Source organism: Roseateles sp. SL47 (genome assembly GCF_026625885.1).
Classification (GTDB): Bacteria; Pseudomonadota; Gammaproteobacteria; order Burkholderiales; family Burkholderiaceae_C; genus Roseateles.
The window spans coordinates 5609090-6070462 of the sequence record NZ_CP113068.1; the positions used below are offsets into that span (position 1 = coordinate 5609090).

Annotated in this window: 379 protein-coding genes, 11 tRNA genes and 3 pseudogenes (2 of these 393 only partly in view); 147 read left to right on the top strand and 246 right to left on the bottom strand. The window is 65.2% G+C overall.

Annotated elements, in window-relative coordinates:
- The 3 genes from OU995_RS24305 to OU995_RS24315 form a co-directional block, all read left to right on the top strand.
- On the top strand, positions 1-615 hold the 3' portion of the coding sequence (locus OU995_RS24305; RefSeq protein WP_267832731.1) for an aromatic ring-hydroxylating oxygenase subunit alpha. It extends 528 nt beyond the left edge of the window; only the last 615 of its 1143 coding nucleotides appear in the window; its start codon lies off the left edge, out of view; its stop codon occupies positions 613-615.
- Between the two features lie 131 nt (positions 616-746).
- The gene (locus OU995_RS24310; protein ID WP_267832732.1) at positions 747-1643 is read left to right on the top strand and encodes a DMT family transporter; all 897 of its coding nucleotides are present in this window, start codon (positions 747-749) and stop codon (positions 1641-1643) included.
- 16 nt (positions 1644-1659) lie between these two features.
- On the top strand, positions 1660-2541 hold the full coding sequence (locus tag OU995_RS24315; RefSeq protein ID WP_267832733.1) for a sulfurtransferase: 882 nt from the start codon (positions 1660-1662) through the stop codon (positions 2539-2541).
- Between the two features lie 39 nt (positions 2542-2580).
- Here the strand turns inward: OU995_RS24315 and OU995_RS24320 are convergent, their stop codons facing one another.
- From OU995_RS24320 to OU995_RS24330, 3 genes are all read right to left on the bottom strand, one after another.
- Positions 2581-3015 carry a universal stress protein gene (locus tag OU995_RS24320; protein WP_267832734.1) on the bottom strand — a complete coding sequence of 145 codons (435 nt, stop codon included), beginning with the start codon at positions 3013-3015 and terminating at the stop codon, positions 2581-2583.
- 102 nt (positions 3016-3117) lie between these two features.
- Positions 3118-3894: a ZIP family metal transporter gene (locus OU995_RS24325; RefSeq protein WP_267832735.1), complete on the bottom strand. Its 777-nt coding sequence runs from the start codon at positions 3892-3894 to the stop codon at positions 3118-3120.
- Positions 3895-4029: 135 nt separating this feature from the next.
- Positions 4030-4899 carry a dienelactone hydrolase family protein gene (locus OU995_RS24330; RefSeq protein ID WP_267832736.1) on the bottom strand — a complete coding sequence of 290 codons (870 nt, stop codon included), beginning with the start codon at positions 4897-4899 and terminating at the stop codon, positions 4030-4032.
- Positions 4900-5146: 247 nt separating this feature from the next.
- On the opposite strand from OU995_RS24330, the gene OU995_RS24335 reads away from it, so the two are divergent.
- Positions 5147-6655, top strand: a complete 1509-nt coding sequence (locus tag OU995_RS24335) for a Ppx/GppA phosphatase family protein (RefSeq protein ID WP_267832737.1) — start codon at positions 5147-5149, stop codon at positions 6653-6655.
- 309 nt (positions 6656-6964) lie between these two features.
- Here OU995_RS24335 and OU995_RS24340 read toward each other — a convergent pair whose 3' ends face one another.
- The 3 genes from OU995_RS24340 to OU995_RS24350 all read right to left on the bottom strand — a co-directional run bounded on the left by OU995_RS24340 (position 6965) and on the right by OU995_RS24350 (position 12006).
- The gene (locus tag OU995_RS24340; protein WP_267831753.1) at positions 6965-8275 is read right to left on the bottom strand and encodes an IS1380 family transposase; all 1311 of its coding nucleotides are present in this window, start codon (positions 8273-8275) and stop codon (positions 6965-6967) included.
- Between the two features lie 670 nt (positions 8276-8945).
- A complete protein-coding gene (gene ppk1, locus OU995_RS24345) occupies positions 8946-11003 on the bottom strand; it encodes a polyphosphate kinase 1 (protein ID WP_267832738.1) in 2058 nt (685 codons plus the stop codon).
- Between the two features lie 139 nt (positions 11004-11142).
- A complete protein-coding gene (locus OU995_RS24350; protein WP_267832739.1) occupies positions 11143-12006 on the bottom strand; it encodes a UDP-2,3-diacylglucosamine diphosphatase in 864 nt (287 codons plus the stop codon).
- Positions 12007-12070: 64 nt separating this feature from the next.
- Here OU995_RS24350 and OU995_RS24355 point away from each other — a divergent pair, with 64 nt between their 5' ends.
- Together OU995_RS24355 and recJ are read left to right on the top strand one after the other, a co-directional pair.
- Positions 12071-13000 (top strand): hypothetical protein, encoded by a 930-nt coding sequence (locus OU995_RS24355; RefSeq protein ID WP_267832740.1) that lies wholly within the window; start codon positions 12071-12073, stop codon positions 12998-13000.
- Positions 12997-14814: a single-stranded-DNA-specific exonuclease RecJ gene (recJ, locus tag OU995_RS24360; RefSeq protein ID WP_267832741.1), complete on the top strand. Its 1818-nt coding sequence runs from the start codon at positions 12997-12999 to the stop codon at positions 14812-14814. Before OU995_RS24355 ends, recJ begins: the two co-directional genes overlap by 4 nt.
- A 19-nt stretch (positions 14815-14833) precedes the next feature.
- On the opposite strand, the gene trxC is transcribed toward recJ, so the two are convergent.
- Complete coding sequence (gene trxC / locus OU995_RS24365; RefSeq protein ID WP_267832742.1) at positions 14834-15292, bottom strand: thioredoxin TrxC; 459 nt, start codon at positions 15290-15292, stop codon at positions 14834-14836.
- A 273-nt stretch (positions 15293-15565) separates the two neighbouring features.
- Between trxC and OU995_RS24370 the strand changes: the two genes are divergently transcribed.
- Genes OU995_RS24370 through OU995_RS24385 form a run of 4 tightly spaced genes read left to right on the top strand, consistent with a single transcriptional unit; the run spans position 15566 to position 19417 of the window.
- Entirely contained in the window at positions 15566-17410 is a 1845-nt protein-coding gene (locus OU995_RS24370) for a bifunctional diguanylate cyclase/phosphodiesterase (RefSeq protein WP_267832743.1), read from the top strand.
- Positions 17407-18291, top strand: coding sequence for a 3',5'-nucleoside bisphosphate phosphatase (locus tag OU995_RS24375; protein WP_267832744.1), 885 nt, complete (start codon positions 17407-17409; stop codon positions 18289-18291). The genes OU995_RS24370 and OU995_RS24375 overlap by 4 nt, the downstream gene beginning before the upstream one ends.
- A 7-nt stretch (positions 18292-18298) precedes the next feature.
- The gene (locus OU995_RS24380) at positions 18299-18946 is read left to right on the top strand and encodes an L-threonylcarbamoyladenylate synthase (protein WP_267832745.1); all 648 of its coding nucleotides are present in this window, start codon (positions 18299-18301) and stop codon (positions 18944-18946) included.
- 57 nt (positions 18947-19003) lie between these two features.
- Positions 19004-19417, top strand: coding sequence for a RidA family protein (locus tag OU995_RS24385; RefSeq protein ID WP_267832746.1), 414 nt, complete (start codon positions 19004-19006; stop codon positions 19415-19417).
- A 92-nt stretch (positions 19418-19509) separates the two neighbouring features.
- Here the strand turns inward: OU995_RS24385 and OU995_RS24390 are convergent, their stop codons facing one another.
- Genes OU995_RS24390 through OU995_RS24400 form a run of 3 tightly spaced genes read right to left on the bottom strand, consistent with a single transcriptional unit; the run spans position 19510 to position 21047 of the window.
- Positions 19510-19860, bottom strand: coding sequence for a RidA family protein (locus tag OU995_RS24390; RefSeq protein ID WP_267832747.1), 351 nt, complete (start codon positions 19858-19860; stop codon positions 19510-19512).
- The gene (gene plsY, locus OU995_RS24395) at positions 19857-20537 is read right to left on the bottom strand and encodes a glycerol-3-phosphate 1-O-acyltransferase PlsY (RefSeq protein ID WP_267832748.1); all 681 of its coding nucleotides are present in this window, start codon (positions 20535-20537) and stop codon (positions 19857-19859) included. Before plsY ends, OU995_RS24390 begins: the two co-directional genes overlap by 4 nt.
- A gap of 6 nt (positions 20538-20543) precedes the next feature.
- Positions 20544-21047 carry an aminoacyl-tRNA deacylase gene (locus OU995_RS24400; RefSeq protein ID WP_267832749.1) on the bottom strand — a complete coding sequence of 168 codons (504 nt, stop codon included), beginning with the start codon at positions 21045-21047 and terminating at the stop codon, positions 20544-20546.
- Between the two features lie 138 nt (positions 21048-21185).
- On the opposite strand from OU995_RS24400, the gene OU995_RS24405 reads away from it, so the two are divergent.
- The 4 genes from OU995_RS24405 to OU995_RS24420 all read left to right on the top strand — a co-directional run bounded on the left by OU995_RS24405 (position 21186) and on the right by OU995_RS24420 (position 24268).
- A complete protein-coding gene (locus tag OU995_RS24405; protein ID WP_267832750.1) occupies positions 21186-22286 on the top strand; it encodes a DNA alkylation repair protein in 1101 nt (366 codons plus the stop codon).
- A gap of 206 nt (positions 22287-22492) precedes the next feature.
- Entirely contained in the window at positions 22493-23047 is a 555-nt protein-coding gene (locus tag OU995_RS24410) for a DUF2975 domain-containing protein (RefSeq protein ID WP_267832751.1), read from the top strand.
- A gap of 109 nt (positions 23048-23156) precedes the next feature.
- Positions 23157-23426, top strand: a complete 270-nt coding sequence (locus OU995_RS24415; protein ID WP_267832752.1) for a helix-turn-helix domain-containing protein — start codon at positions 23157-23159, stop codon at positions 23424-23426.
- 5 nt (positions 23427-23431) lie between these two features.
- Positions 23432-24268 (top strand): hypothetical protein, encoded by an 837-nt coding sequence (locus OU995_RS24420; RefSeq protein WP_267832753.1) that lies wholly within the window; start codon positions 23432-23434, stop codon positions 24266-24268.
- A 134-nt stretch (positions 24269-24402) separates the two neighbouring features.
- On the opposite strand, the gene OU995_RS24425 is transcribed toward OU995_RS24420, so the two are convergent.
- Positions 24403-24627 (bottom strand): hypothetical protein, encoded by a 225-nt coding sequence (locus OU995_RS24425; RefSeq protein WP_267832754.1) that lies wholly within the window; start codon positions 24625-24627, stop codon positions 24403-24405.
- 50 nt (positions 24628-24677) lie between these two features.
- Here OU995_RS24425 and OU995_RS24430 point away from each other — a divergent pair, with 50 nt between their 5' ends.
- Positions 24678-25337: a hypothetical protein gene (locus OU995_RS24430; protein ID WP_267832755.1), complete on the top strand. Its 660-nt coding sequence runs from the start codon at positions 24678-24680 to the stop codon at positions 25335-25337.
- A gap of 42 nt (positions 25338-25379) precedes the next feature.
- On the opposite strand, the gene OU995_RS24435 is transcribed toward OU995_RS24430, so the two are convergent.
- The 7 genes from OU995_RS24435 to OU995_RS24465 all read right to left on the bottom strand — a co-directional run bounded on the left by OU995_RS24435 (position 25380) and on the right by OU995_RS24465 (position 33981).
- Positions 25380-25697, bottom strand: coding sequence for a DMT family transporter (locus OU995_RS24435; protein ID WP_267832756.1), 318 nt, complete (start codon positions 25695-25697; stop codon positions 25380-25382).
- 256 nt (positions 25698-25953) lie between these two features.
- Complete coding sequence (locus OU995_RS24440) at positions 25954-27504, bottom strand: methyl-accepting chemotaxis protein (RefSeq protein WP_324288677.1); 1551 nt, start codon at positions 27502-27504, stop codon at positions 25954-25956.
- 134 nt (positions 27505-27638) lie between these two features.
- Entirely contained in the window at positions 27639-28838 is a 1200-nt protein-coding gene (locus tag OU995_RS24445; RefSeq protein ID WP_267832757.1) for a porin, read from the bottom strand.
- A 316-nt stretch (positions 28839-29154) separates the two neighbouring features.
- Positions 29155-30459, bottom strand: coding sequence for a dicarboxylate/amino acid:cation symporter (locus OU995_RS24450; RefSeq protein ID WP_267832758.1), 1305 nt, complete (start codon positions 30457-30459; stop codon positions 29155-29157).
- Between the two features lie 529 nt (positions 30460-30988).
- Positions 30989-31531, bottom strand: a complete 543-nt coding sequence (locus tag OU995_RS24455; protein WP_267832760.1) for a PilZ domain-containing protein — start codon at positions 31529-31531, stop codon at positions 30989-30991.
- Positions 31532-31613: 82 nt separating this feature from the next.
- Complete coding sequence (locus OU995_RS24460) at positions 31614-33347, bottom strand: acyl-CoA synthetase (protein WP_267832761.1); 1734 nt, start codon at positions 33345-33347, stop codon at positions 31614-31616.
- Between the two features lie 112 nt (positions 33348-33459).
- Positions 33460-33981: a GNAT family N-acetyltransferase gene (locus OU995_RS24465; RefSeq protein WP_267836366.1), complete on the bottom strand. Its 522-nt coding sequence runs from the start codon at positions 33979-33981 to the stop codon at positions 33460-33462.
- Positions 33982-34078: 97 nt separating this feature from the next.
- On the opposite strand from OU995_RS24465, the gene OU995_RS24470 reads away from it, so the two are divergent.
- Complete coding sequence (locus tag OU995_RS24470) at positions 34079-35065, top strand: alpha/beta fold hydrolase (protein ID WP_267832762.1); 987 nt, start codon at positions 34079-34081, stop codon at positions 35063-35065.
- Between the two features lie 4 nt (positions 35066-35069).
- Here OU995_RS24470 and OU995_RS24475 read toward each other — a convergent pair whose 3' ends face one another.
- Entirely contained in the window at positions 35070-35552 is a 483-nt protein-coding gene (locus tag OU995_RS24475; protein WP_267832763.1) for an acyl-CoA thioesterase, read from the bottom strand.
- A 186-nt stretch (positions 35553-35738) separates the two neighbouring features.
- Between OU995_RS24475 and OU995_RS24480 the strand changes: the two genes are divergently transcribed.
- Entirely contained in the window at positions 35739-36650 is a 912-nt protein-coding gene (locus OU995_RS24480; RefSeq protein ID WP_267832764.1) for a plasmid replication/partition related protein, read from the top strand.
- 94 nt (positions 36651-36744) lie between these two features.
- On the opposite strand, the gene OU995_RS24485 is transcribed toward OU995_RS24480, so the two are convergent.
- Positions 36745-37062, bottom strand: coding sequence for a DUF4212 domain-containing protein (locus tag OU995_RS24485; RefSeq protein ID WP_267832765.1), 318 nt, complete (start codon positions 37060-37062; stop codon positions 36745-36747).
- 167 nt (positions 37063-37229) lie between these two features.
- Between OU995_RS24485 and prfB the strand changes: the two genes are divergently transcribed.
- The 3 genes from prfB (at position 37230) to OU995_RS24500 (ending at position 42292) form a co-directional block, all read left to right on the top strand.
- Positions 37230-38334 (top strand): peptide chain release factor 2 gene (gene prfB / locus OU995_RS24490; protein ID WP_116001871.1). Its coding sequence is split into 2 segments (ribosomal slippage): positions 37230-37310 and positions 37312-38334, totalling 1104 coding nucleotides; the frame shifts between segments, so codons are not numbered across the junction.
- Positions 38335-38391: 57 nt separating this feature from the next.
- A complete protein-coding gene (gene pepN / locus OU995_RS24495; protein WP_267832766.1) occupies positions 38392-41211 on the top strand; it encodes an aminopeptidase N in 2820 nt (939 codons plus the stop codon).
- Positions 41212-41275: 64 nt separating this feature from the next.
- Entirely contained in the window at positions 41276-42292 is a 1017-nt protein-coding gene (locus tag OU995_RS24500; RefSeq protein WP_267832767.1) for a class 1 fructose-bisphosphatase, read from the top strand.
- Positions 42293-42741: 449 nt separating this feature from the next.
- Here OU995_RS24500 and OU995_RS24505 read toward each other — a convergent pair.
- A tRNA-Thr gene (locus OU995_RS24505) sits at positions 42742-42817 on the bottom strand.
- Positions 42818-43075: 258 nt separating this feature from the next.
- Between OU995_RS24505 and OU995_RS24510 the strand changes: the two genes are divergently transcribed.
- A complete protein-coding gene (locus OU995_RS24510; RefSeq protein ID WP_267832768.1) occupies positions 43076-43507 on the top strand; it encodes a DUF4826 family protein in 432 nt (143 codons plus the stop codon).
- Positions 43508-43531: 24 nt separating this feature from the next.
- Here OU995_RS24510 and OU995_RS24515 read toward each other — a convergent pair whose 3' ends face one another.
- Both OU995_RS24515 and OU995_RS24520 read right to left on the bottom strand, forming a co-directional pair.
- A complete protein-coding gene (locus OU995_RS24515; protein WP_267832769.1) occupies positions 43532-44638 on the bottom strand; it encodes an alkene reductase in 1107 nt (368 codons plus the stop codon).
- 28 nt (positions 44639-44666) lie between these two features.
- Positions 44667-45338 (bottom strand): SDR family oxidoreductase, encoded by a 672-nt coding sequence (locus OU995_RS24520; protein ID WP_267832770.1) that lies wholly within the window; start codon positions 45336-45338, stop codon positions 44667-44669.
- 149 nt (positions 45339-45487) lie between these two features.
- Between OU995_RS24520 and OU995_RS24525 the strand changes: the two genes are divergently transcribed.
- Positions 45488-46390 (top strand): LysR family transcriptional regulator, encoded by a 903-nt coding sequence (locus OU995_RS24525; RefSeq protein WP_267832771.1) that lies wholly within the window; start codon positions 45488-45490, stop codon positions 46388-46390.
- Positions 46391-46408: 18 nt separating this feature from the next.
- On the opposite strand, the gene OU995_RS24530 is transcribed toward OU995_RS24525, so the two are convergent.
- Positions 46409-46897, bottom strand: a complete 489-nt coding sequence (locus tag OU995_RS24530) for a MarR family winged helix-turn-helix transcriptional regulator (protein ID WP_267832772.1) — start codon at positions 46895-46897, stop codon at positions 46409-46411.
- Between the two features lie 303 nt (positions 46898-47200).
- On the opposite strand from OU995_RS24530, the gene OU995_RS24535 reads away from it, so the two are divergent.
- The gene (locus OU995_RS24535) at positions 47201-47926 is read left to right on the top strand and encodes a siderophore-interacting protein (RefSeq protein ID WP_267836367.1); all 726 of its coding nucleotides are present in this window, start codon (positions 47201-47203) and stop codon (positions 47924-47926) included.
- Positions 47927-48149: 223 nt separating this feature from the next.
- Entirely contained in the window at positions 48150-48692 is a 543-nt protein-coding gene (locus OU995_RS24540) for a VanZ family protein (protein WP_267832773.1), read from the top strand.
- A 74-nt stretch (positions 48693-48766) separates the two neighbouring features.
- Here OU995_RS24540 and OU995_RS24545 read toward each other — a convergent pair whose 3' ends face one another.
- On the bottom strand, positions 48767-49591 hold the full coding sequence (locus tag OU995_RS24545) for a helix-turn-helix transcriptional regulator (protein ID WP_267832774.1): 825 nt from the start codon (positions 49589-49591) through the stop codon (positions 48767-48769).
- 244 nt (positions 49592-49835) lie between these two features.
- Between OU995_RS24545 and egtB the strand changes: the two genes are divergently transcribed.
- Together egtB and egtD are read left to right on the top strand one after the other, a co-directional pair.
- Positions 49836-51125, top strand: a complete 1290-nt coding sequence (egtB, locus tag OU995_RS24550) for an ergothioneine biosynthesis protein EgtB (RefSeq protein WP_267832775.1) — start codon at positions 49836-49838, stop codon at positions 51123-51125.
- Positions 51122-52036: an L-histidine N(alpha)-methyltransferase gene (gene egtD, locus OU995_RS24555; RefSeq protein WP_267832776.1), complete on the top strand. Its 915-nt coding sequence runs from the start codon at positions 51122-51124 to the stop codon at positions 52034-52036. The genes egtB and egtD overlap by 4 nt, the downstream gene beginning before the upstream one ends.
- A gap of 37 nt (positions 52037-52073) precedes the next feature.
- Here the strand turns inward: egtD and OU995_RS24560 are convergent, their stop codons facing one another.
- The 4 genes from OU995_RS24560 to OU995_RS24575 form a co-directional block, all read right to left on the bottom strand.
- A complete protein-coding gene (locus OU995_RS24560; protein WP_267832777.1) occupies positions 52074-52835 on the bottom strand; it encodes an N-acyl amino acid synthase FeeM domain-containing protein in 762 nt (253 codons plus the stop codon).
- 401 nt (positions 52836-53236) lie between these two features.
- On the bottom strand, positions 53237-54616 hold the full coding sequence (locus OU995_RS24565) for a lyase family protein (RefSeq protein WP_267832778.1): 1380 nt from the start codon (positions 54614-54616) through the stop codon (positions 53237-53239).
- A 350-nt stretch (positions 54617-54966) separates the two neighbouring features.
- Positions 54967-55707: a SapC family protein gene (locus OU995_RS24570; protein ID WP_267832779.1), complete on the bottom strand. Its 741-nt coding sequence runs from the start codon at positions 55705-55707 to the stop codon at positions 54967-54969.
- A complete protein-coding gene (locus OU995_RS24575) occupies positions 55704-57005 on the bottom strand; it encodes a hemolysin family protein (protein ID WP_267832780.1) in 1302 nt (433 codons plus the stop codon). Before OU995_RS24575 ends, OU995_RS24570 begins: the two co-directional genes overlap by 4 nt.
- 99 nt (positions 57006-57104) lie before the next feature.
- Between OU995_RS24575 and OU995_RS24580 the strand changes: the two genes are divergently transcribed.
- The 4 genes from OU995_RS24580 to OU995_RS24595 all read left to right on the top strand — a co-directional run bounded on the left by OU995_RS24580 (position 57105) and on the right by OU995_RS24595 (position 59959).
- Positions 57105-57935 (top strand): symmetrical bis(5'-nucleosyl)-tetraphosphatase, encoded by an 831-nt coding sequence (locus OU995_RS24580; RefSeq protein WP_267832781.1) that lies wholly within the window; start codon positions 57105-57107, stop codon positions 57933-57935.
- Between the two features lie 48 nt (positions 57936-57983).
- A tRNA-Ser gene (locus tag OU995_RS24585) sits at positions 57984-58073 on the top strand.
- Positions 58074-58206: 133 nt separating this feature from the next.
- Positions 58207-58647, top strand: a complete 441-nt coding sequence (locus OU995_RS24590; protein ID WP_267832783.1) for a hypothetical protein — start codon at positions 58207-58209, stop codon at positions 58645-58647.
- The gene (locus tag OU995_RS24595; RefSeq protein WP_267832784.1) at positions 58640-59959 is read left to right on the top strand and encodes an ImmA/IrrE family metallo-endopeptidase; all 1320 of its coding nucleotides are present in this window, start codon (positions 58640-58642) and stop codon (positions 59957-59959) included. Before OU995_RS24590 ends, OU995_RS24595 begins: the two co-directional genes overlap by 8 nt.
- Before the next feature lie 1370 nt (positions 59960-61329).
- Here the strand turns inward: OU995_RS24595 and OU995_RS24600 are convergent.
- Genes OU995_RS24600 through OU995_RS24610 form a run of 3 tightly spaced genes read right to left on the bottom strand, consistent with a single transcriptional unit; the run spans position 61330 to position 62937 of the window.
- Entirely contained in the window at positions 61330-62181 is an 852-nt protein-coding gene (locus OU995_RS24600) for a sterol desaturase family protein (RefSeq protein WP_267832786.1), read from the bottom strand.
- Positions 62178-62561: a cysteine rich repeat-containing protein gene (locus OU995_RS24605; protein ID WP_267832788.1), complete on the bottom strand. Its 384-nt coding sequence runs from the start codon at positions 62559-62561 to the stop codon at positions 62178-62180. Before OU995_RS24605 ends, OU995_RS24600 begins: the two co-directional genes overlap by 4 nt.
- A gap of 22 nt (positions 62562-62583) precedes the next feature.
- Positions 62584-62937, bottom strand: a complete 354-nt coding sequence (locus OU995_RS24610; protein WP_267832789.1) for a hypothetical protein — start codon at positions 62935-62937, stop codon at positions 62584-62586.
- A 220-nt stretch (positions 62938-63157) separates the two neighbouring features.
- Here OU995_RS24610 and OU995_RS24615 point away from each other — a divergent pair, with 220 nt between their 5' ends.
- The 3 genes from OU995_RS24615 (at position 63158) to OU995_RS24625 (ending at position 65932) form a co-directional block, all read left to right on the top strand.
- Entirely contained in the window at positions 63158-63850 is a 693-nt protein-coding gene (locus OU995_RS24615; protein ID WP_267832790.1) for a response regulator transcription factor, read from the top strand.
- Positions 63831-65165, top strand: a complete 1335-nt coding sequence (locus OU995_RS24620; protein ID WP_267832792.1) for a sensor histidine kinase — start codon at positions 63831-63833, stop codon at positions 65163-65165. Before OU995_RS24615 ends, OU995_RS24620 begins: the two co-directional genes overlap by 20 nt.
- Before the next feature lie 164 nt (positions 65166-65329).
- Positions 65330-65932, top strand: coding sequence for a 2-hydroxychromene-2-carboxylate isomerase (locus OU995_RS24625; RefSeq protein WP_267832793.1), 603 nt, complete (start codon positions 65330-65332; stop codon positions 65930-65932).
- A gap of 64 nt (positions 65933-65996) precedes the next feature.
- Here OU995_RS24625 and OU995_RS24630 read toward each other — a convergent pair whose 3' ends face one another.
- The 5 genes from OU995_RS24630 to OU995_RS24650 form a co-directional block, all read right to left on the bottom strand.
- Positions 65997-66260 (bottom strand): hypothetical protein, encoded by a 264-nt coding sequence (locus OU995_RS24630; RefSeq protein WP_267832794.1) that lies wholly within the window; start codon positions 66258-66260, stop codon positions 65997-65999.
- Between the two features lie 114 nt (positions 66261-66374).
- The gene (locus tag OU995_RS24635; RefSeq protein ID WP_267832796.1) at positions 66375-68780 is read right to left on the bottom strand and encodes a serine/threonine protein kinase; all 2406 of its coding nucleotides are present in this window, start codon (positions 68778-68780) and stop codon (positions 66375-66377) included.
- A complete protein-coding gene (locus OU995_RS24640) occupies positions 68777-70612 on the bottom strand; it encodes an HDOD domain-containing protein (protein ID WP_267832798.1) in 1836 nt (611 codons plus the stop codon). The genes OU995_RS24635 and OU995_RS24640 overlap by 4 nt, the downstream gene beginning before the upstream one ends.
- Before the next feature lie 108 nt (positions 70613-70720).
- Complete coding sequence (gene hrpA, locus OU995_RS24645) at positions 70721-74773, bottom strand: ATP-dependent RNA helicase HrpA (protein WP_267836368.1); 4053 nt, start codon at positions 74771-74773, stop codon at positions 70721-70723.
- A gap of 336 nt (positions 74774-75109) precedes the next feature.
- Positions 75110-75508 (bottom strand): VOC family protein, encoded by a 399-nt coding sequence (locus OU995_RS24650; RefSeq protein WP_267832799.1) that lies wholly within the window; start codon positions 75506-75508, stop codon positions 75110-75112.
- A 120-nt stretch (positions 75509-75628) separates the two neighbouring features.
- Between OU995_RS24650 and argA the strand changes: the two genes are divergently transcribed.
- The 7 genes from argA (at position 75629) to hemH (ending at position 85073) form a co-directional block, all read left to right on the top strand.
- Complete coding sequence (gene argA, locus OU995_RS24655; RefSeq protein ID WP_267832800.1) at positions 75629-76969, top strand: amino-acid N-acetyltransferase; 1341 nt, start codon at positions 75629-75631, stop codon at positions 76967-76969.
- A gap of 81 nt (positions 76970-77050) precedes the next feature.
- Positions 77051-77323 (top strand): oxidative damage protection protein, encoded by a 273-nt coding sequence (locus tag OU995_RS24660; protein WP_267832802.1) that lies wholly within the window; start codon positions 77051-77053, stop codon positions 77321-77323.
- A 155-nt stretch (positions 77324-77478) separates the two neighbouring features.
- Entirely contained in the window at positions 77479-77781 is a 303-nt protein-coding gene (locus tag OU995_RS24665; protein WP_267832804.1) for an H-NS histone family protein, read from the top strand.
- A 173-nt stretch (positions 77782-77954) separates the two neighbouring features.
- Positions 77955-80090 carry a DNA primase gene (gene dnaG / locus OU995_RS24670; RefSeq protein WP_267832805.1) on the top strand — a complete coding sequence of 712 codons (2136 nt, stop codon included), beginning with the start codon at positions 77955-77957 and terminating at the stop codon, positions 80088-80090.
- 336 nt (positions 80091-80426) lie between these two features.
- Positions 80427-82646: an RNA polymerase sigma factor RpoD gene (gene rpoD / locus OU995_RS24675; RefSeq protein WP_267832806.1), complete on the top strand. Its 2220-nt coding sequence runs from the start codon at positions 80427-80429 to the stop codon at positions 82644-82646.
- 261 nt (positions 82647-82907) lie between these two features.
- Positions 82908-83849: an adenylate/guanylate cyclase domain-containing protein gene (locus tag OU995_RS24680; protein WP_267832807.1), complete on the top strand. Its 942-nt coding sequence runs from the start codon at positions 82908-82910 to the stop codon at positions 83847-83849.
- Positions 83850-83981: 132 nt separating this feature from the next.
- Positions 83982-85073 carry a ferrochelatase gene (gene hemH / locus OU995_RS24685; protein ID WP_267832809.1) on the top strand — a complete coding sequence of 364 codons (1092 nt, stop codon included), beginning with the start codon at positions 83982-83984 and terminating at the stop codon, positions 85071-85073.
- On the opposite strand, the gene OU995_RS24690 is transcribed toward hemH, so the two are convergent.
- The 3 genes from OU995_RS24690 to OU995_RS24700 form a co-directional block, all read right to left on the bottom strand.
- On the bottom strand, positions 85051-86565 hold the full coding sequence (locus OU995_RS24690; protein WP_267832811.1) for a tripartite tricarboxylate transporter permease: 1515 nt from the start codon (positions 86563-86565) through the stop codon (positions 85051-85053). The genes hemH and OU995_RS24690 overlap by 23 nt on opposite strands.
- Positions 86566-86654: 89 nt before the next feature.
- Positions 86655-87203, bottom strand: a complete 549-nt coding sequence (locus OU995_RS24695) for a tripartite tricarboxylate transporter TctB family protein (protein ID WP_267832812.1) — start codon at positions 87201-87203, stop codon at positions 86655-86657.
- Positions 87200-88162, bottom strand: a complete 963-nt coding sequence (locus OU995_RS24700; protein WP_267832814.1) for a Bug family tripartite tricarboxylate transporter substrate binding protein — start codon at positions 88160-88162, stop codon at positions 87200-87202. The genes OU995_RS24695 and OU995_RS24700 overlap by 4 nt, the downstream gene beginning before the upstream one ends.
- Positions 88163-88784: 622 nt before the next feature.
- Here OU995_RS24700 and OU995_RS24705 point away from each other — a divergent pair.
- From OU995_RS24705 to OU995_RS24745, 9 genes are all read left to right on the top strand, one after another.
- Positions 88785-89171 carry an RNA-binding S4 domain-containing protein gene (locus OU995_RS24705; RefSeq protein ID WP_267832815.1) on the top strand — a complete coding sequence of 129 codons (387 nt, stop codon included), beginning with the start codon at positions 88785-88787 and terminating at the stop codon, positions 89169-89171.
- Between the two features lie 118 nt (positions 89172-89289).
- Entirely contained in the window at positions 89290-89802 is a 513-nt protein-coding gene (grpE, locus tag OU995_RS24710; protein WP_267832817.1) for a nucleotide exchange factor GrpE, read from the top strand.
- Positions 89803-89943: 141 nt separating this feature from the next.
- On the top strand, positions 89944-91959 hold the full coding sequence (dnaK, locus tag OU995_RS24715; protein WP_267836369.1) for a molecular chaperone DnaK: 2016 nt from the start codon (positions 89944-89946) through the stop codon (positions 91957-91959).
- Between the two features lie 110 nt (positions 91960-92069).
- Positions 92070-93227, top strand: coding sequence for a molecular chaperone DnaJ (dnaJ, locus tag OU995_RS24720; protein WP_267832818.1), 1158 nt, complete (start codon positions 92070-92072; stop codon positions 93225-93227).
- Between the two features lie 202 nt (positions 93228-93429).
- Positions 93430-95049 carry a response regulator gene (locus tag OU995_RS24725; protein ID WP_267832820.1) on the top strand — a complete coding sequence of 540 codons (1620 nt, stop codon included), beginning with the start codon at positions 93430-93432 and terminating at the stop codon, positions 95047-95049.
- Between the two features lie 153 nt (positions 95050-95202).
- Positions 95203-96873 carry a phosphoethanolamine transferase gene (locus tag OU995_RS24730; protein WP_267832821.1) on the top strand — a complete coding sequence of 557 codons (1671 nt, stop codon included), beginning with the start codon at positions 95203-95205 and terminating at the stop codon, positions 96871-96873.
- Between the two features lie 138 nt (positions 96874-97011).
- On the top strand, positions 97012-97446 hold the full coding sequence (locus OU995_RS24735) for a response regulator (RefSeq protein WP_267832823.1): 435 nt from the start codon (positions 97012-97014) through the stop codon (positions 97444-97446).
- Positions 97447-97478: 32 nt separating this feature from the next.
- Positions 97479-98219, top strand: coding sequence for a GAF domain-containing protein (locus tag OU995_RS24740; protein ID WP_267832825.1), 741 nt, complete (start codon positions 97479-97481; stop codon positions 98217-98219).
- A 273-nt stretch (positions 98220-98492) separates the two neighbouring features.
- Positions 98493-100358: an aspartyl protease family protein gene (locus tag OU995_RS24745; protein WP_267832827.1), complete on the top strand. Its 1866-nt coding sequence runs from the start codon at positions 98493-98495 to the stop codon at positions 100356-100358.
- Positions 100359-100360: 2 nt separating this feature from the next.
- Here OU995_RS24745 and OU995_RS24750 read toward each other — a convergent pair whose 3' ends face one another.
- Positions 100361-101779 (bottom strand): M48 family metalloprotease, encoded by a 1419-nt coding sequence (locus tag OU995_RS24750; RefSeq protein ID WP_267832829.1) that lies wholly within the window; start codon positions 101777-101779, stop codon positions 100361-100363.
- Positions 101780-102105: 326 nt separating this feature from the next.
- Here OU995_RS24750 and OU995_RS24755 point away from each other — a divergent pair, with 326 nt between their 5' ends.
- The 4 genes from OU995_RS24755 (at position 102106) to OU995_RS24770 (ending at position 105095) form a co-directional block, all read left to right on the top strand.
- Positions 102106-102714, top strand: a complete 609-nt coding sequence (locus OU995_RS24755; RefSeq protein ID WP_267832831.1) for a lipocalin family protein — start codon at positions 102106-102108, stop codon at positions 102712-102714.
- A gap of 10 nt (positions 102715-102724) precedes the next feature.
- Positions 102725-102910, top strand: coding sequence for a DUF2256 domain-containing protein (locus OU995_RS27620; protein WP_267832834.1), 186 nt, complete (start codon positions 102725-102727; stop codon positions 102908-102910).
- Positions 102907-104460, top strand: a complete 1554-nt coding sequence (locus OU995_RS24765) for a cryptochrome/photolyase family protein (protein ID WP_267832835.1) — start codon at positions 102907-102909, stop codon at positions 104458-104460. Before OU995_RS27620 ends, OU995_RS24765 begins: the two co-directional genes overlap by 4 nt.
- 65 nt (positions 104461-104525) lie before the next feature.
- Complete coding sequence (locus tag OU995_RS24770; protein WP_267832837.1) at positions 104526-105095, top strand: DUF2878 domain-containing protein; 570 nt, start codon at positions 104526-104528, stop codon at positions 105093-105095.
- 75 nt (positions 105096-105170) lie between these two features.
- Here the strand turns inward: OU995_RS24770 and OU995_RS24775 are convergent, their stop codons facing one another.
- Positions 105171-107078, bottom strand: coding sequence for an amidohydrolase (locus OU995_RS24775; RefSeq protein WP_267836370.1), 1908 nt, complete (start codon positions 107076-107078; stop codon positions 105171-105173).
- Between the two features lie 359 nt (positions 107079-107437).
- On the opposite strand from OU995_RS24775, the pseudogene OU995_RS24780 reads away from it, so the two are divergent.
- The 5 genes and pseudogenes from OU995_RS24780 to OU995_RS24800 all read left to right on the top strand — a co-directional run bounded on the left by OU995_RS24780 (position 107438) and on the right by OU995_RS24800 (position 111874).
- Positions 107438-109048 (top strand): annotated as a pseudogene (locus tag OU995_RS24780) (cbb3-type cytochrome c oxidase subunit I).
- A gap of 18 nt (positions 109049-109066) precedes the next feature.
- Complete coding sequence (locus OU995_RS24785) at positions 109067-109678, top strand: cbb3-type cytochrome c oxidase subunit II (protein WP_267832838.1); 612 nt, start codon at positions 109067-109069, stop codon at positions 109676-109678.
- An 8-nt stretch (positions 109679-109686) separates the two neighbouring features.
- Entirely contained in the window at positions 109687-110274 is a 588-nt protein-coding gene (locus OU995_RS24790) for a c-type cytochrome (RefSeq protein ID WP_267832839.1), read from the top strand.
- A 155-nt stretch (positions 110275-110429) separates the two neighbouring features.
- Positions 110430-111254 carry an SCO family protein gene (locus tag OU995_RS24795; RefSeq protein WP_267832841.1) on the top strand — a complete coding sequence of 275 codons (825 nt, stop codon included), beginning with the start codon at positions 110430-110432 and terminating at the stop codon, positions 111252-111254.
- The gene (locus tag OU995_RS24800; protein WP_267832843.1) at positions 111251-111874 is read left to right on the top strand and encodes a hypothetical protein; all 624 of its coding nucleotides are present in this window, start codon (positions 111251-111253) and stop codon (positions 111872-111874) included. The genes OU995_RS24795 and OU995_RS24800 overlap by 4 nt, the downstream gene beginning before the upstream one ends.
- Here the strand turns inward: OU995_RS24800 and OU995_RS24805 are convergent.
- Positions 111822-112940: a PA0069 family radical SAM protein gene (locus OU995_RS24805; RefSeq protein WP_267832845.1), complete on the bottom strand. Its 1119-nt coding sequence runs from the start codon at positions 112938-112940 to the stop codon at positions 111822-111824. The two genes, OU995_RS24800 and OU995_RS24805, sit on opposite strands and share 53 nt — an antisense overlap.
- Before the next feature lie 302 nt (positions 112941-113242).
- Here OU995_RS24805 and OU995_RS24810 point away from each other — a divergent pair, with 302 nt between their 5' ends.
- A complete protein-coding gene (locus tag OU995_RS24810) occupies positions 113243-113683 on the top strand; it encodes a hypothetical protein (RefSeq protein ID WP_267832847.1) in 441 nt (146 codons plus the stop codon).
- 29 nt (positions 113684-113712) lie between these two features.
- Here OU995_RS24810 and fahA read toward each other — a convergent pair whose 3' ends face one another.
- The 5 genes from fahA to OU995_RS24835 form a co-directional block, all read right to left on the bottom strand.
- Positions 113713-115044: a fumarylacetoacetase gene (gene fahA, locus OU995_RS24815; protein WP_267832849.1), complete on the bottom strand. Its 1332-nt coding sequence runs from the start codon at positions 115042-115044 to the stop codon at positions 113713-113715.
- 11 nt (positions 115045-115055) lie between these two features.
- Positions 115056-116399: a homogentisate 1,2-dioxygenase gene (gene hmgA / locus OU995_RS24820; RefSeq protein ID WP_267832851.1), complete on the bottom strand. Its 1344-nt coding sequence runs from the start codon at positions 116397-116399 to the stop codon at positions 115056-115058.
- Between the two features lie 19 nt (positions 116400-116418).
- Entirely contained in the window at positions 116419-116631 is a 213-nt protein-coding gene (locus OU995_RS24825; protein WP_267832853.1) for a DUF2783 domain-containing protein, read from the bottom strand.
- On the bottom strand, positions 116622-118730 hold the full coding sequence (locus tag OU995_RS27625) for an FAD-dependent oxidoreductase (RefSeq protein WP_420714760.1): 2109 nt from the start codon (positions 118728-118730) through the stop codon (positions 116622-116624). Before OU995_RS27625 ends, OU995_RS24825 begins: the two co-directional genes overlap by 10 nt.
- A 105-nt stretch (positions 118731-118835) precedes the next feature.
- Positions 118836-119789: an MBL fold metallo-hydrolase gene (locus OU995_RS24835; protein WP_267832855.1), complete on the bottom strand. Its 954-nt coding sequence runs from the start codon at positions 119787-119789 to the stop codon at positions 118836-118838.
- 157 nt (positions 119790-119946) lie between these two features.
- Here OU995_RS24835 and OU995_RS24840 point away from each other — a divergent pair, with 157 nt between their 5' ends.
- Both OU995_RS24840 and maiA read left to right on the top strand, forming a co-directional pair.
- Positions 119947-120819, top strand: coding sequence for an IclR family transcriptional regulator (locus OU995_RS24840; RefSeq protein WP_267832856.1), 873 nt, complete (start codon positions 119947-119949; stop codon positions 120817-120819).
- Positions 120813-121454 (top strand): maleylacetoacetate isomerase, encoded by a 642-nt coding sequence (gene maiA, locus OU995_RS24845; RefSeq protein ID WP_267832858.1) that lies wholly within the window; start codon positions 120813-120815, stop codon positions 121452-121454. Before OU995_RS24840 ends, maiA begins: the two co-directional genes overlap by 7 nt.
- On the opposite strand, the gene OU995_RS24850 is transcribed toward maiA, so the two are convergent.
- The 15 genes from OU995_RS24850 to ppsA all read right to left on the bottom strand — a co-directional run bounded on the left by OU995_RS24850 (position 121455) and on the right by ppsA (position 138810).
- Entirely contained in the window at positions 121455-122498 is a 1044-nt protein-coding gene (locus tag OU995_RS24850) for a PfkB family carbohydrate kinase (protein ID WP_267832860.1), read from the bottom strand. It abuts the gene before it with no gap.
- Positions 122499-122571: 73 nt separating this feature from the next.
- The gene (locus OU995_RS24855) at positions 122572-123501 is read right to left on the bottom strand and encodes an AraC family transcriptional regulator (protein WP_267832862.1); all 930 of its coding nucleotides are present in this window, start codon (positions 123499-123501) and stop codon (positions 122572-122574) included.
- A gap of 21 nt (positions 123502-123522) precedes the next feature.
- Positions 123523-124941, bottom strand: coding sequence for a D-arabinitol 4-dehydrogenase (gene dalD / locus OU995_RS24860; protein WP_267832864.1), 1419 nt, complete (start codon positions 124939-124941; stop codon positions 123523-123525).
- 21 nt (positions 124942-124962) lie between these two features.
- On the bottom strand, positions 124963-126006 hold the full coding sequence (locus tag OU995_RS24865) for an ABC transporter ATP-binding protein (protein ID WP_267832865.1): 1044 nt from the start codon (positions 126004-126006) through the stop codon (positions 124963-124965).
- A 47-nt stretch (positions 126007-126053) separates the two neighbouring features.
- Complete coding sequence (locus OU995_RS24870; protein ID WP_267832866.1) at positions 126054-126890, bottom strand: carbohydrate ABC transporter permease; 837 nt, start codon at positions 126888-126890, stop codon at positions 126054-126056.
- A gap of 12 nt (positions 126891-126902) precedes the next feature.
- Positions 126903-127763: a carbohydrate ABC transporter permease gene (locus tag OU995_RS24875; RefSeq protein ID WP_267832867.1), complete on the bottom strand. Its 861-nt coding sequence runs from the start codon at positions 127761-127763 to the stop codon at positions 126903-126905.
- A 230-nt stretch (positions 127764-127993) separates the two neighbouring features.
- On the bottom strand, positions 127994-129328 hold the full coding sequence (locus OU995_RS24880) for an ABC transporter substrate-binding protein (RefSeq protein WP_267832868.1): 1335 nt from the start codon (positions 129326-129328) through the stop codon (positions 127994-127996).
- A 231-nt stretch (positions 129329-129559) separates the two neighbouring features.
- Positions 129560-130762, bottom strand: coding sequence for an NAD(P)/FAD-dependent oxidoreductase (locus tag OU995_RS24885; protein WP_267832869.1), 1203 nt, complete (start codon positions 130760-130762; stop codon positions 129560-129562).
- A gap of 1 nt (position 130763) precedes the next feature.
- Positions 130764-132191: a replicative DNA helicase gene (dnaB, locus tag OU995_RS24890; RefSeq protein WP_058934372.1), complete on the bottom strand. Its 1428-nt coding sequence runs from the start codon at positions 132189-132191 to the stop codon at positions 130764-130766.
- Positions 132192-132359: 168 nt separating this feature from the next.
- The gene (gene rplI / locus OU995_RS24895; protein ID WP_267832870.1) at positions 132360-132812 is read right to left on the bottom strand and encodes a 50S ribosomal protein L9; all 453 of its coding nucleotides are present in this window, start codon (positions 132810-132812) and stop codon (positions 132360-132362) included.
- Positions 132813-132826: 14 nt separating this feature from the next.
- The gene (gene rpsR, locus OU995_RS24900; RefSeq protein ID WP_267832871.1) at positions 132827-133117 is read right to left on the bottom strand and encodes a 30S ribosomal protein S18; all 291 of its coding nucleotides are present in this window, start codon (positions 133115-133117) and stop codon (positions 132827-132829) included.
- 66 nt (positions 133118-133183) lie between these two features.
- Entirely contained in the window at positions 133184-133468 is a 285-nt protein-coding gene (gene priB, locus OU995_RS24905) for a primosomal replication protein N (protein WP_267832872.1), read from the bottom strand.
- 91 nt (positions 133469-133559) lie between these two features.
- Complete coding sequence (gene rpsF / locus OU995_RS24910) at positions 133560-133922, bottom strand: 30S ribosomal protein S6 (protein ID WP_267832873.1); 363 nt, start codon at positions 133920-133922, stop codon at positions 133560-133562.
- Positions 133923-134056: 134 nt separating this feature from the next.
- Complete coding sequence (locus tag OU995_RS24915; RefSeq protein ID WP_267832874.1) at positions 134057-136144, bottom strand: sodium:solute symporter family protein; 2088 nt, start codon at positions 136142-136144, stop codon at positions 134057-134059.
- A 254-nt stretch (positions 136145-136398) separates the two neighbouring features.
- On the bottom strand, positions 136399-138810 hold the full coding sequence (ppsA, locus tag OU995_RS24920) for a phosphoenolpyruvate synthase (protein WP_267832875.1): 2412 nt from the start codon (positions 138808-138810) through the stop codon (positions 136399-136401).
- Between the two features lie 364 nt (positions 138811-139174).
- On the opposite strand from ppsA, the gene ppsR reads away from it, so the two are divergent.
- Positions 139175-139996, top strand: a complete 822-nt coding sequence (ppsR, locus tag OU995_RS24925; protein WP_267832876.1) for a pyruvate, water dikinase regulatory protein — start codon at positions 139175-139177, stop codon at positions 139994-139996.
- A 17-nt stretch (positions 139997-140013) separates the two neighbouring features.
- Here the strand turns inward: ppsR and OU995_RS24930 are convergent, their stop codons facing one another.
- The 16 genes from OU995_RS24930 to rpsB form a co-directional block, all read right to left on the bottom strand.
- Positions 140014-140805: a TrmH family RNA methyltransferase gene (locus tag OU995_RS24930; RefSeq protein WP_267832877.1), complete on the bottom strand. Its 792-nt coding sequence runs from the start codon at positions 140803-140805 to the stop codon at positions 140014-140016.
- Positions 140802-141533: a ribonuclease HII gene (rnhB, locus tag OU995_RS24935; protein WP_267832878.1), complete on the bottom strand. Its 732-nt coding sequence runs from the start codon at positions 141531-141533 to the stop codon at positions 140802-140804. Before rnhB ends, OU995_RS24930 begins: the two co-directional genes overlap by 4 nt.
- Positions 141505-142653: a lipid-A-disaccharide synthase gene (lpxB, locus tag OU995_RS24940; protein ID WP_267832879.1), complete on the bottom strand. Its 1149-nt coding sequence runs from the start codon at positions 142651-142653 to the stop codon at positions 141505-141507. Before lpxB ends, rnhB begins: the two co-directional genes overlap by 29 nt.
- Position 142654: 1 nt before the next feature.
- Positions 142655-143446, bottom strand: coding sequence for an acyl-ACP--UDP-N-acetylglucosamine O-acyltransferase (gene lpxA / locus OU995_RS24945; protein WP_267832880.1), 792 nt, complete (start codon positions 143444-143446; stop codon positions 142655-142657).
- A gap of 13 nt (positions 143447-143459) precedes the next feature.
- Entirely contained in the window at positions 143460-143918 is a 459-nt protein-coding gene (fabZ, locus tag OU995_RS24950) for a 3-hydroxyacyl-ACP dehydratase FabZ (protein WP_267832881.1), read from the bottom strand.
- On the bottom strand, positions 143915-144976 hold the full coding sequence (gene lpxD / locus OU995_RS24955; RefSeq protein WP_267832882.1) for a UDP-3-O-(3-hydroxymyristoyl)glucosamine N-acyltransferase: 1062 nt from the start codon (positions 144974-144976) through the stop codon (positions 143915-143917). Before lpxD ends, fabZ begins: the two co-directional genes overlap by 4 nt.
- 20 nt (positions 144977-144996) lie before the next feature.
- Complete coding sequence (locus OU995_RS24960) at positions 144997-145509, bottom strand: OmpH family outer membrane protein (RefSeq protein ID WP_267832883.1); 513 nt, start codon at positions 145507-145509, stop codon at positions 144997-144999.
- Complete coding sequence (bamA, locus tag OU995_RS24965; RefSeq protein ID WP_420714761.1) at positions 145509-147812, bottom strand: outer membrane protein assembly factor BamA; 2304 nt, start codon at positions 147810-147812, stop codon at positions 145509-145511. The genes OU995_RS24960 and bamA overlap by 1 nt, the downstream gene beginning before the upstream one ends.
- Entirely contained in the window at positions 147773-149188 is a 1416-nt protein-coding gene (gene rseP / locus OU995_RS24970; RefSeq protein WP_267832884.1) for an RIP metalloprotease RseP, read from the bottom strand. The genes bamA and rseP overlap by 40 nt, the downstream gene beginning before the upstream one ends.
- Positions 149188-150396 carry a 1-deoxy-D-xylulose-5-phosphate reductoisomerase gene (gene ispC, locus OU995_RS24975; protein ID WP_267832885.1) on the bottom strand — a complete coding sequence of 403 codons (1209 nt, stop codon included), beginning with the start codon at positions 150394-150396 and terminating at the stop codon, positions 149188-149190. Before ispC ends, rseP begins: the two co-directional genes overlap by 1 nt.
- Positions 150396-151229: a phosphatidate cytidylyltransferase gene (locus OU995_RS24980; protein ID WP_267832886.1), complete on the bottom strand. Its 834-nt coding sequence runs from the start codon at positions 151227-151229 to the stop codon at positions 150396-150398. Before OU995_RS24980 ends, ispC begins: the two co-directional genes overlap by 1 nt.
- Positions 151230-151254: 25 nt before the next feature.
- Positions 151255-151995, bottom strand: a complete 741-nt coding sequence (gene uppS, locus OU995_RS24985; protein ID WP_267832887.1) for a polyprenyl diphosphate synthase — start codon at positions 151993-151995, stop codon at positions 151255-151257.
- Positions 151996-152006: 11 nt separating this feature from the next.
- A complete protein-coding gene (gene frr / locus OU995_RS24990) occupies positions 152007-152567 on the bottom strand; it encodes a ribosome recycling factor (RefSeq protein ID WP_267832888.1) in 561 nt (186 codons plus the stop codon).
- Between the two features lie 72 nt (positions 152568-152639).
- Positions 152640-153350: a UMP kinase gene (pyrH, locus tag OU995_RS24995; protein WP_267832889.1), complete on the bottom strand. Its 711-nt coding sequence runs from the start codon at positions 153348-153350 to the stop codon at positions 152640-152642.
- A 116-nt stretch (positions 153351-153466) separates the two neighbouring features.
- Positions 153467-154366 carry a translation elongation factor Ts gene (gene tsf, locus OU995_RS25000; RefSeq protein ID WP_267832890.1) on the bottom strand — a complete coding sequence of 300 codons (900 nt, stop codon included), beginning with the start codon at positions 154364-154366 and terminating at the stop codon, positions 153467-153469.
- A gap of 134 nt (positions 154367-154500) precedes the next feature.
- Positions 154501-155247 (bottom strand): 30S ribosomal protein S2, encoded by a 747-nt coding sequence (gene rpsB / locus OU995_RS25005; RefSeq protein ID WP_267832891.1) that lies wholly within the window; start codon positions 155245-155247, stop codon positions 154501-154503.
- 687 nt (positions 155248-155934) lie between these two features.
- Here rpsB and OU995_RS25010 point away from each other — a divergent pair.
- The 3 genes from OU995_RS25010 to OU995_RS25020 all read left to right on the top strand — a co-directional run bounded on the left by OU995_RS25010 (position 155935) and on the right by OU995_RS25020 (position 159227).
- Positions 155935-156087: a hypothetical protein gene (locus OU995_RS25010; RefSeq protein WP_267832892.1), complete on the top strand. Its 153-nt coding sequence runs from the start codon at positions 155935-155937 to the stop codon at positions 156085-156087.
- A 203-nt stretch (positions 156088-156290) separates the two neighbouring features.
- On the top strand, positions 156291-157502 hold the full coding sequence (locus OU995_RS25015; RefSeq protein ID WP_267832893.1) for an FAD-dependent oxidoreductase: 1212 nt from the start codon (positions 156291-156293) through the stop codon (positions 157500-157502).
- A 210-nt stretch (positions 157503-157712) separates the two neighbouring features.
- Complete coding sequence (locus tag OU995_RS25020) at positions 157713-159227, top strand: NAD(P)H-hydrate dehydratase (RefSeq protein ID WP_267832894.1); 1515 nt, start codon at positions 157713-157715, stop codon at positions 159225-159227.
- Between the two features lie 73 nt (positions 159228-159300).
- On the opposite strand, the gene rnr is transcribed toward OU995_RS25020, so the two are convergent.
- Positions 159301-161700, bottom strand: coding sequence for a ribonuclease R (rnr, locus tag OU995_RS25025; protein WP_420714762.1), 2400 nt, complete (start codon positions 161698-161700; stop codon positions 159301-159303).
- Positions 161701-162159: 459 nt separating this feature from the next.
- Here rnr and OU995_RS25030 point away from each other — a divergent pair.
- Positions 162160-162244, top strand: a tRNA-Leu gene (locus OU995_RS25030).
- 325 nt (positions 162245-162569) lie between these two features.
- On the opposite strand, the gene OU995_RS25035 is transcribed toward OU995_RS25030, so the two are convergent.
- From OU995_RS25035 to OU995_RS25130, 20 genes are all read right to left on the bottom strand, one after another.
- Complete coding sequence (locus OU995_RS25035; protein WP_058934346.1) at positions 162570-163091, bottom strand: phosphoribosyltransferase; 522 nt, start codon at positions 163089-163091, stop codon at positions 162570-162572.
- Between the two features lie 49 nt (positions 163092-163140).
- Positions 163141-164487 (bottom strand): adenylosuccinate synthase, encoded by a 1347-nt coding sequence (locus OU995_RS25040; RefSeq protein ID WP_420714901.1) that lies wholly within the window; start codon positions 164485-164487, stop codon positions 163141-163143.
- Between the two features lie 32 nt (positions 164488-164519).
- Positions 164520-165683, bottom strand: coding sequence for an ATP phosphoribosyltransferase regulatory subunit (locus tag OU995_RS25045; RefSeq protein WP_267832896.1), 1164 nt, complete (start codon positions 165681-165683; stop codon positions 164520-164522).
- 171 nt (positions 165684-165854) lie between these two features.
- Positions 165855-166043, bottom strand: a complete 189-nt coding sequence (locus OU995_RS25050; RefSeq protein ID WP_267832897.1) for a DUF2065 domain-containing protein — start codon at positions 166041-166043, stop codon at positions 165855-165857.
- 39 nt (positions 166044-166082) lie between these two features.
- Entirely contained in the window at positions 166083-166982 is a 900-nt protein-coding gene (gene hflC, locus OU995_RS25055; RefSeq protein WP_267832898.1) for a protease modulator HflC, read from the bottom strand.
- Positions 166983-167002: 20 nt separating this feature from the next.
- Positions 167003-168199: an FtsH protease activity modulator HflK gene (gene hflK, locus OU995_RS25060; protein ID WP_267836373.1), complete on the bottom strand. Its 1197-nt coding sequence runs from the start codon at positions 168197-168199 to the stop codon at positions 167003-167005.
- Positions 168200-168344: 145 nt separating this feature from the next.
- On the bottom strand, positions 168345-169577 hold the full coding sequence (gene hflX / locus OU995_RS25065; protein WP_267832899.1) for a GTPase HflX: 1233 nt from the start codon (positions 169575-169577) through the stop codon (positions 168345-168347).
- Positions 169578-169770: 193 nt separating this feature from the next.
- Positions 169771-170013, bottom strand: coding sequence for an RNA chaperone Hfq (gene hfq / locus OU995_RS25070; protein ID WP_058934340.1), 243 nt, complete (start codon positions 170011-170013; stop codon positions 169771-169773).
- Between the two features lie 85 nt (positions 170014-170098).
- Positions 170099-171442, bottom strand: coding sequence for a ribosome biogenesis GTPase Der (gene der / locus OU995_RS25075; protein WP_267832900.1), 1344 nt, complete (start codon positions 171440-171442; stop codon positions 170099-170101).
- A 7-nt stretch (positions 171443-171449) separates the two neighbouring features.
- Positions 171450-172625 (bottom strand): outer membrane protein assembly factor BamB, encoded by a 1176-nt coding sequence (bamB, locus tag OU995_RS25080; RefSeq protein WP_267832901.1) that lies wholly within the window; start codon positions 172623-172625, stop codon positions 171450-171452.
- Positions 172622-173287: a YfgM family protein gene (locus OU995_RS25085; protein ID WP_267832902.1), complete on the bottom strand. Its 666-nt coding sequence runs from the start codon at positions 173285-173287 to the stop codon at positions 172622-172624. The genes bamB and OU995_RS25085 overlap by 4 nt, the downstream gene beginning before the upstream one ends.
- 38 nt (positions 173288-173325) lie before the next feature.
- On the bottom strand, positions 173326-174636 hold the full coding sequence (gene hisS, locus OU995_RS25090) for a histidine--tRNA ligase (protein WP_267832903.1): 1311 nt from the start codon (positions 174634-174636) through the stop codon (positions 173326-173328).
- A gap of 13 nt (positions 174637-174649) precedes the next feature.
- Positions 174650-175942 (bottom strand): flavodoxin-dependent (E)-4-hydroxy-3-methylbut-2-enyl-diphosphate synthase, encoded by a 1293-nt coding sequence (ispG, locus tag OU995_RS25095; protein ID WP_267832904.1) that lies wholly within the window; start codon positions 175940-175942, stop codon positions 174650-174652.
- A gap of 55 nt (positions 175943-175997) precedes the next feature.
- Positions 175998-177104 (bottom strand): helix-turn-helix domain-containing protein, encoded by a 1107-nt coding sequence (locus OU995_RS25100; protein WP_267832905.1) that lies wholly within the window; start codon positions 177102-177104, stop codon positions 175998-176000.
- Positions 177105-177114: 10 nt separating this feature from the next.
- Positions 177115-177939: a type IV pilus biogenesis/stability protein PilW gene (gene pilW / locus OU995_RS25105; RefSeq protein ID WP_267832906.1), complete on the bottom strand. Its 825-nt coding sequence runs from the start codon at positions 177937-177939 to the stop codon at positions 177115-177117.
- Entirely contained in the window at positions 177936-179126 is a 1191-nt protein-coding gene (gene rlmN, locus OU995_RS25110; protein ID WP_267832907.1) for a 23S rRNA (adenine(2503)-C(2))-methyltransferase RlmN, read from the bottom strand. The genes pilW and rlmN overlap by 4 nt, the downstream gene beginning before the upstream one ends.
- A gap of 57 nt (positions 179127-179183) precedes the next feature.
- A complete protein-coding gene (gene ndk / locus OU995_RS25115; RefSeq protein ID WP_267832908.1) occupies positions 179184-179609 on the bottom strand; it encodes a nucleoside-diphosphate kinase in 426 nt (141 codons plus the stop codon).
- Positions 179610-179707: 98 nt separating this feature from the next.
- Entirely contained in the window at positions 179708-181996 is a 2289-nt protein-coding gene (locus OU995_RS25120) for a pseudouridine synthase (RefSeq protein ID WP_324288678.1), read from the bottom strand.
- 38 nt (positions 181997-182034) lie between these two features.
- Entirely contained in the window at positions 182035-183462 is a 1428-nt protein-coding gene (gene scpB, locus OU995_RS25125) for an SMC-Scp complex subunit ScpB (protein WP_267832909.1), read from the bottom strand.
- A gap of 278 nt (positions 183463-183740) precedes the next feature.
- The gene (locus OU995_RS25130) at positions 183741-184718 is read right to left on the bottom strand and encodes an RluA family pseudouridine synthase (RefSeq protein WP_267832910.1); all 978 of its coding nucleotides are present in this window, start codon (positions 184716-184718) and stop codon (positions 183741-183743) included.
- A gap of 155 nt (positions 184719-184873) precedes the next feature.
- On the opposite strand from OU995_RS25130, the gene OU995_RS25135 reads away from it, so the two are divergent.
- Complete coding sequence (locus OU995_RS25135) at positions 184874-185698, top strand: outer membrane protein assembly factor BamD (protein ID WP_267836377.1); 825 nt, start codon at positions 184874-184876, stop codon at positions 185696-185698.
- Between the two features lie 217 nt (positions 185699-185915).
- Here OU995_RS25135 and OU995_RS25140 read toward each other — a convergent pair whose 3' ends face one another.
- Both OU995_RS25140 and OU995_RS25145 read right to left on the bottom strand, forming a co-directional pair.
- Positions 185916-187892, bottom strand: a complete 1977-nt coding sequence (locus tag OU995_RS25140; protein WP_420714902.1) for an ATP-dependent DNA helicase — start codon at positions 187890-187892, stop codon at positions 185916-185918.
- Positions 187893-188097: 205 nt separating this feature from the next.
- Positions 188098-188301, bottom strand: a complete 204-nt coding sequence (locus OU995_RS25145) for a YdcH family protein (RefSeq protein ID WP_267832911.1) — start codon at positions 188299-188301, stop codon at positions 188098-188100.
- A gap of 54 nt (positions 188302-188355) precedes the next feature.
- On the opposite strand from OU995_RS25145, the gene OU995_RS25150 reads away from it, so the two are divergent.
- On the top strand, positions 188356-189123 hold the full coding sequence (locus OU995_RS25150) for a PP2C family protein-serine/threonine phosphatase (RefSeq protein ID WP_267832912.1): 768 nt from the start codon (positions 188356-188358) through the stop codon (positions 189121-189123).
- A gap of 24 nt (positions 189124-189147) precedes the next feature.
- Here OU995_RS25150 and OU995_RS25155 read toward each other — a convergent pair whose 3' ends face one another.
- The 5 genes from OU995_RS25155 to OU995_RS25175 all read right to left on the bottom strand — a co-directional run bounded on the left by OU995_RS25155 (position 189148) and on the right by OU995_RS25175 (position 196819).
- On the bottom strand, positions 189148-189870 hold the full coding sequence (locus OU995_RS25155) for a hypothetical protein (protein WP_267832913.1): 723 nt from the start codon (positions 189868-189870) through the stop codon (positions 189148-189150).
- A gap of 15 nt (positions 189871-189885) precedes the next feature.
- Positions 189886-190986, bottom strand: a complete 1101-nt coding sequence (gene zapE, locus OU995_RS25160; RefSeq protein WP_267832914.1) for a cell division protein ZapE — start codon at positions 190984-190986, stop codon at positions 189886-189888.
- A gap of 130 nt (positions 190987-191116) precedes the next feature.
- Positions 191117-192544 (bottom strand): dihydrolipoyl dehydrogenase, encoded by a 1428-nt coding sequence (gene lpdA / locus OU995_RS25165; RefSeq protein ID WP_267832915.1) that lies wholly within the window; start codon positions 192542-192544, stop codon positions 191117-191119.
- Between the two features lie 19 nt (positions 192545-192563).
- Positions 192564-193826 carry a 2-oxoglutarate dehydrogenase complex dihydrolipoyllysine-residue succinyltransferase gene (gene odhB / locus OU995_RS25170; RefSeq protein ID WP_267832916.1) on the bottom strand — a complete coding sequence of 421 codons (1263 nt, stop codon included), beginning with the start codon at positions 193824-193826 and terminating at the stop codon, positions 192564-192566.
- Between the two features lie 140 nt (positions 193827-193966).
- Complete coding sequence (locus OU995_RS25175; protein ID WP_267832917.1) at positions 193967-196819, bottom strand: 2-oxoglutarate dehydrogenase E1 component; 2853 nt, start codon at positions 196817-196819, stop codon at positions 193967-193969.
- A 521-nt stretch (positions 196820-197340) separates the two neighbouring features.
- Here OU995_RS25175 and OU995_RS25180 point away from each other — a divergent pair.
- The 3 genes from OU995_RS25180 to OU995_RS25190 all read left to right on the top strand — a co-directional run bounded on the left by OU995_RS25180 (position 197341) and on the right by OU995_RS25190 (position 200628).
- The gene (locus tag OU995_RS25180) at positions 197341-198183 is read left to right on the top strand and encodes an isopenicillin N synthase family dioxygenase (protein ID WP_267832918.1); all 843 of its coding nucleotides are present in this window, start codon (positions 197341-197343) and stop codon (positions 198181-198183) included.
- A gap of 508 nt (positions 198184-198691) precedes the next feature.
- Positions 198692-198901 (top strand): hypothetical protein, encoded by a 210-nt coding sequence (locus OU995_RS27630; RefSeq protein WP_420714763.1) that lies wholly within the window; start codon positions 198692-198694, stop codon positions 198899-198901.
- Between the two features lie 74 nt (positions 198902-198975).
- Positions 198976-200628: an ABC transporter substrate-binding protein gene (locus OU995_RS25190; RefSeq protein ID WP_267832920.1), complete on the top strand. Its 1653-nt coding sequence runs from the start codon at positions 198976-198978 to the stop codon at positions 200626-200628.
- Positions 200629-200680: 52 nt separating this feature from the next.
- On the opposite strand, the gene OU995_RS25195 is transcribed toward OU995_RS25190, so the two are convergent.
- The 7 genes from OU995_RS25195 to OU995_RS25225 all read right to left on the bottom strand — a co-directional run bounded on the left by OU995_RS25195 (position 200681) and on the right by OU995_RS25225 (position 218963).
- Positions 200681-209062 (bottom strand): hypothetical protein, encoded by an 8382-nt coding sequence (locus OU995_RS25195; protein WP_267832921.1) that lies wholly within the window; start codon positions 209060-209062, stop codon positions 200681-200683.
- Between the two features lie 408 nt (positions 209063-209470).
- Positions 209471-212245: a 2-oxoglutarate dehydrogenase E1 component gene (locus tag OU995_RS25200; RefSeq protein WP_267832922.1), complete on the bottom strand. Its 2775-nt coding sequence runs from the start codon at positions 212243-212245 to the stop codon at positions 209471-209473.
- A gap of 228 nt (positions 212246-212473) precedes the next feature.
- Positions 212474-214015, bottom strand: a complete 1542-nt coding sequence (locus OU995_RS25205) for a methyl-accepting chemotaxis protein (protein ID WP_267832923.1) — start codon at positions 214013-214015, stop codon at positions 212474-212476.
- A 300-nt stretch (positions 214016-214315) separates the two neighbouring features.
- Positions 214316-215272, bottom strand: a complete 957-nt coding sequence (locus OU995_RS25210; RefSeq protein WP_267832924.1) for an NAD(P)H-dependent flavin oxidoreductase — start codon at positions 215270-215272, stop codon at positions 214316-214318.
- 38 nt (positions 215273-215310) lie between these two features.
- Positions 215311-217104 (bottom strand): acyl-CoA dehydrogenase, encoded by a 1794-nt coding sequence (locus OU995_RS25215; RefSeq protein WP_267832925.1) that lies wholly within the window; start codon positions 217102-217104, stop codon positions 215311-215313.
- 142 nt (positions 217105-217246) lie between these two features.
- Positions 217247-218176: an electron transfer flavoprotein subunit alpha/FixB family protein gene (locus OU995_RS25220; protein WP_267832926.1), complete on the bottom strand. Its 930-nt coding sequence runs from the start codon at positions 218174-218176 to the stop codon at positions 217247-217249.
- Between the two features lie 37 nt (positions 218177-218213).
- A complete protein-coding gene (locus OU995_RS25225; RefSeq protein ID WP_267832927.1) occupies positions 218214-218963 on the bottom strand; it encodes an electron transfer flavoprotein subunit beta/FixA family protein in 750 nt (249 codons plus the stop codon).
- Positions 218964-219278: 315 nt separating this feature from the next.
- Between OU995_RS25225 and murI the strand changes: the two genes are divergently transcribed.
- Complete coding sequence (gene murI / locus OU995_RS25230) at positions 219279-220166, top strand: glutamate racemase (protein ID WP_267832928.1); 888 nt, start codon at positions 219279-219281, stop codon at positions 220164-220166.
- A gap of 58 nt (positions 220167-220224) precedes the next feature.
- Here murI and OU995_RS25235 read toward each other — a convergent pair whose 3' ends face one another.
- The 15 genes from OU995_RS25235 to OU995_RS25305 form a co-directional block, all read right to left on the bottom strand.
- On the bottom strand, positions 220225-221511 hold the full coding sequence (locus OU995_RS25235) for an MFS transporter (RefSeq protein WP_267832929.1): 1287 nt from the start codon (positions 221509-221511) through the stop codon (positions 220225-220227).
- Between the two features lie 126 nt (positions 221512-221637).
- The gene (locus OU995_RS25240) at positions 221638-221919 is read right to left on the bottom strand and encodes a Fis family transcriptional regulator (RefSeq protein ID WP_267832930.1); all 282 of its coding nucleotides are present in this window, start codon (positions 221917-221919) and stop codon (positions 221638-221640) included.
- Positions 221912-222277, bottom strand: a complete 366-nt coding sequence (locus OU995_RS25245) for a type II toxin-antitoxin system RelE/ParE family toxin (protein WP_267832931.1) — start codon at positions 222275-222277, stop codon at positions 221912-221914. Before OU995_RS25245 ends, OU995_RS25240 begins: the two co-directional genes overlap by 8 nt.
- Before the next feature lie 284 nt (positions 222278-222561).
- Positions 222562-222648 (bottom strand) — tRNA-Leu (locus OU995_RS25250).
- Between the two features lie 77 nt (positions 222649-222725).
- Positions 222726-222801, bottom strand: a tRNA-Gly gene (locus OU995_RS25255).
- 61 nt (positions 222802-222862) lie between these two features.
- Positions 222863-222938: transfer RNA gene (locus tag OU995_RS25260), tRNA-Gly, on the bottom strand.
- Positions 222939-223021: 83 nt separating this feature from the next.
- Positions 223022-223095: transfer RNA gene (locus OU995_RS25265), tRNA-Cys, on the bottom strand.
- A 75-nt stretch (positions 223096-223170) separates the two neighbouring features.
- Positions 223171-223246: transfer RNA gene (locus OU995_RS25270), tRNA-Gly, on the bottom strand.
- Between the two features lie 392 nt (positions 223247-223638).
- A complete protein-coding gene (gene lon / locus OU995_RS25275; RefSeq protein ID WP_267832932.1) occupies positions 223639-226065 on the bottom strand; it encodes an endopeptidase La in 2427 nt (808 codons plus the stop codon).
- Between the two features lie 141 nt (positions 226066-226206).
- Complete coding sequence (gene clpX / locus OU995_RS25280) at positions 226207-227472, bottom strand: ATP-dependent Clp protease ATP-binding subunit ClpX (RefSeq protein WP_267832933.1); 1266 nt, start codon at positions 227470-227472, stop codon at positions 226207-226209.
- Between the two features lie 238 nt (positions 227473-227710).
- A complete protein-coding gene (clpP, locus tag OU995_RS25285; RefSeq protein WP_324288679.1) occupies positions 227711-228319 on the bottom strand; it encodes an ATP-dependent Clp endopeptidase proteolytic subunit ClpP in 609 nt (202 codons plus the stop codon).
- Positions 228320-228507: 188 nt separating this feature from the next.
- Positions 228508-229818 (bottom strand): trigger factor, encoded by a 1311-nt coding sequence (tig, locus tag OU995_RS25290; protein WP_267832934.1) that lies wholly within the window; start codon positions 229816-229818, stop codon positions 228508-228510.
- Between the two features lie 23 nt (positions 229819-229841).
- Positions 229842-229928 (bottom strand) — tRNA-Leu (locus OU995_RS25295).
- 135 nt (positions 229929-230063) lie between these two features.
- Positions 230064-233192 (bottom strand): efflux RND transporter permease subunit, encoded by a 3129-nt coding sequence (locus OU995_RS25300; protein WP_267832935.1) that lies wholly within the window; start codon positions 233190-233192, stop codon positions 230064-230066.
- Between the two features lie 13 nt (positions 233193-233205).
- Positions 233206-234387: an efflux RND transporter periplasmic adaptor subunit gene (locus OU995_RS25305; RefSeq protein WP_267832936.1), complete on the bottom strand. Its 1182-nt coding sequence runs from the start codon at positions 234385-234387 to the stop codon at positions 233206-233208.
- A gap of 178 nt (positions 234388-234565) precedes the next feature.
- On the opposite strand from OU995_RS25305, the gene hpnC reads away from it, so the two are divergent.
- From hpnC to OU995_RS25325, 4 genes are all read left to right on the top strand, one after another.
- Positions 234566-235435, top strand: coding sequence for a squalene synthase HpnC (gene hpnC, locus OU995_RS25310; RefSeq protein WP_267832937.1), 870 nt, complete (start codon positions 234566-234568; stop codon positions 235433-235435).
- Positions 235432-236301, top strand: coding sequence for a presqualene diphosphate synthase HpnD (gene hpnD, locus OU995_RS25315; protein WP_267832938.1), 870 nt, complete (start codon positions 235432-235434; stop codon positions 236299-236301). The genes hpnC and hpnD overlap by 4 nt, the downstream gene beginning before the upstream one ends.
- On the top strand, positions 236270-237676 hold the full coding sequence (gene hpnE / locus OU995_RS25320) for a hydroxysqualene dehydroxylase HpnE (RefSeq protein ID WP_324288680.1): 1407 nt from the start codon (positions 236270-236272) through the stop codon (positions 237674-237676). Before hpnD ends, hpnE begins: the two co-directional genes overlap by 32 nt.
- 141 nt (positions 237677-237817) lie before the next feature.
- Positions 237818-238585, top strand: coding sequence for an IclR family transcriptional regulator (locus OU995_RS25325; protein ID WP_267832940.1), 768 nt, complete (start codon positions 237818-237820; stop codon positions 238583-238585).
- On the opposite strand, the gene OU995_RS25330 is transcribed toward OU995_RS25325, so the two are convergent.
- The 8 genes from OU995_RS25330 to OU995_RS25365 all read right to left on the bottom strand — a co-directional run bounded on the left by OU995_RS25330 (position 238586) and on the right by OU995_RS25365 (position 248465).
- Complete coding sequence (locus OU995_RS25330) at positions 238586-238804, bottom strand: hypothetical protein (protein ID WP_267832941.1); 219 nt, start codon at positions 238802-238804, stop codon at positions 238586-238588. It lies immediately after the preceding gene.
- Between the two features lie 171 nt (positions 238805-238975).
- Positions 238976-240025, bottom strand: coding sequence for a D-alanyl-D-alanine endopeptidase (gene pbpG / locus OU995_RS25335; RefSeq protein ID WP_420714903.1), 1050 nt, complete (start codon positions 240023-240025; stop codon positions 238976-238978).
- Positions 240026-240171: 146 nt separating this feature from the next.
- Positions 240172-241716 carry a 2-isopropylmalate synthase gene (locus OU995_RS25340; protein WP_267832942.1) on the bottom strand — a complete coding sequence of 515 codons (1545 nt, stop codon included), beginning with the start codon at positions 241714-241716 and terminating at the stop codon, positions 240172-240174.
- 58 nt (positions 241717-241774) lie between these two features.
- Positions 241775-243460, bottom strand: coding sequence for a 2-isopropylmalate synthase (gene leuA / locus OU995_RS25345; protein WP_267832943.1), 1686 nt, complete (start codon positions 243458-243460; stop codon positions 241775-241777).
- A gap of 273 nt (positions 243461-243733) precedes the next feature.
- The gene (pssA, locus tag OU995_RS25350; RefSeq protein WP_267832944.1) at positions 243734-244588 is read right to left on the bottom strand and encodes a CDP-diacylglycerol--serine O-phosphatidyltransferase; all 855 of its coding nucleotides are present in this window, start codon (positions 244586-244588) and stop codon (positions 243734-243736) included.
- A gap of 241 nt (positions 244589-244829) precedes the next feature.
- On the bottom strand, positions 244830-245846 hold the full coding sequence (gene ilvC, locus OU995_RS25355; protein ID WP_267832945.1) for a ketol-acid reductoisomerase: 1017 nt from the start codon (positions 245844-245846) through the stop codon (positions 244830-244832).
- Between the two features lie 94 nt (positions 245847-245940).
- The gene (gene ilvN / locus OU995_RS25360) at positions 245941-246432 is read right to left on the bottom strand and encodes an acetolactate synthase small subunit (protein WP_267832946.1); all 492 of its coding nucleotides are present in this window, start codon (positions 246430-246432) and stop codon (positions 245941-245943) included.
- 224 nt (positions 246433-246656) lie between these two features.
- The gene (locus OU995_RS25365) at positions 246657-248465 is read right to left on the bottom strand and encodes an acetolactate synthase 3 catalytic subunit (protein ID WP_267832947.1); all 1809 of its coding nucleotides are present in this window, start codon (positions 248463-248465) and stop codon (positions 246657-246659) included.
- 336 nt (positions 248466-248801) lie between these two features.
- Here OU995_RS25365 and OU995_RS25370 point away from each other — a divergent pair, with 336 nt between their 5' ends.
- From OU995_RS25370 to OU995_RS25390, 5 genes are read left to right on the top strand one after another with little or no spacing between them, the layout of a single operon-like run.
- Positions 248802-249368: an RNA polymerase sigma factor gene (locus OU995_RS25370; protein ID WP_267832948.1), complete on the top strand. Its 567-nt coding sequence runs from the start codon at positions 248802-248804 to the stop codon at positions 249366-249368.
- Positions 249365-249859 carry a DUF3619 family protein gene (locus OU995_RS25375; RefSeq protein ID WP_267832949.1) on the top strand — a complete coding sequence of 165 codons (495 nt, stop codon included), beginning with the start codon at positions 249365-249367 and terminating at the stop codon, positions 249857-249859. Before OU995_RS25370 ends, OU995_RS25375 begins: the two co-directional genes overlap by 4 nt.
- An 11-nt stretch (positions 249860-249870) precedes the next feature.
- Positions 249871-250839 carry a DUF3106 domain-containing protein gene (locus tag OU995_RS25380; protein WP_267832950.1) on the top strand — a complete coding sequence of 323 codons (969 nt, stop codon included), beginning with the start codon at positions 249871-249873 and terminating at the stop codon, positions 250837-250839.
- Between the two features lie 9 nt (positions 250840-250848).
- Positions 250849-251406 (top strand): RDD family protein, encoded by a 558-nt coding sequence (locus OU995_RS25385; protein WP_267832951.1) that lies wholly within the window; start codon positions 250849-250851, stop codon positions 251404-251406.
- Between the two features lie 17 nt (positions 251407-251423).
- Positions 251424-251810 (top strand): diacylglycerol kinase, encoded by a 387-nt coding sequence (locus tag OU995_RS25390; RefSeq protein ID WP_267832952.1) that lies wholly within the window; start codon positions 251424-251426, stop codon positions 251808-251810.
- A 150-nt stretch (positions 251811-251960) separates the two neighbouring features.
- Here OU995_RS25390 and OU995_RS25395 read toward each other — a convergent pair whose 3' ends face one another.
- Both OU995_RS25395 and OU995_RS25400 read right to left on the bottom strand, forming a co-directional pair.
- Positions 251961-252299 carry a P-II family nitrogen regulator gene (locus tag OU995_RS25395; protein ID WP_058934292.1) on the bottom strand — a complete coding sequence of 113 codons (339 nt, stop codon included), beginning with the start codon at positions 252297-252299 and terminating at the stop codon, positions 251961-251963.
- A 102-nt stretch (positions 252300-252401) separates the two neighbouring features.
- Complete coding sequence (locus OU995_RS25400; protein WP_267832953.1) at positions 252402-254501, bottom strand: NAD(+) synthase; 2100 nt, start codon at positions 254499-254501, stop codon at positions 252402-252404.
- A 72-nt stretch (positions 254502-254573) separates the two neighbouring features.
- Here OU995_RS25400 and OU995_RS25405 point away from each other — a divergent pair, with 72 nt between their 5' ends.
- Entirely contained in the window at positions 254574-255764 is a 1191-nt protein-coding gene (locus OU995_RS25405; protein WP_267832954.1) for a GNAT family N-acetyltransferase, read from the top strand.
- A 2-nt stretch (positions 255765-255766) separates the two neighbouring features.
- Here OU995_RS25405 and OU995_RS25410 read toward each other — a convergent pair whose 3' ends face one another.
- The 3 genes from OU995_RS25410 to ppa all read right to left on the bottom strand — a co-directional run bounded on the left by OU995_RS25410 (position 255767) and on the right by ppa (position 259921).
- A complete protein-coding gene (locus OU995_RS25410) occupies positions 255767-256051 on the bottom strand; it encodes a hypothetical protein (protein WP_267832955.1) in 285 nt (94 codons plus the stop codon).
- Between the two features lie 32 nt (positions 256052-256083).
- Positions 256084-258798 (bottom strand): metallophosphoesterase family protein, encoded by a 2715-nt coding sequence (locus tag OU995_RS25415; protein WP_267832956.1) that lies wholly within the window; start codon positions 258796-258798, stop codon positions 256084-256086.
- A gap of 580 nt (positions 258799-259378) precedes the next feature.
- Positions 259379-259921 (bottom strand): inorganic diphosphatase, encoded by a 543-nt coding sequence (gene ppa, locus OU995_RS25420; protein WP_267832957.1) that lies wholly within the window; start codon positions 259919-259921, stop codon positions 259379-259381.
- Positions 259922-260363: 442 nt separating this feature from the next.
- On the opposite strand from ppa, the gene OU995_RS25425 reads away from it, so the two are divergent.
- Together OU995_RS25425 and OU995_RS25430 are read left to right on the top strand one after the other, a co-directional pair.
- On the top strand, positions 260364-262574 hold the full coding sequence (locus OU995_RS25425; protein ID WP_267832958.1) for a sodium-translocating pyrophosphatase: 2211 nt from the start codon (positions 260364-260366) through the stop codon (positions 262572-262574).
- A 217-nt stretch (positions 262575-262791) separates the two neighbouring features.
- Positions 262792-263649, top strand: a complete 858-nt coding sequence (locus OU995_RS25430) for a hypothetical protein (protein ID WP_267832959.1) — start codon at positions 262792-262794, stop codon at positions 263647-263649.
- Positions 263650-263670: 21 nt separating this feature from the next.
- Here OU995_RS25430 and OU995_RS25435 read toward each other — a convergent pair whose 3' ends face one another.
- From OU995_RS25435 to OU995_RS25545, 25 genes and pseudogenes are all read right to left on the bottom strand, one after another.
- The gene (locus OU995_RS25435) at positions 263671-264345 is read right to left on the bottom strand and encodes an ABC-type transport auxiliary lipoprotein family protein (RefSeq protein ID WP_267832960.1); all 675 of its coding nucleotides are present in this window, start codon (positions 264343-264345) and stop codon (positions 263671-263673) included.
- Between the two features lies 1 nt (position 264346).
- Positions 264347-265312: an MlaD family protein gene (locus OU995_RS25440; protein ID WP_267832961.1), complete on the bottom strand. Its 966-nt coding sequence runs from the start codon at positions 265310-265312 to the stop codon at positions 264347-264349.
- A 35-nt stretch (positions 265313-265347) separates the two neighbouring features.
- On the bottom strand, positions 265348-266196 hold the full coding sequence (locus OU995_RS25445) for an ABC transporter ATP-binding protein (protein ID WP_267832962.1): 849 nt from the start codon (positions 266194-266196) through the stop codon (positions 265348-265350).
- A complete protein-coding gene (locus OU995_RS25450; protein WP_267832963.1) occupies positions 266193-267335 on the bottom strand; it encodes an ABC transporter permease in 1143 nt (380 codons plus the stop codon). The genes OU995_RS25445 and OU995_RS25450 overlap by 4 nt, the downstream gene beginning before the upstream one ends.
- 367 nt (positions 267336-267702) lie before the next feature.
- Positions 267703-267779: transfer RNA gene (locus tag OU995_RS25455), tRNA-Pro, on the bottom strand.
- A 34-nt stretch (positions 267780-267813) separates the two neighbouring features.
- On the bottom strand, positions 267814-268320 hold the full coding sequence (locus tag OU995_RS25460) for a MerR family transcriptional regulator (protein ID WP_267832964.1): 507 nt from the start codon (positions 268318-268320) through the stop codon (positions 267814-267816).
- A gap of 40 nt (positions 268321-268360) precedes the next feature.
- Positions 268361-268726 (bottom strand): integration host factor subunit alpha, encoded by a 366-nt coding sequence (locus tag OU995_RS25465; RefSeq protein ID WP_267832965.1) that lies wholly within the window; start codon positions 268724-268726, stop codon positions 268361-268363.
- A gap of 85 nt (positions 268727-268811) precedes the next feature.
- Entirely contained in the window at positions 268812-271229 is a 2418-nt protein-coding gene (pheT, locus tag OU995_RS25470) for a phenylalanine--tRNA ligase subunit beta (RefSeq protein WP_267832966.1), read from the bottom strand.
- 21 nt (positions 271230-271250) lie between these two features.
- Positions 271251-272288 (bottom strand): phenylalanine--tRNA ligase subunit alpha, encoded by a 1038-nt coding sequence (gene pheS / locus OU995_RS25475; RefSeq protein WP_267832967.1) that lies wholly within the window; start codon positions 272286-272288, stop codon positions 271251-271253.
- A gap of 129 nt (positions 272289-272417) precedes the next feature.
- A complete protein-coding gene (rplT, locus tag OU995_RS25480; protein ID WP_058934277.1) occupies positions 272418-272774 on the bottom strand; it encodes a 50S ribosomal protein L20 in 357 nt (118 codons plus the stop codon).
- 26 nt (positions 272775-272800) lie between these two features.
- Complete coding sequence (gene rpmI / locus OU995_RS25485; protein ID WP_029001830.1) at positions 272801-273004, bottom strand: 50S ribosomal protein L35; 204 nt, start codon at positions 273002-273004, stop codon at positions 272801-272803.
- A 170-nt stretch (positions 273005-273174) separates the two neighbouring features.
- A complete protein-coding gene (gene infC / locus OU995_RS25490) occupies positions 273175-273720 on the bottom strand; it encodes a translation initiation factor IF-3 (RefSeq protein WP_267836381.1) in 546 nt (181 codons plus the stop codon).
- Between the two features lie 66 nt (positions 273721-273786).
- Entirely contained in the window at positions 273787-275706 is a 1920-nt protein-coding gene (gene thrS / locus OU995_RS25495) for a threonine--tRNA ligase (protein ID WP_267832968.1), read from the bottom strand.
- A gap of 420 nt (positions 275707-276126) precedes the next feature.
- A complete protein-coding gene (locus OU995_RS25500; protein ID WP_267832969.1) occupies positions 276127-277209 on the bottom strand; it encodes a patatin-like phospholipase family protein in 1083 nt (360 codons plus the stop codon).
- A gap of 57 nt (positions 277210-277266) precedes the next feature.
- The gene (locus tag OU995_RS25505) at positions 277267-279516 is read right to left on the bottom strand and encodes a TonB-dependent receptor plug domain-containing protein (protein ID WP_267832970.1); all 2250 of its coding nucleotides are present in this window, start codon (positions 279514-279516) and stop codon (positions 277267-277269) included.
- 327 nt (positions 279517-279843) lie between these two features.
- Positions 279844-282204 carry a Tex family protein gene (locus OU995_RS25510; protein WP_267832971.1) on the bottom strand — a complete coding sequence of 787 codons (2361 nt, stop codon included), beginning with the start codon at positions 282202-282204 and terminating at the stop codon, positions 279844-279846.
- A 167-nt stretch (positions 282205-282371) separates the two neighbouring features.
- Entirely contained in the window at positions 282372-282941 is a 570-nt protein-coding gene (locus tag OU995_RS25515; RefSeq protein ID WP_267832972.1) for an ATP-binding cassette domain-containing protein, read from the bottom strand.
- Complete coding sequence (locus OU995_RS27635; RefSeq protein WP_420714904.1) at positions 282917-283051, bottom strand: hypothetical protein; 135 nt, start codon at positions 283049-283051, stop codon at positions 282917-282919. The genes OU995_RS25515 and OU995_RS27635 overlap by 25 nt, the downstream gene beginning before the upstream one ends.
- Before the next feature lie 789 nt (positions 283052-283840).
- Positions 283841-284743, bottom strand: a complete 903-nt coding sequence (locus OU995_RS25520; protein ID WP_267832973.1) for an HlyD family secretion protein — start codon at positions 284741-284743, stop codon at positions 283841-283843.
- 78 nt (positions 284744-284821) lie between these two features.
- Positions 284822-285199: pseudogene (locus OU995_RS27640) on the bottom strand (biotin/lipoyl-binding protein); the annotation flags it as partial.
- A gap of 300 nt (positions 285200-285499) precedes the next feature.
- The gene (locus OU995_RS25525; protein WP_267832974.1) at positions 285500-286831 is read right to left on the bottom strand and encodes an NAD(P)/FAD-dependent oxidoreductase; all 1332 of its coding nucleotides are present in this window, start codon (positions 286829-286831) and stop codon (positions 285500-285502) included.
- An 81-nt stretch (positions 286832-286912) separates the two neighbouring features.
- Positions 286913-287809, bottom strand: coding sequence for an SDR family oxidoreductase (locus OU995_RS25530; RefSeq protein WP_267832975.1), 897 nt, complete (start codon positions 287807-287809; stop codon positions 286913-286915).
- Positions 287806-288741 (bottom strand): glutathione S-transferase family protein, encoded by a 936-nt coding sequence (locus OU995_RS25535; RefSeq protein ID WP_267832976.1) that lies wholly within the window; start codon positions 288739-288741, stop codon positions 287806-287808. The genes OU995_RS25530 and OU995_RS25535 overlap by 4 nt, the downstream gene beginning before the upstream one ends.
- Before the next feature lie 68 nt (positions 288742-288809).
- On the bottom strand, positions 288810-289277 hold the full coding sequence (locus tag OU995_RS25540) for a GNAT family N-acetyltransferase (RefSeq protein ID WP_267832977.1): 468 nt from the start codon (positions 289275-289277) through the stop codon (positions 288810-288812).
- The gene (locus OU995_RS25545) at positions 289277-290296 is read right to left on the bottom strand and encodes an NADP-dependent oxidoreductase (RefSeq protein ID WP_267832978.1); all 1020 of its coding nucleotides are present in this window, start codon (positions 290294-290296) and stop codon (positions 289277-289279) included. Before OU995_RS25545 ends, OU995_RS25540 begins: the two co-directional genes overlap by 1 nt.
- Before the next feature lie 249 nt (positions 290297-290545).
- Between OU995_RS25545 and OU995_RS25550 the strand changes: the two genes are divergently transcribed.
- Positions 290546-292624, top strand: coding sequence for a hypothetical protein (locus OU995_RS25550; RefSeq protein WP_267832979.1), 2079 nt, complete (start codon positions 290546-290548; stop codon positions 292622-292624).
- Between the two features lie 71 nt (positions 292625-292695).
- On the opposite strand, the gene OU995_RS25555 is transcribed toward OU995_RS25550, so the two are convergent.
- The 5 genes from OU995_RS25555 to OU995_RS25575 all read right to left on the bottom strand — a co-directional run bounded on the left by OU995_RS25555 (position 292696) and on the right by OU995_RS25575 (position 299227).
- The gene (locus OU995_RS25555) at positions 292696-293148 is read right to left on the bottom strand and encodes a PaaI family thioesterase (RefSeq protein WP_267832980.1); all 453 of its coding nucleotides are present in this window, start codon (positions 293146-293148) and stop codon (positions 292696-292698) included.
- Positions 293149-293165: 17 nt separating this feature from the next.
- Positions 293166-293957, bottom strand: coding sequence for an SDR family oxidoreductase (locus tag OU995_RS25560; RefSeq protein WP_267832981.1), 792 nt, complete (start codon positions 293955-293957; stop codon positions 293166-293168).
- Positions 293958-293999: 42 nt separating this feature from the next.
- Positions 294000-295817 carry an acyl-CoA dehydrogenase gene (locus tag OU995_RS25565; RefSeq protein WP_420714765.1) on the bottom strand — a complete coding sequence of 606 codons (1818 nt, stop codon included), beginning with the start codon at positions 295815-295817 and terminating at the stop codon, positions 294000-294002.
- Between the two features lie 121 nt (positions 295818-295938).
- On the bottom strand, positions 295939-297114 hold the full coding sequence (locus OU995_RS25570) for an acetyl-CoA C-acyltransferase (RefSeq protein WP_267832982.1): 1176 nt from the start codon (positions 297112-297114) through the stop codon (positions 295939-295941).
- A gap of 16 nt (positions 297115-297130) precedes the next feature.
- Positions 297131-299227 carry a 3-hydroxyacyl-CoA dehydrogenase NAD-binding domain-containing protein gene (locus OU995_RS25575; protein WP_267832983.1) on the bottom strand — a complete coding sequence of 699 codons (2097 nt, stop codon included), beginning with the start codon at positions 299225-299227 and terminating at the stop codon, positions 297131-297133.
- Here OU995_RS25575 and OU995_RS25580 point away from each other — a divergent pair.
- Positions 299226-300713: a hypothetical protein gene (locus OU995_RS25580; RefSeq protein WP_267832984.1), complete on the top strand. Its 1488-nt coding sequence runs from the start codon at positions 299226-299228 to the stop codon at positions 300711-300713. The two genes, OU995_RS25575 and OU995_RS25580, sit on opposite strands and share 2 nt — an antisense overlap.
- 25 nt (positions 300714-300738) lie before the next feature.
- Here OU995_RS25580 and OU995_RS25585 read toward each other — a convergent pair whose 3' ends face one another.
- The 7 genes from OU995_RS25585 to OU995_RS25615 form a co-directional block, all read right to left on the bottom strand.
- Positions 300739-301179: a hypothetical protein gene (locus OU995_RS25585; protein ID WP_267832985.1), complete on the bottom strand. Its 441-nt coding sequence runs from the start codon at positions 301177-301179 to the stop codon at positions 300739-300741.
- A 399-nt stretch (positions 301180-301578) separates the two neighbouring features.
- Positions 301579-302280 carry an ABC transporter ATP-binding protein gene (locus OU995_RS25590; protein ID WP_267836383.1) on the bottom strand — a complete coding sequence of 234 codons (702 nt, stop codon included), beginning with the start codon at positions 302278-302280 and terminating at the stop codon, positions 301579-301581.
- 11 nt (positions 302281-302291) lie between these two features.
- Complete coding sequence (locus OU995_RS25595; RefSeq protein ID WP_267832986.1) at positions 302292-303077, bottom strand: ABC transporter ATP-binding protein; 786 nt, start codon at positions 303075-303077, stop codon at positions 302292-302294.
- 19 nt (positions 303078-303096) lie between these two features.
- Positions 303097-304560, bottom strand: a complete 1464-nt coding sequence (locus OU995_RS25600; RefSeq protein ID WP_267832987.1) for a branched-chain amino acid ABC transporter permease — start codon at positions 304558-304560, stop codon at positions 303097-303099.
- A gap of 2 nt (positions 304561-304562) precedes the next feature.
- On the bottom strand, positions 304563-305555 hold the full coding sequence (locus OU995_RS25605; RefSeq protein WP_267832988.1) for a branched-chain amino acid ABC transporter permease: 993 nt from the start codon (positions 305553-305555) through the stop codon (positions 304563-304565).
- Positions 305556-305741: 186 nt separating this feature from the next.
- The gene (locus OU995_RS25610; RefSeq protein WP_267832989.1) at positions 305742-307004 is read right to left on the bottom strand and encodes a branched-chain amino acid ABC transporter substrate-binding protein; all 1263 of its coding nucleotides are present in this window, start codon (positions 307002-307004) and stop codon (positions 305742-305744) included.
- A 92-nt stretch (positions 307005-307096) separates the two neighbouring features.
- Positions 307097-308758 (bottom strand): 3-(methylthio)propionyl-CoA ligase, encoded by a 1662-nt coding sequence (locus tag OU995_RS25615; RefSeq protein ID WP_267832990.1) that lies wholly within the window; start codon positions 308756-308758, stop codon positions 307097-307099.
- 229 nt (positions 308759-308987) lie between these two features.
- On the opposite strand from OU995_RS25615, the gene OU995_RS25620 reads away from it, so the two are divergent.
- The 6 genes from OU995_RS25620 to OU995_RS25645 all read left to right on the top strand — a co-directional run bounded on the left by OU995_RS25620 (position 308988) and on the right by OU995_RS25645 (position 313514).
- Entirely contained in the window at positions 308988-310523 is a 1536-nt protein-coding gene (locus tag OU995_RS25620) for a protein adenylyltransferase SelO (protein WP_267832991.1), read from the top strand.
- Positions 310520-310957 (top strand): peptide-methionine (R)-S-oxide reductase MsrB, encoded by a 438-nt coding sequence (gene msrB / locus OU995_RS25625; RefSeq protein ID WP_267832992.1) that lies wholly within the window; start codon positions 310520-310522, stop codon positions 310955-310957. Before OU995_RS25620 ends, msrB begins: the two co-directional genes overlap by 4 nt.
- Positions 310958-310987: 30 nt before the next feature.
- Positions 310988-311650: a septation protein A gene (locus tag OU995_RS25630; RefSeq protein WP_267832993.1), complete on the top strand. Its 663-nt coding sequence runs from the start codon at positions 310988-310990 to the stop codon at positions 311648-311650.
- A 17-nt stretch (positions 311651-311667) separates the two neighbouring features.
- Entirely contained in the window at positions 311668-311967 is a 300-nt protein-coding gene (locus OU995_RS25635) for a BolA family protein (RefSeq protein ID WP_267836384.1), read from the top strand.
- A gap of 84 nt (positions 311968-312051) precedes the next feature.
- Positions 312052-312846 (top strand): peptidylprolyl isomerase, encoded by a 795-nt coding sequence (locus OU995_RS25640; protein ID WP_267832994.1) that lies wholly within the window; start codon positions 312052-312054, stop codon positions 312844-312846.
- A 107-nt stretch (positions 312847-312953) separates the two neighbouring features.
- The gene (locus OU995_RS25645) at positions 312954-313514 is read left to right on the top strand and encodes a DUF2062 domain-containing protein (protein ID WP_267832995.1); all 561 of its coding nucleotides are present in this window, start codon (positions 312954-312956) and stop codon (positions 313512-313514) included.
- A gap of 335 nt (positions 313515-313849) precedes the next feature.
- On the opposite strand, the gene OU995_RS25650 is transcribed toward OU995_RS25645, so the two are convergent.
- Positions 313850-314542 carry an ABC transporter ATP-binding protein gene (locus OU995_RS25650; protein WP_267832996.1) on the bottom strand — a complete coding sequence of 231 codons (693 nt, stop codon included), beginning with the start codon at positions 314540-314542 and terminating at the stop codon, positions 313850-313852.
- On the opposite strand from OU995_RS25650, the gene OU995_RS25655 reads away from it, so the two are divergent.
- The 5 genes from OU995_RS25655 (at position 314541) to OU995_RS25675 (ending at position 321212) form a co-directional block, all read left to right on the top strand.
- Positions 314541-315230, top strand: a complete 690-nt coding sequence (locus tag OU995_RS25655) for an arylesterase (RefSeq protein ID WP_267832997.1) — start codon at positions 314541-314543, stop codon at positions 315228-315230. The two genes, OU995_RS25650 and OU995_RS25655, sit on opposite strands and share 2 nt — an antisense overlap.
- Positions 315231-315373: 143 nt before the next feature.
- Entirely contained in the window at positions 315374-316507 is a 1134-nt protein-coding gene (locus tag OU995_RS25660) for an alpha/beta fold hydrolase (RefSeq protein ID WP_267832998.1), read from the top strand.
- Between the two features lie 129 nt (positions 316508-316636).
- The gene (locus OU995_RS25665; RefSeq protein ID WP_267832999.1) at positions 316637-318040 is read left to right on the top strand and encodes an efflux transporter outer membrane subunit; all 1404 of its coding nucleotides are present in this window, start codon (positions 316637-316639) and stop codon (positions 318038-318040) included.
- Between the two features lie 10 nt (positions 318041-318050).
- Entirely contained in the window at positions 318051-319256 is a 1206-nt protein-coding gene (locus OU995_RS25670) for an efflux RND transporter periplasmic adaptor subunit (RefSeq protein ID WP_267833000.1), read from the top strand.
- Entirely contained in the window at positions 319257-321212 is a 1956-nt protein-coding gene (locus tag OU995_RS25675) for a MacB family efflux pump subunit (RefSeq protein ID WP_267833001.1), read from the top strand.
- Positions 321213-321501: 289 nt separating this feature from the next.
- Here OU995_RS25675 and OU995_RS25680 read toward each other — a convergent pair whose 3' ends face one another.
- Both OU995_RS25680 and def read right to left on the bottom strand, forming a co-directional pair.
- Entirely contained in the window at positions 321502-323664 is a 2163-nt protein-coding gene (locus tag OU995_RS25680; RefSeq protein WP_267833002.1) for a DUF6600 domain-containing protein, read from the bottom strand.
- 173 nt (positions 323665-323837) lie between these two features.
- Positions 323838-324374 carry a peptide deformylase gene (gene def, locus OU995_RS25685; RefSeq protein ID WP_267833003.1) on the bottom strand — a complete coding sequence of 179 codons (537 nt, stop codon included), beginning with the start codon at positions 324372-324374 and terminating at the stop codon, positions 323838-323840.
- A 333-nt stretch (positions 324375-324707) separates the two neighbouring features.
- On the opposite strand from def, the gene OU995_RS25690 reads away from it, so the two are divergent.
- Complete coding sequence (locus tag OU995_RS25690; protein WP_267833004.1) at positions 324708-325691, top strand: MBL fold metallo-hydrolase; 984 nt, start codon at positions 324708-324710, stop codon at positions 325689-325691.
- A gap of 39 nt (positions 325692-325730) precedes the next feature.
- On the opposite strand, the gene ntrC is transcribed toward OU995_RS25690, so the two are convergent.
- The 10 genes from ntrC to OU995_RS25740 form a co-directional block, all read right to left on the bottom strand.
- Positions 325731-327209: a nitrogen regulation protein NR(I) gene (gene ntrC, locus OU995_RS25695; protein WP_267833005.1), complete on the bottom strand. Its 1479-nt coding sequence runs from the start codon at positions 327207-327209 to the stop codon at positions 325731-325733.
- 43 nt (positions 327210-327252) lie between these two features.
- Positions 327253-328353 (bottom strand): nitrogen regulation protein NR(II), encoded by a 1101-nt coding sequence (gene glnL / locus OU995_RS25700; protein WP_267833006.1) that lies wholly within the window; start codon positions 328351-328353, stop codon positions 327253-327255.
- An 81-nt stretch (positions 328354-328434) separates the two neighbouring features.
- Positions 328435-328932 carry a hypothetical protein gene (locus tag OU995_RS25705; RefSeq protein ID WP_267833007.1) on the bottom strand — a complete coding sequence of 166 codons (498 nt, stop codon included), beginning with the start codon at positions 328930-328932 and terminating at the stop codon, positions 328435-328437.
- 241 nt (positions 328933-329173) lie between these two features.
- Entirely contained in the window at positions 329174-330592 is a 1419-nt protein-coding gene (gene glnA / locus OU995_RS25710; RefSeq protein WP_267833008.1) for a type I glutamate--ammonia ligase, read from the bottom strand.
- A 335-nt stretch (positions 330593-330927) separates the two neighbouring features.
- Positions 330928-331749: a competence/damage-inducible protein A gene (locus tag OU995_RS25715; protein ID WP_267833009.1), complete on the bottom strand. Its 822-nt coding sequence runs from the start codon at positions 331747-331749 to the stop codon at positions 330928-330930.
- Positions 331750-331825: 76 nt separating this feature from the next.
- Entirely contained in the window at positions 331826-332836 is a 1011-nt protein-coding gene (locus OU995_RS25720; protein WP_267833010.1) for an EI24 domain-containing protein, read from the bottom strand.
- The gene (locus OU995_RS25725) at positions 332836-333909 is read right to left on the bottom strand and encodes a sterol desaturase family protein (RefSeq protein ID WP_267833011.1); all 1074 of its coding nucleotides are present in this window, start codon (positions 333907-333909) and stop codon (positions 332836-332838) included. Before OU995_RS25725 ends, OU995_RS25720 begins: the two co-directional genes overlap by 1 nt.
- 82 nt (positions 333910-333991) lie before the next feature.
- On the bottom strand, positions 333992-334855 hold the full coding sequence (locus OU995_RS25730) for a polysaccharide deacetylase family protein (RefSeq protein WP_420714768.1): 864 nt from the start codon (positions 334853-334855) through the stop codon (positions 333992-333994).
- Between the two features lie 23 nt (positions 334856-334878).
- A complete protein-coding gene (locus OU995_RS25735) occupies positions 334879-335970 on the bottom strand; it encodes a YncE family protein (RefSeq protein ID WP_267833012.1) in 1092 nt (363 codons plus the stop codon).
- Between the two features lie 344 nt (positions 335971-336314).
- Positions 336315-337127, bottom strand: a complete 813-nt coding sequence (locus OU995_RS25740; protein ID WP_267833013.1) for a TIGR00266 family protein — start codon at positions 337125-337127, stop codon at positions 336315-336317.
- A gap of 81 nt (positions 337128-337208) precedes the next feature.
- Here OU995_RS25740 and OU995_RS25745 point away from each other — a divergent pair, with 81 nt between their 5' ends.
- Complete coding sequence (locus tag OU995_RS25745) at positions 337209-338012, top strand: IclR family transcriptional regulator domain-containing protein (protein WP_267833014.1); 804 nt, start codon at positions 337209-337211, stop codon at positions 338010-338012.
- A 95-nt stretch (positions 338013-338107) separates the two neighbouring features.
- Here the strand turns inward: OU995_RS25745 and phbB are convergent, their stop codons facing one another.
- The 5 genes from phbB to pgeF all read right to left on the bottom strand — a co-directional run bounded on the left by phbB (position 338108) and on the right by pgeF (position 343254).
- The gene (phbB, locus tag OU995_RS25750) at positions 338108-338845 is read right to left on the bottom strand and encodes an acetoacetyl-CoA reductase (protein WP_267833015.1); all 738 of its coding nucleotides are present in this window, start codon (positions 338843-338845) and stop codon (positions 338108-338110) included.
- 135 nt (positions 338846-338980) lie between these two features.
- Entirely contained in the window at positions 338981-340168 is a 1188-nt protein-coding gene (locus tag OU995_RS25755) for an acetyl-CoA C-acetyltransferase (RefSeq protein WP_267833016.1), read from the bottom strand.
- A gap of 45 nt (positions 340169-340213) precedes the next feature.
- Entirely contained in the window at positions 340214-341884 is a 1671-nt protein-coding gene (phaC, locus tag OU995_RS25760) for a class I poly(R)-hydroxyalkanoic acid synthase (RefSeq protein WP_420714905.1), read from the bottom strand.
- Between the two features lie 174 nt (positions 341885-342058).
- Positions 342059-342229, bottom strand: coding sequence for a hypothetical protein (locus OU995_RS25765; protein ID WP_267836430.1), 171 nt, complete (start codon positions 342227-342229; stop codon positions 342059-342061).
- 248 nt (positions 342230-342477) lie between these two features.
- Positions 342478-343254, bottom strand: a complete 777-nt coding sequence (gene pgeF, locus OU995_RS25775) for a peptidoglycan editing factor PgeF (protein ID WP_267833017.1) — start codon at positions 343252-343254, stop codon at positions 342478-342480.
- 39 nt (positions 343255-343293) lie between these two features.
- Here pgeF and OU995_RS25780 point away from each other — a divergent pair, with 39 nt between their 5' ends.
- On the top strand, positions 343294-343842 hold the full coding sequence (locus OU995_RS25780; protein WP_267833018.1) for an NUDIX hydrolase: 549 nt from the start codon (positions 343294-343296) through the stop codon (positions 343840-343842).
- A 25-nt stretch (positions 343843-343867) separates the two neighbouring features.
- Here OU995_RS25780 and OU995_RS25785 read toward each other — a convergent pair whose 3' ends face one another.
- Positions 343868-345796: a LapD/MoxY N-terminal periplasmic domain-containing protein gene (locus tag OU995_RS25785; RefSeq protein WP_267833019.1), complete on the bottom strand. Its 1929-nt coding sequence runs from the start codon at positions 345794-345796 to the stop codon at positions 343868-343870.
- A 52-nt stretch (positions 345797-345848) separates the two neighbouring features.
- The gene (locus OU995_RS25790; RefSeq protein WP_267833020.1) at positions 345849-346535 is read right to left on the bottom strand and encodes a transglutaminase-like cysteine peptidase; all 687 of its coding nucleotides are present in this window, start codon (positions 346533-346535) and stop codon (positions 345849-345851) included.
- Between the two features lie 132 nt (positions 346536-346667).
- Between OU995_RS25790 and OU995_RS25795 the strand changes: the two genes are divergently transcribed.
- The gene (locus tag OU995_RS25795; RefSeq protein ID WP_267833021.1) at positions 346668-347537 is read left to right on the top strand and encodes an HDOD domain-containing protein; all 870 of its coding nucleotides are present in this window, start codon (positions 346668-346670) and stop codon (positions 347535-347537) included.
- Between the two features lie 25 nt (positions 347538-347562).
- On the opposite strand, the gene OU995_RS25800 is transcribed toward OU995_RS25795, so the two are convergent.
- From OU995_RS25800 to aceE, 4 genes are all read right to left on the bottom strand, one after another.
- Entirely contained in the window at positions 347563-348474 is a 912-nt protein-coding gene (locus tag OU995_RS25800; protein ID WP_267833022.1) for a delta(1)-pyrroline-2-carboxylate reductase family protein, read from the bottom strand.
- Between the two features lie 196 nt (positions 348475-348670).
- Positions 348671-350491: a dihydrolipoyl dehydrogenase gene (gene lpdA, locus OU995_RS25805; RefSeq protein WP_267833023.1), complete on the bottom strand. Its 1821-nt coding sequence runs from the start codon at positions 350489-350491 to the stop codon at positions 348671-348673.
- Positions 350492-350552: 61 nt separating this feature from the next.
- A complete protein-coding gene (gene aceF / locus OU995_RS25810; RefSeq protein ID WP_267833024.1) occupies positions 350553-352244 on the bottom strand; it encodes a dihydrolipoyllysine-residue acetyltransferase in 1692 nt (563 codons plus the stop codon).
- A 97-nt stretch (positions 352245-352341) separates the two neighbouring features.
- A complete protein-coding gene (gene aceE / locus OU995_RS25815) occupies positions 352342-355047 on the bottom strand; it encodes a pyruvate dehydrogenase (acetyl-transferring), homodimeric type (protein ID WP_267833025.1) in 2706 nt (901 codons plus the stop codon).
- Positions 355048-355376: 329 nt separating this feature from the next.
- Here aceE and OU995_RS25820 point away from each other — a divergent pair, with 329 nt between their 5' ends.
- The 4 genes from OU995_RS25820 to OU995_RS25835 all read left to right on the top strand — a co-directional run bounded on the left by OU995_RS25820 (position 355377) and on the right by OU995_RS25835 (position 361809).
- Positions 355377-357956: a PAS domain-containing sensor histidine kinase gene (locus OU995_RS25820; RefSeq protein WP_267833026.1), complete on the top strand. Its 2580-nt coding sequence runs from the start codon at positions 355377-355379 to the stop codon at positions 357954-357956.
- A complete protein-coding gene (locus OU995_RS25825) occupies positions 357953-358579 on the top strand; it encodes a response regulator transcription factor (protein ID WP_267833027.1) in 627 nt (208 codons plus the stop codon). The genes OU995_RS25820 and OU995_RS25825 overlap by 4 nt, the downstream gene beginning before the upstream one ends.
- Positions 358580-358651: 72 nt before the next feature.
- The gene (gene folD / locus OU995_RS25830) at positions 358652-359512 is read left to right on the top strand and encodes a bifunctional methylenetetrahydrofolate dehydrogenase/methenyltetrahydrofolate cyclohydrolase FolD (protein ID WP_267833028.1); all 861 of its coding nucleotides are present in this window, start codon (positions 358652-358654) and stop codon (positions 359510-359512) included.
- A gap of 206 nt (positions 359513-359718) precedes the next feature.
- Positions 359719-361809, top strand: a complete 2091-nt coding sequence (locus OU995_RS25835; protein WP_267833029.1) for a M3 family metallopeptidase — start codon at positions 359719-359721, stop codon at positions 361807-361809.
- 358 nt (positions 361810-362167) lie between these two features.
- Here the strand turns inward: OU995_RS25835 and OU995_RS25840 are convergent, their stop codons facing one another.
- A complete protein-coding gene (locus OU995_RS25840) occupies positions 362168-364972 on the bottom strand; it encodes a M16 family metallopeptidase (protein ID WP_267836388.1) in 2805 nt (934 codons plus the stop codon).
- 718 nt (positions 364973-365690) lie between these two features.
- Between OU995_RS25840 and OU995_RS25845 the strand changes: the two genes are divergently transcribed.
- Positions 365691-366170, top strand: a complete 480-nt coding sequence (locus OU995_RS25845; RefSeq protein WP_267833030.1) for a hypothetical protein — start codon at positions 365691-365693, stop codon at positions 366168-366170.
- On the opposite strand, the gene OU995_RS25850 is transcribed toward OU995_RS25845, so the two are convergent.
- A complete protein-coding gene (locus tag OU995_RS25850; protein ID WP_267833031.1) occupies positions 366171-366605 on the bottom strand; it encodes an HIT family protein in 435 nt (144 codons plus the stop codon).
- Between the two features lie 68 nt (positions 366606-366673).
- Between OU995_RS25850 and OU995_RS25855 the strand changes: the two genes are divergently transcribed.
- Positions 366674-367741 (top strand): Bug family tripartite tricarboxylate transporter substrate binding protein, encoded by a 1068-nt coding sequence (locus tag OU995_RS25855; protein ID WP_267833032.1) that lies wholly within the window; start codon positions 366674-366676, stop codon positions 367739-367741.
- Between the two features lie 433 nt (positions 367742-368174).
- On the top strand, positions 368175-370031 hold the full coding sequence (locus tag OU995_RS25860; RefSeq protein ID WP_267833033.1) for a methyl-accepting chemotaxis protein: 1857 nt from the start codon (positions 368175-368177) through the stop codon (positions 370029-370031).
- Between the two features lie 24 nt (positions 370032-370055).
- Here OU995_RS25860 and OU995_RS25865 read toward each other — a convergent pair whose 3' ends face one another.
- The 3 genes and pseudogenes from OU995_RS25865 to uraH all read right to left on the bottom strand — a co-directional run bounded on the left by OU995_RS25865 (position 370056) and on the right by uraH (position 372773).
- Entirely contained in the window at positions 370056-371324 is a 1269-nt protein-coding gene (locus OU995_RS25865; RefSeq protein WP_267833034.1) for a urate hydroxylase PuuD, read from the bottom strand.
- Between the two features lie 270 nt (positions 371325-371594).
- Positions 371595-372409, bottom strand: a pseudogene (gene xdhC / locus OU995_RS25870) (xanthine dehydrogenase accessory protein XdhC).
- 7 nt (positions 372410-372416) lie between these two features.
- Positions 372417-372773, bottom strand: coding sequence for a hydroxyisourate hydrolase (gene uraH, locus OU995_RS25875; RefSeq protein WP_267833035.1), 357 nt, complete (start codon positions 372771-372773; stop codon positions 372417-372419).
- A 66-nt stretch (positions 372774-372839) separates the two neighbouring features.
- Here uraH and OU995_RS25880 point away from each other — a divergent pair, with 66 nt between their 5' ends.
- The 7 genes from OU995_RS25880 (at position 372840) to OU995_RS25910 (ending at position 385535) form a co-directional block, all read left to right on the top strand.
- The gene (locus tag OU995_RS25880) at positions 372840-373571 is read left to right on the top strand and encodes a GntR family transcriptional regulator (RefSeq protein WP_267833036.1); all 732 of its coding nucleotides are present in this window, start codon (positions 372840-372842) and stop codon (positions 373569-373571) included.
- 31 nt (positions 373572-373602) lie between these two features.
- On the top strand, positions 373603-374580 hold the full coding sequence (puuE, locus tag OU995_RS25885; protein ID WP_267833037.1) for an allantoinase PuuE: 978 nt from the start codon (positions 373603-373605) through the stop codon (positions 374578-374580).
- Positions 374581-374595: 15 nt separating this feature from the next.
- Positions 374596-376467 (top strand): 2-oxo-4-hydroxy-4-carboxy-5-ureidoimidazoline decarboxylase, encoded by a 1872-nt coding sequence (gene uraD / locus OU995_RS25890; protein WP_267833038.1) that lies wholly within the window; start codon positions 374596-374598, stop codon positions 376465-376467.
- Between the two features lie 4 nt (positions 376468-376471).
- On the top strand, positions 376472-377704 hold the full coding sequence (locus tag OU995_RS25895) for a M20 family metallopeptidase (protein ID WP_267833039.1): 1233 nt from the start codon (positions 376472-376474) through the stop codon (positions 377702-377704).
- A 159-nt stretch (positions 377705-377863) separates the two neighbouring features.
- A complete protein-coding gene (locus OU995_RS25900; protein ID WP_267833040.1) occupies positions 377864-380068 on the top strand; it encodes a prolyl oligopeptidase family serine peptidase in 2205 nt (734 codons plus the stop codon).
- 124 nt (positions 380069-380192) lie between these two features.
- Positions 380193-382346, top strand: a complete 2154-nt coding sequence (locus OU995_RS25905) for a hypothetical protein (RefSeq protein ID WP_267833041.1) — start codon at positions 380193-380195, stop codon at positions 382344-382346.
- Positions 382347-382499: 153 nt separating this feature from the next.
- A complete protein-coding gene (locus OU995_RS25910) occupies positions 382500-385535 on the top strand; it encodes a hypothetical protein (RefSeq protein WP_267833042.1) in 3036 nt (1011 codons plus the stop codon).
- A gap of 32 nt (positions 385536-385567) precedes the next feature.
- On the opposite strand, the gene OU995_RS25915 is transcribed toward OU995_RS25910, so the two are convergent.
- The gene (locus OU995_RS25915) at positions 385568-388267 is read right to left on the bottom strand and encodes a TonB-dependent receptor (RefSeq protein WP_267833043.1); all 2700 of its coding nucleotides are present in this window, start codon (positions 388265-388267) and stop codon (positions 385568-385570) included.
- 188 nt (positions 388268-388455) lie between these two features.
- Positions 388456-389367 (bottom strand): helix-turn-helix transcriptional regulator, encoded by a 912-nt coding sequence (locus OU995_RS25920; RefSeq protein ID WP_267833044.1) that lies wholly within the window; start codon positions 389365-389367, stop codon positions 388456-388458.
- A gap of 870 nt (positions 389368-390237) precedes the next feature.
- Here OU995_RS25920 and OU995_RS25925 point away from each other — a divergent pair.
- Entirely contained in the window at positions 390238-393423 is a 3186-nt protein-coding gene (locus OU995_RS25925) for a hypothetical protein (RefSeq protein ID WP_267833045.1), read from the top strand.
- Positions 393424-393478: 55 nt separating this feature from the next.
- Here OU995_RS25925 and OU995_RS25930 read toward each other — a convergent pair whose 3' ends face one another.
- On the bottom strand, positions 393479-393832 hold the full coding sequence (locus tag OU995_RS25930) for a hypothetical protein (RefSeq protein ID WP_267833046.1): 354 nt from the start codon (positions 393830-393832) through the stop codon (positions 393479-393481).
- A gap of 63 nt (positions 393833-393895) precedes the next feature.
- Complete coding sequence (locus OU995_RS25935) at positions 393896-394243, bottom strand: hypothetical protein (RefSeq protein WP_267833047.1); 348 nt, start codon at positions 394241-394243, stop codon at positions 393896-393898.
- A gap of 57 nt (positions 394244-394300) precedes the next feature.
- Between OU995_RS25935 and OU995_RS25940 the strand changes: the two genes are divergently transcribed.
- Entirely contained in the window at positions 394301-396592 is a 2292-nt protein-coding gene (locus tag OU995_RS25940) for a hypothetical protein (RefSeq protein WP_267833048.1), read from the top strand.
- Positions 396593-396821: 229 nt separating this feature from the next.
- On the opposite strand, the gene OU995_RS25945 is transcribed toward OU995_RS25940, so the two are convergent.
- Positions 396822-398189 (bottom strand): class I SAM-dependent methyltransferase, encoded by a 1368-nt coding sequence (locus OU995_RS25945; RefSeq protein ID WP_267833049.1) that lies wholly within the window; start codon positions 398187-398189, stop codon positions 396822-396824.
- Between the two features lie 139 nt (positions 398190-398328).
- Entirely contained in the window at positions 398329-399282 is a 954-nt protein-coding gene (locus tag OU995_RS25950) for a response regulator (RefSeq protein ID WP_267833050.1), read from the bottom strand.
- 271 nt (positions 399283-399553) lie between these two features.
- Here OU995_RS25950 and OU995_RS25955 point away from each other — a divergent pair, with 271 nt between their 5' ends.
- Positions 399554-401146, top strand: a complete 1593-nt coding sequence (locus tag OU995_RS25955) for a hypothetical protein (protein ID WP_267833051.1) — start codon at positions 399554-399556, stop codon at positions 401144-401146.
- A 15-nt stretch (positions 401147-401161) separates the two neighbouring features.
- Here OU995_RS25955 and argJ read toward each other — a convergent pair whose 3' ends face one another.
- The 4 genes from argJ to secA all read right to left on the bottom strand — a co-directional run bounded on the left by argJ (position 401162) and on the right by secA (position 406908).
- The gene (gene argJ, locus OU995_RS25960; protein WP_267833052.1) at positions 401162-402391 is read right to left on the bottom strand and encodes a bifunctional glutamate N-acetyltransferase/amino-acid acetyltransferase ArgJ; all 1230 of its coding nucleotides are present in this window, start codon (positions 402389-402391) and stop codon (positions 401162-401164) included.
- A gap of 345 nt (positions 402392-402736) precedes the next feature.
- Positions 402737-403309, bottom strand: a complete 573-nt coding sequence (locus tag OU995_RS25965) for an FxDxF family PEP-CTERM protein (protein WP_267833053.1) — start codon at positions 403307-403309, stop codon at positions 402737-402739.
- Positions 403310-403348: 39 nt separating this feature from the next.
- Positions 403349-403903, bottom strand: coding sequence for an FxDxF family PEP-CTERM protein (locus OU995_RS25970; protein WP_267833054.1), 555 nt, complete (start codon positions 403901-403903; stop codon positions 403349-403351).
- 248 nt (positions 403904-404151) lie between these two features.
- Entirely contained in the window at positions 404152-406908 is a 2757-nt protein-coding gene (gene secA / locus OU995_RS25975) for a preprotein translocase subunit SecA (RefSeq protein WP_267833055.1), read from the bottom strand.
- Between the two features lie 200 nt (positions 406909-407108).
- Here secA and OU995_RS25980 point away from each other — a divergent pair, with 200 nt between their 5' ends.
- Positions 407109-407444, top strand: a complete 336-nt coding sequence (locus OU995_RS25980) for a DciA family protein (RefSeq protein WP_267833056.1) — start codon at positions 407109-407111, stop codon at positions 407442-407444.
- 97 nt (positions 407445-407541) lie between these two features.
- On the opposite strand, the gene trhA is transcribed toward OU995_RS25980, so the two are convergent.
- The 7 genes from trhA to petA all read right to left on the bottom strand — a co-directional run bounded on the left by trhA (position 407542) and on the right by petA (position 412804).
- Positions 407542-408216, bottom strand: a complete 675-nt coding sequence (trhA, locus tag OU995_RS25985) for a PAQR family membrane homeostasis protein TrhA (RefSeq protein ID WP_267833057.1) — start codon at positions 408214-408216, stop codon at positions 407542-407544.
- Positions 408217-408505: 289 nt separating this feature from the next.
- Positions 408506-408581 (bottom strand) — tRNA-Thr (locus OU995_RS25990).
- 90 nt (positions 408582-408671) lie between these two features.
- Positions 408672-409229: a ClpXP protease specificity-enhancing factor gene (locus OU995_RS25995; RefSeq protein WP_267833058.1), complete on the bottom strand. Its 558-nt coding sequence runs from the start codon at positions 409227-409229 to the stop codon at positions 408672-408674.
- A 13-nt stretch (positions 409230-409242) separates the two neighbouring features.
- Positions 409243-409860: a glutathione S-transferase N-terminal domain-containing protein gene (locus OU995_RS26000; protein WP_058934185.1), complete on the bottom strand. Its 618-nt coding sequence runs from the start codon at positions 409858-409860 to the stop codon at positions 409243-409245.
- 123 nt (positions 409861-409983) lie between these two features.
- The gene (locus OU995_RS26005) at positions 409984-410766 is read right to left on the bottom strand and encodes a cytochrome c1 (RefSeq protein WP_267833059.1); all 783 of its coding nucleotides are present in this window, start codon (positions 410764-410766) and stop codon (positions 409984-409986) included.
- A gap of 19 nt (positions 410767-410785) precedes the next feature.
- Positions 410786-412186, bottom strand: coding sequence for a cytochrome b (locus OU995_RS26010; RefSeq protein WP_267833060.1), 1401 nt, complete (start codon positions 412184-412186; stop codon positions 410786-410788).
- Between the two features lie 21 nt (positions 412187-412207).
- On the bottom strand, positions 412208-412804 hold the full coding sequence (petA, locus tag OU995_RS26015; protein ID WP_267833061.1) for a ubiquinol-cytochrome c reductase iron-sulfur subunit: 597 nt from the start codon (positions 412802-412804) through the stop codon (positions 412208-412210).
- Positions 412805-412981: 177 nt separating this feature from the next.
- Here petA and mscL point away from each other — a divergent pair, with 177 nt between their 5' ends.
- Positions 412982-413434 (top strand): large conductance mechanosensitive channel protein MscL, encoded by a 453-nt coding sequence (gene mscL, locus OU995_RS26020; protein WP_267836389.1) that lies wholly within the window; start codon positions 412982-412984, stop codon positions 413432-413434.
- A 120-nt stretch (positions 413435-413554) separates the two neighbouring features.
- The gene (locus OU995_RS26025) at positions 413555-416059 is read left to right on the top strand and encodes a DUF1631 family protein (protein WP_267833062.1); all 2505 of its coding nucleotides are present in this window, start codon (positions 413555-413557) and stop codon (positions 416057-416059) included.
- A 38-nt stretch (positions 416060-416097) separates the two neighbouring features.
- Here the strand turns inward: OU995_RS26025 and pdxA are convergent, their stop codons facing one another.
- Positions 416098-417108: a 4-hydroxythreonine-4-phosphate dehydrogenase PdxA gene (gene pdxA, locus OU995_RS26030; protein ID WP_267833063.1), complete on the bottom strand. Its 1011-nt coding sequence runs from the start codon at positions 417106-417108 to the stop codon at positions 416098-416100.
- Positions 417105-417857: a Nif3-like dinuclear metal center hexameric protein gene (locus tag OU995_RS26035; RefSeq protein ID WP_267833064.1), complete on the bottom strand. Its 753-nt coding sequence runs from the start codon at positions 417855-417857 to the stop codon at positions 417105-417107. The genes pdxA and OU995_RS26035 overlap by 4 nt, the downstream gene beginning before the upstream one ends.
- Here OU995_RS26035 and OU995_RS26040 point away from each other — a divergent pair.
- Positions 417856-419028 (top strand): S1C family serine protease, encoded by a 1173-nt coding sequence (locus tag OU995_RS26040; protein ID WP_267833065.1) that lies wholly within the window; start codon positions 417856-417858, stop codon positions 419026-419028. The genes OU995_RS26035 and OU995_RS26040 overlap by 2 nt on opposite strands.
- A 105-nt stretch (positions 419029-419133) precedes the next feature.
- Here the strand turns inward: OU995_RS26040 and tatC are convergent, their stop codons facing one another.
- The 13 genes from tatC to argB all read right to left on the bottom strand — a co-directional run bounded on the left by tatC (position 419134) and on the right by argB (position 427553).
- The gene (gene tatC / locus OU995_RS26045) at positions 419134-419943 is read right to left on the bottom strand and encodes a twin-arginine translocase subunit TatC (RefSeq protein ID WP_267833066.1); all 810 of its coding nucleotides are present in this window, start codon (positions 419941-419943) and stop codon (positions 419134-419136) included.
- Positions 419940-420422: a Sec-independent protein translocase protein TatB gene (gene tatB, locus OU995_RS26050; RefSeq protein WP_267833067.1), complete on the bottom strand. Its 483-nt coding sequence runs from the start codon at positions 420420-420422 to the stop codon at positions 419940-419942. Before tatB ends, tatC begins: the two co-directional genes overlap by 4 nt.
- Positions 420423-420430: 8 nt before the next feature.
- Positions 420431-420667, bottom strand: coding sequence for a Sec-independent protein translocase subunit TatA (tatA, locus tag OU995_RS26055; protein WP_267833068.1), 237 nt, complete (start codon positions 420665-420667; stop codon positions 420431-420433).
- A 135-nt stretch (positions 420668-420802) separates the two neighbouring features.
- Positions 420803-421150, bottom strand: a complete 348-nt coding sequence (locus OU995_RS26060; RefSeq protein ID WP_267833069.1) for a histidine triad nucleotide-binding protein — start codon at positions 421148-421150, stop codon at positions 420803-420805.
- Between the two features lie 7 nt (positions 421151-421157).
- Entirely contained in the window at positions 421158-421514 is a 357-nt protein-coding gene (locus OU995_RS26065; RefSeq protein WP_267833070.1) for a DUF4870 family protein, read from the bottom strand.
- A gap of 46 nt (positions 421515-421560) precedes the next feature.
- Positions 421561-421971, bottom strand: coding sequence for a phosphoribosyl-ATP diphosphatase (locus tag OU995_RS26070; RefSeq protein ID WP_267833071.1), 411 nt, complete (start codon positions 421969-421971; stop codon positions 421561-421563).
- Positions 421972-421974: 3 nt separating this feature from the next.
- A complete protein-coding gene (hisI, locus tag OU995_RS26075) occupies positions 421975-422367 on the bottom strand; it encodes a phosphoribosyl-AMP cyclohydrolase (protein WP_267836390.1) in 393 nt (130 codons plus the stop codon).
- 16 nt (positions 422368-422383) lie between these two features.
- Positions 422384-422881 (bottom strand): NUDIX domain-containing protein, encoded by a 498-nt coding sequence (locus OU995_RS26080; RefSeq protein WP_267833072.1) that lies wholly within the window; start codon positions 422879-422881, stop codon positions 422384-422386.
- On the bottom strand, positions 422874-423908 hold the full coding sequence (locus OU995_RS26085) for an ATP-binding protein (protein WP_267833073.1): 1035 nt from the start codon (positions 423906-423908) through the stop codon (positions 422874-422876). Before OU995_RS26085 ends, OU995_RS26080 begins: the two co-directional genes overlap by 8 nt.
- 10 nt (positions 423909-423918) lie before the next feature.
- Positions 423919-424557, bottom strand: a complete 639-nt coding sequence (slmA, locus tag OU995_RS26090) for a nucleoid occlusion factor SlmA (protein WP_267833074.1) — start codon at positions 424555-424557, stop codon at positions 423919-423921.
- Between the two features lie 77 nt (positions 424558-424634).
- Complete coding sequence (locus OU995_RS26095) at positions 424635-425321, bottom strand: response regulator (protein ID WP_267833075.1); 687 nt, start codon at positions 425319-425321, stop codon at positions 424635-424637.
- A 182-nt stretch (positions 425322-425503) separates the two neighbouring features.
- On the bottom strand, positions 425504-426235 hold the full coding sequence (locus OU995_RS26100) for a pyrimidine 5'-nucleotidase (protein WP_267833076.1): 732 nt from the start codon (positions 426233-426235) through the stop codon (positions 425504-425506).
- Between the two features lie 367 nt (positions 426236-426602).
- Positions 426603-427553, bottom strand: coding sequence for an acetylglutamate kinase (argB, locus tag OU995_RS26105; RefSeq protein WP_267833077.1), 951 nt, complete (start codon positions 427551-427553; stop codon positions 426603-426605).
- Positions 427554-427647: 94 nt separating this feature from the next.
- Here argB and OU995_RS26110 point away from each other — a divergent pair, with 94 nt between their 5' ends.
- Genes OU995_RS26110 through OU995_RS26120 form a run of 3 tightly spaced genes read left to right on the top strand, consistent with a single transcriptional unit; the run spans position 427648 to position 429400 of the window.
- On the top strand, positions 427648-428571 hold the full coding sequence (locus OU995_RS26110; RefSeq protein ID WP_267833078.1) for a cation diffusion facilitator family transporter: 924 nt from the start codon (positions 427648-427650) through the stop codon (positions 428569-428571).
- Positions 428568-429005 carry a D-aminoacyl-tRNA deacylase gene (dtd, locus tag OU995_RS26115; RefSeq protein WP_267833079.1) on the top strand — a complete coding sequence of 146 codons (438 nt, stop codon included), beginning with the start codon at positions 428568-428570 and terminating at the stop codon, positions 429003-429005. Before OU995_RS26110 ends, dtd begins: the two co-directional genes overlap by 4 nt.
- A gap of 11 nt (positions 429006-429016) precedes the next feature.
- Positions 429017-429400, top strand: coding sequence for a VOC family protein (locus OU995_RS26120; RefSeq protein ID WP_267833080.1), 384 nt, complete (start codon positions 429017-429019; stop codon positions 429398-429400).
- 34 nt (positions 429401-429434) lie between these two features.
- Here OU995_RS26120 and OU995_RS26125 read toward each other — a convergent pair whose 3' ends face one another.
- On the bottom strand, positions 429435-430400 hold the full coding sequence (locus tag OU995_RS26125) for a tripartite tricarboxylate transporter substrate-binding protein (protein WP_267833081.1): 966 nt from the start codon (positions 430398-430400) through the stop codon (positions 429435-429437).
- A 152-nt stretch (positions 430401-430552) separates the two neighbouring features.
- Here OU995_RS26125 and OU995_RS26130 point away from each other — a divergent pair, with 152 nt between their 5' ends.
- The gene (locus OU995_RS26130; protein WP_267833082.1) at positions 430553-431389 is read left to right on the top strand and encodes a hypothetical protein; all 837 of its coding nucleotides are present in this window, start codon (positions 430553-430555) and stop codon (positions 431387-431389) included.
- Between the two features lie 33 nt (positions 431390-431422).
- On the opposite strand, the gene OU995_RS26135 is transcribed toward OU995_RS26130, so the two are convergent.
- Entirely contained in the window at positions 431423-431731 is a 309-nt protein-coding gene (locus OU995_RS26135; protein ID WP_267833083.1) for a hypothetical protein, read from the bottom strand.
- Positions 431732-431955: 224 nt separating this feature from the next.
- Between OU995_RS26135 and OU995_RS26140 the strand changes: the two genes are divergently transcribed.
- The gene (locus OU995_RS26140) at positions 431956-432732 is read left to right on the top strand and encodes a Crp/Fnr family transcriptional regulator (protein WP_267833084.1); all 777 of its coding nucleotides are present in this window, start codon (positions 431956-431958) and stop codon (positions 432730-432732) included.
- A gap of 70 nt (positions 432733-432802) precedes the next feature.
- Here the strand turns inward: OU995_RS26140 and OU995_RS26145 are convergent, their stop codons facing one another.
- On the bottom strand, positions 432803-433387 hold the full coding sequence (locus tag OU995_RS26145) for a GNAT family N-acetyltransferase (protein WP_267833085.1): 585 nt from the start codon (positions 433385-433387) through the stop codon (positions 432803-432805).
- Positions 433388-433663: 276 nt separating this feature from the next.
- On the opposite strand from OU995_RS26145, the gene imuA reads away from it, so the two are divergent.
- From imuA to OU995_RS26180, 7 genes are all read left to right on the top strand, one after another.
- Positions 433664-434527 (top strand): translesion DNA synthesis-associated protein ImuA, encoded by an 864-nt coding sequence (imuA, locus tag OU995_RS26150; protein WP_267833086.1) that lies wholly within the window; start codon positions 433664-433666, stop codon positions 434525-434527.
- On the top strand, positions 434487-435827 hold the full coding sequence (locus tag OU995_RS26155; RefSeq protein WP_267833087.1) for a Y-family DNA polymerase: 1341 nt from the start codon (positions 434487-434489) through the stop codon (positions 435825-435827). Before imuA ends, OU995_RS26155 begins: the two co-directional genes overlap by 41 nt.
- A 15-nt stretch (positions 435828-435842) precedes the next feature.
- Positions 435843-439091 carry an error-prone DNA polymerase gene (locus OU995_RS26160; RefSeq protein ID WP_267833088.1) on the top strand — a complete coding sequence of 1083 codons (3249 nt, stop codon included), beginning with the start codon at positions 435843-435845 and terminating at the stop codon, positions 439089-439091.
- 169 nt (positions 439092-439260) lie between these two features.
- A complete protein-coding gene (locus OU995_RS26165) occupies positions 439261-439629 on the top strand; it encodes a hypothetical protein (protein ID WP_267833089.1) in 369 nt (122 codons plus the stop codon).
- A gap of 371 nt (positions 439630-440000) precedes the next feature.
- Positions 440001-441233: a hypothetical protein gene (locus OU995_RS26170; protein WP_267833090.1), complete on the top strand. Its 1233-nt coding sequence runs from the start codon at positions 440001-440003 to the stop codon at positions 441231-441233.
- A gap of 82 nt (positions 441234-441315) precedes the next feature.
- Positions 441316-442236, top strand: coding sequence for a class D beta-lactamase (gene blaOXA / locus OU995_RS26175; protein WP_267833091.1), 921 nt, complete (start codon positions 441316-441318; stop codon positions 442234-442236).
- Between the two features lie 73 nt (positions 442237-442309).
- Positions 442310-442804 carry a copper chaperone PCu(A)C gene (locus tag OU995_RS26180; RefSeq protein ID WP_267833092.1) on the top strand — a complete coding sequence of 165 codons (495 nt, stop codon included), beginning with the start codon at positions 442310-442312 and terminating at the stop codon, positions 442802-442804.
- Here the strand turns inward: OU995_RS26180 and OU995_RS26185 are convergent.
- Positions 442795-443730 (bottom strand): LysR family transcriptional regulator, encoded by a 936-nt coding sequence (locus OU995_RS26185; RefSeq protein WP_267833093.1) that lies wholly within the window; start codon positions 443728-443730, stop codon positions 442795-442797. The two genes, OU995_RS26180 and OU995_RS26185, sit on opposite strands and share 10 nt — an antisense overlap.
- Positions 443731-443829: 99 nt before the next feature.
- Here OU995_RS26185 and OU995_RS26190 point away from each other — a divergent pair, with 99 nt between their 5' ends.
- The 6 genes from OU995_RS26190 to OU995_RS26215 all read left to right on the top strand — a co-directional run bounded on the left by OU995_RS26190 (position 443830) and on the right by OU995_RS26215 (position 451090).
- Positions 443830-444858, top strand: a complete 1029-nt coding sequence (locus tag OU995_RS26190; protein ID WP_267833094.1) for a zinc-binding alcohol dehydrogenase family protein — start codon at positions 443830-443832, stop codon at positions 444856-444858.
- A gap of 141 nt (positions 444859-444999) precedes the next feature.
- The gene (locus OU995_RS26195) at positions 445000-446025 is read left to right on the top strand and encodes an ABC transporter substrate-binding protein (RefSeq protein WP_267833095.1); all 1026 of its coding nucleotides are present in this window, start codon (positions 445000-445002) and stop codon (positions 446023-446025) included.
- 45 nt (positions 446026-446070) lie between these two features.
- Complete coding sequence (locus tag OU995_RS26200) at positions 446071-446535, top strand: DUF2946 family protein (protein WP_267833096.1); 465 nt, start codon at positions 446071-446073, stop codon at positions 446533-446535.
- 115 nt (positions 446536-446650) lie between these two features.
- Positions 446651-449065, top strand: coding sequence for a TonB-dependent receptor (locus OU995_RS26205; protein ID WP_267833097.1), 2415 nt, complete (start codon positions 446651-446653; stop codon positions 449063-449065).
- Positions 449066-449153: 88 nt separating this feature from the next.
- Complete coding sequence (locus tag OU995_RS26210; protein ID WP_267833098.1) at positions 449154-449882, top strand: phasin family protein; 729 nt, start codon at positions 449154-449156, stop codon at positions 449880-449882.
- 596 nt (positions 449883-450478) lie between these two features.
- Positions 450479-451090: a DUF642 domain-containing protein gene (locus OU995_RS26215; protein ID WP_267833099.1), complete on the top strand. Its 612-nt coding sequence runs from the start codon at positions 450479-450481 to the stop codon at positions 451088-451090.
- Positions 451091-451236: 146 nt separating this feature from the next.
- Here OU995_RS26215 and OU995_RS26220 read toward each other — a convergent pair whose 3' ends face one another.
- The gene (locus OU995_RS26220; protein ID WP_267833100.1) at positions 451237-452736 is read right to left on the bottom strand and encodes a carboxypeptidase M32; all 1500 of its coding nucleotides are present in this window, start codon (positions 452734-452736) and stop codon (positions 451237-451239) included.
- A gap of 237 nt (positions 452737-452973) precedes the next feature.
- Positions 452974-453456, bottom strand: a complete 483-nt coding sequence (locus OU995_RS26225) for a YqaA family protein (RefSeq protein WP_267833101.1) — start codon at positions 453454-453456, stop codon at positions 452974-452976.
- Positions 453457-453499: 43 nt separating this feature from the next.
- Here OU995_RS26225 and OU995_RS26230 point away from each other — a divergent pair, with 43 nt between their 5' ends.
- The 7 genes from OU995_RS26230 to OU995_RS26260 form a co-directional block, all read left to right on the top strand.
- A complete protein-coding gene (locus OU995_RS26230) occupies positions 453500-454435 on the top strand; it encodes a substrate-binding periplasmic protein (RefSeq protein ID WP_267833102.1) in 936 nt (311 codons plus the stop codon).
- 152 nt (positions 454436-454587) lie between these two features.
- A complete protein-coding gene (gene dusB / locus OU995_RS26235) occupies positions 454588-455715 on the top strand; it encodes a tRNA dihydrouridine synthase DusB (RefSeq protein WP_267833103.1) in 1128 nt (375 codons plus the stop codon).
- Positions 455712-455945, top strand: a complete 234-nt coding sequence (locus OU995_RS26240) for a helix-turn-helix domain-containing protein (RefSeq protein WP_058934140.1) — start codon at positions 455712-455714, stop codon at positions 455943-455945. The genes dusB and OU995_RS26240 overlap by 4 nt, the downstream gene beginning before the upstream one ends.
- A 56-nt stretch (positions 455946-456001) precedes the next feature.
- Entirely contained in the window at positions 456002-457582 is a 1581-nt protein-coding gene (gene purH, locus OU995_RS26245; RefSeq protein WP_267833104.1) for a bifunctional phosphoribosylaminoimidazolecarboxamide formyltransferase/IMP cyclohydrolase, read from the top strand.
- Between the two features lie 514 nt (positions 457583-458096).
- Positions 458097-458639: a porin family protein gene (locus OU995_RS26250; protein WP_267833105.1), complete on the top strand. Its 543-nt coding sequence runs from the start codon at positions 458097-458099 to the stop codon at positions 458637-458639.
- Positions 458640-459121: 482 nt separating this feature from the next.
- Positions 459122-460507: a group II intron reverse transcriptase/maturase gene (ltrA, locus tag OU995_RS26255; protein ID WP_267833106.1), complete on the top strand. Its 1386-nt coding sequence runs from the start codon at positions 459122-459124 to the stop codon at positions 460505-460507.
- Positions 460508-460684: 177 nt separating this feature from the next.
- A protein-coding gene (locus OU995_RS26260; protein ID WP_267833107.1) for a coniferyl aldehyde dehydrogenase crosses the window boundary here: on the top strand, positions 460685-461373 show its start. 721 nt of this gene lie beyond the right edge of the window; only the first 689 of its 1410 coding nucleotides appear in the window; its start codon is at positions 460685-460687; the stop codon falls past the right edge of the window.

Here is a 461373-nt window from a genome sequence, read left to right on the forward strand (position 1 = left end):
GACCGCATTCAAGTACACGAGTGCGACTACAACTGGAAGACCTTCATCGAGGTCTACCTGGAGGACTACCACGTCGGCCCGTTCCATCCCGGCCTGGGCCAGTTTGTCACCTGTGAAGACCTGGCCTGGGAATTCGGCCGCGACTATTCCGTCCAGACCGTGGGCGTGAACAAGGCGCTGACCAAGCCGGGCTCGGCCGTGTATGAAAAGTGGCACCAGCAGGTGCTGGGCTTTGGCAACGGCCAGGCCCCGCAGCAGGGGGCCATCTGGCTGACGTACTACCCCAACATCATGGTGGAGTGCTACCCCAACGTGCTGGTGATCTCCACGCTGTTCCCGCGCGGGCCGCAAAAGACCACCAACATCGTGGAGTTCTATTACCCCGAGGAAATCGTCGCCTTCGAGCGCGATTTTGTGGAAGCCCAGCAGGCCGCCTACATGGAAACCTGCGTGGAGGACGACGAAATCGCCCTGCGCATGGACGCGGGCCGCAAGGCCCTGATGGAGCGGGGCGACAACGAAGTCGGCCCCTACCAGTCGCCCATGGAAGACGGCATGAAGCATTTCCACGAGTGGTATCGCGGCCTGATGGATCGCGGCCCGATGAAGCGCTGAGCTTTCGAGGACGTCCCCGCCCCTGCGGCCGGCATCACCCGGTACGCAGACCGCCCCGACCAGCCGCCCTGCGACTTTGGCACCACGCCCCGCCTCGCGGGGCGTTTCGTTTTGGGCAGAGAATCAGCGCCATGTCTGCTTCCCTTCTGATGGTGCTGGCGACCCTGCTGTTCGCCACCATGGGCGTGTGCGTCAAACTGGCCTCTGCCCAGTACAACGCCGGCGAAATTGTCATGTACCGCGGTCTCGTGGGCACCTTGTTCCTGTTCTCGCTCACGCGGGTCCAGGGGCTCAGCCTCAAGACCAAAGTCCCGGCCATGCACTTCTGGCGCAGCCTATCCGGCGTCATTGCGCTGTCCTTGTGGTTCTACGCCATCAGCAAGCTGCCGCTGGCCACCGCCATGACGCTGAACTACATGTCGTCCATCTGGATGGCGTTGTTCCTCATCGGCGGCGCCGTGATGATGGGCGGCGCACGGGTGGACCCGCGGCTGATCACCACCGTGCTGATCGGCTTTGCAGGCGTGGCGCTGGTGCTGCGGCCCACCATGGGCGAACAGCAGATCTGGCACGGGCTGGCCGGCCTGGCCTCCGGCATGTTGTCGGCCATGGCCTATTTACAGGTCACCGCGCTGGGTCGCGTCGGCGAGCCGGAATACCGCGTGGTTTTCTATTTTTCGATGGGTGGCGCCGTCGCAGGCGCCCTGGTCAGCTTGAGCACACCCGGCGGCTGGCATTCGCACACCTGGTCGGGCGCGGCCCTGCTGCTGGCCGTGGGGGTGTTGGCCACGGGAGCCCAACTGCTGATGACGCGGGCCTACTCGCTGGGCAAACCGCTGGTGAATGCCTCGCTGCAATACCTCGGCATTGTGTTCTCGGCCTTGTACGGAGTGCTGCTGTTTGGCGACCTGCTGTCCTGGCAGTCCTGGGCCGGGATTGCGCTGATTGTGGTGGCCGGTTTGGGCGCTACATTGCTGCGGGCTCGCAATACGCCCAAGGATGAGCAACACTCGGTGAGTGAATCCTGAACCGCATGCTTCGCCCATGACTGACGCCCCCTTCACCAGCCTGATCGATGTGCAGGCCCTCCGTGCCCTGCTGAATGCCACCCACCCGCCGCTGGTGATCGACGTGCGCTTCGATCTGGCCAACACCAGCCTGGGCCAGGAGCACTACCACAGCGCCCACATCCCGGGCGCCCACTACCTGCATCTGGATCATGACCTGAGCGGTCCCAAGCAGGTGGGTGAGGTGTTCCATGGCCGGCACCCGTTGCCCGACCGCGCGGCCTTTGCCAGCCGGATCCGGCAACTGGGTCTCAAGTCCGGCCAGCAAGTGGTGACCTACGACGGCGCGGACGGCATGTATGCAGCCCGCCTGTGGTGGATGCTGCGCTGGTTGGGGCATGAGCCGGTGGCCGTGCTGGATGGCGGATGGGCGGCCTGGCAGGCGGAAGGCGCGGGCAGCGGTGCCGCAGCTTCCGGCTCTGGCAGCAGCCCGGCGGTGATCCCCGAAGGGGATTTCATTCCCGGCGAAGCGTTGGAACAGCCCTGGACCCAACAGGAACTGCTGGCCGCACTGGGCCGGGTGCGCTTGCTGGATGCCCGCGCGGGCGAGCGCTTCCGTGGCGAAGTGGAGCCGCTGGACAAGCAGGCCGGTCACATCCCGGGCGCCAGCAACCGCTTCTTCAAGTCCAACCTGGGCGCGAATGGACGCTTCCGCCCGGCGGCCGAACTGAAGGCCGAGTTTGAAGCCGTGTTGGGTGGGTTCACGGCGGATCAGACGGTGCACCAATGCGGCTCCGGCGTCACCGCCTGCCACAACCTGTTGGCCATGCACCATGCCGGGTTGCGGGGCAGCCGGCTGTACCCGGGCTCGTGGAGTGAATGGAGCGCGGACCCTCGCCTGCCTCTGGCCCGAGGGTGAACAGGCCAAGCCGGCGCGGATGCTGGCCGGGATGCTGCCTCAGCGCACCACCAGCACCGGGAACTGGCAGTGGGTGATGACCTTCTGGGTTTCGCTGCCCAGCAGCAGTGCCTGGAAACCCTTGCGGCCGTGTGAGGCCATCACCAGCAGGTCGGCATGCACCTGACCGGCATGTTCAATGATGGCTTCCCAGGCATGCAGCGCCTCCACGCTCTGGGTGCTGACCTCCACGCCTGCCGCCTGGGCGGCCGTTGCCACCTGGTGCAGCCGCTCCTGGGCGATCCGCTCCTGGGCGTCAAAGAACTCCTGCGGCGGCGTGGGCTGCATCTCCGACACAGCACTGTAGGGAAACGGTTCTTTCACCGTGATGGCAAACAGCCGAGCGCCATGGTGCCGGGCCAGTTGCACGGCCGTCTCGACCGCCTTGGCGGTGATGTCGGAACCGTCAGTCGGAACGAGGATGCGTTGGAACATGGCAGGACTCCTGTGTCGTGACATTGGCAGTCTGGCGCCTTCATGTTGCGTCAGTGGTGACGAATGTCAATCGCCAAGGACCCTGGCCCGGGCCAGCGGACGTCAGTGACTGTGCTTGCCGCCCACCACGATCAGCACAAAGGCAATTCCCACGCCCAGCCATAGCAATTGTAGCGCGGTGTCCTTGAGCGGCAGCCGCCGTTGCAGCTGAGGAATAAGGTCGGCCACCGACACATAAACAAAGCTGCTGGACGCCGCCACCAGCAGGTAGGGGAACATGGCTTCCCAAGGGCCGACGATGAAGTAGCCCAGCAGTCCGCCCGCGACAGCGGCCAGTCCCGACACCGCATTGAAGAACAGCGCCTTGCGCCGCGAGAAACCGGCGTTCAGCAGCACGATGTAGTCGCCCACCTCCTGCGGAATCTCATGCGCAATGATGGCCATGGCGGTCACCCAGCCCAGGTGGTGGTCGGCCAGGAAGGCGGCGGCAATGATGATGCCGTCACAGAAATTGTGGATGCTGTCGCCCACCAGCACCGACAGCCCGCCCCGCCCGGCCTGCTCCCGGTCGAAATGATGGTGATGGTGGTGCCCGTCCCCTTCATGGTGATGGGTGTGGCGGTAGAGCTCGGCCTTCTCCAGCAGGAAGAAGAACATCAGCCCGCCCAGCAGCACCAGGAACAGGGTGTGGGGGTCCGCGCCGGTCTCGAATGCCTCCGGCAGCACATGCAGGAGGGCGGTGGACAGCAGCACCCCGGTGGACAGGCTCACCAGATGTTTGACGATGCGGCCGAGCAAGCCCACCGTGAGCATGGCAGCAATGCCGACGGAGGCGATGCCGCCGGCCAGGGTGACCAGCAGGATATAGAAGAGGGTCATGGACAAAAAAGGCGCACCACGGAGGGTGCGCCGGTATGGGACTTCAAAATTGTCTCAGACTCGTCAAGCCCCTCCCGCCGGAGGGTGGGGCGAGCACCGCCCATCCGAGCGAGGGCGGATGCAAACAAGCGGAGATCAGACCCCGTGCTGTTTGAACCAGGCCAGGCAGCGGCCCCAGCCATCCTTCGCTGCCTCGGCGCGATAGCTGGGCCGATAGTCGGCATGGAACGCGTGGCCGACGTCTTTGTAGACCACGAATTCACTGGCCTTGGCCGCCGCGCTGCCCTGCTGCAGCGCTTCCTGCATCGCTGCGACGCTGGCCATGGGAATGCCGCCATCCTGGCCACCGTACAGCCCCAACACCGGTGCCTTGAGCTGTCCCACCCGATCGATCGGATGTTTGGGGGTCAGCGGCGTGGAGGCCCCTTGCAGACGTCCATACCAGGCCACCCCGGCCTTCACCGAAGGGTTGTGCGCGGCATACAGCCAGGTGATGCGACCGCCCCAGCAGAAGCCGGTGATGCCCAGGTGGCCGGTATTCCCCCCCTGGGCCTTGGCCCAGGCGACGGTGGCGTCCAGATCGCGCAGCACCTGTTCATCCGGGACCTTGCTGATGATGTCGGCCATCAGCCGGGCGATGTCGGTCACGGCCTTGGCGTCCCCTTGCCGCACAAACAGCTCCGGCGCAATGGCGAAGTAGCCCAGCTTGGCAAAACGTCGGGCGACATCCGCAATGTGCTCATGCACACCAAAGATCTCGCTGATCACCAGAATCACCGGCGCGTTTGTCTTGCCTTTGGGCCGAGCGGCATAGGCTGGCAACTTGAAGTCGCCCACCGGCACGGTCACCGGGCCGGCGTCCAGGCCCTCGGTGTCGGTGGTGATGGTTTGTGCGCTCACGGGCAGCACGGCGGCGGCAAAGCCGCTGCCCACGGCGGTGCCGACAAAATCGCGCCGATTGAATGAACGCTTGGGCACCAGGCTGTCGAAGTCTTCGGTCGTCATGCAAGTCTCCTTGGAACGGTCCCGGCGCACCTCAGTGGCGCGAAGACCTGTGTTGAGCATCGAGGACGGTACGGCGGGGCGATTGTAGGGATGCCCTGCTGGGCGAGCCCCCATGCCCCGCCAATGTCCCCCAATGTCCCCCAATGCCCCCCAATGTCCCCCCGGAATGCCGAGCGGAAGAGGTAGGGGTCATCTCTGAACCACAGGGTCATGAAGAACATCCTGTTTCCCCGCGACAATGCACCGCATGAATCAAGCGCAAGTCCCCCCCATCCTGGCCGCCATCGACATGGGTTCCAACAGCTTCCGGTTGGAGATCGCCCATCTGCAGCATGGCCAGTACCGGCGCCAGGACTATCTCAAGGAAACCGTGCGTCTCGGAGCGGGCCTGGACGCGCAGAGCATGCTGACCGAAGAGGCCGCCGAACGCGGGCTGGCCTGCCTGCGCCGTTTCGCGTTGCGGCTGGAAGGTGTGCCTTCGCGCCAGGTGCGCGCCGTGGCCACCCAGACGCTGCGCGAAGCCCGCAACCGCAATGCCTTCCTGGCGCGTGCCCAAGAGGTACTGGGCCATCCCATCGAAGTGATTTCCGGCCGTGAGGAAGCCCGGTTGATCTATGCCGGCGTGTGCCGGTTGCAGGCCTCGGAAGACCCGCGGCTGGTGATCGACATCGGCGGCCGTTCCACCGAAATGATCCTGGGGCGCGGCACCCAGCCTCTGCGCGCGGAATCGTTCCAGGTGGGCAGTGTCAGCCTGTCGATGCGCTTCTTCCCGGAGGGGCTGTTCACCGCTGAGGCCTTCCGGGCCGCCCAGGTGGCCGCCGGGGCCGAGCTGGAGGAAGCATTGACCGAATTCGCCCGCCACACGGCGCAACCTCGCTGGCGTGCGGCGCTGGGCTCGTCCGGTACCGTGGGGGCCGTGGCGCAGATTCTGGCGGCGAATCAGGTGTCGGACGGCACCATCACGCTGGACGGCCTGCGCTGGTGCATCCAGCAATGCCTGGCCGCCGGGCATGTGGACCAGTTGAAGCTGCCGGGCCTGAAGGACGACCGGCGGGCGGTGGTGGCGGGAGGGCTTTGTATCCTCTACACCCTGCTGACGCATTTTGATATTGACCGCCTGACACCGGCCAAGGGCGCCCTGCGCCAGGGCGTGGTGTTTGATCTGGCCGCACGGCTGGACCCGTCGCTGCTGGGCACGGGCCGCGACATGCGGGAGCAATCGGTGGCCGAGTTGCAGCGCCGGTTTGCCATTGACCGGACACAGGCCACCCGGGTGCAGGATGTGGCGCTCAAGGTCCATCAGGCGTTGCTGCCCAAAACGGATGAGGAGCAGCGGCGGGAGCTGGGGTGGGCAGCAGCCCTGCATGAGATTGGCATGATGGTGTCGCACCACGATTTCCACCGGCACAGCGCCTATCTGCTGTCGCATGTGGATGCGCCGGGGTTCTCGCAGAACCAGCTGCGTCGGCTGGGTGACCTGGCGCTGGGGCAACGCGGCGGGCTGCGCAAGCTGGACGACCAGCTGCGCGATGAAAGCCTGATGTGGCAATTGCTGGCCTTGCGGCTGGCGGCCATCAAGTGCCATGCGCGCGGGCAGGTGGATGCCTCGGCGATGCACATCAGCCGCCAGGGGCTGCAGGTGACGATCCGTATGGCCAAGGGCTGGGCGGATGCCCATCCCCGCGCGCATTACCTGCTGCGCGAAGAACAGGAAGCCTGGGCCAAGCTGGGACGGGTGCAGTTGGTGTTGGAGTAGATGGTAGATGGAGCCCCCGGATGAGGGCGCCTAGGGCGCCCTCATCCCGCCCCCCGAGGGGGCTGCGGGCCGCCTTGGTGAGTGGTTTGCCCCCGGCTGGCTGCGCCTAGCCCGGATCTTTCACGAGTAGCGTACTGGATGGGTTCGCGGCGCTGATTTGCTTGTCCGAACGACGATTTGAGGCGCGTCGTGGCCGTTTGCTGCGTTGAGCTTGGTTGATGACACACACCCAGGCGCGATTACCCCTTCCCCGGCTTGGGTTGCGGGCCGGTTTGGTGTCAACGCGCGGGCCAGGCACTGGATGAGTTGCTAGGGGCTGAGGGCGCCAGCAGCGGCCAGGAAGACATGCTTCATCGGGTGAGCCGATGCCAGCAGGACCCGCACGCGGCGGGTGTTGCGCAGCACGGCCGCGCCAATCTTCAGCAGCCTGGTGCGGATGGTGGCGGTGCAGGCCTGGGCCAGCTCGGTGCCTTGCAGCGCCAGTCGGCGCAGGTTGATCATCAAGGTGTACGCCAGCGCCGCCAGCAGCAGCCGCAGCTGGTTGGCCCGGAAGCGGTGGCAACTCGCACGCCGGCCAAACAGATCGAGTTGCGCTTCCTTGATGCGGTTCTCGGCTTCGCCACGGGCGCAGTACCGGCGCTCGTACAGAGCCTTGGGCGATCCCGGCAGGTCGGTGACGATGAAGCGTGGGTTGACACCTTGCTCGCCATGCTCCAGCCGCGCGATGACGCGACGCTCCTTGTCCCAGGTGTGGGCCGCGTACTGGAACTCGCCGAACATCCGTTGCTTGCTGCGCCTGGCAGAGAACTGCTCGGCCAGCGCCAGTTCTGCCAGTGCTACCTGATCGTTCAGACGCGAGTTCTTCTGCAGCCCGATGATGTAGCTCACGCGCCAGCGCTCCAGGCGCTGCAGCACGCGCGGGCGGCAAAACCCCGAGTCCGCCCGCACGATGATCTTGGTCTTCGGCCACGCGCGGCGCAGCGGCACCAGCAAGCGCTTGATCAGCGCACTGACAACGCTGGCCGGGTCCCGGTCGCTGGGGCGCAGCACGCAGGCCAGCAGGTCCTGCCCGGCGAAGACGTACAGCGGCAAGTAGCAGTAGTTGTCGTAGTAGGCGTGGAAGTGGCCGCGCTCTTGCTGGCCGTGCAGCGGCACATGGGTGGCATCGACATCGAGCACCAGCTCCTTGGGCGCCTTGGCGTGGCTGGCGATGAACTGCTGCATCAGCACGTCGTGCAGCACCGCCGCATGTTCGGCCGTGGCCGCCGTCTCCAGGCGGCTGAGCGTGGGCGCGCTGGCCAGCGGCTCGGCACGACCCACGGCCGTTTGCATCAACAGATCGCTGCGCAACACGTTGTGGTCGCACACGTCCGACCAGCCCAGACACAGACCGTAGATGCGCTGCGCCAGCAGGCTGCGCAGGTCGTGCTGGACACTGGCGAGGCGACGCCCGTCGCCCAGCGCCAGGGCAGCCGCGCGGGTCAGACCAAGGCGCTCATCGACCCGCTTGAGCAACAGCACGCCGCCGTCACTGACGATGTCACCACCATCGAAGGCGGCCTGGACTACACGCCTTCCAACCCGTCCGAATTCAACGGTCGCATCGGTACACTTTGGCATCGGCAGTCCTCGGTTTCCATAGGGGGTGAGATACCTATGAAAACGCGCCTCGGCACGAGGCTGCCGACCTGATGCTCATGAAATATCCGGGCTAGGGCGCACCCAGCCGCCCCCCGAGGGGGCTGCGGGCCGCCTTGGTGAGTGGTTTGCCCCCGGCTGGCTGCGCCTAGGGCGCACCCAGCCGCCCCCCGAGGGGGCTGCGGGCCGCCTTGGGAGCGGCCCGGCGGCGGCCCTCTTCGCTTACAGAGAGCCCCGCTTGGGCGACGCTGCGCTCGCCCAAGCGACTATGTGCCAAGAGGCGCGGTGAATATGATCAGCCAGCCTTGGGGACCACCCGTGGCGGCCCTCTTCTCTCACCGGGAGCACCGCTTGGGCGACGCTGCGCTCGCCCAAGCGACTATGTGCCAAGAGGTGCGGTGAATATGATCAGCCAGCCTTGGGGACCACCCGTGGTGGCCCTCTTCTCTCACCGGGAGCACCGCTTGGGCGACGCTGCGCTCGCCCAAGCGACTATGTGCCAAGAGGCGCGGTGAATATGATCAGTCAGCCTTGGGGACCACCCGTGGTGGCCCTCTTCTCTCACCGGGAGCACCGCCTGGGCGACGCTGCGCTCGCCCAGGCGACTGGGTGCCAACCGGCGCGGTGAACAGGATGGGGCGGTAGGGCGGGACTATTCCTCGTCGGCGTGAAAGAGGCGCATGAGGGCTTGCTGGGCGCTGGTGCCGCCGTTGCCGTTGACCCGTTGCGAGGTGCCGTCGGAACGGAGCTGCCAGGCGTCTCGGGTGTCGTGCAGGTAGGGCACCAAACCCTCATCGATGACGCGTTGGCGCAGCTTGGGGTCAAGCACCGGCCAGGCCACTTCGATGCGGCGCAGCATGTTGCGGCTCATCCAGTCCGCACTGGAGAGATACAGCGATTCCTCCGCTTCGGTCTTGCCCCAGCGGAAGTAAAAGATGCGCGAGTGCTCCAGGAAGCGCCCCACGACCGACCGCACCAGGATGTTGTCGGTTTGTCCAGGCAAGCCCGGCGGCAGCATGCAGGCACCACGCACGATGAGGTCAATGCGCGCACCCGCCTGGCCCGCATTGACCAGCGCCTGGATCAGCTCGGCATCCGTCAGCGCATTGATCTTCAACACCACCCGCGCCGGCTCCCCCCGCCGCGCCGCCGCCTCCACCTGCGCCAGCGTCTCACACATGGTGCGATGCAGATTGAACGGCGCCAGCAGCAGCTTGCGCGGCGCCTTGAATTTGGACAGCGACGCCAACTGTCGGAAGACCAGATCCATGTCCGCCGTGAGGTCCGCGTCCGCCGTGAGGTAACCCAGGTCCGTATAGAACCGCGCCGTCTTCGGGTTGTAGTTGCCAGTGGATAGATGCCCGTAGCGCCTCAGGCGCCCACCCTCCCGTCGCGTGATCAGCATCAGCTTCGCATGCGTCTTGAGCCCGACAATCCCATACACCACCTGCGCACCCACCGCTTCCAGCCGCTCCGCCCAGTTGATGTTGGCCTCTTCGTCAAAGCGAGCCTTCAACTCCACCACGGCCAGCACTTCCTTGCCTCGCCGCGCCGCTTCAATCAGCAGGTCCGCCAGCACCGACTGGCTGCCCGTGCGGTAGATGGTCTGCTTGATGGCCAGCACGTCAGGGTCTTCAACCGCCTCACGCAACATCTGCACCACCGGATCAAAGCTCTCGAACGGATGATGCAGCAGGATGTCACCCTTGCTGCGCAGTTTGTCCAGGATGGATTTGCCCCGCGGCAGACGACGCGTCGGCCAGCTGGGTTCGTAGGGCTGGAAGCGCAGCGTCTCCGCATCCGTCTGGTCAATCAGCTCATTGAGCCGCACCAGATTGACCGGCCCATTCACGCGGTAAAGCGCCGCCTCCGGCAATACAAACTGCTCCAGCAGAAAACGCGACAGCTCTTCCGGGCAGGTGTTCACCACCTCCAGCCGCACCGCCCGCCCAAAATGCCGGGTGGTCAGCCCCGACCGCAACGCATGGCGCAGGTTGGCAATCTCTTCTTCATCCACCTCCAGGTCGGAGTCCCGCGTCACGCGGAACTGCGAGAAGGCTTCAACCTGCCGGCCGGGAAACAATTCGTCGAGATGGGCGCGAATGACGCTGGTGAGCAGCACAAAGCTCTGCTTGCCACCGCTGATCTGCGCCGGCAGCTTGATGACACGCGGCAACACCCGCGGCACCTTGACAATGGCGATGCGGGTGTCCCGGCCCAGGGCGTCCTTGCCGGAGAGTCGCGCCACGAAATGCAGCGACTTGTTGGCCACCTGCGGAAATGGATGCGCCGGGTCCAGGCCCACCGGCACCAGCAGCGGCCGCACTTCGCGCTCAAAGAACCGGGCCACCCACGCCCGCTGCTCATCATTGCGGTCCGCATGGTTGAGGATCTGGATGTCACGCTCTCGCAGCGCGGGCATGACCTGGTCGTTGAAGATGCCGTATTGCTGGTCGATCAGCTCATGCGCCGCCCGCGCTACCCGCTCCACATCGCGGGCCGTCACCAGCCCGCTGCCGTCACGCTGCGCATCCAGCATGTCGGCAAAACGGACCTCGAAAAACTCGTCGAGGTTGGAAGAGACGATGCAGATATAGCGCAACCGTTCCAGCAGGGGAACATCACTGCGCTGGGCCTGGGCCAGGACGCGTCGGTTGAACTCGAGGATGGCTTGTTCGCGGTTGAGCAAGGGAACGGCAGGCAAGGTCATGAACCCATTCTATGAATCTATCGTGACAGTCCAATGACCCAAAATGCCCCGCAAGAACCCCAAGAATGCGACGTGAGGTCTCGCCTTCCCGGCACCGGGTCAGGGGAGTTCTGGCGGGTGCAGGTGGACCTGGTTCAGCTCAGGCCGGCGTACGCAAAGCTTCAACCGCCTGCACAGCGGCGTCCGCACGCGCACGCTGGCGTTCGCTCCAGTCCAGGATCTCCAGGTGGCCATCCGGATGCTCCACCAACGCGGTGAGGCTCTCCACCCAGTCCCCATCATTGGCGTAGAGGATGCCGTCAATGTCCCGCAGCTCGGCATGGTGGATGTGGCCACACACAACACCCTGCACACCACGCCTGCGAGCTTCCTTGGCCAGCGCTTCCTCAAAGTCGTTCAGGTAGGACACCGCCCGCTTGACCTTGAGCTTGAGGTATTTGCTCAGGCTCCAATAAGGAAGCCCCAGCCGCGCACGAAGTGAATTGAGATGGCGGTTGAGCTTGAGTGTGAATTCATATGCGGTGTCCCCGACATGCGCCAACCATTTGGCGCACTGAATCACCCCATCAAACAGATCGCCATGGGTCACCCACAGCTTGCGGCCATCCGCCGTTTCATGAATCCACTCATGCGCGACCTCAATGCCGCCAAAGCTGTGATTCAGATACTTGCGGGCAAATTCATCATGGTTGCCCGGCACATAGATCACCCGGCACCCCTTGCGGGCCTTGCGCAGCAGTTTCTGCACCACGTCGTTGTGCGCCTGCGGCCAGTACCAGCTGCGCCGCAGTTGCCAGCCGTCCACGATGTCCCCCACCAGGAAGAGCTGTTCACACTCCACCTCCCGCAGGAACTCCAGCAGCGCCCGCGCCTGGCAGCCGGGAGTGCCCAGATGCAGGTCGGAAATCCACACCGTCCGTACGCGGATGGAGCCGCCCTCCTCCGCCTCCGCAGTGGGCAGTTCGGTGGACACAGCGGCGGCCAAAAGCGTGTCGGTCAGCATGGCCCTGTAGCTTGCGGATGTCCCGTGAAACCTTGATGACCATCCGCCGCCGATAATCCCCCCCATGCATCTCTTGATTCCCCATGCAAGCGCCCAGGAACCGCACGTTGAGGCGGTGCTGCGCGAACTGGAACTGCCGGCCCTGAGTCAGTTGCTGGGCCTGCTGACCGCCGCCGAGACCTTGGGCGATGACGACCATGCTCCCCTGCCGCCACACGAGCTGGCGCTGGCCCGCTTGCGGGGCGTGACCGACGCCGCTCCGCCCCTGGCGGCCTGGCGCCTGCGCGCCGCCGGCATCGAGCCGGGTGATGCCGTCTGGGCGCTGGTCACCCCCATCCACCTGGCCGTGGGCACCGACCAGGTCACGGCCCTGGCCCCCGCCACGCTGGGCCTGACCGATGACGACTCCCGCGCCTTGCTGGCCGCGCTCACGCCCAGCGTCTTCCCGGCGGAAGAAGGCTGGGCCACCCACTGGTTGGCCGCAGACACCTGGGCCGTGGCCCATCCCTCACTCGACGGGCAGGAAGCCGCCAGCCCGGACCGCATCCTGAACCGCGCGGTGGAGACGTGGATGCCGCGCAGCCGGCGTCTGCGGACCTTGTTGAATGAACTTCAGATGGTGTTACACGGCTTGCCGCTGAACCAGGAACGGGACGCCCGAGGGCTGCGTCTGATCAATGCCGCCTGGGTGAGCGGCTGCGGCCGGGACCGGGGCCATGCCCTGCCCGACGATCTGCTGGTGGACACCCGCCTGCGCGGCCCGATGATCAGCGGGGACCTTCATGCCTGGAGCGAGGCCTGGAAGGCGCTGGATGCCGGGCTGCTGTCCGAGGCGCTGCACCATGTGCGCGGCGGTGGTGCCCTGCAGCTCACCTTGTGTGGTGACCATGCGGCCCGCCGCTGGGAGCGGCGGCCGGCCGGCGGCTGGCAACGGCTGAAGGAACGTTTCACCCCCACCCAGGTGGCGGTGGTGCAAGCGCTGGAGGGCCTATGAGCACCCTGCCGGTTTCTCCCTCGACTGGGCCCGCCACCGTGGCGCCCGGCGCGGCGGCTCCAGTGCAACGCGGCCCGCACAGCCCCCGCATCCTGACCCGCGATGTCCCGCCGGATCAGGTCTTCGCCCTTGAGCAGGCAGGCCTGTCGCCGCTGCTGGCGCGTCTGCTCGCAGCCCGTGGCGTGGTGTCCGCCCATGAGCTGGATGCCGATCTCAAACATCTGCTGCCGCCCGATGGCCTGCTCGGCATCCAGGCTGCCGCGACCCTGCTGGCGGATGCACTGACCGGCGGCGACCGAATCTGCGTCGTGGCCGATTACGACTGCGACGGCGCCACCGCCTGCGCGGTGATGCTGCGGGGCCTGGCGATGCTGGGCGCGCGGCCGGGCAGCGTCTGTTATGTGGTGCCCGACCGGGCCGTACACGGCTACGGCCTCACGCCCACCATCGTGGATCTGGCCATGGAGCACCAGCCCCGGCTGCTGGTCACCGTGGACAACGGCATTGCCAGCCATGCGGGTGTGGCCCATGCCCGCACGCTCGGCTTGAAGGTGCTGGTCACCGACCACCACCTGCCCGCCGTGGATGCCGATGGCGTGGCCACAGTGCCCGAGGCGGATGCCTTGGTGAACCCCAACCAGCCGGGCTGCACCTTCCCCAGCAAGAACATGGCGGGCGTGGGCGTTGCTTTTTATGTGCTGCTGGCCCTGCGCGGCGAAATGCGCCGTCGCGGCGCTTATGCCGATGGCGTCCAGCCTCGCCTCGATGGTCTGTTGGATCTGGTGGCCCTGGGCACGGTGGCGGACGTTGTCCGCCTGGATGCCAACAACCGCCGCCTGGTGGCGCAGGGTCTGCGCCGCATGCGTGCGGGCCGCATGCAGCCCGGAGTGGCAGCCCTGTTCACGGCAGCAGCGCGCGACCCGCTGCGGGCCAACAGTTTTGATCTGGGCTTTGCGCTGGGGCCTCGCATCAACGCGGCGGGCCGCCTGGCCGACATGACCATGGGCATCACCTGCCTCACCACCGAGGACAGCACTCAGGCCCTGGAACTGGCCAAGGAGCTGGACCGCATCAACCGCGAGCGCCGCGAGATTGAAGCGGGCATGCAGGAACAGGCGCTGGCCCTGCTGGAACGGCTGATGGACGACCCGCGGCTCAACGGCTCACCGCCCCCCGCGCTAGCCCTGTTCGACGAGGACTTCCACGAAGGCGTCGTCGGCATCGTGGCCTCGCGCATCAAGGACCGGCTGCACCGGCCGGTGTTTGTGTTTGCCCGCGGCGCGGATGGCCAGCTCAAGGGCTCCGGCCGCTCGATCGCCGGCTTTCATCTGCGGGACGCGCTGGACCTGGTCTCCAAACGCCATCCGGATCTGCTGAAGAAATTCGGGGGCCATGCCATGGCCGCCGGCTGCACACTGGCACCGGGGGGTGTGGAGGCCTTTGCGGGCGCCTTTGAGCAGGTGGCACGGGAGTGGCTGGATGAAGCCGCGCTCACCCGCACCCTGCGCACCGACGGCCCTTTGCCGCCCGAAGCCTTCTGCCCGGAGACGGTGCAGGAGCTGGAGGCGCAGGTCTGGGGCCAGGCCTTTGAAGCCCCGTTGTTCTGCGACCGGGTACAGGTGGTGCATCAGCGCATCGTGGGGGAGCGCCACCTCAAGCTGCGGCTGCGCCAAGGCGCGCTGCTGCGGGATGCGATCTGGTTCGGGCGCACCGAATCCCTGCCGGATCAGGTCACCCTGGCCTATCGGCTCAGCCTGGATGAATACCAGGGTCAGCAACGGGTGCAGATGGTGGTGGAAGCGATGGCGGACTGAGCGGGCGGGCGCGCTCCCTTCAGCCCTGCGCTCCCAGCGAGCGCCGCACCCATTCCACAATCGCCTGCGCGGGCATGGCGCCCGCCTGCCGCGCCACTTCCTGGCCATCCAGGAACAGCAGCAGCGTGGGAATGCTCCGAATCCCATACTGCGCGCTCTGGCGCGGTGCCTGATCGGTATCCAGCTTGATGAAGCGGACCTCCGGCAGCACCTCTGCAGCCTTCTCGAAATGCGGCGCCATGCTGCGGCAGGGCCCGCACCAGGCGGCCCAGCAGTCCACCACCACCGGCAGTTCGGTACCGGCCACAAAGCGGTCAAACACATCGGCCGACACGTCCATCGGCTTGGCGGCCATCAGCGGTGTGCTGCATTTGCCGCAGTCCGGCGCATCGGCCAGCCGCTCGCGCGGAACGCGGTTCTTGGCACCGCAGGCGGGGCACACGATGTGCAGGCTCAGGACTTGAGAGTTCGTATCCATGACAAAGCAGGCGCAATTCAGATGCCGCTCATGATGCCCAACTCTCCGTCCGCACGGCTCCCCCGATTGGAGGCGGTCGTGGGGGGAGGGGGCCCTCACAAGCAAGCCGCTTGCAGACCTTGTCCACCCGCGAGGCCCGGACGACGGACACCCCGGACTGCGGTTTCGCATCGATTCGTGACTTCCTCACGACAAATCGTCACAGGTAACAAGTTGTCAACGGGATGACACAGGAGGCCCTAAAAATCGGGACAGCGCCTTCGTGTCATCACCATGCCATCTACCCACCTGCTGCCGCCCGACCCCCTTGAGGTCGTGCTGTCCTCCATCATCCGCGATGGCCGGCTGGACATTCATTTCCAGCCCTTGGTGGAGGTGGACCGGGCCCAGATCCTGGGCTTTGAGGCCCTGACCCGGGGCCCGGCCGACACGGCGCTGCAGTCCCCGCTGGTGCTGTTTGAAACCGCCGCCCGCTTCGACCGCCTGGTGGAGCTGGAGCGGCTGGTGGTGCGGCGGGCGCTGCGGCGGTTCAAGGAGCTGAACCTGCCCGGGCAGCTCTTCCTGAATCTCACTGCCGACACCCTGCTGGCCACGGGTGAACGTGGCGCCCTGATCGCCCGTGAATTCGCGCAGTTGGACCTGCCGGCCTCCCGGGTCGTCATCGAACTCACAGAAACCCGCCCGATCCTGGAACCGGAACGTCTGCAGGACAGCATGCGCAGCCTGCGCGAGCTGGGGTTTGTGGTCGCCCTGGACGATCTGGGGGAGGGTTTTGCCAGCCTGAAACGCTGGATGGACATCCGCCCGGACTTCGTCAAGATCGACCGGCATTTCATCGACGGTATTGCACAGGACCCGCTGAAACAGCAGTTTGTCCGCTCCATCCTGGAAATGGCGGCCTCCAGTGGCTGCACGGTCGTGGCCGAGGGTCTGGAGCAGCTCAGTGATCTGACGGTGCTGCGCCGCCTGGGGGTGCCGGTCTGCCAGGGCTATTTGCTGGCCCGGCCCTGCGCCACCCCGCGGCCCGCCCTGCGCGCCGAAGTGGACGCCCTGTTGGCGCCCGAGCACCGTCGCCGCAGCGCCGACTGGATGCGACTGCCGCCGGACGCCATCACCACCGCCGCCCAACTGGCCCGTCGCAGCCACACCGTCACGCCGAGATTGTCCTGCCAGGCGGTGGTGGACATGTTCCAGCGCGACGAGCAGCTGTTTTCGATGCCGGTGCTGGATGCGGACAACCGCCCGATCGGCCTGCTGCGCTCGCTGCAGGTGCTCAAGCGCAGTGCAGAGCGCTATTTCATGGACATCCATGAAAAGCGCAGCTGTACCGCGCTGATGGATGCGCAGCCGCTGATCTTCGACGCCAGCACCTCGCTGCGCGACATGAGCGAAGCCATCGCCAGCCTGGATGACCGCTTGATGGTGGATGGCTTCATCGTGACCCGCGAGGGAGAGTATTTCGGGACCGGTCGCAGCACCGACCTGCTCAAGGCCGTGTCCGACCTGCAGGTACACAGCGCGCGCTATGCCAACCCGCTGACCCTGCTGCCGGGCAATGTGCCCACCGACCAGCACTTGGACGCCCTGCTGCATGAAGGCCGCGACTTCGTGGCGGTGGCCTGGGACATCGACCATTTCAAGCCCTTCAACGATGTCTACGGCTATGCGGCGGGCGACGACATCATCAAGCTGTGCGCGCAGATCCTGCTCACGGCCGTCGACCCCGACCTGGACTTTGTGGGCCATATCGGCGGCGACGACTTCGTCATGGTGCTCAGCTCCGATGACTGGACGGCACGGCTGCAGCAGGTCTGCCGGGAGTTCGACCGTCAGGTGCGCCCCTTTTTCTCGGCCGAGCATCTGGCCCTGGGCGGCTACATCACCCTGAACCGGCAGAACCAGGAGTCCTTCAACCCGCTGCCCACCCTGAGCGCCGGGGTGGTCCAGGTGCAGCCGGGCACGTTTGATGGCGTACGGGCCCTTTCTGCCGCGCTGGCCGAGCCCAAGCATGTGGCCAAGTGCGGCACGGGCCCCAGCCGCTATTTTGTGGATCGTCGGCGGGGTTTCCACCACACTGACGACTCGACCCTGGCAGGGCTCCTAGAATCGGTGGGGTGAACACACCTCTGCATGCCTTGTCCAATGTTGATCTGCACTGCCATTCGGTGGTGTCGGACGGTACGCTGACGCCGGAACTCCTGGCCGCCAGGGCCAAGGCCCACGGTGTGGAACTCTGGGCCCTGACCGACCACGACGAGATCGGCGGGCAGCAGCGTGCCCTGGCAGCGGCGCAGGCCCGGGGCTTGCCCTATCTCACCGGTGTGGAGGTCTCGGTGACCTTCGCCGGCAAGGTGGTGCATATCGTGGGCTTGGGGTTCGATCATCAAAACGATCAGCTGCTCAGCGGCCTGCGGGCCACCCGCGGGGGCCGTGGTGCTCGGGCGCAGGAAATGTCCAACGACCTGGCGCGGGTCGGCATTGCGGGTGCCTATGAAGGCGCTCTTCAATACGCGGGCAACCCGGAGCTGATCTCCCGCACCCATTTCGCCCGGTTCCTGGTGGAAGCCGGGCATTGCAGCGATGTGCCCGAAGTGTTCCGCCGCTATCTCACCGAAGGCAAGCCCGGTTATGTGCCCCACAAATGGGCCACCCTGGGCGACACGGTGCGCTGGATCCGCGAAGCCGGCGGCGTGGCGGTGATTGCCCACCCGGGCCGCTACGGCTTCACCCCCACCGAGGAATATGCGCTGATCACCGAATTCATGGGCCACGGCGGCCGTGGCATTGAAGTGGTCACTGGCAGCCACACCGCCGCTGACGTGCTGCAGTACACCGAAACCGCGCTGGAATTCGGGCTGCTGGCCTCACGGGGATCGGACTTCCATAGTCCGACAGAAAGCCGGGTGGATCTGGGCAAGCTGGAAGAGCATCTCTCCGGCCGTCTCACCCCGGTGTGGGACCTTCTTCAAGACCGCATCCACTGGCCAATGGCCCACTGAGGCAAGCATGGCCCAGATCTTTGAAGTTCATCCCGACAACCCGCAGGCCCGGTTCCTCCGGCAGGCGGCGCAGATCCTCGACCAGGGCGGCATCGGCGCCATTCCCACCGACTCCAGTTATGCCCTGGTGTGCAGGCTGGACGACAAGGCCGCCGCTGAAGCGCTGCGGCGCATCCGGGGCGTGGACGACAAGCACCACATGACCCTGCTGTGCCGCGACCTCAGCGAGCTGGGCAGTTATGCACGCGTGGACAACAAGCAGTACCGCTTGCTCAAGAACGCCACGCCGGGACCGTTCACTTTCATCCTGGAAGCCACCAAGGAAGTGCCTCGTCGCTTGTCCCACCCGTCGCGCCGCACCATCGGCCTGCGGGTGCCGGACCATCGGGTCACACAGGAGTTGCTGGCCCTCATCGGCCAGCCGCTGCTGGCCACGACGCTGATCCCGCCGGGCGAACAGGAGCCTCTGAACGACCCGGACGACATCACGCAGCGCTACGACAAGCTGATCCAGGTGATCATCAATGCCGGCGCCTGCACCATGCAGCCGACCACCGTGGTGGACCTCACCGAAGAACCGCCCGTGCTGGTGCGGCGCGGCTGTGGCGATCCGGCCTGTCTGGGCCTGGAATTGCAGGAAGCTGAGGGAAGCTGAGGGAAGATAAGGCCTGAGGCTGATGCGCTGCATCGGTCCACTCAGGGAGTCTTGTTCATGTCCGACCCATCATCCAACGGCCTGCACTTTCACAACCCATCGAGCGTCCATGCGCCGCTGGGGCTTTACAGCCACACCGTCCGCGTGCCTGCGGGCACCGAACTGATCTACTGCTCCGGCCAGCTTGGGGTAAGGCCGGACGGCAGCACACCGGCCACCATGGCCGAACAGGCCGATCAGGTCTTTGCCAACCTCGTGGCGCTGGCGCGGGCCAATGGCTGCGAGGCCACCGACATCGTCAAACTCACCACCTTCATGGTGGCCGGGCAGGATGGTGATGCCGTCCGTGCGGCCCGTCGCAAATATCTGGGGGACCACCGGCCAGCCTCGACGGCTGTGTTCGTGCCGGCCCTGGTCGAGCCGATCTGGCTGGTGGAAGTGGAAGCCGTGCTGGCACGCCGCGTCGGCTGACACGGCGCCCCTCCCCCGGAAACAACAAGAGCCTCGCCGGCATGACGCCCGCGAGGCTCTTTGTTTGGGTGATGGGGGGCTGGGTGCCGGGCTCAGACGGCGGCGGTCACCACGATCTCGATCTTCCACTCCGGCTTGGCCAGATGGGCCTGCACCGTGGCACGTGGCGGCGTGTGGCCAGCGGGCACCCAGGCGTCCCAGGCTTCGTTCATGCCCGGCAGATCGGCCAGATCCTTGATGTAGAGCTGGGCGCGCAGGATACGGGTCTTGTCGGTGCCGGCACGGGCCAGCAGGCGATCGATCATGCCCAGCACCTGGGTGGTCTGGCCCTTGATGTCCTGGGTGGCGTCTTCCGGCACCTGGCCGGCCAGATAAACCACGCCGTTGTGCACGGCCATCTCCGACAGGCGGGCGCCGACGTCAAAGCGTTCGATGTTGCTCATTTGCTGTGATGCTTGTGTGAGGTGGAGTGGCGGGCCTTGCTGCCTTTGGCCGCTTGGGCGCCGGCAGCCTTCTGGCCCAGCTTGCTTTCCGTGCCCGCCATCAGCTTGCGGATGTTGGCCTCATGGCGCCAGATCAGCAGCAGACTCATCACCACGATGGCGATCAGCTCCGGCCCCACGCCCCAGATCAGCATCTGATAGAAGGGCGCAAACAGGGCTGCGGCGATGGAGGCGAGCGACGAATAACGGAAGAAGTAGGCAATGATGATCCAGGTGAGCAACGTCGCCAGGCCCAGCCAGGGATTGATGGCCAGCAGCACACCGGCTGCGGTGGCCACGCCCTTGCCCCCCTGGAAGCGGAAGAACACCGGCCACAGGTGGCCGATGAAGGCCGCCAGGCCCACCAGCGAGGCCACCCCCTCCTCCATGCCGTAGTTGCCGCCAAAGCGCTGCACCAGCAGCACAGGGACGGTGCCCTTGAGGGCATCCAACACCAGCGTCAGGATGGCGGCGGCCTTGTTGCCGGAGCGCAGCACATTGGTCGCGCCCGGGTTGCCCGACCCATAGCTGCGCGGATCCGACAACCCCATCAGGCGGCTGATGATCACCGCAAACGACAGGGAACCAAAGAGATATCCGGCCAGGATGGCCAGAACAGAAAACAGGACGTCTTGCATGGGGCGTTATTCTGCCCCGGACTGCAGCGCACACTCGACCGGCCGCGCGGCGAGCAACTCCGTCAAAACCCTCGGTTCGATGCTCACCAGGTAGCCACGCCGGCCCCCGTTGATCAGGATGCGGGGCAAGATGAGGATGCCGGCCTCCACAAACACCGGCATGTCCTTGCGGGTACCAAACGGCGAGGTGCCCCCCACCAGATAGCCGCTGTGGCGCTGCGCCACATCCGGTTTGCACGGCTCGACCTTCTTGCAGGGAATCTGGCGGGCCAATTCCTTGAGGCTGACGGTGCAGTCGCCGTGCATCAGCACGATCAGCGGCTGTGCTTTTTCGTCCTGCATCACCAGCGTCTTCACCACTTCATGCTCGGGCACCCCGAGCTGGCGTGACGATTCGGCGGTGCCGCCGTGGTCGACATAGTCGTACACATGCTCGCCAAAGGCGACCCGATGCTGCCGCAGCCACTGGGTGGCCGGCGTTTCGCTGACGTGAGAACCCTTTTTGCTCATGGCCCTGGATTGTGAATCAGGCGGTGGGCAGCCGCTTGTACAGGATTGCTGCAGGCAGGCGGCCGGCGCAGGAACTGCGCTGCTGCCATGAACTGGCAGGGGTGAGCGGTTAGGCTGCGACTCTCCAGAAAGATCGTCATGCCGCTCGACACCTCCGCTCCCCTGCTCAAGGACCTGATCAATCCCGCCGCGCTGACCCGTGTGGCCGCGCTGTTCGGCGAACTGTCGCCCGGCTTCGACCGACGCCGCTTCATGGCCGCCGCCTCTGCGGGCCTGGACGATCTCTCCATTCTGCAACGCGTGCATCGCGTGGCGGAAAGCCTGGCGCTGGCCCTGCCGGGACGCTATGCCGACCAATTGGGCCTGGTGGTGGAGGCCGGCCCACGGCTCAGCGGCGCCTTCCTGAACATGGCGCTGGGAGACTTCGTGGCGACCTATGGCCTGGCGGACCCCACCCGGTCGCTCAAGGCTTTGCGCCGGCTGACCCCTTACGGCACCGCCGAGTTTGCCGTCCGTCCGTTCCTGCGCCAGGATCTGGCTGGCACCTTGCGTACGTTGCAAGGCTGGACCGAGGATCGCAATGAGCATGTGCGCCGTCTGGCCAGCGAAGGCTGCCGCCCTCGGCTGCCCTGGTCCTTCCGCCTGGACGCGCTGGTGGCGGACCCGACGCCCCTGGCGCCGCTGCTGCGATCGCTGCGGCAGGACAGCAGCCTCTACGTGCGCCGCTCCGTGGCCAACAGCCTCAACGACGTCACCAAGGACCATGCCGACTGGGTCTTCGACCATGTGGCGGATTGGGAGTTGGACCATGCCCACTGCGCCTGGATCGTCAAACATGCGCTGCGCAGCCAGATCAAGAAGGGCGACCCACGAGCGCTGCGATTGATTGGTGCCAGCGACGGCGCGGAAGTCGCCATTGACGATCTCTCCATCAGCCCCTCGCAGGTGGCGCTGGGGGGTGAGGTGGAGATCGCGTTTGAATTGCGGTCGCTGGCGCCTGTCGACCAGCGCCTGGTGGTGGACTACGTGGTCCATTACGTGAAGAAGAACGGCTCCCCCTCCCCCAAGGTCTTCAAGCTCAAGACGGTGTCGCTGGCAGCGGGTAGCACGCTGCCCATCCGGATTCGCCGGGCCCTGCGCAACTTCAGCACGCGGGTGCATTACGCCGGGGACCATCGGGTGGATGTGATGGTGAACGGGCAACGGATGGCCAGCGGCGGGTTCACGCTGACGGTCTGAGCGGATCTGGCGGGCTGCGGTGCTCGGTGAGGGCCTGGTCGGCGAGTGGCGATCGGCGAGCGGCGAGCGGCGAGCGGTGCTTGGTGCTTGGTGCTTGGTGCTTGGTGCTTGGTGCTGGTCTGGGTGGACCATTGAGTTCGTTGATTCGCTTGCCGCCGAGAAATTATTGTTTTACAGTAATTTCTTACCAAAGCACGGTAAGTGACATGACTCCACCTCCGCTCAGCACCGCGACGCCACGACTGCTGTGGATCTCTCGTGGCGTGCGTGCCCTGGCCCTCATCGGCATGGTCGGGATCGTGGGGTATGGACTGGCCTTCTGGACCGATGCGGACTGGGTGCGCAAGGTCGCCACCGAGCAATGGAAACTCACTGCCGGTTCCGTGCCGATGGACGGCCTGGCGCGGCTGCGCGGTGCCGTGGGCAGCGCGCCGGGCTTTGCATTGGCACTGTGGGCGCTGTGGCAGCTCTGGGCCTTGTTCGGCTGGTATGGCCGGGGGGAGGTCTTCCATCCCGCCGCCATCCACCATCTGCGGCGCTTCGGGCAGGCGGTGATCATCATGGCGCCGGTGATGGCAATCACCGACACGATCACGGTGCTGGCGCTGACGCTGTCCAATCCCCCCGGGCACCGCATCCTGATGCTGCAGATCGGCAGCGAGCACTATGTGCAGTTGCTGCTGGGCCTGGTGCTGCTGGCCATCGGGCAGGTGATGAGCGAGGCGCAACGCATGGCGCAGGAGAACGCGGAGTTCGTCTGAATGCCGTCCGCCCATCCCTGGCTTGAGCCTCCCGCCACCGCCCCACGTTCGCACATATTCGCCCCACGCTCGTCCACAGCCGCCTCACGCTCGCCCTGCACGTCCCACCATGCCCATCATCGTCCGACTCGATGTGATGCTTGCCCAGCGCAAGATGCGCTCCAAGGAATTGGCGGAAGCCATCGGCATCACCGAGGCCAACCTGTCGCTGCTGAAGTCCGGCAAGGTGCGCGGGGTGCGCTTCGACACCTTGTCGCGCATCTGCGAAGTGCTGCAGTGCCAGCCGGGCGATCTGCTGGTGCATGAGGCCGGGGAGCATGGGTCCGCTGAGCACGATGAAGACGACGAAGGTCTGACCATCAGGGGCCCAAGGGAGTGAACCACATGCAGGCCGCTCACATGCTGACGCCGCCACCGGCCGCTGGTTTTCCATCCTCGTTGTCGAGTTCGTTTTCAGATCCGTTGTTGCATCGGGCTCGCTGGCGATGGATGCTCGCCGTGCTGGTGGGGCATGTGCTGTTGCTGATGTGGCTCGCCGCCTCCGCGCCAACATTGAATGAACCGGCTGCACGGACGGCGCCCCATGCGCAGCAGCAGCCGCGCTCGTCGGTGCGCATGGTGACGGTGATGCTGCCGCCCCTGCCCCACGACGCTCGGCGGGTGTCCCGTTCGCAAGCCCAGCTTCAGACTCCGGTTCAGACCCAGCGTCAGGTCCAGTCGCTGGCCACGCGCCGCAGTGCGCACCCCGCGCCAGCGGCCATGACTGCTGACGCTGCGGCGCCCCCCATGGCGCCTTCAGCCCGACACATCACGGCATCGGCGCCAGGTGATCTCGGCGCTCCCTCGACGCCTGCCGCTCCCACTGCGGCAACACTCCCGGCATCGGCGCCCCTTTCACACCTGGCCGCAGCCTCGGCGTCACCTGCCGCTTCTGCACCGCTGGCATCAGCCTCGGGCCCCAGCGGCCGCGACCTGATGCAGGGTGAAGCCACCCGTCTGGCCATCCGCCAGGCCACGCGCGGCACGCCACTGCTCTCCGAGCGGGCCGACCAGGCCAGCCAGGCCCCCGAACGGCTGGACGCGACTGCTCGACTGGGACGTGACATCAAGGAGGCCGGTGCGGGAGACTGCCTGAAAGGCGAATATGCCGGTGCCGGCATGGGCCTGCTGAGTGCGCCCTTCCTGCTCCTGGCCAAGGCGCGTGGACGATGCGCCAAGTAAGCCGCCATCGACGATGCCCCTCCCCCTTCGTGCCCCAACCGCGCCTCGTGCGCTTCTGCTCATGCAAGCTGTGAAGACTTCACCTGCCCTCTTTGCCGTGCGCCCGGACTCACTCTGGCGCATGCCAGCATTGGTCATGGCCACGCTGATGGCGCAAGCCGCTGGAGCGCAGACGGCGCAGCCGCCACGGCTCGCCGCGCCAGCGCCCGTGGCGACATCGGCAGCGCCAGCAGCGACAGCCGCGCCAGCAGCGGCAACAGCAACAGCAACAGCAACAGCAACAGCAACAGCAACAGCAACAGCAACAGTAGCAGCAGCGACAGCACCAGCAGCACCTGCGGCGTCAGAGGGGGCGACATCGGGATCGACCGATGAAGGCCCACAAGCACTTCCCACCGTGCAGACGCGCATGCAAAAGGGCGATCTCATGCCCTACAAGCAGCTCAACGAGGTCTTGCTCGCATTGAAGACCCAGGGCGAGGGACTTTTTGTCAGCCGGCTGCGGCTGCGCCCCTTGGACAAGAACCATCCGCTGCCGACTTCGGCCAAGCTGGTGCTGATGGATGATGAACGGCTCATCAACATCCCGGTCGATGCAGAGGGACGCTTCGAGCTGCCCACCTTCCCGAAGGAAGAGGCGCAGAAGTTGGAGCTGGGCACCAATCTTTCCAAAGGCTCCAGCAGCATCCAGCTGCGCATCGACCTCACCACGCCTCCCGACCGTCTGGACATGGCCACCGTGCGCCGGGTGGTGCGCGTGGGGCAGCACCTGCGCAACGAACTGCTGCCCTGGTATGTGCGCTGGCTGGTGCCGCAGATCGATGGCGTGCTGATCTGCAGCAGCAAGCCGGACTGGCAACTGGCCTGGACCGAATCCGGCCAGGGCTGGGTATTGCCGCTGCAGGCCGATGCCAGTCTGCGCGAACCGGACACGGACAAGGCCCAGACCTCGCGGCCCTGCACCTCGCTGTCGGGTCAGGAGCAGTGGCCGGACAACGCGCGGCTGCAGTCACCGGCAGACCAGCAGCCCAAGCTCTACATCAAGCTGCGGCAGACGAAGCCGTCTTGAGCCGACCGGGCATCACCGTGAGCGGGGTCCCAGCCCCCGGCATCAATGCATGAGCTTGAGCGTCACCACACCAGCCACGATCAGCCCCACACCGATGAAGCGCCCGAGGCTTGCGGGGTCTCCATAGGCCAGCACGCCCACGGCGAAAGCACCCGCCGCGCCGATGCCGGTCCAGACGGCGTAGGCCGTGCCCATGGGAATGGTCTTCTGGGCCAGCCACAACATGAAGCCACTGCCGGAGATGCAGATCGCGGCCAGGAAGAAGCCCAGACCACGATATTGGGAAGTCTGGGCCAACTTGAGTCCGACCGGCCAGCCGATCTCGAGAAGACCGGCCACAAAGAGATAGATCCAGCTCATGGTGCCTGCGCATGTCCAGCGAATGTGTCGCCGCGATGCTAGCGCCATTCGGTCAAGGCGATCGGTCAAGGCAATCGGTCAAGGCAATCGCTCACCACATTCGCTCGGCACGTTCGCTCGGCACGTTCGCTCACCACATTCGCTCAGCGGCCAGCGGACACACGCATTCCGGTCTCGCGAAACACCTGTCGCGCCTGCTCGGGCTCGCATCGGCACTCCCCACAGCCCTTGGACAGATCGATTCATTTTCATCCCCTCACTGCAGCCGGAACTGCCCCACCACCTCGGCCAATTGACGCGCCTGCTCCCGAAGACTCTGCGCTGCGGCGGAGGACTGCTCCACCAGCGCAGCGTTCTGCTGCGTCATCTGGTCCAGCTGGCCCACGGCGACATTGACCTGCACGATGCCCTGGTTCTGCTCCTGGGTGGCGACGGCAATCTCGCCCACGATGTCGGTCACCCGTTGCACTCCCTGCACGATGTCGGTCATGGTGGTCCCTGCCTGCTGCACCAGCTGGGTGCCCGATTCCACCCGTTCCAGCGACGCATGGATCAGCTGCTTGATCTCCCGCGCCGCTTCGGCGCTGCGCTGAGCCAGCGTGCGCACCTCGCTGGCCACGACGGCAAATCCGCGCCCCTGCTCACCCGCTCGCGCCGCTTCCACCGCTGCATTCAAGGCAAGGATGTTGGTCTGGAAAGCAATGCTGTCGATCACACCGATGATGTCGCCGATCTTGCGGGCACTGGTGTGGATGCCCTCCATGGTGGTGATCACGTCGCCCACCACGGTTCCGCCGTCCGAAGCGGCCTGCGACGCCGCACGGGCCAGTTGATCGGCGCTGCGGGCCGCATCGGCCGTCTGGCCCACGGTGCCGGTCAGCTCTTCCATCGCACCGGCCGTCTCTTCCAGATTGGCGGCCGTCTGCTCCGTGCGGGCGGACAGGTCTGCATTGCCACTGGCGATCTGGGTGCTGGCGGTGGAAATGCTGTCCGCCACCCCCCGCACGCGGGACAAGGCCGTTTGCAGCGCCAGCCGCATCGTGTCCAGCGCGCTCAGCAGGCGTCCGGTCTCATCCTGCGAATGCCGGACGTTGGGACTGCCCCGCAGGTCCATGGCGGCAATGGCCTGGGCCACGCGCTGCGCCTCCTCCATCGGACGCACGATGCTGCGCCCCAGTGCCACCGCGAGAAACGCCCCCAGCGCCAGGGAGAGCCCAGCACTGGCCAGCAACAGCCGGCTGGTGCGGGAGCGCAATGCCTGGACCTGCGCGGCACTGTCGTTCAACTGCGCGCGCTGCTCTTCTGCCAGGGCTTGCACGGTTTGAAGATAGACCTTGGCGCCGGGTTCCAGTTGCTGCTGGAACAGCTTCAGAGCGGCGTCCGCCTCCCCCGCCTTTTTCAGGCGAAAGACCTCATCGCGGGCGGCCAGATAGGCCTTGCGCTGCTCGGCCACCGAGGCGAAAAGACGCTTCTCCGCCGGCGTGTCGATGAGCGGCTCCAACTCCTTTTGCAGCTCATTCGTCCGCTTGATGCCTTCAGCGCTGATGGGCGCCAGATAGTCCCCGAGCGTCTGGTCGGCACTGCGCGCGATTGCCGTGGTGCGCTGCACGCCGCCAAAGGTGTGCATGTACCAATCCGACGCCAGGCGCTCGGCACGCAGCTGATCGTCCATCATCACCTCCACATGCCGGCTCAGCGTCTGGATGCGGGCGACCGCGAACAAGCTGCTGGCCAGGCACAGCAGCAGGATCAAACCCAGCACCAGCGCCAGGCGTTTTCGGATGGAGAGGTTGTTGAGCAACACCATGGGGCCTCAGGACCTTTTAGAAATCAAAGACACAGCGCGCCTCGCGCCAGACCGTGGCAGCCATGCCGAAACCGCCAAGACACCTCCACCGTGAACCCCGGCAGCGGCGTCTCCGCGACTTCGCGACTTCACCATCAGAAGGTGTGGCGAATGCCCACCCCGTAGGTATTGCCGCTGTCGTGGCCGGTCAGCTTGTCCCACGAGTACACGGCATAGACGTTGGTGCGCCGGGACAGCGTGTAGTCGTAGCCGGCCGTGACGGTGCTTCGGTCGGTCTGGGCGGCTGCGCCGGCCTGGCTGTCGGTATGGGCCCAGTCGACCAGCACCGCACCCTGCGCGGTCACCGGCACGGAGGCGCCCAGGGACCAGGTGTGATTGGTCAGCTCCGAGCCCTCGCTGTGCACCCGGGCATAAGCGCCATAGAGCTTGGCCCAGTTCAGGTCATACGCGACGCCGCCCAGCCAGGTCGTCTGCTCGGTGGCAGGGGCGACCACAGCGGTGCGGTTGCGCTGCATCGACACGACCGCCGTGAAGCCCTGCTGGTCGTAGACCATGTGCAGGCCCAGGTTGGCGACGCCGTCCTGGCCGGCGACTTCACCCAGCCCGTAGATCACCGACCCGCTGAATCCGCCCACCTTGGGCGACTGGTATTTGATGGTGTTGTCCCAGACCGTGTCGCCGACGATGGCCCCGCCATAGCTGGACACGAAGGTCTGCAGCACCAGGGGCGAGAACACCACCGAGGAGCCATATGGGTTGACCTGTTGCATGGCCAGGTAGGTGGGGTTGGTTTGCCGGCCCAGGGTGACCGCGCCCCACTGGGAATTGCTCAAACCCACATAGGCATTGCGGGCCCAGGCCCCGTCCTTGGTGCTACGCCCCTGGTTGCCGTTGTCCGGCTGGAAAAAGCTTTCGAGCGTAAAGACGGCGGAGGTGCCCTGACCCAGGTCATCCTTTCCACGCACCCCCCAGAAGGACGTGGTGAGCCCGCCGCTGCCCACCTGCTTCAGCGACGAGCTCATGTCGCTGCGCTTGAGGGAATCGGCGTAGATGCCGATCAGGCCATAGAGCTGAATGCTGTTGCTGTCCGAGGTGGCCTTGGAGGACGTGGAGGACGCGGAGGATTGAGAGGCGGTCGCTGTCTGCGCCGGCGCCGGCACCGGCGTCTGCGCTTGAGCCAGCGACGAAGCGACGGACAGCGCAGACAGGCCGGCCACCAGACCGATGCGGCCAGCCTGGGCACCGAGCCGCTGCGACACGGTCCGCTGGCCCAGGCGTTGCCCAGGTTGGTGGTGAATCCGTTGGTGACGGCGCTGGCGAAGGGTGGATGTCATGAGTGTCTCCTGATGCGTGTTGTGGTGGTGTGACGATGTGAGGGCGAGCCCTGCGCGCCAGGCCCTCTCCCCCTGGCGCATGTCGCGGTGGCGCTGGGTGTGCGCCGTCCCGCCCGCGACGCGCGGATCCGTTGTGAGACGCTGTGGTTGGCGGGCGGTCGGGGGGTGGCGGGGTGGCGGTGGGGTGGTTTGGTGAGGGTGTGACGCGCCCCACCCCGGAGCCTGGGGGCACCGTTGCGACATGGAGTACAGCGATGTGCGCTGGACTGGCGGGAGGGCAGCCGGTGATCAGCGACCCGTCATCCGCCGCCGATCATCAGTTGCCGGATAGCGCCGCACGCAGGCGGTCGCGATCCAGTTCCTTTTCCCAGGCGGCGATGACCACGGCGGCCACGCCGTTGCCGATGGTGTTGACGAGCGCCAGGCCCGTGCCCATGAAGCGATGGATACCCAGGATCAACACCATGCCGGACACCGGCACCACCGGGATCACCATCAACGTGGAGGCCAGCATCACGAAGGCCGCCCCGGCCACGCCGCTGGCCCCCTTGGAGCTGAGCATGGCCACCACGATCAGCGTCATCTCCTGCATGAAGGTGAGCTCCACATTAAAGGCCTGCGCGATGAACAGCACCGCCATGGTCAGGTAGACATTGGTGCCGTCCAGATTGAACGAGTAACCGGCAGGCACCACCAGCCCCACCACCGGCCGTGAACAGCCCATGCCTTCGAGCTTCTGCAGCATCTGGGGCAGCGCCGCCTCGGAGGAACTGGTGCCCAGCACGATCAGCAGCTCATCCTTGATGTAGGCCATGAAGCGCAGGATGGAGAAGCCCAGGTAGCGCGCAATCAGGCCCAGCACCACCAGCGTGAAGAACGCCAGCGTCACATAGAACGACACAATCAGCTTGACCAGCGGTCCCAGCGACTCCACCCCGTATTTGCCGATGGTGAACGCAATCGCGCCAAAGGCCCCCAACTGCGCCACCTTCATGATGATGCCCACGATGTTGAAGAACACATGGGAGATCTTGTCGATCAGGTCGTAGACCGGCTTGCCAGAGTCGCCCAGGGCGGAGAGCGCCACGCCGAACAGGATGGACACCAGCAGGATCTGCAGCACATTGCCGGAGGCAAACGCATCGACAAAGGTGTTGGGGATGATGTGCAGGAGGAAGTCCGGCACGCTCTGGTTGTGCGCCTGGGTGGTGAAGCCGGTGAGCGCCTTGGCGTCCAGCTTGCTCGGGTCCAGGTTGAAGCCGGTGCCGGGCTGGAACAGATGGCCCGCCAGCAGGCCGATGACCAGCGCCACGGTGGACACCACCTCAAAGTAGATCAGCGCCTTGCCGCCCACGCGTCCGACCTTGCGGATGTCACCCAGGCCCGCGATGCCGGCCACGACGGTGCAGAAGATGACCGGCCCGATCACCATCTTGATCAGATGGATGAAGCCATCCCCCAGCGGCTTGAGCTGCACACCCACCGAAGGCCAGAAGTGGCCGACCAGCACACCGGCCACCACGGCCACGATGACCTGGAAGTAGAGCGCGCGATAAAAGGGTTTGCGTGGGGCGGGCGTGGCCGCCGGCACGGTCCCTGCGCCGAGCTGGGCTTCTGACATGAGTTGGGTCTCCGCATGGGGCGGCGCAAGCCTGTGAGCGGAGGCGCCTGACCGGGGTCGGCGCCACCCATCCTCGCGCCTGGCGGCGCGACGGACGGTCTGTCTCCTCACAGGCCAACGCAGCTTTGTCTCTGGTTGGCTTCTGTCGCTCTGTGCTCGACCGCCGCCGGGGTCGCCGGGCGGCGATCCTTGCAAGCAGCAGGCACAGGCCTGTTGATGGGCCCGATTCTTGGCAAGGCAGGGATCTGCCAGCAAGGCATGGCGAAGCGCTATCAGCTATGCCATCACGGCATAACAGCCACCCAACCTGGGAATGCGCGCAAGCTGCTCGACCAGATGAAAACCGAAGAGCGACGTTGCGCGAGGTTGTGAGGTTTTTTTAGGGCAGGACCCAGGTCCAACGCCATTCACTTTCACAGAAACGACTGGGCGAAGTGCAACTCAATGTGTGTCGGGGTGCCGCACTTCGCGTGGGTGCGGCGCTTCAAGGCCCTGCCACAGGCCCATGCGCCCACCGCCATCCAGCGCTTCAGTCGAAGGCGTGGTGCAGTTGCTCAATGACGGCCTGCAAACGCACCTGCCCGGCCGTGTCGAGATCCACAAAGCGGCATCCGACATGCACTTGTTCCCCGGCGAGGAAGGACCGGAAGCTGCGACGCGCCCGCACTTCCAGGCTCACCAGCATCACACCATGGTCGCCCAGGCTCAGCCGCACCTGCGGCAGGCGCCGCCCCACCAGCAGACCGCCGGCCTCCGCCTTGCTGGCTCGCAAGGCCACACCGCCCAGCGACAGGTCTTCCAGGCTCAGACTGAGGGAACGGCCCAGAATCACCAGATCGGCATGGAAGGCCGGGCCCAAGGGCATGGGCCGACGCGGCGCACTGCGCCGATCCACCGGTTCCGCCAGGGCGGGATCGCCGCCGACCTCCGCAGCGCGCGCACCGGCATTGCGCCCGACCGCGCCCTGGTCGCCTGGAGGCATCGCCCCCGCCCTCCCACCGGCCAACGGCTGGCCTGCACCGGACGCGCCGTTGTTGTCGGAGGCATCAGGCGGAACAGGTTGCGAATCCATGGGAGGGTCCAGAGGGGTGTAGAACGCGCGCAGCGAAGCTGCCGCCGCCAGGCAGTGTAGCCAGACACGCAGCGGCTTTCTGTCAGCCCTGCGTCCGTGCCGTGGCCCGTTCGAGCTCCAGTTGCTTCAGCACGCGGCGCTGCACTTTGCCGGTGGTCGTCATCGGCAGGCTGTTGATGAACTCGATGTCCTTCGGGTACTCATAGGGCGCCAGTCGCCCTTTCACAAATGCCTGCAGCTCCGCCACCAGGGCGGCCGAACCCTCATGCCCAGGCGCCAGCACCACAAAGGCCTTGACCATGCTGCCCCGGTCCGCATCCGGCTTGGGGACCACCGCCGCATTGGCGACCGACGGATGCTTCACCAGGCAGTTCTCGATCTCCCCGGGGCCGATGCGGTAACCGGCCACCTTGAACTGATCGTCGGAACGCCCTTGGTACCAGAGATACCCCTCGGCATCCATGTGGGCCAGATCCCCGGTGCGGCACCAGCTGTCGGTGGGGTCACCGGTGAACTTGGCCCGTGTGGCGGCCTCGTTGTTCCAATAGCCCAGGAAGAACACCGGGTCGGGCGTGCCATGCACATCGCGGCGATGGACCGCGATCTCCCCAAGCGTGCCCGGCGGGCACACCTGCCCCTCGTCATCAATCACCGCGACGCGGTGGCCCGGATACGCCCGCCCCATGCTGCCGGGCCGCGCCGGCCAGAGCCGCGCGCAGTTGCCCACCACATAGTTGATCTCGGTCTGGCCGAACATCTCGTTCACCGTCAAACCGAGCTCATCCTTCACCCAGTGGAACACGGCATCCCCCACGGCTTCACCCGCACTCATGATGGCCTGCAGGTGCAGCGCATAGCGTTCACGCGGATGCGGGCAGGCCTTCATCATCGCCTTCAAGGCGGTGGGGAAGAGGAAGGTATGGCTGATGCGATACCGCTGCATCAGCTCAAACGCCTGCTCCGGCGAGAAGCGTCCCTGGTAGGCCAGGATCGGCCGGCCAAAGTACAGCGAGGGCAGCAGCGCATCCATCAGGCCTCCGGTCCAGGCCCAGTCGGCCGGGCTCCAGAACACCGCTTCGCTCGCCACGGTGGGATCGCGCGGATCAAACCCGAACCAGTTCTGGCTGGCCACAAACCCGGTCAGGTTGCCGACCAGCGCGCGCTGCGGAATCAACGCCCCCTTGGGCGCGCCGGTGGTGCCGCTGGTATAGATGAGGATGGCCGGGTCGTCCGCCGCATTCCGGCGCGGCTGGAAGCGAGCATCTTCAGCCTGCAGCGCAGCCATCCAATCGGTTTCTCCCTCCTGCAGTGAAGGGGCCCCCACCACCAGCAGGTGCCGCAAGGCTGGGCATTCCGCGCGGATGCTGCGCAGGGTGTCCAGCGCGCCGGCCTCCACAATCGCCAGGCAGGCGCCGCTGTCCTGGAGCCGGTAGGCCAAGGCCTCCGGCCCGAACAACAGCGACAGCGGCATGGCCACCGCCCCCAACTGATTCAGGGCGATGTGCGCAACGGCCGTCTCGAACCGCTGCGGCATCACCAGGGCCACCCGGTCTCCGGCCTGCACGCCCAGACCTTGCAGGGCATTGGAGAGCCGATGGGCGGCGCGCTGCAACTGGCCGTAGCTGTATTGCGCGCGGCAGCCGGTGTCGCTGTCGGAGAGGATGGCCGGCGCCTCCGGCGTGTCTCGGGCCCAGCGACCGCAGCACAGTTCGGCCAGGCTGATGTGTTCAGGCAACTGCCACTGAAACCTGGCGTGCATGTGCGGGTAGATGTCTCCCGCTGCGGACGTATCACTGGCCGGGTGCCTTGCGGTCATCGGCGCTCTCCTCTCGAACAAGAGCGTGGATGCTAGCGACGGCCGCCGGGCCGGTCTTCATGGAAAGCCCGTAGCACGGCGCTGGGGCATGGTGCCGGTTTGTGGTGCCTCGTCAGGGGGCGTAGCGCTGCAAGGCCTCGCCCGAAAGCCGGCACAGGCGCCAATCCGGCAGCAGCGCGGCGCCCATCTTCTCGTAGAAGCCGATGGCGTTTTCGTTCCAGTCCAGCACACACCATTCAAAGCGGCCATAGCCCCGTTGGTTGGCAATGCCGGCCAGCAGCGTGAGCATGCGTCGCCCCAGCCCGGCTCCGCGGTGGGCCGGCTTCACATACAGGTCCTCCAGATACAGGCCGGGTTTGGCAAGGAAGGTGGAGAAATTGATGAAGGTCAGGGCAAACGCCACCACCTCCCCAGACTGGTGCTCCGCCACCCAGGACTCCACCACCGGCTTCTCGCCGAACAGATGCGGCGCCAGCGTTTCCGGGGTGACGGACAGCAGATGGGTGAGGTTTTCAAACTCCGCCAGCTCGGTGATGAGGCCCACCAACGCCGGCACATCGTCGGGGCGCGCCGGACGCAGGGTGTAGAGGTCTGCGCCGGCCGACAGCGCCGGATCAGTGGAAGAAGCCGCCATGGCGGCGGTGTTGACAGGGGTGGAAGGCTGAGCAGTCATGCCCCGATTGTCTCCATGGCGAAAGCGAACTTCCCGCGCCGCCCCTAAAGTCTTCGCCATGAGCACCGACATCCGCCCCCTTGCCGCCACGCCCGATGGCGCCGCTCCTGCCGGCCCTTCCTCCGTTGGCGCCCCGGACCCTGCCCCCTATCTGGCCCGTCGGCCCCACCGCAGCGAATTCGTCCCCCTGCGCGGGCTGCGTCATCACCTGCTGCATTGGGGCCCGCCCCGCACGGCTGCAGACACCCGGCCGCTGCTGGTGATGGTGCATGGCTGGATGGACGTGGGCGCGTCGTTCCAGTTCATGGTGGATGCGTTCCGGGACGAGCGCCGCGTGGTGGCGATGGACTGGCGGGGCTTTGGGCTGACGGACAGCACGCCGGGCGACGCCTACTGGTTCCCCGACTATCTGGGCGACCTGGATGCGCTGCTGGACCATCTCAGCCCCGACGCGCCGGTGGATCTGCTGGGGCACAGCATGGGCGGCAATGTGGCGATGACCTATGCCGGCGTGCGGCCTCAGCGCCTGCGTCGGCTGGTCAATCTGGAAGGCTTTGGCCTGCCGGACACCATCCCGGAGCTGGCCCCCACCCGCCTGGCCGATTGGCTGGATGAACTGAAAACCCCGCAGAGCCTGAAGAGCTACGACTCGTTGGACGGCGTGGCCCAGCGTCTGATGAAGACCAATCCGCGGGTGTCGCCGGCCAAGGCCGCGTGGCTGGCCCCGCACTGGTCCCGCCAGGGCGACGACGGCCGCTGGCACATCCTGGGCGACCCGGCCCACAAGCGCACCAATCCGGTCTTGTATCGACGCGCCGAGGCGCTGGCCTGCTGGTCGCGCATCGAAGCGCCCACGTTGTGGGTGGAAGGCAGCGAGACCGACATGACGGTCTGGTGGGGCAACCGCTATCCACGCGAAGACTTCGAAACGCGGCTGAGCGTGGTGCCGCAGCTGCAGCGCGTGACGCTGCAAAAAGCCGGCCACATGCTGCACCACGATCAGCCGGAAGCGCTGGCGCGTGCGGTGGAAGCGTTCCTGGGCTGAGGCCTCAGCCCGCCACCACCGCCGCCTGGTAGATCTCCACAAATGAGGGCGGCATGCGGCGCGGCCGGCCGGTGCTGATCTCGATGCACACCAGCTCCCAGCGGCCCCGCATCAAGGTCTGCCCGTCGGAGGCCCGACGCAGCTGGAAGCGGCGCTGCATCGCCAGCTTGCCATCTCCGGCGGTCAGCCAGGTGCCCAGCCGCAGGCGCTCGCCTTCCAGCGACGGCAGCAGATAGTCGTACACGCCCTGCCGGATCGCCATGGCGCGGTCGAGCTGGCGATAGTCCTCCAGCGTCAGGCCCAGTTGCTCCGAATGGGACCAGGCCACCCGCTCGCACCACTGCACATACACCGCGTTGTTGGTGTGATTCAGGCCGTCAATGTCAGCCGGCTGCGGGCTCACCTCCAGCACATGAGGGCGCGGATAGTCCCAGCCGGGCTCGCTGGCCCCGGCGCCGCCCGCCTCTGGCTTTTCCACCACCGACATTCAGGTCTCCTGTCACGACTTGGCTGCAGATTAGACGCTCCAGCGACGAGCTGCCGGAGTCCGGTCTGCAAATTGGGCAGAATGCCGCCCCTTGATTCTGTTGCGGCAGCGGCTTGCGCGGCTGTCGCACATGTTCCTACATCGGTTCCTCGTTCGGTTCTCCGTTCGCCTCCTCGCTTCCCGCCCATGAACATCACAGTCCTAGAAGAGCTTCGCATCTACATCGACCCGCTGACCGAGGACGAATACGCCGCCCTGGAACGCAGCATCCTGGCCGAAGGCTGCCGCGACGCGCTGGTGCTGTGGGGCGACGTGCTGGTGGACGGCCACAACCGCTACAGCATCTGCAGCAAGCACGGGCTGCCTTTCCAGACGGTGCAGAACACCCGCTTCAAGACGATGGAGGATGTGCATCTGTGGATGATCGACCAGCATCTGGGCCGCCGCAGCGTGTCGGACTTCCAACGTGGGGTGCTGGCCCTGCGCAAGAAGGAGATTCTGGAAGCGCGCCGCCTGGCCGTGCTGGACAAGCCGGCCGAGGCCCTGGCCGCAGCCACCGACGCGCCCTGGGAGGGTGAAGGTGAACCTGCGGTCACCGCGGGTGCTGCGGCTGCCGCCGAGGCGGCCGTACCGGCAGCCCCGCCGCTCAAGAGCCGGGAAGCGATTGCCAAGGCAGCCCGCATCAGCGCCGCCACGGTGAGCCAGATCGAGAAGATCCAGAAGGCGGCCGCACCGGAACTGGTGGCTGCGGTGAAGGCGGGCGAGGTGTCGATCAGCGCCGCTGCGGTGATTGCCGAACTGACCGCCGAGGAGCAGGCCGCCGCCGCTGCCGGTGGCAAGAAGGAATTGCGCCAGGCTGCCAAGCGTGTGCGCGAGGCCAAAAGCGGCAAGAAGTCGACCGGCGACGCTGTGGCGGATGTGGCGGTGGAGGTGCTGGGCGTGCCCACCACCGAAGACGGTGAGCCGGAATCCGATCCGCGTGTGGCCCTGCTTCGCGCCCAGGTGAGCGCCCTTCAGGACGAAAACACCCAGCTGCGGGCCCAGGTGGCCGACCTGCAAGCGCAGTTGGCGGCGGCTCGCCACGGGGCGACCGGCTGACGGCTCGTCACGAGCGCGCCCTTGGGGACCCAGAGGCCGGCCGTGGCGTTCCCTGGCGCGGCCCCTCGCGAAGCCCGTCGGAATTCGGAGCCCGTCAGAATTCGGAGGGCGTTGGCTCCGCAGGGGCATTGGCCACCGCGGCCTCGTGGCGATTCATCGTCCGCGCGTAGATCCAGACGATCAGGCAATACACCAGCAGCGCGCCCTGGGCACCCACCCAGAAGCTGAACGGCCAGCCAAAAAAGTCGAAGCTCAGATCCCGCGCAAACCAGGCCACACCGAAGGTCACCCCGCCCCAGACGAGCAGCAGCAACAGGGTCAGCAGGCCCACCACACGGGCGGACGCCCGGCGTGGGCGCAGGGCGCCCGGGTCACGGTCGCCGCGTTGGGGGACAGGTCGGGTCGGGTCCATCCCGACATCTTAGGGAGGCTGGCCGTGGCAGCATGAGAAAATACCCGGCTTCACCCGTTGCCCCGGGGGCGAATCTGCCCCTGGTCAGCCCCGGGCCGCTGTGACGCGGCGCGGGTTGCAGGCGGCGGGCCAGTGGTTTGGGGCATGTCCCCGCAGATCCAGACATCATGGACATCGAACACATCAATGCAATCGGCAACACCCTGACCGATCTGCAAGCGCGTACCGACGCGCTAAGGGGGTATCTTTGACTACGACCGCAAAGCGCTGCGGTTGAATGAAGTCAATGCCGCGTTGGAGAACCCCAACGTCTGGAATGAGCCCAAGCGCGCCCAGGAACTGGGCAAGGAAAAGCGCACCCTGGAGCAGGTGGTCGAAACCATCAACCATCTGACGACCAACCTGGCGGACAACCTCGAACTTTTCGAGATGTCCAAGGAAGAAAACGACATCACCGGTCTGGAAACCATCCAGGCCGATGCGGCCCGCCTGGCCGAAAGTGTCGAGGAACTGGAATTCCGCCGGATGTTCAACAACCCGGCCGACCCCAGCAACTGCTTCATCGACATCCAGGCCGGTGCCGGTGGTACCGAGGCCTGCGACTGGGCCGGCATGCTGCTGCGCCAATACCTGAAGTACTGCGAACGCAAGGGCTTCAAGGCGGAAGTGGAAGAAGAAACCCCGGACGAAGTGGCCGGCATCAAGAGCGCCACCATCAAGGTGGAAGGCGAATATGCCTTTGGCCTGCTGCGCACGGAATCCGGCGTGCATCGCCTGGTGCGCAAGAGCCCGTTCGACTCCTCCGGAGGCCGACACACCAGTTTTGCCTCCCTGTTCGTCTACCCGGAAATCGATGACTCGATCGAGATCGACATCAACCCGGCCGACGTGCGGGTGGACACCTATCGCGCCAGCGGTGCGGGTGGCCAGCACATCAACAAGACCGACTCCGCCGTCCGCCTGACCCACCTCCCGACCGGCATCGTGGTGCAGTGCCAGGACAGCCGCAGCCAGCACAGCAACCGTGACGTGGCCTGGCGCCGCCTGCGGTCGCGACTGTACGACCATGAAATGAAGAAGCGCATGGCCGAACAGCAAAAGCTGGAAGACAGCAAGACCGATGTGGGCTGGGGCCATCAGATCCGCAGCTATGTGCTGGACCAGAGCCGCATCAAGGACCTGCGTACCAACGTCGAAATCTCCAACACCCAGAAGGTGCTGGACGGCGACCTGGATGCATTCATCACCGCCTCGCTCAAGCAGGGCGTCTAAGCCCTCAAGAGACTTTGCAGGGTGCCTCGGCACCCGTTTTAATGAAGGATGCCCGCCATGCGTGAAGGCACTGTCACCCTGATCCGCCGCGAAGACTACGTGGCGCCCATCTTCTGGATCCGCACCGTCGACCTGACCTTCGACCTGGACCCGGCCAAGACGCTGGTGACCAGCAAAATGCAACTGGAGCGCAATGCCGCCGTGCCGCACGGCCCGCTGCGCCTGCACGGCGAGGAGCTCAACCTGCTCCGCGTGCTGATCAACGGTGAGAGCGTGTCCTTCCGCCAGGAAGGCCATGAACTGGTGATCGACAACGTGCCGGACGCGGACTTCACGCTGGAAATCCGCAACACCTGCTGCCCGGACAAGAACACCGCCCTCTCCGGCCTCTACACCTCCGGGGGCGGCTTCTTCACCCAGTGCGAGGCCGAGGGCTTCCGCCGCATCACCTACTTCCTGGACCGGCCCGACGTGATGGCGGTCTACACCGTGACGCTGCGGGCGGACAAGGCGCGCTTCCCGGTGCTGCTGTCCAACGGCAATCTGGTGGAAACCGCCGACCTGGACAATGGCCGCCACCTGGCCAAGTGGCACGACCCGTTCCCCAAGCCCAGCTACCTGTTCGCCCTGGTGGCCGCCGACCTGGTGGCCCGCGAGCAGCGCATCCGCACCCGTGCTGGCAAGGACCACCTGCTGCAGGTGTATGTGCGCCGCGGCGACCTGGAGAAGACCGAACATGCGATGAACTCGCTGATCGCTTCGGTGGTGTGGGACGAAGCCCGCTTCCAGCTGCCGCTGGACCTGGAGCGCTTCATGGTGGTCGGTGTGTCCGACTTCAACATGGGCGCCATGGAGAACAAGGGCCTGAACATCTTCAACACCTCGGCCCTGCTGGCGTCTCCCGCCACCGCAACCGATGCGGACTTCCAGCGCATCGAATCGATCGTGGCCCATGAGTACTTCCACAACTGGACCGGCAACCGCGTCACCTGCCGCGACTGGTTCCAGCTGTCGCTCAAGGAAGGCCTGACCGTCTTCCGCGACCAGGAATTCAGCATGGACATGGCCGCCACGCCCAGCGCGCGCGCGGTCTGCCGCATCCAGGACGTGCGGGCGCTGCGCTCCATGCAGTTCCCGGAAGATGCCGGTGCCATGGCCCACCCGGTGCGTCCGGACGTCTACGCCGAGATCAACAACTTCTACACGCCCACCGTCTACGAAAAGGGCTCGGAAGTGGTGCGCATGTACCAGACGCTGGTGGGCCGTGACGGCTTCGGCAAGGGCATGGCGCTGTACTTCGAGCGCCATGACGGCCAGGCTGTGACCTGCGACGACTTCGCCCAGGCGATTGCTGACGCCAACCCCGGCTCCGCCCTCTCCCCCCGCCTGGACGCCTTCAAGCGCTGGTACTCCCAGGCTGGCACGCCGCGTCTGCAAGCCCGTGGCCAGTACAACGCCGAAGCTCGCACCTACACGCTGTCGCTGCAGCAGGTGAACCCGCCCAGCCCCGGCCAGGCCGACAAGCTGCCGCAGGTGATCCCGGTGGCGCTGGGCCTGCTCAGCCGTGACGGCAGCGCCCTGCCCCTGCAACTGCAAGGCGAATCCGCTGCCGTCGGCACCGACCGTGTGCTGGTGCTGGACACCGCCGAGCAGGACTTCGTCTTCATCCACGTCGACACGGCCCCGGTGCCGTCGCTGCTGCGCGGCTTCTCCGCGCCGGTGGTGCTGGACGACGGCCTGGGGGACGACGAACTGCTGGTGCTGCTCAAGCACGACAGCGATGCCTTCAACCGCTGGGAAGCCAGCCAACGCCTGGCGCTGGCCCGTCTGCTGACGGCCGTGCGCACTGGCCAGCCGCTGCGCCTGGACGATGCCTACCTGGACGCCATGCGCGCCGTGCTGCGCCATCCGGACCTGGACCCTCCCTTCAAGGCCCTGGCCCTGCAACTGCCGGACGAGGCCTACATCGCTGAACAGCTCACCGTGGTGGACCCGCAAGCCATCCACGCGGCCGTCATGCAGGCGCAGGAGCAACTGGCCTCGGCACTGCAGGCCGACTGGGCCTGGGCGTTTGAAGTCCATCAGGTGGCCGGTGGTTATCAGCCGGATCCGGTGCAAAGCGGCAAGCGCGCGCTGACCAATCTGGCGCTGGCCATGCTGGTGCTGCAGGCCACCCGCAGCGGTGACGGCGTGTGGCCGGGTCGCGCCTATCAGCGCTTCAAGGACGCCACCAACATGACCGACCGCATGGGCGCGTTGTCAGCCCTGGTCCAGGCGCATGCCGCGCTGGCCGAGCCGGCCCTGGAGCGCTTCCATGCCCTGTTCAAGGGCGAGGCGCTGGTCATCGACAAGTGGTTTGCCCTGCAAGGCCGTGCTGCGGAGCAGGACGGCAAGACCTTTGCGAGGGTCAAGCAACTGCTCAAGCATCCGGACTTCACGCTGAAGAACCCGAACCGGGCCCGCAGCCTGATCTTCTCGCTGTGCATGTTCAACCCGGCGGCCTTCCACCGCAGCGATGCAGCCGGTTATGTGTTCTGGGCCGAGCAGGTGCTGGCGCTGGATGCGATCAACCCGCAGGTGGCCGGCCGACTGGCCCGTGTGATGGACCGCTGGACCACGCTGGCAACGCCCTACCGCAGCGCGGCCCGTGAGGCGATTGCCCGTGTGGCCGCCAAGGCGGAGCTGTCCAACGACGTGCGCGAGATCATCGACCGCCAACTGGCCACGGACCCCGCCTCCGCCGCTGCAGCGCCCACACCGGCCCCCGTGGCCGTGGCTGCTGCTGAGCCGGTGGCCCGCGCGCATCCGGCCACCGACGTACCGACCGCCGCTGTCATCGACGTGACGGCCAGCGATCCGTCGGCGGTCCAGGGCTGACGGCCGCCGTTGGCTGCCCCCGCTTCGGCGGGGGCCACAGATTTGCAACCATCCGGAGAAGTTCATGAGTAGTTCTCGCGTCAGCCTGACCCAATACCTGGTCGAGCAGCAGCGGCTGCATGGTCACATTCCGTCGCAGCTGCGGCTCCTGATCGAGGTGGTGGCACGCGCCTGCAAGCGCATTGCCATCAGCGTGAACAAGGGCGCACTGGGTGACGTGCTGGGCACGGCCGGATCGGAAAACGTGCAGGGCGAGGTCCAGAAGAAGCTGGACATCATTGCCAATGAAGTGCTGATCGAGGCCAACGAGTGGGGCGGCCATCTGGCGGCCATGGCGTCGGAAGAAATGGAAGGCATCTATGTGGTGCCCAACCGTTTCCCGCAAGGCGAATACCTGCTGATGTTCGACCCGCTGGACGGCTCCAGCAACATCGACGTCAACGTCTCCATTGGCACCATCTTCTCGGTGCTGAAGAAGCCCGAGGGCAGCCTGGGTGTGAGCGAAGAGGACTTCCACCAGCCGGGCACCTCTCAGGTGGCCGCTGGTTACTGCGTGTATGGCCCGCAGACTACGCTGGTGCTGACGGTGGGCGATGGTGTGACCATGTTCACCCTGGACCGCGAGCAAGGCTCGTGGGTGCTGACGGCCGACGACGTGCGCGTGCCCGAAGACACCAAGGAATTTGCAATCAACATGTCCAACATGCGCCACTGGGACGAACCGGTGAAGCGCTACATCGACGAATGCCTGGCCGGTGAAGAAGGCCCGCGCGGCAAGAACTTCAACATGCGCTGGATTGCCTCGATGGTGGCGGATGTGCATCGCATCCTGACGCGCGGCGGCATCTTCATGTACCCGTGGGACAAGCGCGAGCCCAACAAGGCCGGCAAGCTGCGACTGATGTATGAGGCCAATCCGATGGCCTTCCTCATCGAACAGGCCGGTGGCGCGGCCACCAACGGGCATGAGCGCATCATGGGCCTGACACCCACCAAGCTGCATGAGCGCGTGGCGGTGGTGCTGGGGTCGAAGAATGAAGTGGAACGCGTGACGCGTTATCACCAGGAAGCCCGGAAGTAAGACGGCTCCAGAGAGACGGCCTCATTTTCCAAGGGGCAGCAGGGGCGGCATGGGTGTTCAAGACACCGATGCCGCCCTTGTTTATTGGCGGACGCGGACAGCGGCGGGGGGCACTGCGAGTGCCCGCGATGATTGCCTCAATGCGCACCGTGCAACACGGGAGTGTTTTGCACCAAGGGGCTGGGTGGCGGACAGGTGTTTGCCGAGCGGTTCGGACTGGCAGGCCTGCAACGGGCGGCTGTGGGCTGAGGCAAAAGAAAAGCCGCGCCAGTGGCCTGGGGCGGCTGATGTGCTTGCGTCAATGTGCTTGCGTCAATGTGACTGTGCCAGCTTGCTCGGGAGCATCAGGCCAGCATTTCGTCTGGGCCTTGCTTCGAGCCAGCGTGCCAAGCTCAGCGTCGTCAAGATCAGATGCATCAACAACGACGTCTGTGACGAACCTTGAATTCTGGTGCCGATGAAGAGAGTCGAACTCCCGACCTTCGCATTACGAATGCGCTGCTCTACCAACTGAGCTACATCGGCCTACCCGTGGGAGTGGTGTGCAGCCCTTGGGAAGACCGCGACTATAGCAGAGGTTTTGGTGCTGCTTCAAGATCTCCGCACGAAGTCACTCAACGGAGGGGGATCGCGGCCCTTGGCCTCCCCGTTGCGGTCCCGGAGCCCCGGCCCCCGAGCGCCCACATACGCCCCCCGAGCGCGCCCCAATACGCCCCTCAGCACCCCCGAAAGACCCCAAAACGCCCCACACCGACGTCGCCACGCCCCCGCTAGACTCCCACCATGACCGAAGACGACGACACCGAATTCGAAGCGGAGTGGCTCGCCGAGCGCCGGGCGGAAATCCTGGCCTATTTGACGGCCGAGGGCATCAACCACAGTTCGGTGGGCGATGAGCCCGCGTGGTGGGTGGCGCCCTATGTCAGCATCTGGGCAGTGGAGCACCAGGGCCACCCGGGCCAGGTGAGCGGGTGGGCCATCTGCGGAGACTTGCCCAGCGACTATGTATCGGCCCAGACCGCCAAAAGCCCGCGCGAGGCGATGAAGGCAATCGCCTCGCTCTGGGCAGACGCTGCTGCGCTCATGGCGCGCGGAGAGCGGCATCCCACCTTCATCATCGGCGACGGCAGCAATGATGCAGAGCTGGCGCCGATGTTGGCTTCACGGGCCGAGCTGCTGCAAGAGTGGGCGGACGATCCGGACATCTGGGACTGACACGCCACGCCTTCACGCAGGACTTCAACGCTCACCCCATGCGGGATAGTCGGTGTAGCCCCGCTCCGTGCCGCCAAACAGCAAGCCACCGTCGAACGGCGCCAACGGCAGGTCTTCCGCCAGACGACGCGGCAGGTCCGGATTGGCGACGAACGGGCGCCCAAAGGCCACCAGGTCCGCATACCCCTGCGCCAGCACCCACTGTGCGCGGGCCTTGTCGTAGTGGCCGGCCACGATGATCGGCCCCTGGAAGCGGGCGCGGATGTCGCGGCGAAAGGCTTCCGTGAACTCGGGAGCGTCATCCCAGTCCGCCTCCACCAGATGCAGGTAGGCAATGCCCAAGCCTTGCAGGTCGCTGGCGGCCTCTAGCAGGGTCGGCAGGATGTCCGGGCAGGCCATGCCCCGGGCCGTGAGGAAAGGCGCCAGACGAATGGCTGCGCGGTCCGGCCCCACCTCGTCCACCACCGCAGCCATCACCTCGCGCAGGAAGCGCAGGCGGTTCTCTCGGGAGCCACCGTACTCGTCGGTGCGCGTGTTGGAGGTGGTACGCAGGAACTGGTCGATCAAATAGCCGTTGGCACCGTGCACCTCCACGCCATCAAAGCCAGCAGCCATGGCATTGCGGGCCGCCCTGCGGAAATCCTGCACGATGGTGTGGATCTCGTCGCACGCCAGGGCGCGGGGTGTGGGGCAGGCGTGCATGCCGCCCTGGCCGGTGGCCGGGTCCACCATCCAGATCGAAGCTTCAAACGGTTCAGCAGACGGCGCCACCGGCAGCGCCCCGTCGTGAAACGCCGGGTGCGACATGCGCCCTACATGCCAAAGCTGCAGGAAGATCCGGCCGCCCGCTTCATGCACCGCCTGAGTGACCTGACGCCAGCCCTCCACCTGCTCCGGGCTGTAGATGCCCGGCGTGAATGAATAACCCTTGCCTTGCGGTGAGATCTGGGTGGCTTCGGTCACGATCAGGCCGGCACTGGCCCGCTGTGCGTAGTAGCGCGCATTCATCGCGTTGGGGATGTCGCCGGGCTGGGTGCTGCGCGAGCGTGTCATGGGCGCCATCACCACACGATGCGGCAACTGCCAGGGACCGACCTGAATCGGGGAGAACAAGGGATGCTGTTGAGACATAAATAATTCCTGAGGAGAGCCAGATCGCTCACTGGATGAGTGCACCGCCGTCGATGTCGATCACGGCGCCGGTCATGAATGGGTTGTCGATGGCCAGCAGATAGCCTTGGGCCAAGTCCGCCGGTTGTCCGAAGCGCCCCACGGGGAGGCTGCTGGCGGCGCGGTCCAGCATGGCGCTACGGGCACTGGGTTCCATGGACGCATAGGCTTCGGTTTCCGTCAGCCCAGGGCTCACCACATTAACGCGCAGCGGGGCCAGCTCTCGGGCCAGGATCTTGGCAACGGCTTCCAGGCCCGCGTTCATCGCCGTTTTGACAAAGCTGCCAGGGACCGTGCGCCGGGCCAGAAAGCCAGAGGTCAGGGTGAGGCTGCCACCGGGACGCAAGTGGCGGGCCGCCGATTGCGCCACGGCCAGGCTGCCCCAGAACTTGACGTCAAAAGCGGCCTTGGCGGCGTCCAGGCCCACATCCACCAGCTTGCCCCCAGGCGCCTGGGAGCCCGCAGTGACAACAACGTGGTCCACAGGCCCAAGGTCGGCGAAAAAGCGTTCCACCGCAGCGGGATCAGCGATGTCCAAGCCATCGCGTCGGCTCGCGACGACCACCCGCCCAGGGCGCTGCTGCAAAGCCTGCGCCACTGCACGGCCAATGCCGGTCTGGCCCCCGACCACCACAGACACCGTTTGATCTGAAAACGTCATGACTCCACTCCTGTAGACCGCCCTAAAGCCACCCGCTGCAGGGAGTGCTTCGAGAACATATGGAATGGACTCTAGATATTCCGGATTGATTTGATAATCCAGCCATCAGACAAAACATATTTCGGTAAATCCGAAATATGCATCCACCGATGCTGGACGCTCTCAAGCTCTTCCTCACCATCATTGAAAAAGGCGGGCTCTCCGCTGCGGGCCGGGAACTGGGGTTGTCGCCGGCCTCGGTGTCCGAACGGCTCGCCGCCCTGGAGGCCCATTACGGCGTTGCTTTGCTCACCCGCACCACACGCTCCCTCCGTCTCACCGAAGAAGGCCGCACCCTGGCAGAAGGCGCTCGCCGCTTGCTGGCGGAATCGGAGGAACTGGAAAGCCGTGTGCGTCTCGGTGCGGAGAAGCTGTCCGGCCCGGTGCGTCTGAGTGCGCCGGTGGACCTGGGTCAGAGCCGCCTGGTGCCCTTGCTGGATCGCTTCATGGAGCAGCATCCGGACGTTTCCATCGACCTGGACCTCACCGATGGGTTTGTGGATCTGGTCAGCCAGGGCATGGACTTCGCCGTGCGTTACGGCAGCCTGGCGGACAGCAGCCTCAAGGCGAAGCTCATCGGTGAGAACCGCCGGGTGGTGTGTGCGGCCCCGAGCTATTTGCAGCGGCGCGGCCGTCCCTCACATCCGGATGATCTGGTTCATCACGACTGCCTCATCATGCGTTTCGGATTAAACAGCGACCGGGTTTGGAACTTCCGGATCCATGGGCAGCCGCACAGCGTCACGGTGAAGGGTCGGCGCACGGCCAACAACGGGGAACTGGTGCGGCGCTGGTGTCTGCAGGGCCATGGCCTGTGCCGCAAGTCGGTGTGGGACGTGCAGGCCGATCTGGATGCCGGGCGTCTGGTGGAACTGCTGCCGGAATTCAACGCGGACCGGTCGGCCCTGCAGATCGTATATGCGCCCACGCGGGTGCAACCACGGCGGGTGCGCAGCCTGATCGAGCTGATCGCAGCGGAGCTGGCTCAGCCGACCACCAGGCGCGACGAGTGAGCCTGTCGGGGCGGGTGATCAGTCCTCGCGCTCCAGATTGGCCTTGACCTTCAACAGCAGCGCCATCAGCTGCTGCTGCTCTTCCTTGCTCAAGCCCTCAACGGCCTGAACCGACAGATGGCTGGACGCCTGCCGGAGTTCGCGGTGCACGGCCAGTCCGGCCTCACTCAGATGCAGGCGCACCTGGCGCCGGTCCAGCTCATCCGCTTCCGCCGTAAGCAGCCCCTGCTCCCGCAAGCCCTTGATGAGACGCGCCAGTTGCGCCTTGTCCCGCCCGCTCTGTTGGGCCAGGTCGCTCTGCGTGGCACCGGGATGCCGATGGAAGAACCCCAGCACCTTGCCGTCCATGTGGGTGATGTCGTGCGGGCCGTCCTTGAGCACGCGGTACTGCAGGGCACGGTATTGATGCATCACCGTGTGGATCAGCTCCAGCACGTCGTCGTCCCGGCCCTTGGAACGGTCTGCGGACTTGCCCATGCCCCTACCGGCGGTGGTGTTGGTTGACATTATCAATTGAATTCGGAATGATTGGTGACATTGTCAACCAATAAACCCACCCTCGCAATGAGCTCCAACGAATCTCCAGCGGGCACCACCGCAGCCCCTTTCACAGTCACGCCGACCCACGCCACATCATCCACCGCAGCACCGGCCAGCGCCAGACAGTCCACCGCCGCGCTGACCAACGAAACACAGTCCACCCCATTAGGCGCAGCAGGCGACACCTTCCCGGCTCACCCGGCATCCGCCCCATCGTCCAGCCAATCGCACGCCCCAGCATCCGCACCGCCGTCCGCACCGCCTTCCGACCTGCCAACCCCCAGCCGCGTGCGTCGTGTCCGTCACGAACTCAAGCGGCGGGAGTTGACGGTGGAGACCGTGGAATCGCCCACCCCCAACATGCGCCGCGTGACCCTGACCGGGGACGCCTTGGAGGACTTCGTCAGCGCGTCCTTCGACGACCACATCAAGCTGTTCTTCCCCACCGACAGCGACACACCGGCCATGCGCGACTACACCCCACGCGCGTACAGCAATGCCGAGCGCCGACTGGTGATCGAGTTCGCCCAGCACGGCGACGGCCCCGCAGCCAGTTGGTCCGCTGCGGCCAAGCCGGGCGAAACGCTCACCGTGGGCGGCCCGCGGGGCTCTTTCATCATCCCCACCGATTACGACTGGCACCTGCTGGCCGGTGATGAAACCGCGCTGCCTGCCATCGCCCGTCGGCTGGAAGAGCTGCCGGCAGACACCCGTGCCATCGTGCTGTTGAACGTGGCCAGCGCCGACCGCCGGGAGCTGCCCAGCCGGGCAGCTGTAGACCTGTGCTGGGTGGACGATGACGCCGCTTTGCTGGACGCCGCACGCGCCCTGACACTGCCGGCCGGTGAGGGATATGCCTGGTGCGCGGGCGAAGCCAACACCATGGCCGCCCTGCGCAAGATTCTGGTGGATGACAAGGGCCATGACCGGCATGCCATCCGCGCCGCTGCGTACTGGAAGCGAGGCGCGGCCAATCATCACGAGAATCTGGAATAGGCCTCCACGACCACCACTGACCCCGTCAGTGCCCTCATCCCCCACCCACTTGCAAGCCTCACGTTTGGATGCCTCGACGCGCCCACGCCCATGGCACACTGCGGACCGCCCGCAGACACTCCGCCCCACGGCATCGTCTGTTGGTGGACAGGCTGGCTGCGGTGGTCGGCTGAAAGGTGCTGAGGAGAAACGGTTGCACTCGGGCAAATCTGAGAGGGTGGAAATGCAGTCGGCAGCGCAGTCGGAAGTACAGTCGGAAGTGCAGTCGGACAAGCCGGGCAACAGCACGCTGAACCAGCAGCCTCAGAGGCAGGCAGAGAAGCCCTCCTCTCAGCGGTCGAGCCAATGCGCCGGGCGCGTCTCCGCCCTGGTGATGGATGTGCTTCACGGCGCCACCTGGCGCCCAGCCTGGCGCCTGTTGACCGCAGTGGCATTGCTCAGCATCAGCTGGTTAGCCTTCACCCCCAACCCACCGCCCGCCGCCGATCTGGGCTGGGACAAGGCCAACCACTTCGCTGCTTTCGGCACCCTGGCCTTTCTCGGCATGCAATGCCTGCGGGCTCGCGCCAGCCGCCCCGGGTGGGTGCTGGCCGCGCTGCTGGCGTTTGGGGTGCTGATCGAGCTCGTGCAGTCCCAGGTCCCCGGCCGGGATGCCGATGCGCAGGACGTGCTCGCCGACATGATCGGCGCGGTCATAGGCTTGCTTGTACACGCCGCCTTCGCCTGGCTGATCGTGCGGCTGATCACCCGAAGATCAGCCGGTTAACGAGCCCACGAACGGCCTGGCAACGTCCCCGGGGGCGATCTGAGCTGGGCTCATCCAGCCCCCACGCCTCGCCTCTATCCTTCGCTGGCCCAGCTTTCACTGAGATCCCGGCGGGCCATCGCAATCGCCACGGCCTGTGCCCGGTTGCTGGCGCCCAGCTTGCGCAGAATCTTGCGCACATGATTCTTCACGGTGAACATGCTGATGCCCAGCTGCACCGCGATCCCCTCATTGCTGAGCCCCGCCCGCAAGCCTTCCACGATCTGCTGCTCCCGTGGCGTCACCAGGGCGCCGCTGCGGGCCGTCACGGCCTGACCCCGTGGGCCCCCGCCGCGAGAACGCCGCCAGGCGCCATGCAGGGTGGGCGTGAGCAACTCAAACTGCTGCACCTGCTCGGTGCTCCAGCCTTCGCCCGCCAGCAGGAACAGGCTGTCCGGCCGATCTCCCTCGGCCCCCACCCCATGCACCAAAACCGTCCGCAGGCCCACATCCAGCAGCGGGAAGAACAGGCCGGATTCATCGGTACCCACCACGAGCGCGCGCCGACCCGGGGCCCAACGGCGCATCAGATGCAGCCACAAGCCATGTTCCGGGCTTTCCATCTGCGCTTGCAAGGTCGGGGGCACGGCCTTCAGATTGAACATCTGCGCAGACAAACGCCCCCCAGGCGGGCTGGCGCTGAGGCACACCAGCAGCTGATGCGGCAGCAACGGCTGCAGCCGACTCTGGCTCCACACAAAGAACTGGGCCGGTGTGCTGGGTTGACGCGCGCTCCAGAGGGACTCCAGCAGACGCTCGACCAGCAGACGGTCCTGCAGCCACTCCGGCGGCATGGCCTCGGACCGATCGTTGGAGGAGCGCTCCGGGGAGATTTCAGCAGACAGCGGAATCAGCGACATGGTGCATGCATGAGCCGTGGTCGGCGCAGCCTGCCTACGCTGAATGACGTGGCGATGAAGCCGCAATGAAACCCCAGCCCGCCGCCGCCCGCCGCAGCGGGAACTTCACTTGCCCATCCTGACACCTAATGGCAGCTTGGCCTGTCAACTGGCCTTCCGAGAGTGGCTCTCGGCAGGCGATTTGCAGCCAAATCAGCTACCGTAGAGAAGCGGCCCGCCCCCACGGACCGCAGGAGTTGCTCGCATGTCGGTTCCCCATACGCCGCTGGCTCAGCGCCATGAACTTGCTCGTCGCTTCGATGCCGTGCGCCGCCACACGCTGGCCCTCGTGGAGACCTTGTCCCCAGAGGATCAGGCCGCCCAGTCCATGCCGGACGCGAGCCCCGCCAAATGGCATCAGGCCCACACCAGCTGGTTCTTCGAAGCCCTGCTGCTCCGCCCGCACCTGCCGGGTTATCAGCCCCTGGACGAGCGCTACCATTACCTCTTCAACTCGTATTACGAAGGCCTCGGGCCCCGGCATCCCCGCCCGCAGCGCGGCCTGTTGACCCGCCCCTCGCTGGCCCAGGTGCGCGACTACCGTCTGCATGTGGAACGCCACATGCACCAGTTGATGAACAGTTGCAGCGACACACTGTGGCCAGATGTAGCCCGTACGCTGGAGCTGGGACTGCAGCATGAGCAGCAGCACCAGGAGCTGATCCTGACGGATGCGCTGCATCTGCTGTCCTGCCATCCCTGGCGGCCGGCGCTGCTGGCTCATCCGCCCAGCCACCGCACCAGCCTGCCAATGCAATGGTGCCGCCATGACGGCGGGTTGGTGGAGATCGGCCATGCGGGCGAGGGCTTCGCCTTCGACAACGAAGGCCCGCGCCATCGGCAATGGCTGGAACCCTTCGAGATCGGCGACCGCCTGGTGAATTGCGGTGAATACCTGCGGTTCATCAACGACGGCGGCTACCGCGACCCCCGCTGGTGGTTGTCCGAAGCTTGGGCCACGGTGCAGGCGCAGCAATGGCAGGCGCCGATGTACTGGCTGAAGGACGAGCACGGCGACGACATCAGCGGCAGCAAGGGATGGTCGGTCTTCGGCCTTCAAGGCGTCAAGCCGATGGCCCCCGCCGAGCCGGTGATGCATCTGAGCTTCTATGAGGCGGCGGCGTATGCGGAATGGGCCGGCGCCCGCCTGCCGTCTGAAGCCGAATGGGAGGCCGCCATCGGCCTGCCCGGCATGCAGCAGCTGTGGGACCACGCCTGGCAGTGGACCCGCTCCGCCTATCACCCCTACCCCGGCTTCCGTCCGCTGGAAGGGGTAGCCTCCGAATACAACGGCAAATTCATGGTGGGCCAGCTGGTGTTGCGAGGCGGCAGCCTGGCCACGCCGCCGGGCCATACCCGGCCCACCTACCGCAACTTCTTCCCCCCGGGCGCACGGTGGCAGTTCAGCGGCCTGCGCCTGGCCCGCGATGCCGGCAGCAGCTCGGGCCACGCACCACTTCCCTCCCCACAACGACGCCCGGAGACAGCCGCATGAGCAGTTTCGCTGACGACCTCCACGCCGCGCTGGCGGGGCCCGATCGCGCCATCTCCCCCAAGTACTTTTACGACACCAAGGGCTCCGCCCTCTTCGAGCAGATTTGCGAGCTGCCCGAGTACTACCCCACCCGCACCGAAGTCGGGCTGCTCAAGCGCCATGCGGCGGAGATCGCCGCCCGCATGGGGCCGCAGGCCCAATTGATCGAATACGGTGCCGGTGCGTTGATCAAGGTGCGTCTGCTGCTGGCGCATCTGCCCACCTGCCACAGCTTTGTGCCGGTGGACATCTCCGGCCCCCACCTGCTGGCGGCCTGCGAGGCGCTTCAGCGCGACTTCCCGTCACTGTCCATCACCCCGGTGGTGGCGGATTTCACGCGCGACCATCAGATGCCCACGGCACCGTCCAACGGGCAGCGGATCGGTTTCTTCCCGGGGTCCAGCATCGGCAATTTCACGCCGGACGAAGCCCTGCGCTTTCTGAGGCTGCTGCGGGAGGAATTGGACGGTGGCGCGCTGCTGATCGGTGCTGACCTGATCAAGGACCCAGCCGTCCTGCACGCCGCCTACAACGACTCGAATGGCATCACCGCCCGCTTCAATCTCAACCTGCTGCACCATGCGCAGCGGGAGCTGGGGCTGGAATTCAATCCGCAGGGGTTTGATCACTACGCGTTTTACGAGCCCCGGCACCATCGCATCGAGATGCATCTGCTGCCGCGTGGTGTGCAGGAACTGCAGCTCCAGGGTCAACGCTACCGTCTGTCACCCGGCGAAAGCCTGCACACCGAAAACTCCCACAAATACAGTGTGGAAGGATTTCAGGCGGTGGCGCGGGAGGCCGGCTTCCAGCCGCAACAATGCTGGACGGACGAGCGCGGGTGGTTCAGCCTGCATTGGCTGGCCGCTTGAGTCGATCCGTCGTCCAGTCGATCCGTCGTTCAGTCGTTCAGTCGTTCAGACCGTAACCGTAGACATCGGCCAGCCGGCGCAGCAACTCCGGCTCGTCGCTCTTGCGGAAGAAATACGGAAACAGCGAGCGGCAGCGGCCGCCCTCATGCAAGGTGCCACCCAGCCGCTTGAGCTGCTGGATGCCGTCCTGCACCTTCAGGCTCATCAGCACGGCCGGCGCCCCCACGCCACGGTGAAGACGCGCGTCGCCGTGCACCTTGAATTCCAGCATGCGCTGGTAAAAGGCTTTGTGACGCGGGTTCACTTCAATCACCAGGTGATTGGCATTCCAGTGATGGAACGCATGCAGGTAGGCAAAGTGAAACAGGCTGGCTAGCACCAACTTGGACGGTGAATCCGGCTCCGCCGCGAGCCGGGTGAATTCACACAGCTGCAGGCCCTGGCGCCGCATGCGGCCCAGCTCATCCGAAAAACTCTGGTCCGCACCAAGAACACCCGCATCACGGCGGATGCCCAGGGTCGACACCAAACGGCCTTCCCAGTAGGCCCCCAGCGTGACATCCGCTGGCCGCGTGAGCTTGTAGCCCCGCGAGGCGTAACGCCGTTTCATCAGATCCAGACCCGCCGCATCATCCATCAGCGCGCGTATTTCCAAGCGCCCTGCTTCCGTATCCCGGAAATGCAGATGGACGGAATCAGAGCGAAGGAACGCGATTTGCCGAGAGATCGGCTGGAAGGCCTGCAATGGACTTGCAGGGGCATCCAGCTCGATGCTCAAACCAGGCGCTTCATCGCTCATTCCCAACTCCAGACTCATCGGTTATGGAGGCAAAGTCTAGGCGCCACCCAAAGTAATAGTTCCGGCCGCTACGATAGTTAACAATTGCGACGAAGGACTTACGCGCCTGTAGCCAGTGAAGGCTTCGGGTCAATCCCTCATTGACGAGCACCCCCGCGAATGAGGGAACTGCGTTACAGAGTGGCCACCAACCCTGAAAGTGGCGCCACGCCTCGCTTTGGGGCGTTCGTGCCTGAAAACGCCGCTGTGCAAAGCCTGCTGCAGAAATGAGCAGGCCTTCTGTTCGGTATCCGGAAATGTGAAAGTGGGCTGCCCAGCGATTGCAGAAAAGACCTGGCTTGTTACTGGGTCTTTCTCCGAGGTTCGAACTGGCGGAGCGTGATTTTTCGCTCAACCGACCGTCAGGTGAACGGGTGAGCGGCCAATTCCTCCAGGCGAACACCGGCTTGTGTCAAAGGCGCTTCGACGCGGCTGTCCGCCCAGGCTGCAATGGTCTGGACATCGAAGAGTCCCGAGAGCTCGGTGGTAGAAATTGCATGTTCGGGCAGCTCCCCCCGCTCCAGCGACTCACGCACCATCTGCATCAGTGAGCCCTGCCCCTGACGGACACGCCGGATCAGGTCCTGCACGATGGCATCCGTGCGTTGTCGGCCCAGGCGCGGCGTGAGCAGCAGTTCCAGCCGCTCGCTGGCGACCAGCCCCAGCTGCGCATCCACATTGGCCCGCATGTTGGCGGTGCGAACATCCGGCGCCGACAGCGCGCGGCGCAGCGCAATCAAAGCGCCGTGGGTGCCGCCCATCAAGCTGCTCCATTCGGCCAGTTCTGCCGGCCATTGGCCCAGCCCGCGCTCGTGAGCCTGGGACATGCATCCCAGCAGCGCCGCCACGCGGTGCGGTGCACGCTGGGTGGCCGCCAGCGCCTGCTGGGCCGCAATCGGGTTGTGCTTGTGGGGCAGCGCGATGCAGCTGCCGCGCCCATCGGTGGGCGCCTCCACGATCTCATCGACTTCCGGCTGCGCCAGCAGGGCCAGATCCTGGGCCAGCTTGCCCATGCTGCCGCACAGCACGCCCAACTCCGTGGCCAGGCGGATCCAGCGGTCGCGTTGGGTGTGCCAGCACATGTCCGAGACCGGCAGGCCGAGGTCTTCGGAAAGAAGGCGGCTGACCTTGTCCGCATCCACCCCCAGACTTTCCAGCGTGCCCACCGGCCCGCCCAGTTGAAGCCGAAGCGCCTCGCGCGCATGGGTGCGCAGCATTTCAGCACTGCGCACCAGCGGCATCAGCCAGTTCATGAACTTGTAGCGCAGGCTGATCACCTGCGCCGGTTGCATCAGCGTGCGGCCCAGCATCGGCACGGCCTCATGGCGACGGGCCAGGTCCAGCAGTTGCGCGCAGAGAGCCTGCAGGTCGTCGTCCATGATGCGCAGCGCCTCGCGGGTGCACAGCACCATTGCGGTGTCGACGATGTCCTGCGCGCAGGCATTGCGGTGCACATACACCGCCGCCGATGGGTCGAACAGCGCGACGGTCTCCCGCAGCCGCTGCACGGTCGGCATGGCCAAGCTGCCCGCAGCGGGTGCTGCGGCCAACAGGGAGGGCACGTCATACAACTCGGCACGGCACAGGCTGCTAATGGCCTGCGCGGCAGCCGGCGGCATCAACCCCGCCTTGCTCTGTGCGCGCACCAGCGCCGCCTCCACGTCCATCATCGACTGCACCACCGCCGCCGGTGAAAACACCGCCTCCATTGCGGGGGTAGATAAAAAGACCTCAAACAGCATTTCCAATGACCTCTTACGGGCCTGATGATGCTAGCCAGCATCGAGAATTGTTGCCCTCATGTAAACCCCGGCTCCCAGGGGAAACGGACTGAGGCTCGCACGTCTTTTGGGGGGGATCGGGTGGGGTTGTCGGACGACAATAGTGCTTGACGAACTCACTCGGACATCGGCCACAGACGAGTGCCGGTTGGTCAATGCATCGAGAGAGGCAGCGAGAGGAAGCTGGAAGAGAAGCAGGGAGCGACCGCCGATTCGGGTCGCTCCCAGCCTGGGCGGATCCACGGATCGCCTCAGGCGGTACTGCAGCGGCATGGCTTCCGCAGAAGCGATGCGCCGGGGTCAGTGCTTGATCAGTTCTGAGCCTGATATTGCGAAGCCAGGCGGGACATATGGCCCAGCGACAGGCGGTGCATGGTGATCAGTTCCAGCAGGCCATTGCGGTGCAGTTCCACCACCTTGGCGTCCGACAGTTCAGCCAGCGCCTTTTCATTGATGGTCATGAAGCCGTCCACATCCAGCTTTTCGCCGTTGGGCAGCGTGGCTTCGAAGCGCATGTCCTGCAGCAGGTTCAGCTCTTGCAGGATTTCGCAGGCCTGGCGGGTGCGATCGGCTTCGCGCTCGAACTCCTCGCAGAAGTTCTTGGCATTGAGCAGCAGCTGTGAGGCTTCACCCTTGTCGTCAAACAGGGGCGCGCCGGTCGTGTCGCTCAGGCCGTCCCAGCCGCTGTCCATGCACAGGACCATGTTTTCGCCATCGTCCATGCGCGCCATGGCGAAGGGATAACGACGCACATAGGCGGGCAGGTAACGGGCGGTCCACTGGCCGTCCTTGACAAACAGGTTGCTGCCCTGCTTCAGGCCGAACACGGCCAGCGGTGCAATCGCCTGACGCTGGCCTTCGGCCGCAGCGCCAACGCGAACGAACACCACCGGGAATTCCTTGCAGGCGTCCGCGAATTCAGCAACAGCCAGGAACAGCGAGTTCAGGCCATTGATGCGATCCAGGGCCGACTTCTCGGTGCTCAGCTTCAGCTTGGCATGCTGAGTGCGGTCCAGCGGGACCAAATTGCCATACATCGGGGGGTTGCTCATTCACTTACTCCATCTTCGGCCAGTCTCGATACCAGCACCTTGTCCACACGTTTGCCGTCGAGGTCGACCACCTCGAACCTCCACGCGTCCCACTCCACCACATCGGTCGTGCGCGGCAACCGGCCCAGCAGCAGCATCACCATGCCGGCCAGGGTGTTGTAGCGCCCACGGTCCTCCTCGGGCAGTTCCTTCAGCGCCAGGCGGTCTTTCAGCTCGGTGACGGGAATCAGGCCATCCATCAGCCAGCTCCCATCCTCACGCTGCACCGCCCAGGCGTCTTCGCCATCCGACGAATTGAATTCACCGGCAATGGCTTCCAGCACATCACGCATGGCGACCACGCCCTGCACTTCGCCGTATTCATCCACCACAAAGGCCAGTGGCGTCTCGGTGCCCCGCATGTGGGCCAGCAGTTCCATGCCGGACAGCGTTTCCGGCACAAACACGGGCGCTTCCAGGCCTTCGGCGAGGTCCATCGATTCACCGGCCAATTGGCGGGCCAGCAGGCTTTGGGCGCTCACCACGCCCAGCACGTCATGCAGGCCGCCCCGGCAGACCGGATAACGGCTGTAGCCGTGGGCCCGCAGAATGGGCAGGATCTGTTCAGGGCGGTCGGTGACATCCAGCCAGGCGATTTCCGCCCGGGGGATCATCATCGAACCGATTTGACGCTCATCCAATCGGAACACATTACGCACCATCTGATGCTCGTGTTCTTCAATGACACCGGCGTCCCGCCCTTCGTCCAGGCTGGCGGCGATTTCTTCTTCCGTCACCAGGCGGTTGGCCCGGCCGGCCAGGCCCAGCACGCGCAGCGCCGTCTCGGTGCAGAAGCTCAGCAATTTGACAAACGGCCGGGCCACCAGCGAGATGATTTCCATCGGCGGCGCCACCAGTCGGGCGACGGTTTCCGGAAACATCTGGCCCAGGCGCTTGGGCACCAGTTCACCAAAGATGATGGTGAGAAAGGTCAGCACCACCACCACCAGGGCGGTGGCGGTGATGTCGGCCACCTTTTCACTCAAGGGAAAATGGCCGCGCAGCACCTCGGCCAGCGGCCCGGAGAAGGCGGCCTCGCCCACGATGCCGTTCAACACGCCGATGGACGTGATGCCGATCTGAACGGTGGAGAGGAATTTGGTGGGGTTTTCATGCAGGTCCATGGCGGCCTGCGCCCCGGACTCGCCACTCTCCACCATCACCTGCAAACGCGCCTTGCGGGAGGCTGTGAGCGCCATCTCCGACATCGCGAACAAACCGTTAAGAAAAATAAGGAAGAGAACTAGGGCGGTATCCATTGATAGCGCGGACCCGGTACAAACCCTGAGTCGCGCCCAAAACACAAGGCCCGCAAGGGTAGCAGAGCCGCATGACAGCCAACACCGCAAAATCCCGCTATGCATTACCTCATCGGTGACCTTCAGGGCTGCTGCGACGCGCTGGCCCGCTTACTGGAGAAGATCGACTTCTCCCCCTCCCGCGACCGCATCTACCTCCTGGGCGACCTGGTGAACCGGGGGCCGGACTCCCTCACCACCTTGCGCCGCCTGCAGTCGCTGGGCGATGCCGCGCAGTGCCTGTTGGGCAATCACGATCTGCATTTGCTGGCAACCGCTGCAGGCGTTCGCGCCCCGCACAAGAGTGACACGCTGGACCCCATCCTGCAGGCGCCGGACCGGGAAGCGCTACTGGAATGGATGCGGCAGCAGCGTCTGGCGATCCGCGCACAAGGCTGGCTGATGGTGCATGCGGGGGTGGTGCCGCAGTGGGATGCGGACCAGACGCTGTCACTGGCGGACGAAGTGCATGCGCTGCTGCGGGGGCCGGAACTGGCGGAGTTTCTTCCGCAGATGTATGGGAACGAGCCGGAGCGGTGGGCGGACGACCTGACGGGCGTGGCGCGGCTGCGGTTCATCATCAATGTGCTCACGCGGATCCGCTTCTGCAATGGCAAGGGGAAGCTGGACTTCAAGACCAAGGAAGGGCTGGGTACGGCGCCGAGCGGCTACATGCCATGGTTTGAGGTGCCGGGCCGGCGGACGGCGGGGCAACCGATCGCCTTTGGTCACTGGTCCACGCTGGGGCTGGTGCAGCGGGACGACCTGCTGGCGTTGGACACCGGCTGCGTATGGGGCGGGCAGCTGACGGCAGCCCGGGTGTCCGAGGGCAAAGCGCAGGAGATCATCCAGGTGGCCTGTGCGCAGGCGAAGAAGCCGGGCGCAGATTGAGCGAAGCGGCCGCGCTTGCCTCTACAATGCGCGGCTGCACCACCCGCTGGAGACGTGGCCGAGTGGTTTAAGGCAGCGGTCTTGAAAACCGCCGAGGGCTTATCCCCTCCGTGAGTTCGAATCTCACCGTCTCCGCCATGTTGGAAGTCTTGTGACTACTGAGTTCGCTGGTGAACCGTTTGCCGATGTCGCGGCAGTGCTTGGGGGTCCTTTCACAGTGCTCCCGGCGCTTGCTTGGCGAGCTCTGGACCAGTAGCGCCAGGCCCACACCATGAAGCGTCGCTACGCCCAGTTCAACCCAAAGCGCAGACTCCTGGCTCCCGAACAGGCGCAGACGCGGGCAAAAGAACTTCAGGACTTGGCCGACCGTGCCCGATATGGCGGGAACCCGGAGCACAAGAAAAATCCTGGTGACTTTGGCCTGACGCCCCCGTCTGATCCAAGGCAAGGGAAGTCGCTGTGCGACGTCGCCAAGGTTTTCAAACGCGCGGAAGCGGAAGCCTTGTTGCGAAACGGACTTCGCCGGGGCCTCGTGAGCGACCGGATGGACGGCGAATGGCCGAAGAACGTCTGGTCTGTCACCAGCGACGGCATCCCAATGGAAGCGCAAATTGAGAATCCGGTCCTGGGTATTTATCACGGCTACCCCATGCCGGAAACTGATCCGCTGACACAGGAAGTGCTCGATCGCTGGCTGCGCTGTCATGACTGAACTCCTCATCAACGCAAAATGGATGGCGGCATCTTCGGGCGAACCCGAGGTGCGGGCGACAGCTGCCCACATCGACATTCATGTGGATCGCGTTTGCTTGACGCGGAACCAGGATATTTGGGCAGAGACGGTTCGCGATAGTGCCTTCCTCTCGGCATATCCCCTTGCGATGTGGTTGGCGAGTTCATGGTGGCGCTTGAACTACGAGCCGCTCCCCGCCCAGCCGCCCGGCTATGACTGGCGCTCGGCTCATGAACTCGGTGCAGCCAATCACGGCTTCGTGTGGCCCCGAGTGATATTCATCCCGGACGGTGAAGCGGTTCAGGTATGGGCTGGAGCGTCGATGGTGCCTGACCAGTCCGTGCAGTATCTGCAAACGCTTGATGTTGCAAAACTGATCCCCTTGCATAACTTCCAACAGAGCATCCAACGCTTCGTGCAGAGTGTGCTCGCCAGGCTGGATGCCAAGCAACTCAGTGAGACCAACCTATCGAAGCTCTGGGCGGCGTTGCAAGAAGATCAGGCAGACCCCCACGCATTCCGACTCAGAAAGTTGGAAGCAGAACTTGGCTTTGATCCTGAGGAATGCCCTGAGGACCAGTTGAACGCGGCGATGCAATGGGAAGCGCGAGTGGGCCCACTGGCACTGTCGGAATTGGCTCCGGCCATTGCATCCTCGGGCGCCAGCCCCGACTTGTCGATACTGGGTCAATTGGCAAACGCCGAAGGAATTGTTGGCACCCCAGACGTCAAACCTGACAGCATTCAACACCTGGACGATGGGGCTCCCTGGGAGCAAGCCGTTCATGATGCGCAGGCCCTGCGTCGAAGGATTGGCAATGTCAGCGATCCCATGACCAGCAAGTGCCTGCACGGCCTGCTTGGCTTGAGCTCGGACGCCCTTGCAAACTGGTCCGTACCGGCATCCCGTCCGCCGGTCGCAGTAGCCGTTCCCACCGTCGGAGATGCTTTGAAGTTCGTGCCCCGTCGACGCAGTCCCATTGGTCAGCGGTTTGAGTTGGCTCGCTTTTTGGGCGAATACCTGCGTGTGTCGTCGGACGAGAGTCAGTGGCTGGCGTCGTCGGACCTGAAAACTTCACGGCAAAAGTACCAGCGTGCCTTCGCTGCAGAGTTGCTGTGCCCCATAGATTCGTTGACTTCGTTCTTGAATGGTGACTTGTCGTCCGATGCCATTGAAGAAGCGGCCCACCACTTCGAGGTCAGCGAGCAGGCCGTTACGAGCTTGCTACTCAATAACGGCTACCTCTCCCGTGATTGGTCGGAGATGCTCCCTTATCGGACGGCAGCTTGAATTCCGGCTAGGCCAAGCCTACTTGCGGCCCCTGCCAATCACCCGCCGTCGCCCGCCAGGCCCGGAGTTGGGCGGAATTCCAGTCCGCAAATCGCTGGCTCGACACTGACTTTCACATGCCATCGTGGTGTCCGGGCACACACCATGAAGCCTGGCTCATCAACCACCTTGTCGGCCAGTTGGAGAATCAGCAAGTCGCTTCAAGACGAACTCCCCCCGCTCAGCCACTGCCGGCGACGGATCAACGGCAAACCTGCGTGCCAATGGTGCGGCCGCCCCTCCGAGACCGCTCATTTCCCTGACAAGCGCCTCCGCTGCGACCCGCCTCACGATGGAAGATCGGTCGGCTGCCGCAGCATTCAAAACCTCGAGAAGCGCTGGCGCGTTACTGAGTGGTCTATCAGCAAGGATGTTGGTTAACCGCCCCTGACAGTATCTGACGTCGGTCCATTGCCAACGACGCCCGTCAACCCATACAGCCTTTCCAAGAAGAAGCGTTCTGTAGGCCTTGGCCCGCACCGCCGGCTGGACAGCCTCCCCGGCGATCTGGGGCAACTGTTGATCGAGCACAGCGGTTCGCAGAGCCTGGGATAGGGCCGCCGCCATCGGTCCAGCGGCTGAGCCCGTCACTCGCTGTCTGAGCGCGGAGGCAACCCCTTCCATTGAGATGAGCTCCGTCATGACCTGCCTGTCCAGCAGCTCTACACGCCCCCAGGAGGTCCATGTCGGCAGCATGGCGCACAACATGTCTACCACCTGCTCGGGGTCCGTGGTTTGCGCGAGCCTGGGGACCGCGTCTCTGGCTGCCGCTCGAACCTGAGGTACCCAGTCGTTGAGCCGCCGTGCAGCCAGCGACAGGAAGAAGCTATTGGGGGCCGGCCCAGCGAGCGTGCGAAGCGTCCTTTCGCGGACGCGGCCATCCCCACTGCTCAGGTCGATCCATGTCAGAACCCGGCTGGACTCAGCCCGCCCGGCCGAACCGCCAAATGGAAATAGCGCTCGCCATCCGCTTCTCTCTGGCGCCGTACCAGTCCGTCGGGCAAGTGCAAACTCGCCGCGAATCAATTGCTCCCAATAGGCCAAATTCTCCAGAGGCAGCGCCGCCGTGACCCGGGCAAGCGCGGACATATCAGCGGCGACCGGCCGACTCGAATGGATCGACGACGCAAAACTGCGAACAGCGGCCCTCAGGTCCTCTTCAAGCTGTGTTTTTCCTTGTGCCAGGTTCAAGCGCCGATCCCCCTCTTTGATGGCGGCCCTGCAATTTCCGGACACGCTGCCCGCATCGCGCGCTAGCGGGCAAGTAGCGCCGACTTGTGCCGCAAGTCTAACGGGCGTTGCGGGCCATCATGCTCCTCGCCCCTTGCCCCTCACCCCGCCGCCCCAGGCGGCCTCACCACCATCTTCACCCGCGCCCCCCACCTCGGCTCATTCCTCAACCTGCGCCACAACTGCACCCAGCCAAACGTCGCAATCCGCAGCGGGTTGTAGCTGGTCACCGGCTCAGTGAGCCCGTACCGGATCGCCACCTCCGAGCGCTCCTCCACAAACGTCCCGAACATCCGGTCGAAGATGATCAGCACCCCGCCGTAATTGCAGTCCAGATATTCCGCATTGGACCCATGGTGCACCCGGTGATGCGAGGGTGTGTTGAAGATCCATTCGAGTGGCCCGAGCTTGGGAATCCACGCCGCGTGCAGCCAGAACTGATACAGCAGATTCGCTGCCAGCGCCGCCAGCACCGCCTGCGGCGGAAACCCCAGCCACACCAAAGGCGCAAAGAACAGCCCGGTACCCGTGAGCTTGCCAGTCCAGCCCAGCCGCAAGGCCGTGCCCAGCGTCAGTTGATTCGGCGAGTGATGCACGCAGTGGGTGGCCCAGAACCAGGCCATGCGGTGCGCCGCGCGGTGGTACCAGTAATAACAGAACTCCTGCCCAATGAAGAGAATGGCAAAGGCCACCGGCGTCGTCAGCGCCAGGTCACCGCGCCGGTGTGCATAGACCCAGGCCAGCGCCGGGATGGTGATCGACAGCCCCAGGGCCTCCACCATCCGCCGCCCCACCACGTCACCCAGGGACGCGGCAAAGGCCTTCCAGTCGTAGCCCTTGCGCAGCAAGGTGATCACCACTCCTTCCAGCGCCGCCAGGCCCATGGCGCCGATCAGGAACCACAACAGCCAGGGCCCAGCTTCCGAGGGCAGGACGAGGTGGCCGAGCGTCATGAGGAGGACTTCGCGCCCTTGCACTGGCTCAGCTCGCTCCCGTGCTCCTTGAGGCACGCGCGGCGCTTGTCCGCATCTCCGCCCTCGGCACCGCAGCGTTCGCGCGCCTGCGCGGCGCAGTCCTTGGCCTGACTCATCGCAGCCTTGCAGTTCTCGCTGAGCTCCGCCTGATGTTCCTTCAGGCAGGCCAGCCCACGGCCCTCACCCGGTTTCACACCGTCGCAGAACTTCTTGAAATCCGTCCGGCACGCCTGTGCGGCCTGTTTGGCCATCGGGCCGCCGGCGGGTGCATCCTTGGCATGGGCGGCCCAAGGCGCCACCAAGGCGGCGGCCGTCAGCGCCAGCGAGGCGAAGGTGCGGAGAGTCAATGTGGGGGTCATGATGGCTCCTTGCGTCTGCCGTTCACGGCTGGTGGGCGGTTGAGTTGGCGGTGGGGGTGGAGGTTGGGGTGGCGGTCGTCGCGGTGGACGTCCTGGATCTCGTCGTGGTGCGCGTCGCCGACTGGCCATTGGGGCCGGTGACCGTGGCGGTGGTCTGGCCGGGCGAGCGGTCCACCACGCGGCTGGTGCTCTTGCCGTTCGGGCCTGTGGTGCTGGAGGAGACGTCGCCGTGGTCCCGCGTCACCTGGCGCGAGGCGCTCTTGCCTTGCGCGCCGGTCACGGTCGTCTGGCGGGTGCGGGCTTCGGCGGCCGGTGTAAGGGCGGCGCCCAGCACTGTCGTGATGGCCATCACGGCCAGGAGCTTGATCGAATTCATGGAGGGGTCCTTGTCAAACGTCTTCAAAAGGGATGGAACACGTGCACGGGATGCCAGCGTTGGACGGCTTGCCTGCCGGCCTGATCGTCCGCACGCTGCGGCTCTGCCCTTGCCTCCATTGAACGCCGTGCGTCGCCTGCCGTTGCCCACGCCACACGACGAATTGCGACAAGATTGAAACGTTCGCGTCATGCCACCGTCGCCCCCCTAGACTTCTGCCATGAGCAAACCCCGCGTGCTGATCGTTGACGATGACACCGAGCTGTCCGACATGTTGGCGGAGCTGCTGGTGCGTGAAGGCTGGGAGGTGCTGACCACCCTCACCGGCGGTGACGGCGAGCGCGCGCTGCGGCAATGGCAGCCGGAAGTCGTGCTGCTGGATGTGATGCTGCCGGATGCCAACGGCTTCGACCTGTGCCGCCGGTGGCGCGCGGATTGGCCAACCCTCGGCCTGATCATGCTCACCGCCCGCGGAGAGCCGATGGACCGGGTGCTCGGCCTGGAGATCGGCGCCGACGACTATCTGGCCAAGCCGTTTGAACCCCGCGAGCTGGTTGCCCGCGTCCGTGCGCTTCTGCGCCGTCAAGCGCCCGGTCGGGCCGAAGGCACCACCCAGTTGCGTTTCGAAGGGCTGACCATCGACCTGCTCAAGCGCGAAGTGCTGGCCGGCACCCAGGCGGTGACACTGACCGGCGTGGAATACAAGCTGCTGGTGACGCTCGCACGCGCACCAGGACAGGCGCTGGACCGGGATGCCCTGAGCGAAGCCGTGCAGAACGGCGGCTACCGGCCGCTGGACCGCACGGTGGATGTGCAGATTGCCCGGCTGCGGCGCAAGCTGGCGGAGGCCGCTCCGGGCCGGGACTGGATCGATACCGTGCGCGGCGAAGGGTATGTCTTTGTGGCCCGCTAGCTGGCGGCGCACCAGCCTGTTTCGGCGTCTGCTGCTGGCTCAGTTGAGCCTGGCGCTGGGGCTGGCAGTGGTGATCGGCCTGCTGTTCTATGTGGAGCGCAACGTCAACGTGGCCACTTTGTTTGCCGATCTGTGGGCACCCCGCCTCGCCCAGGCGGCGGGCCTGCAGACGCCCCCAGACGACGCGCCGATTCCAGTGCTGGTGCAAGACCAGCCCCCCGCGGCGGCCCGCCTCACTTCGATGTTCGCCCCTCGCTTTGTCGCCCTGCGTCAGGTGCTGCGGACCCACGGTGTGCCCACATCGCAGATCCGGCTGGAGCTGGGTCGGCATGAGCCGCGCATCTGGCTGCTGGTGGAGCGGCCCGCAGCATCTCCGGTGTGGCTGGGCGTCTCCGGGCGAATGGTGGCGCCGGAATGGTCACGCCGCGCACTGCTGGCCCTGGTGCTGTGCCTGGCCTTGGTGCTGGGCCTGAGCGGCTACACCGCCAAGCGGCTGGCACAGCCGCTGGTGCAACTGCGTCAGCGTCTGGAAGCGCAGCATCCAGGCACGCCGGAAACCTCGCCGCCGCTGCCGCTGCAACATGCCCCCCCCGAGGTCGCAGCCATCGACGCCGCCTACAGTGAGCTGCTGGCCCGTTGGCGACTGCATGAACGAGAGCGCGCCCTGCTGTTGGCCGGCGTCTCGCATGACCTGCGCAGCCCGCTGGGCCGCATCCGCATGGCGGCCGAACTGCTGCCCGACGATCCCGGCATCAACAAGCGCAAGGCTGTGGTCATTCGTAACGTCGGTGAAGCGGACCGGCTGATCGAGAGCTTTCTGGACTTCGTCCGCTCGGGCGAGCTGCCCTGCAACGAAACGGTGGACGTGGCCGATGCCGCACGCGCGGTGGTGCAGTCCTTCGACCGGCCGGAGGATCAACTGACGCTGGAAGCTCCGGCGCAGTTGCTCCTGCCGCATGCGAACCGGCTGCTGGTGGAACGGCTGGTGGCGAACCTGGTGGACAACGCGCTCAAGCATGGTCGGCCACCGGTGGTGGTTCGTCTGGCAAGCCAAGCTGCTCAACCGGACTCTGCGCACCTCGAAGGGCAAGGGATTTGCCTCTCCGTTGAAGATGCCGGCGACGGCCTGGACCCCCATCAGCTGGAAGCCTTGCAGGAAGCCTTCCGTCGCGGTGACAGTGCCCGCACCCAGGCGGGCAGTGGCCTGGGCCTGGCCATCGTGCGGCAGGTGGTGACACGCCTGAAGGGCCGCCTGCGTTTCGAACGGCACGCGCAACGCCAGCGGGTGGTGGTGACCTGGACCGCATCGACCTGAACTCTGCAAGCTGAAGCCTGCCCCCAGCCCCCTTCAGCCCCCTCCTGTGGAGGATGTGCACACCCAGGTGCTGCGGCATGCTGCTCCTACAATCCGCGCCGCTGATATCGCCGCTCGCCGCCGCAGGGGCTGGCGGATGGAGTCCCCCCCTCACAGGAGCCCGCATGGCCGCCCCGATCGACTTCTATTTCGACTTCGCTTCGCCTTACGGCTACATCGCCTCCCAGACCATCGACGAACTGGCCGAACGCCACCACCGCTCGGTGAATTGGCATGCCATCGTGCTGGACGCCAACTTCCAGTCGCTGGAACGCATCCGCATCCCCAGCAGCGTGATGCGCAGCGATTACATCCGCCGCGATGTGGAGCGCCTGGCTGCCTTCTCCGGCGTGGAATACAAGACCCCGTCTTCCCTGGGCCTGCACACTGAAATGGCCGCCCGGCTATTCCACTGGTTCAACGACCGCGACCCCGAACAAGGCCGCTGCTTTGCGCGTGCCGCCTACCGGGCCTATTTTGTGGAAGACCGCAACATCGCTCAGCTGGAGACGCTGCAGGACCTCTGCGGCGCGCAGAAGATGGATGCGTCGGAGCTGCAGCATCTGGCCAACGACAGCGCCAACCGCGCACGCCTGAAGGCTGAGATCGACCTGGCGGAATCACGCGGGGTGTTTGGCTCGCCCTTCTTCATCGTGGAAGGCGAGCGCTTCTGGGGCAACGACCGCCTGCCGCAACTGGAACGCTGGCTGGCGCAAGGGCCTTATTGAACAGGCTCTGACGCCAGCCGCCCCGGGGCGGCTGGTCTGTCCGCATGGAGGTGGAGCACAAGGCTCAACGGCGCGGCGGCCCCCAGTGGCCGTCCACCCAGGAGCGCTGGCCGCCGCGCCATTCCCAGCAGCCTTCGAACCAGACGTAGCCTGCCACGGGTGGGCCGACCACGGCGGGCTGGTAAGCACCTTCATAACCGCCACGCTCACCCCCGTAGCCATAGCCGCCACCGTGATAGGGGCGCGGTGGCAAGACGATGCAGCCGCTCAGCGCCGACGCCAGCAGTGGCGCGGCGATTGCACCCACAACAATCCGAATCGCTCGCATGTCTGATCTCCAAGGCAGTGGCCTTGTGATCTCCAACGCGCGGGCCGGAGCCCCCGATGACGGCACGGGGCCACCATTACCTGCCCGACAAGCAGTAACCAGGCGTTGCTGGGTTCAGCTCGCCTGCTTAAAGGCCATCACCGCCTGGTTGCGCAGCGTTCTCAGCAGCGACAGTTGCTTTTCATCCAGCACCACACTGCCCGGCTGCGCCTTGTCTGCATAGATCATCGCAAACGGCGCCCCACGCAAGGCCATCGGCAGGATCAGGAAACTGTGGGCCTTGGCGCCGCTCAGGAACCATGGCGGCAGCCGCTCGGCGATCTTGGGTTGTGATGCATCGGAAATCAGCGTGTCCGCGCCCTTGGTGCAGATGGCGGTGAACAGGTCCGGTTGCAGCCCCGGCATCACCCGCAGCGGCACACGGAACAGCGGCACCACCGCTTCCACCCCGTCCCCCAGGCCGAAGCGCCCGGTCAGGGTTTCCGTCTTGGGGTCCCGCAGGCAGAAGATCACCCGCCGGAAGCCCAGGCCGCGATACATGGTCTCCAGGATCATGCGCAGCACTTCATTGAGCTTGAAACTCTCCACCATGGCGTTGGTGATGTCCTGGATGCCGGCGGCCAGCACCGCTGCGGCTTCTTCCGGCGCAATCACCCCCGTGGGCAATTCGCCCTGCACCACGGTGGCCTGCAACTGGTGCGGCGACAACGTGTCCTCCAGCGAGGGCGTCAGCGGCGCCAGCAGCCGCTGGGCGGGGGAGCTCTTGGGCAACTGAATGTCCATGGCCTGCGCCAGTTGCGTCAAACGCTGCCGTGCCTGGTCGGCTGCCTGCTCAAAGGCCTTGGCCTCCACCCCCAGCGCACGTGAATAGCGCTGCGCCATGGCACGCACCTTGGCATGCGCCTCTGTCGGGTCACTGTTGAGGATCACATCCGCCACGTCGTTGCTGGCCCGCGCCAGCCAGCGCATGCGGTCGGGTGAATGCTCCACCAGCCGCATCGGCGCTTCCCCGTCCGGCCGCTGCATCGTGCGCTGCAGGCTGTCCGGGAAGCCCCATTGACGCGCCACCCCCAGCCCCAGTGCTTCATAACTCAGGCCCAGCACCTTGGCCGATGCCGCGCCTTCGCTGACCGGCGGCGCGGCCTGCTCACCCATGCCACGCTCCGGCCGCACCAGCTTGCGCACCTGCTGCGCCTCTTCCGGCAGATAGAACTCCGAGAGCAATCGCCCCAGGCCCTGGAACATCGTCGTCAGGAAGGACTCTTCGTTTTCACGCGGCACCAGGCACAACTCGCGGGCGAGCGAACCCGCCATCAGCGAACGCAGGAATTCTTCCTTGAGACGTTGCGCATGCTGTTTGTTTTCCATGCGCTCCAGCAGCACCAGCGACATGGCCAGATTGCGGATGCCGCCAAACCCCACCAGCGCCACGGCACGAGACACGGTGCTGATATGCCCGCCGCCCGCATGGCTGAACTGCACCGTGTTGACCAGGCGCAGCAGCTTGTTGGTGAGGGCCACGTCCTTCAGGATTTCGTTGGAGAGGGTGGTGAGGCTTTCATTCTCCGACTGCGTCATGCGCTGGATGCGGGCCACCGAATCCGCCATGGCCGGGAAGTCGGACCGATGGCGCATGCGGCGCAGCAGAAACTCCAGCGTGGCATTGCCACCCTCGCTGGCGGCCGAGGCATCCGTGGGCGGATGCAGCCAGGCGGCCAGGGCATCGTGGAAGGCTTTGGCATCCGGCCAGCGCTGGCTGGCATCACGCGCCAGGCCCCGCAGCAGGACGGCACGCAGCGCATCGTCGGTATCGGGGCCGAGATCGGCGGGCGGCTCCAGTTGCTGCTCGGCCACCCGGCGCACGGCGCGCCAAGGGTCGGGGTCGTAGTTCAGACGCTGGCCGCTCAGCATTTCGGTGAGCATCACCGCCGCTGCAAACACGTCCATGCCTGCGGAGGCCGAGGCCCCACGAGCTGCCTCCGGCGAGATATAGCCAGGCGTGCCAACGATGCGGTTGCTGGAGGACGCGATGTTGGCATTGGCCCCGGTCAGCCGGACCGCAATGCCGAAGTCCATCACCCGCGGGCGGCCCTGCGGGTCCAGCATGACGTTGGAAGGTTTGAGGTCGCGGTGTACCACCCCGGCCTGGTGTGCGGCGTGCAGACCGTCCAGCACACCCAGCATCAGCCCGACCGCATCACGCGCCGCCAGACGGCCTCGCTGACGCATGTGCTCGGCCAGCGTGCCTCCCGCCACGTATTCAAAGACCATGTAGGCCTGCCCACCCTCCAGATCCGCCTCGAACACCGGGACGATGTTGGGATGGGTCAGGCGGCTCACCGCCCGTGCCTCATGCAGCCAGGCATCCACACTGGCCCGGTCCGCGGACTGCGTCAGCACCTTCACTGCCACTTCCCGGTCCAGCCTCGGGTCATGGGCCAGCCACACCTGGGATTGGGCTCCGCGCCCCAGGCTGCGCAGCGGCTTGAAGCGCCCGACAGCGGGCGGCATCGGCATCATGGCGCGTCCTTGCGGGGCGCCGGACCCTCCTGCTGGGCGCGTTCACGCAGACGGGAGCGCGGGGCGGCGGTGGCCGCCGCGCCCAGGCTGGGATCCGGCAGATCGGCCGTCGGGTCGCCCTGGGACTGGCCCTGCGACTGGGCCGCCCCCATGGCGTCGTAGACCTCCCGCAGGCCCAGATTGAGGGCCCGGGAATAGCGCCGGGTGGCAAGTTCGATGCCGGTCTGGCGCTTGCGTTCCGGCAGGCCCAGGGCATCGATCAGTTCATTGGCCAGGCTGCAGGTCAGACGCAGCATTTCCAGATCGCCGTCGGCATGGCGCACCGGCATCTCCTGCGGCTGGCGGCGCATCATGTGCTGCAGCTCTTCTCCCAGGCCCCAGTAGCGGGCCACGGCCAGCCCCAGGCTTTCCAGATCACAGCCCAGCACGGCATAAGCCGCACTTTGCTCGGTCATGCCACGCGGGTTGGGATGCTCTTCCGTCGGCTCCGGGGCCACCATCAGCTGGCGGATCTGCTGGGCATCATCCGGGAAGTGGTACTGCACCAGCAGCCGGCCCAGGTTCTGCATCAGGTTGATCAGGTAGACCACCTCACCGTCATAACCGGCCGGCCGCAGCGCCTGGGCCACCTGGCCGGCCCGCTGCACACGGCGGATGAGGCTTTGCATGAAGGTGGCCTGGGTTTCGTTCATCGGGCCCGGCCAGGGCTTGAGCGCGCGGGCGGCTTCTTCCAGCCCGTTCAGCCCCAGCATGGCAATGGCGCGCTGGATGTTCAGTACCGTACCGCCGCTGTTGGGGTGGCCCTGCTGGCGCAGCGCATTGTTGACGCGACGCAGCAATTCGAGGGTCAGCGCCATGTCCTTCAGCGCCAGGGCGGCCAGCTCGCTGGCATGCTGCGACGCCATGGCGGACGACAGCGCGGTGGACACCAGCCGCGTGCTCACGCAGGGCAGATGGCCGAAGCGCTGCATTTTGTCCTTCAGCAGCGCAATCGGGCCGCCATTGTCCAGTTCGGCCGACAGGCGCCAGCCATCCAGCGCCCGCCAGAAGCTGCGGGCCTGGTGATAACGCTGGCGTGCTTGGCGATCGGTGGCGCGGTTGACGATGGCCCGCAGCGGTTCGGGGATCTGATAGGGGGTCTCCCAGCCCATGCGCACCAGTTCCTGCCCTTGCGGTTGCATGCGCTGCAGCACCAGCCGCAGGTCCTGCTCTTCCAGCACCGGCCGGCCGGAGAGCAGGCGGTGCAGCACCAGCCCCATGCCCACCACGTCTTCCTCCGCCGCTTCGCGCATCGCCCGGCGGGTGGCATTGAAGTCGGCATCCGGCGGCAGCGTGGCCTGGGCCACTTCCAGGCCGATCACACGGACATGGTCCGCCGCATCCACCAGCACATGGGCCAGCTGGATGTCGCGGTGGGCATGGCCAGCCTCATGGGCGAAGGCCAGGCCTTCCAGCGCCTGGGCCACCCATTGGGCGGCATCCAGGGGCAGCGGCGCGCCGCGGGCGATGCGCTCTTCCAGCGTCTCGCCGAGGGCGCGGTCGTAGGTCACATAGGGCCAGGGGTCCACCCGGCCGGTTTCCACCACATGGCCCAGGTTGGGATGGTGAATCCGCGACGCGGCGTCCAGCGACTTGAGCCATTGCAGCATGGCCGCCTCGCTGGCCGGCTTTTCTCGCGGCACCATGAGCAGCATCTCCTGGCCATGGCCATGGTGGGTGTCAAACACCAGCCACAGCATGCTGCGCTGGCTTTTGTGAAGCAGCGCACGCAGCTCGAAACGGCCAAAGCGCCGCAGCGGGGCGGCGGAGGAGGATGAGGTTGTCTCAGACACGCGTTAGAGGTGGCGTCCGGCCTGACCCAGGCGCCACTGTCCTTATATGGTTGCGATTGGACAGAAAACCCGACGTCCTCGCAGGTAGAAGTAACGTGGATTTTCCTCTCAGTTTTGTAACTGCGCCCACACCTTTTCCAGGCGTTTGACGCTCACCGGCTGCGGCGTACGCAACTCCTGTGCAAAAAGGCTCACCCGCAGCTCCTCCAACTGCCACCGGAAATCATCCAGGCGGGCATCCGGCGACCCCTTGCGCTCCACCAGCCGGCGCTGCCAGCGCTGCTCCAGCGGTTTGAGCTCGGTCATCAGCTTGGCATCCCGGGCGGCATCCGCCCGCAGCTTGTCCAGGCGCAGGGTGATGGCCTTGAGGTAGCGCGGATAGTGCTGCAGTTGCGTCCACGGGGTCTGCATCACAAAGCGCTTGGGCATCAGGCGCTGGAGTTGCGCCTGGATGTCCTCCACCACCTCCTTGGGCGCGGAGCGGGTGTCCTTGAGCTTGCGCAGGGCCGCCTGGTATTCCAGCAGCACGCCGTAAGCCAGGCGTGCCACTTCCTGGGCAATCAGGTTGAGGCGGGCGCGGCCCTCGTCCAGCCGGGCCTTGAAGCTGAATTCATCCACCGGCAGCGGGTCCCCCAGGAAGGCACGGTCCAGCGCCACGGCGACGATCTGGTCACGCAGTTCCTCGTTGGTGCCCAGGCTCATGAAGGCCACCGCCATCGCTTGAAGGTCGGGGATGTTCTTTTCCAGGTACTTCAGCGGCTCCTTGAGCTGCAGCGCGATCAGCCGGCGCAGGCCCGCCCGATGTTTGGCAGCAGCCAGCTCGGGTTCATCAAAAACCTCGATCTCCACATGCGTGGTCCGGTCGATCAGCGCGGGGAATCCGATCAGGGTCTGCGGGCCTCGCTTGATCTCCATCAGCTCGGGCAGCTCTCCAAAGGTCCATTGGGTGTAGGTCTTGGTCGCGTCGGCAGACGATGGCGGCGGCGGGGCCACGGTGGCGCGGATACCACCATTGCCACCATTGCCACCATTGCCACTGTTGGCGCCGTGGTTGGCGATACCGGCCTTGTGGTCGGCCTTGTGACCGCCACTGCCGTGGGCCGTTTTTCCTGCTTGGCCTGCATCCCCGCCTGCGCGCGAACCGAGGCCCCCCTGGCGACCACCTTGGCGGTCATTCCCGGCGCCGTCGCCTGAGCGATCCAAACGAACCTGCGCAGAGGCGGCGTTGCCCGTGTCGGCCCCCTCCCCGGCGGGCCCGTTGTCCGCGCCTTGCAGCTTGAGCGCTGCCAGGGCCTGGAAGGCCGACCGCGCCTGCCCACCCAGTTCCGCCTTCAGCGCCGCCAGATTGCGCCCCTGGCCCAGTTGCCGCCCATGCTCATCCACCACACGGATGTTCATGAACAGATGGGGCGGCACCTGTTCCAGCTTGAAGTCATTGCGCTGGATGGCCAGTTGGGTGCGTTCCTTCACCGCCTTGAGCAGCACGTCCAGCAGGCCGCCCTGTCCAAACGGATTCAGTTCCACGAACTCGCGCACAAAGTCCGGCAATGGCGTCAGCCGGGCGCGAGGCTTCTGGTGCAGGCTCTTGAGCAGCGCCAGCACCTTGGCTTCCAGCATGCCCGGTACCAGCCATTCCGCCCGGTCGTCCTGCACCTGGTTCAGCGCATAGATGGGCACGGTGACGGTCACGCCATCACGCGCGTCGCCGGGCTGGTGAAGATAGGTGGCACTACAGTCCACCCCGCCCAGGCGCACCGTGCGCGGGAAGGCATTGCTGGTGACACCAGCGGCTTCATGCCGCATCAGTTCCTCGCGGCTGAGATGCAGCAGACGCGGGTTGCCCTTGCTGGCTTCGCGCCACCATTTCTCCAGCGTGGCGCCGGAGCAGACATCGGCCGGCAGATGCTGGTCGTAGTAGGCGTAGATCAGGTCGTCGTCCACCAGCACGTCCTGGCGGCGGGACTTGTGCTCCAGCTCTTCGACCTTGGCGATCTGCTTCTGGTTGTGCGCCAGGAACGGCAGCCGGGTGTCCCACTCGCCGTTGACCAGGGCCTCGCGGATGAAGATCTCCCGCGCCGCCGCCGGGTCTACCCGCCCAAAGTTCACACGCCGGTTGTTGTAGATGACGATGCCATACAGCGTGGCCCGCTCCAGCGCGATGACTTCGGCCGCCTTTTTCTCCCAATGAGGTTCCAGCAGCTGCGTCTTGATCAGATGGCCGGCAATGCCCGGCAGCCATTGCGGCTCGATGGCGGCAATGCCACGGCCAAACAGCCGGGTGGTGTCCACCAGTTCGGCCGCCACAATCCAGCGGCCCGGCTTCTTGCTCAGGTGAGCGCCAGGATGGCGCCAGAACTTGATCCCCCGGGCACCCAGATACCAGTCGTCATCGTCCGCCTTGCAGCCGATGTTGCCCAGCAGGCCGGCCAGCATCGACAGATGGACCTGCTCATAGGTGGCCGCCGCACCGTTCAGCCGCCAGCCCAGTTCCGCCACCACGGTGTGGAGCTGGGAATGGATGTCCCGCCATTCACGCACCCGGCGCGGACTGACGAAGTTGTCCCGCAGCAGTTGTTCGTGGCGGCGGTTGCTCAGCTTGTGCGCCCGCGGCGCCTGGCCGGCCGGTGGAGCTGCCGCGCCCTCGTCCGGCGCCGTGCCGCGCGACTCGCCCAGCCACTTCCAGAGCTTGAGATAGCCCATGAATTCGGAGCGCTCGTCGTCAAACTTCTTGTGCTTTTCATCGGCCGCCTGCTGCTGGTCCATCGGGCGGTCGCGCACGTCCTGACCGGACAAGGCACTGGCGATGATCAACACCTCGGTCAGCGCGTCACGTTGGCGCGCCTCCAGGATCATGCGCCCGACGCGCGGGTCCAGCGGCAGACGGGACAGCTCTTCGCCGATGGGGGTGAGCTCATTGCGTTCATCCACCGCGCCCAGTTCGGCCAGCAGCTGATAACCGTCGGCCACAGCCTTGCGCGGCGGCGGTTCGATGAACGGGAAGTCCTCCACCTGGCCCAGGTGCAGCGCCTTCATCCGCAGGATCACACCGGCCAGGGAACTGCGCAGGATTTCCGGGTCGGTGAAACGCGGCCGCCCAAGGAAGTCCTTCTCGTCATACAGGCGCACGCAGATGCCATTGCTGACCCGTCCGCAGCGGCCGGCACGCTGGTTGGCGGCGGCCTGGCTGATGGCCTCGATCTGCAGCTGCTCCACCTTGTTGCGGTAGCTGTATCGCTTCACCCGCGCCAGGCCCGGGTCCACCACATAGCGGATGCCCGGCACCGTCAGCGACGTCTCGGCCACGTTGGTGGCCAGCACGATGCGGGGCTGGCCATGCGGCTGGAACACGCGGTCCTGCTCCTGCTGGGAGAGGCGGGCGAAGAGCGGCAACACCTCCACACCCGGCGGATGGTGCTTGCGCAGGGCCTCGGCGGCTTCACGAATCTCGCGTTCGCCGGGCAGGAAGACCAGCACATCGCCCGAGCCTTCGCGCCAGAGTTCGTCCACGGCGTCGCAGATGGCGTCGCTCAGGTCGTGCTCCCGGGACTCTTCGAACGGGCGATAACGCTGCTCCACCGGGAACAGTCGGCCGGACACCATGATGGTGGGCGCCGGCCCCTTGGCGGAGGCGAAATGCTGGGCAAAGCGGTCGGCATCGATGGTGGCCGAGGTGACGATGATCTTGAGATCGGGCCGCCGGGGCAGGATCTCGCGCAGGTAACCCAGCAGGAAGTCGATGTTGAGGCTGCGCTCATGCGCCTCGTCGATGATCAGCGTGTCGTAGGCCTTGAGCAGCGGATCGGTCTGTGTCTCGGCCAGCAGGATGCCGTCGGTCATCAGCTTGACCGATGCGCCCGGTGAGAGCCGGTCCTGGAAGCGGATCTTGTAGCCCACCACGTCGCCCAGGGGCGACTTGAGCTCTTCGGCGATGCGCTTGGCCACGCTGGAGGCGGCAATCCGGCGCGGCTGGGTGTGGCCGATCAGGCCCCCGCCATTGCCCCGGCCCCGGCCCATGGCCAGCGCGATCTTGGGCAACTGGGTGGTCTTGCCGGACCCGGTCTCGCCGCAGACGATGACCACCTGATGCTGCGCCAGCGCCGCCATGATCTCTTCGCGGCGGCCGGACACCGGCAGCGCTTCGGGAAACTCGATCGGCGGGATGGGCGTGGCGGGAGTGGCCGCGCGCGGGGCGTCCGACCGCTGGCGCGGTGGACGTGGTGGACGCGAGGTGCCGGGCTTGCCTGGGGCACCTGAAGGATGCCCGGCGGGCGCACCCGAAGGACGCATCGCGACGGTCGACAGGACCGACGGCTGGGCGAGGGCCGGCGTGGCCTGCGCTTGACGGCCCTGCCGTCCATCGGACCGGGTGTCAGGTTCAGTGGCGGCGGTCGGCGAGGCCTTGGAGGCGGGCACGGAGGATGAATTGTTTTGACTCACGGGGCGCGCATTATCCGCCCGCAGGTCGAGCCCGTCGGTTCAATGGGACTTCGGGCAGGCTCAGGAGACCGGCATGCTGTAGGTGATCACGTTCACCACTGCCCCCTGCGGGTCCTGCAGGGTGGCCATGCGGCCGACGGTGGGAATCTCCGTCACCGGCATCAGCACGGTACCGCCCAATTCCTGGGCCCGCGCCACCGTGGCCTCCACGTCGTCCACCGTGACGTAACACGCCCAGTGGGGGGGCATCGGCGCCTCCTTGGGGGTGGTCATCAGGCCGCCCACCGCCGTGTCGCCCACCTTGGCCACCCGGTACACCTCACCATCACCGCCGCCCGGCAGGGGCATGGTGTCGAGCTTCCACCCGAACAGCCCGCCGTAGAACTCGGCCGCCTTGGCCGGATCGGTGGTCATGAGTTCAGACCAGCTGAAGGCACCGTGGGTCTTGAAGACATCCATTTGCAGCTCCGTTGCGTGGGGGTGACGCGGCATGCTCGCGCGCGACAGCCCGCCCGGCAAGTGCCCACAAACCCGCGTAAAGGGGACAGGGGGGGACAGGGTGCGGCACAATTCGCGCCCATGAGCCTGGTCTTCCCTCACACCTTCGTTCCGTGGTTTCGCGCGGTGGCCCCCTATATCCACGCCTACCGTGGCGAGACATTCGTCGTCGGCATGACGGGGGAAATGATTGCGGCCGGCAAGCTCAACAGTTTTGTGCAGGATCTGGCCATCATGCATGCCATGGGCATCAAGATCGTGCTGGTGCATGGTTTCCGGCCGCAGGTGAATGAACAGCTGGCCGCCAAGGGCCATCCCGCGCTCTACAGCCACGGCATGCGCATCACCGATGCCATCACGCTGGATTGCGCCCAGGAGGCCGCCGGGCAGTTGCGATTCGAAATCGAAGCAGCGTTTTCGCAGGGATTACCCAACACCCCGATGGCCAATTCCACCGTGCGGGTGGTTTCCGGCAATTTCCTGACGGCCCGGCCGGTCGGCATTGTGGATGGGGTGGATTTCAAGCACAGCGGCATCGTGCGGCGCGTGGACGCCGCCGCCATCCAACGGGCTATCGATATTGGCGCCATCGTGCTGATGTCTCCGTTTGGTTTCTCGCCCACCGGAGACGCCTTCAATCTCATGATGGAAGACGTGGCCACGGCCACCGCGATTGCCCTGCAGGCCGACAAGCTGCTCTTCATGACCGAAGTGCCGGGCGTGCGCGAAAACCCCGAGGACCCGGACAGCAACATCGACACCGAACTGGCGCTGGCGGATGCCAAACGGCTGATGACCAAGCTGCCCCCGCCCACCCAACCCACCGATGTGGGCTTTTATTTGCAGTACTGCGTCAAAGCCTGCGAAGCTGGCGTGGAACGCAGCCACATCCTGCCTTTTGCGGTGGATGGAGCGCTGCTGCAGGAGGTCTATACCCACGACGGTATCGGCACCATGGTGGTGGACGAAAAACTGGAAAGCCTTCGGGAAGCCACCCATGACGATATTGGCAGCCTGATTGCCCTGATTGAACCGTTCGAGCGCGACGGCACGCTGGTGAAACGGGACCGCAGCGAAATCGAACGGGATGTCGAGGCTTATACCGTCATCGAACACGACGGCGTGATTTTTGGCTGCGCCGCGCTGCATCCCTACCAGGAGGCTCGCACCGCAGAGATGGCGGCACTCACCGTGTCCAGTGCCGTGCAGGGCCAGGGCGACGGCGAGCGGCTGCTCAAGCGCATCGAGCAACGCGCCCGTGCCATGGGCCTGACCAGCATTTTTGTGCTCACCACCCGCACCATGCACTGGTTCATCAAACGCGGCTTCCAGCCGGTGGACCCGAACTGGCTGCCCGAAGAGCGCAAGCGCAAATACAACTGGGATCGTCGGTCTCAGGTGCTGGTCAAGAAACTCGCTTGATCATCTGTTGAACTTTGTTTCATTGGGGTGCTGGTGTTTCACCGGGCCCTTCCCCCACACTCTTAGAGCATCGAGGTTGAAATGGCTCGCACCGTGCAATGCGTTTATCTGAAGAAGGAAGCCGAGGGCATGGACTTCCCCGTCTACCCCGGCGAACTGGGCAAGCGCATCTATGAAAATGTATCCAAGGAAGCCTGGGCGGCCTGGATGAAGCACCAGACCATGCTGGTCAACGAAAACCGCCTGAATTTGGCCGACCAACGCGCCCGCCAATACCTGGCCCGCCAGATGGAACAGTTCTTCTTTGGCGGCGGGGCTGAACAGCCTGCCGGATATGTGCCGCCGACCCCCTGATTTCAATGACTTTCACGGGTTAGGTCACAGTCAAACGTTGTCAAAATCGCCGCCTTCCGCAATTACCCTCTTGCAGAGTTATTCACAAGCCTGCATATAATGCCGAATGCCCCTTTTAGGGCCTTGGCTGTTGAACCTTGTGAGGAATTGCATAAATGGCATCGCTCAAAGACCTGTTGGCCCAGCGGGCCGCTCTTGAACAGCAAATCGCGGAAACCCAGGAGCGGGAACGCGCTGACGCGATCTCCAAAGTGAAGTCGCTGATGTCCGAATATGGGCTGACCGTGGCGGATCTGACGGCACGCAGCACCAAGACTGCTGGCGCCAAGGCGTCGAAGGTGGCCGCCAAGTTCCGTAATCAAGCCACCGGGGAAACCTGGAGCGGTCGTGGCCTGCAGCCGAAATGGCTGAAGGCAGCGATTGCCAACGGCGCCAAGCTGGAAGATTTCGCGCTGTAATTTCAGCGCGGTCTCTCGGACCGCCCCTCCCGGCCCGGTGCGGCCCTGGCTTTGACGCCAGCCCCACCCTGCCGAGATATTCATGCAAAGAGCCACTTGAGGTCACTCGAGTGGCTTTTGTTTTTGGCCCCTCCCCGAAGGCCCGGCTTGACCGCTCACGTAAACTTGCCGAAGTGATCCCGCCAGGCTTTATTCAAGACCTTCTTTCACGCGTCGACATCGTGGACGTGGTGTCCCGTCACGTCGATCTGAAGAAGGCAGGCATCAACCACAAGGGCCTGTGCCCCTTCCACGGCGAGAAGTCACCCAGCTTCATCGTCAGCCCGTCGCGGCAGACCTACCACTGCTTCGGCTGCGGCGTGCATGGCAATGCCGTCGGCTTTCTGATGGAGCATCTGGGCATCGGTTTTGTGGATGCCGTGCGGGACCTGGCCCAGCAGGCCGGCATGCAGGTGCCGGAAGACGATCGCAGCCCGGCCGAGCGGGAGCGGGAAAAACAGGTCAAGCAGCGCCAGGCCACCCTGACCGAAGTGCTGGCCAAGGCCAGCCAGCACTATCGCCAGCAGCTCAAGACCAGCCCCCGGGCCATCGACTATCTCAAGGGCCGTGGGCTTACCGGCCAGATTGCCGCCCAATTCGGGCTGGGATACAGCCCGGAAGGCTGGCGCACCCTGGCCAGCGCCTTCCCCGCCTACGACGACCCGCTGCTGGTGGAAACCGGCCTGGTGATCCTGCAGGACGACCCGGGCAAAAGCGAGGCCGAACAGCGCCGCTACGACCGCTTTCGCGACCGGATCATGTTCCCGATCCGCAATGTGCAGGGCGACGTCATCGGCTTTGGCGGCCGGGTACTGGACAAGGGCGAGCCCAAATATCTGAACTCCCCCGAAACCCCGGTGTTCAGCAAGGGCAAGGAGTTGTACGGTTTGTATGAAGCCCGGCCGGACATGCGCCGCCGTGGTTATGCATTGGTGGTGGAAGGCTACATGGACGTGGTGGCGCTGGCGCAGAGCGGCTTCGGCAATGCCGTGGCCACGCTGGGCACGGCCTGCACACAGGACCATGTCCAGAAGCTGTTCCGCTTCACCGAATCGGTGGTGTTCAGTTTTGACGGCGATGCGGCCGGGCGCCGCGCGGCGGGGCGCGCCATGGAAGCCGCCCTGCCGCACGCCACCGAAACCCGCAGCATCAAGTTCCTGTTCCTGCCGGCCGAACACGACCCGGACTCCTATGTGCGGGAATTGGGTCCGGAGGCCTTTGAGCGCTGTGTGGAACAGGCCATTCCGCTGTCCCGCCAACTGATGGACAGCGCTGCGGAAGGCTGCGACCTGGGCAGCCCGGAAGGCCGCGCCCGCATGCTCACCCATGCGCGCCCGCTCTGGTCCGCCCTGCCGGACGGCCTGCTGAAACGCCAATTGCTGGGCGAACTCGCCCGGCGTGCGCAACTGCCGGATCAGGAATTGCTGGCCCTCTGGCAAGCCAGTGCCGGTGCACCGCGCCTGCGCGGCGAGCGTTCGGATCGCCCCCAGGAGCGGCAGGACCGTCCGCAACGCGCCACCGCGCACCCCGGCGGCGACGACCATGCGCCGCATTTCCCGGACATTCCGGCCTCCGCCTATGCGGATGAGGAGTTTCACGGCGACCCCCATGACATCGCCCCACCGCCGGACGCCTATGGGGCTGGCAGTGGGGCCGGCCTTGGCAGCGGCGGCACGTCCGCGCCCGCCTGGGCGCAAGGCCAGGGCCAGGGCAGCTACGGTGGTGCCGGCCCCCACGGCGGCGGCTTCAAGGGCAAGGGTGAGTTCAAGGGAAAAGGCGACTTCAAGGGCAAGGGCGGCAAGTGGGGCGACTGGAAGCGCCGCGAGCAGGACCCCACCATCGGCATGCCCCGCAAGGCCCCGCCCGCCCCGATGGACCATGCCGTACGCATGCTGCTGCTGCACGGCGAACTCTGGAATGTGCTGAGCGAGCAGGACCTGCAACTGCTGCACGAACTCCCCGGAGAGCACGGTCAACTCATCGCCTGGCTGGAGCGCTTCATGATGGACCACGGCCCCAGCCCCTGGGCGGTGCTGCAGATCGCCCTGGTGGAAGCCGACCAGCTGGAACTGGCCCAACGCGTATGCGGCGGTCCGCTATCCGCACCGCCGGCAGACGAGTCAGCTCAGGACGAATTCCGGCATGTCATGCGCAAGCTTTGGATTGTTCGCCTGGAGCAAGAAGCGTCCTCGATTGCCACCAGTCCAACCCCAGACATCAGCAAATTGAAGCTGATCAGAACTCAAATTGAAGAATTGAAAGCCGTTTAAGCCACGCGTTTTGACCATTGCACTGAATTGGTAGATAATCCAGCCCTTTCGCGCGTCAAGAGTGACGGCAGCACCAACCGGTCCCCGGCCCCCCACTGACCCTGGGCAATTAAAAAGTGGCCAACTTTCACCGCCTGGACTGCAACTCCAAACGATCACGCTAGCCTTCACGCGCAACCTTGAGCCGGTGGGAACACCCCCCACATAAGGCTCAGGGCAGAGATCGAGCCGCCTGGGCTCGTCGCACCGCAACAAGCGGTTGTCGGCGATCCAGGTGGCCGTTTGCGTTGCACGCCCCAAAGAATTCCCGAATCACTCGCCGACCCGAGGAACTGCATGACCGCCAAAAAGACCGCTTCCAAGGCTGCCGCCGCAGAGACTGAAGAAATCAAGAAGCCTGCCAAGGCTGCTGCCAAGACCACCAAGGCTGCCGCCACTGTGACGGACGACGCCAAGCCCAAGCGCGGCCGCAAGCCGAAGGCCGAGACCGAGTCCAAGAAGACCGGCAAAGCCAAGGTGGAAGAGGAAGACGAAGACTTTGGCGACGTGGACGCCGATATCGAGACCGAAGCCGAAGCGGACGTGGAAGCTGAAGTCGAAGTCGATGAAGCGGCTGGCGAGGACAAGCCCAAGGCCAAGCCGCTGCGCATGAAGGTCAGCCGCGCCAAAGAGCGCGCGCTGATGCGTGAATTCGGCCTGGACGAAACCGCCCTGACCGAAGAGGAAGTGGCCAAGCGTCGTCAGGAACTGAAGACGCTGATCAAGATGGGCAAGACCCGTGGTTTCCTGACGCACCAGGAAATCAACGACCACCTGCCCGAAAAGCTGATCAACGAGGAAATCCTCGAGGCCATCGTGTCCATGTTGAACGACATGGGCATCGCCGTGTACGAGCAGGCGCCGGACGCCGCCACGCTGCTGATCCAGGGCAGCACCTCGCCCACCGCCACCGAAGAAGAAGCCGAAGAAGCTGCGGAAGCCGCGCTGTCTACGGTGGACTCGGAATTCGGCCGCACCACCGACCCCGTGCGCATGTACATGCGCGAAATGGGCACGGTGGAACTGCTGACCCGGGAAGGCGAAATCGAAATTGCCAAGCGCATCGAAGGTGGCCTGCAGGCCATGATGCTGGCGATTTCCGCCTCGCCCACCACCATTGCGGAAATCCTGGCCATGGCCGCCAAGATCCGCGCGGGTGAAATGCAGATTTCCGAAGCAGTCGATGGTTTTGTCTCGGATGACGAGGCCGACGACTATGTGGCCGAAGAAGACTTCGACGAATTCGACGAAGAAGACGACGATGACGGCGCCGGTGGTTCCAAGGCCCTGACCAAGAAGCTGGAAGAGCTGAAGAATGCCGCGCTGGTGAAGCTCGACTCGCTGGCCGTCAACTTCGACAAGATGCGCAAGGCCTTCGAGAAGGACGGCTACAAGTCGTCCAACTACAACAAGGCCCAGGCAGCCATCAGCGGCGAGCTGATGACCATCCGCTTCACCGTCAAGACCATCGAGAAGCTGTGCGACATCCTGCGCTCGCAGGTGGATGACGTGCGCCGCTATGAACGCGAGATCCGCAAGATCGTCGTGGACAAGTGCGGCATGCCGCAAGAGCACTTCATCAAGGTGTTCCCGCCCAATGTGCTGAACCTGCAATGGGCTGAAAAGGAAGTCGCGTCGGGCAAGAACTACAGCAATGTGATGTCGCGCAATCTGCCCGCCATCCAGGAGCTGCAGCAAAAGCTGATCGACGTGCAGGCCAAGGCCGTGGTGCCGCTGGACGATCTCAAGGAGATCAACAAGCGGATGAACGAAGGCGAAAAGGCCTCCCGCGACGCGAAGAAGGAAATGATCGAGGCCAACCTGCGCCTGGTCATCTCCATTGCCAAGAAGTACACCAACCGGGGTCTGCAATTCCTGGATCTGATCCAGGAAGGCAACATCGGCCTGATGAAGGCGGTGGACAAGTTCGAATATCGCCGCGGCTACAAGTTCTCGACCTACGCCACCTGGTGGATCCGTCAGGCCATTACCCGCTCGATTGCCGACCAGGCCCGCACCATCCGCATTCCGGTTCACATGATCGAGACGATCAACAAGATGAACCGCATCTCGCGTCAGCATTTGCAGGAATTCGGCTTCGAGCCGGACGCCCCGACGCTGGCCGAGAAGATGGAAATGCCGGAGGACAAGATCCGCAAGATCATGAAGATCGCCAAAGAGCCGATCTCCATGGAAACGCCGATCGGGGACGACGACGACAGCCACCTGGGCGATTTCATCGAGGACACCAACAACACCGCTCCGATCGAAGCCGCCATGCAGGCCGGCCTGCGCGAAGTGGTGAAGGACATCCTCGACAGCCTGACCCCGCGCGAAGCCAAGGTGCTGCGCATGCGCTTCGGTATCGAAATGAGCACGGACCACACGCTGGAAGAAGTCGGCAAGCAGTTCGACGTCACCCGCGAGCGGATTCGCCAGATCGAAGCCAAGGCCATCCGCAAGCTCAAGCACCCGAGCCGCTCGGACAAGCTGCGGACCTATCTGGACAACCTCTGATCCACACCGCCTCCTGCCGACCCCTGTCGGCACCCCAAAAGGGCCGCCTTGTGCGGCCCTTTTTCATGGCCGTAGCCCCCAGCAACACCCCTTCACCGCTTCCAACTTTTGGGGGACATGGGGACGCAGACCGCACTGGCGTGCAGCGTATGTGTGGCGTGGCGGACAACTGGCCCCCAAGCCGAGGGCTATTCACAGGGTGGATGTCGTCAGCCGCCCGCTACACTGAGACATTCGTCACACCTACGAATCAGTCAACCGATGACCCAGATACGCGAGCGCACCGTTTTGTTTGCCGACTTGCGCGGCAGCACGGCGCTGTTCGAGACCCTGGGAAATGCCGAGGCCTCGGGCCTGGTGACCCAGACGGTGGGCCTGCTGGCGCAGGCGGTGGACGAGTGCCGGGGTCACCTCATCAAGACCCTGGGCGATGGCCTGATGGCCGCCTTTGACAATCCCAAGGACGGCATCAAATCCGCCATGCGGATGCAGGAGCTGCTGATCAAGTCGGCCCACCGCATTGAGCGGCTGCGCAACATGCATCTGCAGATCGCATTGGCGCGAGGTGAAGTCGTGGAGATCCACGGCGACTGCTTTGGCGATGCGGTGAACGTGGCCGCCCGCCTGCTGGACCATGCCGGCGACGGCGAAACCGTGGTCACGGCGGAAGTGGTGCATGGCTTGTCCAACACCCAGAAGGCGCGTTTCCGCAGCCTGGACCACATCAGTGTGCGGGGCCGGGTCGAGCCGGTGCATATCCATGTGCTGGACCAGGGCCAGGGCGATGCCGGCGCTACGCAATTCGGCGAAGTGGTGCGCGCGGCGGCCCCCGACGGCATCCGCCTCGTGTGGCAAGACCTGGACCGTGTGTTCGATATCGAACACATGCCGATCGTGCTGGGCCGCAGCACCCAGGCCACCTACTGCATCACCGACGTGCGGGTGTCCCGCTCCCATGCCCGCATTGACTGGCAGGGCAGCAGTTTCAGCCTGACCGATCTCAGCTACAACGGCACCTTTGTCCGCTTCGGCCCTGGCGGCCAGACGCTCAGCCTGCGGCGCGGCGCCTGCACGCTGCATGGCGCCGGTGCCATCGGGCTCGGGGGCCCGCCGTCCGACACCCTGGCGCCGACGGTGCGCTTCGAGGTGCTGCACCATGCCGAAACCGACCGCTCGCCGCTGGTGATGCGGCGCGGGGTCTGATCGGCCAAGCCCTTATCCCCCAGAGTCCCCCTCCGATTTTTGGGGGCCCACTGCGCGAGGGCTGCGCCGGCTCGCTAACATCGCCGTCCGGCCCGGCTGCTCCAGCCAGGCCTTGAGAGGTCCCCTTTGTCCATGAGCTACCAGCCCGAACCCACTTTCGACCACGGCACCCCTGCCCGCACCGGCCTGCTGCTGTGCAATCTGGGCACGCCGGAAGCGCCCACGCCTGCGGCCACGCGGCGTTATCTGGCGCAGTTCCTGTCCGACCCCCGCGTCATCGAGATCCCGAAGCTGGCCTGGTGGCCCATCCTGCACGGCATCATCCTGCGCACGCGTCCGGCGGCATCGGCCAAGAAATACGCCAGCATCTGGATGAAGGAAGGTTCGCCTCTGATGGTCTGGACCCAGCGTCAGGCCACGCTGTTGCAGGGCTATCTGGGGGAACGGGGCCATCAGCTGATCGTGCGCCACGCCATGCGCTACGGGCAGCCCTCGATTGCCAGCCAGTTGGACGCCTTGCGTGCCGCCGGGGCCACCCGGGTGCTGGTGCTGCCGGCCTATCCGCAGTATTGCGCCGCCACCACTGCCAGCGTCGTGGACGATGTCGCCCGCTGGGCCCTCACCCACCGGCATCTGCCGGAGCTGCGCTTCGTCAATCACTACCACGACCATCCCGGCTACATCGCCGCCCTGGCCGACAGCGTGCGCCAGCACTGGCAGCGCGAAGGCCGGGCGGACATGCTGGTGATGAGCTTCCACGGCATGCCGGCACGCTCGCTGGCGCTGGGGGACCCCTACCACTGCGAATGCCTCAAGACCGGCCGGCTGCTGGCCGAGGCGCTGGGCCTGTCCCCCGCGCAGTACAAGGTGACCTTCCAGAGCCGCTTCGGCAAGGCCCGCTGGCTGGAGCCCTACACCGAGCCCACCCTGCGCAGCCTGGCGGCCAATGGCCTGAAGTCGGTGGACCTGATCTGCCCCGGCTTTGCCGCCGACTGCATCGAGACGCTGGAAGAAATCGACATGGAAGCCCGCGAGGCCTTCCTGCACAGCGGGGGCCAGCGCTTCAGCTACATCCCCTGCCTGAACGACAGCCCCGGCCACATCCGCGCGCTGAGCACCGTGGTGGAACAGCATCTGCAGGGCTGGCCCACCCAGGCGGCCCCGGATGCGGCCGCCCTGGCCCGTCAGCGCGACGCCGCGCTCACGCTGGGCGCGGCGCGCTGAGCTGCTGACGGCCGCGCCACCACTTCCACAGGCGCGGCATCAGCAGCACCATCACCACCACGGCCAGCAGCGTGGCCGACAGCGGCCGCTCCAGGAACACGCCCCAGTGGCCCCCGCCGATGGAGATGCCGTTCCGCAGGTGCGCTTCGGCCAGCGGGCCCAGGATCATGCCCACCACCACCGGGGCGGTCGGGAAGTCAAAACGCCGCATCACCACGCCCAGCAGGCCGATGGCCAGCATCACGTAGAGGTCGAAGGCGCTCTGGCGCATGCCGTAAACCCCCACCGTCGCGAAGATCAGGATGCCGGCATACAGCGGCGCCTTCGGGATCTTCAACAGCTTCACCCACAGACCGACCAGCGGCAGGTTCAGCACCAGCAGCATCACGTTGCCGATGTAGAGCGACGCAATCAGCGCCCAGACCAGGGCGGACGAGGTCTGGAACAGCTGCGGCCCTGCCTGGATGCCGTAGTTCTGCAGGGCGGACAGCAGGATGGCGGCGGTGACCGAGGTCGGGATGCCCAGGGTCAGCAGCGGCACCAGCGTGCCGGTGACGGCCGCATTGTTGGCGGCTTCCGGACCGGCCACGCCTTCAATGGCGCCCACCGTCCCGAACTCTTCCTTGTGATTGGACAGCTTGCGTTCAGTGGCATAGCTGAGGAAGGTCGGGATCTCGGTGCCGCCCGCAGGGATCACGCCGAACGGAAAGCCCAGGGCGGTCCCGCGCAGCCAGGCCGGCACCGACCGGCGCCATTCGCCCCGCGACATGTGGACCCGGCCCATGGTGTTGAGCTGCTGGGCGCTGCGGCCTTCATACAGGGCGACATAGAGCGTCTCCCCCACGGCAAACAGGCCCACCGCGACCAGCACGGTTTCGATGCCGTCCATGAATTCCGCGACGCCAGCGGTGTAACGCACCTGGCCGGTGATCTGGTCCAGGCCCACCAGGCCCATGGCCAGGCCGATGAACAGCGAGGTCAGGCCACGCAAGGTGCTTTGGCCGAGCACGGCGCTGACCGTGGTGAAGGCCAGCAGCATCAGGCAGAAGTACTCCGGCGGCCCGAGCGTCACGGCAAAGTCGGCCAGCACCGGCGCAAACAGGGTCACCAGCACGGTGGCGACCGTACCAGCGACAAAGGAGCCGATGGCGGCCGTGGCCAGGGCGGCGCCAGCGCGCCCGCTGCGGGCCATCTTGAAGCCCTCCAGCGCGGTCACCATGGTGCCGGTCTCCCCGGGGGTGTTCAGCAGGATGGAGGTGGTGGAGCCCCCATACATCGCGCCGTAATAAATACCCGCGAAAAAGATCATCGAGGCGGTCGGGTCCACCTGCGCGGTGATGGGCAGCAGCATGGCCACCGTCACCGCCGGGCCCAGGCCCGGCAGCACGCCGATGGCCGTGCCCAGCGCACAGCCGACAAAGGCCCACATCAGATTGACGGGGGTCGCGGCAGTGGCGAAGCCCCCCAGGAGCTGCGTCCAGAGCTCAGTCATGTTGGTTGTCCTCTCCCAGAACGAAGTAGCCGCCATCGAGGGCGGCCGTCAGAGCGGGCGCCCACAGGGGGCGCCCAGCAGCAGGCCGGTCAGATCCAGCCGCCAGGGGTGATGGCGGGCAGGTTCAGCGCCAGCAGCTTGTTGAACAGCCAGAACACCGGCGCTGCAATCAGCACACCGGTGACCAGATCCACGATCAGTTGACGGGCGCCGCCGCCGACCTTGCCTTCCGACCGGCGGATGCCACGCACGGCCAGGGCAAAACACAGGGTGCAGGCCAGCACAAAACCGATGGTGGTGATGAGCAGCGCATTGGCAACCACGGCCCCCACCACCCAGGCGGCAGACAGCCAGTCCGCCTTGGGGGCGCCGGAAGGCGGCTCCATCTGACGGAAGCCACCGGTGCGGGCTTCCCAGATCAGCCAGGCGCCACAGACCAGCAAGGCGGCGGCCACCAGCCACGGCAAGGCATTCGGGCCGATGCCGCCATAACCGGCATCCGCCGGGATGGAAGCAGCGCCCACCGCCATGACGATGCCAATGACCAGCGCACCGCCACCCACCAGGGTCTGGTGGAATGGGGGCGGCACGGTGTCGGGGACGGAAGGGTCCTGCCGATCAGCATGGGGCGTACTCATCCGACCATCCCCGACTTGACCATGATGGCGCGCAAGGCGGCGAACTCGCGATCGACGAAGTCTTCGAACTCCTTGCCGGTGATCACGGCGGGGGTCCAGCCGTTCTTCTCCAGCGCTTCCGCCCAGGCCTTGGACTTGGTGGCCTTGACGACCAGGTCGGCCAGCGCCTGGCGCTGGGCCGGCGCGAGGCCGGGGGGCGCGTAGACGCCACGCCAGTTGCCGATCTCGACGTTGTAGCCCAGCTCCTTCATGGTGGGCGCGTCCAGGCCCTTGAGGCGCTGCGGGGAGGTGACGGCGATGGGGCGCATCTTGCCGCTCTCGATGTACTGCTGGAATTCGCTGAAGCCGCTGCCGCCGACGGTGACGTTGCCGCCCAGGATGGCGGCGATGGCTTCGCCGCCGCCCCGGAAGGCGACGTAGTTGATCTTGGCGGCGTCGACGCCGGTTTCGCGGGCCAGCATGGCAGCGGCGACATGTTCGGTCGAGCCGCGGGAACCGCCGCCCCATTTGACGCTGCCGGGGTCCTTTTTCATCTGCTCGACCACATCCTTCATGGTCTTGAGCGGGGAACTGGCAGGCAGGACAAAGACGTTGTATTCGCTGGTCAGCCGCGCGATGGGCGTGGCCTGGCTGAGGGAGACGGGGGGCTTGCCGGTGATGAGGCCGCCCAGCATGACGGCGCCCATGACCATCAGCGCATTCGGGTCGCCCTTGCTGGCGTTGACGAACTGGGCCAGGCCGATCGCGCCGGCGGCGCCGCCCTTGTTCTCGAAGGTGACGGTGCTGGCGGCACCGGCGTCCTGGAGGGCCTTGCCGAGGGCACGGCCGGTGATGTCCCAGCCGCCGCCCGGGTTGGCCGGCACCATGATCTTGAGGTTGCCAGCGGCACGGGCGGCGGTGGGCAGCAGGCCCAGGGCCGCCAGAGCGGCTGCAGTTTTGAGGAATTGGTCTCTACGCATGCGAGGGGTCTCCGGGTTCTCTCTCTATCTATATCCCCCAATCCTCCCGCGCCTTTTGGACTTTTCTATTCGCGTTGATGCTTACATGGGGCCCCCGGTTTTGTGCGCCTAGGGCGCACAAAACCACCCCCCGGGGGGGTTGGGGCCGCCTTGGGGCGGCCCGGCGGCGGCCCCCCCCTCGATAACCACGAGCCCCGCTTGGACGGCGCTTCGCGCGTCCTCGCGACTGGATGCGGGCAGGGTCCCCCCGAGGGAGGGTGGGGTCCGTCTTGGGGTGACCCGGCGGCGCCCCCCCCTCGATAACCACGAGCCCCGCGCGGACGGCGCTTCGCGCCTCCTCGCGACTGGATGCGGGCAGGGTCCCCCGAGGGAGGGTGGGGGCCGTCTTGGGGTGACCCGGCGGCGCCCCCCCTCGATAACCACGAGGCCCGCTTGGACGGCGCTTCGCGCGTCCTCGCGACTGGATGCGGGCCGGGTGCCCCGGGGGCAGGGGCGGGTGGGATTGAGGAATGCCCTGAGAGGAGGCGCTTTTCTTGGGGCGAAGTGCGTAGGAAAATCAGCCGCGATGTCATCTTCTTCTGCTTCTTCTCGTACCAACCGTCACTCGACCGACGTCGAGGCCATGCGGCTGGACAAGTGGCTTTGGGCCGCGCGCTTTTACAAAACCCGCTCGATTGCCGTCGAAGAGATCGGCAAGGGCCGGGTGACCGTCAACGGGCAGGCCGCCAAGGCCTCGCGCGATGTCCGCGCCGGCGACCTGGTGCGATTCCGCCAAGGTCAGGTCGATCGCGAAGTCCAGGTCGTGGAACTCAGCCCAACCCGCGGCCCCGCCCCAGTGGCACAGACGCTGTACAACGAAACTCCCGAGAGCATCGCCGCGCGTGAACGCGCCGCAGAAGCCCGCCGCCTCGCCCCAGAACCCGCCAGCACCATCGAACAAGGCCGCCCCACCAAACAAGACCGCCGCCGCCTGGCCGAATGGGATCGCTGGTCCGCCTCCATCGATTAAGGCCCCCGGCGTCTAGAATCCGGCCTCTTGAAGTTCGGCAGGCCTGCCCCACATACCGCGCATCGCCCGACAAGGGGGTGCTCGCACGCCTCTCCGGGCTCGTTTTAGGGCCATCAACATGACCACTGAGAACCAAAACACCGATCCGCAGTCGCCAGAAGACGCCCCGCCCCTGGACCTGGAAGCCAAGTTGGCCGACACCGAACACCGCCTGGCGGAAATGTCGGACGCCTATCTGCGCGCCAAGGCCGAAGTGGAAAACATCCGCCGCCGCGCCGACGAAGATGTCTCCAAGGCCCGGAAGTTCGCCGTCGAAGGCTTTGCCGACGCCATGCTCCCAGTCATGGACAGCATGGAAGCCGCCATCGGCCGTCCCGATGCCACCGTGGAACAGGTCCTCGAAGGCGTACACGCCACCCGCCGCCAACTGGCCGCCGCCCTCGAACGCAACAAGGTCGTGGAAATCAACCCCACCGCCGGCACCAAGTTCGACCCCCATCAGCACCAGGCCATCTCCATGGTCCCCGCCGACCAGGAAGCCAATACCGTCGTCACCGTCCTCCAAAAGGGCTACTCGATCTACGACCGTGTGCTGCGCCCCGCCCTGGTGACGGTCGCCGCCCCCAAGTAAACAGGCCGTACCTCCAAAAAACACAAAAACAGCCCGATCGATCCCCGGAAGCCCGGTTTTTGAGCGATTTGAAGCGTCTTTCAGTGGCGCAGCTCTTGAAAACCAAGCGAGTTATCCACAGATCAGAAGCATCCGGATCACATCGATCCCACCGAATTCAGGAGTCCTCACATGGCAAAGAAGAAAATCATCGGCATTGACCTCGGCACCACCAACTCGTGCGTCGCGGTCATGGAAGGCAACACCACCCGCGTGATCGAAAACGCCGAAGGTGCCCGCACCACGCCCTCCATCATTGCCTACCAGGAAGACGGCGAAGTGCTGGTCGGCGCCTCGGCCAAGCGCCAGGCCGTGACCAACCCGCGCAATACGCTGTACGCCGTCAAGCGCCTGATCGGCCGCAAGTTCGGCGAGAAGGAAGTGCAGAAGGACATCGACCTGATGCCCTACACCATCGCCGCCGCCGACAACGGCGACGCCTGGGTGGAAGTGCGTGGCAAGAAGCTGGCCCCCCCGCAGGTGTCCGCCGAAGTGCTGCGCAAGATGAAGAAGACCGCCGAGGACTACCTCGGTGAAGAAGTGACCGAAGCCGTGATCACGGTGCCGGCCTATTTCAACGACGCCCAGCGCCAGGCCACCAAGGACGCCGGCCGCATCGCCGGCCTGGATGTCAAGCGCATCATCAATGAACCCACCGCCGCAGCCCTGGCCTTCGGCCTGGACAAGCACGGCGCTGGCGACCGCAAGATTGCCGTGTTCGACCTGGGCGGCGGTACGTTCGACATCTCCATCATCGAGATCGCCGACGTGGATGGCGAGAAGCAGTTCGAAGTGCTGTCCACCAACGGTGACACCTTCCTGGGCGGTGAAGACTTCGACCAGCGCATCATTGACTACATCATTGGTGAGTTCAAGAAGGAACAAGGCGTTGACCTGACCAAGGACGTGCTGGCCCTGCAGCGCCTGAAGGAAGCCGCAGAAAAGGCCAAGATCGAGCTCTCCAACAGCTCGCAGACCGACGTCAACCTGCCCTACATCACCGCCGACGCCACCGGTCCGAAGCACCTGAACATCAAGCTGACCCGCGCCAAGCTGGAGTCGCTGGTGGATGAGCTGATCGAGCGCACCATCGCCCCCTGCCGCACCGCCATCAAGGATGCCGGCGTGTCGGTGAACGAGATCGACGACGTGATCCTGGTCGGCGGCATGACCCGCATGCCCAAGGTGCAGGAGAAGGTCAAGGAGTTCTTCGGCAAGGAACCGCGCAAGGACGTCAACCCGGACGAAGCCGTCGCCGTGGGCGCTGCCATCCAGGGCCAGGTCCTGGGCGGCGAACGGACCGACGTGCTGCTGCTGGACGTCACCCCGCTGAGCCTGGGCATTGAGACCCTGGGCGGCGTGATGACGAAGATGATCAAGAAGAACACGACCATCCCGACCAAGTTCAGCCAGACCTTCTCGACCGCTGAAGACAGCCAGCCGGCCGTGACCATCAAGGTGTACCAGGGCGAGCGTGAACTGGCGCAGGCCAACAAGAGCCTGGGCGAGTTCAACCTGGAAGGCATCCCGCCGGCACCGCGTGGCATTCCTCAGATCGAGGTGAGCTTCGACATCGACGCCAACGGCATCCTGCACGTTGGCGCCAAGGACAAGGGCACCGGCAAGGAAAACAAGATCACCATCAAGGCGAACTCCGGCCTCTCCGAAGCCGAGATCGAAAAGATGGTGAAGGACGCCGAAGCCAATGCGGCTGAGGACAAGAAGAAGGTGGAACTGGTGACCGCCAAGAACCAGGCCGATGGTCTGGTGCACTCGGTGCGCAAGTCGCTGACCGAGCACGGCGACAAGCTGGATGCTGGCGAGAAGGAGAAGATCGAAGCCGCCGTTCAAGCGCTGGAAGAAGCCATCAAGGGTGAAGACAAGGCCGATATCGACGCCAAGTCTGAAGCCCTGATGACCGCCAGCCAGAAGCTGGGCGAGAAAATCTACGCCGAATCGCAGGCAGCCGCCGGTGCAGCCGGCGCCACAGGTGCAGCCGGTGCCGCTGGCGCAGACTTCGCCGAAGCTGGCCCGGCCGCAGGCCAGCAGGCGTCTTCGAAGCCGGCCGACGACAATGTCGTGGATGCCGAATTCAAGGAAGTCAAGGACACGAAGTAAGCATGCCATGCCGACCCTCACGTCGGCGTGACAGCCCGCCGCGCGAGAGCTGCATGCTTCGCGCGGCGTTTTGGTTTCAAGCTGGATGAGCAGCAGGCCCAGGAATACCCATGGCAAAGCGTGACTATTACGAAGTCTTAGGCGTCGCCAAGAACGCCAGCGACGACGACATCAAAAAGGCTTATCGCAAGCTCGCGATGAAGTACCACCCTGACCGTAATCAGGGGGAAGGTTCCAAGGAAGCCGAAGAGAAGTTCAAGGAAGGCAAGGAAGCCTACGAGATGCTCACGGACGGCCAGAAGCGCGCGGCCTACGACCAGTACGGCCATGCGGGTGTCGATCCCAATGCAGGGGGCTTCCGGGGCGGTCAGGGCGCGGAAGGTTTTGGCGGCTTCGCCGAAGCCTTTGGCGACATCTTTGGTGATCTGTTCGGCGGCGGCGCTGGCGGCGGCGGCAATGGCCGTCGTGGCGGGGGCCAGCAGGTCTACCGTGGCAGCGACCTGAGCTACGCCATGGAGATCACGCTGGAAGAAGCCGCACGCGGCAAGGAAACGCAGATCCGCATCCCGTCCTGGGAAGGCTGCGAAACCTGCAATGGCTCCGGCGCCAAGCCCGGCACCAGCGCCAAGACCTGCGGCGCCTGCGGTGGCTCCGGCACGGTTCACATGCGCCAGGGCTTCTTCAGCATCCAGCAGACCTGCCCGCACTGCCACGGCACCGGCAAGATCATTCCCGAGCCCTGCACCACCTGCAATGGCGCCGGCAAGATCAAGAAGACCAAGACCCTGGAAGTCAAGATTCCGGCCGGCATCAACGAAGGCATGCGCATCCGCTCGGCCGGCAACGGCGAGCCGGGCGTGAACGGCGGGCCGCCGGGCGATCTCTACATCGAGATCCGCATCAAGCAGCACGACATCTTCGAGCGCGACGGCGACGACCTGCACTGCACCATGCCGGTGTCGATGACCTTGGCCGCCCTGGGCGGCACGATCGAAGTGCCCACGCTCGGCGGCAAAGCGGAAATCGAGCTGCCGGAAGGCTCGCAGCACGGCAAGACCTTCCGCCTGCGCGGCAAGGGCATCAAGGGCGTGCGTTCCAGCTACCCGGGCGACCTGTACTGCCACATCAGCGTGGAAACCCCGGTCAAGCTCACCGAGCATCAGCGCAAGCTGCTCAAGGAACTGGACAAGAGCTTCCGCGAGGGCGGCGACCGCCACTCCCCCAACGCCAAGTCGTGGACGGACCGGGTCAAAGATCTCTTCAAGTGAGCCGGATTTCGTCAACACAGCGGAAAACAACCGCTCTGACCTAGCAAACCCGAGCAAACAATCCCGGGGATCAGGCTGACAATGCCGCTGTGAAGTTCAGCCCGCATTCCGGTCAGACCCCTGGCCTTCCAGACCACAGCCCACCCCGTCCACGACCGGACGCGGTGGGCTGTTTGTCTTTTGCCCCCCGGACGCTGGCACCATGAGTTATGCCAACGGCGCGTTTGCCAAGACCCAGGCGCTGGTGATCGACAGCAACGCCACCTCGCGCAGCCTGATGACGGCACAACTGCGCGAGCTGGGTGTGGGCCATGTGCGCCAGGCCACCCGCACGCGGGATGCGCGGGTGATCCTGGAAACGCAGCCGTACGACATCGTCCTGTGCGACTACTACTTTGACGGCTCGGAGCTGTCCGGCCAGGACCTGCTGGATGAACTCCGTCGCGAGCAGTTACTGCCCTACTCCACCGTGTTTGTGATGGTGACGGGGGAGGCCTCCTATGCCAAGGTGGCCGAAGCCGCCGAGGCGGCGCTGGACGCCTACCTGGTCAAGCCCTACACCAGCGCCGCCCTGGCCGAGCGGCTGGCCAGCGCGCGCCACCGCAAGCACGAACTCAAGGACATCTTCGAGTCGATCGACGCCAAGGAATTCGACAAAGCGGCCGACCTCTGCCTGGCCCGCTTCGCAAGCCGGGCCTCCTACTGGCTGTATGCCGCCCGCATTGGCGCCGAATTGCTGCTGCGGCTGGAACGCCATGAGCAGGCCCGTGAGCTGTATGAGGCCATCATCGCCGCGCGGACCGTGCCGTGGGCCCGCCTCGGCGTGGCCCGCACGGAAGTGGCCTCAGGCAACCTCAGCGCGGCCCGCCGGACCCTGCAGACGCTGATCGGTGAAATGCCCGACCAGGCCGATTCCTACGACCTGATGGGCCGGGTGCAGATGGACCAGGGCGAAATCAGCTCCGCCCTTGCCACTTACCGGACTGCCGCCACACTGACCCCGGGCTGCCTGTCCCGCCAGCAGCATTGCGGCACCCTCGCTTTCTATGCAGGCGAACGGGCCGAAGCGCTGAAGATGCTGGAACGCAGCGTGGCACAGGGCCTCAAGTCCAAGCTGTTTGACTTCCACAGCGTGGCCCTGATTGCGCTCATGCGCTTTGATGCCAAGGACAGCAAGGGCTTGAAATACGCCCAGGACGCCTTGATGCAGGGCCTCGACCGCGCCCCTCAAGACCGCCGTCTGCAGCGCTTCGACCTGATGCTGCGGGGGCTGCGCCTGCTGCTGGAACGCCGCCTGGCCGATGCACTCGCCCTGGCGCGTCGCTTTGCCAGCATGCTGCCGGACGAGGATTTCGATCTGGAATCCGCCAGCCTGCTGCTGTCGCTGTGGGTCCGCATGAGCCGCCAGGACATCGCGCTGGCGGAAATGGACGACATGACCCAGCGGCTGGGCCTGCGCTTTTGCAGTTCCAAATCCGCCACGGAGATCATGGTCAGCATGGCCGAAGGCCACGAATCCAGCATCCAGTTGCTGCGTGATGCCCATGCCCGGGTGTTCGCCGTCTCCGAAACAGCCATGCGTCATGCCATGCGCGGCGATGCGCGCCTGGGGGTGATGCTGTTGCTGGACCAGGGCGCACAAACCATGAATGCCAAACTGATCGACATGGCCGCGCTGGTGCTGCGACGCTACCGCGAGCGGATCGCAGACCCCGCCGTGCTGGAACCCCGCATCCAGGAACTTCAGGACCGCTACACCCGTACCAGCAGCCAAGGCCTGAAGGCGGCTCGCGCGGCTGGTGGCATGGCCCTTCGAGGATGAGGCTCAGGATGCAAGCCCCCGCGCCCCGACAGACGCCACCATCGCCGCCATGACTGCCCCTCGCACGAACCGCCCTGCGGCATCTCCCCACTTCAGTGCGCCTTCAGGTGGCTCGATTACAAACTTCAATCGCTCTGAAGCTTTTCTTAGTCAATGGTTGCTGTATTTCTGAAACGCCGCGTGAACGGCGAGCGATCCCCTCTCACGCTGGCCTGGTGCACTGCACTTTGGATCGGGCTTCTGGGCAACTGGCCGCTGTGGCAGCGCATGGCGGGCATGCCCGACTTTGCCGGCGCGGGCGGCCGCCTGTTCATCGTGCTGTTTGCCAGCATGGTGACGCTGGTGCTGGGGGCGCTGTTCAGCCTGATGGCCTGGCGGGTGGCGGTGAAACCGCTGCTGTCGCTGATGCTGATCCTGACGGCGCCGCTGGCCTATTTCATTGGCAGCTACGGCGTGGTGATCGACAGCACGATGATCACCAATGCCCTGCAGACGGATGTGCGGGAAACCCGCGACCTGATGGGCTGGGGCCTGCTGCTGCATGTGCTGGTGCTGGCCGTGGTGCCGATGGTGTGGCTGTGGCGCCAGAAGCTCCGGGACAAGGCCTGGCTCAAGCGGCTGGGCTGGAATCTGCTGTCGGTCGTGCTGGCGCTGGTGCTGGGCACCGGCCTGGGAGCGCTGCGCACGGCCGACCTGGCCTCCACGCTGCGCAACCACAAGGTGCTGACCAAGATGGTCAGCCCGGTGAACGCCATCTGGGCCAGCGTGGCGCTGGCGGTGCAGAAGCAGCGCGCGCCCAAGGGCCCGCCGGAGGTGGTGGGCGCCGATGCCCGGCTGGCACCGCGACCGGAAGGGGCCAAGCCGCCGCTGGTGATGCTGGTGGTGGGAGAAACGGCCCGCTCCGAGAATTTCTCACTGAACGGCTATGCCAAGCCGACCAACCCGGAACTGGCCCGTTTGCCGGTGCTGAGCTATCGACAGGCCTACTCCTGCGGCACCAGCACGGCGGCATCGCTGCCCTGCATGTTCTCCCACCTGGGCCGGGAGGTCTATGTGGACCGTCCCACCCATCAGGAAACCCTGCTGGACGTGCTGCAGCGCGCCGGCCTGGCCGTGCTGTGGCTGGACAACCAGTCCGGCTGCAAGGGCGTGTGCGACCGGGTGCCGAATGCGCAGGCCATCAACCCGGCCCGCGCCGACCATCCGCTGCCCGCCGGGCTATGCGGGGCCGACGGCGAATGCTTCGACGAAGCCATGCTGCACGACCTGGACGCCCGCATCGCCGCCCTGGACCCCCAACGTGTAGCGCGCGGTGTGGTGCTGGTGCTGCACCAGATGGGCAGCCATGGCCCGGCGTATTTCAAGCGCACGCCGGCAGACCGCAAGCCTTTCCTGCCCGAATGCCGAAGCAGTGCATTGCAGCAATGCCCGGTGGAAGACGTCCGCAATGGTTATGACAATTCCATTGCCTATACCGACCATGTGCTGGCACAAGCCATTGGCTGGCTGGGCCGCCAGCAGGACCGATTCGACCCCAGCCTGCTGTATGTGTCCGACCATGGGGAATCGCTGGGCGAGAACAACCTGTTCCTGCACGGCATGCCTTACGCCCTGGCGCCGGACCAGCAAAAGCATGTGCCGCTGATCCTCTGGCTGCCGCCCGCCACCCGCAGCGCCCAGCGCCTGGACAGTGACTGCCTCAGCGCCCGCCGGGACACGCCCATGTCCCATGACGGTCTCTATCACACGGTGCTGAGCCTGTCCGGCGTCCAGACCTCGATCTATCGCAAGGATTGGGACTGGGTGGGGGCCTGCCGCCGCTGAGCGGAGTTCCCGTGAGGTTCGAGCGGGAAAACTGCCCGAATCGTCCACGAAAGACGTAAGCCAGCGCTGAAATCCGCCCGGACGCCTCACGGCATGTCGCTCGCCCGCGCTAGGATTCCCCCTTGAGGAGTGCCGACCATGGTGACAACGATCAAGCGCGAGGATTTCAGCTTTCTGGTGGTGGATGACTTCGCCACCATGCGACGCATCATCTCCGGCCTGCTGCGGGAGCTGGGCTTTCGCAAGATCACCGAGGCGGAGGACGGCAAGGCCGCCTTGCGTGCCCTGGAAGGCGCGGTGGCTGCCGGCGAGCCGGTGCATTTTGTGCTCAGCGACATCAACATGCCGGTGATGAATGGCTTCCAGATGCTGGAAGCCCTGCGCACCAAGCCGGAGTCCGACCCCTTGCACAAGATTCCGGTGCTGCTGGTGACCGCCGAAGGCCGCAAGGAAGACATCCTGCGGGCCGCCCAGCTCGGGGCGACCGGCTATGTGGTGAAACCCTTCAACAAGGACACCATTGGGGACAAGATCCACCTGGCGCTCAAGCACCGCAATATCCTGGTCGAATGAGGCCTGGAAGCCAGACCTGAAAAAAACGATTCATGTTGTTTGAAACTTATTGGGAACGTTGCGGCGTAGCCGCTGAATTTGAAGCGGTGCCCCGCTCCGCCGACTGGGCCAACCATGTGCGTGGGCACCAGGCGGCGCTGGAGCGCCTGACCCAGCCCGAGGCCCTGGCCGAGGTGGCGGTGCAATGGCAGTTCCGCGTGCCGGAGCTGGGGGAAGGCGGGGCCTGCTCGCTGTTTGGCCAACTGGCCGCCGAGCCTTACGACCTGAGCCGCCTCCTGGGCGGCACCACAGCGCAGAACCGTGAGTTGCTGGCAGCGGCCACCGCCGTGACGGCCTACTACCAGCAGCACAGCCGCAGCCACTGGTTCGGCATCTACCAGGCACGCGCCAACACGGCGGGTGAGCCGGTGCTGGTGAAGCTGGCTTACTTTGGTGCGGAAAGCCGCGCGGAATTCCCGCTGACCGAAGCCTTTGCTCAAGGCAGCAACAACAGTGCCGTGGGCCTGAGCGGCCGTGGCCGCGTCATCAACGATGTGGCGGCCTATGTGGCCGAGGGCGGCGGCTACTACACCTGCGACCCCAAGGTCAAAGCCGAAGCCTGCCTGCCGCTCTTCAACGCGTCGGGTGCGGTCATCGGCATTCTGGACTCGGAAGCCTTCGACCCGGGCTTCTTCCAGGGCCACGAACTGGCGCTGGTGGTGGCCGTCGCCGCCCATCTGTCCGGCGACGGACGCCTGGCCACCGGTCGGGCCGGTCTGCAGCGCCCGGGCTGAACTCCGGGGTCTGGGTGCGCCTGCGCCGTGGTCGGCACGCGCGGCGTGATCGGCCAGTTGAGGCCCCATCGGTCTGTGCCCTCCCCCCTCGTGGGGTGGAAGGCGGACATCCACCCATGCGATGCTTGCGCGTTGCTGTGCCTGCGTCGGCTCCACGTCGATCCCACGTCGATCCCACGTCGGTCCGGCACAGCAATCCCGCACAGCCCAAAAAAGCAATCGGCCGAAGGCTGCGCCTCCTAAGCCTTGCATCCAAGAACCAGGGAGTTCATCTTGAAGCCGTTTCTGCCCCCTCAACCGCTGCATACGTTGGCGCATGGCTCACGGTCCCTCGCGCGCCGCTGGACGCTGGCGCTGGGCGCCTGCCTGCTGGCCACCGCCCCCGCCGCCTGGGCCGCCGGGTGCGAGATGCAGCCCATGACGCTGCCGGTCCATCTGGTGGAATGGCGCCCGGTGGCCACGGTCACGGTGAACGGGCAATCGCTGAACATGCTGGTGGACAGCGGTGCTGCCTCCAGCCTGCTGACCCCGTCAGCGGCCACCGAGCTGAAGCTGCCTCTGCAGATGCTGCCCTTCGGTTCCCACGTATATGGGTATACCGGTTCCATGGAAGCCAACCGCACCCGGGTCAAGGCCCTGGGCGTCGGCGCGGCGGAACTGAAGAATGTCGAGTTTCTGGTGGCCGGCAGCGAGTTGGGCAATGGCATCAAGGGGGTACTGGGTCGTGACATCCTCGCCCTGGGTGACACCGAATATGACCTGGCCCACGGGGTGGTCCGGCTGGTGTTCCCCAAGGGCGACTGCGAGAAGGTCAGCATGGCCTACTGGGCGGGTGAGGCACCGGTCATCGTGGCCCCCTTTGCTGCGGACCGGGACCGCAGCAGTGATGCCGCGCTGGTGCAGGTCAGCATCAACGGCACCCGCATGAGTGCCCTGATGGACACGGGCGCGCCCGGCACCACGCTCTCGCTGGCGTCGGCCCGCAAGGCGGGTATCGATCCCGGCCGCATGAAGCCCGCCGGGCGGGCCAGCGGCCTGGGTGAAGACAAGGTGAACCGCTGGCTGGCGGATGTCGACAGCTTCCAGATCGGTGGTGAAAAGATGACTCATCAGCGGCTGATGGTGGACGACGTCGACCACGACCACCACGACATGCTGCTGGGTCTGGACTACTTCCTGGCCCACCGCATCTATGTCTCCCGCTTGCAAGGCAAGGTCTACGCCACCTGGAACGGGACGGACGTCTTTGCTCAGCACCCGGGCGCCGCACGGAACAACTTCGACACGCGTTATGCCTTGAAGCCGGACGACCTGCCTGCCGATGATGCCGACGCCCTGGCGCGTCGCGGCATGGCATTCCAGACCAAGGGCGATCTGCCGCGTGCGCTGGAGGACCTGAATCGCGCCATTGCGCTGAAACCGTCCGAAGCGGCATTTCTGCTGGCCCGTGCGCGTGTGAAGCTCAGCCTGCGTGAGCAGGACGCTGCGATGACCGACCTGGATGAAGTACTGCGACTGGATGCGACCCAGACCGAAGCCCGCCTGCTGCGTGCGGACCTGCGCATCGAGCACCATGACATCGAGGCGGCGCAGGCCGACCTGAGGGCACTGGACGCGGAACTTCCTCCCAGCGCGGCGCAACGGGCCCGCATGGGGGACCTCTATGCCGCCATGGACCAGGTGGCACCCGCCGTGAAGCAGTATGAGCTGTGGCTGGTGCATCACGACAGCGACGGCCAGCAGGCGCAAGTCCTGACCCAGCGCTGCTGGCTGCGCACCCGCCTGGGCGTGGACCTGCAGGCCGCGTTGAAGGACTGCCAGCGTGGCATCAGCAAGGATCCGGACGTGGCCATTTATCGCTCCAATCTCGGCTGGCTGTATCTGCGCCTGGGGGATTCCCAAAGCGCCCTGGCGGCCTTCAACAAGGCCATCGAGATGAATGCCCGCCTCGGCTGGGCCTTCTTTGGCCGCGCGGTCACCGAGTTCGGCCTGAAGGACACCACCAGCGCCGAGCGCGACCTGCAAACCGCGCGGCGCTTGCGGCCCGGCATTGACCAGGCGGTCCGCCAGGCGGGTTTCCGCCTGCCCGAGGACCTCCAAGCGCCTGCGAACGAGGCGGCCGGAGCCGACAAGGGCTGAGCTCACTGACCGCCCATCGCCTCGCGGAACCGCATGGCCGCCAGGATGCGGCTGCGGGTGCTGGGATGGTCGAAGAACCACATCTCTTCCAGCGCGCCCGGGTCGGCCTTGCGGTACTCCACCAGCATCAGTTGCCCCTCGGCAAAGGCCAGCGGCTCGCGCGACAGGGCCAGGCCGAACTGATCAGCTTCGGCTTCCTGAACGCGGATGATGGTGTTGGTGATGGGGCTGGTCAGCGCAAAGAACACCGACAAGGTGCAGGCCAGCAGCGGCAACCAGGCGATGTCGGACACGTCCCCCCCTCCGGAGGCGCCAGCCTTGGCAGACAGCCGGCGCACCACACGCTTGAGCACGCCATCGGCCGTCAGGAACGCCACGACCACCAGGATGCCCATCATGATCAGCATCTTGGGAATGTGATTGAGCACATAGTGGCCAATCTCATGCCCCATCACCGCCCGCACTTCCGCCGGTGACGTGCGCCGCAACAGGTTGTCATTCAGGCGGATCGAGACGGTGCCGCCCAGACCGGCCACATGGGCGCTGACCTTGGTGGTTTGCCGCGAGGCGTCAAACACCAGCACATCATCGGCCGGAACACCGGTGGCATGGGCCATGCGCAGGATGGAATCCTTGAGCGGCCCCGCCTCTACCGGCTTGTAGGTGTTGAACATCGGCGCGAACACCACCGGGTTGATGGCGATCAGCAAGGCCAACATCGCCATCGCCCCCGCTGCACCCCAGGCCCACCAGTAGGACCGGGCGCGGCGCATCAGCACATAGAGCAGCGTGAAGGCCACGGCGCCCAGCAGCAGATTGATGCTGCTGGCGAGCAACCATTCCAGCAGCCAGGCGCCCAGGGTCTGGGTGCCCATGCCATAGGCCCGCTCACGCCACCATTCCTCATACGCGGTCAGCGGCAGGCTGATGAGGGTGGCCACGCCCAGATACACCGAAGAAAAGAGAAAGTCCCGGCGCAAGGCCCCCCGCCCCACGCGGCTGGCCCAGTCCCGCAGGCGGACGGAGCGCCGGCCGGTCAGCCACAGCGCGGCCACCGCCACGCCGAGCAGCAGATGCCACAGCTGCAACCAGTAGCCGCCCTCGAAGTACGCGTCGGAGCGGGCTTTGACTGCCGGCGGCAGCCGATCCAGGTAGGCCTGCGTGGCTGCTTCGGCATTCAGTGGCAACTGACGTTGCCAGGCTTCGTCGGCGGGTTGAATACTGAACCAGGACGAGGGGGAGGATGCCGCTGCGGAGACTGCGGCCACCCTGGGCGCCACGGTGGCCACCGGTTGAGCGGTCGCGGCTGCGGCCGTCGTTTCGGGCGGGCCGGCCTGCGCCCGGGCAGCCATGCTGGACAGCGTCAGCAGGAGGGTCATCAAGAAGCTCAGCACGCAGGTGGACAGCACACCTCTTTTCATCGGAATTCCTTGCAATCAACAATGGTGAGGTCGGCCTCATGAGGCCGCAGGTCAATCAGCACGGCATTGTTCACGGCAGCCCCTGCCCGACGCCTGTGCAATCGACAGACGCAAGATCGGCCAGGACGAAATGCCCGGGCAGCCGATCAACGGCCAGGGGGTGCGCTCCCGCAGGCAGGAGACCAGGCTGGATGCGGGCGGCTCTCCTCAACCCGGGTGATCCAAGGGCGACGGCGCGTCGTACAAGCCCCAAGATCACCAACTTCCGAGCAGACGGCCCGGCGGCGCCCGAGCGCCACGGGGCCGCAGTGCGCCGGCTTCCTGTTATGCCCCAGCTACCTCTTTCAGCCGGTCAACCGGTCGGTCGCGGCCATGGTCGGCTGTGGTCGCTCACCCTGCTGGCGTGCCTGTCGGCCGCCGCGATGACCCTGCTGCCCGCCAGCCCGGTGCGTGCGGAAGACGCCCCGCTGCCCACCGTGGCCTCGGTCGATCTGGCGCGCTACGCCGGCAGTTGGTATGAGATTGCCCGCCTGCCCAACCGTTTCCAGAAGCAGTGTGTGGCCGACACCCAGGCCGAGTACCGGCTGGATGGCGACTCCGTCCGGGTGATCAACCGCTGCCGCACGGACAAGGGCGAGATCGACGACATCCACGGCCGCGCCAAGGTGGTGGCGGGGAGCGGAAACGCCAAGCTGCGTGTGACCTTCTTCTGGCCCTTCTACGGCGACTATTGGGTGCTGGCGCTGGACCCGGACTACCGCGAGGTGCTGGTGGGCGCCCCGAACCGCCAGTACGCCTGGGTCCTGGCCCGACAGCCCGACCTGGCCGAAACCCATGTGCAGGCGCTGCTGGAGCGTGCACAGGCACTGGGCTTTGATGCGTCCGCTTTCATCCGCACACCGCAGACGCAGCCACTGCCCGCCGTCAGTCCGTAAGAGAAGCGCCATGAGCCGCAAGCCAGGCAAGGCCCACGGGTTCCGCGGGAACAAGTCTTTCCTGCCCACCAAGCGCTGCGCCAGCTGCGGACGGCCGATGAGCTGGCGCAAGGCTTGGGCCAGAACCTGGGACGACGTCCGCTGGTGCGCCGACGCCTGCCGTCGGCGTGGCGCCGGCCGAGCGCAGCCATCATGACCGGCGCCGCACGGACCCTGGTGCTGGTGCTGGGCGATCAGCTCGATGCCCAGTCGTCCGCCTTCGACGACTTCGATCCCACGACCGATCGAGTCTGGATGGCGGAGGTGCGGGAGGAATCGACCCATGTGGGGTCCAGCCGTGTGCGGACCGCCTTGTTCCTGTCGGCCATGCGCCACTTTGCCCAGGCGCTGCGTGAGTCCGGCCGTCCGCTGGACTATGTGGCCCTGGATGCCGCAGGCAACACCGGCAGCCTGGGCAGCGAACTGGCCCGTGCGCTGGCGCGTTGGGCACCGCAGCAGGTGGTGATGACCGCGCCGGGTGATTGGCGCGTGCTGAAGATGCTGCGGGCCGTGGTGGCGGCCTCCGGACGGACGCTGGATGTGCGTGATGACCGGCACTTCTTCTGCACGGTCCGTGAGTTCAGCGCCTTTGCCGCCGACCGCAAGAGCCTGCGCATGGAGACCTTCTACCGTGCCATGCGCAAGCAGCACCGGGTGCTGATGGAGGGGGACGAGCCCGCTGGCGACCGGTGGAATTTCGATGCGGAGAACCAGCAGCCGTTCGGCCCCGACGGGCCGGGTTTTCTGCCGGCACGCGTGGGCTTTCCGCCGGATGCCATCACCCGCGACGTGATGGCGCTGGTGGATCGTGAGTTCCCTGAACACCCCGGCTCGCTGAAGGCCTTTGACTGGCCGGTGACACGCGCCCAGGCGCTGGAGGCCCTGGACCGTTTCATCCAGGAACGCCTGTGCGACTTCGGCCAGTTCCAGGACGCGCTATGGCCGGACACGCCATGGCTGTGGCATGCGCAGCTCTCCGCAGCGCTCAACCTCAAGCTGATCCATCCCCGCGAAGTCGTGGCCCGCGCCGAACAGGCCTGGCGGGACGGCCTCGCCCCGCTGGCCAGCGTGGAAGGGTTCATCCGCCAGGTGCTGGGATGGCGGGAGTATGTGCGCGGGGTCTACTGGACCCGGATGCCCGAGCTGGCCCAGGCCAATGCGCTGCAGGCGCAACAGCCGCTGCCCGCGTTCTTCTGGACGGGCGACACGGACATGGCCTGCCTGGCGGATGCGCTCAAGCAGACGCTGCAGCTGGGCTATGCCCATCACATCCAGCGCTTGATGGTCACCGGCCTGTTCTCCTTGCTGCTGGGCGTGCGGCCCGGCGACGTGCACGGCTGGTATCTCGCGGTGTATGTGGATGCCGTGGAATGGGTGGAGCTGCCCAATACGCTCAGCATGAGCCAGTTCGCCGATGGTGGTGCCATCACCAGCAAGCCCTACATCGCCAGCGGCAAGTACATCGAACGCATGAGCAGCGGCCAATACTGCGCCGGCTGCCCCTACCGGCCCGAGCAACGGGTGGGCCCGCAGGCCTGCCCGTACACCACGCTGTATTGGGACTTCCTGATTCAGCACCGCTCGCGCTTTGCGCGTCATCCACGCCTGGGCGCTCAGGTTCGAAACCTGGACCGGCTCTCCAATGACGAGGTGTTCACCATACAGGCACAAGCGAAGGCCTTGCGAGAGCGACTGTCGCCGGCCTGATCGACGTTCAGCCCGTGTTCATCGGGCTTGCTCTCGCCCCCAACCCGCTGTAAGACACTGCCACCATGCTCAATCGCCCCACCCTGATCAAACTCGCCAAAGGTGTTGCCGAGTTCTGCCTGTTCCAGGGCGCCTGGTTCGCCTGTGTCCTGGGGGCTGCACACGGCGAGGTGGGATGGGGCGTGCTGGCCGTGGTGGTCTGGGTTCTGATCAGCTGGAGCCTGAGCGATCAGCGCCGGGTGGATGTGATGCTGGCCTTGCAGGCGGTGACCATGGGGCTGGTGTGGGACACCTGGATGCTGCGAGGCGGCTGGGTGGACTATGCCGCTCCCGGCCCTGCGGCGCTGTGGGCACCGGTGTGGATCCTGGCGCTGTGGGCGTTGTTTGCAACGCTGGTGCGTGGTCCCTTGTCCTGGCTGCATGGTCGGCCCTGGCTGGCTGCGCTGCTGGGTGCCATTGGGGGGCCGATGTCCTATCTGGCGGCCGTGCGGCTGGGGGCGGGACGGTTCCCCGACCCCACCCAATCGCTGCTGGTGCTGGGCATGGGCTGGGCGGTCATGACGCCGATGCTCACAGAGATGGCGCGCTGGCTCCTGACCCGCACTGCGGGCAACAAGGCGGCGTCGCGTGGGTAACGCAATACCGCCTCGCAAGTCGGCATGACCGGTGGCGGGACGGGAGGCGGGACGGGTGGCCTCCACCCGCCACTTTCAGACAAAGCAACTGCAGCCCAACGCGCCCCAGAACGACTTCGGATCACTGGTCGGCGCTGCCGCAGCCCCGGCATAGGCGTGGTCGTGTTGATGGACCCGGCAGGCACTGGTGCAGGCGCACAGGGCCGCGTAGTGGTAACGCTTGTCGTCGCTCGCACCGAGCGACACCTTGCGGGATTGATAGCCCCCGAAGGTCTTCACCGGTGACCAACTGGGCGATGCCGGTGGCAGCGGGGGCGCCAGGGGCTGGTACTTTCCTGCGCCATGCACCACCTTGCCGGCCACGACCGTCAGCACCGACGTGATGTCCTGGATCTGCTCCTCCGGCACAGTGAAGAAGTCCTTCTCCAGCACCGCGAGGTCCGCAAAAGCGCCGGGCTTGAGCACGCCCTTTTTGCCGGTCTCGCGTGAGAACCAACTGCCATCGACCGTCATCAGTCGCAAGGCGGCCAGCCGGTCCAGGCGACGCTCCTCCGGATACAGCACCGTCCCGCCGATGGTGCGGCCGGACACCAGCCAATACAGCGCCTGCCACGGGTTGTAGCTGTTCACCCGCGTCGCGTCCGTGCCCAGGGACACCGGGATGCCCATGTCCAGCATGCGTTTGACGGGCGGTGTCTCCGCCGTGGCCTTGATGCCGTAGCGACGGATGAAGTATTCGCCCTGCATCGACATCCGGTTCTGGATGGCGATGCCGCCGCCCAGCTTCTTGATGCGCTCCAGGTTCTGGGGCGTGACCGTTTCGCAGTGGTCGAAGAACCAACCGAGTTGGTCGATGGGGATCTCTTGATGCACCTTCTCGAAGACATCGAGTGAACGCGCCACCGTCTCGTTGTAGGTGGCATGCATGCGCCACGGCCAGCCGTTGCCCGCCAGGAAACGCACGATGCCCTCCATGTCCGCTTCCATGTTGGCGGGCATGTCCGGTCGCGGCACAACGAAGTCCTCGAAGTCGGCGGCGGAGAAGGCCAGCATTTCCCCGGCGCCGTTCAGGCGGTACATGTCCGTCCCATCTCCGGGCCGGCCCATCTTCGCCCAGCGCTGGAAGTCGGAGAGTTCTTCCTTGGCTTTCTGCGGGAACAGGTTGTAGGCGATGCGGATGGTGAGCCGGTTGTCCTTGGCCAGCTTGTCGATGATGGCGTAGTCGTCGGGATAGTTCTGAAAACCGCCGCCCGCATCACCCACGGACGTCACGCCCAGGCGGTTCTCTTCACGCATGAAGTGCAGCGTGGAATTCAGCTGGTCTTCCGGGCTGAGCTTGGGGCCTTTGGCAAGCGTGTTGTAGAGCACAAAGGCGTTGGGCTCGGCCAGCAGCAGGCCGGTGGGTTCGCCGGAGCTGTCCCGTTCGATGATGGCCCCGGGCGGCTGCGGTGTGTCGCGGTTGTAGCCCGCCGCGCGCAGGGCCGCCTTGTTGAGAAAGGCCTGGTTGTAGAGATTGAGCACAAACACCGGCGTGTCGGGCGCAGCGTCATTCAGCTCCTTGAGGGTGGGCATCCGTTTCTCTTCGAATTGGAATTCGTTCCAGCCGCCGACAACACGCACCCACTGGGGCGGTGGTGTGTTGCGCGCCTGGGTGCGCAGCATCTCGAGTGCGGCGCCGAGGGAACGAACGCCATCCCAACGCAGTTCCATGTTGTAGTTCAGGCCCCCACGGATCACATGCATGTGGGAGTCGGTCAGGCCGGGGATGGTCCGCCGGCCTTCCAGGTCCACCAGCTGGGTGAGCGAATCCCCGAGTTTGCGGATCTCCGCATCCGTGCCCACCGCTTGCACCAGACCGTCCTTCAGCGCGATGGCACTGACCACCTGGCTGCCCACCAGCGTCTGGATGCGGCCGTTGTAGAGGATCACGTCAGCGCCGGGCCGCTTGGCCGTGCCGGTCTGCGCCAGGCTGGGGCCGGCCATGACCGCCATGCCCATGGCGGCGGCCGCCTCCAGGAAGTGACGCCGCGACGCGGCCGTGGCGCCGCCAGTGAGTGCATCGATGTCGTTCATGGCCCCATCAGACCAGCGTCTGCCCCGGCAGGCATCTACCGTTTGGGAGGGACACGGCGCGGATTGCCAGCCTGCGTCCCGTTCGCGCGGATGTCGGTATCACGTTGGCGCCCCATGAAGGCCGCCACGAGGAAAAGTGACGCCCCGTCCAAGGTCCGATACCCATCAGACAGCACACTGACCGCACGATCGGCAGAAGGTGCAACACCCACAGTCCGACGATGACCTCGCCATGAGCGAGGCGCGGTTGTTCTTGAGGGAGGGTAGTTGTGAACACGGTAGCAATCCTGGCGTCGGCCTTCACCTTGTCGGTGGTCGCGCTGCTGTTTTTCATCTGGAGCCAGCGCAAGTCGCTGCTGGACCCGTCGGCCGCTGGCGCCGAAGTCATCTTCATGCCGGGCGAAGTGGGTCTTGTGGAAGACCCTGCCGCCACGCCCAGGGCCAAGGCGGCACTTCAGGACGTCACCGGGCCAAAGCAGACGCCGGACGCAGAGGACCTCCTGGATCGCGTGCGTGCGGATGCCTCGACCGGGCCGCTGGTGTTCTTCTTGCTGGGCTGGGCCTTCTTCTGGCTGTTGGTGGCCTCGGCAGCCGGCCTCACCGCGTCCATCAAGCTGCATGAACCCGACTGGCTGACGCAGCAGGCGTGGCTGACCTTCGGACGCATCAGAACCATCCATCTCAATGCGGTGGCCTACGGCTGGGCGCCCAACGGGGGGCTGGCGTGCGCCGTGTTCATCATTCCCCGGCTGTTGAAGACGGAGCTGGTGGGCGCACGTTATGCCTTCCTTGGCGTCGGGCTCTGGAATGCAGCACTGATTGCCGGGCTGGGCGCCATTGCTGCCGGCATCAACGACGGGCTGGAATGGCTGGAGATTCCCTGGCAGGTGGACATCCTGTTCGTGATCGGTGGTGCGCTGATTGGCCTGCCGCTGGTGCTCACCCTGCTGAACCGCCGGGTGCGCCATCTCTACGTGTCGGTCTGGTACATGGGCTGCGCCCTCTTCTGGTTCCCGGTGCTGTTTCTTGTGGCCAATATTCCCGGCCTGCACAAGGGGGTCCAGCAGGGGGCGATGAACTGGTGGTTCGGCCACAACGTGCTGGGCCTGTTCTACACACCGCTGGCGCTGGCGTCCATCTACTACTTCCTGCCGAAAGTGATCGGTCGGCCCATCCAGAGCTACAACCTGTCGCTGCTGGGCTTCTGGGGGCTGGCCTTCTTTTATGGGCAGGTCGGTTGCCATCATCTGATCGGCGGACCGGTGCCGGGTTAGCTGATCACCTTGTCCATCGTGCAGAGCATGATGATGGTGATCCCGGTGATGGCCTTCACCGTGAACATGTATGGCACCCTCAAGGGCCATGTGGCGGCACTCCGGTTTTCTCCCACGCTGCGCTTCATCGGCTTCGGCGGCTTGATGTATGCGGCCAGTTCGGTGCAGGGGTCGATCGAAGCGCTTCGCAGCGTCAATGCGGTCACGCACTTCACCCACTACACCGTCGCCCATGCCCACCTGGGACTCTATGGCTTTGTCTCCATGGTGTTCTTTGGCGGCATTTATTTCATGGTCCCTCGTGTGCTGGGGCGTGAGTGGCCCTCGCCCTGGCTCATTGCGGCCCACTTCTGGCTGTCGGCCATTGGCATCTCCGTCTACTTCATCAGCTTGACGTGGGGGGGGTGGCTGCAGGGCAAGGCCATGCTGGACAGCTCCGTTCCGTTCATGGAGTCGGTCGCTATCACGCTCCCTTACCTGAAGGCGAGAACGGTTGGTGGTGCGCTGATGGCGGCGGGACACCTCGCATTCGCGGTGCATTACGTACTCATGCTGCGCAGCCACTACATCACCCGCAGTGGACCGACCCTGCTCAAGGCCATCTGATTCCAGAGGGAGAACGCTGTGCAAGACGAAACACGGCTTTTGGGTGGAGGCATGGCCATGCTGGGCATTGCGACCGCCGCGCTGGTGGTGCTGCCTTATATGACGGTGCACGATGCCCCGGCACCCGCAGGCTTGAAGCCCTACACCGCCGCAGAACTGCGCGGCCGCCAGCAATACATCTCGCAAGGCTGCGTGTACTGCCATTCTCAACAGCCACGCGCCAAGTCATTCGCGCCGGACTTTGATCGCGGCTGGGGACGTGCCAGCGTGGCGGGCGACTATGCCTACGATGCGCCGCATCTTCTGGGCACGATGCGCACCGGTCCCGATCTTCTCAACATCGGCGCGCGCCAGCCCAGCGAGCAGTGGCATCTGGGGCATCTCTATCAACCCCGGACCTACATGCCGGGCAGCGTGATGCCCAGTTATCCCTTCCTGTTCGATCTCAAGGACAAGCTGGAGACCGGCGATGTCGAGGTGGTCCTGCCGAAGGGCACAGGACCTGTCGGCAAGGTGGTGGTGGCCAGGGCGGAGGCGCTGGACCTGGTGCGTTATCTGAAGTCCTTGAACCGCATCTACCCGGTGCTGCCGCCCCCGTCCGTTCACAGTGCCTCTGAGGCCAACCCATAGGAGGCGGCATGGAACCCGACATTCTTCCGCAGCAGCGTCGTGAGAACCCCGACCCACAGGAGAACTACCACCGGGTGCCACGGGCGCTGCTGGTGGCAGTGGCTGCCATGGTGGTCTTTGGGCTGGCCTACATCTTTTCGGCGGATATCAACCAGCCCGATCAATGGGGAGATGGCCGAACGGCGGCCGAGTTGCAGGGCAAGGCGCCGGCCGCCGGGGCTGCCATCAACGGCGGGGCGCTGTTCACCTCGCTGTGTGCGGCGTGCCATCAGGCGACCGGCATGGGCTTGCCGGGGGTGTTCCCTCCATTGGCGGCTTCCGAGTGGGTGAATGGCAATGCGACGACCGTGTCCAGCATCGTTCTCTACGGCGTGTCCGGTCCCTTGACCGTCGCAGGCAAGGACTTCAACGGTGCCATGCCGGCGTTCAAGGACCAACTGACGGACGACCAGTTGGCCGCTTTGCTGACCTACGTTCGCACGCAGTGGGGCAATGCCTCGCCAGCGGTCAGCGCAGCGGAGGTGGAGCAGGCCCGCGAGCAGCACAAGGACCGCACCGGCCCGTTTGCGGGGGGCAAGGAACTTCCCCCTCATTGACCGAAGCCTTTCATGAAGCAAGCGCTGGAAACTCTGGGGGATGCCGCGCTCTGCGTGGTTCTGGGGGCGTCGCTGTACCTCACCGCGTATCTGGTGTTTGGGGCACCGGGATGAACGCGGTGCCACAGGCCGAGCGTTGCGTGCGGAGACTCCTTGTGACCAAGACCGTCACCTTGTTCTTCTGCCTGTTCTGGCTCGGTCTGTTCGCGGCGGCAGGGGCTCATTTCACACACGGCTTCACGCTGTGGACCTTTGAGGAGGTGCGGCGGGAGGATGCAAAAGCCCTTCGGCTGGTGGCGCCTTCGGTGACCCTCGAGACGGTCGGGGGAGAGAAGAGGGCTGTATTCGCAATGCCCGCAACCAGCGATCGCTATGGTGCCGGTGCCGGGGCGGGTTCAGGTGCGGGTGCGGGTGCGGGTTCGGGCTCGGGTTCGGGTGCGGGTTGGGGCTCGGGTGCAGGTTGGGGCTCGGGTGCAGGTTCGAGTTCTGTCTATGGTCCCGGTCCAGGTCCCGGCTCCAGTTCCGTGTCTGATGCCAGTCTTGGGCCAGGCTCCAACGCTGACACCGTCTACCTCGTGGATTTCATCTACACGCGATGTGACTCTGTGTGCCGCTCACTCGGTGTGGAATTTCATCAGATGCAGGAAGAGATTCGGCGGTCTCGCGCCAAGGTCCAACTGCTCTCCATCTCGATTGATCCAGTGCGTGATGATCCGTCCGCCTTGCGCGAGTACGCGCGACAGCACGGCGCTGATGCAGCCCGATGGACCTTGGCCAGGCCGGACTCCGCCGCAACGGCGTCTGCACTACAGAATGCGCTTCGTGTCATCGTGATTCCAGATGGCTTCGGCGGCTATGTTCACAACGGCGCCATCCATCTCATCGACAGCCGAGGGCGGCTGCACGGCGTCTTTGATTATTCAGACTGGGTGGGTGCCCTGGCGGCTGCCGAGGCGCTCGCCGGGAACGAGCCGCCATGATGAATCCTGTCCTCCGCCGCATTGCGCTCTTGGTGGGTGCCGCGTCGCTGCTTCCCTGGATGCGACGCCCGCTGGAAGCGCACATGGCGGTACACATGCTGCTGCACCTGCCCTGCGTGGCGCTGCTGGGTGCGTGGTCGGTCAGTGAATGGCCTGCGCTTGCTCGCCGCTGGTATGCCGCGCTGGACTGGCTGGGCGCGGCGTCCTTCACCTTCGCCGTGCTGGTCTTCAGCCTGTGGATGATCCCCGTGGCTCTGGATGCGAGTTTGCTGGCCGGGTGGGTGGGACTGTCCAAGTACCTGTCGGTCTTTGCGGCCGGGGCGGTGCTGCGGTCAGCCTGGTCTCGCTCACCGCCGGTCCTGAGCCTGTTCATGCTGGGCAACCTGGCCTGGATGCTGGCCACTGCGGGGATGCTGTTCCAGCAGGCGGAGAGCCGCCTGTGCGTGAGCTACCTGGTGGATCAGCAGAGCATCACCGGCACCGGGCTGATCGTCTGGGCGGTGGTGGTGGGTATCGTGGCGTTGACACGCTGGATGGCGTCGGAGCCGACGGAGGGGGACCTTGCCCTCAAAACAACGACTGCTGCCCCGCCTGCACCCCGGGCGCACGAAACTGGCTGAAATCCAGTTCATGCCGTTGCCGGCCGAGCCCAAAGCGCTCACACGCCTTGCGCATGCGTTGATGCATCAGGTCCGCCCAGATGCCCTCGCCTTTCATGCGGGTGCCGAAACGGGCGTCGTTGTCCTTGCCGCCCCGCATGTCCCGCACCCGCGCCATGATCCGCGCTGCCTTGGCCGGCTGATGCTGCTGCAGCCAGTCCTGGAACAGCGGGTTCACCTCCCATGGCAGCCGAAGCGGAATACTGAAGGCGCGCTGCGCACCCGCCTCCGCAGCCGCTTCGAGAATACGCTCCAGCTCGGGTTCATTCAAAAACGGGATCAGTGGAGACACGCTCACCCCCACCGGCACCCCTGCCTGCGCCAGTGCCCGAATGGTCTGCAGCCGCCGGTGAGGTGCAGCCGCACGGGGCTCCAGCGTGCGCGCCAGCTCGGAATCCAGCGTCGTGACCGACACATAGACGGACACCTGATGACGCTGCGCCATCGGTGCCAGCAGGTCCAGGTCCCGCTCCACCCCGCTGGATTTGGTGACCAGCGAAAACGGATGCCGGGCCTCGGCCAGCACCTCCACCAGCTGCCGGGTGATGCCCAGCTTGCGCTCCACCGGCTGGTATGCATCCGTCGCGGTGCCGATGCACAGATATGACGGTTGATAGCTGGGAGACGACAAGGTCTCCCGCAACCGCTCCGCCGCGTTGACCTTGGCCACAATGCGCGTCTCGAAGTCCAGGCCCGGAGACAGGTTCAGGTAGCTGTGGGTGGGCCGGGCAAAGCAGTAGATGCAGCCATGCTCGCAGCCCCGGTACGGGTTGATGGAATAGTCAAAGCCGATGTCCGGCGACTGGTTGGCGCTGAGGATGCGCCGCGCATGCTCTTCAATGATCTCGGTGCGTGGGGGCAGGTGTTCTTCTCGCGCCTCCTGGTCCAGCGTGCCCCAGCCGTCGTCGAACTGGTCCCGATCACTGCGCTCAAAGCGGTGTGGGATGGCCCAGGCACTGCCCCGCCCCTTCAGGGCTTCAGGCTGCAGGTACAACTCCGGGGCGGCGATGTTGGGTGGGCGTGGCATACTGTTAATCTATCCAGTATTTCCGGAAATTTCCAGTGGCTTCCACTGCCTCATCAGGGGGATGACCGACCGCCACTGCGCACCATGCGTTGGCGCCCTGACCCAAACCGGTGCCGGGCCACAACACCGATGAATGCGGGGCGTTGCAATTTCACGCCGTCGCCCGGCGCTGACACAATTTAGAGGTCTATCCCGCTAGCCGTCCGGTCCTCGCCCAGCTACATTGCCGTCGCTTACACCGTAAGCGGATGGCCGATGGCCTTTCAACAAAAACGCACACGGTCGTTCTGGGAGGGTGGGTGATGAGTCAGGTGCAACCATGGATCGCCGTCGCTGGCCTTCTGGTCGGCGTCGGCCTGGGCGTGGCCGGCGCAAGCTGGCATTGGGCCAGGCGGCTCGCCGTGGTCCAGCGCACGGCCGACCAGCTCGGCGCTTCCCGCAATCTGCTGGACCAGCAGAACACCCAGGCCCGCCGTCAGGTGGAACAACTGCAGTCGGAACTCGGTGACCTCCGCATCTTTGCGGAGCGGGCCCGGCGCAGGCTCGCCATGCTCAGCGATGGTCCGACCGCACACGTGGCCGCGCCGCCTCCGCCACCTGCCGCACCACCGCGTCCCAGCGCGCAGGAGGTGGCTCAGATGCTCAACCGCAACGACCAGCGCCGCGAACCCGCCTTAGCCGAAGCGGAGCAGGACGATGCCGGGTTTGAACCCACCCAGGTCGATCCGCCTGAGAACCTCTGATCGCTGCGTGCGCTGAGCCGCAGTTCGGTTCAGCCGGTGATGGCAGGCAGCACCGTTCCCACACAAGGCCCGAAGCCGATACGCCGATGCCCCGGCGCCTCGCAAAAGCCCACCAGCGTCACGCTGTCCCCATCTTGCAGAAAAGTGCGCTGCTCTCCATTGGGCAGCGTCAACGGCTGCTTGCCGCCTTGTGTCAACTCCAGCAGCGACCCGCCCTGGTCCGGCTGAGCGCCGGACTGCGTGCCAGACCCCAGCAGGTCGCCAGGTTGCAGGTTGCAGCCATTGCTGGCGTGATGCGTGAGCATCTGTGCAAAGGTCCAATAACAGTCCGCGAAGTCCGACCGCATCAGCCGATGCGGGGGGACCTGCGCAGCGCACATGGCTGCCGTCTGCAAATGCACTTCGAGCTGGATGGACACTGCCCCCTGTTCACGATTCACGGCACCGTCCAGATAAGGCAGCGGCTGCGGGTGATCGCCCGTGCGGCTGAAGCTGCGGCGAAATGGCGCCAGCGCCTCCATCGTCACCACCCAGGGCGAAAGGGTGGTGGCAAAGCTCTTGGAAAGGAACGGCCCGAGCGGCTGATATTCCCAAGCCTGAATGTCCCGCGCAGACCAGTCATTGAGCAGCACCAGCCCGAAGAGATGATCTTCCGCTTGATCGATCGACACGGGCTGCCCTTGCGGATTGCCCTGGCCCACAAGCGCCCCCACCTCCAGCTCATAGTCCAGACGCTTGCAAGGGCCGAAGCTGGGCGGTTCGGCGTCCGGGGCCTTCATCTGGCCGAGCGGGCGGCGGAATTGCTGACCACTGACGCCCAGCGAGGACACCCGCCCGTGATACCCGATGGGCACCCACTTGTAGTTGGGCAGCAGCGGGTTGTCCGGTCGGAACAGCTTGCCCACCGTGGTGGCATGGTGGATGCCGGCATAGAAGTCGGTGTAGTCGCCGATGCGGCAGGGCAGCGTGAACTCCAAGGTGCTTTGCGGCACCAGCGCGGCGGAGAGCCGAGCCGGGCCGCCGCCCTCGCTCCCCTCCACCAGCGCAGCGACCAGCGCATGGCGGCAGCGACGCCGCAGTGTCGGCCCGGCCGCCATCAGCGGATTCAGCCCCTGCCCCACACAAGCGCGCAGCACATCGGCCACCTCGGCCGGCAGCGCCCCAAGATCCGCTGCGGCCACCAGGTCCAGGGCCTGGTCACCGATGGCGGTGAAGGGTCGGAACGGCTCGCTGCTGCCTGCGGCCCGCGCCATGGCCAGCGGCAGATTCTGGATCGGGAAATCCGTGTCGTTGGTGTTGGAAGAAGCCACCCAGCTGCGCAGGGACGGGTCGTGGGTATGGTCGAGAGAAAGCGAACTCATGGAAGTCATCATCAGCCTTTGAATTGATCCTGGAGGCCTGCCCAGCAGGCGGCATAGTGAGTGTCCAGCGCACCGCCCTGCATGGCGTAAGCCGTGGGGCGGAAGCGCCAGCGGCTTTCAAACATGAAGGCCAGGGTGTGGTCGAGTTTTTGCGGTGTCAGCGTGCGTGTGCTGGCAGCGCTGAAGGCATCGGTATCCGGGCCATGCGGCACCAGGCAGTTGTGCAGGCTCGCGCCGCCAGGGCGGAAACCTTCCGGCTTGGCGTCATACTGACCGTAGATGAGGCCCATGAATTCACTCATCACATTGCGGTGGTACCAGGGCGGACGGAAGGTGTCTTCCTGCACCAGCCAGCGCGGCGGGAAGATGACGAAGTCGCAATTGGCGGTGCCGGCCGTGTCGCTCGGTGAGGTGAGCACGGTGAAGATGGACGGGTCCGGATGGTCGAAGCTGATGGAGCCAATGGTCATGAAGTGCGCGGTGTCGTACTTCAGCGGCGTGAGGTTGCCGTGCCACGCCACCACGTTGAACGGCGTCACCGCCTGCTCGTTGTGCCAGAACTCGCCGCCCATCTTGCGGATCACTTCATACGGCTGCTGCGCTTCGTGCGCCGCCACCGGTGCGAGGAAGTCGCGTGGATTGGCCAGGCCATTGCTGCCGATCGGCCCTAGTTCAGGCAAGCGAAAGGCCGCGCCGTAGTTTTCGCAGACGTACCCACGCGCCTGCGCCTCATGCAGTTCCACACGGAAGGTGATGCCCCGGGGAATCAGCGCAATCTCTCCGGGCACCACGTCCAGCAGCCCCATCTCGGTCACCAGGCGCAAGCCGCCTTGCTGGGGCACGATGAGCATTTCGCCGTCGGCATTCATCAGCGCCCGCTGCTGCATCGAGCGGTTGCAGAGGTAGACCAGCGCCGCCATGCCGGTCTGGGCATCCGGGTCCCCATTGGCCACCAGCGTGCGCATGCCTTCCACAAAGTCCCAGGACTCCTCTCCTTGCGGCAGGGCGAAGGGATGCCAGCGCAATGGGTCCGGGGGCACGGGGACACCCCCGGCCGCACCAGTCGTCCAGTGGGGCGCTGAAAAGGGTTGGAAGGGGCTGGTGACCACGGACGGCTGCCGGCGATACAGCCAGGTGCGGCGGTTCTCCACACGCGGCGCGGTGAAGGCGGAGCCAGAGAGGAGTTCGGGATAGAGGTCCAGGGGGGCGCGCTGCGGGCTGTTGCGGCCCTTGGGCAAGGCGCCCGGCACCGCTTCGGTTTCGAACTGATTGCCGAAGCCGCTCTGGTAGCGCAGGGGCGATGAAGCCGCAGGCGTGACGGCACTCAGGGTGGCGGAGGATTGCGGAGCGTTCATGGGCGTCCTTTGGGAGGATTCATGCGGAAGGAGGAACATTCGGGCGTGGGGCGCCGGCAGCCGCCAGCGCTTCTTTCAACACGTCCAGGTGGCCGATGTGATTGGCCAGCAGCAGGATCAACCTTGCATTGAAGGCATGACTGTCGTCTGGCGAGAGGTCTTGATGCGCGCGCAGCAAGGCCTCGTAGAAGTCGTCTGGTGATTCCAGATGTGGGGCGGTGATCAGTGGCATGCCAACGCCTCTGGCACGGTGGCGGTTTGAGGGGAAGCCACGGCGCGGAGCACGGCGGCGCGCAAGCGCCGAGCGTCCGGCTCACGCCAGCGGGCGCATAGATGCTGGTCCGGGCGCAGCAGCAGGACGGTGCCGGGCTGTCCGTCGTAGCGGGCGTGCGCCAGGCCGTGGGGATCGTGCAGCAGGCGGATATCCACGGATGGGTTGAAGGACTGGTCGCTGGACTGGGCAAAGGGCTGAGCAAAGGGCTGAGCAAATGATTGAGCAAGGGGCTGCCCTTTGGGCCGATCGACCAACACATCGGGGCGTAGAGGGGAGGCCAGGCGGACGCTTCGTCCGCTGGCAGAGGGCCGGGTCAGCACCAGCAGGAGAGGTCGCGGCAGGCCGACAAATGCCTGGAGAACGGCGGCAATGATCGGATGCAGCGCGTCTGATGGGGCGGCGGCGTCGGTGAACATCATCACCGTAAAGCGCCCAGACACGGTGTGGCGCAGCAGCCAATACGGCGCTTCTGCGTCTGCGTCTGCGCCAATGTCAGCACGAGCACGAGCACGAGCATCAGCATCAGCATCAGCATCAGCATCAGCATCAGCACCAGCACCAGCACCAGCACCAGCACCAGCACCAGCGGCAGCGGCAGCAGCAAGTCCATCACCAGCTGCAGGAGTGCAGGCATCAAGACCAAGCCCCGTTGTCACTTCTGAGCGCGCCACCCGCATCACCGGTGCATCCGCCAACGGCGCCCCCAGCGCGATGCTCCCCGCAAAGGCCTCTTCGTCCGCCGTGCTCAACACCGAGCCCACCAGCGTCGTTGCCGTGGAGAGTCGCCCGCTATTGACCAGCTTGCGTGCGAAGTCGAAGTCCCGCGCGAGGTCCAGCACGGCTGTGCGGAACACCCGGCTGATGTCGCTCTTGGGCGTGATGAAGTCCGTCGAGCGGCTGGAGTGGCGGATGTTGTCGTCCGCCGCCTGTTCGCGCTCCCGTGCATAGGTCTCCAGCAATGCATCCGGTGCCCGCCCCTGGATCACCCATGCCAGTTTCCACGCCAGGTTGTCAGCGTCCTGGATGCCGGAGTTGGCCCCCCGCGCGCCAAAGGGTGAGACGCCATGCGCAGCGTCGCCTGCAAACAGTACACGCCCATGACGGAAGCGCTGCATGCGCGTGCAGGCAAAGGTGTACACCGAGGCCCACACCAGTTCCATCTCCGGCACGTCGCCAGGGCCCCCGGCCGCACGCGAGGCCTCGGCCATCAGCGTGCGCACACGCGGCAGGATGTGCTCCGGGCGCTTCTCCCGCTCGGGGTCCGCCTCCCAGCCCAGCTGAAAATCAATGCGCCACACGCCCTCCGGTTGGCGATGCAGCAGCACACTCTGGCCTGGGTGGAACGGGGGATCAAACCAGAACCAGCGCTCCGCAGGAAACGGCGCCTGCATGCGGACATCCGCAATCAGGAAACGGTCCCGGAAACTGCGGCCCTGTGTGTCCAGGCCCATCAGGTGGCGCACGGGGGAGCGGGCACCGTCGCAGGCCACCACATGGTCGGCCTGCAGACAGTAGTCCCCGTCCGGCGTCCGGATGGTGAGCATCACCGAAGGATCTTGTGGGCCCGACTGCACTGCCACCACCTCGTGATGCCACCGCAGGTCCAGCAGCGGCAATTGCTGCGCACGGGCCACCAGACCGGCCTCGACATGGTATTGCTGCAGGTTGATGAAGGCGGGGCGCTGATGGCCAGGCTCCGGCTGCAGATCGAATTGATAGACCTGCTGGTCCCGGAAGAACACACGGCCCACATGCCAGGACACGCCCTGCTCCACCAGACGCTGGCCGCAACCGAGACGGTCGAAGATCTCCAGGGTACGTTGGGCAAAGCACAAGGCCCGAGAGCCGACCGAGAGCCGGCCGTCCTTGTTGAGCAGCACCACCGGCACCTGCTGCTGCGCCAGGTCGATGGCCAAGGACAGGCCCACCGGCCCTGCGCCCACCACCACCACCGGGTGACGCACCGGCGCCATCCCGGGCGCGCCCTGGTCCGCATGGCGACGGTAGGGAAACACCACCGTCTGAGGGTCCACCATGGGCCCTGGTTCTTGTGTCATGCCTTGTCTCCTGCCCCGCCTCTACCGCCTCTACCGCCTCCGCCGCCACCATCGGCTCTGCCGCCACCTTGCAGGCAACGTATTGCAACGACCCAGCGGTGCTTGTCAGCCCTCCAGAGCCTTCCACATCTCGATGTCGCGCTGGGCGGTCCAGATGCGGGGATGCGGATGGGCGGTCACCTCATCAAAGCAGCGGGTGACGTCGAAGGGCATGCAGTGGTCGAAGATGACCCAGTGGCCATAGGCTGGCTTCATGGCGGCGTAGGTGTCCTTGTAGACCGATGTCAGGTCCTTGCCGGCCGCCACGCCAGCCTTCACCGACGCGTGCAGGTCGGCAATAAAGGCGCGGGTGCCGGCCAGGCCCTGGGCCACCGCGTCCGGCGTCGTCAAAGCGGCGCCCCGCCCCGGCACCAGTGCCACCGGATGCAGCGCGGCCAGCCGGTCCAGCGTCTGCGGCCACTCGCCAAAATAGGCATCGCCCGCATAGGGCGTGGCATCGAATTCCACCAGGTCGCCGGAAAACAGGATCTTCTGCTGAGGTAGCCAGACGACGGTGTCCCCCTTGGTGTGACCGCGCCCCAACTGCAGCAATTGCACTTCCAGCTTGCCCAGCCACAGGCTCATCGCCCCCTGAAAGGTGAGGGTCGGCCAAGTGAGGCCCGGGGGCACCGAATCGACATTGCGAAAGAGCCGCGGGAAGCGGCCGATTTCACTGGCCTTGTCCTGCTCGCCGCGCTCCACGATCAGGTCGTAGGTGTCACGGCTGGCAATGATGTGACGGGGCTGATAAGCAGAGGCGCCCAGCACCCGCACCGCGTGATAGTGGCTCAGCACGACGTACTCGATGGGCTTGTTGGTCACCTCCCGGATGCGACGGATGACATCCTGCGCCATGGACGGGGTGGCCTGGGTGTCGATCACCATCACCGAATCGTCGCCAATGATGACGCCCGTGTTGGGGTCCCCTTCCGCCGTATAGGCATAGGCATTGGCGCTGAGCTTGACGAAGGAGACCCGCTTTTCTTCCAGGTCGGCGTGGCTGGCGAACTGCTTGCTCATGACAGGGTCTCCATTCATCCAAAGAGAATGCATTACATAATGGCAAATATAGCCGACGGCGTTGAATTTATTCAACAATGCTGAAAGTGGGGCCTTGCGCCCGAGACCTTGCAGCGTGAGGCCGCAGCGAATGAGGCTGTCAGACGTCAGACCAGCGATGAGCATCGAAGACCAGACCGAAGACCGGAGTGACCGTGGTGACCGGGGTGACAGTGCCGAGCGGGGGGATGACCGGCGGGGCATCCAGAGCATTGAAGTTGGCGGCCGGCTGCTGAAGGCGGCTGCCGCGCAGGGGCATCCGTTACCGCTGAAAACCCTGTCGCAGGCGGCGGAAATGAGCGCCGCGAAGGCCCATCCGTATCTGGTGAGCTTTTGCAAACTGGGGTTGATGAGCCAGGACCCGACCACGGGCTATTACGGCCTGGGGCCGCTGGCCATGGAAATGGGGCTGATCGGCATCCAGCAGGTGGACCCGATCCGCTTGGCCTCTGCGGCGCTGGACACCCTGGCCACCGAGTTGGGCCACACCGTGGCCATTGCCGTGTGGGGTTCGCATGGAGCCACCATCGTGCGGACGGCGGCCTCACCGGCCCCCATCCATGTGACGATGCGCCATGGCACGGTGGTGTCGTTGTGGAACACCGCCTCCGGGCCGCTGTTTGCCGCCTACCGCCCGCTCGATGAGGTGAAGGCTTTATGGGCCGACTTCCAGCGCCTGGGCGACATGGACCTCACCCGCCGCCCCGGCAGCCGTGCGCCGGAAACGCCTGCGCCCACCTGGGATCAGTTTGTCGGCCTGCTGGCCGAAGTTCGGGGCCGGGGCATGCACCGGTCGGTGGACAGCATCGTGGAAGGCGTGAGTGCGCTGGCGGTGCCAGTGTTTGATAGCGAGACGCAACTGGCCCTGTCGCTCACGGCCATCGGCCCCTCCGGCGCTTTTGATGCCAGTTGGGAGGGATGGATCGCCACGCGGCTGCAGGCAGCAGCCCAGGACCTGATGCGCCAAATGGGTGGGAGAGCACCATGCTGACCTTGCACACTTACTTCCGCAGTTCAGCGGCCTTCCGGGTGCGGATTGCGCTCAAGCTCAAGGGGCTGGCCTACGAGAGCATCCCGGTGCATCTGGTGCGCGGGGGTGGGGAGCATCATCAGGCCACCTTCAAGGCGCTGAACCCGTCGGAACTGCTCCCGGTGCTGCAGACGGAAGGACGGGTGCTGACGCAGTCGCTGAGCATCCTGGAGTTTCTGGAGGAGCGATATCCGCAGCCCCCCTTGCTGCCGGGCTCCGCAGAAGACCGGGCCTTCATCCGCAGCCTGGCACTGGATGTCGCCTGCGAAATCCACCCGGTGAACAACCTGCGGGTGCTGCAGCATCTGACGGCCAGTTTCGGCGCCAGCGATGACCAGCGGCGCGCGTGGGTGCAGCATTGGATTCAGCTGGGCTTTGCCTCGATCGAGCAACGGTTGCCGCAGAACGCCAGCGGCTTTTGCGTTGGGGATCAAGCCACGATGGCGGATGTGGTGCTGGTGCCGCAGGTGTTTAATGCACTGCGGTTCGGCGTTGCGCTGGATGCGTATCCCCGTATTGAACGGGTGTGGACGCATTGCATGGCGCTCCCGGCCTTTGAGGCCGCATCGCCGGGGCGGCAAGGGGATGCGGAGTAGCTACACCACCCGCCCCTGCGCCCGATGCTCCACCGCCCAAGCGCTGGCCACGTCCCAGCTCGGTGGCACGCAACCCTGCTCTTGCACGCACAAACTCGCGCTGGCCAGCGCGTGTCGCAGCGCGCGCTGGCAGGTCTCGGCGGACAGACCCGCCAGTTCCCGCGCAAAGTGCGTCGCCGCCGATGCCTGCGCCTGCCGCAGCAGGAAGGCCAGCAAACCCGCCAGGAAGCTGTCCCCCGCCCCCACCGTGTCCACCACCCTCAGCGGCGCCGCTTCCTTGGCAAAGCACCCGGCGCCCGAGCGCTGCAGCAGCCACGCGCCCTCCGCCCCCAGCGTCAGCGCCAGCAATTCACAGGCCGGGTTGTCTTCCAGCAGCCAGCGGGCACGGTCCAGCACATCCTTGCCGGGCACATCCAGGTGGTGCAGGTCTTCATCGCTGACCTTGATGATGTGGGCATGCGCCAGCGCCGCATGCACCGCCACCCGGTAGGTCTGCAGGTCCGGCATGACCGAGGGCCGGAGATTGGCATCCACCACCACACAGCGGCCCGCCGCGCGTTGTGCCTGCAGCCAGGGCAGATACAGCGCCGTATCCCGTGCATCCAGCGCCAGCGCGCCGCTGCAGACCACCTGCAGCCCGGGCAGCGCCTGGCAGGCGGCGTTGAGCCCGGCGGCGGTAATGGCCCGGTCCGCCACGCCCTCACGGTAGAAGGCGTAGTCCGGGTGCCCCTGGGCATCGAGGTTCACCACCGCCAGCGAGGTGACCTGCGGCACCGCTTCCGGCACCGCCAGTTGCACACCATCAGCCTTCAGTTGGGCTGTGAGCTCGCGGCCAAACCGGTCGCGGGACAAGGGGTTGAGATAGTGCGTGCCCACCCCTTGACGCGACAGCGCCCGGCTCAGGTTGTAGAGCGCACCGCCCAGGCAAGGCAGATAGCTGCCGTCCTCACGCCGGATGAGGTCGATCAGCGCCTCTCCGGCCACCGCCACCTGAAGGGTGGAAGGGTCGTGCGACGACGGTTGGGGGGAAGGATCTTGAGTCATGGAGTGACGGCCCTCGGAGGCCAACTGAAACTGGAATGCGGAAGCTGGGACGCGGAAGCTGGGAGCCGCGGGCCTATCGAGCCCCGAAGCGACCCGCCGCCTGCTTGCGGTATTCACTGGGCGTCATGCCCTTGATGTCCAGAAAGCGGCGATTGAAATTGGCCATGTTGTTGAAGCCCACTTCGTAGGCGATGTGGGTGATGTAGCGCTCCGATTCCTGCAGCAGTTGGCAGGCCCGGTTGACGCGGATGAGATTCACGAAGTCGGTGAAGGTGTTGCCGGTGGCCCGCCGGAAGAAGCGGGAGAAGCGGCTTTCTGTCATGCCCAGTTCGCGGGCCAGGTCAGCCGCCGAGACGGGGGCTGCCAGGTTGTCGGTGATGCGGCTCACCACGGCATTGATCTGCGCCAGTTGCGTGTCGCTGTCTTCGCTTTGCAATTGGGCGCTGGAGAGCAGCCGGAAGTCGGTGCAGCGCGCCAGCTCGCTCATCCAGTTGCAGAACGCCGCAAAACGGGCGAGCCCCTGGCTGGACTTGATGCGCTGCCAATGCTCCGTCGCCTGCGCCTGCAGCCCGAAGAATTCGATGCCGTGCCGCGCCCGCTCCAGCAGCGGCAGCACCTCGCGCAGCTCGGCAATCCCTTCGCAGGCGGCGGCCAACGGCTCATGCGGAAATTGCACCACCAGGTCGCGCTGCGGGTAACCCGCCTCCGGCACGTCCATGCTGATCCAGTTGTGGGGCAGCCGCGGGCCGGTGAGCACCAGTTGGCCAGGCTGGAACTGGCCGATCCAATCACCGACGAACACCTTGCCCGATGACGCGGTGATCAGGTGCAGCTCGTATTCGTCGTGGTAGTGCCAGCGGGCCAGCGGCGTGGGAAAACCGTGCGAGAGGCAGCGGATGAACCCGGCCGTTTCAGGCGGCTCATAACCCAGCTCGGGCGAACGCGAGAAAGCATGCTCAAGCTCGGGCTTGGTCTGGCGCGGCAAGGCATGAAGCGAAGACATGAACACTCCCAGGGTTTGAGATCAGGGCTTGGCAGCACCGCTGTGGTCGGCGACAAACTGACTGACCTTCGCCGATGCGTCACGCAGTGCCTGCACCAGCCGCGGATCACCGGCCAATTCTCCCCACAACACCTGGTCCGCCGCAAAGGCCGCGACCGGATCGGCCGCTTCACAGAGGGCATGTGCCGCAGCGGGGTCCATGGCCTGATCCTGGTAAGTGTAGGGAATCCGGCCTTCATGCCAGCGCTTCAGATAGGCCAGGAACAAGGCCGGCAGCACCGCCACGCTTTGAATGCCCTGCCCGCGCGCCAGCCGCTCACGGAGGGTGGGTGCAATGAAGCCGGGAATCTTGCTGAAACCGTCCATCGCCACACGCTGGTTGGTGTCGGCGATGGCAGGATTGCCAAAGCGTTCCAGCACCACGTCGCGATAGGCCGCCAGATCGATCGGGCTGGGCTGCAGCACCGGGATGGCGTCGTCGGTGGCGTAGTTGTAGGCCAGCCGAAGAATGGCCGGGTCATGCGTGCCTTCATGGATAAAGCGGTAGCCCACCAGGGTGCCGGCCCAGGCGATGCAGCTGTGAGTGGCATTGAGCAGGCGGATCTTGGCTTCCTCATAGGGGGCCACCGAATCCACCAGTTCCACGCCCACACGCTCCCAGGCCGGGCGGCCGTTGATGAAGCGGTCTTCAATCACCCACTGGATGAAGCTTTCGCCCATCAGCGCGGCGCCATCCTGGCGGCCGGTGGCAGCTTGCACCCGTTGAGCCACTTCCGCCGTGGGGCGCGGAGTGATGCGGTCCACCATGGCATTGGGGCTGGTGGTGTGCGCTTCAATCCACTGCGCCAGCGCGTCGTCGCCCAACGCCCGCACGAATTGCAGCAGACCGCTGCGCGAGCGCTCGCCGTTGTGGCGCAGGTTGTCGCAGTTCAGCAGCGTCACATCCCCGGCGCCGGCCTTCATGCGGGCTCGCAGCAAGGTCGTCAGCGCCCCATACAAGGTGCTGCCGGCGCGGCCTTGCTGCAGGGCGGCCAGATCGGCCTTGAGATCCGGGGCGCTGTCCCAGTCGAGCTGATGGCGGCTGTCCAGGTAATAACCGGCTTCGGTGACGGTGAAGGAAATGATGCGGGTGCCCGGCTCGGCGGCAATGGCCACCAGGCCCGCCAGATCTTCCGTCCAGGGCACCACAGTGCGGATGGATTCGATCCAGGTGTAGATGCGCTCGCTCTGGGCCGTGACCGTTTCGAGCGTGTAGGCGCCGCCCTGCGCTTGAAGGGCGGCGATGGTTTCGGGCATGTCCGGCCGCAGATTGCCGCCGGCCAGCACCCACTGGGTGTCGCCCAGCTGATGCAGCTCATGCAGATAGACCGCCTGATGGGCCCGGTGGAAGGAACCCAGGCCCAGATGCAGGATGGTGAGCGTGTCTTGAACAGTGGTCATGGCAGTGAGGGGTGGGGGGGGTCAGTGCGCGGCGCTTTGCACCACGCGGCCAGCGCTGTCGAACCAATGGGCCTGGTCGGTGGCGACGTTGACGGAGACGTCGTCGCCCGCCTGCAGCCGGGTGCGTTCGCTCTGGCGCGCTACCAGTTGAGCGCCCTCAGCGGTGCGCACATACAGCAGGGTTTCGGCGCCGAGTGCTTCCACCAGCTCCACCCGCCCCGCCACGGCGCCCTGCCCCTTGGGCAGCACGCTCACCGCCTCGGGACGCAAGCCGATGGCGCCCTCCGCAGTCGACAGCGGGCCTTGCTGCCGCATGCTGGCCGGCAATTGCCCGGCCGGCACCACATTCATCTGCGGCGTGCCGATGAACTGGGCCACGAATTGATTGGCGGGACGGTCGTACAGCTCCAGCGGCGTGCCGACCTGTTCGATCAGACCGTCACGCAACACCACCACGCGGTCGGCCAGGGTCATCGCCTCGACCTGGTCATGGGTCACATAGATGGTGGTGGCGCCCAGCTCGCGATGCAGCTTGGCGATCTCCACCCGGGTCTGGCCGCGCAGGGCGGCATCCAGGTTGGACAGTGGCTCGTCAAACAGGAAGACCTTGGGCGCCCGCACAATGGCGCGGCCGATGGCCACACGCTGGCGCTGGCCGCCGGACAGCTCCTTGGGGGTGCGTTCCAGATAGGCGGTGAGGTTGAGCGTGGTGGCGGCGCGCTCCACCTTCTCGCGGATGACGGCCGGGTCCACCTTGGCCAGCTTGAGCGCAAAGCTCATGTTCTCGTACACGCTCATGTGGGGATAGAGCGCATAGCTCTGGAACACCATCGCGAGGTCGCGTTTGCTGGAGGGAAGGTCGGTGATGTCCCGACCATCCAGCGCCAGCGTGCCGCCGTCGATGCCTTCCAGGCCGGCGATCAGCCGCAGCAGTGTGGACTTGCCGCAGCCCGAAGGCCCGACGAAGACGATGAACTCGCCCTTGTTGATGGTGAGGTCGATGCCCTTGATGGCGCGATGGCGGCCAAAGAATTTTTCGACGCCGCGCAGTTGAAGGTAGGCCATGACAGTGGTTCCTGAAATCTGGACTGCAAAAAGTCGGAGGGGGCGGCTTACTTGACAGCGCCGAAGGTGAGGCCTTGCACCAGCTGCTTCTGGCTGAACCAGCCAAACACAACGATGGGTGCAATGGCCATCAGCGAGGCCGCGGACAGCTTGGCCCAGAACAGGCCTTCGGGGCTGGAGTAGGAGGCGATCAGCGTGGCCAGCGTGCCGGCCTTGGCGGCGCTGAGGTTGAGGCTCCAGAAGGCTTCATTCCACGACAGCACCAGGCACAGCAGCCCGGTGGAGGCAATGCCGCCCATGCCCAGCGGCAGCAGCACCAGCCGCACTTCCTGCCACAGGGTGGTGCCGTCCATGCGGGCGGCCTCCAGGATCTCCGGCGGGATGTCCTTGAAGTGGGAATACAGCATCCACACCATGATGGGCAGGTTGGACAGCGCAAAGACGATGATCAACGCCAGTTGCGTATCCAGCAGATGGCTCTTCTGCGCCAGCACGTAGATGGGGACCAGTGCACCGACGGCCGGCATCATCTTGGTGGAGAGCATCCACATCAGGATGTCGCGGGTGTATTTGCTGCGGAAGAAGGCCATGGCGTAGGCGGCTGGTGCGGCCAGCAGCAGGCCGAGCAAGGTGGAGCACACGCTGGTGATCACCGAGTTCTTCGCATAGAGCAGGTAATCGCTGCGGGCCTGCACCTCATGGAAGTTCTCCAGGGTGGGGGAGAACAGCAGCAGCGGGGGCACGGCAATGGCCTGCAACTCCGACTTGAAGGCGGTGAGGAACAGCCATCCGAGCGGAAAGAACAGCAGCAGGGCGACGGCCCAGGCCGTGGCGGCACGCAGGGCCTGGGCCACGGGGAAGGCGGAACGACGACGGGAGGTCATGCGGGGCGCTCCTTATTTGTCCAGGTTCTTGCCGACCAGGCGGATCAGGAACACGGCGGCGACGTTGGCCAGCAGCACGGCGAACAGGGCGCCGGCGGAAGCCACGCCGGCATCGAAGTTCAGCAGGGCCTGCTTGAAGATGAGGAAGGTGACATTGGTGCTGGCGTCGCCGGGTCCGCCGCCGGTGGTGGTGTAGATCTCGGCGAAGACGCTCAGCAGGAAGATCAGCTCGATCATCACCACCACGGCGATGGAGCGGCCGAGGTGCGGCAGGTAGAGGTGGCGCAGTTGCTGGAGGTAGGTGGCGCCGTCCATGCGGGCGGCTTCGAGCTGTTCATGGTCCATGCTTTGCAGCGCGGTCATGAAGATGAGGGCGGCGAAGGGCAGCCACTGCCAGGACACCATCACGATGACGGAGAACAGCGGGTGGTCGGTGAGCCAGTCGACGGGTTGGGCGCCGAAGAACATCCACACCTGGGCGAGTACGCCGTAGATGGGGTTCATCATCATGTTCTTCCACAACAGGGCGTTGACGGTGGGCATGACGAAGAACGGGGAGATCAGCAGCACGCGCACGATGCCGCGTCCTGGGAAGGGGTTGTTGACCAGCAGCGCGATGAGCACACCCAGCACCACGGTGGCCAGGATCACGCTGCCCAGCAGCAGGCCGGTATTGACCACGGCGGTGCCGAAAGACGGGTCGGTGATGAAGAACTCGAAGTTCTCGAATCCTGCAAAGCCCGACTGATCGGGCTGCATGAGGTTGTAGCGGATGAACGAGAAATAGATCGTCATCCCCAGCGGCACGATCATCCAGAGGAAGAGCGTGGTCATGGCCGGGGCCAACAACAGACGGGGGAGCAGGCGTTTCATCGGAATCCTGGACTCAACAACAGGGGGTCGAGGGGGCCACGAGGCGAGTTCGCGAGACAGCGAGGCGGTGAGGCGGTGAGGCGTCGAGACGATGTAGCCACTGAGGGAACAAGTGGCTGGCAGGCGTAGCGAGCGGTCCGAGGTGCCGGTGCTGTACCGGAGCCGTACTCCTGTACGGCGAGGAACACCACCGGCAGATCGGACCGCGCAGTAGCCTGACGGCTACTTGTTCATTTGTAGTAGCCGGCTTTGCGCATCTCGCGGTCGGCCGTGACCTGGCTGGCTTTCAGAGCATCGTCCACCGATGTGCGGCCTGCCAGTGCGGCGCTCATCTGCTGCCCCACGGCAATACCAATGGCCTGGAACTCGGGAATCGCGGCGAACTGCACGCCCACATACGGGCTCTTCGGCAGCGTTGCATCGGTCGGATTGGCCGAATCAATCGCTGTCTTCTCAGCCGCAGCAAACCGGGCCGCCTTCTGGAACTCCGGGCTCGCATAGGTGCTCTTGCGAGTGCCGGTTGGCACATTCGCCCAGCCATTGGTCTTGGCCACCAACTGGATGTACTCCTTGCTGGTCGACCAGGTGATGAAGGTCTGCGCGGCGGCAACCTTCTTCGACCCGGCCGGAATCGCCAGGTTCCACGACCACAGCCAGTTCGCGCCCTTGGGCGTGTTCATCGTCGGCGCCTGGGCAAACGCCATCTGCGCCGCCACCTTCGACTGCTTCGGATCCGACACGAACGAGGCCGCGATCGTCGCGTCCACCCACATGCCGCACTTGCCGGAACTGGTCAGCGCCAGGATTTCATTGAAGCTGTTGGCCGCCGATCCGGGAGGGCCGTAGTTCTTCAGCAGGTCCACATAGAAGTTGACCGCGTCCTTCCACGGCCTGGACTCCAGTTGCGGCTTCCATTGCATGTCAAACCACTGGCCCCCAAACGTGTTGGCCATGGTGGTGATCAGGGCGATGTTGTCACCCCAGCCCGGCTTGCCACGCAGGCAGATGCCATACACCCCATTTTTCGGATCATGGATCTTGGCCGCCAGATCCCTGATTTGTGGCCAGGTGGGACGCTCCGGCAGCTGCACACCGGCCTTGTCGGCCAGGTCCTTGCGGTACATCAGCATCGAGCTTTCGGCGTAGAACGGCGCAGCGAACAGCTTGCCGTCCACCGACAGCCCGCTGCGCACGGCGGGCAGCAGATCGTCCACGTCATAGAACGCATCCGGCTTGAGCTCTTGCAGCCAGCCCTTCTTGCCCCAGATCGGCGCTTCGTACAGGCCAATGGTCATCACATCGAACTGGCCGCCTTTGGTGGCGATGTCGGTTGTGACGCGCTGGCGCAGCACACCCTCTTCCAGGGTGACCCATTTGAGCTTGATGTCGGGATGGGCCTGCTCGAAATGCTTGCTGAGCTTTTGCATTTCGATCATGTGGCCGTTGTTGACCGTGGCGATGACCAGTTCGGTCTGAGCGCGTGCGGCGCCGGCGAACGACAACACCGCAGCCGCAGCGGCCACCGCCACACGGGCGGCGCGCGCGACTCGAAAGGAAGCGTGCATCTGGGAGTCTCCTGTTTGTTGGTTTTCATGTTCAACGCGGTAGAACCAGCGCCGACGCCATGAACGATACCGATCCGGAAATGCCAGATTGGTACCCAGGAGACCATCAGAAGATACTGCCTTGCATCAATGGGTTAGCGTTACTACCTAGATAGCGAAAGCGAGTACAGAGATCGCCCAAGTTGGGCGAGAGGATGAAACACGGGATGTGTGGAGCCCGAGCGGCGGAAGTCAGACGAACTGAGCCGCTGCGTTCCCCGAGGCCCAGGCCCACTGGAAGTTGAAGCCGCCCAGGTGGCCGGTCACGTCCAGCACCTCGCCGATGAAGTAGAGGCCGGGGGACTTGAGCGATTCCATCGTCTTGGACGACACCTCGCGGGTGTCCACCCCGCCCAGCGTCACTTCGGCCGTGCGGTAGCCCTCGGTGCCGGCGGGCACCACCTGCCAGGCGGCGAGCTTGTCGGCGATCGCTGCCAGCTCGGCATGGGTGTACTGCTTGATGGGTTTGGAGCTGAACCACTGCTCGCAGAGCAATTGCGCCATCTTCTTGGTGAAGACCTCTCCCAGCAGCGTTTTGAGTTCGGCATTGGGTCGGTCCAGGCGCTGCTGCTGCAGCCAGTCCGGGACAGACCGGTCCGGCAGGAGATTGATCTCGACCGCCTGCCCGGGCAGCCAGTAGGACGAGATCTGCAGAATGGCCGGGCCACTGAGGCCGCGGTGGGTGAAGAGGATGTTCTCGCGGAAGCTCTTGCCATTGCAGCTCACCAGGCAATCGACCGAGGTCCCGGACAGTTCCGTGCAGAGCTCCTTGAGCTGGTCGGTGATGGTGAACGGCACAAGACCGGCACGCGTGGGCAGCACCTGATGGCCGAATTGACGGGCAACGTCATAACCGAAGCCGGTGGCACCCATGGTGGGAATCGACAGGCCGCCGGTGGCGATCACCAGTGAGCTGCAACGCACCGGGCCTGACGTGGTGTGCAGCAGGTAGCCGGTCACGTGTTCAAGCCGCTCAATCTTTTCAATGGTGGTGTTGAGCTGCACCTGCGCCGACACCGCCTCGCATTCGGCCAGCAGCATCTTCAGGATGTCGATGGACTTCCCATCACAGAAAAGCTGCCCCAGCTTTTTCTCATGGTGTGGCACCCCATGCTTGTGGACCAGGGCAATGAAATCCCACTGCGTGTAGCGGGCCAGCGCCGATTTGCAGAAGTGCGGGTTCTGCGAAAGGAAATTCGCAGGCTCGGTGTAGAGATTGGTGAAGTTGCAATGCCCGCCGCCGGACATCAAGATCTTCTTGCCGGCCTTGTTGGCATGGTCCAGCACCAGCACCCGCCGCCCGCGTGCGCCCGCTTTGGCGGCACACATCAGGCCGGCGGCGCCTGCGCCGATGACAACGACATCGGTTTCCAATACGGCTGCTTCTCCGCCCATCTCAATACTCGTCGCCGCCCGGGCTGACATACCCCGGTGCCAGGTTTTCAAACTTGGTGTTCTGCCGCTGGAAGGCCAGCTTCACCGTACCCACCGGGCCGTTACGCTGCTTGGCGATGATGATCTCGGCCACGCCCGGTTCCTTGCACTCGTCCTTGGTGTAGTACTCGTCGCGGTAGATGAACATGATGATGTCCGCATCCTGTTCAATGGCGCCGGATTCGCGCAGGTCGGACATCATGGGGCGCTTGTCCGGGCGCGTTTCCACCGAACGGTTGAGCTGGGACAAGGCAATCACCGGGCAGCGCAGTTCCTTGGCCAGGGCCTTCAGGCCCCGCGAGATTTCGCCCACCACGGTGGCCCGGTTTTCTTCACTGCCGCCACCATTGCCGCTCATCAGCTGCAGGTAGTCGATGATGATGAGGCCCAGTTGGCCGCAGATACGCGCCTGGCGTCGGGCTCGGGCACGGACTTCACTGGGCGAGAGGCCCGGGCTTTCATCGATGAAGATCGGCGCGTTGCCCAGCTTGTCGACGGCTTCGGCCAGGCGGCCCCACTCGTCGTCCTGCAGGCGGCCGGTTCGCAGGTGGCTCTGGTCGATGCGGCCGATGGAGCCCACCATCCGCAGCGCCAGCTGGGCGGCGCCCATTTCCATGGAGTAGATAACGACCGGCAGCCCTTCGTTGATGGCCACCGATTCGCCGATGTTGATGGCAAATGCCGTCTTGCCCATGGAAGGACGGGCTGCCAGGATGATCAGGTCGCCTTTTTGCAGGCCGGCCGTCATGCGGTCCAGGTCGAAGAAGCCGGTGCGCACGCCGGTGACGTCTTCGGCGCCCTGCTCGGCCAGTTCATTGACCCGGTCCATCAGCTCGACCATCAGCCGGTCCATGCTCTGGAAACCCTGGCCGCCGCGCGAGCCTTCTTCGTTGATGCGGAAGATCTTGCCTTCGGCCTCGTCCAGAATCTCGTTGACCGGACGGCCTTGCGGGTTCAGCGCTGCGGTGGCGATCTCATCGGAGGTGGCCACCAGCTTGCGCAGGATGGCGCGCTCACGGACGATTTCCGCATAACGCCGCAGGTTGGCAGCGCTCGGCACGCCCTGCGCCAAGGCATTGAGATAGGCCAGGCCGCCGCACTCTTCCGCCTTGCCCAGCGAGGTGAGTTCCTCGAACACGGTCACCACGTCCGCCGGTTTGCCAGCGTTGACCAGTTTGCCGATGGCCGCGTAGATCTGTTTGTGCTCGAAGCGATAGAAGTCGGTGTCGCTGAGCGTGTCTGCGGCCTTGTCCCAGGCCGTGTTGTCGATCAGCAAGCCTCCCAGCACGCTTTGTTCAGCCTCCACGGAGTTGGGCGGCACACGCAGGCGGGCGACATCGTCGTCGCGGGCGCCGGAACCGGGCGGGTTGGCGGAGAAGATCGCGGACATGTGGACAACTCTGTGTAAAAGCGTTGGGAAAGCTCTGGAGAGCCGAGGACATCCGGTGGACAACCTCGACCCCAAAAAGCCGAAAGCCGACGGCTCTTCAGCTGTCGGCTTTCGTTCACCCTATGGTGGCAGCCCCGGACGGAGCCGCCAACCCTGGGTATGTGCCAATTACTCGGCTTCGGCGACGATCTGCACCGTCACTTCGGACACCACGTCGGTGTGCGGAGCCACGGTGACCGTGAATTCGCCGACGGTCTTCAGAGGACCGTTGGGCAGACGCACTTGCGACTTGGTCACGGCGATGCCGGACTTGGTCAGTGCTTCAGCGATGTCAGCGTTGGTGACGGAGCCGAACAGACGGCCGTCCACGCCAGCCTTCTGGCTGATGGTGACGGTCTTGCCGTTCAGTTGCTCACCGACGGACTGGGCAGCAGCCAGCTTTTCAGCAGCAGCCTTTTCCAGTTCAGCGCGCTTGGCTTCGAATTCCTTGATCGCGGACTCGGTGGCGCGACGAGCGCGGCGGGTCGGGATCAGGAAGTTACGAGCGTAGCCGTCCTTGACCTTAACGACGTCACCCAGGTTGCCGAGGTTGGCCACCTTTTCAAGCAGGATCACTTGCATGGTTCTACTCCTCTTCAGACCTTGTGCTGGTCGCTGTAGGGCAGCAGAGCCAGGAAGCGGGCGCGCTTGATGGCGACCGACAGCTGACGCTGGTAGAAAGCGCGCGTACCGGTCAGGCGAGCGGGCACGATCTTGCCGTTTTCGCTGACGAAGTCGCGCAGCGTGTCGACATCCTTGTAGTCGATCTGTTCAACACCGGCGACGGTGAAGCGGCAGAAACGCTTGCGGCGGAACAGCAGCGATTGTTGGTTGCGCTTGGGCTTGCGGTCCTTCGAGAACCGACCTTTACCACGTGGCGGGGGCATATTGACCTCTTGAGAATCTATCCAGATAAAACGATGCGCGAACCTTGTGTGAAGTGCTCTGCCGGCTCAGTGCTCCAGGCCGGTGATATGAAACACCGTCCCTCGGCCTTGTCGCTGCGCTGACAGAAACCCGGTAAACACCGCGTGGTCCGTCAGGCCCAGCGCCTGCACCCGTTTCACAATCTCGCCCACGGCCACCGCCTTGATCTCCAGGGCCACCTTGCGGCGGGCCCCGGCTTCTTCGACCTGGGATTCATGCGTGAGCATCACATCCAGGGCCGGGAGACCGGCGGGGGTGTAGCGGACTGCGGCGAGCTCCAGAATCCTTGCGTGTAAAACCAGGTGGTTCATCCCAGATGGTTCATGCAACAAAGTTCAGAAACCTGCGTTCAACGAGCGGCTGAGTCAGATACAGAAAACTTCAGGAATCGCGCTGGCCAGTTCAGGCGGACGCTTCTTGGGGAGCCTTGCGGGCTTCTTCGCGCTCAACAGCCTTCATCATCACCGAGGGGGCGGTTTCAGCCTTGTCCTTGGCAACGGTCAGGTGACGCAGCACGGCGTCGTTGAAGCGGAAACCGGTTTCGAGTTCACCCAGGATTTCCTTGGAGGCCTCGATGTTCAGGCACAGGTAATGTGCCTTCGCCAGCTTCTGGATCATGTAGGCCAGTTGACGGCGGCCCCAGTCTTCCACGCGATGCACCTTGCCACCACCGTTGATGACCAGGCCCTTGTAGCGCTCCAGCATGGCCGGAACTTGTTCGCTTTGATCCGGATGGATCAGCAGAACGATCTCGTAATGACGCATAAATACTCCTTGTGGGTTTCAGAGCGTCTGAAAGCCGAACCCCAGCGTCAAGTCCTGGGTCCGGCAAGGGAAGCCCGCGATTCTAATGCAAGTGTGGGGGTGGCGTCCACCGGCGTGGTGGTGCGTGGGGGGAATCAAGCGGACACTTCGTGCAGGCGGCGCTGGACGGCCTGGGCCGAGGCGGGGGGCACAGGCGTGAGCAAACTGACCACAATGAGGGCAGCGACACCCGCCGGGAGGCCGAAAAGAGCAGCCGCCACCGGCTGGATGCCCCACCAGAGCTGCGGGTCACCCGGGACGCCCAGGGCCTGGCGCAGGCCGGCATGGGCACTGATCATGTAATACAGCGTGACGCCCAGGCCCACCAGCATGGCGGCGGCGGCCCCCTGCTTGTTGGCCCGGCGCCAGAAGATCCCGCCCACCAGCACGGGGACCAGGGTCGCCCCGGCCAGGGAGAAGGCGGCGGAAACCAGCAGCAGGATGTCGGCCGGTTTTTGCGTGGCAACGGCAGCGGCTGCGAGCGCGGTGGCCAGCAGCAGTGCTTTGGACACCGTGACGCGCTGGGTGGCGGACGCGGTGGGGTGCAGCACGCGGTAGTAGATGTCGTGAGAAAGTGCGCTGGAGATGGTCAGCAGCAGGCCATCCGCAGTGGAGAGTGCAGCAGCCAGGGCACCAGCGGCCACCATGGAGGCCAGTACGTAGGGAAGCCCAGCCAGTTCAGGGGTGATCAGCATGATGACATCGCCCCCCAGGCGCAGTTCAGCCAGCTGCAGAATCCCATCCTGGTTGACGTCCTGGATGCTGAGCAAGGCGGGGTCGATCCGCATCCATTGCCGCACCCAGGAGGGCAGTTCGGCGATCGGCATCCCCACGAGGTGGGTAAAGACCTCATGCTTGAGAAGGACCGCCAGAGCCGGCGCACTCAGGTAGAGCAGCGCGATGAAAAACAGCGACCAGGCCACGGAGGTTCGGGCCTCAGCGACGCTGGGGGTCGTGTAGTAGCGGGTCAAGATGTGCGGCAGGCCGGCCGTGCCCACCATCAGCACCAGCACCAGCGCCAGGAAGTTGCGGCGGGAGAGGTCGAATGCTTCGCGCTCCTGCGGTGTGCCGTCCGGGTTGCCGGCAAACGGCTCGGCATGCGGCGGCATGCCCGCCAGTGGCTGGGCCCGCTGGTGCTGCTGGCGCGCCGCCCAGCTCCATTGCTCCCGGGCCTGCGCTTCGGTACGGGGCAACGCGGCCCGCTGCTTTTCCGCCGCCTGGATCTGCGCCAGCGGCGCATCCTCCCCCTTGAGTCGCGCAATCCGCTGAGACGCCGCCTGCCGCTCCAGGTCCAGCGACTGCGGCAGCTCCGCCACCATGCGCTCATAGTCCCGTGCGCTGCGTTCATACAGGGCGCGCACTTCCAGCTCTTTGGCATCCCTCAGCAAGGTCTCTTCCCGCGCCGTGATGTGCTGCAGCTGCTGCCCCGCCGTGAGTTGCGGCAAGGGCCACCCCGTCTGCTGCACCGACAACCACATGACCGGCAGCACATACGCCAGGATCATGATGATGTACTGCGCCACCTGCGTCCACGTCACCGCCCGCATGCCCCCCAGGAAGCTGCACACCAGCACTCCCCCCAAGCCAACAAACACGCCAATCTCAAAGGTCAGACCCGTCAGCCGCGTGGTGATCAACCCCACGGCGTAGATCTGCGCCACCAAATAAATGAACGAGACCAGCACCGCAGCCGCGGCCCCCATCACCCGTAAGCCACGGCTGTCAAAACGCTCCGCCAGGAAGTCAGGAACCGTGAAACGCGCAAACCGGCGCAGGTAAGGCGCCAGCAGCAAGGCGACCAGACAGAAACCGCCCGTCCAGCCCAGAACAAACGCCAATCCGCCATAGCCAGAGAGGTACAAACTCCCCGCCATGCCAAGAAACGACGCCGCACTCATCCAGTCCGCGCCGGCCGCCATGCCGTTGTAGAACGCAGGGACGCGACGGCCCGCCACGTAGTACTCCTCCGGGTCGGTGGTGCGGCTCAAAATTCCAATGCCGGCGTAGACCATCACCGTCAGCAGCAGGAAACTGAATCCCAACCATTGCTTGGGGAGGCCCCAGCGCTCCAAAACACCCAGCACAACAACAAGCAGAACCACGCCCAGGGTGTACGCGGCATAGTTGCGGTTCAGTTGCCGACGGAAGCTGGTGCGGGAGGCGGAAGATTCGGGGAGAGGCATCGTGGGAGGGATCTTCCTCTTCATCGAGGATGCCTGGCATCGGTTGTTTCCTGCACCAGGGAGCGCGTCCCGGGATGGCCTCCGTATCCGCTCTCCCCCACACAGAGGCCATCCCACTCAGACCTGTCGTCCAGACCATCATCCAAATGCCCAATACCCCCCCTGAGGCGCGTAGCGCGGCACCAATAGAAAAGGGCAGCTGAGCTGCCCTTGGGGGGGGAGGTGCGGGCCCCCTGGGGGGGCACCCGTCCGGCTTATTTCTTGGCCAGACGCGTCCAGGTTTCAATGACGGTGTCAGGGTTCAGAGAGATCGACACAATCCCTTCCTCCGCCAGCCAGTCGGCAAAGTCAGGATGGTCGCTGGGGCCCTGGCCGCAGATGCCCACGTACTTGCCAGTCGCGCGGCAGGCCGCAATGGCGCGCGAGATCAAGGCCTTCACCGCCGGGTCCCGTTCATCGAAGTCGCCCGAGAGCAATTCCAGGCCGGAGTCGCGGTCCAGGCCCAGCGTGAGCTGCGTCAGGTCGTTGGAACCGATGGACATGCCGTCGAAATGCTCCAGGAACTTCTCCGCCAGGATGGCATTGCTCGGCACTTCGCACATCATGATGACGCGCAGGTCGTCCTTGCCACCATTGGCCGCCCGCTTGAGGCCGCGCTCGGCCAGCATCGCCACCACTTTTTCGGCCTGGGTGACTGTCCGCACAAAGGGCACCATGATCTCGATGTTGGTCAGCCCCATGTCATTGCGCACCCGCTTGAGCGCCTCACATTCCATGGCAAACGCATCCGAGAATTCGCCGCTGATGTAGCGCGATGCCCCCCGGAACCCCAGCATCGGGTTCTCTTCGTCCGGCTCGTAACGCGATCCGCCAATGAGTTTGCGGTATTCGTTGCTCTTGAAGTCGGAGAGCCGCACGATCACCGGCTGCGGCCAGAATGCCGCCGCAATGGTGGCAATGCCTTCGGCCAGCTTGTCCACATAGAAGGCGCGCGGAGAAGCGTGGCCACGAGCCACCGATTCCACCGCCTTCTTGAGGTCGGTGTCGACATTCGGATAGTCGAGGATGGCTTTCGGGTGGACGCCGATGTTGTTGTTGATGATGAACTCAAGACGTGCCAGGCCCACACCGTTGTTGGGCATCTGCGCAAAGTTGAAAGCCAGCTGCGGGTTGCCCACGTTCATCATGATCTTCACCTGGCAGTAAGGCAGCTCGCCGCGGTGGACTTCGCTGACTTCCGTTTCCAGCAGACCGTCGTAGATGTAGCCGGTGTCACCTTCCGAGCAAGCCACCGTGACCAGTTGGCCGTCCTTGAGCTTGTCGGTGGCATCGCCGCACCCCACCACGGCCGGAATGCCCAGTTCGCGGGCAATGATGGCCGCGTGGCAGGTGCGGCCGCCGCGATTGGTGATGATGGCGCTGGCGCGCTTCATGACCGGCTCCCAGTTCGGGTCGGTCATGTCCGTGACCAGCACGTCACCCGGCTGCACACGCTCCATTTCGGCGACGCTTTCAACCAGGCGCACCGGGCCCGTGCCGATCTTCTGGCCAATGGCCCGGCCTTCCACCAGCACCGTCCCCTGGCCCTTGAGCTTGTAGCGCTGCTCCACCTGGCCTTCGGCCTGGCTCTTCACCGTCTCCGGGCGCGCCTGCAGGATGTAGAGCTGGCCGTCCTGGCCGTCCTTGCCCCATTCAATGTCCATCGGGCGGCCATAGTGCTGCTCGATGATCAGCGCGTAGCGCGAGAGCTGGATCACATCGTCATCGGTGAGCGAGTAGCGGTTGCGCTGCTCCACTTCCACATCCACCGTCTTCACCAGCTTGCCGCTCGCCGCCTTTTCCTCCGGCGTGGAGAAGGTCATCTGGATCAGCTTGGAGCCCAGGTTGCGGCGGATGATGGGGAACTTGCCGCGGGTCAGCGCCGGCTTGTGGACATAGAACTCGTCCGGGTTCACCGCCCCCTGCACCACCGTTTCGCCCAGACCATAGCTGGAGGTGATGAACACCACATCCTTGAAGCCGGATTCGGTGTCGATGGTGAACATCACACCCGCTGCGCCCAGGTCGGAACGCACCATGCGCTGCACCCCCGCCGACAGGGCCACGTCGCTGTGGGCAAAGCCCTTGTGGACGCGGTAGCTGATGGCACGGTCGTTGTAGAGGGAGGCAAACACCTCCTTCATCTTGTGCAGCACGTCTTCAATGCCGACGACGTTCAGGAAGGTTTCCTGCTGCCCGGCGAAGGACGCGTCCGGCAGGTCTTCGGCCGTGGCCGAAGAACGCACGGCAAACGAAGCTTCCGGCTGATCCGTCGTCACACGGGCGAATTCCGCCCGGATGGCCGCTTCCAGGTCCTTGGGGAAGGGCTGCGCCTCCACCCAGCCGCGAATCTGCGCACCCGCCTCCGCCAGCGCACGCACGTCATCGGTGTTGAGGTCGGCCAGACGCTGCTGGATGCGGGCATCCAGGCCTTCGTATTTCAGGAATTCGCGAAAGGCGTGAGCGGAGGTGGCAAAACCGCCAGGCACGCGCACCCCGGCATCCGCCAGTTGGGAAATCATTTCGCCGAGCGAGGCGTTCTTGCCGCCCACCGACTCGACGTCGGTCATCCTCAGTTTCTCGAAGGGTACAACCAGGGCGGTCGCCTCGAAGCGTGCATCAGACATGGGAAAACTCCGTGATGTTGAGAAACCGGGGCCCCAGCGCCTGCAGACTTTGCATGCCGGACGGCATCACCCCAAGAAGCGCGCAAGCGGGCGCGCGGCAGGGCAGAAAAGCATGCGGACAGAACGGCGCGCGCGACAGGTGTTGTCGATTCTTGTGGGCGTCGCAGCGGGGCGTTCATGATGGGCAGGGGCAAGTTGCGGACGATTCTACGGGTTCGCGCCTCTATGATGTAAACCCTGGTTCGGGGACTGCGCGGAACCGTTCCGGGCAGATTGGGCATGCATCGTGCCCGCCCCAGGTCCCCCGACCTCACCCGCCCTCACCCGGCCCACCCAGTTTTCACCCTCGCGCCACAGGCACGCCATGACCCAGCACACCGTGTACTTCGTCTCGGATGGCACCGGCATCACTGCCGAAACCTTCGGTAACTCCATCCTGGCCCAGTTTTCGGTCAAGGCCCGACATGTCCGCCGTCCTTTTGTGGACAACGCGGACAAGGCCCACCAGTTGATCAAGGAGATCAACGAGACCGGCATCCGGGAAGGGCAACGCCCCGTCGTGTTTGCCACCCTGGTGAACCGCGAGGTGCTCAATGTGGTGCGCCAGCACTGCGAAGGGCTGGTGCTGGACATGTTCGGCACCTTCATCGCGCCGCTGGAAGACGAGTTCCGGGTGAAGTCCAACCACCGCGTGGGCCGCTTTTCCGATGTGGCCAAAAGCCAGGAATATCACGACCGGATCGAAGCGATCAATTTCTCGCTGGCCCACGATGACGGGCAATCCGCTCGCAATCTGGATTCGGCCGACGTGATCCTGGTGGGCGTGAGCCGCTGCGGCAAGACCCCCACGTCGCTGTATCTGGCCATGCAGCACGGCATCAAGGCGGCCAACTATCCCCTGATCCCGGAAGACTTTGACCGGGGTGCCCTGCCCTCCCTGCTGGTGCCCCACCGGAAGAAGTGCTTCGGCCTGACCATTGATCCGGAACGCCTGGCCCAGGTGCGTAATGAGCGCCGCCCCGGCAGCAAATACGCCGACCTGATGAACTGCCACTATGAAGTGCGCGAGGCCGAGACGATGATGAAAAAGGCCGGTATTTCGTGGCTGTCGTCCACGCACAAGTCGATCGAAGAGATCGCCACCACCATCCTGCGGGACATCCGCCCGGATCGTCTGATGTACTGAAGCTCCGGCGCCCGGCCTCAGGCTTGGGTCAGGCGCCTGCGAGCGGATTCGTACAGGCAGATCGACGCCGCGCTGGCCACGTTCAGCGATTCCTCACCGCCCGGCTGCGGAATGCCGATGCGCAACGCGCAGCGGGCCATGAGGGCGTCCTCCACCCCCTGCCCTTCATGCCCCATCACCCAGGCGCAGGGCGAAGGCAGATCCGCCTCGTGCAGCAGCGCATCGGTGTGGGAACTGGTGGCCAGCAGGGGCACGCGCAGCGCGTCGAGGTCGGCCACGCTCAGCCCTTCCACCAGCCGCAGCCCGAAGTGCGCCCCCATGCCGGCGCGCAGCACCTTGGGCGACCACAGCGCTGCCGTACCCTTGAGCGCCAGCACCTGGCGAAAGCCCAGCGCCGCTGCACTGCGCAGGATGGTGCCGACGTTGCCGGCATCCTGAAGCCGGTCCAGCACCACCGAGTCGGCCTGCGGGTCGATGCGCCAGGGCGGCGGCAGTTGCAGGTCAAAGCCAATCTGCGCCGGGGACTCCAGGCCGGACACGGTCTTGAACAGTGCCGGGGACACCACCAGCACCTTCAGCGCCTGATCGGCCAGGGCCCGCAGAGATTCCTGCTGAGCAGCCACATCGGTGATGAGCGCCAGCGCTGGCCGCATGCCCCGCTGCAGCGCGGCACGTGCGAGATGGTCGCCTTCCAGCCAGACGCCCCCCATCTTGCGATAGGCGCTTGCGTCCTGTGCCAGCTTGCGCAGGCGCTGGAGTTGCGGGTTGTCCCGCGCGGTGATCGGCAACCAGGGGGGTCCGCTGCTCATTCAATCTCTACCGTGGTGGGCCGTGGGGTGCTGACACTGGCGGTGCCCGTGATGATCGTGGTCGTGACGGTGGTGGAGGCCGTCGCGGGGGCGCCGGGGCGGTCCAGCACACCTTCCATGCACATGCGCACCGGAGCAAAGCTCGTACGGTGCCAGGCGCTGGCGCCGTGCAGACGCAAAGCTTCCAGGTGCTCCGGCGTGCCGTAGCCCTTGTGGCTGTCGAAGCCGTAGTGCGGATGCTCCTGATGCATGCGCATGCACAGCCGGTCGCGGTGCACCTTGGCCAGGATGCTGGCCGCCGAGATGGCCGGCACCAGCGCATCGCCCTTGACGATGGCTTCGGCCGGAATGCGCAGCACCGGCAGCCGGTTGCCATCCACCTTCACCTGGGCCGGCGTCAGCCGCAGGCCTTCCACCGCCCGGCGCATGGCCAGCAGCGTGGCCTGCAGGATGTTGATGCGATCGATCTCCTCGACCGTGGCCTCGGCAATGCAGAAGCACAGCGCCTTGGCGCGGATCTCGTCATACAGCTGCTCGCGTTTTTTTTCGCTGAGCACCTTGGAGTCGTTGAGGCCCTTGATCGGCTGCAGGTCGTCCAGGATGACGGCCGCCGCCACCACCGGTCCGGCCAGCGGGCCTCGCCCGGCTTCGTCCACACCCGCCAGCAGGCCTTCGCGCTGCCAGTCCAGGCCGAGTTGTTCAGGCGCCAAGGATTTTCGCGATCGCATCGCCCGCCCTTTGCGCGGTATTGCAGCGCAGCGTCTCGTGGATCTGGATAAAGCGCTCGCGCAGCCGTTCACGACGCGGGGCGTCGTCCAGCCAGGCCAGGCCTTCCCGAGCGATCCTCTCACCGGTGCAGTCGTCCTGCAGGCATTCCGGCACCAGCGTCTCACGGGCCAGCACATTGGGCAGGCCGACCCAGGGCAGCAGGGCCTTGCCTTTCATGCGCCAGGCATTGAACCAGTGCAGCTTGTAGGCAATCACCATGGGCCGCTTGAACAGCGCTGCCTCCAGCGTGGCCGTGCCGCTGGCCACCAGGGTGAGATCACAGGCCGCCAGGGCTTCATGCGCCTGGCCGTCCAGCAGTGTCAGCGGCAGGCCGTGGCCATGCGCACGCACCAGCGCCTCGGCCAGTTCGCGCTGGCCGGGGGCCACCGGCACCACCAGCCGCAGGCCGGGCCGCTCCGCCAGCATGCGGCGGGCCGCATCCAGCACGGGCGGGAAGATGTAGTGGAGCTCGCTGCGGCGACTGCCCGGCAGCAGCGCCACCACCGTGGCATCCGCTGGCAGATCCAGCTGCTGACGGGCCGCCTCGCGCGGCGGCTCCATCGGGATCTTGTCGGCCAACGGATGGCCCACGTAGGTGGCCTCGATGCCGTGGCGCTGCAGCAGTTCGGGCTCGAAGGGGAACAGGCACAGCACATGGTCGGCACTGCGCTGGATGGTGTGGACCCGCTCCGCCCGCCAGGCCCAGATGGACGGGCAGACAAAGTGGACCGTCTTGATGCCGGCCTCGCGCAGGCGCTGCTCCAGGCCAAAATTGAAGTCCGGCGCATCCACGCCGACAAAGGCCGACGGACGCTCCTGGATCAACCGGTCACCAAGTTGCCGACGGATGGACAGCAGCTCGCGGATGTTCTTGAGCGCATCCCAATAACCGAAGATCGACAGTTTGTGGCTGGGCCACCAGGCCTGGAAACCCAGCGCCTGCATCCTCGGGCCACCAATGCCGGCACTGGTGAGGCCGGGCCAACGCGACTGCAGCGCCTGCAGCAGCAGGCTGGCCAGCAGGTCCCCGGAGGCCTCGCCGGCCACCAGGCCCAGTCGAGGGTCCGTGGGAGTGGCCATGTCAGCGAACGAGCCCGCGCTTGGCAGCGGCAAGGAAGTCCAGCATCAGCTGCACATCTGCCACCGTCTCGGTGTCCTGCCCCGCCTTCAGGGCTTCGATCTGCTGCACCGACTGCTCCAGCGTCAGTCCGTCCCGGAACAGCAATTTGTGCATCTGGCGGATGCTGCCGATGCGCTCGTTGCTGAAGCCGCGACGGCGCAATCCGGTGAGGTTGACCGCCCGCACGGTGAGCGGGTTGCCATCCACCGTCATGTAGGGCGCGACATCCTGCGCCACATGGCCCTGGAAGCCGATCATGGCGTGGGCACCGATGTGCACGAACTGATGCACGCCCGTCAGGCCGCCGATGGTGGCCCAATCGCCCACATGCACGTGGCCGGCCAGCGTGGCATTGTTGGCCAGCACGCAGTGGTCACCCAGCACCACATCATGGGCCAGATGCACATAGGCCATGATCCAGTTGTCCGAGCCCACCCGCGTGACGCCCTGCTCCTTGAAGGTGCCGGTGTTGAAGGTGCAGAACTCACGGATGGTGTTGCGGTCACCAATCACCAGCTCGGTCACTTCGCCGCCGTGGCTCATGTCCTGCGGCATGGCGCCAATGGAGGCGAACTGATAGATACGGTTGTCGCGGCCGATGGTGGTGCGGCCCTCCACCACCGTGTGCGGGCCGATCCGCGTGCCGGCGCCGATGCGGACGTCCGGGCCGATGACCGCATACGGGCCGATCTCGACATCCGCGTCGATCTGGGCTTTCGGGTCCACAAGGGCGGTGGCGTGAATCTTGGCCATGATGGTCAGACGCTCAGCAGTCCAGACGGCGCATGGTGCACATCAGGCCGGCTTCGGCCACGATGTCGGTGCCCACCAGAGCCTTGGCGCCAAACTTGTAGATGCCGGCCTTGGCACGCTCCAACGTGACATCCAGGATCAACTGATCACCCGGCTCCACCGGTCGCTTGAAACGCGCGCCGTCGATGCCGGCAAAGTACACCACATGGTTCTCATCCAGCGAGAAGTCGTAGCTCTGCACCGCCAGCAGCGTGGCGGCCTGGGCCAGCGCCTCAAGGATGAGCACACCCGGCATCACCGGGTGATGCGGGAAGTGCCCCTGGAAGAATGGCTCGTTGATGCTGACGTTCTTCAGCGCGCGGATGCGCACGCCCTTCTCCACTTCCAGCACACGGTCCACCAGCAGGATGGGATAGCGGTGCGGCAGCTTCGCCAGGATGCCGTGAATGTCGATTTTGCTGCTCTCGTTCATGTCGTCTTCTTTTCCAGGGCACGCACGCGCTGGCGCAGCTCATAGAGCCCACGCAAGGCGGCGGCATTCTTCTGCCAGGATGCGGCTTCCTCAAAAGGCCACATGCCGGCGTAGGCACCGGGCTTGTCGATGCTGTTGCTGATGTTGGCCGTGGGGCCGATCTGCACACCGTCGGTGATCTTGATGTGACCGTTGATGCGGGCGGCACCCGCGATGATGCAATTGGCGCCGATCTCGGCGCTGCCGGCAATGGCCACCGCGCCAGCGACGGCGGTGCCCTTGCCGATCTTCACGTTGTGAGCGATTTGAACCAGGTTGTCGATGATGGCGCCGTCATCGATGACGGTGTCGCCCAGCGCGCCGCGGTCCACGCAGGTGTTGGCGCCGATCTCGACGTCATCGCCGATGCGCACCGCACCCAGTTGCTCGATCTTGACCCACTTCATGCCGTTGTCGCCCTTGGTGGGTGCGAAGCCGAAGCCGTCAGCGCCGATGACCACGCCGCTGTGGATCAGCGAACGAGCGCCCACCACGCAGTCATAACCCAGCACCACGCGCGGCGCCAGACGGGTGCCTTCACCCACCACCGCATGATGTTCCACCACCGTGTGGGCACCGATGCGGGCACCCGCGCCGATGCGGGCGCCGGATTCAATCACCGCAAAAGGGCCCACGTCCACACCGGCGCCCAGCTGCGCATCCGGTGCGACGCTGGCGGTGGGATGAACCGTTGCCGCCGGACGCGCCGGCCGCATGTGCTGCACCCACCATTGGGTCAGCCGGGCAAAGTAGAGATAGGGGTCGGGCGTGACGATGCAGCTGGCCAGCTGGCCATCGCCACGGCGGGCCGCTGCAGCCTCCTGCATGGCAGGCGCCACAATGACACAAGCGGCCTGCGTGGTGGCCAGTTGCGAGGCGTATTTGGGGTTGGAAAGAAATGCGATGGCGTCCGCACCGGCTTCCTCCAGCGGCGCGATGCGCTGCAAGGCCGTCTGCGACGCACCAACAGAAACGCCGCCCAAGGCGGCGATCAGGTCTGCAACCGTTACCTGTTTCATGCTGCGAGCCTCATCAACGATCAGGGCTTTTGAGCATTCAGGGCGTCGATCACCTTCTTGGTGATGTCCACACGCGCGCTGGCGTGGACGGCGTCCTGCACGATCAGGTCGTACTTGTCCTGTTCAAAGATCTGCTTGATCACCTTGTTGGCCTTTTCAATCACGGCGGCCAGCTCTTCGTTCTTGCGCTGAGCCACGTCTTCGTTGAATTCGCGACGCTTGCGCTGCAGGTCACGGTCCTGCTCGATGAGTTCTCTTTGGCGCCGGGCCCGTTCGGTTTCCGTCAGTGCCGGACCTTCCTTGTCCAGCTTCTCAGCCGCAGAGCGCAGCTTGCCTTCCTGCTCCAGCAAGGTCTTTTCACGACGGCTGAATTCCGCCTGCAGCTTGGCTTCCGACGCCTTGGCCAGATTGGTTTCGCGCAGGATCCGCTCGCTGTTGACGTAGCCGATCTTGAGGTCCTGGGCCTGGGCAGCCAAAGCCGTGGCTGCTGTCAGGGCGACAGCGGCCACCATCTTCAACAGCGTGCTCTTCATCAGAATGACGTCCCGATCTGGAATTGGAATCTCTCGATTCTATCCGTCCGTTGCTTCCTGATTGGCGTACCGTAACTGAGGCGCAGCGGACCCATCGGCGACAGCCAGCTGATACCGATACCACCTGCGGCTCGGGTCTCGTCGAGCTTCAGCTTTTCGTCCGTCCCCCAGACGTTGCCAACGTCGAAGAACGCGAACAGGCGGAAGCTCTTGTCGTTGCCCGCGCCCGGCACCGGCACATACAGCTCGGTGTTCAGGTTGAACTTGCGGTTGCCGCCGGTGTAGGAGCCGGTGACGTCCACCGGACCCAGCGTGCCGGATTCGAACACCCGCACCGACCCCAGGCCGCCGCCGTAGAAGTTCTTGAAGATCGGGTAGGGGCGGCCCATCAGGCCCTCACCCCAGGCGACTTCACCGTTGACCATCAGCGAGAACTTGCGGCCCAGCGGAATGAACTGCTGGTACTGCAGGTTGGCGATGGCGTAGCGGGAGTCCCCCACCACGCTGGTTTCCAGGTTCACCCGCTTCATCGTGCCCGCTGACGGGGTGATGACGCTGTCGCGGTTGTCGGCCTTCCAGCCGATGGTCAGCGGGATGGACACGGCCGAGCCGCCAAAAGCATTTTCAAACAGCAGGTAGCTGTTGGGGAGGCCCTTGGAGGTGGTGATACGGGTCTGTTCGGCGCCAATACCAAAGAACACAGTGTCAACTTCGGAGAACGGCACACCGAACTTGACCGAACCACCGTAGGACGCCAGTTCGTACTGTTCACCCAGGTTGTTGATCGGCTTTGTGGTGCGGTAGAACACGTCCACCGCGCGTGAGATGCCGTCCACCGTGAAATACGGGTCCACCGTGGACACGCCCAGCGAGCGGCCGGTGCTGGCCGTGTTCAGCTGGATCCCCAGATAGTTGCCGGAACCGAAGACGTTTTCCTGGGAGATCGACCCGGACAGCGACAGCTTGCTGGCGCTGGAATAACCGGCGCCGATCTGGATGTTGCCGGTGGGGCGCTCGGTGACGGTCAGGGTCACATCCACCTGGTCGGGCGAGCCCGGCACTTCGGTGGTGTCGACGGTGACGTCCTTGAAGTAGCCCAGACGCTCGACGCGATCCCGCGAGGCCTTGATACGGGCACCGTCATACCAGGCGGATTCGAACTGACGGAATTCGCGGCGGATGACTTCGTCACGGGTGCGCGTGTTGCCGGAGACCAGCACTCGGCGCACATACACCCGGCGCTGCGGCTCGCCCACGAAAGTCACCACCACCTGGCCGGTGGCACGGTCGATCTCCGGACGGCTTTCCACACGGGCAAACGCATAACCGAAGGTGCCGTACAGGTCCTGGAAGTTGCGCGTCGTCTGAGCCACGGCTTCACCCTGGTAGGGCTGGCCGGCCTTGAGGGCGATCAGGCGCTTGAATTCTTCCTCCCGGCCCAGGAACTCACCTTCCATCTTGATGGCGCTGACCGTGTAGGGCTGGCCTTCGCTGACGGTGACGGCAATGCTGATGCTTTGCTTGTCCGGCGAGATGGTCACCTGCGTGGAATCGACGTTGAATTCGAGATAACCACGGTTCAGGTAGTACGAGCGGATGGTTTCCAGGTCCGCATTCAGCTTGGCGCGGGAATAGCGGTCGGTCTTGGTGTACCAGGTGAGCCAGCCGCTGGTGGTCTGCTCCAGCAGGCCCAGCAGGGTGCTTTCGCTGAAGACCTTGCTGCCCAGGATGCGGATCTCCGCAATCTTGGCCGGCTCGCCTTCCGTGACCTGGAAGCTCACGTTGACGCGATTGCGCTCGATCGGGGTGATGGTCGTGGTCACCTCCGCGCCATACAGGCTGCGGGTGAGGTATTGACGCTTGAGTTCCTGCTCGGCGCGGTCGGCCAGGGCCTTGTCGAACGGCTTGCCTTCGCCGATGCCGACGTCCTTGAGGGACTTGCTCAGTGCTTCGGTGTCGAATTCCTTCAGGCCGACGAAGCTGACATTGGCAATGATCGGACGTTCCTCGATCACCACCACCACCGCATCGGTGTCGATGTTGATGCGGACGTCCTTGAACAGGCCGGTGGCGAACAGGGCCCGCAGTGCAGCCGCGCCCTTTTCGTCGTTGTAGGTGTCGCCGATGCGGAACGGCAGGGCCGCGAACACCGTGCCGGGGTCGGTCCGTTGCAGGCCTTCGACGCGGATGTCCTTGAGGACGAAGGGCTCAACGGCCCAGGCGGCACCGGTGTGCATCGCGGCGGCCAGCACCGCCAGTTGGATCACTTGGGGGCGCATTGGCTCAGGCAGGAATCGGGACATGCGGAAGTTTCAGTGCGGACCCGCTGGCGGGTCAGATCGTTGAAAAGGGCCAGACTCATCATCAGCAGCAGGACGGCGATACCAGCACGTTCCAGCTGCCTGCGCCACCGCTCGGAGACTGGGCGGCCACTCAGACCCTCGAAAAGATAATACATCAGGTGTCCGCCATCGAGCATCGGCACTGGCAGCAGGTTGAGCACCCCGAGGCTGACACTGACGCTGGCCAGAAAACCCAGGAATGCTGCGGCTCCCAGACGAGCGGACTGACCCGCATAGTCTGCGATGGTGATGAAGCTGCTGAGATTCTTTACCGAGGATTCACCCGTCAGCATGTGCCAGAGGGTCTTGAGGGAGTGGGTGCTGAACTGCCAGGTGCGGGTCAGGCCTTGCACCACCGCCTCCACCGGACCGTAGTGCACCGTGACCATCTCCGGTGTTCCGCCGAACCCCACCCCGATGCGCGGGATGAACTGTCCACCCGCCCCCTCCAGACGAGGGGTGAGTGTGCGCTCCAGGGGCTCCCCGCCCCGCAGAAGCACCAGGCGCATCGGCTGCACGCAGCCCTCCACCAGCGAAGCGCGGACAGCTTGCTGGAAGGCGGCCAAATCCGTGATGGGCTTGTCATTGACAGACAGCACCCGGTCACCGGGATGCAGACCCGCCGCTTCGGCCGGGCTGCCGTTGACGATGCTCCCCAGCACCGGCTCCATCCAGACGCCGCCCAGGCCGATGCGGCGCAGGTTGGCGGCATCCAGATCGCGGCTGCCCAGGCTTTGGGTATCGAGTTGGATCTGTCGGCGGCTGTGGCCTTCGCCATGGCTCACGCTAAGGTAAAGCGGGCGCCGATCCCCCACCGCACGCGCCAGTTGCCAGGTGACATCGGACATGCCGCGGATGTCCTGCCAGTCCTGGCCATCCTCCGACCAGGCCTGCACCCAGTCACCCGGACGCAGCCCCGCCTGTTCCGCCAGGCTGCCCGGCTGGGGGGATCCCAGCACTGCCTTGGGCTCGTCCTGCCCCACCATGCCGGCCGCAGCAAACAGCAGCACCGCCAGCACCAGATTGGCCACCGGGCCGGCCAGCACAATGGCCGAGCGCTGCCACAGCGACTTGCGGTTGAGCGAGGTGTGCAACTGGTCCGGCGGCACCGCATCAAAGCGGTCGTCCAGCAGGCGGACATATCCGCCCAGCGGCAACAGGCTCAACACGAATTCGGTCCCGTCCGGCCCCTTTTGCCAGCGGCCCAGCACTGGACCAAAGCCCAACGAAAAACGCAGCACCTTGACCCCACAAGCGCGGGCCATGCGGTAGTGCCCCCATTCGTGGAAAATGATCAGCACCCCGAGGGTGACCACGAAAGCAAGCGCGGTATACATCAGGTGGTGCTCGACAGTCGCTGGATCAGCGCTTGGGCATGGCGCCGGGCGCGGGTGTCCAGGGTCAGCAGCCCCTCGACACTCTCCACCTCACCCGCCTGCGGCTGCACCGCGTCCAGGGCATCACGGTTGACCTGGCAGATCTGGTCAAAACGCAGACCCCGATTCAGGAATGCGGCCACCGCTTCTTCGTTCGCGGCATTCAGCACCGCCGTGCTGCCTTCCGCCGACCGCAGCGCCCGCCAGGACAGATGCAAGCCCGGGAAGCGCCGTTCATCGGCTTCTTCGAAGCTCAGGCCTGGCGTGGCCAGCAGGTCGAGACGGCTGGCGCCGGAGGTGATGCGTTCCGGGAAGGACAGCCCATAGGCGATGGGCACCCGCATGTCGGGCGTCCCCAATTGGGCCAGCACCGAGTTGTCGCGGCAGACCACCATCGAATGGATGATGCTCTGCGGATGGATCAGCACCTTCACCTGCTCCGGCTGCAGGTTGAACAGCCACCGGGCCTCGATGACCTCCAGGGCCTTGTTCATCATGGTGGCGGAATCCACCGAGATCTTGCGTCCCATCACCCAATTGGGATGGGCGCAGGCCTGGTCCGGCGTGACGTCGGCCAGGGTGGCGGGATCACGCTGGCGGAAGGGGCCGCCCGAGGCGGTCAGCACGATGTGGTCGATGCGCTGGTGCCAGGTGGCACGGTCTTCCGGCAGGCACTGGAAGATGGCGGAATGTTCGGAGTCGATCGGCAGCAGCGTGGCACCGCCCTGCTCCACCGCACGCATGAAGAGCGCGCCGCCCAGCACGATGGCTTCCTTGTTGGCCAGCAGCAGCCGCTTGCCGGCGCGTGCGGCGGCCATGGCCGGCGCGAGGCCAGCAGCGCCGACGATGGCTGCCATCACCGCATCCACGTCGGGATGGGCGGCGATGTCGGACAGTGCCTGAAGCCCGTCCAGCACCTCGGTCTTGCTGCCGGCATCGGCCAGGCGCTGACGGAGCGTGGCCGCCAGCGTGGCGTCCGGCAGCACCGCAAACCGCGGTTGATGGGCCAGGCACTGGGCCAGCAGCTCATCCACCCGGCTCATGGCCGACAGCGCAAACACGCGATAACGGTCCGGATGGCGCGCGATGACGTCCAGCGTGTTGGTGCCGATGGAGCCGGTGGAACCCAGCACACACACCTGCTGCGGAGAACGGAGGGAAGCAGTCATCACAGGGAACTCAAAGCCATGGCCAGCGGCAGGACCGGCAGCAGCGCATCAACACGGTCCAGCACGCCGCCATGCCCCGGCAGCAGCTGACTGCTGTCCTTGGCGCCGGCGGCACGTTTGACCAGGGATTCAAACAGATCACCGACCACGCTCATGGCGGTCAAAAAGACAATGGCCAGCAAGGAGAGCCAGCCCAGCCGTTTCACCAAAATCTGGTAGAGGCTGGGACCATCCACCGGCAGGTGCACGTCGATCACATGCACCCACACCATGGCCATCACCACCACCCCCAGCAGACCGCCGAGCGCGCCTTCCCAGCTCTTGCCCGGGCTGATGGCCGGGGCGAGTTTACGGCGCCCCAGGAGCTTACCGAAGATGTAGGCGGCGATGTCGGCCATCCACACCAGGCACATGGCCGACAGCAGGAAGTTGATGCCGCGCGCCCGCGCACTGATCAGGGCCAGCCAGGCGGCCCACAGCAGCACCGCGCCCAGCGTCAGACGCAGCCCCACCGACAGCTGCGGCCAGCCCGCCACGCCGGTCTTGAGCGCTTGCGCACCGCCCAGCACCCACAGGCCGCCGGCGATCCACCAGCACCAGGCTGGCAGCGCAAAACCCAGGGCATACAGGCACAGCCCGCAGACCACGGCCAGCCCGGCACCAAACGCCAGCGCGGCAGCGCCGGGACGACCATTGAGGCGGGACCATTCCCAGCCGCCCGCAGCGATCATCACCAGGGTCAGCAGGGCAAAAGGCAGCGGCGTGGGCGCGAACAGCGCCGGCAGCAGCAGGGCAAGCAGCACGAGGGCTGTGATGATGCGGGGCAACAGCATGGGCTCAGACCTTTCCGGAGGGAATTCAGGCTTCCTGGGTGACGCCAGCGACACCCGGCACATTGACCCCACCGAAGCGACGATCACGCGCCTGGAAGGCCGCGATCGCCTCGTCAAGCTGGGCCTCGCCAAATTCCGGCCAGAGGCAGTCGGAGAACACAAACTCGGTATAGGCGGTCTGCCACAGCATGAAGTTGCTGATGCGCAGTTCCCCGCCCGTGCGGATGAACAGGTCCGGGTCCGGTGCATAGCTCATCGCCATGAACTCGGACAGCTTCGCTTCGGTCAGCTCCTGGGCCGACACGCCCGCTTCAATCGCCTGGCGGCAGGCCTGGACGATGTCCCAGCGGCCGCCATAGTTGAAAGCGACATTCAGCGTCAGCTTGCTGTTGTGGGCCGTGGTGGTCTCGGCTTCCGCCCAGGCCGCCCGCAGCTTGTCGGACACGGCTTCCCGGTCCCCCACGATGCGGATGCGCACGCCCATCGCGCCCATGCGGGCCAAATAGCGGGAGACCGCCGCCAGCACCAGCCCCATCAGGCCGGAGACTTCGTCGCTGGGGCGCTTCCAGTTCTCGCTGGAGAAGGCGAAGACGGTCAGGTACTCGATCTCACGATCGATGCAGGCCTGCACCACGCGCACCAGCGCATCCACCCCCTGCTTGTGGCCGAAAAAGCGCGGAAGAAAGCGCTTCTTGGCCCAGCGTCCGTTGCCATCCATGACGATGGCCACATGGCGGGGCACTCCCGCCTTTTTTTCTGCGCTCACGTCGTGTGTGCTCAGACCGCCATGATCTCGGCTTCCTTTGCCGAAACCAGTTTGTCGATCTCGGCCACCACGCGGTCGGTCAGCTTCTGGACTTCGTCCTGGCTGCGGCGCTCGTCGTCTTCGGTGATCTGCTTGTCCTTGGTCAGCTTCTTGGCCTGCTCGTTCGCATCGCGGCGCAGGTTGCGCACGGCGACCTTGGCGTCCTCGGCTGCACCCTTGACCACCTTGGTGAGGTCACGGCGGCGCTCTTCGGACAGTGGCGGCATCGGCACGCGGATCAGATCGCCCTGGCTGGAGGGGTTCAGGCCCAGGTCCGACTCACGGATGGCCTTTTCGATCTTCTGGCCCATGCCCTTTTCCCAGGGCTGCACGCTCAGGGTGCGGGCATCCAGCAGGCTGACATTGGCCACCTGGGAGATGGGAACCGGCGAACCGTAGTAGTCCACATGCACCTGGTCCAGGATGCCCGGATGGGCCCGGCCCGTACGGATCTTCTGCAGTTCGTTCTTGAACGCCTCGATGGACTTGGCCATCTTGGCTTCGGCGTTCTTCTTGATGTCGGCGATGCTCATGTTCTTTTCCTCGATCAATGGGGACGGCGTGGCGCCCGCAGGCGCCGTGAATCACTTAACGCGTCGACCCGCTCAGACGTGCACCAGCGTGCCTTCGTCCTCCCCCAACACCACGCGCTTGAGTGCGCCCGGCTTGAAGATGGAGAACACCCGGATGGGGAGCTTCTGGTCACGGCACAGGGCAAACGCGGTCGCATCCAGCACCTGCAGATTCTTGCTGATGGCCTCATCAAAGCTGATGCGGCTGTAGCGGGTGGCGGTCGGATCCTTCTTGGGGTCCGCCGTGTAGACGCCATCCACCTTGGTGGCCTTCAGCACGATCTCGGCCCCGACTTCGGCGCCGCGCAAGGCAGCGGCGGTGTCCGTGGTGAAGAAGGGGTTGCCGGTACCGGCGGCAAAGATCACCACCTTGCCCTCTTCCAGATATTGCAGCGCCTTCGGGCGCACGTAGGGTTCCACCACCTGCTCGATGGCAATGGCGGACATCACCCGGGCGGTCATGCCTTCCTGGCGCATGGTGTCCGCCAGAGCCAGGGCGTTCATCACCGTGGCCAGCATGCCCATGTAGTCGGCCGTGGCGCGATCCATGCCCACCGAGCCTCCCGCGACGCCGCGGAAGATGTTGCCGCCACCGATCACCACCGCCACTTCCACTCCCAGGCGGGTGACGTCCTGGATCTCCTGCACCATGCGCACGATGGTGGCGCGGTTGATACCGTAGGCGTCATCGCCCATCAGGGCTTCGCCGGAGAGCTTGAGCAGAATGCGTTTGTGCGCGGGCATTGTTACCTCGTCAATACAGCCACTGAAGGCAAGGGGTTGCGCGCGCGCAGGCACCATCCGCCTGGCGCAGGCACAAGTGTAAAGGGCGCCCGGGGGCGCCCTTTTGTTTCTGGAGCTTATTGCCCCTTGGTTGCGGCGGCCACCTGGGCAGCCACCTCGGCGGCAAAGTCGTCCACCTTCTTTTCAATGCCTTCGCCCACCACGTAGAGGGTGAAGGACTTCACCGTGGTGGCCTTGTCCTTGAGCATCTGGGCAACGGTCTGCTTGCCGTCAGCGGCCTTCACAAAGACCTGGTCCAGCAGCGAGACTTCCTTCAGGAACTTCTGCACCGAGCCTTCCACCATCTTGGTGACGATGTCAGCGGGCTTGCCGGATTCGGCAGCCTTCTCGGTGGCGATCTTGCGTTCCTTTTCGACCAGCTCGGCCGGCACTTCGGCGGAAGACAGGGCCGCCGGCTTCATGGCGGCCACGTGCATGGCCACGTCCTTGGCGGCCACGTCGTCACCTTCGAACTCGACCATCACGCCGATGCGGGTGCCGTGCAGGTAGGAGGTCAGCTTGGCGCCGGAAGCGTAACGCTTGAAGCGGCGGATGGTCATGTTCTCGCCGATCTTGCCGATCAGGCCCTTGCGGACATCTTCCACCGTCGGGCCAAAGCCTTCCTGGGACAGCGCCAGGGCGCCCAGGGCGTCCACGTCGGCGGGGTTCTTCTCGGCCACCAGGCCAGCCAGGGCGTTCACGAAGGCCAGGAAGGCATCGTTCTTGGAAACGAAGTCGGTTTCGCAGTTGACTTCGATCACGGCACCGGCGCCACCGACCACCGCAGCGGCGACCACGCCTTCAGCGGTGATACGCGAAGCGGCCTTGCCAGCCTTGTTGCCCAGCTTGACACGCAGGATTTCTTCCGCGCGGCCCAGGTCGCCATCGGCTTCCGTCAGGGCCTTCTTGCACTCCATCATGGGAGCGTCGGTACGGGCGCGCAGCTCGGCGACCATGCTTGCGGTAATTGCTGCCATTTCAATCTCCGTGTGGTGCAGGCCCCCACCCTGAAACGGGAAGCTCGGGAACCTGCGAAATCTTGCTTGGAAAATTGCTTAGAAAAAAGGGGCTGAATCAGCCCCCTGGTCGAACCCTTGCGGGGACGCGGCGATCAGGCGCCTTCGTTCACTTCCACGAACTCGTCACCTTCAGCGGCGACAGCCTGGACCAGCTCTTGCGTCGAGTTGGCGCGGCCTTCCAGCACGGCGTCGGCCACAGCCTTGGCGTACAGGGCAACAGCCTTGGCGGAGTCGTCGTTGCCAGGAATGACGTAGTCGATGCCTTCGGGCGAGTGGTTGGTGTCAACCACGCCGATCACGGGAATGCCCAGCTTCTTGGCTTCGGCCACAGCAATCTTGTGGTAGCCCACGTCGATCACGAACAGAGCGTCCGGCAGAGCAGCCATGTCCTGGATGCCGCCGATGTTCTTTTCCAGCTTGGCGATATCGCGCTGGAACATCAGAGCTTCCTTCTTGATGGAGGGCTGGGTGCCAGCGTCCACCTGGGTCTGCATGTCCTTCAGCTTCTTCAGCGAGGTCTTGACCGTCTTGAAGTTGGTCAGCGTGCCGCCCAGCCAACGCTGGTTCACGCTCGGCACACCTGCGCGTGCGGCTTCTTCAGCGACGATGTCGCGCGCCTGGCGCTTGGTGCCCACCATCAGGATGGTGCCGCGCTTGCTCGACAGCTGGCGCACGAACTTCAGGGCTTCCTCGAACGCGGGCAGCGTCTTTTCGAGGTTGATGATGTGAATCTTGTTGCGATGGCCGTAAATGAACGGGGCCATCTTGGGGTTCCAGAAGCGGGTTTGGTGACCAAAGTGGACACCAGCTTCCAGCATTTCGCGCATCGTAACGGACATGTCATTCTCCGAAGGTTGTTTCTAGAATCCGGCACGAATTGCAGACGCTGCCTGCAACACCTTGTGGACCACTCCAGCCGCCGCCACCGGTGAACCTGACGATTCACACTGTGACAAACGCTGAAGCCGCCTGTCATCACCCGCCATCGGACTGTCGGACCCAGTGAAGTCTGAGCCGATGTGTCGTTGATGACCGGTGATTGCCGGACCCGCGAATTTGCGGTTGAGCCATGTCGGCCAGGACCCATTCCTGGACATTCACGCACTCACCGCGTTTTTGCCGCCGCTACCTGACCCTAAATTTGGCCCTAAATTTGGCCCTAAATCTGGCCCTAAATCTGGCCCTAAATTCGAATCTGTATCCGAATCCGAATCTCGATCAGGATCAGGATCTCAATCCAGATCTGACTGTTGGCCCCACGCCTGCTCCTCAGCAACGGTTCCCCAACAAAGGATCCCCGCAGGAAGTTGCGCAACTTGGGTGCCCCATAAAGGTCGGCGCCTTGGCAAAAACCCGAAGAGTATAACCCGAATTCCTGCCTGTTTCGAGGGCGGGCTGGGGGCGAACGGCCCGTGCAGGGAGGCCGGCTCCCGTGCTTGCGGCGCCGGGCTGGCATCCGACACCCTTGACGTCTTCATCCGACAGCTGTCGGCTTGGTGGTCAGTTGTGAACTTACGGTGTCAGGCGTGACTGAACTGCAACAACATCGCACCAAGTTTGGCGGCAGCAGCGCCGCGCCCTGGCACCATGAGCGCCGCGCGCAAGACTGCCTGCTGCGCACCCCCGATTTCCCTTACGAGAACTGGCGCCTTGCCCCCGCAAGTGCGCTGGACGCATGACATGACGCACGCCCTCGCCGGCCTGGATCCGTATTTCCGTTCGCCAGCAACACTTGCCACTTTCAAGGCGGCCCACCGGCCGCAGCGCGCCTGCGGGGCAGGGACCCGCCGTGGGGGTGGTGGCACTGACGCGCTTGTGCCTGCCGCATCGACCATTGTCGCTGGCAAGGGGGACACCCCTGGCCTGTCGGAGGGGCTCTGACATGCGGGTGGCCGTTATTGGGGCCGGCCTCGCCGGCATCACCTCTGCCTACGAACTCACGCGTCAAGGGCATGAAGTGCAGGTGTACGAGCGCGACACCAGCGTGGCCACCGGGGCCAGCTTTGCCCCGCCCGGGCTGATTGCCCCTGCCCTGCTGGCGGCGCGTCCGGCCACGCCGATGAAGTGGCGCGGAGCGCCGCGACAGCTGGGTTGGCGCTGGGCGCATTGGCGCGCCCGGCGAGCCATCGCACACCAGCCGCTGCCGGTGCCTGCCGCCATGCTGCAACTGGCACGCCAGGGCCAGGCCCTCATGGCCGACTGGCGCCAGGGCTTGCAACTGGACGTCGAGCAGCGTGGCGGGATCCTGCTGCTATGGCGCACCGCCAGGGACTACAAGCGGGCCGCTGCCCTGCTGGCACGCCTCCAGGCGGCGCAGGCCCCTCACCGCGAAGTCGACGCCAACACCTGCCGCAGCCTGGAGCCAGGCCTGAATGCCGACACCCGCCTGCATGGCGGCATCCACCTGCCCCAGGACGAGTCCGCCAATTCGCGGCAGTTCGCTCAGGCACTGAAGCAGGAGGCCCAACGCCTGGGCGCCCGCTGGCAGTTCAATGTGGACGTGTTGAAGATCGAACCGGGCGCCCAACCCTCGTTGCACCTGGCGACCGGAGCGGCACAACGCGTGGATGCGGTCGTGGTCTGCGCCGGCAAGGGCGCGCCGGCCCTGTTGTCACCGCTGGGACTGCGTTTCCCGTGGGGCGTTGTGCAAGCCCATACCCTCACCGCTCCCCTGCGCCAATTGGAGGCCCATCCGGACCTCGGCCCGAGCGCGACCGTGATGGACATGTCGCTGGGCGTCAGCATGACTCGCCTGGGGCAGCGCGTGCGTATCGGCGGCTCGCAGGAACTGGGTGGCCCCGTGGGGCAACCGGACGGCCCTTCGATGAGCGCGCTGCATCAGGCGGCCCACGACTGGTTCCCGGGTGCCCTGCAGGCCGGTGGCCAGCAGCGTTGGAAAGCCTCCCGGCTGCTGCTGCCGGATGAACTGCCGCTGGTCGGCGCCAGCGGCGTGCCGGGGGTGTGGCTGAACATCGGCCATGGGGACGCGGGTTGGCCACTGGCCGGTGGCGCGGCGCAGTGGCTGGGTGAACGACTGGCCGGCCGTGACGGCGGGTTGGACGCCACGATGCTGGAGCCCAGTCGGTTGCGCTGAGGCCTGTACCCCTCCCCCGCGCCAGCGCCGTGCCGTTCTTCCCGCAGCAGTTCGCCAGTGCTGGCTTTGCCCCCCTCCACGCGCCCATGCCTTGCCCGCGCCTTGCCCGCGCCAACGCCAACGGATCCAGCAGCGCACAGCAGCGGCCAGCAGCAGCCAGCACCGAACCCTCGCTGCGATCACCGCAAGCACCTGCGCTAGAGTCGGCGCATGCGCGCCCTGCTCCCCACCACACACCACAGCTGGCCGCTCCACGATGCGGCCTCGAGCCGTGCGGTGGAGCAGGCCGCCTTGTTGCAACAGGCCCCGCACCAGTTGATCGAACGGGCCGGATGGGCCGTCGCCCGGCTGGCCCTGGCCTTGTATCCGCATGCCCGCTCGGCAGTGGTGCTGGCGGGGCCGGGCAACAACGGCGGGGATGCCCTGATCGCCGCACGCTGGCTGGCGGCACGGGGCTGGCACCTGCACATTCACCGCATCGGCCCTCCGCCGCGGGAAGGCAGCGATGCCGCCCATGCGCTGCGCGCGGCCCAGGCGGCGGGATTGACGATCCAGCAGGGGCCACCCAGCGACACGAGTGCGTGGACGGAGGTCGACCTCTGGATCGACGGCCTGCTGGGACTGGGCGCGAATCGTGCGCCGGAGGGGGACATCGCCGCAGCCATCCGCACGGCCAATGCCCATCACGCGCCCGTCCTCGCCATTGATGTCCCCAGTGGCTTGCAGCCAGACACCGGTCAGACCTCCGGCGCGGACACCATCGTGGCCGCCCACACCTTGTCGTTACTCACCCTGAAACCGGGCCTCGTGACCGGCGAAGGCCGGGCCCACACGGGCCGGATCTGGTTCGACGATCTCGACACCCCTCCCGCTCCGCAGCACCCGCCCGGCGCGCAATTGCTCGGCCTGGAGGTGCTGGCGGGCTGGCAGCAGGCTCATCCCCGAGGCGCCACCAGCCACAAAGGCCGGCAGGGCGACGTGGTCGTGCTGGGCGGGGCCCCTGGCATGCGCGGCGCCGCCTGGCTGGCCGCCACCGCCGCACTGACCGCTGGCGCCGGCAGGGTCTATGCGGCCCTGCCCGAGGACGATGGACTGCCCTGGCCCGCCCGGCCGGAGCTGATGCACTGGCCGGCCGAGCGCTGGAGCCAAGCGCACGCCTGGCGCGACGCCGTCGTGGTGTGCGGCTGCGGCGGCGGTACGGCGATCCTGCCCTGGCTGGATGCGGTCTTGCATGAGGCGCGCCATCTGGTGCTGGATGCCGATGGGCTGAATCTTGTGGCCGACGACGCGGGCCTGGCGCGCCGGCTCACAGCCCGCCACAGCCACGGCCTTCACACCCTGATGACACCCCATCCGTTGGAGGCCGCCCGGCTGCTGGGCCTCGGCAGCACAGGTGCGGTGCAGTGCGACCGGCTGGCAGCCGCCAAGGCGCTGGCGGAACGTTTCCAATGCACGGTGGTGTTGAAGGGGTCCGGCAGCGTGATCGCGTCACCGGACCATCGGCCCGACATCAACAGCACCGGCTCGGCAGCACTGGCCACGGCAGGCACGGGTGATGTGCTGGCCGGCTGGGCGGGCGGCCTGTGGGCCCAGGCCCTGCAGGCCAGCGCGCATGAAGTGGCATGCACGGCGGTGGTCTGGCATGGGGCGGCAACGCGCTCCCATCAGGGCCCCCTGCGGGCAGCCGACCTCATCGAGGCCATGGCGCGCCTGCATGCCCATTGAGGTGAAGCGTCACCCCTTCCGACCCCTTCCGCCCCCTTGCCCCCCCCTTGACACCCCCTTGACACCCCAACACTCAAGTGCGCTTTTTGCGCGTCGATTTCGCTGTTGCTGCTGCTGTTGCTGCTGCTGCTGCTGCAGGGGCAGGCGCTGAAGCGGTCTTGGCAACTGCCGGGCGTGACGCCCCGCGAGCGGTCCGCTTGGCCGCCTTGATCGGATGCGTGGCCGAGGTCTTCGCGGACCGTTCCGCCTTGCGGCGTTCGGCCTTCAGCACCCGGTCCACCTTCTCGATCCGCTCGAGCTGCTCCACCGCCGAGATCGTCTCCGCCCCGACTTCGGGGGCGCTGACGATCTCCGACAGCGGCTTGCGCGGCCCACGCCGATCCGCCTGCCGGTCCTGACGACGGCCATCCCCGTGCTTGTCGCGCATGGCACGCTGCAGCAGCCGGGCCTCGTCCTGCTCTCGCACCAGGCGGAAGTCGATCTTGCGCCCGTCCAGATCCACGCGGCTGACCTGCACTTGCACCCGTGCGCCAGTGGCGTAACGGATACCGGTGCGCTCACCCCGCAGCTCCTGCCGCACTTCGTCGAACTTGAAGTATTCGCCCCCCAGCTCGGTGATGTGGACCAGCCCCTCCACATACAGAGCGTCGAGCTGCACGAACAAACCGAAGCTGGTCACAGCGCTCACCGTGCCGGCGAATTCCTCGCCCAGGTGGTCACGCATGAAGCGGCACTTGAGCCAGGCTTCCACATCGCGCGAGGCTTCGTCGGCGCGGCGCTCATTCGCACTGCAATGGGCACCAACGATTTCCCAGCGCTCCGCCTCGGTGGAGGCCGTGGCCGGATTGAGCGTCTTGGTCGGGCGGCCGGGGCGCTTGGGCAGCGGCTTGGCCGCTTCCATCTTGTGCGCATCCAGCGTGTATTTCTTGCTGCTCAGCAGCGCCTTGATCACCCGGTGCACCAGCAGGTCGGGATACCGGCGGATGGGGCTGGTGAAGTGCGTGTAGGCCTGATAGGCCAAACCGAAGTGGCCGGAATTGGCGGGCGTGTAGATCGCCTGCTGCATCGAGCGCAGCAGCATGGTGTGGATCTGCGTCGCATCGGGCCGGTCCTTGGTGGCCTGGGCAATGGCCTGGAATTCACCGGGCGCCGGATCGTCGCTGATGCCCATGCCGATGCCCAGCGCGCGCAGGTAGGCCTGCAGCGCGGTGCGCTTCTCCGGCGTGGGACCTTCGTGGACGCGGAACAGCGACGCATGCTTGCCGCCGGCAATGAAGTCGGCCGCGCAGACGTTGGCCGCCAGCATGGCTTCCTCGATCAGCCGGTGGGCCTCATTGCGGGTGCGTGGCACGATCTTCTCGATGCGGCCGTTGTCGTCACAGACGATCTGCGTTTCGGTGGTTTCGAAATCCACCGCACCGCGCTTGGCCCGCTGCGACAGCAAGGCCCGATAGACCTCATGCAGATGCAGCAGATGGGGCACCAGATCACGCCGTTTGGCGGCTTCGGGCCCATGGGTGTTGGTCAGGATGGCCGCGACCTCGGTGTAGGTCAGCCGTGCATGGGAGTTGATGACGGCCGGGAAGAACTGATAGGCCTGCACCTCGCCGGCCTCGTCCACCAGCATGTCGCACACCATGGACAGGCGGTCCTGATCGGGGTTGAGCGAGCACAGGCCGTTGGACAGCTTTTCCGGCAGCATCGGGATCACCCGGCGCGGGAAGTAGACGGAGGTGGCGCGCTCGTAGGCATCGCGGTCCAGCGACTCGCCGGGCTTCACGTAGTGGCTCACGTCGGCGATGGCCACCAGCAGGCGCCACCCCTTGAACGCGTTCTTGCCGCGGCCTTGCTTGTGGGGCTCGCAATACACGGCGTCGTCGAAATCGCGGGCGTCTTCACCGTCGATGGTGACAAGCGCCACATCGCGCAAGTCCACGCGATGCTTCATATCGGTGGCGCGGACCTTGTCGGGCAACTTGGCGGCCTGGGCCAGGGTGTCGGCGCTGAAGGCGTGTGGCACCTCGTACTTGCGGACTGCGATCTCGATTTCCATGCCGGGGTCGTCGATTTCACCCAGCACCTCGGTCACGCGGCCAACGGGTTGCGAATACAGCGACGGCGGCTCGGTCAGCTCCACGGCCACGATCTGGCCAGCGGTCGCATTGGCGATCGCGTTTTTGGGGACCAGGATGTCCTGCCCGTAGCGTTTGTCTTCCGGGGCGACGAGCCAGATGCCGGACTCCAGCAGCAGACGGCCGATGATGGGTTTCTTGCGCCGCCCCAGGATTTCCAGCACGCGGCCTTCCGGGCGGCCGCGCTTGTCGAAGCGCACCACCCGAACGCGCAGGCGGTCGCCGTGCATCACGGCATGCATTTCCTGTGCGGAAAGGTAGACATCGGGCTGGCCGTCATCCGGCATCAGGAACCCGTGACCGTCGCGGTGACCTTGCACCGTACCTTCGACCTCGCCCATCAGCTGACTGGGCGCCTGCGAGCTTGCGTTCTTGAAGTTTTTGATAGTATGATCCTTGTCTTTCCTGAAACGCAAAAGCGCTTCTCGAGAACTTGGTGACTAGGATACCTGAAGACACCTGACAGATTGCAAAACGTGATTGCAAAAGGTGATCGCAGAAAGTGTAGAACGTGAGAAACGTGCAAGACTTTCAAAGCGTTCAAAACTTGCGAGGGCTTGCGAGGGCTTGCCAGAGGTAAATGTCCTTACGCAACAGTTGCACCTTCTGCACGCGATCGCAGCTGCTGCACGCAGCAGCACCGTCGGTGCGGTGATGCGCAATCAGTTGACAGTGTGTTGGTGTTGAGGGTGTGACTGAAATGGTCGTTGAAAGGATAGTGCGGCAGAGATGTCCACTATTGAGGCGACGGTGGAAGTGGGTTGCAAGCCAAGTTTGAGTGAGGGGTGATTTTGAACCTTGCCCAGGTGGCGGAATTGGTAGACGCACTAGTTTCAGGTACTAGCGGGTAACTCCGTGGAGGTTCGAGTCCTCTCCTGGGCACCAAATTCTGAATAAGGCCAGCACTTGCTGGCCTTATTTCATTGCGGTGAAAAAAGTGCTGCTGAGCAGAGAGCCTGCTCAGCGAGGCAGTGCGACACGAGGTCGAGCAGCACGACGTAGTGCAACACGATGTGATGCCGAGCCTCCCACACACACGCCTGCGACGAGCCCACCATCAACAAAAAAGCGACCCAAGAGGGTCGCTTTTTTTGTTGCCCGGCGCGCGCAGCGCCGCCGCCCTCCAGCGGAGCTCATGGATCTGGCTCTGCCAGTCCATAGAGCTCGCCCCCGGTGGGGGGGGGCCGGCGAAGCCGGTAGGGGGAGGAGCCTAAATCGCGAATTTTTTGGCCAGAGCGTCCGGCCGCAGCGAGTCGTAGTCCTCGAACGGCTGATGGATCCATGGGCTGGTGGTCAGCAGTTCCACGTAATAGTCCGGCGTGTAGGTCGACACGCTCTTTGTCCAGATCACGGCCGAGCGCAGTTCCTGAATCGCCGGCATCCCGCGCAGACGCTCCACCACCGCCTTCAGCGTCACCCCAGAATCCGCCAGGTCATCCACCAGCAGCACACGGCCCGCCAGTTCGCCCTTGGGCATGGTGATGTACTTGGCGATGTCCAGGCGCCCCTGAATCGTGCCGGCCTCGGCGCGATACGAGCTGGTGGACATGATGCCCAGCGGCTTGTCGAACACCCGCGACAGCACATCACCCGGACGCATGCCGCCACGCGCCAGACACAGGATTTGATCGAATTCCCAGCCGGAGGCGTGCACCTTCAATGCCAGGCGTTCGATCAGCAAGTGGTATTCATCCCACGACACATACAGATGCTTGCCGTCGTCGGTCAACATGGGGAGGGCTCCTCAGCAAAGAAACAGGTGGAAATCAAGAAAACAGCCATCAGGCCTTGAACGGATGCTGCAGCAGGATGGTGTGATCCCGGTCCGGACCGGTGGACACCATGGCGATCGGGGCACCAATCACCTCCTCCACCCGCTTCAGATAAGCGCGCGCATTGGCCGGCAGAGCATCCCACGAGGTGACACCGAAGGTGCTCTCGGTCCAGCCCGGGAACACTTCATAAATGGGCTTGCACGCCACGATGTCGTCGGCATCCAGCGGCAGGATGTCGATGCGCTCACCGTGGAGCTCATAGCCCACGCACATGTTCACTTCCTTCAGGCCATCCAGCACATCCAGCTTGGTCAGGCACAGGCCGGTGATGCCGTTGATGATGATGGAGCGCTTGAGGGCGGCAGCGTCCAGCCAGCCGCAGCGGCGTGCACGGCCGGTGACCGTGCCACGCTCCTGGCCAACGGTCGACAGGTGATGACCGACGGTGCCGGGGTTTTCCCAGTCCAGCTCGGTCGGGAACGGGCCCGACCCCACGCGAGTGGCATAGGCCTTGGTGATGCCCAGCATGTAATGCAGCATCTGCGGCCCCACACCCGCGCCGGCAGCGGCATTGCCAGCCACGCAGTTGCTGGAGGTCACATAGGGATAGGTGCCGTGGTCGATGTCCAGCAGCGTGCCTTGCGCACCTTCAAACAGGATGTTGTGGCCAGCCTGATGCGCCTTGTGGAGCAGGTAACCCACGTCGGCCATCATCGGCTTGATCTGATCCGCCAGCGACATGGCGTGATCGAAGATCGGCTGGAATTCCAGTGCCTTCGAGTTCAGGTAGCCCGTCAGCGACACGTTGTGCAGCTCCACCAGCTCCTTGAGCTTCTTGGCAAAGCGCTCCGGATGCTTCAGGTCCTGCACGCGCAGGGCTCGGCGCGCCACCTTGTCTTCATAGGCCGGGCCGATGCCCTTGCCGGTGGTGCCGATCTTGCCGCTGCCGCTGCTTTCACGCAGGGCTTCGCGGGCACGGTCCACTTCCACGTGGAAGGGCAGGATCAGCGGGCAGGATTCGCTGATGAACAGGCGCGAACGCACTTCCACACCGGCCTTTTCCAGGCGCTCGATTTCAGACAGCAGATGGGTGGGGTCCAGCACCACACCGTTGCCGATGTAGCAGGCCACGCCGTCACGCATGATGCCGGAAGGAATCAGCTGCAGCGCCGTCTTCACGCCCTTGATCACCAGGGTGTGGCCGGCGTTGTGGCCGCCCTGGAACCGCACCACGCCTTGCGCGTGGTCGGTCAGCCAGTCAACGACCTTGCCCTTGCCTTCGTCACCCCACTGGGTGCCGACGACCACCACGTTGCGGCCGCGCGCGATCTCAGTGCTTTGCATGTTGTTCATCCGATCAAAGAGGTTGTTGGTGGGGGCGGCGCTCACAGCGCACGCAGCACCCATTGACCGCTGGTGTTCACCAGCTCGCGGTCGCATTCGAATTCGTCGTTTTCGTGCTCATGGCCCGGCAGGACGCAGACCACGGTTTCGCCCTGCTCCCGCAGGCGGCGGACCGCCGCACGGAGGTCCGGATCCACCCCCCAGGGGGCACGCACGGCGGCGCGCAGCTGGGTGGGCGGAATCAGACCCACCAGGGTCTTGAGATCCAGGCTGAAGCCCACCGCCGGACGGCGGCGGCCAAACACGGCCCCCACTTCGTCATACCGGCCACCGCGCAGCACAGCATCGCTGCAGCCCTGGGCATAGAGCGCGAAGCGCACGCCGCTGTAATAGGCATAACCGGGAAGGTCGGCCAGATCCAGGCCGATGCGCAAATCCGGGCCGCTGGCGCGCAGGTGGCGCACCAGCCAGTCCAGATCGTCCAGAGCCGCTGTGATGAGCGGATGGCGAGGCAGTCGCTCACGGGCCTGGGCCAGCAGGTCCAGATCTCCGTAGAGGCCCACCAGGGTCTGCAGGCCTTCGATGACCGCCGACGGCAACTCACCCGCAAAGGCGGCCACACCGGCCGCATCCTTGGCGCCCATGGCCTGAACCAGCACCGCCAGGCGGTCTTCGTCCAGCGTGTGGTCACCCAGCACACCACGTACCAGGCGGGCGTCGCCCAGGTCCAGCGTGATGTGCTTCAGGCCAGCGTGGCGCATGGCATCCAGCGCCAGCTCCTGCACTTCCAGGTCGGCCTCCAGGCCGGCGTGGCCATAGATCTCGACGCCAAACTGCAGCGGCTCGCGGGTGGCAGTGAGACCTTCGGCGCGCGTGTGCACCACCGGGCCGCAGTAGCAGAGACGGGTAACGCCTTCACGGTTGAGCAGGTGGGCATCGATGCGGGCCACCTGCGGCGTGGTGTCGGCCCGCAGGCCGAGACTGCGGCCGGAGAGCTGGTCCACCAGCTTGAAGGTCATCAGGTCCAGTGCCTGGCCGGTACCCGACAGCAACGAGTCCAGGTGCTCCAGCATGGGAGGCATCACCAGCTCGCAACCGTAGGTCCGGGCCATATCCAGCAGGTCACGACGCAATTCTTCAATGCGGCGAGCCTGGGAGGGCAGGACGTCAGCAAAGTGCTCGGGCAGCAGCCAAGCAGAGGCCATGGACGTTCAGGGGAGGGGTTAAAAACGGCATTGTACCGGGGTCGGGCACGGGCGGAGACGCCGACCGCACAAGCTGGGGTCATCGCCCCAACCCAAGCTGGGGTCGACTGCGGTAATTCGGCACGATTATGGGCTTGCCGCACCGCTTGCGGGCGCCCCGCCGCCAGACATTCAGGCCACCAGCCAGAGCAGGATCACCCCGCACAGCACGCAGGCGAGACCGATGAACCGGAGTTGTCCATCACTCATCGCCATCAATCGGCTGAAGAAGTCGCGCCAGGACGAAGGGCTGATGAAGGGCATCAGCCCTTCCGCCAGCAGCATCAGGGCCAGGGCGGCCCACCAGGTCGTGCCATTCATGAAAGCAAACAGGCGCCTCACGGCGCCTGTGGATTCAGTTTATTTGCGGGCCGGCGCGGGCGCCGGCGCACCGCCACCTGCGCCTCGCATCGCCTTGAAGAAGTCGGAGGACGGGTCCACCACGATCACGTCGCTCTTCTTGCGGAAGGACGAGCGATAGGCCTCCAGCGAACGATAGAACTGGGCGAAGTTGGGGTCGCGGCTGAAGGCTTCGGCATACAGCGCCGAGGCCTTGGCATCACCCTCACCCATGATCTTCTGGGCGTCGCGATAGGCCTCCGCCAGGATGATGTCCTGCTGCTTGTCCGCATCGGCCTTGATCTTTTCACCCTCGGCACCGCCGGTGGCCCGCAGTTCGTTGGCCACGCGGATGCGCTCCGACTTCATGCGGTTGTAGACCGACTCGGTGATGGTGGGCGAGAAGTCCACACGCTTCACCCGCACGTCGACGATTTCGATGCCGAACTGCTTGGCTTCTTCTTCCAGGCGCTTGCGGACATCGTTCATCACCTTCTCACGCTCGGTGGCCAGCACCGCACGCACGGTACGGCGGGTCACCTCTTCGTTGAGGGCGGCCTGCACGATGGGGCTCAGGCGCGTCTCCAGGTTGCGCATGGCGGTGCCGCTGTTGCGGATGAACTGGCGGGCATCAACGATGCGCCATTTCACCAGCCAGTCAATGACCAGGCTTTTCTTTTCAGCGGTGAAGATCGGGCGGGTGTCCGGGCTGTCCAGGGTCTGGATGCGGCGGTCCAGGAAGATCACGTTCTGCAGCGGGGGCGGCAGCTTGAACTTCAGCCCCGGCTCGGTCACGACTTCCTTGATCTCGCCCAGCGAGTACACGACTGCAAACTGGCGCTGATCCACCACGAACAAGGTGGAACTGGCCACCATGAACAGGACCAGCAGCCCGAGGACGACGGAAACGATGCGATTCATTGTCTGTTGCTCCCCTTCGTTCAGCGACCGTCGCGGTCACGGCTGCGCAGGTTGTCCCGCGAGCGGATGTCCGGGTTCAGCACGGTGCTGCCACTGGTGCTTGGATCCTGCGGCGTGACTGCGGTCGGCGGGCTGCTGCTGACGCCGCTGGAACCGGCGCCCTGTTGTTGCAGCAGCTTGTCCAGTGGCAAATACAGCAGGTTGGAGTTGTTGCGACTGTCCACCATCACCTTGGTGACGTTGCTGTAGATGTCGCGCATGGCGTCGATGTAGAGGCGATCCCGCGTCACGGCCGGCGCGCGCTGGTATTCCGCCAGCACGCTGCGGAAGCGATCCGCATCACCTTCGGCGGTGGAGATGACCTTGGCGCGGTAGCCTTCGGCTTCTTCCCTCACCCGGGCCGCCTGGCCCTGGGCGCCCGGAATCACCTTGTTGGCGTAGGCCTCGCCCTCGTTCTTCAGACGCTCGCGGTCGGCGTTGGCGCGGAAGGCATCGTCGAAGGCGGCTTGCACCGGCTCCGGCGGCTGCACGCCGTTCACATTGACGTTGACGATCTGAATACCCGTCTTGAGACGGTCCAGCTGCACCTGGATGGACTTGCTCAGGTCGGTGGCGATGGCATCGCGCTGCTCGTAGAGCACGGAATCCATGCTGCTGCGGCCGACGATCTCGCGCACGGCGGATTCAGAGGCCTGCACCACCGCTTCATTGGCGTCGACGTTCTCGAAGAGATAGTCACGCGAATCCTTCAGGCGGTATTGCACCGTGAAGCGGATATCAACGATGTTTTCATCCTGCGTGAGCATGGACGAATCTTTCAGGCCGCTCGCGGTGCCCTGGCTGCGCCCGATCTCGACCGACTGCAACTGGGTGAAGGACACCACCTCATGCGCCTGGAACGGATACGGCAGTCGGTACTGGATGCCGGCATCCACCGTGCGGCTGTACTTGCCGAAGGAGGTGATCACCCCCTGCTGGCCTTCCTGCACGATGAAAACACCGCTGGCCAGCCAGCCCAGCACCACCACGCCGACCACCAGGCCGGCGCCGATGCCGGCACCGCGCATGTCGGGCTGGAAGTTGTTGCCACCGCCGGTGGGGCCGCCCCCGTTGCCGTCATTGCCACCACGGCCGCCAAACAGGCGGGACAGCTTGCGGTTGAAGTCGCGCCAGAGCTCGTCCAGGTCGGGCGGGCCCTCGTTGCGGCCATTGCTCATCCACAGGCCCACCCATTGGCGAAGGCGTCCACCGACCCGGGAACCTCCCTGGGGCGACCGGCCATGGCCGGCGGGCATGCTGTTGTCTTGGTTCATACGCATCCTGGTGAGGAAGTCTTGTTGCAAGTATCGGGCATTGGGGAGGTCATTCCCCCCGATCATGCCCTGAAGCGTCCTTCGGTACAGGGAGATCCCGGGTCAGGTCTTGCGGAACTTCGGGCTCCGGCGTGGCCTGCATGAAAGAGGCAATCATCGCGCGAAGGGCATCCAGGCCCTCGCCCCCGGCCGCGCTGACAAAAATGCGGGGCAAGCGCTGGCCGCCATGCTCGCCGCCCAGACGGGGCAGCCAGTCCTGCAATTCACGGGGCCGCTGGTTGGATTCCAGCAGATCCAGCTTGTTGTAGACCAGGATCTGGGGAATGTGCTGCCCACCGATTTCCGCCAGCACCCGCTCCACTTCTTCCATCTGCTCGGTCAGCACCGGGCTGGCGGCGTCCACCACATGCAGCAGCAGGTCGGCATCGGCCGCCTCCTGCAGCGTGGCCTTGAAGGCCTCCACCAGCTTGTGCGGCAGGTCGCGGATGAAGCCCACCGTGTCGGACAACGAGACACTGCTGCCCGCCTCTTCGAGGTAGAGCGAGCGGGTGGTGGTGTCCAGCGTTGCAAACAGCTGGTTGGCGGCGTAGGTACGGGCCTTCGTCAGGGCATTAAACAGCGTGCTCTTGCCCGCATTGGTGTAACCGACCAGGGACACCCGGAACACCCCGTTGCGGGCGCGTGCGCGGCGCTGGGTGCTGCGCTGGCGCTCCACCTTCTTCAGGCGTTCCTTGATGGTCTTGATCCGGTCGTCGATCATGCGACGGTCCAGCTCGATCTGGCGTTCGCCAGGGCCGCCACGCATCCCGATACCGCCGCTTTGCCGCTCCAGGTGGCTCCAGCGGCGCACCAGCCGGGTGGCCAGGTATTGCAGCCGCGCCAGTTCGACCTGCAGCTTCCCCTCGAAGCTCTGGGCGCGGGCGGCGAAGATTTCCAGGATGAGCGCCGTCCGGTCCGCCACCGGCACGCCAAGATGACGTTCCAGGTTGCGTTGCTGGGCGGGAGAGATGGCTTGGTCGAACAGCACGGTGTGGGCCCCATGGGCCTGCACCATCAGCTTGATTTCGTCCGCTTTGCCGGAACCGACAAACAGCGCGGCGTCTGGCGCCTTGCGCTTGGCCACGATGCGGGCCACGGGGGTGTCGCCAGCGGATTCCGCCAGCAGAGCGAGTTCGTCGAGGGTGGGATCGAAGGCCTCACCGCGGCCCAGGTCCACGCCCACCAAAATGGCGCGCGCCGCCTCGGGGGGCGGCGACTGATGAGTGGGATCTTGGCTGTTCAAGATAGATGAATGACGGGCCTCGTCCGGACGTCGTTGAAAAGCACATGCACCGAATTGCGCATGTTCACCCTAGATGGGGGCGCTCGGCGTCCAATCAAGGCCCGGGTCTGGAGGCGGGTCTGGACGAACCTCATGAGGCTCCTCCAGACGTTCCTCGAGACGCGCCTCAAGTCGGGACTTGAAGCGGTCGGGATCAGTTGGCTTCGCCGCCGTCACCGGCGTGGAAGTTCACGGCGCGGCCCGGCACCACGGTCGAGATGGCATGCTTGTAGACCATCTGCGTGACCGTATTGCGCAGCAGCACCACGTATTGGTCAAAGGACTCAATGTGGCCTTGCAGCTTGATACCGTTGACCAAATAGATGGACACCGGCACGTGCTCCTTGCGCAGCAGGTTCAGGAAGGGGTCTTGCAAGAGTTGTCCTTTGTTGCTCACGATATGCTCCGTGTTGTGAGGGAGAGAGAAGGTGTTGGAACCCGGACCTTATCACAGCCCCGGGTTTCCCCGGACCGCAGGTGCATCAGGTTTCGTCGGCAAACGGGTTCTTGGACGAGCGCATCTCGATGCGCAGCGGTGTCCCGATCAGCTTGTAATGATCGCGGATCCGGCCCTCGAGGTAACGCTTGTAGACCTCGCTGACATGCTCCAGCGAGTTGCCATGGATCACCACGATCGGGGGGTTCATTCCCCCTTGGTGGGCATATCGCAGCTTGGGCCGGAAAGTGCCGGCCCGCTTGGGTTGCTGGTGCTCGACCGCCTCATGGACCAGGCGTGTCAGCACCGGTGTGGTCATCTTGCGGTAGGCCGATGAATAGGCGTCCGCCAGCGACTTCCACAACGGGCCCAGGCCCTGCCGCTTGAGCGCCGAGATGTGCAGGATGGGAGCGAAACGCAGGAAGCCCAGACGGGTCTGGATCTGTCGCTCCAGGGTTTCGCGCTGGTAGCTGTCCACCGCGTCCCATTTGTTGATGGCCACCACCACCGCGCGGCCGCTTTCCAGGATGTAGCCGGCAATGTGGGCGTCCTGGTCGGACACGCCCTGGGTGGCGTCAATCAGCAGCAGCACAACGTTCGCGTCGGCGATGGCCTGCAGCGTCTTGACCACCGAGAATTTTTCGATGGCCTCGAACACCCGGCCCTTGCGGCGCAGCCCGGCGGTATCGATCAGCTTGAACTTCTGGCCGTTGCGCTCGAAGTCCACGCTGATGGCGTCGCGGGTGGTACCGGGCATGTCAAACGCCACCAGGCGTTCTTCCCCCAGCCAGGTGTTGATCAGCGTGCTCTTGCCCACGTTGGGCCGGCCGGCCACCGCCAGGCGGATGACTTGCGGCTTGTCGGTCTCTTCCGGGTCGAACTCGTCGTCTTCCTCGGTCTCGAACCCTTCCAGCGCTGCTTCCAGCAGGCTGCGAATGCCCTGGCCGTGCGCGGCGGAGATGGGATGGGGTTCGCCCATGCCCAGCTCGTGGAATTCGGCCAGCAGCGGCGAGTCCTGCATGCCTTCGGCCTTGTTGACCGCAATCAGCACCCGCTTGTTGCACTGGCGCAGGTAGCGGGCAATGTCCTGGTCCTGACCGGAGAGGCCGTTGCGCACGTCCAGCACGAAGATGACGGTATCCGCCTCGGCCACGGCCTGGCGTGTCTGCTTGGCCATCTCCTTGACGATGCCGGTCGAGCTGTCCGGCTCGAAGCCGCCGGTATCGACGACGATGTACTCGCGATCGCCCAGGCGGCCGTCGCCGTAGTGGCGGTCGCGGGTGAGACCGGCGAAGTCCGCGACGATGGCGTCACGGCTTTTCGTCAGCCGGTTGAACAGCGTGGACTTGCCCACATTGGGGCGGCCCACCAGGGCGATCACTGGTTTCATCAATCAATCAATTCTGGCGCAGCGCGTAAAGCTTGCCGCTGCGGGTGGCGATCAGCACGACATCGCCCAGGCGCACCGGCGCTGCCGCCACGCCCGAGCTGTCGGTGGACAGACGCTGGATGGTCTGGCCCTTGTCGCGCGACAGGAAATGCACATACCCCTCGCTGTCGCCGAAGATGACCGACTTCTCGGTCACCAGCGGGGCGCTGAGTTTGCGGTTCAGGAACTGGTCCGACGTCCACAGCACATCGCCGGTGGGCGTGCCCCAGGCGCTGATGCGGTCGGATGCGTCGGCCGCGACGGTCATGGTGGCGTCGCTGCTCACCCCACGGGTGCCACCGATGCTGCGGGTCCAGATGGCGGAGCCACGTTCGGCGTTGATGCAACCGACGGCCGACTGGAAGGCTCGGGCGCAGAAGATGGCGTTGTCACGCCCCATCGGCCCCACCAGGTCGGCCAGACGCTCCACCTCGTTGGTGCCGCGCGGGTTGGAGATGGTGGCTTCCCACTGCAGCGTGCCGCGCAGCGGATCAACACCGGCCAGACGGGGACCCTGCCCCACCAGCAAGGTGTTTTGGTGGGCCGCGATCACGCCGGGTTGCTGCAGGGTGAGCGGCTCGCCAGGGCGGCGCAGTTCCCACAGCTTGCGGCCGTCCTGGGCATCATAGGCCTGCACCATGCGGTCCAGGGTGAGCACGAACACACGTTCACCGGCCACGAACGGCGAGGTGATCACCGGAACGGTCACGGTCTTGCGCCAGAGGATCTTGGCGCCTTCACTCACCACGAGTTCGTTGTCCCGGGTGACGGCGGCGGCAAAACGACCATCACTGCCCACACCGGCATTCAGGCCCTTGCCCATTTCCACGCGCCACAGCACGTTGCCGGTATCGGCAGCCAGGGCGGTGACCACGCCGTCACTGCCGGCCACCACGAACTGGTTGTTGACGGCGGCGACCGACAGCGGGAACTTCACGCTGTCCACCCGTGCTTCCCAAGCCACGCGTGCATTGAGCGCAGTGGTGAAGGTTTCCAGCGGCGCCGGCTTGGTGTCCTTGGAGCTGCTGAACAGCGAGCAGGCGCCCAGCACGGCGACCGCGCCAGCCACCACCACGGTGCGGATCAGCGGACGGAGGGCGGGAAACGAACGGCCCGTGCCGACAGAACGGACGCCGCCACTCATTGCACGGTCTCCTTGTCGGTCTCGACCGACACGCCCAGGCTGGCCAGCTTCATCTCCACCATGCGGCGGTAGTCCAGCTGCTTGTCGAGGCCGTCATAGGCCTTCTTGAATTCGGTCTTGGCCTGGTCCGGCTTGTTCTGCAGCAAGGCGATGTCACCGCGACGGTCCGCCACCAGCGGGGCGAAGTCAGCGCCCTTCACGCCTTCCAGCGTCTTGGCGGCTTCGTCGTACTGCTTGGCATCCATCTGCAGGGCGGCCAGGCGCAGGCGGGCCAGGTCGGCATACGACGGCTCGGCGGCATTGGCGGCGGCCCAGTTCAGCGAAGCCTTGGCTTCATCGACCTTGCCTTTGTCCAGTTGCAGCTTGGCGGTCAGCAGCGCTCCCTGCGCTGCATAAGCGGTGGAGGCATAACCCTTCTGCAGCTGGGCCCACAGACCCTGGCCGCCATTGAGGTCGCCGCTTTTCACCGCGCGCTCCAGCTGCGTGAACAGCACCGACGCCTCCGCAGCCTTGTTGCGCTGGAGGATATTCCAGCCCGTCCAGCCGGCGTAACCCAGCAGGCACAGGGTCAGCACCCACACAATCGGATTGCCCCAGCGCTTCCAGAACGCCTTGAGCTGCTCCAACTGTTCCTGTTCTTCGAGATCGAGATGAGACGCCATGAGAGAGAAAGGGTCGGTTGAGTGTGCAAAAGCCGCGATTATGCGGTGCGGAGTTCGCCTGCCCAGTCGGCGATTTGGTAAAGCGACCGGGTGACCTGCTCGCCGCCTTCGGCGCGCAGCGGCTTGACCGACACCTCGCCGCGGGCGAGTTCGTCCTGGCCAAAGATGAGCGCATAGCGGGCGCCGGAGCCGTCCGCCTTCTTGAATTGGGACTTCATGCTGCCCTGGCCGGGGTGCATCACCACCGACACACCGGCAGCACGCAGGGCCTCCAGCGCCACCAGCACCTGCGGCAGGCCTTCGGCCGAGGGGATGATGGCGTAGGCGTCCGGGGCCGGCGGAGGCGGCAGCGTGCCCACCTCTTCCAGCAGCAGCAGCATGCGTTCCATGCCCATGCCAAAACCCACCGCCGGGGAGGCCTTGCCGCCCAGTTGCTCAATCAGGTAGTCATAACGGCCGCCGCCGCAGATGGTGCCCTGCGAACCCAGACGAGTGGTCACCCATTCGAAGACGGTGAGGTTGTAGTAGTCCAGCCCGCGGACCAGGCGCGGATTGATGCGGTAGGCCACACCGGCCGCGTCCAGGATGGCACGCACGCCGTTGAAATGCGCCAGCGAGGCCTCACCCAGGAAGTCCAGCAGACGCGGCGCCTGGTTGGCCATGTCCTGCAGCGCCGGATTCTTGGTGTCCAGCACCCGCAACGGATTGCTGTGCAGGCGGCGCTTGCCGTCCTCGTCCAGCAGGTCCTCGTGCTGCTCCAGATAAGCGATCAGCGCTTCGCGGTGGGCGCGGCGTTCGTCCGGCTGGCCCAGGCAGTTGAGCTCCAGCTCGAAGTGCTCCCCCTGCACCAGGCCGAGTTCACGCAGCAGGCGGCTGCCCATCAGGATGACTTCCGCGTCCACGTCCGGGCCGGAAAAGCCCAGGGCTTCCACGCCCATCTGGTGGAACTGGCGGTAACGGCCCTTCTGCGGCTTTTCGCGGCGGAACATCGGGCCGAAGTAGTACAGACGGCGGCCGGAGTCGCGCAGGAACGAGTGCTCCATCATCGCCCGCACCACGCCGGCGGTCATCTCCGGACGCAGCGCCAGATGCTCGGCCTGGCCGTTCTTGTCGGCACGGTCTTCGAAGGCATACATCTCCTTCTCGACGATGTCGGTCACCTCACCAATGCCACGCACGAACAGCGCGGTCGGTTCAACGATAGGAGTGCGGACATTCTGGTAGCCATACCGCTGCAGCACACCGCGCATCAGGCCTTCCAGCCATTCCCAGCGCGCCGATTCCGGCGGCAGGATGTCATTCATGCCCTTGACGGCTTGCAAGGGCGGGAGCTTCTTCACGTCTGTCATGTCGGATGCGGCCTCACTGGCCGCCGAAACGTTTTTCAATGTAGTTCTCGACCAGGGCGTGGAATTCATTGGCGATGTTGTCACCACGCAGGGTGAGCGCCTTCTGGCCATCGATGAACACTGGCGCAGCCGGGGCCTCACCGGTGCCGGGCAGGCTGATGCCGATGTCGGCATGCTTGCTCTCGCCGGGCCCGTTGACGATGCATCCCATCACCGCCACCTTCATGTTCTCGACGCCCGCGTACTTGGTGCGCCAGATGGGCATCTGGGCGCGCAGGAAGTCGTCGATCTGCTTGGCCAGCTCCTGGAACGTGGTGCTGGTGGTGCGGCCACAGCCCGGGCAGGCGGTGACGCTGGGGTTGAAGGCACGCAGACCCAGCGATTGCAGGATCTCCAGAGCCACCACCACCTCCTGCGTACGGGACTCCCCCGGCTGCGGCGTCAGCGACACGCGAATGGTGTCACCGATGCCTTCCTGCAGCAGCACCGACAGCGCGGCCGCCGAAGCCACCGTGCCCTTGGTGCCCATGCCGGCTTCGGTCAGGCCCAGGTGCAGGGCGTAGTCGCAGCGACGGGACAGGGCGCGGTAGACCGAGATCAGGTCCTGCACACCGCTGACCTTGCAGCTGATGATGATGTTGTCGGGGTTCATGCCCAGTTCACGGGCATAAGTGGCCGAGCTCAGCGCCGACTGGATCAGCGCCTGGTACATGACCTGCTTGCCGTCCCAGGGTTGGGCGCGGCGGGCGTTCTCGTCCATCATCTGGGCCAGCAGTTCCTGGTCCAGGCTGCCCCAGTTCACGCCGATGCGCACGACCTTGTCGTATTGAACCGCCGCCTCGATCATCTGGGCGAACTGGCGGTCCTTCTTGTCGCCCTTGCCCACGTTGCCAGGGTTGATGCGGTATTTGCTCAGTGCCTGGGCCATGGCCGGATGCTCGGTGAGCAGCCGGTGGCCGTTGTAGTGGAAGTCGCCGACCAGGGGAACATGGATGCCCATGCGGTCGAGCTGGTCGCGAATGTGCGGCACGGCGTCAGCCGCTTCCGGCGTGTTGACGGTGATGCGCACCAGCTCGGAACCGGCCACGGCCAGTTCCTTGATCTGGATGGCGGTTTCGATGACGTCCACCGTGTCAGTGTTGGTCATCGACTGCACACGCACCGGCGCATCGCCACCGATCGTCACCTCATGGTCGCCCCAGCGCACCCGTGCCTGGCGGGTAAGGCGTGCGGCAGGCGCGGCTGCTGCGATCAGGTCGTTGTCGGGGTGGAGGTCCGAAGTGGGGGCAATGCGAGCTTGGTCCATGGTCATGCAGGTCGGGTTGGGAGGGCATCTGGAGCAGCGGCCTCCCCTGCCCTCATCAGTTCAATTCCAGTCGCGCCACGTTGTCACGGGCACGCGAGGCCAGATCCACGGGCTTGCCCCGGAAGACCAGCTCAGTGCCGGAAACATTGCCAACGCGCAGTTTGAGAGGTGCCGTCCCGTTCAGGTCCACCTGCTCGCCGCTGCGCAGCAGGCGCGACAGCAGGGACTGGCCGTGGCTGTCGACCACTTCCACCCAGGTGTCGGCGGTGGCGCGCACGCGCAGCAGGCCGGCACCGGCCGGTGTGGCCGCCGCCGGGTTGGTGGCCGGGGCCGTTGCGGTGGCCGGCGGTGGGGTGGTGGCGGGCAGTGTGGCGGGAGTTGTGGCCGACGTTGTGGCTGGGGAAGCCGTGGGAGCGGGAGATACGCTGCCAGGCGCAGCCGCCCCCTGCGACGACGGAGATTGGGGGGTGGTTGGCGAGGTGTTTGCAACCACAGTTTGAGCACTCGCCGGGCCGGACGTTGTCTGAGCCGTCGTCGCCTGGGTGCCCGATGTGCCCGCAGTGCCGCCGATCACCGACGCCGTTTCGCTCACCATCGGTGCGGAAGCAGGCACGGTGGGCGCTTCCACCTGCAGCGGCTCGGTGGTCGTCCCAGGCTGGGCAGTCGTTTCGGGCTCGCGGTGGAATCGACGGGTCACGTCTTCCACCATGCTCGTGGGCACCAGATAGACCGCCAGAGCCGCCACCAGCAGCGCGGCGCCACCCAGCAGCACGGGGCTCTTCAGCAGCGCCAGCGACACGAGGGGCTCCTGACTGGATGCACGCTCACGGAACGGCTGGTTCAGCCCCGGCGTCACGCGGTCCAGCGAGGCTTCGTTGCCACCACGCGGCAGCATCGCCAGCACCGGTTCGGCATCGATCTTGAGGACACGGCACATCGACCGGGCCAGGGCACGGGCGAAAGTGGCGTCCGGCAGTTCCTTGTAGCGGTCGCCCTCCAGCGCCTCCAGCTTGGACTGCGGCACCTTCAGCGTGGCTGCCAGCGCCGCAATGTGCAGTCCGCGGGCCTCGCGGGCGCGGCGCAGCGCCGCCCCCGCCGTGACCTCGGACGAGATCGCGGCGTCCAGCGCCGCGGGCGCCTCATCGGCCGCCGTGGATGTCATGCGATGTCCCTCATTCATCGAATCGACCATTGTTCAAGGCCTGTGTCTCGGGCGCTTGCGGATATTTGCTCCGCATCTGCTTGCCGAGGTCCTCCATATTCGCCATGTTGCCTGCCCGGCGTTCGATCCGCAGTTCCAGCCACAGGCTGGACGCGTTGATCTGTTCAGGATTGTTGTTGACCCGGCGAGCGTAGAAACGCGCGCGTTCGTAGTCGCCCTGGCGATACAGCACTTCACCCAGGTTCACGGCCACGGTGGGGTTGCCCGGCTCGAATTCAAAGGCCTTCAGCAGATGCTGCTGGGCATTGGGCAGTTGCCCGGCACGGGCATCACAGACGCCCCAGGCCAGCAGGGTGCGGCCCGGTGTGCGGTATTGGGGGACGGCCAGGGCCGCTTCAAACTGGCGGCTGGCTTCGGCATAACGCTGGCGCTGGCACAGGAACCAGCCGTAGTTGTGCATCAGGTCGGCATCCGGGCGACCCGTGGCCAGGCCCTTCTTGAAGCCGTCTTCGGCCGCTTCATAGTCGCCCATGGCGGCGTAGATCAGGCTGCGCAGGCTGACAGCACCCGCCACATCCGGCTTGATGGCCTGGGCCTGCTTCAGCTCGTCCAGCGCCGTTTCATATTGACCCCGGCCCAGGTAAGCCGACGCCAGCTCCATGCGCACCGCCGCACGCCGGTCGGCATCCGTCGAGTCGCTGGCCGTCTTTGGCTCCTGACGCGTGGGTGCGCTGGGCGTGCCGCAGCCTGGCAACAGCGCGCCAACCATCAGCGCAACGGACAGGATGCGGGCCGTACGGCGGGCGTGCAGGAAGCCAGGCGTCAAAGTGGTCATGGGCGGGGGATGATCGGGGGTTGAGAGCTGGGACCGGTCGAGGCACCCGAGGCTGGCGCGGGCACCGTGGCGGATCCTGCCGCGCCACGATGCACCACCACCGGCGCCCTCACCATCCGCAGATGAGCGCGGGTGCGATCCTGGACTTCACCGGCCAACTGGCCACACGCGGCATCGATGTCATCGCCCCGGGTCTTGCGGACCGTGGTGACGATGCCCGATTGAATGAGCAGGTCGGCAAACGCCTTGACTCGCTCATTGCTGCTGCGCTTGAGGCCGGACGCCGGGAAGGGATTAAACGGAATGAGGTTGATCTTGCAGGGCACCTTGCCCTTGAGCAGATGAATCAGCTCACGCGCCTGCTCCGGCGAGTCATTCACATGGTCGAGCATGCAGTACTCGAAGGTGATGAAGTCGCGAGGGGCGGATTCGAGATAGCGATTGCAGCTGTCCAGCAGCTCGGCAATCGGGTACTTGCGGTTCAGCGGAACAAGCTGGTCACGCAGCGGGTCGGTCGGCGCATGCAGGGACACGGCCAGCGCCACCGGCACATCCTCGCGCAGGCGGTCGATCATCGGCACCACGCCGGAGGTCGACACCGTCACACGACGGCGCGACAGACCATAGCCATGGTCGTCCAGCATGACCCGCAGGGCCGGCACCAGCGCGCCGTAGTTCTGCAGGGGTTCGCCCATGCCCATCATCACCACATTGGAGATGATGCGTTCGTCCTTGCCCAGACGCTGGCGCAGGCTGTGCTCGGCATGCCAGAGCTGGGCCAGGATTTCCCAAGTCTCGAGATTGCGGCTGAAGCCCTGATGGCCGGTGGAGCAGAAACGGCAGCCCACGGCGCAACCGGCCTGGCTGGAAATGCACAGGGTGGCCCGGTCATCCTCGGGGATGTAGACCGCTTCCACCGCATTGCCCTGGCCGACATCGAACAACCACTTGATGGTGCCGTCGGCCGAGACATGTTCGGAGATCACCGGCAGGCCGGTGATGAGGGCGCGCCCGGCCAGCTTGTCCCGCAGGGACTTGGCCAGGTCGGACATCTGCGAGAAGTCCGAGGCGCCCTTTTGATGAATCCACCGGAACAGCTGGGTCGCGCGAAAACGCTTCTCCCCCAGCTGATCGCAGTACGCGGCCAGGCCTTGCAGATCGAATCCGAGCAGGTTGACCGCGTCCATGGTGGTGACCTCTTTCTCTCTATGGCCTCCTGGCCCAGAGTCCAGAGGCAATTGCCATTAACGGCTGTAGACGTTCATGCCGGGGAAGAAGAACGCCACTTCCTGGGCGGCGGTTTCCGCAGCGTCGGAACCGTGCACGGCGTTGGCGTCGATGCTGTCGGCGAAGTCAGCACGGATGGTGCCCTTCTCGGCCTTCTTCGGGTCGGTGGCGCCCATCAGGTCGCGGTGCTTCAGGATGGCGTTTTCGCCTTCCAGCACCTGGATGATGACGGGACCGGAGATCATGAAGGTGACCAGGTCGTTGAAGAAGGGACGTGCCTTGTGCACGGCGTAGAAGGCCTCAGCCTCGCCACGCGACAGGTGCACCATCTTGGCGGCCACAATCTTCAGACCAGCGCCTTCGAAGCGGGCGTAGATCTGGCCGATGACGTTCTTCGCCACGGCATCGGGCTTGATGATGGACAGGGTGCGTTCGATGGCCATAGTTTTTCCTTGAAATCGTGGGCTTGGCAAAGCCCGGGATTGTAATGCGTGAAGTCAAGCCCCCGGTGACAGCAGGATGTCGGGGGCCTGGAGGGGTTTCAGCGACGGCCGCGACCGCCGCCGCCTCCTCCGCCTCCGCCGCCGCCCCCACCACCGCCACCCCCGCGACGACCGCCACGATTGTTTCGGTTAATGAAAGCGTCGGCGCCGATATAGCCGATCGATGTCTTCATCGGGTCGGGCTGACGTTCGCCACTCGGGCCGCGCGGGTTGCCGCGCCCCTGGTTGTGCTGGCTCGGATCGCTGCCGCCCCGACCAAAACCGGCCGGAATGCCGCGCTTGCCACTGGTGGCAAACCGGCGGTCGAAGGTCTGTTCCAGCGGATTGATGTGGCGAGGAATGAAGTCGTCGTCATCCTCTTCCCGACGCGGACGGTCGCGATCACGCTCGCGTTCGCGCTCCTGCTGCGGGCGCTGCTGGTGCTGGGTGCGCTGCTCCTGCTGGCGCTGGTCACCACGGTCAGGGCGATCCGGGCGATCCGGTCGATCGGGGCGCTCATAGCGGTCCTGACGATCCGGACGGTCCTGCCGATCCTGACGATCCGGCCGATCCGGACGCTCCATGCGCGGCTCGGGACGGCTCGGGCGGGGCCCGCCGTTGCCACCGCCGCGACGGCGCTTGGCATTGCGGTCACCTCGATCGCCACGATCCCCACGGTCGGAACGCTCATGCTGCACATGGCCGGCCAGCTGGCGGATGATGCGGACATCGGCATCACCGAGTTCCACATACACACCACGACGCAGGCCTCGCGGCAGCACCACGGTGCCGTAGCGGATACGGATCAGGCGGCTGACAGCCAGCCCCACCGTCTCGAACAACTTGCGCACTTCGCGGTTGCGACCTTCGGTGATGACCACGCGGTACCAGCGGTTCACGCCTTCGCCACCGCCATCCACGATGCTCTTGAAGCTGGCCTGCTGGCCATCCACGTCCACACCGGTCAGCAGCGTGTTCTTCTGCTCGTTGCTGAGGGAACCCAGCACACGCACCGCATATTCGCGTTCCACGCCAAAGCGCGGATGCATCAGCTGATTGGCCAGCTCACCGGAATTGGTGAACAGCAGCAGGCCTTCGGTGTTCAGGTCCAGACGGCCGACCGATTGCCACTTGCCCTGCGGCAGGCGCGGCAGGTTGCGGAACACCGTCGGACGACCTTCCGGGTCGTTGAAGGTGACCACTTCGCCCACCGGCTTGTGATAGGCCAGGATACGGGGCGCTGCCGGCGCGATGCGCACCTTGATCGGCTTGCCGGCCACGGCCACACGGTCGCCGTAGGAGATGCGCTGGCCCACATGCGCCACTTCTCCGTTCACGGTGATCTGGCCCTTGGCAATCATGTCCTCGATGTCGCGGCGCGAACCGACACCGGCCTGGGCCAGCACCTTTTGCAGCTTGGGCGCATCGGGTTCGGGAGCGAGCACGCGCTTGGCCGGGGCATCGGCGCCAGCATCGCCGTCCTGATCGGCGGCGGCTTCGATGTCATCGGCTTCGATGTCCGCAGCGTCGGCCAGGTCATCGTCGCCGTCGACATCTTCGTCGAAGGCGCCCGACAGCAGGTCGTCGAAGCGGGCCTGGGCCAGCGCCTGGAGTTCGGCAGGGTCCGCCGCCGGAACACCAGCCCCCTGTTCGGCGGACGCTTCCGCACCCGGGGCGCCTGCACCGTCCACACGGGCCGGCTGGCCCTCTGCCACACCATCGCGTGCCTCACGGCCGTCGCGATTGCGACCGCGTCCACGGCGATTGCGTCCCTGGCGGGGGCCACGGTCACCGTCCTCACCGTCTTCGCCGGAGGCAGCGCCTTCAGCGCCCAGCACCGGCTCGGGAATCACTTCTTCGCCCAGTGTGAACCGGGGGCCGGAGGTGCCCGCCACGGGGGCCGCCGCAGGGGCCAGTTCGGCTTGCGGTGCGGTTGGTGAGGCCCTCTGCGGCGCCGCGTGCGCAGAAACCGGCACTGCAGTCACCGGCGTCTCTGCGGCGGCGTCAGCCGCCTCGGCACTGTCGGCCGCCTTGGCGCGGGTCCGGCGCTTGGGCTTGGCGGGAGCCTCAGCCTCGGCGGCAGGTGCCTCCCCTGCGGAGGCCTCAGCAGCCGGCGGTGCCGCGGCTTCGGACGTGTCCGAAGTGGCGGCCGCCTTGCGCCGCGTGCGGGGCTTGGGAGCGTCTTGCGTCGCAGGCGCTGCAGCATCCGCCGTGGCGGCAGCGTCTGCAGTTGCAGCGGCGGCCGTCTTGCGAGTGCGCTTGGGGCGCACAGGCGCGTCAGCGGGCGCGTCCGACGAGGCTGCGGTCAGCGTGTCGGGCTTGGTGTCGTCAATATCGTTTGAATTCATGTGTCGGCTTGCACCTTGTCAGCGGTGGACACGGCCCCTCACGGGGCACTCTTATCAGCCACGGGGTTGACCGTCCCGGGCGGTTGTTCGTCAATCGGCTCGCGTTCGGCGGCCGTCGGTTCTTCGGCTTCGTCAGCCACGGAGGTCGCTGCGGAGGCCGGCGGGGCCATCTCTGTGCTGGCGGGGTCGTCGCCCGTCAGCGGCAGGGTCGAGCGCCTGTCATCGTTGTTGCCAGTGGCATCAACAGGGGCATCGCGCTCGGCCCGGGTTGGGTGCTCGGAGTCCGGATCGGTCTCGTCGCTGTTGTGATTCGCCTCGGCTTCAGCTTCGGCACCTGGGTTGGTCGGGGGTTCGCCACTTGTTTCGGTCCCCATCATGGCCGAATCTGCAGCGTCGGCGTCAGCATCCACTTCCACTTCGGAGTCCTCATCATTCGAGGCATCCATCGAAGCACCGACCGAAGCGGCCACTGAATCGGCAAATGCAGCAAACGCAGCGGCCGACAATCCTCCCGGAGGAGGTGGCGGCACCGGCTTGGCCACCTTGATGGGCAAGACCTGCGCCTTGCGCACCCCTTCGGACGCATTGTGCTCCTCAACTGGCGCCTGGGCCTGCGGTTCAGACAGGCTGATGTCCTGACTTGTGGTCGGGATGTCGGCCTGGCCTGCCGTAGAAACAGATTCGGACTCGGACTCGGATACCGATACCTTTTCTGAAAGCGTTTCCGATAGCGATTCCGATAGCATTTCGGCCACCGATTCGGATACAGATTCCGGCGCCGACCCCACGTCCTCTGCCGAAGACTCCATGGGCCCCACCGAACCTGTGGGGTCCACCGACCCCGTCGGATGTTCCGGGTCGGCCTGCGCTGGAGGATCCACCTCCACCACATCCGGCGGCGGCGGCTCATCCAGCAGCGACCCCTGCAAGGTGCCAGGGATCGGCGTCGGGTCGCCACCCTGGATCAAGGCCGGCAACTGTTCCAGGCTGGTCAGGCCCAGGTCATCCAAAAACTGCCGGGTGGTGGCATAAAGCGCAGGCCGACCTGGCGCTTCCCGATGACCGATGACCTCGATCCAGTTGCGATCTTCCAGCTGCTTGATGATGGGCGTGGCCACCACCACGCCGCGAATGTCTTCGATATCGCCACGCGTTACCGGTTGACGGTAGGCGATGATGGCCAAAGTCTCCAGCACCGCGCGTGAGTATTTGGGCGGCTTTTCCGGGTTCAGCCGATCCAGATGTTCACGCAGCTCCGGCCGGCTCTGGAAACGCCAACCCGAGGCCAGGGCCACCAATTCAACGCCCCGCCCTTCCCACTCCCGCAGCAAATCGTCCAGCAGCGAGCGAATGCTGTCGGCATTGAGCTCCTCTGCAAACAGCGAGCGCATGTCGCGCAGCGTCAGCGGCGCCTGCGCACACAACAACGCCGTCTCCAGGACGCGCTTGGCCTCCAGCGTGTTCATGTGCAGCCACTCATGCAGCCGGCCCGAGAGCCGGTCAGGTCTGTGTCGTTCGCCATCTTGGGCGTCGGCAGCGGCAACAGCCGTGCCGAACCAGTTCGATCTGCTTGTGCTTGGGATCTTGGGGTACCGCCGGGTGGGGCGGAACGGGGGCGGAGGGGTCAGCGGGGACGGGCCCGGTGACATGCTCCGCCTGGCGCTACGCCCGGGATACAACTTCAAGCCCGCAGCGGTCTGGCGCAAATTCTGGGGTCATTGTAGCGCCAGTCTCGCCACCCGCTTCAAAACACCGGCTCGGACAAACCCGCGACCTCCCACGCAGCGGCCATTTCGCACGGCAGCGGCGCCTGAAAGCGCACCGGCTCGCCGGTGATCGGGTGGTCAAAGCCCAGCCGAGCCGCATGCAGGGCCTGCCGTTCCAGCCCGAGGGCCGGGGCGCCACCATACAGGGCGTCCGACACCAGCGCATGGCCCTTGTGCGCCGCATGCACCCGGATCTGGTGGGTGCGGCCGCTATGCAACACACAGTGCAAGGCCGACATCGTGCGCGAGAGGCCGCGCGCATCCTGCCACTGGGCTTCGGCCAGCAGATGGAAATCCGTTCGCGCCGGCTTGCCGCCGCCCACCACCGCCATGCGCGTGCGGGATTGCGGGTCACGGCCGATGGGCGCCTCCACCGTCCAGGTCTCAGGTGTTCGGCCATGGGCCAGCGCCAGATATTCCCGATGCACGTCCCGCGCGGCAATCATGCGCACCAGCGCGGTCACCGCTGGCAAGGTCTTGCCCACCACCATCAGGCCGGAGGTGTCCTTGTCGAGCCGGTGAACAATGCCGGCACGCGGCAGCGTGGCCGCGCCGGGATGATGCGCCAGCAGACCATTCATCAACGTCCCGGACCAGTTGCCCGCCGCCGGATGGACCACCAGCCCCGCGGGCTTGTTCACCACCAGCAGATGGTCGTCCTCATGCAGGATGTCCAGCCGCATCGACTCCGGGCGGAAGGCCAGCGCCTCTTCGGTCGGCAGCAGTTCCAAGACCAGATGCTGGCCCAATCGCGGCTTGCGGGACGCCTGGCTCACCACGGCGCCATCCAGCGTGACACAGCCCCGGTCGATCAGGCCCTGCAGATGGCTGCGCGAGAACTCCGGCGCGAGTTGCACCAGCCATTTGTCCAGGCGTTGCGCGATCTCTTGCGGCCCCGCTTCGGCCTCCCGGCGCTCCGGGGCTTCCAGCCCAACGTCCTGGGCATCTTCCAGCATTTCTTCCGGGGCAGTCCCTGGGGTCGTTCCCTCAGGGTAAAGCAGGCCCCCAGGGGCCGGGGTCGGGCCGACCTGAACCATATAATCAAAGCTCCAAATTCAGATAGGGGCGGCGTTTTCGCCTGCCCACGGGACCCATGATGGAAATTTCGGTGATGCGCACGCTGCGCACCTCCTGGCCCGCCTCCTGGCGTGTTTGGGCACTCGCCTCAGCAGTATCCGCCGTGATGGGCCTGGCCGCCTGCTCCTCCACACCGAAGGACGATCCGAATTCCCAGGCCAACCTCGAGAAATTGTACGAGGAGGCCAAGGAAGACATGATGAGCGGCAGTTACGACCGCGCCATCAAGACCCTGGAACGGATCGAAGGTCGCGCCGCAGGCACCACGCTCGGCCAGCAGGCCCAGCTGGATCTGGCCTGGGCCAACTACAAGAGCGGCGAGCGGGTGCAGGCCGTGGCCGTGCTGGACCGCTTCATCAAGCTCAACCCCTCCAGCGCCGCGCTGGACTATGCGCTCTACATGAAGGGCCTGGTCAACTTCAACGACGACCTGGGTCTGTTCGGCCGCATCGCCCGCCAGGACATCAGCGAACGTGACCAGCAGGCCGCCCGCGACTCCATGCAGGCGTTCAAGCAGTTGGTGGAGCAGTTCCCCGACTCCAAATACGCTCCGGATGCCCGCACCCGCATCGACTACATCACCAACAGCCTGGCGGCTTATGAAGTGCATGTGGCGCGTTACTACTACAACCGGGGCGCCTATCTGGCCGCTGCCAACCGCGCCCAGGCGGCGCTGCTGGAATTCCAGAACGCTCCGGCGCTGGAAGAAGCGCTGTATCTGATGGTGCGCAGCTATGACAAGCTGGGCCTCAATCAACTCCGGGACGACTCGGAGCGTGTGCTGAAGTCCAGCTTCCCGGACAGCGGCTACCTGAATGGGGTGGTCCGCAAAGAGAAGCCGTGGTGGCAGGTCTGGTGATCCGGGTCTGGTGATCCGGGTCTTTTGACCCGAGTCCGTTGACCCGAGTCCGTTGACCCAGGGCTGGTGACCCGGTTCTGTTGTGTTGAGCCGTTTCCATTGACCCGGCTCTGTTGACCCGGCTCTGTTGGCCCGGTTCGGTTGGCCCGGTTCGGTTGCCTCCCATCAGGCGCCCGCCCTCCGGCGCTGACAGCGAAGCTGCCGCGTCTGAGACGTGTCAGCCCTGGTGGTCCTGCGCCAGCAGCGCCAACCACGCCTGCGCCTCGGCCTCGCCAGCCACCTGGGTCATCGGCGGCAGGGCCTCTCGCAGGCGGCGCCCGTAATGGCTGCCCGCCAGCCGCGGGTCACACACCACCAGCAGCCCACGATCCGACTCGGTGCGGATCAGCCGTCCGGCCCCCTGCTTCAAGGCGATGGCCGCTTCAGCCACGAAGTACTCGGTAAAGGCATTGCGCCCCTCCGCTTCCAGCCGCTGCACCCGCGCCTCGACCAGCGGATCGTTCGGTGGTGGAAAGGGCAGCTTGTCGATCACGACGCATTGCAGCGCTTCACCGGGCACGTCGATGCCCTCCCAGAAGCTGGCAGACCCCACCAGCACCGACGCAGGTTGATCCACGAACTGCTGCAGCAGTTGCCGCTTGGGAGCCGAGCCCTGCACCAGCACCTCGATCCGTTGCCCCCCCACCTCGAACCGCTCCCGCAGCACATCGGCCACGGTGTGCAGTTGCCGCAGGGTGGTGGTGAGGATGAAGGTGCGTCCGCCCAGGCACGCTGCCAGCCGTGCACCCAGCAGGCCCACGGATTCGCCATGGTCCGGCTCGGAAGGTTTGGGGAAATGGCGCGGCACATACAGCCGCGCATGCGCGGCATAGTCAAAGGGGCTGCCCACCCGCAGCGTGCGGGCGTCCTGCAGGCCAGCCGGCTCGGTGAACCAGCGCAGCGACTCGTCCTCTCCCAGGGTCGCCGAGGCGAAGATCCAGGCGCGTGGCGGTCCTTCCAGCTGCTCCTGCATCGCCTCCCGGATGTCCAGCGGCGACTCGACCAACCGCACATGCTGCACACCCACATCGACCCAGCGCACGGCTGAAGGGTCAGGGTCCCGAGCAAAGAGCTGCACCGCCTTGTAGAGCTCCACCGACCGTTCGTGCAGACGCGCCAGGTCGGGATCCATCTCCATCACGGATGCCATCGCGTCCACCGACAGCTCCAGGGCCTGCCCGGTCTGGGCCAGGGCTTCCAGCACCGCAGGCCGGCCGGCCACTTCGTTCCAGCGCAGCTTCAGCACACCACGCAGGTCACGATCGCCTGCGCAAGCCAGGCGCAGGGCACGCGCCGCGCGTTCCACACCGCCCGAGATCTCCTGCCATTCCTGCAAACCACGCGCATGCTGCAGCCCCTGCGCGAGCATGTCCCGCGCGAAGTCAAACAGCTGAGCGCTGCCCAGGTTGCGGCCCAGAAAGTTCAGCCCGGCTTCCGGCAGTTGATGGGCTTCGTCAAAGATCGCCACCTCCACGCCGGGCAGCAGTTCCGCCACGCCGCTGTCGCGCAGCACCATGTCGGCAAAAAACAGGTGATGGTTCACCACCAGCAGGTCGGCCTCCATGGCCTCGCGGCGGGCGCGCACCACATGGCAGTCCCGATAGGACGGGCAATCCGTCCCCAGGCAGTTGTCCCGCGTGGAGCTGACCAGCGGAATGATCGGTGAACGTTCGTCCAGTCCGTCAATCTCCGAGAAGTCACCGGACTGGGTTTGCATCGCCCAGCGTTCAATGCGTGCGAGCTGCGCCACCGCCCGTCGGTCGGGCAGTTCACCACTGTGGCGCGCCTGCTGCAGTCGGTGCAAGCAGAGGTAACTTCCTCTCCCCTTCAGCAACGCGCTGCGCAAGGGGAGCGAGAAGGTCTCCAGCAGCCGCGGCAGATCGCGCATGAAGAGCTGGTCCTGCAGGCTCTTGGTGGCCGTGCTCACCAAGGTGCGCCCGCCCGACAGCAGCGCGGGCACCAGATAAGCAAAGGTCTTGCCGACACCGGTCCCGGCTTCCACAACCAAGGTGTCCCGCCCGGCAATCGCCTGCGCCACCGCCAAGGCCATGCGCTGCTGAGGCTCGCGAGGGGCATAACCGCCGCTGGCGCGCGCCAGCGGGCCGCCGGCATCGAAGGCGGCCACCACCGCCTGCTCCAGCTCGCCGGGGCCCAATTCATCGGGCCTGGCGCGCGGAGTGGGCGTGTCAGCGGCGGGCGGGGGCGTCAGTGCGGAGTCCAAGCGGGTAGGTGCGCCAGTGGGTTTCAAGAACGGAGACAAAGCCTGTGCGGCGAGCCGTCGGCCTCTCCCGCTGGCAACTGCCGCCCGGGGGGCGCCGGCTCAGGCCGGTTCAGGGCAGGTCATGCGAGATGGTGCGAGGTCAGGCCGGTTCGTCCGGTTCGTTCTCCAGTTCCAGCCGGGCAATCTGGTCGCGCAGGGCCAGACGCTGCTTTTTGAGGCGGCGCAAGCTCAATTCGTCCACCGGGGTGCCGGCAGCCAACAGGTCAATGCGGCCGTCCAACTCCGCGTGTTCCATGCGGAGTTCGATCAGAAGTCTTGCTGGAGAGTGAAGTTGTTCATCCATGCGGGGGGAACCACTCGACCGGAAGGCCAAGCGCTCGGATTATAGTTTTGGGATATGAGCCGCACACCACAAGGCTATCGCCTGAGCGCCGCTACCGGCATCCATCGAGGCGACCGCCTTTATCAGCAAGATCAAGTCCAGGTCTTCGCCCACCCGCGTCAAAGCGGCTGGGTCCTGGGCATCGTCGCCGACGGGATGGGCGGCAAAAGCGGGGGCAGAAAGGCTGCGGATCAGGTCATTCTGACCGCCCAGCAGCTGTTCGAACGCTTCGTGCCGGATGAAGAGGATGAAATCGACCTGCTGCGGCAGATCGTGTCCGAAGCGCATCTGATGATCCGATTGACCGCCATTTCGGCGGAAGAAGAGCCGCACAGCACGCTCGCGGCGTTTCTGGTCACCGGTGCCCGCCGCTGCTTCTGGATTCACACCGGCGACTCGCGCATCTACCACTTCCGTGGCCCCAACATGGTGTCGCGGTCGCTGGACCAGTCCTATGTGCAGCGGCTGGTGGATGAAGGCCAGATCACCGAAGAAGAAGCCCAGGTGCATCCCCAGTCCAACCTGCTGACGGCCTGCCTGGGCACGGTGCAGGAGCCGACCCCGGTGGAGAAGGTGATCGAGCGCCTGGAAGTGGGCGACAGCCTGATGTGCTGCAGCGACGGCCTGTGGCACTACTTCACCCCCGCCGAACTCGGCACCGTGCTGCACAGCCTGCCGCCCCGGGATGGCGCGGAACTGCTGGTCAGCAAGGCCCGCCAGCGGGCCAAGGGCACTGGCGACAACCTGTCGCTGGCGGTGGTGCGGGTCGATCCGCTGGACTGAACGGCCTCAAGACCTCAAAGGGCCTCAGCGCGTCGGCAAGGACTGGATGTCCGACGCCGACGGCGTCGGCAGATGGGCCGGTTTCGGCTTTTTCGGGTCGGCCGGCTTGCTGGCCCGCTTCTCGGCCATTTCCTTGGCGCGACGCTGCTGTTCCTGCTGATCCGCCAGACGGTCCGCCGCCGCCTTGCGGCGCTCTGCGGCCTTGCGCTCGGCAGCCGCCTGTTGCCGCTGCAACTGCTTCTGATGTTCTTCGGGGTTCGCCCGGGGCGCGCGTGACGGCGGCAGCGCTGTCGACGGGGCCGGACGCGGCGACACCTTCACCGGTGCCGGGGCATGCGTGGAGGCTTCGGAGGCCGCCTCCTGGCCCTTGGCCATGACCCGCAGCCGCTGCGCGGCGGCGCGCTGCTGGCGCTCAAGGGCATTCACGTCCTTTTCCTGCGCCAGGATGGGCCGTAGCGCCTCGATGCGCCAGGTATGGGCCTGTTCCAGGCAGTCGGTCACCACAAAGCGGGAATGGCACTCCTTGACCTTGTCGTCATAGGCTTTTTGGACGGCCGCCCTCTTGGCATTGAGTTCCGCCCAGGTCTGCTGGTTGGCCACCGCCTGGGCGTCCTGCAGTTCGGCGGCGCTGGCTGCGCCCGCCGCCAGCATCCATCCCGCTCCCAGCCCGATGACCAGCACCGCCCGCACCGAGCACCGCCGCAGGCGGTCAATGGCCAAAGGAAGCGGAAAGGTGACGGGCGTCATGGTGCGAAGTGGAGTTCAGGTCAGCGAAGTATCGACGTCCCGACGCTCCAATGACAAATACTCTTGCGACTGCATTTCCTGCAGTCTTGACACAGTGCGCGGAAACTCGTGCGCGAGCGGGCCTTCGGTGTAGAGCGCTTCCGGCGGTACGGCTGCCGAAATCACCAGCTTGCACCGGCGGTCATACAGCACATCCACCAGCCAGGTGAAACGGCGGGCCTCGCTGGCGAGCTTGGGCGGCATTTCCGGCACGTTGGACAGGATGACGGTGTGGAACTGGGTGGCCAGCTCCAGATAGTCGTTCTGGGAGCGCGGGCCGCCGCAGAGCTGGCGGAAATCAAACCACACCACACCACCGGCCCGGCGACGGGCGCGCAGTTCCCGATGCTCGATGTGCAGCACCGGATCTTCCTCGCGCGCTTCCGCCAGGGATTCAAAGACAGCGGTGAGTGATTGCTCAGCCTTGTCGTTCAACGGGTAGTGATACAGCTCCACATGCTCCAGCGAGCGCTGGCGGTAGTCGGTGCCGTTGTCGACATTGATGACTTCCAGATGGTTCTTCAGCAGCTCGATGGCCGGCAGGATGCGGTCCCGATGCAGGCCGTTGGGATAAAGACCGTCGGGATGGAAATTGGAGGTGGTGACGATGGACACCCGGTTGCGGAACATCGCGTCCAGCAGCCGATGCAGGATCATCGCGTCGGTGACGTCCGCCACATGGAACTCATCAAAGCAGATGAGCCGGAAGCGCCGGGCGATGCGCTTGCCCAATTCCTCCAGCGGGTCCTGGATGCCCTTGAGTTCCTGCAATTCACGGTGCACCTCGCGCATGAACTCGTGGAAGTGCAGCCGCGTCTTGCGGGTCAAGGGCACCGCCTGGAAGAAGCAGTCCATCAGGAAGCTCTTGCCACGCCCCACGCCCCCATACATGTACACACCGCGTGGCAGCGGCGGCCGCACCAGCAGCTTGCTGATCGCATTGGAGCGTCGTGCCTTGTAGGCGGCCCATTCATCCTGGCAACGCTGCAGGGCCGCGACGGCACGCAGTTGTGCGGGGTCGGCGGTGTAGCCGCGTTCGGCGAGGGTCTGCTTGTAGAGCTCGGTGACGGTGGTCATGCAACAGGATAGGCGTCGAGTGGGCCGATGAAGGGGCCAGGGCCGGTGTTGGCATGAGTGCCGACACCGAGGCTGAAAAGACAAAGGGGCGACTCATCGCCGCCCCCTGTCACTGCATCCGAGGCGGGCCTCAGAAGTTCAGCGTGCGCTTGTCCACGGCCAGGGCCGCTTCCTTGGTCGCCTCGCTCAGCGAGGGATGCGCGTGGCAGATGCGGGCGATGTCCTCGGCCGAGGCCTTGAACTCCATGGCCACCACGGCTTCGGAGATCAGCTCCGAGGCCATCGGGCCGATGATGTGCACACCCAGGATCTCGTCGGTCTTGGCATCAGCCAGGAACTTGACGAAGCCGGTGGTGTCACCCAGCGCGCGCGCACGGCCGTTGGCCAGGAACGGGAACTGGCCTGCCTTGTAGGCCACGCCTTCCGCCTTGAGCGCCTGCTCGGTCTTGCCCACCCAGGCAATTTCCGGGCTGGTGTAGATGACCCAGGGGATGGTGTTGAAGTTGACATGCCCGTGCTGGCCGGCAATGCGCTCAGCCACGGCCACACCTTCTTCTTCCGCCTTGTGGGCCAGCATCGGGCCGCGCACGACGTCACCAACGGCCCAGACGTTGGGCAGATTGGTCTTGCACTCGTCGTCCACCACCACGGCGCCACGCTCGTCCAGCTTCAGGCCGACGGCGTCCGGGTTCAGGCCGATGGTGTTGGCGACACGGCCGATCGAAACAATCAGCTTGTCCACCGCCAGCGACTGTTCCGCGCCCTTGGCGTCGGTGTACTTCACCGTCACGCCGGAAGCGCCGTTCTCAACGGACGAGATCTTCACGCCCAGCTCGATGTTCAGGCCTTGCTTCTTGAAGACCTTGGCCGCTTCCTTGGCCACGGACTCGTCGGCGGCACCCAGGAACGCGGGCAGCGCTTCCAGGATGGTCACCTCGGCGCCCAGACGGCGCCACACCGAGCCCATTTCCAGGCCGATGACGCCGGAGCCGATCACGCCCAGCTTCTTCGGCACGGCCGGAATGCGCAGGGCGCCGTCGTTCGAGAGGATGTTGACCTCGTCGAACGGAGCCCCCGGCAGTTGGCGGGCATTCGAGCCGGTGGCCACCACCACATGCTTGGCAGTGATCGTCTCTTCAGCGGCGCCGGCCACCTTCAGCTCGTAACCACCGTCCTTGGCCGCCACGAAGGAGCCGCGACCGTGGAAGAACGTCACCTTGTTCTTCTTGAACAGGTAGAGGATGCCGTCGTTGTTCTGCTTCACGACGCTGTCCTTGCGGCCGATCATCTTGGCGATGTCGATCTTCAGGTCAGACATCGAGATGCCGTGGTCGGCAAAGCCGTGACCGGCGTGCTCGAAGTGCTCGCTGGACTGCAGCAGGGCCTTGGACGGAATGCAGCCGACGTTGGTGCAGGTGCCGCCAGGAGCGGGACCGCCCTTGTCGTTCTTCCACTCGTCGATGCAGGCCGTGTTGAAGCCCAACTGGGCCGCGCGGATGGCCGCGATGTAGCCGCCAGGGCCGCCGCCGATCACAACGACGTCAAATTGCTTGCTCATGGTCGCAGGGGTCCTTGGCTTACAGGTCGAACAGCAGACGAGCCGGATCTTCCAGCGCGTCCTTCATGGCCACCAGACCCAGCACGGCTTCGCGGCCGTCGATGATGCGGTGGTCATAGGACATGGCCAGGTAGTTGATCGGACGGATCACGATCTGGCCGTTTTCCACCACGGCGCGGTCCTTGGTGGCGTGCACGCCCAGGATGGCCGACTGCGGCGGGTTGATGATCGGCGTGGACAGCATCGAGCCGAAGGTGCCACCGTTGGAGATGGAGAAGGTGCCGCCGGTCATTTCTTCGATGCCCAGCTTGCCTTCCTGGGCCTTCTTGCCGTATTCAGCGATCTTCTTTTCGATGTCGGCAAAGCTCATCTGGTCTGCATTGCGCAGGATGGGCACCACCAGGCCGCGCGGCGAGCCGACGGCGATACCGATGTCGAAATAGCCGTGGTAGACGATGTCGTTGCCATCCACCGATGCGTTCAGCACCGGATACTTCTTCAGGGCATGCACGGCGGCCTTCACGAAGAAGCTCATGAAGCCCAGCTTGGTGCCATGTTCCTTGGTGAAGCTGTCCTGGAACTTCTTGCGCAGTTCCATGACCGGGGCCATGTTCACTTCGTTGAAGGTGGTCAGGATGGCGTTGGTGGACTGCGACTGCAGCAGGCGCTCGGCGATACGGGCGCGCAGGCGGCTCATCGGCACGCGCTGTTCCGGGCGGTCGCCCAGGTTGGCGGCGACCGGTGCGGCCACAGCCGGCAGCGGCTTGGCCGCCGGTGCAACAGGGGCAGCCACCGGAGCGACCACGGCCGGCTTGGCGCCGCCTTCGATGGCCCCCAGCACATCCCCCTTGGTGACGCGGCCGTCCTTGCCCGTACCTGCCACCGAACCGGCGGCCAGGTGGTTGTCAGCCATCAGCTTCGCAGCGGCGGGCATGGCCACGCCGGCCTTGGAAGCGGAGTCGCTGGACGCGGCGGCAGCAGCGGGTGCTGCGGCGGCCGGAGCCGGAGCAGCCGCGGCGGGCGCAGCGGCGCCGGCCTTGGCTTCGGTGTCGATACGGGCGATGACCTGGTCGGAGGTCACGGTGCCGCCATCGGCCACCACCAGTTCGGTCAGCACGCCAGCGGAGGGGGCCGGCACTTCCAGCACGACCTTGTCGGTCTCGACTTCGATCAGGATTTCGTCCACGGCCACGGCTTCACCGGGCTTCTTCTTCCACTGCAGGAGGGTCGCTTCTGCGACCGACTCGGACAGCTGGGGGACTTTGACTTCAACGATTGCCATGATGTTTGTTCTCTCGGTTTTTCACGAAACCGGAGCTTTGCGCCTGTCCGGCTGCTGGCGCATGCCTCTCTGGGGAGATCCGCAGGAGGGCATGCGGCACAGCGGCCGGTGTTATTGCGGCGCTCAGCGTCCGCAATAACTTACTTGGTCAGCACGAAACCCTTCAGCTTGCCGTAGGCCTGTTCCAGCAGCGACTTCAGTTGCTCCTGGTGCAGGTGGGAATAACCGACGGCCGGCGATGCGGAAGCCGGACGGCCGGCATAACCGAGCTTCTGGCCTTCCAGCATGTTTTCGTGGATGTAGTGCTGGACGAAGAACCAGGCGCCCTGATTCTGCGGCTCGTCCTGGCACCAGACGATTTCGGTGGCGCCGGGGTACTTCTTGACTTCGGTCGAGAAGGCCTTGTGCGGGAACGGATAGAGCTGTTCCACACGGATGATGGCCACGTCCTTCTTGTCGCCACGCGCCTTCACCAGGTCGTAGTACACCTTGCCCGAGCAGGCGATGATGCGCTTGACCTTGCTGGCGTCGACTTCGGCGTTCAGCTCCGGGATCACGGTGCGGAACTCACCCTTGGTGAATTCGCTGACCGGCGAGGTGGCGTCCTTGGCGCGCAGCAGCGACTTGGGCGTCATGATGACCAGCGGCTTGCGGAACATGCGCAGCATCTGACGGCGCAGCAGATGGAAGATCTGCGAGGCGGTCGTCGGCTGGACGACCTGCATGTTGTTGTCCGCAGCCAGCTGCATGAAGCGCTCCAGGCGCGCCGAGCTGTGCTCGGGGCCCTGGCCTTCATAGCCGTGCGGCAGCATCAGCGTCAGGCCGTTGGCGCGGCCCCACTTCACCTCACCGGAGGCGATGAACTGGTCGATCACGACCTGGGCGCCGTTGGCGAAGTCACCGAACTGCGCTTCCCAGATGGTCAGCGTGTTGGGTTCGGCGGCGGCGTAGCCGTATTCGAAGCCCAGCACCGCTTCTTCGGACAGGATCGAGTCGATGACAACAAACGGTGCCTGGCCTTCTGCGACGTTCTGCAGCGGGATGTAGGTGCCGGTGTCGAAGCGCTCGCGGTTCTGGTCATGCAGCACGGCATGGCGGTGGGTGAAGGTGCCACGACCGCAATCTTCACCAGACAGACGCACCGGGTAGCCCGAGGCCACCAGCGACGCGAAGGCCATGTGCTCGCCCATGCCCCAGTCGACATTGATGTCGCCACGGCCCATGGCGGCGCGGTCGGCGATGACCTTTTCCACCAGCGGGTGGGCCTTGAAGTCGGCCGGGGTGGTGGTGATCTTCTCGGCCAGGCGTTTCCACTCGGCCACCGGCAGCGCGGTGTCGCAGCTGTCGGTCCACTTCTTGCCGAGGAACGGGGTCCAGTCGGTGGCGTACTTGCTCTTGAAGTTCGTCAGCACCGGGTCGACCGTGTGGCGGCCTTCGTCCATGGCGGCACGGAAGGCCTTGACCATGGCATCCGGACCGTCGGCCGGCAGCACGCCTTGCGTGGCCAGCTTGTCCCCGTACAGCTTGCGGGTGCCGGGGTGGGCGGCGATCTTCTTGTACATCAGCGGCTGGGTGAGCGCGGGGGTGTCCTGCTCGTTGTGGCCCAGCTTGCGGAAGCAGACGATGTCCACCACCACATCTTTCTTGAACTGCTGACGGTATTCCAGAGCCAGTTGGGTGGAGAACACCACGGCTTCCGGATCATCGCCATTCACGTGCAGCACCGGGGCTTCGACCATCTTGACGACGTCGGAGCAGTACAGCGTCGAGCGGATGTCGCGCGGGTCGCTGGTGGTGAAGCCGATCTGGTTGTTGATGACGATGTGGACGGTACCGCCGGTGTAGTAACCGCGGGTCTGGGCCAGTGCCAGCGTTTCCATCACGACACCCTGGCCGGCGAACGCGGCATCGCCGTGCACCAGCACCGGCAGCACCTGGTCGCCGGTCTTGTCGCCACGACGGTCCATGCGGGCCTTGACCGAACCTTCCACCACCGGGTTCACGATTTCCAGGTGGGACGGGTTGAAGGCCAGGCTCAGGTGGACGGGGCCGCCGCTGGTGGACACGTCGCTGGAGAAGCCCTGGTGGTACTTCACGTCACCCGAGGGCAGGTCTTCCGGCGCGGTGTGGTCGAACTCTGCGAACAGGTCGCGGGGCATCTTGCCCAGGGTGTTCACCAGCACGTTCAGGCGGCCACGGTGGGCCATGCCGATCACGATTTCCTGCACGCCCTTGGCGCCGGCGCTTTGCACCAGTTCGTCCATCGAGACGATGAAGCTCTCGCCGCCTTCCAGCGAGAAGCGCTTCTGGCCGACGTACTTCGTGTGCAGATAGCGCTCCAGGCCTTCCGCCGCGGTCAGGCGGTCCAGGATGTGCTTCTTCTTTTCAGTGGGGAAATTCGCCTTGCTGCGGGCGGCTTCCAGGCGTTCCTGCCACCAGCGCTTCTCGACCGGATCGCTGATGTGCATGAACTCGGCGCCGATGCTGCCGCAGTAGGTGTCACGCAAGGCCTGCACGATCTCGCGCAGGGTCATGTTCTCGGCCTTGGTGAAATAGGTGTTCGTGGCGCTGAAGCTGATGTCCATATCAGCTTCGGTCAGCCCGTACGACGCCGGTTCCAGTTCGGGGATCTGGGGGCGCTCGGTGCGCTTGAGGGGGTCCAGGTCGGCCCAGCGGGAGCCCAGGAAGCGGTAAGCGGCAATCAGCGATTGCACATGCACCTGCTTGCCGGCGACGGCGAGCTCGTTGCTCGAAACCTTGGTATTAAAGGCGTTGGCCTTGGCGCGCTGCGCGAAGGATTCCACCACCGGCGCATGCGGAACGTCCCGCTTGTCGCTGCCATCCACCGCAGGCACGTGCTGCAGTGCATCGAAATAGGCACGCCAGTTGTCTGGCACGGCGCCGGGGTTGTCGAGGTACTGTTCGTACATTTCCTCGACGTAGGGGGCGTTGCCCCCGAACAGGTAGGAATTCGACCTGTATTGCTGCATCATCTTCGCTCACCTTTTGCCCCGGCTTCCAGGGCTATCGGCTGGTTGATAAACCTTCCGCGACACGGCTTGACCGGTTGGCGGATTGCGACCCGCCTTCACTGTTGCCAGAAAAGGGGACGGGAAGGACCTCAAGTCACAAGCGCCGCACTGTAGCACTTCGGCAATTCCGGCGCGTTACTGAAGGCGTCCACTTTTCATCGAAAAGTCTAGGCCATGTGAGGAGGTGCCGTGGTCGTTAAACCACGGACCACCACGCTCATCGAGCAGGTATTGGACGGCTACGGCGACTAACCGCTACAACGTTGCGCCCTCCTTCGGGGCGGACAAAGGCCGGAACGACCCGCGCGCCAATCGCACTTGGGTACAACTGGGTACGTGGGGACGAGCGCTGTCCAGATCAAGGCGCAGCCCGGCCGGCCGGGGCCTCAAACGTTTGCGATCGGGTGCTTCATCGCCTAGACTTCCGCCCGCGGTTCCGCCCCGCGATTGAATGGCGGGCCGCCGGGACACAGGAGATCCCAATGCAAGTTCGAGTCGTCGACTATCGTGCTGCGGACGCAGCCGAGCAGTTCACACGTTCCCTGCACGAAACCGGTTTTGGCGTGCTGGTGAACCATCCCCTTCCGCAGAGTCTGGTCGAAAAGATCTACGGCGACTGGCTGGGTTTTTTCAACGGCAGCAGCAAACACGACTTTGCTTTTTCTCCGGACACCCAGGACGGGTATTTCTCGACGGAGATTTCGGAGACGGCCAAGGGGCACCAGCAAAAGGACATCAAGGAATATTTCCATGTCTATCCGTGGGGGCGAATTCCTGAGGCACTGAAGCCGGACGCACTGCGTTATTACCAGATCGCCAACGATCTTGCGGCCGAATTGCTGTCCTGGGTGGAGAAGCACACGCCGGCGGACATTGCCCGCAATTACCGGGAGCCGCTGTCCAACATGATCAAGGACAGCCGACTCACGCTGCTGCGAGTCCTGCGCTATCCGCCGCTCACGGGTCAGGAGCCTGAAGGTTCGCTGCGTGCGGCGCCGCACGGTGACATCAATCTGCTGACCATTCTGCCGGCGGCCAATGAACCGGGGCTGCAAGTCCAGGCGAAGGACGGCAGTTGGGTGGACGTACCCAGCGACTTTGGCATGTTGATCATCAACATTGGCGACATGCTGCAGGAGGCGTCTCAGGGCTACTACCCTTCGACGCAGCATCGAGTGGTCAATCCGACGGGCGACGGTGCCAAGAAGAGCCGTGTTTCGTTGCCGCTATTCCTGCACCCTCGCGAGGATGTGGTGCTCTCGGACCGCTACACCGCGCACGACTACCTGGAAGAGCGTCTCCGCGAGCTCGGCGTCAAGAAGTAAGGGCCCCCCTTCCCCACCCGGCCTCACTTCTCCGCGCCCCCCGGCCCTCGGTCCCCCACAGGAGGCTGTGCGCTGCCCTTTCCCGGAAGTCAAGGAGGAGGCCCCACAGGGGCCGGGGGACATGAAGGGAAAGGGTGGCGCACAGCCTCCCGCTCACCCCCCGCCCCGCCTTCCGGCGCATCACTCGGTCTCCCACAGGAGGCTGTGCGCCGCCCTTTCCCGGAAGTCAAGGAGGAGGCCCTGAAGGGGCCGGGGGACATGAAGGGAGAGGGTGGCGCACAGCCTCCCGCTCCCCCCCGCCCCGCACTACAGTGCCCCCATGCCCCCGCGCGTTGTCTGGATCCACCCCGAAGCCCCTCCGAAGCCGGACGCAGGCGCTCCCTGCAATGGTTGCGGCCTGTGCTGCCTGGCCGAGCCGTGCCCGGTTGGCGTTCTGGTCACCCGCCGCACCCGAGGCCCTTGCACCGCGCTCGAATGGTCTCCCACTGCTGCGCGGTATGAATGCGGCATGCTCACCCACCCCACGCGCCACTTGGGCGTGCCGGGCCTGCGGCGCCTCGCTCCCCACTCGCTGTTCAACCGCCTCCTGCGCCGCTGGTCCACCCGCATGATTGCCGCTGGCATCGGCTGCGACGCCGACCTCACGGTGACACCATCGGCCCCTGCCCCACCGGCCTCCTCCCCGGCCACCCCACCGGCCTCTAAGGACAATCGCTAAGCCCCCGCCCCTCCCCCAGCCACTAGCATGGCCCTCGACTTGCTTCTCCAAGAACCTGCTCAGGAGTTATGCCCATGGTCTGTTTCCCTCGTGCCTTTTGGTCCCGCTCGTCTGAATTGCGCAAGCCGCCATTCGCTGCTGGTGCACGGCGGCGCACCACACTCGGCACAACACTGTGCGCCACCGCGCTCGGCCTTGCCCTGACCGCTGCCGCACACGCCGTGCCCCTGCGCTGGGCCGCCCAGAACGACATCCTCACGCTGGACCCTCACTCGCAGGACCACAGCACCACCAGCGCCATCCTCCAGCACAGCTACGAAGGCCTGACCCGCTACAACGAGCAATGGGAAGTCGAGCCCTGCCTGGCCACCAAGTGGACGACCGTCAGCCCCACCCTGTGGCGCTTCGAACTCCGCAAAGGCGTCAAGTTCCACGACGGTTCCCCATTCACCGCCGACGACGTCATCTTCAGCTTTCAGCGCATCCGACAGCCGCAAGGCACGATGCAGATCTACGTGACCGGTATCAAGGAAATCAAGAAGGTCGATGACTACACCATCGATCTGGTCCTCGACTCGCCGCAACCGATCCTGCTGCGCAATCTGATCGACTTCCGCATCATGAGCAAGACCTGGGCGGAGAAAAACAAGGCCACCCAACTGGCCGACTACAAATCCAAGGATGAAAACTACGCCAGCCGCAATGCCGTCGGCACCGGCTCGTTCAAGATCACCGGCTGGCAGCCCGACCAGCGCGTCACGATGGTGATCAACAAGGACTGGTGGGACAAACCCAAAGGCAACATCACCGAGATCACCTATCTACCGATCAAGTCGGACCCGACCCGCGTGGCGGCTCTGGTGTCTGGCGAAGTGGACCTGCTGACGGATCTGCCCACCCAGGACGTGGCGCGCCTCAAGAATGACGGCAAGCTCAAGGTCATCGAAGGCCCTGAGACGCGCACCATCTTCTTCGCGCCGGACCTCGGCAGCGACGAACTGCGCGGATCCTCGGTGAAAGGCAAGAACCCATTCAAGGATGTGCGGGTCAGGCAGGCGCTGAGCATGTCGATTGATCGTGAGGCCATCAAGCGCAGCATCATGCGCGGCTTGTCAGTCCCTGCGGCCCTGATGGTGGCGCCTGGTGTCAACGGCTACTCCGCCGAACTGGACAAGCCGCTGCCGCCCGATCTGGCCAAGGCCAAAAAACTGCTGGCCGATGCCGGTTATCCGAGTGGTTTCGAGATTCCGCTCAACTGCCCCAACAACCGCTACGTCAACGACGAAGAAGTGTGTCTGGCCGTGGTGTCCATGTGGGCCAAGATCGGCGTGACCGCGCGGCTCACCGCACAACCCATGTCGCAGCACAGCCAGCAGTTCCAGCGCTTTGAATCGCCGCTCTACATGCTGGGCTGGGGCGTCTCGACCAACGATGCGCTCTATTCGCTGCAAGCACTCGCCCGCACTCGCAGCGGCGGCCCGGATGGCAGCTTCAATTTCTCCAAGGTGAGTGACCCGACCCTGGACAAACTGACTGATGCCATCAAGGGCGAAATGGATGTGAACAAGCGCAATGCGCTGATTCGCGAGGCGCTGATTCTGGTGCGCGACCAGGCACTGTTCATTCCGCTGCACCACCAGGTACGACCGTGGGCGATGAAGACGGGCGTGGAGACCTTGCATCGGTCGAATGACCGGCCAGAGGCGAGGTTCACGACGATCAAATGAAAAAAGGGGCATGTGCGAGACATGCCCCTTCCAGTTGCGGAACTACCTGAACTCAGACTAGCAATACTGTTGTGCCCGCAGCGATAGGGGTTTCGACTGCCATGCCAGTGCCAGCCTGTTCCATAAACGGGGCTACCGTCCAGTACTGAATCGAAACGGATGCGCTGGCGTTGCCGTAAGCATCGACTTGTCGGAATTCTCGTCCCTGGTATCCACCGCTGTATTCGGTCGCGGGGCTAAAGGAACTGGAGCTGGAAAAATCGATCCATTTACCATTGCCCCAGACCTCCACGTGGCCGCCGGCTTCAACGTTGTTAAAGACAATCGTCGGGTTGTCTTTGTAAAACATAACTGCGCGCCCGTCTGCGGCGTAACCTGCGATGTTTGTGGCCGAAATGGACAACTTCGCGGCAAACGAGTCCTTCACCACGTCAAACGTGGTTGGCGTACTTAGATTACCGGCACGGTCCATCTGGACAATCTGCACGCTATTTGCCCCCTCCTTGAGTGAGCTTGCAGACAGTGCGGTCCCGGATCCGGTGGTCCATGTGAGCCCTGCGTCAAGACTGAATCGCCATTCGGCACCTGGTTCGATCGTAAGGTTCAGCTTCCCGCTGCCATTGAGAGTGACCTGACCCGAGCCATAGGCGCTCAGATCCACCACAGGCTCGAATGGCGCCGTCGTGTCTTTAAAGACTTCTACGGTTGCCATTTGGCTCGCATTGCCGACGCGATCGAACTGAACGATCTGAATGGTGTTGGCCCCCTCGACCAGATCTGTCGATTCAATACCGCTCGCGGTACCTTGCCGCCAAGTAGTGCCGCCGTCGGTGCTGTAGCGCCATTGCGCATCAGCTTCAGTGGTGACGCTAATACGGCCGTCCGCATTGACCACGATGGGGTCTTGGGTCGTACCAGTGCCAGAGACGGCCGGGTGCGACTGAGAGCCTGTCGTCGAGTTGGCGAGGTCCGGTCCGGGGAGGGTTGGTGCCGTGGTGTCTTTAATCACTTCGACCATGGTAGGCAAGCTAACGTTGCCAGCCTTGTCCACTTGCACGACCTGGATGGAGTTGTTGCCTTCGTTCAGATCGGCGGCAGTAATAGCCGTGCCGGTCCCCGGCTTCCAGGTCTGGCCACCGTCGGTGCTGAAGCGCCAGTCGGCGCCAGCCTCGATCCCGACATTCACGCTGCCGTCAGCATTGATCAGTAGCGGATCAGCGATTGTGCCAGTACCGGTGGCGCCTGAGCCGGTGCCCGCGACTTGCGCCACAGGTGCCACCGGGGCCATGGTGTCCTTCACCACTTCCACGATGGTCGGTGCGCTGGTGTTCCCAGCCTTGTCCACCTGAACAATCTGGATCGTGTTGTTTCCTTCCTTCAGATCGGCTGCAGCGATACCGGTGCCGGTGCCTGGCTTCCAGGTCTTGCCGCCATCGGTGCTGAAGCGCCAGTCGGCGCCGGCTTCGGTAACCACGTTCACAGAACCGTCCGCCTTGATCACGATCGGATCCGCAGCCGTGCCAGCACCGGTGGCGCCAGTGCCCGAGCCCACGCCCTGGGTGGCCGGAGCCGTCGGAGCGGTCGTGTCCTTCACCACTTCCACCGTAGTCGGTGCGCTCGGATTCCCCGCCTTGTCCACCTGAACAATCTGGATCGTGTTGTTGCCTTCGTTCAGGTCGGCTGCAGCGATACCGGTGCCGGTGCCCGGCTTCCAGGTCTTGCCGCCATCGGTGCTGAATCGCCAGTCGGCGCCAGCTTCGGTACCCACGTTCACAGTGCCATCGGACTTGATCACGATCGGATCCGCAGCCGTGCCGGCACCGCTGGCACCCGAGCCCGAGCCCACGCCCTGGGCTGCAGGGGCCGTCGGAGCCGTGGTGTCCTTCACCACTTCCACCGTGGTCGGTGCGCTCGGATTCCCCGCCTTGTCCACCTGAACAATCTGGATCGTGTTGTTGCCTTCGTTCAGATCGGCTGCAGCGATACCGGTGCCGGTGCCCGGCTTCCAGGTCTTGCCGCCATCGGTGCTGAAGCGCCAATCGGCGCCGGCTTCGGTAACCACGTTCACAGAACCGTCCGCCTTGATCACGATCGGATCCGCAGCCGTGCCAGCACCGGTGGCGCCAGTGCCCGAGCCCACGCCCTGGGTGGCCGGAGCCGCCGGAGCGGTCGTGTCCTTCACCACTTCCACCGTAGTCGGTGCGCTCGGATTCCCCGCCTTGTCCACCTGAACAATCTGGATCGTGTTGTTGCCTTCGTTCAGGTCGGCTGCAGCGATACCGGTGCCGGTGCCCGGCTTCCAGGTCTTGCCGCCATCGGTGCTGAATCGCCAGTCGGCGCCAGCTTCGGTACCCACGTTCACAGAACCGTCTGCCTTGATCAGGATCGGATCCGCAGCCGTGCCAGCACCGGTGGCGCCCGAGCCCACGCCCTGGGCGGCAGGAGCCGTCGGAGCCGTGGTGTCCTTCACCACTTCCACCGTAGTCGGTGCGCTCGGATTCCCCGCCTTGTCCACCTGAACAATCTGGATCGTGTTGTTGCCCTCTTGCAGATCATCTGCCGAGATGCCCGTGCCGGTGCCCGGCTTCCAGGTCTGGCCACCGTCAGTGCTGAAGTTCCAGTCCGCACCAGGTTCGGTACCCACGTTCACAGTGCCATCGGACTTGATCACGATCGGATCCGCAGCCGTGCCAGCACCGCTGGCACCCGAGCCCGCGCCCACGCCCTGGGCGGCAGGGGCCGTCGGAGCTGTGGTGTCCTTCACCACTTCCACCGTGGTCGGTGCGCTCGGATTCCCCGCCTTGTCCACCTGAACAATCTGGATCGTGTTGTTGCCCTCTTGCAGATCATCTGCCGAGATGCCCGTGCCGGTGCCCGGCTTCCAGGTCTGGCCACCGTCAGTGCTGAAGTTCCAGTCCGCACCAGGTTCGGTACCCACGTTCACAGTGCCATCGGACTTGATCACGATCGGATCCGCAGCCGTGCCGGCACCGCTGGCACCCGAGCCCGCGCCCACGCCCTGGGCGGCAGGGGCCGTCGGAGCCGTGGTGTCCTTCACCACTTCCACCGTGGTCGGTGCGCTCGGATTCCCCGCCTTGTCCACCTGAACAATCTGGATCGTGTTGTTGCCCTCTTGCAGATCATCTGCCGAGATGCCCGTGCCGGTGCCCGGCTTCCAGGTCTGGCCACCGTCAGTGCTGAAGTTCCAGTCCGCACCAGGTTCGGTACCCACGTTCACAGTGCCATCGGACTTGATCACGATCGGGTCGGCAGCCGTGCCGGCACCGCTGGCACCCGAGCCCGCGCCCACGCCCTGGGCGGCAGGGGCCGTCGGAGCCGTCGTGTCCTTCACCACTTCCACCGTGGTCGGTGCGCTCGGATTCCCCGCCTTGTCCACCTGAACAATCTGGATCGTGTTGTTGCCCTCTTGCAGATCATCTGCCGAGATGCCCGTGCCGGTGCCCGGCTTCCAGGTCTGGCCACCGTCAGTGCTGAAGTTCCAGTCCGCACCAGGTTCGGTACCCACGTTCACAGTGCCATCGGACTTGATCAGGATCGGATCCGCAGCCGTGCCAGCACCGCTGGCACCCGAGCCCGCGCCCACGCCCTGGGCGGCAGGGGCCGTCGGAGCCGTCGTGTCCTTCACCACTTCCACCGTGGTCGGTGCGCTCGGATTCCCCGCCTTGTCCACCTGAACAATCTGGATCGTGTTGTTGCCTTCGTTCAGGTCGGCTGCAGCGATACCGGTGCCGGTGCCCGGCTTCCAGGTCTGGCCGCCATCGGTGCTGAATCGCCAGTCGGCGCCAGCTTCGGTACCCACGTTCACAGAACCGTCTGCCTTGATCAGGATCGGATCCGCAGCCGTGCCAGCACCGGTGGCGCCCGAGCCCACGCCCTGGGCGGCAGGAGCCGTCGGAGCCGTGGTGTCCTTCACCACTTCCACCGTAGTCGGTGCGCTCGGATTCCCCGCCTTGTCCACCTGAACAATCTGGATCGTGTTGTTGCCCTCTTGCAGATCATCTGCCGAGATGCCCGTGCCGGTGCCCGGCTTCCAGGTCTGGCCACCGTCAGTGCTGAAGTTCCAGTCCGCACCAGGTTCGGTACCCACGTTCACAGTGCCATCGGACTTGATCACGATCGGATCCGCAGCCGTGCCGGCACCGCTGGCACCCGAGCCCGCGCCCACGCCCTGGGCGGCAGGGGCCGTCGGAGCCGTCGTGTCCTTCACCACTTCCACCGTGGTCGGTGCGCTCGGATTCCCCGCCTTGTCCACCTGAACAATCTGGATCGTGTTGTTGCCCTCTTGCAGATCATCTGCCGAGATGCCCGTGCCGGTGCCCGGCTTCCAGGTCTTGCCGCCATCGGTGCTGTAGTTCCAGTCCGCACCGGCTTCGACGCCAACGTTCACGGACCCATCGGCCTTGATCACGATCGGATCAGCGGCCGTGCCGGCACCCGTGGCGCCAGAGCCCGTGCCCACGCCCTGGGTGGCAGGAGCCGTCGGAGCCGTGGTGTCCTTCACCACTTCCACGGTGGTCGGTGCGCTGGCGTTGCCAGCCTTGTCCACCTGAACAATCTGGATGGAGTTGTTGCCTTCCTTGAGATCAGCTGCGGCGATACCCGTGCCGGTCCCCGGCTTCCAGGTCTTGCCACCGTCGGTGCTGTAGTTCCAGTTCGCACCCGCTTCGACGCCAACGTTCACAGACCCATCGGCCTTGATCACGATCGGATCAGCGGCCGTACCAGTACCAGTGGCGCCAGTGCCCGTGCCCACACCTTGGGTGGCAGGAGCTGTCGGAGCGGTCGTGTCCTTCACCACTTCGACCGTGGTCGGAGCGCTGGCGTTGCCAGCCTTGTCCACCTGAACAATCTGGATGGAGTTGTTGCCTTCCTTCAGATCACCTGCAGCAATGCCCGTACCGGTCCCCGGCTTCCAGGTCTTGCCACCGTCGGTGCTGTAGTTCCAGTCCGCACCGGCTTCGACGCCAACGTTCACGGACCCATCGGCCTTGATCACGATCGGATCAGCGGCCGTGCCGGCACCCGTGGCGCCAGAGCCCGTGCCCACGCCCTGGGTGGCCGGAGCCGTCGGAGCCGTGGTGTCCTTCACCACTTCCACGGTGGTCGGTGCGCTGGCGTTGCCAGCCTTGTCCACCTGAACAATCTGGATGGAGTTGTTGCCTTCCTTGAGATCAGCTGCGGCGATACCCGTGCCGGTCCCCGGCTTCCAGGTCTTGCCACCGTCGGTGCTGTAGTTCCAGTTCGCACCCGCTTCGACGCCAACGTTCACAGACCCATCGGCCTTGATCACGATCGGATCAGCGGCCGTACCAGTACCAGTGGCGCCAGTGCCCGTGCCCACACCTTGGGTGGCAGGAGCTGTCGGAGCGGTCGTGTCCTTCACCACTTCGACCGTGGTCGGAGCGCTGGCGTTGCCAGCCTTGTCCACCTGGACGATCTGGATCGAGTTGTTGCCCTCGTGCAGGTCATCTGCCGAGATGCCACTGCCGGTCCCCGGCCTCCAGGTCTGTCCACCGTCGGTGCTGTAGTTCCAGTCCGCACCGGTTTCGACGCCAACGTTCACGGACCCATCGGCCTTGATCACGATCGGATCAGCGGCCGTGCCGGCACCCGTGGCACCCGAGCCCGTGCCCACACCCTGGGCAGCCGGAGCCGTCGGAGCGGTCGTGTCCTTCACCACTTCGACCGTGGTCGGAGCGCTCGGATTCCCAGCCTTGTCCACCTGGACGATCTGGATGGAGTTGTTGCCCTCGTGCAGGTCATCTGCGGAGATGCCACTGCCGGTCCCCGGCCTCCAGGTCTGTCCACCGTCGGTGCTGTAGTTCCAGTCCGCACCGGTTTCGACGCCAACGTTCACGGACCCATCGGCCTTGATCACGATCGGATCAGCGGCCGTGCCTGCGCCGGTGGCACCCGAGCCCGTGCCCACGCCCTGGGTGGCCGGAGCCGTCGGAGCGGTCGTGTCCTTCACCACTTCCACCGTGGTCGGAGCGCTGGCGTTGCCCGCCTTGTCCACCTGAACAATCTGGATCGAGTTGTTGCCCTCGTGCAGGTCATCTGCGGAGATACCACTGCCGGTCCCCGGCTTCCAGGTCTGGCCACCGTCAGTGCTGTAGTTCCAATCTGCACCGGCTTCGGTACCCACGTTCACAGTGCCATCGGACTTGATCACGATCGGATCAGCGGCCGTGCCGGCACCCGTGGCGCCAGAGCCCGTGCCCACGCCCTGGGTGGCAGGAGCCGTCGGAGCGGTCGTGTCCTTCACCACTTCCACCGTGGTCGGTGCGCTCGGATTCCCCGCCTTGTCCACCTGAACAATCTGGATCGTGTTGTTGCCCTCTTGCAGATCATCTGCCGAGATGCCCGTGCCGGTGCCCGGCTTCCAGGTCTGGCCACCGTCAGTGCTGAAGTTCCAGTCCGCACCAGGTTCGGTACCCACGTTCACAGTGCCATCGGACTTGATCACGATCGGATCCGCAGCCGTGCCGGCACCGCTGGCACCCGAGCCCGCGCCCACGCCCTGGGCGGCAGGGGCCGTCGGAGCCGTGGTGTCCTTCACCACTTCCACCGTGGTCGGTGCGCTCGGATTCCCCGCCTTGTCCACCTGAACAATCTGGATCGTGTTGTTGCCCTCTTGCAGATCATCTGCCGAGATGCCCGTGCCGGTGCCCGGCTTCCAGGTCTGGCCACCGTCAGTGCTGAAGTTCCAGTCCGCACCAGGTTCGGTACCCACGTTCACAGTGCCATCGGACTTGATCACGATCGGGTCGGCAGCCGTGCCGGCACCGCTGGCACCCGAGCCCGCGCCCACGCCCTGGGCGGCAGGAGCCGTCGGAGCCGTGGTGTCCTTCACCACTTCCACCGTGGTCGGTGCGCTCGGATTCCCCGCCTTGTCCACCTGAACAATCTGGATCGTGTTGTTGCCCTCTTGCAGATCATCTGCCGAGATGCCCGTGCCGGTGCCCGGCTTCCAGGTCTGGCCACCGTCAGTGCTGAAGTTCCAGTCCGCACCAGGTTCGGTACCCACGTTCACAGTGCCATCGGACTTGATCACGATCGGATCCGCAGCCGTGCCAGCACCGCTGGCACCCGAGCCCGCGCCCACGCCCTGGGCGGCAGGGGCCGTCGGAGCTGTGGTGTCCTTCACCACTTCCACCGTGGTCGGTGCGCTCGGATTCCCCGCCTTGTCCACCTGAACAATCTGGATCGTGTTGTTGCCCTCTTGCAGATCATCTGCCGAGATGCCCGTGCCGGTGCCCGGCTTCCAGGTCTGGCCACCGTCAGTGCTGAAGTTCCAGTCACTACCCGGATCGATGCCAATGCCCACCGTGCCGTCACCCCGGATGACGATGGGATCATCAACCGTACCGGTGCCGTTGCTAGACCCGTTGCCAGTGATTCCACCCGTGTTGCCGGTGCTCGTGCCAGCTTGGGCGCCCGGTGCGGCCGGACGCGTCGTGTCCTTCACGATCTCGATCGTCGTGGGCTCGCTCACATTGCCAGCCTGGTCCACTTGGACAATCTGGACGGAGTTGTTGCCTTCGTTCAGATCATCAGCGGAGATCCCGCTGCCGGAGCCCGGCTTCCAGGTCGTTCCGCCATCGGTGCTGAAGCTCCAGTCGGCACCAGGCTCGGTGCCAACGCTGACGGTACCGCCCGCCTTGACCACGATTGGATCCTCAGCTGTGCCCGCTCCGTTTCCGGACCCGTTACCACCGTGACTACCCGACCCATCGGCACCGGCAGCACCTGGCACATTCACCACCGGTGCATCAGGGGGCGTCGTGTCTTTAACCACCTCAATCACAATGGGCTCGCTCACATGCCCAGACTTGTCCACTTGAACAATCTTGATGGTGTTACTGCCCTCGTTGAGGTCATCCGCAGAGATGCCGCTGCCTGAGCCCGGCGTCCAGGTACGGCCACCGTCTTTGCTGTAGTACCAATCGGCGCCTTCACTAACGCCGATGTTCACCGTTCCATCGCTTTTGACGATGATGGGATCGGCCGCCGTACCGCTACCGCGTGCAGTTTCGGGCACCAGGACACTCGGCACCTCTGGCTTCGTGTCCTGCCCAACTCCCGACGAAGACGGGGACTTCGGAGCGCCGCCCGGTTGATCCTTTGCCGCTGCTGTGCCGCCCGCAGCCAGCCCACCCACCGCAGCGACACCGCCGATCATCGGCAGCGTCCACGCACCGAACACAGATCCCAGCGACGAGGCCCCCGCAGCACCTGCCACCGAACCAGCTTCACCCAACGCCGAAGCGGCTTGCGCGGCTGGACCGGCTTCACCAGCGCCAGACGCAGATGCAGCCGCACCAGACTCCGACTCGACGACACCATTCACCGCATCCAGCGGCTGCGACGCAACAGGGTCCACGGCTTCCGACGTCTCCGCCGGCGCACTCAAGGTCTGATCGTCGACAGTCGGAAGTTCCTCCCGATCGATTTTGAACTTGTGCTGCCTGCCAGAGGTGCTGTGTTTCAGCTGGTCTTGCTCGGAAGACGATTGAACGGAAGTGGACTTGACAGAAGATGAAGGGTGCTTGTTCATGAGGGTTCTCAACTACACGGTTGCCTTCCACATGGAAGTTCCGCTGCAGTCTAGAAATCAGACCCTTCTCACTCGAATAGCAAATTGTTGTCAACGACCGCACTGGATTTAGCAGCAACAGGTGGGTCGCTACCGCAGATCAGACGACAACCTTCCGTCGTTTGTCATCTGTCAAATGGCGAGGGGCTCCGATGGGGAGCCCCCTTCCGCTAAAGACACCGTCAAGGCTTCGCTGCTGCACACGCCGGCTGTGCATCGGCCTGGCTACACGGCAGCGGCGCTCCCCAAGGCCCGAGCCACCAGCGCCTGCTGCTGCTGGGCATGAATCACCGGGGACGCAGTCGCCCCCGCCGCTGTCACCGTCCGCGACACTTCGACCAGTTGGACGGATGCCGGCAACAACGCCTGCAGATCGTCTCGAATGAAGGGCCACGCGCCTTGGTTGCGGGTCTCTTCCTGCGCCCACACCACCGAGGTCGCCCCGGGGTATGCGGCCATCACCGCCGCCAGTTCCTCTGCGGGGAACGGATACAGGCGCTCCACCCGCACCAGCGCAATGCGGGTGGACTCGGCCTTCGGCAGCGCTTCGCGCGCAGACAGCAGGTCGTAATACACCTTGCCGCTGCACAGCACCACCCGTTGCACCTGCGCGCGCATCTCCGTGGTGTCATCGATGACCGGCTGGAACCGAGCCGTCGCCAGCGCCTCGACGGTGACGTGGCTGCGAACCTCATTCAGCAGCACCGCCTTGGGCGTCATCACCACCAGCGGCTTCTTCACCGGATCCATCGCCTGCTGCAGCAACAGCAAGGCCCATTGCGCGGCCGTCGAGGGATACGCCACCCGCAGGTTGTCCGCCCCACAGAGCAGCAGGAGTCGGCTCAGGAAGCCGTTGGAGTGCTCCGGCCCGATCCCCTCATAGCCATGCGGCAGCAGCACGGTCAGGCCGCTGGCATAGCCCCACTTCTCCTCACCAGAGCTGATGTATTGATCCAGGAACACCTGTGCGCCGTTGACGAAATCGCCGAACTGCGCCTCCCAGATCGTCATCGCCGAGGCAGCTTCCACGCTGTGCCCATACTCAAAGCCCAGCACCGCTTCTTCGGAGAGGATGGAGTTGTGCACCTCCAGCGGAGCCCGGCCGGTGAAGTGCGAGAGCGGCATCCACGTGGCCATGCCAAGCTCCGCCTGGTTGTGCCACACCGCATGCCGATGCAAGAAGGTGCCTCGCTGCACATCGAGGCCAGAGATGCGCAGCGGTATGCCGGCTGACAGAATCAGTGCATGCGCGATCGATTCGGCGGTGCACCAGTCCAGCGTCTCCGGTCCGCCCTGTGCCGCAGACTCCCCGCTGGCCAGGCGCTGCCATCGGGCCGCCAGACGCGCCAGCACCGGATGGGGCTCGAACCCCACCGGGACATCCGCCAGATTGGCCAGCACCCAGCGCAGGTGCGCGACATCCGGCATGATGCCCGGCTCGAGGGACGCAGCGCTGGTTGGTGCCGTCACCTCGGCGGTCACTGCGGGGGGCACCACGCTGGTAGCCGCGTGGTTCGCAGCCCCGGCCACGGCCGGGGTCGCTTCCCTGTGGCCTGATGTACGCAGCACCGCTGGATCAAACAGTTCCAGCGGCCGCAATGCCGCCTCCGCCCGCTGCGCCGTCACGATACCGCGCGCCACGAGGCTGTGGGCATACGCGGTGGCGACACCGGGCCTCGAAGGGAGATGACGATACAAGCGGGGCGCCGTGAACATCGGCTCGTCATGCTCGGAGTGCCCGAGGCGCCGATAACCAATCAGGTCAATGACCACGTCCGTGCCGAAGCGCGCACGATAGTCCACGGCCAGCGATGCAATCCGCTGCACGGCCTCGGGATCATCCGCACTCACGCGCAGCACCGGGGCATCCACCATGCGCGTCACATCCGTGCAGAAGCGGGCCTGCTGCTGGTCCATCCGATTGGGTTCGGTGAAGCCCAGCTGGTTGTTGATGATGATGTGGATCACCCCGCCCACCTCATACCCCGGCTTGAGCCCCAGGGCCAGGGTCTCCATCACCACGCCCTGTCCGGCGAAGGCGGCATCGCCATGCATCACCACAGGAAGGCACTGATCCTGAGTCAGCCCCTGTGCCGATCCACGCGACACACGCGTGCCACGTGCCATGCCCACCACCACGGGATACACGCTCTGCAGGTGAGACGGATTGCTGGCCAGCGTCACGGCCACGGCCCCGGAAGGCGTGGCCACCGCATAACGCCCGCCGAGGTGGTAGACCAGATCCTTCTGACGCTCCGGGTGCGCGGGAGCCGCTTCGAAGTAGTCCATGATCTCGGCCACTGGATGACCCAGCAGATTCACCAGCACGTTCACCCTGCCGCGATGCGGCATGCCCATGACGCAGCGCGTCACACCCCGCCCTGCGGCGCGGGCCAGCATCGCATCCAGCAACGGCACCAACGCCTCGTTGCCTTCGAGTGAAAAGCGCTTGCCATGAGGGTAACGGCGGGCCATGAAGCGCTCCCAGCCTTCCACACCGGCCAGGCGTTCAAGCAGGGGCACTGCGGACGCTGCCGACAGGCCCTCTGGTGGGGTGGGCAGGCCCACGGCCGCCCCCACCACCGCCGTCTCGATGCGTTGCTGTAGCCACTGGCGCCGCGTGCCATCGCGCACGGCAGAAAGGTCCACCGCAACGCTGCTGCAATACCACTGCCGAAGCCGCTGATGAAGTTCCAGCGCCCGCTGAGCGCCGAGCACGAGCCGGTCTTCCTCAGCCACAGGGGCGTCATCGGTCAGGCCGAATTGCGCCAGCGCTGGCACGCCCGCAGGGCCTGCAGCATCCGCTGGATTCAGCGAGCCCAGCGGGTCCAGTCGCGCAAAACGATGCCCCTGCAAACGGAAGGCCTCGATCAAATCGGCCACCCCCGGCTTGAGCCGTACAGGCGCGGCATCAGCCACCAGGCCCGCCACCTCGCCATCACGATCGAAACGACGCTGCGGAGCCCAAGCGGGTCCGACGGAATTGCGGTTCACAGACATGCCATCTCCCTTGACGACAAATGAGACCATCCAATCGGCCAGGACTCACCGTCGGCGCTCAAAGCGGCGTCTTGTGCCCTGCGGGCCACGCGTGGTGGCGGCCTGCGTCAGGCGGTCGGATCCTCCCGGGCCTTGCGACTTCCAGCTCTGCGGCCGGTCTGCTGCTGTCCCCTTACAACCTGTCCGCACCCGCGCCGGGGCGCATGGCCCCTGCGCGGCGCGGGTGGCTTACACCGAGAACGCGCGCACGGCGTCGTTCAACTGGCGCGCCTGGTCCTGCAGGGCGCGCGCTGCAGCGGTGCTCTGCTCCACCATCGCGGCGTTCTTCTGCGTGGAATCGTCCATTTGCACCACGGCCACATTGACCTGCTCGATGCCCGCGCTCTGCTCCTGGCTGGACGCAGTGATTTCGGCGACGATCTGGCTGACCTGGCGAATGCTGGTGACCACCTCCGCCATGGTGGCGCCGGCCTGCTCCACCATCCGGCTGCCGGCATCCACATGGTGGACGGAGTCATCGATCAGATGCTTGATCTCCTTGGCGGCCGTCGCGCTGCGCTGTGCCAGGCTGCGCACTTCAGCGGCCACCACGGCAAAGCCGCGCCCCTGCTCGCCGGCGCGGGCCGCTTCCACAGCAGCATTCAGCGCCAGGATGTTGGTCTGGAAGGCGATGCCGTCAATGACGCTGATGATCTCGACAATGCGCCGCGACGCGGTGGAGATCGAGTTCATCGTCTGCACCACCTGACCCACGGCCTCGCCACCCACGCTGGCGATGTTGGAGGCGGATGACGCGGACCCGTTGGCCTGATGCGCGTGATCGGCGCTGAGACGCACCGCAGCCGTCAGTTGCTCCATGGCGGCGGCAGTTTCCTGCAGCGCCGATGCCTGCTGCTCGGTGCGAGCCGACAGGTCCAGGTTGCCTTGCGCCACTTCCTGAGCGGCAGTGGAGATCGTGTCCGCCCCGGTCCGCACGTCGGTGACGATGCGATGCAGATTGACCACCATGTTCTGCAGCGCCGTCATCAGGCGTGCAACTTCGTCCTTGCCTTCGACCTGGATGCGGTAGGTGAGGTCACCCGCCGCCACCGATTCGGCCAGGCGGATGGCACGGTCGATCGGCACGGTGATGGAGCGGGTGATGAGGATCGCAGTCGCGATGCCAGCGAGCAGCGCCAGCGCCGACGCAATGACCATGTTGCGCTTGGCCGCCGACGAGCGCTCATTGGCATCGGTGACGTCGTCCTCCATGCTCTGGGCCTGGTAGTTCACCATCTTGTCGATGAGCGCGTAATACCGGGCCTGCGGGCCCGCCATCTGCTCCTGATAAACCGTCAGCGCGCCGTCACGATCCCCGGCAGCCAGCAGGTCGAAGACCTTGCGCACCACCGCGCCGTACTCCTTGCGGGCCACCGACTGTTCCTCAAAGAGACGCTTGCTGTCTTCGCTGCTGAGCATCTTCTCCAGCTTGGCAAGGTTCTCGGAGTTGGTCTGCCGGATGGCGGCGTACTCGTCCATGTATTTTTTGGTGGCTTCCGGCGTGGTCGACAGCAGCAGACGGCCAATGGTGATGGCGCCGCGATCCCCCACGCCCTTGACCTGCGTGGTCAAGGCGATCAGGGCGTAGCGGTCTTCCACCACCGTGCTCATGGTGCGATTCACCCCGTTGATGACGCCGATGCCCACCGCAAGGATGACCAGCAGCAGCAAGAACGTGACAGCGAAGGCCACTGCCAGGCGTGAACCGATTCGAAGGTCGGCCAGTTTCATGAAAACAGCTCCCAGGGCGACAAGTGAGTTATTGAAATGTCTGACAATCAAACCATTGCTTACATTTCAGGTCCAGCCCCGTAATCGACATTTCTGTCAATCCCCTAAATCAAGAGGATAGCCTGCCAACTAGTTCACGAACGACACCTGGTTTTCATACGTAATTCGCCCAAGAGTTCACTATGCAAAAAGCCACTGTGGCGCGAAGGTGACACCAGTTGCATATGATGAAATCCATCGGCATCAGGCAATAAAAAAGCTCCCCGCAGGGAGCCGTGGATGAGAGCGGGATGACGGGCTTCAGGCCGCCAGCCCCAGACGCTGGCGTGCAGCCTGGTATTCGCGCTCGAACCGCGCCACCAGGTCACCGGCAGGCAGCACTTCGCGAATGGCACCGATGCCCTGACCACTGCCCCAGATGTCCTTCCATGCCTTGGCCGCAGCGCCGCCAAAGTTCATCTTGGTGGGATCGCTCTCGGGCAGGTTGTCTGGGTCCAGGCCCGCCTTGACGATGGAGCCCTTGAGGTAGTTCCCGTGCACACCGGTGAACAGGTTGCTGTAGACGATGTCGTCGCTGTTGCTGTCCACGATCATCTGCTTGTAGTCATCGCTGGCACGCGCTTCCTGCGTGGCAATGAAGGCCGAGCCGATGTAGGCCAGGTCTGCGCCTGCGGCTTGCGCGGCGAGGATGGCGTCGCCGCTGGCAATCGAGCCGGACAGCGCCAGCGGGCCATCGAACCATTCGCGGATCTCCTGGATCAGCGCAAACGGGCTCTTCACACCCGCATGGCCACCAGCCCCAGCCGCCACCGCGATCAGGCCGTCCGCGCCCTTCTCCACCGCCTTGTGGGCGAATTTGTTGTTGATGATGTCGTGCAGCACGATGCCGCCCCACGCGTGCACCGCTGCGTTCACGTCCTCTCGGGCGCCCAGCGAGGTGATGATGATCGGCACCTTGTACTTCGCGCACATCTCCATGTCGTGCTCAAGGCGGTCATTGCTCTTGTGAACGATCTGGTTGATGGCGAATGGGGCGGCCGGCGACTCGGGGTGAGCACGGTCGTGCGCCGCCAGGGTCTCGGTGATCTCGGCCAGCCAGTCGTCCAGCAGCTCCGCCGGACGCGCATTGAGCGCGGGCATGGAGCCCACGATGCCAGCCTTGCACTGCGCAATGACCAGCTGCGGGTTGCTGATGATGAACAACGGCGAGCCGATGACCGGCAGGCGCAGCGTGTTGAACAGCGGGGGAAGTGCCACCTCGTGTCTCCTCGTGGTGAAAAGCAAATCGTTGAAGCTCAGAATGCCTCGATGGGCAGGGCCATGACGCTGTCAGCGCCATGCACCACCGCATCACGCAAGGCCTGGCAGCGCGGCAGGATGTGCTCGGCATAGAACCGCGCCGTGGTGATCTTGGCCTGCATGAATTCGACATCCTCACCGGTGGCCAGCAATTCCTGCGCGGCCAGCAGCGAGCGGGCCATCTGCCATCCAGCCATCAGGTTGCCGGCCAGCATCAGGTAAGGCACCGACCCGGCAAACGCCGCGTTCGGGTTGGACTTGGCATGCGCCGCCACATCGTCCACCACCTGCACAAACGCAGCACGGGCCAGCGCCAGATGCTGACGCATCGATTGGGCGGCGGCACTGCCGTTGGCTGCCAGCGCGCCCTCGGTCTCTTCGATCTGTGCAGCGAGGCTGCGCGCGAAGGCGCCGCCGTCACGCGCCGTCTTTCGGCCCACCAGGTCATTGGCCTGAATGGCGGTGGTGCCCTCGTAGATCGGCAGGATGCGGGCATCGCGGTAGTACTGGGCCGCGCCGGTTTCTTCGATGAAACCCATGCCGCCATGCACCTGGACGCCCAGCGAGGTCACCTCCAGGCTCATCTCGGTGCTGTAGCCTTTCACCAGCGGCACCATGAACTCATAAAACGCCTGCGCCTGTTGGCGAGCGTCGGCATCGCTGTGGTGGTGGGCAATGTCGTAGGCCGCTGCAGCGTCGATGGCCATGGCGCGGCAGCCTTCCACCAGGGCGCGCTGGGTCATCAGCATGCGGCGCACATCCGGATGATGAACGATGGTCGCCGGGCCGGCCTGCGAGCCATCCACCGGGCGCGACTGCACACGGTCCTTCGCATAGGCCACGGCCTTCTGATAGGCACGATCCGCCACCGCCAGGCCCTGAACGCCAACGCCGAAACGCGCGGCATTCATCATGATGAACATGTACTCCAGGCCTCGGTTCTCCTCGCCGATCAATGTGCCGATGGCGCCGCCGTGGTCACCGAACTGCAGCACCGCCGTGGGGCTGGCCTTGATGCCCAGCTTGTGCTCGATGGAGACACAGTGCACGTCATTGCGCGCACCCAGCGAGCCGTCCGCCTTCACCATGAACTTGGGCACCAGAAACAGGCTGATGCCCTTCACGCCCTCGGGCGCCCCCGGGACTCGCGCCAGCACCAGATGGACGATGTTGTCCGTCATGTCGTGCTCGCCCCAGGTGATGAAGATCTTGGTGCCGAAGATCTTGTAGGTGCCGTCGCCCTGCGGCTCGGCGCGGCTGCGCACCAGCGCCAGATCGGAGCCTGCCTGCGGCTCGGTCAGGTTCATGGTGCCGGTCCACTCGCCAGAGAGCAGCTTCGGAATGAACAGCTGCTTCTGCGCCTCGGTCCCGGCCACCAGCAGCGCCTCGACGGCACCGTCGGTCAGCAGCGGGCACAGCGCAAAACTCACATTGGCCGCCTGGACCATCTCCGCGCAACCGGTTCCGATGATCTTGGGCAGGCCCTGGCCGCCATACGCCTCCGGATGCTGAAGCCCTTGCCAGCCGCCTTCCGCATATTGGCGGAAGGCCTCCTTGAAGCCCGGGGTGGCAAATACCTGTCCATCCTTCCAGAACGACGGGTTCCGGTCGCCCTCGACATTCAAGGGTGCAATGACATCCTCATTGAGCTTGGCCGCCTCTTCCAGCACCGCCTGCGCGGTGTCCAGGCCGTGGTCGGCAAAGGCGGGAATCTGCTCGGCGAGTGTCTGCAGGCCGGCCAGCGCCTGCATGTCAAACAGCATGTCCTTGATCGGGGCGCGGTAAGTCATGGTCTTGTCTCCGGATGAAAAAAGAGCGCCGCGTATCGTTGACGGGGCGCCCTGGATCGGTCGGCGGGACGGGGACTCTCCATCCCCTGCCCGCCTTGGCCGTGAGCCGCGCGCCCCTGCCGGAGGCTCGCGGCAGGCGCGCCTACAGCGCCTTGACCAGTTCGGGAACAGCAGTGAAAAGATCGGCTTCCAGGCCGTAGTCGGCCACCGAGAAGATCGGCGCTTCGGGGTCCTTGTTGATCGCCACGATCACCTTGGAGTCCTTCATGCCTGCCAGATGCTGGATGGCGCCGGAGATGCCGGCCGCGATGTAGAGCTGCGGAGCCACGATCTTGCCGGTCTGGCCCACCTGCCAGTCGTTGGGGGCGTAGCCCGCATCCACAGCGGCGCGCGACGCGCCAAGGGCGGCATTGAGCTTGTCGGCCAGCGGTGTCAGCACTTCATTGAACTTGTCGCTGCTGCCCAGGGCACGGCCGCCGGACACGATGATCTTGGCCGCCGTCAGTTCGGGGCGATCGCTCTTGGTGACTTCACGGCCCACAAAGCTGCTCTTGCCGCTGTCCGCCACGGCGGAGAGAGTGTCAACAGCCGCGCTGCCGCCTTCCGTTGCCGAATCAAAGCCCGTGGTGCGGATTGTCAGCACCTTGATGGCGTCGGTCGACTGCACGGTGGCAATGGCGTTGCCGGCGTAGATGGGGCGCTCGAAGGTGTCGGCGCTGATGACCTTGGTGACGTCGCTCAGTTGGCCCACGTCCAGCAGGGCGGCCACGCGGGGCGCCACATTCTTGCCCGACGCCGTGGCCGGGAAGAGGATGTGGCTGTAGTCCTTGGCAATGGCCAGCACCTGGGCGGCCAGGTTTTCAGCCAGGCCATCGGCAAAGGGGGCGCCGTCGGCGTGCAGCACCTTGGCCACGCCGGAAATCTTCGCAGCGGCCTGGGCCACAGCCCCTGCGTTGGCGCCGGCGACCAGCACATGCACGTCGCCACCAATGGCGGCTGCGGCGGTCACGGTATGGTGGGTGGCGCCCTTCAGCGAGGCGTTGTCGTGTTCAGCAATGACGAGGATGGTCATTCTCGAATCTCCAATTCTGATCGGCTGGGGGCGGGGTTCAGATGACCTTGGCCTCGGTCTTCAACTTGGCGACGAGCGTGGCCACGTCCGGCACCTTCACACCTGCGCCGCGCTTGGGCGGCTCGGCCACCGACAGCGTCTTGATGCGCGGCGTGACATCCACACCCAGGTCCGCCGGCTTGACGGTGTCCAGCTGCTTCTTCTTGGCTTTCATGATGTTGGGCAGCGTCACATAGCGCGGCTCATTCAGGCGCAGGTCGGTCGTGACCACGGCCGGCAGCGTCAGGCTCACGGTTTCCAGGCCACCGTCCACTTCGCGCGTGACGGACACCTTGCCATCGGCCACTTCCACCTTGGAAGCAAAGGTGCCTTGCGGCAGGCCGGTGAGTGCGGCCAGCATTTGGCCGGTCTGGTTGCAATCGTCATCGATGGCCTGCTTGCCGAGGATGACGAGTTGGGGCTGCTCCTTGTCCACCAGCGCCTTCAGCAGCTTGGCCACGGCCAGCGGCTGCAGTTCGGCATCGGTTTCGACCAGGATGGCGCGGTCGGCACCAATGGCCATCGCGGTGCGCAGGGTCTCCTGGCACTGCTGCACACCGCAGGACACAGCAATCACCTCGGTGACCACGCCCTTTTCTTTCAGCCGCACAGCTTCCTCGACGGCAATTTCGTCAAACGGGTTCATCGACATCTTCACATTGGCGATGTCGACCCCGGTGCCGTCACTCTTGACGCGCACCTTGACGTTGTAATCGACGACTCGTTTGACGGGAACCAATACCTTCATCGAAGCACTCCAGGCGTATTGACGTTTACGTTAATTCGATTCTAAGGGGGGCCTGCACCACGCCCGTGTCACCGATCCATCAGAACTGGAGGGCCACCTGCCCGCCGCCCGTCCGTGAATCGGAAAATAAAACGAACGATCGTTCTATTCTAGCCATCAGATCCGGGCTGCCAAGTGAAAGTCCTGGAATCTTCTAGACTGCCCACCCTGATGACGCCCGCCTCTTCCGTCCCCACCTCCCTCCCCGCATCCCTGCCTGCTTCTGGGTCCGCCGTGATGTCCGCCGATGTGATGCCTTCAGAACGCCCGGCTGGAATGGCTGCGGCCTCCGTGTCGGCCGAGCCCGCCGCTGGCGAAGGTGCTGCGAGGGTTGCCAACGTGGCCTCCGCCGTAGCCGCAGCGGACGGCATTCAGGGGACACCCACACTCGGGGTGTTCGATTCCGGCGTGGGTGGCCTGACCGTGCTTCAAGCCTTGCGGGCGCGGCTGCCCCAGGTCCCGCTGCACTATGTGGCGGACACGGCCCATGCCCCCTATGGCGATCGCAGCAGCGACTACATCCGGGAAAGAAGCCTGCGGGTGGCGGAACATCTGCGGGAGTCCGGCGCACGCATGGTGGTGGTGGCCTGCAACACGGCGACGGCCCATGCCGTCAATGCCATGCGCGAACGTTGGCCGGACTGGCCGGTCGTGGGCATCGAGCCCGGCGTGAAACCAGCGGTCGCCGCCACGCGGAATGGCCGCATCGGCGTCATGGCCACCACGGCCACCATTGCGAGCCGCCGTTATGAAGCGCTGGTGGCCGCCTATGCAGGCCAGATGTCGCTGGTGAGCCAGCCGTGTCCCGGATTGGTGTCCTTGATCGAGAAGGGCGATCTGGATGACGCCGAACTGGGCACCCTGGTGGATCGCTACTGCGAACCACTGAGAGCCGCCGGGGTGGACACCGTGCTACTGGGATGCACCCACTATCCGCTGATCCAGGCGCGCATCCAGGCGGCGCTGGGCAGTGGTGTTCAGGTGCTCAACATTGAAGACGCCGTGGCACGCCAGGCGCAGCGCCTGTGGGAATCCCTGCACCTGCCTTGCCAGCCGGAGGCTCCGGTGGTGCTTCAGAGCACCGGCGACCCGGCACCGCTGGAGCGGCTGGCCCAAGGGGCGCTGGGCTGGCGTTCGATTCAGGCCTCGCGGATCAACGTCTAGGCCAGCGTATCCGTGAATTCGGGGGCGCACGGCGCGGGCTGGGCTGCCAGGCAACAGATCAGATCAGTGCGCGCGCCATGCCCCGGGTCATGTCCACCCGTTTCAGCAGCCAGTAACCGGCGACAAAGAATACGCCGGTCGACAGGATGGCCAGTCGGTGATTGCCGGCCGTCAACACCGTCACGGCACCATAGGTCAGCGGGCCGATGATGGCGGCCAGCCGGGTGGCGAAGGTCCACAGACCAAAGAACTCGGCCAGACGGTCGTGCGGGGCCAGCGCCCCGGCCAGTGCCCGCCCACAGGATTGACTGGACCCCATGCACAGGCCGGCGATGAGCGCGGCGCACCAGAACAGCCAGGCGCTGGTGGCAATGAAGGCCAGCACCGTCATCAGCATCCACCCCACCAGCGTGAACGCCAAGGCGGGCTGGTGGCCAATGCGGTCCTCGTAGTAGCCGAAGGCAAAGGCGCCGACAGCGGAGGCGATATTGACCAGGAACACCAGCGCCATGGTCTGTGCCTGGCTGAACCCAAGCGCCTGATCCGCATAGACCGCCGCCAACGCAATCACGACCGCGATACCGGCCTGATAGGACGTGCCGCAGGCCAGCAGCCGAAGAAAGTCTGGATAGGCACGCGCCCGCCGCCAGGAGGCCAGCAGCTCTGCAAGCCCGGAGCGCCGGCGGGCTGCGCGGCGGGTGGAGCAAGGGTCAGCGCGCTCACGCAGCAGCAAGAAGGTGGGAATGGCGGCCACCAGGTAGAGGCCAGCCGTGATGCCCATGGTGACGGGCACAAAGTTACTGGCCGCCTGGCCACGGGCTTGCGCTTGCAGCACATAGACGAGGCACAGCCCCAGCGCCAGCATGCCACCGAGGTAACCGAAGGCCCAGCCCCAGCCGGAAACACGGCCCAGCGCATGCCGGCGGGCCAGTTCAGGCAGGAAGGCGGCGATGAGGGATTCGCCGTAAGAGAAAAAAACGTTGGAGATCACCACCCCGGCCGCTGCCCACCACAGCGCGTCAGGGCCGAAGAAGCCCAGTGCAGCGGTGGAGAGCACACAACCTGCGGTGCAGATGGCCAGCAGCCGCTTCTTGGCGCCATGCGCGTCCGCCCAGGCGCCGAGCCCTGGCATGGTGATCATCACGATCAGGCTGGAGACGGCGATCAGGACGGTCCACAGCAGGGTGGCGGACGCCTGGCCTTTGGCAAGCTCCGCCACGAAATAGGCGTTGTAGACAGCGGTCAGCACCACCGTCGTGTAGCCGGAGTTGGCAAAGTCGTACATCGACCATCCCAACACTTCCCGGCGACGCACGCCTGGGTTCAACAGGTCCTGACCGAACATGAGCCCAAGTGTAAGAGCACCTGCATGCCCCTTCTTGGGTGGCGCCGCCCTGAGAATCCCTCGAGGTGCGCTGATGCGCACAGCCAGTGGCCACTGACGTCCAACAGGGCCAAGGCGGCCACGAGCTCAGACCAACTCGACTTGAACCCGTCTGCCCACAATGGCTGCGGCCCGCTGCAAGGTGGCGATCGTGACATTGCCATCGGTGGGATCCAGCACACGATCCACCTGGGTGCGGCTCGTCTTCATCAATTCGGCCAACTTGCGCTTGCTGAGCTTGCGCTCCTTCATCGCCTCGAGCAGTTGCCAGGCAATGACCTCCTTGATGGCGACGGCCTGGAACGCTTCCAGAACGCCCTCCTCCTTGAGGAAGTCGTCAAGACTGGAACCCATGTGCTTGTTAGCCATTTTGAATCTCCTTCATCCGATCACGAGCGAGGCGCAAGACGTCGGCCGGTGTCACCTGCGTTTTCTTGATCCAGCCATGTAACGCATACAGCACCTCAGCATGAAAACAGAACAACACGCGCGCGATGGTCTTGCTTGGCAGGTGTGTCCGAACTTCCCAGAGCCCTTGGCCGAGTGAACGGCACAGCGGCATGCCCACGGGCCACCGGAACTGAACCCGCTGCAGGTCTGCCCCGACGGCGAGTCGGTCAGCCCGATCCAGAGACTTCAACCAGTCTCGGACGGGCTCTGCACCCGTACCAGAACGGTAGAAGACCAACGGCACCCTGAGAAGCTCTTCAACAGTGAACGGCACCATAAAAAGTACCACCCGATCGTATAACAAATGAGCCGCCCGCTGGCGGAGAACTTCATGCGATGGTACGAATCGAGCGCTTGAGCTCCGTCAAGCTCAACGGCGCCGACCCCGATGTGATCAACATGGAGCCTGAACTACACATGAGGGTGGGGGGGGTGGGCGGGACGCAGGTCTGCCGCGCATTCGGCGGAAACCCCCTGCCCGGCCGGGAAGACCGGGTTCATGAAAGCGCGCCCAGAACAGGGCCGCAGTTGGGCGCGCGTGCGCCAGGCCGTTGAGCAGCGTGGTACCTGGGACGGGACTCGAACCCGTACGCTTGTGACAGCGGCAGATTTTAAGTCTGCTGTGGCTACCGATTTCACCACCCAGGCCGCAAGGGACGTCCGCCATTATCCTGCGGCGTGACCATGAAAAAAGGGAAGTCACAAGGACTTCCCTTTTTGGAATTTGGAGCGGGAAACGAGGCTCGAACTCGCGACCTCAACCTTGGCAAGGTTGCGCTCTACCAACTGAGCTATTCCCGCATCGCAGGAGGAATCGAACGGCACCGGAGTGCTGCATCAAACCCCACCTTCAACACTGAAGTGGAGCGGGAAACGAGGCTCGAACTCGCGACCTCAACCTTGGCAAGGTTGCGCTCTACCAACTGAGCTATTCCCGCAAAACTAACCGCAAAACTAAGCGCAAAACTAAGCGCAAAACTAAGTGAATTGACCGCAACAACACCACGATCAAACCCAACACTGGAGGCGCGATCCGGAGTCGAACCGGACTAACCGGATTTGCAATCCGGGGCATAACCGCTTTGCTATCGCGCCCCTGATCGAAACTGAAGTTTGGTGCCCTCAACTTCGATAAAAAATGGAAGCCAAGGCTTCCATCCTTTCAGAACCTGGAGCGGGAAACGAGGCTCGAACTCGCGACCTCAACCTTGGCAAGGTTGCGCTCTACCAACTGAGCTATTCCCGCATATCTCTTGATCAACATCCGCCTGATTTGAAAAATGTCAAGATTTACTCAAGACATTCTTCAATTCAAAGTTTCATCGATCTCGATGTTTTCAACGCACTGCTTGCCTCAACATTTCTCCGCATCGAACCATGACGTGATAGCCAAGGTTAAAGCGGTGATTTGCTTGCAGCACCGTTTGCGCTGAAGCCGAGAGTATAGAACGATTTTTTAGGCCCGCGCAAGAGTTGCGGTGAGAAGTCTTGCGCGGGTGCACCTATCGCACACCACACCACCCTCGCGCTTCCGCGCACGCCCTCCACAAACACAAATGCCCACGGCCGAAGCCGCAGGCATTTGCTGTCTACCGGACCCTCAGCAGGCCCAGCGGCCGCTCACGGTCTTCAAGACGCTCAGTGCTTCAGCGAATCACCACCGGCCTCGGGCTTGGCTTCTGCCACCTTCTCCGCCGGAGGTGCGGCAGCCACCTCATCCTCCGGAATCGGCTGGGGGAGCGTCTCCAGGGCCACTTCCAGCACACGGTCGATCCAGCGGACCGGAACGATCTCCAGCTGGTTCTTCACGTTTTCAGGAATGTCCTGCAAGTCCTTGACGTTCTCTTCCGGAATCATCACGGTCTTGATGCCACCCCGATGCGCCGCCAGCAGCTTTTCCTTCAGGCCGCCGATCGCCGTCACCTCGCCGCGCAGTGTGATCTCGCCGGTCATGGCGACATCTGCACGCACCGGAATCCCGGTCAGCGCCGAAACAAACGCCGTGGTCATCGCAATACCGGCACTCGGACCGTCCTTGGGCGTGGCGCCATCGGGCACGTGGATGTGCACGTCGCGCTTCTCAAAGGCCTCGTCCTTGATGCCCAGACGGCGAGCCCGCGAGCGCACCACCGTACGCGCCGCTTCGACCGACTCCTTCATCACGTCGCCCAGCGAGCCGGTGCGGATGATGTTGCCCTTGCCCGGCATCGAAGTGGCTTCGATGGTCAGCAGATCGCCACCCACCTCGGTCCAGGCCAGCCCGACCACCTGGCCGACCTGGTTCTTCTTTTCCGCGCGGCCGAAGTCGTACTTGCGCACGCCCAGGAATTCGTTGAGGTTGTCTTCATCGACCACCACACGACCCTGGTAAGTCTTCAGCTGCAGGCCCTTCACCACCTTGCGGCAGATCTTGGAGATCTCGCGTTCCAGCGAGCGCACACCAGCTTCACGGGTGTAGTAGCGGATCACGCCGCGGATGGCCGCTTCGGTGACTTCCAGCTCTTCATCCTTGACGCCGTTGTTGCCGCGTTGCTTGGGCAGCAGGTAACGCTGGGCGATGTTGACCTTCTCGTCCTCGGTGTAGCCGGACAGGCGGATCACTTCCATCCGGTCCAGCAGGGCCGGCGGAATGTTCAGCGAGTTCGAGGTGGCCACGAACATCACATCGGACAAGTCGTAATCAACTTCGATGTAATGGTCCGCGAAGGTGTGGTTCTGCTCAGGGTCCAGCACCTCCAGCAGCGCGGAGGACGGGTCACCCCGGAAATCCATGCCCAGCTTGTCGATCTCGTCCAGCAGGAACAGCGGATTGCGCGTGCCGACCTTCGAGAGGCTCTGCAACACCTTGCCCGGCATCGAGCCGATGTAGGTGCGGCGATGACCGCGAATTTCAGCTTCGTCCCGCACGCCACCCAGGGCCATGCGGACGAACTTGCGGCCCGTGGCACGTGCCACCGACTGCCCCAGCGAGGTCTTGCCGACGCCCGGAGGGCCGACCAGGCACAGGATGGGCGCCTTCACCTTGTCCACACGCTGCTGCACCGCGAGGTACTCAAGGATGCGTTCCTTGACCTTGTCCAGGCCGTAGTGGTCCTCGTTGAGGACGGCTTCGGCATTGGCCAGGTCGTGCTTGATCTTGGTCTTCTTGCTCCAGGGCAGGTTGACCAGCGTGTCGATGTAGTTGCGCACCACCGTCGCTTCGGCGGACATGGGCGACATCAGCTTGAGCTTCTTCAGCTCGGCCTCGGCCTTCTTGCGTGCCTCCTTGGGCATGCGGGCGGCCTGGATCTTCTTCTCCAGCTCTTCCAGGTCGGCGCCTTCTTCGCCGTCGCCCAGCTCCTTCTGGATGGCCTTGACCTGCTCGTTCAGGTAGTACTCGCGCTGGCTCTTCTCCATCTGGCGCTTGACGCGGCCACGGATGCGCTTTTCCACCTGCAGGATGTCCACTTCATGCTCAAGCAGATCCAGCAGCTTTTCCAGACGCTTGCCCACTTCGGACAGGTCCAGCACCGACTGCTTGGCATCGAGCTTCAGCGGCAGATGCGCCGCGATCGTGTCCGCCAGACGGCCGGCGTCATCGATGCCGGCGATGGAGGTGAGGATCTCGGGCGGGATCTTCTTGTTGAGCTTGACGTACTGGTCGAACTGCTGCGTCACGGCGCGGCGCAGTGCTTCCACCTCGGGCTGCTCATCCGCTTCGGGCGGAATTGGCATCACATCGGCGGTGAAATGCTCTTCACCGTCATGAATGGCCTGGGTGGTGGCGCGCTGCAGGCCTTCCACCAGCACCTTCACGGTGCCGTCAGGCAGCTTCAGCATCTGCAGAATGCTGGAGACGCAACCCATCTCGAACATGTCGTCGGGCTTGGGTTCGTCCTTGCCAGCAGCTTTTTGCGCCACCAGCATGATCTGACGACCCGCTTCCATGGCCGCTTCCAGGGCCTTGATGGATTTTGGCCGCCCAACGAACAGCGGGATCACCATGTGCGGGAACACCACGACATCCCGCAGCGGCAGCAGCGGGAGAGTGATGGGTTCCGCGGGGAGGATCGGATGACCGGACATGAAAACCTCTCTTTCTCAAGCCCATCTTGGGCTCGAGGGGCCTATTACAAGGTGCTGAGTTCGAAGCTCATGCACAAGGTGTCATTGACAGCTAGGGCGGAACCATGAAAAGCCTGGTCGTCCATCGCAGCGGCCCTTGAATCAGGCACTGGCCTTGGCTTCGCGATAGACCAGCAGGGGCTTGGAGTCCTCGTCGATGTTGTGCTCGTCCAGCACCACCTTCGCCACGCCGTCCAGGGACGGCAGTTCGAACATGGTGTCGATCAGGGCATGCTCCACGATGGAACGCAGGCCACGGGCGCCGGTCTTGCGGGCCAGAGCCTTGCGCGCCACCGCGTTCAGCGCCGACGGACGCACTTCCAGTTCCACGCCATCCATCGAGAACAGTTGCTGATATTGCTTGACCAGCGCATTGCGGGGTTCGGTGAGGATCTGCACCAGGGCGTCCTCGGTCAGTTCGCCAAGGGTGGCGATGACCGGCAGACGGCCGACCAGTTCAGGAATCAGACCGAACTTGATCAGGTCGCCCGGTTCCACTTCACGGAACAGCTCACCGACCTTCTTGTCGCTCTTGCTCTTCACCGCCGCACCAAAGCCGATGCCCGACTTCTCGGAACGGTTCTGGATGACCTTTTCCAGGCCGTCAAAGGCGCCGCCGCAGATGAACAGGATGTTGGTCGTGTCGATCTGCAGGAAGTCCTGGTTGGGATGCTTGCGGCCGCCCTGAGGAGGAACCGACGCCATCGTGCCTTCGACCAGCTTCAGCAGCGCCTGCTGCACGCCCTCCCCGGACACATCACGGGTGATGGACGGGTTGTCGGCCTTGCGGCTGATCTTGTCGATTTCATCAATGTAGACGATGCCGCGCTGGGCGCGTTCGACGTCGTAATTGCAGTTCTGCAGCAGCTTCTGGATGATGTTTTCCACATCCTCGCCCACATAACCGGCTTCGGTCAGGGTGGTGGCGTCTGCAATCACAAAGGGGACGTTCAGCACCCGGGCCAGGGTCTGAGCCAGCAGCGTCTTGCCGGAGCCGGTGGGGCCGATCAGCAGGATGTTGCTTTTCGAGAGCTCGACGCCGTCCTTCGTGTCCGCAGCGTGGCGCAACCGCTTGTAGTGGTTGTACACCGCCACCGACAGCGTGCGTTTGGCCACGTCCTGGCCGATCACGTATTGGTCCAGCGTGGTCTTGATCTCGCTGGGCACCGGCAGGTCCGACTTGTTCGCGCGACCGGGAACGGCTTCCGCCGGGACCTCGTCACGAATGATGTCGTTGCACAGCTCGATGCACTCATCGCAGATGAACACGGACGGGCCCGCGATCAGCTTCTTGACCTCATGCTGGCTTTTGCCGCAGAAGGAGCAATACAAGACTTTTTCGCTGGAGTTGCCTTTTTTCTCGGCCATGGGAGTGCTGCTAGATACAGGCGTTGTGCCTGCATTGATGATAGTTCAATTGCCGGGACCGCCCTCAAGGGGATAAAAGCCCCTAAGGTGGCTTAGTTACGGTCCTGGCGAATCAGTGGTGCCGAGAGGCTGGCGCGACCGGTTGGCTGCGCCTTGGCGGCCGGGGCACCGGGCCCGTCGGCAGGTGGAAACCGCCGCCGGACCGGTCAAAGTTCTCGCCCCCAACCGCCGCGAGGCCTTAGCCCCGCTTTTCGATGACCTGGTCCACCAGGCCGTAGGTCTGCGCTTCGGCCGCCGACATGAAATAGTCACGCTCGGTGTCGGTCTGGATCTTCTCCAGCGGCTGACCGGTGCGCTCCGCCAGGATGCGGTTCAGTTGCTCTCGAGTCTTGAGAATCTCGCGGGCATGGATTTCGATGTCGGTGGCCTGACCCTGCGCGCCGCCCAGCGGCTGGTGGATCATGATCTTGGCATTGGGCAGCGAGAAACGCTTGCCCTTGGCGCCGGCAGCCAGCAGGAAGGCGCCCATGCTCGCGGCCATGCCCATGCACAGCGTGGACACCTGCGGCTTGATGAACTGCATGGTGTCGTAGATGGACATGCCAGCCGACACGCTCCCGCCCGGGGAATTGATGTAGAGCGAAATCTCCTTGTCGGGGTTTTCGCTTTCCAGGAACAGCAGCTGCGCCACCACGAGGTTGGCCACGGCGTCGTTCACAGGGCCCACCAGGAAGACGATGCGCTCGCGCAGCAGTCGGCTGTAGATGTCGTAGGCACGTTCGCCGCGGCCCGACTGTTCGATGACGATGGGCACCATGCCCAGGTTGCTAGTTTCCAGAGCGCTCATGAAATCCTCTGTTGTGGTTGGCGTCACGTGCTTGATTATGTCCCGCGACGCATGCCCCTGCCGGGCATGTCCCGGGGACCGGCCCACCTGCAGGCGCAGGACCCTCCCACATGGGGGCGGCCGGCGGAAAAACAAAGGCGCCGGCCTCGCGGCGCGGCGCCTTCAGGCGGTACGGCTCCGATCGGAGATCAGGCGCCGGCCATCAGTTCGTCAAACGGCACCTGCTTGTCTTCCACCTTGGCCTTGGCCAGGACGAAGTCGGTGACGTTGTTCTCGATGACCACGGCTTCGACTTCGGCCATGCGCTCGCGGTCCGACAGGTACCAGCGCACCACTTCCGCCGGCTTCTCGTAGCTTTGCGAGATGTCTTCGATATGGGCTTGCAGTTGCTCGGGCTTGGCTTGCAGGTTGTTCGAGCGCACCAGCTCGGCCACCACCAGGCCCAGGCGAACACGCTTCTCGGCCTGTTCCTTGAACAGCTCGGCGGGGATCGGGGCCTTGTCGGCGTCCTTCACACCACGCTTCTTCAGATCTTCACGGGCATTGCCGACCATGCGCTCGGCTTCGCCTTCGATCAGGGCCTTGGGCACGTCCAGCTCGGCCTTGGAGACCAGGGCGTCCATGGCGGCGGCCTTGTTGCGGGCCAGCACGCGGAACTTCACTTCACGCTCAAGGTTCTTCTTGATGTCGGCGCGCAGGGCTTCAACGGTGCCGTCCTTGATGCCCAGGGCCTTGGCGAACGCTTCGTTCACTTCCGGCAGGTGCTGGGCTTCAATCTTCTTGACCGTCACCAGGAAGTCGGCTTCCTTGCCGGCCACTTCCTTGCCGTGGTAGTCCTCGGGGAAGGCCAGCGGGAAGGTCTTGGACTCGCCCGACTTCATGCCACGCACGGCCTTTTCGAAGGCTTCGAGCATCTGGCCTTCGCCCAGCAGGAACTGGAAGCCGTCGGCCTTGCCGCCAGCGAACGGTTCGCCGTCGATCTTGCCTTCGAAGTCGATGGTCACGCGGTCGCCGTCGGCGGCCACGTCAGCGGCGCCACGCTGGGCGAAGCTGCGACGCTGCTTGCGCAGGATCTCGACGGTCTTGTCGATGGCTTCTTCGGTCACTTCAGCCGACACGCGCTCGACGCTGGCTTCGGCCAGATCGCCCAGCTTCACTTCGGGGTAGACCTCGAAGGTGGCGTCGAAGGCCAGATCGCCTTCAGCGGCGCCGTCCTTCTGTTCGATGCGGGGCATGCCGGCCACGCGCAGCTTGGCCTCATTGGCCGCCTGGCTGAAGGCCTGGCCCAGCTTGTCGTTGACGACTTCGTACTGCACGGATGCGCCGTAGCGCTGGGCCACGAAGGACATCGGCACCTTGCCGGGACGGAAGCCGTCAGCCTTGACGGTGCGGGCCAGCTTCTTCAGGCGGGCCTCGACCTCGCTGTTGATGTCAGCGGCCGCCAGCGTGAGCGTGATGCGGCGTTCGAGCTTTTCGAGAGTTTCGACGGTGACAGCCATAGTGGACTCGGAAACAGTTGGAGTGGTGCGCGGGGCCGGACTCGAACCGGCACGCCCGTGAAGGCGTCAGGACCTAAACCTGGTGCGTCTACCAATTTCGCCACCCGCGCTGGGTAACAAGGGCAGCGCAGCGCCCTGGCTGCCCCTTGGTAATGATCCGGCGTTGAATCCGGGAAACCGGCGATTGTAGCCGTTAGAAGCGCCGTTTCCGCGCCCCCGGGGGTGGGTAAGCCCGGGGGTGGGGGTCAGCGGCGGCCGATGGAGGGGTCCCGGTCGATGCGGAACCAGGCCGCATACATGGCGGGCAAGGCCAACAGGGTGAGCACCGTGGCCACGATCAGGCCGCCCATGATGGCCACCGCCATCGGTCCCCAGAACACGCTTCGCGACAGCGGCACCATGGCCAGCACGGCGGCCGCAGCGGTCAGTGCAATCGGCCTCAGCCGCCGCACGGCCGATTCAACGATGGCCTGCGCCGGCGGCACGCCGCGGCTGCGGTCCTGCTCGATCTGGTCGATCAGGATCACCGAGTTGCGCTGGATCATGCCCATCAGCGCAATCACGCCCAGCAGCGCCACGAAACCAAACGGACGGTTCAGCAGCAGCAGCGCCGCCGAGACCCCGGCAATGCCCAGGAAGCCGGTGAGGAAGGCCAGCATGGCGCGCGAAAAGCTGTGCAGCTGCAGCATCAGCAGCGTGAAGGTGATGAACAGCATGATGGGCACACCAGCGGCAATCGAGCCAGTGCCCTTGCTGCTCTCCTCCACCGCGCCAGCGATGGTGATGCCATACCCGGGCGGCAGCTCCTTGCCGATGTCGCGGATCTTCGGCCAGACCTGATCGGTCACGGTGGCCCCCTGCAGGCCCTCCACCACATCGCCCTGCACGGTGATGGCGTATTGGCGCCCTTCCCGGTGCATCACCCCCGGCTCCCAGCTCAGACGGGGTTTGGCCACCTGGGTCAGCGGCACGGCGCGGCCGGAGGAGGTGGTGACGTAGGCATTGGCCAGCTTGGTCAGCGTATCGCGCTCAGCCACTGGTTGGCGCAACACGATGTCGATGAGGCGGTCGGCCTCGCGGTACTGCCCCACGGTATTGCCGGTCAGCAGCAGGCGCACCGCCTGCGAAATGCCCTGGCTGGTCACGCCCAGGGCGCGCGCCTTGTCCTGATCCACATCCAGGTGCAGCACCTTGATGGCTTCATTCCAGTCGTCATTCACGCCCAGCATGTTGGGATTGGCGCGCATGACTTCCTTGGCCTTGTCGGCCGCCTGTCGCAGCAGCGCCGGGTCGTCACCGGCAATGCGGAACTGCACCGGATAGGGCACTGGGGGCCCGTTGGGCAGCAGCTTCACACGGCCACGCACTTCGGAGAATTCCTGAGCCAGCACTTGCGGCAGCCGCTTGCGCAGCACTTCCCGTTCCGCCAGGGACTTGGGCAGGATGATGGCCTGGCTGACGTTGGTGTTGGGCAGGATCTGGTCCAGCGGCAGATAAAAACGTGGCACACCCGACCCGACCCAGGTGGTGATGCTGCTCACCAGCGGGTCCTTCATCATGCGGGCCTCGAAGCGCTTGGCCACCGCATGGCTTTCGTCGATGGTGGCGCCTTCCGGCAACCACAGATCCACCAGGATTTCCGGGCGGCTGGAATCGGGGAAGAACTGCTGCTGCACCTTGCCCATGCCGGCCAGGCCCAGCACAAAGATCAGAATCGTCAGCACGATGGTCTTCCAGCGATGGTGCACACACCAGGCCACCACCCGGCGGAAGCGGGTGTAGAAGGGGGTGTCGAAGACTTCATGGGTCTCACCCTCGTGACCCGCGCGCGTCTTGAGCAGCAGCGCGCCCAGGTAGGGCACGAAGTACACCGACACCACCCAGGAGATCACCAGGGCCGCCGCCGTCACCGCAAAGATGGCGAAGGTGTATTCACCCACGGTGGACTTGGCCAGACCAATCGGCAGAAAGCCCACCGCAGTGATCAAGGTCCCGGTCAGCATCGGCTTGGCGGTGACGTCGTAGGCATACGTGGCCGCATGCATCTTGTCGTAGCCTTCTTCCAGCTTGCGGACCATCATTTCCACCGCAATGATGGCGTCGTCCACCAGCAGGCCCAGCGCAATGATCAGCGAGCCCAGCGAGATCTTGTGCAGCCCCACCCCGGCATACAGCATCACCACGAAGGTAATGGCCAGCACCAGCGGAATGGTGATGCCCACCACCAGGCCTGGCCAGACGTCGATGCGCAGCGGCTTGGTATGCAGACCCAGGCTGATGAAGCTCACCGCCAGCACCACCACCACGGCCTCAATCAGCACGTGCACGAATTCACCGACCGACGTCTTGACCGCCTGCGGCTGGTCCTGAACCTGAGCCAGCGACATGCCGACCGGCAGCGTCTTCTGAATGCGCTGGGTGGCTGTCTTGAGCGCCTTGCCCAGCGCAATGATGTCGCCGCCCTTGCCCATGGAGACGCCCAGCGCCACCACCTGATGGCCCTGATACCGCACCATGGTGGAAGCCGGATCCACAAAGCCCCGGCGCACCGTGGCGATGTCGCCCAGGCGCAGGCTGCTGGCCACACCGGTGGTGGTGTTCACGCCGCGGATGGGGAATTCATTCAGGGCCTGCACCGAGTTGAGCTGGCCCTCCACCCGGATCTCCACCTTGCTGGTGCCGGCGTCCATCACGCCCGCGCTTTCCACCGCGTTTTGCGCATTCAGTTGCGCCACGACCTGGTTGAAGTCCAGGCCCAGTTCGGCCAGGCGCTTCTGGGAGATCTCGACAAACAGCTTTTCTGCCTGCACACCAAACAGGTCGACCTTGGCCACGTCGGGCAGGCGCAACAGCTCGGAGCGCACCGCCTCGGCCTGCTGGCGCAGCTCCTCCATGTTGAAGCCGCCATCGGAGTTCAGCGCGAAGATGGAGCCGTAGACATCCCCGAATTCATCGTTGAAATAAGGCCCCTGCACGCCTTGCGGCAGGGTGGCCTTCATGTCACCGATCTTCTTGCGCACCGTGTACCAGAGGTTGGGCACTTCGCCCGGCGACGTGCTGTCCTTCACCTGGAAGATGGTGAGGGATTCACCGGGTTTGGTGTAGCTGCGGATCTTGTCCGCATGCGGCACTTCCTGCAGGGTGCGCTCGATCTTGTCGGTCACCTGCTCGGCCATCTGCTGCGGCGTGGCGCCCGGCCAATAGGCCTGCACCACCATCGCTCGGAAGGTGAAGGGAGGGTCTTCGTCCTGGCCCAGCTGGAAGTAGGCGGCAAAGCCCAGGATCATCAGCACCACCATCAGGTAGCGCGTCAGCGGGGCATGCTCCAGCGCCCAGCGCGAGAGGTTGAATCCGGCGCGGCTCGGGTTGCTCATGGGGCCGCTCCGCTCAAGGCGCCGATGCGGCGGTGACCGTCGGCGCCGAAGCAGCGGCCGTCGGCGAGGTTCCTTCGGCCGGCGGACCCGGCGGACGGAAACGCTTGACCTTCTGACCCGGAGTCAGCACATGGGCGCCGGCCGTGACGACTTCCATGCCGGGCGCCAGGCCCTGCACGATCAGATCATTGCCTTCCGCACCCACCACCTGCACCGGGCGCGGCTGCACGGTCATGGTCTTGCCATCCAGCAGCAGCACCGCACTGCGGCCCTGGATCTCGGCCACGGCACTCAGCGGCAGTTTGATGGCCTGGTCGGTCTGGGTGCCCGTCAGCACCACCGTGGCGGTCTGGCCCAGGCGCACATCGGTGCCCTTGAGTTCAGCCTTGGCCTGGAAAGTCCGCGTGACCGGATCGGCCGAAGCCGCCAGTTCCCGCAGTTCGATGGGGCGCGGGGTGTCCTTGGCATCGGTCCACAGGCGCACGCTCAGGCCGCCCGGTCGTGCCGCTGCGGCCCGCACCAGGGGCACCTGGTCTTCCGGCACCGAGAACACGATGTCCCGAGGGCCATCATTGGCCACCTGGACAATCGGCGTTCCGGCCGCCACCACCATGCCGGGCTCGGCGTCCACGCCGGTCACCACACCCGCCACATCGGCGATCAGCGATGCATATTGGGACTGGTTGCGCTGCACATCCAACTGGGCCCGCGCCTGGTCGTACTGCGCCTGGGCCGCCTTGAAGGAGGCGTCACGGCGGTCCAGCTCCGCAGCGCTGATGAAGCCCTGGCGATGCAGGTCGATGTAGCGCTTGTAGTCCGCGCCCAGCTGATCACGGTTGACCTTGGCGGCCAGCACCGAGGCCTTGGCGGCTTCCTGCGCCAGCAACAGATCCTGGCTGTCCAGGCGGGCCAGCACCTGGCCAGGCTTCACCACCGCCCCCAGGTCCACCTTGCGTTCCAGCAGCTTGCCCGCCACCCGGAACGACAGGCGGGATTCCACCCGCGCCCGCACTTCGGCCGCATATTCCCGCTGCATGCCGGCCGATTGGGCGCTCAGCACCTGCGTGCGGACATAACGCTCCGGTTCCGGCGGCTGTTCCTGCTTGCCGCAGGCCACCAGTGCCAACACGGGCAGACTGAGCAACACCCGGCTGAACAGCCGCGAACGCGAAGACACAAAAAACTGATGGGGCATGAAGCACCTCGACGTGAAGGCGGCGCCCAGGGAGCCGCCGCATGCAGTAACTGACTGACCGGTCAGTAATGTATTCAGAGGGTTTCCAAGTGTCAAACGCCTTGCGGAGCATCCGGCTGGAACTACGGTGCCAAAGCATCTTCCTCGGCAGACCCTGCGAAGCGCGGACAATGCGGCCGTGAGCATAGAGCACTACGAAAACTTTCCAGTGGCCTCCTGGCTGTGTCCGCCTGCGCTGCGGGCACCGATCACGGCCATCTATCACTTCGCTCGTACGGCGGACGATATCGCGGATGAAGGCCCGGCGACCGCCGAAGAGCGGCTGGCCGACCTGACCGCCTACCGGACCGATCTGCGTTCGGTGGTCGCCGGCCAGGCGCCCTCCCCGCGGTGGTCCCGCAAGGTGTTCCAGCCGCTGGCCGTCGCGCTGCGAGAACACCGGCTGCCGGCACATCTGCTGGAAGATCTCCTCGACGCGTTTGTCCAGGACCTCACCAAGAGCAGTTATGCCGACCGGCCCGAACTGCTGGACTACTGCCGCCGTTCCGCCAATCCGGTGGGGCGCCTGCTGCTGCATCTGTATGGCATTGAAGACCCGGTCGCCATGGCCCGCTCCGATGCCATCTGCTCCGCCTTGCAACTCATCAATTTCTGGCAGGACTTCACCATCGACGGCCCACGCGGCCGCGTGTATGCCCCGCAGACGGATCTGCGCCGTCATGGCCTCCAGGGACAACAACTGTTGGATCTGCAAGACAGCCCGGCCGCCCGCGCCCTGATTGCCGATCTGTGTGCATGGGCCCATGCCCTCATGACAGAAGGCGCCCCGCTGGTGCATCAGTTGCCCGGCCGGGCCGGCTGGGAGCTGCGCTTGGTGGTACAAGGCGGCCTGCGAATTCTTCACCAACTGGAAGCCATGCACTTTGCCGCCCTGGTGCAACGCCCCCGCCTGCGCGCTTCGGACGCGCCGGCGCTGCTGTGGCGGGCCCTGACCATGCGGCCCGGTCGGCCGCAGCCGGGACCTCGGCATCCGGAGATCACCCCATGAACGCGCCCACCGCCCCGTCCACGCCCGAACAATACGTCCAGCAAAAAGCGGCCCAGAGCGGGTCCAGCTTTTATTACGCCTTTCTGTTCCTGCCGCCGCCGCGCCGCGCCGCCATCACCGCGTTCTACGCCTTCTGCCGGGAAGTGGACGATGTGGTGGACGAGGTGTCCGACCCCGGTGTGGCGGCCACCAAGCTGGCCTGGTGGCGCAAGGAGGTGATGGGGGCGTTTGCCGGGCAGCCGCAGCATCCCGCCATGAAGGCGCTGATGCCGCACTGCAAGGATTACGACATCCGCGCCGAGCATTGCCTGGCGGTCATCGACGGCTGCCAGATGGATCTGGACCAGACCCGTTACCTGGACTTCGCCGGCCTGCAGCGCTATTGCCACCTGGTGGCGGGCGTGGTGGGTGAAGTGGCGTCCGGCATCTTCGGCCGCCAGTCTGCGCAGACGGTGGCTTACGCCCACAAGCTGGGCCTGGCGATGCAGCTGACCAACATCATCCGGGATGTGGGGGATGACGCGCGCCGGGGTCGCATCTATCTGCCGGTGTCGGAGTTGCAGCAGTTCGACGTCAAGGCCCATGAAATCCTCAAGCGCGAGGCGCCCTGGGGTTACAGCGACCGCTTCACCGCCCTGATGAAATTCCAGGCCGAGCGTGCGCATGCCCTGTACGACGAAGCCTTTGCCCTGCTGGCGGACGAAGACCGCAAGGCGCAGAAGCCGGGGCTGATGATGGCCAATATCTACCGCACGCTGCTGCGCGAGATTGAATCGGAGAACTTCCAGGTGCTGCATCAGCGGATCTCGCTGACGCCGCTGCGCAAGCTCTGGATTGCCATGCGGACCAACTGGCGAGGCCGATGAGTTCGGCGGCGCATGCCAACAGCCCTGCCGCCACGGCGCACACCCGGAGCGCCCCCCGGACACTCGCCGCCACGTGGCCGTGGTCGGTGGCGGCTGGGCCGGCCTGTCGGCAGCGCTGGAAGCCGCCGACCTGGGTGCTCGGGTCACGCTGCTTGAAATGGCCCCCCGCCTGGGCGGGCGCGCCCGCAGCCTGGGTGATGGTCCGGAAGCGCTGGACAACGGCCAACACATCCTGATCGGGGCCTACACCCGCAGTCTGGCCCTGATGCGCCGGGTGGGCGTGGACCCGTCGCAGGCGCTGCTGCGCACCCGTCTGCGGCTGCGCTACCCGGACCACGACACCCTCACCCTGCCCGCCGGGCCCGCCTGGCTGGCGTTCAGCCGCGGCGTGCTGGCCTGCTCGGCCTGGTCCTGGGCGGACCGGCTGCGGTTCCTGATGCACAGCGGCCGATGGATGGCCGCCGGTTTCCGCTGCGCCCCCCACCTGAGCGTGGCCACGCTGTGCGCCGGCCTGCCCGCTGCGGTCCGTCAGGATCTGATCGACCCGCTATGTGTGGCCGCGCTCAACACACCGGCCGCGCAGGCCAGCGCCCAGGTCTTCCTGCGGGTGCTGAAGGACGCCTTGTTCAGCGGCCCCGGCAGTGCCGACCTGCTGCTGCCCCGGGCCGGCTTGAGCGCCCTGCTTCCGGAGCCGGCTCGCCAGACGCTGCTGTCGCTGGGCGCCGACATCCGCACCCTGCGCGTCCAGGCCCTGAGCCAGGAACCCGGCGCAACCGACGGCCGTGGCGGCGCTTCGCAGGGAGGCGGCTGGCGCCTTCACACCCCCACGGACAGCCTGCACGCCGACGCCGTGGTGCTGGCCACAAGTTCGGTGGAAGCCGCCCGCCTGACGCAAAGCCTGGCCCCCGAGTGGAGCGCACGCACCGGCGCCTTCGACTTCCAGCCCATCATCACCGTCTATCTGGAAAGCCCGGGCTCCAGCCTGCCGGCACCGATGGTGGCGCTGCGGGAATCCGCAGAAGAACCGGCGCAGTTCGCCTTTGACCTGGGCGCTCTGGCCGACCGCCCCGGATTGTTCAGCTTTGTGATCAGCGGAGCCGCCCCCTGGGTCGCCCGGGGGCTCGACGATGCGGCGGCCGCCACGCTGGCGCAGGCCCAACGGGTGTTGACCTGGCACACGCCCCCCCGCCTGCACCGGGTGCTCAGTGAAAAGCGGGCCACCTTCGCCTGCACACCCGGTCTTCAACGTCCGCCAGCCGCCCTGCTGCCCGGCCTGGTGGCCGCCGGGGACTATGTGGCGGGCCCCTATCCCGCCACGTTGGAAGGTGCGGTGATGAGTGGCCTGGCGGCCGCCCATTCCGTCATGCGGGACTGATCCACCCCGTTGGTGGTTTGATGCCCCGCAGTGGCACACCCATGACCCATTTTTGGGCCTTTGATGGGTGAATGCGACGCTGGAGCCCCTGCCCTAGTTTTCGCCATGCGCAACCGAAGGGAAATCCTTCACAATGGCCGCATGAAATCCAAGGAGCTGCAGACCCCCGCCATCCAGGTACTGGAACGGATGTTCTCCCTGCTGGACGTCCTGGCCCAGCATCAAGATCCCGTGTCGCTGAAGATCATCAGCGAGACCACCGGGCTGCATCCCTCCACCGCGCACCGCATCCTGAATGACCTGGCCCTGGGTCGATTCGTGGACCGTCCCGAGGCGGGCAGCTACCGGCTTGGCATGCGCTTGCTGGAATTGGGCAATCTGGTGAAGGCTCGTCTGGACGTGCGAGAAGCCGCCATCGGCCCAATGCGCGAGCTGCACAAGCTGACGCATCAACCGGTGAACCTGTCGGTGCGCCAGGGCGATGAGATCGTCTACATCGAACGCACGTACAGCGAGCGGTCCGGCATGCAGGTGGTGCGGGCGGTGGGCGGGCGCGCCCCGCTGCACCTGACCTCGGTCGGCAAGCTCTTCCTGGCCAGTGATGATCCGCAGCGGGTGCGCGCTTATGCCACCCGCACCGGCCTGAGCGGCCACACCCGCAACAGCCTGACCGATGTGGCCCTGCTGGAACGGGAAATGGCGCTGGTGCGCCAGCGTGGCGTAGCCCGGGACGACGAAGAGCTGGAGCTGGGCGTGCGTTGCATGGCCGCCGGCATCTATGACGACCAGGGCAAGCTGGTGGCGGGGCTGTCGATCTCCGCACCGGCCGACCGGCTGGAAGAAAGCTGGCTGCCGCGCTTGAAGGAAACGGCGGCCCGCATCTCGTCCGCGCTGGGCTTCAGGGGCTGATCAGCCCGGCACCACCCCACCCGCATCGAGAGCAGGCGGCCGCAACAGGTCGGCATCCACCCCCATGATCTCGCTGGCGCGCTCGACGGCCTGCCACAGGTCGGTGGGCATCTGCAGGATGGCCTCGGGCGAATCCGCTTCGGCAATCCAGTCGCCAATCTGTTGATGCTGCTCAGGGGTCAGCAGGTCCAGACTCAGCATTTCATCAATGGTTTTCATGGTGACTCCTGTGAATCTGGTGGGACCGGTGAATGTGGGGGCAGCGGAAGCAAGGCGCATCCCTGCCGGTGTGGCCGTTGAAACAACAAAGCGGGCCGAGGCCCGCTAGGTGACAAGAACATCTGACAGCAGCGCTGAGGCGGCACCCGGGCGTCAGCGCCGGGCGTGGCATCACTTGACGCTGGGGGTGGCGGCCACCGCAGCCGCTGTTGCGGCCGTGGCCGGAAGCGCAGTCACGGCCGTCGCTGGGCCGGTGATGGGTGAACTGGCGCCCATCAGCCACTTGCGCACCCGCTCGGCATCCCCAATGCGGGAATACTTGCCGGCCGAATCCAGGAACACCATGATCAGCTTGCGGCCAGCCATCTGGGCCTGCATCACCAGGCATTGACCCGCTTCATTGATGAAGCCGGTCTTCTGCAGGCCGATGTCCCAATCCGCCTTCTTCACCAGGCCATTGGTCGTGCCAAAGCGCACCTGGCGGCGGCCCAGGGCCACGGTGTATTCGGGGGAGGTGGAGAGTTCGCGAATCAGCGGGAATTGATGCGCCATCTTGACCAGCACCGCCAGATCCCGGGCGCTGGATTGATTGCGGCTGGACAGGCCCGTGGGCTCCACATAGTGCGTGTCCGCCATGCCCAGCAGTTGGGCCTTGGTGTTCATCGCCGCGACAAAGGTTTCCAAACCGCCCGGATAGTTGCGCCCAAGCGCATGGGCCGCACGGTTTTCGGACGACATCAGCGCCAGATGCAGCAACTCACCCCGAGTGAGCGTGGTGCCGACGGCCAGACGGGAGCTGGTGAACTTCTCCGTGTCCTTGTCGTCGTCGGTGATGGTGATCTTTTCGTCCAGGTCCTGCTTGGCCTCCACCACCAGCAGCGCCGTCATCAGCTTGGTGATGGACGCAATGGGGAGGACCGCCTGAGGGTTCTTGGAGAACAGGACTTCGTTGGTGTCCTGGTCCAGCACCAGCGCCACGCTGGACTTCAGGTCCAGCGGATCTTCGGTGTCGTGCAGGCCATACATCTGGCCGAACGAAGGTTTGGGCGGCACCACCGCGACCTCACGGGCCGCTGCGCGTGCCGCCACCTTGCGCGGCGAACGCGGCGCAGGTTTGGCCTTGCGCACGGACGTGCTCTTGGTCTTGGCTTTGGAGGTGGTGGCCGCTTGTGCCGACTGGACCGGCAGCAAAGTGACGCAGGTACCCGCCAGCAGTAGCACTCCGCTCAGCGCGGCACCAGACAGCAATGTCGCTATGGTCTTCAATCGGGTCCCCAGTCAGTCGGGCCTGAGTTTAGAGGATCGCAGAAAGACCGGCAAGATCAAGGACTTAGTTCACGCTTTTAAAGTGAATATTCCTCGCCCTTTCAGCCCTGGGCCGCGACCCGTTCCGTCCTGCTTTGCAACTTGTTCAACGCGCTCAAATATGCTTTTGCGGAGGCAACGACGATATCGGGATCTGCCCCGACCCCGTTCACCACTCGCCCGGCGTGTTGCAAACGCACCGTGACTTCACCCTGCGATTCTGTGCTCCCGCTGGTGATGGCGTTCACCGAATACAGCAGCAATTCGGCACCACTTTGCACTTGGGTCTCGATCGCTCTGAGAACCGCGTCCACCGGGCCGTTGCCGTCGCTCTCGGTGCGCACTTCGGTGTCGCCGTCAGAGAACACGACCTGGGCGTGCGGACGCTCCCCGGTTTCGGAGCGTTGGGACAGGGCCACCAGCCGGTAGTGCTCATGCTCCTGGGCGGCGGATTCATCCATCACCAGCGCCAGGATGTCCTCGTCAAAAATCTCGGCCTTGCGGTCGGCCAGGTCCTTGAAGCGCTGGAAGGCGGCATTGATCTCGGCTTCCGACGCCAGCTGCACGCCCAGTTCCTGCAGACGCTGCTTAAAGGCATTGCGGCCCGACAACTTGCCCAGCACGATCTTGTTGGCGGCCCACCCCACGTCTTCCGCGCGCATGATTTCGTAGGTGTCGCGAGCCTTCAGCACGCCGTCCTGGTGGATGCCCGAGGCATGGGCAAAGGCGTTGGCCCCCACCACCGCCTTGTTGGGCTGCACCACAAAACCGGTGGTCTGGGACACCATGCGCGAGGCCGGCACGATCTGCGACGGGTCCACCCGCACGTCCAGCCCGAAGTAGTCACGGCGGGTCTTGACCGCCATCACCACCTCTTCCAACGAACAATTGCCGGCCCGCTCACCCAGGCCATTGATGGTGCATTCCACCTGGCGCGCACCCCCGATCTTCACACCGGCCAGGGAATTGGCCACCGCCATGCCGAGATCGTTGTGGCAGTGCACGCTCCAGATCGCCTGGTCGGAATTCGGCACCCGCTCACGCAGTTCCTTGATGAAACTGCCATAGAGCTCCGGAATGGCATAACCGACGGTGTCCGGTATGTTGATGGTGCGGGCGCCCTCGCGGATGACCGCTTCCACCACCCGCGCCAGGAATTCCGGGTCGGAGCGGTAGCCGTCCTCCGGGGAGAACTCGATGTCATCGGTCAGGTTGCGGGCGAAGCGCACCGCCTGAATTGCCTGCTCCAGCACCTGGTCCCGGGTCATGCGCAGCTTCTTCTCCATGTGGAGCTCGCTGGTGGCGATGAAGGTGTGGATGCGGGACCGGGCCGCCCCCGTCAGGGCTTCGGCGGCGCGGCCGATGTCGCGGTCGTTCGCACGTGCCAGCGAACACACGGTGCTGTCGCGGATGGCTTCGGCGATGGCCTTGACCGCCTCGAAGTCGCCCTGGCTGGCTGCCGCAAAGCCCGCCTCGATCACGTCCACCTTCAATCGCTCCAATTGCCGCGCGATACGCAGCTTTTCGTCCTTGGTCATGGACGCTCCGGGGGATTGTTCACCGTCGCGCAGGGTGGTGTCGAAGATGATCAATTGCGATGAAGACATGGTCGGGCTTCCTTCAAACGGTGGCGGGGTCGAGGCGGACGGCAGACAGGCGGATCGATCAGGCTGCTTGCAGGCGGACCAGCTTCAGCAGCCCCCGCTGCGCCGCCCGGCGCAGACCGGACACGATGGCCTTGAGGGAGGCCGATGCGATGTTGCTGTCCATGCCCACACCGAACAGGGTGGCTTCGCCCACACGCAGTTCCAGGTAGGCCACCGCCTGCGCGTCGGCGCCGCTGCCCAAAGCATGCTCATGGTAGTCCAGCACCCGCACCTGGGTCTGCAACACACGGTTCAGGCCCTCGACAAACGCGTCGATCGGGCCCTTGCCCTGCCCTTCCACCTTGACCATGCGCACACACAGGTCGGCCTGCGCCGTGACGCGGGTCTGTCCGTCTTCGGTGATGCCGATCTGCGGCTGCAGCGCGGGTGCCTGCTTGACGCCGTATTCGCGGTCGAAGATCTGCCAGAGGTCGGCGGCACCCAGCTCCTTGCCATGGGTGTCCATCACCTGCTGCACGATCTGGCTGAACTCGATCTGCAGGCGGCGTGGCAGCTCGATGCCGTATTCCGTCTCCAGGAGATAGGAAATGCCGCCCTTGCCGGATTGGCTGTTCACCCGGATCACGGCTTCGTAGCTGCGGCCCAGGTCCTTCGGATCGACCGGCAGATACGGGATTTCCCAGAGATCGCCGTCCTTGCGGGCCGAGAAGGCCTTCTTGATGGCGTCCTGGTGTGAACCGGAGAACGAGGTGTAGACCAGCTCGCCCACATAGGGATGACGCGGATGCACCGGCAGCTGATTGCAATGCTCGACGCAGCGACGGACGTCATCGATGTCGGAGAAATCCAGGCCCGGGTGAATGCCCTGGGTGTAGAGATTCAGCGCCACATTCACCAGGTCCAGATTGCCGGTGCGCTCGCCGTTGCCAAAGAGGCAGCCTTCCACCCGGTCTGCGCCGGCCATCAGGGCCAGTTCGGCAGCGGCGGTCCCGGTGCCGCGATCATTGTGGGGATGGACCGACAGAATCACGCTGTCGCGCCGCTCGATGTTGCGGACCATCCACTCCACCATATCGGCAAAGCAATTGGGTGTGGCGTTCTCCACGGTGGTGGGCAGGTTGATGATCACCTTGCGGTCCGGCGTGGCCCCCCAGGCTTCGGTCACCGCATCCACCACCCGTTTGGAAAAGGCCAGCTCGGTGTTGGAGAACATCTCCGGCGAATATTCATAACCGAACTCGGTCTCTGGATGGGCGTCCACCAGCGCGCGGATGATGCGGGTGTGGGTGACCGCCAGATCAACGATCTGGTCCTCGTCCATGCCCAGCACCACACGGCGCATCACGGGTGCCACCGCGTTGTAGAGGTGGACCACCGCCCGCTTGGCGCCCTGCAGCGACTCGAAGGTCCGCTCGATCAGCGGCTGGCGTGCCTGCGTCAGCACCTGGATGGTGACGTCATCGGGGATATGCCCCTCCTCGATCAGCAGGCGGACGAAATCGAAATCGGTCTGGGAGGCGGACGGGAAACCCACCTCGATCTCCTTGAAGCCGATGCGCACCAGCATCTGGAACATCCGCAGCTTGCGCTCCGGGTCCATCGGTTCGATCAGGGCCTGATTGCCATCCCGCAGGTCGGTACTCAGCCACAGGGGCGCCCGCGTGATCTGCACACCGGGCCAGCGGCGGTCCGGGAGTTGGATGGGGGCGAAGGCTCGGTACTTGAGGTGCGGTTGCTTCAACATGGGCGTTCCTGGGGGTTCAGGTTCGCAACTCGCAGCCTTGGAAATGAACAACGGCCCGCTGCGGGTTGCATTCGGGCCGTTGATCTGAGGGAGACGTCTGGTGGTGCAGGGACGTGCGCGATCTAGCGAACCCGGGGGTCGCCTAGTAGTAGCAGCGCAATGTGTGCAGGGAACGTCATAGCTATTGAATATAGGGGCCGGGATGCCGGTCCGTCAACGCCGCAAACCGGCGTTTGGGCAGATTCACGTCACGGCGCGCCCGTTTTGCCTTCGTCAGCGATGAAGGCCGGCTTCATCCGGCTCATCGGTGGAGGTGGCAATCACGCTGACCGGTTTGCCCTTGGCGCGTTTGACGGCGTAGACCACATAGCCGGACACCCCATACAGGCAGAAGACGGCGAACAGCACCGACGGTGGATGGATATTGATCACGGCGATGGCCAGGGCGATGGCCACGATCACGATGAACGGCACCGAGCGCTTGAAGCTGATGTCCTTGAAGCTGTAGAAGGGGGCGTTGGTGACCATGGTGAGGCCGGCGTACACGGTGAAGCCGAAGGCCACCCAGGCGAGCACCGGGTCTTGGTACACCAGCTTGTAGCCGGCGTCGTCCATCACCCAGATAAAACCGACCACCAGGGCGGCGGCGGCGGGGCTGGGCACGCCCTGGAAGAAGCGGCGATCGACCACAGCCAGGTTGGTATTGAAGCGAGCCAGGCGCAGGGCGGCGCCGGCGATATAGACGAAAGCGGCGAACCAACCCCACTTGCCCAGGCCTTGCAGGGCCCAGGAATACATGATGAGGGCGGGGGCGGCGCCAAACGACACCATATCGGAGAGGCTGTCCATCTGCTCGCCGAAGGTACTTTGGGTATGGGTCATCCGGGCGACGCGCCCGTCGAGGCTATCCAGCACCATGGCGGCAAAGATGCCGTAAGCCGACTGCTCAAACCGACCACTGATGGCCATCACGATGGCATAGAACCCGCTAAACAGGGCAGCCAGCGTAAACAGATTGGGCAGGATATAGATGCCTTTGCGGCGGCGACGCGGCAGCTCGAGGACATCGGCATCAGCCTCCTCGTCCTCGTCCAACAGAGCTGCGTTCTTGTTCTGCGATGCATTCATGGGGCGGGAGGATACCTCAGCCCCCTCATGGAAAAGCCGCCCGTAGCACTGCCACGCGCGGCTTTTGACCGAGGTTACACCCCCGAAACAACACCACCCCCACCTTTCCTCCCTTTGCAGCCAGCGCGCAGTTCCACGCCGCGCCAGCCGGCGTTCCTCCAGCGGAGACCGTGGACCGGCTTTGCCGGCCCACCGGTCTCGCCCCCCTGGGGGGGCCGACGAAGTCGGTAGGGGGGGGCCCTCAATTCTTGGTTTTGTCCACCAGCTTGTTGGCCTTGATCCAAGGCATCATCGCGCGCAGCTGCTCACCCACCTGCTCGATCGGGTGTTCGGCGGTCAGGCGACGGCGGCTGATCAGCGTCGGGGCGCCGGCCTTGTTCTCCAGGATGAAGCTCTTGGCATATTCACCGGTCTGGATGTCCTTCAGGCACTGACGCATGGCGTCCTTGGTGGCCGAAGTCACCACGCGAGGGCCGGTCACATATTCCCCATACTCCGCATTGTTGGAGATGGAGTAGTTCATGTTGCCGATACCGCCTTCGTAGATCAGGTCCACGATCAGCTTCAGTTCATGCAGGCACTCGAAATACGCCATTTCCGGCGCATAACCGGCTTCCACCAGCGTCTCGAAACCCGCCTTGATCAGCTCCACGGCGCCGCCGCACAGCACGGCCTGTTCACCGAACAGATCGGTTTCGGTCTCTTCGCGGAAGCTGGTCTGGATGATGCCGGCCTTGCCACCGCCATTGGCAGCGGCATAGCTCAGGGCCAGGTCGCGGGCCTTGCCGGTCTTGTCGGCATACACGGCGATCAGGTGAGGCACGCCGCCGCCCTGCTTGTAGGTGTTGCGCACGGTGTGGCCCGGGGCCTTCGGGGCCACCATCCACACGTCCAGGTCTTCACGGGGCTGCACCTGACCGTAATGCACATTGAAGCCATGGGCAAAGGCCAGCGAAGCGCCTGCCTTGATGTTGGGCTCAACATCCTTCTTGTAGACGTCGGCGATCTGCTCATCGGGCAGCAGGATCATGACCACGTCGGCGGACTTCACCGCGTCGGCGATCTCGGCCACCTTCAGGCCGGCACCTTCGGCCTTGGACCAGGACGCACCACCACGACGCAGACCCACGGTGACCTTCACACCGCTTTCGTTCAGGTTCTGGGCATGGGCGTGGCCTTGTGAGCCATAACCGATGATGGTGACGTTCTTGCCCTTGATCAGGCTCAGGTCAGCGTCCTTGTCGTAGTAGACGTTCATGGTGGGTTCTCCAGGGGTTCTGCGGCTGTTGGCCGGGGCAAAAAATCAGGAATTAATGGAAGGGAGGCTGAGTGGATGTCGCTCAGACTGTCACTCAGACGCGAAGAATTCTCTCGCCACGACCGATGCCGCTGGCGCCGGTACGGACCGTCTCCAGAATCGAGGCACGGTCGATGGCGTCGATGAACGCGTCCAGCTTCGAGGTGTCGCCGGTCAGCTCGATGGTGTAGGTCTTCTCCGTCACATCGATGATGTGGCCGCGGAAGATGTCGGCGGTGCGCTTCATTTCCTCGCGCTCCTTGCCAACCGCCCTCACCTTGATCAGCATGAGTTCGCGTTCAATGTAGCGGCCTTCGGTCAGGTCCACCACCTTCACCACCTCGATCAATCGGTTCAGGTGCTTGGTGATCTGCTCGATCACGTCGTCGCTGCCGCTGGTGACGATGGTCATGCGCGACAGCGAGGCATCCTCGGTGGCCGCCACGGTGAGGCTCTCGATGTTGTAGCCCCGGGCGGAGAACAGGGCCACCACACGGGACAGCGCCCCGGGCTCGTTCTCGATCAGCAAAGCAATGATGTGTTTCATGAATCTTGTCCTTCGCGCTCTTCAGACCGGCGGCGGTAACCGACAGCCCTTGGCCACGGGGTCAAAGACAGGGGACAGGCTCGGTGTTGGTTCCGGGCATCTCCGAGGTTCTTCGGGGGTTTTCGGGGTTCTGCGGGTCGCTCCGCACAGTGAGGGCCTTCGGCTGCGGGTCACCGGTCACGCGGTAACGTGACCGACGCTGGCAGCCCCCCGCCCTCGTTGCGTCAGAGGTCTTCCGAACCGAGCAGCATTTCCGACAGGCCCTTGCCCGCCTGGACCATCGGCCAGACGTTCTCGGTCGGGTCGGTTCGCACGTCCAGGAAGACGGTGCGGTCCTTCAGGCGGATGGCCTCGCGCAGCGCACCTTCCACATCGGACGGCTTCTCCACCAGCAGACCGACATGCCCATAGGCTTCGGCCAGCTTGACGAAGTCAGGCAGCGCATCCATGTAGCTGTGCGAGTAGCGCTTGCCGTAGTCCAGCTCCTGCCACTGCCGCACCATGCCGAGGTAGCGGTTGTTCAGCGAGACGACCTTCACAGGCGTCTTGTACTGCTGGCAGGTGGACAGCTCCTGGATGCACATCTGGATGGAACCTTCGCCGGTGATGCAAAACACATCGGACTCCGGCTTGGCCAACTTGATGCCCATCGCGTAGGGCAGGCCCACACCCATCGTGCCCAGCCCGCCGGAATTGATCCAGCGACGCGGCTCGTTGAAGCGGTAGAACTGGGCGGCCCACATCTGGTGCTGCCCCACATCGGAGGTGATGTAGGTATCCCGCTCGCGGGTCAGGTTCCAGAGGGTTTCCAGCACGAACTGCGGCTTGATGACCTCATTGGACTGCTTGTAGGCCAGGCAATCGCGTTTGCGCCAGTCATTGATCTGGCTCCACCAGGCATTCAGCGCCTCGGCATCCGGACGCGCCTGCGCTTCCTTGATCTGGGCGATCAGTTCCTGCAGCACATCCTTCACATCGCCCACGATGGGAATGTCCACCCGCACCCGCTTCGAGATGGAGGACGGATCGATGTCGATGTGGATGATCTTGCGATCCACCGATGCGAAATGCTTGGGATTACCGATCACCCGGTCATCAAAACGGGCACCCACGGCCAGCAGCACGTCGCAGTGCTGCATGGTCATGTTGGCTTCGTAGGTGCCGTGCATGCCGGGCATGCCCAGGAAGCGCGGGTCGGTGCCGGGCATGGCGCCCAGGCCCATCAGGGTGTTGGTGCAGGGATAGCCCACCAGATCGACCAGCTGGCGCAGCTCGGCCGCGGCTTCACCGAGGATGACGCCGCCACCGGTATAGATATAGGGGCGCTTGGCCGACATCAGCAGTTGCACCGCCTTGCGGATCTGGCCGCTGTGCCCCTTCTTGACCGGGTTGTAGGAGCGCATCTCCACACGGTCGGGGTAGCTGAAGGCGGCACGCGCCACCGAGACGTCCTTGGGGATGTCCACCACCACCGGGCCGGGGCGGCCGGTACGGGCGATGTGGAAGGCCTTCTTGAGCGTTGTGGCCAGGTCCCGCACATCCTTCACCAGGAAGTTGTGCTTGACGATGGGCCGGGTGATGCCGACGGTGTCACATTCCTGGAAGGCGTCCAGGCCGATGGCCGGCGTGGGCACCTGTCCGGTGATGATCACCATCGGGATGGAATCCATGTAGGCGGTGGCAATGCCGGTGATGGCATTGGTGACGCCGGGGCCGGAGGTGACCAGGGCCACACCCACTTCGCCAGTGGCGCGCGCATAACCGTCAGCGGCATGCACGGCTGCCTGCTCATGACGGACCAGCACATGCTGGATGGCGTCTTGCTTGTAAAGCGCGTCGTAGATGTAGAGAACAGCTCCGCCTGGGTAACCCCACAGGTACTTCACGCCCTCGGCTTGAAGACTGTGAACCAGGATTTCGGAACCATTCAGCTCCTGGGAACCAGGGCTGGATGATGGGCCGGAAGAAGAATGCGGCTGTGAGCGAGCTTCCGAGATCGCTGCACGTTTGATGTCCGCGGCAGACATTTCCATATGTCGAACCTCTGAGATTTTCTCTGACGAAAAACCATCGGTGCTCCTCCTCTCACTCTTGTGAAGCGGATTCGGAACGGCGCGGTCAAAAACCAGGGCGCCCGGGTCGGGCAACCAGACTTGAGACCCATACTGCGTTGTGCGAGGTGAGATTATGCATGGAAACCCCCATCGCAGCCTTTGCGGGAGCCGAAGGCTCACTCTCTTCCACACGCTGTACACCCGAGCCCGCACACCAGCCGCCTAAATAAGCGGGCAGCGCCCCGTGCTGTGTGTCTGAAGTGCCATAATCTGCGGCGTTTTGCCAGCCCGACCGCCACCGCGTGGCGACAGCCCTTGGCCACAGACAAAGAACTCAACGATTTTCTGAAGACGGTAGACCGACGTGCCTTCAAACGCACGGTCTATCTCGTACGGGATGAGGATGCGGCACTGGACATCGTCCAGGACGCCATGATCAGGCTGGCCGAAAAATATTTCGACCGGCCGGCTGAAGAACTGCCCATGCTGTTCCAACGCATCCTCTCGAATGCGACGATGGACTGGTTCCGGCGCCAGAAGACCCGCAATGCGGTGTTCAGCAACCTGTCGGACTTCGAAGGATCCGATCCTTCGGACGATTTCGACCTGCTGGAAAGCCTGGAATCACAGGATGGCGCCATGGGTGCGCTCTCGGCCGCGGATGAAGTTTCCCGCAGCCAGGTGCTGGCCTTGATCGACGAAGAAGTATCAGCGCTGCCCGCGCGTCAACGGGAAGCCTTTTTGCTGCGTTACTGGGAAGAACTCGATGTTGCGGAAACGGCCGCCGTCATGGGCTGCTCGGAGGGCAGTGTGAAAACACACTGCTCTCGAGCCGTGCATGCGCTGGCCAAGACGCTCAAAGCCAAGGGAATTACGCTATGAACAAAAACTTGCCGACGACGCCGCTCCCGCAGGAGCTGGATGCTCGCATGGCCCGTTTTGGCCTGCGGGTGGCAGCCGGCCTGACCGAACGTAGCGACTCCCTTTCCGGCGACATCCAGGAGCGGCTTCGCTTTGCACGTGAGCAAGCGCTCGCGAAGGCGATCGCAGCCCGTGCGGCCCAACCGGTCACGGCCACCACCGTGCAGGCCACCGGCGGCACGCTGGCGCTGGGTGGCGGTGAGCGCACCCCCCGCTGGCTCAAGGCCGCAGCCCTGCTGCCCATCGCCCTGCTGGTGGGCGGGCTGTTGCTGATTCAGCACAGCCAGTGGTACGAGCAGATCCGCAGCGCCGCCGAACTGGACACCGACCTGCTGTCCAAGCCCCTGCCTCCGGCGGCTTACAGCGACCCTGGCTTCCGTGAATATCTCAACGAAAACCAGGCCGACCCCAGCAATCCCAGCGACCCCAACGCGGAAGAGTCCAAAGAGTGAGGACACTTCCCATGGTGACGGGTGCTGGTCGGGCCTCGACCGGTGAGTCCGTGGGCGCCGGGTTGCTGAGCCTGGCGGGCACCGCCGTGCTGTCTGCGGTCCTGATGTCTGCGGTCTTCTTGGCGCCAGGCGCAATGGCGCAAGGGAGCCCCACCACCGCTGCTTCGGCCCCGGTGGCCATGGCGGCGGCCACGTCCAGCCCCACCGTCAACACCGCCCCCGCTGCGGGAGCGGGGCCCGTCAGCCCATCCCCCAGCCTTGCTGCCAGTGCATCAGCCGGCAGCACCGGCGCCACCACCAGTCTGCTGAGCCCAAGTTGGGCCTCACTCACGCCCAGCCAGAAGGAATGCCTGGCCCCACTCGCCCCGGAATGGGATCGGCTGGACAGCGCGCTCAAGGGCAAGTGGCTGGAAATTGCCGCCCGTTATCCGAAGTTGTCACCGGAACATCAACAGCGACTGCGTGAGCGCATGGTGGCCTGGACCCGTATGAGCCCGGCCGAGCGTCAGAAGGCCCGCATCGGTTATCAGCATGCGGGAGACCTGCGGTCGGAAGAACAGGCGTCCCGGCTGCAGGCCAAGTGGGAGGCCTACCAGGCCCTGTCCCCCGAAACCCGCCAGCGCCTGGCGGAACGAGCCGCCGAAAAAGCCTCTGAGCGGGTCTCCGAACGCCGCGCCGGCAAAGACACGGCCGATGCGATGGCCGTCAAGCACCTGCCGGGTTCACCGACATCGTCCGGCGCGGCAGCCTTGCAGCAGGCGCCCCTGACCTTGACCAGCAGCGGGCCCACCGTCGTGCTGGCCCGCCCTGGCACCACCACCATCTTGCTGACCCGGCGCGCCGATGCGCCGATGCCAGCGGTACGCACCCTCGGTGGCGCTGCACGCCCCTTGCGCTCCCCGCGCGACGGACACCTGAATCCGCAAACCCTGCTGCCCGAGCGCGACGCCGCCCGCCGGGCGGACGACACCAGCCGCTAAACTGGCTGGATGATCGTGCCGCAAGATTTCTCGCCGCCCAGCCTGTGGCGGCGGATGGCTGCTTTCCTTTACGAAGGCGTGTTGTTGTTCGGGGTGGTGGTGCTCACCGGCCTGGTGTATTCACCGCTGACCAACCAGCGCCATGCCCTGAAGGGTCAGCATGGGCTGCAGGCCGCCTGCTTTGTGTTGATCGGCCTGTATTTCATCTGGTTCTGGTGTCGGGGCGGCCAGACGCTGGCGCAAAAGACCTGGCACCTGCGGGTGGTGGATCTGCAAGGGGGCCCGTTGAGCCCCTGGCGAGCGCTGATGCGCTATTTGCTGTCCTGGCTGTGGTTTCTGCCGGCGCTGCTGACGGTCTCGCTGATGGGGCTCACCCAGAGTGCGGGTGCCCTTTGCGCGGCGGTTTTGGGCGGCATCCTGGCATATCTGCTAATCGCCCGTCTGCATCCGCGCCGCCAGTTCCTGCATGACGTGCTGTGCGGCACGCAGATCATCACCCAGCGCCCTGCACCCAAAGCCCAACGCGCCCCCCAGCAGCCTGCCGCAACGGCCGGCGACCCGTCCTGAGACGTTTCCAGACCGCCATGAGCAATCCCCACAAGGGCCGTACCGGCCTCGACCGCATCCTGCATGCGGCCGGTTATTCCTGGGCCGGCCTGCGCGCCGCCTATCAGGGCGAAAGCGCCTTCCGCCAGGAAACCTGGTTGACCATCATCGCCACGCCGCTGGCCTTCTGGCTGGGCCGGGACTGGGTGCAGGTGGCCCTGTTGCTGGGGTCGCTGGTGCTGGTGCTGATTGTGGAACTGCTCAATTCAGCGGTGGAGGCGGCCATCGACCGTGTCTCGTTTGAAATGCACGAACTCTCCAAGCGGGCCAAGGACATTGCCAGCGCCGCCGTCCTGCTGGCGCTGCTGCTGGCCGGCAGCATCTGGATCGCCGCGGTGTGGCAACACCTGGCCCCGCACCTCTGACCTGACGCCAGATGCTGAAACAGGTGGGGGAGGCCCCGCCAGCGGCGGGGCGTCGCCTTCAGAGAAGGCGTGCAACAGGGGCAGACCGGGTCAGGCCGTGTTAGGCCGTGTTAGGCCACGTTAGGCAGCGTCAGATCGCGTCAAACCACGTCAGACCGCCGCTTCGTCCTCTTCGCCGGTACGGATGCGGATGACCTGCTCCACCGGTGTCACGAAGATCTTGCCGTCGCCGATCTTGCCGGTCTTGGCGGCCTTGAGGATGGCGTCAATGCTGCGCTCGACGTCTTCGTCCTTGACCACCACTTCCACCTTCACCTTGGGCAGGAAGTCCACCACGTATTCGGCGCCCCGATAAAGCTCGGTGTGGCCCTTCTGGCGGCCAAAACCCTTGACCTCGGTGACGGTGAGGCCGGAAGCGCCGACTTCAGCCAGGGCTTCGCGGACTTCGTCCAGCTTGAACGGTTTGATGATGGCGGTGATTTGTTTCATCGCGAACTCCGGGAGAGGGATAGAACTGGCTGTGATTTAAGCACGGAACCCGGCCGAAGCCATCCCCCGTTGGACCCGCAGCGGTCCCTGGCTGTCCATCCGTCAATCAGGGATCCGCGCCAGGTCCGCCAACCAGACGCTGGCTTCCGAATCGCTGGGCGCTCGCCAGTCTCCGCGCGGGGAAAGGGAACCGCCGCTGCCCACCTTCGGTGCATTGGGCACACAGCTGCGCTTGAACTGGCTACCTTTGAAGAAGCGCTGCACAAAAATGCGCAGCACCCGCTTGATCTCCGGCAGGGTGTATTCGTTGCGGCGCACATGCTCGCCGTCCGGCCAGTCGCCCTGATGCCGGTCGCCCCAGGCATGCCGCGCCAGGAAGGCGATCTTGGCCGGTGAGCAGCCCTGGCGAATGGTGTAGAACAGATTGAAATCCTGCAGTTCATAGGGGCCGATGTGGGCCTCGGTGCTTTGCAAACCACTGGCGCTCGTGCCGTCCTGCGGCACCAACTCCGGGCTGATTTCCGTGCCCAGGATGTCCAGCAGCACCGTCTTGCCCTGCGGGCCCAGTTGTTCGGTCTCCGCCACCCAGCGCACGAGATACTGGATCAGCGTCTTGGGCACCGACGCATTCACGTTGTAGTGAGACATGTGGTCGCCCACGCCATAAGTGCACCACCCCAGCGCCAATTCGCTGAGGTCGCCCGTCCCCAGCACCAGCGCGCCGGTGTGGTTGGCCAGCCGGAAGAGGTGGCTGGTGCGTTCGCCGGCCTGCACGTTCTCGAAGGTCACGTCATAAACGGCCTCGCCCTTGGCATACGGGTGGCCCAGATCGGCCAGCATCTGCTGGCAACTCGGGCGGATGTCGATCTCACGGGCCTCGCAGCCGATGGCCGCCATCAGGCGCATGGCCTGGTCACGGGTGCGCGTACTGGTCGCAAAACCGGGCATGGTCACACCGAGGATGTGGCTGCGCGGCCAGCCCATCAGGTCCATGGCCCGCGCGGCGACGAGCAGGGCATGGGTGGAATCGAGCCCGCCGGAGATGCCCACCACCAGCTTGTGGATGCCGCTGGACACCAGCCGCTGCACCAGCGCCTGCACCTGGATGCTGAACACTTCATTGCAACGATCATCACGACGGGTGCGGTCGGACGGCACGTAGGGGAAGCGCTCGACGCGGCGGCACAGCGCCAGCGGGGCCTGCAGATCCAGGCCCAGCGGGGTGGACACGGTGCGGAACTCCTTGAGCAGCGGCGCATGGTGACGCACCGAGTCGCCAAAACTGGTCTGGCGCATGCGCTCGCGGGAAAGGCGTTCCAGGTCCACATCCGCCAGCAACAGTTGCGCGCGCCTCACAAAGCGTTCCGCTTCGCTCAGCAGGCTGCCATTTTCATAAATCATCGCCTGGCCATCCCAGGCCAGGTCGGTGCTGGATTCGCCGGCGCCGGCCGAGGTGTAGACATAGGCCGACAGGCAGCGTGCGGACTGCTGGGCCACCAGCTGGTGCCGGTAGCCCGCCTTGCCCACCGTCACATTGGAGGCGGACAGATTCACCAGCACCGTCGCCCCCGCCAGAGCGGCATAGGACGACGGGGGAATCGGCGTCCAGACGTCCTCGCAGATTTCCACATGCAAACGCAGAAGCGGGAAATCCTCTGCCGCCACCACCAGCCGGGTGCCAAACAGCACCTGCTGGCCCAGCAGCACGATCTCGGTGCTCAGGGCTTCGTCGGCCGCGTTGAACTGGCGCGCTTCATAAAACTCACCATAGTTCGGCAGATAGGTCTTGGGCCAGACCGCCAGCAGCCGCCCACGCTGAAAGGCCACGGCGCAGTTGAACAGGCGGTGCTCCACCCGCAGCGGCATGCCGACGATGGCGATGGTGGGCAGCTCCCGGGAGACCGTCAGCAAATGGGCCAGTGCAGCCTCACAACCGTCGAGCAGGGCGCGCTGATGGAACAGGTCGTCGCTGGTGTAGGAGGACAGGCCCAGTTCGGGAAAGGCCACCACGGCAGCCCCTTCGCTGGCGGCCTGCTGCAGCAGCAGCGCCGTCTGCTCGGCGTTGTAGGCCGGATCGGCCACCTTGCAGACCGGCACGCCCACCGCCAGGCGGGCGAAATCATGCAGGTAGAGGTTGTCGAAGCTGCCGCGTCCGGAGGCGGACGTGCCCGTCAAGGTGGAGGAAGAAAGCGTCGCTTGCATCAGCCACATCCTGCCATCAAAGCGCGGGGTTTTGGGTTGGCCCTAAGATTTCCACCACACTTGCGCCATTGCATGACTGACACCACCACCGACGCTCCACTGATCCGGGTTGATGATGACCCGGCCGAACTGCCGCTGGAGGCGTGGAATGCGCTGCTGGCGGCGTCTCCGCTGCCCTCGCCGTTCATGCGCCTCGAATACCTGCGCGCCCTGCAGGCGTCCGGATCAGCGGTTGCCAAGACCGGCTGGCAGGCCCAGTTCCTGAGTGTCTGGCAGGACGACCAGCTCATTGCCGCCTGCCCGGCCTATGTCAAGGGCCACTCCTACGGCGAATATGTCTTCGACTGGGCCTGGGCGGATGCCTACCAGCGGCATGGCCTGGACTACTACCCCAAGCTGCTGGTGGCGGTGCCCTTCACCCCGGTCCCGGGCAGCCGGCTGCTGGCGCGGGACGACGAGGCGCGGGCCTGGCTGGTGAAGGGATTACGGGCGCTGGCGCAGCGGGCGGAGCTGTCATCCATCCATGTGCTGTTTGGTGATGCGAAGGATCAGGCGGTCATGGCCGCCGAAGGCTGGCTGGCGCGGCAGCAGGTGCAGTTCCATTGGACGGGCGACGGTACGCCGCGCAGCTTTGCCGACTACCTGCAGACCTTGCAACGTGAAAAGCGCAAGAAGATCCAGCAGGAGCAGCGCAAGGTGGTGGAGGCGGGCATCCGCTTCGAAGCGCTGCGCGGCAGCGCCATCACCCAGCAGGACTGGGATTTCTTCTACGAGTGCTACACCCTCACCTACCTCGCCCACCACAACAAGCCGTACCTCAAGCGCGACTTCTTTGCGCGCATGGCGGCGAACCTGCCGGAGCAGTGGCTGATGTTTATGGCCCGGGACAAGCAGGGCGAGCGGGTCGCGGCGTCTTTGGTGGCCATCGATGAGGGTCAGCGCGCCGCCTACGGCCGGTATTGGGGGGCCACCCGCTACATCCCCCATCTGCATTTCGACGCGTGCTACTACCAGCCGCTGGCCTGGTGCCTGGCACAGGGATGGTTGAGGTTCGAAGGGGGTGCTCAAGGCGAGCACAAGATGGCGCGCGGGCTGTTGCCGGTGACGACCCATTCGTCACACTGGCTGGCGCATCCGCAGTTCCGGGAGGCGGTGGCGGAGTTTCTGGCGCGGGAAGGCGATGCGATGGGGAGTTACATCGACGAGCTGGAGCGGCATCAGCCGTTTAAGGCTGGGGCTGGAGCGGATGCCCTTGACCGGTGAACTCAGGCGGCGCGGAAGAGTTCCGGAGAAAACGCGTCCAGGTCATCCAGCACGGGGGCCTGGTGGTCAACACGGCCGGACAGCGGACGCACGTTGTGCGACGCCTGGTAGGACGACTGCGTGGAGGGAGTGGCGCCCTGCTTGCGCTGGGCGGCCAGAATGCGGTTGCTGAGTTCAGGCTTCTTCAGCACATCACGTGCAAAGTCCGCCGCCTGGCGAAGGTCAGCATTCGTCAGCTTGTGAGACTGCAACTGAAGCAAACCGCCCGTTGTACGAACAAATGCCATAAAGCGCTCCGAAAGTGTTCAAAGTTTAGCAGTCAGTGCGCGTTCGGCAAGTTGCGGTCCGACCAACGGGCGGCGTAATCCGGACTTTCGGGCAGAAAGTCGACCAGCAGGTGGGCGCACACCCACAGCACTTTGCCCAGATCCCGCCGGCGGGACAAGACATGGCCTTGCGGATCACCTGCCGGTGCATCGCCGCTGTCCGGGCTGGTGCCGTCCGCCGTGTCTTCGGGGGCCTCTTCCGGCAGCGAATCCGCCGAGCCGTCGGCCAGCCAGGACATCGGCCCCACCAGTTCCACCAGCCCGCTGTCCAGCCGCTCGGACGACACCGTCAACACCCCCACCGTGGTGTGCGGCCCCCAATCGGGGGTCACGCCAGCGGAGTAGGACGACAGCGGAAAGGCCAGCACATATTTCCAACGGGTGCCCGACAGTGCGGCACCGTGCGGGCCACCGTCGTCTTCGGAATAGAGATAGGCGGCCTCGTGCTGGCTGTCACTGAGCTGCGGATCCACATACATCACCGGCAATGACCGCTTGAATGCGGCGCCGATCACGCCCTCGCCCAGTGGCACCACCAGCGGATGGTGCGGCACCACATAGTCCTTGCCCGGCGAGAGCACCAGGCTCTGCACCAGATCATGGCGGGACTCGTCGTAGGTGAACATGGCGATCTCGGCATCGTCCAGCCCGTGCCCGGCCGAGCCAACGCCGTTGAGCACATCGCGGAACTCGCTCTCCCAGGCCCGCAGCGGGCCTTCGTAGGCAGCCATCGTCTCCCGGCTCAGCAGGATGGCCCGCATGGCCAAGGTGCGGCCACGGATGCGGGTGGTGTCCTGAAGCGGAACGGCGGGGCGGAACGGCTCCACCCGCCAGCGCACGTCATAACGGTGGCCCACCATCGGAAAACTCACCCGCAGTTCCCACACGTCTTCGCCGATCTGGGAGAGATGGCCGGACTCATGCGCGGTCAGTTCCGCATCATTGACCCACTCGCCTTCAGTCCCGTGCTCATGGAACTGCAGATAGTCGTCCAGCGGCGTGGCTGGATAGGTGCTCCAGCGCATCACCTGCACAAAGGGCTTGAGCGGATAGTGTCCGCCCGGCAACTGCACCCGCAGCACCAGTTGGCGCAGAGGTGCGCGCACCACATAGGACGTCACTTCCAGCTCGGCCAGTCGCACACGGGGGCGCCGGGCCTGGGCGCTGGTGGCCTTGCGACGCTGCAGCGCCTCACGCTCGCAGGCCGCCACGGTTTCCCAGCGTGTGATGGCGTAGGTGTTGAAGCACTTGTAGCGGTAGCCGTAGTCCACGGCCGGGCCGGTCAACCGACGCCCGACATGGATGCCGGCCCGCACCCGCTGCACGGGGCCCTGCGGCCGGTCCACCCATTGGTAACCGGCGCTCTTGGAGGTCTCATTCAGCTCGATGGTGTTGTGGGAGATGCGCCCCAGCGACACCGAGCAGACCACCGGCACCACCTGCGTGGGCAGCGGCCGCTCAAACCAGTGTTGGCTGACATCGGTCTGCACCACGGCCACGCCGGTGGCATCCACGCCGACCGCATGCCGCACCGTGTCGATCCACTGGCCCTGCCGCTCGGCGGCACGCCGATGCACCCGGGCCTTGTGCATGTCGATGCCGTGAATCTCCTTCTTGCCACGTGCGATCTCATGCACCGGGGCGCCGCCGCCCGCACCGAAATGGATGGACCGGAAGGACATGCGCCCGGTCTCCAGGATGTCGATCAGATTGACCGAGTTCCGGCCGGACTCCGAATGCGTCACACCGCCGCTGCCGGCGGCCAGCACGGCGATTTCGCCTTCGGTGTGATGGTCGATGGAATAGCCGAGCCGGCCAAAGGCGGCGTAGTGCTTGTGGCCGTGCAGGATCAGGTCCACATCGCACCGGTTGAGTTCCTTGAGCACCAGCCCCGCATTGCGCAGCACCAGAAACGGCTCAAACGACGTCAGGCCTTCCGCGATGGAGGCTTCAGGAATGGGCAGCGGATGGTGGTGCAGCAGCGCGATGCGCGGCACAAACGGGCGCGCACCCGGGGCCTCGCGCAGGTTCAGCATCTGCGCTTTGAGCTTGGTCACCTCGCGCGCATTCACATTGCCGGTGGCCAGGCGCATGGCGTCATTGCTGTCGAGATAGACCAGCACCACCTCCTGCGGGTCGTCGCTGCGCAGCAGGTCGATGCGATAGCCGCTGTCCTGCCGGGCGATGAAGCGCTTGGCGGAGGTCCACCACTTGCGGGCGTACAGCGCCGGCGTCATGCGCAACCGCAGCAGGCAGCGCACGGGGAACGAACTGCGGCGATAAGCCAGATAGGAGGGCATGGCCGCTGGCAGCTCAAAAGCCCCCTGACCAAACACCGCCCCAAAATTGGTGGAGAACGGGCGGAATTTCAGATTGCCCCAGGGGCCGCAGTCATGATTGCCGGGCACACAACGCAGTTGCACCTCCCGGGGCGATCCGGTTTCGCGGTTCAGGCGGTTCAAGGTCTCCAGCAGCGATTGGAATTCCTTGTGGGCGGCGGCCAGCATGAACAAGCCACCGTGGTCCACCAGATCTCCGGTACACACCACCAGATCCGGCCGCTCCCGCCGCGCCAGTTCACCGACATAGTTCCACACCGACTCGTCGAAATGATGGCCGAAGTGAACATCCGACAGGTGGAAGATGCGAAACGGCCGTGCGGCTGAAAACGTCTGCGACGCCGACGGGTCTGCCCCCGGGCCGGACATGGCGCCGGCCTCTTGCTCCGCGGCCTCCGTAGCTTCCCCTGCCGACGGGGCCAGACCGCGCGGACCGTTGGGAGCGGGCTCGGCTGCGGGCGCAGGATCTCCCACCAGCCCGCTCACCAGGCCACTCACCAAGCCGCCGACCCGCCCGGCCCATCCTTGGCCTGCGGTGGGACTGTGGGCTTGCTGTGGATGTGGATGTGGCTTGGGCTGTGTGGGCGGCCGCGACATGTCAGGCCATGGGCCGCCCTTTCGCTCTGTCACGCCTTGTTCCTGGGCCATGGTGATTGCTTCCCTGATGCTTGGACCGTTTCGGCTTTCCTACGGCGTGATGCGCTTCCGCATGGCCCTCTGGCCCGGTCAGTGCCGCTGGGGGCCTGACGGTTCTGGCGGAGATGGCGAAAACGCCTGGGATGTGAACCATTGTGCAAGACGGGTAGCTCACTTCGTGATCCAGCTGGCGTACGAAGCACCCAGTCCTTCCTCTGGGGGACGGCACTTCTCGGCAAAAACAACAAAGCACAAACAGCAAAGGCGCCCGAAGGCGCCTTGTGTGTGATCAGCCGAGGGGCGAGGGAGTCGCTCAGACGGCTTGTTGAGCCTTGGCGTAGTTGGCGATGCCGTTGGTGATTTCGGCCTTGGCTTCTTCGGGGCCCTTCCAGCCCTTGACCTTGACCCACTTGCCGGCTTCCAGGTCCTTGTAGTGCTCGAAGAAATGCTGGATGGCCTTCAGGCGCATCTGGTTGATGTCTTCGGGCTTGGTCCAGTGCTCGTAGATGGGGAGGATCTTGGTGGTGGGCACGGCCAGGAGCTTGGCGTCGCCGCCGGCTTCGTCGTCCATGTCCAGCATGCCGATCGCGCGGCAGGTCACCACCACGCCGGGGGTGAGGGGGAAGGGGGTGATCACCAGCACGTCGACCGGGTCGCCGTCGTCGGCGAGGGTCTGGGGCACATAGCCGTAGTTGCACGGGTAGTGCATGGCGGTGGTCATGAAGCGGTCGACGAACAGGGCGCCGCTTTCCTTATCGACCTCGTACTTGATCGGATCGGCGTTCATCGGGATTTCGATGACGACGTTGAACTGTTCGGGGGCCTTCGGGCCGGGGGTGACTTTGTGCAGGCTCATGATGTTGGACAGCGATGGGAATCCGGTAAGCCGTGATTCTAGAGGCACACGCCAGAACCCCCTCCCCCACCCCGATCACCCCGATCACCCCAATGTCTCGCAACGGCACGGGCCGGCCCCTGTTTCCGGAAGTCAAGGAATGAATGGCCGGCGGAGCCGGACAGAAGGGACATGGAGGAAACAGGGGCCGGCCCGTGCCGTTGGTGCTGGGTGATCGCAGTAGGGGCCGTCCCGCAGAGCCCGTCCCGCAGAGCCAGTCCATCAGGGCCAGTCCTTGCCGTCCCCCCTGAAAGCCCTGACACCCTCGTGTCCCATCCACTGGTAAACGCCTACCCCCAGTTGCGCACCGAGATTTAGCATCGTTCTCACGGCCTGTATGTGTGCTTGCGCGCAGGACCGGCGCTGTGGGCATCAGGGCGTCTCAAAACAAAGGAGACAACACATGTCGATCAGTATGGCGCTGTATTTTGCGCTGGCCTGCGGCTTGGCCGCGGTGCTTTACGGCTTCATCCAGAGAAGCTGGATTCTTTCCCAGGACGCCGGCAATGCCCGCATGCAGGAGATCGCGCTCGCGATCCAGCAGGGTGCGGCGGCCTACCTGGCCCGTCAATACCGCACCATCGCCATTGTCGGCGTGGTCCTCGCCATCCTCATTGCCGTCGCGCTGGACCTCCTCACCGCCATCGGCTTTGTGGTCGGTGCTGTCCTCTCGGGCGCCTGCGGTTTCATCGGCATGAACGTCTCCGTCCGGGCCAATGTCCGCACGGCGCAGGCGGCGACCCAGGGCATGGCCCCGGCGCTGAATGTCGCCTTCAAAGGGGGCGCCATCACCGGCATGCTGGTGGTCGGCCTTGGTCTGCTGGGGGTGGGCCTGTTCTTCCTCTGGGTCAGCCATGATCTCCAGCAGACCGACAGCAACGCCCTCAAGCCTCTGCTGGGCCTCGCCTTTGGTTCTTCCCTGATCTCCATTTTTGCCCGCCTCGGCGGTGGCATCTTCACCAAGGGCGCGGACGTTGGTGCCGATCTGGTCGGCAAGGTCGAAGCCGGCATTCCAGAAGATGATCCCCGCAATCCGGCCGTCATTGCCGACAACGTCGGCGACAACGTCGGTGACTGCGCCGGCATGGCGGCCGACCTCTTCGAAACCTATGCCGTGACCCTCATCGCCACCATGGCCCTGGGCGCCCTCACCTTCGGCGGCATGTCGGCGGCGGTGGTGGTCTACCCGCTGGTGCTGGGCGGTGTCTCCATCATTGCTTCCATCATCGGCTGCGGCTTCGTCAAGGCCACACCCGGCATGAAGAACGTCATGCCAGCGCTCTACAAAGGCCTGATCGTGGCGGGTGTGCTCTCGGCCATCGCCTTCTACTTCATCACCCGCGCCCTGTTTCCCCAGGACCTCACCCCGGCCGGCGGCCCCACCATCAGCGCCCACCAGCTCTTCCTCTCCTGCCTGGTGGGTCTGGTGCTCACCGCCGCGATGGTGTGGATCACCGAGTACTACACCGGCACCGACTACAAACCAGTGCAGCATGTGGCCCAGGCGTCCACCACCGGCCATGGCACCAACATCATTGCCGGGCTGGGCGTCTCCATGCGCTCCACCGCCTGGCCGGTGCTCTTCGTCTGCATCGCCATCCTCACCGCCTTCAAACTGGCCGGGCTCTACGGCATTGCCATCGCCGCCACCGCCATGCTGAGCATGGCCGGCATCGTTGTGGCCCTGGATGCCTACGGCCCCATCACCGACAACGCAGGCGGCATCGCGGAAATGGCAGAACTGCCGGAGAACGTGCGCGACATCACCGACCCGCTCGACGCGGTGGGCAACACCACCAAGGCCGTCACCAAGGGTTATGCCATCGGTTCGGCCGGCCTTGCCGCCCTGGTGCTGTTTGCGGACTACACCCATGCCTTGGAAAGCCGTGGCCTGTCGGTGAGCTTTGATCTCAGCAACCACAGGGTGATCGTCGGCCTGTTCATCGGCGGCCTGATTCCCTATCTGTTCGGTGCAATGGCCATGGAAGCGGTCGGCCGTGCAGCCGGCTCGGTGGTGGAGGAAGTGCGGCGCCAGTTCCGCGACATCAAGGGCATCATGGAAGGCACGGCCAAGCCGGAATATGGTCGTGCGGTGGACATGCTCACAGCGGCCGCCATCAAGGAGATGATCGTGCCATCGCTGCTGCCGGTCATCGCGCCCATCGTCGTGGGCCTGCTGCTGGGCCCGGCGGCGCTCGGCGGCCTGTTGATGGGCACCATCGTGACCGGGCTGTTTGTCGCGATTTCGATGTGTACGGGCGGCGGTGCCTGGGACAACGCCAAGAAGTACATCGAGGACGGCCACCATGGCGGCAAGGGCAGCGAGGCCCACAAGGCCGCCGTCACCGGTGACACGGTGGGCGACCCCTACAAGGACACGGCCGGACCGGCCGTGAACCCGCTGATCAAGATCATCAACATCGTGGCGCTGCTGATCGTGCCGCTGCTGCCTGCCGTGGGCGGCACCGGCCCGGCGGCCGGCCACGCAGCGCCGACGCCAATGCCGATCAGTGCATCCGCGCCGGAGGGCTCCGCGCCAAGCATGCCGGATCTGGTGGCCAGCGGACCGATGCCGTCGGCCAGCGAGATGGCGCCGGCTGCCTCGCAGCCCTGACGGCCCCGGGGCGCCGCGCGCCCCTCCCGCAGTTCCAGGCCCCCCGGGGCCCCGGGCAAACCCTCACCCGTGGACGGAAACCGGGCGGTTTCGCCCCGCCCCGCATCAAACGCCAAGAAATACCGCGCTCAGACGGCCTGTTTGGGCTTTGAGGGAAGGTCCGCGCGCGGCAGAATCAGGCAAACTCCATCAAAGACACTCAGGGACGCTTGCCACCATGACCAGCCAGGCCATCACGCCGCGCGAACTCGACCGCCGCCGCGAAGAATTGGCCGACCTGCAACGTCAGCTCGCCGATGAAGAAGCCGCCTACGCAGCCAGCCGCACCTGGCTGCAGGCCTTCATCGAGCGGTATGTGGCCGCCCTGGGACCGCTCTACATGGAGCTGGATGCGCTGGAATCGCAGCTCTATTGCGCCATGCGCTACCTGCACGAGGCCCTGGGCCGCAACGGCGTGGACACCCGCGCCCCGGAACCGCCCCGCGCCACCGCCACGCCGCTTCTGCCACACCTGCCGCCCCGCGCGCCGCTGCCGCCGGAACCTGAAGGCGGGCTGGTGCATGTGGGCCCGCCGCCGCTCAAGACGCTCTACCGCCGGGCCGCCATGCGCCTGCACCCCGATCTGGCGCCGGACGAGACGGAGCGCCGCCGGCGCGAACAGAAGATGATGGAAGTCAACGAAGCCTATGCCGCTTCGGACCGCCAACGTCTGGAACAACTGCTGCTGGCCGCGGGTGAAAGCCAGTTCAAGGTCAAGGGCGGTGATGCGGATGCGGTCATGGCCTGGCTGCGGCAGGCGGAGCGCAGCGTCCAGGGGCGCCTGCGTGTGGTGCAGGCCCATGCCGCGCTGCTGGTGAATCACCAGATGCATCAGCTGGGGCAAGCCATCGAACAGGCCGAACGCAAAGGCCTGCAGCCGCTGACCATCATGGCCAATCGGCTGCGGGCCCAGATCACCGAGCGCCGCCAGGAGCTCTACATCGGCCAACGCCTGCAGCCGGAGTCCGGCATGGCGGAAGCCTTCCTGCGCCAGCGCCAGCAGCGGCTCGGCGGCGGCATCGCCGCGTCGTTCTGAACGCGCTGGCGGGCGAGCCCTTTAAGCCTTGACCGGTGGGCGGGGCGTGGCGGCCGCCCACACCAGGAGGTCCACGCCCAGCCGGTCCAGCAATTGCGCCATGGCGCGCACAGCGCCATCGGCATCGCCCCCGGCGGCTGCAGTCGCTTCGAAGGTCCGGCTCAAAATCCCGACGCGTGCAGTCAGGCGCAGGGTCACTTCACTGTGGGTTGCGCTGGAAAAACGCTGCACGCAGTCATCGAGCTCCACATTCACCACCGCCGCTGGCACGCCTTCGGCACCCGCGGCCACTGTCGCGCGGCTATTGATCTGCTTGAGGCGCTGGCTCATCAGGCTCGACAACGGCGCCGCCCAGCGGCTGTCGCGATAGCTGCGGCGGGTGTAGGGGTCGGTGTCGTCCAGCCGGTAAACCACGCCCGTGCCCAACATCAACTCCGACGCGGACACGGACTGGAGATCCACCCGGCGCGGCAGCACCGTCTGGGCGGGCCAGACCGGTGCGGGGCCCAGGTCCAGGCTGCGGGGCGGGACGGGGCGGCTGCCGCAGGCGGCCAGCACCGGGGCCACGGCCACACAGGCCAGGCCGGTCAGCAGGCGGCGGCGATGCACCACCGGGGAAGGACCCGGGGAAGGCCCAGACGAGGCCTCCATCGTCAAAGCCGTTGTGCCGGCCACGCTGATCACAGACGCCTTCAACTCATTTCTCCTTGCGGCTCGCATCAAAACCGGCCTCTCCCGGACCTGCCGGGCCAGGCTGCGGCCCCAGAATCAGACTCTGCGGCTGGTCCCCGAGGCCTTGCGCCGCTCGCTCCAAGGCACGTGCCGCACGCGACAGATCTTCAAACAGCGCTTGTTGACGCGGCCGTTCGCCGCCGCCCACCAGCGACAGCTCCATGCGCTTGATCGACGCCTGCAACTGCGCCGCCGCTTCCCCGATCTTGTCCAGCTCGGTGGCCCGCGCCTTGTAGGCATCGACCATGTCGCCGCCCTTCTGCGCCAATTGATCCACCTGGCCGAGCGTTTTCTGGCCGGCGACAACCAGCCCGTCCGCATTCTTCACCAGCGAGGGCAAGGCCTGCGCCGTTGGATGCATCTCGTTGACCAGTTGATTCAGGCCCGCCGACGCCTCCTTCAGCTGCGCCAGCGTCTGGCTGAACTGCTGCTGGTTGGCATCGCTCAGCACCAGGTTGATGCGCTTCATCGTCTCCAGCGCATTGGCAGCCAGCTTGGGGCCGATGTCGGTGAGCTGGTCCAGGACGGAGGGGGCGAGCGGAATGCGGCGCGTCTGGAGCACGTTTTGCTGCGGGCTTTGCGGCGGGTCGCCGTCATTCAGGTCGATGAACGACAGACCGGTAATGCCCTGATAACCGAGTTTGGCCATCGTGCCGGGGGCAATCGGTGCATCGGCATCCACTTCGATGCCGACGAGAATCTGGCGCCCCTCGGCCGGATCAAAGCGGATGCTGTCCACCTTCCCGATCACCACACCGCGCAGCTTCACCGGCGCCTTCACATTCAGGCCGGGCACACCGGCGCGTGAGACCACGGTGAAGGACTGGGTGTCGCCGCGGTCCCCTCGGAACCACAGGACCACCACCACCAGCGCGGCCCCCAGCAGCAGCACGAACAAGCCGGTGGCCAGGGCGTGGGCTTTGTTTTCCATGAGATCGATCGGTTTGTGCAGAGACGGTTAAGCGGTCAGGCGGGCTGCGGGTCGTCCTGATGGTGCAGGGCGTCCCGATAGCTGCGGAGGTTTTCTTCGGCGCAACGCTGGACGTGGCCGAGGAAGAAATTGCGGATGAAGGGATGCTGCATCTGCACCACCTGCTCCAGCGGGCCATGGGCCACGAGCTGCTGGTCGGACAGAACGGCGAGACGGTCCACCAGCGCAAACAGCGTGTCCACATCGTGGGTGACCATCACCACCGTGAGCGCCATTTCGCGCTTGAGGCTTTCAATCAGCTGCACAAAGCGTTTGGAACTGGCGGGGTCGAGGCCGGCGGTGGGCTCGTCCAGGAAGAGCAGTTGCGGGTCCATGATCAGCGCGCGGGCCAGCGACACCCGCTTGATCATGCCGCCGGACAGTTCGGACGGCATCTTGGTGCCGTCCTCCGGCTTCAGGCCCACCTGCTGCAGCTTTTGCATCACGAGTTCGGCGATGAGATCCTTGGGCAGCGTCTTGAGCTCCCGCAGCGGCAGCGCGATGTTGTCGAAGACGGTGAGCGCCGAAAACAGTGCGCCCTGCTGGAACAGCACGCCCCAGCGATGGCGCACCCGGGCCAGATCGGTGGCTTCGCAGTTGCCCAGCCGGTGGCCCAGCACCAGCACTTCGCCCTCGCTGGGGCGCTCCAGGCCCAGCATCAAGCGCAGCAGTGTCGTCTTGCCGCTGCCGGAGCCGCCGATGATGCCCAGCACCTCGCCGGCTTTCACATCCAGGCTGATGTCCTTGTGGATGCGTACGCCCCCCAGGACGGTGCCGACATGGCGCACCGAGATGACCACATCGTCCGACACCGGTTGCCCGGCTTCTTCACAGTTGCCACTCATGCCTTGAGCCCCACGTTGGAGAACATCACCGCAAAGATCGCATCCACCACAATGACCAGCGTGATGGACGACACCACCGAATCGGTGGTGCCGGCCGCCAGGCTTTCGCTGTTGGGCCGGATGCGCAGCCCGAAATGGCACGCCACAAAGGCGATCAGCACACCAAACACGGCGGATTTGGACACGCCCAGCCACAGATTGGCCACCGGCACCGACGCCGGCAGCCCTTGCAGAAACTGCACATAGTCCAGCCCCAGGGTGGCGCGGGCCGCCAGCATGCCGCCCAGCAGCACCATGCAGCTGGTCCAGACCGTCACCAGGGGCAAGGAGAGCGCCAGGGCCGCCATCTTGGGGAACACCAGCCGCACCGTGTGCGAGATGCCCATCACCGACAGCGCATCCAGTTCCTGCGTGACCCGCATCACCCCGATCTGCGCGGTCATGGCCGAGCCGCTGCGCCCTGCCACCAGAATGGCCGCCAGCAGCGGGCCCAGCTCCCGCCAGACGCTGATGCCCAGGATGTTGATCACATAGATATCGGCGCCAAAGTTCTGCAACTGCCGCGCGATGAGATAGGACAGGGTGATGCCGACCAGCACCCCCACCAGCGCGGTAATGCCCAAGGCCTGGGCGCCGCTGCGGTAGATGTGGGCGGAGATGTCGGACCAGGCAATCAGCCCCGGATGGCGAATCATGCGGCCGACATCGCGCACGACCTGACCGAACAGGGCGATGGCCTCGATCAGATGCTCGGCGAGATTAAACAGCCCCTGGCCCAGCTTCCAGGGGCTCTCCCTGCGGTGAGGGCGGGTGACCTTGCCCTGTTTGGCACTGAGCCGCGCAAACTGGGCCTGGAACATCGACGCCGCCGGGGCAGCCGGCCATTGCAGCTGGTCGGGTTGCTGCCGCCCCCAGGCCTGCCACAAGAGCAGCGCCCCGGTGGGGTCCATGCGGCTCACAGCGCTCAGGTCCCAGGCGACGCCAGACGCAGGCAGCGCGGACAGTTCCGCACGCAGCACTTCGACGCGCTCGCGCAGGGACAACAGAGTCCACTCCCCTTCCAAGCGGGCCTGGACCTGACCCCCATCCTGGCTGCTCAGCAGACGGGGGGTTGAATCAATGACGGGCGCTTGCTCCATGACCCGCACAGCATAACGGCCCGCAGACGCCCCATAGGCGCTTGGCGACTTCCGTTCATTGATCTGGACCAGGTGGGGGAGCCTGCAATGGGCCGGGAGGGGGGCTGCGATAGGCCGGGAGGGGGAGCCTGCGCTAGCCCGGAGGGGGGAGCGCGCAGAGGATACGAGCGCTGGTGCGAGATTTGGAGTGAGATTGGGTGCGCTCGTGGGTGCGCGAGTCGACGTGGTGCCGCTCCGGTGCCTCTGGAGTGGCGCTGTGGTGGCGCTGTGGTGGCGCTGTGCCGTGATGCCATGGCTGTGCAACATGAACCGCACAAAGCAAAACGCCTGATACTTTTCAGTATCAGGCGTTCAGTCTTCTTATAAATGGTCGGGGTGGCGGGATTCGAACTCGCGACCCCTTGCACCCCATGCAAGTGCGCTACCAGGCTGCGCTACACCCCGACGAAGACTTAGATTCTATACGCGTTTTAAACGCTTACGCAAGCAAACTCTCGCGGATGGCCAACAATTCTTCTCTCACTTCTTCCAGAGAGAGTTTTTCCAACGACACCGTGGTGTGCGCCGCCCCATCCGACACCTCTGCGGCCCGCGCGCGCAACGACTCGCGGCCTTGAAGGTCACGCAGCGGCAGCTGTGAGAGATGCGCGGCCTGCTCCGCCGCCGCCATCGCTTCGGCGCGGAATTCCTGGGCTTGTGTGGCGGGGCCTTGGCCGGCGTGTGTGCCGTGTGCGGCTTCGGTCAGCTGATTGCGGGCGCCACTGATGGTGAAGCCCTGGTCATACAGCAGGTCCCGGATGCGGCGGATGAGCAGCACCTCGTGGTGCTGGTAGTAGCGGCGGTTGCCGCGCCGCTTCATCGGCTTGAGCTGGGTGAATTCCTGTTCCCAATAGCGCAGCACATACGGCTTCACGCCGCACAACTCACTCACCTCACCGATGGTGAAGTAGCGCTTGGCGGGAATGGCGGGAAGCGTGATGTCCATTGGAATCAGGTGCTCCGGCAGCTGGGACGGAGGTCAGACTCTACTCGAAGTCTCCGGCAGCGGGCGCGTTCCCCTGCACAGCTTCTTTCAATTTGTGACTGGCGTGGAAAGTCACCACATTACGCGCCTTGATGGGGATCGACTCACCAGTGCGCGGATTGCGCCCGGGGCGTGGCGCCTTGCGACGGATATTGAAATTGCCGAAGCCCGACAACTTCACTTCACGGCCGCTGGAGAGGCTGTCATGAATGATGTCGAAGAAGGCCTCGACCATGTCCTTGGACTCGCGCTTGTTCAGGCCCAGCTTGTCGAACAGCAGCTCGGCCAGTTCCGCCTTGGTCAGCGTCGGCGTTTCCAGGCTGCCCAGCAGCACCCTCGCCTGTTCCTTGATGTCATCGTCGCTCATCGGCTTCCCTCTCCTCTCGCGCGTCCTCGTTCCGCTCGCCCCGCCCGGGGGCCCCTGACCCGAGGGCACCCCACGGGCCTGGGCCTCAGCCCCGCAAGCGGGCTCCCAGCTGTTCACCCAGCCGCGCCACGACCTTGGCCATCGCCTGCTCGATGCGCTCATCCGTCAGGGTGTTGTCGTCGTCCAGCAGTTCCAGGCGCACGGCGAGGCTGCGTTCCCCAGCCTTGAGCTCAGCGGTCGGCTGGGCCGGCTTGAAGACATCAAACAAACGGGCGGAGCGTACCAGGGTCTCGCCGCTGCTGTGGATGGCATTCATCAGCGAGGCATGGGTCACCTGTTCACCAACGATCACCGCCAGGTCACGCTGCACCGCCTGCAGGCGCGCAACTCCCTTGCCTTGCGGCACGAGGCGGGCCAGCACGGCGTCCAGCGCCAGTTCAAACAGCACCGGGGCCGACGGCAGCTCGTAGCTTTGACGCCACTTCGGATGCAGTTCGCCCACCACGCCGATCTCCACACCGTCCAGCAGCACGCGGGCGCTGCGGCCCGGATGCAGAGCGGGATGCACGGTCGCTTCGAACTGCAGGGCACGCGGGGCCAGCAAGGCCTCGATGTCACCCTTCACGTCGAAGAAGTCCACCGGGCGGTCACGCTCGCCCCATTGCTGCTGGTCCGCCGTGCCCCAGGCCAGGCCGGCCAGGCGCAAGGGCTGACGCACGCCGGCAATGGTGGTGTCGCTCTCTTCCACCGAGGCGTCCCGCAGGAACACACGGCCAATCTCAAACACCCGCACCCGCGGTGCCTTGCGCGCCAGGTTGTTGCGCAACACCTGGACAAGGCTGCCCATCAGGCTGCTGCGCATCACTGCCAACGGGGCGGCAATCGGGTTCAACAGCTGGATGGGTTGCTCGTTGCCCGCGAGTTCGCGTTCCCAACGCGCTTCCACGAAGCTGAAGTTGATGGTTTCGAAGTAATCGCGGGCGGCCACGGCATGGCGCAGGGCGTGTACGCTGCGGCGCGTCTCGCTGGGCACTTTGCCGACCACCGGAGCCAGCGGCGGCGTGGCGGGCAGCTTGCTGTAACCCAGCACCCGCACCACTTCCTCGATCAGGTCTTCCTCGATCTGCAGATCGAAACGGAAGGTCGGGGGCAGCACCGTCAGCACGTCAGGGGCGGTAACACTGAAGTCCAGTCCCAGGCGCTTGAAGACGGTTTCGCAGTCGGCCTGCGTCACCGGCATGCCGATCACCTTGGCGGCACGGTCCACACGCAGAGCAACCGGCTTGCGCTCCGGCAGCGCCACGACATGGTCGTCCATCGGGCCGGCCTGGCCACCGCAGATCTCAACGATCAGCTGGGTGATGCGCTCGATGTGGTCGGTGGTGCCCGACGGATCCACCCCCCGCTCGAAGCGGTGACCGGCATCGGTGGAGAAGTTGAAGCGGCGCGAACGCCCCATCACCGCCTTGGGCCACCAGAAGGCGGCTTCGACATACACGTTGGTCGTGTCGTCCGACACGGCCGTGGCGTCGCCGCCCATGATGCCGGCCAGCGATTCCACCTGCTGGCTGTCGGCGATGACCCCCACGGTCTCGTCCAGCTCAATGGTGTTGCCGTTGAGCAGCTTGAGTTGCTCACCCTTGCGGCCCCAGCGCACCACCAGCTCGTTGTGGATCTTGTCCAGATCGAAGATGTGAGAGGGCCGGCCCAGCTCGAACATCACGTAGTTGGAGATATCCACCAGCGGCGATACCGAGCGCTGGCCGCAACGGGCCAGACGGTCCACCATCCAGGCCGGGGTGATGGCTTTGGTGTTGACGCCGCGCACGATACGGCCGGAGAAACGGCCACACAGGTCGGCGGCTTCCACGCGGACGGGGAGCTTGTCCTGATGAGTGACCGCAGCCGGCGTGATCGCCGGGGCATTCAGCGGCGTACCGGTGAGCGCGGACACTTCACGGGCGATGCCGTAGACGCTCAGCGCATGCGCCAGGTTGGGCGTGAGCTTGAGCGTGAACAGCGTGTCGTCCAGTTGCAGGTGCTCGCGAATGTTCTGACCCAGCGGTGCGTCGGCAGCCAGTTCCAGCAGGCCCCCATGGTCTTCGGTCAGCTTCAGCTCACGGGCCGAGCACAGCATGCCGAAGCTCTCGACGCCTCGCAGCTTGCCCACCTTGATCTTGAACGGCTTGCCGTCTTCACCCGGCGGGAGTTCAGCACCGACGGTGGCCAGCGGCACGCGAATGCCCACGCGGGCATTGGGCGCGCCACAGACGATCTGCAGCAGCTCCGGGCCGCCCGCATTGACCTTGCACACACGCAGGCGGTCTGCATCGGGATGCTGCACCGCTTCGACGATCTCGGCCACGACGATGCCGTGGAACGGGGGAGCGACCGGACGGAGTTCTTCCACTTCCAGGCCGGACATGGTCAGCAGCTCGGCCAGCTCTTGGGTGTTCAGCGCAGGATTGCAAAAGGCCCGCAGCCAGGACTCAGGGAATTGCATGTCGATGTCTTTCGGGCTTTTTTACTTGAATTGCGACAGGAAACGCAGATCACCATCAAAGAACAGGCGCAGGTCGTTCACCCCATAACGCAGCATCGCCAGGCGGTCGATGCCGGAACCGAAGGCAAAGCCGATGTAGCGCTCCGGGTCCAGGCCCATGTTGCGGATGACCTGCGGATGCACCTGACCCGAGCCCGACACTTCCAGCCAACGGCCCTTGAGCGGGCCGGAGCCGAACATCATGTCGATCTCGGCGCTGGGTTCGGTGAAGGGGAAGTAGCTGGGGCGGAAGCGGATCTCCATGTCGGTGGTCTCGAAGAACTGCTGCATGAAGTTCACGTAGACCGACTTCAGATCCTTGAAGCTGATGTTCTCCCCCACCCACAGCCCTTCGACCTGATGGAACATGGGAGAGTGGGTGGCGTCGCTGTCCACCCGATAGGTGCGGCCCGGCGCAATCACGCGGATCTCCGGCATGGCCTGCCCGGCATCGATCAGATGCTGATGCTTCTTGACGTGCTGCACCGCATAGCGGATTTGCATCGGGCTCGTGTGGGTGCGCAGCACAAAACCGTTCTCGACATAGAAGGTGTCATGCATCGACCGGGCGGGATGGTCCGCCGGGGTGTTGAGCGCGGTGAAATTGAACCAGTCGTTCTCGATCTCGGGGCCGTCGGCCACGTCGAATCCCATCGAACCGAAGATCGCTTCGATGCGCTCCATGGCGCGGGTGATGGGATGCAGCGCGCCGGTGCCGCGCTGGCGCCCGGGCAGGGTGACGTCCAGGGCTTCGGCCCTGAGCTGCTTGTTGAGTTCGGCATCGGCCAGGGCCTGACGACGGGCGGTCAGTGCGGCCTCGATGCCCTGCTTGAGCTGGTTGATCTGTGCGCCGCGTGTCTTCTTTTCCTCGACCGACAGCTGGGCCAGCCCTTTCATCAGCTCGGTGACCTGGCCGGCCTTGCCCAAAAATCGGGCTTTGGCGTTTTCCAGGTCGGCGGGCGTGGCGGCGGCGGCGAATTCACCGCTGGCCTGTTGCAGCAATTGATCGAGATCGTTCATCGCGGGGCGACTCAATTCGGAACAGACAATAAGAAAAGGCCGAACACCGAGGTGTCGGCCTTTGAAAATGGCGCCCCGGGCGAACCGGGGCTGCCGCAGCCACCCGCGTAAGCGGGCGGCATGTGGCAATTAAGCGAGAGCGGCCTTCACCTTGGCGAAGATGCTGGCAAAACCAGCAGGATCGTTGACGGCGAGATCAGCCAGGACCTTGCGGTCGATGTCGATCTGGGCCTTCTTCAGGCCAGCCACGAACTTGCTGTAGCTCAGACCCAGGCCACGGCTTGCCGCGTTGATACGGGCAATCCACAGCTGGCGGAACACGCGCTTCTTGGCACGGCGGTCACGGTAGGCGTATTGGCCCGCCTTCATCACCGCCTGTTTGGCGATGCGGAAGACGTTCTTACGACGACCACGGAAGCCCTTGGCCAGAGCCAGGACCTTCTTGTGACGAGCACGTGCGGTAACACCACGTTTGACGCGAGGCATGTTGTATCTCCTTCTCTACAGCTGGATTACAGACCAGCGAAAGGCAACATCGCAGCGATGTGGCCCATGTTGGTCTCATGCACGTTCGCGGCGCCGCGGAGCTGACGCTTGTTCTTCGTGGTCTTCTTGGTCAGGATGTGGCGCTTGAACGCCTGACCGCGCTTGACGGTACCACCCGGACGAACGCGAAAACGCTTCTTCGCGCTGCTCTTGGTCTTCATTTTGGGCATGACTGCTCCTTAGAAATGCGTCCCTCCAGGCGGCTGCGGGGAAACCGCTGCACTTGATGGCCTGAAGGAGACTAATAAACCCGCCGACGACCAGATCGACGGGTTGAAACTGTTCGGCCCTGCGTTGCCGCAGAACCGGGGCCTGTAAGACCGGAGGCTCAGCGGGCAGCTCAGCGCTTCTTGGGCGCCAGCACCATGATCATCTGGCGGCCTTCGAGCTTGGGCATGTGCTCCACCACCGCCACATCCGCCAGTTCATCGCGGATGCGTTCCAGCATGCGCATACCGATGTCCTGGTGGGTGATTTCGCGGCCGCGATAGCGCAGCGTGACCTTGCCCTTGTCGCCGTCTTCAGCAATGAAGCGGCGCAGATTGCGCATCTTGATCTGGTAGTCGCCTTCGTCCGTACCCGGGCGGAATTTGACTTCCTTGACCTCGATGACCTTCTGCTTGGCCTTGGCTTCCGCTGCGCGCTTCTGCTCCTGGTACTTGAACTTGCCGTAATCCATCAGCCGGCAGACCGGCGGAGTGGCTGTGGCGGCGATTTCGACCAGATCGACGTCCAGCTCACCAGCCATACGAAGCGCTTCCTGAATGCTCACGATGCCGATGGGCTCGTTTTCAGGACCATTCAGACGGACTTCAGGGGCGATGATTTCACGGTTCAGCCGATGCTTACGCTCGGGAATCGCACGACGGTCAGCAAAAGTAGCGATGGTGGTTACCTTTCAGCGGGCCTTGGCAGGGCCCGGATGATCAACAAAAAGCAAAGCGCGCCCGACTCAGGCCTTCTCAGCGATGGTGGAAGACAGCTTTGCAGCGAAGTCTTCCAGCGACATCACCCCCAGGTCCTGGTTGCCACGGGCGCGCACTGCAACAGCCCCGTTCGCCTTCTCTTTGTCGCCAACGACGAGGATGAACGGAGTCTTTTGCAGGGAATGCTCGCGGATTTTATACGTGATCTTTTCGTTCCGCAAATCGGCCTGGACCCTAACCCCTTGTTTTTGCAGCGTTTTCACAATTTCACTGACGTAATCCGCTTGCGCATCAGTGATATTGGCCACAACCACCTGGGTCGGCGCCAGCCAAACCGGCAGCGCACCGGCATGTTGTTCGATCAGGATACCGATGAAACGCTCCAGCGAACCGACGATGGCGCGGTGCAACATCACGGGGGTGTGACGCTCGCCATCCTCGGCCACGTACTCGGCGCCCAGGCGCCCCGGCATCGAGAAATCGACCTGCATGGTGCCGCACTGCCACTGGCGGCCGATGGCGTCCTTCAGGGTGTATTCGATCTTCGGGCCGTAGAAGGCGCCGTCGCCCGGGGCGATGATGAACTCCACACCGGAGGCGCGCAGCGACTCCATCAGGGCGAATTCCGCCTTGTCCCAGACCTCATCGGAACCGATGCGTGCCTCCGGCCGCGTCGCCACCTTGTAGATGATGTCGGTGAAGCCGAAGTCCTTGTAGACCTTCTGCAGCAGCGCGGTGTAGGCCACGCATTCAGCCAGGATCTGGTCTTCGGTACAGAAGATGTGGCCATCGTCCTGGGTAAAGCCGCGCACCCGCATGATGCCGTGCAGGCCGCCGGTCGGCTCATTGCGGTGGCATTGGCCGAACTCACCAAAACGCAGCGGCAGGTCGCGGTAGCTCTTGATGCCGTGCTTGAAGATCAGGATGTGCCCCGGGCAGTTCATCGGCTTGAGCGCGTAGTCGCGCTTTTCCGATTCGGTCGTGAACATGTTGTCGCGATACTTCTCCCAGTGGCCGGTGGCCTCCCAGAGCGACTTGTCCAGCAGTTGCGGGCCCTTGACCTCCTGATAGCCGTTGTCACGGTAGACACGGCGCATGTACTGCTCCACCTCCTGCCAGACCGTCCAGCCCTTGGGATGCCAGAACACCACGCCGGGCGCGTGTTCGTCGATGTGGAACAGGTCCAGGTCCTTGCCGATCTTGCGGTGGTCGCGCTTTTCGGCCTCTTCCAGCATGCGCAGGTAGGCCTGCAGGTCATCCTTGCTGGCCCAGGCGGTGCCATAGATGCGCTGCAGCTGTTCATTGCGATGGTCGCCGCGCCAGTAGGCGCCGGCCACCTTCATCAGCTTGAAATGCTTGAGCTTGCCGGTGGACGGTACGTGCGGGCCGCGGCAAAGATCGGTGAAACCGCCTTCGGCATACAGCGACACGTCCTCGTTGGCCGGGATGCTGGCAATGATCTCGGCCTTGTAGGCTTCACCAATGCCCTTGAAATAGCTCACGGCCTCGTCGCGCGGCAGCACCGAACGCACCACCTTCTCATCCTTCTTGGCCAGCTCGGTCATCTTGGCTTCGATGGCGGCCAGATCCTCCGGCGTGAAAGGACGCTTGTACGAGAAGTCGTAGTAGAAGCCATTCTCGATGACCGGGCCGATGGTGACCTGCGCCTCGGGGAACAGTTCCTTGACCGCATAAGCCAGCAAGTGGGCGGTGGAGTGACGGATCACCTCCAGACCGTCCGGATCCTTCTCGGTGATGATGGCCAGCGGCAGGTCGCGGTCGATCAGATAGCTGGTGTCCACCAGCTTGGCCTCGTCGCCCGTGCCCACACGGCCGGCCAGTGCGGCCTTGGCCAGGCCCGCACCAATGGAGGCGGCCACTTCCGCCACCGTCACCGGTTGGGGGAATTCACGCTTGGAACCGTCAGGCAGTTGGATGGAAATCATGAAAATTGCTCCAGAAAACAAAAAAGCGCGGCCACTTGCCGCGCTTTTTCTGGGGGCTGCCCGGGGTGAGCAGCGATGAAAGACGTGAGCGAGCCGCGGCCGACTAAACCTTCGTGGTGGAGGTAGTAGTTCGCGGTGTCATAACCAATACGCCTTTCCCGGTCCTTATCGAAAGAGATGAGAGGTAGCCGAACGACAGGGTCGCCTCGCTACGGATGTCTGGGGGCCGCCCTTTATCGCCCTTTATCGGCCTTAATCGGCCTCAGCCGCCTTCAATCGCCTTCAACTTCAACTGGTTGGTTGCCCAACCGTGTTGAAAAGACTCGCTGAAAACATGCGCCAGGGCGGCCTGCTCGTTAATGATAACCGAGCCGCTGAAGCCGCGGCCTGCCCGCCCGAGCAAATCCCTGGGACGACGCGTCACAACGGCAACACCTCCAGGCTGGGCCGGGCACAGGCAGCCTGCAACTCTTCCCGCAGCCGCTCGGCCTCGGCCACCGCCTTGAGCCAGTCCCGGGCGCGGCGGCCGACATCATCGCCGTAGAACTTGAAGTCGTTGCGGTCCGGCAACTTGCTGTTGGGCAAGGTCTTCACCCAGTCGGGATGGGGCGTCAGCAGCACCACGTTGTCCAGGAAGGCGCTGGGGCGATGGCGATGGCGCAGAGCCTTGTCCAGCCAGCCCGGAATGACCTGGCGCTGGAAATGCGGGTACAGCACCAGGCCGTCGCCGACCATCGCGGCATAGTTCAGGTGGAGGTGGTAGTCCGTGATGCCACCGTCCCAGTAAGCGCCGGCCGGTGCCCCGGCGATGTCGTGCACCGCCAGCAGCCAGAACGGGATAGAGCAACTGGCCAGCACACTGGGCAGCAGGTTGGCGCTGTCCAGGGCCACTTGCCGGCTGCGGTAGTCGTGCAGCGGCATCGGCAGCGGCGCACGTGGATCGGAAAACACCACCCGCTCCAGCCAGGTGCCCATGGCTCGCCGCGACACCGCATTGGTGGCAAACGCGCCCAGGTAGCCCAGCGGTGTCCGCCAACGGCTCTCGCGCCCCAGCACATGGCGCCCCCGGGAGGTGAACACATGCAGCCGGTAGAGCGGATGGTTCAGCACCTCCGCCTCGCGCCCGCCAAACACCTCGTTCAGCTTGCCCATGAACTGCCGCGACACCGTCTCCGGCAGCGGTTGCTTGCCCGGCTCGGTGTCGTAAGTCTGGTGCGCGTAGTCGTGGGCCAGTCGGGCGAATTCATCGCGGGTCTGGCTGGCGGTGCGGGCCACACAGGCCGTCGCCATGCGCCAGGCACCGATGGACGCCCCCAGCAGATGCACCGGCTGACCGGCCGCCGGCAGGAACTCGCCAAAGATGAACTGGTCCAGCGGGTTGAGGATCAGCCCCTTGGGGCCGCCTGCCGCGCCCGGCACCACATGGACATCCTCGGCGCGCAAGCCACGATCCCGCAGGCGCGCACGCGCCTTGGGGCCAGCCAGGATCTGCAATGCCTGCATCAGCGGATCATCCTTTCTCGGTGCGCCGGCCTGATGGGATGCCGGGTCGCAGGGGGGTCAGAGCTTCATGTCCATGGACACGCCCAGCCAGGTGCGCGTGCGGCGCTCCACATAGCCGTAGTCGCTCCCCACCGCGGTGAGCGTCTGCGTGTCCAACGGGGCCAGATTATTGGCCGAGAGCCGCATCGAGGTACTGGGGGAGAAAGTCCATTGTGCGAATAGATCCAGCGACCGGGTGCGCGAGGTCTCCAGCGTTTGCCGGTTGGTCTGGCGGGTGATGTAGCCGGGCGTGAAGCTCAGATTGGCACCGGTGGTCAGCGGCAGGCCAGTGAAGCGGTAGTCGATGCCCAGGTTGCCCATCCAGGGCTGCTGCTGGTCCAGGCGGTTGTCCGGGCCGGACACTGCCTTCACACGCGACCGGTAAACGCTCAGCGAGCTGCGCAGGTTGAGCGCCGTCTTCGGGTCGAACACCCAGGGCAGCAATTCACCCGCGCGGCCCTTCAGTTCCACCTCCACGCCCGAGGTCTGCGCACGGGAGAAGTTGGTGGGTCGCAGTACGTAACGGGGCACCGGCACCAGCGCCGACGCGGGTTCCAGCGTGGTGACGTTGCGGATCAGGTTGTTGATGTTGCGATGGAAGAAGCCCAGGCTGAAGAGCCCGCCGCCGGCCAGGTAATGCTCATACGCCACATCCAGGCCGGTGGCCAGCTCCGGCTTCAGGGCCGGGTTGCCAACGCGGTCGGGTGAGAGCTCGTCGTTGGTCTCGGTCTCCAGCTGGTATTTGCTGTTGAGGGTGTAGCGGCCCATCAGCTGGGTCAGCTCCGGCGCCTTGTAGCTGCGGGTGAGGCTGCCCCGGATGATGTCTTTGCCCTTGGGGTCGATCTTGTAGTTGAGGTGCCACAGCGGGGTGAGCACGCTGCTGACATTACGCACGTCCACATCAATGCCGCGGCTGGTGCTGACAATGCGTTCCTGGCGCAGGCCGAAGTAGGTGGACCACTGCGGGTTGATTTCCCATTCGTCCTGGATATAGAAGGCCTGGCGCTGGATACGGGCGCCGAAGTCCTCGCCGTTGAGCGAAGCCAGTTGGGGCTCCCCATCCACCAGCGTGGTGCGGGTTTCCGTACGGCGGCGCCATTCCAGGTCCCAACCGACGGTCACGGTGTGATCGTCCCCCAGCAACTGGCTGTATTTGCCGGCCTGGGTGTAGCTGCGGTCCTTGTTGCCGCCCAAGGCGTCGATGGGCAGGTCCGGATCGTAGGTGTGGTTGTTGAAGCTGCTGCGCGCGTCCTGGATGCCCGCCTTCAGTTCCACCTTTTGCGTGTCGGTGAAGCGGTTGTTCCATTGCAGATTGCCGCGCAGCATCTGCCAGGTCCCGTCGTTGTCCGAATCCTGGTCGAGCTGCGGGGTGTTGTAGACCGCGTCCGGCCTGGTGCGGACATCAGTGCTCCACCAACCCTTCTGGGCAAAGCCCTGGAAGCTCAGGGTCTGGTCGTCATTGATGCGCCAGTTCACGCGCGGCGAGCTGTTGAACCCATGCCCATAGTTCAGCTGGTTGCCATGCTGCGAGGCCACCACCGGCTGGTCGTTTTCATCGGTGCCGGGCCGCGCCGCATTCAAGACGCTGCGCGCGCGCCACTGAAAACCCGACAGCGGCAGCGAGAGTGACACCGGGCCCAGCCGCTCACCCAGAGTGAAGGTGGCATTGGCCACCGGATGGTCGTTGGTGTAGACCATGCCCAGGCGCAGGTCGCGCTGGCTGGCCCGAGGCGCTTCCTTCAGGATGATGTTGATGGCCCCCGCCACCGCCTGCGCGCTCTGGTCGGCGGTGGGGCCCTTGGTGACCTCGATGCGTTCCACCTGGGCAGGGTCCAGCTGGTCCAGCTTGAAGCCGGGAGGCGCAGGGTCGCCATTGAGGAGGATCAGCGTGTAACCCGACCCCAGCCCCCGCATGCGCGGCGACCCATCGGCCACATTCACCCCGGGCAAGCGCTTGAGCACATCGGCCACGTTGGTGTCGCCGAATTTGTCCAGTTCCTCGCGGCCATAGATCTGCTTGGCCACCGGCGCGCGGCGACGGAGTTCGGTGTCACTCTGCTGGCGGCCTGTAATCTCGACCCGGTCCAGACGGCGTGACGGCGACTCCGCCCCGGGCGCACCCGTGACGTCCTGCGCCCGCGCGGGGGCTGACGACACCATCAGCAGGCCCAGCGCCGCCAGCAGCGGGACGCCACCAAGGCCGGTCGACAGGGGAGAAACAAACGAGCGGACCGGGGCCAGGCCACGGTCGAAAAGGCTGTGATTCAAGCGGAGCTCCGCAGTGTGCAGTCGATAGAGACGCATGGCCGGCCTCCTACCCACCCCTCCCCTGCGCGGCCTCTGCTCTTGGGGCAGAGGGCCACTCCTTCTGGGGGTCCGAGCTCGGACGACTGCCACGATGGGCGGATGATGGCAGGAATGTGTGACCGTGCTGAAGGTCAGTGGCATGCTTCAGACACAGCGCTTTGTCGAGTGCCGCTGCCGTGATTTTCTGGGCGGTTCGCTGGGGCCCCGGAAAGAGAAACGCCGCCCGTTGGGGCGGCGCTCAGGTCTCCCCAGCGGCGGAAGGCATCTCCGCCGGACTGGAGCCGGGTGTCAGCGCTTCAGCTTGGCGAACGCTGCGGCCATGGCATTGCCCACCGGCGCAGCTTGGCGATCCCCGCCACCCTGCCGGGCCCCGCCGCCCTGGCGTTCATTGCGGGCAGGCGGGCGGAAGCTGTTGTCCGGCTTGCTGCCGGCGCGCGGCGCCGGGGCCTCCAGCTTCATGGTCAGCGAGATGCGCTTGCGGGCCATGTCCACTTCCAGCACCTTCACCTTGACGATGTCGCCGGTCTTGACCACTTCGCGAGCGTCGTTGACGAACTTGTTGGACAGCTGGCTCACATGCACCAGGCCGTCCTGATGCACCCCCAGATCGACAAAGGCACCGAACTGAGCCACGTTGGACACCGTGCCTTCCAGCACCATGCCTTCCTTGAGGTCCTTCAGGTCTTCCACGCCGTCGTTGAAGCGCGCCACCTTGAAGTCCGGGCGCGGGTCACGACCCGGCTTTTCCAGCTCGGCGAGGATGTCCTTGACGGTGATGGCGCCAAAACGCTCGTCGGCAAAGGCTTCGGGCTTGAGCGTGCGGATGACGTCGCTCTTGCCCATCAGGTCATGGATGGGGCGCGACACCTGGGTCAGGATGCGTTGCACCACCGGATAGGTCTCGGGGTGGACGCCGCTCATGTCCAGCGGATTGTCGCCATCGCGGATGCGCAGGAAGCCGGCCGCCTGTTCAAAGGTCTTGGGGCCGAGGCCGCTCACATCCAGCAGTTGCTGACGGTTGCGGAAGGCGCCGTTGGCATCGCGCCAGCGCACGATGGCATTGGCCACGCTGCCCGACAGGCCGGACACCCGCGACAGCAACGGTGCGGACGCCGTGTTCAGGTCCACCCCCACCGAGTTCACGCAGTCTTCCACCACCGCATCCAGCGTGCGGGCGAGTTCACTCTGGTTGACATCGTGCTGATACTGCCCCACACCAATCGACTTGGGGTCGATCTTGACCAGCTCGGCCAGCGGATCCTGCAGGCGCCGGGCAATGGAAACGGCACCGCGCAACGACACGTCCAGCTCCGGCAATTCCTTGGAGGCGAACTCCGAGGCGGAATACACCGAGGCGCCGGCCTCGCTGACCACCACCTTCTGGATCTCGGCTGCGGGTGCGCCTTGCGCCTGGGACAGCATCTGCTGGATGCGCTTGATGAGGTCGGCGGCCAGCTTGTCGGTCTCGCGGGAGGCCGTGCCGTTGCCGATGGCGATCAGGTTCACCCCGTGGGTGGCGCACAGGCGACCGAGGGTGTGGATGGAACCTTCCCAATCGCGCTTGGGTTCATGCGGATAGACCGTGGCGGTGTCCAGCACACGGCCGGTGTCGCTCACCACGGCCACCTTCACGCCGGTGCGGATGCCGGGGTCCAGGCCCATCACCACGCGCTTGCCGGCCGGTGCGGCCAGCAGCAGATCGCGCAGGTTCTCGGCGAAGACCTTGGTGGCCACCTTCTCGGCCTCCTCCCGCAGGCGCGAGAACAGGTCACGCTCCAGGCTGAGGGAGAGCTTGACCTTCCAGGTCCAGGCGATGGTCTTGCGCAGGAGGTCGTCGCAGGCGCGCTTGGTGTGCGTCCAACCCAGATGGCGGGCGATGCGGCCTTCGGCCATGGTCGGCTGGCCGGGGACCACTTCCTCATCCAGCACCAGCTTGGCATCCAGGAATTCCTGCGTGCGGCCACGGAAGACAGCCAGGGCCCGATGTGAGGGCACGGTGCGGATCGGTTCGGCGTAATCGAAATAGTCGCGGAACTTGGCGATGTCCGGATTGTTTTCGTCCTTGCCGTCCATCAGCTTGGACTTGAACAGACCTTCTTCCCACAGCCATTCACGCAGCTTGCCGATCAGCGCGGCGTCTTCGGCCCAGCGTTCGGACAGGATGTCGCGAACGCCATCGAGCACCGCATAAGCGTCTGCGAATCCGGCCTCGGCGTTGAGGCATTTGGCGGCCTCCGCCATGGGGTCCAGCGTGGGGTCCGCAAACAGCTGATCCGCCAGCGGCTCCAGGCCGGCTTCGCGGGCGATCATGCCTTTGGTGCGGCGCTTGGGCTTGTAGGGCAGGTAGAGGTCTTCCAGCTCCTGCTTGGTGGGTGCAGCGGAGATGGCGGCGGCCAGTTCGGGCGTGAGTTTGCCCTGCTCTTCGATGCTTTTGAGCACTGCTTCGCGGCGCTCTTCCAGTTCACGCAGGTAGGCCAAGCGGACTTCGAGTTCACGCAGCTGGGCGTCGTCCAGGCCGTCGGTGGCTTCCTTGCGGTAACGCGCAATGAAGGGCACGGTCGCTCCTCCATCCAGCAGTTCCACAGCGGCATTGACCTGTGCCGGGCGGACGTTCAGCTCGGCGGCAATCTGAAGAAGGATTTTGTCCAAGACAACTACAGGCCCAGGGGCCAAAACAGCGAAACGGAAAGTATAGGGCCCCCGATGGACTCGCCTTGGGCGAGCCCATTCGCCCCGCTCTACCGGATCGATCTCCCGGATCGATCTGCCGGATCGATCGCCCGGATCGATCTCCGTATCGGCATGCGCCGGACCGGTCACCCAGTTTCAGGAGGGGCCGCCGCTCCCACACCGACCTCCTGCCCCCCCCCCTTGCCGACACGCAACACACGCTGCGCCCCGGCAATCGTTTCGGGCCGGTGCGCGATGACCAGCCGGGTGAGCGGGAGGCGCGCCAAAGCCGTCGTGATCTTTCGTTCCAGCTCCACGTCCAAATGGCTGGTGGCTTCGTCCATGGCCAGCAGGCGCGGCTGCTTGTAAATGGCCCTGGCGAGAAGAATTCGCTGCCGTTGCCCACCCGAGAGGCCGGCCCCAAGGTCACCCACCAGCGTCTGGTAGCCCATCGGCATGCCGACGATGTCTTCATGCACCTGCACCCAACGCGCGCTGGCTTGCACACGCTCCAAGTCCGGCTGCAAATCAAAAAATGAAATGTTCTCCGCAATGGACCCGGTCAGCAGCACATCCTCTTGCATCACCGTCCCGACCACCCTTCGATAATTCCGTGCGCCGAGATGTCCGATCCGTTGTCCACCAAAAAGAACTTCACCCTCGCTCGGCTCCAGCAATCCCAAGGCAATCTTCAGCAGCGTGGTCTTGCCGCGCACCGTTCGGCGTGCCCCATCAACTGACGCAGTGTGGCGCCCTTCAGCGACACCCCACAGAGCCGCCGCAACGCCTGCAAGTCTTGGAACCGCCCGTGTGCAGCGGAGATCATCGCCAGGCAGGCCAGCCCGCATTCCCCGGCCTCCGACTGCAGAGTGAGATGTATCACTTTGGCCGCTTGAGAAAGCCCATCCAGGTTGTACCAGCGAGATAACCAAGGGCAATCATGAAAGCTTTATAGATGGCCAAGAATAACCCGAAGCGATCGACCAAAAAACAAAGATTCACAGAGAAGATAACCAATAAAAATGTCGTTAGTCGCCACATGTTTTGACAACCGAACATCTCCGATGCGAATCGGACCATGATGTAAACAAATAAGCACGAATTAATTACGGTCTGCAGGTCTATAGACAGATTCATAATGAAAGGAGGGGCGCGCCCCTCTCGTTATAAATTTTTATTTCGTGGCTGTGGGCTTCTGAACCCAGCGGCCTCCGCCTCCAGCGAAACTGGAAAACACACCGGTTGCTACGGCGCTCCCCCACATGCCTACGCCCCCGTAGAATCCAGCTACACCGCCAAGAATGGCGCCCGCTACGATCTGTCCGGCATTACCACCCGAGTGCCATGGTCCGTAACCGCCGACTATCGCTCCCGCAATTGCTCCGGCCACCAGCAAACCGCCTGCCACCTCTTCAAGTTGGTCTTCAGCCAAAATTTCCATAGTTTCTTCCTTTCTTCTCCTCAGCCGAAAAGCGTTCGGCCCGCATCAGCTTGACGTCGCCATGGGCGCTGGAAACAAATTCGTGAATATGGACAATTGAAATTCATGCAGTGCTCTAGCTGCGGAGCCCTTCAGAAAAGGAGAAAGGCGCAATACGGGTTCAAACAGCCACTCCTATACTGCACGGCGATCCTGAATCACATCCCCCTCCAAACTCATCCCCGGGCGTAACGGCCGCATTTCGCCATACGTATTGACGAATTGCTTTTCCAATTCCACGGTGATCCGGTAGAGCGGCTCATTGCTTTGTGCCGACGTCAGCAGAGCCTGCGTCTGCCCGGGAGGGAGGTCCGGCGGTGCAAGCGGGGTTTGACTGATCGAAATGACCGTGCCGCGTGACATGCCAAACTTTTGGTAGGGATACGCGGCGTAGCGCAGCCACACCGTCTGCCCCGGCTGCACGAACCCAGCCGTTCGGCTCGGTGCATAAAGCTGGGCCTCCAGAAGACCACGGCCCGTTGCGCTGCGGGTGGCCGACGCCGTTGGATGGCCGGGGGGTTGATCTGGCGTCCCGTTGGCAATGAGGCTCATGAACGTCTGACCTGGCTGCACCGATTCACCCGCGTGCAACACAATCCCGCTGACAACGCCGTCCTGCGGCGCAGTGATCACCACGCCGCCTCTCGCTTCGTTCTCATGGGCCTCCTGCGCCAAAGTGGCCAAAAGACTGTTCAACTGAGCATGCCGGGTGGCAGCAGTACTCTTGCCAGTACGCGCCTCCGATTGCAGGTTGCGGATGTCACGTCGCAGTGACTCGATGCTTCGCTCCGCGCTGCGTTCACGCAGTTGAAGGTCCAGTAGCTCTTGGAGCTTCTCCTGACTCTGGGCCAGTGAAGCAAATCCATCACGCGCCAGTTCTTCAAAACGAGCGTGGTTTTTGAGCGCCAGTTGTGTGCGTCTGCGAAGCGTCGATACATCGGCCTCCAGATGGGCCACTTCTTCGCGCATGCTCTGAAGCCGCTCCCCTAGCGCGTCTTCACGCTCCCGCGATTGCTGCTCAAGCAGTGTGCGTTCCATCGTGACCGCTTCCCGTCGCTGCGTGATGGACTGCGCCACCAATGCCGTGGCGTCACCGTGCTCCAGCTGTCTGGGGTTGTTCAGCCTCAAAAGGGCCTGGCCGGATTGGACGTGCTGCCCCTCGCTGACCCACAGTGCCGCCACCGTCCCGGCGTGCGGCGCGTTCACACGAACCAGCCCCTCGCTCGGGAGAAGCAATCCGCTCAGACGTGCCTTCCGAGTGACCTGCCCGGTGAATGCAAACACGATCAGCGCAATGACCAGCAGCAGGGCCGCACCTGCCACCCATTCAAATCTCGGAAGTCGGGCCAAAGAGGCGCGCCCCAGCCAAGGGTTGGCTCGGGCTTCCAATACTTCCGAACGAAACAACTGACGGTTGATCACCAGCCCTCTCCCTACACCGGTTGTGCCGTCACAGCTCGACGTCGTGTACGACACGTCCCTATGTGGCTTCACCTGCGCAACTGTTCGCGAGGAAGAGAAAAAATCAGCTCATTGCAGTGGGTGAAGACCCAAGAATTTGCATTTGCAAAACAGCCGTTCGCCGGCAATACCCGACGGAATCAAGGGGCACGATCTCATGAGCAGCAAGCAAAAAAAGGGCGACCTCGGGTCGCCCTCTTATCGCGCGCCTCTTGCACGCCTCTTGCACGCCTCTTGCACGCCTCTCGCACGCCTCTTGCTGAGCTCTTGCCCGGCTTTCCAGCCGCGCTCCCTAGGCACTCAAGCAGCCGCCGCGACCAGGGCCTGTGAACACTACACCTTCGGTGCCTCCCGACACCACGCCGCCGCCCCCTCGCCCGCCACCACACCACTGGCCATGGCCGCCGTCAGCAGGTAGCCACCGGTCGGCGCTTCCCAATCCAGCATTTCGCCGGCCGAAAAAACACCGGGACGGCGCTTCAGCATCAGACGCTCATCCAGCGACTCCAGGCACACACCGCCCGCCGTGCTGATGGCCTCGGCCACCGGCCGTGGCGCGGTCAGACGCAATGGCAACGCCTTGATGGTACGGGCCAGGGTGGCGGCATCTGCATGCTGCGCCTTGTCCAGCACCTCATGCAGCAGCGCGGCCTTCAGCCCGTCCAGGTTGAGCCGGCTCTTGAGGTGGGACGACATGGAGCGCGACCCCCGCGGATAGGCCACCTGCTCCAGCACCCAGTTCGCCTCACGGCCCGGCAACAGGTCCAGGTGGATCAGCGCCTCGCCCTGCGTCTCGATGACATCGCGGATCAGCGCCGAAGCGGCATACACCAGCGACCCTTCGATGCCGGTGGCCGTCACCACAAACTCCCCCTGACGCGCGAATTGCCGTCCGTCCGGCGATGACACGCTCAGGGCCACAGGCTTGATCGGCTGGCCGGCAAACTTGTCGACAAAGAACGGCGTCCACCCCGGCGCGTTCTCGCCAAGCCGGCGCACGCCCAGATCAAATCCGCAATTCGCCGCTCGCAATTCCCGCACCTGCGCACCGGTGCCGCTCACCAGTGGCACCCAGCGGCCGTCCGACCCCAGTTGAGGCCAGGAGGCCCCACCCAGCGCCAGCACCACCGCATCCCCCTGCCACACGGACTCGCCCTCCGGCCCCTGGAAGCGGCAGCGTCCGTCGTCCGTCCAGCCCAGCCAGCGGTGGCGCATGTGCAGCCGCACGCCCTGCCCACGCAGGCGGTGCAGCCATGCGCGCAACAGCGGCGCCGCCTTGAGGTCTTTGGGGAACACACGGCCGGACGTACCCACAAAGGTTTCCACGCCCAGTTCGGCCGCCCAGGCCCGCAAGGCCTCGCCATCGAATCGGTCGAGCCAATGCCCCACCGCCGACTGGCGTTCGAAATAGCGTTCGTCAAAACGCGGGCGCGTCTCCGAATGCGTCAGGTTGAGACCGCCCTTGCCAGCCAGCAGGAACTTGCGACCGACCGACGCCATGGCATCAAAGAGATCAACCGACACACCGGCCATGGCCAGGCGCTCGGCAGCCATCAGCCCGGCGGGGCCGCCGCCGATGACCAGCACACGGCCTGAAGCGCTGCCAGTCGCAGCGTCAGGCACGGAAGAAGAGGAAGAGAGGGAGGTAGCGTTGTGATCGGGCATGTTGAGACCCGGCGCAAAACTCCATCAACTTCTGGGCGCCGGGCTGGCAGTGTGCCAGACCCCGGCGCCCACCGGGGCGCCTCAGGCCTCGCGCAGCGCCTTGCGCAGGCTGGCACCAATCTCCGGGCGATCCTTGAACGGATCCGTCGGGTTGCGCCCCTGCATCACATCCTCCAGCCGTGTCTGCACGCCCTGCAGAGCCTGCGGGTGGCTGAAGATGTAGAAGCGGTCTTCATCCATCGCGTCAAATACCAGACGCGCCACATCGGCTGCGCTGAGCTTGCCGGAGGACACGGCCTTGTCCGTCTGCGCCTGGGAGATCAGCTGGCTGCGGGTGGGCTTATCGGCACTCAGGGTCTGTGGACGATTGCGGTGGCTTTGTGTGATGCCGGTCGGCACGAAGAACGGGCACAGCACCGAGCACCGCACCTGCTCAGTGACCAGTGACAGGTCCTGATAGAGCGTTTCGCTGAGCGACACCACCGCGTGCTTGGAGACGTTGTAGACGCCCATGTTGGGCGGATTCAGCATGCCCGCCATCGACGACGTGTTGACGATGTGTCCCTGCCAGGTCGGGTCCTTCTGCGCCGCCTCCAGCATCATGGGCGTGAACAGGCGCACGCCATGCACCACACCCATCAGGTTGACGCCCAGCACCCATTCCCAGTCGTTGAGCGTGTTCTCCCAGATCAGCCCGCCGGCGCCCACACCGGCATTGTTGAAGACGAAGTTCGGCGCACCAAAGCGCTCCTGCACCGCTGCCGCCAGCGCCTGCATCTCGTCGGCCTTGGCGACATCCACACGGCGCGCCAGCACGGAATGGGCCGAGAACTCCTGCGCGGCACGATCCAGCGCATCCTGCTGCACATCACACAGCACCAGGTTCATGCCGCGGCTGGCCGCGATGCGAGCCACCTCCAGGCCAAAGCCGGAGCCGGCGCCGGTGATGACGGCCGTCTTTCCCTGATAGTCCTTCATGCGCGTGTCTCCTCTTTCTTGAGCATGTAGCCGATGCGCGGAAAGTGCACCTGCACCCGCCCGGCCCGCTCGTCCTCGCGGGCCAGGGTCACACTGTGCGTGTCCAGGCCCACCAGGGTGCCAGTGACGGCATCACGGGCATAGTCAGCGGGCGTGACGCTGATCCGCTCACCCGCCTCGAAACCCAGACCCTGCTGCACCTGCAGGGTCTGCGGCGTGCTGGACCGCGCCAGGGCAATGGCCGCCTCGCCATCCAGCTTGCCGGCACGTTCGCCGTGACCCACGGCGGCCACCCGCGACATCCAGGTTTTCAGCAGCTCATGGGGTGCCAGGATGTCGGCCAGAGCGCCCGCCCGGGAGACAAACCACAGCGGGTGATAGACGCTCAGATCCGCCACGCTCGGCTCCGTCCCCAGCAACCAGGGGCGTCCATCACGCAGCATGTCGGACACCCAGTCCAGATAGCGATGCAGCGCCGCGCCTGCATCCGGGCCACTGACGCGCGGTGTGCCTTCCGACATGGCGCGCCGGTCCGCGACAAAGGCTTTAAAGGCCTCGGGCGGCACGCCTTCAAACAGCGCGGCCAGGCCGGGCGGCTGCATGGCGTAGGGCAAAACCGTCCAGAACAGATCCGTGTCCGCCCATTGCGCCAGCACACGCGCCTGGCCCGCCACTGCCGCAGGGAAGAGGCTGGGTGTGGGGGACAAGCGCTCCAGCACCTCGGCCATCAGGGCGGTGTCGCAGTAGATGTCCGCGCCGATCTGAAGAAAGGGGGTGCGCCGGTAGCCACCGGTCAGCGCCACCACATCAGGCTTGGGCAGCACCATCGGCACCGTGACCGATCGCCAGGCCAGGCCCTTGAGGCCCATCATCAGACGGGCCTTTTCGGCAAAGGGCGAGGCCCCGTAGTGATGCAGGATCAAGTCGCTCATCCATGTCTCCTTGATGGGGCCGCGCCGATCTGATGCCGGCTGCGGCGGGGTGTGAGCTGCGGTGTCGCTCAGCCAGCCGCTTCGCGACGCATATCGATGTGGGGAATGCCGTCTTCGTCGTAGACGTCCGAGATCGCGACGAAACCGAAGCTGCCGTAGAAGTCGCGCAGATGCGCCTGGGCGCCGAGTTCGATGGTGGACGCGGGCCAGAGCCGGGCGCAGGCGGCCAGCGCCTCCTGCATCAGCGGACGTCCCAGGCCGGTCCCGCGGGCGGCTGGCGCGGTCAGGACCCGGCCGATGCGGGCCGCACCGCTGTCATCCACAGCGCCAGGGGCCAGCAGCCGTGCATACGCCAGCAGTTGGCTCCCCTCGCCCAGGGCCTGCAGATGCCAGGCGTCTTCGTCCAGGCCGTCCGGGTCGAGATAGATGCATTGCTGCTCCACCACAAACACTTCCGAACGCAGCTTCATCATGCGGTAGAGCGCGCGAGGTGTCATGGCCTCCATCAGCTCGCAGCGCCAGAGCGGGGACGTCATCAGATCAGTTTCACCAGTTGCTTGCCGAAGTTCTTGCCCTTGAGCAGGCCCAGGAAGGCCTCGGGGGCACTGTCCAGGCCCTGCGCCACGGTCTCGCGGTACTTGAGCTTGCCGGTGGCCACCAAAGTGCCCAGTTCCTTGAGCGCTTCCGGCCACACGTCCATGTGCTCAGAGACAATGAAACCTTCTACCTTCATGCGGTTGACCAGAATCAGCTGCGGCGCCGACATCGGAATCGGGTCTCCGTTGTAGCCGGCGATCATGCCGCACATGGCCACACGGCTGAAGGCATTCGCGCGCACCATCACCGCATCGAGAATCATGCCGCCGACGTTCTCGAAGTAGCCATCGATGCCATTCGGGCATGCGGCCTTCAGCGCTGCTGCCAGGGACTTCACGTCCTTGTGCTGCTTGTAGTCGATGCAGGCATCAAAGCCCAGTTCTTCCACCACATAGCGGCACTTCTCGGCGCCTCCGGCCAGGCCCACCGCGCGGGCCCCCCGCACCTTGGCCAATTGCCCCACCGCGCCACCCACCGCCCCACTGGCCGCGCTCACCACGACGGTTTCGCCAGCCTTGGGGTTGATGATCTTCACCAGGCCATACCAGCCGGTCACCCCTGGCATGCCAACGGCCCCCAGATAGGCCGACAACGGCACATGCGTGGTGTCCACCTTCTGCAGCACGCCGCGCTGCTGGCCGTCCACCACCTGGTATTCCTGCCAGCCGCCCATGCCCACCACCTTGTCGCCCACGGCAAAGTGAGTGTTCCGAGAGGCCACCACTTCACCGACGGTGCCACCGATCATCACCTGGTTGAGTGGCTGCGGGTCGGCATAGCTCTTGCTGTCGCTCATGCGGCCCCGCATGTAAGGGTCCAGGCTCAGATAGTGATTGCGCACCAGCACCTGACCGTCTGCCAGTTCCGGCACCGGCGTCTCCACCAACTTGAAGTTGTCCACGGTGGGTTCACCGCTCGGTCGGGACGCCAGTTGGATCTGACGATTGATCTGGTTCATGACGATCTCCTTTTTGCACAGGGCCAGCACCCCAGACCTCTGACACGGTCCGGCCTCGGCGACTGGCCAATCGAGGGGATTGAACCACGTTGCAACAGGCTGACAACGTCGCTCGGGTGACAAAAAGATGGAGGCGTTCGAATGTCGATCTACCGATATTTGTCAAGCTTGGGTGCGATGAACAGCCTGATCTGGAACTCGCGAGATTGTCAAACGACTACCGACTTAAACCTCACATGACAAGCTCCGATGAAACTCCTCAGCACCCTTCAAGCGCGCCTGGCCCATTGGGGCCATCGCGAAGCCCATGCCCACCGAGCCGTTCAAGACCCGGGCCTGAAGGCCTGGCTGGGTTGCAAGCCTGCGGGTCGGCAGGATGCGGCCAAAGCGTTGGCGGCGGACCTGCAGCAGGCGCTGACGCATGGCAGCCGCAGCCTCGATTTGTCGCGCCACTCGCCGCAACTGATGGCCAGCCTGCCGACCGGCTGCGTGCAGAGCCTGCGGCCCATGCTGGATCAACTGACCTTGCCTCGGGGTTGCGATGTGGCGGAAGTGGTGCGCTGGGCCGGCCATCTGGATCTTCGCGCCTTGAGCGTGCACGATGTGCGTCCCGCCCAGTCGCTGCGTGACAAGGAGCTGCCGCCCCGTCTGCAGCTCCTCCACTGCGATGCGGATCTGATGACGCCTGTGGATCGCCTCACCACAGCACGCCTGATGGATACAAGGTCTCAAGCGCTCTCGGAGTCCCCGGCGCTGCAGCGCCACGGCGTTTTGAGCGCCTCGGGCGCACCGGCGCCGCGCGAGCTGGGGTCGTGGGTGAACGCCCAAGCTGTGGTGGATCGCTGCATGGCGGCCCGCAGCGCGGACCATGGCCAGATGCCTTCAAAGGCCCAAGCCCTGACGTCCCAGGAAGCCTCCCAATTGCTGGACCTGTTGCGCTCCGTGCCGACGGAGCTACTGCCGGTGCGGGGCCGCATGGCCTGCCATCTGGCGTGTGAATGGCTGGCACACGGAGCCCTGGCCGAACTGACGCTCGAACAGGCCCGCCAACTGGACACTGCCCTGTCTCAGGCCCGCCTGGCGTTTGTCCTTCCTTCGGCGCACGGGCCCCGCGTTGCGGATGCGAAGGACATGAGCAAGTTGCAGTTGCTGCGTGAATGGGAAGACAAAGGCCCCACCGCCCAGGACCGACGCATCCGTGAGGCCGGTTTTGAACGCGACCTGTTGCTGGGACATCACCGGATGGTCGAGTATTTCAAGAGCCTTCAATTGCCCGGGGCCCAGGCCACGCCGGCAGGTCTGTTCGCACCGCACCGGTCGCCACCGGCCCTGATGCGAGCCCCTGCTGCTGCCCCCGTGGCTGCCGCCATGGCCGTCCCCACAGCGGCAAAGGCCCCCGCGCGCGTGGCTGGCCCGATCGGCGCCCGCACGGCCGTAGACGCACCCGCCACCTTCGCCACCTCCGGCGCTGCGGCATCGCCGCGCACGCTCAAGCGCTGGCAGACCGATGAGCAGGGCTACATGACCCTGCGATCGGTGCAACGCGCCGCCCAGGCGCCAGCGTCCGCATCCGCATCGGCATCGGCATCGGCATCGGCATCGTCCATCCCGGCGGAGCCCCACCCGGTTGGACCACAGGCAGAGCGACCGGTTGAAGGAGAAGTGCTGTATGACACGCTTCCGCCTGGCCCCGCCCGCGTGGAGCCACGCACCCGCAATGCAAGCCCCCTGGCGGCTCGTGTCATGTCGCCCCGTACGCTCGCCTCTCTCGCCCCCTCTGCGAGTCAGTCGCTCACTGCCGCAGCCAATGACGCCGCCCCCCGGGACGCCGCCCTCTACGACGTCCCGCCCCCAAGGCCCCGGGCCACTGCGGCGGCCCAGGCCGCCGCCTCGGGCCGGGTCAGCCCGTTCAAAGCCGTCGCCCAGCCGCAGGCCAGCGATGTCCGCCGCTCGCCAACACACGTGCCAGTCGGCGAGCTGGAACATGCGAAGCTGCAGCTCAAGCCCTACCTGGCGTGGATCAGCGCCCCGCAGACCTCCCTGATGCAACGCATGAACGTCTCCGCCGCCCAGCTCGCAGCCCTGGGGCGGCTGGTGCAACAGTTTCAGTTGTCCTCATCGCTGAACGCGGCCCAGAAGCGGGCGATGGAAGGCAGCACCTGGGTGATGGAGCGTGTCCGGTCGGGTCGAGCGACCAGCCTGTCGCGGTCCGATGTGTCCCTGCTGGCTGCGGCAGTGAGCGTCCTGGGGCAGTTGCCGGCGGATGAGACCGCACCAGCCTTGCCTGCGCGCACCTCCCGCACTGAACGCCGCACCGCCGGTTCCTGACCGGCAACTGCGCCTAGGGCCTGTTCGCACTACCACTACGACAGGGGGTCGCGTGGTGGTGAAAACAGCCGCTAATCGCCGGTGCGCTGCAAGGCCTTCAGGCTGCGCCCCTTGCCAGGCAGCGCTTTCAGATATTTGAAGGTGCCGGTGGCATGCGCGCACAGCTTGCCGTCCTCGCCCAGCACCGATCCTTCGCAGAAGGCCATGGTGGTGGAGCGATGCAGCAGGCGGCCCACCGCCCTCAGCATGCCCTCACCGGGACGCATGAAGCTGGTCTTCATTTCCACCGTCACCACGCCCGGCCCGAAGCCCGGTTGGTCGCGGTGGATGCTGCGGGCCGCATGGGCCATGGCCACATCCAGCAGCGTCATCAGCACGCCGCCATGGGCCACTTCCCAGGAATTCAGGTGCAGTTCACGGATGGCGAGGCTCAATTCCGCTTCGCCTTCGTCCATGCGGACCAGTTCAAAGCCCAGTTGCTGGACAAACGGAATGTGGACCGGAAATTCAAGGGTGTTGCTCATGGCTCGCAGGATAACGCTCAGCCGCCATGCACCGCCGAGACACCGCCATCCACCGCCAGCACCTGGCCGGTGATGTGTTTGCCGGCACGGCTGGCAAACAGCAGCGCTGCGCCCTTGAGATCGTCTTCATCGCCGATCCGGCGCAGCGGCGCATGGGCGGCCAGCTTGTCTTCACCGATCGTCGCCATCAGGCCCTTGGTCATCTTGCTGGGAAAGAAGCCCGGCGCCAGCGCATTGACGGTGATGCCGTAGGCGCCCCATTCCCCCGCCAGGGCCCGGGTGAAGTTCACCGCCGCACCCTTGCTGGTGTTGTAGGCAATGGTCTTCATCAGGCCGCTGTTGCCACTCAGGCCAGCAATCGAGGCCACATTGATGATGCGCCCCTGGCGGCGCGGAATCATGCTCTGGCGGGCAGCCTCCTGGCTCATGACAAAGAGGCTGCGGATGTTGAGATCCATCACCTTGTCCCAGGCCTGCACCGGATGCTCTTCAGCGGGTGCGCCCCAGGTGGCGCCCGCGTTGTTCACCAGGATGTCGATCTGCCCCAGCCGCTGCACGGTCTGGGTGACGATGCTGCGCGCCTGCACTTCGTCCGCTGCATCGGCGGCGATGTACTGCGCATCGATGCCCTTGGCCTTCAGATGGGCCACCGCCTCTTCCAGGTCGGACGCCTTGCGCGAGCTGATCATCAGGCGGGCACCGGCCTCGCCCAGCGCTTCGGCGATCTGCAGGCCCAGCCCGCGGGATCCGCCGGTGACCAGGGCCACCTGGCCACTCAGGTCGAACAGGTCCAGTACTTTGGTGCTCATACGTGTCTCCTTGTGGGGTGTCGGCCCCGGTGCGGGGCGGCGTCAGAACCAGCGGTCCTGCATCTCACGGGTCAGCGGCTCACGGCGTTCCACCACCAACAGCCAGGCGGAAATCCTGGGCAGTTCATAGGCATAGAAGTAGCGCTGCGCCGCACGCTTGCCATGAGCGGCATCGTCGTTGCGTCCTTCCACGGCCAGTGCCAGGTCCAGCCAGATCCAGGCCAGCACGGTGTGTCCAAACGCCTGAAGGTAGGGCGTGGCATTGGCCAGCGCCTCCTCTGGCTCGCCGGTCGCCCAGGCCTTCTTGGTGGCGGCGCCCACGGCGGCCAGCGCACCGGCCAGCGCGTTCGCCGCCGAGGCCAGCCCGGCCACCTGGCCGGCCCGCTGCACCGTGTCGTTGATGCGGCCGGCCAGCGCCATCAGAGCCTTGCCGCCGTCCATCACCACCTTGCGACCCAGCAGATCCAGCGCCTGGATGCCATGGGTGCCTTCATGAATCATGTTCAAGCGGTTGTCCCGCCAGTACTGCTCCACCGGAAAGTCCCGCGTGTAGCCGTATCCGCCCAGCACCTGGATGGCCAGGGAGTTGGCCTCCAGGCACCATTCGCTTGGCCAGCTCTTGGCAATCGGCGTGAGCACCTCCAGCAGCAATTGCGCCTGGGCCGCAGCTTCGGGCGTGCCCGTGGCCTGCTCATCCACCAGACGGGCACAGTAGAGCGCCAGCGCCAAGCCGCCCTCCACATAGCTCTTCTGGGCCAACAGCATGCGCTTCACATCGGCATGCTCGATGATCAGCCGCTGCGGCTGTGCGGCGTCCTTGCCTGCGGCCGTCAACGGCCGGCCCTGTGGACGCTGTCGGGCATAGGCCAGGCTGGCCTCATAGCCGGCATAACCCAGCATCACCGCGCCCAGACCCACACCGATGCGGGCCTCGTTCATCATGTGGAACATGCAGCGCAGGCCGTCGCCGGGCCGCCCCACCAAATAACCCATGGCGCCAGCCTTCCCACCGGGGCGGTGGCGGCCTTCACCGAAATTGAGCAGGCAGTTGGTGGTGCCTCGATAACCCAGCTTGTGGTTGAGCCCGGCCAGCGAGACGTCATTCCGCTCTCCGGTCAACTGCCCTTGCGTGTCCACCAGATGCTTGGGCACGATGAACAGCGACAGGCCCTTGATGCCGGGCAGGGGCCGCCCGTCCGGCCCCGGGATCTTGGCCAGCACCAGATGCACGATGTTCTCGGTGATCTCATGCTCACCGCCGGAGATCCACATCTTGTGGCCGGTCAGGCGGTAGCGCGGGCCCAGCGGCTCGGCTTCGAAATCCGCACCGTCCGGCTCCGCACGCGTCGCCACATCGGACAAGGACGAGCCGGCCTGTGGTTCGGAGAGGCACATCGTGCCAAACCAGCGTCCGCTGAATTCATTGGCGGCAAACACCTCCTGCTGCAACGGCGTGCCATGCGCCATCAGCAGATTGGCATTGCCCTGGGTGAGCATGGCGTAGCCGCCCATGGCCACGCTGGCCTTGCTGAAGAAGGCATTGGCGGCCATTTCCACCGTCAGGGGCAACTGCATGCCGCCGCGTTCATGGTCCTGGGCGGCGGACAACATGCCGGACGCCACATACGCCGCCAGCGCCGCATGGGTGGTGGCCGGCAGGTGGACGCGCTCGCCGTCGAAGCGAGGTTCTTCGGTGTCTGCGAGCCGGTTGAAGGGTGCGAACTTCTCGCGGGCGATGCGCTCGCAGGTGTCCAGCACCGCATCAAAGGTCTCGCGGGAATGCTCGGCAAAACGGGGACGCTCCTGCAGCGTCTCGACCTTCAGCCAGTCATACAGCAGGAAATCAAGGGTGTGGCGCATGGCAATGTCTCCGCAGCCGCCGGCGCAGACACCAGCGGGTGCATGGGCGGCAGGTGCTAGGGCGGACCTGAGGTGAGGCAGTCACGGGCCCGCGAAGGGCCCTTTGGTCACAGCACGGCCATCACAGCACTTCGAAGACGCCCGCCGCTCCCATGCCACCACCGATGCACATGGTCACGCAGACCCGCTTGGCGCCACGGCGCTTGCCTTCAATCAGCGCATGGCCGGTCAGGCGCTGGCCCGACACGCCATACGGATGGCCGATGGCAATGGCACCGCCATTCACATTGAGCCGGTCCATCGGAATGCCCAGGGTGTCGGCGCAATACAGGACCTGCACCGCAAAGGCTTCGTTCAGTTCCCAGAGGTCGATGTCCGACACCTTCAGGCCCAGCCGCTTGAGCACCTTGGGCACGGCAAACACGGGGCCGATGCCCATTTCATCCGGCTCGCAGCCCGCCACCGCAAAACCCAGGAAACGGCCCAGCGGCTTCAGGCCCTTGCGCTGCGCATAGGCTTCACTGACCACGGCGCAGGCGCCCGCGCCGTCGCTGAACTGGCTGGCATTGCCGGCGGTGACCACCCCCCCGGGCACAGCGGTGCGGATGTCCTTGATGCTCTCATAGGTGGTGCCCACCCGCAGGCCTTCGTCCACGCTGACGGTGGCTTCCTGGGTGGTCATGCCGCGCACCTTGTCGGCCACGCCGCGGGTCACGGTGATGGGCACGATCTCCTCATTGAACAGCCCTTCGGCCTGAGCCGCGCAGGCCTTCTGCTGGCTGGCGGCGCCGTAATGGTCCAGCCGCTCCTTGGGGATCTTGTAGCGCTGGGCCACGTTCTCCGCCGTCTGCAGCATCGACCAGTAGATCTCGGGCTTGTGCTGCGAGAGCCAGCTTTCATGCAGCATGTGCCGGTTGGCCTCGTTCTGCACGCAGGAGATGCTCTCCACGCCCCCGGCCACATACACATCGCCCTCGCCGGCAATGATGCGCTGGGCAGCGGTGGCGATCGTCTGCAGGCCGCTGGAGCAGAAGCGGTTGATGGTCATGCCGGCCACCGTCACCGGCAACCCGGCGCGCAGGGCGATCTGGCGGGCGATATTGCCGCCGGTGGCGCCTTCCGGTGTGGCGCAGCCCATCAGCACATCTTCCACCTCGCCGGGGTCCACACCGGCACGCTCCACGGCGGCGCGCACCACATGGCCACCGAGCGTGGCGCCATGGGTCATGTTGAAGGAGCCTTTCCAGCTCTTGGCCAGCGCGGTGCGGGCCGTCGAAACAATCAGTGCGTTGCTCATTCCTAGCTCCTTCGTCTTATTCGGTGAAGCCCTTGCCCTGTTCGGCCAGGCGCGCCAGCAGCGGCGCCGGTTCCCAGAACTTCGCGTCGTCCAGCGGATTGCGGGCAAAGCGCTTCATCGTCTGCACCACGTTGTACAGGCCCACGGTGTCGGCATAACACATCGGGCCACCGCGCCACAGCGGGAACCCATAACCGGTCAGGTACACCATGTCGATGTCGGACGCGCGCAAGGCAATGCCCTCTTCCAGGATGCGAGCACCTTCATTCACCAGCGCAAACACCAGGCGGTGGACGATTTCCTCGTCGCTGATCTTTCGTGGGGTGATGCCCAGGCCGGATCGGTGCATGTCGATCATCTCCAGCACGGTGCGTGACGGCATCGCGTCGCGCTTGCCGGGCTGATAGTCGTACCAGCCCGCGCCGGTCTTCTGGCCGTAGCGGCCCATCTCGCACAGCAGGTCGGCCGTTTTGGAATAACGCAGGTCCGGCTTCTCGATGTAGCGGCGCTTGCGGATGTACCAGCCCACATCGTTGCCGGCCAGATCGCCCATGCGGAACGGGCCCATGGCAAAGCCGAAGCGTTCCACGGCCTTGTCCACCTGCTGCGGCGTGCAGCCTTCTTCCAGCAGGAAACCGGCCTGGCGGCTGTACTGCTCGATCATGCGGTTGCCGATGAAGCCGTCACACACGCCGGACACCACGCAGGTCTTGCGGATCTTCTTGCCCAGGGCCATCACCGTGGCCAGCACATCCTTGGCCGTGGCGGCGCCCCGCACCACCTCCAGCAGCTTCATCACATTGGCCGGGCTGAAGAAGTGGGTGCCAATCACGTCCTGCGGACGCTTGGTGAAGCTGGCGATCTTGTTGACGTCCAGCGTCGAGGTGTTGGAGGCCAGGATGGCACCGGGCTTCATCACCTCGTCCAGGCGACGGAAGACCTGCTCCTTCACGCCAATGTCCTCGAACACGGCCTCGATCACCAGGTCGGCGTGCCCGATCTCGGCATAGCTCAGCGTGCCCTGCAGCAGGGCCATCCGCTGCGCGTATTTGTCTTCCTTGAGCTTGCCCTTGCGGATCTGGGCTTCGTAGTTCCTGCGGATGGTCTCGATGCCGCGGTCCAGCGCCTCGACCTTCATTTCCAGCAGCGTCACAGGAATGCCGGCATTCAGAAAATTCATCGCAATGCCGCCGCCCATGGTGCCGGCCCCGATGATGGCCACCTTGTGGATGGGGCGCAGCGGCGTGTCCTCCGGCACATCCGGAATCTTGGCGGCCGCGCGCTCGGCAAAGAAGGCATGGCGCAGCGCTTTGGATTCGGGCGTCAGCATCAGCTGGGCAAAGGCCTCGCGCTCTGCCTTCATGCCGTCCTCAAAACGCTGGCTCACCGCCGCTGCCACCGCATCCACACATTGCAGCGGCGCGGGGAAGTTCTTGCTCATGGCCTGCACGGTGTTGCGGGCGAACTGGAAATAAGCTTGCGCCTCCGGATGCTGGGCTTTCAGGTCCCGCACGCGCGGCAGCGGGCGCTTGTCCGCCACGTCCATCGCAAGGGCCACCGCCCCATCCAGCAGATCGCCGTCGATGATCTTCTGGAACAGCACCTGGCCCGGCACCTGGGCCAGCAGTTCGCTGTTGACCGGCTCGCCGCTGACGATCATGTTGAGCGCGGGTTCCACGCCCAGGGCGCGCGGCAGGCGTTGGGTGCCACCGGCACCCGGCAGCAGACCCAGCTTCACTTCCGGCAACGCCACCTTGGTGCCGGCTGCGGCCACGCGGTAGTGACAGCCCAGCGCCAGCTCCAGACCACCGCCCATGCAGACGCTGTGGATCGCCGCCACCACCGGCTTGCTGCAGGACTCCACCCGCTGGATGAGGGACAGCAGATTGGGTTCGGCCAGCGCCTTGGGCGAGCCGAACTCGCGGATGTCGGCCCCCCCGGAGAACGCTTTGCCGGCGCCGGTGATCACCACCGCCTTGATGGACGCATCGTTCTCCGCCCGATCAATGCACTCGGCGGTCGCCTTGCGCGTGGCGAAGCCGAGTCCGTTGACTGGCGGGTTGTTCAGCGTGATCACGGCCACCGAGCCGCGGACTTCATAACTGGCACTCATGCTGCTTCCTTCCTGGATAGGTGAAGGGCCTCGCTGGCGTCCCGAGCCTCTCTCCTGCCGGGATCCATGCGAAAAGAACGATCGTTCGATTCTAGGCAGAGCGCTCGACCCTGGCATGTCCCTGCGGCGACAAACGCACGCGCCGGTGTCCATGGCGAACTTGTTCAGCGTGGGGACACACACACAGATTTGTCATTGTGAGCCCCGCATGTGGACCTGCTGCTTCCCCCATCGATCGGCTTCCTGGGAGGACGAACCCGTGCAGGATAACGGCGGAGACACGCCCGGGCCTGAATGCCCCGCGCCGGATCCCGCCGAGGGCGAGGCCGCTTCCGCTACGGAAAGCGGCCCGCTGATGGAACCGGGCACCGGTTCTGCGCTGGGAACGGGCTCGGTGAGTTCCGCCCCATCATCGGCCGGCGGGGAAGCTTCCAGCTTTCAGCGCAGTTCCAGCCTGCTGAGCAGTGTCCTTCGGTCATGCCACGGCAGCAGCAGCGCCGCCAGTGCGGAAATGGCCAGGGCGCGCTGCAGCAAGCTGAAGCTGGTGATCGCCGACTCTGCATTCGGGTCCCTGGATCTCTCCGGAATGACACCCAGCCAGCTTCAGTCCATGCCTACAGACAAGCGGATTGGCCTTGGACGAAGGGTCGAGGCGCTGATGCTGCCCAGCGGTTGCGCGGCCTCGGTGGTGCGGGGCTGGTTGCAGGCCTGCCCCCATCTGAAAAGCATCACGGTGCCGGATATTCAGGACGACGGACGGCTGCTGTCAGCGATTGGCCGCCGCACACTGCGTGAGTTCAGAACCACCCCACCAGGACCGGTCGGCCTGACCGTCGGTCTCTCCACCACGGTCGCGGTGCCAGACCATCTGGTCACCGGGCCCAACCGGATCCGGTTGAAACAATGGGAGCTTAAACAGACGCCCTTGCCGATGTTGTCTCCGGAGGCATTCACCCGCATCAAGTCGGTGATCGAGTTTTACCTGTTTGAAACCACCACGGGGATCGGCTGGAGCTTCACGCTGTCCGACAAGGGGCGAGAGGCCATGCTGGCGCTGATGGCCGCCGCACCCTCGGAGCTTCTGCTGAGCCCGGCCGCCCAGAATTACCACCAGGTGTTTCACCGCCTGAAAGCGGTGGGCAACAGCCCGATCTACAAGGGCGAGCTGGTGAATTTTCTGCGCCCGACGCTGTTGGCGTGCTGGCAGCACATCACCAAACCCAAGGGCAGCACGGGCCACGAGCTGAAAACCCAGGAGGAGCTCTACCAGAGTGCCGTGCAGCAGTTCTGGTTGCACGGCGGCTCACCGGAAGAGAGCAAGGGCGCGCGGGAGCGGATCCTCAAGGCCCTGCTGAGCAAATCCAGGTTGGGCAATAACTGTCCACTGAAATTCACGCTCCAGCCGCTCACGCCGCTGATCGGAGACGACCCGGCGGAGTCCCCACCGCCGTCCGCTGAGCTGTCGCAGGACTCTCCGATCGAATGACCGCCTCAGCGCGGCCGGGTGGCCGTCAACGGCCCCGCGAACGATCGATCTGAGTGGGCGCAAAGCCGCTGTTGTCGTCCAGCTCTTCGTGCTGTGTCGGCTGGAACGCCGACCCGCCCTGCACCGCCCGGGCCCCCATCGGCATCACCGGGGTCACCAGCGGGGACGCCACCCGGGGTTCCAGCGGCGGGCCCAGGGTGTCTGCCGGGCTGACCGTGTTGGCCGCCCGACGCCGCACGCGCTCGGCGATGAGGCGCAGTTCGCCCAGTTCCAGCTGGAGTTGCTCGATCTGGCGACGGGCCTGGCTGTTCTGCTGGTTCAGCAGGTCTCGGGAGGCCTTGAGCTGCTCGATCAGGCCGCGTGCTTTGGACAGCCGTCGATGCCACCACACGCTGAACGCCAAGCCCCCCACCACGCAGCCACCCACGGCACCCGCCGCACTGGCCCACACCTGCCCGATATCCATATCCCGCTCCTTCTGGAACTTTTTGAATCTCCGATCCGACAAGGCCATGAGGCCTGCGGACCGGGGCGGGGTTCCATCTCGGACCCCTTGCGACTCAATGTAGTCCCGTGTCATGCGCCTGTAACGCTGGACACCCACCCGGAACAGGGGACCGGGGTCGGGGTTTCGCCACGGCGCAAGCAAGTTTTCACAGGTATTGCACCTGGAAGCAGGGGTGGCAGACCCACGGGGGGGATGGCGGCCAGCCGACAACGCAGAAGGTGGCCGCGAGGCAACGGGGGAAGCCACATCGGAGCAACCGACAAATCCGGCCGGGGGGCGCCCGGGGTGCCGCCGGAGTGCGGCCGGGATGCCGCCGTGGCGCTGGTCCGCAGCAAGGCGGCCAAGGGCTGAGGCTGCTCAGACCTCCAGCCACTCCTTGCGGACATAGGCATTGGCCTTGAGCTCGGCCGGCGTGCCTTCAAACACAATACGCCCGTGGCCCATCACATAGCAGCGCTCGGAAATCTCCAGCGCGATGGCCAGCTTCTGCTCCACCAGCAGCACCGACACCCCGCGCCGCTTCAGCTCTTTCAGATACTCCGCCACCAGTTCCACGATCTTGGGCGCCAGACCTTCGGTCGGTTCGTCGATCATGATCAGGTCCGGGTCGCCCATCAGGGTGCGGCACAGGGTCAGCATCTGCTGCTCGCCGCCGGACAGTACACCGGCCTCGGTGTGCTGGCGTTCCTTCAGGCGCGGGAACATGCGGTACATGTCGTCGAAGCTCCAACGCGCCGAGGGGGCTGCGCGGCCGCCCTTCTGCCCCAGCATCAGGTTCTGGTGCACCGTGAGCTTGGGAAAGATGTCCCGGTTCTCCGGCACATAGCCAAGCCCCTCATGCGCAATCTCATAGGCCTTGCGCCCCAGCAACGCCTTGCCCCCCCATTCCACCCGTCCCGTCCCCTCCACCTGACCCATGATGGTCTTGACCGTGGTGGAGCGGCCTGAGCCATTACGGCCCAGCAGGCTGACGATTTCCCCGGGCCGTACCTCCAGGCTCACGCCATGCAGCACATGGCTCTTGCCGTAGAAGGCATGCAGGTTCTCCAGCTTCAGCATCCGTGTCTCCCTCATGCGTGGGCGTCCTGGGCCTGCGCTTGCGCGAGCACCGAGCCGAGGTAGGCCTCCTGCACGCGCGGGTTGGCACGCACCGCCTCCGGCGTGTCGAAGGCGATCACCTCCCCATACACCAGCACTGCGATCTTGTCGGCCAGGCCAAAGACCACCCCCATGTCGTGCTCCACCGTCAACAGCGTGCGGCCTTCCGTCACCTGGCGGATCAACTGGATGAACCGCCTGGTTTCGCTTTTGCTCATGCCGGCCGTGGGCTCATCCAGCAGAATCACCTGGGCGCCGCCGGCAATGGTGATGCCGATCTCCAGCGCACGGGCTTCGGCATAGGTGAGGTTCATGGCCGGGACGTCGCGCTTCTTGTCCAGATGCAGCATCTCCAGCAGTTCGTCGGCCCGGTCATTGAGGCCATCCAGGCCGGCGAGGAACTTCCAGAAGGCATACCGATGCCCCATGGACCACAGCAGCGCACACCGGATGTTCTCGAACACCGACAGCCGTGTGAACAGATTGGACACCTGGAAGCTGCGGGACAACCCCCGGCGGTTGATCTGATGCGGGGCGAGTGTGTCGATGCGCTCGCCAAACAGCCGGATCTCGCCGCTGGTGGGTGAGAACCGCCCGCTGATGAGATTGAACAAGGTGGACTTGCCGGCACCGTTGGGGCCGATGATGGCCACCCGCTCGCCGGGTTTCACGGCCAGCTCCGCGCCACGAATGATCTCGCTGCGGCCGAAGCTCTTGCGCAGCGCCCGCAGCTCCAGCGCAAAGGGGGATGGGCTCATGCCGGTCTCCTGGGTGCGTTCACAGGCTCTCCCTACGCTTGATTTCCTTTTCGATCTCTTCCTGCGCCTGGCCCCATTCGCGGATGAACTGCCGCCGCGCCAGCTCGAAGAGCGCCACGCCGGTGACCAGCACAAAGGACGCCCCGAACCACGCATCCACGCCCTTCGCGTTGAGCGTCATGCCAAGGTAGCGCATGTCAGGGCCAAGGGCTTCATTGAGCTGCAGGTGGTAGACCATCTCCACCATGGCCGAGCCGCCCAGCAGCGCCGTCAGCCCGGTCACCGCCAGCGCCAGGTAGGAGGTCCAGAGCGCGCGCAACTTGCCAAAGGCCGCCACCCGCAGGTTCATCATGACCAGCGAGGCAAAACCGCCCGGCGCGTACATCACCATGAACAGGAAGATCAGGCCCAGATACAGCAGCCAGGCCTTGGTCAGCTCCGACAGCAGCACCAGCGCCACCACCATCAGCACCGCGCCGATGATGGGCCCGAAGAAGAAGGTGGCACCGCCCAGGAAGGTGAACAGCAGATACGCCCCGGACCGCGCAGCGCCCACCACCTCGGCGGTGACGATCTCGAAGTTCAAGGCCGACAAGCCGCCCGAGACCCCGGCAAAGAAGCCAGCGATGAGGAAGGCCAGGAAACGCACCCACTGCGTGTCGTAGCCGATGAACTGCACACGCTCCGGGTTGTCTCTCACCGCATTGAGCATGCGCCCCAGGGGGGTGCGGGTGAAGGCGAACATCAGCCCGGTGCAGATGAAGCAATAGACGGCGATCAGGTAATACACCTGCACCTGTGGCCCGAAGCTGATGCCCAGCACCGGCGCGCCCACCACACGGTTGCCGGAGATGCCCCCTTCCCCACCGAAGAATTCCGGCAGCATCAGCGACATCGACCAGATCAGTTCGGCCAGGCCCAAGGTGATCATCGCGAAGGGCGTGCCCGACTTCTTGGTGGACACATAACCGAACAGCGCCGCAAATCCCAACCCGGCGAGGCCGCCGATGATGGGAATCAGGCTGACGGGCAGCCACTGGAGCTGCCCACCGGAGACCGCATTGAGCGTATGGATGGCCAGGTAGGCGCCCAGGCCGCTATAGACCGCATGGCCGAAGCTCAACATCCCGCCCTGACCCAGCAGCAGGTTGTAGCTGAGGCAGGCAATGATGGCGATGCCGATCTGGGACAGCATCGTCTGCGCCAGGCTGCTGGTCCACAGCATCGGTGCCACCAGCAGCGCCAGCGCATACACGCCCCACACCAACCAGCGGCCGACGTTGTAGGGCTTGAAGTGATAGCTCTCCCCGCGGGGCACGCGGCCGCGTCGCTGGGCCAGTGGCGCGGCGCCGGACGACGGTCCGGTCCCGGCGGAGCCCCCCGTGGCCGGCACGGTGGCTCCGGTGGCTCCGGTGGCTGAGGACGCAGACGCAGACGCGGAGGACGGTGGCGACGCGGGCGTGGACGGCATCACAGCAGACATCTTCAATCCTCCCGGGTACCCAGCAGGCCCTTGGGCCGGAAGATCAGGATCAACACCATCAGCAGATACGGCAGGATGGGGGCGACCTGGGCCAGGGTGAGCTTGAGCAAGGGATAACCGAAGGTGTCGGGCGTGGCCTTGAAGAGGCTGGCCAGGGACGCATCCACGGTGAGGGGCAAGGTCTGCAGCAAACCGATCAGGATCGACGCCACGAATGCCCCGGCCAGCGAGCCCACGCCACCCACGACCACCACCACAAAGATGATGGAGCCCACGATCACGGCCATGGCGGGTTCGGTCACGAAGGTGATGCCGCCGATGACGCCGGCCAGCGCGGCCAGCGCGCACCCGCTGCCAAACACCAGCATGAACACTCGGGGCACGTTGTGGCCCAGCGCTTCCACCATCTCCGGATGGGTGAGCGCGGCCTGGATCACCAGCCCGATGCGGGTGCGGGTGAGCAGCAGCCACAGCGCCACCAGCATGCCCAGGGCCACCAGCATCATGAAGGCCCGGGTCATGGGGAACTTGGAACAGGACGCGGCGGCACACAGCGCGGGCGCGGCCTCCCCCCAGACCCATTCCAGCCCTTGCCCCGGGGCATGCACCAGGGTGAAGGCCGCCCCTTGCAGGGCCGCAGGTGGCGAGAACGGCACTGCCGTACGGCCCCACACCAGTTGCACCAGCTCCAGCACCACATACGACAGACCAAAGGTGATCAACAGCTCCGCCACATGGCCGAACTTGTGGACCCGCCGCAGCGCGGCGCGTTCAAACAGCGCGCCCAGCGCCCCCACCGCCAGTGGCGCCAGGATCAGCGCCGGCCAGAAGCCGATCCAGCCCGCCACGCTGTAGGCCACATAGGCCCCCAGCATGTAGAAGCTGGCATGGGCGAAGTTCAGCACACCCATCATGCTGAAGATCAGCGTGAGCCCCGAGCTGAGCATGAACAGCAGCAGCCCGGAGGACAGCCCGTTCAGCAGATTGATCAACATTTGTTCCACAACAACCACCCATCCCCTCGGGCGCAAGACCCCACTGACACGGACCTCAGACGGATCACCGATGCATCACTGACGGATCAGACCGCGCGGCCTCAACACCGACCGGCCCGCCAAGGTGCCGGCCCCCCCACCGCCTCTGCGGTGAGGGCAGACACCCATGCGGCAAGGGCCTGGCAATCAGCCGGGCCGCTTCATCTGGCAGGAGGTGGGTGTTGAGGAGACGTAGGCATCGTAGGTCTTCACCGGCGCGAAGTTATAACCGGTGTTCTCCACGTTGTAGGGGTGCTTGGCGTCCACCTTCTGCCAGACCGAAATGAACAGCGGTTGCTGCAGCTGGTGATCGGTCTTGCGCACTTCCACGTCGCCGTTGAAGGATTTGAAACGCAGCCCTTCCAGCGCCGCCGCCACCTTCACCGGATCGGTGCTCTTGGCCTTGGCCATGGCGTTGCCCAGTGCGTTGTAGATGTGGATGATGCTGCCGGTGTAGAAGTCGTCGGTGAACTTGGCCTTGTATTCATTGGCCCACGCGTCCATCTGCCCACCCATGTTGTTGTAGTTGTAGGCCACCTGATAGACACGGCCCGCGCCGCTGGCGCCCATGGCGGTGGGCGTACCGCTCACCCCGGCGTAATAGGTGTAGAACTTGCCGTTGTAGCCCGCTTCATTGGCCGCCTTGATCAGCAGCGCCAGGTCCGACCCCCAGTTGCCGGTGATCACCGTGTCCGCGCCGGCCGCCTTGATCTTGGCCACATAGGGCGCAAAGTCACGCACCTGGGCCAGCGGATGAAGGTCCTCGCCCACCACCTGCACATCCGGCCGCTTCTTGGCCAGCATCTCCTTGGCGTACTTGGCCACCTGCTGGCCGTGAGCGTAGTTCTGGTTGAGCAGATAGACCTTCTTCACCTCCGGCTGTTCCTTCAGGAAGGTGGTGATGGCCTCCATCTTCATGGACGTGTCCGCATCAAAGCGGAAGTGCCAGTAGCTGCACTTGCTGTTGGTCAGGTCCGGGTCCACCGCCGAGTGGTTGAGGTAGAGCACCTCCTTGCCGGGGTTGCGCTCGTTGTGCTTGTTCACCGCATCGATGATGGCCAGCGCCGCCCCGGAGCCATTGCCCTGGGTGACGTAACGCACGCCCTGGTCGATGGCCGACTTCAGCGCATTCAGCGACTCCGCAGGGCTGAGCTTGTTGTCGATGGCGATGATCTCGAACTTCACACCGGCTGGATTGGTGGCGTTGAATTTCTCGGCAAAGAACTGGAAGCTCTTGACCTGGTTCTGTCCCACCGGGGCCATCAGGCCGGACAAGGGGTCGATCCAGGCGATCTTCACCGTCTCGCCCTTCTGGGCCAGGGCGCTGCCGGCCGCCAGGGCCAGTAGCGAGGCTACGGCCAGGGGGGGGACGAACAGACGGATCGGACGCTGGTGGCTGTGCGGGCTCATGGGTTTGTCTCCTGATGTGGTTGTAGGCACGGCTTGGAACAGCGAGAGGGCCGCTCGTCAGTCCGGCGGCTTGGGGGGACTCTGCACGGCCGTCACACCGTGGGCAGCGGGTGCGACCGGAACTGCTCGCGCAGCTTCAGCTTGAGCATCTTTCCGGTGGCGGTGTGAGGAATCTCGCTCACAAACACCACATCGTCAGGCACCTGCCATTTGGCAATCTTGCCTTCATAGAACTTCAGCAGATCCTCGCGGGTGGGGCTGGCCCCGGGTTTGGGCACCACCACCAGCAGCGGGCGCTCGTCCCACTTGGGATGCGCCACCGCAATCACCGCAGCTTCGTGCACCGCCGGATGGGCCATGGCGATGTTCTCCAGGTCGATGGAGCTGATCCATTCGCCGCCGGACTTGATCACATCCTTGCTGCGGTCGGTGATCTGCATGAAGCCGTCTTCGTCGATGGTCGCCACATCGCCGGTGGGGAACCACAGGCCGGCGTCACGTCCATCGCGTCCGGTCACGGGGATCAAGGGCGCGTCCACATGGCCGTAGTAGCTGGCAATCACCCAGGGGCCACGCACCACCAGGTTGCCGGCGCTGCGGCCATCCCAGGGGAGCTCCTGGCGGGTGTCGTCGATCACCGTCATGTCGATGCCGTAGATCGCCTTGCCCTGCTTTTCCAGCAGGTGGCGCTGCTCCTGCGGCGACAGCAACAGATGCTTGCTGCTGAGCCGGCTCAGCGTGCCCAGCGGTGACAACTCGGTCATGCCCCAGGCATGGATCACCTCCACACCGTAATCGTCCATCAACGTGGCCAGCATGGCCGGTGGGCAGGCGGAGCCACCGATGACCGTGCGCTTGAAGCTGCTGAACTTCAGGCCCTGGCTGCCGACATAGTTGAGCAGGCCCAGCCAGACGGTGGGCACACCCGCGCTGAAGGTGACCTGCTCTTTCTCGAACAGCTCATACAGCGACTTCCCGTCCAGATGCGGGCCGGGGAACACCACCTTGGCGCCCACCAGCGCGGTGCTGTAGGGCAGGCCCCAGGCATTGACGTGAAACATCGGCACCACCGGCAGGATCACATCCCGCCGGGTGCAGGCCATGGCGTCCGGCAGCGCCGCGCCAAACGCATGCAGCACGGTACTGCGGTGGCTGTAGACGGCACCCTTGGGATGCCCGGTCGTACCGCTGGTGTAGCAGAGGGTGGAGGCGGTGTCCTCGTCCAGCAGCGGCCAGGTGTAGCGGCCGTCTTCCGCAGCGATCAGGTCCTCATAACAGATCAGCCCCGGCAGAGCGGTCTCGGCCGGCATGTGGGCCCGGTCGGTCATCAGAATGAAATGCCGCACCGAGGTCAGTTGCGGCGCGATCTTCTCCACCAGCGGCAGGAAGCTCAGGTCCAGGCACAAGGCGCTGTCCTGCGCGTCATTGGCGATCCAGGCGATCTGCTCGGGGAACAGTCGCGGGTTGATGGTGTGGCAGACCAGGCCCGACCCCGAAGTGCCGTAGTAGATCTCCAGATGGCGATGGCCATTCCAGGCCAGCGTGCCCACGCGGTCCCCGGCCTGCAGCCCCAACCGGGTGAATGCCTGAGCCAGCTGGCGGGAGCGGAACTCCACCTCCGCCCAGTTGCTGCGATGCAAGTCACCTTCACAGCGCTTGCTCACGATCTCGGTGTCTCCGGCGTGCCGGGCCGCGTGCTGAATCAATGAAGAGATCAGCAACGGCATCGACATCATCTGGCCCAACAGTGCCATCCATGTCTCCTTGATCTGTGTGCTCGTCAGACCTCCAGGGGGGCTGCGAGCCTGTCTTTGGATCAGTCTATGTCCGCCCCGATGCGGCTAACGTCACCCTAGTGACGCGACAGACCGTACGGCATAAGGATATTTACCTACGCAGCCTGACTGAGGGGGATCGTTCGGCACCGGCTTCGGGCTTGTCCCTACGGCGATGACGGCGAGGGTCGATCGCTACACTGCCGGCATGACTTCCCCTGAGACGCTCTCGGCTGCTGCGTCGGCAGTTGCTTTCACCCCGCACTTCACCAACCGATTCCACAGCCTGGGCCCTGCGTTCTTCACCGAGCTGCAGGCCGCAGCGCTGCCAGCGCCACACTGGATCGGCGTGAGCCAGCCGTGCACCGAGCTGCTGGGCTGGCCCAGCGACTGGTGGCAGCAGCCCGGTGCGCTGGACGCCTTCAGCGGCCATGCACCATGGCCGGGCATGCAGCCGCTGGCGAGTGTCTACAGCGGCCACCAGTTCGGCGTTTGGGCCGGCCAACTCGGGGATGGCCGCGCGCTCTGGCTGGGAGAAGTGCAGGCCCCCGGCGGCCCACTGGAAATGCAGCTCAAGGGTGCGGGCCCAACGCCCTACTCCCGCCGCGGCGACGGCCGGGCCGTGCTGCGTTCCTCGATCCGCGAGTTCCTCTGCTCCGAAGCGATGGCCGGGCTGGGCATTCCCACCACGCGTGCGCTCTGCCTGGTCGGCTCGCGTGAGCTGAAGGTGCAACGCGAAACGGTGGAAACCGCCGCCGTGGTCACGCGCGTGGCCCCCAGCTTCCTGCGCTTTGGCCACTTCGAGCACTTCGCCCACCACGGCCAACCGGCACAGCTGCAGCAGTTGTTTGACTATTTCCTGCGCACCCATGCCCCGGAGTGTGCCGATGCACCCAACCCGGTGACGGCGGTGCTGGCCCGGGTGGCGGGTCAGACGGCCGATCTGATCGCCCAGTGGCAGGCGGTGGGGTTCATGCATGGCGTGATGAACACAGACAACATGTCCATGCTGGGCCTGACCATCGACTATGGTCCCTTCGGCTTCATGGACGGTTTCAACCCTGGGCATATCTGCAACCATTCCGACCATCAGGGACGTTACGCGTTTGCCCGGCAGCCGCAGGTGGGCCTGTGGAATCTGCATGCGCTGGCACAGGCGCTGTTCCCGCTGATGCCGACGGCGGACTCCGACGCCGATGCCGCCGCCGAAGCCTTGCAGGAGGCGCTGGAGGTCTACCGTGAACGTTTCGGCCAGGCCTTGCTGTCGGCCATGCGGGCCAAGCTGGGCCTGCTGGACACGCTGGACGAAGACGGCCCGCTGATTGACGACTGGCTGCGCCTGCTGGCCAAGCACCAGACCGACTACACCCTGGCCCATCGCCGCCTGAGCCATTTCGACCCGCACCAGCCGTCACCTGCCGAGGCCAACGCTCCGGTGCGCGACCTGTTCCTGGACCGCCCGGCCTTTGATGCCTGGGCCGCCCGTTATGCCGAACGCTTGAAGAAAACGCCTGCGGACACATCTGGGGACCGTGCCGTCAGGATGAAGGCGGTGAATCCGGCGGTGGTGTTGCGCAATCACCTGGCACAAACCGCCATCGAGCGCGCCGAGGCGGGCGACTTCTCCGAAGTGCAACGGTTGCAGCAGGTGCTCAGCCGTCCGTACGACGAACCTTCCAAGCCCGCAGACGCCGACTTTCCGCCCGACTGGGCGCAACATCTGGAGGTGTCCTGTTCATCATGAGCAAGCCTGTGAACCATCAAGAACGCGACCGCAACAGCGACTACGAAGTCAAGAAGACCGACGCCGAATGGCGTGCCCAGCTGGACCCGATGCAATACCAGGTGGCACGGCAGGCGGCGACGGAACGCGCCTTCACCGGCAAATACTGGGATCACTGGGAAGCCGGCCGCTACAACTGCGTGGGGTGCGGCACGCCGCTGTTCCAGGCGGACACCAAATTTGATGCCGGCTGCGGCTGGCCCAGCTATTACGAGCCGATCAATTCCGAGGTCGTGGAGCGCGTGGTGGACGAGAGCCACGGCATGGTGCGGGTGGAAGTGCGCTGCAACCAATGTGGCACTCACCTGGGCCACGTCTTCCCGGACGGGCCGGAACCCACGGGTGAGCGCTTCTGCATCAACTCGGCCGCGATAGACTTCGAACCTCAGCGCTGAGCGCCCAATCCGGTTTCTCCGGCCTTTCGAATGAAGTTGTTGCTCGATTTCCTGCCGCTCCTGCTGTTCTTCGCGACGTTCAAGTATGCGGATGGCCGCCCGGAGTGGGCGGCCGGTTTTGCTACCGAACATCTTGGTTTTCTTGTATCCGGCGGCCAGGTGCCAGCGGAAGTGGCGCCCGTGCTGCTGGCCACCGTGGTGGTCATGGCGGCCACCGTGGCGCAGGTGGTGTTTCTCAAGGCCACCCGGCGCAAGGTGGACCTGATGCTCTGGATCAGCCTGGCGCTGGTCATGGTGATGGGCAGCGCCACGATCTATTTCCACAGCGAGACTTTCATCAAATGGAAGCCCTCGCTGCTGTATTGGGCGTTCTCGCTGTCCTTTCTCATCAACCACCTGGTGCTGGGGCGCAACCTGCTGCGCAAGATGCTGGGCGGGGAGCTCCAGCTGCCGGACGAGGTCTGGACGCGGCTGAACTGGGCCTGGGTGCTGTTCTTCGGGGCGATGGGTTTTGCCAATCTTTACGTCGCTTACGAGTTCAGCAGGTCGGCCTGGGCCACCTTCAAGGCCTTTGGTTCCACCGGCCTGATCGTGCTGTTCACGCTGGGCCAGGGCCTGTACATGAGCCGGCACCTGCCGGAGGCTGTGGAGGGCGCGGAGCCCGGTGCGGGCGCTGAGGAGCCACGGCGATGAGCGGCCCGCAAACCCCGATGGACACTGCAATCAACGGTGGTGGTGCGGCGGGCATGTCGGCCCAGATCGAGGCCCGTGTGCGGGCGGCGCTGGCGCCCGAGGTACTTCGCCTGCGGGATGACAGTGCCCAGCACGCCGGCCATGCGGGCGCTCGAGAGGGGGGGCACTATTACCTCGAAATCGTCAGCACGCGCTTTGCCGGTTTACCCAGGGTGGCGCGGCATCGGCTCGTATATGATGCCCTCGCCGATCTGATGAAGAAGGGCATTCACGCGTTGGCCATTGACGCACGCGCGCCCGACGAACAGCAGAACTAGGTTCATGAGTAGCGCCGTTGATCGGCGCTTTGTTTTGGAGCGTGATTGGACGCTCACCGGGAGTCTCTGAAAGGCCCTTTATCCATGAAGAAGTTTGTGCTTGCCGCCACTGTGGCGGCCATCGGCGCCCTGTCCCTGCCGGCCATGGCGCAGAACATCGCTACCGTGAACGGCAAGGCTGTTCCGAAGGCGCGTGCTGATCTGCTGATCTCGCAGATCACCAAGGGTGGCCAGCCGCGCAGCCCTGAAATGGAAAGCAAGGTCAAGGACGAAGTGGTTCTGCGTGAGATCTTCATGCAGGAAGCCGAGCGCCGTGGCCTGGCCGCTTCGGCCGACTACAAGGCTCAGCTGGAACTGGCTCGCCAGTCGCTGCTGATCCGTGAGCTGTTTGCGGACTATGCCAAGAAGAATCCGGTGACGGATGCCGAAGCCAAGGCTGAATATGACAAGTTCAAGGCTCAGGCCAGCGGCACGGAATACCATGCCCGTCACATCCTGGTGAAGACGGAAGACGAAGCCAAGGCGCTGATCAAGCAGCTCAATGGCGGCGCCAAGTTTGAAGACCTGGCGGGCAAGAACTCCACCGACACCGAATCGGCCAAGAATGGCGGCGACCTGGGCTGGTCGGCACCGGACGCTTATGTGCCGGAATTTGGTCAGGCGCTGAGCCAGCTCAAGGGCGGCGAAATGACGCAGACCCCGGTGAAGACGCAGTTCGGCTTCCACATCATCAAGCTGGAAGAAACGCGTGAAGCGCAATTCCCGGCCTTTGATGACGTGAAGGCACAGATCGTCCAGCGTATCAGCCAGCAGAAGGTGGCTGCATTCCAGGAAGAGCTGCGCACCAAGGCCAAGACGGACTACAAGTTCTCGAATTGATTTCCGTAGCAAAAGCACTCGACGGTTGACGCTGTCACCGTCATGATTGCGGGCCCGCGACGCTGATTCTCAGCCGCGGGCCTTTGTTTTTTTAGGTGTTTCCTCACATGACGGCTTCCCGATTGGCCAGGCGCCTGCTTCCATCGCCTGAACTGCTCTCCCGCACGCGGGGTATGGGCTGGCTGGGTGCTTATCTGAGGGAGCGTCCGTGGTTATGGGTGGCGCACCGCCGCCGGGTGGCGTTGGGGGCTGCGGTGGGCTTGGCGGTGGGCGTGATTCCCTTGCCCACGCAGATGTTGCTGGCGGCCTTTGCGGCCATTGCCTTCCGCGCCAATGTTGCGGCGGCTGTGGCGGCCACCTGGCTGACCAACCCGTTGACGCTGGTCCCGATCTGGGGTTTTGCGATTTTCCTGGGCCGCCAGGTCCTGGGAATTCACGGCCCGATCTCGGCCCCCCGCGAACTGGCGCTGAACTGGAGCGAGCCTTCCAGTTGGTGGCCGGCGGTGTCCCAATGGTTCGCCGAACTGGGCACCCCACTCCTGGTGGGCCTCCCGCTGGCCGGCCTGGTCCTTGGCGCCAGCCTCTACGTCATTGTGTACATCGGCTGGTGGCTCGTCATCCGCACCGAACGCCGCCGCCGCCTCCGCTCCCGCGAGCTCCGCCTCTAGCCCAGCCGCTCGCCCACAGGGCCGAGCCCACCGAGCGGAGCCCATGGATCCGGCTCCGCCGGTCCATCGGGCTCGCCCCCCGGTGGGGGGCCGCCGTCAGGCGGTAGGGGGAGAGCCAGGTCCCCGCTCGCCCCCCGGGCCGAGCCCACCGAGCGGAGCCCATGGATCCGGCTCCGCCGGTCCATCGGGCTCGCCCCCCGGTGGGGGGGCCGCCGTCAGGCGGTAGGGGGGAGAGCCAGGTCCCCGCTCGCCCCCCGGGCCGAGCCCACCGAGCGGAGCCCATGGATCCGGCTCCGCCGGTCCATCGGGCTCGCCCCCCGGTGGGGGGGCCGCCGTCAGGCGGTAGGGGGGAGAGCCATCTCCAGGAGGTGACCGGCGGCGATCTTGAGCTGTCGGTCGCACTGCCTCGCGAGGTTCTGATCATGGGTCACCATCACCAGCGTGGTGCCCAGTTCCCGATTCAGGTCGAACATCAGCTTCATCACCTGTTCCCCGGTTGCAAAGTCCAGGCTCCCGGTGGGCTCGTCCGCCAGCAGCAGATCCGGCTGCTGCACAAACGCCCGTGCCAGCGCCACCCGTTGCTGTTCCCCGCCGGACAGCACCCGCGGATAGTGCGCCAGCCGCTGCCCCAGCCCGACCCGCTCAAGCATCTGGCGCGCCTGCCCCCGGGCATCCCGTTCGCCCCGCAGTTCCAGCGGCAGCATCACGTTTTCCAGCGCCGTCAGGTGCCCCAGCAGTTGGAAGCTCTGGAACACAAACCCCAGGTGCTCCCCACGCAGGGCCGCCCGGCCGTCTTCGTCCAGCGAAAACATGTCCTGACCCTTCAGGCGCACCGCGCCGGTGGTGGGCGTATCCAGGCCCGCCAGGATGGACAGCAGCGTGCTCTTGCCAGAGCCCGACGCGCCCACGATGGCGACGGATTCCCGTGCCTGCAGTTGGAAGGTGATGTCATGCAGAATGGTCAGCACGCCGCTGGCGTCCTGCACCGACTTGTTGACGTGATCGACCTCGAGGATGTTCTGAACCATGAATCAACCGCAGTTGCGCCGCCGTGAGTGGATGCTGCACTGTAGCGCCAGTCTCCTCACCGTGAGCCTGGCAGTGCCTCTGGCCCTACCTGCCGCCGCACAAGGAAAGACCTCCACCCTCCAGGCAGGCGCCCCGCGCCGCATCCTGGTGCTGGGCGACAGCCTCTCCGCCGAATACGGCCTGGCTCGGGGCAGCGGCTGGGTGGCTCTCATGACCCAGCGTCTGCAAGGCCAGCAACTGCCAGCCGACGTGGTCAATGCCAGCATCAGCGGGGACACCACCTCCGGCGGCGCCTCACGCCTGCCTGCCCTGCTGCAGCAGCACAAGCCCACCCATCTGGTGATCGAACTGGGCGGCAACGATGCCCTGCGCGGCCTGCCGCTGAACATGACGCGTGAGAACCTGCGTGCCATGGTCAAGGCTGGCAAGGCCGCCGGCGCCAAGGTGCTGCTGGTGGGCATGCAGATTCCCCCCAACATGGGCGCCAGCTACACGCGCGATTTCGAGGCCAGCTTCAAGACTGTGGCGCAGGAGGAAAAGGTGCCGCTGGTGCCCTTCCTGCTCGCGGGGGTTGCAGACCGCCCGGATGCAGTGGAATGGTTCCAGTCCGACCGCATTCATCCATTGGCCAAGGCCCACCCGCTGATGCTGGACAACGTCTGGAAGCTGCTGCGGCCGATGCTCTGACGTGCGCTGATCGGTACGACCGAACCGGTCCGCAGCTTCCTCCAGCAGCTTCCGAGGCGATCATGGACACATCGTCTCCTGGGAGGGCGAAGCCTTCCCAGGCCATGGCTGGCGGCCGGGCTGCCAGCTTTCAGGGAGTCACCATGACCGCAGTTCTCATCCGGGCCGCCTGGGCCCTCTCTGTCACCGTGGCCGGAATGGCCGCCGCGTCAACGCCTGCGGCTGAGCCGGCCCCCACTTCGGGGCCTTCGGCGCCTGCTGCCAGTTCACGCTCCAGTACACCCTCTGGTGCGCCGACGGGGACTGGTGCATCGAATGCATCGGGTGCGGCCGATGCTTCCAGTGCGAGCACTTATGGGCCGCAGCTGGAAGGCTTCACTTATCCCCATCCCCTCCAGCGCTTCCGCTTCACTTCTCAGCAACAGCCCCTGGAGATGGCCTACATGGATGTGCCGGCCCAGGGCCGGGCCAATGGCCGCGTGGCGGTGCTGCTGCATGGCAAGAATTTCTGCGGAGCCACCTGGGAATCGACCATCCAGGCGCTGAGCCATGCCGGCTTCCGCGTGATTGCGCCGGACCAGATCGGTTTTTGCGCCTCCAGCAAACCGCGCGGCTATCAGTTCAGCTTCCAGCAACTGGCCGCCAACACGCATGCACTGCTGCAATCACTGAAGGTCACTCGCGCCACGATTGTGGGCCATTCCATCGGCGGCATGCTGTCCCTCCGCTATGCATTGCAGTATCCGCAGAGCGTCGAGCAATTGGTGGCCGTGAACCCCATTGGTCTGGAGGACTGGCAGGCCCTGGGCGTGCCCTACGCCACGGTGGACACGCTCTACCAGGGTGAGCTCAAGACCAGCTTCGACTCCATCAAGGCCTATCAGCAGCGCTACTACTACCACGGCAACTGGAAGCCGGAATACAGCCGCTGGGTCTCGATGCTGGCGGGCCTGTACGCGGGTCCGGGCCGCGACACCTTTGCCTGGAACCAGGCCCAGACCTCCGAGATGATGTTCACCCAGCCGGTGGTGCACGAGCTGGATCGTCTGCAGGTCAAGACCACGCTGATCATTGGTCAGAAGGACCGCACCGCGCCTGGCGCCACACGCGCCAGCGCCGAGTTGCAGAAGGCATTGGGCGACTACCCCACGCTGGGCCGTCGCGCCGCGCAGGCCATTCCCGGCGCCACCTTGGTGGAGTTGCCGGAGCGCGGTCATTCACCGCAGGTGGAAGCGCCGGAGGAATTCAATACCGCCCTGCTGCGGGTGCTGCAATAGTCACAATGCACTGCAACCGGTTCTTCACTGCTTTGCATCAATTTTGAAAAACTTGCTTTACCGCTGAGCCAACACGGAGGCGTGCGCATGCTGCATCATGGCGGCGCCTCATTTTCAAGTGATTGCCGAATGATCCATGCCTGCGCGCGCCTGCAGCCGGGTCGGCGCTCGTGGTCAGCCCTGCTGCTGAGCCTGACGCTGGCTGGTTGCGTGAATCTGGCGCCCGACTATCAACGCCCCGCCGCCGCTGTGCCACGCGAGGGCACCCCCGCCGCGCAGGATGCAGCCCGGCTGCCCTGGCAGACGGTCTTCATCGACGGACGGCTGAAGGACACCATCGCCCTCGCCCTGGCCAACAACCGGGACTTGCGCGTGGCAGCGCTCAATGTGGACAAGGCGCGTGCCGCCTTTGTGCAAACCGATGCGCAGCGCTGGCCCACCCTCGCCGCCGGTGCCACTGCCAGCCGCTCCAATGGGGGCCAGGCCGTGTCCGCCCAATTGGCGCTCACCAGTTTCGAGCTCGACTTTTTTGGGCGAGTGCGCAATCTCAGCGCGTCGGCCGAAGCCTCGGTCTGGGCGCTGGACGGCACTCGGCAGAGCGTGCAGATCAGCCTGGTGGCCGAAGTTGCCAGTGCCTGGCTGACCTGGGCGGCCGACCTGCAGCGACAGGCGCTGGCGCAACAAACCCTGGCCAGCCAGGAGCGCACCCTGGCCCTGACCGAACGCCGCCACGCCGTTGGCGCCATCTCGGGTCTGGCACTGGCGCAGGCGCAGACCGCCGTGGAAAGCGCGCGGGCCGATGTTGCGGCGTATCCGGCCACGCTGGAGCAGGACCGCCACGCACTGGAACTGCTGCTGGGCGCCGCCCTGCCCGACGCGCTGCAACCCAGCGCCGCCGATGCCCAGGCCGCGTTGAGCGCGCTGGTGGACCTGCCCGGCGGCGTGCCCTCCAGCGTGCTGCTTCGCCGTCCCGATGTCCGCTCGGCGGAGCAGTCCCTGATCGCCACCCATGCCGACATCGGTGCCGCCCGTGCGGCACGGTTCCCCAGCATCAGCCTGACCGCCTCTGCGGGCAGCGCCAGCACGGCGCTGTCCGACCTGTTCAAGTCGGGGCATTCCACCTGGTCGGTGGGCCCGGCGGTGTCCGTGCCGGTGTTCGATGCCGGTGCCAGCCGGGCTGCCGTGCGCCAGGCCGAGATCGGCCGCGACATTGCCTTGGCCACCTACGACAAAACGGTGCAGACCGCCTTCAAGGAGGTGGCGGACGCGCTGTCGGTGCGCGCCACGCTCGGCGACCGGCTGAGCGCGCAGCAGACCCTGCTGGCGTCCACCGAACGCCAGTTGCGGCTGGCCGAAGTGCAATACCGCGCCGGCAGCAGCACCCAGCTGGACGTGCTGGATGCCCAGCGCTCGCTGTATTCGGCTCAGCAGTCGCTGATCACGCTGCGCCTGACGGAACAGCTCAACCGCATCGAACTCTACAAAGTGCTCGGGGGCGGCTGGAGCGAAGACAACAACATCCCATCCATCTGAGGATCCTGGAATGAAGACATGGTTGAGGCCGGGGCGGCTGGTGCTGCTGCTGGTCGTTGTGGTGGTGCTTGCTTTCATCATCAAGCGGGTGTGGTTCACCCCGCCGCCGCCGCCGCAGGTGACGACGGCCGTGGTGGAGCGCGGCGATCTGGAAGAATCCGTGCTGGCCACCGGCACCATCAATGCCTACAAGCTGGTCAGCGTCGGTGCGCGTGCCACCGGTGAAGTCAAACGCCTGCATGTGGCCCTGGGCGACAAGGTCAAGGAAGGCCAGCTGATTGCCGAGATCGACGCACTGACCCAGCAGAATTCCTTGCGGGATGCCGAGGCGTCGCTGCGCAGCGCCGAGGCCCTGCTCGCCTCCCGCCGTGCCACGCTGAACCAGGCGGAACTGACGCTGAAGCGGCAGCGTGCCCTGAGCGAGGCGGATGCCGGCGCCCGGGCCGATCTGGAAACGGCGGAAGCCACCGTCGGCACGGCCCGCGCGGATGTGGACTCCCAGCAGGCGCTGGTGGCCCAGGCCAAGGTGAATGTGGACACGGCCCAGGTGAACCTGGGTTATGCGCGGGTGCTGGCGCCGATGGATGGCACGGTGGTGGCCATCGTCACCGAACAGGGCCAGACGGTGAATGCCTCGCAGTCGGCGCCCACCATCATCAAGCTGGCCCGGCTGGACACCATGACCATCAAGGCCAAGATTTCAGAAGCCGACGTGCCCCGCGTCAAGCCGGGCATGCCGGTGTATTTCGCCTTGCTGGGCGAGCCGGACCGCCGCATTGAGGCCAAGCTGCGCGCCATCGAGCCGGGTGACACCACGCTGGCGGACACCAGCACCACGTCGTCCACCACCTCCAGCAGCAGCTCCAGCACCACCAGCGCCATCTACTACAACGGCATCTTCGATGTGCCCAACGCCGATGGCCTGTTGCGCATCAACATGACGGCGCAAAGCACCATCGTGCTGAACCAGGCCAAGGGCGTGCTGACGATGCCCGCCGCTGCGCTGGGCAAGAAGGATGCGCAGGGTCGCTACCAGGTGCGCGTGCAGTTGCCGGACGGACGCATGGAACCCCGCACCGTGCGCATCGGCCTGAACAACCGCGTGCGCGCCGAAGTGCTGGAAGGGCTGCGGGAAGGCGATCGGGTGGTGACCAGCGAAGCGCTGGCTGGCGCCACGCAGAACGAGGGCGGCCGACGCGGCCCGCCGCCGATGTAAATGACGGCGCTGCTTGAACTGCGCGGCCTCGTCCGCGAATTTCCGGCCGGCGACGGCGTGGTGGCGGTGCTGCGGGATGTGGACCTGAGCATCGAAGCGGGCGAGATGGTGGCCATCATCGGCCCGTCCGGCTCCGGCAAGTCGACGCTGATGAACATCCTGGGCTGCCTGGACCGCCCCACGCGCGGCAGCTACCGGGTGGCCGGCCAGGAAACCGGCGCCATGGGCCCGGACGAACTGGCCCGGCTGCGGCGCGAGCATTTCGGGTTCATCTTCCAGCGCTATCAATTGCTGGGCGATCTGAATGCCCTGGGCAATGTCGAGATCCCGGCCATCTATTCCGGCACGCAGCCGGACCATCGCCACGCGCGCGCCCGGGAGTTGCTGACGCGGCTCGGTCTGGCCGAGCGCCTGGAACATCGGCCCGGCCAGCTCTCCGGCGGGCAGCAGCAGCGGGTGTCGATTGCACGGGCGCTGATGAATGGCGGTGACGTCATCCTCGCGGACGAACCCACCGGCGCGCTGGATCAGGCCAGCGGCCGCGAGGTGATGAAGATCCTGGAGGAACTGCACGCCGACGGACACACCATCATTTTGGTGACGCATGACCCGCAGGTGGCGGCGCATGCTCAGCGGGTGATCGAGATCAGCGACGGTGTGATCGTGGCCGACCGGCGTCGGCCGGATGCGCCCCCGCCCGTCACCAAGGCGGTGGCCGACACGCCCCCGCCCAGCCCGTCCTGGCGAGCGGTCATCAGCCGGGTGGCGGAAGCGGCCCGCATGGCGCTGAGGGCCATGGTGGCCCACCAACTGCGCACGCTGCTGACCATGCTGGGCATCATCATCGGCATCGCCTCGGTGGTGTCGGTGGTGGGTCTGGGCCAGGGCACCCGGGAGAAAGTGCTGGCGGACATCAGCGCCATGGGCACCAACACCATCGACATCATGCCGGGCAGCGGGTTTGGCGACCGACGCGCCGATGCGGTCCGCACCCTGCGGGCCGGGGATGCCGAGGCCCTGGGGCAACTCGACTATGTGGACAGCGTAACGCCATCGGTGGCGGTGAGTGCGGGCCTGCGCTACCGCAACATCGACGTCAGCGCCACGATCACTGGCGTGGGGGAGCAGTACTTCCGCGTGCGCGGCTACACCTTTGCGCAGGGGGCCTCCTTCAGCCTGGAGGAGGTTCGCGCCCGCGAGCAGGTGGCGGTGATTGATGACAACGCCCGCAAGACGCTGTTCCCGAATGGGGAGATGGCGCTGGGCGAGGTGATTCTGCTGGGCACGGTGCCGGTTCGCATCGTCGGGGTGACGGAGAAGAAGTCCAGCGCCTTCGGCAATGACGACGCCATCAACATCTGGCTGCCCTACACCACCGCCATGGGCCGGATGACCGGCCAGGACTACCTGCGCAGCATCACCGTGCGAGTGAGTGATGCGGTGCCGAATGCGGCGGCGGAGCAAGGCATCAAGACGCTGCTGACGCAGCGGCATGGCAGCACCGACTTCTTCATGATGAACACCGACAGCATCCGCAAGACGGTGGAGCAGACCACGGCCACGATCACGCTGCTGATCTCGTCGATTGCGCTGATCTCGCTGCTGGTGGGCGGCATCGGGGTGATGAACATCATGCTGGTGTCGGTCACCGAGCGGACCGGCGAGATCGGCGTGCGCATGGCGGTGGGGGCCCGGCAGAGTGACATCCTGCGGCAGTTCCTGATCGAGGCGGTGCTGGTGTGCCTGATTGGGGGCGCATTGGGCGTGGGCCTGGCGGTGGGCCTGAGCCTGCTGTTTGACCACTTCGCCGGCGGCGCGGACTTCCGGATGATCATCTCGACCACGGCAATTTCCGGTGCGTTTGGCGTGTCCAGCCTGATCGGCGTGATCTTTGGCTTCCTGCCGGCGCGGAACGCAGCGCGGCTGGATCCGGTGGAGGCGTTGGCGAGGCCGTGAAGGCTGACCGGGAATCCCGGGGGCTCTGCACGGCGTCGTTTGGTTCGGCCCTGTCCGGATGCATCGTGAAGAGCAGGTCGGACGGGTAGCCCGTCGAGTGGCGCCACGCGACGAGCCTCCCCTGCATCGCATGTCCCAGCACGCGGCATGTCCCAGCACGCGGCATGTCCCAGCACGCGGCATGTCCCAGCACGCGATTTGCCATGGCAACCCAATGAAAAAAGCCGCTCCTTGGAGCGGCTTTTTTCATGGTGGGCGCGAGCGGCAAGGTCACGCAGACGTCTGCCCCTCAACGCTCATTCTGGCGCCGCTCTTCCCCGCGGCCCCGAGGCGGCTCGGCCTTCTGATCGGGCTGGCGGGCGGGCTGGGGCTGGGCCGCCGGGCGAATGCCCTGGCGCGGCGGCTCCACACGCGGCTGCTGGGGCTGCGCCTGGGGTTGCGGTTGCGGTGCAGGTTGTGGCGGCGTTGCCACCGGGCGCGGCGCCTCGCGCATTTCGCGGATCAACTCGCGCGGGTTCTCACGACGTGAATCCACACGAGGCGTTTCGACCCGCGGCTGCTCCACCCGGGGTGGCTCTGTCCGTGGTGGCTCCGTCCGAATCGGCTGCGAAATGACAGAACGAGAGGGTTCGTCACGGCGCCCGTTGTCCGGACGCTCGTCCCGCCCACCCCGTTGTGCGTCACGCCCGTCCTCACGGCGCCCGTCCTCACGGCGCCAGTCGTCCCTGCGCTGATCTTCCCTGCGCTGGTCCTCACGGCGCTGCTCCAGCTCCCGCATGGTCTCCGGCAGAAAGCCCGTCGCAGGCCGCACGCCGGGCTGCACTGCCGGCTGCGTCGGTTGAGGCTGGGCAGGACGGCCTTCACTCCCACGGCCATCACCACGGCCGTCACCACGGCCCGGCTGGCCCGTGACTGCCGGCGCAGGAACCTGGATCGGTCGCACCTGGCCAGGAGCGGCATCGTTGCGCGGCGGAACGGGCCGACCATCGGGGCGACCGCCGTCGGGTCGTCCATCCGGTCGTCCATCCGGGCGTCCATCCGGCCGACCATTCGGTTGACTGACCACCCCGCCCGCAGGCCGATCCGGCCCCGACCGCAACGGCATCCGCGGCTCCGTGACCGGCAGCGGGCGGGTCACTGGCATGGCAGTGAACAACCGGCCGTGCTCACGCTCGAAGCGGAACTGCGGCGTAGGGTCGTTCGGGCGTGGAACGCGGCCCGGTTCGATCCGAGGATTCACCCGGCGCCAGTATTCATTGGAATAGCGGCCACCCGGCGGGATGTAGGCTTCCCGGGGAGCCAGGGGCACCCACGCGCCATAGCGGGGAGGAGGCGGACGGCGACCGCCCGACCACACACTGATGTTGAGGCTGGCACCGCCCACCCAGCCGACCACTGCGGGCGCGTAAGCCGGACGCGGCTCATAGGGGCCGGGCACCCAGCACCAACGGTCCCGCCAATAGGCCCAGCGGCCGTAGTGGAAGGGCGCGAAGCCCCAGGGCATGTCGTCCACCCAGGTCCAGCCCCAGCGGGCGCTCCACACCCAGCGCCCGTAGCGGTAGGGTGCCCAGTCTTCCACCACCACCGTGGTGGGCACCCACACGGTGCCGTATTCGGGAGACTGTTGCCAGGCGCCATAACGACCCAGGTCTTCCACGCCGGTCATCTCGGGCGACACCACATTAGCCGGCACCGGCAGGCTGATCGCAGCCCGTTCATCGGTGAGCAGCATCTGCGCAAAAGCGTCGCGCTGCAGCGGTTGGCGTTCGGTCCGGGGGCCGTTGTCCCACCAGAATTCCGCCTGTTCGTTGGTGACAACAAACACGGGTGGCACATCAAAGGCCCGCGAGTCGAATCTCAGCTTGCCTTGCCAGGCCTGGGCCTGGCTGCCGCGATCCAGTTGGCTCATGCGGTAGAGGCCTTCGCGCTCAAAGGAGAAGCGGCCTTCCAGCGTCTGGACCGTCCATTCATCGGCCGCCTGCGGCGAGCGCAGCCGCACGCCGGCGCCGCCCCGCACGATCTGCACGGACACACGTTGTTCGGAAAGTGCGTTGAACTCGATCTCCGACCGTTCGTCCAGCCACAAGGTACTGGAGCCTACGGTGAGGGTGGCCCCGGCGCGGTCGTCGGTGCGGATGCGGTCGCCCTCGCCCACGCTCTGATTGCGCTGCAGTTGCAGCCATTCCCGGCCTTCGGGGTCGTAGATCCAGGCGCCAGTGCTGACCTCGGCCACCCGACCGGCCCGCGTGGGTAGATCCCCCTGCATGCCCTGTACACCCTGGATGCCCTGCCCGGCCGGCTCGGCCATGGCTGTGGCACCAGCAGACATCATCAGGACGGCCGCCATCATCAAGGCCAGCGCCGGGCCCAGACGTCGCCACGCGCACCACGGCGCCAGCGGGGGCCCCTCCAGGGCCAGAGTCGGGCGAGAGAGAAACGACAGAAAGGTCATGCGATCGGCTCCGCCAACGGTGTATTCAAGACACCCGGAGATCCCTTAACGGTTCTGACACCAAGCGGTGGACGCTTGCTTACAACTTGACGCGGTGTTGCGGCGGCGTCACGGGCGCCGTACGGTGTCCGCTGCGGGTGGGTGATGGGTTTCATCCGTCGCGGAAGCCACCGTCAGTCATCACTTTTCGGGTCGAGGCCAGGAAACAGCACTTCGGTAAATCCGAACTGGGTGAAGTCCTTGATTCGCATCGGATAGAGCACACCGACCAAGTGCTCGCATTCGTGCTGGACGACCCGCGCATGAAAGCCATCCACCTCCCGATCAATCGGCTCGCCCTTGGCGTCAAAGCCCTGGTAGCGGATGCGCTGCCAGCGGGGCACCATGCCGCGAAGGCCGGGCACCGACAGGCAGCCCTCCCAGCCGTCCACCTGGGCGTCGGTCAGTGGGGTGATGGTGGGGTTGATCAGCACCGTCATCGGCACGGGCGGCGCTTCGGGATAGCGCTCGTTGCGGTTGAAGCCGAACACCACCACCTGGAGGTCCACGCCGATCTGCGGCGCGGCCAGGCCGGCGCCGTTGGCTGCGACCATGGTGTCGAACATGTCTTGCAGCAGGTCACGCAGCGCGGGGGTGTCGAATTCCTGCACCGGTTTGGCCTGGCGCAGCAAGCGGGGGTCGCCCATTTTCAGAATGTCTTTGACGGCCATTTGTTGTCTCCGCGGGATCGTCTTGAGTCGGCAATCCATCATCTTGCCGGAAACTGGGGCCCTCCATCTGGGTCAGGGCCACTGGCAACCGAAATGTCCTGGAAGCGAGCGCGCTCTTTGTGTTTTCGCCTTGGATTTGTTCTGAGGCTGGCGGTCGTCATGGCGCAGCGATGGGCTGCGGGTGACCGTGTCCGCAGTGTGCGTCGGTACGGATAAGCAGTGAGCTTTCGCATGCGAAATCGGTGAAAGTACGACAACAACATCGTCGCGCCGGACGAGCGCGTCACGAAGGCCCATCAACGGTCCAACAAGGCCCCCACACAGGAGACTCCCGTGCCCCACTTCTCCCCGCTGCCGCCCTACATCCAGGACCACTGCCAAGGCGTCTACGCCATCGACACCGCCTTCCAGCGCGACCATTTCGATGCGGCCTACCTCATCGTGGATGATGGCCGCGCCGCTTTTGTGGATACCGGCACACGCCACGCCATCCCTCGCCTGCTGGGCACCCTGGAGGCGCTGGGCCTGCCACGGGATGCGGTGGAATGGGTGATCCCCACCCATGTGCATCTGGACCACGCCGGCGGTGTCGGTCCGCTGATGGAATTACTGCCTGCCGCGCGACTGCTGGTGCATCCCCGCGGCCTGCGTCACATGGTGGATCCATCGGCCCTGTGGGCCGGCGCCTTGGCCGTGTATGGGGAAGCGGAAATGCGTCGCTCCTACGGCGAGTTGGTCGGCGTCCCCGAGTCCCGCACCGTGGCCAGCACGGACGAGCAACGCATCACCCTCGGCCACCGCAGCTTGCGGCTGATCGACACCCCCGGCCATGCCCGGCACCACCACTGTCTCTGGGATGAGTTCAGCGGTGGCTGGTTCGCCGGAGACACCTTCGGTCTGTCCTACCGCGAGTTTGATGATGCACAGGGCCGCGCCTGGATCCTGCCCACCAGCACGCCGGTGCAGTTCGAGCCGGACGCCCTGATCGGCTCCATCCAGCGGATGCTGCAGACGCAGCCGCGCCGCATGTTCCTCACCCACTACGGCGCCGTTGGACAGGACCCCGCCGACGTTCAGCGCCTGGCCGGCCTGCTGGTGGACCAGATCCACGCCATGGCCGACATCGCGCAACGGCTGCGCGATTTGCCCGACCGCCATGCGGCCCTCAAACGCGAACTCCTGGCGCTGTATCAGCGCGGCGTGGCCGCCCATCTCGGCGACACCCTGCCGCCTGAACGGGTCGCGCAGTGGCTCGACATGGATGTGGAACTCAACGCCCAGGGGCTGGGCGTGTGGTTGGACAAGCAACGGGCGTAAAGGAGACGGGACGGCGGAACGCCCGACGCCACACGGGCCTCAAGCGTCCAGATTCAGTTCCTGGATCTTGCGCGTGATGGTGTTGCGGCCAATGCCCAGCTTCTGCGCCGCCTCGATCCGACGCCCACGCGTCAGGTCGAGCGCCGTCAGGATCAGGCTGGCCTCAAAGCGGCGGGTCAGCACATCCCACACGTCGGGCTCGCCAGCGGTCAGCAGGCGTCGCGCCTCGCGCGCCATCTCCGCCACCCAGGCATCCGGCGACGACGCCAGCGGCACCGCCCCCGCCACTGCGGCCGGCAACGGCTGGCTGCTGGTGAGCCCACTGCTCACCGGCACCGTCTCCGACATGCCGCTGCCACCCCCACTCGGGGCCAGCAGTTCCTGCGGCAGGTCCTTGGCTTCCACCACCAGGCTGGGGGCCATCACGCTGAGCCAATGGCAGATGTTTTCCAGCTGGCGCACGTTGCCCGGGAAATCAAAATTCACCAGGCGCTGCAGCGCAGCTTCCGACAAGCGCTTGGGCTCCACGCCCAGTTCCGCCGCACTGCGCTGCAGGAAATAACGCGCCAGCAGGGGCACGTCTTCACGGCGCTCCCGCAGCGGCGGCAGCCGCAGGCGGATGACATTCAGGCGGTGGAACAAGTCTTCGCGGAAGCGGCCTTCCTTGACCAGCGTTTCCAGGTTCTGATGGGTGGCTGCCACCACCCGCACATTGGCCCGCTGGGGGCTGTGCCCACCCACGCGATAGAACTGGCCATCGGACAGCACACGCAGCAGACGGGTCTGCAGGTCCAGCGGCATATCGCCGATTTCGTCGAGGAAAAGCGTGCCGCCTTCGGCCTGCTCGAATCGCCCGCGACGGGTGGCCTGTGCGCCGGTGAACGCCCCCCGCTCGTGGCCGAACAATTCCGACTCCAGCAGGTCTTTCGGAATGGCGGCCGTGTTGATGGCCACAAACGGCCCTTCGGCCCGCGGGCTGTGTTTGTGCAGCGCACGCGCCACCAGTTCCTTGCCCGAGCCGGACTCACCGGTGATCAGCACGGTGACATGGCTCTGACTCAAGCGGCCGATCGCCCGGAACACATCCTGCATCGCCGGGGCCTGGCCCAGCATCTCAGGCATCTGCACCTGCGTTTCTTCCGCCACCGATTCACGCTGGCTCTCTTCCTGCGCACGGCGGATGAGTTCCACCGCACGTGGCAGGTCAAACGGCTTGGGCAGGTATTCAAACGCACCGCCCTGGAAGGCGGAGACGGCACTGTCCAGATCGGAGTAGGCCGTCATGATGATCACCGGCAGTCCGGGGAGCTGCTTCTTGATGGTGTTGAGCAATTCCAGCCCCGAGCCACCCGGCATGCGGATGTCCGAGACCAGCACTTGCGGCGAGTCCTCTTCCAGCGCGGCGAGCACCTCGCGGGCCTGACTGAAGCTGCGCACCGGCAGGCCTTCGCGCGTCAGCGCTTTCTCCAACACAAAACGAATGGAATGGTCGTCGTCAACAATCCAGATCGACTTCATCTAAGGCTCCCCTTCATCCTTCGCTCGGGCTTGTGGCCACGGGTCAGGGTAAAGGCAGGGTGATTCGGAAATCGGTCCGGCCCGGTTGGCTGTCACAGTCGATCATCCCCTGGTGCTGTTGGGCAATCGTCTGTGCCAGCGTCAACCCGAGACCAGAGCCCCCATCCCTGCCCGACACCAGCGGGAAAAAGATGCGGTCCTTGATCTCCTCGGGTACGCCCGGGCCGTTATCTTCAATATGCAATTCCAATGCCAAGCGCCAGCGTTGCTTGCCAATGGTCACTTGTCGGGCCACCCGCGTGCGCAAATAAATCACCGCATCGCCGGCCGCAATGCGTTCATGCAGGGCCTGCGCCGCGTTCTGGACAATGTTGAGCACGGCCTGGATGAGCTGTTCGCGGTCGCCGCGGAAGTCCGGCAGTGAAATGTCATAGTCCCGCTGCAGCCGCAACCCGCGTGGGTACTGGGCCTGCACCAGGGTGCGGACCCGCTCGCAGATCTCGTGGATGTTCACATCCCCCACCACCTGGGCCCGGCGGTGTGGCGCCAGCAGGCGGTCCACCAGCGATTGCAGCCGGTCCGCCTCGTGGATGATGACTTCGGTGTATTCCTCCAGCTCCGGCCACAGCTCGGTGGGCTGGAGTTCCAGCGCCAGCAACTGTGCCGCGCCGCGGATGCCACCCAGCGGGTTCTTGATCTCGTGGGCGAGGTTGCGGGTCAGCTCCTTGGTGGAGCGCACCTGGTCGAGGTTGCGTTCTTCGCGGTCCTGGCGGCTTTGCTGAGCGTTTTCGATCAGCTCGATGACCAGCCGCTGCGGGTCGTCCGTCTGGCTGACGATGACATGCACCGGCAGCACGTCGTCGTGGGCGCGGGGCCCGCGCCGGATCAACGCATCAAAGCGGCTGCTGGAGAAATCGTTGCGGGAGACGCCTTCCAGCGCTTCCACCAGCCGGCTGGTGTCGGGAAACCAATCCAGCAGGTTGCTGCCCTGCACCGCACGGCGCGGCAGGTTGAACAGGGTTTCAACGGCCGTATTGGCGAATTCACAGGTGCCGTCGGGCTGCACCACCGCCACCAGCGTGGCCAGCAGGTCAAAGGCCTGGTAGGGATGGGCCGCAGACGGCGGCTGGGTCTTGGCATTCATCGGGTTCACCGTGCATCGCCTTCAAGGCGAGAGCTCCGCACAGCCCGCAGGCCCCCGGCGGACCTGGAGAACGCCGAGAGCTCAGGGAGGAATCTTGGAGAGCTCGCGCTTGATGGCCTGGATATCGCTTTCCTGGCGTGCCACGCTGGCCTTGAGCTCGGCCACGCGGTCCAGGTACTTCTGGTAGTTGCGCTCGTTGCCCTGGCGCTCCGGCTCGCCGCTGTTGAATTCCTTCTGGAGCTTGGCCAGCCGTTCTTCCGCGTCCCGCAGCTCCTGCTCCAGCACCCGACGACGTTCGTTGTCGCGGGATTTCTGGTCCTTGGGGTCCACGCGTTCACTGGGGGCTCCCGAAGCCGCCGGCGCACCGGTGGACGCCTTGGGTTTGATCGGCGAGAAGACCGTGATGGGCGTGCCGTCGATGCTGCGGCAGCCCTTCTCCTGGGCTTCCTTGGCCGACAGCGCGTCGGTGTAGAGCACCGGAGGCCCGGGGCAGCGATAGACCACGGCTTGCGCCGATGCCGGACCGGCCACCCCTGCCAGACCGGCCACACAGACCGCTGCCAGAGTTACGCCCTTCATTCCGAACACCCAAGTGCTTGCCTGAGACATCCCAACCCGCTTGATTCGCATTGCTCGCATCCAAATGACCGAAGTCGATACTCATTGTGACGCAAGCGGAAGTATTACGGGGGGGAAGCGGGGTCTGTCGCTGTTGCGAGGTGTACGGTTCGGGAACTCTCCACAACCGTGGGGATAAAAAAAGGGACGGCCCGGTGGGCCATCCCTTTTCCCAGAGTCCCGAGGGACGCATGGTGCTCGATCAGAGCGAGTAGTACATGTCGAATTCGACCGGATGCGTGGTCATGCGGAAGCGCTGGACTTCCTGCATCTTCAGGTCGATGTAGGCATCGATGTAGGCATCGGTGAACACGCCACCCTTGGTCAGGAACGCGCGGTCCTTGTCCAGGTATTCCAGCGCCTGATCCAGGCTGTGGCAGACGGTCGGGATCTTCGCGTCTTCTTCCGGCGGCAGGTGGTACAGATCCTTGGTGGCGGCTTCGCCCGGATGGATCTTGTTTTCCACGCCGTCCAGACCGGCCATCAGCAGCGCTGCGAAGGCCAGGTAGGGGTTGGCGGAAGGATCGGGGAAGCGCGCTTCGATGCGGCGGCCCTTCGGGTTGGCCACATACGGAATGCGGATCGAGGCCGAGCGGTTCTTGGCCGAGTAGGCCAGCTTCACCGGGGCTTCGAAGCCAGGGACCAGACGCTTGTAGCTGTTGGTGCCGGGGTTGGTGATCGCATTCAGGGCGCGGGCATGCTTGATGATGCCGCCGATGTAGTACAGCGCGAAGTCGCTCAGGCCGGCATAACCGTCACCAGCGAACAGGTTCTTGCCGTCTTTCCACACCGACTGGTGGACGTGCATGCCGGAACCGTTGTCGCCAACGATGGGCTTGGGCATGAACGTGGCGGTCTTGCCGTAGGCATGGGCCACGTTCTGGATGATGTACTTTTGCAGTTGCAGCCAGTCCGCGCGCTGCACCAGCGAGCTGAACTTGGTGCCGATTTCCATCTGGCCGGCGTTTGCCACTTCGTGGTGATGCACTTCGACCGGAATGCCCATCTGTTCCAGGATCAGGCACATTTCCGAACGCATGTCCTGGCCGGAATCGACCGGGGGCACCGGGAAGTAGCCGCCCTTGACGGTGGGACGATAGCCGCTGTTGCCGTGCTCGTATTCCTTGCCGGTGTTCCAGGCAGCTTCTTCGGATTCGATCTTCACGAAGCAGCCGGACATGTCGACATTCCAACGGACGCTGTCGAAGATGAAGAACTCGGGTTCCGGACCGAAGTACGCGGTGTCGCCCAGGCCGGAGGACTTCAGATAAGCCTCGGCACGGCGTGCCAGCGAGCGCGGATCACGTTCATACGCCTTGCCGTCGGTCGGATCGATGACGTCGCAGGTCAGGATCAGGGTCGGCTCTTCGAAGAACGGATCGATGTTGGCCGTGTTGGGGTCCGGCATCAGCAGCATGTCGGAGGCTTCGATGCCCTTCCAACCGGCGATCGAGGAACCGTCAAAAGCATGGCCCGACGAGAACTTGTCTTCATCGAAGGCGGACACGGGCACGGACACGTGCTGTTCTTTGCCGCGGGTGTCAGTGAAGCGGAAGTCAATGAACTTGACTTCGTGCTCCTTCACCATGTTCATCACGTCGGCGACGGTCTTGGTGGCCATCAATCACTCCTAGGGGGACTGGGGATGTAAGAGGAAAACCGGCGGGCACGCAGGCGGCGCAACCCGGCTAGAACTTGACCACGACCCGCCAAAAACACCGGCACCGGAATCGAGCAGCCAATCTCGAGCGCCAACTATTTAGCAGGTTGCATGCCAACAGGACGACCGCCGCGCTCCGGCATTGCTCACGCAGGCGCCACCTCGGTGCATGCCGCACGGCACCACGCGTGGCGCGCGCCAGCGAGAGGCATTCCGGGAGGCTTCAGAGAGGGGCGTACTGCGCGCGCATGGGGAATGCACGGTGCAGCGGCAGCAGTCGGCTCCAGCACGGTGCATCATCGCACCATTTCAGTGCTGATGACGGCACCAAATTGGACCACCCCTTCGCGCAGCGCCTGGTAGGCCGACTCAAGCGGGTCCGAACCGGCGCCCTGCCCTTGGCCGTCACCCGAGGGCTTCACCCCCAGCTCGATGTGCCGGCCCCACTGCGGATGGTCCACGCTGGGCAGCGAGAACACCTTGATGCCGGGAAACCGGGCCTCCACCTGCTCCATCAGCGGGGTCAGCGATGCTTCCATCGCGCCCTGCACGATCAGCGACTTCTCGCGGGTGCCCACGTGGCGATGCAGTTCGGCATAGCGCTGGTCCAGCACCCATTCGATCATCGGATGGGCCATCACCGGGAAGCCGGGCACGAAGTACACCGAGCCGACCGAAAAGCCGGGGATCTTGTTGTAGGGGTTGGGGATGATGCTGGCGCCCTGCGGAAACACCCCCATCTCCATGCGGCGCTGCGTGTCCGGGTGGTCGCGATCGGCGGGCAGGCCTTGCTCGGTGGCCATCTGCTGCACGCGCTGCCAGATGAATTCCGCCGCCTCGGGGTGCAGGGCCAGCGGCCGGTCCAGCGCGGCGGCTGCCGCCTGGCGGGTGTGGTCATCCGGTGTGGCGCCGATGCCGCCGCAGCTGAAGACCAGGTCGCCGCTGCTGAAAGCGCTGCGCAGCTCGCGGGTGAGCTGATCGCGGTCATCCCCCAGGTACTTGGCCCAGGCGAGGCTCAGCCCTCGCGCGCCCAGCAGTTCAATGACCTTGGCCAGATGCTTGTCCTGACGTTTCCCGGAGAGGATTTCGTCGCCGATGATGATGAGGCCGATGTTCATGAACAGTCCTGATGAGTCAAAAATGGGCGACCGCATGATGCCGTGACTGGAACAGTGCTGCACACCAACGGACTTGCTAGTGGCCGGGAAGCCTCAGATCCCCCGCCGACCGGCCGGAGCGCCCGGCCCCTTCGGATGTCGGCACGCTGGGCATGCCGGCCCCAGCCTCCGGGCGGACCGGCTCATCCGGAGGAAAGTCCTCCACGCGTGGCGGCGTTGTTGCGTAGTTGGCCGGCAGCGCATCCATCACCTCATCCAGCGGCGTGCTGGGGGTCACCGTGGCCTCGCGCCGCATCTCCTGCAGCGCGGCCAATGTGTAGTGGGTGAACCAGAGCGAGCTGAAGGCAAACACCAGCGTGAACAGCCAGACCGCCAGGGGCAGCAGCACCGGGGTGAGCGCAATCGCCATCACGCCCAGTGAGAAGATGGCCGCCGGCGCCGCCCCCAGATATCCGGTGCACAGGCCCAGCAGCATCAGTGGCAGCCGATGCTCGCGCAGCATGCGGCGACGCTCCGGGCCGGACGCATGGTCGGCCAGCGAATCGAAGGTGAAGACGCGGTAGCCCAGCCAGCCAAAGATCAGCGGCGGCAGCACCGCAAACAGCGGCGGAATCAGCCAGAACGGCAGCGAGAACATCAGCAGCAGCAGGCACACCACCGTGTGCCCCAGCGACCACATCAGGCTGGCAAAGAAACCACCACCGCGCTTGCGTTCCAGGGACGGAAACCGGCGGCGCCCCACCAGGTTCACCAGCGAGGGGGTCATCAGCATGGCCACCAGCACCATGCTCAGCGCGGCCAGCGGCGGCAGCGTGAGACACAGCAGGATGATCGGCGCCAGCACGGTCCGCAGGCTCTGCCCCCCCATGCTGTCCAGCCATTTCAGCAGGCCTTCCACCAGACTCCAGGACTCGATCGTCGCGCGCACGGCCGACACCGCGGATTCCCAGAAGAAATATCCCAGCCCACCGGACAGCAGGCCCAGCACCAGCAGCGGCAGCAAGGACAGGCCAATCACCTGGGGATGCAAGCAATACACCGCCGCCCGCCAGAAGGAATCGGCCACACGGCCCATCGGTTTGATCATCAGTCGTCCCCTCCCGTGGACAGCCGCCCAGGATCGGTCGCGCCGGGGGACGATGCCGTGGGCGCGGTGTGGGGAATCACGCGGGCGTGACTGGCACGGCGGCCCCCGCAGCGCATCTCACCGAACAGGCGCTGCAGGCCGAGCCGTTGCTGCGCCCAGAAGCCTTCCCCGTAATCGCGTCCGCCCGATTCGGGCAATTGGTCCCGCACGCCGGTCGCATCCCAGCGATTCTCGAAATTGGCGGTGCGGAAGATCACGTCCCAGATCGGAAACAGCACTGCAAAATTGTGCCCACCCAAGGTGCCCGCCCCAAAGCCTTCATGGCCGATGCCGATGGAGTGATGCAGACGGTGAAAGCGCGGGCTCACCAGCAGGCGCTCCCCGATCAGGCCGAAACTCAGCCGCAGGTTGGCATGCTGCAGGTTTTCCAGCAGTTGCGACAGCGCCACCAGCGCAACGAACTGGCCCGGCCCCACCCCGATGAGCCGCGCCACCAGCACAACGGCGCTGTCGATCAGCAGGTCGTCCACCAGATGGTTGCGGCTGTCCGACCACATCGTCATCTGGCGCTGGCTGTGATGCAGTGAATGCAGCGCCCACCACCAATGCCACTGATGCTGCGCACGATGCAGCCAGTAGTTCAGCAGGTCAAACACCACCAGGTAGATCACGAAGCTGACCCAGGCCACATCGGTGACGCCGGGCCACACGGCATCCAGTTGGAAGGTCGGGATGCCCCACAGGCGCATCTGCCCGGTGAGTGCGTCGAAGACCGGCTCGACGGTGAAGAACATCACCAGCCGGAACAGCCCCAGGCGCTGGATCAGGGTGTAGATCACGTCCACCCGGATTGCGCGGCGGTCGGTCACCGGCTCGGCCGGCTTCCAGCGCTGCAGGGCGCCGATCACCGCCAGCATGAAGACGATCTGCAGCAGCCCCACCAGCAGCCAGCCGGTGGCGTCGAACGCGTCTTCCAGCAGATTGCCGAAGCCCAGATGGAACACGATGGGCTGCACCACAGCCTCAAAAAGCGCTTGTTGCGCCTGTCCAAAGAGATCGGTGAACCAGTCCATCACGTGATCGGCCTTGCTGCGGGTGGCGGTTGGTGGATTGTGCGGGTTCGGCGGGGGCTTCGCCGCAGACTCAGTTCAATTCTCAGTTCAGTTTGCGCGGCCGCATCATCGCCAGCGACTCCGCAGGCTTGCGCATCCATTGCGCATAGTCGGGATGCTCGCGCAGTGGCGCAAAACACATGCCACGGTCCTTGAGGCCCTGCAGCAGCGGCTGCAGCACGGCCGGCGCCCAGGGGTCCTGGCGGGACCAGATGCCCAGATGCGCCATCAGGATGTCGCCGGGCTTGATGCGCCGCAGCGCCTGTTCCAGCAACGCCTGGTTGGGGAACCGGTCGCTGGGCAGTTCGTCCCCCAGGAACCCTGCGGGCTGCGCCCAGCCGACATGCCGGAAGCCGCAGGCGCGTGCGGCCGCCAGCAGCGCGGGCGAGGTGCGGCCTGCCGGCGCGCGGAAGATCATCGACATCGGCCGGCCCGTCATGTCGGCAAAGCGCCGGGCGGGCTGCTTGAGTTCTTCGCAGTAGTCCGCTGCGGACATCTCCACGATCTGCGGCGGCTGCTCACCAGCGGCCCGACGGAAACGGAAACGTCCGTCCGGCAGGTCCGCCACCCAGGCATCGTGGTACCAGGTGTGGGAGCCGAAATCATGGCCCTGCTCCGCCAGCGCCTTCCACCACGGGGCCCACTTGTCGTCCAGGGTCTGGCCGCCGTCCTTGGTCGGCTCCTGCGCGAGGAAGAAGGTCGCCTTGGCGTCAAAGCGGCGCAGGGTATCGGCGATCAGCGGCGCGACACCCATGTGGCCGGTGTCGAAGGTGAGATAGACCGGCTTGTCGCAGGGCGCGGCAGCCGCAGCGGGCTGGGCCTGCACCGTAGGGCTCAGCACGGCCACGCTCAGCAGCGATGCGCCGAGCCTGGACAGCCAGCGCCGTCGGGGGTGTACGTCGTTCACGGCAGCCTCAAGGCTCAAGGAGGTCACTGACGCGGCATCTGGTCGAGCGTCCACACGCCGTGCGGCGACTTGCCGACCTTCACCTGGGTGGTGATCTGCTTGGTCTGCAGGTCCATCACCGTCAGCTTGCGGGCCCAGCGGGAGGTCACCAGCAGCGTGCGGCCGTCCGGCAGGATTTCCATGTCGTCCGGGCCCCCAGGCACCTTGAGCACATCGACCACGGTGAAGGTGTCCAGCGAAATCTTGCTGATGGTGTTGGCGGCGCGGTTGCTCACCAGCACATGGTGACGGTCGCCCAGCGCCCGGAAGGAGTGGGCACCGTCACCGGTGTCGATGCGCTTGACCAGACGCGGTTGCGGCACCCCCCCCACCTCATACACCTCGACATAGTGGTCACCGGTCAGGGCCACCAGCAGGTATTTGTCGTCGGGCGTCAGATAGAGGTCGGCGGGCAACTTGCCCACTGGCACCTTCCAGCGTACGTTCATCGCATTCAGGTCGATGGCCATGACCTCGCTGCTGTCCTGCAGGCTGGCGTAGATGACGCTGCTCCTGGTGTCGATGGAGAGGTGGCTGGGTGTCTTGGGCGCCGAGAACCGCTTGCTCAGCACCAGCGGCTGGGCCTGGTTCTGCGGCTGCCATTTGTAGATGTCCACATGGTCCAGGCGGTTGCCGGCCAGCACCAGCCACTTCATGTCCGGCGAGAAACGCAGGTGATAGGGGTCGGAAATGCCGTGAATGGTGCGTTGCACCTCGGCCGTGACCGGGTCCAGAAAGGTGAGCGAATCGCCCAGCGCATTGGCCACCACCATCGTCTTGCGGTCGGGCGTGAGGTAGAGATGGTGCGGTTCCTTGCCAGTCGGGATGCGCTTGATCTCGCGGAAGGTGCGCGGGTCGATCACGCTCACATCCGCATCCAGCGAATTCAGCACAAAGATCGGGCTGGTGGCCACCGGTGCAGCGGCTGGCACGGCGGTCGGTGCGGTGCCCGGAGCGATCGGTGCAGCCGCCCGGCTGGTGGATGCGCCGGCAGAGGCCGGCAGCAGGGTGCCGAGGGCGGCAGTGGCAGACAGGACCAGGGCAGCGGCCACGGGGCGCGCGGAGAAGAACAACATCAGGAATCCTTGAACTGTGGGCAACGCTGCCTGGCACGGCCAAAAAAGATCGCACGGCCGAACCTGTAGAACGGCCCGGCGATCTTTGGATCGAACGCTGGACGGGTCGAATTGCTTCGAAACGTATCGGCAAGGATTGCCGCCAAATTTGGACAGCTACCGAACAGCCTGCAGGCAGAACTGTCCGACATTTGCCTTAGGCCGACCTGAAAAAAAGCAAAGGCAGCGCATGCGCTGCCCTCAAGTGTAGGCGGGAAGCCCCCGCGGCCGGCCAGGAACAGCCGGCGCGAGGGCCGCCTTTTGCGGGCTTGCCCGCTGCCGGGTGGGGCCCGGGCTTATTCGTCTTATTCGTCGTCGCCGCCCAGCAGCCCGCCCAGCAGGCCGCCGGTGGCAAAGCCCCCCAGCACCGAGCCTTCTTCCCGGGATCCACCACGCTGCGGTGCCGCCGCAAAGATGCGGGACGCCAGGCGCGAGAACGGCAGGCTTTGCAGCCACACCTCGCCCGGTCCGGTCAGCTTGGCCAGGAACAGACCCTCACCACCGAACAGGGCGGTCTTGATTTTGCCCACGTACTGAATCTCAAAACTGACGCTGGGGGTGTAGGCCACCACGCAGCCGGTGTCCACCAGCAGGGTTTGTCCCGGCTGGAGGGTGCGGCGAACCACCGTTCCCCCGGCATGCACGAAGGCCAACCCGTCCCCGTCGAGCTTCTGCATGATGAAACCCTCACCACCGAAGAAGCCTGTTGACAGCCGTTGCTGCACGGCAATGCCCAGAGACACGCCACGGGCGGCGCACAAAAACGCGTCCTTCTGGCAGATCAGGGTGCCGCCGAGCTGGCGCAGGTCCATGGGCAGGATCTTGCCCGGGTACGGCGCGGCAAAGGCGACTCGCTGCTTGCCCTGGACCTGGTTCGTGTAGATCGTGGTGAAGAGCGATTCCCCGGTCACGAGGCGCTTGCCGGCGCCCAGCAGCTTGCCGAAGAAGCCACCCTGGTTGGCGGCCCCGTCCCCGAAAACGGTGTCCATACTGATCCCGGCGTCCATGAACATCATGGAGCCGGCTTCCCCGATGGCTGCTTCCCCGGGGTCGAGCTCGACCTCCACGAATTGCATCTCGGAGCCCTTGATTTCGAAGTCCACCACATCCATGGCCATTTGATTCACCTCTGACTGAACTGGGTTGATACTGGTTCGGCCGGGATATTACCGTTTCGCCCACCTTCCTATACTGGGGACATGACGCCTATGCCTAGCGAAGAACTCGATCCCTCGCTGAAGCCTGGCGACAGCTACGTGCAGTCCTTTGCACGCGGCCTGTCGGTCATCCGCGCCTTCGGCGCAGACGCACCTCGCCAGACCCTCACTGAGGTCGCCAAACGCTGCGGCCTCACCCGCGCCGGTGCGCGGCGCATTCTGCTGACGCTCCAGACGCTCGGGTACGTCCGCGCCGAGGGGCGCCTGTTCGAGCTGACGCCCAAGATCCTGGATCTGGGGTTTGCCTACCTGTCTTCCCAGCCGCTATGGCAGTTTGCGGAACCGCAGATGCTGCAGTTGACAACCGAGCTCAGGGAGACCTGCGCCATCGCGGTGCTGGACGGCCAGGACATCGTTTTTGTGATGCGCACGCCCACCCGCAAGATCTTCAATGAAGCGCTGGGGCCGGGCAGCCGTCAACCGGCCTGGGCCACCGCCATGGGCCGGGTGTTGCTGTCCACGCTGCCGCCGGAAGACCTGGAGGCGCGGCTGCCGGCCGCTCCCACCAGCAGCGCCCAGGGCAATGCCCCACAGGGCCCGGAGGAGGTGCGTGCTTCGCTGGAGCAGGTGCGCCAGCAGGGCTGGTGTTTGCTGGATCAGGAATTGGAAGACGGCCTGGTGTCGCTGGCGGTCCCCATCCAGGGGCGCCAGGGCCGCGTGATCGCCGCCATCAGCCTGAGCGCTCAGACCAACCGCACCTCACCGCAGTTGCTGCTGGAGCAAGGGCTGCCCAAGCTGCAGGAAACCGCCCAAAGCCTGTCGCGGTTGCTGCAGATCAAGGGCTGATCGGTCCCAGCACGGACGCACCCCGGCGCACATGCCCCAACCCTCCCGGGTCAGGGCACGTTCGCTGGTGGTGTGCGCGCCTGAGCCGTGGGCCCTCAGCCCATGTGCAGCCCGCCGTTGCAGCTGAAGTCTGCGCCGGTGGTGAATCCCGACTGCTCGCTGGCCAGCCAGCCGACGATGGAGGCGATTTCCTGGGGTTCGCCCAACCGCTTCACCGGGATCTGCGCCACGATCTTCTCCAGCACATCGGGCCGCACAGCCTTGACCATGTCGGTGCCGATGTAGCCCGGGCTCACCGTATTCACCGTCACGCCCTTGGCGGCCAGTTCCTGCGCCAGGGCCATGGTGAAGCCATGCATGCCGGCCTTGGCCGCTGAATAGTTGGTCTGGCCGATCTGGCCCTTTTCGCCGTTGACCGACGAGATGTTGATGATGCGACCCCAGCCCTTGTCCACCATGCCGGGCACCACCTGCTTGGTCACGTTGAACATGCTGTTGAGGTTGGTGTCGATCACCGCATCCCAGTCCTCGCGGGTCATCTTGAGGAACATCCGGTCTTTGGTGATGCCGGCGTTGTTCACAAGCACATCCACCAGGCCATGCTCGGCAATCGACTTTTCAAAGGCCGCCACCGTGGATTCCCAATTGGCCACATTGCCCACCGAGGCAAAGAACTTGTAGCCCAGCGCCTCCTGTTCATTCAGCCATTTGGTGAAGTCGCGGCTGGGGCCACATCCGGCGATGACCTTGAAGCCGTCCTGGGCGAGCTTCTGGCAGATCGACGTGCCGATGCCGCCCATGCCCCCTGTCACGTATGCCACTTTTTGACTCATCTCGTTTGCCTCCTTCTATGGGCTCCCCGACGCGCGCCCCGGCGGGAAAGCTCTTGATACGCTAGTAGACGCGCTAGTCGCACCCTGCCAACCCATCAGGCGGCAGGGTGAATCAGTAAGACGGTCGTGCGCCGCTCAGCGTTCAATGCACAGGGCCACCCCCATGCCGCCGCCGATGCACAGGCTGGCAATGCCCTTCTTGGCATCGCGCTTGAGCATCTCATGCACCAGCGTCACCAGAATACGGGCCCCGGAGGCGCCGATGGGATGCCCCAGCGCAATGGCGCCGCCATTCACATTGACCTTGCTGGTGTCCCAGCCCATCTGCTGATGCACCGCGCAGGCCTGAGCAGCGAAGGCTTCGTTGATCTCCAGCAGGTCCAGGTCCTTGGCCTGCCAGCCGGCCCGCTGCAAGGCCTTCTTCGATGCGGGTACCGGACCCATGCCCATGGTGGCGGGGTCCACACCGGCGCTGGCGTAAGACGCAATGCGGGCCAGCGGTTCCAGCTTCAATTCACGGGCTTTGGCGGCACTCATCACCAACAGGCCGGCGGCGCCATCGTTCAGGCCGGAGGCATTGCCGGCGGTCACCGAGCCTGCCTTGTCGAAGGCAGGACGCAGGCCCGCGAGGGCTTCGGCATTCGTCTTGCGGTTGATGAATTCATCGGCCGCGAACACCACCGGGTCACCCTTCTTCTGCGGCAGGTTCACCGGCACGATTTCAGCCACAAAGCGCCCCGCATCCTGCGCTGCGGCCGCCTTCTGCTGGCTGGCCAGCGCCAGCTCGTCCTGCTGGCTGCGGCTGACGTGATGGTCCCGCGCCACGTTTTCGGCGGTGATGCCCATGTGGTATTGGTTGTAGACGTCCCACAGGCCGTCGGTGATCATGGTGTCCACCAGCTTCCAGTCACCCATGCGCTGGCCGTCCCGGGAATTGGGCAGCACATGCGGAGCCAGGCTCATGTTCTCCTGGCCACCGGCAATGATGATGTCGGCGTCTCCATCACGGATGGCCTGGGTGGCCAGCATCACGGCTTTCAGGCCGGAGCCACACACCTTGTTGATGGTCATGGCCGGCACCGTCACCGGCAGGCCGGCCTTGATAACGGCCTGACGCGCCGGGTTCTGGCCGGTGCCCGCCTGCAGCACCTGGCCCAGGATCACCTCCTGGATCTGGTCGGCCTGCAGGCCGCTGCGGCGCAGCAGGTCCTGGATGACCAGCGCTCCCAGCTCACTGGCCGGAATCTTGGCCAACGAACCGCCGAACTTGCCAATCGGCGTACGGGCGGCCGCGACGATGACGATCTCTTGTGCTGTACTCATGTCTCTCTCCTGTGTTGCGATCCTGAAGGATTCGAATGGATGGGATCAGGCGCGTTCCTTCACATAGCGGCCTGGTGCCGGTTCAATCGGTTTGAAGGCGCCACGCCCCGGGGTTTTCGGGGCGGGCTTCAGCGTGCCGGCATGGCTGGCCAGCCAATCGGCCCAGTCGGTCCACCAGCTGCCCGGATGCTCAGTGGCTGCGGCCAGCCATTGCTGGGGCTGAGCGGGCAGCGCGCTGCCCTTGCCGATCCAGTGGCTGCGCTTCTTCTTCGCCGGTGGGTTGATCACCCCGGCAATGTGGCCGGAGGCCCCCAGCACAAAGCGCTTCCTGCCCTTGAAGATCTGGGTGCTGCGGTAGGCGGCTTCCCACGGCACGATGTGGTCTTCCCGCGAGCCGTAGATGTAGACCGGCGCACGGACCAGGCTCAGGTCCAGCGGCTCGCCAGCCACCGTGACACGGCCGGCATGCTTGAGGTCGTTCTGCAGATAGGTGTGGCGCAGGTACCAGCAGTACATCGGCCCCGGCAGGTTGGTGGCGTCGCTGTTCCAGTAGAGCAGATCAAAGGGCGGCGGCGGCTCGCCCTTGAGGTAGTTGCCCACCACATAGTTCCAGACCAGGTCATTGGGCCGCAGCATGCTGAAGGTGCTGGCCAGTTGCTGCCCGTGCAGCAGCCCCGGACCGTTGGGCGCCTGTGCACCGATGGTCACGTCGCGCATCTGCACCGAGGGCTCATCCACAAACAGATCCAGCACGCCGTTGTTCTCGAAGTCGATCAGCGTGGTCAGCAGGGTCATGCTGGCGGCAGGCTGTTGCCCGCGGGCCGCCAGCACGGCCAGCGCGGTGGCCAGGATGGTGCCGCCCACGCAGAAGCCCAGGGTGTTGAGGGTTTTGCTGCCACTGATGGCCTGCACCACCTCGATGGCCTTCACTGCGGCCTGCTCGATGTAGTCGTCCCAGGTCCAGTGCACACACTCGGCGTCAGGATTGCGCCAGCTCACCACAAAGGTGCGATGCCCCTGGGCCACTGCATGGCGGATCAATGAATTTTCCGGCTGCAGGTCCAGGATGTAGTACTTGTTGATGCAGGGCGGAATCATCAACAACGGCCGCTCAAACACGTCGGTCGTCAGTGGCTTGTATTCCAGCAGTTGGAACCACTCGTTCTCGAAGACCACGTGGCCTTCGGTGGTGGCTACGTTGCGGCCGACTTCAAATGCGCTTTCGTCGGTCTGGGAGACATGCCCGCGCTGCACATCCGCCAGCAGTTGCTGGACGCCGCGGGCGATGCTCTCACCCTGGGTGTTGAGCGCCCGCTGCTGGGCTTCGGGATTCAAGGCCAGGAAGTTGCTGGGGGACGAGGCCTCAATGAATTGCTGCACGGCAAAACGCAGCCGGGCCCGCGTCTTGTTGTCCCCGCTCACCTGCTCGGCCATGCGTTGCAGGGTGCGGGCATTCAGCAGGTAGAGCTCGGCACTGAAATGCGAGAGGCGGTTGCTGTTCCAGGATGGGTCGGCAAAGCGCTTGTCCTGCAGCGGGGGCAGCTCGGTCGGCTTGCCGTCGTGCGGCGCATGCAGGGCGCGGTTCCACAACGCGCCGGCCTGGCTCAGGTAGTCCTGCTGGAGTTGCTGCCAGACGTCGCCCGGAATCTGCAGGGACTGGAACTGCTGTAAGGCGTCGCCCATCTGTCGGGTCATGCCATTCACCGCCTCGGACATCTGACTGGCCAGGTGGTGGAGGTCGGAGAAATCAGGCACGCCAGAGGCGTCGGCAGCACGCGTATCGCTCATAGGTCTCCTCATTCCGGACCGAGCAATCAGCTTGCCACAGCCACTGCGCGTGATCACAGCCCGGGCTTCGCATATGCTCAATTGCTTTGTAGTTCCCCCAGCTTACCCCCGCGTGACGATGTCGCACCAGCGCCGGTTCGGCTCGACCTTCATCGAAATGCGTTTTTCTTGATATTGCATGTACCTCGTCGCCATTGCCTGGATGTATGTGGTGTTGATGATGGCCGCCGCCGAGGCCATGAGCCCGCAGGGGTCGCTGCTGGGCGCCGTCATCACCTTCCTGCTTTACGGCGTTTTACCACTGTCCATCGTGCTTTACCTGATGGGTACCCCGCAACGGCGGGCGGCGAGGAAGCGGGCGGAAGCGCAGGCGGAGGCGGAGGCCGAGGCTCGGGCGCCATCCCAGCAGCCATCGGGGATATCCGGACCATGCGAACCATCCGCACCATCCGCACCATCCGCACCATCTGGGCCATCCGGGCCACCGGGCCCGCCAGGGCAAATGCCCGACACCGGCCCGATCAAACCAGGCGAATGACTGCCGCCATGCGGCCCCCGGGGCGGCCCTCCACCCGTTCGTGTCGGTAGGAAAAGAATCGCGAAGGTTCGCTGAACGTGCACCAGCCACCGCCATGGATGCGGGTGAGACCCAGGGCCTGCAGACGCTGGCGTGCGAGGCCGGCCAGATCGGCGCGCCACCGCGGCTCACCGGCTGCATTGGGTTGGTACCGGAACCACGGCTGATCCTGCGGTTGCGGGGTGGCGCCAAAAGCGTCCAGCACATCGGCGCCCACTTCAAAGGCCTGAGGGCCGATGCAGGCGCCCATCCAGGCTTGAAGGGCGTCCGGCGGGTGGCCGGTCGCTTCGCACAGGGCCCGGACGGTGTTGTCCAGCACGCCGCCTGACAGTCCTCGCCAGCCCGCATGTGCGGCGCCAACGCCACCGGGAGCGGCAAACAGCACCGGCAGGCAGTCGGCCACCATGACGGTGCAGGCCAGGGACGGGTCCAGGCTGATGCTGGCATCGGCCGGTTCGGGCTCCACGTCGGGGGTGGCGTGGTGGGGCTGTAGATGCAGCACCCGGGTGCCATGGACCTGCTTCAGAAAGACCGGGCTGGCGCCGACGGCCTGCGCGACACGCCGGCGGTTCTCCGCCACGGCGGCCGGATCATCCCCCACCGAGCGCCCGAGATTGAGGCTGCTGTAGCCCTGCTGGCTGACCCCGCCGGTGCGGGTGGTCATGAAAGCAAGAGTGCGTGAATCGGTCCAGTCCGGACGCAACCAATCATGAAGTTCCATGCGGCCATGATGCCATGTGCATCCCGCTACACTGGGCCCATGTTCCAAACCCGGCGCTTCCAGCATTGCCCTGTCTGCGGTGGGCAGATCGAGTACCGCATCCCGGCGGATGACAACCGCGAGCGGGCCACCTGCACGGTCTGCGGCGCCATCCAGTATGAGAACCCGCTGAATGTGGTGGGCACCCTGCCGGTGTGGGGCGATCAGGTGCTGCTGTGTCGTCGGGCCATCGAACCGCGGCTGGGCAAGTGGACGCTGCCGGCGGGTTTCATGGAACTGGGCGAGACACTGGCGGAAGGCGCCCAGCGGGAGACCGACGAAGAAGCCGGTGTGCAGATCGAGATGCAGGATCTCTACTGCGTGATGAATGTGGTGCGGGTGGGCCAGGTCCATCTGTTCTACCGGGCCCGTCTCTTGAGCCCGGACGCGGCACCGGGCCCGGAGACCCTGGAAGCCCAGCTGTTCCATGAGCATGAGGTGCCCTGGGACGAACTGGCCTTCCACACCGTGCGCTACACCCTCGAACGCTTCTTCGACGATCGCCGCAAGGGGCAGGGATTTCCACTGCACATGGCGGACATTGCCTGAGGGGGCGCTGGGCCCCCCAGCCTGCTCAGGGCTTGATGTCCTGCGCCGACGCCCACGGCCCGGTGATGCCGTCCAGTTCGCAGTCCCACAGTGCCTGGGCATCCAGCGCATCGGTCACGCCTTCGGCATAGACCTTCAACGACAGGCTGCGCAACATCACCACCAGGCTGCGGACAAAGGCTGCGCGGCCCGCATCGGCCGACACCCCCGACACCACCGAACTGTCCAGCTTGACGTAATCCAGGCCCGCCTGGAACAGGCGTTCAATTTGCGCCAGCCCCGCGCCCGCATGTTCCAGCCCGAGCTGCACACCCAGCGGCCGCAATTGCCGCCCCAGCTCCTGCAACACCTCGAAGTGCTGCACCGCCGCTGGCTCCGCGAGTTCCAGGCCGACCAGGCGACGCACCGAGGCCGGGGCCGACTGCACCAGCTCCCGTGCCCGGGCGATGAAGCTGCCATCACTCAGCGACGACGGCGCCACATTGACGCAGCGGGCCCGTTGGTCCTGCTGCACCGCTGACAACGCCAGGGCCAGGGCCTGCAGATCCGCCTCGGCGCTGAGGCGATGCCGCAGCGCCAGCGGCAACCACCGGGCCGCCGGCTCGAATTCACCCAAGGGATTGAGCTTGAGCTGCAGCGGGCATTCCAGATGCAGCACCTGGCGCTCTCGTCCGATCAGGGGGAACTCCAGCAAGCGGCTGCGCTGTTGCACCAGTGCGTCCGAGATCAGTGCCCGCCAGGCGCGTTCGCCCTGGGCCACTTCGTCCGACGGTGGGGCCTGCCGCAGTTCCAGCACCACGCCCTCACCTTGCTCGGCCTGCGCCAGCGCCGCATCGGCCGCCGCAAACCAGGCACTCATCGGCTGGTCACGCGGCAATTCCACGGCGCCCAGCGCCACCCCGATCCCGGGGTCCACACCCTGCAGACCGGCGCGCAAGGCATCGGCCAGCGCATGGGCGGTATCGCCCACCACCTTGGGTGCCGGCAGCCAGAGCGCAAAGTCCGACCCGTTCAGCCGCCCGGCCAGGCACCCTCGCACCTGTTCCGGATACACGCGTAGCGCCTGCGCCATGGCCAGCAGGGCCTGGTCGGTCCCGCCGTGGCCCAGACGCTGATTCAAGCCCTGCAGATCCTTCAGCCGCAGCAGCACCAGGCCGGCCCGCAGCGGGCCATCGTCCCGCTCCAGCGCCGAACTGAGTTCCGCCACAAACTGCCGACGGTGCGAGAGCCCGGTCAGTTCATCACACAGCAGTTGGTGGTGCAGGGTGCGCAATTGCTCGGCCTGGGCCTCGAACATCTGCCGCGTGCGCACCACCATGGCATTCATGGCGCTGGTGAGCTTGCGCATTTCCGGCACGCGCGGTTCCAGCACGGTTTCAAACCGGCCTTCGGTCACGCCTTCGGCCTGACGCACCGCCGTGTCCAACGGCCGCCGCACCCGGGCCAGCACCACCGCAGCCGCCACACCGGTGACCACACCCACCAGCACCAACCACAAGGTGGTGCTCATCGTGGCCTTCCACAGGGCTTCATGCACATACGCGGTCTGGCCCCGGACCTCCACTTCGCCCACGGCACGCCAACCGTCCGACACCTTGGCCTGACCCGGCGACACCCGCAGCGGCAGCAGGGCCACAAACCAGCCCGGGGCCTGGGCCACTTGCGGAATCTCCAGGTGGCGCTCAAACACCGCCTTGCCCTGGGCATTTCGCCAGCGCACGCTTTCATAGGCGCCGGCATCAAACTGCGCCGAGATCAGCAGCGACATCAGCTCGACATCGCCTTTCTGCTGGGACAGCGCCAGCGCCAGCGCATTGGCGTTGTCGTTGTTCTTGAGTTGCGCCTGGGTCTGCAGCAGCTCGCGCAGCGACCATGTGCTCACGGCCACGCCGCCCAGCACGGACGCCAGCACCGCGCCCAGCACCAGGCACCAGATTTGTCGAATCAGGGACATGGGCTGGATTCTCCCTTGTCTCTGACGGCTGTTTCGCTCGGTCTTTTCATCATCAGAACCCCTCCTCCCTGGCCTTCGCCAGCAAATCCCGCCACAGCGACAGGCGCACCAGCGGATTGCCTGCCGTCGTGCCTCCCACACCGGTCCACAAGCCTTCACCGTTGAAGCTGAACACCGGGGTCAGGTCTCCCCGCAGGGAGGCCATTCGGATGTCCGGGTTGATATTGTCCAGAATCAGCGGTTCCGCCTCCGGCTGCGGGTAGTAGGCCAGCACCATGTGCGCCTGGGCGCGTCCCTGGAACTGCGCCCGGACATACACCATGCGCAGACGCGCCTGCGGCACTCCCGCTGCCAGCAGGCTCATATATTTGGCAATTGCATAGTCCTCGCAATCGCCCCGACCCTTGTCCAGCAGCTCCAGCGGCGTAGCCCAGTAGTCGACCACACCCCAGACCTCCATGTCATCCCGGAAGGCGATGCGCTGATTGAAAAAGTTGTTGATGACTGTGAGCCTCTGTCGCTCGTCCGGCAGCGCGCTGGCGCGCTCCACCATCTGCAGCATCGCGCGCAGAGCGGCCAAGGCGCGCGGAGATCGCGCAGCGGCGGACGCTTCCAGTTTCTCCCGGTCCCAGCCCAGCACCGGGTCCGCCCAGGGGGTAGCGCCCAGCATGGCCACGCAGCCCAGCATTACCAGGCCTTGGCGGGTCCGGTTCAGAAGGGAGCGGGGGCGTTTCAACATGCGCTGCAATGTATCTGTATCAGAAGGTGTCCCTGGACGAAGTGCATCGAGACCGGGAACAAGCGGCAATTTGCCGCAGCGGAATCCGACCGGGCCGCTAAACCGGACGAGATAATCTGCAACAGAAGCATCATGAAGACACAATCCGTCCATCAGGAGCTGGATCGGGCGCGGGCCAACGGGCCGCTGCGTCAGATCCAGATCCCTCCCTGCCCCGAATTGCTCACCCGCCTGCGGGAAGCCATGTCGGCCCATCCGCAACCGGACCTGGAAGAGGTGGGGCGCATTGCTGCGGCCGATGTCGCCATGTCGGCCACGCTGCTGCGGGTGGCCAACAGCCCGCTGCATCTGGTGGCAGGCCACGTGCCATGCACCACCGTCGGCCAGGCCATGTACCGCATCGGGCTGGATGAAAGCGCCACGTTGATGCAGGCGTTTCTGGTGCGGCATGCCATTCCGGTCAACAGCCCCCATCTGGCGCGCTTCTGGCAGCGTTCCACCAAACGCGCGGTGGCGATGGCCTTTATTGCGCGCCAATTGCCTGGCATGCGGGAGGACCTGGCCTACGGCTATGGCCTGTTCTGCCATGTCGGCATGCCGGTGTTGCTGCAAAGCGTGCGCGGTTATGGTGCCACGATGGTGGAGGCGGGTGCGCGCATCGACCGCCCGTTCATCGCCACCGAAAATGCCAATCATCGAACCGACCATGCGGTGGTGGGTGCGCTGGTGGTCAAGGTGTGGCATTTGTCCCCAGAGCTGATGATGGCGATCCGGCTTCATCACGATTTCGACGCGTTGGGGGACGAAAGCGTGGAACCGGAAGTCCGCAGCCTGATCGCAGCGGGCGTGATTGCCGAGCATCTGATGCGCCAGCATGAAGGGCTGGATGAAGACGCCGACTGGGCCGCGAACCGCGAAGGCGCGCTGGGCTGGCTGCATCTGACGCAGGAAGACCTGGAACACTGGGACGAAACCCTCCGCCCCTTGCTCGACGAGGCCTGAGCGGCTTCGGTGCGGCGCTGAGTCTTCACCGCTGAACGGCCACGCGCGCGGCGGCCAGGTCCCAGCGCGCACTGCCCACACTCTTGAAGATGCGGGTGCGGCCATCGTCCACCGGCGGCTGGCCCATCACCAAATCCTCCAGCGACCACTGCGGTTCAAACAGACCTGCGGCCATGAGGTCGCCCGCTTCCGCCTGTGCGCCGACGGGGTCGTCCACCCAGACCTGCGCGCCACGGACCAGTTCCGGAGGCAATTCCACCATGTCCTCGCGGAAGGCGCCCACCCCCACCACCAGCGCCCCCTCGCCCACCCCCGGCCGCAGCACAGGCACACGGCTGGTGGTGGCGCAGATGATCAGGTCCCAGTCGTGGCGCGTCTGGGATTCCGGAGGCAGTGGCTCCACACCCAGTTCATGGACAAAGGTCGGCACGGACTGATGTCCCTGCACATGGATGGTGGCCTGCGGATGGATGGACAACAGCGCCTGCACATGGGTATGAGCCTGCACACCGCCGCCCACCACCAGCACCCTTCGGGGGGATCGCCGCGCCAGATGCTGCACCGCCAGCAAGGTGACCGCCGCCGTGCGTCGCGCGGTGAGCGTGGGGCCGTCCAGCACCGCCAGGCGCTGGCCGGTGCGGCTGTCCAGGGCCACGACTTCACCCGCAATCGTCGGAAGACCCAGCGCCGCATTCAAGGGATGCACGCTCACCAGCTTGGTGATGGTGAGCGTGTCGCTCATGCAGGGCATGACCAGCAGCACGCCGTCCTGGCGCAGTGGCAGCACCTGCCGGGGCGGGCAGATCAGACGGCCTTCATGATGTTCGCGGCAGACCTGGGCCAGCTCTTCCATCAGCAGGGCCCAGGGCAGCGCCCGCGCCGTGGCGGGCCCGTCCAGCATGCGAAGGCCCGGCAGGCGCGTGGGGTCAGTGGTCATGGGCTTGAGCATATCGAGGAGCGGCCCAGCGGCCTATGGCCCTGGCTGGGGGTTTCCGCCAGGGGGCATCCCTGGAATCCGGTTCCGCCTATGGGGCTGGCATTCATGCAACGCAATGGGCGCGGATGGAAAAAAGCCCGGCCTTGGCGGGCCGGGCTGGTGGCTGCGCTGAGCAGCACAGGCGCACAGGGTCGGCTTACTTGCGGGCCGGTGGCACGTCGGTGCAGGAGCCGTGGGCCACTTCCGCCGCCAGGCCGATGCTTTCGCCCAGCGTGGGGTGCGGGTGGATGGTCTTGCCGATGTCCACCGCGTCCGCCCCCATTTCAATGGCCAGCGCGATCTCGCCAATCATGTCACCCGCATGGGTGCCCACGATGCCGCCGCCGATGATGCGATGGGTCTCTTCATCAAACAGCAGTTTGGTGAAGCCTTCATCGCGGTTGTTGGCAATGGCACGGCCCGAGGCATTCCAGGGCAGCAGGCCCTTCTTGTATTTGATGCCACGAGCCTTGGCTTCGTCTTCGGTGACACCCACCCAGGCCACTTCCGGATCGGTGTAGGCCACGCTGGGAATCACCCGCGCGTCAAAGCGCGACTTGGCCAGCGCTTCATCGCCCAGCAGTTCGCCGGCAATGACTTCCGCCGCCACATGGCCTTCATGCACCGCCTTGTGCGCCAGCATGGGCTGGCCCACCAGGTCACCGATGGCGAAGACATGGGGCACGTTGGTGCGCATCTGCACGTCCACCGGGATGAAGCCGCGGTCGGTGACAACCACACCGGCCTTGTCCGCGCCGATCTTCTTGCCATTGGGACTGCGCCCCACGGCCTGGAGCACCAGATCGTAGACCTGCGGTTCCTTGGGCGCGCCCTCGCCTTCGAAGCTCACCTTGATGCCTTCCGGCGTGGCTTCTGCCGACACCGTCCTGGTGTTCAGCATGATGTTGTCGAAGCGCGGCGCATTCATCTTCTGCCAGACCTTGACCAGGTCGCGGTCGGCGCCGGTCATCAGCGTGGGCAACATTTCCACCACGTCCAGGCGGGCGCCCAGTGTGGAGTACACCGTGCCCATTTCCAGGCCGATGATGCCGCCACCCACGATCAGCATGCGCTTGGGTTTGCTGGTCAATTCCAGCGCGCCCGTCGAGTCGATCACGCGGGGGTCCTTGGGCATGAAGGGCAGGCGCACCGCCTGCGAGCCCGCCGCCAGGATGATCTTCTTGAACTTCAGCGTCTGCGACTTGCCGGTACGTTCCTGGCCGGCACCGCCGGTGTCTTCCACCGACAGATGATGTGCATCCAGCAAGGTGCCGTAGCCACGCACCACCGTGACCTTGCGCATCTTGGCCATCATGTCCAGGCCCTTGGTGAGCTTGCCAACGACCTTCTGCTTGTGGGCCAGCAGCTTGGGCAGCTCGACCGTGGGTTCGCCATAGGCCACGCCCAGGTCGGCGAAGTGCTTCACCTCGTCCATCACGGCGGCCACATGCAGCAGTGCCTTGGAGGGGATGCAGCCCACATTCAGGCAGACACCACCCAGCGTGGCGTAACGCTCGACCAGGGCCACCTTCAGGCCGAGGTCGGCCGCCCGGAAAGCGGCGGAATATCCACCCGGGCCGCTGCCCAGCACGATCACATCGAATTCACCGTCGGCGCTGCCGCTGTAGGTGGCGGCTTGCGGAGCAGGGGGGGCGGCCACCGGGGCCGTCACAGGGGCCGCAACGGCGGCCGGTGCCGGTGCCGGCGCTGCGGCAACGGCAGGCGCCGGTGCGGCGGCCGCGTCACTCTCCAGCGTCACCAGCAGGTCTCCCTGGTTGATCTTGTCGCCCAGCTTGACCTTCAGCTCCTTGACCACGCCTGAGGCCGACGACGGAATCTCCATCGACGCCTTGTCGCTTTCCACGGTCACCAGGCTCTGTTCGGCCTTGATGGTGTCGCCCGGTTTGACCAGGACCTCGATGATCGCAACGTCCTTGAAATCGCCGATGTCAGGGACTTTGACTTCTACCAATGCCATAGCTGTCTCTCTTCGTAGATGTTGCGGCCCCGCCGAGACGGGGCCGGAAGCTCATGTGTCCTCAGAGGACGATGCGGCGGAAATCCGCGAGCAGTTGGGCGAAGTAGACGTTGAAGCGGGCGGCCGCCGCGCCGTCGATGACGCGGTGGTCCCAGCTCAGCGACAGCGGCAGGATCAGGCGAGGCACGAACTGCTTGCCATCCCACACCGGACGGGTGACGCTCTTGCACACGCCCATGATCGCGACTTCCGGCGCATTGATGATCGGCGTGAAGTAGGTGCCCCCAATGCCGCCCAGCGACGAGATGGAGAAGCAGCCACCGGTCATTTCGGCCGGCGACAGCTTGCCGTCGCGGGCCTTCTTGGCCAGCTCCGACATTTCCTGGCTGATCTGGAAGATGCCCTTCTTGTCAGCATCGCGAATCACCGGCACGACCAGCCCGTTGGGCGTGTCGGCGGCAAAACCGATGTGGAAGTAGTTCTTCAGCACCAGTTGGGCGTTGTCGCCCGTGCCATCCAGCGATGCGTTGAACTCGGGGAACTTCTTCAGGGCCGCGACGGTGGCCTTGATCATGAAGGCCAGCATCGTGACCTTGACACCGGACTTCTCGTTTTCCTTGTTCAGTTGAACGCGGAAGGCTTCCAGGTCGGTGATGTCCGCATCTTCATGGTTGGTGACATGCGGAATGGTGACCCAGTTGCGATGCAGGTTGGCGCCGCTGATCTTCTTGATGCGCGACAGGTCCTTGCGTTCGACCGGGCCGAACTTCTCGAAGTCCACCTTGGGCCAGGGCAGCAGGCCGGGGAAGGCAGCACCGGAACCGCCTGCGGGCGCAGCGGCCTTCTGGGCCACGGTCTGCACCGCGCCAGCCATGACCGCCTTGACGAAGCCCTGCACGTCGGATTCGGTGATGCGGCCCTTGGGACCGGAACCCTTGACCTCTTCCAGCGGCACGCCCAGTTCACGCGCCAGCTTGCGGATGCTGGGTGATGCATGCGGCAGCTGACCCTTGGGCGCGCTGGGCTCATGCGGGGGCAGTGCGGCGGTGGGCATCTGGCGGTCGGCCGGGGCCGGGGCCGGGGCCGCTGCCGCTGCGGGCGCAGGCATCGATGCGGCAGGGGCCGGTGCGCTTGCGGCGGCCGCTGCGGGGGCTGCTGCTGCGGCGCCAGCGGTGGCTTCGATCACCGCGATGGCCGAGCCCTTGGAGACCTTGTCCCCCAGCTTGACCGTCAGTTCCTTGACCACGCCAGCATGCGACGAGGGAATTTCCATCGAGGCCTTGTCGCTCTCGACGGTGATCAGGCTCTGCTCCACCTTGACGGTGTCACCCACCTTGACGAGCACTTCAATGACGGCGACCTCATCGAAGTCACCGATGTCAGGGATCACGATCGTGACCGGACCTGCCGAAGCCGCCGGGGTGGCTGCCGGGGCCGGGGCCGTTGCGGCAGCAGCAGCCGGGGCTGCAGCGGGTGCGGGTGCGGGTGCGGGTGCGGGTGCGGCAGCGCCGGCATCCGCCGACTCCAGCACCAGGATGACCGCGCCTTCGGCGACCTTGTCGCCCAGCTTGACCTTGAGTTCCTTCACCACGCCGGCATGCGAGGAGGGAATCTCCATCGATGCCTTGTCGCTTTCCACCGTGATCAGGCTCTGCTCCGCCTTCACCGTGTCGCCGGGCTTGACCAGCAGTTCGATGATCGCGACTTCAGAGAAGTCTCCGATATCGGGAACCTTGACCTCAACCAATGCCATGTGGATGTCTCCGGGAAATTTCGATTGCTGTGAATGCTGTTCACCGTCCGGCGCTCAGGGGCCGGACGGCGCCGGCACAAGCCGGCGCTGGGCGTGATCAGGCGTACAGCGGATTGATCTTGTCAGCCTTGATGCCGTACTTGCTGATGGCTTCGGCCACCTTGGCTGCCGGAATCTTGCCTTCATCGGCCAGGCTCTTGAGCGCCGCCACCACGATGTAGTGACGGTTGATCTCGAAGTGCTCGCGCAGCTTGGAGCGGAAGTCACTGCGGCCAAAGCCGTCCGTGCCCAGCACCTTGTAGCTGCGGCCGGCCGGAATGTAGGCGCGGATCTGCTCGGCGTAGCTCTTCATGTAGTCGGTGGAGGCGATCACCGGCCCCTGCACCTTGCTCAGCTGCTGGGTGACGTAGGGCACGCAGGCCAGCTCGGTCGGATGCAGCAGGTTCCAGCGTTCGGCGTTCTGGCCGTCGCGGGCCAGTTCGTTGAAGCTCGGGCAGCTCCAGACGTTGGCGCCCACGCCCCACTCTTCTTCCAGCAGCTTCTTGGCCGCCTGGCTTTCGCGCAGGATGGTGCCGGAGCCCAGCAGGTTGACGGTCAGCGGCTTTTGCGCGGCGTCTTCCAGCAGGTACATGCCCTTGAGGATCTGCTCTTCGGTGCCGGCCTTCAGGCCAGGCATGGCGTAGTTCTCATTGAGCAGGGTGATGTAGAAGAACACGTTCTCCTGGTTCTCCACCATGCGCTTCAGGCCGGCATGCAGGATCACCGCCACTTCGTGGGCGAAGGTCGGGTCGTAGCTGACGCAGTTGGGGATGGTGCCCGCCAGGATGTGGCTGTGACCGTCCTCATGCTGCAGGCCTTCGCCGTTCAGCGTGGTCCGGCCGGACGTGCCGCCCAGCAGGAAGCCGCGGGCCTGCATGTCGCCGGCCGCCCAGGCCAGGTCGCCGATGCGCTGGAAGCCGAACATCGAGTAGTAGACGTAGAACGGGATCATCACCCGGTTGTTCGTCGAATACGACGTGGCGGCAGCAATCCAGCTGGCCATGCCACCGGCTTCGTTGATGCCTTCCTGCAGGATCTGGCCCGCGACGTCTTCGCGGTAATACATCACCTGGTCCTTGTCGACCGGGGTGTAGAGCTGACCCTTGGGGTTGTAGATGCCGATCTGGCGGAACAGGCCTTCCATGCCGAAGGTACGGGCCTCATCCACCAGGATGGGCACGGTACGCGGGCCCAGTTCCTTGTCACGCAGCAGCGTGGTGAGGAAGCGGACATAGGCCTGGGTGGTCGAGATCTCGCGGCCTTCAGCGGTCGGGTCCAGCACGGCCTGGAAGGTGGCCAGCTCAGGCACCTTCAGGGCTTCTTCCGCCTGCGGACGGCGCTTGGGCAGGTAGCCGCCCAGGGCCTTGCGGCGTTCCTGCAGATACTGCATTTCCGGCGTGTCGTCGGCCGGCTTGTAGAACGGGATCTTGGCCAGTTCGGAGTCGGGGATGGGGATGTTGAAGCGGTCGCGGAAGGCCTTGATGTCCTCGTCCTGCAGCTTCTTGGTCTGGTGAGCGGTGTTCTTGCCTTCACCGATCTTGCCCATGCCGTAGCCCTTGACGGTCTTGATCAGCAGCACGCTGGGCTGGCCGACGGTGTTGACCGCGCGGTGGTAGGCCGCGTAGACCTTCTGCGGGTCATGGCCACCGCGGTTGAGGCGCCAGATGTCCTCGTCGCTCATGTTCTCGACCATCTTCAGCAGCTCGGGATGCTTGCCGAAGAAGTGCTTGCGCACGAAGGCGCCGTCATTGGCCTTGTAAGCCTGATAGTCGCCGTCCAGCGTTTCCATCATGACCTTGCGCAGCAGCTCCTGCTTGTCGCGGGCCAGCAGCGGGTCCCAATAAGAGCCCCAGATCAGCTTGATGACGTTCCAGCCGGCGCCACGGAATTCGCCTTCCAGTTCCTGGATGATCTTGCCGTTGCCACGCACCGGGCCGTCCAGGCGCTGCAGGTTGCAATTCACGACGAAGATCAGGTTGTCCAGCTTCTCGCGGGCGGCCAGGCCGATGGCGCCCAGCGATTCCGGCTCGTCCATTTCGCCGTCGCCCAGGAACACCCAGACCTTGCGCTTGGAGGTGTCGGCAATGCCGCGGGCATGCAGGTACTTCAGGAACCGCGCCTGGTAGATGGCCATCAAGGGGCCCAGGCCCATCGAGACGGTGGGGAACTGCCAGAACTCGGGCATCAGCTTCGGATGCGGGTAGCTGGAGAGGCCCTCGCCGTCCACTTCCTGGCGGAAGTTGTTCAGCTGGTCTTCGGTGATGCGGCCTTCCATGAAGGCGCGGGCATAGATGCCGGGGGCGCTGTGGCCCTGGATGTACAGCAGGTCACCGCCGTGCACGCCGTCGTCGCCATGCCAGAAGTGGTTGAAGCCGCAGCCCAGCATGGTGGCCAGCGAGGCAAAACTGGAGATGTGGCCGCCCAGGTCGCCGCCGTCTTCCGGATGCAGGCGGTTGGCACGCACCACCATGGCCATGGCGTTCCAGCGCATGTAGGCGCGCAGGCGCTCTTCCATGTCGATGTTGCCCGGGAAGCGCTCTTCCTGGTCGGGCGGAATCGTGTTGACGTAGGCCGTGTTGGCCGAGAACGGAACGTCGATACCCGCCTGGCGGGCATGGTCGATCAGTGTTTCCAGCAGGAAATGGGCACGGTCGCCACCCTCGGTCCCAATGACGGCCGACAGAGCGTCCAGCCATTCCTTGGTTTCGAGTGCGTCGGTGTCATTGGCGGCTGCGCCTAGGAAGGACTGGGGCTGCGCGGACATGGTCTTGTCTCCTGTTTTCGGGGTCCGGCACGCCGGACCAGACGTCAAGCTTAGGCAAATGCGTCTGGCGAGGCACCTGCCGAAAGAGTGAGGGCCCATCGGTTGCAAGGGCATGGCGCACGCCATGCCCCCCGCGCTCGCGGAGCCACGGCGGCGGAGTTTCGCATAAGCCGGCAATTTTCCAAATAGCGCGACGCCATTTCTCATTATGAAATGTGAAGACAGATCCGGCGGTGCTGCGCGAGGGTCGCCGCACGCTGTACACGATCAGGGAATGCCCCGAGACGCCAGCTCCGGGAGGGCCATTCGCGGCCCGGATAATCCGGCCCATGTTGTCTCGCCTCGCTGTCCAAGGCTTTCTGCGCCGCGCCCTGACCCCCGCCAAACGCCTGGTGTCCACCTGGTGGCGACGGCAGTCGCCCTCCCGCCAGGACCGCTTCGCCACGCTGGGCCCGCTGCTGTCGGTGCTGTTGTTCCTGGCGGCGATCGTGTCGGCCTTCTGGTACCTCCGGAACGAGGAAATCGAACGCGAGGCCGAGGCGGTGAAGCGCGATACCGAGATGGCGCAGCAGCTGATCCGCTCACGGCTGATCGACAACGAGGACCAGTTGATCCTGCTGCAGCGGGACATCACCACCCGGGCCATGGACCCGCTGGAGTTCAGCCAGCGGGCCATGACGATTGCCCGCAACCGGCCGGAGATCACCCACATCTCCTGGGTCAACCAGCGGCGCGAGCGGCGCGCCAGCGTGGCCGCCATCGGCGACCAGGCGGATTCGCTGATGACGCTGGAGGGCGGCGACCCGTCCATGCCCAATGGCCATGCCAGCAACGAACCGGAGAAGGCCTTCCAGGCGGCGCGTGACCGGCGTCTGCGGGTGTATTCGGGCCCCTTCCCGGATGCCAACAACACCATCGTCTTCCAGTTGCAGTTGCCGCTGAGCGACCGCAACGGCTTTGGCGGCGTGCTGGTGGCCGAATATGCGGTGGAGGCCCTGGTGCGGTATTCCATCCCGTCGGAAGTGACCAACCGCCATGCGATGGCGGTGCTGGACCCGCGGGAGCAGGTGGTGGCCAGTACGGTCACACCGATGCCGGGCCGGCGCTTGACGCGCGCCCCCATCTATTACGAGGTGCCGATGGCGCCGGCCCCGGGCCTGGTGCTGCGTGGCCAGGGCTACCGGACCTCCATCGGCCTGATCTCCAACACCTTGTTCTGGATGGTGATGGCGCTGTCGGTGCTGACCGTCTGGATGTTGCTGGGGACGTGGAAGCACATGCGTCGGCGCGCCCATGTGCAAAACGCGCTCGCGGCGGAGACGAATTTCCGGCGGGCGATGGAAAACTCCATGCTCACCGGCATGCGGGCCATGGACCTGGAAACCCGCATCAGCTATGTGAACCCCGCTTTCTGCGCGATGACCGGTTTCTCCGAGACGGAGTTGATCGGCCGCAAACCGCCCTTCCCTTACTGGCCGCCGGACCGCTACGAAGAGAACGTGCGTCTGCTGCAGCAGGAGATGCAGGGGCGCAGCCCGGCGGGCGGTTCGGAAGTGAAGGTGATGCGCAAGGACGGCAGCATCTTCGACGCCCGCATGTATGTGTCGCCGCTGATTGATCCGAAAGGCAAGCAGAACGGCTGGATGACCTCGATGACCAACATCACCGAGGCCAAGCGGGTGCGAGACCAGCTGTCCGCGTCGCATGAGCGCTTCACCACCGTGCTGGAAGGGCTGGATGCGGCGGTGTCGGTGCTGTCCGTGCAGCAGGGGGAGTTGCTGTTCGCCAACCGTAGTTACCGGCTGTGGTTCGGCGCGGACCCGAAGGGCCATGCCATGCTGGCGGGTTCGCAGTTGGGCATTACCGCAACGAAGGACGAGCCGGATGAGGACGCTGATGACTTCAACAACCTGCCGGCGCAGCACCTGACCGAAATCGGTGCGGATTCCCGCGAGGTGTTCATCGCCCAACTGGACATGTGGTTTGACGTGCGGGCGCGCTATCTGCAGTGGACGGATGGCCGCCTGGCCCAGATGCTGATTGCCACCGACATCACTGCCCGTCGCCATGCAGAGGCGCAGCAGCAGCAGCAGGCCGAGAAGGCGCAGGTGACGAGCCGGTTGATCACGATGGGCGAGATGGCGTCGAGCGTGGCCCATGAGCTGAACCAACCGCTGACCGCCATCAGCAATTACTGCAATGGGATGCTGTCGCGCGTGCGCAGCGACAACATCCGCAAGGAAGACCTGATGGCGGCGCTGGAGAAGACCGCCAAGCAGGCGCAGCGGGCCGGCCAGATCATCCATCGCATCCGCGCCTTCGTGAAGAAGAGCGAACCGCAGCGGCAGCCCGCGTTTGCCGCTTCCATCGTGGAAGACTCGGTGGAACTGGCCGGGATTGAACTGCGCCGCCGCAATGTGCAGATCCACACCTATGTGGCGCAGCGGCTGCCGGTGATGCGGGTGGACCCGATCCTGATCGAGCAGGTGCTGCTGAATCTGCTGAAGAACGCTGCGGAGGCCATTGACAACGCCGCGCTGCCCCCATCGCGCCGCCATATCGAGCTGCGGGTGGTGCCCAAACACACCGCCGAATTAGGGGCCAACATCGAATTTTCGGTGACCGACATGGGCCCTGGCCTGCCCGAAGAGGTGATCGAGCGGATGTACGAGGCCTTTTTCTCGACAAAAGCTGACGGACTGGGCATCGGCCTAGGGTTATGCCGGTCCATCATCGAGTCGCATCAGGGCAGGATACGGGCCGAGAACTTATACAATGGGGCAGCCATCGTCGGGTGCCGTTTCGCATTCACGATCCCCGTGGATATTCCGCGACCCGAGCCCACCTTGCATGAAAAAATCCATGACAAGGACGAAGGGACTGCTCACAACACCGCCGCTACACCATGAGCTTGATTCCGAAGAAGGGTACTGTCTACGTTGTGGACGATGATGAGGCCGTGCGAGATTCCCTCCAGTGGCTGCTGGAAGGCAAGGATTACCGGGTGAAGTGTTATGACTCCGCAGAGTCATTCCTGAGCCGTTATGACCCTCGCGAAGTGGCCTGCCTCATTGCCGACATCCGTATGGACGGCATGAGTGGCCTGGACCTGCAGGACAAACTGCTGGAACGCAAGAGCCCGCTGCCCATCGTCTTCATCACCGGTCACGGCGATGTGCCGATGGCGGTGCAGACGATGAAGAAGGGCGCTGTTGATTTCATCGAGAAGCCCTTCAAGGAAGAAGAGCTGCTCAACCTGGTGGAGCGCATGCTGGACCAGGCGCGTGGCGCCTTCGCCACCCAGCAGGAAGCCGCCAGCCGCGATGCCCTGCTGTCGCGCCTGACCACCCGTGAGGCGCAGGTGCTGGAACGCATCGTGGCCGGCCGCCTGAACAAGCAGATTGCGGACGATCTCGGCATCAGCATCAAGACGGTGGAGGCGCACCGCGCCAACATCATGGAGAAGCTCAATGCCAACACGGTGGCAGACCTGCTGAAGATCGCGCTGGGCGCGACGGCCAAGGCCGGCTGAGCCCGCCCCCTGTTTCCCGAGGCCGCTGCATCAGCGGCCTCTTTTGCTTTCTGGAGTCCCTGGAGTTTTCGCATGACCGCACAACTGATCGACGGCAACGCCCTGTCCAAGAAGCTGCGTGGCGAGGTGGCCACCCGCGCCGCCGCGCTCACCGCCCGAGGCTTGAAGCCCGGGCTGGCCGTGGTGCTGGTGGGAGACAACCCGGCCAGCCAGGTGTACGTGCGCAACAAGGTGAAGGCCTGTGAAGACGCCGGGATGCATTCGGTGCTGGAGAAGTACGAGGCCACGCTGTCGGAGGCCGAGCTGCTGGCACGGGTGGATGCCCTGAATCAAGACCCCTCGATTCACGGCATCCTGGTGCAATTGCCGCTGCCCGCGCACATTGACGCCCACAAGGTGATTGAAGCGATTGCGCCGGAGAAGGACGTGGATGGCTTCCATGTGGCCAGCGCGGGCGCACTGATGGTGGGGCAGGACGGCTTCAAGCCCTGCACGCCGTACGGCTGCATGAAAATGCTGGAGTACATCGGCTACGACATCAAGGGCAAGCATGCCGTGGTGATTGGCCGCAGCAACATCGTCGGCAAGCCGATGGCCCTGCTGCTGCTGCAGGCGAACGCCACGGTGACGGTCTGCCACAGCGCGACGCCAGATCTGGCGCATTTCACCCGCCAAGCGGACATCGTGGTGGCCGCGGTGGGCAAGCGCAATGTGCTGACGGCGGACATGGTGAAGCCGGGCGCGGTGGTGCTGGATGTGGGCATGAACCGCACCGATGACGGCAAGCTGTGCGGCGATGTGGACTTTGCCGGCGTGAGTGAAGTGGCCGGCTGGATCACGCCGGTGCCCGGCGGTGTGGGCCCGATGACCATCACGATGCTGCTGGTCAATACGATTGAATCCGCCGAACGGGCGGCCGCTCTCCAGGGCTGAGGCCACGTTGAAACCAGCCCCCCAAGGGTCGACCCCGATTCAGGGGGTGGTGGCACGTGGCTTGAAGCGGCTCTTGGCGCCCTCAGGTGAGACAGTTGCAGGTCGATAGCGTCCTTCAACGGATGCGATAGAAACCACAGGGTCGAAGCCCGTCGAAAGGCTGAGACACTTGAACCTTCGCCTGCCATCAGTTTCCAGAGGATTGCATGGACGTCAATGCTGCTTCCCCCGCCGTTGTTTCCGTTACGGCGCCCAACCCCCTGCTCTCCACCGCGCCGCTGCCTGATTTCGCGGCCATTCAGCCGGGCCACATTCAACCGGCCATCAGCGAGTTGCTGGAAGAGGCCCGGCAAGCGCTGGCCCAGGTAACAGCGCCGGATGCGCCGGCCGACTACGAAACCCTGTCCCGCGTGCTGAACGTCGCCACTGAGCGGCTGGGTACCGCCTGGGGGGCTGTGGGTCATTTGAATGCGGTAGCCAACACACCCGCGCTGCGGGAGGCGTACAACGCGGTACTGCCCGCCGTGACCGAGTTCTATACCGGGCTGGGCGCGAATGAAGCGCTGTATGCCAAATACAAAGCCATCGCGGGCGGCCAGGGGCTGAGCGCGGAGCGCCGGCAACTGCTCAAGCATGCCATTCGGGACTTTGTGCTGTCGGGTGCGGAGTTGTCCGGGGAGGCCAAGGAGCGGTTCGCCAAAATCCAGGAGCGCAGCGCGGAGATTGCGCAAGCATTCTCCGAGCATGTGATGGATGCCACCGACAGCTGGAGCCTGTTTGCGACCGCGCAGGAGATGCAGGGCGTGCCGCCAGACGTGCAGGCGAATGCACGGGCAGCGGCGGAGAAGGATGGGCGTGAGGGCTTCAAGCTGACACTGCACTTCCCGGTATACATGCCGGTGATGCAATATGCCGAAGACCGGTCGCTGCGGGAGCGGCTCTACCGCGCCTACGTGACCCGCGCGAGCGAGCTGGCGGAGAAGCCAGAATTCGACAACAGCCCGTTGATGCAGGAGTTGCTGGCGCTTCGTCAGGAAGAATCGCTGCTGTTGGGCTTCAATAATTTCGCGGAAGCCTCGCTGGTGCCCAAAATGGCCACCTCACCCGCGCAGGTGATGGATTTCCTGCGGGATCTGGCCGCACGCGCCAAGCCGTATGCGCAGCGGGATCTGGACGAGCTGAGAGACTTTGCCAAGGCGGCCTTGCAGATGCCGGCCCTCGAAGCCTGGGATCTGGCCTATGTGTCGGAGAAGCTGAAGGAGGCGCGGTACGCGTTTTCGGATCAGGAGGTTCGGCAGTATCTGACCTTGCCGCGGGTGCTGGAAGGTTTGTTCCGCATCGTGGACCGGTTGTTCGGCGTGCAGTTGGTGCCCGCTCAAGCATCGGTGTGGCATGAGAGCGTTCAATTCTGCGAGCTGCGCCGCGACGGTCAATTGATCGGGCAGGTGTATCTGGACCTGTTCGCTCGTAATGGCAAGCGGCCCGGTGCCTGGATGGACGAAGTGCGCAGCCGTTGGAGCCGTCCGGATCTGGCCAAAAGCAGCAGCGGCAGCAGCAGCAGTAGTAGCACCGAGCAGATTCCAGTGGCCCATCTGGTGTGCAACTTCCCGCAGGGCGCAGACGGCAAACCCGCCCTGTTGACCCATGACGATGTGATCACCCTCTTCCACGAGTGCGGCCACGGCTTGCACCATCTGCTGACACGGGTGGCAGAGTTGGGGGTGTCCGGGATCTCCGGCGTGGAATGGGATGCGGTGGAGCTGCCCAGTCAGTTCATGGAGAACTTCTGCTGGGAGTGGGAAGTTGTCCAGCAGTTGTCCGGCCACGTGGATACCGGCGCTTCATTGCCCCGCGAGTTGTTCGACAAAATGCTGGCGGCGAAGAACTTCCAGGCCGGTTTGCAGACGCTGCGGCAGATCGAGTTCGCACTCTTCGATATGCGGCTGCATGCAGAGCCCGGCTCGGAAACGCGCATTCAAGACCTGCTGAATGAAGTTCGGGCCGAGGTGTCCGTCAACCCGCCGCCCGAATTCAATCGCTTCCAGCACAGCTTCTCCCACATCTTTGCGGGGGGGTATGCGGCTGGCTATTACAGCTATAAATGGGCGGAAGTGCTCTCGGCAGATTGCTGGAGCGCGTTTGAGGAAGAAGGCGTTTTCAATCCGGACACCGGGCGGCGGTATCTGGAGGAAATCCTCTCCATGGGAAGCGTCCGGGATGCGATGGATAACTTCAAGGCATTTCGTGGGCGGGAGCCCAAGATTGACGCCTTGTTGCGGCATCAAGGGATGGCTTGAAGCAGTGGCCGCCGCTTGCCCTTGGCTGTGGCGAGTCCGGAGGTCTTGAGGGCCTCCAGCCCTCAAGACTCCCCTCCGGTGCTCAGGAGTCGGGGCGGGCCCAACTCGCTTCGCTCACCTTCGGCTCGCTTCGCTCAAACAGCCGGTCCCTCTAGCTAGTTATTGATGCGCGCTCCGCGCGCCCCCCGACTCCCTCCGCTCCTCGGCTCCTCCCACACCACACCCACAGCCAAGGGCAAGCAGCTTCACATCCACCGTGCCCTATCACTGGCCCAGTGCTTCGTGTGGTGCTTCGTGTGGTGCTTGTTGTGGTGATTGGTCTGGTGGTGGGCCTGACGGTGGGTCCGGCGGATATTGCTTAGGGGGCCTTGTCCTTGAAGTCGCCAACCGTGGAGATGACAAAACCGTCGACCTTGATTCGCTTGCGCCAAGCTTCGTTGACCTGTGCCACCGTGAGCGCACGAAGCTTCGCTTCACGCTCCGCTGCCGTCTTCCAGGTTTCGCCCTGGTCGGACATGGTCAGGAGCACATCGCTCAGGCGGGCATCATCAGCCCGGCTCTGGCGCAAGCCTTCCAGCAGATCGGTCTTGGTTCGATTCAGCTCAGCTTCGGTAATGCCGTCGCGACCCATGCGCTCCAGCTCCTGCTTCACCAGTGCCAGCACTTGCTCGCGGTTCTGCGGCGCGAAAGTGCCCCCAATGATCAGGTCGGCATCGTCCCCAAAGTGCGGTGCCCACATGGAAGCGCGCACCCCGTAGCTCAGGCCCGCCTTCTGCCGCACACTGACTGAGAGGCGGTTCTCCAAGGAACCTCCACCCAGGATGTGCGCCGCCACCATCAGCGGCAGGTAGTCCGGGTCACGGTCGTTGAGCGCAAAGTCCAGGCGCCAGCGCATCTCCGCATTGGCCTTGTCGCGCGCAATGGCGTCAAAACGCGCTGCCGGAATCTGGTCCGCCTTGGGAACATCACGGACATACGCCGGCGCGTCCGGCTTCTTCCAGTGGCCAAACAGCTGGTCCAACGCCGTGTCGAGCCCTTCGGGCACCGCCCCCACCACCGCCACCCGAGCCTGATTGGCGGACCAATAGCGTGCGTGGAAGTTCTTGATGTCTTCCAGCGTGGTGGACTTGAGCTGCGCCACCTGCTCGTCTGTGGTCATCAGGTAGTCCGGATCCCCCAGCTTCACGCCCCGCGCGCGGTTGTAGTGCTCACGCACCGCCTGCTGACGCAGCGTCTCCAGTTCCTGACGCTGCGCCTCCAGCCCGGCCTGCCCGGCTTTCTGCGCGCGATCAAAGGCGGCCTGCGGAAGCAGCGGGTGCTGCATGAGATCCGCCGCCATCTTGAGGACTTCCAGCAGGGAATCTTTCTCCGCCGAGATCCGCAATGTCGCGCCCTGGTCGCCGCTGCTGATGCTCAGATTGGCTCGCAGTTGCACCAAACGGTCCTGCAACGCCTGCTTCGACAAGGTGGGCGTTCCTTCGTCCATCAGGCGAGCCACCAGGTCCGTCCCCTTGCGCTGAAAGGTTTCGTTGCGTTCGCCCCAGCGCAGCTGCATTTCCAATTGCACGGTGTTGCCGCGGGTGCGTTTGGAGAGGGTATTGAGCTCCATGCCGGAGGGCAGTCGCCGTGTGACGGTGCGCGCCAACAGGTGCTCCGGGGTGGGGTCAAATCGTTCCCCCTCCTCCACCTTGGGTGGGCCTTGCAGACCGGCCAGGCGAGCCTCCAGCGGCGGCGCAGCCGGAATCTCCACACGTTCGGCCTGAGCGGCCGGCAAGTACCGGCCCAGCGTCCGGTTGGCGGGGCGCAGGTAAGCCTGGCGCACCCGCTCCACATCCGCCAATGTCACTTTGGGCAGGTCTTCCATCAGTTGGAAGAGCAGACGCCAGTCCGTGGCGCCCAGGCTGGAGATCTGCTGGATCAGCGCCTCTGGGTTTTTCATCTGATCCCGGTACGACATCAGCGCCAGTTCGCGAACACGCGTCAGTTCAGATGCTTCAAACGGCTTGTTGCTGCGGCCTTCCACAATGTCCAGGAGCCGCTGCTCCACCGCCGCCTTGTCGGCATCCGGCGGCAGCACGGCATAGGCCCGGATGCCACCCGGGTCCGCAGCTCCCAGGCCGGTCAGCCCTGCGGCCAGCGCCAGCTTGGGCTCCACCAGTTCCTTGTAGAGCTGACCACTCGGCTGCAGCGACAGCATCAACCCCAGCACAAGCAGGGGTGCACTGTCCGGATGCGCCATGGCCGGCACATGGTAGTAAGCCAGGAGGATGGGTTGGCCCCCGACCCGCCGGACCACGACCGTGCGCTCACCGTCTTGCGGCGGCTCCACCGTGTAGGGGCGCGGGACGGGCGTGGCCGGATTGCGCAGCGGGCTGAACAACTGGCTGATGCGGGCCAGCGTGGCCTTGGCATCAAAACGCCCCGCCACCATCAGCGTTGCATTGTCCGGACGGTAGTAACGCTTGTAGAACGCCTGCAGCTTGTCAATGGGAACGTTTTCGATGTCGCTCTTGGGGCCGATGGTGTCGTGGCCATAGTTGTGCCAGTCGTAAGCCGCCGCCTGCACCCGCTTGCTCAACACCTCAAACGGCTCGTTCTCCCCTCGCTCGAATTCGTTGCGCACAACCGTCATTTCCTTGTCCAGGTCGGACTTGGCAATGAAGCTGTTGAGCATGCGGTCCGCCTCCAGGCTCAACGCAAAGTCGAGCGTGACCGGGTCCGCATTGAAGTTGGAGAAGTAGTTGGTGCGGTCGCTGGTGGTGGTGCCATTAAAACGCATGCCGCGCCGCGCAAAGACCTCCGCCAGATCCCGATGCCGCGGTGTGCCCTTGAACATCAGATGCTCCAGCAGATGCGCCATGCCGTATTCGCCAGGGGACTCGTGACGGCTGCCCACCCGGTAGGTGATGTTGACCGTGGTGGTGCTCTGCGCATCATCCGGGAAGAGCAGCACCTGCAGGCCGTTGGGGAGACGGTATTCGGAAATGCCGCCCAGCTCACGGACGAACGTGGCCTGCCCGACGCGGATAGCCTTGGCCGTCGTTGGTGCGGCCGTCGTTGGTGCGGCCGTCGTTGTTGTGGCTGATGGCGTTGATGGTGCTGCAGCCGTCTCGCCCCCGGAGCGCTGCGCCCAACCGGCGGACACCCCACACGCAAGCAGCACAGCCAACGTCAGCGCCTGCGGCAGCCAGTGGCGCGGAGCGCCATTGTGGCCATGACGGGCAGTGCGGGCAGCAACGGTATGACGGCCATGTCTGGCAGGGGCCGATGCACTTGCAGCAGAGTTTGCAGGAACCGGAAGAGAAGCCCCTTCCAGTCCACGCCGTGGGGACAAGGGTCGGGTGATCATGGGTACAGCAGACATCCGCAGACACTCCTACATGACAGGCTGAAGACAGCACATTGAAGACAGACCGGGGGCGGTTCGCGACCATTTCGGCTCTTGCCTGGCTCATGCCTGGCCGATGCCCGAGCCGATACCCGACCGATACCCGACCGATACCCGGCTCATGCATTCTCAGCTGGTTTCAATGCCAGAACGTGAACGCCGGCCCGTTTGGGCGCCGCTGTCGCGTCCTTGAAGTGTCTGTGGTTCGGGCGGAACTTTGAATGGCTTGAATTGAGGGTGCTGTGATCATGACTTCTCACCCATGCAGGAAGCCATGACGCCCCTCCGTCAGGCATCAAACGCCTTGCGTCGCCCCCTCGGCTCATCCACTGGATTTGCAGTTCGTCGCCACCGCCCTGCAGTGCAACCCTTTGCAGCGCCGGTTGGTCGCTTCCCGTTTGGCCGATGCAAACCGACTTCCTAAGCTGACTGGGTCAGTCACCGTCACCGCGCACCGTGTGTGCGCATGAATGCAGCCAGTCAGGAGTCACGCATGAACCCCGTTCGCGCCCCGTCCCCATCCGCCCGGCCTTCGCTGGCGTCTCTGGTCATGATGCTCGTCGGCCTGTGTGCCGGCGTCGTCACCAGCCTGGCGCACGCCGCACCGTTGGATCTGGACCGCGTCACCGTCCATGCCCGCCGGGGCAACGAGCCGGTGTACACCAATGTCCGCGCCACCTGCCCAGGTGTGGAGGCCTATCTGTCCCAGGTGCTCAGCCTGCCTCAAGCCCGGCATCGCAGTGAAGGCATCACCACCGTCACCTTCCGGTTGTCCGGGGCGTCCATTGATGAAATTCGCCAGGTGGGTGGCCCCTTCGAGTACCGCAGCGACATCCGGCGCGCCGTACGACAGATGAGCTGCCAGACCGAAGGAACGGACAAGCTGTATGTGATGCAACTGCAGTTTGTGAATGAACCCACGTCCGACGGTGGCAACGGTCGGAGCCGCTCGGTGGCCTTGCTGTCCGAGTGATCAGCCCAGCCCGCTCACGGCCTCGCGCACATGGGCATCCAGGGCAGACAGGGAGATCGGCAGACGTGACGCGGCGTCCTGCGGCAGGGTGCGGCGACGCTCGCCCCACACCGGGTTGGGGAAGTGGCTGTCCCAGTCGAATCGCGCAATCACATGCCAATGCAGGTGGGGCACCACATTGCCCAGCGTGGCCAGATTGATCTTGGTCGGGGTCAGATGCTGCCGCAGCGCCTGCTCCACCGCCAGCACCACCGCCATGCACGCCTCACGGTCGAGCGGTGTGAGATCGCTGAATTCGGCCACGTGATCGGTCCAGATGACGCGATAGAAAGCCGGGAAGTCGGGCTCGGCAGCACGAATGACACGCCAGCGCGCAGCGCTGGCCACCAGGTGTCCGCCAGCATCGCGGCAGAGGGGGCAATCAGGGTGTTCCATGGGGGAAAGCGGCCAGGGCCGCTGGCTAAGATCCGCTCGACTCTATCTGAGCCGAAGAAGGAGACTCCATGGCCGTCCGCCAGCCCGATGCCCGCCGCCGATCGCTGTTGCTGGGCAGTGCCGCCCATCTGGGCTCTCAGTCCGCCACTGCGCGAGGGCTGGGTCAATGGCTGGGTCAGCGGCTGGGGGTGGCCTCGGCCGGCCTGATGGCCAGCGCCCCCGCGATCGTGCATGCCGAGACCTGGCCGGCCAAGCCCATTCGCTGGGTGGTGGCTTATCCAGCGGGTGGCGGGTCGGATTTCCTGGCTCGACAGTTGGCCCCGGCCCTGGGGCGTGCTGTGGGCCAGACCATCATCATCGACAACCGCCCCGGCGCGGCCGGTGTGATCGGGACCGACAACGCCGCGAAGTCGCCGCCGGACGGCTACACCCTGCTCACCGGCGACAACGGCGCGATGGTGTTCAACGGGGCGCTCTACAAGAAGCTGCCCTACGCCCCGTCGGACTTCACGCCGGTCGCCTTCATGGCGCGCTTCCCGCTGCTGCTGGTGGTGAATCCACAAGCCGGCTTCGGGTCGGTGCAGGAGTGGCTGCGCCAGGTGCAGGCGCAGCCCGGCAAGTACAGCTACGCCTCACCGGGCGTGGGCAGCCCCCACCACCTGGCCATGGAGTTGCTGAAGGACCGGACCCAGAGCTACATCGTGCATGTGCCCTACCGGGGAACCGCCTTCACCACGCAGGACCTCATCGGCGGTGTGGTGCCCATGGGCATTCTGGACACTGCGGCGGCCCTGCCCCATCTGCGCAGCGGCAAGCTCAAGGCGCTGGCCGTCCTGTCGAGCCGGCGCGTGGCGGCATGGCCCGACGTGCCGACATTCGAAGAGTCCGGCGTCCGAGGTGTCGACGTGAGCGCCTGGCAAGGGCTCTTTGTGCCCAAGGGAACTCCGGACGCCATCACCCACCGGTTGACCTCGGAGGTGCTCAAGGCGCTGGGGCAGCCGGATCTCAAGGCTAGGCTGGAAGAGTTCGGGCTGGAGGTCGCCCCCACCGATGGCGCCGCCCTGGTGCGATTCATCCAACAGGAAACCGCCCAGTGGCATGCACTGATCCGCAGCCGGGGGATCACGGCCGACTGACTCGGGCCGCATCCAACGGGGCTCCGTGGTGCCCCCCCCAAGCGTCCCACCCACGCGCTTTGCTTGGGACCGGCCATCGAAACTGACAGGCCGGGCTCCCTACCGTACAGTGTTGTCAAGAGCAACGCCCTCCCGCCTTGCGGACCTCTGACAGCTCGGATATCGCTGCCCTCACCGCCGCGCATTACTTCACGTGAATGCGAAATAGCAAGAGGTTATTCCCGCGACATGTCGGTAAAACGATCGCTAATCGCTCATCAGAAGCTTACAGTTTGATCTGCGCCAAAAACAAAGCAATAAGGCGTAGGAGAGACGAACCCAGTCCCCTCGTTTCCGCCCTCGTTGGTGATCGCCCGCTATGAACCCAAATTCTCCTGTCCGCACGACGGTTGCCCGTCGTGTTTCCCTATTGGCCAGCCTTGGTATTGCCGCCATGTTGGTGGTGATCTGCGGCGCCCTGTCCTGGGTGCTGACCAACCAGGCGCGTGCGCGCACGGACGACTACATGGCCAGCGAGGCCGCTTCCGTGGCACGCGTGGCCGACGCCCTGGACCGCACCGCCCGCGACTCGGCCAACCGTCTGTATGACGTGCTGGCAGCCGATCTGCCGGACGGCAAGTTCGTGCTGGACGGTGAGGGGGAACTCTCGCATGACGGGCGCAAGATCAACGGCAACCTGGATTTGCCCGACAACTTCACCCACCGCACCGGCGGCGTGGCCACGATCTTCGCCCGCAAGGGCACCGATTTCATCCGCATCACCACCTCGCTGAAGAAGCAGGACGGCTCGCGCGCCATGGGCACCTTGCTGGATACCGCCGGCACGCCCTACGCCAAGGTGAGCGCCGGTGAGACCTACGTGGGCCCCGCCACGCTGTTCGGCGTGCCCTACATGACCCGCTATACGCCGGTGAAGGATGCCGGCGGCAAGATCGTCGGCATTCTGTTCATCGGCTTTGACATGCGCGGCCTGCAGGAGGAACTGGTGCAGTTGGCCGGCGCCGTGAAGCTGTTCGAGACCGGCGGCCTGTATCTGCTGGACCCGGGCAAGACCCCGGAAGACGCCCAACTGCGCGGCCATCCGACCGCCAAGGGCAAGAAGCTCGCGGACGTCCTCAAGCCCGAGGTCGCCCAAGCCCTGGTGAAACGTCTGGCCGAAGACAAGGATGGCGTGCTGGAAGAAATTCCCGGCGTCTACAACACGGACCACCAGGACGCATTCGCCGTGGCGCAACGCTCCAAGGCGACCGGCTGGTGGGTCGTGGCCGAGGCCTCGCGTTCCACCGCCCTGGCATCGCACTACAACACGCTGTGGGCACTGTGGGGCCTGATGCTGCTGGCTGTGGTGATGCTGGGCCTGGGCGTGACGTGGCTGCTGGGCCGCTGGGTGGGCCAGCCGATGGCCCAGCTCAACCGTGCCGTGGCCGCCGTGGCGGCCGGTGATCTGACGCATCCGGTGCGTGTGAACCAGCAGGACGACATGGGCGCCCTGGCTGCCAGCGTGGAGCAGATGCGCCAGCAACTGGCCAGCACCATCACCGAAGTGCGGCACGCCAGCGACAGCATCGGCACCGCCAGCGCGGAAGTGGCCGCCGGCAGCCGCGACCTGTCGTCGCGGACCGAGCAGTCGGCCAGCCATCTGCAGGAGACGGCTTCCGCCCTGGAAGAATTGGCCGGCTCCATGAGCCAGACCGCCGCTTCGGCGCAGCAGGCACATCAGCTGGTGGGTGAGTCGGACCAGGCCGCCCAGCGCGGTGGCGCCGTGGTGCAGCAGGTGGTGAACACGATGGACGAGATCAGCAGCGCCAGCCGCCAGATCAGCGACATCATCGGCACCATCGATTCGATCGCCTTCCAGACCAACATCCTGGCGCTGAACGCCGCCGTGGAAGCCGCTCGTGCAGGCGAACAAGGCCGCGGTTTCGCGGTGGTCGCCTCGGAAGTGCGTCAGTTGGCGCAGCGCAGCGCGGAAGCCGCCAAGCAGATCAAGGGTCTGATCACCGCCAGCGGCGAACGTGTGGAGTCGGGCGCCCGTCTGGTGAGCGACACCGGTGCCGCGATGAAGGCCATCGTGACCAGCGTGCGGCGTGTGACCGACATCATCGGCGAGATTTCAACCGCTGCGCATGAGCAGGCGCAGGGCGTGACGCGGATCAATGGTGCGGTCGCCCAGCTCGACCAGGGCACTCAGCAGAATGCGGCGCTGGTGGAAGAGAGCACCGCCGCCGCGGAAAGCCTGCGGGAGCAGGCCCACCGGCTGGTGGAGCAGGTGGGGCGCTTCCGGGTGTGACCGGAACGTCGCAGGAAGGCGCCGTCAACGCGCCTTGAACCAGCGGCCCAGTGTGGCGCGCTCCTCTTCGGTGATGCCCGTGGCATTGTTCAAGGGCATCGCGCGTTGCACCACCGCTTGCTGGTAGATGTCCTGCGCGTGCTGCTCAACCAGCTCCGGCGTGTGCAACTGGATGCGCTTCGGTGCCAGCGCTGCGTTGTGGCAGGCCTGGCATCGATTGTGAACAATGGCCTGCACCTGCTCGAAAGTGGGCACCCCCGGGGCCACGCCCGCAGGGGCCGCAGAGGCCGCACCAGCGGCCTGAGCCGCATTTGCCTGTGCAGAAGCCCCAGCACGGCCAGGCACCGCCAGGCCCCCCTCCACACTGCGCGACGGCGCCAGCGCCAGCATGAGCGCCAGCAGCAGGGCCCCCACCAGCACCAGCAGTGGCCAGGCATTCACCCCCTTGTGACGCCTGACGAACCAGGTGCGCACCAAGGCCCCCACCAACATCAACGCGATCAGCACCAACCAGTTCCACGCATGGCTGTAGAGCATGCCGTAATGGTTGGACAACATGGCAATGAGCACCGGCAGCGTGAAGTAGGTGTTGTGTACGCTGCGCTGCTTGCCGCGCTGACCGAAGATCGGGTCCACCGGGCGCCCTGCCCGCATGTCCTCAATGACCTGCTTCTGGCCGGGGATGATCCAGAAGAAGACATTGGCCGTCATCATGGTGGCGATCATGGCGCCGACGATGACAAAGGCCGCCCGCCCGGCAAACAGCTGGCAGGCGCCCCAAGCCGCCACCCCGATCACCACCGCCACCAGACCCAGCACCCGCCCGTCATGGCCGATGCTGCCATCCGCCTGGCGTCCGAAGTGGCGGCAGATCTGGTCGTACAGCAACCAGCCGCCCGCCAGGAAGCACAAGGCCCCCGTCACCGCCGCCGGCGCGCTCCAGTCATGCACCCGCTTGTCGATGAGGTAGGTGTCGGCATTCAAGAGATAGAGCAGCGCAAAGAGCGCAAAACCGCTCATCCACGTCCAGTAGCTCTCCCAGTAGAACCAGTGCAGATGCTGCGGCAGATGGGCCGGCGCCACCCTGTACTTCTGCGGGTTGTAGAAGCCGCCCCCATGAACCGCCCAGAGCTCACCGTCCACCCCCTTGGCCCGCAGATCGCCGGCCACAGGCGGCACCAGATGGTTGTCCAGCCAGACGAAATAGAACGAAGCCCCAATCCAGGCAATCGCCACAACAACGTGCAACCAGCGCAGCAGCAGGTTGGCCCAGTCCAGCAGATAACTGTCCATCAGACACATTCAGCAGACACCGGACCACCACTGCGGGCGCTGTAGTCCGGCCGAGCGTCGCGCTTGTGTTCCAGGCGCCGCGGCGACGTGAGCAAAGTGTATACAGATCCGGACACCGACCGAGGAGGGCCAACCCCAAAAGCGTCGCGCGGTGGAGACGGGAAGACGGAAGACGTCGGCCTCACCACGTTCAAGGGCGTGGCATAGCTCTCCACGATCTTGAACGGCCTGGAAGAACCTTGAACGGCCTTGATCAGCGCGGAGAGGCCCTCAGCCCTCGGGCGGATCCATCATCAATTGCGCCACCACCGACAAGGCCACCACCTCCGGCTGCTTGCCGTGAATGCCGGGCAATCCGATGGGGCAGATCACCCGCGCGAGTTCGTCTTCGGTGACACCACGCGCTTCCAGCCGGTGGCGAAAGGTCGCCCATTTGCTTTTGCTGCCGATCAGGCCGATGGACGCCAGGTCGTGCTGCTGCCGCTGGCGCCGCAGGCATGCCGCGAGGATGTCCAGGTCCTCCGCATGGCTGAAGCTCATGATGAGCACCCGCGAGCCCGGCTCCAGCGACGCCACCGCGCCCTGCACCGGCTCGGACTGTTCCGCCCGGACGTTGTCCGGCAACGGCTCCGGGAAGATGCCTTCTCGGCTGTCGATCCAGTGCACCCGTACCGGCAACCGCGCCAGCAGCGTCATGATGGCATGGCCCACATGGCCGCCCCCAAACAAGGCCACCGCCGGCCAGTCCTGCTGGCTGCCCAGGCGCTCCGCCAGGCCGGCAATCGCGCTGGCGTCCAGCCATTCGTAGTCCAGCCACACCACGCCACCACAGCATTGGCCCAGGCTGGGCCCCAGCGCGCATCGCTGCCGAGGCTCCAGCACCCGCCCCGCCGCCAGCGCGGGCGCGCCCTGTCCAGGGCATCGAACTCCAGTTGGCCTCCGCCAATGGTGCCCACAACATCCGACGGGGTCACCGCCATCCAGGCCCCCACCTCGCGCGGCCCGCTGCCCTCCAGCTGCGCCACACGCACCAGCACCGCCGGTGCTCGCGCCAGCCGCAGGGCCAGGGTCTGCCACGGGCGCAGGGTCACCTCAACTGCCCCGGTAGGTGGAATAGGACCAGGGACTGGCCAGCAAGGGCACGTGATAGTGCGCCGATGCGTCGGCCATGCCGAAGTCCAGCGGGACTTCATCCAGGAACGGCGGCTGCGGCAGCGTCACCCCTCGCCCGGTGAAGTAGGCTGCCACACCGAACACAAGCCGATAACGGCCCGGCAGCAGACCCGCCCCCTCCAGCAGCGGCCCCTCGGCCCGCCCATCGTCATTCAGGCGCAGGTCCTTGAGCAGGTGCGCGTGGCCATCGGCGTCCAGGCGGAACAGGCGGACCGCCATGCCGGCCGCAGGTGCGCCATGCATGGTGTCCAGCACATGGGTGGTGAGCTTTCCCATCGGAGGTCGGCGCAGATCGGCGCCCCAGGCTGTTGATCACCCAAAGTGTATACACTCCGGAGCACAATGAGCGAATCGCCCCTTCAGCCGTCCAGCCCGTTGGCCGAGTTGCCTGCGGGCAGCTCCGTGACGGAACAGATCACCGCCGCCATCACCCAGGCCATCGTGGAGCGCCGGCTGATGCCCGGCACCAAGCTGGTGGAACAGCAAATCGCCGACATCTTCCAGTGCTCCCGCACCCTGGTCCGGCAGGCCCTGAACCAGCTCAGCCGGGACCGGCTGGTGAAACTCGAACCCGCACGCGGCGCGTTTGTGGCCCAGCCGAGCGTGGAAGAGGCACGGCAGGTCTTTGAGGTGCGCAAGATGCTGGAAGCCGCGATGCTGGCCGACCTCTGCCAGCACATCACCCCCGCGCAGGTGCGCCAGCTGCGCTCCCATCTGAAGCAGGAACGCGAGGCGGTCAGCCGCACCGACGTGCCGGGCCGCACCCGGCTGCTGGCCGACTTCCATGTGGTGCTGGCACGCATGCAGGGCAATGCGGTGCTGGCGCAGATCCTCACCGATCTGCTCTCGCGCAGTTCCCTGATCGCGCTGATGTACCAGAGCTCGCATTCCGCCGCCGAATCCCAGGCCGAGCATGAAGCCATCGTGGATGCCCTGGAGGCCCGCGACAAGCGCGCGGTGCTGAAGCTGTTGGACACCCATCTCGGCAATGTGGAGGCGAACCTGCGCCTCAATCCCCGGGTGCAGGATCTGAAGTCCGTGCTGCGGCGCCCTCGCAAGGCCCGCGCCTCCTGAGAACACCACGAACGCCCCCTCACCCCACGCCATGACCTCGCCCAAGCCCTTCTTTGCCCCGCAGCGCTCTCCGGCCTACCCGCGTGACCTCGTCGGTTATGGCGAGCATCCCCCCCATGCCCAGTGGCCCGGCCAGGCCCGCATCGCCGTGCAGTTCGTGCTCAACTACGAAGAAGGCGGCGAGAACTCGGTCCTGCATGGGGACGCCGGCAGCGAGCAGTTCCTCTCCGAGATGTTCAATCCAGCCGCCTATCCGGCCCGCCATCTGAGCATGGAGGGCATCTATGAATACGGGTCCCGGGCGGGTGTCTGGCGCCTGCTGCGTGAATTCGAAAAGCGCGCCCTGCCGCTGACCGTGTTCGGCGTGTCGATGGCGCTGGAGCGGCATCCGGAGCTCACCCAGGCCTTTGTGCAGCTCAATCACGAGATCGCGTGCCACGGCTGGCGCTGGATCCACTACCAGTCGATGGACGAGTCCACCGAACGCCAGCACATGGACATCGGCATGGACATCATCCAGCGCCTCACCGGCGAGCGCGCCGCCGGCTGGTACACCGGACGCGACAGCCCCCACACCCGCCGCCTGGTGGCGGACTACGGCGGCTTTGAATACGACAGCGACTACTACGGCGACGACCTCCCCTTCTGGCTGCAGGTGCGCAAGACCGATGGCACGCTGGCCCCGCATCTGGTGGTGCCCTACACCCTGGATTGCAACGACATGCGCTTTGCGTTGCCGCAGGGCTTCAGCCATGGGGACGAGTTCTTCGAGTATCTGCGCGACAGTTTTGATGTGCTGTACGCCGAGGGCGATGAAGCCCCCAAGATGATGAGCATCGGCATGCACTGCCGCCTGCTCGGCCGGCCGGGCCGCATGAAGGCGCTGCAGCGCTTTCTCGATCACATCGAAAAACATGACCGGGTCTGGATCACCCGCCGCGTGGACATTGCCCGCCACTGGCGCCAGACCCATCCGTTCGACCCCTCCACCGCTTTTGTCTGGGGCTGAGCCCCGCCGCCCACCATGAGCCGTTCCACCCCTCCCCACATACAGGCGTCGATAGCCCCGCCAACACCGGCCATCCCGGCGGCGCCGACGGCCCCTGCCGACCCGCTTGCGGCGAATGCCCTGTGGTTGCAGTTGGCCCAGGCCGACTGCGACGCGTTTGTCGCGGCCCTGGACGGCATCTACGAGCACTCCCCCTGGATCGCCGAACGGGCGTATGACCGCCGCCCTGCCGGCGGTTTCCCCAGTCTGGCTGCGCTCAAGCTCGCCATGGCCGAGGTGGTGCGCGCCGCCACGCCGGACGAGCAACTGGGCCTGATCCGCGCCCACCCTGAGCTGGCTGGCAAGGCCATGGTGGACAACAGCCTCACCGCCGAATCCAGCAACGAGCAGGGCAAGGCCGGCCTGACCCACTGCACACCGGAAGAATTCACCCGGCTGCAGCAGCTCAATGCCGACTACAACGCACGTTTCGGCTGGCCTTTCATCCTGGCGGTGCGAGGGCCTCGCGGCCTGGGCCTGTCCCGCCAGCAGATCATCGACACGTTTGCCCGGCGCCTGCTGGCCCATCCAGAGGTGGAACGCGCCGAATGCCTGCGCAACATCCATCGCATTGCGGAGATCCGGCTGAACGACCGCTTCGGCGTGCGCCCGGAGCTGGGAGAACAGGTGTGGGACTGGGCGGAATCGCTGGCCCGGTTCTCCGATCCAGGCTTTGCGGAACAGGGCCAGTTGACCGTCACCTATCTCACCGACGCGCACCAGGCCGCCGCCGCGCAGTTGATGGACTGGATGCGGGACGCCGGTTTCGATGAGGTGACGCTGGATGCCGTGGGCAACGTGGTGGGCGTCTACCACGGCCTCTCGCCGCAGGCGTCCCGCCTGCTCACCGGCAGCCATTACGACACCGTTCGCAATGGCGGCAAATACGACGGTCGTCTGGGCATCCTGGTGCCGATGGCCTGCGTGCGCGAGCTGCATCGCCAGGGGCGGCGCCTGTCCCATGGCATTGAAGTGGTCGGTTTTGCCGAAGAGGAAGGTCAGCGCTATCACGCCACCTTCCTCGGATCCAGCGCGCTCACCGGTCAGTTTGATCCCGCCTGGCTGGAACAACGTGATGCCGACGGCATCCCCATGCGCGAGGCCATGCAGCGCGCCGGGCTCCCCGGCACGATGGCGGCCATCGAGGCGCTGCGCCGCGACCCGTCTCGCTATCTCGGTTTCGTCGAGGTCCACATCGAGCAGGGCCCGGTGCTGACCGAGCTGGACCTGCCGCTGGGTGTTGTCACCTCCATCAATGGGGGCGTTCGCTACCTCGGGGACATTCGCGGCCTGGCCTCCCATGCGGGCACCACACCGATGGATCGCCGCCGTGACGCTGCGGCCGCCGTGGCGGAGTTGATTCTGCTGGTGGAGCAGCGGGCCTCGTCGGTGCCGGACGTGGTGGGGACAGTCGGACAGTTGCAGGTGCCGGCCGGCTCCATCAACGTCATCCCTGGCCGTTGCTTGTTCAGCCTGGACCTGCGGGCCACCACCAACGAAGCACGCGACGCGCTGGACGACGACGTACGCACCGGCCTGGACGCCATCGCCCAGCGCCGCGGGGTGAGCGTGCAGTTGCAGCGCACCATGATCGCTGCCGCCGCCCCCAGTGCGGCGGACTGGCAGCAGCGTTGGGAACACGCGGTGCAGACCCTGGGCCTGCCCGTTCACCGCATGCCCTCGGGCGCCGGCCACGACGCCATGAAGCTGCATGAACTGATGCCACAAGCCATGCTGTTCCAGCGTGGCCTGAATCTGGGCATCAGCCACAACCCCCTGGAGTCGGTCACCACCGACGACACCGAACTCTGCGTCCAGGCTTTCCTGGCGCTGCTGGAAGGCCTGTGACGCCATGACCCCTTACGAAACCCTGGACGCCTGGATCGAAGACCATTTCAATGAGGAGGTGGCCTACCTGCAGGCCCTGGTCCGCGTTCCGACCGACACACCGCCCGGCAACAACGCCCCCCATGCGGAGCGCACCGCCGAGCTGCTTGCTGCCATGGGCCTGCCGGCGGAACGCCACGCAGTGCCGGAAGCCGAGGTGCGGGATTACGGCCTCACCTCGCTGACCAACCTCATCGTCCGGCGCCGTTATGCCGAGGGTGGCCCGGTGGTGGCCCTGAATGCCCATGGCGACGTGGTGCCACCCGGCGAGGGCTGGACTCACGACCCCTACGGCGGCGACGTGGTGCAGGGCCAGCTCTATGGCCGCGCTGCGGCGGTGAGCAAAAGCGACTTCGCCACCTACACCTTTGCGCTGCGGGCGCTGGAGGCCCTGAGCCTGCCGCTGCGTGGCGGCGTGGAACTGCACTTCACCTACGATGAGGAATTCGGCGGTGAACTCGGCCCTGGCTGGCTGCTGAAGCAGGGCCTCACCTGCCCGGACCTGCTGCTGGCCGCTGGCTTCAGCTATCAGGTGGTGACCGCGCACAACGGCTGCCTGCAGATGGAAGTCACGGTGCACGGCAAGATGGCGCATGCCGCCATCCCGGACACCGGTGTGGACGCACTGCAAGCCGCAGTGACGCTGCTGCAGGCGCTGTATGCGCGTAATGCGGTGTATCGCGGCATCACGTCGAAGGTGCCGGGCATCTCCCATCCCTATCTGAATGTCGGCCGCATCGAAGGCGGCACCAACACCAACGTCGTGCCCGGCAAGGTAGTGCTGAAACTGGACCGCCGCATGATCCCGGAGGAAGACCCGGTCGTGGTGGAGCAGGAGATCCGCGATGTGATCGCGCAGACCGCTGCCCGGTTGCCGGGCATCACGATGGACATCCGCCGCCTGCTGCTGGCCCGCGCCCTGCAGCCGTTGCCAGGCAACCAGCCGCTGGTGGAGGCACTGCAGCGGCACGGGCAGGCGGTGTTCGGCGAGCCCATTCCCACTTCCGGCACACCGCTCTACACCGACGTGCGCCTCTATGGGGAACACGGCATCCCTGCGGCCATCTATGGCGCCGGCCCCCGCACGGTGCTGGAGTCCCATGCCAAGCGGGCGGATGAGCGGCTGGCACTGGACGATCTGAAGCGCGCCACCCAGGTCGTCGCCCGTACCTTGTTTGACCTGCTTCAGGCGCCCTGACCCGCGCTCATCGGCGCCGCCTCGGTACTTCCCCTGAATGACCGAAGTCATGCCCATCGGGACTGGGCACAATGCCCCCACCGCGACCGCCCCCGCCCACAAGGCCGTGGGGCGTCGATGTCTCATCCGTTGTCTCACCGACCCGAGGAGTTTCCCTCCATGACTTCCCGTCTTTCCCTGGGCGCTGCCCTCGCGCTGGGGCTGTGCACCAGCCTGTCGGGCCATGCCCAGAGCGCGCCTGCGGCGAGTGCCGCCACCGCTTCCGCCAGCACCCCCACGGCCGCGCCGCTGACCTACCCGGTCACCCGCAAGGTCGAGCAGTCCGACAACTACCACGGCACCATCGTCCAGGACCCCTATCGCTGGCTGGAAGACGACAACAGCCCGGAGACCAAGGCCTGGGTGCAAGCCCAGAATGCGGTGACCGACAAGTTCCTGCAGGCCATGCCGCAGCGCCTGCCCACCCGCAAGCTCTACACCGAGCTCTACAACTTCGAAAAGTTCGGTGTGCCCTTCAAGGAAGGTGGCCGCTACTTCTGGACCCGCAATGACGGCCTGCAGCAGCAATCGGTGCTCTACACCGCGCGCTCGCTGAAGGACACCCCGCAGATCGCCCTGGACCCCAACACGCTGTCCAAGGACGGCACGGTGGCGCTCTCCGGCACAGCGGTCTCGCAGGACGGCCGGCTGCTGGCCTACGGCATTGCCGGCGCCGGTTCGGACTGGCAGACCTGGAAGGTCCGCGACCTGCAGACCGGCCAGGACCTGCCCGACACCATCGAATGGGTGAAGTTCTCGTCCGCCTCGTGGACACCGGACGGCAAGGGCTTCTTCTACGCCCGTTACGACGCCCCCAAGGCCGGCGAGGCCCTGACCGGCGCCAACTACTACCAGAAGCTCTATTACCACCGCCTGGGCACGGCGCAGGCCGATGATGTGCTGGTGGCCGAGAACCAGGAAGAGAAGCAGTGGGGCTTCGGCGCCGATGTGACCGATGATGGCCGCCTGGCCATCATCAACATCTGGACCGGCTCGGGCCGCAAGAACGGCCTGATGCTGCTGCCGCTGGACGACCAGGGCGGATATGCCGGTGCCAAGCCGGTGCCCTTGACCCTGGCGTTTGACGCCGAATACCAGCCCGTGGTGCTGGACGGCCAACGCCTGATCCTCAAGACCGACAAGGACGCGCCGCGTGGCCGCCTGATCGCCGTGGACCTGGGCAAGGACTGGCGCGTGCCGGACCCCAAGGCCTGGACCACGCTGGTGCCGGAAGGCAAGGAAGCCATGGTCAGCGCCAATGGTGTGGGTGGTCGCCTGCTGCTGAGCTATCTGGCCGATGCTTCGACGCTGGTGCGTGAATTCGGCGCCAACGGCAAACACATCCGCGACATCCGCCTGCCCGGCATCGGCACGGCCGCCGGCTTCGGCGGCAAGTGGAAGGACAGTGAAACCTTCTTCAGCTTCACCAGCCTGACGGCCCCGGGCGAGATCCATCGCCTGGATGCCACCACCGGCAAGACCGAACTGTTCAAGCGTCCCAAGACCGCCTTCCAGGCCGATCAGTTCGAGATGAAGCGAGCCTTTGTCACCAGCAAGGACGGCACACGCCTGCCTGTCTTCATCGCCCATCGCAAGGGCCTGAAGCTGGACGGCAACAACCCGACGTTGCTGTATGCCTACGGCGGCTTCAATGTGCCGATGACGCCCGGCTACAACATCACCGCCGCCACCTGGATGAAGATGGGCGGCGTGTATGTGCTGGCGGTGCTGCGTGGCGGCGGTGAATATGGCGCCTCCTGGCATGAGGCCGGCACCAAGGAGCGCAAGCAGAATGTCTTTGACGACTTCATTGCCGCCGGGGAATGGCTGGTGCAGAACCAGTACACCCGCCCGGCCCGCCTGGCCATCAATGGTGGCTCCAACGGCGGCCTGCTGGTGGGCGCGGTGTTGAACCAGCGCCCCGACCTGTTCGGCGCGGCCGTGCCGCAGGTGGGTGTGATGGACATGCTGCGCTTCCAGAAGTTCACCATCGGCTGGGCCTGGGTGTCGGACTATGGCACCTCGGACAAGCCGGAAGACTTCCAATGGCTGATCAAGTATTCGCCGCTGCACACCATCCAGAACAACAAGCGCTATCCGGCCGTGCTGGTGACCACCGGCGACCATGACGACCGTGTGGTGCCCGCCCACAGCTTCAAATACACCGCCACGCTGCAAGCGGCCAACACCGGTGCAGCGCCCAAGCTGATCCGCATCGAGACGCAGGCCGGCCACGGCGCCGGCAAGCCCACCTCGAAGATCATCGAGGAGCGGGCCGACATCCTGGCGTTCATCGCCAACACGTTCGGCATGGAAGTCCGCTGATCGCTTGCTGTGAAACCCGGACACCCGCCGTCCGAAAGAAAAGCCCGGCCGCTGACGCGCCGGGCTTTTTTCATTCGGACGGCTGCAGCGGAACCAGCGAAGCAGCATCGGATGACTGAGGCGGATGTTTGCGACCTCCGTCCCTCCCATGGCCGAGCGCATGAGCGCGCTCTACGGCCCAGCCGCCTTCGAGCCGCTGCCCCCCGCGCAGGCGCCCACGGCGCCGGACCACTGGCTGTCCTTCCAGCCGACCTCTGATGACGTCCAGAAAGACCTCACCACCTTCCTTCGCTCGACGCAATTCCAGCAGGTTCATGACCAATGCCTGGAACGTCTGCGCGATTGCGAAACCTTCGCCACCCAACATGGCAGCGCCAAGGAAGGGCAGCGCATCACCGATGCGTTCGCGACACTCCGCGGCCTTTTGACCCCCCAGGGCTGTGCACGCTGGCCGACGAACAGGCTCGCCGAATTTTACGGGCCCGGCAAGCGCGCCCTGGACCAGCTCTGCCTCCATCTGCGACGTCAGCCACTGGACTTGCACCATGCCCGCGCGGTGCTGCAAGACCTGGCGCACGACCTCTGCCATTGCAATCCGGCGCTCGCCATCGCCCAGGCCGAAGGAGCACTGGCGCAGGACCTTGGCGGCCTGCGCGGAGAATTTGCGGCCGTGAGGGATCTCCGCACCGACGCCGTGCTGCGGGATCTGTACGAAGAGTTCGTCGCCGACGAGCTTCCGGAACTCCGAATCCTGGAGCGTACCGTGGCGGCCTGGATCAGGCGCGAGCTCAAGATCCCGACGCCACCGTCTTCCCTGGCGCTCTACCCTCTTGATGTCGAGGATGCCCCACGCGTGGATGCAAGCCTGAACACCATCGGCGACCTGATCATGGACAACCTGAAGCCCGCCGTCCTGGCGCTGGACCTTGCCGAGCGCTTCCAGGGCGCGTTCATGGCTCACTTGTCCGGCGCGGCGAGCGCGGCCGTCTCGCACGACCTCAACCACCACATGCCGGAGCTACGGCGTGTACACGGCGAACTGAGCCGCCAATATCCCGGCGTGGGTCTGCACAGCGTGCTGGAGTCCGACCTGAGCACCGACCAGGTTCGGCTGCGATCGGACGCGTCCCTGATTGCGGTGGACTTGCTGCAAAGCCTCACCGCACTCGGTATCACCCGCCCTCGGCGCCCCACCCAACTCTGGGAGGGGACCACCCGCGACAGCCAGTGGTCGCTTCAAGCCCTCGACGATCAGCTCTTCTACATCAGCGAACGGATCAAGGGCCAGTCGGACGCGTGGCGCACCTCGGTACAGCCCAAGCACCTGCACGACCAAGGGCTCAGTCACCTCCCATCGATGACAGAGCGCCAACTGACCCACACCACCCTGCGGGCCGCACGTCCGGAAGATCTGCCGGCATTTCCAGCGCGGTTCCTGAAGGGCGAAGACACCGCCCATCTGCTGCTGGCACGCATGGACGGAGAGACGGAGCGGCTCTGGCTCGCCGCGCAGTCCAACTATTTCGTGGCGGATCGTGCAGCCTTGATGGCGGCAGCCGCGCAAAGAGCACGCCTCCCCGTCATCAAGGACATCTTGACCAAGCCCTACCTGCTCTGCCACAGCCTCACGCTGCTCAGCGTGTCGCAGTCGGGCGTGATCGAGCGGCTCCTGACCGGCGGGCATCAGGAATGCCTGCAACTGCTCCTGACCTGGGCCGCCGACAAGGAGGACAAGCACGAGCTGGTCGATGGTGCGCTGATGTTGCTGCTGCGGGACCACCAAGGTGTCTTGAATGCCATGAAGGGCCACCATGCCACCACGCTCGCGGTGTATCTCAGCCATCAGCTGGAGGCCATCCGCCGAGGCCGCCTGCCCGCCACTCAGGGGCTCTGTTCGCTGCACCCCCTGATGGACGGGGGCACGCCCAAGCTCGTCACCACCTGGCTGCGCGAAACCGGCCGGATCGAATGCCTGCTGATCGTCATCGGATTCCTGATCAACGGGGTGGAACAGGGCCTCTTCTCCGGAGAAGACGTCCGCCAACAGCTTCCGCTGCATCCGCCTGCCCAGACGTCCAGCGACGGCCCCTCAACGCCAATGCCGCGCGCACCCCGCCTCCCGGCCATCGACCCCAGCTGGCGAGAGCACCTGCACCAGCGGCTTCACAGGCTCTGCGATGCCGCTGCGCTGACGGAGGACATGACGCAGATCGTGCTTCAGAACCTGGGCGTCACAGAGTCGGAAGCCGCCCCGCAAGCACCGCCGCACAAGACCTGACCCAAGCCCACACGCCCCCTCACCGCCCCCCTCCACGGTATGTTCACGCCTTCCGGACCCGCCTTTGTTGAGCGAGTTCGCCATCTTTACGAGCCAGTCGCCTTCGAGCCCCCGCCCCGCGCGGATGTGCCCCCCACGCCGCCCGAGCATTGGGTGTCCTTCGAGGGCGACCGTCTCGAGGGCACCCGACAGGCCTTTGAACGCTTTCGCGAGACGCCCGCTTTCATGCAGGTGTGGCAGCAGTTGCAGGAGCGTGTCGATGACTGCGAGCGTTTTGCGGCCCAGCACTTCAGCCGGCCAGAGGCTAACGCCATCATCGATAAATTCAGGATCTTCAAACGGCACCTGCTGGAAGACTACGGCGCCACGTATTTCGCCAACCACCTCCGTTTGCTGTTCGGGTGCGGCAAACGGGAATTCGACCGGTTTTGCCTCAGTCTGGCGCAAGCGGATATCGCTCTGCATCAGCGCAAAACGGCCCTGCGTGAGCTGGCCAGCTCGGTCCGCGCCTGCCAGGCGGCCTATCCCGCCTTCAAGGAGGCGGCCGATGCCCTGGATCAGCGCGAAGGCGGGCTTCGCAGCCTGTTCTTCGGCGTGCTCAACGAGCGCATCAATGCCTTGCTGCGCGAGTTCGTCGTGGCGGCACGAGCCAGAACGTCCTTCGACTGGATGGACCGGATGGAGGTGCATGAGGTCAATCGCCTGCGGCTGGAACTCGGCCTGCCGGGCGGGCACCTGCGCGACCCGGCCAGCCTGTCCGGCGTACGCCCATGGTCACGGTCCCAGCTTCAGGACTGTGCGGACTTCCTGGAGAAGAAACTGGCACCGGGCCGGTTGCTGGAAGACCTGGCAGAGCGTTGTCTCCAACAGCTGATGGACCGCCTGCCCCCGCTCGTGCGTCAACTGCCGGCCGATGCAGATCTGAATGAATACATGCCCGTCATCCATCAGGCGATCCATCACCTGAACGCCAGCTTTCCCGGGGTGCGATACACCAGCCTGCTGAGCATGGATGCCGACACCAGCCAGACGCATTGGCGCACCGATCGGTCCCTGGTGGCCATGGATCTGCTTCGGTCATTGACTGACCTGGGCGTCCTGGTCCATCGGCCCCCCAGCATCCTGATGCAGGGTCAGGGCCATGAAGGCAGATGGCAGCTCCGGCATCTGGACCACCGCCTCTTCCACGTGTCAGAACAACTGCCGCAGAATCCTGAACCTGAACTGTCCTCCGTTGGCCTGGCGCATGTGCAGGCCTGGCCGGACCAAGCGCCCAGGGACAAGGTGTGGCGGCGTCTGCTCCGCGTCGCGGTGGCCAACCACCCGCCGGCAGACTTGCGCAGCTTCAGTCCCCAATGGCTGGACAGCCCCTCCGTCACGCTGGATCTGCTTCGACGCATGGGGCCGGAGCACACACACCAGTGGCTGAAGCACCAGACGGCGGTGGATGATGCCATGTTGCGCCTGCTCCTCCCTGCCCTGAGCCAGTTGGGCATGGGCGCCTGCCTCAAGCTTCTCTACCGCCAGCAACCCCAACGTTCCACCCAGCACTGGCTCTCGCTGGCGGGCGGCGCTTCGGTGTTGCGGGATGCAGCGGAGGCGGGCCACGCCGATGCGTTCGAGTTCTGGTTGGGGCGGGTGATCCCCATGTTGCACGCCTGGAGCCCAGGCTCCATGCAGGAGCTCTTTGCCCCGGCCCGGGGGGCCACGCTGGTGAACGCCTGCCTCACCCGAGGCCAGGGGGCCTGGCTCCAAAGTGTCATGACCCTGCTCCTGACGGCCCAAGCGCTAGGACGCGTGACGCCCGACCAAATGGGGACATTCCTGCGGGCCTCCATGCAGTCGGCCATGGGCGATGGGCATGTCAAGGCGCTGCGGGTGTTCGGCGACACCCTGCTGAAACTGGTGGATCGAGGCGGCATCGTCTGGAACCATCTGCCCCGATTGCTGCAGGGGCATCACACGCCAGCCGGTTGTCGGGCTGCCATCAAGCAGGGCCGGACCGAGGTGCTGCAATGGTTCTTCCCCTTGGTGCTGAATCTCCATGCCAAACGCTGTCTGACGCTTGCACACGCGACCGAGATGGTGGCTTGCAACTCCGGCATCCGCAGCTCCGCCAGCCTCGACGCCATCGAAGGTCGGCATCCGGAGACGCTGGCGGTGTTTCTGGATCAGATCATGGGGGCATTCAGCACCCTGCAAATGCCGACCTCCTGGCTGGTCGAGGATCTGCACGGGCAGCGTCCCGACGGCAACACCGCCTTGGCGCTGATGCTCCAGCGCCCCGACTGTCCCTGCCTTCCGGTCTGGAAGGCGGCGATCCTCAACGCCTACCGAGCCGGTGTGCTGTCGCGAGACCATGTGAGCCAGCTGATCGGGGCCAAGAATCGCGACGGCGAGCCGCTGATCCATGCGGCTGCAGAGCCAGAGCTCCTGTGTGAAAGGGCCTTTGATGCCTGGCTCGACCTGCTCGCGTCTGCCAACGCTGCGGGCGCAGTGGGATCAGCGCATGTCGAAGATCTGCTGGCGGCGCGTGCCTCGGCCCCCCCCGCCCTGACCCGCACGGCCTTGCGCGTTGCCATGGTGGAGCGTCCGCGCCCGACGCACGTCAGTTTGCTGGTGCGTCTGTATGCCAGGGCTTGTGAAACAGCGCTGATTGGCAGCGCCCAATTGGGCCGCCTGCTCGGCCTCGACCAATGGCCGTTACCGCCCCTGATCGAAGCCATCCAGGACGGTCGGGAGCAGGAGGTCTACAGCTATCTGAATGGCCTGCTGACCCAGGCCCAGGCGAACCGCCTGCCTGCCGACCTGCTCGCCGGGCTGCTGCAAGGCGCAGCGACATTTCCGGCTTCCTGCCTGGGAACGGCAATCCTGCAACCCAATGCGGACCTCCTCCGTCACCTGCTTGCCGCGTTGCGGGACGCCGCTGCCCAGCGGTGGATCCCGCTGGAACGCTGGAAAACCTTGATGCTGGGGGAACCGGGGGCGCCGGACCTGCTGAACCATCTCCGTGCCGCCGGCTCAGACGCCCACATCCGGGCGGTGGCATCGGCGGTCGAGGCGGCACGCATCGACCGTCTGCTGAGCGAGGAGGAGGCAGACACACTGCAAGACCAGTTGGAGGCCTTGATGCGCCCCACCGAAGTTGTCTGTGTGCAGCCCCAAATGGAAACGGGGCAGCGCCCGTAGACGCTGCCCCGACTCACCCGAGGGTCAGGCCATCAGAACTCGTAACGAGCCCGCACGTTGAACACCCGGCCACGGATGTCATAGAGGCTGGGGTTGTAGCCCACCGAGTAGTAGCTGGACGAGTACACATCCGTCGGCGGGGCCTTGTCGAAGAGGTTGTTCACCACACCCGACAAGGTCCAGTTCTTGAAGCCGCTGTAGCTCATCGACCAGTCCACGGTGCTCATGCCACCCAGATTGCACAGGTCATACCGGCCGGCGGCCGTCGCCGTGGCGCTGCAGCTGCCATCCGGGTCGTAGGCCTTCATCGAGCCCTTGTAGTTCAGCGACAAACCGGTGTTCCAGTCGCCATAACCATAGTTGATCGACGCATTGAGCTTCAGGGCCGGCGTGCCGTAGTAACCCACATAGTCCAGCACTTCGCTGCCGGCCTCGGTCTGTTCCTTCTGGCTGAGCACGCGGGTGCCGTTGAAGGTCAGGCGCAGGTCGTGGCCGCCGTCCAGACGCCACTTGAACTTGGTTTCCCAGTCCACGCCCTTGGTCTGTTTGCGCGACATGTTCCGGTATTGGCGGATCACCTGGGTGATTTCACCTTCCGAATTGCGGATCACCGCACCGGGGAACTCGTCGGCACGGTCCACCACCTCCTGAGCACTCAGACGGTCCACCACGTTACGCACGATGATGGAGTAGGCGTCCAGGGTCATCTCCATCCAGTTGGTCGGATTGAAGATCAAACCCACCGTCAGCGAGTTGGACTGCTCCGGCTTGAGGTTCGAGTTCGACGAGATCACGCTGGAGACCGACTGCGTGCAGTAGGAGTTGCTGCTGCTGACCACCGGGCACAGCACCGGGTCCTGCACCGTGGTGAAGGCAAACACGGTGGACTTGGTGATCTGCGACAGCGACGGGGCCCGGAAGCCGTTGGCATACGTGGCACGCAGGGCCAGCGAATCCACCACCTTGTACTTGGCGCCCACCTTGCCGGTGAGGGCGGAGCCGAAATCGTTGTAGTGCTCGATGCGGGCGGCGGTCTGCGTTTCCAGATCTTTCAGCAGCGGCGCCTGCAGTTCCGCATAGGCAGCGGCCACGGTGCGCGAGCCATTGGCCTGGGAGATGCCCAGACCGATGATGTCGCCCGAAGCGATCTTGTCATCCGCCGACACCTTGAAGGTTTCGCGACGGACTTCACCGCCCACACCCAGCATCAGCGGGCCACCCGCCAGCCGGCCCAGCTCGCGCGAACCGCGCAGGTCCAGCGAGGTGGTCTGGGCCGTGCCGGTGTTGTTCAGCTTGGGCGACAGGGCACTCAGCACTTCGGCGCTGTTGGTGCCACCAAAACGGTAGGTCTGGTTGGCCACGGCGTCGGTCAGGGCGGAGGCGCTGATGAAGCCGTAACGATCTTCGCTCTTGTCCTGCCAGTGGTGCAGGAAGCCCGCATCAAAATCCCAGCCCTTCCATTCAAACTGCGAGCTCACCACCAGCCGCAGGTTGTCGGTGGTGTTGATGGTGTAGCGCGGAATGTCGGTGAACCGATAACGCAGGCCCAGGGCGGTCGGCGAGGTGTAGCCGAAGACCGGGTTGTCTGCGGTGGCGGCGTTGGTCGGGTTGTCGGGATGGTTGCCCGGCAGCACCAGGCCGGCATAACTGACGGAATTGCCGGCAGCGTCCCCCCAGGTGGTCGAGGTTTCGCCAATGGTGTAGGAGGCGGAGTCATAACGGCTGCGGGTACGCGAGGCCAGCAGCTCGGCCGTGATCTGCGCGCCGTTGTCCAGGTTCAGACTGCCGCGCAGCAGGCCGGACACCCGCTTCTGGCCGGACACGTAATAGAGGTCCTTGCCGTAAGCGCCATAGCGGCAGGTGGTGGTGGTGCCGCTGGTGTATTCCTGATTGTCCGGGCAGTCATTGGCCATGCCCTTGAAGGAGCCGGTCGCACCATTCTTGTAGGTGTAGAAGTTGCCCGGATTCGAATAGGTGCTGTTGAGGCTGTTGCGGCCGTACAGCGAGCCCAGGGTGTTCTGGTCCGCCAGGTTCAGGTCTTCGGTGATGGCCACGGCATCGCGCTGATAGACATCCAGCACACCAAAGAGGTTGTAGCCGTCCGTGGCGACGTTGCCGCGTCCGAACGACACATTGCCGCTGTGGGTCTTGAACAGGCCGTCGCCGCGCTGGGCCGCGGCCACTTCAATCGCCTGCCCGGTGTAGTCGCGCTTCAGGATGATGTTGATCACACCGGCCAGGGCGTCGGAGCCATACAGCGCGGAGGCGCCGTCCTTCAGGACTTCGATCCGGTCGATGGCGGACATCGGGATCGAGCTGACGTTGAACATCGTGCCCTGCCCGGTGTTCGGGTCGATGGCAGCGGCCGGGGCCATGCGGCGGCCGTTCAGCAGGGTCAGGGTGGAGGCGGAACCCAGGCCGCGCATGGACAGCGACGACGAGCCGGACGCCCAGCCGTTGCCGGAGCTCAGATCTTGCTGGCCGTCTGCGGACACCGCCGAGACGTTGCGCAGCAACTGCTCCACGGAAGTGGCGCCGCTGCGCTCGATGTCCTGCCGCGTGATCACCGTCACCGGCGCCGAGGTTTCCTTGTCGGTGCGCTTGATCATGGAACCGGTGATTTCCACCTTCTCCAGCTGCTGGTTGGCAACGGTGCCGGCGGCAGTCTGCGCATACAACGGTGCCATGGGCATCAGCATGGCAAGAGCGGTCATTCGATGACGGAGTCGCATGGGTATTCCTGGACAGAAAGAGAAGGAGAAGAAAACAGAACAAAAGGTGCCGGCCGGTCACCGTTTTAAAAATTCTGTAATGCACCCTCGAATGGCGCCCAGAGAAAACCGCCGCGTTTGTAGAAAGCCGCTGTGGCACCTGCTGATTGCAGGGAAATCACCAAGCCTGCGTGAACGGCAGTGTTGGTTCAGCGCTGCACTTCCGTGCGCTGCGCGCGGCGGAATTGCGTGGGTGTCTGACCAAAGCGTTGCGCAAAAAGACGCGAGAAATGGCTGGTATCGGTGAAGCCGAGATTCAGCGCAATGTCTCCAATGCGCTCATCGGTCCCGGACAAGGCCTCTTGCGCCTGGGTCAGCCGTTGTTGCAGCAGGTACTGATGGGGCGGCATGCCCACCGCCCGCTTGAACTCGCGGGAAAAGTGCGATTCGCTCATGCCGCATTGCGCGGCAAGTTCATTCACATAGAGGTCACGGCCCGACTGTTCGCGGATCAGGGCCAGCACTCGACGCAAAGGCCCTCCTTGCAGGCCGCAGGCCACGTATGTGGACGTGGGCATGGGCGTGGACGCGGGCGTCGGTGCCGCATATCGCTGCAGCAAATACGCGATCAGCGCCGTCATGAGGCCGTCGCAGTAGTGCAGGCCCAGCGGGTGCGGATCCGCCGAGGCCTCCAGCATCTGCCGGGTAAGCTCAGCCACACGTCGGTCCTGGGTGAAGGCGGCCACCATCGGCCACTGCGCATCGTCCAGGCCCGCCAGGCGTGCGAATCGGCGAACGGTGTCCAGCGGCAGAAAGATGTTGGCAATGTCGCAGCGGCTCAACTGCGTCCAGCGGCCGTGCTCGTCCGGCCCGCAGATACGGAAATGATGGGCACCAATGATGCCGCCCCACACCGGCCGGTCACCGGCCCAGACCCGCGATTCGAGCGGCTCCAGCATGACGGACAGCCGCAGGAAATTGGGATGGGGAAGGATGTCGCGGGGCTGGGCGTCCCCATGGGCGCTGGACCATTGCGCGACAAAGGCGCCACTGCCGGGCAAGGGGCCGATGCACACCTTCAATGGCACCACCACACCATTGCAGCGGTACCAGTGTTTCAAACAATCAATGGAACGGATGACTGACGCCGGAACAGGCATTGCACTCACAAGCAGGGGACATGAAAGATGCAGACCAAAGGCTGCGGCGATGTCCCCGTGGTTGTTGTGATGTGTCGCTTCACTCTGCGTTGAGCGGTCTTGAGAATAACGGTTCTGCCGTCTTTCAATGCCGATGTGTCGCGAGGCTTTACACCTTGTTAAGTCAGCTTCGTCCAACGCATATGCAGCACTGACATTCATGTGGATGCGCGATCTGATTCATGCATACATCTGCCTGCCGCCCGTGAAAGGCGACCTTCGCACACGTCGGCGGGTGTGGGTTATTGAAGTCCAACCAGACCTCGCATCACTGGCGGGCCACCCCACTCCCGCCCGATGACAGTGGAGGCCAATCCTTGGCCAATCTTCGGAATTGGCCGTGAAATTCGTCCACTTGTTTGGCTGGATTTGCCCCCGGTTCTCCGGCGGACAGGCCCAGCTCCCGCTGCGAAGATTCAACCCATGACGACACGCCGCCACGCCCCCACCGACTCCACCACGCCCTGGCGTCCCGGAAGCCGGTCCCGGCCAGCGGACCGGCTCGCGGTGCCTCACGGCCCCGCCTGAGCCCCCCCCTTCAGACGCGCCCTGGACGCAGCTTCCCTGAAGCTGCCCGTTCCGGCGCCCGTGCGCTGTATTCGCTACGCCGCAGCTCCACGTCCTGCCTCGCGCAGACGTCCAGGCGGTGTCCCGCGCCTTTGCCCGACTTGCCCCGCAAGTCGGGCTTTTTTCTTTGCTCGCAGGCGTCACCGGCCTGAACAAGTCGGTGAGCACCCAAAGATTGGCTTATACGGGGGTGGGGCAGCCCGACCGAAGCACCCACTCAGTGGCATGTTCCGCCCGTCCGTCACCGGCTTCATTGATGCGTTGCCCGAGCTGTACCCCAGCACAGCGCTCGACCCGCCACCGACACCCCCGCGCTCCCCCTTTTTCGAGGCGTCCGGGGCGTCCGGGGCGTCCGGGGGTGGGGCACCCTCCCTCTCCTATACCGGTCCCCTGAACGATAGCTCGGCGGCCTATCACCACTTTCGAGATTCCCCTGAATTCCAGCAGACCCACGAACAGTGGCTGCTGCGGTTGAACGAGTGTCGGGACTTCGCTCACAGCCACTTCACCAGGGTCGAAGCAGAGTGGATCTGTGACCATCTGGAGCACTTCCGCATCAGGCTTCAACGGCGCTACGGCGAAGACTTTGCGGGCGACCGGATGCCGCTGCTGTATGGGGAAGCCAAACGGTGCATGGACCTGGTCTGCCAGCGGCTGTGGCGCAACGACATCCCCCTGGAAGTGCGCAAGTCCGTCTTGAAGGACCTGTCCGCTGCGCTGGTCACCTGTCTGGCCACCGGCGCCGCCTTTGTTACGGCCGCCCATGCCCTGGATCTGGAGCAAGGAGGGTTGCACGGTCATTATCTCGAGGCCTTTCAGCAGCGCCAGGATGCGCTTCTGCGCGAATGGGTGGCACAGGACACTGCACTCGGTCCGCCCAACCAGCAATGGCGCCACAACATGGAGGTCCATGCCGTCAACCGATTGCGCCTGGAGTTCGGGCTGTACGGCGCCGATCGAGACGACCCCTTCGTTCAATCTCCCAGTCTGGTGACGCCTTCGAGTCTGGCGGAGTGTCTGCAACTGCTGACGCAGCAACTGCGACCTGTACACGTGGTGCGGCGACTTGCAGAGCGCTACCGGGAGCAGTTGATGGACCGACTGCCGGAGGCGATTCAATCCGCACCGGCAGACGCCGACCTCAGCAGTCACTATGCGGACCTGACCGACGCTATCGGTCACCTCAATGCCTCCTATGGCGAGGTCCACCCCAAGAGCCTGCTGGAGATCAATGAAGAAACCGGCCAGTGCCGTTGGCGCGCCGATCTGTCGCTGTTGATCCTGGACCTGCTGCGGTCATTGGAAGCGGTCCACAGGGTGAATCGGTGGCAGCCGGTGGTAGTGGCCACTGGCGAATCCGCCCAAGGGCGCTGGCAGTTGGAGCAGGTGGACGGGCGACTCTTCTACGTGGTGGAGCACTGCCCGGCGGCGGCCCCGCCCGACGCTACGTCGGCGCGTCTGCGCCATGCACAGGGCTGGCAGGCCCAACACCCGGGCCAGACCATCCCGCCAGACCTGGTCCGCACCCTCCTGGTCTCCGATTCACCGGACGCGCTGATGGAATTGCCGCTGGGGTGGCTCACGGCGGAAGACCAGGTGGTGCAGTTCCTGCGTCGCCTGGGCATGGAACGGGCGTCGGCCTGGTTGACAGGCCAACGCTGGAGCCGTGAGAAGTTCCGGCTGATCCTGCCCGCCCTCACCGACCTGGGCATGGCGCCGTTGCTGGAGCAGTTGTTCAAGACGCATTCCTTGCGTCTGGATGAATGGCTGTTCCTGGGTGGCGGCGGCCGCATCCTGCATCGAGCCGTGGCCCAGGCTTGTCCAGAGACGCTCAGGCAATGGGGGATCGTGTTTTCCGGCACCGTGCATGTACTGACGATCAACACCGTCCGCGAGATGTTCTCCCCCACCGGCGGTGCGTCGCTGCTAAGCCGTGCGCTGGTGCATGGCGGGCCCGAACACATCCGGATCTTGATGGTCCTGCTGGAGGCTGCCGGTGTCGCTGGCAAAGTGCTCAGGAGCCATGTCCAACCCCATTTGCAATGCGACATTCAACGCGCCATGCGCTTGGGCCGGGTCGACGCCCTCGCCCAGTTGGGGCGGGAACTGCGGACCATCGCCACATCCGTTTGGAGCGAGGCGATACATCTCCCCCCGCTGATCGAGGGTGTCGTCCCGGGGATGGGGTGTCACGCGGCCCTGGAGTACGGCCAGACTGCGGTGGTACACGGTTTCTTTGATCTGCTGCAAACACTGCACGAGGACGGTCTTCTCAGGATTCAAGACATCGAACCGATGGTGCGATGTGTGGCGGTCAACCAGCCGCCCGGCGCCTATTGCGCCGTGTTGAACGGCCATGCGGACACGCTGGAGGCCTATCTGAACCGGATGATCGGCGCCTCCGAGGCCGTCCTCATCCAATCGGGCGTGCTCAGGCAGTCGTTGATGTGCGGCGACGACGATGCGGGCCTGCTCCACATGCTCAGGCATCACCCGGACAACCGTTGTCTGCTGGTGTGGCGACAGGCTGTGGCTGACGCGCGGGCCAGGAGCCAACTCTGGCGGGACGGCATCGAGACATTGATCGCCGGGAATCAGACCTTCGGTCACCCGGTGCTTGGTCAACTGTTGCAGCCTCACGCCGAACCCGCTCTGGCGGCCTGGCTGGACCTGGTGAAGTGGCTGAAGGACCAGGCCGTGGTGTCGCCCTTTCAAGTGGAGCAACTGCTGGCGCCCAATATTCCCCCCCATCTGGGTTCCCGCCGACCGCTGCTACATGCCCACATGGCGAGCGCCTCGTTGCCCCAGATGATCGAGCCTTGCATCGGTTTCTATTTTCGCGCCCAACGCGAAGGTCTGATTACACCGGACAGTCTGGAGCGGCTGTTGATGTCGGCCGCTGCCACCACGCCTCACCAGACGGCCTTGAACGCTGCGGTCCGCGCAAGCCACCATGCCTGCATACAGGTCTATCTGGACACCGTGCTTCACCATGCCCAGGAACGTCCGCTGAGCAGTGTCTGCCTGCTTCGGATTCTGGATGGCCGCTCCGGCGCGGACACTCTGTCGACCGTCGTCGCGGTGGAGCAGGGATCACCGGACATGCTGCAAATGCTGCTCAACGCTGCCCTCCGGGCGCTGCAGCAGAATCTCATCAATGCCGAAGATTGGCGCGAGCATCTCGGCTTCCTCCTGAGCGCTCAGGTTTCACTGGACGCACGCGCCCTAAGAGTGCTCCCGGAGATCCGCCAACTGCTTCACAACACCCTGCGAGTGTCCCGAGGGCTGGGGTTGCTCACCCAGCCCGACTTCGAACGGCTGGACCCACTCGTGTCCCGGGCATTTGCTCCGAAGCGCCTACGACTCAACCCAAGCTCGTCGGTATTCGGGCTGCAGTTCCGCCGCGCCTAGTGTGCTGTCCCCCCCCACCCCCCGAAGACGCTCCATGTTCCGGCTCACGACCCCTTCATTTGCAAGCCAGGTGGCCGACCTCTACACGGCCGCCGCCTTCCAGCCCCCTCCAGCCACGCTGGCGCCACCAGATCCGCCCCAGGATTGGGTGTCCTTCAATGTGCTGGACCCGCGCTGCCCCACAGACTTTGAACTGTTCAAGCAGTCCGTCTTGTTCAACCTGGCGCAGGCTCAATGGCTGCAACGCATTGACCAGTGCAAGGCATTTGCACAACAGCACTTCAGCCCTGCGGAAGGGCAGACCATCACGCTTGGTCTGGAGCACTTCCGCAAGAATCTTCTGGCCGACGAGCGTACATCCATCCTCAACGGTTGCATGGACCAGGTGTATGGCTCGGCCAAACGGCATTTCGACAGCTTCTGTCTGCGTCTGGAGCAGGAATCGATCGCTCTGGGGCAGCGAAAACAGGCGCTACGCGAACTGGCCAGCCAACTCCGCAGCTGCCGGTCCGGCGGTGCCGCATTCAAGGAAGCCGCGCTGAAGCTCGATCAGGCGCCCGGGGGGCTCCACCGGGAATTTCACGATCTGCTGGTGCAGCGGATGGACGCACTGCTGCAAGCGCTCGTCTGCAGGGACAAAGGGCCCGCCGCCGAAGCCGGGAACCGCGAGCGCTGGCGCGCGCAGATGGAAGTCCATATGATCAACCGGCTCAAACTGGCGCTGGATCTGCCGGGAGCGGACCGGGACGATTGCCTCAGCTTCGGCACGGGCCTGGTCACCCAGCAGCAGCTCGACGAATGCCCGGAGATGCTGCGCCAACAACTCCAGCCGGCACAACTGGTGCAGGAATTGGCCGAGCGCTACATGCAGCGCCTGATGGCCGAGCTGCCGCCGGAGTGGCAAGACGGCCGGGACCTCGGCAATTTCATGCCTGCCATCAACGACGCTCACACCCGCCTGGGCGCGACGTTCGGTCCCATCCCCTTGAACCATCTTCTCACCGAAGACCCCGACACGGGGCAGATCCATTGGTGCAAGGATCTGTCGCTGGTCGCATTGGATCTGATGGAATCGCTGACCCGACAGGGTCTGCTGGTGCGTCGGACGCCGCAGCGCTTGATGGGTGGCCAGTCTGCCGATAGCGAGTGGGAACTGCAGCATCTGGATTGGCGGCTGTTTGTCGTCATGGAGCGGGTGCCGCCACAAAGAGACTTCTCGCCCACCTCGGTGCGCCTGCATCATGCGCTGGCGTGGAACCAGTTGAAGCCCTCGGAACCGGTCCGGCCCGCCATCACCACTGCCGTCATTGCCAACGAAAGCCCCGAGACGCTGATGACGCTGCCCGTGACATGGCTTCAGCAGGAGCAACAGGTACTGCCGCTGCTGAATCAACTGGGGCCTGCGCAGACGCTGGAGTGGCTGCGACCGCAGTTGCCCCTGGATAATTCTGTCCTGAAGCTGCTGCTGCCTCCCCTGACGGACTGGGGCATGCATGAGGTGCTGGCCCAAGTGGTGGAATCTGCCCCCCAGAAAACCGCCAGAGCCTGGGTTTTGCTGGCGGGCGGTCCCGGAATTTTGCGCCGCGCCGTGCTGCAAGCTTCCATCGCCACGCAACAGTTCTGGATCAACATGGTTCGCAATGCCTTGCCGACCCTGTTCCACTTTGAGATGCCATCAATCTTCACCCAGCCCAACGGCCGGACGCTGATCGGGGCAGCCCTGTTGGCGGGAAACGAGGGGACACTTCGTGCGCTGCTCAAGCTCTTCTCCGACTGCTGCGAAACCTTCCCCGATCGCAGTCAGCGATGGCGGGGGTTTCTGGAGGTGCCGGTCCAGGACGCCATGCGTGCAGGGTCACTGCAGACGCTGAAGGTCTTCGCCCAGGAGATGGTGGATATGGCTGACTGGGGGAGGCTCAGCGCCGGACAGCTGCAGCCACTCCTGGAGGGGCCGGTGTACGGGTCAGGTTGCGCCGGCGCCCTTTCAGCGGGCCACACGGATGGCGTGGAATGGTTTCACGATCTGATCGGTGAGCTGGGCAGGCGCGGGCTCCTGAGTCCATCACAGATAGAAGCCATGGTGTGCAGCAAGCCAGAGGAGGGCAACTCGGGTGCGATGGAGGCCATCGTCCACGTTCATGCCAACGCGCTCCGTGCGCATCTGATGCAGCTCCTGAACCATGCGAAGGCGGAACGGCTGTCGAGCTACAGGCTGACTGAAGCCTTGGCTTGCCGCTCCCATCTCGGTGCGACCGGTCTGGGCACCATGATTGAGCGTCATGATGAGGACACCTGCAGGCGTGTCTGGATTGAGTGCGTGATGCAAGCCAGGGTCGAGGACCTGATTGACACCCGTTCACTGGTGGATCTGCTGTCGGCTCGTCCTGCTTCCGGCGTGCCCTTCATTCGACGGCTCATCAAATCACCCGTCGATGAGGAGGCTCGCACCAATGTCTGGCTGGACATCCTCGCCGCCTTCCACAGCAGGCAACTTTTGAATCAGAACGAAGTGATGGAGTTGCTGGAGGCTCGAGGCCGACCTCGTGGCTCCGAGGCCCTGCCGATGATGGTCTGCGCCTTGAACACCTGGGCGAAGCCCTTCGCAGTCGAAAGCTGCATCAAGCTGGCTTTCAACGCCTACCAAAGAGGTCTCATCTCGCAGGCGCACCTGGGTCCGCTCATCAACCCTCCCGACAGCCGCGACCACTCGCAGGCGCCGGCCCTCATCACTGCGGTGAAGTCGGGCAGGCTGGCAGAAGTGGAGCAATACCTGGACACCCTTCGGGCACAGGCTGAGACGGCAGCGCTTCCCAAAGAGGTGCTCCGCGACCTTCTGGATGGGCGGACCAGGCCGGGACACTCAGCCCTCGCAACGGCGGTGGCTGAGAAAAATACCGCCATGGTGGAGCTTTTGCTCAACGCTTCCAAGGACGCGGTCTCGAGGAAACTGATCGACCCGGAGCAATGGTGCGAGCTGCTGTGGGAACCCGAGGGCATCACGGGTCCGGTGCAGGCGTACACAGAGGCGCCGTCGCCGGCCGTGTACAACCTCCTTCGAGCGGCAGCCAGCCACGCCCAGCGGCACCAGTGGCTGGAGGGGCCCGCAGGTCAGCAGATGTGGGTGGAACTGATGGCGCTCCCCTATCCTCACCTCCCGCCACCGCCTTGACCCCCTCCGGGCTGCTTCAACACAGACGCCCGGGCAAGGTGGGGGTGCCAGGTGGGGGTGCCAGGTGGGGGTGCCAGGTGGGGTTACCCACGCCGTCTGTGGACAAGTCGTGGGAGAAGCTGAGGCCGGTTGCGTCAACCCGTTGATTCTTCAGGGGAAATGTTGCTCTGCTCAAGAATGAGGCAGCCACCGGTCCGGGCCACGGGTCTGTGCGCTGCAGGGGCGGTGCTCAAGCCGCCTGGAGGTGGCCGTCCTGGATCAACAAAGTCTCCAGGGTCTGCTGCCGCAGGCCATAGAACTGTTTGATCTCCTGCAGTTGCTGCACCAGTTCCGCCTTGCGGGACGCCGAGACGCCGTGAGGCCGCTTCACCGCCAGCACCATCTTGTTCTTGCTGGTGTGCTCCAGCGCGATGAACTCGATCACCTGGGTGTCATACCCCATCAGCTCCAGCAACAACGCGCGAACGGAATCGGTGACCATTTCGGCCTCCTGCCCGAGGTGAATGCCATGCTGCAGCAGCGGACGCAGCGCGGCGGGTGCGCGCATCTGCGGCCGGACTTCCTTGTGGCAGCATGGGGCGCACATGATGATGCGGGCATCGCTGCGCAGGCCCACATGCATGGCGTAGTCGGTGGCGATGTCGCAGGCATGCAAGGCCACCATCACTTCCAGCCGCATGTCGTCACGCTCGCGCACATCGCCCTGCGCAAACCGCAGGCCCTGCAGGTGATGGCGTTGCACGGCCGCATTGCCCAGGCTCACCATGTCCGGACGAAGCTCCACGCCCTCCACCTCCGGCGCCAGGCCGGCGGAGCGCAGATAGTCATGCATGGCAAAGGTCAGATAACCCTTGCCCGATCCGAAGTCGGCGAGCCGCACCAGGGTCCCCGCTTCGGTGAGACCGGCATGCCGCAGTGCCGCCGCGAAGATCTCGATGAACTTGTTGATCTGCTTCCACTTGCGGGCCATCGCCGGGACCAGATCCACCCGCCCCTTGACCTCATGCGTCACCCCCAGTTCACGCCAGAACGGGCTGCTGAGCGACAAGGCGCGGGGCTTTTGGCGGTCATGGCCGGCGGCAATGGCGTCCACATTCGCGGCCTGGGGCGCCTGGACCGCCTCCAAGGTCTGTGACGCTTCGGAAGCCAGGGAGGGGGCGGCTGCACGGGGGGCGGACGTTTCGGGCTTGAGCGGGTGCTCGCCGGCTTCCTGAGGGAGCTTGTGCGCCACATGCAGCAAGGGCTTGCCTTTGCGGCTGAACCTCAGTTGCACCTCCTGCGTCGGCGTGTCCAGGTTGGCCTGGCCAAACATCTCCCCCAGCAGTTGCCCCACCTGGACAACGCCTTCTTCCAGCGAATGGTTGCGGGTGATGTCCTTGGTGGCGTGGCGCCAAAGGAAGCTCAAGGCCGGTTCACCCCGCAGCTCGATCAGGCGGACCGTCAAACGCTCGATGTCGCTGCTGCCCTGGTATTTGCTCAGCAGCAGCCGTTCCAGCCGCCGTTCGGCCACAGCGGTGCGCAGCAGGCGCATGAAGCGCTCGCGTTCATCGGGGGGAGTACCCGGGGCGGGCGGCGGAGACACAAGGGAACTGAACATGGGGGGAACCAGCGGAGCCAGCCCGGATTGTCGCGGAATCCCTCTCGCTTGCGCGGCCCACGCCCGGAGGCCCCGCGCCCCCTTTCAGTCCTCGCTCGGCACTGGGTGGGTGCTCGTGGGGTGCTCGTGGGGTGCTCTGTCAGCCTGCGCGGACCAACGCGCCACGGGCGCGCGCCACCGCTTGGGCGGGGTCATTGACCCCCAGCCGCTCACACAAGGCGCGCATGCGCGCCTGATAGGCCGTATCGCTCAGCCCCAGCTCATGCGCCTGCTGACGCGGCACGGGCTGGCCCAGGGTCCAGTACAGCAGTTCCGCATCGGCCAGCGGCAGCGCCAGGGATTTGGCCAGACGGGCCACCAGCGCGGCCTCATCGCCCTCATGCAGCACCAGCAGCCAATGGCCTGCGCCGATGACTTCCGGGTCGGCGGGCATGAGATTGAAGCTCAGGCGCTGGCGCATCTGGCCCGTCCGGGGCGCCACCGTCAGGCCGGAAGGCACGGCACCGGCGCGGCGGCGCAGGGCTTCACGGTGCAGCCAGGCCAGGACTTCCGGCGGCAGCCGGGCATGGTCGACCCAGGGGGCCGGGAAATACTGCCCCATCAGGGCGCGGGCCTGCGGCGTCTGCCAACTGCAATGGCCGTCGCGCTCCCGCACCGTCATGCTGGCGACCGGGCGTTGTGGTTCCTCCGGGGTCGTGGTGGGCGCGGGATGGATGCGGCGCTCGATCAGTGCCAGCAACTCGCTCAGGCGGACCGGCTTGAGCAGGCAGTCCGTGGCGCCTGCCGCCATCAGCGCGGCACTGCGCGACACATCCTGTCGGCGGCTCAGCGTCACCACCGGAATGCCACTGGCCGCCAGGCGGCGCAACAGCTCCACCGGCGCATCGGCGGGCAGGTCCGGCAACTCCATGTCCATCAGGATCAGCCGCGGCTGCGTCGCCAGCCCCTCCAGGGCCGCCATGGCGTCCCCGGCACGGACCAGCTCGTAGCCGCTCTCCTCCAGCACCTCCGCCAAGGGCTGTACGGACAGCGCCTGGACAATCAACAGACGGTGGGCGGGCGGGGACATCTCGGGGGACAACAAGGCGGGCATATGTCTCCACCATACAAATCCCATGCCCACTTCACAAGCCAATCACGTGGGGCCCTCAACATCGGTCAACAACCGCCGGACGCAGGCGCCCTCCACCGTGCTTCCTGCACTTTCGGACGGGGCTGCGCTGCCCTGGCCGGGGCTGGGCTACGACATAATCCGAGCCCATATGGATGAACAGGCAGGGTCAAGCGACAACTCAACGCCGCCGGCACCGGTGCCGGCCTCCGGCCCTACGTCGGCATCCATGGGGCCTGCCGTGACGGCTTCCATGACACCGTCCCTCTCGGCGGGAGAGGCAGCAGGCGGGGCGGCGGCAGAGGCGGCGGGTGGGGCGGCGGCATCCCCTGCAACGCCCGCAGCGGCCTCCGCGCCGGGCACCCCTTGGGAAGGGCCTGCGCCGGATGCAGTGGCCTGGCTGCTGGTCAACTGGCACAACCGGCATCCGCTGGCCCGACGCATCACCACCCAGGACGTCCACACCGTTGGCGCGGTCGCCCTGCCCTTTCTCGCGCAGCCGCTGCCCAAAGAGCCGAGCCTGGATGCGCCGGGCACCAACACCCCGGTAGAACCACCCGCACGCCCCCCGCGCCGCTGGCCCTGGCAACGCAGCAAGGCGACGACCCAGGGCCCGCGTCGCGCCTGGAGCGATGTCTTCATCCCGGGGCTGAAACCGGACGCCGTGGCCGCCATGGCGGTGGACAACGGCTTCACCAGCGCCCCGGACGATCTGCCGCTGCGCCGGGTCGAGATCAGCAACAGTGAACTGGAATCGGGCGGCGTGACCCAAAGCGGTGCCTGGCCGATGGAACTGGTGCTGCTGAGCGCCGCCATCGACGCCGGCCCCGCGCGCAACCGGGTGCTGGTCGGACGGCGCGACCGGGTCCTGGGCCGACGCGCGCTGGACCCCCTCCGGCTGGGAGCTGTGGCGGCGGTGGCGGTGCTGCTGCTGGCGCTGATCACCTGGGCGTTGTGGCCGCGTGCCTCCAAGGAATCCACCGAAGCGGCATCGGCGGCGGCATCAGCCGCATCGGCTGCGTCCTCAGCGGCTTCGACCGCGTCGGGCCCTGCTGCGACGGCTGCCAATGCAAGCGCCTCGGCAGCTTCCGCGCCCTTGGCCTCGGCGTCGGAAGCCTCCGCCGCCGACGCGGGAGAAGGCGCGGCCGTCCCCGCCGCAGGCGCTTCCGAAGCCGCTTCAGCGCCCTCCGGCGAGGCATCGGCGGCGGCATCGGCGCCTGCGGCATCGTCCGCCGCGCCGGCGGCCAGTGGTGGGGGTGTCCCGGTGCTGGGTAAACCCCGCACCAATGGCGGACGACCGAGTTTGCAATCCGGTGTGGAACGCATGCGCGAAGAACAGGCGCAGAAAGACGCCGGCCCGGGCGCTTCAACGCCGAAACAGGCAGCGGACAGCACCAAGCCAGCAACCGCGACCTCGCCCAAGGACGGGCAGAAAGATGCCGCCCGGGAGGGGCAAAACCTTGCTCAGAAGGACGGCACCAGCGACAGTGCCAAAGACAGCGGCAGCAAGCCCGCCACGCCCGCCACCGAAGCCGAACGGCGCCTGGCCGTGGATGATGCCGGCCTGAGCAAGCTGATCACGCCCGGCGCGTCGGGCAGCAAGCTGGTGGCATTGGTCGGGCTGCCGCAGAAGACCAAGCCGGAAGCGGAGGCCCAGTTGGTGCGGATGCAGGACATGGTCGGCCAGACCCTGCGGGGCGGCACGCAGACCGTCAACGGCGCCGTCTTCCAGACCAAGGAAGGCTGGCGCGCAGCGGTCTGGCCGTTTGCCAGCCGCGAGGAAGCGCAGTTGATCAATGCCACCCTGCTCGCACGCGGCATGCGCGCACGAGCCGTGGACTTCTGAGCCGTCGCGGCGCGATCAGGACCGGTAGTCGGCGTTGATCGTCACGTAGTCGTGGCTGAAATCGCAGGTCCACACCGTGGTGGTGGCCGTGCCGCGATTCAGGCCCACCCGCACCGTGATTTCGCTCTGCTTCATCACGCGCTGGCCATCTTCTTCCCGGTATTGCGGACGGCGGCCGCCCTGGGTGACCACATGCACGTCGTCCAGATGCAGTTCGATCAGGCTCTGGTCCAGATCATCAATGCCGGCATAACCCACAGCGGCCAGGATGCGGCCCAGGTTGGGGTCGCTGGCAAAGAAGGCAGTCTTGACCAGCGGTGAGTGGGCAATGGCGTAGGCCGCCTTGCGGCATTCCTCTTCGGTGCGGCCCCCCTCCACCACCACCGAGATGAACTTGGTGGCGCCTTCCCCGTCCCGCACGATGGCCTGGGCCAGTTGCTGGGACACCGCCACCACGGCATCCCGCAGGGCGCGGCCGTCCTCGCTGGTGAGCGAGGTGATGGGCGCATGTCCGGCCTTGTGCGTGGCAATCAGCACGAAGGAATCGTTGGTGGAGGTGTCGCCGTCGATGGTGATGCGGTTGAAGGACAGGTCCGCCGCTTCACGCACCAGCGGTTGCAGCAGTTCGGGGGCGATCACCGCGTCCGTCGCCAGAAAACCCAGCATGGTGGCCATGTTGGGACGGATCATGCCGGCGCCCTTGGAAATGCCGGTGAGGGTCACCGTGCGGCCGCCGATCTGAACTTGGCGAGAGTAGGCCTTGGGCAGCGTGTCGGTGGTCATGATGCCAGCGGCGGCCTCGCCCCATTGGTCGTCACCCAGCGCTGCAAGCGCGGCCGGCAGGCCGGCCACGATGCGGTCCACCGGCAGTGTTTCCATGATCACACCAGTGGAGAACGGCAGGACCTGCTGGGGCTGCACCTGGAGCAGGCCGGCCAGTGCCTCGCAGGTCTGGCGGGCCCGTGCCAGGCCATCCGCGCCCGTGCCGGCGTTGGCATTGCCGGTGTTGATCACCAGTGCACGGATGTCGGTGCCGTGGGCGAGATGCTCCTGGCAGACCTGCACCGGTGCGGCACAGAAACGGTTGCGGGTGAACACGCCGGCCACGCTGGCGCCGGGCTCCAGGGCCACAACGGTCAGGTCCCGGCGGTCGGCCTTGCGGACCCCCGCCTTCGTGACGCCCAGCCGCACGCCGGGCACGGGCAGCAGGGATTGGGGATCAGGGGCGGTGAGGTTGACAGGCATGGCAGGGCTGCTCGGGAAGAAGTGGACACGGGCCCCCGCAGAGGCACCGAACGATCGTGGCGCGCATTGTAGGAGCGGCCTTTGGCATTACGGCGGCAATGTGCGGGCCGGCGTCATGGCCATCGCCCGGGGCGCCCTGGCAGCGCTCAGGCGCTGCTTGGAGCGGTCCGGACATGCGGGTCGGAAACAACCGGCCAGCGGCCACTGGTGGTGCAAGAGCCGCAAGAGCCGCAGACGGGCTGACGTTTCCGATCTCAAGGCTTCGGTGGATCAGGGGCAGCAAGACCTCCGACAAAGCAAAAAGCCCCGCATGGCGAGGCTTTTGCAAGAGGTGACCGCCGTGGGTCAGTCTTTGCGGCGGCGGCGCAGCACCATGCCCACGGCGCCCAGGCCGGCCAGCATCAGGGCAGCCCCCTGCGGCTCCGGCACGGCCGAGGTGATGACATTGAAGTTGGTGGTGTAGGTGGCAGCGATGCTGGTGCCCTGAGCCAGAGCGCCACCGGCATACCCTTGCACGGTCAGCAACACGTCGCCACTCAGCCCCAGTTGGGTCAGGTTGCCGAAGCTGGTGAAGGAGCCGTCACCACCATCCAGCGTGTAGATCGGCACCTCCACGCCATTCAGCCACACGTTGCTGAAGCTGATCAGTTGGTCATCACTGGCACTGGTGGTGATCAGGCTCACTTCCACCGAGGACGTGCTGGACAGCCAGAGGTGAAAGGTGTCGGTAAAGCTGCCCGCCTCCGTGTGCTTCGCAATGCTGGCACCGGTGTAGCTGAGACCATTGGTCCCGGTCACCAGATCGACATCGAGGTCCAGCCCCTGTGCCCCCACCTGGGCCAGGGCCTGGCCGGCGGCGGTCAGGGCCACAGCGCCTGCGGCGAGCAAGGGGAGCAGACGGCGAATGAAGCGTTGCATGGGGGGTCCTCTCTGGCGCGAATCTTATTGATTGAAGGGTCAAGCCTTGCGGCGGCGCGACACCACCAGGCCCAGCAGACCGGCGGAGGCCAGTGCCAGGCTGGCCGGTTCCGGCACCTGGGTCACGTTGAAAGTTCCGGAATAACTGGCGTTGATGGCGGTTCCCGCCGCCAGACCCGCGCCAGCATAACCATGGATGGTCAACACCAGCGGCGACGACAACACCGTATTCAACAGGTTGGCGACTTCCACGCCATCCGGGTTGATGCCCAGACCGCTGCGGGTGATGGAATAGGTAACGCCGTTGATCGTGGCGGAGATGAAATCGATGTCCAGCGCCTGGGAGGTGCCGATGGTGGTCAGGCTGGCATTGAGCTTGACCAGACCACTGGCGCCGGTCAGCGTGAAGGTATCGATGAACTCACCCGCGACGGTATGCACCGACGTGATGCCGGCCGTCTGGGTGGAGCCGCTCTTGCTCGCCTGCAACGCGACGGTCTGGTCCGCCAGCACCGGCGCAGCGTGTACAGCGGTACCGACGACGCCCAGGGTGGCCAGGGCGGACACAACAGCGAGACGGGAAAGAGTGTTCATGATGTTCTGCTTCAGAGGCCCCAGACGGGCTTGGGGACGGGTCTTGCTTGGACTGTATCCACAGCCGGGGGCAAGCCGCCTCCCCGTCCTGCGGGGGGATCCCCATCCAGATGTGCGATTAATGTGAGAAAACCCACACTGAGTCACGCAGATGGGGGGAGTAGACCTCCGGTGGTGGGCTGCAAACAACAACGGCGCCCGGAGGCGCCGTTGGGGGAGTGGCCTGGGCTGGCTCAGCTCCGATCAGATCAGGCCAGCTTGCCGTGGCACTGCTTGAACTTCTTGCCACTGCCGCACGGGCAGGGGTCGTTACGGCCCACATGGCCCCATTCGGCCGGCGCACCTGCGGCCCCCTCCGCCACCTCGGGCTCCTGGGAGATGGAGCCATCTTCATTGGGGTGGGTGTAGGTGACGTTGCTGACGTTTTCCGCCCGCTCCTCGATGGCCACCGCCGCGGCGCTGGCTTCCGCCTCGCTCTGGATGCGCACCTTCAGCAGCACACGGGTGACATCGGTCTTGACCGTGTCCAGCAGTTGGGAGAACAGCTCGAAGGCTTCGCGCTTGTATTCCTGCTTCGGGTTCTTCTGCGCATACCCCCGCAGATGAATGCCCTGGCGCAGGTAGTCCAGCGAGGCCAGATGCTCACGCCAGTGCTGGTCGATGCTCTGCAGCAGCACCATGCGCATGAACGGGGTGAACTGCTCCAGGCCGACGCGGTCCAGTTTGTCCTGGAAGGCGGCATCACCGGCGGCGATGACCTTTTGCAGGATGTCTTCGTCGGTCAGCGTTTCGCTGTGCTTCAGCAGCTCGGTCAGCGGCACGTCCAGCAGCCAGTCTTCGCGCAGCACGCGTTCCAGGGCCGGCAGGTCCCACTGCTCTTCCAGGCTTTCTTCGGGCACAAAGCCACGCACCACGTCGGTCAGGGTGCCCTGACGCAGGTGGGTGATCTGGGCCAGCAGGTCCTCGGCTTCGAGAATCTCGTTGCGCTGCTGGTAGATGACCTTGCGCTGGTCATTGGACACATCGTCGTATTCCAGCAGCTGCTTGCGGATGTCGAAGTTGCGGGCTTCGACCTTGCGCTGGGCGCTTTCGATGGACCGGGTGACGATGCCGGCTTCAATGGCTTCGCCCTCGGGCATCTTCAGCCGGTCCATGATGGCGCGCACGCGGTCACCGGCAAAGATGCGCATCAGCTGGTCGTCCAGCGACAGGTAGAAGCGGGACGAACCCGGGTCACCCTGTCGGCCAGAACGGCCGCGCAGCTGGTTGTCGATACGGCGGCTCTCGTGGCGTTCCGTGGAAACCACACGCAGGCCACCAGCCGCCTTCACCTGTTCATGCAGTTGCAGCCATTCCTGCTTGAGGGGGGCAATGCGGGCATGCTTGTCGGCTTCGGTGAGGGTCTCATCGGCCTCGATGGCCGAGACCTCCTTCTCGATGCTGCCGCCCAGCACGATGTCGGTACCGCGACCCGCCATGTTGGTGGCGATGGTGATCACCCCCGGGCGGCCGGCCTGGGCAATGATGTCCGCTTCGCGGGCGTGCTGCTTGGCGTTGAGCACCTGGTGCGGCAGACCGACCTTGTCCAGCATCTCCGCAATCTTCTCGGAGTTGGCCACGGACGTTGTGCCCACCAGCACCGGCTGACCGCGCTTGTGGCAGTCGCGGATGTCCTCGATGACGGCGTTGTACTTCTCGTTGTCGGTCTTGTAGACCAGGTCCAGCTCGTCACGGCGGACGGTCGGACGGTTGGGCGGGATCACCACGGTTTCCAGACCGTAGATTTCCTGGAATTCGTAGGCTTCCGTGTCCGCCGTGCCGGTCATGCCGCCCAGCTTGTTGTACATGCGGAAGTAGTTCTGGAAGGTGACCGAGGCCAGGGTCTGGTTCTCGGCCTGGATCTGCACGCCTTCCTTGGCTTCCACAGCCTGGTGCAGGCCATCGCTCCAGCGACGGCCGGTCATCAGGCGGCCGGTGAATTCGTCCACGATGATGACTTCACCGTTCTGCACCACATAGTGCTGGTCACGGTGATAGATGTGATGCGCCCGCAGCGATGCATACAGGTGATGCATCAGCGTGATGTTGGCGGCGTCGTACAGGCTGGCGCCTTCGGCGAGCAGGCCGGTCTGCGACAGCAGGCGTTCGGCGTTTTCGTGGCCGTCTTCGGTCAGATAGATCTGGTGCGACTTTTCATCCACGGTGAAGTCGCCCGGCTCGATGACGCCCTCGCCGGTGCGGGGGTCCATCTCACCGATCTGGCGCTTCAGCCGGGGCGCCACCTGGTTGATGGCGTGGTACATCGCCGTGTGATCTTCGGCCTGGCCGGAGATGATCAGCGGGGTACGGGCCTCGTCGATCAGGATCGAGTCCACCTCGTCGATGATGGCGTAGTGCAGGCCGCGCTGCACGCGGTCCTGAACTTCGTACACCATGTTGTCGCGCAGGTGGTCGAAGCCGTATTCGTTGTTGGTGCCGTAGGTGATGTCTGCGGCGTAGGCGGCCTGCTTCTGGTCACGCGGGGCATGCGGCAGATTGATGCCAACGCTCAGGCCCAGGAAGTTGTACAGCCGGCCCATCCACTCCGCGTCACGGCGGGCGAGGTAGTCGTTGACGGTGACCACATGCACGCCTTTGCCGGCCAGCGCATTCAGGTAGACGGGCAACGTAGCCATCAGCGTCTTGCCTTCGCCGGTGCGCATTTCGGCGATCTTGCCGGCATTCAGCACCATGCCGCCGATCAGCTGCACGTCGAAGTGGCGCATCTTCAGGACACGCTTGCTGCCCTCCCGGCAGACGGCAAACGCTTCCGGCAGCAGGTCATCGACCGTCTCGCCAGCGGCGATGCGCTTCTTGAATTCTTCGGTCTTCCCGCGCAGTTGATCGTCACTCAGACCTTCGTACTGGGACTCCAGCGCGTTGATCTGCTGGACGACCTTGCGATAGGTCTTGAGCAGCCGCTCATTGCGGCTGCCAAAAATCTGGGTCAAAAGCTTGGGCAACATGAAGCTGGTGGTGTTCTTATCGTGGATACACGGAATGCCGTCAGATGAGGGCCGAGCGGTGGCATTGCAAGGGCTCGGGCCCGGCAGCATCCACGCGTAGAAAAACCCGTTGAGTTTAGCACCCGGTCTTTCCGTGTCCGGGACGGCCGGGCCGGGGTGGGCGGCAGGTGGGGCCAACTGCAAACCCTTACACTGGCGGCATGACCACCCGCTACCTGCCGCCCCGCCCCCGACCGGAGGCGCCGGATCCCATGGATTTCGGCCAGGCCCTGTCGCAGCACGGCACGCTGGCCCAGCTGGGGCAGCGCTTGCAGGCCTCCCAGCGGCATCTGGCGGCGATCAGCGTCGCGCTACCGGGGCCCATGCGGCAGTTCGTTCAGGCGGGCACGCTGGACGACAACGGCTGGACCGTGGTGGCACACAACGCTGCGATTGCTACAAAGCTGAGACATATGCAGCCCCTGCTGCTGCGCCTGCTGCAGGAACAAGGGATGCTGCTGAACGGGGAACTACGGATCAAGGTCAGGCAGTCCTGAGCTGCCGCTGCCCTTCCGGCCGTTTTGCCTGCTACAGCTGGGACGGCTATTCGCCTAATCCCCGCCTGATCCCCGCCTGATGCGCCCACTCCGCCCCTCAGCGGTAGGCGTAGAACAAGGCCGCGAAGAAATGGCACACGCTGCCGCCCAGCACAAACAGGTGCCAGACAAAATGGGCATATCGCAGCTTGTTGTCAAACAGGAAGACGATGGCGCCCAGGGTGTAACTGAGGCCGCCTGCGACCAGCAGCACCAGCCCGGGGCCGGGCGTGCGTTCGATCAGTGGGCCAATGGCAAACACCACCACCCAGCCCATGGCGAGGTAGAGCGCGGTGGACACCAGCGGGTGACGTAGCCGGTTCAGCAGCTTGATGGTGACCCCAAAGGCTGCCGCCGCCCAGACCGCAATCAGCAGGGTGAGACCCGGGCCGGTGTGCAAGACACCGAGGGTGAACGGGGTGTAGCTGCCAGCAATGAACACATAGATGGCGGCATGGTCCAGGCGCATCAGCCAGGACTTGATGCGGCCATTGGCCAGTGACGCTGGCAATGCGTGGTACAGCGTGGAGACGCCGTACAGCAGGATGCCGGTGGAGGCAAAAATGGCAGCGGCGGCCACATCGGCCATGCCACCGTGATGGAGGGCGCGAATCACGAGGATGGGCAGCGCGGCGATCGCCAGCAAGGCGCCGAGACCGTGGCTGATGGCATTGGCGATCTCTTCGCCCAGGGTCTGGGGTCGGTCCGTGAGGACACCGGTGGAATGCGACATGAAATCGGTTCTGTGGATCAGCAGTAGGTGGAGGATGCCACCGATTCTGCTGGAGTGCAGGGAGGCAGATGTTGAACCTGACCAAAGGACGCACAGGCCACTCCCCGCCTGGTGCGCTGACCAACCCCCGCCCTGGTTGATTTTCGCAATTCGAAATTTGCGAACTCCGAATCGAGGCCGACATGGACCTGCTCGATGCGATGCACACGCTGGGCCACGCTCATTCAGCAACTTGCGGGCAGAAAAGCAAAACGGGACCCCGCCAGAAGCGGGGTCCCGTTTACTTTTTTGGTGCCGGCTATCGGATTCGAACTGATGACCTACCGCTTACAAGGCGGTTGCTCTACCAACTGAGCTAAGCCGGCACACTAAAACTTGCGGTGTGGATGCCGCAGCACCAACAACGTGGGCCGCATTCTAGACGCAGTCCGATGCGGCGCCAGACAAACTCGGCGTTATTTCACCCGCTTGAGCGCAGGACGCCCTCCGGACGGGCCGCCGCTGGGGTCGTCATCCCCATCACCGTTGGGCACCGACGTCGGCGGCGAGGTGACCTCAGGCTTGGCGCCTGCCGTCTCCCCATCCGCCTCGGTGGCCAGGCGCAAGCCGCGTGGCGCCGCCGCAGCGGGTGCGGCCGCAGTGGCTGCAGGGCGGTGCGCCGCCGCCTCATCGGCCGACGGCGGCGGAAAGGCCATGCCCTGCCCGTTCTCACGAGCATAAATGGCCACCACGTGATCCACCGGCACGATGATTTCGCGCGCCACGCCCCCGAAACGCGCCTTGAACTGGATCACCTCGTTGCCGAGATCCAGATTGCTGGTCGCTTCGAAACCGACGTTGAGCACAATCTCATTGTTGCTCACGTATTCCAGCGGCACCTGCACCGTACGGTCTACGTGAACCGCGATGTAGGGCGTGAAACCGTTGTCGGTACACCACTCGTGCAGGGCGCGGATCAAATAGGGCCGCGTCGAGCTGGCAGCGGTGCCGCCGCCATCCTTGCTGTCGTCCATGCCTGGCAGTGTATTACTTGCGCATCACCTTCTCGGACGGCGTCAGCGCCTCAATGTAAGCCGGACGCGAGAAGATGCGTTCAGCGTACTTCAGCAGCGGCAACGCGTTCTTCGACATGTCGATGCCGTAGTAGTCCAGGCGCCACAGCAGCGGAGCAATCGCCACATCCAGCATGCTGAAGTCGTCACCCAGCATGTACTTGTTCTTCAGGAAGATCGGGGCCAGCTGCGTCAGACGGTCGCGAATCTGGGCGCGGGCCTTCTCCAGCTGCTTCTCGGTCGGCTTGACCGGTTGGCCACGGTTTTCCAGGATGTTGACGTTGGCAAACAGTTCCTTCTCGAAATTGAACAGGAACAGGCGCACACGGGCGCGGGCCACCGGGTCCCCGGGCATCAGCTGCGGGTGCGGGAAGCGCTCGTCGATGTATTCGTTGATGATGTGCGATTCATACAGGATGAGGTCGCGTTCCACGAGGATGGGCACCTCGTTGTACGGATTCATCAGCGCGATGTCTTCGGGCTTGGCGAAGAGATCAACGTCCCGGATCTCGAAGTCCATGCCCTTCTCGAACAAGACGAAACGGCAACGGTGCGAATAAGGGCAAGTCGTTCCGGAATAAAGCACCATCATGGCAGTGGACTCCTGATCGAAGCCTCTCGGCTTCCTCGATTTCTAACCAAACAAAAGGCAAACGCAGTGGAGCCTTGCGGCACCCACTGCGCGGGAGGACCCAGCCAGAGCTGGGTCATCGACTTACTTGACGTCCTTCCAGAAGGAGGCGTTCAAGCGCCACGCGAATACGGTAAACACCAGCAGGAACAGCACCACGACCACGCCGAGGCGGAATCGAGTCCCCTGGGCCGGTTCGCCCATCCATTGGAGATAGGCCACCAGATCGGCAACCGACTCGTCGAATTCCTGCGGCGACATCGTCCCGGGGGTCACCTGCTCGAAACCGGCAAAAACCTGCGTGACCTTGTTGTGGTCATGCGGATCCGGTCGGTCCTCGAACTTGGCGGTGCGGACACCCTGGAGCTCCCACAGCACATGTGGCATTGCCACGCTGGGGAACACGAGATTATTCCATCCCGTGGCCTTGGTATCGTCCCGGTAGTATTTTCGCAGATACGTGTAGAGGTAGTCGGCTCCCGAACCTTTGCTGCCATCCGCCTTGGCGCGGGCGATGACGGAGAGGTCGGGCGGGGCCGCTCCGAACCAGGCTTTGGCCTGCTTCGGATCGAGAGAAACCTTCATGGTTTCGCCCACTTTTTCCCCGGCGAACAACAGGTTGTTCTTGATCTGATCTTCCGTCAGGTTCAGGTCTTGCAGGCGGTTGTACCGCATGTAAGACGCCGAATGGCAGTTCAGGCAATAGTTCACGAACATCTTCGCCCCGCGCTGCAGGGCGGCGACGTCGTTCATCTTGGCGACAGGGAAGCGGTCCCAGTCCGGGCCGCCTTCATTGGCGTGAGCAGCCGGCACCAGCGCCGTTCCCAGAGCCAGGGACGTCACCAGCAAAGCGATGAGTTTTTTCATTCGTCGACTCCGGGGTGCATCAGTGCGGGTGGAAGGTGACGCGGTCCGGCACCGGTTTGAAGGTGCCCAGGCGTGTCCACCACGGCATCAGCAGGAAGAAGCCGAAATAGAACAAGGTGCCCACCTGCGAAACGAGGGTGTAGAAGTCCGACGGTGGCAGCGTCCCCAGCACGCCGAGGATCAGAAACACCACCACGAAGACGATGTAGAGACCCAGATGCCAGCCCGGACGGTAACGGATCGACTTCACCGGGCTCTGGTCCAGCCAGGGCAGGAAGAAGAGGATGACCACCGCCCCGCCCATCACCACCACACCCCAGAACTTGGCGTCGATGGCAAGCAGCAGTGCGATGCCGACAACGCCGGCACCCGCGATCACCGCCTTGATCAGCCCCGACATGCGCCCCTTCAGCAGGGTGAGGAAGACCCCCAGAGCCACCAACACGCACAGCACCTTCACCATCACATCGGTGGTGGCACGGAGCATGGAATAGAAGGGGGTGAAATACCAGACCGGTGCAATGTGTGGCGGCGTCTTCAGCGGGTCCGCTGGAATGAAGTTGTTGTATTCCAGGAAGTAGCCCCCGAACTCCGGCGCGAAGAACACGATGGAGGAGAACACGATCAGGAACAGGCCCACCGCAAAAATGTCGTGCACCGTGTAATACGGGTGGAACGGGATGCCATCCAGCGGCACGCCACGGGCGTCCTTCTTGGCCTTGATCTCCACACCATCCGGGTTGTTGGACCCCACTTCGTGCAGCGCAATGATGTGTGCGACCACCAGGCCGATCAGCACCAGCGGCACGGCAATGACGTGGAAGCTGAAGAAGCGGTTCAAGGTGGCGTCGCCCACCACATAGTCACCACGGATCATCAGCGCCAGGTCCGGGCCGATCAACGGGACGGCGGCAAACAGGTTCACGATCACCTGCGCGCCCCAGTAGGACATCTGGCCCCAGGGCAGCAAATAGCCCATGAAGGCTTCGGCCATCAGGCACAGGAAGATGGCGCAGCCGAAGATCCAGACCAGCTCACGCGGCTTCCGGTAAGACCCATACAACAGGCCCCGGAACATATGCAGATAGACCACCACAAAGAAGGCGGAAGCCCCCGTGGAATGCATGTAGCGGACCAGCCATCCCCAAGGGACGTCCCGCATGATGTATTCCACCGAGGCAAAGGCCAGCGATGCATCGGGCTTGTAGTGCATCACCAGGAAGATGCCGGTCACGATCTGGATGACCAGCACCAGCAGGGCCAGCGACCCGAAGATGTACCACCAGTTGAAGTTTTTCGGAGCGTAGTACTCCGACATATGCTCCTTGAAGAGCTTGGACGCGGGGAAACGGTTGTCCACCCACGTCATGAACCGGACGCCTGCAGGGGCGCCGGCGGGTGCTTCCTTGAATTCAGCCATGTCGTCTGCCTCGGGTCCGGGTTAAGCCTTCTTGTCTTCACCGATCAACAGCTTGGTGTCTGACAGATACATGTGGGGCGGCACCTCGAGGTTGTCGGGGGCCGGCTTGTTCTTGAACACACGACCCGCCATGTCGAAGGTGGAACCATGGCACGGGCAAAGGAAACCCCCATGCCAGTTGTCCGGCAGCGAGGGCTGCGGCCCGGACTGGAACTTGTCGCTCGGCGAGCAACCCAGGTGCGAGCAGATGCCCACCACCACCAGGTATTCCGGCTTGATCGAGCGCCACTCATTCTTGGCGTAGTCGGGAATCGGGAAAGCCTTGCGATCGGACGATGGGTCTGCCAGGTCGGAATCGTTGCTTTTCAAGGCCTGGAGCTGGTCTGGCGTACGGCGAACGATCCAGACGGGCTTGCCCCGCCATTCGACGGTGAGCTTCTCGCCGGGGGCCAGGCCCCCCACATCGACTTCGACGGCAGCACCGGCTGCCTTGGCGCGTTCGGACGGGGCGAAGGTGCTGACGAATGGGACCGCTGTTGCGACACCGCCTACTGCTCCCGCACAACCGGTGGCGATGATCCAGCTGCGCTTGCCTTTGTCCACTTGTTGGTCACTCATGAGGGTCCTTAAAGGGAACTTCTGATAGGGGGCAACCAAAGATTCTAGGCACTAAAAACTAGCTTGACTCTAAGGCGCTCTACCGATGTGCATGTGCGCACCAAGTTGACATTTGTCGTGGCGCGATCCCCGTTAGGATGCTTGGCTCAGGTCAATCAGGTCAAACAGGAGCACGGCATGGGTTTTCTCACTGAATTCCGGGAGTTCGCGGTCAAGGGCAATGTCATGGACCTGGCCGTGGGCGTGATCATTGGCGGCGCTTTCGGGAAGATCGTCGATTCAGTGGTCAAGGATCTGATCATGCCCATCGTGGGCAAAGTCGTGGGCGGCCTGGACTTCAGCAACTACTTCGTGATGCTGGGCAACCCGCCCAATAACTACACCGGCCCGATGACTTATGAGGCCCTCACCAAAGCGGGGGTGCCACTCTTTGCCTATGGCAGTTTCCTGACGGTGCTGTTGAATTTCTTCATCCTCGCCTTCATCATCTTCCTGATGATCAAGCAGGTAAACCGGCTCAAGCGGGCCGCTCCGGAAGCGCCTGCGGCACCGGCCGCACCCGCGCCGGAACCGGACGACATCAAGCTGCTCCGTGAAATTCGTGACGCGTTGATTCGTGACAAAGCGTAAAGCCCACTAGAAACGTCAGCTTTTGCGCAACGACCGTGCGTGCCCCGCCCGTTTGGGGGGCTGGCATGGACGATACTGCATGCTGTGGTGTGGTCACCACAATGCGCGCCAGATGCATTCATGAACCGTCTCAATTCCCACCTCGACGCGGCCTTGCAGCGCGTGCGCTCCGCGGTGGAACAAGCCGCCGAGCGCGGCGCCGAAGGTTTGGGCCTCGCCGCCCTGTCCGCTGGACAGGCCAAGCGGCGCGATGCCCTGTTGTCGGCTCAATTCATCTTCCGCAAGCAGCAGGCGCTGTTTTCCCAGCGTTTTGATCAGTCCATGCGCCGTCAGGCGGAGGACACCGAGGCGCCGTCGACACCGGGCTTGCAGAAGAACACCCAGTGGGATGAACTCTCGTTGATGGATGACGACCAGGTCAATGCGCTGGTCGCCGCCGACCGGATCGGTCTGGCCATCGGTCACCAGAGCGAATGGGAACTTCGGGAGGTGGATGGCTACATCGGCAGCATCCCCGGTCTGGCCGGCAAGGAAGACCGCCATCCCTTGCGGCCTCAAAACATTGCGCAGGCCTTGATCGACGGGGTGTACGCCGCCACCGACGATCACGACACCCGCCAGATCCTCATCGACGAACTCACGCGCGCCATGGCGCAGGAGATGAAGGCCTGTTATGCCGACATCGCCGGCCTGTTCCGCAGCCGCGGCTTGCGGCCGCAGGACCTGCGCGTGCGGGCGGGTGACAACTCGCGGGGCCACTCCCTGCGGGGGGGCATGGGCGGCCCGAGCGGTCACAGTGGTCATGCCCCCCTGGGCACGGACAGCCGTTACGCCACTCAGCCCGGCGCGCTGAACAGCCTCAGCGGCCAGGGTTTCCCTACGCGCCCCGGTGGCCTTCACGGCATGGGCGCCGGCATGGGGGGCCCTGGTGGCATGGTGGGGGGCCACAGTGCCCAGGGCGCGTTCCAACCGGGTTACCCGGTGGTGGGCACGGTGGACCCACAACTGATGGACCTGCTGCGCCGGCTGGCGCAGAGCCCGCTGCCCAGTCTTGGTGGCGGGATGGGTGGCGGCCTGAGCGGCGGCATGAGCGGCCCCATCACCGGCGGCATGCCGCTGGGCCAGGGCATGGGCACACCCAGCCAGTGGCAGCACTGGGAAGGGGACACGGTCGGTGCCGGCAATCCGATGCTGGAGGGGGGCGGCCCGATCATGTTGCCGCCCAACCTCATCCACATGCACCGGGATGAGCTGCGCCAGGCGGCCACCGGCTCGCTGGACCACATGGTCATCGATGTGGTGGCCGGGCTGTTCGACCAGATTCTGTCCGACCCCAAGCTGCCGCCGCAGATGTCGCAGCAGATTGCCCGGCTGCAACTGCCGGTGCTGCGTGCCGCGCTGGGGGACCGGAGCTTCTTCTCCTCGCGCCGCCATCCGGTGCGCCGGCTGGTCAACCGCATCGCCTCGCTGGCGGCGGCCTACGACAACTTCAATGAGGATCCGGGCAAGGCCTTCCTGGCCCTGGTGCGGGAACTCATCCAGGACATCGTCAGCGGCGACTTCGACCGCATGGATCTGTATGACGCCAAGCTGAACCAGCTGGAGCAGTTCATTGCAGAGCAGACGGCCCAGTCGCTCAAGTCGCAAGGCGACGCGGCCGGCCTGGTGGAGCGCAAGGAAACCGAGTTGCGGCTGCAGCAGCGCTACATGCAGCAGCTGCAGCAGGCCATGGCCAATGTGGACATGCGCGACTTCCTGCGCGACTTCCTCACCAAGACCTGGAGCCAGGTGCTGGTGCATGCCTCGCGCCATCCGGACCTGGATGCCGGGCTGGTGGAGCGCCTGCGCAACATGGGCCGGGACATTGTCCTGTCGGTCCAGCCCAAGACCTCGCCGCAGCAGCGCCAGGCCTTCCTGGCGTCGCTGCCGGTGCTGATGCGCACGCTCAACGACGGGCTGGACCTGGTTCGTTGGCCGGAGCCGGAGCGCAAGAAATTCTTCGCCGAGCTGCTGCCGGCCCATGCCGACTCGCTCAAGGGTCAGGCGCTGAGCCCGCTGGAATACAACCTGCTGGCCAAGCAGCTGGAAGCGGTGTTTGGCATTGCCCCGCCCCGGGAACAGGACCTGCCGGCCCATGCGCCGCTGGATCTGGACCTGAGCGAGCAACTGACGGATGAAGAGGCGCAGCACCTGGGTCTGGTGGACGAGCAGCAGGTGGACTGGGACGGCCAGGTGGACATCGACCTGAGCGGCGAAGAGCAAGGCCCACTGATGGCCGTGGACATCAGCATCGACGGCCTGCCCCCGGCAGAAGAGGCCCCGGAGCCTGCCGCCGGCGTATTGCTGCTGGAGCATCTGCAGCTGGGTTTTGCCTACCAGATGAACCGCGACAACAAGTGGATCAAGGTGCGGCTGGCCCACATCAGCGGTGGCCGCAGCTTCTTCATCTTCACCCACGGCGACCGCCACCACGGCACGCTGACGATGACGTCCCGCATGCTGCGCAAGATGTGCGAGGGCGGCCGCTTGCGCGCCTTCGAAAGCGCCTACCTGCTGGAACGCGCCACGGCGCGGGCGCGCAAGCAGCTGGCGGCGCTGAGCGCCAGCGTCAAAGCTGGGGCGTAGCAGGGGGCCGGCAGGAGCCCAGCAGGCCCCGGCCCGGGTCACCCGCTCAGCTGCCGCGCCATCCGGATGGCCGCCCGCATGCTGGACGGGTCGGCCCGACCGGTGCCGGCGATGTCAAAGGCCGTGCCGTGGTCCGGGCTGGTCCGCACCAGCGGCAAGCCCAGCGTCACGTTGACGCCGTCCTCCACCCCGAGATACTTCACCGGGATCAGGCCCTGGTCATGCGTCATGGCCACCACCGCGTCGAATTCCCCTGGGTGCGCAGGCGGGGCATGGCGGGCACGCATGAAGATGGTGTCCGGCGCAAACGGGCCACTGGCGTGGATGCCCAGGGAGCGCGCCTGTTCCACCGCAGGCGCGATGTGCTGGATCTCCTCATCCCCAAACAGACCGCCCTCCCCGGCATGCGGATTCAGGCCCGCCACCGCAATGCGGGGGGACGCAATGCCGGAGCGCTTCAGCGCCGCATCGGTGATGCGCAAGGTCTGCAGCACCCGCCCGGCGGTGATCAGGTCCACCGCCTGGCGCAGCGCCACATGGATGGTCACCAGCACCACGCGGAGCTGATCATTGGCCAGCATCATGCGCACCGGCGGCAACTGGCCCTGGGCATCGGCACACAGGGCCTGCAGCATCTCGGTATGGCCGGGATAGGACACCCCCGCTGCATGCAGCGCCTCCTTGTGGATCGGTGCGGTGACCAGCGCGCTGGAACGGCCTGCCTGCTGCTCCGCCACCGCCGCCTCGATGCAGCGGGCAGCGGCGGCACCGGCCACGGCACTGATCTGCCCCAGCGGCTGCCGCAGCAATCCGTCCGGCAGGCCGGAAGGCTGCCAGACCGGCAGGCAGTCGGGTGGCGGCTCGTCGGTCGGCGTGTCCAGCAGGGCCACCGGCAGCGCCAGGCCCAGCATCTCCACCGCGCGGCGAAACACCTCCACATCCCCGACCAGCCGGAGGTCCGCGCCACGGTCGGCCGCCCAGGCCCCCACCGCCACCTCCGGCCCGATGCCGCAGGCGTCGCCCATGGTGATCAACAGAGGTCGGCTCATGCTGGATTCGCAATGTCGATGAACTGGCAGGTCAGACCCAGCGTCCGGGCCACTTGCTGGCCCAGGGCCTGCACGCCGTAACGCTCGGTGGCATGGTGACCGGCGGCGATGAAAGCCACACCGGTCTCGGCCGCATAGTGCGCCTGCGGCTCGGAAATCTCCCCGGTGATGAAGACATCCGCGCCGGCCGCGATGGCCGATTCGAAGTAGCCCTGAGCGCCTCCAGTGCACCAGGCCACCCGCCGCAGCGGCCGGCCGTCCCCCATGGCCTGGACCGTGGCACGGCCCAGGCGTTGCTCCAGATGGTGGGCCAGGGATGGAAGATCGCCCCACTGCGGCGGCAACTGGCCGATGGCGCCCAGGTCCTGCTCGCCGAAGTGGCCGTCGGCCGTCCAGCCGAGATGGCGCGCCAACTGCGCGTTGTTGCCCAACTCCGGATGAGCGTCCAGCGGCAGGTGATAAGCGAAGAGATTGATGTTGTGCGTGAGCAGGCGGGACAGCCGCTGCTTCATCCAACCCACCACCCGGCCGTCCTGGCCGCGCCAGAACAGGCCGTGATGGACCAGGAGGGCATCGGCACCCGCCTCGATGGCGGCCTCGATCAGGGCCAGGCTGGCCGTCACGCCACAAACCAGGTGACGGATCTCGTCCCTGCCCTCAACCTGCAGACCGTTCGGCCCATAATCCTTGAAGCGCGAGGGTTCCAGCGTGGCGGCGAGCAGCCGCTCCAGCTCCGTGCGATGTGCCATGACAGGGTCTCAATTGCGTCAAACCTGGTTGATTTTCGCCCAGGCCACCACTGTGGCGCTGGCGGGGTATTTTGTAGTGGCCACCCTGAAGCCGGAATGGCTGCATCAGGGGCCTTCAGTGCTGGCAACCCTGCCGGCCGCCGTGGGTGCACCACCGCGCGCCGCCGTGCAGTTCAGCTATGCCGCCGCCGCACAGGCCGCCTCGCCCGCCGTGGTCGCCGTGCTGGCCAACAAACCCGCCCTCACCCAGCGCGAGATCGATGCCGACCCCTGGCTGCGTTTTCATTTCGGCCGTCGCATTCCGCAGCGCCAGCAGACCGGGCTGGGCTCCGGCGTGATCGTGTCGCCGGAAGGGTATGTGCTGACCAACAACCATGTGGTGTCGGGCGCCACCGAAATCCGGGTGCAGTTGCCCGATGGCCGGGAAACCGCCGCACGCCTGGTGGGCACCGACCCCGAAACCGATCTGGCGGTGTTGCGCATCGAGATGGCCCCTCCTCTGCCGGTCATTCATCCCGGCCGGGCCGAAGACCTGCAGGTCGGCGATGTGGTGCTGGCCATCGGCAATCCGTTCAACGTTGGCCAGACGGTCACATCCGGCATCGTCAGTGCGCTGGGCCGCTCCCAGTTGGGCCTGAGCACCTTCGAAAACTTCATCCAGACCGATGCCGCCATCAACCCCGGCAACTCCGGCGGCGCGCTGGTGGATGCGCAGGGCCGCCTGGTGGGCATCAACACCGCCATCTACTCCCGCACCGGCGGTGGCAGCCTGGGCATCGGCTTTGCGATCCCGGTCGATTCGGCCTACCAGGTGCTGGAAGCGCTGATCAAGGACGGCAAGGTCAGCCGCGGCTGGATTGGCGTCATCACCGCCGACGTGAATCCGGAAGTGGTGGAGATGATGAAGCTCTCCGTCCAGCAAGGCGTGCTGGTGAAGGAAGTCTTCAAGTCCAGCCCGGCCGCGAAGGCGGGTGTGGAGTCCGGGGATGTGGTCACCGAGGTGGCCGGCCATCCGGTGCGCACGCCGCGTGAGTTGATCAACGTGGTGGCCGCGCTCAAGCCGGACAGTCAGGTGGTGCTGCAGGTGCAGCGCGGCAAACAAAGCCTGAAGCTGCCCTTGCAGGTGGGCTTGCGCAAGCCGCTGACTGAAGACGGAACTCCGGAAGAGTGAGCCGGAAGCGTGAGACGCTAACGTGAGCCGGGCGTGCGGACCGGATGAACAGGCGCTGAAAGACCGCCGCCCACTGTTGCAGTGAGCAGCGGGAGCAGCAGGAGGTCAGGTGCTCGGGCCTTGGCCGTTTTCAGCCGGGTCCGCATCCGGCGCGCGGCTGTAGCGCACAAAGGCGTTGGATGCCCAGATGCCCACTTCGTAGAGGATGCACATCGGGATGGCCAGGGCCAGTTGCGAAACGATGTCCGGCGGCGTGATCACGGCGGCAATCACAAAGGCGATCACGATGAAATACCCGCGGAACTGCTTGAGCTGGTCCACCGTCACCAACCCCATCCGCGACAGCACCACCACCACCACCGGCACTTCAAACGCTGCACCGAAGGCGATGAACATGTTCATCACAAAGCCCAGATAGGCCTCGATGTCCGGCGCGGCGGTGATGCTCTTGGGCGCAAAGCTCTGAATGAAGGTGAACACCTTGGCGAACACCACGAAGTAGCAGAACGCCACGCCTGCAAAAAACAGCAAGGTGCTCGAAACCACCAGAGGCATCACCAGGCGTTTTTCATGCGAGTACAGCCCTGGCGCCACAAAGGACCAGACCTGATACAGCACCACCGGCAAAGCCACCAGGAAGGCGGCCAGCAGCGTGATCTTCAGCGGCACCAGGAACGGTGACAACACGTTGGTGGCGATCATCGAGCTGCCTTGCGGCAGGTTCGACACCAGCGGCACCGCCAGCAGGTCGAACAACCCGCCGGGGCCGGGATAGAGGCAGAGCACACCAAAGGCCAGGCCCACGGCCAGCAGCGCGCGGATCAACCGGTCGCGCAGCTCCATGAGGTGGGAGACAAAAGGCTGTTCGGTACCGGCCAGTTCGTCTTTGGAGGCGTCGTCTTGGGGGCTGCTCATGAAGCTCGGCGTGGAGGACGGAAGCGGGCCACACGAGCCGCGCCGGATTGGGTGTGCCGGCGCACACCATGCCGCTGCTTGTACCAGAGCGGCGTGGCGCCCCGTTTGAGCCGCCAGTTCTTGCCGGGATGGCTGTAGACCGGCGCGGGCGCTTCATAGGCCATGGCCGACTCGTTCGAGCCGCCATCCACCGCCAGGTCGGACCAGGTGGAGTGAAGGGCCTGCTGGGCCGAGTCCACTTCCTGCCGAACCGTGTTTTCCACGTCGTTCACCGCCGTCTGGAACTGGTTCTTCATCTTCTGAAGCTCTTCCAGTTCGATCGAACGGTTGACCTCGGCCTTCACGTCGGACACATAACGCTGAGCCTTGCCCAGCAGATGGCCCACGGTACGGGCCACCCGGGGCAGACGCTCCGGGCCGAGCACGACCAGCGCAACACCGCCGATCAGCATCAGCTTGTCAAAGCCGAAATCGATCATGCGGACGCTCAGCTGCGGTGCTTGGCGTCAACGTCCACCGTGTTGGGATCGGTGGCCTTGTTGGCGTTGGCCACTTGCTGCGGCGGCGTCTCGGTGCTGCCGGTGCCGCCATCACGCATGCCGTCCTTGAAACCCTTGACCGCCGCGCCCAGGTCACCGCCCACATTGCGCAGCTTCTTGGTGCCGAACACCGCGATGACGACCACCAGCACAATCAGCCAGTGCCAGATGCTCATACTACCCATGACATTCTCCTGAGTGGATTACCAAATTCTAGTGGGCCTGCGTGACACGAACACGTTGTGCCAGCACCTACCCCTTCCCGCATGAGCAACTTATGCCCCGACAGAGGGAGTCTGCAGCCCAGATGAGGCCGAATTTCAGCCTTTCAACCAGGGGCGCGGACCGCCGATGGCGTGCATGTGCAGGTGGAAGACCTCCTGGCCGCCATCCGAACCGGTGTTGACGATCGTGCGGAATCCGTTGGTCACGCCCAATTCCTTCATCAACCGGGGCACCAGCACCGTCATGCGGCCCATCAGCCCGGCATGTTCGGGTTGCAGGTCGGCCATGCTGGTGATGTGCAGCTTGGGGATCAGCAGCACATGGACCGGGGCCCAGGGGTGGATGTCGTGAAAGACCAGCAGTTCGTCGTCTTCATAGACCTTCTTCGACGGGATCTGGCCCGCGACGATCTTGCAGAAAATGCAGTGGGGATCGTGGCTCATGATGTGTTCAAACCGGCATCGGCTTGTTGTCGTTCCAGTTCAGGATGCCCTTGACGAGGCGGTAGATCACCCAGATGACATCAATGGCCATGGTGACCACCCCCACCCCGATCAGCATGAGAGGCACACTCAGGGCGCCCCACAGCAGGCTCCACCAGAAGGTGCGGATCTGCCAGGTGAAGTGGCTGGCATAGATCGTGCCCTCGGTCTCTTCGCGCTTGATGTAATTCACGATGATGGCAACAACGCTGGTGATGACCGTCATGAAACCCAGCGCCTGGAGGATGTAGACGATCAACGTCAACTGCTTGAGGCTTTCCAGCTTTTCGGCCGGCAAGGCATTCAGGCTCAGGTTCTCATTCATCGCACGCTCCCTTTGTTGACACTGTCAGCGTTGAAACACCGGGGAATCAGCCGCCCTGCCCTGGCGGCTGAAAGGATGGGGCTGTTGGTGGGGATGTCTGTGGGGAGGTGGGCATCCTTGACCGCGCCGCAAACTCCTCCAGACCGGACAGTCCTTCGCGGCGTGCCAGTTCGGCCAGCACCAGGCCCGGCTCCACCTTCAGTGCGGCCAGGGCCACGATGGAGTGAAACCACAGGTCCGCCACTTCATACACCAGCTTCTGGGGGTCACCATCCTTGGCGGCCAGCACCACTTCGGTGGCTTCTTCCCCCACCTTTTTCAGGATGTGGTCCAGGCCCTTGGCAAACAGCTTGGCCACATAGCTCTTGTCCGGCTCACCCTCATCGCGGCGCTGGGCCACCACGGCACCGAGGTGGGCCAGCACGTCAGCGCCGGTCAGGTCCTGCTTGGCATCCATGGTTCAACTCTTGTAGATCTGGGCCGGGTCCTTCAGGACCGGCTCCACAGGGGTCCAGCGGCCCTGGTCCAGGCGCTGGAAAAAGCAGCTGTGCCGGCCGGTATGGCAGGCGATGCCCGGTTCATGGCCCCGCTGGGTGATGGTGAGCAGCAGCACGTCGTTGTCGCAGTCCATGCGGATGCTGTGGACCTGCTGCACATGGCCGGATTCTTCACCCTTGTGCCAGAGCTTCTGGCGCGAACGGCTCCAGTAGACCGCTTCACCCAGCTCGGCGGTGCGGGCCACGGCCTCGCGATTCATCCACGCAAACATCAGCACGTCGCCGGAGCCTTGCTCCTGCGCGATGACCGGCACCAGGCCGTCGGCGTCCCACTTGATCTGATCGAGCCATTCCATGCCGTCAGTGTAGTCGTCAGCCGACATGGGTGGGCCCGGTGTGGGCGCGTTCCTCGGCAAACCAGCGCAGCACCGGGATCGTGCCGGGCAGCACCGGCTGCACCTGCACCGGCAGGCGCTGCCAGGCCATGGCCTGCTGCTCGCGCATTTCGAACTCGCCGTCCCATTGGTAGACCTTGCAGAAATGCAGACGCACCCGCGCATGGGGGTAGTCCATCATTTCCACCTTCCAGGGGTGTGCGTCGCCGATGGTGATGCCCAGTTCTTCCTGCAATTCGCGGCGCAGGGCCTGCGCCACGGTCTCGCCCTGCTCCAGCTTGCCGCCCGGGAATTCCCAGTAGCCCGCATAGACCTTGCCGTCCGGGCGGGAGGTCAGCAGGAAGTCCTCTTCCTGGCCATCCGGGCCGCGGCGCACCAGCACACCGACGGCAACGTCCACCGGGACGCGGTCGGCCGGCCAGGGGGAAGATGCACCGGTCTGGGGGGTGGAGGTCGTCTTGCGGGTGTCAGACATGATCCAGGCCCTGCGGTCCTTCCGGCTCGGCCACAGCGACAGAAGAGGCCGAACCACCAGGGCCTCCACCAGCGCCTGCACCAGCGCCTGCACCGGGGCCAGCCCCGGAAGAAGCTGCCGTGCCAGAGGCCGGCGATGGGAAGGACTCATCCACCCCGCCCCGCCCTGCCAGATCACGCGCAAATTGATAGGCCACCCGGCCAGACCGCGAGCCACGCTCCAGGGCCCACACGAGGGACGGCTGGCGGGCGGCTTCGATCTGGGCGGCGGTTAGCCCGAAATGGCTCAGCCACTGGGCCACGATGGCCAGATATTCCTGTTGGCTGAAGCTGTAAAAGCTGATCCACAGGCCAAAGCGTTCGGACAGGGAGATTTTTTCTTCCACCGCTTCGCCGGGATGGACTTCCACAAGGCCGTCCCGCTCGGCATGGGTGTAGGCAAGGTTGTCCTTCATCTGCTCGGGCAGCAGATGGCGGCGGTTGCTGGTGGCGTAGATCAGCAGATTGTCGGTGGCGGCGGCGACGGAGCCGTCCAGCATCGACTTCAGCGCCTTGTAACCGGCTTCACCCTCATCAAAGCTGAGGTCGTCGCAGAAGATCACAAAGCGTTCGGGGCGGTCGGCCACCAGGTCGGCCAGCTCGGGCAGATCGACCAGGTCGGTCTTGTCCACCTCGATCAGCCGCAGGCCCTGGCCGGCAAATTCATTCAGGCAGGCCTTGATCAGCGAGCTCTTGCCGGTGCCACGGGCGCCGGTCAGCAGCACGTTGTTGGCGGGCTGGCCGGCCACGAATTGACGGGTATTGCGCAGCAGGCGTTCTTTCTGCGCTTCCACTTCCTTCAGGTCGGCCAGGCGGATGGCGGAGAGGTGCCGCACCGGCTCCAGCCGGGCGCTGGCCCCCCGCTTGCGGTAGCGGAAGGCCACGGCGGCGGACCAGTCCGGCGCTGTCAGCGGTTGCGGCAGTACCGCTTCCAGGCGGCTCAGCAGCGCGTCGGCGCGCTGCAGCAGGGCATCAAGGGCATCGGACATTGAACAGGGGTCAGGACAGCATCCGCATCGCGGCGTCCAGCTGCTCGGTGGGCAGGCGCTTGAAGCCTGAGCGCGCATAACGCTGCAGCCGTCCGATGATGAAGCTCACCAGGACGGACGCCTGCGACTGGGCTTCCACCGTCGGCGTGCTGGAACCGGAGGCCTCGGCGGCGGAGCGCAGGGCCTGACGCAATGCGGATTCGACCTTGTCGAAGAATTGATTCATCCGGGCGACCAGACGCTCGTTTTCGTAGACCAGCGCGTCACCCACCATCACCCGGGCCATGCCGGGGTTGCGTTCACCAAATTGCAGCAGCACGGCCACGATGCGCTGGGCCTGGGCCAGGCCCGACGACTCGCGTTCGGCGATCTGATTGAGCAGCGAGAAGATGCTGGATTCGATGAACTCGATCAGCCCTTCGAACATCTGGGCTTTGCTGGCGAAATGGCGATACAGCGCGGCTTCGCTCACCTCCAGGCGTGCGGCCAGGGCAGCGGTGGTCACCCGCTCGGCGCCTGGTTGTTCCAGCATGCTGGCCAGGGTCTGGAGGATCTGCACGCGACGTTCGCCGGGCTTCAGGCGCTTGCGCGGCAGCTCGGCGTTTTTGTTTGCGGCAGGATCCGTGGTGTCTGGGGGGCTGGTGTGCATAGGCGAGGCCACAACGTGTGTGTGGATTCTGGCACATGCTTTGCCCTCGCCCGGCGAGGTCCTGCCCAGGGACCGATTCAGTCGCGCAGCCAGCCCAGGCGTCGGGCCTCGTAAATCGCCTCCACCTTCGATCGCACCTGCAGTTTGCGGTAGGTGCGTTTCACGTACGTCATGATGGTGTGCGGCGACACATTCATGAACTGCGCGATCTCATCGAAGGTAAAGCCCTTGGCGGCGAGATGCAGCACGCGCGACTCCTGCTCGGAGAGGGCTACCACTTGCTCGTCCACCAGCGGCATCGAGGCCGAATCGGTGAAGCCGCGGGAGCCGTGGCCGTTCTGGGGGGCCAGACGCAAGAGCAGGCGGCGCGCGATCACCGGGCTGATGGGGCTGCCGCCGGCGCGCAAGGAGCGTAGCTGGCCGGGCAGATCGAGGGCGAGTGAATCCTTGAGCAGATAGCCCGTGGCGCCGGCCTCGATGCTGGACAGCACATGCTGCTCGTCCCCGAACACCGAGATGACCATCACCTCGCACTCGGGGGCCACATGGGCGGCATGGCGGATCAACTCGATGCCGCTACCGCCGGGCAGGTCGAGATCGACCAGCAGCACATCGGGCCGGGTCTGGTCGAACATTTTCCGGCCTTGCGGCAGGTCGGTGGCCATACCGACCAGACGAATGTCGGGCGCTTTTTCAAGCGCATGGGCGAACCCTTCGCGAAAGCGAAGCTGGTCCTCGACGATCAACACGCTGAACAGTGACATGCATTCCCTCACGGCTTAGAGGCCGTCCCAGCACATTCTGTGTGGCAGCACAACACACCCGCAATCCCCAGCTTGGAGTGGGGTGACCAAAGACAGGTCGGACATGGCTGCCGGTAGAAATGACTGGGCCTCGCTCAAGCTGGGCACCAGGGCAAGGGGCGGACCTGACGCGTTTCAATTTGTCAGCGCTTGCGTGTTTTCCTCCCCCTCGAATCCGGGGAGGTGGGCGAGGTGGGCGAGGTGGGCGAGGTGGGCGAGGTGGGCCAGGCGGTGAGTTGACGCAGATGGGTCACCCGTCGATCGACGAAGGCGGGCCGATGCTGGACATGGGAGGGTGTAAAGCCGCGCATCCACACGGTGGACATCCCGAGGCTGCGAGCGGCCTTGAGGTTGTGGGGGCTGTCCTCCACGAGGATGCACTGGGAGGGTTGGGCCTTCAGGCGGGCGCACACATGGCGAAACATGCGGACATCGGGTTTGGGCCGCCAGTGCCCGAAGATCTTCATCTGCTCGACGGTCACCACCGCATCGAACACATGCTGCAGATCCAGGGCTTTTAGCACGCGCTGGGCGTAATGGCGAGGCGCATTGGTCAACAGCACTTTGCGCCCTTGAAGGCGGCGCAGCCAGGCGATGTCTGGCGAGGAGGCTCTGAGCACGCGCTCAAGCTGGGGCAACGCGTGGGTTTCATGGAGAAAGTGGGAGGCCACGACCTGATGGTGGCGCACCAACCCGAGCAGGGTAGCGCCATACCTCAGCCAGTACTTCCGGCGCAATTCCTGTGCCTGCTGCGCAGACACGCCGAGATGGCGCACGATATAGGCATTCATGGCCACCCCGAGCTCCGCAAAGATCCCGCCGGACGCATGGTGCAGCGTATCGTCCAGATCAAACAACCAGACCCGCCCCCTCATCCCACCTCCCTCTCACCCCGCCCCTCTTAATGCCCGGCGCAGCCGGGCCCTATCCAGCCGGACTGCGGGGATCCGGCTTTGCCGGGCCCCCAGTCGCCCCTGGGGGGCCGCCGCAGGCGGTAGGGGGGGCCGATCCAGCCGGCCCCCCTCCAGCCGGGTCCTATCCAGCCGGGCCCTATCCAGCCGGACTGCGGGGATCCGGCTTTGCCGGGCCCCCAGTCGCCCCCTGGGGGCCGCCGCAGGCGGTAGGGGGGCCGATCCAGCCGGGCCCCCTCCAGCCGGGCCCTATCCAGCCGGACTGCGGGGATCCGGCTTTGCCGGGCCCCCAGTCGCCCCCTGGGGGGCCGCCGCAGGCGGTAGGGGGGGGCTAATGAGATCGAATCATGGTCCCATACGCCTGCTCGGAGAGGATCTCCAGCAACATCGCATGCGGCACCCGTCCGTCGATGATGTGCACCGCCTTCACGCCGCTGCGAGCGGCATCCAGCGCCGACGCGATCTTCGGCAGCATCCCTCCGGACAGCGTGCCGTCGGCAAACAGCTCGTCGATCTCGCGCGCCGACAGATCGGTCAGCAGATTGCCGGCCTTGTCCAGCACCCCAGGCGTATTGGTCAGCAGCACCAGCTTCTCCGCCTTCAGCACCTCCGCCAGCTTGCCGGCCACCACATCGGCATTGATGTTGTAGCTCTCGTTGCTTTCGCCGAAGCCGATGGGGCTGATCACCGGGATGAACTGATCGTCCTGCAGGGCTTTCACCACGCTCGGGTCGATGGACACGATATCGCCCACCTGGCCCACATCGTGTTCCTTGGCGGGGTCGTCCTTGTCCACCATCTTCAGCTTCTTGGCGCGGATCATGCCGCCATCGCGGCCAGTCAGGCCCACGGCCTTGCCGCCGGCGACGTTGATCAGGCCGACGATGTCCTGCTGCACCTCACCGGCCAGCACCCATTCGACCACGCTCATGGTCTCTTCATCGGTGACACGCATGCCCTGGATGAAGTGGCCCTTTTTGCCCAACTTGTTGAGCGCATCCTCGATCTGCGGGCCGCCGCCATGCACCACCACCGGGTTCAGGCCGACCAGCTTCAGCAGCACCACATCCTCGGCGAAATCCTGCTGCAGGGCCGGGTCGGTCATGGCGTTGCCGCCGTACTTGATCACGATCGTCTTGCCGTGATATTTGCGGATGTAAGGCAAGGCCTGGGACAGCAACTCCGCCTTGTCCCGCGGCGGGATGTGGCTGAGGTCACCTGGCGCGTGGGCAGATGCTTGGGCGGCGGCGGGAGCTGCAGGCGCTGAGGGGTCTTGCTTCATGATGCGGTCCGGCTGGGGGGTGAGGACTGAGGACTGAGGACTGAGGGCTGAGGAAAAAACTCGGCGGCATTGTAGGACCGGCAAAATGCCGTCCATGCAAGTACAGCACTATATGAAACTCTCGGTGCTGGTCGCCCTGGTGACCATCACCCTGAAGATGGCGGCCTGGCACTGGACCGGGTCGGTGAGTTTGCTCTCGGATGCCATGGAATCGCTGGTCAACCTGGCGGGAGCGCTGTTCGGCCTGGGCATGGTGACGATTGCGCGGCGCCCCCCGGACGAGGACCACCCTTTTGGCCACCACAAGGCCGAGTATTTCTCCAGCGCCTTCGAAGGCGCGCTCATTCTGGTGGCGGCGTTGGGCATTGCCTGGACGGCGGTGGAACGCTTGCGTGCGCCCCAGCCGCTGCAGGGCCTGGATGTGGGCGTGGCGCTCTCGCTCATCAGTACCCTCATCAACGGTGTGCTGGCCTGGGCGATGCTCAAGGCCTCGCGTGAGCACCGCTCGATTGCGCTGGAGGCGGATGCCCGCCACCTCTTCACCGATGTCTGGACCTCCGTGGGGGTGGTGATCGGCCTCATCGGCGTGAGCATCACCGGCTGGAACTGGCTGGACCCCTTGCTGGCGCTGCTGGTGGCGCTCAACATTTTGCGCGAAGCGGTGCACCTCATGTGGCGGTCCACGGGGGGCCTGATGGACCAGGCGCTCTCGGGCGAAGACCAGCAGGCCATCCATGCGGTGCTGACGCGTTTCACGGGCCCGGACCTGCATTTTGACCACGTGGCCACCCGCATGGCGGGCCAGCGGCGGTATGTGGATCTTCATTTGCATGTGCCGGCGCCCTGGACCCTGGGCCGGGCGGCGGCTTTGCGGGGGGAGGTGGAGCAGGCCCTGATGCAGGCGCTGCCAGGCCTGCGCGCCAGCATTCAACTCCTGCCCGTGAATGTGGAAACCCGTTTTGACGAGCTTGAACGCACCCCTGCCTCTCCTGTGAATACCTCGGAAAACACCCCATGATGGCGCTCCTCCAACGTGTCCGCCGCGCCCGTGTCGACGTCGCAGACCGCTGTACCGGCGAGATCGGTCCGGGATTTCTTCTGCTGCTTTGCGCCGAACCTCACGACACGGAAGCCTCGGCCGAGAAGCTCATCCAGAAGGTGCTCAAGCTCCGCGTCTTCAGTGACGACGCGGGCAAGATGAACCGCAGCCTGCAGGACACTGCGGGTGGGCTGCTCATCGTTTCCCAGTTCACGCTGGCGGCGGACACTTCCAGCGGCAACCGTCCCAGCTTCACGGGTGCGGCTCCGGCGGCGCTGGGTCGGCAGTTGTATGACCATGCAGTGGCCTACGCACGCCAACAGCACCCCACGGTGGCCACCGGGGAATTTGGGGCGGACATGCAGGTCAGCCTGGTCAACGACGGCCCTGTCACCATTCCTATTCGTCTTTGAAAGAGAACGTCATGATCAGCTACGTCACGCTCGGCAGCAACGACCGGACCAAGGCCAAGTCCTTCTTTGATGCGGCGCTTGCGCCCCTGGGCCTGCAGGCGGCTTATGCCGATGATGAAATGGTGGGTTATGGCCCGGCGGGGGGGCCCTCCCAGCTCTGGATCGTGGAACCGTTGGATGGTCTCGATGCGCATCCGGGCAACGGCAACATGCTGGCGCTGGCGGCATCCACCCGGGGTCAGGTGGATCAGGTGCATGCGGCGGCGCTGGCGGCGGGTGGCCGGGACGAAGGCCGCCCGGGCCTACGGGAGCAGTATGGTCCGCACTTCTACGCTGCGTACTTCCGCGATCTGGACGGCCACAAGATTGCCGTCATCTGCCGCAGCCCGGAATGAAAAAAGCCCGCCTTTCGGCGGGCTCTCAGAACGCTCAATCCGCATACTGGCCGGCGGCCTTGATCACCGGACTCCACTTGTTGATCTCGGCTTCCACAAACTTCTTGTGCTCTGCCGGATTCACCCGTCCGTCCGTCACGATCACAGCCCCCAGCGCTTCCTCGCGCTTGTGGAAATCGGCGTCCTTCAAGGCCGCCTTCAAGGCCGTATTGATTTTCTCCAGCACCGGCTTCGGCGTACCCTTCGGCGCGTAGAGCCCGTGCCAGATCGTCACATTGAAGTTCTTCAGACCGGCCTCTTCCAGCGTCGGCAGCTTCGCCAGGCCGCCACCCAGACGCTTGGGTGTGGTCACCGCAAAGGCTTTCACCTTGCCGCTCTCGATCTGGCTGGTGGTGTTGGTGGTCTGGTCGCACATGATGTCCACCTGCCCCCCAATCAGATCGGTCATGGCCGGGCCGGTGCCCTTGTAAGGGACGGTGGTCATGTCGGTCTTCAAGGTGCTCTGATAGAGCAGACCGCATAGATGCGATGCAGACCCCAGCCCTGCATTGGCCAGATTGATCTTGCCCTTGTTGCCATCAATCCATTTGGTCAGTTCTGCATAAGTATTGGCCGGCAGCGTCGGGCGCGAAATGATGGTCATCGGCACTTCATTGATCAGCCCGAGATATTCGAAATCGTCCAGCGTCTTGTATTGCAGGTTGCGATAGAGCGAGGGCGACGTGGCCATGCCGATGTGATGCAGCAGCAGCGTATAACCATCCGGGGAGGCCTTGGACACCTTGGTGGCGCCCAGCGTACCGCCAGCTCCGCCGACGTTCTCGATCACGATGGTGGCGTTCAGCGGCTTGCGCAGCGCCTCGGCCAGATCGCGGGCCACCTTGTCGGTCGGGCCGCCGGCGGAGAACGGGACGACGATGGTCACCGGCTTGTCGGGGTAGTCGGCCCAGGCGGCGCCTACGCTCAACGCCGCAACGCAGGCGAGCAAAGTCTTCTTCATGGTTGTCTTCCATCAGGAGTGGTGTTGTGAAGAGGATGCTAAAGAATGAACCCCTGGTGCGACTAGCGGAAACTACGTAAGGGAACTATTGCGCATGGTGACCCCCACCCAGGGGCTCCATCCCCTCAGGCGCGCTGCTGCGTCCAGCCATCATGATTCCCTCCCAGATTCACGCGAGCTCTGCCTCGGCTTCGGCCTCAGCGGGTGCAACCCACTCGAATCCTTCCCTGAACGCTGCCTTGTCGAGAGAGGTGCTCCAGCAGGTTCAGGAGAATCAGCACCTTGCCGAGGCCCTGATCAATCATTTGATGTCCAATGATCCCGCTGTAGAGAAACTGGAGGACGTGCGCCAGCAATACGTGGATTTATGTATCGCGGTTCGTGACAACGTCCACCATTTTCCGGAGACAACCGGTCAGGTTTCAGCACCGGGAAACCAGGCCCGGATGAGAGAGACGGCACTGCAGCTTCCCTTGTGTGAGAGCAATCGTCATGCAGCCGTGAGCGACAAGAGCGACCTCGATCGCGTCATGAAGCATATGGCGCAGTGCACGCAGATGGCATTGGCCGACGTGATGCAGCCATTGCGGGAGGTCAACAACGCCATCAAAACCGGATTGCCACAGGAGATACACGCGCCCATCACCAGCAGCCTCGATTGCATGTTCCAGAATCAGGCATCCATGCTGGAATCACCCACGCTAAAAGACTTGCCCGCCAGCAACATCCGGAATGTCGCGGAACGCATGCTCAAGACGGCCGAGGACGTCAGGGACATGGTGCAGACCGTCAAGACGTATGAGCAGACACTGTTCAGCACATCGCGCTCTGTCGTGTTCTACAGCAGGTTCGGGCACCTGAAGCGACAGGCTTACCAGTTTGCTGCGCTGGGCGACCGGAAAAGCTTCGATGCGGAGATCCAGAAGATCCGCGATCTGATCAACAAGCTTGGCGTCTCGGAGGCGACCTCCACCGACTCGTCGGTCTGAGGCTGCGGGCGCACGGGCTGCAGCCCGGTCGGATCATTCGTCGGCCCACTGGGCCAGCCGGCGCTTCAGATCGTCCTGCAGCTTGCGGACATCGGCGGCACTGCGACACATCCGGGTCTCCCACTCCGGGCTGCGTGCCGGTCGCTTGGCCAGGCGGGCCAGCAGGTGGTCGGTGTCGGCTTGCAGGGTCAGCACCTCCTGCCCTTCGAAGCGGTAGGCATCGCCGCGTTCCGTCAGCGTGCGCCACTCTCGCAGGGTCCGCTTGAGTTGCACCAGCGCGGATTCGGCATTGAAGGGGGGCAGCGCGAAGAATCCGCCCAAGTCATCAGGATTCGAGCTCATCAGGGTCTCCAGGTGTTGTCATGGCCGTACAGCCCCGCGGATGGATGCATTGGAGGGCCGCATGAAGGCGGCTCGGGGACCGTCGAGGGACAGCAATGGGCAGAAAGAACGATATTTGACGCTGGATGCAACGACCAGCGACATTCCTAGGGAGAGTTCGGGGGCGGACTTTCCCCAGGAGGGGCTGTCCGTACGCTGTCAACCAACGGCACGATGATGGCCCCATGTCTGTCTCCACACCGCCGCCCTCACGAGCCACCCGGGAGGGCCGTCCAGTCCCACCTCGTCGGCCGCTGCGTGAGCGTGCGCGGTTGGCCACGCCCCGGGAGCTGGACGCCATTCCGTGGCTGCCCTCGCTGACGCCCTCGGAGCGTGAACAGATCGTGGCCCGGCTTCAGGTCGCTGAAGTGGAGGCCGGTGAGCACATCTGCCGGGTGGGTCGGGCGGCCAGCCACTGGTTCGGCGTCATCGACGGCCTGCTGAAGCTGAGCGAAGCACAGGCCAGCGCACGAACCTCGGGCTTCAACGGTGTCGCATCGGGAGGCTGGTGGGGCGAAAGTACCTTGCTGCGGCGGGAGACCTACCGGCATGACATTCAGGCCTTGCGCCACAGTGTCGTGGCCGGCTTGCCGCTGGAAGCATTCGAGGATTTGCTGGCCACCAGCATTGCCTTCAACCGCTACCTGCTCCGCCAGTTGAATGAACGGATGGAGCAACTGCTGGCAGCCCGTGAAATGGAACGGCGCAATGATCCCGACCTGCGGGTGGCCCGCCATCTGGCGGCGCTTTTCCATCCACAACTGTGCCCCGGTGTGGCGGGGCTGCTGCGCATCACGCAACAGGAACTGGGGCTGCTGGTCGGCCTGTCACGGCAGCGGGTGAATGAAGCGCTGGGACGGCTGGAAGCCGACCGCCTGATCGCAGTGGCTTACGGCGGTGTGCGGGTGCTGGAACTGGAGCGGCTGCGGCAGTATCCGGATGTGCTGCCGCCTTCCGGCTGAGGCCCCCAAACGCCACAAAAACGCCCCAACAACGCCACGTTTGGCCGGCCAGAGGCCACCAGCCCCCCTCTCAGGCGCCAAACGGTGTCGGCTCCGGCTGCTGCGGCGGACGGGCCTGGAACTGGGCCACATTGATTTCATACAGCAGGCTGGCGGCTTCGCCGGGATGGTCGGCCACCGAGCCCTTGAGCCGCAGGCCCAATCGTTCCACCGTCTTGCGGGCGGCCGTGTTGCCCGGGGGCAGCAGTGACTGCACCTCGCCGGACTTGAGGTCCCGAAACGCCATCTGCAAGGCGGCCAGCGACATTTCAGCCGCATAACCACACCCCCAGAAATCAGACCGGAAATGGAACTCCAGCAGCAGGGAGGGCACCCCGGTGACCAGCGCGCGGCTCAATCCACCAAACCCGATGGCGCCCCATTCAGGATGCTCCCGCAACTGAACGGCCCACGGACCAAAACCATCCGCCGCCCACAACGCCTGCCAATGCGCCAGACGGGCCGCTGCCCCCGTGCTCTCCGTGCCAAAGCGCAGATTGGCCGGGTCGGTAAGCGCTTCATGCAGCGATCGAAGATCGGCAGGGTGAGGCGCTCTCAGACGCAGGCGGGACGTGAACACGTCCGGCGCCAGACCAGCAGAGGGGGAATGCGGCATAAACATAGGGTTAGTACTTAAATTATGCGCTCCTCTTGGCTTCCAAGGCCATCTGTGGTGGTTGGCCGACTCTAATGTCGGGCTTTGTGCCGGTTGGCGAACATTGGCCGACCATTCAACGCCAAAGCGTCCGAGAAACGGACCATTCATCACCCAATCGTGTCGGATTCACGAAGCAGCTGACATCCGCCCGAGGCCCCTGGTTGAGTGACATCCACTTGCTTGTGGGGGCGGGGGCGACTCATATACTGTATGCCCATACAGTCTTTTTTCATCATGTCTTCCCAGCTTGCCGAGGTGGGGGCCTGGCCCTCTCCAGCGGGACTGCTGTCCCCTTCACAAAATGCCGGCCGCCCCGATGCCGTGCCCCTGCCACCCACCGTGGCGGAGGCCTTGTGGCGGGGTGATTCGCTGGGCCGGTCGTGCAACAGCCGCTGGTCCAGCGGTTTTCCGGCGCTGGATGCGGAACTGCCGGATGGCGGCTGGCCCTCGCGCCAGGTCACCGAGATTCTGCAACCCCAGTTCTCACTGGCCGAATGGCGGCTGGTGGGGCCGGCCTTGCGGGAGGTGGTGGCGCAAGGGGCTGCGGTCGTGCTGGTGGGCCCGCCCAAACGGCCGCACCTGCCGGGATTGATGCATCTCGGGCTGGGCGAACGGCAGTTGGTCTGGATCCAGGCCCAGGCGCCTTCGGAACGCCTGTGGTGTACCGAGCAGTTGATCAAGTCCAATGCGGCCGGTGCCATCATGGCCTGGCTGCCGCAGGCCTCGCCGGAACAGTTGCGCCGCCTGCAGGTGCTGGCCCAGTCGTTTGACGGGCCGGTCTTTCTCTTCCGGCCGCTGCAGGCCCGGCACGACCCGTCGCCTGCGCCCTTGCGGGTGTCGGTGGAGATGGATGTGGACTGGCAACTGCGCGTGACCCTGCTCAAGCGCAAAGGGCCTGCCCATGAGCAACCGGTGATGCTGCCCTCCATTCCTGGCGGGCTGGAGCTGGTGCTGACGCCGCGGGTGATGCGGCCCAGCGATTGGCTGTCCCACCCACAGCGGGTGCCGGCCTCGGCACCGTTGGTGGCCTCGGCCCCTGTTGCGAAGGAGGTCCGCCATGCTGTGGGTCGCCCTGATTCTTCCGCCCTCTCCTACTGACGATCCCAAGGCGCCTGCGGTGGTCTCGCCAGATGCCCAGCGGGGCCTGGCGATGTGGTGCCTGCAGTTCACACCCCGTGTGGCCCGTATGGAAGACGCGGTGGTGATGGAGGTAGCGGCCAGCCTGCGCCTGTTTCGTGGACGCGCGGCCCTCCAGGCCCGCCTGGCCGATGAAGCCCCGGACCTGGGCGTGTGCAGCATCGGCTGGGCCTCCACGGCCACGGCAGCGCTGATCCTGGCCCGCTGCGGCATCAAGGGTGTGGGAGACCGGCTGCTGCAGGCGGTGCTGGATCCACTGCCGCTGGGCACCCTGAGTGCTGCAGCCGTCCATGCCCCTGCGCTCAGCCGCGCGGGTGTGCGCACCCTGGGGCAACTGCGCCAACTGCCACGTGGCGGCATCAGCCGCCGCTTTGGCGCGGGCGTCCTGGCCGCCCTGGACCAGGCCTACGGCTTGCGGCCCGAAGTCCATGGCTGGGAAGCTTTGCCGGAGGACTTCCATGCCCGCCTGGAGCTGCCCAGCCGGGAAGACCGTGCCCCCGCCCTGCTGATGAGCGCACGGCCTTTGCTGATGCAGCTGTGCGGGTGGCTGGCCGCGCGCCATGCCGGCGCCACCGGCATCACCCTGCATTGGGTGCACGACTCCATGCGCGCCCGGGACATCGGTGATCACGGCCAGTTGACCGTGCGGACGGCCGAGCCCATTCGCGAGCTGGAGCATTTCTGCCGGCTGCTGGCCGAGCATCTGGCCAAGACGGCATTGCTGGCTCCGGTGGGGGAACTGCGGCTGGAAGCCGTGGGGGTGCAGGCGCTGACGGAAGACAGCGCCTCACTGCTGCCGGATGAGGTCCGTACCGGCGAAACGCTGTATCTCACGCTGGAACGCATTGCCGCCCGGCTGGGGCCGGAGCGTGTGATGCAGCCCGCACTGGCGGACGACCACCGGCTGGAATGGATGACGCGCTGGCAACCCTCCGACCCGGCCACGCACCAACGCAAAAGCCGCCCACGCCCCTGTGCGGCGCCGCAAACCCCGGAACCCACCTTCCTGCTGGATGCACCGCTGCGGCTGGCCGTGCGGGATCACCGCCCGCAGTACCAGGGCATGCTCACCTTGCTGATCGGGCCAGACCGGGTCGAAGGCGGCTGGTGGGATCGACTGCCGGATGACACCCCGGGCCATCGCAACGTCCTGCGCGACTATTGGGTGGCGGTCAATGCAAACGCCGGGGTGCTGGCCATCTTCCAGGAGCGCCTGGCCGATGGCGAGGGTGCCTGGTATCTGCACGGCATCTACGCCTGATGGGGAGCGCCCAGCATGAGCCCGCCCTCCGCAGACCGGTCTGCGGCCCCCCGCCCGTCCTTGGACCTTTCCAGCACCGCCGCTGCGTCCGCCGCTGAAGCGCCGCAGCTGCCGGACTATGCCGAGCTGCGCTGCATCAGCAACTTCAGTTTCCTGAAGGGCGCGAGCTGGCCGGAAGAGCTGGTGGAGCGGGCCAAGGCCCTGGGCTACCAGGCGCTGGCGCTGACCGATGAATGCAGCATGGCCGGCATGGTGCGAGCGCATGTCGCGGCCAAGGCGCATGGAGTGCGGCTGCTGGTGGGCAGCCAGTTCGAGGTGCAGGAGGCGTCCTGCGATTTCACGCTGGTGGTGCTGGCCTGCAACCTCAATGGCTACGGCAATCTGTGCCAGCTGATTTCCCGCCTGCGACGTGCCAGCGACAAAGGCACCTACCGCTGCACGCTGCGCGACATCGGCCCGCAGGACCTCGATGACTGCGTGGTGGTGGCCTGCCCGGACCGGTTTGCCCAGCCGGAGCCGCTGATGGCGCTGGCGCGCTGGCTGCTGTTGCGCTTCATCGGGCGCTGCTGGCTGGGCGTGGACCAGTTGCGTCGCAGTGATGACGAAATCCGTTTGCTGCGTCTGCGGGAGCTGAGCGCCCTCACCGAAATTCCGCTGGTGGCGGTGGGCAATGTCACGATGCATGTGCGCAGCCGCAAGCCCCTGCAGGACGTGCTCACGGCCACGCGGCTGTGCAAACCGCTCACCGAATGCGGCCAGGCACTGGAGCGCAATGCCGAGCGGCATCTGCGCGCCCGGGGGCGCCTGGGCATCAGCTTCCCGCCGGACCTGCTGGCCGAAACGCTGCAGGTGGCGGCGCGCTGCGACTTCAGCCTGGACGAGTTGCGCTACCGCTATCCCGATGAAGTGGTGCCGGACGGCGAGACCCCCGCTTCGCACCTGCGCCGCCTCACCTATGAGGGCGCAGGACGCCGCTGGCCACAGGGCATCCCGGCGGCCATCAGCGAGCAGATCGAACGCGAACTCACGCTCATCGAGGAACTGCACTATGAGCATTACTTCCTCACCGTGGCCGACATCGTCGAGTTTGCGCGCTCCCAGGGCATTCTCTGCCAGGGCCGGGGCAGCGCGGCCAACTCGGTGGTCTGCTACTGCACAGGTGTCACCGAGGTGGACCCGGGCCGGATGCAGGTGCTGTTTGAGCGCTTCATCAGCAAGGAACGCAACGAGCCGCCGGACATCGACATCGACTTCGAGCACGAACGCCGCGAGGAAGTCATCCAGTACCTCTACCGCAAATACACCCGGGACCGTGCCGCGCTGGCGGCGGTGGTCATTTCCTACCGGGTCAAGAGTGCGTTGCGAGATGTGGGCAAGGCGCTGGGATTCGACCCGGAAGCGCTGGATGCGCTCTGCAGCAACCACCAGTGGTGGGACGGCATGGACATTGATGCCGAGCGCCTGGCCGAGGTGGGGCTGGACATGCAGCAATTGGCCGTGCGCCAACTGCTGGACCTCACCCGCACCCTGCTGGGATTCCCGCGGCATCTCTCGCAGCATCCCGGCGGTTTTGTGCTGACACAAGGCCCGCTGACCCGCATGGTGCCGGTGGAAAACGCCTCCATGCCGGACCGCACCGTCATTGAATGGGACAAGGACGACCTGGACGCAGTGGGCCTGCTCAAGGTGGATGTGCTGGGTCTGGGCATGCTGACGGCCCTGCGCAAGACGCTGGCGCTGATCAGCGAGCGGGATGGGGATGTATTGGGTCTGCAGGACATTCCGTCGGAAGACCGCAAGACCTACGAGATGATCTCGCGGGCCGACACCATCGGGGTCTTCCAGATCGAAAGCCGGGCGCAGCGCAGCATGCTGCCACGGCTCAAGCCCCGCTGCTTCTACGACCTGGTGATCGAGGTGGCCATCGTGCGGCCGGGCCCCATCCAGGGCGGCATGGTGCATCCCTACCTGCAGCGGCGTCAGCAGCTGGAGCCGGTGGACTATCCCAGCGAGGCCTTGAAGGTGGTGCTGGAGCGCACCCTGGGGGTGCCGGTCTTCCAGGAGCAGGTCATGCAGATTGCCATGGTGGCGGCCGGCTTCACGGGCGGGGAGGCGGATGGTCTGCGGCGCTCGATGGCCGCCTGGAAACGCAAGGGCGGGCTGCAGAAGTACTACGACAAGATCGTGCAGGGCATGACCTCGCGGGGTTATCAGCTGGAATTTGCGCAGGCCATCTTCGAGCAGATCAAAGGGTTCTCGGAATACGGCTTTCCGGAATCGCATGCAGCTTCATTTGCCTTGCTGGTCTACAGCAGCAGTTGGCTCAAATGCCATCGGCCGACCGAATTCCTGGCGGGCATGCTCAATTCGCAGCCGCTGGGTTTTTACTCCCCCAGCCAGTTGGTGCAGGATGCACAGCGCCATGGCGTGGTGGTGTTGCCACCGGACGTGATGTACAGCGATTGGGACTGCACCCTGGAACCCTGCGAAGCCAGCCGTGCGGCGGACAGCCACGCCACCGACAGCCCCGCCGAGCAGAGATCGATGCGGCGCACGCCGATGGCGGTGCGGCTGGGCCTGCGGCTGGTGAAGGGGTTGCAGAAGGCCTCCGCACAAGCCATTCAGGAGGCACGTGCCCAAGCGCCATTTGACGATGCGGAGGATGTGGCCAGGCGGGCCGGCCTGAACCAGCAGCAGATGACGATGCTGGCGTCGGGGGACGCCCTGGCGAGCCTGAGCGGACACCGCCGCCAGCAGATGTGGGATGCGGCCGCCCAGCATGCGCCCCCGCCGCTGCTGCGCTCGGCACCGGTGCAGGAGGATTTTCTGGAACTGCCGCAGGCACCGGAGGGTGAGGACATCGTCTTTGACTATGCCTCGCTGGGCCTGACGCTGCGCAGCCATCCGCTGGCGCTGTTGCGGCCCTTGCTGCAGCAACGCCGGCTGATGACGGCGGCCGAGCTGGATGCCTCACCGGATGGACGGGTGGTGCGCGGGTGCGGCATCGTCACCGTCAAGCAGCAGCCGGCAACGGCCAAGGGCACCATCTTCATCTCGCTGGAAGACGAGACCGGCGATGTGCAGGTGATCGTGCACCGCAAGCTGTGGCAGCGGCAGCGTCAGGTGATGCTGCATGCACGGCTGCTGGCGGTGCGGGGGCAGTGGCAGCGCAAGGGGGAGGTGCGCAACCTCATCGCGGGTTATCTGGAAGACCTCACGCCGCTGCTGGGGCGTCTGCAGACGGAAAGCCGCGATTTCCACTGACCCGCGGCGCCCCCCCTTCAACGGCTTGCCCCCTTCAACGGCGGGCCCCCACACCGGCGCGCAGGTCTTGTCGAATCCATGCAGGATGAGCCGAAGTGGCCACTCCACGCGCACCCTTGCAGTGATCGCGAGGAGGTGCAGGTGTTCTGAAGAAGCGCACAATGGCCGCATGTCGACCGCCTTCATCTACCTGAAGCTCCCCACCCACGAGCTTCCTGCGGACCATCGCCTGGAAGACCGCATCGACCAGACCCTGCGCGACGCGGGCCTGGGCACGGTCCTGGGCTGGGGAAGCTCCTTGGGCGACGCCCCTCCGGGGCAGATGCGGCCGCTCGCCTTCCTGCGCATCGACATCGAAGCGGAAGATCTGGACGGTGCACGCTTGCTACTCCGGCAGTTGCTTCCGGAGGTGGGGGTTCCGGTGGGGACGGAACTTCACTTCACCCGCGCTCATCAGCCGCTCCAGGATGTGCTGGAGCCCACCGGCTGGCGGCTGGAGACGCTACTGCCGGGGGCCAAGCGGGCCTTTCCGCGCTGAATCCAGCCCCCTCAGTGAGGACGCGCTCAACGCCTCCTGGTTCTTGACGGAAGAGGCTTTCACGTCCCCCCGAAAATCCGTAACGCTCGTTACCCGGATCCCCGTCACGGCGCAAAATCCCCCACGCACAATCCAGCGCCGATGCCTGCCACTGTCACTGCCCACACCCCCACCCTGCGCGTCGAACTTCACCCCACGGGGGTCCGCCTGGGTGCAGACGCGCCGCTCCTGCGCAGCCGCCTGCTGCCCAGATTGATCGCCGCGCTGCTCCAGGCGCACGAAGAAGGCCTGGCCCGCCGAGACAGCCCTTGCAGCCGCGCCGACCTCTGCGCCCGCATGGCGGGCATGGCCGAACTTCACCGCACGCAGGTGTGGCGAGCCATGGCCCAACTGGCGGAGACGCCGCTCAGTGCGCTCATTGCCGCTCAAACCCCCAGTGGTGGCCCCTTCTGGCTGCACCAGCCGCTGCTGGCCCGCTGCAGCTTCCATCTCGACAGCGGCGCGCCGGCCCAGGGCGCTGCCCTTGCCGACTGGCTGGGCCAACGCCTGCCCCAGCCCCCGGCCGCTCCCCCCCCCTCATCCCCTGGGCCTACACCGAAGCGCTTGCCCGCGCCGACCACCTGCTCGACCGTGGCGAGCTCTACCCTGCCCGGCTTGCCCTCCAACAAGCCGCCCCGCACCAGCCCCCCCACGACCCGCTGGCCGCCGCGGCACTGGGCTGGCGCCGTGCCCGTATCGCCCGACGCCTTGGGGACTGGGGCGCCCTGCAGGATGAGCTGCGCGACCTCTCCCACACCCTCAACGACCCGCGCCTCCCCGCCCCCGAACGCCTGCAACTCCAGGCCCGCATCGCCATCCTTGCGGCGTGGCACTGGTATGGGAGCCTGGGCCAGCCCGCTGCGGCGCTGGCGCGGCTGGAAGAGGTGCCCCCCAACGCGCTGGCCTTTGACCCCACCCTCCGCTGCGACCACGGCAACCTTCGCGGCATTGCCCTGCGGGAGCTCGCTCTGGCGCAATCCGACCCCGCGCTCGCCGCCGCCTCCCTGGCCGCGCTGGGCGACGCCCTGCGCAGTGCCTCACTCGCCGGCCTGCCCGATGCGCTGCAGATCTGCGCCGCCAACCTCGCGCACGGCATCGGGCAGCTCTCTCATGCCGGCCTGCTCGACAGCGCGGCCAGCGTGCAGGAAGCACTGCGGTGGCTGCTGCTCAGCGACGTCATCTGCACCCGCTGGCAATTGGGCCGCAGTTCCCTGCTCAACACCATCTTTCTGCTGCGCCTGTGCGGCCTTGGCGGCTTGCGTTTTGCCGTGCTGCGCCGCCTGGCCGAAGACGCAGGACAGCCCTTGCAAGCCGACTCCTACGCCGCCCTTGCCGCGCAGCGATGGGACGCCTGCCGGGGGCGCCAATCGCAGATTCCGGCTGACCAGCGCTGCGCCTTTCTGCTGCTCTGGGCCCGCCATGCGGCGGCGGAATGCGACAGCTTCAGCGCGGCCGACCTCATCCGCCAGGCGCGCCTGCAGGCCCGCAAGCTGCGCGACCCGCAAGCCCGCCAGCGCTACCTCGATGAAGCCGATGCCCTGAGCCCGCAACCGCAACGCGCGTAACCGCACTTGAGCGCCCGGGCAAGGCCGCTGCGCACAACACTGAAGCCCTCGACACACTTGCCGCCACGAGCGCTTCAACACCATGCTTCAACGCCTGCCACGCCACCCTCTCGCTGCCCTGTTTGCCGGTGCCTGCCTCGTCCTCGGCGGCTGCAATGCCGCCACGGCCCAGGCCGATGGCAGCACGGCCACCCCCACCCCCACCCCCACCCCCACGCCCTCGACCACCAACAGCCGCAAGGCCGACGCCGACGCCGACCGCCGCGAACGATGGACCACACGCCCCGAGCTGCAGCGCGGCTTCAACGCCCTCAACACCCACGGCACGCTGGTGCTGATGGACAGCAGCTCGCGGCAATGGATGGCCTCGGACGCTGTCCGGGCCTATGCCGGATATGTCCCGGCCTCCACCTTCAAGATCCCCATGTCCCTCATCGCACTGGAAACCGGCGTGGCCCAGGACGAGAACACCAGCTTCCAGTGGGACGGCAAGAAGCGCAGCATGCCGGACTGGAATCGCGACCAGACCCTGGCGTCCGCCTACAAGGTCTCCGCCGTCTGGGTCTTCCAGCACCTGGCCCGTACCGTGGGCCAGCCCACCGTGCAGCAATTCCTCTACGACTTCCGTTATGGCAATGCCAAAGCCGGTCCGGTGGGAGACACCTTCTGGCTGGAGGGAGACCTGCGCATCAGCGCCGTGGGCCAGATTGAATTCCTGCGGCGCCTGCATGACCGCGAACTGCCCCTCTCCGACTCCACCTACGCCACCGCCCGCACGGTCATGCGACGCGACACGGGCCCCGGCTGGACGCTCTACGCCAAGACCGGCTGGAGCACCAGCTCGGAGCCCGCCATCGGCTGGTTCGTGGGATGGCTGGAGCGCGACCGTGACCCGCGCCCCATCTACTTCGCCCTCAACATGGACATGCTGAAGAGCTCCCTCGGCCCCAAGCGCGAAGCCGTCGTCAAGGACAGCCTGCGCTCGCTGGGCTACCTGGACTGACCGACATCAGCACGGGGCCAGGGCGGATGCCCGATACTTGCCTGCGTCATTCATCCCTGCAGGCAGGTCCCTCATGAAGATGCTTCCGTCCTTGTCCGTTCTGCGCGTGGCCGTCCCCGCCCTGTTGCTGGCCGTGGCCGGCCCCGTGCTGGCCCAGGTCAAGGTGACCGCGCCCTGGGTGCGCGCCACCGTGGCCCAGCAATCGTCCACCGGCGCCTTCATGCAGTTGCAGTCCCCCAAGGCTGTGAAGCTGGTGTCGGTGAGCACACCGGTGGCGGGCATTGTGGAAGTGCACGAAATGGCGATGGACGGCCCCGTCATGCGCATGCGTGCCGTCCCCGCCCTGGAGCTGCCGGCCGGCAAGCCGGTGGAACTCAAGCCCGGGGGTTATCACGTCATGCTGATGGACCTGAAAGGCCCGGTGAAGGAAGGGGATCAGGTGCCCTTCACGCTGGTGTTCGAAGGTGCGGACCAGAAGCGCGAGACGGTGCAGATCAAGGCCAGTGTGAAGGCGCTGGGGGCCGCCGCCAAGGATGACCACTCCGGCCATGCCGGGCATCAGCACTGAGCCAGCCCGGCCGCCAGATGATCCACCAGCGCCTTGATGCGTTGCGGCATGAAGCGCTGGCTGGGCATCAACGCATGCAAAGGCATCGGCCGCCCCACCCAGTCGGGCAGCACATCCACCAGGGCGCCGCTGGCCAGGCTTGCGCGCACATCCAGTTCGCTCTTGTAGGTCAGCCCGCGGCCCTCGAGTGCCCACAGATGGGCAATGCCGCCATCGTCGGCGCTGCGCTGCCCCTGCACGGCCACGTCCACGGCCGGCCCCGGCAGTTGGTCGCGCCGCCAGAAACGCCACTGCCGCTCCAGCCGGTCACCGATCTTGAAGCGGATGCACTCATGGCCGCTGCTCAGGTCCTCCGGCCGCTGCGGCCGGCCATGGCGGCGCAGATAGTCCGGTGAGGCCACCAGCAGGCGGCGACCGTCGAACAGCCGCCGGGCCACCAGACGCGAATCGGCCAGTTCCCCATACCGCAAGGCGATATCCACCTCGTCCCGCACCACATCCTGCAAGCCGTCGCCCACATTGAGGTGGAGTTCCACGCCCGGATGACGCTCCAGGAAGCTGTCCAGCAGCGGCAGCACCACGCGCCGGGTGAGGTCGCTGGAGGCGCTCATGCGAATGCGCCCGCGCAACACCAGCCCGGCCAGCCTGGCGCCGCCCGGCTCGCCCTCATGCAGTTGCGCCACCCCTTCTTCCAGCAGCTCCAGCGCACGCTGCGCATAGTCCCGCATCCGCTCGCCTGAGGCGGTGAGCCGCAGCGCACGGGTGCTGCGCTCCACAAGACGCGCGCCCAGCCGGGCTTCCAGCTTCTTCAACATGGCGCTGGCCGCCGCCGGGGTGATGTTCATCACCTTGGAGGCGGCAGTCAGGCTGCCGCCACGTGCGCATTCCACCAGCAGGCGCAGTTCCGCCGTATTTTCAATTTCCATTTGAAACTGATAGCAATTTGACTAGCTTCATTGATTGTGCCCAAAAGCGGAGGATGACGGCCATTCCTTCTGACAACCCACCCCATCTCCGGAGTTCCCATGAAAGCTGTTGGTTATCTCAAGAATCTGCCCATCACCGAGCCTGAGTCGCTGATTGATCTGGATCTGCCGATGCCCATGGCGGGCCCCAAGGATCTGCTGGTGGAAATCCGTGCGGTGGCGGTGAACCCGGTCGACACCAAGATCCGCAAGAACCGCCCGGCTGCCGAGGGCGAACCGGTGGTGCTGGGCTGGGACGCTGTGGGCCATGTGCGGGCCATGGGTCCTGAGGTGACTGGCTTTGCCGTGGGTGACCGGGTCTGGTATGCGGGTGACCTCACCCGCCCCGGCAGCAATGCCCAGTTCCAGGCGGTGGATCACCGCATCGTCTCCAAGGCGCCTCAATCCCTGAGTGATGCCGAAGCGGCCGCGCTCCCGCTGACTGCCATCACCGCCTGGGAAATGCTGCATGACCGTCTGCAGGTCCGCCGCGACACCCGCGAGGTCAGCCTGCTGGTCACTGGCGCTGCCGGCGGCGTGGGGTCCATCCTGGTGCAGTTGGCCCGCCAATGCGCCCACCTCACCGTGATTGGCACCAGCTCCGACCCGGACGGTGCTGGCGGCGACTGGCTGCGTGAATTGGGGGCTCACCACGTGATCAACCACCGCCAGCCGCTGGCTCCGCAAGTCGCGGCGCTGCAGGCGCAGGGCGTGCCGCCGGTGCGCCATGTGGCCAGCCTCACCCACACGCCGGCCCACTATGCCGACCTGGTGGACCTGCTGGAACCGCAAGGCCAGTTGGCGCTGATTGACGACTTTGCCGGCACCGATGTGGACGTCATGGCCCTCAAGCGCAAAGCACTCTCCCTGCACTGGGAACTGATGTTCACCCGCAGCCTCTTCAACACACACGACATCCAGGAGCAAGGCCGCCTGCTGGCCGAGGTGGCCGGCTTGGTGGATGCGGGCCAGGTGCGCACCACACTGGCGGAGGTGCTGGGCCCCATCAACGCCCAGACCCTGCGCCGCGCGCACGAGCTGCAAGAGAGCCAACGCCAGCAAGGCAAGCTGGTGCTTCAGGGTTTCTGATAGCCCCTCGATTCGTGAAACCTTACCGCCCCCTGACAGTGGGGCGGCCTTCTCCCGGGAAAACCTGGGTGACCGCATTGCGCACACAAGCGATACCTGAGCCCCTCGAAAAACAATGCCGAGATGGCGAGGGATATTGGGATGAGCGTTCGATCTCAGGAGTCCGGTGCGGCGCGCCGGCGTGCGCAAGTGGGGCCGATGATGGTGGTGACGGTGCTGATGGCGCTGGGCCTGGTGGGCCTGGGGACAGCGGCGCGGGCGGCCACCATTGGCGTCATTCTTCCGGGCAGTTGGCCCAGCGTGCAGCAGGCCGAGGCCTTGCAGCAAGGCATGACGCTGGCCCTCAAGACCTGGCCCGGGGATTCGGTACCGACGCTCATCGTCAAGGACAGCGCCTGTGATGCACGCAAGGCTGAGCTGGCGGCGGAAGAACTGATCCAGGCCAAGGTGGACATCGTGCTGGGCAACTGGTGCGAGATCGGCAATGGGGCGGACCGACTCAAGGCCGCCGGCATTCCGCTGATCTCCAGCAATGCCGAGCGCGTGCCGGGCAAGGAACTGCAGGTGCAGTTGGGCCGCATCGAGTTGTATGCAGCGGAACGCATCGCCACTGAACTGCGCCGCGAGACCGGGCTGCGCATCAGCGCGCGCACCTCCTGCTGGCTGGATTTCGAAGCGACCTTGAGTGAGCGGGTGGATGCGGTGCTGTGCCCGGTCCTGGCCGTTGACAAGACCCGCTGGGACCAGGTGGCCAACACCTATGCGGCGGCATTCCGCAAGCCGATCTCGCCGTCGGCGGCCCGTGGTTATGCGGCGATGGAACTGGCGCTCAACTACTTGCGCCGCGCGAAGGGGGGCAAGGTCACGGCGGCCCTGCGGGACACCCAGGCCAGCACCACCCTCTTCGGCCCGGTGCCTGCGGCGGACGCTCCGGCCCCGACCACGGCGCTGCAACTCGTGTTTGCGCAGCACCTGCCCAAGATGGGCCCGCAGGCCACGCAGACCTTGGAGAAGCTGGTCAAGTCCAAGGGCTGCGGATGCCCGGGCGGCACCCTGCGTGACGGTTGCCCGAAGGATGGCAGCCCCTGGAGCGACATGCCCTTTGTGGTGCGCGGAGGCGGCACACCGGCGGCCTGCTCCACGGCCATCAGCGTGCTGGAGCTCTGAACGAACCCTGAGGGTGCCGGAGGCGCAGCCCTCTAGAATCCGCCCATGCGTCTGACCCGCGGTTCCAAGTTCATCACTTCCTGGGTGGCCTTATTGGCCCTCCTGATGATGTCCTTGGCACCGCTGGTGTCGCAGGCCATGGGCGCGAACCGTGCGTGGCTGGAGGTCTGCGGCGCCACGGGTCCGAAGTGGGTACGGGTCGGTGTGGATCTCGGAGCCCGTCTGTCTGCGGAGGCACACGCAGACGCAGACGCAGACGCAGGTGTGACCGCTGATGCGGACCTGGGTGGGGTCGATTCCCCAAGCCCCGGCCAACCTTTCGCGGCAGACCCCATGGGCCACTGCCCTTACTGCTCCTTGCATGCCGACACGCTGGGCATGCCCCCATCGCCGCTGGTCGTGCTGCCGCTGATGCCGCTGCGTGATGTACCGCCGGCCTTTCTCTCGGCGCCCTCCACGCTCCATGCCTGGCGCACGGCCCAAGCTCGGGGCCCTCCTCTTTCTGCCTGACGGCTCGTTGACCGAGCCTGTGATGTTCCGGATGGCCAGGTGATGAGCCTGCCCGTCCCTCTCATGCATCCGCGTCCTGCCCCGGAGAGCAGCGAACGCGTCAGACAGGATCCACATGAACAAGACCTTGCTCATGGCCGCATTGGCCACGGCTTATCCCTTCGCCCCTGCCGCGCATGCGCAGGCGTCCATCCCTTCTGCGGCCACCGTCTCATCGGCCGCCACCAGCTCCGAGACGGAGACTGGCTCCGCCCCTGTGACCGCTCCGCAGGCTGATGCGGACACGCCGGTCAAGAAGCTCGGCATGGTGGTGGTGAATGGCAGCCGGCCCAGTTCCCGGCCGATGAACATTCCGACCACCACGGAGAGCATCACCGCCGCCGAGATCAACCGGCAGATCAACGCCACGGACAGCGAAGATGCGCTGAAGTACTTTCCCAGCCTGCTGGTGCGCAAGCGCTACATCGGCGACTACAACCACGCCATCTTGTCCAGCCGTGCCTCGGGCACGGGCAACAGTGCGCGCTCGGCGGTGTATGCCGACGGCATCCTGTTGTCCAACTTCCTTGGCAATGGGGTGGGTGGGCTGAGTTTTCCGCCGCGGTGGAACCTGGTCACGCCGGAAGAGATCGAGCGGGTGGATGTCATGTATGGCCCGTTCTCGGCGGCCTACCCTGGCAACTCGGTGGGTGCGGTGGTGGACTACCTGACGCGTTTGCCCAGCCGTTTTGAAGCGCACGTCAAAACCAGCTACGTGCTGCAACCCTTCAAGCTCTACAACACCAACGAGAACGAACACGCGTGGCAGACCAGTGCCTCGGTGGGCAGTCGATCGGGCGACTGGTCGTGGTGGGTGAACTTCAACCACACCAACAGCCTGGGCCAGCCCATGACCTTTGCCACGCGGCTGCGCAGCGTGGGCACGGCCGGCAGTGGTGGCACGGCTGTGACCGGTGCGGTGGCGGGAGCCAACAATGCCAACCAGCCCTGGTCCGTGCTGGGCACGGGCACCCAATACGACACCCGGCAAGACCATGTGAAGCTCAAGCTGGCTTACGACCTGTCTCCGACGGTGCGTGCCAGCTACCTGCTGGGGGTGTGGCAGAACAACTCGGACGGCAACTCCAAGAGCTATCTCAAGGATGCCAACGGAAATCCCGTCTACAGCGGCGCGGTCAACTTTGGTGGATTGCAATACACCGGCTCCCAGGCGCTGACGGGCGGGGACTTTGCCGTGACGCGAGAGGACCTGGTGCATGTCATGCAGGGGCTCTCGGTGCTGAGCCATACCGGTGGTGTGTGGGACTGGGGGGTCTCGCTCAGCCAATACGACTACCGCAAAGATCAGAAGCGGCAGAACGCTGCGAGCAACCCGCAACCCCAGGCGCTCACTGGCGGTCCGGGCACGCTGGCGGACGGCCACGGCACGGGCTGGACGACCGTCAGCCTGCGTGGCACCTGGCGCCCGACGGCAGACCATGTGGTGGAGATGGGTGCGCAGCAGGAGCGCTATGAACTTCGCTACCGCACCACCTCTTTGAGCGGCAACTACCTGACTGAGGACACCGGCACGCTGGCCAGCAACGTGCAGGGGGACACCCGGCTGCAAAGCCTCTACGCGCAAGACGCCTGGAGCCTGTCGGACCGTTGGAAGGCCGTGCTGGGCCTGCGGGCGGAGCACTGGACGGCCACGGATGGCCGCACCGATTTCTCATCGGCCTCCTCCAAGGTGTATGCCTCGCGCTCCGTCAATGCGCTCTCTCCCAAGGCGGCGCTGTCGTGGCAATGGCGGCCGGACACGGTGATCAAGGCATCGGTGGGGCGTGCGGTGCGGATGCCCACGGTCTCTGAGCTGTACGGTGCCACATCAACCACGGACTCAGAATACATCAACGACCCGAATCTCAAGCCGGAGAAGTCCTGGACCGGCGAGCTCAGCGCAGAGAGCAACTGGGGCCCATGGACCTCGCGCATGACCTTCTTTGCGGAGGACACCCACGACTCGCTCTACTCGCAGACCGTGGTGGATGCCACGGCCAACAAGAAAATCAGCCGTGTCCAGAACGTGGACCACATCAGCACCACGGGGCTGGAGGCGACCTTGTCGAGTGCGGACGGGCTGGTGAAGGGGTTGGAGCTCTCGGGCAGCCTCACCTATGCCGACTCCAAGATCAAGCGCAATGCGGGGTTTGTGGTCACGCCGGGCGACACGGTGGGCAAATGGCAGCCCAACATTCCGCGTTGGCGGGCGACGGTGGTGGCCAGCTACCGCTTTGATGAGCGCTGGACGGCCACCCTGGCGGGTCGTTACAGCGGACGGCAGTATCGGACGCTCAACAATGCGGATGTTCAGGGTGACACGTACCAGGGCGTCAGCAAATTCGCCACCTTGGATGCGCGTGTGCTCTATCGGTTCAACCGGCAATGGAGTGCAGCGGTGGGCATCGACAACCTGAACAACGACCAATACTGGAACTTCCATCCGTATCCGCAGCGCAGCTACACGGCTGAACTGCGGTTTGATCTCTGACTGCGCGAGTGTCGCGCCACGAGCCCAGGCGTCCTATAGTCCGGGCTGTGGCGCCTCAAGGCGCTGAAGCACTGCACGAGGAATGTCCATGGTCAAGAAGGTGAAGAAGACTGCCGGCAGCCAGCCGCATGCGGAGGCCGCGTCGGCGGAGGCCACGTCGGCGGGGCCGGGCCTGCTGGACAGCCAGTTCGGGCAATTGGTGAAGGAATCGGCGCAGCAGATCTGGTCGGCGGGTCTGGCGGCATTTGCCAAGGCTCAGAACAACAGTGGCAAAGCGTTTGACTCGCTGGCGGCCGAGGGAGAGCGCCTCCAGAAGAAAACGCAGGCCAGCGCCGAGGAGCGCTTGGGGACGGTGGCTTCGCGCATGTCTGACATGGCGGGCGAAGTCGGCACCCGTGCGGGCCAGCACTGGGACAAACTGGAATCCATCTTTGAGGACCGCGTTGCCCGCGCGCTCCACCGCCTTGGCGCGCCCAGCGCCAAGGACCTGGAGATCCTCCACGACCGTCTCGACGCCTTGACCCAGGCGCTGCAGGCGCGTGGTGGCGAATGGCCCACGGCCAAGGTCACGAAGACCGTCAAGCCGGTGAAGGCGGCCAAGGCGGAGAAGGCCGTCAAGCCGGCCAAGCCGATCAAGGCGGCCAAGACCAAGCCTGCAGGGCCCAAGTCGGCCAAGGTGGCGGATGTGGCGAAGGCGGCCGCCCCGTCGGCCAAAGCAGCAGCGCCCCGCGCCAAGAAGGCAACGCCCCTGGCCAAGACCACGAAGCCCGTTGCGGCCAAGAAGGCTCCTGCCACGCCGACTCGCGCCAAGCGCTGAGCGCTGAGCGCTGAGCGTTGCTCGGCCACCAGTGCGCATAGGAAGAAACGCTCGGCGCCTCACTCAACCCTCGCCGCACGGCTCGACTTCGCCACACGGCTCAACTTCGCAGCACCCCTCGGTACACCGAGGACGGGAGGGCGAGGGGTTTTTGCGCAGGCAAAGGCCCCTCGCCCTCGCGGCCAACGCGCCGGCCTCCGCAGGGCCTGGCAGCGCAACACCCTCCACGCCCCCCACACCGCTCCGCCTCGAAACGCCGCTTCGCAGCACCCCTCGGTACACCGGGGACGGGAGGGCGAGGGGTTTTTGCGTAGGCAAAGGCCCCTCGCCCTCGCGGCCAACGCGCCAGCCTCCGCAGGCCCTAGCAGCCTCCAAAGACAAAACCAAACCCGCCACCAGCCCCCAACCACCCCGGGCGAAATACGCACAAACAACAACAACCCACGCCCCCCCACGCGCAACCCCGCGTGTACTCCATCACGATCCCCCCTCCCACCCCCATCGCCCAGGGGGGTGCCCCGCAAGCCCTGGCACCGAACAATCGCATCTCAACACACGCGACATCTCGTTGCGCGAGAGAAACTGCACCAAACGCCATGAAGCGCCTCATCGCCGCCACCCTGATTGCCCTGCCCCTGGCCGGCTTTGCCGCCACTGACGACAACCTCCTCGTCAACGGCAGCTTCGAATCCAACGTCCTGCGCAACGGAACGTGGGCCAACTTTGGCAGCATTGACGGCTGGACCGTGGGCAACAAGGGCGTCGAAGTCCGCGACAACATCTCCGGCAGCGCGCTCGACGGCCAGAACTTCGTCGAGCTCGACTCCACCGGCAACAGCAGCATCAGCCAGAGCTTTGCCACCGTCGCCGGCTACACCTACGAACTCAGCTTCTCCTACGCCAACCGCCCCGACAACCGAGGCGCTGCCAGCAACGGCATCAGCTGGAGCGTGGGCAGCCTCTCCGGCACCGTGGGTCAGAACACCTCCACCAGCTGGGCCACCTACACCACCACCTTTGTGGGCACTGGTGACGTGATGACCCTCAGCTTCGCCGGCATCGGCCGCAGCGACTCCTACGGCACCTCCCTGGACAACGTCAGCGTCTCCGTGATCTCCACCGTCCCGGAACCGCAGTCTTACGCCCTCATGCTGGCAGGCCTGGGCACGGTCACGCTGCTCTCGCGCCGCCGCCGCCGCAACACCTGATCCATCAGCAGGACGCGTTGGGACACCTCTCACGGGGTGCTGCGCAGTTCCCGCCCCACCCGAGGGCACATGCAAAAGGGCATCCATCCGGATGCCCTTTTTGCTGCATGCCCGCCCGAGCGCTCACCGCGCCCGGCCGGTTGGCGTCACCCCAGATACCGCGACTCCAGATGCCGCCGGAAATGCGCGGTGTTCAGTGGTTCCCCGCTGGCGCGCTGCACCAGCTCCGGCGTCTCCCACCGGCTGCCCTGCTGCCAGATGCGGTCTTTCAGCCAATCAAAGACCGGCCCCAGCCGCCCCTGGGCGATGTCCTCATCCAGCGTCGGCCGCTCCCGTCGCATCGTTGCAAACCACTGCGCCGCATACATCGCACCCAGCGTGTAGCAGGGGAAATAACCAAACAGCCCCGCCCCCCAATGCACGTCCTGCATGGGCCCGTCGCGGAAATTGCCGCGCGTATCCAGGCCCAGCAGCTCCTGCATCTTGGCGTCCCACAAGGCCGGGATGTCTTCCACCTCGATCTCGCCTTCCATCAGCGGACGCTCAATCTCATAACGCAGGATCACATGCGCCGGATAGGTCACCTCATCCGCATCCACACGGATGTAGCCCGGGGCCACGCGTGTCATGAGCCGATGCAGGTTCTGCGCCTTGAACCCCGGCTGCTGACCCAGATGCCGCTCCACCAGCGGCTCCAGCAGACCGGCAAAACCGGGATGCGCCGCCAGTTGCATCTCGAACGACAGGCTTTGGCTTTCATGCAGCCCCATCGACCGCGCCGCTGCAATCGGCAGCCCCATCCACGCGCGCGGCAGGTTCTGCTCATACCGACCATGCCCCGTCTCATGGATGGTGCCCGTCAGGCTCTGCAGAAAGCTGTCCTCGCGATACCGCGTGGTCATGCGCACATCTTCCGGCACGCCACCGCAGAACGGATGGGTGCTCTCATCCAACCGCCCCGCTTCGAAATCGAACCCGAGCAAGGTCATCGCATCCAGCCCCAGCGCCCGCTGCGCCGCTGCCGGAAACGGCCCTTCCGGCTGCAGCACGGTCTCTCCGGCCTGCCGATCCATCACTTGCCGGATCAGGCCCGGCAGCCATTGCCGCAGATCGCCAAACACCCGGTCGACCTCGGCCGAACGCATGCCCGGTTCGTACTGATCCAGCAGCGCGTCATAACGGCTCAACCCGCTCGACTCGGACAGCAGCCGGGCCTCTTCCCGCGCGAGCCGCACCACCGGCCGCAGGTTCTCCACGTAACCCGCCCAGTCATTCACCTTGCGCTGGCTGCGCCACGCATGCTCGCAATGAGAGTTGGCCAGCGACTTGGCTTCCACCAGACGCTGCGGCAATGCATTGGCCGAGCGCCAGACCCGCCGCATTTCGCGCAGCGAGGCCCGCTGTACATCGTCCAGCGGCTCCTGCTCGGCGCGGTCGAGCAAGTCCTTCAGTGCCGGGTCGGTGCTCAGTTGATGCAGCAAGCCATCCATTTCGGCCAGGGCCTCGGCCCGCGATGGCGCACCACCGGCCGGCATGAAGGCCGCCTGGTCCCAGGACGCCATGGCGTGAAGATGCTGCAGTCGGTGCTTGCGCCGATGGCGCTGGCACAGGTCGTCGTAGGCCGGCGTGCTGGCGGGTGGGGTCATGCGGGGTCTCCTGTGGCTCGCTGCTGCGGATAGGGTGGGATCGGGGTGACTAGGGATGCGCCGCCCGGAGGCGGGTCGTCCTGGCATTGTGGGGGCGTCAGGCCCCTTCGCCACACTCCCCCGAAAGTATGGAGTTCATGCAACAACCCGGCAGCCTTTGGGCGGCGCTGCCCCTCATGGCGTCTCAGCTCAGCCGCACCAAGGGCTCAGGCGGTCCCCAGGTGGGGCATCCCAGCATCACGGCAGGACATACAGCCCTACCGCAGTCATCACCACATAACGACCAAACTTCCCGATGGCCATGTAGAAGACACAAGGCCAGAACGGCAGCCGCAACCACCCGGCCAGTGCGCATAGCGGATCACCCACGATCGGCAGCCAGGACACCAAACAGGCCTTGGCGCCAAAGCGCCGCAACCAGCCCAGCACACGCTGGTCCCGCGGGGTGTGATGGACGGCGGCCTCATAGGCACGCTCAGCGCCCCACCCCATCCACCAACTGATGGCGCCGCCGATGGTGTTGCCCACGGTCGCCACCAGAATCGCCGGCCAGAAAAGTTCCGGTTTTTGATGCACCAGCAACAGCACCAAGGGTTCCGAGCCCAGCGGCAGCAGCGTGGCGGAAACCAGGGCCACCACAAACACCGCCCCCAACCCGACTTGCGGAAGCGCGAGCGCCTCCAGCATCAGGTCAATCATGTGTTGCAGCCAAGCTTCCATGCGTGGGATTATCCGAAACAGTCAGGTCATTACTGAGGTCTTCATGTTTTTGCGCAGCCTTGGGGCTTCATCGCTGATGAGGCTCTGTGCGGTGTTCGCCACGCCGTGGATGCTGGGTGTCTCCCCGGTGGTGTCCACGATGGTGACCGTGCTGGCCGTGACGTCTTCTCTCGATGCGCAGGCACAGGCGAGCCCACCCACCGTGACGGGCCCATCGGCAAACCCAATGCCCGCCCCCAACAGCACTGCGGCGGGCATGGCCTGCACCCAGCTCATTGCCTCCGGCAATCCCGAATATCCGCCCTACCTATGGCGCGCCACCGAGGACGACTCGCGGCTGGTGGGCGCCAATGCGGAGCTGATGCAATGGGTGGCCCGCGAAATCGGCATTCCCATCGAAACCCGCTATGTGGGCCCGTGGGCCCGCGTGCAGGAAGAAGCCCGTGCGGGCCGCATCGACCTGATTGCAGGCGCATTCTTCACCCTGCCACGCACCGAATACATGGATTACTTCCATCCCGCTTTCCGGGAGACCCGGTCAGTGGTGTTCACCCGGGGCAGTTCATCGCTCAACTTCAAGCGCTGGAGTGACCTCTCCGGGCACCAGGGGGTCACGGTCATCAACAACAGCTTCGGCGTGGAGTTCGACCAATACGCCCGTCAATCGCTGAAGATCACCCAGGTGGCCAGCGTGGAGCAGGCCATCCAGATGCTGCAGCGCGGGCGGGCGGACTATTTCATCTACGAAGACACACCGGCCGAGGCCTATGCCGCACGTGCGGGCGGCGCCAGCATCCGCCCGTTGCTGCCGGCCGTGGCGCATGAGGGGCTCTACCTCACCTTGTCTCACCGCTCCCGCTGCAATTCCGCCGAGTTGCGGGGCCGGCTGGCCCGGGCGATCTACAAGCTGTCCCAGGATCGGGTGATGAACCGCTTCATCGAGCAAGGCATCCAGCTCTGGAAGCGCCAGACTCCTTGATGCCTTGATGCCCAGATGCCGTGAGGCGCTGAGGCACTGATCCCCCCGATAGGGGACGAACTCTCCAGGATTGCGTCAAAAGCCCTCCCCCAAGGGACGGGGCAGCTAGCGTGACAGCGCTATACTTCTGCCTCTTTTTTGTGCAGTTCCCCATGCCCACGCCACCGCCCGGTCCCCTGACACTGGGCCCTTATCGTCTGCCCAACCGATTGTTCGTTGCCCCCATGGCGGGTGTGACGGACCGGCCTTTTCGCGTCCTGTGCAAAAAGCTTGGAGCGGGTTATGCGGTGAGCGAAATGGTGACCTCGCGCAAGGACCTGTGGAACAGCCTCAAGACCTCGCGCCGGGCCAATCATGACGGGGAGCCCGCGCCGATCTCGGTGCAGATTGCCGGCACCGACGCGCAGATGATGGCCGAAGCGGCCGCCTACAACATTGACCGCGGGGCGCAGATCATCGACATCAACATGGGCTGCCCCGCCAAGAAGGTCTGCAACAAGTGGGCGGGTTCCGCGCTGATGCAGGACGAAGCGCTGGCGCTGGAGATCATTGACGCGGTGGTGGCGGCCTGCGCCCCGCGCGGTGTACCGGTCACCTTGAAGATGCGCACCGGCTGGTGCCAGGCCGAGAAGAATGCGGTGCGGCTGGCCCGTGCGGCAGAACAGGCGGGCGTGGCCATGGTGACGGTGCATGGACGCACCCGCGAGCAGGGCTACAGCGGCCATGCCGAATACGACACGATCGCTGCGGTCAAGGCCGCGCTGTCCATTCCGGTGGTGGCCAATGGCGACATCAGCACCCCGCACAAAGCGCGGGAGGTGCTGGCTGCCACCGGCGCCGATGCGCTGATGATTGGCCGCGCGGCCCAGGGCCGCCCCTGGATCTTTGCGGAGATCGCTCACTTCCTGGACACCGGCGAGCTGCTGCCGGCGCCGCGCATCGCGGATGCCAAGCGATGGCTCATTGAGCATCTGCACGACCATTACGACCTGTACGGTGAACTCACCGGCATGCGCAGCGCCCGCAAGCACATTGGCTGGGCCGTGCGTGAACTGCCGGGGGGTGAAGACTTCCGCCGCCGCATGAATGCGCTGGAGCGCTGCGAAGACCAGGTCAGCGCGCTCAGCCATTGGCTGGACGCGTTGGCGCAGGACCATGAACGCCTGCCCTATCTGGCCACGGCCGCCAATGACGAGGGCGAGACCGACGGCAGCAGCAGCGGCACCGACGACAACAACGACAACAACAGCGAACACGAAGAAAGAAGGCTCACGGCATGACGCCCAAACCGATCGAGGCCTGCGTACGCGAGAACCTGGAAGCCTATTTCCGGGATCTCGGCGGCGAGGCGCCCCACTCCATGCATGAAATGCTGATCCGCCTGGTGGAGAAGCCGCTGCTCGAAGTGGTGATGCAACACAGCGAAGGCAACCAGAGCAAAGCCGCCGAATGGCTGGGCATCAACCGCAACACCCTGCGGCGCAAGCTGGTGGAACACAAACTGATCTAGTGGATCGGCGCGAAGCGCCGCCGCACGGATGCAAAGAATTTTCTGAAGGACTGTCCATGTCACAACTCACCGCACTGATCTCGGTTTCCGACAAAACCGGCATCGTCGACTTCGCCAAGGCGCTGCATGCGCTGAATGTGAAGCTGCTTTCCACCGGCGGCACCGCCAAGCTGCTGGCCGATGCTGGCCTTCCGGTCACCGAGGTGGCGGACCACACCGGCTTCCCGGAGATGCTGGATGGCCGCGTGAAGACGCTGCACCCCAAGATCCATGGCGGCCTGCTGGCCCGCCGTGATGTGCCGGAGCATGTGAAGGCCCTGCAGGACCATGGCATTGCCACCATCGACATCCTGGCGGTGAATCTGTATCCATTCGAAGCCACCGTGGCCAAGCCCGGTTGCACGCTGGAAGATGCCATCGAGAACATCGACATCGGCGGACCGGCGATGGTGCGCAGCGCCGCCAAGAACTGGAAGGACGTGACCGTCCTGACCGATGCCCAGCAATATGCACAGGTGCTCGAAGAGCTGAAGACCCACGGCAAGACCAGCGACAAGACGCGCTTCGCCTGTTCGGTCGCCGCGTTCAACCGCATTGCCCAGTACGACGCAGCCATCAGCAACTATCTGAGCGCGCGTCAGGATGACGGCTCGCTCTGCGCCTATCCCGCGCAGATGAACAGCAGCTTCATCAAGGTGCAGGATCTGCGCTACGGTGAGAACTCGCACCAGACCGCCGCGCTCTATCGCGACCTCTATCCGGCGCCCGGCTCGCTGGTGACGGGCAAGCAGCTGCAAGGCAAGGAACTGAGCTACAACAACATTGCCGATGCCGATGCGGCCTGGGAATGCGTGAAGAGCTTCGAGGCCCCGGCCTGCGTCATCATCAAGCATGCCAACCCCTGCGGCGTGGCCGTGGCGCCCAACGCGGCCGAGGCTTACAGCAAGGCCTTCAAGACCGACCCCACCAGCGCCTTCGGCGGCATCATCGCCTTCAACCGCGAAGTGGATGGCGCTGCGGCGCAACTGGTGGCCAAGCAGTTTGTAGAAGTGCTGATGGCACCGTCGTTCAGCGAGGAAGCGCGGCAGATCTTTGCTGGCAAGGCCAATGTGCGCCTGCTGGAAATTGCGCTGCCTCCGGGCGGTGACCGTCCGTGGGACCAGGGCCGCAATGCTCAGGACGTCAAGCGTGTGGGCTCGGGCCTGCTGGTGCAGACGGCCGACAACCATTTCCTGTCGAAGGCTGACCTCAAGGTGGTCACCACGCTGCAACCGACCGCGCAGCAACTGCAGGACCTGATGTTTGCCTGGACCGTGGCGCAGTATGTGAAGAGCAATGCCATCGTCTTCTGTGGCGACGGCATGACGCTGGGTGTGGGTGCGGGTCAGATGAGCCGCATCGATTCCGCTCGCATCGCATCGATCAAGGCCGACAACGCGGGCTTGACGCTCAAGGCTTCGGCCGTGGCCAGCGACGCCTTCTTCCCGTTCCGTGACGGCCTGGATGTGCTGGCCGACGCCGGTGCCAGCTGCGTGATCCAGCCGGGCGGCTCCATGCGGGATGACGAAGTGATTGCTGCAGCAAATGAGCGCGGCATTGCCATGGTGTTCACGGGTGTGCGGCACTTCCGGCACTGATACGGCAGTGATACGGCCCGGATACAGCCCGGATACAGCAGCCATTTCCCTTTGATTGGACGCTGATTCGACCTCGACTGAGCTCGGAATCATGATTGAGAAACCAGACGTCCAATGACTTCTGGCACCCTGCTCCGATCGTCGTCAGGCCCGCCTTGTGCGGGCCTTTTTTCATTCCAGGCACGGCTTGCGCGGGCCCTTTTTCTTCCAAGCCCAAGGAGAGCGTCAGGTCTTGCCCGTCTCCACTGTCAAAAGCATCAGCGCGGACCACTCCAGGTCAGTTTCGACTGCAGAGGCTTCAACGACAGAAGACCTGCACCGGGAGTGCGATGCACAGACAAGACCCACAGAAGAGGGATACAACTGTCACGCTCTCGCACACATCGTCTCGCCCTCACAACTCGATGTGGATTAGTTGGCTTTAAGTAGCAAAGTGACATTGACCCCATTGTGTCGCTATTGATACCTTTCGCTCCCGCACCAGTCGGGTGCTGCTTTACCGAATCGAATCCATATGAAGAAGATTGCCCTCATCGCCGCCGCTCTGATGGCCGCTGGCGTTGCCCAAGCTCAGACCAAGGCCGCCACCTCGCCCTTCTACGGTGAACTCGGCTATGTCTTCCTCAAGACCGAAGTCGACCTCGGCACCGAAACCCCCAAGGCCAACCCCACTGCCATTCGCGCTATCGCTGGCTGGGACGCTCACCAGTACCTGGCCCTGGAACTGATGGTCGCCGGCGGCGCCTCTGACGACAAGTTCGACGGCTACATCACCACCGCCAAGGTGAAGAACTCCTACGGCGCCTTCCTGAAGCCCAAGTTCGCCCTGAACGAGCAATTCGAAGTGTTCGGCCGTCTGGGCTGGGCCAAGTCGAAGATCCAGCTGTCGGAACCCGGCACCACCCTGACCTCCAACGACAGCGATGTGGCTTGGGGCCTGGGCGCGACCTACAAGTTCAACAAGCAGTGGTATGGTTCGATGGACTACACCAACTACTTCGACAAGGACGGCGTGAAGGTTGACGGCTTCGCCATCAACGTCGGCTATCGCTTCTAATCCAAGCGAATCCTGGGGCCTGCGTCTTGCAGGCGCCGAGATGCCACAACAAGCCCGCCTCTGGCGGGCTTTTTCGTGTGCGCTCAGCATGAGCGCACTCTTGCGGGTGCAAGTCCCGCCGTAAGTTGATCACAGCGAACGAAGTGAAGCGCAACTGCATGAGGGTGACCGAGTGTGGGGAGGAAGCGTGGAGCGAAGCTGCGAGCCGATGGACAAGAACCGGATAGAAGGCGCTGCCGAGCAGGGTGAGCGGGCACGTAACCGCGAAGCTCTCGTGATCAAGGCGAGGCGGTGTAGATCCGGCGGTTGTGCAGTGAAAGAGTGCGTTCTTACCTGAGGAGACCTCGCCTCATGCCTGAAAGGGCGACGGCGCTGCCGGAGCGAGGAGTCAGCAGAGGTCGTAGTAGCTGGGTAGCGGGGTCGCCAAGGCCATCAGCGAGAGGCGAAGGACCGAACGAGAGTGAGTGACCGAGGACACGGGAATGTCAAAGGCCAAGCGTCAGATGCCGGAGCCATCAGGGCGTGCAGGCGTAGCGCACGGTGAAGCCGGGCGTGATCCTGCCAGCGACGAAGCCTGCGGCCCGATCCGTGAGCACCCGGGCACAGGGTCGGCAACACCGGAGGTTGGGGCGGGTCCCTTGCTGGCGGCGGCGCTGACAAGAGAGAGCCTGCAAGCGGCGTGGAAGCGGGTCAAGGCCAACAAAGGTGCGGCGGGTGTGGACGGGCTCGACATTGAGCACACGCGTCGCCTGCTGCAAACGAGTTGGCCGCAGATTCGCCAGGCGCTGCTGGCGGGGAAGTACCGGCCATCGCCGGTACGCAGGGTGATGATCCCCAAGCCAGATGGGAGCCTGCGCGAGCTGGGCATCCCGACGGTGACGGATCGGCTGATCCAGCAGGCACTGCTGCAAGTGCTGCAACCGCTGATCGATCGCACCTTCAGCAAGCACAGCCACGGGTTCCGACCGGGACGGAGTGCGCACGATGCGGTGAGAGCTGCTCGGGCCTACGTGCAGTCGGGCAAGCGCGTGGTGGTGGATGTGGACCTGGCGAAGTTCTTCGACCGGGTGAATCACGACATCCTGATGGACCGGCTCAAGAGACGCATCCCGGACGCAGCCGTGCTGCGGCTGATCCGTGCGTACCTGAACGCCGGGATCATGGATGGCGGGGTCAAGGTGGAGCGAGACCAGGGGACGCCGCAAGGGGGGCCGCTGAGCCCGCTGCTGGCCAATGTGCTGCTCGACGAGGTGGACAAGGCGCTGGAGGCGAGGGGCTACTGCTTCGCGCGCTACGCCGACGACTGCAACGTCTATGTGGGCAGCAGGAAGGCCGGTGAGCGGGTGATGACCTGGCTCAGGAGGCTCTACGGCAAGCTGAAACTTCAGATCAATGAAGCCAAAAGTGCCGTGTGCAGCGCCTTCGGGCGCAAGTTCCTGGGTTATGAGCTGTGGGTGGCCAAGGGGCGGGAGGTGAAGTGTGCGGTGGCCGTCAAGGCCCAGAACGACTTCAAGGCGCGCATCCGGCAACTCACACGGCGCTCTGGCGGGCGCAGCATGGAACAGGTCGTGCAAGGGTTGCGGCCGTACCTGCTGGGCTGGAAGGGCTACTTCCGGATGGCGCAGACACCCAAAGTCTGGCGCGAGCTGGACGAGTGGCTGCGGCACCGGTTGCGGGCGCTCCAGCTCAAGCAGTGGAAGCGCGGGCCGACCATTTACCGACAGTTGCGGGCCTTGGGGGCCAATCCTGCTGTGGCCCACCGCGTGGCGGCGAATAGCCGCCGCTGGTGGCGAAACAGCGCGAAGTCGCTCAACAACGTGCTCACGGTGGCTTGGTTCGACCGCCTTGGCGTGCCTCGTCTCTCATGACCTCAAGCTCTCGAACCGCCCGGTGCGGACCCGCATGCCGGGTGGTGTGGGAGGGGTTCAGCCCAGGGGCTGCCCCTATCCCGATTTTCAGCGCCCCACAGGTTGCTCCGCTTGGCGACGCCCGCTCCCGGCCTTACGCTTGAGCCCTGGCCATCACAACAACTTCAGAGGGACACCATGGACCAAAGCCTTCCAGAGCGCCTGCGCCTCGTGCTGGAACAGCAGCGCGCCGCGTTTGATCTGGAGCGCATGCCCAGCCTCGCGCAGCGCCGCGACCGGTTGGAGCGTCTGGAGCGCCTCACCACCGAACACCGCGCCGAGCTGCAGGCCGCCATGGCCCAGGACTTCGGCCACCGCGCCCATCAGGAAAGCCTGCTGGCCGACCTCTTCACCGTCGAATCCGGTGTCCGGCACGCGCTGAAACATCTCAAGTCCTGGATGGCCACCAAGCGCTCGCCCACCGCCTTGCACTTTCTGCCCGGCCGCAACCGCCTCATGCCCCAGCCCCTGGGGGTGGTGGGCATCGTCTCGCCCTGGAACTATCCGTATTACCTCGCCATGGCGCCAGCCCTGGCGGCCCTGGCCGCCGGCAACCGCGTCATGATCAAGCCGTCAGAGCTGACACCTGCCACCTCCGCGCTGATGGCCCGTCTTGTCGCCCAGTATTTCGCGCCGGAGGAAATGACCGTGCTCACCGGCGATGCCGATGTGGGCCGTGCCTTCACCGAACTGCCCTTCGACCATCTCTTCTTCACCGGCTCCACCCAGGTCGGCCGCGCCGTGGCACAGGCCGCCGCCCGCAACCTCACACCCGTCACCTTGGAGTTGGGGGGCAAGTCTCCGGCCGTGATCGACCGCAGCGCCGA

What these genes read in the sequence shown, in the direction of transcription:
- OU995_RS24310 (WP_267832732.1), top strand. Translation starts at nt 747, where the DNA reads ATGTCTGCTTCCCTTCTGATGGTGCTGGCGACCCTGCTGTTCGCCACC.
- OU995_RS24315 (WP_267832733.1), top strand. Translation starts at nt 1,660, where the DNA reads ATGACTGACGCCCCCTTCACCAGCCTGATCGATGTGCAGGCCCTCCGT.
- OU995_RS24320 (WP_267832734.1), bottom strand. Translation starts at nt 3,015, where the DNA reads ATGTTCCAACGCATCCTCGTTCCGACTGACGGTTCCGACATCACCGCC.
- OU995_RS24325 (WP_267832735.1), bottom strand. Translation starts at nt 3,894, where the DNA reads ATGACCCTCTTCTATATCCTGCTGGTCACCCTGGCCGGCGGCATCGCC.
- OU995_RS24330 (WP_267832736.1), bottom strand. Translation starts at nt 4,899, where the DNA reads ATGACGACCGAAGACTTCGACAGCCTGGTGCCCAAGCGTTCATTCAAT.
- OU995_RS24335 (WP_267832737.1), top strand. Translation starts at nt 5,147, where the DNA reads ATGAATCAAGCGCAAGTCCCCCCCATCCTGGCCGCCATCGACATGGGT.
- OU995_RS24340 (WP_267831753.1), bottom strand. Translation starts at nt 8,275, where the DNA reads ATGCCAAAGTGTACCGATGCGACCGTTGAATTCGGACGGGTTGGAAGG.
- ppk1 (WP_267832738.1), bottom strand. Translation starts at nt 11,003, where the DNA reads ATGACCTTGCCTGCCGTTCCCTTGCTCAACCGCGAACAAGCCATCCTC.
- OU995_RS24350 (WP_267832739.1), bottom strand. Translation starts at nt 12,006, where the DNA reads ATGCTGACCGACACGCTTTTGGCCGCCGCTGTGTCCACCGAACTGCCC.
- OU995_RS24355 (WP_267832740.1), top strand. Translation starts at nt 12,071, where the DNA reads ATGCATCTCTTGATTCCCCATGCAAGCGCCCAGGAACCGCACGTTGAG.
- recJ (WP_267832741.1), top strand. Translation starts at nt 12,997, where the DNA reads ATGAGCACCCTGCCGGTTTCTCCCTCGACTGGGCCCGCCACCGTGGCG.
- trxC (WP_267832742.1), bottom strand. Translation starts at nt 15,292, where the DNA reads ATGGATACGAACTCTCAAGTCCTGAGCCTGCACATCGTGTGCCCCGCC.
- OU995_RS24370 (WP_267832743.1), top strand. Translation starts at nt 15,566, where the DNA reads ATGCCATCTACCCACCTGCTGCCGCCCGACCCCCTTGAGGTCGTGCTG.
- OU995_RS24380 (WP_267832745.1), top strand. Translation starts at nt 18,299, where the DNA reads ATGGCCCAGATCTTTGAAGTTCATCCCGACAACCCGCAGGCCCGGTTC.
- OU995_RS24385 (WP_267832746.1), top strand. Translation starts at nt 19,004, where the DNA reads ATGTCCGACCCATCATCCAACGGCCTGCACTTTCACAACCCATCGAGC.
- OU995_RS24390 (WP_267832747.1), bottom strand. Translation starts at nt 19,860, where the DNA reads ATGAGCAACATCGAACGCTTTGACGTCGGCGCCCGCCTGTCGGAGATG.
- plsY (WP_267832748.1), bottom strand. Translation starts at nt 20,537, where the DNA reads ATGCAAGACGTCCTGTTTTCTGTTCTGGCCATCCTGGCCGGATATCTC.
- OU995_RS24400 (WP_267832749.1), bottom strand. Translation starts at nt 21,047, where the DNA reads ATGAGCAAAAAGGGTTCTCACGTCAGCGAAACGCCGGCCACCCAGTGG.
- OU995_RS24405 (WP_267832750.1), top strand. Translation starts at nt 21,186, where the DNA reads ATGCCGCTCGACACCTCCGCTCCCCTGCTCAAGGACCTGATCAATCCC.
- OU995_RS24410 (WP_267832751.1), top strand. Translation starts at nt 22,493, where the DNA reads ATGACTCCACCTCCGCTCAGCACCGCGACGCCACGACTGCTGTGGATC.
- OU995_RS24415 (WP_267832752.1), top strand. Translation starts at nt 23,157, where the DNA reads ATGCCCATCATCGTCCGACTCGATGTGATGCTTGCCCAGCGCAAGATG.
- OU995_RS24420 (WP_267832753.1), top strand. Translation starts at nt 23,432, where the DNA reads ATGCAGGCCGCTCACATGCTGACGCCGCCACCGGCCGCTGGTTTTCCA.
- OU995_RS24425 (WP_267832754.1), bottom strand. Translation starts at nt 24,627, where the DNA reads ATGTCGCCCCCTCTGACGCCGCAGGTGCTGCTGGTGCTGTCGCTGCTG.
- OU995_RS24430 (WP_267832755.1), top strand. Translation starts at nt 24,678, where the DNA reads ATGCAAAAGGGCGATCTCATGCCCTACAAGCAGCTCAACGAGGTCTTG.
- OU995_RS24435 (WP_267832756.1), bottom strand. Translation starts at nt 25,697, where the DNA reads ATGAGCTGGATCTATCTCTTTGTGGCCGGTCTTCTCGAGATCGGCTGG.
- OU995_RS24440 (WP_324288677.1), bottom strand. Translation starts at nt 27,504, where the DNA reads ATGGTGTTGCTCAACAACCTCTCCATCCGAAAACGCCTGGCGCTGGTG.
- OU995_RS24445 (WP_267832757.1), bottom strand. Translation starts at nt 28,838, where the DNA reads ATGACATCCACCCTTCGCCAGCGCCGTCACCAACGGATTCACCACCAA.
- OU995_RS24450 (WP_267832758.1), bottom strand. Translation starts at nt 30,459, where the DNA reads ATGTCAGAAGCCCAGCTCGGCGCAGGGACCGTGCCGGCGGCCACGCCC.
- OU995_RS24455 (WP_267832760.1), bottom strand. Translation starts at nt 31,531, where the DNA reads ATGGATTCGCAACCTGTTCCGCCTGATGCCTCCGACAACAACGGCGCG.
- OU995_RS24460 (WP_267832761.1), bottom strand. Translation starts at nt 33,347, where the DNA reads ATGACCGCAAGGCACCCGGCCAGTGATACGTCCGCAGCGGGAGACATC.
- OU995_RS24465 (WP_267836366.1), bottom strand. Translation starts at nt 33,981, where the DNA reads ATGGCGGCTTCTTCCACTGATCCGGCGCTGTCGGCCGGCGCAGACCTC.
- OU995_RS24470 (WP_267832762.1), top strand. Translation starts at nt 34,079, where the DNA reads ATGAGCACCGACATCCGCCCCCTTGCCGCCACGCCCGATGGCGCCGCT.
- OU995_RS24475 (WP_267832763.1), bottom strand. Translation starts at nt 35,552, where the DNA reads ATGTCGGTGGTGGAAAAGCCAGAGGCGGGCGGCGCCGGGGCCAGCGAG.
- OU995_RS24480 (WP_267832764.1), top strand. Translation starts at nt 35,739, where the DNA reads ATGAACATCACAGTCCTAGAAGAGCTTCGCATCTACATCGACCCGCTG.
- OU995_RS24485 (WP_267832765.1), bottom strand. Translation starts at nt 37,062, where the DNA reads ATGGACCCGACCCGACCTGTCCCCCAACGCGGCGACCGTGACCCGGGC.
- pepN (WP_267832766.1), top strand. Translation starts at nt 38,392, where the DNA reads ATGCGTGAAGGCACTGTCACCCTGATCCGCCGCGAAGACTACGTGGCG.
- OU995_RS24500 (WP_267832767.1), top strand. Translation starts at nt 41,276, where the DNA reads ATGAGTAGTTCTCGCGTCAGCCTGACCCAATACCTGGTCGAGCAGCAG.
- OU995_RS24510 (WP_267832768.1), top strand. Translation starts at nt 43,076, where the DNA reads ATGACCGAAGACGACGACACCGAATTCGAAGCGGAGTGGCTCGCCGAG.
- OU995_RS24515 (WP_267832769.1), bottom strand. Translation starts at nt 44,638, where the DNA reads ATGTCTCAACAGCATCCCTTGTTCTCCCCGATTCAGGTCGGTCCCTGG.
- OU995_RS24520 (WP_267832770.1), bottom strand. Translation starts at nt 45,338, where the DNA reads ATGACGTTTTCAGATCAAACGGTGTCTGTGGTGGTCGGGGGCCAGACC.
- OU995_RS24525 (WP_267832771.1), top strand. Translation starts at nt 45,488, where the DNA reads ATGCTGGACGCTCTCAAGCTCTTCCTCACCATCATTGAAAAAGGCGGG.
- OU995_RS24530 (WP_267832772.1), bottom strand. Translation starts at nt 46,897, where the DNA reads ATGTCAACCAACACCACCGCCGGTAGGGGCATGGGCAAGTCCGCAGAC.
- OU995_RS24540 (WP_267832773.1), top strand. Translation starts at nt 48,150, where the DNA reads ATGCAGTCGGCAGCGCAGTCGGAAGTACAGTCGGAAGTGCAGTCGGAC.
- OU995_RS24545 (WP_267832774.1), bottom strand. Translation starts at nt 49,591, where the DNA reads ATGTCGCTGATTCCGCTGTCTGCTGAAATCTCCCCGGAGCGCTCCTCC.
- egtB (WP_267832775.1), top strand. Translation starts at nt 49,836, where the DNA reads ATGTCGGTTCCCCATACGCCGCTGGCTCAGCGCCATGAACTTGCTCGT.
- egtD (WP_267832776.1), top strand. Translation starts at nt 51,122, where the DNA reads ATGAGCAGTTTCGCTGACGACCTCCACGCCGCGCTGGCGGGGCCCGAT.
- OU995_RS24560 (WP_267832777.1), bottom strand. Translation starts at nt 52,835, where the DNA reads ATGAGCGATGAAGCGCCTGGTTTGAGCATCGAGCTGGATGCCCCTGCA.
- OU995_RS24565 (WP_267832778.1), bottom strand. Translation starts at nt 54,616, where the DNA reads ATGCTGTTTGAGGTCTTTTTATCTACCCCCGCAATGGAGGCGGTGTTT.
- OU995_RS24570 (WP_267832779.1), bottom strand. Translation starts at nt 55,707, where the DNA reads ATGAGCAACCCCCCGATGTATGGCAATTTGGTCCCGCTGGACCGCACT.
- OU995_RS24575 (WP_267832780.1), bottom strand. Translation starts at nt 57,005, where the DNA reads ATGGATACCGCCCTAGTTCTCTTCCTTATTTTTCTTAACGGTTTGTTC.
- OU995_RS24580 (WP_267832781.1), top strand. Translation starts at nt 57,105, where the DNA reads ATGCATTACCTCATCGGTGACCTTCAGGGCTGCTGCGACGCGCTGGCC.
- OU995_RS24590 (WP_267832783.1), top strand. Translation starts at nt 58,207, where the DNA reads ATGAAGCGTCGCTACGCCCAGTTCAACCCAAAGCGCAGACTCCTGGCT.
- OU995_RS24595 (WP_267832784.1), top strand. Translation starts at nt 58,640, where the DNA reads ATGACTGAACTCCTCATCAACGCAAAATGGATGGCGGCATCTTCGGGC.
- OU995_RS24600 (WP_267832786.1), bottom strand. Translation starts at nt 62,181, where the DNA reads ATGACGCTCGGCCACCTCGTCCTGCCCTCGGAAGCTGGGCCCTGGCTG.
- OU995_RS24605 (WP_267832788.1), bottom strand. Translation starts at nt 62,561, where the DNA reads ATGACCCCCACATTGACTCTCCGCACCTTCGCCTCGCTGGCGCTGACG.
- OU995_RS24610 (WP_267832789.1), bottom strand. Translation starts at nt 62,937, where the DNA reads ATGAATTCGATCAAGCTCCTGGCCGTGATGGCCATCACGACAGTGCTG.
- OU995_RS24615 (WP_267832790.1), top strand. Translation starts at nt 63,158, where the DNA reads ATGAGCAAACCCCGCGTGCTGATCGTTGACGATGACACCGAGCTGTCC.
- OU995_RS24620 (WP_267832792.1), top strand. Translation starts at nt 63,831, where the DNA reads ATGTCTTTGTGGCCCGCTAGCTGGCGGCGCACCAGCCTGTTTCGGCGT.
- OU995_RS24625 (WP_267832793.1), top strand. Translation starts at nt 65,330, where the DNA reads ATGGCCGCCCCGATCGACTTCTATTTCGACTTCGCTTCGCCTTACGGC.
- OU995_RS24630 (WP_267832794.1), bottom strand. Translation starts at nt 66,260, where the DNA reads ATGCGAGCGATTCGGATTGTTGTGGGTGCAATCGCCGCGCCACTGCTG.
- OU995_RS24635 (WP_267832796.1), bottom strand. Translation starts at nt 68,780, where the DNA reads ATGATGCCGATGCCGCCCGCTGTCGGGCGCTTCAAGCCGCTGCGCAGC.
- OU995_RS24650 (WP_267832799.1), bottom strand. Translation starts at nt 75,508, where the DNA reads ATGGATGTCTTCAAGACCCACGGTGCCTTCAGCTGGTCTGAACTCATG.
- argA (WP_267832800.1), top strand. Translation starts at nt 75,629, where the DNA reads ATGAGCCTGGTCTTCCCTCACACCTTCGTTCCGTGGTTTCGCGCGGTG.
- OU995_RS24660 (WP_267832802.1), top strand. Translation starts at nt 77,051, where the DNA reads ATGGCTCGCACCGTGCAATGCGTTTATCTGAAGAAGGAAGCCGAGGGC.
- OU995_RS24665 (WP_267832804.1), top strand. Translation starts at nt 77,479, where the DNA reads ATGGCATCGCTCAAAGACCTGTTGGCCCAGCGGGCCGCTCTTGAACAG.
- rpoD (WP_267832806.1), top strand. Translation starts at nt 80,427, where the DNA reads ATGACCGCCAAAAAGACCGCTTCCAAGGCTGCCGCCGCAGAGACTGAA.
- OU995_RS24680 (WP_267832807.1), top strand. Translation starts at nt 82,908, where the DNA reads ATGACCCAGATACGCGAGCGCACCGTTTTGTTTGCCGACTTGCGCGGC.
- hemH (WP_267832809.1), top strand. Translation starts at nt 83,982, where the DNA reads ATGAGCTACCAGCCCGAACCCACTTTCGACCACGGCACCCCTGCCCGC.
- OU995_RS24690 (WP_267832811.1), bottom strand. Translation starts at nt 86,565, where the DNA reads ATGACTGAGCTCTGGACGCAGCTCCTGGGGGGCTTCGCCACTGCCGCG.
- OU995_RS24695 (WP_267832812.1), bottom strand. Translation starts at nt 87,203, where the DNA reads ATGAGTACGCCCCATGCTGATCGGCAGGACCCTTCCGTCCCCGACACC.
- OU995_RS24700 (WP_267832814.1), bottom strand. Translation starts at nt 88,162, where the DNA reads ATGCGTAGAGACCAATTCCTCAAAACTGCAGCCGCTCTGGCGGCCCTG.
- OU995_RS24705 (WP_267832815.1), top strand. Translation starts at nt 88,785, where the DNA reads ATGCGGCTGGACAAGTGGCTTTGGGCCGCGCGCTTTTACAAAACCCGC.
- grpE (WP_267832817.1), top strand. Translation starts at nt 89,290, where the DNA reads ATGACCACTGAGAACCAAAACACCGATCCGCAGTCGCCAGAAGACGCC.
- dnaJ (WP_267832818.1), top strand. Translation starts at nt 92,070, where the DNA reads ATGGCAAAGCGTGACTATTACGAAGTCTTAGGCGTCGCCAAGAACGCC.
- OU995_RS24725 (WP_267832820.1), top strand. Translation starts at nt 93,430, where the DNA reads ATGAGTTATGCCAACGGCGCGTTTGCCAAGACCCAGGCGCTGGTGATC.
- OU995_RS24730 (WP_267832821.1), top strand. Translation starts at nt 95,203, where the DNA reads ATGGTTGCTGTATTTCTGAAACGCCGCGTGAACGGCGAGCGATCCCCT.
- OU995_RS24735 (WP_267832823.1), top strand. Translation starts at nt 97,012, where the DNA reads ATGGTGACAACGATCAAGCGCGAGGATTTCAGCTTTCTGGTGGTGGAT.
- OU995_RS24740 (WP_267832825.1), top strand. Translation starts at nt 97,479, where the DNA reads ATGTTGTTTGAAACTTATTGGGAACGTTGCGGCGTAGCCGCTGAATTT.
- OU995_RS24750 (WP_267832829.1), bottom strand. Translation starts at nt 101,779, where the DNA reads ATGAAAAGAGGTGTGCTGTCCACCTGCGTGCTGAGCTTCTTGATGACC.
- OU995_RS24755 (WP_267832831.1), top strand. Translation starts at nt 102,106, where the DNA reads ATGCCCCAGCTACCTCTTTCAGCCGGTCAACCGGTCGGTCGCGGCCAT.
- OU995_RS27620 (WP_267832834.1), top strand. Translation starts at nt 102,725, where the DNA reads ATGAGCCGCAAGCCAGGCAAGGCCCACGGGTTCCGCGGGAACAAGTCT.
- OU995_RS24765 (WP_267832835.1), top strand. Translation starts at nt 102,907, where the DNA reads ATGACCGGCGCCGCACGGACCCTGGTGCTGGTGCTGGGCGATCAGCTC.
- OU995_RS24770 (WP_267832837.1), top strand. Translation starts at nt 104,526, where the DNA reads ATGCTCAATCGCCCCACCCTGATCAAACTCGCCAAAGGTGTTGCCGAG.
- OU995_RS24775 (WP_267836370.1), bottom strand. Translation starts at nt 107,078, where the DNA reads ATGGCCGGCCCCAGCCTGGCGCAGACCGGCACGGCCAAGCGGCCCGGC.
- OU995_RS24790 (WP_267832839.1), top strand. Translation starts at nt 109,687, where the DNA reads ATGGAACCCGACATTCTTCCGCAGCAGCGTCGTGAGAACCCCGACCCA.
- OU995_RS24800 (WP_267832843.1), top strand. Translation starts at nt 111,251, where the DNA reads ATGATGAATCCTGTCCTCCGCCGCATTGCGCTCTTGGTGGGTGCCGCG.
- OU995_RS24805 (WP_267832845.1), bottom strand. Translation starts at nt 112,940, where the DNA reads ATGCCACGCCCACCCAACATCGCCGCCCCGGAGTTGTACCTGCAGCCT.
- OU995_RS24810 (WP_267832847.1), top strand. Translation starts at nt 113,243, where the DNA reads ATGAGTCAGGTGCAACCATGGATCGCCGTCGCTGGCCTTCTGGTCGGC.
- fahA (WP_267832849.1), bottom strand. Translation starts at nt 115,044, where the DNA reads ATGAGTTCGCTTTCTCTCGACCATACCCACGACCCGTCCCTGCGCAGC.
- hmgA (WP_267832851.1), bottom strand. Translation starts at nt 116,399, where the DNA reads ATGAACGCTCCGCAATCCTCCGCCACCCTGAGTGCCGTCACGCCTGCG.
- OU995_RS24825 (WP_267832853.1), bottom strand. Translation starts at nt 116,631, where the DNA reads ATGCCACTGATCACCGCCCCACATCTGGAATCACCAGACGACTTCTAC.
- OU995_RS27625 (WP_420714760.1), bottom strand. Translation starts at nt 118,730, where the DNA reads ATGACACAAGAACCAGGGCCCATGGTGGACCCTCAGACGGTGGTGTTT.
- OU995_RS24835 (WP_267832855.1), bottom strand. Translation starts at nt 119,789, where the DNA reads ATGAGCAAGCAGTTCGCCAGCCACGCCGACCTGGAAGAAAAGCGGGTC.
- OU995_RS24840 (WP_267832856.1), top strand. Translation starts at nt 119,947, where the DNA reads ATGAGCATCGAAGACCAGACCGAAGACCGGAGTGACCGTGGTGACCGG.
- maiA (WP_267832858.1), top strand. Translation starts at nt 120,813, where the DNA reads ATGCTGACCTTGCACACTTACTTCCGCAGTTCAGCGGCCTTCCGGGTG.
- OU995_RS24850 (WP_267832860.1), bottom strand. Translation starts at nt 122,498, where the DNA reads ATGACTCAAGATCCTTCCCCCCAACCGTCGTCGCACGACCCTTCCACC.
- OU995_RS24855 (WP_267832862.1), bottom strand. Translation starts at nt 123,501, where the DNA reads ATGTCTTCGCTTCATGCCTTGCCGCGCCAGACCAAGCCCGAGCTTGAG.
- dalD (WP_267832864.1), bottom strand. Translation starts at nt 124,941, where the DNA reads ATGACCACTGTTCAAGACACGCTCACCATCCTGCATCTGGGCCTGGGT.
- OU995_RS24865 (WP_267832865.1), bottom strand. Translation starts at nt 126,006, where the DNA reads ATGGCCTACCTTCAACTGCGCGGCGTCGAAAAATTCTTTGGCCGCCAT.
- OU995_RS24870 (WP_267832866.1), bottom strand. Translation starts at nt 126,890, where the DNA reads ATGACCTCCCGTCGTCGTTCCGCCTTCCCCGTGGCCCAGGCCCTGCGT.
- OU995_RS24875 (WP_267832867.1), bottom strand. Translation starts at nt 127,763, where the DNA reads ATGAAACGCCTGCTCCCCCGTCTGTTGTTGGCCCCGGCCATGACCACG.
- OU995_RS24880 (WP_267832868.1), bottom strand. Translation starts at nt 129,328, where the DNA reads ATGCACGCTTCCTTTCGAGTCGCGCGCGCCGCCCGTGTGGCGGTGGCC.
- OU995_RS24885 (WP_267832869.1), bottom strand. Translation starts at nt 130,762, where the DNA reads ATGGGCGGAGAAGCAGCCGTATTGGAAACCGATGTCGTTGTCATCGGC.
- dnaB (WP_058934372.1), bottom strand. Translation starts at nt 132,191, where the DNA reads ATGTCCGCGATCTTCTCCGCCAACCCGCCCGGTTCCGGCGCCCGCGAC.
- rplI (WP_267832870.1), bottom strand. Translation starts at nt 132,812, where the DNA reads ATGCAAGTGATCCTGCTTGAAAAGGTGGCCAACCTCGGCAACCTGGGT.
- rpsR (WP_267832871.1), bottom strand. Translation starts at nt 133,117, where the DNA reads ATGCCCCCGCCACGTGGTAAAGGTCGGTTCTCGAAGGACCGCAAGCCC.
- priB (WP_267832872.1), bottom strand. Translation starts at nt 133,468, where the DNA reads ATGAACCACCTGGTTTTACACGCAAGGATTCTGGAGCTCGCCGCAGTC.
- rpsF (WP_267832873.1), bottom strand. Translation starts at nt 133,922, where the DNA reads ATGCGTCATTACGAGATCGTTCTGCTGATCCATCCGGATCAAAGCGAA.
- OU995_RS24915 (WP_267832874.1), bottom strand. Translation starts at nt 136,144, where the DNA reads ATGCCTCTCCCCGAATCTTCCGCCTCCCGCACCAGCTTCCGTCGGCAA.
- ppsA (WP_267832875.1), bottom strand. Translation starts at nt 138,810, where the DNA reads ATGTCTGATGCACGCTTCGAGGCGACCGCCCTGGTTGTACCCTTCGAG.
- ppsR (WP_267832876.1), top strand. Translation starts at nt 139,175, where the DNA reads ATGACCCAGCACACCGTGTACTTCGTCTCGGATGGCACCGGCATCACT.
- OU995_RS24930 (WP_267832877.1), bottom strand. Translation starts at nt 140,805, where the DNA reads ATGAGCAGCGGACCCCCCTGGTTGCCGATCACCGCGCGGGACAACCCG.
- rnhB (WP_267832878.1), bottom strand. Translation starts at nt 141,533, where the DNA reads ATGCGATCGCGAAAATCCTTGGCGCCTGAACAACTCGGCCTGGACTGG.
- lpxB (WP_267832879.1), bottom strand. Translation starts at nt 142,653, where the DNA reads ATGGCCACTCCCACGGACCCTCGACTGGGCCTGGTGGCCGGCGAGGCC.
- lpxA (WP_267832880.1), bottom strand. Translation starts at nt 143,446, where the DNA reads ATGGCCAAGATTCACGCCACCGCCCTTGTGGACCCGAAAGCCCAGATC.
- fabZ (WP_267832881.1), bottom strand. Translation starts at nt 143,918, where the DNA reads ATGAACGAGAGCAGCAAAATCGACATTCACGGCATCCTGGCGAAGCTG.
- lpxD (WP_267832882.1), bottom strand. Translation starts at nt 144,976, where the DNA reads ATGAAACAGGTAACGGTTGCAGACCTGATCGCCGCCTTGGGCGGCGTT.
- OU995_RS24960 (WP_267832883.1), bottom strand. Translation starts at nt 145,509, where the DNA reads ATGAAGAGCACGCTGTTGAAGATGGTGGCCGCTGTCGCCCTGACAGCA.
- bamA (WP_420714761.1), bottom strand. Translation starts at nt 147,812, where the DNA reads ATGTCCCGATTCCTGCCTGAGCCAATGCGCCCCCAAGTGATCCAACTG.
- rseP (WP_267832884.1), bottom strand. Translation starts at nt 149,188, where the DNA reads ATGTATACCGCGCTTGCTTTCGTGGTCACCCTCGGGGTGCTGATCATT.
- ispC (WP_267832885.1), bottom strand. Translation starts at nt 150,396, where the DNA reads ATGACTGCTTCCCTCCGTTCTCCGCAGCAGGTGTGTGTGCTGGGTTCC.
- OU995_RS24980 (WP_267832886.1), bottom strand. Translation starts at nt 151,229, where the DNA reads ATGCTGTTGCCCCGCATCATCACAGCCCTCGTGCTGCTTGCCCTGCTG.
- frr (WP_267832888.1), bottom strand. Translation starts at nt 152,567, where the DNA reads ATGAGCATCGCCGACATCAAGAAGAACGCCGAAGCCAAGATGGCCAAG.
- pyrH (WP_267832889.1), bottom strand. Translation starts at nt 153,350, where the DNA reads ATGCCCGCGCACAAACGCATTCTGCTCAAGCTCTCCGGCGAAGCCCTG.
- tsf (WP_267832890.1), bottom strand. Translation starts at nt 154,366, where the DNA reads ATGGCAGCAATTACCGCAAGCATGGTCGCCGAGCTGCGCGCCCGTACC.
- rpsB (WP_267832891.1), bottom strand. Translation starts at nt 155,247, where the DNA reads ATGTCCGTTACGATGCGCGAAATGCTGGAAGCTGGTGTCCACTTTGGT.
- OU995_RS25015 (WP_267832893.1), top strand. Translation starts at nt 156,291, where the DNA reads ATGCGGGTGGCCGTTATTGGGGCCGGCCTCGCCGGCATCACCTCTGCC.
- OU995_RS25020 (WP_267832894.1), top strand. Translation starts at nt 157,713, where the DNA reads ATGCGCGCCCTGCTCCCCACCACACACCACAGCTGGCCGCTCCACGAT.
- rnr (WP_420714762.1), bottom strand. Translation starts at nt 161,700, where the DNA reads ATGGGCGAGGTCGAAGGTACGGTGCAAGGTCACCGCGACGGTCACGGG.
- OU995_RS25035 (WP_058934346.1), bottom strand. Translation starts at nt 163,091, where the DNA reads ATGTTGACCGACGACGGCAAGCATCTGTATGTGTCGTGGGATGAATAC.
- OU995_RS25040 (WP_420714901.1), bottom strand. Translation starts at nt 164,487, where the DNA reads ATGAACAACATGCAAAGCACTGAGATCGCGCGCGGCCGCAACGTGGTG.
- OU995_RS25045 (WP_267832896.1), bottom strand. Translation starts at nt 165,683, where the DNA reads ATGGCCTCTGCTTGGCTGCTGCCCGAGCACTTTGCTGACGTCCTGCCC.
- OU995_RS25050 (WP_267832897.1), bottom strand. Translation starts at nt 166,043, where the DNA reads ATGAATGGCACGACCTGGTGGGCCGCCCTGGCCCTGATGCTGCTGGCG.
- hflC (WP_267832898.1), bottom strand. Translation starts at nt 166,982, where the DNA reads ATGAATCGCATCGTTTCCGTCGTCCTCGGGCTGCTGGTCCTGTTCATG.
- hflK (WP_267836373.1), bottom strand. Translation starts at nt 168,199, where the DNA reads ATGAGCAATGGCCGCAACGAGGGCCCGCCCGACCTGGACGAGCTCTGG.
- der (WP_267832900.1), bottom strand. Translation starts at nt 171,442, where the DNA reads ATGAAACCAGTGATCGCCCTGGTGGGCCGCCCCAATGTGGGCAAGTCC.
- bamB (WP_267832901.1), bottom strand. Translation starts at nt 172,625, where the DNA reads ATGAGTGGCGGCGTCCGTTCTGTCGGCACGGGCCGTTCGTTTCCCGCC.
- OU995_RS25085 (WP_267832902.1), bottom strand. Translation starts at nt 173,287, where the DNA reads ATGGCGTCTCATCTCGATCTCGAAGAACAGGAACAGTTGGAGCAGCTC.
- hisS (WP_267832903.1), bottom strand. Translation starts at nt 174,636, where the DNA reads ATGACAGACGTGAAGAAGCTCCCGCCCTTGCAAGCCGTCAAGGGCATG.
- ispG (WP_267832904.1), bottom strand. Translation starts at nt 175,942, where the DNA reads ATGGACCAAGCTCGCATTGCCCCCACTTCGGACCTCCACCCCGACAAC.
- OU995_RS25100 (WP_267832905.1), bottom strand. Translation starts at nt 177,104, where the DNA reads ATGACATCCACGGCGGCCGATGAGGCGCCCGCGGCGCTGGACGCCGCG.
- pilW (WP_267832906.1), bottom strand. Translation starts at nt 177,939, where the DNA reads ATGACCACTTTGACGCCTGGCTTCCTGCACGCCCGCCGTACGGCCCGC.
- rlmN (WP_267832907.1), bottom strand. Translation starts at nt 179,126, where the DNA reads ATGGACGCGGTCAACCTGCTCGGATTCGATCTGCAAGGCCTGGCCGCG.
- ndk (WP_267832908.1), bottom strand. Translation starts at nt 179,609, where the DNA reads ATGGCCATCGAACGCACCCTGTCCATCATCAAGCCCGATGCCGTGGCG.
- OU995_RS25120 (WP_324288678.1), bottom strand. Translation starts at nt 181,996, where the DNA reads ATGAATTCAAACGATATTGACGACACCAAGCCCGACACGCTGACCGCA.
- scpB (WP_267832909.1), bottom strand. Translation starts at nt 183,462, where the DNA reads ATGAACACGCTGGAGGCCAAGCGCGTCCTGGAGACGGCGTTGTTGTGT.
- OU995_RS25130 (WP_267832910.1), bottom strand. Translation starts at nt 184,718, where the DNA reads ATGCTGGAAGATGCCCAGGACGTTGGGCTGGAAGCCCCGGAGCGCCGG.
- OU995_RS25135 (WP_267836377.1), top strand. Translation starts at nt 184,874, where the DNA reads ATGCGCACGCTGCGCACCTCCTGGCCCGCCTCCTGGCGTGTTTGGGCA.
- OU995_RS25145 (WP_267832911.1), bottom strand. Translation starts at nt 188,301, where the DNA reads ATGGATGAACAACTTCACTCTCCAGCAAGACTTCTGATCGAACTCCGC.
- OU995_RS25150 (WP_267832912.1), top strand. Translation starts at nt 188,356, where the DNA reads ATGAGCCGCACACCACAAGGCTATCGCCTGAGCGCCGCTACCGGCATC.
- OU995_RS25155 (WP_267832913.1), bottom strand. Translation starts at nt 189,870, where the DNA reads ATGACGCCCGTCACCTTTCCGCTTCCTTTGGCCATTGACCGCCTGCGG.
- zapE (WP_267832914.1), bottom strand. Translation starts at nt 190,986, where the DNA reads ATGACCACCGTCACCGAGCTCTACAAGCAGACCCTCGCCGAACGCGGC.
- lpdA (WP_267832915.1), bottom strand. Translation starts at nt 192,544, where the DNA reads ATGAGCAAGCAATTTGACGTCGTTGTGATCGGCGGCGGCCCTGGCGGC.
- odhB (WP_267832916.1), bottom strand. Translation starts at nt 193,826, where the DNA reads ATGGCAATCGTTGAAGTCAAAGTCCCCCAGCTGTCCGAGTCGGTCGCA.
- OU995_RS25175 (WP_267832917.1), bottom strand. Translation starts at nt 196,819, where the DNA reads ATGATGCAGCAATACAGGTCGAATTCCTACCTGTTCGGGGGCAACGCC.
- OU995_RS25180 (WP_267832918.1), top strand. Translation starts at nt 197,341, where the DNA reads ATGCAAGTTCGAGTCGTCGACTATCGTGCTGCGGACGCAGCCGAGCAG.
- OU995_RS27630 (WP_420714763.1), top strand. Translation starts at nt 198,692, where the DNA reads ATGCTCACCCACCCCACGCGCCACTTGGGCGTGCCGGGCCTGCGGCGC.
- OU995_RS25190 (WP_267832920.1), top strand. Translation starts at nt 198,976, where the DNA reads ATGGTCTGTTTCCCTCGTGCCTTTTGGTCCCGCTCGTCTGAATTGCGC.
- OU995_RS25200 (WP_267832922.1), bottom strand. Translation starts at nt 212,245, where the DNA reads ATGTCTGTGAACCGCAATTCCGTCGGACCCGCTTGGGCTCCGCAGCGT.
- OU995_RS25205 (WP_267832923.1), bottom strand. Translation starts at nt 214,015, where the DNA reads ATGAAACTGGCCGACCTTCGAATCGGTTCACGCCTGGCAGTGGCCTTC.
- OU995_RS25215 (WP_267832925.1), bottom strand. Translation starts at nt 217,104, where the DNA reads ATGACTTACCGCGCCCCGATCAAGGACATGCTGTTTGACATGCAGGCG.
- OU995_RS25220 (WP_267832926.1), bottom strand. Translation starts at nt 218,176, where the DNA reads ATGACCATCCTCGTCATTGCTGAACACGACAACGCCTCGCTGAAGGGC.
- OU995_RS25225 (WP_267832927.1), bottom strand. Translation starts at nt 218,963, where the DNA reads ATGAAGGTATTGGTTCCCGTCAAACGAGTCGTCGATTACAACGTCAAG.
- murI (WP_267832928.1), top strand. Translation starts at nt 219,279, where the DNA reads ATGGCTGCGGCCTCCGTGTCGGCCGAGCCCGCCGCTGGCGAAGGTGCT.
- OU995_RS25235 (WP_267832929.1), bottom strand. Translation starts at nt 221,511, where the DNA reads ATGTTCGGTCAGGACCTGTTGAACCCAGGCGTGCGTCGCCGGGAAGTG.
- OU995_RS25240 (WP_267832930.1), bottom strand. Translation starts at nt 221,919, where the DNA reads ATGGCTAACAAGCACATGGGTTCCAGTCTTGACGACTTCCTCAAGGAG.
- OU995_RS25245 (WP_267832931.1), bottom strand. Translation starts at nt 222,277, where the DNA reads ATGGTGCCGTTCACTGTTGAAGAGCTTCTCAGGGTGCCGTTGGTCTTC.
- lon (WP_267832932.1), bottom strand. Translation starts at nt 226,065, where the DNA reads ATGTCCGGTCATCCGATCCTCCCCGCGGAACCCATCACTCTCCCGCTG.
- clpX (WP_267832933.1), bottom strand. Translation starts at nt 227,472, where the DNA reads ATGGCCGAGAAAAAAGGCAACTCCAGCGAAAAAGTCTTGTATTGCTCC.
- clpP (WP_324288679.1), bottom strand. Translation starts at nt 228,319, where the DNA reads ATGAGCGCTCTGGAAACTAGCAACCTGGGCATGGTGCCCATCGTCATC.
- tig (WP_267832934.1), bottom strand. Translation starts at nt 229,818, where the DNA reads ATGGCTGTCACCGTCGAAACTCTCGAAAAGCTCGAACGCCGCATCACG.
- OU995_RS25300 (WP_267832935.1), bottom strand. Translation starts at nt 233,192, where the DNA reads ATGAGCAACCCGAGCCGCGCCGGATTCAACCTCTCGCGCTGGGCGCTG.
- OU995_RS25305 (WP_267832936.1), bottom strand. Translation starts at nt 234,387, where the DNA reads ATGCCCCATCAGTTTTTTGTGTCTTCGCGTTCGCGGCTGTTCAGCCGG.
- hpnD (WP_267832938.1), top strand. Translation starts at nt 235,432, where the DNA reads ATGAACGCGCCCACCGCCCCGTCCACGCCCGAACAATACGTCCAGCAA.
- OU995_RS25325 (WP_267832940.1), top strand. Translation starts at nt 237,818, where the DNA reads ATGAAATCCAAGGAGCTGCAGACCCCCGCCATCCAGGTACTGGAACGG.
- OU995_RS25330 (WP_267832941.1), bottom strand. Translation starts at nt 238,804, where the DNA reads ATGAAAACCATTGATGAAATGCTGAGTCTGGACCTGCTGACCCCTGAG.
- OU995_RS25340 (WP_267832942.1), bottom strand. Translation starts at nt 241,716, where the DNA reads ATGTCTTCATCGCAATTGATCATCTTCGACACCACCCTGCGCGACGGT.
- leuA (WP_267832943.1), bottom strand. Translation starts at nt 243,460, where the DNA reads ATGTTGAAGCAACCGCACCTCAAGTACCGAGCCTTCGCCCCCATCCAA.
- pssA (WP_267832944.1), bottom strand. Translation starts at nt 244,588, where the DNA reads ATGAATGCATCGCAGAACAAGAACGCAGCTCTGTTGGACGAGGACGAG.
- ilvC (WP_267832945.1), bottom strand. Translation starts at nt 245,846, where the DNA reads ATGAACGTCTACTACGACAAGGACGCTGACCTGAGCCTGATCAAGGGC.
- ilvN (WP_267832946.1), bottom strand. Translation starts at nt 246,432, where the DNA reads ATGAAACACATCATTGCTTTGCTGATCGAGAACGAGCCCGGGGCGCTG.
- OU995_RS25365 (WP_267832947.1), bottom strand. Translation starts at nt 248,465, where the DNA reads ATGGAAATGTCTGCCGCGGACATCAAACGTGCAGCGATCTCGGAAGCT.
- OU995_RS25375 (WP_267832949.1), top strand. Translation starts at nt 249,365, where the DNA reads ATGAACAAAAACTTGCCGACGACGCCGCTCCCGCAGGAGCTGGATGCT.
- OU995_RS25380 (WP_267832950.1), top strand. Translation starts at nt 249,871, where the DNA reads ATGGTGACGGGTGCTGGTCGGGCCTCGACCGGTGAGTCCGTGGGCGCC.
- OU995_RS25385 (WP_267832951.1), top strand. Translation starts at nt 250,849, where the DNA reads ATGATCGTGCCGCAAGATTTCTCGCCGCCCAGCCTGTGGCGGCGGATG.
- OU995_RS25390 (WP_267832952.1), top strand. Translation starts at nt 251,424, where the DNA reads ATGAGCAATCCCCACAAGGGCCGTACCGGCCTCGACCGCATCCTGCAT.
- OU995_RS25395 (WP_058934292.1), bottom strand. Translation starts at nt 252,299, where the DNA reads ATGAAACAAATCACCGCCATCATCAAACCGTTCAAGCTGGACGAAGTC.
- OU995_RS25400 (WP_267832953.1), bottom strand. Translation starts at nt 254,501, where the DNA reads ATGCAAGCGACGCTTTCTTCCTCCACCTTGACGGGCACGTCCGCCTCC.
- OU995_RS25405 (WP_267832954.1), top strand. Translation starts at nt 254,574, where the DNA reads ATGACTGACACCACCACCGACGCTCCACTGATCCGGGTTGATGATGAC.
- OU995_RS25410 (WP_267832955.1), bottom strand. Translation starts at nt 256,051, where the DNA reads ATGGCATTTGTTCGTACAACGGGCGGTTTGCTTCAGTTGCAGTCTCAC.
- OU995_RS25415 (WP_267832956.1), bottom strand. Translation starts at nt 258,798, where the DNA reads ATGTCCGGCCCGGGGGCAGACCCGTCGGCGTCGCAGACGTTTTCAGCC.
- ppa (WP_267832957.1), bottom strand. Translation starts at nt 259,921, where the DNA reads ATGAGCCTGCACAAAGTCACCCCCGGCCCGAAGGCCCCCGAACAGTTC.
- OU995_RS25425 (WP_267832958.1), top strand. Translation starts at nt 260,364, where the DNA reads ATGTCGATCAGTATGGCGCTGTATTTTGCGCTGGCCTGCGGCTTGGCC.
- OU995_RS25430 (WP_267832959.1), top strand. Translation starts at nt 262,792, where the DNA reads ATGACCAGCCAGGCCATCACGCCGCGCGAACTCGACCGCCGCCGCGAA.
- OU995_RS25440 (WP_267832961.1), bottom strand. Translation starts at nt 265,312, where the DNA reads ATGGAAAACAAAGCCCACGCCCTGGCCACCGGCTTGTTCGTGCTGCTG.
- OU995_RS25445 (WP_267832962.1), bottom strand. Translation starts at nt 266,196, where the DNA reads ATGAGTGGCAACTGTGAAGAAGCCGGGCAACCGGTGTCGGACGATGTG.
- OU995_RS25450 (WP_267832963.1), bottom strand. Translation starts at nt 267,335, where the DNA reads ATGGAGCAAGCGCCCGTCATTGATTCAACCCCCCGTCTGCTGAGCAGC.
- OU995_RS25460 (WP_267832964.1), bottom strand. Translation starts at nt 268,320, where the DNA reads ATGGACATCACGCTTCCCGCCATTCCCGCCAAGCGCTACTTCACCATC.
- OU995_RS25465 (WP_267832965.1), bottom strand. Translation starts at nt 268,726, where the DNA reads ATGAGCGACGATGACATCAAGGAACAGGCGAGGGTGCTGCTGGGCAGC.
- pheT (WP_267832966.1), bottom strand. Translation starts at nt 271,229, where the DNA reads ATGCAATTCCCTGAGTCCTGGCTGCGGGCCTTTTGCAATCCTGCGCTG.
- pheS (WP_267832967.1), bottom strand. Translation starts at nt 272,288, where the DNA reads ATGAACGATCTCGATCAATTGCTGCAACAGGCCAGCGGTGAATTCGCC.
- rplT (WP_058934277.1), bottom strand. Translation starts at nt 272,774, where the DNA reads ATGCCTCGCGTCAAACGTGGTGTTACCGCACGTGCTCGTCACAAGAAG.
- rpmI (WP_029001830.1), bottom strand. Translation starts at nt 273,004, where the DNA reads ATGCCCAAAATGAAGACCAAGAGCAGCGCGAAGAAGCGTTTTCGCGTT.
- thrS (WP_267832968.1), bottom strand. Translation starts at nt 275,706, where the DNA reads ATGATTTCCATCCAACTGCCTGACGGTTCCAAGCGTGAATTCCCCCAA.
- OU995_RS25500 (WP_267832969.1), bottom strand. Translation starts at nt 277,209, where the DNA reads ATGCAGGCATTGCAGATCCTGGCTGGCCCCAAGGCGCGTGCGCGCCTG.
- OU995_RS27635 (WP_420714904.1), bottom strand. Translation starts at nt 283,051, where the DNA reads ATGATCTCCGCTGCACACGGGCGGTTCCAAGACTTGCAGGCGTTGCGG.
- OU995_RS25520 (WP_267832973.1), bottom strand. Translation starts at nt 284,743, where the DNA reads ATGGAACGCACACTGCTTGAGCAGCAATCGCGGGAGCGTGAAGACGCG.
- OU995_RS25525 (WP_267832974.1), bottom strand. Translation starts at nt 286,831, where the DNA reads ATGCCCGATCACAACGCTACCTCCCTCTCTTCCTCTTCTTCCGTGCCT.
- OU995_RS25530 (WP_267832975.1), bottom strand. Translation starts at nt 287,809, where the DNA reads ATGAAGGACTATCAGGGAAAGACGGCCGTCATCACCGGCGCCGGCTCC.
- OU995_RS25535 (WP_267832976.1), bottom strand. Translation starts at nt 288,741, where the DNA reads ATGAGCGACTTGATCCTGCATCACTACGGGGCCTCGCCCTTTGCCGAA.
- OU995_RS25540 (WP_267832977.1), bottom strand. Translation starts at nt 289,277, where the DNA reads ATGACGTCCCCGCTCTGGCGCTGCGAGCTGATGGAGGCCATGACACCT.
- OU995_RS25545 (WP_267832978.1), bottom strand. Translation starts at nt 290,296, where the DNA reads ATGAACCAGATCAATCGTCAGATCCAACTGGCGTCCCGACCGAGCGGT.
- OU995_RS25550 (WP_267832979.1), top strand. Translation starts at nt 290,546, where the DNA reads ATGAAACTCCTCAGCACCCTTCAAGCGCGCCTGGCCCATTGGGGCCAT.
- OU995_RS25555 (WP_267832980.1), bottom strand. Translation starts at nt 293,148, where the DNA reads ATGAGCAACACCCTTGAATTTCCGGTCCACATTCCGTTTGTCCAGCAA.
- OU995_RS25560 (WP_267832981.1), bottom strand. Translation starts at nt 293,957, where the DNA reads ATGAGCACCAAAGTACTGGACCTGTTCGACCTGAGTGGCCAGGTGGCC.
- OU995_RS25565 (WP_420714765.1), bottom strand. Translation starts at nt 295,817, where the DNA reads ATGCGCCACACCCTTGATTTCCTGCTGTATGACTGGCTGAAGGTCGAG.
- OU995_RS25570 (WP_267832982.1), bottom strand. Translation starts at nt 297,114, where the DNA reads ATGAGCAACGCACTGATTGTTTCGACGGCCCGCACCGCGCTGGCCAAG.
- OU995_RS25580 (WP_267832984.1), top strand. Translation starts at nt 299,226, where the DNA reads ATGCTGCTTCCTTCCTGGATAGGTGAAGGGCCTCGCTGGCGTCCCGAG.
- OU995_RS25575 (WP_267832983.1), bottom strand. Translation starts at nt 299,227, where the DNA reads ATGAGTGCCAGTTATGAAGTCCGCGGCTCGGTGGCCGTGATCACGCTG.
- OU995_RS25585 (WP_267832985.1), bottom strand. Translation starts at nt 301,179, where the DNA reads ATGGATATCGGGCAGGTGTGGGCCAGTGCGGCGGGTGCCGTGGGTGGC.
- OU995_RS25590 (WP_267836383.1), bottom strand. Translation starts at nt 302,280, where the DNA reads ATGCTGAAGCTGGAGAACCTGCATGCCTTCTACGGCAAGAGCCATGTG.
- OU995_RS25595 (WP_267832986.1), bottom strand. Translation starts at nt 303,077, where the DNA reads ATGAGCCCATCCCCCTTTGCGCTGGAGCTGCGGGCGCTGCGCAAGAGC.
- OU995_RS25600 (WP_267832987.1), bottom strand. Translation starts at nt 304,560, where the DNA reads ATGTCTGCTGTGATGCCGTCCACGCCCGCGTCGCCACCGTCCTCCGCG.
- OU995_RS25605 (WP_267832988.1), bottom strand. Translation starts at nt 305,555, where the DNA reads ATGTTGATCAATCTGCTGAACGGGCTGTCCTCCGGGCTGCTGCTGTTC.
- OU995_RS25610 (WP_267832989.1), bottom strand. Translation starts at nt 307,004, where the DNA reads ATGAGCCCGCACAGCCACCAGCGTCCGATCCGTCTGTTCGTCCCCCCC.
- OU995_RS25615 (WP_267832990.1), bottom strand. Translation starts at nt 308,758, where the DNA reads ATGGCACTGTTGGGCCAGATGATGTCGATGCCGTTGCTGATCTCTTCA.
- OU995_RS25620 (WP_267832991.1), top strand. Translation starts at nt 308,988, where the DNA reads ATGACTTCCCCTGAGACGCTCTCGGCTGCTGCGTCGGCAGTTGCTTTC.
- msrB (WP_267832992.1), top strand. Translation starts at nt 310,520, where the DNA reads ATGAGCAAGCCTGTGAACCATCAAGAACGCGACCGCAACAGCGACTAC.
- OU995_RS25630 (WP_267832993.1), top strand. Translation starts at nt 310,988, where the DNA reads ATGAAGTTGTTGCTCGATTTCCTGCCGCTCCTGCTGTTCTTCGCGACG.
- OU995_RS25635 (WP_267836384.1), top strand. Translation starts at nt 311,668, where the DNA reads ATGGACACTGCAATCAACGGTGGTGGTGCGGCGGGCATGTCGGCCCAG.
- OU995_RS25640 (WP_267832994.1), top strand. Translation starts at nt 312,052, where the DNA reads ATGAAGAAGTTTGTGCTTGCCGCCACTGTGGCGGCCATCGGCGCCCTG.
- OU995_RS25645 (WP_267832995.1), top strand. Translation starts at nt 312,954, where the DNA reads ATGACGGCTTCCCGATTGGCCAGGCGCCTGCTTCCATCGCCTGAACTG.
- OU995_RS25655 (WP_267832997.1), top strand. Translation starts at nt 314,541, where the DNA reads ATGAATCAACCGCAGTTGCGCCGCCGTGAGTGGATGCTGCACTGTAGC.
- OU995_RS25650 (WP_267832996.1), bottom strand. Translation starts at nt 314,542, where the DNA reads ATGGTTCAGAACATCCTCGAGGTCGATCACGTCAACAAGTCGGTGCAG.
- OU995_RS25660 (WP_267832998.1), top strand. Translation starts at nt 315,374, where the DNA reads ATGACCGCAGTTCTCATCCGGGCCGCCTGGGCCCTCTCTGTCACCGTG.
- OU995_RS25665 (WP_267832999.1), top strand. Translation starts at nt 316,637, where the DNA reads ATGATCCATGCCTGCGCGCGCCTGCAGCCGGGTCGGCGCTCGTGGTCA.
- OU995_RS25670 (WP_267833000.1), top strand. Translation starts at nt 318,051, where the DNA reads ATGAAGACATGGTTGAGGCCGGGGCGGCTGGTGCTGCTGCTGGTCGTT.
- OU995_RS25675 (WP_267833001.1), top strand. Translation starts at nt 319,257, where the DNA reads ATGACGGCGCTGCTTGAACTGCGCGGCCTCGTCCGCGAATTTCCGGCC.
- OU995_RS25680 (WP_267833002.1), bottom strand. Translation starts at nt 323,664, where the DNA reads ATGACCTTTCTGTCGTTTCTCTCTCGCCCGACTCTGGCCCTGGAGGGG.
- def (WP_267833003.1), bottom strand. Translation starts at nt 324,374, where the DNA reads ATGGCCGTCAAAGACATTCTGAAAATGGGCGACCCCCGCTTGCTGCGC.
- ntrC (WP_267833005.1), bottom strand. Translation starts at nt 327,209, where the DNA reads ATGAAGTCGATCTGGATTGTTGACGACGACCATTCCATTCGTTTTGTG.
- glnL (WP_267833006.1), bottom strand. Translation starts at nt 328,353, where the DNA reads ATGAATGCCAAGACCCAGCCGCCGTCTGCGGCCCATCCCTACCAGGCC.
- OU995_RS25705 (WP_267833007.1), bottom strand. Translation starts at nt 328,932, where the DNA reads ATGAAGGGCGTAACTCTGGCAGCGGTCTGTGTGGCCGGTCTGGCAGGG.
- glnA (WP_267833008.1), bottom strand. Translation starts at nt 330,592, where the DNA reads ATGGCCACCAAGACCGTCGCCGACGTGATGAACATGGTGAAGGAGCAC.
- OU995_RS25715 (WP_267833009.1), bottom strand. Translation starts at nt 331,749, where the DNA reads ATGAACATCGGCCTCATCATCATCGGCGACGAAATCCTCTCCGGGAAA.
- OU995_RS25720 (WP_267833010.1), bottom strand. Translation starts at nt 332,836, where the DNA reads ATGATCAAACCGATGGGCCGTGTGGCCGATTCCTTCTGGCGGGCGGCG.
- OU995_RS25725 (WP_267833011.1), bottom strand. Translation starts at nt 333,909, where the DNA reads ATGGACTGGTTCACCGATCTCTTTGGACAGGCGCAACAAGCGCTTTTT.
- OU995_RS25735 (WP_267833012.1), bottom strand. Translation starts at nt 335,970, where the DNA reads ATGTTGTTCTTCTCCGCGCGCCCCGTGGCCGCTGCCCTGGTCCTGTCT.
- OU995_RS25740 (WP_267833013.1), bottom strand. Translation starts at nt 337,127, where the DNA reads ATGGCCATGGATGTGGTGGACTTCGAAATCAAGGGCTCCGAGATGCAA.
- OU995_RS25745 (WP_267833014.1), top strand. Translation starts at nt 337,209, where the DNA reads ATGACGCCTATGCCTAGCGAAGAACTCGATCCCTCGCTGAAGCCTGGC.
- phbB (WP_267833015.1), bottom strand. Translation starts at nt 338,845, where the DNA reads ATGAGTCAAAAAGTGGCATACGTGACAGGGGGCATGGGCGGCATCGGC.
- OU995_RS25755 (WP_267833016.1), bottom strand. Translation starts at nt 340,168, where the DNA reads ATGAGTACAGCACAAGAGATCGTCATCGTCGCGGCCGCCCGTACGCCG.
- phaC (WP_420714905.1), bottom strand. Translation starts at nt 341,884, where the DNA reads ATGTCCGAGGCGGTGAATGGCATGACCCGACAGATGGGCGACGCCTTA.
- OU995_RS25765 (WP_267836430.1), bottom strand. Translation starts at nt 342,229, where the DNA reads ATGACGGCGCCCAGCAGCGACCCCTGCGGGCTCATGGCCTCGGCGGCG.
- pgeF (WP_267833017.1), bottom strand. Translation starts at nt 343,254, where the DNA reads ATGGAACTTCATGATTGGTTGCGTCCGGACTGGACCGATTCACGCACT.
- OU995_RS25780 (WP_267833018.1), top strand. Translation starts at nt 343,294, where the DNA reads ATGTTCCAAACCCGGCGCTTCCAGCATTGCCCTGTCTGCGGTGGGCAG.
- OU995_RS25785 (WP_267833019.1), bottom strand. Translation starts at nt 345,796, where the DNA reads ATGTCCCTGATTCGACAAATCTGGTGCCTGGTGCTGGGCGCGGTGCTG.
- OU995_RS25790 (WP_267833020.1), bottom strand. Translation starts at nt 346,535, where the DNA reads ATGTTGAAACGCCCCCGCTCCCTTCTGAACCGGACCCGCCAAGGCCTG.
- OU995_RS25795 (WP_267833021.1), top strand. Translation starts at nt 346,668, where the DNA reads ATGAAGACACAATCCGTCCATCAGGAGCTGGATCGGGCGCGGGCCAAC.
- OU995_RS25800 (WP_267833022.1), bottom strand. Translation starts at nt 348,474, where the DNA reads ATGACCACTGACCCCACGCGCCTGCCGGGCCTTCGCATGCTGGACGGG.
- lpdA (WP_267833023.1), bottom strand. Translation starts at nt 350,491, where the DNA reads ATGGCATTGGTAGAAGTCAAAGTCCCTGACATCGGCGATTTCAAGGAC.
- aceF (WP_267833024.1), bottom strand. Translation starts at nt 352,244, where the DNA reads ATGGCATTGGTTGAGGTCAAGGTTCCCGATATCGGAGACTTCTCTGAA.
- aceE (WP_267833025.1), bottom strand. Translation starts at nt 355,047, where the DNA reads ATGTCCGCGCAGCCCCAGTCCTTCCTAGGCGCAGCCGCCAATGACACC.
- OU995_RS25820 (WP_267833026.1), top strand. Translation starts at nt 355,377, where the DNA reads ATGTTGTCTCGCCTCGCTGTCCAAGGCTTTCTGCGCCGCGCCCTGACC.
- OU995_RS25825 (WP_267833027.1), top strand. Translation starts at nt 357,953, where the DNA reads ATGAGCTTGATTCCGAAGAAGGGTACTGTCTACGTTGTGGACGATGAT.
- folD (WP_267833028.1), top strand. Translation starts at nt 358,652, where the DNA reads ATGACCGCACAACTGATCGACGGCAACGCCCTGTCCAAGAAGCTGCGT.
- OU995_RS25835 (WP_267833029.1), top strand. Translation starts at nt 359,719, where the DNA reads ATGGACGTCAATGCTGCTTCCCCCGCCGTTGTTTCCGTTACGGCGCCC.
- OU995_RS25845 (WP_267833030.1), top strand. Translation starts at nt 365,691, where the DNA reads ATGAACCCCGTTCGCGCCCCGTCCCCATCCGCCCGGCCTTCGCTGGCG.
- OU995_RS25850 (WP_267833031.1), bottom strand. Translation starts at nt 366,605, where the DNA reads ATGGAACACCCTGATTGCCCCCTCTGCCGCGATGCTGGCGGACACCTG.
- OU995_RS25855 (WP_267833032.1), top strand. Translation starts at nt 366,674, where the DNA reads ATGGCCGTCCGCCAGCCCGATGCCCGCCGCCGATCGCTGTTGCTGGGC.
- OU995_RS25860 (WP_267833033.1), top strand. Translation starts at nt 368,175, where the DNA reads ATGTTGGTGGTGATCTGCGGCGCCCTGTCCTGGGTGCTGACCAACCAG.
- OU995_RS25865 (WP_267833034.1), bottom strand. Translation starts at nt 371,324, where the DNA reads ATGGACAGTTATCTGCTGGACTGGGCCAACCTGCTGCTGCGCTGGTTG.
- uraH (WP_267833035.1), bottom strand. Translation starts at nt 372,773, where the DNA reads ATGGGAAAGCTCACCACCCATGTGCTGGACACCATGCATGGCGCACCT.
- OU995_RS25880 (WP_267833036.1), top strand. Translation starts at nt 372,840, where the DNA reads ATGAGCGAATCGCCCCTTCAGCCGTCCAGCCCGTTGGCCGAGTTGCCT.
- puuE (WP_267833037.1), top strand. Translation starts at nt 373,603, where the DNA reads ATGACCTCGCCCAAGCCCTTCTTTGCCCCGCAGCGCTCTCCGGCCTAC.
- uraD (WP_267833038.1), top strand. Translation starts at nt 374,596, where the DNA reads ATGAGCCGTTCCACCCCTCCCCACATACAGGCGTCGATAGCCCCGCCA.
- OU995_RS25895 (WP_267833039.1), top strand. Translation starts at nt 376,472, where the DNA reads ATGACCCCTTACGAAACCCTGGACGCCTGGATCGAAGACCATTTCAAT.
- OU995_RS25900 (WP_267833040.1), top strand. Translation starts at nt 377,864, where the DNA reads ATGACTTCCCGTCTTTCCCTGGGCGCTGCCCTCGCGCTGGGGCTGTGC.
- OU995_RS25905 (WP_267833041.1), top strand. Translation starts at nt 380,193, where the DNA reads ATGTTTGCGACCTCCGTCCCTCCCATGGCCGAGCGCATGAGCGCGCTC.
- OU995_RS25915 (WP_267833043.1), bottom strand. Translation starts at nt 388,267, where the DNA reads ATGCGACTCCGTCATCGAATGACCGCTCTTGCCATGCTGATGCCCATG.
- OU995_RS25925 (WP_267833045.1), top strand. Translation starts at nt 390,238, where the DNA reads ATGTTCCGCCCGTCCGTCACCGGCTTCATTGATGCGTTGCCCGAGCTG.
- OU995_RS25930 (WP_267833046.1), bottom strand. Translation starts at nt 393,832, where the DNA reads ATGCCGTTTGGCCGAGCCATACACCTGGTCCATGCAACCGTTGAGGAT.
- OU995_RS25940 (WP_267833048.1), top strand. Translation starts at nt 394,301, where the DNA reads ATGGCCGAGCTGCCGCCGGAGTGGCAAGACGGCCGGGACCTCGGCAAT.
- OU995_RS25945 (WP_267833049.1), bottom strand. Translation starts at nt 398,189, where the DNA reads ATGTTCAGTTCCCTTGTGTCTCCGCCGCCCGCCCCGGGTACTCCCCCC.
- OU995_RS25950 (WP_267833050.1), bottom strand. Translation starts at nt 399,282, where the DNA reads ATGCCCGCCTTGTTGTCCCCCGAGATGTCCCCGCCCGCCCACCGTCTG.
- OU995_RS25955 (WP_267833051.1), top strand. Translation starts at nt 399,554, where the DNA reads ATGACACCGTCCCTCTCGGCGGGAGAGGCAGCAGGCGGGGCGGCGGCA.
- argJ (WP_267833052.1), bottom strand. Translation starts at nt 402,391, where the DNA reads ATGCCTGTCAACCTCACCGCCCCTGATCCCCAATCCCTGCTGCCCGTG.
- OU995_RS25965 (WP_267833053.1), bottom strand. Translation starts at nt 403,309, where the DNA reads ATGCAACGCTTCATTCGCCGTCTGCTCCCCTTGCTCGCCGCAGGCGCT.
- OU995_RS25970 (WP_267833054.1), bottom strand. Translation starts at nt 403,903, where the DNA reads ATGAACACTCTTTCCCGTCTCGCTGTTGTGTCCGCCCTGGCCACCCTG.
- secA (WP_267833055.1), bottom strand. Translation starts at nt 406,908, where the DNA reads ATGTTGCCCAAGCTTTTGACCCAGATTTTTGGCAGCCGCAATGAGCGG.
- OU995_RS25980 (WP_267833056.1), top strand. Translation starts at nt 407,109, where the DNA reads ATGACCACCCGCTACCTGCCGCCCCGCCCCCGACCGGAGGCGCCGGAT.
- trhA (WP_267833057.1), bottom strand. Translation starts at nt 408,216, where the DNA reads ATGTCGCATTCCACCGGTGTCCTCACGGACCGACCCCAGACCCTGGGC.
- OU995_RS25995 (WP_267833058.1), bottom strand. Translation starts at nt 409,229, where the DNA reads ATGGACGACAGCAAGGATGGCGGCGGCACCGCTGCCAGCTCGACGCGG.
- OU995_RS26000 (WP_058934185.1), bottom strand. Translation starts at nt 409,860, where the DNA reads ATGATGGTGCTTTATTCCGGAACGACTTGCCCTTATTCGCACCGTTGC.
- OU995_RS26005 (WP_267833059.1), bottom strand. Translation starts at nt 410,766, where the DNA reads ATGAAAAAACTCATCGCTTTGCTGGTGACGTCCCTGGCTCTGGGAACG.
- OU995_RS26010 (WP_267833060.1), bottom strand. Translation starts at nt 412,186, where the DNA reads ATGGCTGAATTCAAGGAAGCACCCGCCGGCGCCCCTGCAGGCGTCCGG.
- petA (WP_267833061.1), bottom strand. Translation starts at nt 412,804, where the DNA reads ATGAGTGACCAACAAGTGGACAAAGGCAAGCGCAGCTGGATCATCGCC.
- mscL (WP_267836389.1), top strand. Translation starts at nt 412,982, where the DNA reads ATGGGTTTTCTCACTGAATTCCGGGAGTTCGCGGTCAAGGGCAATGTC.
- OU995_RS26025 (WP_267833062.1), top strand. Translation starts at nt 413,555, where the DNA reads ATGAACCGTCTCAATTCCCACCTCGACGCGGCCTTGCAGCGCGTGCGC.
- pdxA (WP_267833063.1), bottom strand. Translation starts at nt 417,108, where the DNA reads ATGAGCCGACCTCTGTTGATCACCATGGGCGACGCCTGCGGCATCGGG.
- OU995_RS26040 (WP_267833065.1), top strand. Translation starts at nt 417,856, where the DNA reads ATGACAGGGTCTCAATTGCGTCAAACCTGGTTGATTTTCGCCCAGGCC.
- OU995_RS26035 (WP_267833064.1), bottom strand. Translation starts at nt 417,857, where the DNA reads ATGGCACATCGCACGGAGCTGGAGCGGCTGCTCGCCGCCACGCTGGAA.
- tatC (WP_267833066.1), bottom strand. Translation starts at nt 419,943, where the DNA reads ATGAGCAGCCCCCAAGACGACGCCTCCAAAGACGAACTGGCCGGTACC.
- tatB (WP_267833067.1), bottom strand. Translation starts at nt 420,422, where the DNA reads ATGATCGATTTCGGCTTTGACAAGCTGATGCTGATCGGCGGTGTTGCG.
- tatA (WP_267833068.1), bottom strand. Translation starts at nt 420,667, where the DNA reads ATGGGTAGTATGAGCATCTGGCACTGGCTGATTGTGCTGGTGGTCGTC.
- OU995_RS26060 (WP_267833069.1), bottom strand. Translation starts at nt 421,150, where the DNA reads ATGAGCCACGATCCCCACTGCATTTTCTGCAAGATCGTCGCGGGCCAG.
- OU995_RS26065 (WP_267833070.1), bottom strand. Translation starts at nt 421,514, where the DNA reads ATGAATGAGAACCTGAGCCTGAATGCCTTGCCGGCCGAAAAGCTGGAA.
- OU995_RS26070 (WP_267833071.1), bottom strand. Translation starts at nt 421,971, where the DNA reads ATGGATGCCAAGCAGGACCTGACCGGCGCTGACGTGCTGGCCCACCTC.
- hisI (WP_267836390.1), bottom strand. Translation starts at nt 422,367, where the DNA reads ATGGAATGGCTCGATCAGATCAAGTGGGACGCCGACGGCCTGGTGCCG.
- OU995_RS26080 (WP_267833072.1), bottom strand. Translation starts at nt 422,881, where the DNA reads ATGTCTGACACCCGCAAGACGACCTCCACCCCCCAGACCGGTGCATCT.
- OU995_RS26085 (WP_267833073.1), bottom strand. Translation starts at nt 423,908, where the DNA reads ATGTCCGATGCCCTTGATGCCCTGCTGCAGCGCGCCGACGCGCTGCTG.
- slmA (WP_267833074.1), bottom strand. Translation starts at nt 424,557, where the DNA reads ATGCACACCAGCCCCCCAGACACCACGGATCCTGCCGCAAACAAAAAC.
- OU995_RS26095 (WP_267833075.1), bottom strand. Translation starts at nt 425,321, where the DNA reads ATGTCACTGTTCAGCGTGTTGATCGTCGAGGACCAGCTTCGCTTTCGC.
- OU995_RS26100 (WP_267833076.1), bottom strand. Translation starts at nt 426,235, where the DNA reads ATGAGGGGGCGGGTCTGGTTGTTTGATCTGGACGATACGCTGCACCAT.
- argB (WP_267833077.1), bottom strand. Translation starts at nt 427,553, where the DNA reads ATGAAGCAAGACCCCTCAGCGCCTGCAGCTCCCGCCGCCGCCCAAGCA.
- OU995_RS26110 (WP_267833078.1), top strand. Translation starts at nt 427,648, where the DNA reads ATGCAAGTACAGCACTATATGAAACTCTCGGTGCTGGTCGCCCTGGTG.
- dtd (WP_267833079.1), top strand. Translation starts at nt 428,568, where the DNA reads ATGATGGCGCTCCTCCAACGTGTCCGCCGCGCCCGTGTCGACGTCGCA.
- OU995_RS26120 (WP_267833080.1), top strand. Translation starts at nt 429,017, where the DNA reads ATGATCAGCTACGTCACGCTCGGCAGCAACGACCGGACCAAGGCCAAG.
- OU995_RS26125 (WP_267833081.1), bottom strand. Translation starts at nt 430,400, where the DNA reads ATGAAGAAGACTTTGCTCGCCTGCGTTGCGGCGTTGAGCGTAGGCGCC.
- OU995_RS26130 (WP_267833082.1), top strand. Translation starts at nt 430,553, where the DNA reads ATGATTCCCTCCCAGATTCACGCGAGCTCTGCCTCGGCTTCGGCCTCA.
- OU995_RS26135 (WP_267833083.1), bottom strand. Translation starts at nt 431,731, where the DNA reads ATGAGCTCGAATCCTGATGACTTGGGCGGATTCTTCGCGCTGCCCCCC.
- OU995_RS26140 (WP_267833084.1), top strand. Translation starts at nt 431,956, where the DNA reads ATGTCTGTCTCCACACCGCCGCCCTCACGAGCCACCCGGGAGGGCCGT.
- OU995_RS26145 (WP_267833085.1), bottom strand. Translation starts at nt 433,387, where the DNA reads ATGCCGCATTCCCCCTCTGCTGGTCTGGCGCCGGACGTGTTCACGTCC.
- imuA (WP_267833086.1), top strand. Translation starts at nt 433,664, where the DNA reads ATGTCTTCCCAGCTTGCCGAGGTGGGGGCCTGGCCCTCTCCAGCGGGA.
- OU995_RS26155 (WP_267833087.1), top strand. Translation starts at nt 434,487, where the DNA reads ATGCTGTGGGTCGCCCTGATTCTTCCGCCCTCTCCTACTGACGATCCC.
- OU995_RS26160 (WP_267833088.1), top strand. Translation starts at nt 435,843, where the DNA reads ATGAGCCCGCCCTCCGCAGACCGGTCTGCGGCCCCCCGCCCGTCCTTG.
- OU995_RS26165 (WP_267833089.1), top strand. Translation starts at nt 439,261, where the DNA reads ATGTCGACCGCCTTCATCTACCTGAAGCTCCCCACCCACGAGCTTCCT.
- blaOXA (WP_267833091.1), top strand. Translation starts at nt 441,316, where the DNA reads ATGCTTCAACGCCTGCCACGCCACCCTCTCGCTGCCCTGTTTGCCGGT.
- OU995_RS26180 (WP_267833092.1), top strand. Translation starts at nt 442,310, where the DNA reads ATGAAGATGCTTCCGTCCTTGTCCGTTCTGCGCGTGGCCGTCCCCGCC.
- OU995_RS26185 (WP_267833093.1), bottom strand. Translation starts at nt 443,730, where the DNA reads ATGGAAATTGAAAATACGGCGGAACTGCGCCTGCTGGTGGAATGCGCA.
- OU995_RS26190 (WP_267833094.1), top strand. Translation starts at nt 443,830, where the DNA reads ATGAAAGCTGTTGGTTATCTCAAGAATCTGCCCATCACCGAGCCTGAG.
- OU995_RS26195 (WP_267833095.1), top strand. Translation starts at nt 445,000, where the DNA reads ATGAGCGTTCGATCTCAGGAGTCCGGTGCGGCGCGCCGGCGTGCGCAA.
- OU995_RS26200 (WP_267833096.1), top strand. Translation starts at nt 446,071, where the DNA reads ATGCGTCTGACCCGCGGTTCCAAGTTCATCACTTCCTGGGTGGCCTTA.
- OU995_RS26205 (WP_267833097.1), top strand. Translation starts at nt 446,651, where the DNA reads ATGAACAAGACCTTGCTCATGGCCGCATTGGCCACGGCTTATCCCTTC.
- OU995_RS26210 (WP_267833098.1), top strand. Translation starts at nt 449,154, where the DNA reads ATGGTCAAGAAGGTGAAGAAGACTGCCGGCAGCCAGCCGCATGCGGAG.
- OU995_RS26215 (WP_267833099.1), top strand. Translation starts at nt 450,479, where the DNA reads ATGAAGCGCCTCATCGCCGCCACCCTGATTGCCCTGCCCCTGGCCGGC.
- OU995_RS26220 (WP_267833100.1), bottom strand. Translation starts at nt 452,736, where the DNA reads ATGACCCCACCCGCCAGCACGCCGGCCTACGACGACCTGTGCCAGCGC.
- OU995_RS26225 (WP_267833101.1), bottom strand. Translation starts at nt 453,456, where the DNA reads ATGGAAGCTTGGCTGCAACACATGATTGACCTGATGCTGGAGGCGCTC.
- OU995_RS26230 (WP_267833102.1), top strand. Translation starts at nt 453,500, where the DNA reads ATGTTTTTGCGCAGCCTTGGGGCTTCATCGCTGATGAGGCTCTGTGCG.
- dusB (WP_267833103.1), top strand. Translation starts at nt 454,588, where the DNA reads ATGCCCACGCCACCGCCCGGTCCCCTGACACTGGGCCCTTATCGTCTG.
- OU995_RS26240 (WP_058934140.1), top strand. Translation starts at nt 455,712, where the DNA reads ATGACGCCCAAACCGATCGAGGCCTGCGTACGCGAGAACCTGGAAGCC.
- purH (WP_267833104.1), top strand. Translation starts at nt 456,002, where the DNA reads ATGTCACAACTCACCGCACTGATCTCGGTTTCCGACAAAACCGGCATC.
- OU995_RS26250 (WP_267833105.1), top strand. Translation starts at nt 458,097, where the DNA reads ATGAAGAAGATTGCCCTCATCGCCGCCGCTCTGATGGCCGCTGGCGTT.
- ltrA (WP_267833106.1), top strand. Translation starts at nt 459,122, where the DNA reads ATGTCAAAGGCCAAGCGTCAGATGCCGGAGCCATCAGGGCGTGCAGGC.